The sequence below is a fragment of the Aromatoleum evansii genome, assembly GCF_045689615.1.
Taxonomy (GTDB): Bacteria; Pseudomonadota; Gammaproteobacteria; order Burkholderiales; family Rhodocyclaceae; genus Aromatoleum; species Aromatoleum evansii.
In genome coordinates this window covers 3977527-4431260 of sequence record NZ_CP141259.1, presented here as the reverse complement: position 1 = coordinate 4431260, position 453734 = coordinate 3977527, and the positions used below count along the sequence as shown (strand labels likewise).

Below are 453734 nucleotides of genomic sequence, written 5' to 3'. Positions count from 1 at the left end.
GCGTACCGGCAATTTCGACCGCGCCGCGCTCACCGCCCACATCGAGCGCATCTACGACAACCTGATGGAAATCTTCGCGCGCGCGCGCAAGGAAGAGCGCCCGACCGGGGAAGTCGCCGACGCGATCGCCGAGGAGCGCTTCAAGCGCTGACCGGCTGCTCGCTCGATGCCGGTCCGTCCCTCCGATGGGGGAGGGGCCGGCAACGATGAGCCGGATTAGCCGCGCAGGAGCTTCGACGCGAGGTCTGCGAGGCCGCCGGACAAGGCGTTGTCGTCCGGCAGCCGGCCCTGCGGCGTGAGCTGGTCGATGAGCTGGGGCAGCAGCGCCGCGAGCCCGCCGGCCGCTTCCTGCTGCGGGATGCCGAGCTGATTCGCGATGCCGTCGATCGTGTCGGCGCCGAGCGCGGTCGAGAGCTGATTGCCGTCGATCGCCGCGTTCTTGCCGGTACCGACCCACGACGCCGCCGCCTCGCCGAGCCCGGCCTGCTGGAACTGCTGCAGCAGGCCCGCGAGTCCGCCCGGCTGATTCTGCAGCAGGTTCATCGCGATCTGCAGCAGCGCGCCGCCCGGCGCCTGCCCACCCTGCTGCTGTCCGTCGCCCAGCACGCTTCCCAGCACCTGGCCGGCCAATCCGTCCAACAATCCCATTCCGGTCTCCTTGGCGTTTGCGAGAGAGAGGCCATTGTTTGCCCTTCCGCTCCATTCCGCAAGCATTGCCGGGCGCGCTCCGTGCGCGTGGTTTAACATGCGGGCATCTTCACATTCCCGCCAATATGCGTACGCTCACCCCGCAGCAGGCCCTGCTGCTTTCTCTCTTTGCGGCCATCACAACCATCGGCATGAAGACCGGGGCGTGGTGGCTCACCGGTTCGGTCGGCTACCTCTCGGACGCCCTCGAATCGCTGGTCAATCTCGCCGGCGCGTCCTTCGCGCTGGTGATGGTGTCCCTGGCGCGGGCACCCGCCGATCCGGGGCACCCCTATGGCCACGGCAAGGCCGAGTACTTCTCCGCCGCCTTCGAGGGCGTGATGATCTTCATCGCCGCGCTGGCCATCCTGTTTGCGGCCGGCGAACGCCTGCTCCATCCGCAGCCGCTGGGGGCGCTGGGTATCGGCACCGCGCTGTCGGTCGGGGCCAGCCTGGTGAACTTCGTCGTCGCGCGCATTCTCTTCCAGGTCGGGCGCGCGCACCGCTCGCTCGCGCTGGAGGCCGACGCCCGCCACCTGATGACCGACGTATGGACCACCGCGGGCGTCGTCGTCGGCGTCGCGCTCGCGAGCATGAGCGGCTGGGTGTGGCTGGACCCGGTCATCGCCGCCGCCGTTGCGCTGAACATCCTGCGCGAGGGCTGGGGGCTGATGCAGCGATCGGTGGATGGGCTGATGGATCGGTCGCTCGCCGCCGAGGACATCGAACGCATCGAGGCGGTGCTCGCGACGTTCGCGGCGCGGGGCTGCAGTTTCGCGAACCTGAAGACCCGGGTTGCCGGCGCCATGCACTTCGCGCACGTGGACGTCCGCCTGCCGGGCGACTGGTCGGTCGCCCGCGCCCATGCGCTTGCCGACGAGGTGGAGCGGGCGGTGGAAGCCCAGGCCGGCGCGCGCCTGACGACGCACGTGGAGCCGGCCGACTAGTTCAGGAGGACGCTCAGTGGCCGGCGCGATGGCGGGCGCGTTCCTCGGGCGTCCAGATCTCGCCTGAGCCTTCGCGGTGGTCGCGCCGCGTGAAGGCTGACTTGTAGCCGGTGAACATCGCGAGCACGTAGTTCTGGCGATGCCACCACGACGACCACAGCACGCCGGCGAGGTGGAAGCCCGCCAGCGTGAGCAGGGCCTTGGCCATGAACTTGTGCACCACTTCGAGGTTTTCGTCCCACATGGTCGGCACGATGTCCGCGAGCGGGCCTTCGAGTTGCTGTGCGCCATAGAGCATGGTGCCGATCACGGCGTTGAACAGCAGCATCGCCAGCAGCAGGTACACCATGAGCGCGCCCATGGGATTGTGGCTGAGATATTCACGTGCCTTGGCCATGCGCAGTGCGGACAGCAGGTACTGCACGGTCTCGTTCAGGCTGTAGGTGAAGGCTGAGAAGCGGGCGTACTTCGTGCCGACGAATCCCCAGATGATGCGGATCACGACGAGCGTGAAGATCGTGTAGCCGGCGTAGGCATGCAGGGGGAACTTGTCGGTGATCAGGTAGCCCGTCGTGAAGGACACCACCAGGGTCCAGTGGAAGATCCGGACGAGGATATCCCAGACCTTGATCCGGGTCGGTGCGGTAATCGTGCTGGCCTGCAGGCTGGCTGCGCGGGGGTCGTTCATGGCGTGTATGCGTCGTCGTCGCCGCAAGCGGCGGCAGGGATGGAAAACCGATTCTGAAACATAATTTTACCAGTCGGGCTGGCGGGCCCGGATGATCCGGGTCAATCCGGACGTTAACAAGTTGGCAATGCACTGTTGCGCAAAGTGCACATGGGCGACGGCTTCCCCACCAACGGTGGGGAATATGCCCCGAATTGATTCCGGCGACCGGGGCGAATTTGCGGTCGCTGTAGGCCTGGCGCCGGGCTCGCGCGTTATCTCGAATAAGGCACGAGTATTGCTCGACATGGTTGCGGACACGAACCTGGTCCGCGAAGGAGGCAGCCATGAAGTCCCGCGACGACGTCTTTCTCGCCCGCCAGCCGATTTTCGACCGGCAGCGCAAGCTGGCCGCCTACGAGCTGCTCTTTCGCGAAGACGACTCGGGCGAAGCCCGCGTCACCGACAATGCCCTGGCGACGGCCCTGGTCATCGCGCGTACCTTCGGCCAACTGGGCCTGAACAGCGTGATCGGCGGCAGTGCGGCCTTCGTCAACGTGGACGCGGAAATGCTGATGAGCGCTCGCATCGAAAGCCTGCCGCGTGACCGCGTGGTGCTGGAGTTGCTGGAAACCGTCACGGTCGATTGTGCCGTCGTGGATCGGTGCTCCGAATTGAAGCACCTCGGCTACCGCCTCGCCCTCGACGACGTTTGCGGCGTGAGCCGCGAGATGGAGCCGCTGCTGGACATCGTGGATGTCGTAAAAATTGACATTCTGCAGCTCGAACCCGCAGCGCTCGAGCTCCTGGTGCACCGCCTGCGGCTGCATCCGGCCAAGCTGCTGGCGGAAAAGGTGGACACGCTGGAGCGTGCACGCCATTGCGTGAACCTCGGGTTCGACCTCTTCCAGGGTTATTTCTTCGCCCGTCCGGCCCTGCTGACGGCCTGAAAGCCGCGCGGGATCAGACTTCGCGCGCGATCTCGGCGATGATCGCCGCGCCGTAGGCCTCGAGCTTGCGGTCGCCGATGCCGGACACGTGCGCCAGCTCCTCGATGGAGCCCGGCCGCGCGAGCGCGATTTCGCGCAGCGTGGCGTCGTGAAAGATTACATATGCGGGCACGTTGCGTTCGCGGGCCGTTGCCGCCCGCCAGGCACGCAGCCGGTCGAAGAGCGTGAGCGGCACGCCGTCGAGGATCTCCATGCGGGTGCTGCGCGCGCGTTTGGTGCGCCGTTTCTCGGGCGCGAGCCGCAGGGAGAACTCAGCCTCGCCGCGCAGCAGCGGCCGTGCGAGATCGGTCAGCGTCAGCGCGTTGTGGCGGTCGTGGTCCACGGCCAGCAGGCCGCGCGCGACAAGCTGGCGGAATAGCGTGCGCCAGGTCTTCTCGTCGAGGTCGGCGCCGATGCCGAAGGTGCTGACCTTGTCGTGCTCCCAATCACGCACCTTGTCGGTGAGCTCGCCGCGCAGCACGTCGATGACGTGGCCGGCGCCGAAGCGCTGGCCGGTGCGGAATACGCCCGACAGCGCCTTGCGCGCGGCATCCGTCGCGTCCCAGGTGCGCGGCGGTTCCAGGCAGTTGTCGCAGTTGCCGCAGTGCTCGCCGCTCTCGCCGAAGTGCGCGAGCAGGTGCTGGCGGCGGCAGCCGGTGGTCTCGACCAGTCCGACGAGCGCGTCGAGCCGGGCGCGGGCGCGGCGCTTGAAGTCCTCGCTGCCCTCGGATTCGTCGATCATGCGCCGTTGCTGCACGATGTCCTGCGCGCCCCAGGCCATCCATGCCTGCGAGGGGAGGCCATCGCGGCCGGCGCGGCCGGTTTCCTGATAGTAGCCCTCGATCGAGCGCGGCAGGTCGAGGTGGGCGACGAAGCGCACGTCGGGCTTGTCGATGCCCATGCCGAAGGCGATGGTCGCGCACATCACCAGCCCGTCCTCGCGCAAGAACCGGCTCTGGTTCGCCGCGCGCACGTCCTGGGGCATGCCCGCGTGATAGGCGAGGGCGCGGATGCCCTGTTCCTCCAGCCACGCGGCGGTCTCCTCGACCTTGCGCCGCGACAGGCAATAGACGATGCCGGCGTCGCCCGCGTGGTCGTCGCGGATGAAGGCGAGCAGCTGGTTGCGCGGGTTGTCCTTGTCGACCATGCGGTAGCGGATGTTCGGCCGGTCGAAGCTGGAGATGAATCGGCGTGCGGTGGCGAGCCCCAGGCGCTGGGCGATCTCCTCGCGCGTGTCGGCGTCGGCGGTCGCGGTCAGTGCGATGCGCGGCACGCCCGGATAGCGCTCCGGCAGCACCGACAGTTGCAGGTACTCGGGGCGGAAATCATGGCCCCACTGCGATACGCAGTGCGCCTCGTCGATCGCGAACAGCGCGATGCGGCCGGCCTCGTGCAGGCGATCGAGCGTCGCCAGCATCCGGCCGGTGAGGAGGCGTTCCGGCGCCACGTACAACAGGTCCAGCCGCCCGCCGACGAGGTCGCGTTCCACCGTGACGGATTCGTCGGCTGCCTGGCTGGAGTTCAGGTAGGCTGCCGCCACGCCCGCTTCCTGCAGCGCGCTCACCTGGTCCTGCATCAGTGCGATGAGCGGCGACACCACCACGGCGGTGCCGGCGCGCAACAGGGCCGGCACCTGGTAGCACAGCGATTTGCCGCCCCCGGTGGGCATCAGCACCAGCGCGTCGCCGCCTGCCGTCACATGCTCGACGATGGCCTGCTGTTCGCCGCGGAAGGCGGTGTAGCCGAAGACGTGCTCGAGGATGTGCAGGGGGGAAGAGGGGGCGTGCGCGGTCATTGCCGTCATTCTACCGGTGCCGTCACTGTCGATACAGGGTGGGAGCGCGGGCGGGTGCGAGCCTGGGGTGTGGGAGTGCAATGCATACGGCATTATTGCGCGCCGGAGGCCGATTCGACGCCGTTCGATGACGGTGTTATCGTTCGACTATTACGAAAGTTGCAGGTTGTGCGCGGCCGGGAGATTCCATGCGGAAGACCGACGTTTCAAAGCTATACGAGGCCTACCCTCACCTCGGGCGGATCGATGAATTGTGGGGAACGCGCGATTGTCGCGAGTTCATCAACCGGCTCATGAACGACACGCGCGACGGTCAGCGGCGGGGATTCCCGGGCGACCACGCGCGCACCATCCTGCGTCTGTTGCTGGAGCACGATCGCGAGTTTCCGCAGTTTGAGGAGAGCATCACGTCCGACTGGCGCAACTCCGTGGATGCGTCGCGGCGCGGAATCCAGGGGTGACTTGGCGCAGATGAATCGGCCCGACGACGATCTGCTCGAATTCGCAGCGGAAACGCCGCCCGCAGCGGCCAACACTGCAGCGTGCTGGAAGGTCGCGATCGTCGATGACGACGACGATGTCCACCGCAGCACGGAACTGAGCCTCGCCAACACCGAGATCCTGGGGCGTCCGCTCGCCTTCCTGCACGCCCGTTCGGCCGCCGAGGCACGCGCGCTGTTCGTCGGGGAGCGCGACATCGCGGTGATCCTGCTCGACGTGGTGATGGAAACCCAGGATGCCGGCCTGCTGCTGGTCGACGAGATCCGCCACCGCTTCCGCATGCAGGACGTGCGCATCATCCTGCGCACCGGCCAGCCCGGATACGCCCCGGAGCTCGAGGCGATCCGCGACTACGACATCAACGACTACAGGAACAAGTCGGAGCTCTCCCGCACCCGACTGTATGCGGCGCTTACCGCGGCGATCCGGGCGTATCAGCAGATCCGCATCGTCAACGCGAGCCGGACAGGGCTGGCGCACATCGTGCGCGGCAGCGCGGAGCTGCTGCGCAGCGAGGGGCTGGGCGAATTCGCCGCCGGCGTGATCACGCAGATGGCCGGGCTGCTCGGCCTGCCGCCCGAGGGGTTGGTGTGTGCGCGGCGCGATGCCGGCGCGCCGTGCGAGGTGATCGCGGCGGCCGGACGTTTCGACCATGTGTCGCGCCAGCCGCTCGCGTCCTTGCAGGACGCCGGCATCCGCGCGACCCTCGAGCGTGCGCTCACGCAGCGCACCAATGTCCTCGAGCCGGGGCAAGGCATCGCGCTGTACTTCGGCTCGCGCCCCGGGCGCGACCTGGCCGCGTATGTGGAGACGGGCTACCCTGCGGACGAACTCGATCCGACCCTGCTCGAGGTGTTCTGCGCAAACGTGTCGGTGTGCCTCGACAACATCGAGCTCGTGCAGCGGCTCAATGAATACTCGTACTTCGACCCGCTGGTGCACCTGCCCAACCGCCGGCAGCTGCTCGAACTGCTCGACGCCCACCTGAACGAGCGCGAGGGCCGTCGCGGGGTGCTGGCCGTGGTGGATATCGACCACTTCGGCGAGATCAACGGTGCCTTCGGTTATCACTACGGCGACGCGCTGCTGAAGGGCGTCGCCGCGCGCATCGTCGCCGGCTGCGGCCCGGCTGCGCGGGTCGCGCGGGTCGGCAGCGACAGCTTTGGGGTGTTCTGGAGTGCGCACGACGCCGACGTGAGCTGCCTCGACGGCCTCTTTTCAGAGCCGCTCGAGGTCGAAGGCGACAGCATCATCGTGTCGGTGACGGTTGGCGTCGTCCGCCTCGACGACGTCGGCGGCGACGGCAGCGAAGCGCTGGAGGATGGCTACCTGGCCCTCAAGCGCGCCAAGCAGGCCGAGCGCGGTTCGGTGGCGCGCTACAACCGGGGCGTCAGCGAGGAGATCCGCGGGCGCGTGAATCTGCTGCACAACCTGCGCGGCGCCTTCGGTGCGAACGAGCTCTTCCTCGTGTTCCAGCCGCAGATCGATCTTGCGACCGGGCGCTGCGTCGGGGCCGAGGCCCTGCTGCGCTGGCGCACCGGCGACGGGGCGATGATCCCGCCCGATCGCTTCATTCCGCTGGCCGAACGTTCGGGCCTGATCGTGTCGATCGGCGAGTGGGTGCTGCGGCGCGCCTGCGAGGAGGCCGCACGCATGGCGCGGGCCGGCCACGCTTCGGTGCGCATGGCGGTCAACGTCTCGGTGATCCAGTTCCGCGATCCGCACTTCCTCGGGCGGCTGCGTGCCGCAATCGAGGACAGCGGCGTGTCGCCACGGCAGATCGAGCTGGAGATCACCGAGTCGGTCGCGATGGGGGAGGGCGACCGCATGATCGAGCTGTTCGGGCGCGTCAAGGCGATGGGGCTGGATATCGCCATCGACGATTTCGGCACCGGCTTCTCGTCGCTGAGCCAATTGCAACGCATGAACGTCGATCGCCTGAAGATCGACCGCGCCTTCATCAACGACATCGGCGGCGCCGGCAAGGGGGGCGATATCGCGGGCCTCGTGTGCGGGCTGGGCGACCGGCTGGGCATCGAGCTGATCGCGGAAGGCATCGAGCAGGCCGAGCAGGCCGGGCGTCTGCAGGCCATGGGCTGCCAGCTCGGCCAGGGCTATCACTTCGCGCGGCCCATGCCCGCCGAGGACTGGCGCGCCTGGCTGGCCGCGCACTCGTCGGGGTCGGGCGCGCAAGGCGGATGCTGAGCGCGCCCGACCTGTCGCGCCATGCCCCGTGCGCGATGACGGGCGCGGCTCGCCGCCACTCGTCTGCCGGATCCCGCGTGCGCCCGGCCTGATGCGTCCGGTCCGCCTTTCCCGGCTGCTCTTCCTGCGTTCGCTGCTGGTCGCGACGCTGACCTTTGCGGTCGTCTATGGCTTGATGGAATTCTGGCTGCTGCCGCAGATCGACCGCGACACCGCCCTGCGCCAGCACCAGCTGTCGCATGCGGTGGCGGCCCAGATCGAGGCGCAGGTCACTCGCCCGGAGGCGGCGGTGCGTGCGATTTCGCAGGTGCTCGTGACGGGCGACCCGTGGAGTCCCGAGGCGGTTTCGGCGCTGCTGGATCGACTTGTCGACAGCAATGACGGCCTCGCCGCCGTGTATGCGGTCGATGAGCGCGGCAGGATCTTCGCCGCGGGCTTGTCGCCGGAGCGCCGCCGCTCGCGCGGCGAGTTCGTCGGACGCGACGTCTCGGCGCATCCGCTGCTGGCGTCGATGCGGCGTGCGCCGGGCGTGCATTGGTCGGATGTCGTGCTGTCGCCGTCCGCGGGCGATGCTCTGGCGATCGTCGCCGTGCGCCACGCAGGGGTGACGTTGTTCGGGGAGCTGGCGCCGGGGCCGCTGCTGCATGCGGTCGCGGGCGTCATGGATGACGGCGGCCTGCGTACGCTGCTGCTGGACAGCCGCGGCGCCCTGCTCGGCGACACCGCCGGGCTGAAGGCGGGGACGGTGCCGGCGCTCGCCGACGTGCCGCACGAAGTGCATCACGAGCACGAGGACGGCACCCGCCAGGTGCTGCTGAAGGTGGATGGTATCGACATGATCGGCAGCAGCGTGCCGGTGTCGCCGCTGGGCTGGCAGGTGCTCGTGATCCGGCCGCAGTCGGAGGCGTTCCGCGCTTCGCGCACGGCCGAGGTCATCATGCTCGTCGGGCTGGCGACGGCGTGGATCGTGGGCCTGATCGGGGCCGCGATCCAGGCGGGCTATTTCGGGCGCCTGTTCCGCGACCTGTCGATCTTCGCGCGCGGCGTCGAGCGGGGGCGTTACGACCTGGAGTGGCGTTCCTCGCGCGTGCGCGAGTTCAACCGGCTTGCAGCGGCCTTCCAGCACATGGGGCAGGCGATCCGCGAGCGCGAGGGGGCGATCGTGGCCAGCCAGGCGGCGCTGCAGGACCTCAACCAGACGCTCGAGGCGCGCGTCGCGGAACGCACGGAGGCGTTGCACCGGAGCAACGGGGAGCTCTCCGAGGCGCTCGACAGCCTGCGTCGGGCGCAGGAAGAGCTCGTGCGGTCGGAGAAGATGGCCGCGCTCGGGGCGCTCGTCGCGGGGGTCGCGCACGAACTCGGCACGCCGCTGGGCAACAGCCTGATCGCCGCGAACACGGTACGCGACCACACGCGCAGTCTGCGCCGCGAACTCGAATCGGGGTTGCGCCGCTCCACCCTGGAGCGCTATCTCGAGGATACCGAGGCGGCCAATGCGATCATCGAGCGCAACCTCGAGCGCTCCGCCGCGCTCGTCGCCAGCTTCAAGCAGGTGGCGGTGGATCAGTCGAGCGCGCAGCGCCGCGAATTCACGCTCGGCGAGGTCGTCGACGAGATCGTCATGACCTTGCGGCCCTCGCTGAAGCGGCTGCCCTTCCGCCTCGCCACCGACGTGGACGCCTCGCTGCGGCTCGACAGCTATCCGGGGGCGCTCGGCCAGGTGCTCGCCAATCTCATCAACAACGCGGTGCTGCACGGGCTGGAAGGGCGCAGCGAAGGCGAGGTGCGCATCGTCGGGCGCGCAGGCGAGGGCGACTGGATCGAACTCGAAGTGGCGGACGACGGACGCGGCATCCCGGAAGAGCTGCAGGGGCGCATCTTCGAGCCCTTCTTCACCTCCCGCCTCGGCAAGGGCGGCAGCGGCCTGGGCTTGCACATCGTGCACAACCTGCTGTCGAACGTGCTCGGCGGCGCGATCAGCGTGGACAGCCGCCCGGGCGAGGGCACGACGATGCGGGTGCGCCTGCCGCGTGTCGCACCGGTGACCACCCAGGCGGCCGCGACCGCCGCGCCTCTGGTCGCCTGAACGCCGCGGCGACCCTTACAGGCTGCGGATGCGCCCGAGCAGCGCGGTCGTCGAACGGTCGTGCTCGAACGGGATGGAATGCACGGTGCCGCCCCAGCCCTGCACTTCCGTGGCGCCGACGATCCGCTCCACCGGCCAGTCGCCACCCTTGACGAGGATTTCCGGGCGCGCCTCGAGGATGCGGTGCAGCGGCGTGTCCTCGTCGAACCACGTGACGAGGTCCACGCACGCCAGCGCGGCCATGACGGCAGCGCGGTCCTCGAGCGGATTCACCGGGCGGTCGTCGCCCTTGCCGAGGCGCTTCACCGATGCGTCGGTGTTCAGCGCGACGACCATCGCCGCGCCCAGCGCGCGGGCCTGCGCGAGGTAGGTGACATGCCCGCGGTGCAGGATGTCGAAACAACCGTTGGTGAACACGAGCGGACGCGACAGGGATGCGGCGCGGGCGCGCAGCTCGTCGGGGGCACAGATCTTGGCTTCGAAGGCGGGGCGAGGGTAGGACATCGGTTCCGGATGGCGAATGGGCGGCCGCGTGCGACCGGGGAAGACGGGATTCTAGCGCGCGCACCCCGCATCGGCCGCGCGGTGCGTCATGCCGGATGTCCCGCGCGCCACTCGGCGAGGGCGGCAATGCCGTCCTGCAGGTCCGCGATCACGCGGATTCCGGGCAGCTTGCGCTGCTGTTCGCGCATGGCGTGGCCGCCGGCCCACAGTGCGATATGGGCGGGCAGGCGCGCGCGCAGCGTGTTGAGGCCGTCGACCGCCTGGCGCGCGGGGTAGGCCGAGCTGAAGGACAGCGCGACGACGTCGATGCCGCCCTGCGTCGCCGCGCGTTCGATGTCGGCGAGCGGCGTCTGGGTGCCGAGCGAGGTGCATTGCGCGCCCTCAGGCGCGAACATCGCTTCGGCCATCAGCAGGCCGAGCGAATGCAGTTCGTTCGGGAAGGTCGTGAGCAGGATGGACGGCGAGCCGCCGTGAGCGCCGTGGTTCGCGATGGCGCCGCGTAGCACGTTGTGCACCTGCTCGGTGTACAGGTGCTCGCCGGCCACGCTCAACTCGCCCTTCAGCCAGGCCTGCCCGACCGCATCGGTGAGCGGAACGAGGGTGTCGGTGAGGAAGCGCTGCAGGCCGTTCTTCAGCAGGTTCTGCTGCAGCGCGCGCTGCAGGGCCGCGCCCTCCTGGCGGTGCATGAGGCCGAGCAGCGTGCCCCAGTCCGCGGGCGCGGCGGCCGGTGCCGCCTCGCGGGCAGCCTCCAGCATCTGCGCGAGCTCCTCGGTGGTGGCGGCGACGATGCGCGAGGGGCGCAGGCCCTGGTCGAGGAGGCGGCGGATCAGGCGCAGCTTGTCCACCTGTTCGGCCGGGTACACGCGCTCGCCGTTGGCGTCGCGCAGCGGGCGCGGAAAACCGTAGCGACGCTCCCAGACGCGCAGCGTGTCCTTCGGCAGTCCGGTGTCGCGCTCGACGGCGGCGATGCCGAGTCCTTCCGGTTGGTCGTTAAGTGATCTCATTTGTCGTGGACAAAAGCTTGACGTGATGGACGAATGGTTCTAAGTTAGGGCTGTGTACTTAATTTGTCCAGGACAAAATGAAAACCAAAGCCCTGCAATCATCGTTCGTGCAGCGTTCCCTCCTGCTTGCGGCGACAGTCGTTGCAGGCGCTGCATTGTTTACATATCTGACTGTTCCACGCGCTAGCGCGGCGACCACGGTTGACGGGCCTGCTGCTGTTTCTGTCCAGGACAATTATGCCGTGGATGAGGCGCTTGCACTCAAGCTCTTCGTGCATCGCGGGGATTACACTCCGGCTGCGGCGCAGGGACATTCGTCATGAACATGCGGGACGCTTTCCCGTGGGAGCCGCGGCGGGCGCGGCGCATCGCCGTCGTCGGGGCGGGGATCTCCGGTCTCGCGTGCGCCTGGATGCTGTCGCGCGAGCACCAGGTTACGGTCTTTGAAGCCGGCAAACAGGCCGGGGGGCACACGAACACGGTGGACGTGACGGTGGACGGGGTGACCCATCCGGTCGATACCGGCTTCCTGGTGTTCAACCGCCGCACCTACCCGAATCTGATCGCGCTCTTCGGCCTGCTCGGCGTCGAGGCGGTCGAGACCGAGATGTCCTTTTCGGTGAGCCTTGCCCAGCCGGACCTGGAGTGGTCGGGAACCAGCCTGCGCAGTCTCTTCGCCCAACCGGGCAATGCGGCACGGCCGGGCTTCTGGCGCATGCTGAACGACATCCTGCGCTTCAACCGCGCAGCGACGAGGCTCGCCCGCGGCGGTGGCGGAGGCGATCTCGCGCTGGGCGAATACCTGAGGGCGAACGCTTACAGCCGCGAATTCCGCGACTGGTACCTGCTGCCGATGGCGGCGGCGATCTGGTCCTGCCCGACGCGCACCATGCTCGACTATCCGCTCGATACCTTCGTGCGCTTCTGCGACAACCACGGCCTGCTGCAGATCGCCGACCGCCCGCGCTGGCTCACGGTGCGTGGCGGCGGGCGCGAGTACGTGCGGCGGATGTGCGCGCAGCTCGACGACCTGCGTCTCGACACGCCGGTGCTGGGGGTGTTCCGCGACGCCCGCGCGGTGTGGGTGCATACCCCGCAAGGTATCGATCGCTTCGACGAGGTGGTGTTCGCATGTCACAGCGACCAGGCGCTGGCGATTCTGGGCGCCGACGCGTCGAGCGGCGAGCGCGAGATCCTTTCGGCAGTGCGCTACCAGCCCAATCGCGCGGTGCTGCATACCGATGCCGCCCTGCTGCCGCGCAGGCGTGCCGTGTGGGCGGCGTGGAACTACGCCGCGGCGCCGGGCGGCGAGAGCGCGGAGCGCGCGATGGGGGCGGTTTCGGTGAGCTACCTGATCAACCGCCTGCAGCCGCTGCCCTTCGACACGCCGGTGGTGGTCACGCTAAATCCCCTGCGCGAACCGGATCCGGCGCGGGTGCTGGCGAGCTTCGACTACGCCCATCCGGTGTTCGACACGGCGGCGATCGCGGCGCAGCGCGCGTTGGGCGGCATCCAGGGCGTGCGTCGCACATGGTTTGCGGGCGCATGGACCGGCTACGGGTTTCACGAGGATGGCCTCAAGTCGGCCGTCCCGGTCGTCGAGGCGCTGGGCGGCAGCGTGCCGTGGCGCGGGGGCGCGCGGGTGGCGGAGGCTTGCGGCGCATGAATGCGGCGCACGATCCGCTGATGCCCGCGGCGTGCTTCGGCACGGTATTTCACGAGCGCCACGCGCCGGTGTGCAACCGTTTCGTGTATCCGCTCGCCTTTCTCCGCCTGCCCCTGTCGCGGCTGGGGGAGCTGGCCGTGCCGCTGCTCGGGATCGAGCGCGCGAACGTGTTCTCGTTCTTCAGCCGCGATCACGGTCCGCGTGACGGCACGCCGCTGCTGCCGTGGCTGCGTGCGCTGCTCGAGCGCCACGGGCTCGGCGAGGTCGCCGCCGGCGAGGTCGTGCTGCAGACGATGCCGCGCATGCTGGGCCATCTCTTCAACCCGGTGAGCTTCTGGTTCTGCCACGATCGCGCGGGGGCGCTGCGGGTCGTGCTCGCCGAGGTGAGCAACACCTTTGGCGAACATCACAATTACCTCGTTCATCACTGCGACCTCAGGCCCATCCGCGCCGGCGACGAGCTGCGCGCGATGAAGGTGTTCCACGTCTCCCCCTTCTTTCCCGTGGCGGGCGAGTACCGCTTCCGCTTCCATGCCGCGGGCGCGGCGCCGACCGTGGCGATCGATTACTGGGAGGGGGGCGAGCGACGCCTCAGCACGGCCGTGGGCGGCCGTGCCCGCCCCCTCGATGGCCGGGCGATGTGCGCCTGGCTCCTGCGCTATCCCTTCATGACCCTGGGCGTCGTCGTGCGCATCCACCGGCAGGCGCTGCGCCTGTGGTTGAGACGGGTCCGCTTCTTTCACAAACCGCTGCCCCCGCTGGAGGAAACCACGCGATGAATCCGCTCGAAAACACGCTCGCGAAGCCGACGGTGTGGTCGCCCGCGCGCACGCCGCGCGCGACCCGGCTTGCACTGGAGCTGCTCGAATCGCTTGAGGGCGGGGCGCTCGTGCTCGAACTGCCCGGCGGCGGGACCACGCGACTCGGGCATGGCCCGGTACGCGCGCACTGGCACGTGCAGGATCACGAGACCTTCGCGGCGACGCTGGCGCGCGGCGACATCGGCCTAGGCGAGAGCTATTTCGCGGGACTCTGGGACGCCGACGACCTCACCGCGTTGCTGACGCTGCTGGCGCAAAACCGCGAACGGCTGGGGCGCGCGGTGTATGGCCGCCTGCTGCCGCTGGCGGGCTACCGTCTGTGGCACGCGCTGCGCGCGAACACGCGCAGCGGGGCGCGTCGCAACATCGAGGCGCACTACGATCTCGGCAATGACTTCTACGCGCTCTGGCTCGATGCCACGATGAGCTATTCCGCCGCGGTGTTCGCCGATGCCGCGGAGCCCCTCGAGGAGGCCCAGCGGCGCAAGTACCGCCGCATCCTCGAGCGCCTCGGCGCGCAACCGGGCCAGACGATCCTCGAGATCGGCTGCGGCTGGGGCGGGTTCGCGGAGATTGCGGCCAAGGAGTTCGGCTGCCTCGTGTTCGGCATCACGCTCTCGCCCGCGCAGCTCGCCCATGCGCGCGCCCGCGCCGAGCGCGAAGGATTTGCCGACCGCGCCACCTTCGCGTTGTGCGACTACCGCGATGTGCTGGGGGAATACGATCACGTCGTGTCGATCGAAATGATCGAAGCAGTCGGGGAGCGCTTCTGGCCGACCTATTTCGCCACGCTCGCGCGCCGCCTGCGGCGCGGCGGCCGCTGCGTGGTGCAGGCGATCACGATCGACGAGGCGCTGTTTCCGCGCTACCGGCGGGGAACGGATTTCATCCAGCGCTACGTCTTCCCCGGCGGAATGCTGCCGACGCCAGCCATCATGCGCCGCCAGGCCGAAGCGGTCGGGCTCGCGCCGGTCGGCGATTTCGCCTTCGGCCGCGACTACGCGCGCACGCTCGAGCACTGGCGCGTGCGCTTCGACGCGAGGCATGCCGATGTTGCGGCGCAGGGGTTCGACGCGCGCTTCCTGCGCCTGTGGCGCTTCTATCTCGCGTATTGCGAGGCGGGCTTCCTCGCGGGCGATATCGATGTCCATCACTTCGAATTTGCCCATCCCTGAGCGCGCGGGCGTGCGGGCTCTGCTGCTGGCCGGCGGTCTCGCGCTCGCGTGCATGCTGGGGGGCGCCCACGCAAGCGCGGGCGAGCGCGAGCTCCCCGCCCCCGGGCTCGGCGGCTGGGGCGTGGTGGGGCAGGGGACCATGCGCTGGTTCGGCCTTCCGCTCTACGATGCCAGTCTGTGGACGCGCGGCGCCGAGCCGTGGCGGGCGGAGCAGCCCTTCGCCCTGGAGATCCGCTACGCGCGCTCCATTCGCAGCGAGCGCCTGGTGGAAGCCAGCCTCGACGAGATGGAGCGTCTCGGGCTCGCGGACGCTGCGCGGCGCGAGCGCTGGCGCCCGCTGCTGGAAAGGGCCTTTCCGTCGGTCGAGGCTGGCGACACCATCGTCGGCCTGGCGCAGCCCGACGGCAGGGTGGTGTTCTACCATCGCGGCGCGCCGACCGCCGAATTGCGTGATGCCGCTTTTGCGACCGCGTTCTTCGCGATCTGGCTGGATCCGCGCACGCGCGAGCCCGGCTTGCGTGCGCGCCTGCTGGGGATCGACGATGAAGGTTGAGCGCGAGCCGGCCCTGGCCTACGGCGTCCTCGGCCTGCCGCTGGCCTTCGCGGCACTGCCGATCTACGTGCACGCGCCCAAGCTCTACGCCGATGGTCTGGGGCTCCCGCTTGCGGCGGTCGGCGCCGTCCTGCTGGCGGTGCGCGTCGTCGATGCGATCACCGATCCGCTCATCGGTTGGGCGAGCGACCGCTTCGTTGCGCGGCGTGCGTGGATCTTTGCAGCCCTGCCGCCACTGGCCGCGGGATTCCTTGCGCTGTTCGGCCCGCCGCAGGACGCAGGCCTCGCGTGGCTGGCGGTGTCGCTGCTGCTCGTCACCTTTGGCTATTCCCTCGCCACCATCAACTATGCCGCCTGGGGGGCGGAGCTGGCGCACACGCCGGACGCGCGCACGCGCCTCGTCGCCAGCCGCGAGGGCTTCGCGCTGGCGGGCGTCGTGCTCGCGGCCGCTTTGCCCTCGTTGCTCGGCAAGGACTCCGTCGGCGGCGCCGCGCAGCTCGGCTGGGTATTCCTCGTCGTGCTTGCCCTCGGCGCGGGCCTCACCCTGTATTTTGCGCCGGCGGCGGCGAAGACCGCCGGCGCCGCCGTGACGCTGCGCTCGGCCCTGCGTGACGCGCTTGCCTGCCGGTCCTTCGTGCGACTGCTGGTGGTGTTCGCGGCCAACGGCATCGCCGCCGCGATTCCCGCCGCGACGGTGCTGTTCTTCGTCTCCGACGTGCTGCAGGCCGAGTCCGCCGCCGGCCTGTTCCTGGCCCTGTATTTCCTCGCCGGGGCCGCGAGCATGCCGCTGTGGGTACGGTGCGCCACTGCGCTCGGCAAGCTCCGGGCCTGGCTGATCGGCATGCTGCTGGCGATGGCGGTGTTCGCCTGGGCCGGCACGCTCGGCGCCGGCGACGTGGGCCGCTTCGCGCTGATCTGCGTGCTTTCGGGCGTGGCCCTGGGGGCGGATCTCGCCCTGCCGGCCGCCATGCTCGCGGACCTGCTCGCGCGCGAGCGTTCGGCCGGCCCGCGCGCGGGCGCCTGGTTCGGCTGGTGGAACCTCGTCGCGAAGGCGAACCTCGCGCTGGCGGCGGGCCTCGCCTTGCCGCTGCTGGACCGGCTGGGCTACGCGCCCGGCACCCGGGACGCCGACGCACTGGCGGCGCTCGCGGGCGTGTATGCGCTGCTGCCGGTGGCCCTGAAGGCGCTCGCGGCGACCCTGCTGTGGTGCTGCCGGCGCGATCTTGTTGTGGAGGAGGAGCGGCCATGCGCCGGATGCTGATGACCCTGGCGATGGCCACGGGGATTGCCGGCTGTGCCGGCATCGAAGTGCAGGACTACGCCGCCGAGACGCCGGCGCTCGATCTGCGCAGTTATTTCAATGGCACGCTCGACGCCTACGGCATGTTCCAGGACCGCTCGGGCAAGGTCGTGAAGCGCTTCCATGTGCTGATCGAGGCGAGCTGGCGAGGCGAGGTCGGCACGCTCGACGAGCGCTTCACCTATTCCGACGGCACCACCCAGCGGCGCGTGTGGACGATCACGCGGCACGACGCGCAGCGCTACGCGGGCGTCGCGGCCGATGTGGTCGGCGAGGCGCAGGGCGAGGCGCGCGGCAACGCGCTGCGCTGGCGCTACGTGCTGGCGTTGCCGGTCGGCGAACGGGTATGGCACGTCGATTTCGACGACTGGATGTTCCTGATGGACGAGCGTGTGATGCTGAACCGCTCGGTGATGAGCAAGTTCGGCGTGCGTCTCGGCGAGGTCACGCTGTCGTTCGTGAAACGCGATGCGCATCCTTGAGCCGCTCAATCCGCCGCTGCGGGACTGGCGAGGCGTGCGCGTCTGGCTGGTCGGCGCTTCGACGGGCATCGGCGCGGCGCTCGCGCGCACCCTGGCCGCGCGCGGCGCACGGCTCGCGCTCTCGGCGCGCGATGAGGAGCGGCTCGTGGCGCTTGCCGCGGACTGCCCCGGCAGTCTGGCGCTGCCGATGGACGTCACGCGCGGCGTGGCGGAATTCGCGCGCGTGCGCGACCCCGTTCTCGCCGCCTGGGGCGGCATCGATGTGGTGATCCTCAACGCCGGCACCTACCAGCCGATGCGCGCGTGGGAACTCGAGCCGGATGCGGTGAGGTCGACCCTGGCGGTGAACCTCCTCGGGGTCATCGACGGCGCGACCAGCGTCGTGCCGACCCTCCTTGCCCAGGGACGCGGTGCGATCGCGATCGTCGGCAGCGTCGCGGCCTACCACGGACTGCCCCAGGCGGCGGCCTACGGCCCGTCGAAGGCCGCGCTGGTCAATTTCGCCGAGTCCCTGTATCTCGACCTCGCCCCGCGCGGCGTCGCCGTCCACCTCGTCAGCCCCGGCTTCGTCGCCACACGGCTCACGGCGCAGAACCGCTTCGCGATGCCGGCCCTGATCCAGCCCGAGGACGCGGCGGCCGAAATCGTTGCCGGATTCGCGCGCGGCGACTTCGAGACCCACTTCCCGCGCCGTTTCACGAGCATCATGAAGCTGCTGCGCATCCTGCCCTACGGGCTGTCCTTCCCGCTCGTGCGGCGGGCGACGGGCGCATGACGCCTTGCGCCGAACGGCTCGCCGACTTCTATGCGACGCTCACGCCGCAGTCGCTCGCGCGCCTCGCCGACCTGTACGCGCCCGGCGCACGCTTCGTCGATCCCTTCAATGACGTCACCGGCGTGGAAGCGATCGCGCGCATCTTCCGCCACATGTTCGCCGCGGTCGACGCGCCATGCTTCGAGGTGACGAGCTGTCTCGCGCACGACCGCGAGGCCATGCTGGCCTGGACCTTCCGCTTCGGCGCGGCCTCCGCGCGGCGCGAGATCGTCGGTGTCACGCACCTGCGCTTCGATGCCGAAGGGCGGGTCGTCGAACACATCGACCACTGGGACCCCGCTCGCCAGCTCTACGAGCATATACCCGTCGTCGGGGCCGTCCTGCGCGCTCTGCGTCGCCGCCTATCCGCACATTGAGGGCTGCTGCGGGGCGGGCATTTATCACATCGTGCGCTGCAGCATATTGACAAATCTCAAAAGTTGTATTGCGACCGGCGATCCCGCTATGGCATCATCAATTCGTATTCGCTGAAATACGGCTCGCCGAGCCGCCGCATTCGATGGGGGTAGGGACATGGGTCTTGCCGGTCGTCATGCACTAGCCGTATTCCTGCTGCTCGCGTCGCCGGCCCTCCTGGCCCAAAGCCGCTACAACCTCCAACCCCCTGCCACCGGCATCGCCGCGCAGATCTACGACATGCATACGCTCATGTTGCTGATCTGCCTGTTCATCTTCGTGATCGTCTTCGGCGTGATGTTCTGGGCGGTGGTCCACCACCGCAAGTCGAAGGGCGCGATCGCCGCCCACTTCCACGAGAACACTGCGGTCGAGATCGCCTGGACCGTGATCCCCGTCCTCATCCTGCTCGGCATGGCCTGGCCGGCGACGAAGACCGTGCTGGAGATGAAGGACACGCGCGATCCCGACATCACCATCAAGGCCACCGGCTACCAGTGGAAATGGGGCTACGACTACCTGCAGGGCGAAGGGCAGGGCATCCGCTTCGTCTCTAACCTGTCGACGTCGCGCGAGCAGATCGACGGAAAGACGGCCAAGGGAGAGCACTACCTGGTCGAGGTCGACAACCCCGTCGTCGTGCCGGTCGGCAAGAAGATCCGGGTGCTGACGACCGCGGCGGACGTCATCCACGCCTGGTGGCTGCCCGCCTTCGGCGTCAAACAGGACGCCATCCCCGGCTTCATCCGCGACGCCTGGTTCCGCGCCGACAAGGAAGGCATCTATCGCGGCAACTGCGCCGAGCTGTGCGGCAAGGACCACGGCTTCATGCCCATCGAGGTGCATGTCGTGTCGCAGGAGGCCTATGGCAAGTGGGTCGCCGAGCAGCAGGCAGCGATGGCCGCGGCGGCCAGCGCCGGTGCGCGCGAATGGACGCTTGCCGAACTCGTCGAGCATGGCGCGAAGGTCTACGCCGCGAACTGCGTCGCCTGCCACCAGGCCGACGGCAAGGGCCTGCCGCCCGCCTTCCCGCCGCTGGACGGTTCGAAGGTGGTGCTCGGCGAGGTGGCCGGGCAGATCGCCGTGGTGCTCAATGGCCGGCCGGGTACGCCAATGGCGGCCTTCGGTGCGCTGCTGTCCGAGGCCGACATCGCCGCCGTCATCACCTACACGCGCAACAGCTGGAGCAACAAGACCGATGAAGCCGTCCAGCCCGCGCAGATCGCGGCGGCCAAGGGCAAGTAGAGGTCAGTCAAGGTACACGGAAGCAGGCGAAGCAGTCCGAAGGTCCGACTCGTCAAGGAGGTAGCATGGCGGCAGTCATGTCCGATCACGCGCACGGCGACCATCACGGCCCCACCGGCCTGATGCGCTGGATCACGACGACCAACCACAAGGACATCGGCACGATGTACCTGGTCTTCAGCTTCATCATGTTCCTCTCGGGAGGCGTGATGGCGCTGACGATCCGCGCCGAGCTCTTCCAGCCCGGCCTGCAGGTCGTGCAACCCGAATTCTTCAACCAGCTCACGACCATGCACGGCCTCGTGATGGTGTTCGGCGCCATCATGCCGGCCTTCGTCGGCTTCGCGAACTGGCAGATCCCGCTGATGATCGGCGCCTCCGACATGGCCTTCGCGCGCATGAACAACTGGAGCTTCTGGCTGCTGCCGCCGGCCGCGATCCTGCTGATCGGCTCCTTCTTCGTCCCCGGCGGCGCCACCGCGGCGGGCTGGACGCTCTACGCACCGCTCTCGGTGCAGATGGGCATGGGCATGGATCTGGCGATCTTCGCGATCCACATCATGGGCGTGAGTTCCATCATGGGCGCCATCAACATCGTCGTCACCATCCTCAACATGCGCGCGCCCGGCATGACGATGATGAAGATGCCGCTCTTCTGCTGGACCTGGCTCATCACCGCCTACCTGCTCATCGCCGTGATGCCGGTGCTTGCCGGGGCCGTGACGATGGTCCTCACCGACCGCCACTTCGGCACCAGCTTCTTCAGCGCCGCGGGCGGCGGCGACCCGGTCATGTACCAGCACATCTTCTGGTTCTTCGGCCACCCGGAGGTCTACATCATGATCCTCCCGGCCTTCGGCATCATCAGCCAGATCATCCCCACCTTCGCGAGGAAGCCGCTGTTCGGCTACGCCTCGATGGTGTACGCCACCGCCTCGATCGCGATCCTCTCCTTCAGCGTGTGGGCCCACCACATGTTCACCACCGGCATGCCCGCGGCCGGCCAACTCTTCTTCATGTACGCGACCATGCTCATCGCCGTGCCCACCGGCGTGAAGGTGTTCAATTGGGTCGCGACGATGTGGCGCGGCTCGATGAGCTTCGAGACGCCGATGCTGTGGGCGGTCGGCTTCATCTTCGTGTTCACGATGGGCGGCTTCACCGGCCTCATCTGCGCCATCGCCCCGATCGACATCCAGGTGCAGGACACCTATTACGTCGTCGCCCACTTCCACTACGTCCTCGTCGCCGGCAGCCTCTTCGCGCTCTTCGCCGGCGCCTACTACTGGCTGCCGAAGTGGACCGGTCACATGCCCGATGAGCGCATCGGCAAGCTGCACTTCTGGTGCTCGATCGTCTTCTTCAACATCACCTTCTTCCCGATGCATTTCCTCGGGCTCGCCGGCATGCCGCGCCGCATCCCCGACTACGCGCTGCAGTTTGCCGATTTCAACATGCTGGCCTCGATCGGCGCCTTCGGCTTCGGGCTGTCGCAGCTCATCTTCCTCGTCGCCGTCGTCAAATGCGTGCGTGGCGGCGAAAAGGCTGCGGCGCGTGCCTGGGAGGGCGCCGAAGGGCTGGAATGGACTGTCCCGTCGCCCGCGCCGCACCACACTTTCGAAGAAGCGCCGGTGGTGAGATGAATCGCCAGCGGATGATCCCCCGTCCAGCAATCGACACCGCGAGCGGTGGGTCGGGTATTCGCGGCGCGGGCGAGGACTGTCTGAGCCCGCAGGGCGAGTTCCGCAGCCCGCAGAGCGGATACCCGGCGCGCCGCGGATTACAGCCATAGCCGCGTCAGCCCCGACCATGACTGGCTCCGAAGCGATGCCCCGCCCCGACGACCCCGCCCGCCGCGCCGCGAACCGCCGCACCGCCCTCGTGCTCGCGGCCGTCGCGCTCGCGTTCTTCGTCGCCGCGCTGTTCAAGTTCAAGGGTCTCGCCCCATGAGCGCCCAAGGCCGCGTCGCCGCGGAAAATCGCCGCCTGCTGGTGCGCCTCGCCGTCGCCGCCGTCGTCATGTTCGGCTTCGGCTTCCTCCTCGTCCCCTTCTACGAAAAGATCTGCGAAGTCACCGGCATCAACAACCTGCTCAAGCCCGACGCCGTCGCCAACACCCAGATCGACCTCACGCGCACCGTCACGGTCCAGTTCGACGCCAACATCCACGACCTGCCCTGGCAGTTCCGCCCGCTGCAGACGCAGATCAGCGTCCACCCCGGCGAGCTTGCGACGGTCGCCTACGAAGTCTCCAACTCCCGCAGCGAGCCGGTCACCGGCCAGGCCGTTCCCAGCTACGGGCCGCAGCTCGCGGGCCAGTACTTTCGCAAGCTCGAATGCTTCTGCTTCGCCAAGCAGACCCTCGCCGCCGGCGAGAAGCGAACGATGCCCGTCGCCTTCGTCGTCGACCCCGGCCTGCCCGCCGACGTCAAGGTCATCACCCTCTCCTACACCTTCTTCGAGATCGCCGGACGCCGCATGGCCGGCGACGGCGCGGGAGGCCGTTCGTGATCGCCATGCAGAACGATGATCCGCGCCACGCGCTGCCCAGCGATCCCTCCACCCCGCCACGCGCAGGCTTCCTTGAAACACTACGTGCCGTGCTGTGGTCATTCATCGGCATCCGGCGCCGTCGCGACTACGAACACGACGCCCGCTCACTCGACCCGCGCGCCGTCATCGTCGCCGGCCTGCTCGCGGGGCTCGCCTTCGTGCTCACCATCGTCGCCGTCGTGCGCCTGGTGGTCGGTTCATAAGGTATGGGAGAAGAAGGAGTAGGAACATGACGCAAACCTTCGAAAAGTACTTCGTCCCCGAGCCGTCGAAGTACCCCATCTTCGGCTCCATCGCGCTGCTGCTCTTCGGCAGCGGCGCTGCGATGTGGCTCAACGGCGTAAAAGTCGGGCCGTGGCTCTTCTTCCTCGGTATCGCCGTGCTCGTCTTCATGCTGTTCGGCTGGTTCGGCCAGGTCGTACGCGAATCCGAAGGCGGCAATTACGGCCGCAAGGTCGACCGCTCCTTCCGCTGGTCGATGGGCTGGTTCATCTTCTCCGAGGTGATGTTTTTCGCCGCCTTCTTCGGCGCGCTGTTCTACGCCCGCGTCCTCTCCGTGCCCTGGCTCGCGACCGGCGACACCATGGAACTGCTGTGGCAGGGCTTTGCCGGCGGCTGGCCCACCGCCGGCCCCGACAAGCCCGATCCCTTCACGCCGATGAGCGCCTGGGGCATCCCCGCGATCAACACCCTGATCCTGCTCAGCTCCGGCGCAACCCTCACCTGGGCGCACCACGGCCTGCGCCACGACCGGCGCGGCCAACTCAAGCTCGGCCTGCTCGTCACCATCCTGCTCGGCATCCTCTTCCTCGGTCTGCAGATCTACGAGTACCGCCACGCCTACGCCGAACTCAACCTGCGCCTCGATACCGGCATCTACGGCTCCACCTTCTATCTCCTGACCGGTTTCCACGGCATGCACGTCACCGTCGGCGCGATCATGCTCACCGTGATGCTCGGCCGCGCGATCGCCGGCCACTTCAGGCCGGACGACCACTTCGGCTTCGAGGCTGCCGCCTGGTACTGGCACTTCGTCGACGTCGTGTGGCTGCTCCTCTTCCTCGTCGTCTACCTGCTGTGAGCCGTCCGTCCGCATGAGCCTGCGCCGCAACGCCCGTCTCCATCCCGTGCCGCTCCTCGCGGGCGTCGCGCTCGCGCTGCTGACGCTGCAGCTGGGCAACTGGCAGACGCGCCGCGCCGCGGAGAAGGCCGAACTGCAGGCCGAATACCGTGCCGCAGCCGAGCATCCTGCCCAGCCCCTCGACTCGACCTCGCCTTCCGAGTGGCACCTCGTCGAACTCCGTGGCGAATGGCTCCCCGGGCGCAGCATCCTGATCGACAACCGCGTGCACCAGGGGCGCGCGGGCTACCACGTCTTCACGCCCCTGCAGCTCAAAGGGCAGGGGGGCGTCGTACTGGTCAATCGCGGCTGGATCGGGGCGGGCGGAGATCGCGCGAAGGCGCCCCCGCGGATCTCCAATCCGCCCGGCGAAACCGTCGTCGCCGGCCGCGTGCGTCATCCCGCGGAGAAGCCCTTCATGCTCGCCGCGGATTCGCCCTCGGGCATGGTGTGGCAGACACTCGACCTCGCGCGCTACCGCGCCGACACCCGTCTCGCGGTGGCGGACTTCTATGTGCAGCAGACCAGCCATGCCGACGACGGCCTGATCCGCGACTGGCCCGAACCCGACGCAGGCATCGATCGCCATCGCGGCTATGCCCTGCAGTGGTACGCGCTCGCCGTCCTCGCCACAGGCCTGACCCTGTGGTACCTGTGGAACGCATTCCGGAGGTCTCGCCATGACGAGCGCCAGCCTCTCTGAACTCCCGCCCGCAGCCGCCCGCACGCGCGCGGGGCGCCGTACGCTCTTGCTGCTCGCCTTGGTCTGCGTGCTCCCCGTCCTGGCGTCCTATTTCGCCTACTACGTGTGGCAGCCCGACGGCCGCAGCAACTACGGCGAGCTTCTCGTGCCGGCGCCCCTCGCCGCAGCGCGTCTCGCCGGCGTCGCCGGCCAGCCCGATTTCTCCGCTGCCGAGTTCGAGGGCCGCTGGACCCTGCTGTTCACGGCGCCCGGCGCCTGCGAGCGGCCCTGCGCCGAGGCGCTCTACCTGATGCGCCAGGTACGCCTCGCACAGGGCGAGGCGATGGGGCGCGTCGGCCGCCTGTGGCTCGTGACCGACGCAGCGGTGCCCGAGTCGGGAACGCTCGCCGCGCACGAGGGGTTGCGCGTGGCCCGCAGCGCGCCGGCCTGGCTCGCCCAGCTGCCCGGCGCCGAACGCGGGCGTCACGTCTATCTCGTCGATCCGCGCGGGCAAGTGATGATGCGTTTCCCCGAGAGCGCCGACCCGCGCCGCGTGATCAAGGACCTGCAGCGCCTGCTCAAGTACTCCGCGCTCGGACGGGGGCAAGTCGTCCATCCCGCAGGGTTGGGCGAGGAACGGGCCGCGCAATGACCGCCTACCGCCGCCTCATCCTCCTCGCACTCGCGCTCACGGCCGTCGTCGTCGTCTTCGGCGCCTACGTCCGCCTGTCCGATGCCGGCCTCGGCTGCCCCGACTGGCCGGGCTGCTACGGCCAGCTTAGTCCGCACCACGCCGCCGACGAGATCCTCGAGACCCACGCCGCCGACCCCCACGGCCCGGTCAGCCTTCCCAAGGCGTGGAAGGAAATGATCCACCGCTACCTCGCCGCCAGCCTCGGCCTGCTGATCCTCGCCATCGCCTTCCTCGCCTGGCGCCGCCGCGGCACTCCCGGCGTCGCCCCGCGACTCGCCGCGGCCCTGGTCGGCGTGGTGATCTTCCAGGGGCTGCTCGGCAAATGGACCGTCACGCTGCTCCTCAAGCCCGCCATCGTCACGGCCCACCTCCTCGGCGGACTCACGACGCTCGCGCTGCTCGCCTGGCTTGCCCTGCAGGCCCATGCATCGGCGCGCACCGAAGTTCCCCGCCGCTATCTTGCCCTCGCGCGTACCGCTTTCATCCTCCTCGCGCTGCAGATCGCGCTGGGCGGGTGGACCAGCACGAACTACGCCGCGCTCGCCTGTGCAGACTTCCCCTCCTGCCAGGGCAGCCTGTGGCCGGCGGCCGATTACGCGAACGCCTTCCATGTGCTGCGCGAGCTCGGCATGACCGCCGACGGCGATGCGCTCCCGCTCGCCGCGCTCACTGCGATCCACTGGTCCCATCGACTCGGCGCCGTGCTTGCGGGCGCCGCGCTGCTCGCGCTCGGCGGCGCCCTGCTGCGGCGCGCGGGGACGCGCCGTTTCGGCGCCGTCCTGCTGCTCGCGCTTGCCCTGCAACTCGCCCTTGGCATCGCCAACGTCCTGCTCGGCCTGCCGCTGTCGCTCGCCGTCGCCCACAACGCCGGAGCGGCGGTGCTGGTCATCGTGATGGTCTGGATCAATCATGGCCTGCGCGGGGCCCGTCTTCCCGCAACGGTCGCGCAGAGGAGGGTAGGCCATGCGGGCCGCGAAAACTCTTACGCCTGAAGCGCACGTTGCGTCTGCCCGTCTGCACGCCTTCTACGTGCTGACGAAACCGCGCGTGAATTCCCTGATCGTCTTCTGCGCGATCATCGGCATGTTCCTCGCCGTCCCGGACGGACTGCCTGCGCCCGCCATCGTCCTCGCGGCCACCGTCGGCATCGCCTGCGTCGCCGGCGCCGCTGCCGCGATGAACTGCCTCATCGAAGCCCATATCGACGCGCGCATGAGCCGCACCCGCGGGCGCCCGCTACCGCGCGGCGAACTCGGCCCGCGCGAAACGCTCGCCTTCGCCGGCGCCCTGGGCGGCAGCGGCCTCGTGATCCTGCACCAGCTCGTCAATCCGCTGACGATGTGGCTCACGCTCGCAACCTTCGTCGGCTACGCGGTCGTCTACACCATCTTCCTCAAGCCGCGCACGCCGCAGAATATCGTCATCGGCGGCGCCTCCGGCGCCATGCCCCCGGTGCTCGGCTGGGCCGCCGTCACCGGCGAGGTCAGCGCCGACGCGCTGCTCCTCTTCCTCATCATCTTCGCGTGGACCCCGCCGCACTTCTGGTCCCTCGCGCTCTACCGCAGCGCCGACTACGCGCGCGCCGGACTGCCCATGCTGCCGGTCACCCATGGCTCCGAGTTCACGCGCCTGTCGGTGCTGCTGTATACATGCATCCTCTTCGGTGTCACGCTGCTGCCGTTTGCGACCCGCATGAGCGGCGTCGCCTACCTCGCCGCCGCGATCCTGCTCGGCGGCTGCTTCCTCGGCCGCACATGGCGCCTGTACACGGACTACAGCGACACCCGCGCGCGCCGCACCTTCCGCTTCTCCATCCTCTATCTGTTCTTGCTCTTCGCGGCTTTGCTGGCGGATCATTACCTGCGTTACTGATCCCCACCATGTCCCGGTCCCAGGAAAGATGCTCCGCACCCTGATTGTCGCCGCAACACTCGCCGTCGCAACGCTCGCCGCCTGTTCCAACCCGTCCGCCACCACCGCGTTCCGCGCCACCGACATCACCGGTGCCGACTACGGCAAGGGGTTGGCGCTCTCCGATCACACCGGGGCCCTGCGCACGCTGGCCGATTTTCGCGGCAAGGTCGTCACCCTGTTCTTCGGCTACACGCAATGCCCGGACGTGTGCCCGACGAATCTCGCCACCATGGCCGAGGTCATGCGCCAGCTCGGGCCCGACGCCGAGCGCGTGCAGGTCCTGTTCGTCACGGTCGATCCCGAGCGCGACACCCTGCAACTGCTTGCCCAGTACATCCCGGTGTTCGATCCCCGCTTCCTCGCGCTGCGCGGCGATGCCGCGCAAACCACGGCGGTCGCCAAGGAGTTCAAGGTCTTCTACCAGAAGAGCGGCGACACTTCGGGTAGCAACTACACCGTCGATCACTCCACGGGAACCTATGTCTTCGATCCGGCCGGGCGCGTCCGTCTCTACGTGAAGCACGGTGAAACCGCCGACAACATCGCGGCGGATATCCGCAGCTTGCTTGCAGGGAAATAGGGCCTGCGGGGTAGCGCTGCCGGAGCGCAAGAAAGCTGCCCGAGTGCGGAACGGGCACTCTGTGGGAGCGGGACGACGAGCTCAGTGAGCGGGAGGAGAGGCGGTGTGGGAGCGGCTTCAGCCGCGAATCAGCGCCAATTCGCGGCTGAAGCCGCTCCCACCGGATCGCGGCGCAGCCCTCAGGCCGTGAGCAGCCCGCGCATCTTCTGCATCGCCTTCGCCTCGATCTGGCGGATGCGCTCGGCCGAAACCCCGTACTCCGCCGCAAGTTCGTGCAGGGTCGCGCTGTCGCCTTCCGACAACCAGCGTCGCTGCACGATGGTCCGGCTGCGCTCATCCAGGCTCGCGAGCGCTTCGTGCAGTCCGACGTCGTGCAGGTGCGCGAGTTCGGCCCGCTCCAGCACCTCCGAAGGCTCGGCGTGCGGGTCCGGCAGATAGGCGATCGGCGCAAAACGATCGTCATCGTCGTCGCTATCTCCTTCGAGCGGGATGTCACGCCCGGTCAGGCGCGTCTCCATCTCGACGACTTCCTCCGGCTTCACGCCCAGCTGCGTCGCCACTGCCTGGATTTCATCGCCGCTCAGCGTCGTTGAATCCTGCTTCAGGCTGCGCAGGTTGAAGAACAGCTTGCGCTGCGCCTTCGTCGTTGCGATCTTCACCAGCCGCCAGTTCTTCAGCACGTACTCGTGGATCTCGGCCTTGATCCAGTGGATCGCGAACGACACCAGCCGCACGCCGCGCGCGGGGTCGAAACGCTTCACCGCTTTCATCAGGCCGATATTGCCCTCCTGGATCAGGTCCGCGTGAGGCAGTCCATATCCCAGGTAGCCGCGCGCGATCGCCACGACCAGCCGCAGGTGCGACATCACCAGCCGCCGCGCCGCCTCCACGTCACCCTCGTCGCGCAGGCGCGTCGCCAATTCCACTTCCTCGCCTTCCGAAAGCATCGGAATGCGATTCACCGACTGGATGTACTGATCGATGCTGCCGACGGCAGACGGGACGGGGAAGGACAGGGCTTGGGTCATCTACGGAATTCCTCCATGCGCGTGATCTTAGCACTCAGCGAGTCAGAGTGCTAATGAAGGAAAAGAGTTCCCTTTGCACCGCGACCAACTATGCCGTCCACGTGAAAACTCCACGGCTATCTACCCGCGTCGGATTGTCTCGCGACGGAAAGTGGCGCCAGACAGGGCCTTTCGGCGGGTATTGATGCAAGTCGGGCAAGTACAGGTGGCTGCACGACCCGGCGCCTGTTGCACCCATGCAACAACTTTTATCCATTTGCCGTGTTCGGGGCGAACGATTCTTGCACCGCTGGCGGCGCGTTGAGCACAATCGTGGCAACTTCTCGCTTGAGAGGTAAGTCGGGCCGGGGTTGCGACCGCGGCTTCAGCTTCAATTAGAGGAGAAATACATGCAAAAGAAACTGATCGCCCTGGCCATCGCCGGCCTGGCGTCCGCTCCGGTTTTCGCGCAGACCAACGTCACCGTTTACGGCGTCGTTGATGCGACCGTCGAGTCGGTGAAGGCAAGCGGCGGCGATGTTCTGACCGAAATCGATCGTCGCACCCGCGTCACTTCGAACAGCTCGCTGATCGGCTTCCGTGGCACCGAAGACCTGGGCAACGGCCTGAAGGCCCTGTTCCAGGTCGAGAGCGGTTTCGCTGCTGACGGCACCGGCACCAGCAGCCTGGCCACCCGCGACACCTTCGTCGGTCTGACCGGCGGCTTCGGTACCCTGCAACTCGGCAAGCTGACCACCATCATGCGTGCCGCCGGCGCCAAGGTTGACTTCAACCCGGCCGCTACCGGCATCGGCTTCCAGGGCGCTGCCTACGGCACGATCGGCGGTATCAAGACCGGTATCGACGAGCGCATCAACAACGCCGTCGCCTACACGACCCCGGACTTCTCCGGCTTCAAGGCTCAACTGGCTTACTCGGCGGGCGAGAGCCGTGTGTCGCCGGACGTCAATGGCGGCGAAGGCATCAACTCGCAGTCGTACCAGCTGGCTGGCGCCTACGAGAACGGCCCGCTGTACGTTTCGGCCGGCTACGCTGTTGCGCAGGATCCCCAGGTGGTCGCTTCGGTTCTGGGTGGTTCGGCTTTCGGCATCAGCGACAAGCTGAAGGATGCCCGTATCGCCGCCAAGTACACCTTCCCGAGCAACACCAGCATCTCGGCGCTGTATGACCGCGCGACGTACGAGGCGTCGAGCGCTCTGGGTGACACCGATGTCAAGCGTAACGGCTGGATGGTCGGCGCTGAGCAGAAGTTCGGCGGCAACCAGGCTGTGTACCTGCAGTACGCTCGTTCGCAGGAACTGGACGGCGACGCATGCGACTTCGACGCCTGCGACAACACCGAGTTCTCGCAATGGACCCTCGGCTACACCTACAGCCTGAGCAAGCGCACGATGGTCAAGGCTTACTACACCCGCCTGAACAACGACAGCGCTTCGGCTGCTGACTTCTACCTGAGCGGCGTGAATGGCAGCTCCGGCCTGCTGAAGGCTGACGGTCAGGACGCTTCCGGCTTCGGCGTCGGCCTGCGTCACACCTTCTAATTCCGAGCCTCTCGGAATTGGTCAAAACGGGCGCTTCGGCGCCCGTTTTTTCGTTTGCGCTTCCCGTTTTCATGTGGGTGCGCGCGTTGCTGCGGTGCGGTGGTTTCCTTCGTTTTGGCGTATCCAAGGTCCGCTGCGTTCTTGCTGTTGCAACGATGCGACAGTTGTGTGACCGATCGATGCGCTTTCTCTTCCCTCGCTTGTTCGGCCTCCTATAATCCCCCGGTGCCTCCGCAGTGGCAGCGGACCCCTACCCGGGCTCCGGATCGGCCCTGTTGCGGAAAGCCGACAATCAATCCATTACAAGTGGGGAGTCGAATCAATGTTGAACGTCAAGACGCTGGCCATCGCGCTGGCTGCCATCGGTGTCGCAGGCGCCGCCCAAGCGCAATCCAACGTGACCATCTACGGCCGCGTGAATACCTCGCTGGAGCAGACCAAGGTCCAGGGCGAGAGTAGTGTTACTCAAATGGTCAATAACTCGTCGCGTATCGGCTTCCGCGGCAACGAGGATCTGGGCAATGGCCTGTCGGCGCTGTTCCAGGTCGAGAGCGGTTTCCGTTCTGACTCCGGCGGTGGCAGCCTGGCCAGCCGTGACACCTTTGTCGGCCTGAAGAGCAACCTGGGTACCGTCAAGCTGGGTTACATCACCAGCCCGCTGTATTACGCGACGCACGACTACCTGGGCATGCACAACCACGACACCGGCAACTCGTCGGATCCGTTCCTGTGGTATCAGGCGTTTGACCCGGACAACTTCTTCGTCCGCAACTCGGTCAGCTACGCCAGCCCGACCTTCGGCGGCGGCTTCACGTTCGAAGCGCAGTACTCGGCGCTGAACGAACAAGCGACCGACACTGCAACGCGCAACGACCGCCCGACGCATTACTCGGCTACGCTGAGCTACGACAATGGCCCGCTGCACGTCGGTTTCGGCTACGCGCAGACGAACCGCTTCTACAACTTCGACGACGGCAAGAGCAAGGACAGCATGCTGGTGCTGGCCGGCGTGTATGACTTCAAGGCGGTCGTGGTCGGCGCGCTCGCCGAGCGCAGCAAGTCGGAGAACGGCGGTCTTCAGGATCAGACTGGCCTCACGGGCGAGCAGGATCGCAACTACTACCGCGTCGCGGTGATGGTTCCGGTTGGTGCCAACGAGTTCCACGTGAACTATGGTGTCGCGCAGGACTGGAGCGACACCGACGACACCGGTGCCAAGCAGCTCACGCTGGCTTACAACTACAACCTGTCGAAGCGCACCAAGGTCTACGCCCAGTGGACCAAGATCGACAACGACAAGCAGAAGGTGTCGATCGACGACGGCGGCGCGTATGACGGCGGCGGCGCATACAGCTTCCTCGGCTCGGCCGCGGGGCTGGACAACACCTCCTTCGGTGTCGGCCTGCGCCACAACTTCTGATAGTTGCAGTTCTGCAAATGAAAACGGGCGCTTCGGCGCCCGTTTTTGTTTGCGGCTGGTCCGCCCATGTTGCGGCGGATGGTGCTGCATCTCAGCTTTCGTGTCGGCCCTGCAGCGAGTTCAGGACGGCGCGCTGTTCTGTCGGCGAGAGGAACAGTTGATACAGGTTTCGGCTGTTCGTTCGAGTGCTGCCGCCGTAGCGGAGCGCTTGTGTTTCGGCATGCGATAGCGGCAGGTGCATGAGGACGGCGGGGGCGCCGACGCGCGGGCAGGTGAGGTGCGGGCCTGCGACGCGGTAACCCAGGGTGCGGCGGTAGTAGGAGGTGTGCCGCGGGTGCACTTCGATGTAGCTGTCGGTCATCCCATGCATGAGGCGTGCGATGATGAAACCGAGGTGGAAGATGGCTGCCAGCGTCTCGGGCGTGCTGTGCTCGGGATCCATTGCGAGTCGCGTGACTTCGCACACTTGCCCGCCGCGGCTTCGCGCGGAGTCGATTTCCGTGCGGTAGAGCGTGTCCGCGAGAAGACCCTTGCCGAGGTCCATGCCAACCGTCAGGGTTCCGAACGGCCGATCGCCTCGGCAGGCCACCAGGGTCGTCTGGATCGGTTGTCCCGGGGAATCGTGTCCCTGGTAGGGCGTGAGTCCGCGCCACGAGTACATCCGGTGGATCAAGCGGTCGACGTCGGCGCGGAGCGGGCCGTGCGGCGGGACGATTCTCAGATGGTAGCCATTCCGCCGCAGGGCGAAATCGTGGTGCAGGATTTCTCCGCGGAAGCCGCGGCGGGCGTGCGCTGCTCCGCTCGGGCTGCGCACGCTCTGCTGGCGTGCTTCATGGCTGCTGGCAACACTATTCATCGCGTCCGTGCAGGTCCTGATAAGTCAATACTTGTGGGGAAACTATCCGTTCCAGGGTGTGAAAACTTTAACGGCGAGCCTGTTTAAGTGCTGTAAGCGGTTGTGTAATTGTTCCTGTTGGGACGTGCCCAAAGTCACCTAGCATGTGCAAAGGCTCGCTGTGCTTGTTCGACGCCGACGAACGTGGGAGGTATTCAGTCATGAATTTCGGTGCATCGAAGTTGGGGGCCCGGATCTGCAACCTGTGCGCGCTGTCGCTGTTCCTCGGGGTGCTGGCCGGTTGCGCAACATCCGCCCATCCGCCCGCCCCGGCCGGCGCGGCGGAAGCCGAATACAACTACGTGATCGGGCCGGGCGATTCGGTAAATATCGTGGTGTGGCGGAACCCGGAGCTTTCGATGTCCGTTCCGGTGCGCCCGGACGGGAAAATCACTACGCCGCTGGTCGAGGATCTGCCGGCGCTGGGCAAGGATGCCTCGACCCTGGCGCGCGATATCGAGAAGGCCCTGTCGAAGTTCATCCGCGAGCCGGTGGTCACCGTGATCGTGACGTCCTTCGTGGGGCCGTATAGCGAGCAGATCCGCATCGTCGGCGAGGCAGCAAACCCGCAGACGCTCCCGTATCAGCAGAAGATGACCCTGCTCGACGTGATGATCAAGGTGGGTGGCATCACCGAGTTTGCGGACGGCAACGCGGCGACGATCCTGCGCACGGCCGAGGGAAACAAGCAGTACAGCGTTCGCCTGAAGGATCTCGTGAAGCGGGGGGATGTGTCGGCCAACGTGGAGATGCGTCCGGGAGACGTTCTGATCATCCCGCAAAGCTGGTTCTGATCTGTTGCCGACTTCCCAGGTAACCGCGTGACTCCGGTCGCGGGAACTTACAGGTAGATCCATGGAAGAGCTTCTGACCCGGTTTTACGGCTACTTGCGTGGAATGTGGCGCTTCCGCTGGTGGGGGCTGGCCGTGACGTGGGTGGTGGGCGTCGTCGCGGGATTCGCTGTCTATTCGATCCCCGACCGCTTCGAGTCCTCTGCGCGTATCTATGTCGATACGCAGTCGGTCCTGCGGCCGCTGATGTCCGGCCTTGCCGTGCAGCCGAACGTCGATCAGCAGGTGGCGATCCTGAGCCGTACCTTGATCACGCGTCCGAACGTCGAGAAGCTGATCTCGATGGCCGATCTAGATATCACGACACGTACGCCCGCCGACCGTGAATCGCTGATCACGACCTTGATGAGCGACCTGGAGATCCGGGGTACGGGGCGGGACAACCTTTTTACGCTGGCCTATCGCGATCAGGTGCCCGAACGCGCACACCGGGTCGTGCAGGCACTGGTGTCGCTCTTCGTCGAGTCGGGGCTCGTCGGGAAGCAGCAGGACTCGAGTTCGGCCCGTCGCTTCATCGATGAGCAGATCGCAAACTACGAGGTGAAGCTGACCGAGGCCGAGAATCGGCTCAAAGATTTCCGTCTGCGCAACATGGCCCTGCTCGGGGATGGGGGGCGGGATTACGTTTCGCAGATCGCGGAGTTGATGAATCGCCTGAACGAGGCCCAGCTCGAGCTGAGGGAGGCGGAGAATTCGCGCAGTTCGCTCGAGCGGCAACTCGCGGTCGAGGACCCAATGCTGCGGACCGATCCGCCGGATCCGTCGATGGTATCGGTTCCGGAAGTCGACGCGCGCTTGGCGGTGCTGAGGAAGAATCTGGACGAGATGATGCTGCGTTACACGAACGAGCACCCGGACGTGGTCGGTGTCAGGCGGGTCATCGCGCAGCTCGAGGCCGAAAAGCAGCAGGAAATCGAATCGATGCGCAAGGCCGGGGGCGGGCAGGGAGCGGCACCCGGCGCCAATCCGGTGTTTCAGCAGATGAAGATGGCGCTCTCCGAGGCGGACGCGAAGGTGGCGTCACTTCGTGCCCGTCTCGCCGAGCTGAATTCGCGATTGGCTCAGTTGCGTTCGCAGCAGGAGCTGTTGCCGAAGATCGAGGCGGAGCAGACCCAGCTGAACCGGGACTATAACGTCCATCGGCAGAATTACGAGTCGCTCGTGCAGCGCCGTGAATCGGCCGCGATGTCGGTCGAGATGAGCGCACAGGGAGGGATTACCGAGTTCCGGGTGATCGATCCGCCTACCGTGCCGCGCACGCCGGCAGCGCCGAACCGGCTCCTGCTAATGCCGCTTGCAGGCTTCCTGGCCCTGGCGGCAGGCGTCGCGGTCACTTTCCTGATCGCGCAGTTCCGCCCAGCTTTCGTCGAACCGCGTGGTTTGCGCGAAGTAACCGGCCTTCCCGTTCTGGGGGTGATTTCGCTCTTGCCCGATCCCGCCAGGGAAAAGGTGGAACGGCGCCGGTTGATGATGTTCGGCGGAGGTCTCGCGAGTTTCGCCGTTGCGGTCGGGGCGATGACGGTGCTGCTCAAGTGGCTGCAGACGTGAGCCGCATCCGGGAGGTTGTTTCATGAGTCTGATCGAGAAGGCGGTCGAACGGCTGGATCAACTGAAGCGGGCAGAGCAGGGGCTTGCCGGTGGGGATGCGTCCGCCGCGGCGGGTCCCGTGCAGGAGCCTGATGCGGTTGCGCAGCCCGCCAGTGCCGCGGTAACGCGGGAGGCGGTTGCAGCGAGCCGGCGCGACGCCGGGGGCTCTCATGCAGATGGCGTCGGTCCGGCGCATGCCGTGGTCCTTGACCTCGCGCGGCTGAGCCGGATGGGCATGGTGACACCCGACCTGCCGCAGTCGGCAATCGCGGAAGAGTACCGGGTGGTGAAGCGGCCGTTGATACACAACGCCCAGGGGCGGGGGGCTGCGCCGGTCGAGAGCGGCAACCTGATCATGGTCACGAGCGCCTTGCCGGGCGAGGGCAAGTCGTTCACGGCGATGAACCTCGCGATGAGCATCGCAATGGAGCTCGACAACACTGTCTTGCTCGTGGATGCGGATTTCGCCCGTCCGTCGATCCTCCAGCGCCTGGGGCTTCCCCCGCGCAAGGGACTCATGGATGTGCTCGTGGGAGACGTCCCGGATCTTTCGGACGTGATGCTGCGCACGAACGTGGAGAAGCTGTCGATCCTGCCGGCGGGTATGACGCATCAGCGATCGACGGAATTGATCGCGTCGGATGCGATGACTCGCATGCTGGAGGAGATGGCTACCCGCTACGCGGAGCGCATCATCGTGTTCGACTCTCCCCCCCTGCTATCGACGACCGAGGCGCGGGTGCTCGCGTCGCACATGGGGCAGGTGGTGGTGGTGGTCGAGTCCGGGCGAACGACGCATGGTGCCGTCAAGCAGGCATTGGGCACGATCGAGAATTGCCCGGTGAAGCTCCTGGTCCTGAACAAGGCGACGGAGGGCGCGCGCGGTGGCCTTTACGGCTATGGATACGGATACGGCTACGGCTACAGATACGGGCGGAGTCATGGTTCCGATGCGCACCCGGATGCTGCGGCCTAAGTTGAAGCCTGTCGTCACGGCCTTCTGCGCCGGATTGGCGTTCGCGGCGATTTCCTTGCCCGGCGTGGCGAATGCCCAGAGCGTTGAGGTTCGGCCCTTCGTCAGCGCAACGGTGACGTACTCGGACAATGTCGGCGCCGATGCGCAGGGAGGCGACGGAGATCTGAGCCTGGAGGTGGCGCCAGGGGTATCCGTGTTGCGCAATAGCGGACGCTTCCGCGGAAACCTCAACGCGACGGTGCGCAATGTCGCGTACATGAGCGAAACGGACCGCAACGACTCCTTCCTGACGCTCAACGGGCATGGGCAGTTCGAAGCGGTGGAAAAGACCTTGTTCATCGACATGGACGCGTCGATGAGCCGGAATAACCGTTCGGCCTTCTTTGGCCGTGCCGCTGGCGATCCCCAAGATATTTCAAGCGACAACGCAACGCGAATGTTCGGTATCGGCCCCCGGCTCAACTTCAGGCTGGGGCCGGAGACGAGCGGTACGGCCAGTTACATGACGCGCTGGATGAGCGGGGGGGGCGGGCTGGATAACCGGCGCGACTCCGAGCTGAATGCGCAGGTCTCCAATCCGGTGCAGTTCGGGCGGGTGGGCTGGGGGCTGTCGTACAGTCGCTCGGAGAGCGACTCGGGGCGTGCCGGGACCACCGGGAGTTCCTCGGAAGAGACGATGCGGGGAACGCTGTATGTGACGGTGACGCCACAATTCCGCCTGCGCGGAATCGTGGGCCACGAGCGCAATGATTACGACACGGCCTCCGATGACAGTAGCTCGATCGTGGGGGGCGGCTTCGACTGGAATCCCACCGAGCGCACGACGATCTCGGGAACGACGGAGAAGCGTGTTTTCGGCCGTGGCTACGACTTCATGTTCAATCATCGCCATGCCTTGTCGAACTGGAACCTGTCGTATTCGCGGGATATTTCGTCCTCGCTCGAATTGCTGGGTGCCGATGTGTTTCGGGACCCGGAGTTTCGTCTGCTCTATGACGCCCTCGAGCGTGTGATTCCCGATCCCTTCCTGCGCGAGGCGGTCGTGCGTCGGCTGCTGGGCTATCCGGCGATCGGCCCGCGCGACCTGTTCCTGTCGAATGCGCGTTTCGTGACACGCAACCTGACCGGGAGCGTGTCGCTGATCGGCGTCCGCAACGTGCTGACCTTGTCGTTGCAGCAGTCCGAGCGCAGTCGTCTGGGGGCTGAGGTGACAGGAAACCCGCAGGACGATTTTGCGCGCTTCGACGATGTGAAGACGCGCTCTGCGACTGTTGCGCTGAGTCACCGGCTTGCACCACAGACCTCGCTCAGTGCGAGCTTGACGCGCTCACGCTCGACCGGAAGCGGGACGGATGGATCCGAGACGGAGCGGACGGCGTTCAGTCTGGCGCTGTCGAAGCAGCTCGGCCCGAACACCTCGGGTGGGCTGACTTACCGCTATCAACGCTCGGAAGGCTTGAGCGACTTCATCGAGAACGTGATCACGGCGACGATTTCGGTGAGCTTCTGAGCTGAACTTGCATGTACGAATCCTATTTCAGGCTGCGCGCGAAGCCCTTCCAGCTCAATCCCGATCCCGCCTTCTTCTTTGGCAGTCGCGGGCATCGGCGGGCGATGGCCTACCTGGAATACGGCCTGCACCAGAACGAGGGGTTCATCGTCGTGACCGGCGAGATCGGTGCGGGCAAGACGACGCTCGTGCGCAGCCTGCTCGAACGCCTCGATGCCGACAAGGTGGTCGCCGCGAATCTGGTGAACACGCAGGTCGACGAAAGCGACATCCTGCGCATGATCGCCGCAGCGTTCGGCGTCCCGAGCCGCAGCCTCGACAAGGCCGGCCTGCTGCTGGCGCTCGAGACCTATTTCGTTTCGCTGGCGGCGGCGGGCAAGCGCGCCTTGCTGATTGTCGACGAGGCGCAGAACCTGAGCCCGCATGCGGTGGAGGAGCTCAGGATGCTGTCGAACTTCCAGCTCGAAGACCACGCCCTGCTGCAGAGCTTCCTGGTCGGCCAGCCGGAGTTCCGCGACACCATGCAGGGGCCGCAGATGCAGCAGCTGCGCCAGCGGGTGATCGCGTCGTACCACCTGGGGCCGCTGGACGCGGCCGAGACGCGCGCCTATGTCGAGCACCGGCTTCGCCACGTCGGCTGGCAGAGCGACCCGAGCTTCGACGATGGCGCGTTCGCGCTCGTCTACGCCAATACGGGTGGCATTCCGCGCCGCATCAATTCGCTTTGCGACCGCCTGATGCTGGCGGCCTACATCGCCGAGCGACACACCATTGGCGAAGCCGATGTGCGCGAGGTGGTGAGCGAGTTGCAGGACGAGTTCGCTGCCCGGCGGCCAACCGGTGCAACCTTGGGCGGACTCAGCGGCAGTGCGCTTCCGTCTCTGGCCGCCGGTGCGATCGATCCGCGGAGCCTGCAGGTTCCGGGGGCGCTGGCCGATCGCGTGGCCGGAATGGCAGCGAATTTCGATGTGCAGCGCATCGAGGCGCGCATCGCGGGTCTGGAGCAGTCGATGGCGGCGACGCTGGACGTGCTGAATCAGCTGCTTCAGGCCGTCCGCCGCGACGATGGCGAGGGCGGGGCGCCCGATGGACGCTGACATTTCCCTTCGCCCCGTGATCTGCGTGGTCGGAGCGCGGCCGAATTACATGAAGATGGCGCCGATCATCCGCGCCTTCAGGGCGCATGCGCCCGCGGTGCCGGTGCTGCTCGTACACACGGGGCAGCATTACGACGTGGCGATGAATGATCGCCTGTTTGCGGATCTCGAACTGCCGCGGCCGGACGTGAATCTCGGGGTCGGTTCGGGCAGCCATGCGGTGCAGACGGCGGAGGTGATGAAGCGCTTCGAGCCGGTGATCGATGCCAATGGTGCCCGGGCGGTTCTTGTGGTCGGGGACGTGAATTCGACGCTGGCTTGCGCACTGGTCGCGTCGAAGCGGGGCGTCCCCGTCGTGCATGTGGAATCGGGCCTGCGCAGCTACGACCGGACGATGCCCGAGGAAATCAATCGCGTGCTGACCGACCAGATTTCCGACCTCCTGTACACGACCGAGCGCAGCGCGCACGCCAATCTCGTGCGCGAGGGCATCGCACCGCAGCGGGCCGTGTTCGTCGGCAACGTGATGATCGACAGCCTGCGTGCGAACCTGTCGAAGGCGCCGGCGGCGTCCGATTTGATCGCCGCGTCGGGGTTCGGGGGCGAGCGCTTGCGCGGGGGGTATGGCGTGGTCACCCTGCATCGCCCCTCCAACGTGGACCACCCCGATACGCTTGGGCCGATCGTCGATGCGTTGCGGAATATCAGTGCGCGCCTGCCGCTGGTGTTTGCGCTGCACCCGCGTACGCGTGCGAATCTCGAGCGTTTCGACATGCTGAACCGACTCGATGCGCAGGGCTTTCTGGTGCTGCCGCCGCAGGGCTATCTGGAGATGCTCGGCCTGATGGCGGGCGCGACGATGGTGCTCACCGATTCGGGCGGAATCCAGGAGGAGACCACCGCGCTGGGCGTGCCGTGTCTGACGATCCGGGAGAACACCGAGCGGCCGATCACGGTGGAGCAGGGCACGAACACCGTAGTGGGCATCGATCCTGCTGCATTGCGCGCGGCGGCTGACGCCGTGCTGGATGGTGGAGGCAAGCGCGGGCGCGTGCCGGAATACTGGGATGGCCGTGCCGCCGAGCGCATCGTCGCCCACCTTGCTGCATGGCTGCGCGAGCGCGAGTCGATGGGAGGCGTGTGACATGGACGAGCGAATCGTCAATGCGCTGACCATCGATGTCGAGGATTACTTCCATGTGTCCGCGCTCGCACCCCATTTTCCGCGCACGGAATGGGAACAGGTGCCGTGCAGGGTCGAGCGCAACGTGAATCAGATCCTGCAGTTGCTCGATGACCATGACGCACGGGCAACCTTCTTCGTGCTGGGCTGGGTTGCGGAGCGTTACCCCGAACTGGTCCGGCTGATCGTTTCGCAGGGCCATGAGATCGCCAGTCACGGCTATGAACACGAGCGTGCAAGCGCGCAGTCGTGCGATCGCTTTCTCGCCGACATCGTGCTTGCGAAGGCGGTGCTGGAGGACATTGGCGGCGAACGGGTGGCCGGCTACCGGGCGCCGAGCTTTTCCATCGGCAAGGCAAATCTGTGGGCGCACGACTGCATTGCCGAGGCGGGCTATGCCTACAGTTCCAGCGTCTATCCGGTGCATCACGACCATTACGGCATGCCGGACGCGCCGCGTTTTCCGTACCGCCTGGACTGCGGCCTGCTCGAGGTGCCGGTGACGACGATGCGCTGGATGGGCCGCAACTGGCCGGCCGGCGGCGGCGGCTTCTTCCGGCTGTTGCCGTATGCCGTGTCGCGCTGGCAGATTGCCCGCGTCAATCGCGAGGATGCCCAAGCGGCGATCTTCTACTTCCACCCTTGGGAGATCGATCCCGAGCAGCCGCGCGTGAACCGCGCGTCGATGAAGACGAGATTCCGTCATTACGTGAATCTCGAGCGCACCGAGGGGCGGCTGCGATGCCTCCTGCGTGATTTCGCCTGGGGGCGTGCCGACCGGGTTTTCGCGGATTTCTGAAGCGGCCGGGGAGGGCAATCGCGATGGACCGTCCCCCCTTGCTGGTCAGGCGACTGGACGAGGCCGACCGTCGGCGCTGGGATGCGTTCGTACACGCCTGCCCGGAGGCGACCTTCTTTCACCTGGCGGCCTGGCAGGACATCATGCGTGAGGTGTTCCGTCACCGGACGCATTTCCTGTATGCGGAACGGGCCGGCGAGATCGTCGCGATCCTGCCGTTGGCGGAGGTCAGGAGCCGCCTCTTCGGCCATGCGCTCGCGTCGCTGCCTTTCTGCGCCTACGGTGGCGCGGCGGGCGCAGCCGATGCGGTGGCCGCGCTGGAGACGCACGCCGACGAGCTGGCGCGGCGGCTGGGCGTGCAGCATCTGGAATACCGCAACCTGCATGCGCGGCACGCGGATTGGCCGCGCCAGGACTTGTATGTGACCTTCCGCAAGGAGATCGCGGCCGAGGACGAGGCCAACCTGTCGGCGATCCCCCGCAAGCAGCGCGCGATGGTGCGCAAGGGGATGCGCAACGGTCTGGTCGCGCGCATCGATGAGGATGTGGAGCGCTTCTTCCCGCTGTATGCCGGGAACGTGCTGCGCCATGGCACGCCCGCGCTGCCGAAGGCCTTTTTCGCGCGCTTGCTGCGGGAGTTCGGTCCGAACTGCGAGGTGCTGACGATCACCGACCCGGCGGGCAGGCCGATGTCGGGCGTGCTGAGCTTCTACTTCCGCAACGAGATCCTGCCCTATTACGCCGGCGATGCGCCGGCGGCGCGCGATCTGGCCGCGAACGACTTCAAGTATTGGGAGCTGATGCGGCGGGCTGTCGGCCGCGGGGCGACACTGTTCGATTACGGTCGCAGCAAGGTCGGTACCGGCCCCTACGGATTCAAGAAGAACTGGGGCTTCGAGCCGCAGCCGCTGGCTTACGAGTATCGCCTGTACAAGCGCGACGCGGTGCCGCAGAACAATCCGATGAATCCGAAGTATCGGGCGCTGATCGCGCTATGGCGACGGCTGCCCATCGGGGTGGCGAACGTGCTCGGACCGCACATCGTGCGCAACCTGGGGTGAGCATGGACGATCGCCCTCCGCTGCTGTACCTGGTGCATCGGATCCCTTACCCGCCCAACAAGGGCGACAAGCTGCGGTCCTTCCATATCCTGCGGCAACTCGCGCGAAACCATCGCGTCTATCTGGGGACCTTCGTCGATCGTGCCGAGGATGCGGCCCATGTCGACACGCTGCGCGAGTGGTGTGCGGACGTCTGTGCGATCCCGCTGTCGCCCGCGCGCGCGCGACTGGCCAGCCTGCGGGGGCTGCCGGGCGGCGAGGCGCTGAGCCTGCCCTACTACCGCAGCCGGCGCCTGCGCGACTGGGTCGATCGCACTGTTCGGACTCATGCAATCCGTCGTGCGGTGGCTTTCTCCGGACCGATGGCGCAATACCTCGACCACGCCGGCCTCGAGCGCCGGGTGGTGGATTTCTGCGATGTCGATTCGGCGAAATGGGCCGACTACGCGCGTGCCCGCAGCTGGCCGATGTCGTGGCTGTACCGGCGGGAAGGGGAGAAACTGCTGGCGTTCGAGCGCGGCGTGGCGGCCGCGACGGATGCCAGCATCTTCGTGACCGAAGCCGAGGCGGACCTCTTCCGGCGGGCGGCGCCGGAAACCGCTGGACGGGTCGTGGCGATGCCGAACGGGGTCGATGCCGGCTTCTTCACGCCCGATGCGGGCCATGCCGACCCGTATCCCGTCGGCGGGCCGGTCGTCGTGTTCACCGGGGCCATGGACTATTGGCCGAACGTCGACGCGGTCGTGTGGTTCGTGCAGGAAATCCTGCCCCTGCTGCAGCGTTCGTGCGCAGACTTGCGCTTCTACATCGTCGGCATGAATCCTGCACCGGCCGTTCTGGCGCTGGCCGGTCCCGCGGTGGTGGTGACCGGCAGCGTGCCCGACGTGCGGCCGTGGATCGGACATGCGCAGGTCGTGGCCGCGCCGCTGAGGATCGCGCGCGGCATCCAGAACAAGGTGCTCGAGGCGATGGCGATGGCGCGCCCGGTGGTGGTGTCGGCATCGTCGGCCACCGGTTTGGCGGGCGAGCCTGGACGGGACTTCGAGGTTGCTGCGACCGCCGGGGAGTTCGCCGCACGGATTTCCGGGCTGCTGGGTGACCCCGAGCGGGCGGCGCGGATGGGTGCATGCGCGCGCGCGCGCGTGCTGGCCTCGTACAGTTGGGAGGCGCACCTCGGCCGCCTGGATGCCTTGCTCGATGCGGCGAGCGGCCCGGCTATCGCGCTGCGAGGCCGGGGCGGGGGGGCTTCCGACGACGACCCGCGGCCACTGGTCGTGCATGTCGTGTATCGCTTTGATGTCGGCGGGCTGGAGAACGGGGTCGTCAATCTGATCAACCGGCTGCCGGTCAGCCGCTTCCGCCACGCCATCGTCGCGCTGACCGAGTGCGATCCGGCGTTCTGCAAGCGCATCGTGCACGACGACGTGCGTTTCATTTCCCTGCACAAGCCGCCGGGGCACGGGCTGAAGCTGTATCCCGCCCTGTTCCGCCTGTTCAGCGAACTGCGGCCGGCCGTGGTGCATACGCGCAACCTCGCCGCGCTGGAAGCCGTCGTGCCCGCGTGGGCCGCGGGAGTGCCGGTGCGGGTGCATGGCGAGCACGGCTGGGATGTGTCCGATCCCCATGGAACGCGGCGGCGTTTTCAGTGGATGCGCCGGCTGTATCGGCCGTTCGTGACCCATTACATACCGCTGTCCGACCATCTCCTGAGATATTTGAACGCGTCGGTCGGGGTGAGCGCGGCGCACATGACCCGCATCTGCAACGGGGTCGATACGCAGCGTTTCAGGCCGGGCGCGAGGGGACGGGAGGTGCTGGACGGATCGCCGTTCGAGGGCGACGAACTGTGCGTGATCGGCACGGTCGGCCGGCTCGAACCGATCAAGGACCCGCTGAACCTGCTGCGCGCGTTCGTGCACCTGCTCCGTCGGGCTCCGGAACTTGCCGGGCGCCTGCGCCTGATGTTCGTCGGCGACGGCTCCCTGCGGGCCGAGCTCGAGGCCGAGGTCGCCCGGGCTGGCGTGGGCGCTTGCGTGTGGCTGGTGGGAGAGCGGCGCGACGTACCGGAGGCGCTGCGGGCGATGGATGTGTTCGTGCTGCCGTCGCGTGCGGAAGGGATCTCCAACACCATCCTCGAGGCGATGGCCTGCGGGTTGCCGGTGATCGCGACGCGGGTGGGTGGAAATGCCGAGCTGGTGCTCGACGGCGAGACCGGGATACTGGTTCCGGCGTCGGACAGCGACGCACTCGCCGACGCGCTGGCGCGCTACGTCGGCGACGGCGGGATGTTGCGGCGGCACGGCGAAGCGGGGCGGCAGCGTGCGGTGGAGGAGTTCAGCATCGACGGCATGGTGGCCCGCTATGCGCAGCTGTATGAGTCCTTGTTGAGTGCGGCGGGGCGTGCGGTGCCGGCGACCTGAAGCGGGAGAAACGTGGATGTGCGGAATCGCCGGACTGTTCCACACGCGCGACAAGCGGGACTTTCCGCGCGATCTCGTGCAGCGCATGAACGACGTCCAGTTTCACCGCGGGCCGGATGAGGGGGGCGTGCATTTCGAGCCGGGCGTTGCACTCGCTCACCGGCGCCTGTCGATCATCGATCTTTCCACCGGCCAGCAGCCGCTCTTCAACGAGGACGGTTCCGTCGCCGTCGTGTTCAACGGCGAGATCTACAACTATCAGGAGCTCGTGCCCGAACTGGAGCGCTGCGGCCACCGTTTCCACACGCGCAGCGACACCGAGGTGATCGTGCATGCGTGGGAGGAGTGGGGCGAAGAGTGCGTGCGCCGCTTCCGCGGGATGTTTGCCTTCGGACTGTGGGATCGCACGCGCGAGACGCTGTTCCTCGCGCGTGACCGTCTGGGCGTGAAGCCGCTGCACTACGCGCTGCTGCCGGACGGAACGCTGGCTTTCGGATCCGAACTGAAGGTGCTGATGCAGCATCCGGCGCTGGACCGGCGCATCGACCCGTGCGCGGTCGAGGAGTACTTCGCGCTCGGCTACGTCGCGGAGCCGCGCACGATCTTCGTCGGCGCGCGCAAGCTCGGGCCTGCCGAGACGCTGACGGTCCGCCGCGGCGAGCCGGTGCCGGCGCCGAAAAGTTATTGGGACGTGCGATTCACGCTCGACAACCCGATCGGGCTGGCCGACGCGGCCGCCGAGCTGACCGAACGCCTGCGCGAGTCGGTCCGCCTGCGCCTGATCGCGGAAGTCCCGCTCGGCGCCTTCCTCTCCGGTGGCGTGGATTCGAGCGCCGTGGTGGCGACGATGGCCGGGTTGTCCAATGAGCCGGTCAACACGTGCTCGATCGCCTTCGATGACCCGGCCTTCGACGAGGCCGCCTTCGCGCAGCAGGTCGCTGCCCGCTATCGCACGAACCACTACGTCGAGACGGTGCAATCCGACGATTTCGACCTGATCGACAAGCTGGCCGTCCTGTACGACGAGCCCTATGCCGACAGCTCCGCGATTCCCACGTGGCGCGTGTGCCAGCTCGCGCGCAAGAAGGTCACCGTCGCGCTCTCGGGCGATGGCGGCGACGAGAGCTTCGGCGGCTATCGCCGCTACCGCCTGCACATGATGGAGGAAAAGTTGCGCGCGAGCCTGCCGCTGGGCGTGCGCCGACCGATGTTCGGCGTGCTCGGGCGGCTGTATCCGAAGGCGGACTGGGCGCCGCGCGTGCTGCGCGCGAAGACGACCTTCCAGGCGCTGGCGCGCGATTCGGTGCAGGCCTATTTCCATTCGGTGTCGATCCTGCGCGACGATCTGCGCCGCCAGCTCTACTCCAATGCCTTCAAGGCGCAGCTCGGCGGCTACAACGCGCTCGACGTATTCCGCCGCCACGCGGCGAACGCGGGAACGGACGATCCGCTGGCCCTCGTCCAGTACCTCGACCTGAAGACCTACCTCGTCGGCGACATCAATACCAAGGTCGATCGCGCGAGCATGGCGCATTCGCTCGAGGTGCGCGAGCCGCTGATGGATCACCCGCTGGTCGAATGGCTCGCGACGCTGCCCTCCGGCTTCAAGGTCAAGGGCAACGAGGGCAAGTACCTGTTCAAGAAGGCGATGGAGCCGCTGCTGCCCCACGAGGTGCTGTACCGGCCGAAGATGGGGTTCGCCGTGCCGCTCGCGCGCTGGTTCCGCGGACCGCTGAAGGCGCGGGTGAGGGAAGCGGTGCTGGGCGGCACGCTCGCATCGACGGGGCTCTTCAACGCCGACACCCTGCGCCACCTGGTCGATGCCCATCAGTCGGGCTCACGCGATTACAGCGCGCCGCTATGGACCCTGTTGATGTTCGAATCCTTCGTCCGCCACAGCGGTGCCCTCGCGGGGCAGTCCGAGGCGCCGAGAGTGGCGGTCTGAGTGGCGATCCTGGTGGCGACCTGAGCGATGAGAATCCTGCACGTCTTCGACCATTCGATCCCGCTGCACAGCGGTTACACCTTCCGCTCCGCGGCCATCCTGCGCGAGCAACGTGCGCTGGGCTGGGAAACCTTCCACCTGACTTCGCCGAAGCAGGGCGTGACGGCCGCGCTGGAGGAAGACGTCGACGGCCTGCGCTTCTTCCGCACGCCGCCCGTCTCCGGGGCGACCCCGGTGCTGCGCGAGACGGCCCTTATGCGCGCGTTGCGGGCGCGGATCGTCGAGGTTGCGAAGCAAGTGCTGCCGGAGGTGATTCACGCGCATTCGCCGGTGCTGAACGTGCTGCCGGCCCTGAGCGCCGGCCGTCGGCTGGGCATCCCCGTCGTCTATGAGATCCGGGCGTTCTGGGAGGATGCCGCGGTCGACCACGGGACCGCCCGCGAGCGGGGGCTGCGCTACCGCATGACGCATGCGCTGGAAACCTGGGCGATGAAGCGTGTCGATCACGTGTTCACGATCTGCGAGGGGTTGCGCGCCGACATCGTAGGACGCGGCATCGCGGCCGAGCGCGTCACCGTGATTCCCAATGCCGTCGATATCGAGTCCTTCCAGCTCTCGGGCGAACCCGATGCCGCACTGAAAGCACGCCTCGGGCTGGAGGGCAGGACGGTCGTCGGCTTCGTGGGCTCGTTCTACGCCTACGAAGGGCTGGACCTGCTGCTCGATGCGGTGCCCGCCCTGCTGCAACGCCTACCCGAGCTGTGCGTGCTGCTGGTCGGCGGCGGGCCGCAGGAGGCCGCTCTCAAGGCCCAGGCCGAAAGACTCGGGATCGCCGACCGCGTGATCTTCGCCGGTCGCGTGCCGCATGGTGAGGTGAGTCGCTACTACGACCTCATCGACCTGCTCGCCTACCCGCGTCACTCGATGCGCCTGACCGAACTGGTCACGCCGCTCAAGCCGCTCGAGGCCATGGCGCAGGGGCGGGTCTTCGTCGCCTCCGATGTCGGCGGACACAGGGAACTCGTGCGTGACGGAGTGACCGGCCGGCTGTTCCACGCGGGCAGTGCGCATGCTCTCGCCGACGTGGTCGTGGACATGCTGGGCAAGCGGGGTCTGTGGGGCGACTATCGGGCCGCAGGAAGGCGCTTCGTCGAGTCGGAGCGCAACTGGCGCAACAGCGTCGGGGCGTATCGAGCGCCCTATGCGCGGCTGGCGGGGGCAGCATGAGCGCCCCGGAAGACCAGGTGAGGCAGCAGGCCGGCGGCGTTTCCGTCGCGGAGCCCGCGGCCGGTCTTTCACGCGAGACGGTGATCCGGCTCGCAATGCTGGCGATCGCGCTCCTTGCCCTGCTCGGCACGTACCGCGAGACGCTCGCATCCATGATCGAGATCTGGAACCGGTCGGACACCTTCGCCCACGGCTACCTCGTCGCACCGATCGCATGCTGGCTGATCTGGCGCGAACGCGTGCAACTGCGCGGATTGCCACTGACTCCTTCGCCGGTCGGGCTGGCGGCCGCGGCGCTGGCCGGTTTCGCCTGGCTGCTCGGCGAACTCGCGAGCGTTGCGAGTGTGTCGCAATTCGCCTTCGTCGGCATGGTCGTCGCGCTGGTGTGGGCCGTCATGGGAACGCGGGTCGCGCGCGCGCTGGCCTTCCCGCTGGGTTTCCTGTTCTTCCTCGTGCCTTTTGGCGAGTTCCTGTTCCCGGCGATGATGGACCGCACCACGGATTTCATCATCTGGGGTTTGCGCGCCTCGGGCGTTCCGGTTTACGCGGAAGGCCGCAGCCTGGTGATTCCGTCCGGTCACTGGGAGGTCGTCGAAGGCTGCAGCGGCGTGCGTTACCTGATCGCGTCGGTCGTGGTCGGCAGCCTGTATGCCCATCTCACCTATCGGTCGCTGTCGCGGCGCAGCGTCTTCGTCGCATTCTCGGTGGTGCTGCCGGTGTTCGCGAACTGGCTGCGCGCCTACGGCATCGTGCTGGTCGCGCACCTCACCGACAACCGCGTCGCGGCCGGCGTCGATCATCTGATCTACGGCTGGGTGTTCTTCGGTCTCGTGATGATGATGCTGTTCTGGGTGGGCGCCCGCTGGCGCGAGGATGACGTCCCCCGCGCCCCGGCACGAGACGCGGCCGTATCTCGTGTGCCGACGCGCCCGGGCATGCCCAGGGGCGCCATTGCAGCCGGCGTCGCAGCGATCGTCGCCGTGTTGATTTGGCAAGCTGTGCTGGCGGGGCTCGATGCCCAGGGGCGGCGGGGCTCGGTCACGCTTGCCGGGCTGAATGCCGGTGAGGGGTGGGAGCGGGTCGCGGACACGCGCCTGCCGGACTGGAAGCCGCATTTCTTCGGCATGCGCCGCGAGCTGCGCGAAATCTGGTCGAACGGCGGGCCGCCCGTGGGGTTGTACTTGGCGTATTACCGGGGCCAGGTGCCCGGCGAGGAACTGGTGAACTCCGAGAACCGCGTCCTCAAGCACAAGGACCGCCAGTGGACCATGACGGCCGAAGGGGCGCATGCGACGCAGATCGGCGCCGAGGCCGCGTCGGTTCGGAGCACGGAGATCGCCAATGCCGCGTCGGGACGCCTGCTGGTGTGGCACTGGTACTGGATCGACGGCCGCTGGACCACGAGCGACTACGTGGCCAAGCTCTACCAGACGCTCGCGCAGTTGCGCGGCCGCGGAGACGATTCCGTCGCCGTGATGCTGTACACCCCGGTGGGCGAAGGGGCGCGTGGCGCGGCCGAAGCCGTGCTCGCGGACTTCCTGCGCGTGCGCGGCGGCGAACTGTCCGCGGCCCTGGCGCGGGCAAGGGAGCGCTAGCATGAACTGGGCGGGCAAGCGCATCGCACTGATCGGCCCGCTGCCTCCGCCGGCCGGCGGCATGGCGAACCAGACCCGGCAACTCGCCGAACTGCTGGGCGGAGAGGGGCTGGACGTGGATCTCGTCCAGACCAACGCGCCGTACTGCCCGCAATGGATCGGCCATTTCCGGGGCGTGCGGGCTGGGTTTCGCCTGATGCCCTATCTGCTGCGTCTGTGGGCTGCCGCGGGGCGGGCGGACGTGATGCACGTGATGGCCAATTCGGGCTGGTCCTGGCACCTCTTCGCGGCGCCTGCAGTGTGGATCGCCCATCTGCGCCGGGTTCCCGTGGTGGTGAACTATCGTGGCGGGGAGGCCGACGACTTTCTTGCGCGATCTGCGCGCTGGGTGTGCCCGACGCTGCGCCGGGCGGCGGGCGTTCTGGTCCCGTCCGGCTTTCTCCGCGACGTGTTCTTGCGTCATGGCGTCGAGAGCCGCATCGTGCCGAATGTCGTCGATGTTGCCCGCTTCCATGCCGACGCGCGTCCGCGCTGCGCGGGCGATGCGCCCCATGTCGTGGTTGCCCGCAACCTCGAACCGATCTACGGAATTTCCACCGCGCTGGAGGCCTTCGCGCAGATCCGCGCGGCATGTCCGCGTGCGCGCATGTCGGTCGCCGGTACGGGGCCGCAGGCGGACGAACTGATCGCCCGTGCTGCTGCGTTGGGACTCGACGGCAGCGTCCGCTTCACCGGACGACTCGAGCGCGACGAGATGGCGGCCCTCTACCGCGACGCCGATGTCGTCCTGAACCCCGCCCGCGTCGACAATATGCCGAACTCCGTGCTCGAGGCGCTTGCAAGCGGCGTGCCCGTCGTGAGCACGGACGTGGGGGGCGTGCCGTACATCGTAGAGAATGGCCGCAGCGCCCTGCTGGTGCCGCGCGACGACGCCGCCGCGATGGCCGCCGCCGTCCTGCATCTCGTGCGTTCGCCCGAACTCGGTGCGCGTCTGGTCGAAGGCGGTTTGCACGAAGTGCGCCGCTACACGTGGGCCGAGGTGCGGCATACGCTGTTCTCCGCCTATGAGGCCGCGCTTCGCGGCGCCGTTGCACCGGCGGGTGCGCGGTGAAGGAGGGGGCAATGACCGGGCTCTACACGCGCTGTGTCGCCAACGTCCTCTTCCCGCTGCAGGAGCGACTCAAGCATCACGACACCGTGCGCGTGCGGCGTGCGCTGGAAGCCAGCCAGTGGTGGTCGCGCACCGATCTCGAGGCGCTGCAACTGCAACGTCTGCGCGCGTTGTTGCTGCGTGCCGCGCGGGACGTTCCCTACTACCGCGAACTCTTTCAAAGCATCGGTTTCGATGCTGCCCAAGTCATCGGCCTGGACGCGCTGCGCCGCCTTCCCTTCCTCACCAAGGCCCTGATCCGGAACAACATCGAGGCGCTCAAGTCCGAGCGGGCCGAAGGCCTCGCTCGCTTCAACACAGGGGGATCGAGCGGCGAGCCGCTCGTGTTCTTCATCGGCCGAGAGCGCGTCGGCCACGACGTCGCGGCCAAATGGCGCGCGACCCGGTGGTGGGGGGTGAATATCGGCGATCCGGAGATCGTCGTGTGGGGCTCGCCGATCGAACTGAGCGCGCAGGACCGTCTGCGCCACTGGCGCGACGCCGTGATGCGCACCGAATTGCTGCCGGCATTCGAGATGTCGGAGGCGAGGCTCGACGAATTCCTCGCGCGCATCCGCCGGCGTCGACCGCGGATGCTCTTCGGCTATCCGTCGGCGCTCTCCCTCATCGGTTCGCGCGCCGAGAAGACCGGCGTGCGCATGGACGACCTCGGCATTCGGGTCGCGTTCTGCACTTCCGAACGCCTCTACGAACATCAGCGCAATACCATCGAACGCGTGTTCGGGTGTCCGGTCGCCAACGGTTACGGCGCGCGCGACGCCGGCTTCATTGCGCATCAGTGCCCGTCCGGCGGCATGCACATCACCGCCGAGGACGTCATCGTCGAGATCGTCGATGGCCGCGGGCAGCCGGTGCCCCCTGGCGATAGCGGGGAGATCGTCGTGACGCACCTTGCGACCGGCGAATTCCCCTTCATCCGCTACCGTACCGGCGACGTTGCCGCGCTCGATCCGTCGCCGTGCAGATGCGGCCGCGGTCTGCCGCTGCTCAAGGATATCCAGGGACGTGCGACCGACTTCGTCGTCGCGCAGGACGGCACGGTGATGCATGGTCTCGCCCTCATCTACATCCTGCGCGATCTGCCCGAGGTCGCCGCATTCCGCATCGTGCAGGAGAGCCTCGAGCTCACGAGGGTCGAACTCGTGCCCGGCCCCGGATATGGTCCGCCGATCGCATCGGCCATCGAGCGCGGTCTGATGGCGCGTCTGGGCGCCGGGGTGAGGATTCAGATCGAGCCGCGCGACGAGATCCTGCCCGAGAAGTCGGGCAAGTATCGCTACGTGATGAGTCGGGTGGACGTTCGGGAGGGAGCGCTGTGCGCGACATAGCCGTCACGCTGGCCGTCTTCGGCACGCTGCCCTTCATCCTGAGGCGGCCGTGGATCGGCATCCTCGTGTGGACCTGGCTCGGCTTCATGAATCCTCACCGCATGGCTTGGGGATTCAGCATGTCGATGCCCTTTGCACAGATCGTGGCGATCACCACGTTCGTCGGCATGATGCTCTCCAGCGAGCCCAAGCGCATCCCGTGGGAGCGCGAAACTAAGGTGCTGCTCGCATTTGTCGCCTGGATGACGGTGACGACGATCTTCGCCGTCTATCCCAGTCTCGCTTGGGAGCAGTTCGAAAAGGTCATCAAGATCCAGCTGATGATCATCGTCGCGATGGTCCTCATCAACACGCCCGAACGGCTCAAGGCCCTCGTGTGGACGATCGCGCTGTCGCTCGCGTTCTATGGCGTGAAGGGGGGTATCTTCACGATCATGAAGGGGGGCGTGCATCGTGTGCAGGGGCCTCCGGGTACCTTCATCGAAGGCAACAACGAACTCGGCTTGGCACTGGCGATGACGGTGCCGCTGTTGTATTTCCTCGCCCGCGGCTCGACGCATCGCTGGATACGGCCTGCTGTGTACGCAGCGACCGTACTCACGGCGCTGGCGGCGATCGGCACGCAATCGCGTGGCGCCCTGGTCGGCATGGCCGTCATGGGGACCGTGTTTTGGCTCAAGGCGCGTCACAAGTTCCTGGTGTTGTTGCTTGGCGCGTTTGCGATCCTGATGGTGTGGGCGATCATGCCAGAGGCTTGGTACCAGCGCATGGCCACGATCAACACGTATCAAGAGGACGCCTCTGCAATGGGGCGGATCAACGCTTGGTGGATGGCCTTCAACCTCGCATGCGACCGGCTTTTTGGCGGGGGGTTTGAGACGTTTCGCTACGAGATGTTCCATCTTTACGCGCCCGATCCGACGGACGCTCGAGACGTCCATAGCATCTATTTTGAGGTTTTGGGGGAGCACGGCTTCGTCGGCCTCTTCCTTTTCCTCTTGCTAGCAGTATTCACTTGGCGATCTGCCTCCATAGTGCGGCGAGCGTTCAAGGATCATGGCACGCTAGAGTGGATGAGCGAGCTCATGGCTATGGTGCAGGTCAGCCTTGTCGCCTATCTTGCCGCTGGCGCTTTCCTCGGCATGGCGTACTTCGACTACTACTACAATCTGATCCTGATCGTGGTGGTCGCGCGGGTGATCATGCGTGAGGCGGAAGCGGGCGCGCGGCAACGTGCCGCGGTCGCGCCTGCGCCCGCCAATGCATCAGGGATGAGCGAGAGGTTCAGGCGCCAGCCCGAGCGCCATTCCGTGCCAGCCAGAGCTCCAGCTGGGTCAGTACCCAGATCATGACGCCGAAATAACTCGCGTGCCCCGCAGAATGTTCCTGCCACAGTTTCTGCAGATAGGACGGCCGCACGACGCCACGCCGTGCGAGGCTGTCCAGCGCGGCCTTCGCCTCGGTGCGCAGGGGGCCGTCCGTGGCGAGCCACAGTCCGAAGGGCAGACCGAAGCCGTGCTTCGACTTGGCGATCGTCTCGCGGGGCAGAAAGTCGCGCAGGGCGTGCTTGAAGAACACGCGCAGATGCGGCCCGCTCACCTTCTGGCGGGCGGAGAGCGTGCCCGAAAAGGCGATCAGATCCTCGTCGAGGAAGGGAAATCGGACTTCGACCCCCGCGGCCTCGCACATGCGCGACACTTTGCGCAAATCGTTGTCGGCCAGCGTGATCTTGTGATCGAGGTGCATCATGCGGTCGACCGCTTCGGGCGAGTCCGAGCGGAAATACGCCTCGCGCATCAGCATGAGCGGGCGCTCCGGGTCGATTCCGGCAATGAACTCTGGTTCAAAGATATCCGCGAGCGCATCGCGGTGCAGGAAGTTGTACGTTTCGAGCCGGTCGGGCAGTGGGACCGTCGCCTGGCGGATATAGCTTTGCGCCTTGCGCACCGGCAGCAGCGCCGAACCGAGCGGGAAGCCGAACACCAGCGGCTCGAGCACGCGGCGCAGGGGGGACGGAATGGACTGGTAGTGCTCGAACACGCCCTGCTTGGCGTAGCGTGCATTGCCGCCGAAGAATTCATCGCCGCCGTCGCCGGCGAGCATCGCGCCGATGCCCTGCTCGCGGGCAATGCGTGCGCAGAAGTAGGTCGGCACGGCCGAGGCATTGCCGAAGGGCTCGTCGTAGGCCCCGGCGATGAGCGGCAACGCCTCGGCGACGTGTTCCGGCGTAACGTAGAACTCGGTCGCATCCGCTCCGAAGTGGCGTGCGGTGATGCGCGCGTAATCCAGTTCGTCGAAGCCCTCGGCATCGAAGCCGATCGAAAAGGTGCGTGGCGCCTTGCCGCTGATCTCCCCCAGCAGGCCGGTGACGGTCGAGCTGTCGGTGCCGCCGGAGAGGAAGGCGCCGGCCGGGGCGTCGTCGAGTTGCCGAGCCACGGACTGGTGCAGCAGCTCGCGGAAAGTCCGCTCCTGGCCTTGCTCGTCTGCCCCCCGCGTTGCCCCGAATTTCAGCGACCAGTAGAAGTCGCGCCGTGCACCGCCGGCGGTGACGGCCAGCCGCTGGGCCGGCAACAGCTTCTCGACGCCCTCGAACGCCGTGTCCGGGCTCGGCACCATGTGGCAGTACAGGTACTCGAACAGCGCCTGACGGCTCAGCCCGGCACGAACCGCCGGATGTGCGGCGACCGCGCGGGCACTCGTGGAAAAGACGAGCAGCGGGCCGACGCGGGCGAAACACAGCCGCTCGATGCCGGTGCGGTCCACTGCGAGCAGGGCGGCCCCCGCGCGCAGGTCGATCAGCACGAGCGCGAAGCTGCCCTGCAGGTCCTCGAAAACGCGTTCGCCGACCAATGCATGGCGGCGCAACGCGGCCGCAGCATGTCCGTGCTCCCGCGCGTCCGCGGCGGTCCCCGTGTGGCTCCAGCGCGGTCGGCCGATCAGGATCGCGGCGCGTCCCGCGTCAGCGTCCTGTGCGACAAAGCTCGCAGCCGGCCCGGTTCCAACGCGGCCCGCATTGCTCAATTCGAGACGATGCGCTGGTGGGAGGGCCTCGTCCGCGGCAAACATCGCATCGAGCGCGTCCGGAGCCGTTTCGCTCCCGCCCGAGAGATTCACCCACCCGCACAGGATTCGTCGCATGTTCATGAGCTTGCCGTCGTCCGCTTGATCGGGGCAGCGGCCATGTTAGCGAAAGCCGAGCCGGACGAATGCCGCAGAGGTCACGCTCGCGCGCAGGTTCGACGCGCCGCCTCGTGTTGCGCTCCCGGTTTCGGCGCATGCCTGATGCCGTGCACGGACTGCCGGTCATGGGCTTCGCGCTGACCGTCATCCTCGCCTGGTTCGGCTTTGCCGCCCTTGCGCTGGCGGTCCTGCATGGGCGCGCGCTCGCGGCGATGTGGCGCGAGCCCGTACTCGTCCGCCCCGTCCTGATCGTCGAAAGCGATGACTGGGGGCCAGGGCCGCGGGGCGATGCCGCAGTCCTGCGCGAGATCGCAGAAACGCTGAGCGCGGTGCGCGACCGCGATGGGCGGCCCGCAGTGATGACCCTTGGCGTCGTCGGCGGCATACCCGATGTCGACGCCATGCGTGCCGCGGGTTTCGCCAAGCATGTGCGTTGCTCGCTCCTCGCGCCCGATTTTGCGCCGGTCCTTGCTGCAATGGGCGACGGGTGTCGCGCGGGCGTCTTCGCAGTCCAGCGGCACGGACTGGAACACTACTGGCCCGCGGCCCTTCTGGCGCGTTTGCATGCGGAAAACGGGTCGAATTCGGAAGCGCTGCGGCGCTGGCTCGAAGACGGCGGGCTGCGCAGCGAAGCGCTCCCGCCGCCGCTGCAAAGCCGATGGGTCGATTGCGCCAGCCTGCCGAGTGTTCCCCTCGACCCTGTTGCCGTCGACCACGCGGTGCGCGAGGAGTCCGACCTGTTGCAACAACTCTTCGGCTGTGCGCCCGAGGTTGCAGTGCCGAACACCTTCGTGTGGAACGACAGCACCGAGCGGGCGTGGGCGGCGCACGGCGTGCGCACGGTGGTCACGCCCGGCTGGCGCTACGAAGGGCGCGACGCAGCCGGTCGGCTCCTGCCGCCCGCGCGCCGCATCCGCAATGGGGAAAGCGGGCAGGGCGGCATCATCTACGTGGTGCGCGACGCCTACTTCGAACCGCTGCGCGGTCATCGCGCCGAAGACGTGGCCGCGGCGCTGGCGCGCAAATGTGCCGAGGGCCGTCCCTTGCTGCTCGAAACGCACCGCGAGAACTTCATCGGTCCGCAGCCCGCGCGCGCCGCGGCAGTTGCCGAGCTCCGCCGCACGCTGGGCATGGCACTGTCGATGAGACCGGATCTGTGCTTCACGACCACCGCGGAGCTGGCGACGATCCTGCGCGACCCGGCATCGCCGCTCCGGGCGCAGCGATGGAAAGCGCGGCTCGCCGCGTGGTTCGTGCGCCTTCGCAACGAGCCGGACCTGACGAGGCTCCTCAAGTACAGCGGCTTGGCTGCGCTGTTGGGCGCGGCAGCTTATTTGCTCGGCGACGTGACATACCGACGCTCGGCCCGCGCAGGCCGTTGCTAGACTTTTTCGGGATTCCGCCTGGATGTGAAGACCGATGAAGCAGGGCTACCTCGTCATCACCGAACTCTTCCTGCCGACCAAGGGCGGGACCGCCGTGTGGTTCGACGAGGTCTACCGGCGCCTGGGCGGCAAGGAAATCGCGATCGTCACGGCCGCGGTGCCGGGCGGTGATGCGCACGATACCGGCCATCCGAACTCCGTCCATCGCGTCAGCCTGCGCCGTGTGCCGTGGCTGCGGCCCGAATCCCTCGGCATGTACGTGCGCCTGCTTGCGAAGTCCCTGGCGCTGTCGCTCGAGCAGCGGTTCTGTGCGGTCCATGCCGGGCGCGCGCTGCCCGAAGGGCTCGTCGCCTGGATCGTCGGCCGGCTCTCCAGGCGCGCCGTCACCGTGTATGCGCACGGCGAAGAACTCACCGGTTGGGGGCGCGGGAACAAATTCCGGGTCATGCGCTTCGTGCTGCGCCATGCCGATCATGTCATCGCCAACAGCGATTTCACCTTCGAAGTGCTGGTCGGCATGGGCGTCCCGCGCGACCGCATCGTCATCATCAACCCCGGCGTCGATGTCGTGCGCTTCAGACCGGGACTGCCGTGCCAGGACTTGCGCGACAGCCTGCAACTGGGACCCGGCGCCCGGCTGCTGCTGTCGGTCGGACGGCTGAACCGGCGCAAGGGGTTCGATACGGTGATCCGCTGCCTGCCCGAACTGATCGCCGGCGGGCATGACGTGCATTACGCCATCGTCGGCATCGGCGAGGATCGCTCCTACCTCGAAGCGCTCGCGCACGAGACGGGCGTGGCCGAGCGCGTGCATCTCCTCGGGCACGTCCCGATGGACGACCTGCCGCGCTGGTACAACGCCTGCGACCTCTTCGTGCTCGTCAATCGCGACATCGACGGCGACACGGAAGGATTCGGCCTCGTGTTCCTCGAGGCGGCCGCCTGCGGCAAGGTGTCCGTCGCAGGGACCGCGGGGGGTACCGGCGCGGCGGTGCTCGATGGCGTCACCGGGTTGCGCGTCGATGGCTGCGACGAACGCGCCATTGTTGCGGTGATCGGTCGCTTGTTCTGCGACGCGCAGTTGGCCGAGCACCTGGCTTCGCATGCGCTCGTCCGCGTGCGGCAGGAACTGAATTGGGATGCCGTGGCCGATCGGACCCGTGGGCTCTTGCCGGTGGCAACGGATGTGTAATGGTGCTGTCACATGGAGACCCCCGCGTACCGCATGTGCCGTACTCAACATCTAGAACCGTGCGGGACTGTCCTGCTGTTCCGGGCACGAGTTAGGCGTCATTAACTTTCAGGGTAAACCGGTATGAAGTATCTTTTCCTAAATACGTCCCTGGCGATGTTGCTGTTTGGTCTGATGTGCGGGAAAAGTCAGGCAGTCGAAGCTTTCGCTGCAACACCGCAAGAGGTGTCTTTGTGTTCTGCCCTTGTTTTCGGAGGGAGGGACAGGGGATACATGGAAAGTCTCGAGCCAGAGGCCGGTTGGGGGCATACTCATCATTGGTGTGATTGTGTGCGGTTCCGCTACCGTGCCATCCGAAGTATTGGTGACAAGAGTTCATTTAACTACAACACGGGACAAGCGCTTCAAGGCTGCGACTACGTCATTCGTGCAGTACCGTCGGGATCCCGGATCTTGCCGAAGGTGCATGTCGACAAGGGACTCGTTCTGAAACTGCGGGGTGAGACGCGAGTTGCGGCACAAGAATTTCAGCGTGCGCTCTCCCTTGATCCGAGTGAGGCCAAAGCGTATAGCGAACTATCGTTGCTCCAGGAGGAAAGCGGGCAGCGGACTGCGGCCCGTGATACGGTAGCGCTCGGCCTGCAGCACAACCCAGAATCCAAGCTGCTGCGGAAGCGCTATCTCGAATTGGGGGGGAAGGAGCCCTTCCCCGAGCCGCCTGCCCGCGATGTGCAGGCCCCGGTTCCGCCGACGGCTCCACCTGACAGCTCAGGCGAACCCGCGTTGCCTGAGCCCCTCAATCTCGACCTGCAGGAACCGGTCATTGCCGTGGATGCCCAGTCGGAGTCGGCGGCCGAGGCCGGGTCTCAATCGGCGGAGAATGGGAAGGCCGTGACCGATGCAAACGCTCGCTCCTGCCGTTTCTGCCCGCCCGAAGAAATCCAGCGCCGCTGGATCGAGTCCTTCAAGACAGGTCAGGAGAAAAAGCCGGAATAGAGATCGCGGTGGGGGCTGCCGTCGTCCGCAGATGGCGCCGCGCAACCGGATCGCGCTCGATCCAGCTCTGCAGCTCCTGCCACAGCCGTGCGACCAATTCGGGGTGTTCCGCCGACAAATCGCGCGTGCAGTCGGCATCGGTATCCAGATCGAACAAGGTGAGTCGCATCCCGCTCTCCAGTGGCTGATAGACTAGCTTCCATCGCCCGTCGCGCATCATGCGGTCCTTGGCGATCACCACGAGTTCCTTGAATTCGTCCTTGATCGACAGCGACCCGCTGGCCTCGTTAGGGATGTCCAGAAGCTCCAGCAGTTCCGGGTAGTTCAGGTGGTCGTGGGGCAGGCCGGGTACGCGGGCGATCCAGATGCCGGTCTCGTTGAATCCTTTCAGATGCAACTCGCGGTGCGGATCCTGCATCGTTGCCGTGAGCGACACGCCGTCACAGCGCACCGACGGCGCGGCGAGCAGGTCGAGGAGGGTGGGCAGCACGTCGATCGAGCGGACCACCTGATCGACCCTTACGGGGTGGTTCATCCGCGGATCCGCGACCACCAGCGGCACGCGCGCGCTGAAGTCGCCCACGGCCGAATTGCCCTGCCCCCAGGTGTCGTGCTCGAAGAACTCCATGCCGTGGTCGCTGTACAGCACGACGATGGTGTTCTCCGCAAGCCCCGTTGCGGCCAGATGGTTCATGAGCTTCCCGACTTCGTCGTCGAATTGCGACACGCAACCGTCGTACAGCGCGAGGATCTGGTCGAGGTCGAATTCCTCGCGCGGTTCGCCCTGCCGCCGGATGATCTCGAAGGGGTCGGTCAGGCGCGCCATGGCGAACTTCGATGCCCCCGAATAATCGGGGTCCGCATGGCGCAGGTAGTACGGGTACTCCGAGGCGAACGGAGGGTGGGTCGTTGAATAGAAGACGTTGAGCAGGAACGGTTCGGACGTGCTCGCGAGCCGGGAAATCAGCCGGCGGGTGCGCTGTCCGAGCTGGGTCGTCTGCGGTGCGCCGCTCAGGTAATGGACTTCGGGCAGCAACAGACGGCCGACGCGGTTGTGCAGGAACAGCGACAGGAACAGGCGGATGTCCTTCGGGCCCTGGCGGATGAGGAACTTCAGGTTCCACTGGTCCTCGGGCAGATCCAGCACGTCGAACCCCAGCGAGAACTTGCCCAGGTCTGCGCCGCACCAGTCGGAGACGGCGGCCGTGCGATAGCCCAGCGCGCGCAGGATCGTGGGCAGGGCCTGGACCTCCAGTTGCGTCTCGTCGGTCGCGACGAAGTTGTCGCGGATCCCGTGCGTGTGCGGCCAGGTCCCGGTGAGCAGCGAGATCAGGCTGGGCGCAGTTCTCGCGCAGGGCACGTAGCAGTTCTGGAAGTGCGTGCCGCGTCGCGCCAGTGCGTCGATATGCGGCGTCAGCGGCTGCCCCTTTCGCTGCGTGCCGACGCGGTCGGCGCGCAGTGTGTCGGAGCCGATCAGGATCAGGTTCGGTCGTCCTCCGGGGCGCGGCGCCGCGATGTCACCTTCGGGTTCCCACAGCGCAAACACCATCAGGCCCCAATAACCGACGCCCAGGCTGGTGAGGGCGGCGGCAGAGTCGCCGTGGCCCGACAGGACCAGGGCGATTACGAGCCCCGCGAACAGCGTCGCGATCGCAGCGGTGCCGGCGAGCGCTGCGCGTCGCAGGCCTTGTGCTGACAGGCGGTTCCACAGGCGGTGTAGGCGGTCGGTGCGATATTGCCAGGATGCGACGATGAGCCCCGGGTTATGCACCAGGGTTCGGCAGGTGACGTAGGTGCCGATGAGGGCCATGGACAGCAGGCCTCCGGCCGCGGCGCGCCATGGCTCGTGCGGCACCCCGAGCACATCGGCCCCGGCTGCCGCGACCACGGCGCCCGGCAGCGTGCAGAAGAGACCGATGGTCAGCGACCACACGCCCAGTCGAGTCATCGCGAATGGAAAGTACGCGCGGTAACGGCGCACGATTTCCTCGCGCAGTTGCGGTCCGGTTTGCGAGAAATCGATCACCGACTTCATGATCAGTGCGAGCGTCACCAGCGTGGCGACCACCAATGCCGGCAACAGCACGTCGGCAATCCTCGACCATGCGAGTTGCGCGGCTAGTCCGAAGCCGCCAAGCCCGAGTGTGCCGGCCAAAGCAAGGCTGCTCTGGACCGGCAGCCAAGGCAGGCGAGCACGCCTGCGCCGGTGTCGCGCAGCCTCGCGCATGCCGCTCATCTCGCCGAAGGCCGACGCAAGCCGCACGAGATAGAAGCGCCGCACCTGCGAGCGCAACGCGAGCGCGCAGCCGCCCGCATAGGCGGTGACCTTGCGCCACATGTACAGCGGCACACCGCTCTCCGTGCGCCGGAAGCGCATTACCGACTTCGAGCGCTGGAAGCCCTTGCGCATCAGGTACCACAGCGTGAGGCGCTCGCCATCGACGTAGTGATACTGGACGATCTCCGGCGCGTATTGCAGCACGGCGCCCGTGCGCATCGCGCGGCGAACCCACTCCAGATCCTCCGCGCCCCCCAGGTCATGTCCGGTCGGGCCGAGCTCGGTGAGGAAGGGGCCGGTGGTGCGCAACACCTCGAGCCGCGCAACAAGATTGCCGCCGCCTGGGATGTTGCCGTCCAGATCGACGCGCATCGGAGTGTCGCCCTGGTCGTAGCGGGGCACGGGCAGCGGATAGATGCGGTAGGGGCCGTCGTCGTGCACCCAGTCCGGTTCGGTGCCGTCCCAGTCGGGCAGGATGCGCCCGCAGATCAGGCCCGCCTGCGGCCACGTCCGCGCCGCGTGCGCGATGCCGCACAGATAGCCGGAGTCCACCCGGTGATCGTCGTCCACGAAGGCCACGACCGGATCTTCGAGCATCGGCAGTGCGCGGTTGAGCGCGTGCGACTTTCCCGGGGTCGGCTCGTCGATCCACTCCAGCGGGAGGCGTCCCGGCGTCGCACCGTATGCGTCCAGAAGTGCATGGGTGCCGTCCGTGCAGGCATTGGCGACGACAAAGAGGCGGACCTGAGCATCGTCCGGCCTCTGCGCGGCGTTCAGCGACTCGATGACACGTCCGAGCAATTCGGCACGATTGTAGGTGCAGATCAGGACCGTGATGCGCAGCGGTTCGCCCGGCATGGCTACACCGTCCGGTTGCTCAGCATCGCCAGCAGCAGGCCTGCCATCAGCCGGCCGCGGCTGATGGGCGCGATGCACAGACCGGTCAGCAGGTCGCGCAGCGCCTGCCCGCGCCGCTGCGTGCGCCACGCCCACTTGGCGTAGTCCGACAGCATGCCCGCATAGGCGTGGCGCCAGAACGCGCCGCGTTTCTCGGGTGGCAGCAGGTGGCGGTTCTTGCGCATCACGCGCCGCGCTGCGTCGCGCATCACGTTAAGGTTGCGGCTCATGCTGTCCGGGCGTTTGGTGATGACGACGAGTGGTTCCGCGACGCACGCATACCCGCCGATGGCCGCCAGGCGCATCCACATATCGACGTCCTCGAGGCTGGGCAGGCTCTCGTCGAACGGACCCGCCTGCGTCAGCGCGTCCGCCCGGGCCATCACCGCCGAGCCGCTGCCGGCGATCGAGCCGTTTGCCTCGAAGATGGCGTCGAGCACGGGCTGCCCACTGCAGCCGCAGGGCCAGTCGCCCACGTAACGCCCCTCCGGATCGGCAATCCGCGCCGCCGTCGAGCAAAACGCCAGTTCCGGCTGCGCCTCCATCAGCGCCACCTGGCGCGCCAGCTTGTCGGCTTCCCACCAGTCGTCCGCGTCGAGGAACGCCACGTAGGCCCCCCGCGCCGCGGCGACCCCCGCATTGCGCGCACTGCTCAGGCCGCCATTGGGCTTCGCGAGCAGCCGCAGGCCCGTCGCCAAGCGCGCCAGCACCTCGGCCGTCCCGTCCGTGCTGCCGTCATCGACCACGATCAGCTCGACCTCACGATACGTCTGTGTGAGCACGCTGCGTACGGCCCGCTCGATGCACCAGGCCGCGTTGTAGGCGGGAATGACGACGCTGACCGTCGGCGCTTCAGTCATCCGGGTCGTACCCCATTTCGCGCATCAGCGGAGCAATCATCGGCAGGATCCGCTCGACCGCGCCCGGATTGTGTTCCTTCCACTTCTGCTTCTGCGGTGCCCCCTTCACGATGCTCGTCGGCCGCGACACCAGGTTCGCGCACCGCTGCGCGGTCTGCGCATCGAATGGCACCTCCAGGCGCTCGAACGCCTCGCGAAACATGTCGACGGGGCGTTCGAAGATGTCCTCGTACCGCAGGCCGATCCACTGCTCCGGCGGAATCGCACGCGCCGCGTCGAGCGCGAGGCGGTTCGCAGTGGTCCACTGGAAGGCGCACACCTCCTCGAGGCTTGCGTGGTTGAACTCGCGCCATCCCGGCGGCAGGAAAAAGTGCCACTCGCGGAACTCCCCGCCGTTTATCGCAACCGGCTCGGGCGACGGGCCGAAGAATTGCGCCAGCCCGAAGCCCCCATCGGTGCGCCCCATGCGCCAGCCGTCCATCATCGAGCTGACGTTGTCGCGGCCGTCGCGCTGGATGAACACGAAGCGCGCCTGCGGGAACAGGGCATGCAGGTACGGCACGCGCAGCGTGTTGATGCAAGTCTTGTCGAGCACCGGCCCCGCGCCGAGCCGTGCGTAGAAGTACGCCAGCACGCGGTCGCGGTGCTCTGGCCGTGCATTGTCCGCCGTGGCGGCCTCCGAGTCCCAGCCGTTGTTCAGCGGCCCATGCAGCCCGTTCCAGAGCTGCGGAATCTCGAAATCGAAGTGCAGGAAATCCCCCGATGCCGCGATCGTCTCGAAGGTCACCGTCGTTCCCGAGCGCGAGCAGCCGATCACGAATACCGGATCGGGCATTGCCGGCCGCGTGATTGACCAGATCGCCTCTTTCGCCCGCCACCCCAAGGCTCGCAGGTTCTTGTCGCGAATCTCGGGATCGAGCAGTTTCGGCAGCTTGGCGAGGACCGCTAGCGACATCGTTCCCTCTACTTGTAGTCGGCGCCCGAGAGCGATGTGAGCTCTTTGCCGCCTTCGGGGGGACTGCCGTTACCGTTCAGCGCTTCCGTGTAGATGCGCTCAAGTTCACGCACTGGCTGATCCGTGAACCGGCTTTGCACGACCTCAAAAGCCATGTTCCCGAGTCTGAGTCGTTCCTCGGGGTGATCCAGGAGCCAGCAGGTATGGCGCTTCAGCGTGTCGAAATCCTCTCGGTCGAACAGCAGCCCATTAATGCCATCCTGAATGATCTCCGGCGTGCCGCCCGTGCGCGACGCAATGATCGGCTTCCTGGCGGCTGCCGTTTCGAACAGCACCATCGCGCAGGCTTCCTCGCATTGAGTTGGCATGATCAACACGTCCGCTGTCGCATAGATATTCTCGGGATCGGTCCGGTAGCCCAGGTAGCGGATTCTAGGGTCGCTCGTAATAATTCCATTGAAGTGCGCCGCGAACGCTGGATCCGTTTCCATCATCTCGCCTGCAATCAGAAACTTCACGTCCGGCCGTTCGATCTCCGCAGCAAGGCGAAGAAACAGGTCAATTCCCTTGAGGCGTTTGACGTGGCCCAGAAACCCCACGACGAGATCGCTATCGGCGAGCCCGAGCTCGTCGCGAACCGAATGCCCACGGGTAAATCGCTCCAGATCCGAGAGGTTGTGTATTGCCTTCACGCGGCTGGTCCCGAACTGCGAGTGGGTGGCCACATACTCTGATACTGCGATGATGTGCCGTGCATGCTTTATGAACGGTGTCGGGTCGGGATCGACCATGTGAAAGTGCATGATCAAAGGAATTCGCAGTAATCGGGCGGCTACCACTTCGGGTGGTTTCCAGCCCATCGACCCAATATTCATGTGGATCAGGTGAACTTTGTGGCGTCGCAGAAATAACATGCTGCGCATGACGTCCAGCGCAAACCTGAATGGGTTGCCGTTCCAGTCGTGCTTCGGACAAATGGCTGTTGCAATCCCTTTCTGGCTCAGGGTGCCGACCAATGCTCCCCGCTCAGTGACGACCACCAGCGGATCGAATTTGTCGCGATTGACACGCACGACGAAATTCAGCAGGGCGCGGCTCGCGCCGCCCCAGTCCTCGTATGTCCCGAGGTAGTAGCAAACTCGTGCTGCCATCGCTGCCATCCGTGATTACCAATTCAAATGCAGAGCATTACTTGGCTACATCTGACGTTTCCCGTTAGAAGACTTCTTGGAGAACGCCTGTAGATGATCTTTGATGAACCGAGTCGATAAAGGAAAGATACTTCTTCGTTATCGTGGAAACAGAGAAACTACTACTGGCCGCATTGTAGGCGGCTCTGCCAACGCTTTCGCGGAGTTCAGCATCCAGCGCCAATGTGCTCAACAGTTCGACCCACTCATCGTCGTCGCGTGCGAGAAACCCCGTCTTGCCATTTTCGATCACCAGCTCATCGGCGGCAGTCGGATTGCAGATCAGGGGAAGTCCAACGCCCATGTACATGATGACCTTCGTCGACGGTTTCTCTGCTTGGTATGTTTGATGGTTGTCGCGCGCTGCAACTGCGATGTCTGCAGTGATTAACGCTGAGAATGCATTTTCGTGTGTCCAGGGGAGGTATTGCACCTTGCCATCGTCCGAGGCTGGCAAGTTGGTATGATAGACGAGTTTTAGTGTCGCCCCCGACTGGCGCGAGGCGCGTTCAACTGCAGACTCTAGGCCGACGATGCCTCCCCTGTTAAATTGGTACCCCTGCCAGATGATCGTGATTTGGTCGCCGGTTGCCGAATAATCTGCTTTCTGGATTCGGCTGATTACCGGATGCTCGATCAGGCAGGTCGAAACGTTGTTTCTCTCAAACCGAGAAAGTTGCAAGGGGCTGGAAATGATGACGCCCTTGAGGAGTTCATGGAACTCCACGTCGTCGTAGAAATTTCTCTTGCAGCCATGAGGATTGTCAACGATGTCGAAAATTACCGTCTGCTTCCCTTGAGACTTGCGCAGTTCCGCGATGACCGCGTCGCCGTAGACCTTTACGACGATGACGATGTCAAAGCGTCTTAGGTCGTCACCTTCGAAGTAAATGTCGGCTATGTACTTGGAGCTGGTACGGTTTATTTCAGATACGATAGGGTCAATTCTCCATGCGCGGACATTCAAGTCGTTCTCGCCGGTTTTTATTGGGCCGAAGCCGATTTTGATCCGGGAGGAAAAGGCGCTTCGGGTTCGAAGCGATACCAGTTTGTGCGGGCTGACAAGTAGCATTTTGTCTTTGAGCCGATGTAGTCCGGTGCGCATCGGTTGACCCTCCTGTCCTCAATGCGGGGGAGTGCCCACTCCCTGTGTCTGGTTGCCTTTTGCGCCCAATGCAAGTCTTGTGCGGATTCTGGATCGCGTCGGACAACTCTAAGCGGGCGATCTCGATTGAGTCGAGGGCGTGGGTCACGCCCGAGAACGGGTGGGTCAAGGAGCTGCGTAAGGGGCGCGAGTCCATGTCTGCTTTCGCCCCGACGACGCACGGGTGAATTCATTCAGGATTGCGTTTGTTTGCGTCGCCTGTAGCCAACGAGGCAACCAAGCGCATTCGTTGCATTCATTGCTTGCCGTAACGAGCCCGGCCTTTGCATGAGCTGCATTCCGATGGCTCTTGAGAATTGACGCACGAGCTGGGAAAGGAGGAACGGTGGTACGTCGAATAGGGTGCGCGCGTAGGTCGGCAACTGATAGCGGCCGCACCGTACGCCCGCGCGATAATGCAACTTGAGGAAGTAGCTCCGCCTCAATTTCCAGTCATCTACCGCGTGGAGCACCTTCATGTCCGGCCGGTAGCGGATTCGTGCGCCTCGATCAAGAAGGGTCCGAAACATGATTCCATCTTCCCCTCCACCAACGTCTGCACCAACCCGGTTATATCGCGGATCAAATCTCAGGAGAGGATCGGACCGAAAGAGTTCCGTGGCGTAGGCGATGTTGGCAGTCCAGATCGGCGTGTTTGTGTCGTTAATCCAGATCGCCTCTGAGCCGTGGTCAACTTCGGCCAGAAAACCAAGAAGGTCGTCTTCCAGCCATGGGGGGCGGGGGTGTTCGCTAAAGTCGACCTGGACTTTCCCTCCCACACACTCAGCGCCTTCGTCGCAGATCGCGCCGACGACTGCGGCGAGAAGACCGGGTTTTGGCAACTCGTCGTCGTCGATGAACACCAGGATGTCGCTCCCCAAGGTTTCCTCGATCGCACGATTGCGCGCAGGGACGATGCCCGGCTGCGTCTCCGTCACGACTCTCAGTGGAGCGCCGGGTTCGGCGGCGAGGCGGTCCAGCACCGCAGGCGTGTCGTCGGTACTGTTGTTGTTCACGGCCAGGATCTCGAATGGAATCGGGCTGGCTTGTGCGCGCATCGCCCGCACCAGGCGGTCCAGGCGCCGTGCGCGGTTGTACGTGCAGAAGGCGAAGGTCAGCTTCATTGCGAGCAGCTTCCGTTTGTGTGGCCGGTTCGCGCGTCCCGTGACAAGGCATTCAGCAGTGCTCTGTGCACGCCGATGGGCAGCAGGGCCGGCAGAAGGTAGATCCAGTCGCGCCGAGTTCCGAAACCCGCCCGCATCGCGCGCCTGAAGATCGCGCGCGCCGCCGTCAGATCGCGTTTCCAGTACGCGGCATAACCTGTCCGCAGCAGGTTGCCGAAGAGCAACTCGCGGCTTCGATCGCGTCCCAGAGTGGCGAGAAAAGCCGGGTGCGCCTCCAGATAGCGTTCTTGCGCCCGCAGCAATTGCAGCGCGGCGCGGGCACGATCCGACGACGCCTGCACGCCGTCGTGAAAGTGATAGAACGCCAGCACTTCGGGCACTCTGACGATGGGGCGCGCGGTGGCGAGTTTCAACCATAGCGCATAGTCCTCCGCGTTCGTCAGGCTATGGTCGAACCCGCCGGCCGCGAGCACCGCGTCGCGGCGCGTCAGCGCCGCGTGCACGGGCCAGCGGCAGCCGGCGAAGAGTTGCTCCTGCTTGTCCGGTCGCTCGTAGTCCGGCGGTACGAACGGCTGGCCGCGGCCGCCGGGTAGCCCCAGGTTCTGCCATCCGCAATATGCGAGCACGGCGTGCGGGTTGGCCTCCAGCGCAGTCGCCATTCTTGCGAGAAAATCTGCTGCCCAGGTGTCGTCTGCGTCGAGGAAGGCGACGAGATCGCCACGAGCAAGGGCGAGCCCCGCATTTCTCGCCGCGCTCACGCCCTGATTTGACTGCGCGTGAACACGGATGCGTGGATCCGACACGCCGCGCAGCCACGCCAGCGTGCCGTCGCGCGAGCCGTCGTCGACGGCGATCAGTTCCCAGTCGGGTAAAGACTGCGCGAGAAGGCTCCCGACACTCGCCGGCAGGTGCCGCTCCGCGTTGAAACATGGCATCACCACGGAAACGGTGGGAACGGGGCGTTCGGCCGGCATGCTCAGGCTCGCAGCCGACGCAGCGCACAGCGCACCACGTCCGGCCAGGCCACCTCGTGACCGCCGAAGTAGAGCTTGCGTGCGAGGCTGGAGGTTGTGTCGTGGTTGAACACCGTCAGCCTGCGCACCGAATACGGATTGCCGTCCCTCAGTGCCCAACCAGTGCGCGTCGTGCACGCCACGGCATAGCCCGCACTGCGCACGGCGTCGGCGCAGCGCGCGTCCCATGCGCCGTAGGGATAGGCGAAGCTCGATACGGCGGCGCCCAGCACATCCTCCAGGGCGCTGCGCGAGTCGCGCAGTTCGCGCGCAATCGCGTCGTCGTCCAACGTCGGCAGGCGCGCGTGGTTCACCGTGTGAGAGCCGACCTCCATGCCTGCCGCCTGCATCTCGCGTAACTCCGGCGCAGTCAGCAGGCACCCCGCCGGTCGGCCGTCGTCCGGCCAGCTCGGCGTGCACCCGAGCGAACCCGTTACGACGAACCACGTCGCACGCATCCCACGCGCGTGCAGCGCCTCGCACGCCGCCAGGTTGTTCGCATAGCCGTCGTCAAAGGTGATCACGGCGGTCCGCCCCGCCGGCGGCTGGGCGTATGCAGCCAACTCCGCCACCGTGGGCGTCGCGTAGCCCTCGTCCTTCAGGAAATCGAGCTGCGCGGCAAACCGACGCGCCGACACGGCCCACGGCCAAGCCGGGGTTCCGCCGGTGGTCTCCACGGAGTGGTACATCAGCACCACGGGGCCGTGCGAGCCGCCGCGGCGATGAAGTGCGGACGAGATCGGATCAATTTTCATCGCAAGTGTCGAACACCTGGAGAACTGTACTTTCTCACGAAGCGCAGCCGGCGAACGTGCTACTTTACCTACTGCCCGGCAGATTCCGCCTGCTTCGGCGCGGCCTCGTGAACGCGCCGGGTGCCCCGTGACATTCGACTGGGTGATCCTTGAAGCTAGCGGTCTTATTCTGGTTCTACAAGGAACCCGAGCTCTGCGAGAACCGTCTCGTCGTCCTGCGGCGCCGGAATCCCCATGCCAAGGTGTATGGGCTGTACGGCGGCGACCCGGCGAAGGCCCCGCTGTTCCGCGAGCGGCTCGGCCAGTATCTCGACGACTTTTACGTCTTCGACCAGCCACGCGATGCCCACTGGAAGTGGTATCACGGCGACCAGATGATCGTGCACTGGTACCGCAAGCGCGGCGTCGATCTCGCCTGGGATAGCCTCTTCATCGCGCAGTGGGACATGCTGGTATTCGGTCGCCTCGAAGGCCTGTTTGCCGGCGTGCAGGAAGGGGAAATGCTGTTCTCGGGCCTGCGACCGGTACGGGAGGTGGATCCCTGGTGGTGGTACATCCGCGAGGGCTCGCCGGAACGCGCGGAGTATTTCCGCTTCGTCGATTTCGTCCGGCAGACCCACGGATTCTCTGCGGAACCCCTGTGCGGCGAATTCATAGTCGTGTGCCTGCCGCGGTCATTCCTCGAGCGTTACGCGGGCATCCACAACCCCGACTTGGGTTTTCTCGAGTACAAAATCCCCATCTACGCACAGATCTTTGGCGTACCGTTCTGCACGGCACATCCCTACAACCCCTGGTGGGGTGACGATCCCTCCACGCGGGATGCGCCGCTGCTGGCGCGCGCCCTGAATTCAGAAACCCGCGACGTGCCGCTGCGCAGCATCCTCACCCACCTCGCCTTGCCGTGGGGGAGTCGGATCTTTCACCCGGTGTTTCGCGAATATCCGCTCGATTTCCGTCGACGGATGGGGCGTCTTGGCGAGGAACTGCGTGACGAGGTGCTCAAGCCGGGCTGGTGGCGCTTCAACAGGCGCTACTTGGGCAAGCCGTAGCGCAGATCAGAACAGCCGGCGCAGGCCCTTGACGACACGGTGTGGAAGCCGGCCTTCCAGCCACGCCAGATCTGACTCCGCTTTGCTCAACCGACTCGCCTGTTCGGCGAGCATGTCCTCGTAATGCATTACCATGTCCCACACACGGTCGGCGCGGCTGGAATCCGGTCTGATCGCTGCCGCAGCGCGCAATGTGTCGAGAAATAGCGAAGCGCCCGAATCCAGTGTGCGTGTGGCCCGTACCTCGGCGTGTGCCGCATCGGCAATGCGTCGGCGAAGATCCGCGTCCATAATCAAGTGATCGAGTGCGGTGAACCATGACTCGGGGTCATTGGACACGACGAGCCCGGATACGCCGTCCCGAACACTGCGTGTGTAGGGAGTGACCGCCGAAAACACACCGGGGATCCGCAGGGCCGAATACTCAAGCCATTTCAGGTCACTCTTGCAGCGGTTCAGTGGGTTGTTCAGGAGCGGAGCTATTCCGATGTCGATGCGCTCGCGAGCGATAACCTGTGGAAACTGGTCATACGTGCACCACCCGTCGATGTATGTGCTGCCGGGCAGCGCCTGCAGAGCGGGGGTCACGCAGCCGAAAAAACGGAATGCAACGGCATCTCCATGTTTCTGGGCAAGCCGCGCGAGTGCATCCTCCACGATGGCCAGATCCGGCTTGTGCGTGCCCGTGCCGAAGAAGCCGATTACCACTGGGCCGGTGTCTGCGCGCCTTGTCGTCGGGTTCCTGGAGAACCAGTGAATCGGATCCAGAAAATTCGGCACGACGCGGACATTCGGGTTGTATTGCCGATATGCCTCGGCGAGCGGTTCGGTCGATACCTGAATCACATCACAACGCTGCACGAATTCCGTCAAGATAATGCGGTTTTCTCTCGAATAGTATGCGTATGGGTGATTAGCAGGCAAGTCATCTAGTAAATCATCAGTCTCGTAGATTATCGGTCTTTTTGATCGCAAAATTGCGTCAAGAGAGTGCCGATTTTTGACTGATGGAAAGGTCCTTTGTACGACGATAACGTCATTTCTCTCAAGTTGCGCAGGGTCTGCTGTGGCGTTCCGTGCGTTGAGACTTGTATGCCACTTTATCGCTGTTAGGGCGAGTAGTCTGCCGAACGGTTGCCTGACCCTAAGCAATGCGCATGCATGATCTATCGGTTCATTCGAATATACGACGCAGCAAATAAGGGGGTGTGTTGGCATTTCGGATTGCGTTTGAATGTTAATTGCTGTTCAGTCAAGTAGGTTGATGGTGTTCTATCCTTAGGCGATAAGGCGCTTCTCTTTGTCGTTACTGTGCTATGTTGCTTTTGTGCTTGTGAGGTTGCGCGACTTGTTATGGATTAACGACATAATCCATCTTGCGATGCGGACTGGTGTTTTGTTTTCGAGCCAGGTCAGATTTGATTGAAGTTCATTTATTCTTCTTTCAAGCTTTGCTAGTTCACGCTCTTTGTCTGTGGCTAGGGCTATTAGCGACGAGTTCTCCATGTGTGCGTTCAGGATAGAAAGTTCTTCTCTAGAGGATTGGCTTGGAGTTGCCTTTACAATGAAGTGATAAGTGAAACATTCCTCATTATTGGTTCGGATGTATTCGATAATGCGGCTGGCGTTATTGATTGTGTTTCTTAGGTCGAACTCCGTTTCGTTCTCGCGTGCATAGCTGCGCTCCAGTAGGGCAATCGTAAATTCTGCTTCGGTAAATGAGGTAATTATTGTTTTTCTCGTGAAGAAGCGAATGTGAGAGTTGTCGAGAATTCCATTGTTTTTGTAATCGAATTTGCCGTGTAGCATTTCGAGAAGAATTGCGATGTGAACAATATTTGGGATTGATGCTATAAGATATCCGTTTGTGTCAATAAGTGGCTTTACTCTTGAGAGAAGTGATGTAGGGTTGTACAAATGCTCGAGTACGTCGGCGCACAGTACTACGTCGAATTTCTCCTGCGGAAACAGGGGGCGGAAATCCAGTTCGTCCAAATTGCCCACAATTACCCTGGAGCAGTAGCGTCTCGCCTGCTCGGCGGCCGACGGGTTGATCTCGATGCCGGTCACATCACAATTTAGATCGTGCCTCAAGACTTTTGATTGCGTTCCGACCGAACAGCCAAGTTCAAGCACCCGCTTGTTCTTGCCAACTAGCCGAAGTGTCCTAGAGGCCGTATTTTCTCCTTCCAGGGATAATGGATAGGAATATTCTTTGAGTAGCGCATGGAATTGGTCGTCTTGTGGCGTTGTCGTGCCCATGAGTCTGTTCTCTGTTTATGGAGTATGGGGATTGCAGCAAGTTATGAGACATTCGTGCTATGCCGAAATCGTGTTGGCGGTGTCGTCTTGCGCCGTGCTCTTTTCGAAATTCCACTCACCATTCATCTCCACAAAACCTTCACCCTGTTCAGATACGATGGCGCGGTTTATTGTGGTGGTGGCTACCTGTATCGGAAACGCATTCTCTGTGTAGAAAATTGGTTGAAACGATTCTGCCAAGGCTACGCCAAGCCTGAGCGAATAGACGCCCGGAAGGAAGGGAAATTTCTTGATCCGGTAGCTCAATGTGTACGTCCCTGGCGCCAGGGTTTCGATCGAAATCCTTCCGATGCTCTGACTCGTCGCTAGGTAGAGGAAGTCCGTAGTGTGGATTCCGATTCCAAATACTGGGGCCAACAGCGTCGTGACGGTTCTGTAGACGATGCGGAATTCCACTTCCTGATCATGCTCGACTGTGCTTATTTTTCTCCCCGTTCGGTCACGGAGTTCGATGGTAAGGAGTTCCACGTCCCCGCTCGATTGTGTCCTGCTGGTCGTGCATAGGAGCCTATGATCGTGGATCTGTTTGTCGCTGACCTCGTAGAAGCGATTGCAGACGTGCCGCGGTTGGCCATCCAAGTTAATCCTTCCGTGTTCCATTAGTACCACGCGCGTGCACAGGCGTTCGACCTGCCTGATGTTATGGCTTACCAACAGGACAGTCTTCCCTTGGCGCTTGATGAGTTCTTCCATTCTGTCGAAGCACTTCCGCTGAAAGGATAGATCGCCGACGGCAAGCACCTCGTCAACGATCAGGAGCTGACACTCGACGCTAGTCGCAACTGAGAATGCGAGCTTCACCTGCATGCCTGAGCTGTAGCGCTTCACAGGGGTGTCGATGAACTCCGCCATCTCGGCGAAATCAACGATCTCGTCGAACTTGCGATCAATCTCGCGCTTCGACATGCCGAGGATCGCGCCGTTGAGGTAGACGTTTTCGCGTCCGGTGAAATCGGCCACGAAGCCGGCGCCGACTTCTATGAGTGGTGCGATGCGGCCGCGGACTTTTACCGATCCGTGTGTCGGGGTGCTGATGCGCGCCAGCATCTTCAATAGCGTCGATTTGCCAGCGCCGTTGTGGCCGATGATGCCGACGACCTCGCCTTGTTCAATGCTGAAGCTGACGTCGTCGAGTGCCTTGAACAGCGGGCGTTCGGGCACCGGCCGGCCGACAAGGCGGGCGCCGGCGTTCATGACCGTCTGCTTGAGGCTTTGCAGTGCGCCGAGCCGATATTCCTTGGTGAGATGTTCGACTTCGATGACTGGCATGTGCGGAACTCAGATGACGTCGGCGAAATAGCTTTCCGCGCGCTTGAAGTACAGGTAGCTGAACGGCAGCAGCACGGCGACGAGCATGACGCCGGGCACCATCGCGCCGAGGTCGGGGGGCTGGCCGCGGAGCACGACGCTCTGGAAGGCGTCGATGATGCCGGCGAGGGGGTTCAGGGTGTACAGGGTGTAAAGCAGTCCGGACCAGTCTCCGGCGGCCTGTTGGACGAGCAGCTTGTCCTTGACCAACTGCAGCGGATAGATGACGGGCGAGGCGTACATCAGGAGTGACAGCAGGACGGGGAGGGCCTGGCCGACGTCGCGGTAATAGACGTTGATCGCGGCACCGGCAAATGCAACGGCGAGCGAGGCGAGTACGGTGTAGCCGATGATGACCGGCACCCAGAGGAAGTGAACGCTGGGTGACATGCCATACCAGGCCATCAGGCACGCGAGGATGAGGAAGTTGATGCCGAGTTCGACCAGTTTCGTTACCACGGAGGTCAGCGGGAAGATCTCGCGCGGAAAGTAGATCTTCTTGATCAGGGCGGTGTTGCCGACCACGCTGTTGACGCCATCGGAAGCGGATTCCTGGAAAAAGGTCCAGGGCATCAGCGCGGCGAAGGTCAGGATCGGGTAGGGAATGTCGCCGCTGTCGATGCCGACGAAGCTCTTCACCAGCGTGAAGATCAGCATCAGCGTCACAGGCTTCAGCACGGCCCAGGCGATGCCGAGGTAGGCCTGCTTGTAGCGCACGGCGATGTTCTTCCACGCGAGCACGGCGATCAGCTCGCGGTAGGCGCAGAGTTCCTTCAGGCCATTCATCGGTTGGATCAACTCCCGGCGGGGCCTCGCGTTCAGTTGATGCGCAAATCGTGTGGTGACACTGCCTGCTTTCGACGCGATGAACACGCCGCGGCGGGCGTCCGCACTTCGACTGCGGAGACCCGACAAAATGCATTCTCCCAGCCCGTGATCGATTGGGCAGTGACATTTCACACTGTCGGGACGTCCTTCTGCGCGGGTGAAAGCCGCGTGGAAGCGGGTCAGTGCGTGGCGAAGAGGCGGTCGACCAAGGTCTCCAACCACGTTTGGGGCGCGGCCGCAGGCGACGCGCTGTCATCGAGCAGGTCGTATGTCTTGGCCGATGGTGCATCGCCGATCTCGATGCGCGCGCCGAGTTGCCCGGGTGTGAACCACCAGCGTGTCGTGCGCCGCGGTCCCGCGATCTCGCAGCCCACCTCGCCGCCCCGTTGCAGCAGACGCACGCGATGGGCGGGGCGCGTCTCCGCGGTGGTCGGCAGCAGGACGACGAGGAAGCGGTCTTCAAGGGCGTCGTGCGCGGGCATGAGTTCGACCCTCCAGCCTCCCGCCTCCGGCGCCGGAGGCGGACGACGCATCGCTTCGACGAGTTTGCCTTCTTCGTCGTAGTTGCGGCCATCGACGAAGAATTCGAATCCGCGCCCGCCCGTGGTCAGCAGGCGGCGTTCCTGCGGGAGCAGCACGTGGGCCTCGAGTCGGCCACCCGTCCGGGCCGCTCCGCGCGGCGGCGTACTGACGACGAAGCCCTCGTTGCCGACCTCCGGCGCCGAGTTGGCGTGCAGGAGCCAGCGTTTGCGGAAGGCTGGGTCGGTGGCGCGGACGTCGTCGTAGATCACGACGACGTCGTCGATCCGGTCGTAGCCGAACACCCTCCACGCGCGTTCGACGCGACGGCTGCGGTGTAAAGCTTCGCCACGGGCGGAGTGGGTGTTCGTGTAGGCCGGGGTGAGGTCGGCGACCGCGACGGTGAGCGCATCCTCGTCCAGGAATCGGGCGATGCGCCCGGTGTGATAGAGCTCGCGCGCCTGTTCCCATTCGTCGCGGTCGATCGGTGCCGGGGCGACGTGCCAGCCGGAGCCGACGCGCCGCTGGCCGCCGTCGTTCGCGATGGGCCGCAGGCCCTCCGGGGTCGGGAGGGGGGCATCGTCGGCTGGATCGGTGACCGTGAGGGCGTTGTGAGCCACGGTCTGGTAGGCGTAGTTCATGTGGTGGTCCGAGCCGTAGCGCGGTCCGTAGATGCCGCTGTCGATGGCGAGCGGGCCGCCCTTGTCGATGGTGAAGGCGCCCTGGTCGAGATGGCTGTGCGACCAGAAGTTGTCGCCGGCCTTGAACGTGACGTAGGTGGCGTCGGGGGTCCAGTCGCTGCGGGCGACGATCAGGCCGATGCCGTCGAAGCGCCGTGACAGGGGGAGCGCCGCGACGGCGCCAGAGTCAGTGAGCGTGGCGTCGGACAGCGGGCCCCAGGGCCAGCCGGTGGGCGTCGGGGCGACCGGCGCTGCGGCAAGACCATAGGCCGCGGCGTGGCGGTAGTGCAGGGCGAGCGGCGCGGCGTCGGGCGGGTGCCGCTGCAGGTTGCTTGCGTCGCCCGAGCGGATCTGGGTGCCGTCGGGGCGCGTGCGGTAGACGAGGAAGTCGAGGAAGCTGCGCAGGCCGGTCTCGGACGTGAAGAGATCCTCGCCGGTCGCGGCGAGCCACATCGCGGGGAGCGTGTAGACCGCCTGGCCGATGCCGACCGCGACGTATTCGCCGCCTTCGTGCCAGCCGCCGTGCGTGCCGAACACCTGGCGCCACACCGGCAGCACGCGCCGCGTCCACAGGTCGTGAGTGAAGGCCATGAGGGCGTCGCCGCGCGGGTGTTCGCGGTACAGGGCAATGGAGCACGCCATCAACGCCTGCAGCGGGCTGTTGTAGAGGATGGCGTTGTACGGGGAGAGGCGTTCGTGGCGGATGAAGTCGATGACGTACTGGCAGCCCTCGCCGAGCTTGTCCTGCAGGGCGATGCGCTCGGCGTAGCTCCACTGTGCGTGCAGCCAGTCGTAGGCGAGCGCGAGCGTCTTGACCTGGTCGTCGCCGCGGTCGGTGAAGCGCACGTCCATCAGCCGGCGGTGCAGCAGGCCGAGATCCTGGCTGCCGGGGGCGGCCAGGGCTGCGAAGGCGACGGCATCGACCGGCCCCTTGCCTCCCCCTGCGGCATTGCGCCGCGCTGCAAGGTAGCCCGGATTGCGCGCCGCAAGTTGCGCCAGATTGGCCGCCGAGGGGTGCGGAAGCCGCGGATGGGCGTCGCGGAAGCCCGGCAGCGATAACGCCGGCAGGGCTTCGGGGGGCGGGAAGGTGGTGTGCGCGCCGTTGTCGGCGGGCGACCAGGACGCAGGCGGTCGGGTCGCGGCGACCACGGCGCCGAGCGCCGCGACCGGGAGCGCGACACCGAGGGCGAAACGCCACAGCGGGGTCGGTCCGCGGGGGAGCGATGGCGCGGCGGTGGCGCTGGCGTCCTGCACGCGGCGCAACACCCGGCTCGCCAGGGCATGGACGAGCCACACGCTCGCGCCTGCGATCAGGAGATTGGTCGGGTCTGGGTGCTTGGCGGCGGTGAAGAGCTTGAGGACTTCGATGCCGAGGCACAGGGCGACTGCGAGCAGGATCGCCGCGCGGGCCGCTCGCCGTCGACCGGGATAGGCGAGGGCGGCAGCGAGGCCGATCGGAGCGTAGCTTCCGGCAATCGCGAGCACGCTGCGCACCGCCGCGGTTTCGGAGGTGTAATAGTGGTAGTAGAAAGGCAGGAAGCGCAGTGCGGCGAGTTTTTCATTTGCTGCCCACAACGGCTGGAGTCGCAGGGGCAGCACTTCGTTGAGGGCGAGCGCCAGCAGCAGGTAAAGCGGCGCGCCCAGAAACACCACGCGGCGGGCAGCATCCGGTTCGATACGTAGTCGCCCCGCGATGGCGCTCCGCGCGAGGGATGCACCCCACGCCGCGCCGAGCCCGCGCGTGAGCACCGAGATCCCCTGTGTCGTGCCCGAGGCGAGCAGGATCTGCATGAGTTCGATCGCCAGGCCGAGGCACACCCCCGCGCCGAAGCCCCCGATTGCGCCAGTCCGCACCCGGCGTGAGGAGCCTGCCCCGATCACCAGCAGCGCACCGAACGGCATCGCCAGCATGGCCTCGGCGAGAAGCTTGGTGCCGCAACCGAGACCCGCGCCGCATCCGGCGGCAGGGCCGAGCGCAAGGGCCCCGTTGGTGGCCAGCTTGGTGACGAGTTCTGCCTTGGAAACGAGGAAGTCGTAGGGGAAGAGGCTGAAGGCAACATAGCCGATTGCGTACAGCGCGAGCAGGGCGCGCAGGCTGTGCGTCCCGCCGTCGACGAAGCGGTCCCACATCGCGCCGAGGCGACGTCCCGATGCGAACCACAGGCCGCAACCCAGGCCGGTGCCGAGGAATTCCGCCACCAGATCGTTGAGCGAGACGGTGCGCGGCGGGAAATGGAGTTGCAGGAACTCGATGCCCACCGCGAGCGCGAGGCTGGCGCTCAAGGCCGCAGCCAGGGGCAGGATTCGTGGTGCCCGCCTGTCGTCCTGGATTGCTCCCGTTGCGAGGTAGGCGAGGACCAGATACAGCAGGATGTTCGCCACCCAGTCCGCGCGGGACGCCACCCCCAGCGAGAGATACGGGGTCGCGAGAAAGGCCTGCCAGGCATCGGGCCGGGGCTGGAAATCGAGCGGCACCAGGCTGCCGTAGAGCACGAACAGCGCCCACGCGAGCGTCGCGGCCGCATAGCGATTTCGCGCAACGGGGGCGGAAGCTGGCAAGGCGTGCTCCGGCGGAGGGCGGACGGGGCGGGCGCCACTGCCGCCGCGAAAGGACTGCTTCGTATTATCGACCGCTCGCCACGTGCGGACAATCGGCGTGACCGATTGCACTCGTGCCAGGCGTCACGCCAGCGAAGCGATCAGGGCACGTCTACACTGATTTGGTTTCCACCTTGTCGCGCTCGCCTGACGGTAACGTTCGCCCCTGGAGGATCGTCATGAAATTCCTGTTTGTACCCGTCATCCTGTCGCTTGCGGTGATGCCCGCCATGGCAGAGGCCGCGTGCACGTCGACCTCCCAGATAACGGATGCCGCTGCGCTAAGTACGCTGTTGGCGGGCAAGACGCTGTGCGCCACGCGCGGCACGGATCGATGGCAGGAGTTTCATCAGGCGGGCGGCGCCCTGATCGACTACAAGAAGGGGCAGACCGACCCGGTTGACCCGACCAAGCAGGTTGGTACCTGGACCGTGACCGGCAACGGTTCCGGCACGCAGGTGCGCTACAGCTACGGTCAGGGCGCGAACTACACGTACAAGGTGCATACCATCGTCCAGGACGCCAGCTACAGCCTTTGCAGCTCGACCGAGGATCTCGTGGTTTCGATGCGCGTCGGTCTGGGACCCTGCTAGACCAGCACCTCGACCACCGCCGGGTGCCCCAGGAAAGCCTGCGGGCTCGCGCTCGCGCCATACGCGCCGGACTGGAAGATCACCACGAGGTCGCCGACCTGTGCGTCGGGCAGTGGCATGCGCTCGGCCAGCAGGTCGAGCGGCGTGCACAGCGGCCCGACCGCCGTCGTCACCGTGGTTGCCGTTGCGTCGGCGCGATTGCCGATCGCCGTCGGATAGTTCTTGCGGATGACCTGGCCGAAGTTGCCCGAGGCCGAGAGGTGATGGTGCAGGCCGCCGTCGCACACGAGGAAGACCTGTCCGCGCGAGACCTTGCGATCGACGACGCGGCTGACGTAGATGCCCGCTTCGCCGACGAGGTAGCGTCCCAGCTCGATGACGAGGTTCGCGTCGGGCATGCGGCTTTGCGCGGCGTGCGCGATTTCTGCGAGATTCGCGCCGATCGGGCCTAGATCGAGCCGCGTTTCGCCGGGGAAGTAGGGGATGCCGAAGCCGCCGCCGAGGTTCAGCACCCGCACCGGTGAAGGTGCCGCGTCGGCGAGGCGCAGCGCGAGTTCGAAGCTCTTCTGCTGCGCCTCGACGATCGCTTCCGCGCGCAGGTTCTGGGAGCCCGCGAAGAGGTGGAAGCCCTCGAAGGAGAGCCCGAGACAGCCGACCTCGGCGAGCAGCTCCGGCACCGCCTCGGCGTCGACACCGAAGGGCTTGGGGCCGCCGCCCATCTTCATGCCGGAGCTCTTCAGCTCGAAGTCGGGATTCACGCGCAGCGCGACGCGCGCCGGCCAGCCGAGGCGGGCGGAGATGTCCGCGAGCCGACGCAGCTCGCCTGCCGATTCGACGTTCAGCAGCACACCGGCCGCGACTGCCTGTTCGAGCTCGGTGTCGCGCTTGCCGGGGCCGGCGAAGCTGATGTCGGCCGGCGGGCAGCCTGCGTCGAGCGCGATGCGCAGCTCGCCGGCCGAGGCCACGTCGAGTCCGTCGACGAGTTCGGCCATGACCCCGACCAGCGCAGGCATCGGATTGGCTTTCACGGCATAGTGCAGGTCGATCGCATCGGGCAGCGCCTCGCGCAGTTCGCCCACGCGCGCGTCCAGCAGTTGCCGGTCGTAGGCGTAGAAGGGCGTCTGTCCGACCCGCGCGGCAAGGCGCGTGAGCGGCACGCCGCCGACGATCAGCTCGCCGTCGCGGATTGGGAACTGCGTCATCGGGGCGTGGACGGGAGCGGGTTTGGCCGTGTTCACTGCGCGGATTCCTGTTGCAGGTATTCGGAGGCAAGCAGCTTGCGGTCGATCTTGCCGTTCGGGTTGCGCGGCAGCGGGCCGCTGCGGACCTCGATGCGCGCCGGCACCATGTAGGCGGGCATGCGGCTGCGGCAGTCGGCGAGCAGCGCGGCCGGGTCGAGCGTGCTCCCCGGCGCGGGTGTGGCGACCACGCAGATCGCCTGACCGAGCGCCGGATGCGGCAGGCCGAAGGCGACACATTCGCCGACGCGGCCCGTGCCGTAAATGATCTCCTCGACCTCCGTGGGACTCACCCGGTAGCCCGACGTCTTCATCATCTCGTCGCGGCGGCCGATGAAGTACAGGAAGCCTTCCTCGTCGCGGCGCACCGTGTCGCCCGAGAACACCGCGATCTCCGGTATCTGCAGCCCCGTCTCGCGTCCGCCGATGCCCGCGGGCAGGGGCTTGTAGCGTTCGGCGGTCTTTTCTGGATCGTTCCAGTAGCCCATGCCGACGAGGGCGCCGCGCTGCACCAGTTCGCCCGGTTCGTTGGGCGCGCATTCGCTGCCGTCCTCGCGCAGCACCAGCACTTCGGCGTTCGGGATCGCCTTGCCGATCGAGTCCGGGCGACGGTCGATCTCCTCGGGCGGGAGATAGGTCGCGCGGAAGGCTTCGGTTAGCCCGTACATCAGGAAGGGGCGGGTGCGCGGCAGTTTCGCCCGCAGCGCCTTCAGCGTCTCGAAGGGCATGCGCCCGCCGGTGTTGGCGATGTAGCGCAGGTGTTCCCCGACCGTCTCGGGCCAGTCGAGCCCGGCGAGCTGGATCCACAGCGGCGGCACCGCGGTGAGGCCGGTGACGCGCTCGCGCACGACCGCGTTGAGCACGTCGCGCGGCAGCAGGTAATCGATCAGCACCGCGCGCGCGCCGGCGTGGAAGGCCGTCGTGAGCTGCGAGAAGCCGGCGTCGAAGGACAGTGGCAGCGCCGCGAGCAGGGTGTCGCCTGCGTGGTTCTCGAGGTACTGCGCGACGCTGCGGGCGCCGGTGACGACGTTGCGGTGGGAGAGCACGACGCCCTTGGGGCGGCCGGTGCTGCCCGAGGTGTACAGGATCGCCGCCATGTCGGTGTCGATCACGCGGTGGCCGCTGCGCGGGGGGGCGGCGGCAAGATCGCTCCAGCGATGCACGGTCGCGCCTTCCACGGTCGGCAGCTCCGCCGGATTGCCGACCAGCACGATCTGCCGCAGGTCATGGCATTGCGCGAGCACCGCCTGCAGCAGCGGCAGGCGTTCGGCGCTCGTCACCAGCACGCGCACGTTGCAGTCGCGCAGGATATGCCCGACCTGTTCGCCCTTCAGCAGCGGATTGACCGGCACGAACACCCCGCCGGCGGCACTCGTCCCGAAGGCGGCGGCGACGAACTCGAAGCGTTTTTCGAGGTAGATCGCGACCCGTTCGGCACGCGCGAGGCCCAGTCCGAGCAGTCCCGCCGCGAATGCACCGCATTGCGTTTCGAGTTCCGCGTAGGATAGGGTTTGTGCACCGCGGGTCAGCGCCGCTTGCGCGGGATTGCGTGCGACGGCGGCGCGAATCAGGTCGTGGAGCAGGGCGGTCGGCATCATTGCGGTGGTCTGGGCTCGGCGTTGCGCATTCTTTCTCGCATGCAGGCGGCGCGGGCGAGTACGGACCGGAAGTATAATGCGCCGCTCTGCGCCCGCAGCCTGCGGACGCTTGTGATCGTAAAGTGTGTTGGTTGGTGCTGTGAGGTTTTTGCCTTGAACATCCAGGAACAGGTTTTGGCCCTGCTCGACGAAGTGTTGAGCCTCGATGGCCGTGGTTTGCAATTCGATGCCGACACGGCGCTGCTCGGCAGCGTGCCCGAACTCGACTCCATGGCCGTGCTCGCGGTCATCCACGCGATCGAGGAACGCTTCGGCATCGAGGTGCCCGACGACGAGATCGACGGCAGCTCCTTTGCGACCGTCGGCACCGTCGTCGATTTCGTCGTCCGCCTCAGAGCGCGCTGAGACGTCGTCTCAAAACGGGAAGAACACCGGCACCAGCAGCAGGACCGCAGCGGAATAGGTCAGGCTGACTGGCAGGCCGATGCGGAAGAAGTCCAGCGTGCTGTATCGGCCCGGTGACATCACCATCAGGTGGGTCTGGTAGCCGAAGGGGATCAGGAAGCCTGCGCTCGCCCCGTACGCGATCGCCATCACGAAGGGCATCGGGTCGACGTCGAACGCGCGGGCGGTCGATAGCGCGATCGGAAACGCCAGCGCGGCGGCGGCGTTGTTCGTGATCACTTCGGTCAGCACGACCGTAATCAGGTATACGCCGACGAAGGCCCCGACCACGCCGTGCCCGTCGAACAGGCTGCGCATGGCGTCGGCCACCAGTTCGGCCGCGCCCGAGGATTCCAGCGCCTTCGCGATCGCGAGCGCCGAGCCTATCGTCACCAGCAGATCGAAGGGAAAGCGCCGGCGCATCTCGCCCACCGACAGGATGCGCGTCGCGAGCAGGATCGCGAGCAGCACCAGTAGGCAGTTCAGCAGCGGCCAAATACCGACCGCGGACACCGCGATCGCGAGCGCGAAGCCGCTCAGCGCGAGCGTGCTCTGGTGCGACGTCAGCTTCGGCCGCAGCACGCCAGTGTCGAGCAGGTGGAAGTTGCGGTCGATGTTGCGGTGCTGGGCGAAGTCGGGGCCGACGGCGAGCAGCAGCGCGTCGCCTACGCGCAGCGGGATCCGCCCGAGCTGGCCGGTCAGGCGCTTGTCGCCGCGCCGGATGCCGACGACCCCGGCGTCGAACTGCGAGCGGAAGTCCACTTCCCGCAGCGTGCGATTGGGCAGGATCGACTCGTTCGAGATCACCACCTCGACGAGGTTGGAGCCCAGCAGCGCGTCGGCGCGCGTGCCGAACACCTGCAGGCCGGGAATCTGCTGCAGCGCCTGCACCTTTTCGACCTGCCCGGTGAAGACGAGGACGTCGCCCTCCTCGAGAATCTCGTCCGGCCCCACCGGCGAGATCAGACGCCCCTCGCGCTCGAGTTCGAGCAGGAACAGACCATCGAGATTGCGCAAGCGGTTCTGCTCTATGCTGCGGCCGGCCAGAGGCGAATCGCGGGTGATCTGGGCTTCGAGAAAGTAGCTCTGGCGGCTTTCCCGCTCGGCCGGCTCGTGCGCCGGCAGCAGGCCCGAGCACAGCACCATCACTGCGATGCACGCGAGCGCCAGCGGAATGCCGACGAGGCTGAACTGGAACATCTTCAGCGGCGGGAGCCCCGCGTCGATCACGAAGGAATTGACGACGAGGTTCGTCGAGGTGCCGACAAGGGTCGTAACGCCGCCCAGGATCGCTGCGTACGAAAGCGGGATCAGCAGCTTCGATGGCGCCACGCGGCGTTGCTTGGAGACGACGCCCAGCAGGGCGCCGACGACCGCGGTGTTGTTGAGGGCAGCCGAAAACAGCGTCGTCACGGCCGACAGGCGCAGGATTGCCCGCGCCGGCCCACCTCTCAGTACGAGATCCGAAAAGCGGTCCAGGAGTGGCGAGCGCTCCAGCGCCAGCGACACCAGCAAGAGCACGATCAAGGTGATCAGCGCTGAATTCGTGTAGCCGGCGAGCCACTCGCGCTCGCTGACGAGTCCAGCGAGGTAGTACGCCGCAGCCCATACGGTGAACAGGATCGCCGGTGCGACGCGGCCGCGGATCAGCAGCGCGAGCAATGCGGCAATGGATAGGAGGACTGCGTAGGCCGTCATCGGGCTTGGGGCGCTGCGTCTTCTTCAAAGCCCCACGCGGCGAAATGGGGGTTCTCGAAACCCGGCTTGGCATAGGCGAGCGGACGCCCGTCCAGGTCGGTGACGCACCCGCCGGCGGCAGCGAGCACCGCATGGCCGGCGGCGATGTCCCATTCCATCGTGCGCCCGAGCCGGGGGTAGAGGTCGGCTTCGCCGGTCGCGATCAGGCACAGCTTGAGCGAGGAACCGGCGCTTGCGAGCTTGGCGACCTTGCGTCCCGCGAGAAAGGCGTCGAGCGCCGCTGCGTCGCCGTGCGAGCGGCTGGCGACCACGGTGAGCCCCGCGGCCGGCGGCACCCGGCAGCGGATCGTCCGGCGGCCGTTGGCATCCTCGATGAAGGCGCCGATGCCAACGGCCCCTGCGTAGAGCTTGCCGAGAGCGGGCGCCAGAACCACGCCGAGCAACGGCAGGCCATCCTCGACGAGGGCGATATTGACCGTGAATTCGCCATTGCGCTTGATGAACTCCTTCGTGCCGTCCAGCGGATCGACGAGCCAGAAACGTCTGCCAATCTCCGGAACCCGCCCCGCGGCGACCGCTTCCTCGGCCACGACGGGGATCTCGGGCGCGAGCGCTGCGAGCCCGTCGAGGATAACCTGCTCGGCGCGTTCGTCCGCCTCGGTGACCGGCGATGCGTCGTCCTTGCCGCGCACCGAAAAGTCCGTCGCATAGACCGACATCACGATATCCCCTGCGTCGCGCACGATCGGCAGCAGTCGTTCGAGGAGATCGGAAAGGGGAAGAGCATTTGACACAGGTGGGGCTCCAGCCGGTTGGTATACTTGACGACGCGGCATTGTAGGCCCGATCACGCGGGCCGGCTGTGCAATTCATCGTCATCACGAGGACCTCGATGTCTCTTACCCACCTGCAGCGTCTCGAAGCCGAAAGCATCCACATCATGCGCGAGGTGGTCGCCGAAGCGGAAAACCCGGTGATGCTGTATTCGATCGGCAAGGACAGCGCGGTGATGCTGCACCTCGCGATGAAGGCCTTCCATCCGGCGCGCCCGCCGTTCCCGCTGCTGCACGTCGACACGCGCTGGAAGTTCCGCGACATGTACGCCTTCCGCGACGAGATGGTGGGCAAGCTCGGGCTGGATCTCATCGTGCATATCAACCCCGACGGGGTCGCGAAGGACATCAACCCCTTCACCCACGGCTCGGCGATCCACACCGACATCATGAAGACCGAGGGCCTCAAGCAGGCGCTCGACAAGTACGGATTCGATGCGGCCTTCGGCGGCGCACGCCGCGACGAGGAGAAATCCCGCGCCAAGGAGCGCATCTTCTCCTTCCGCACCGCGCAGCACCGCTGGGACCCGAAGAGCCAGCGCCCCGAGCTGTGGAAGCTCTACAACGCCCGCAAGCACAAGGGCGAGTCGATGCGGGTGTTTCCGCTGTCGAACTGGACCGAACTCGACATCTGGCAATACATCTACCTCGAGAAGGTGCCCATCGTGCCGCTCTACTTCGCCGCCGTGCGCCCGGTCGTTGAGCGTGACGGCGCGCTGATCATGGTCGACGACGAACGCATGCCGCTGCATCCCGGCGAAGTGCCGATGATGAAGAAGGTGCGCTTCCGCACGCTCGGTTGCTACCCGCTGACCGGTGCCGTCGAGTCCGAGGCCGACACGCTGCCCGCGATCATCCAGGAAATGCTGCTGACCAAGACCTCCGAACGCCAGGGCCGTGTCATCGACCACGACTCGGCCGCCTCGATGGAAAAGAAGAAACAAGAGGGGTACTTCTGACATGGCCCACATCTCGGATCTGATCGCCACCGACATCGAGCTGTACCTGCAGGCGCACGAGAAGAAGAGCCTGCTGCGCTTCATCACCTGTGGCAGCGTTGACGACGGCAAGAGCACGCTGATCGGCCGCCTGCTGTACGAATCGAAGATGCTCTTCGAAGACCAGCTCGCCGCGATGGAAGCCGACTCGAAGAAGTACGGCACCCAGGGCGAGAACCTCGACTTCGCGCTGCTCGTCGACGGCCTCGCCGCCGAGCGCGAGCAGGGCATCACGATCGACGTCGCCTATCGCTTCTTCTCCACCGACAAGCGCAAGTTCATCGTCGCCGACACGCCGGGCCACGAGCAGTACACCCGCAACATGGTGACCGGCGCCTCGACCGCCGACGCCGCGGTGCTGATGGTCGATGCCCGCCGCGGCGTGCTCACGCAGACTCGGCGCCACAGCTACCTCGTGTCGCTGCTGGGCATCCGCCACATCGTCGTCGCGATCAACAAGATGGACCTCGTCGACTACGCCGAGCCCGTGTTCCGGCGCATCTGCGACGACTACCGCAGCTTCGCCGCACAGATCGGCCTCGATGACGTGACCTTCATCCCGATGTCCGCCTACAAAGGCGACAACATCATCGAGCCCAGCGCCAGCATGCCCTGGTATCACGGCACGACGCTGATGGGCTACCTCGAAACCGTCGAGGTCGACGACGAGCGCTTGCAGAAGCAAGCCTTCCGCCTGCCCGTGCAGTGGGTCAATCGCCCGAACCTCGATTTCCGCGGCTTCGCCGGCACCGTCGCCGGCGGCATCGTGAAGCCCGGTGACCGCATCCGCGTCCAGCCCTCGGGCAAGGAAAGCACGGTCGCGCGCATCGTCACGCGCGACGGCGACCTGGAGCAGGCCGTCGCCGGCCAGTCGATCACGCTGACCCTCGCCGACGAGATCGACATCTCGCGTGGCGACGTCATCTCGACCGCCGACTCGCCCGCCGGCTCGGCCGACCAGTTCGAGACGACGCTCGTATGGATGCACGACGAGCCGCTGCTGCCTGGGCGCCCCTATCTGCTCAAGATCGGGGCGAAGACCGTCACCGCGACCGTCACCCACATCAAGTACCAGGTCAACGTGAACACCCTGGAACACGTGGCCGCGCGCACGCTGGACCTCAACGCGATCGGCGTGTGCAACCTCAGCCTCGACCGCCCGATCGCCTTCGATCCCTATGCCGACAACCGCGACACCGGCGGCTTCATCCTCATCGACCGCCTGAGCAACAACACCGTCGGCGCGGGGCTGATCCACTTCGCGCTGCGCCGCAGCCAGAACATCCACATGCAGCACGTCGACGTCGACAAGGCTGCGCGCGCCGCGCTCAAGCACCAGAAGCCGTGCGTGCTGTGGTTCACCGGCCTGTCGGGCGCCGGCAAGTCGACCATCGCCAACCTCGTCGAGAAGAAGCTGCACGCGCACGGCTATCACACCTACCTGCTCGACGGCGACAACGTGCGCCACGGGCTCAACAAGGACCTCGGCTTCACCGAGGCCGACCGCGTCGAAAACATCCGCCGCGTGGCCGAGGTCGCCAAACTGATGGTCGATGCCGGCCTCATCGTCATCACCGCCTTCATCTCGCCCTTCCGCGCCGAGCGCCAGATGGCGCGCAGCCTGGTGGCCGAAGACGAGTTCATCGAAGTGTTCATCGACACGCCCCTCGAAGTCGCCGAGGGACGCGATGCCAAGGGCCTGTACAAAAAGGCGCGGCGCGGCGAGCTCAAGAACTTCACCGGTATCGACTCGCCCTACGAGGCGCCGGAGGCGCCCGACGTGCGCATCAACACCGTGACGATGAGCGCCGACGAGGCGGCCACCTATCTCGTGCTGGAGTTGCAGCGCCGAGGCGGGCTGGGCGACTGATCCCCAGCGCGAAAACGCCCCGGCTCGCGCGAAGCGGTCGAGGCGTTTCCATTAACTTCCGTTCGGGCGGAGCCCTTCGACTTCGCTCAGCCCCGTAGGGCGGGAGGAGCCGAAGGCGTATCCCGCCACGCGGCCCGTGGACCGCTTCCGACCGCCGGATTGGCGGGATGCGCTATGCTCCTCCCGCCCTACGCAAGCACCGCGCGGCCCGAGGGTGCGGCTTACTTGCTCTTGATCATCGTGCCGACGCCGTGGTCGGTCAGGATCTCCAGCAGCAGGCAGTGTTCGACGCGACCGTCGATGATGTGCACCGACTTCACGCCGTTGCGCGCCGCATCCAGCGCCGAGCCGATCTTCGGCAGCATGCCGCCCGACAGTGTGCCGTCCTCGACGAGGCCGTCGATCTGGCGCGGCGTGAGGCCGGTAAGGAGATTGCCGTCCTTGTCCAGCACGCCCGGCGTGTTCGTCAACAGCACCAGCTTCTCGGCCTTGAGGATCTCGGCGAGCTTGCCGGCCACCACGTCGGCGTTGATGTTGTAGGTCTCGCCCTCCTCGCCGACGCCGATCGGCGCGATCACCGGAATGAAGTCTCCCTGGTCGAGGAAGGAGATCAGGCTGGGGTCGATCTGCGTGATCTCGCCGACCTGGCCGATATCGACCAAGTCTCCCGGCGGTGCGTCCTTCTTCTGCATCATCAGCTTCTTCGCGCGGATGAAGTTCGCGTCCTTGCCGGTCAGGCCCACGGCCTTGCCGCCCGCCTGGTTGATGAGATTCACGATCTCCTTGTTCACCTGGCCGCCCAGCACCATCTCGACGACTTCCATCGTCTCGGCGTCGGTCACGCGCATCCCCTGCACGAACTCGCCCTTCTTGCCGACGCGTGCGAGCAGGTTCTCGATCTGCGGGCCGCCGCCATGCACCACGACCGGATTCAGTCCCACCAGCTTCAGCAGCACGACGTCGCGCGCGAAGCAGTCCTTCAGCTTGGGATCGGTCATCGCATTGCCGCCGTACTTGATAACGATCGTCTTGTCGAAGAAACGCTTGATGTAGGGCAGGGCCTCCGCGAGGATCTCGGCCTTCAGGGCGGGCGTCACCTTATCGGTGTCGGGGGAGTCGGACATGGCAGCTTCCTGGATGATTGTGCGCCGCCATTTTAAAGAGTCATGCTGCAAAGCAGAAGCCGCAATCCCCCCATGGCGAAGGATTGCGGCTTGCCGGACGCGCAGCAGTCGGGACGTCAGTCGATCGTCAGCCGCTTCACCTGCTCATGTGCCTTCTTGGGCAGGCTCAGTTCGAGCACGCCATCCTTGAACTTGGCGCTCGATTTGGCTTCGTCGATTTCCTGGCCGAGCTGGAAGCTGCGCGACACCTTGCCAAAATACCGCTCGGTGCGCAGCACACGCTCGCCTTCCTTGACTTCCTTCTCCTGCTTGCGCTCGGCACTGATCGACACCACCGGGCCGTCGATGTGCACGTGGATATCCTCCTTACTGATGCCCGGCAGTTCTGCGTGGACCTGGTAGGCGTCGTTGTCCTCCTTCACATCCACGCGCATCTGGGGAGCTTCGCTGACGCCGCCGCCGATATCGACCGGACGGACGAAGAAACCGCGCAGCAGGTCATCGAAGGGATCGCGACGAATCAGGTTGCTCATGGCTTTCTCCTCTCTGACAACATGGTCTTCTCATCCCAAATATAGATACGGGATGCGGCATTTCAAGAGAGAAAAGGGCCCCTGGCTGCAATCGCGGATTCATCTGAGCGGCCCCCCGATGAAATAAATCCGCATTCATCCGAGCCGTCGAGCGTCACATCGACATGTCGGCGCGGCGGGGCATTCTTTGCCTGCGGAATGCCGGCGGGCGAGCCCGCGCGTCGGAGTGTGGCGTTGCCGCCCGCGATCATGGTTCCGCACGAAGGTGCGGGTTGTTATTGTCCGGCGTGCCTGAAGGCGATGTTCCTAGCGTCTGCTGCCTGCCGGGAAATGATCGGGCAGTTGCAGGATCGCATCGCGATTGGTCCACGAGAAGACCTTCGCCGCAGCCGCGTCGCGCGGCAGCCAAAGTGTCGCGTCGTGCTCGTCGGGCGCGAGCGCGACCGGCTGGCCCTCGGGCACGCACAGGCTGAAGACGTGCTCGAGATTGTGGGACACGTCCGGCGCATAGCGGTGGCGCCACTCCTCGCGGATCGCGAAGCGGTTGCAGTGCCGCCAATCGACGAGGTCCTGCAGCCGGGCCGCGATCCCCGTTTCCTCGCCAATCTCCCGCAGCGCCGCCTCCGCAGGCGATTCGCCCGGCTCCAGGCTTCCGGTGACCGACTGCCAGAAGCCCGGCGGCGACACGCGCTGCAGCAACAACACGTCGAGCGCCGGCGTATGTACCACGACGAGCACCGACTCGGGCAGCTTGTAGGCCATCGCTCGCGTCAGAATCCGCGCAGACGGCCGATTCCGTCGGCTGTCAGCCCGACGAAGATCCAGAAGGGAACGTCTTGTGCGGCCCAGTCGCTGGCCGCCTCCCCGAGAATCTCGAGCGCCTCGAGAAAGTCCCGTTCTGCCGCGACGCGAAATCCATCCGCGTGCTCCAGGATCAGCACATGGCCGTGGGCCGGCCACCAGCTCATGTCCGTCACACAGTCCGCGAGGGCGTCCCAGTTGTGGCCGAACCATTCGGGAAAACGCAGTGCCGCAGCGACCCGGCGCAGGAACTCGGCCTTGTCCCGGCAACCGGACAGGTCTGCACGCGCCACTCCCAAGCCCACCGCAGCGGCTGCGGCGGCTATGGCGCCCCCGCCGTCCGCCGGCAAGTGATACACCCCGGCGCCGGAGGCCTGGTGCAGTCTGTCGGCGAGTCGATCAAGGTCGTCCATTCCTTCCTCCCGCTTCAGCGCCGCGGATCGAAGCGGCGGAAACTGCGATAGTGATCGGCGGTGTAGTAATACACCTCGGGAGGATTCCCCCCCGTGACGATGCGGCGCGCGCCACGGTCGTTCTCGCCCGGCGTCGGCACGGTGTATTCGCGGTAGTAGCCGCGCGGCTTTTCGGGCAGCAGGCGCTCCCGGTTCTGGAACACTGTGCCGTCCTTGCGATATGGAAAAGGTCCGCCACGGTCGATCAGCGCGAGCGTCGCCTGCGCCTCGCGCGGGAGCGCGTCGGTCGTCGCGTTGTCCGGCCCGCGGCCGCATCCCGGCAAGGCTGCGAGCGCCGTTGCAGCGAACAGCGCGAATCTCAGTATCAGTGCCCGCAAGTGAATCTCCTGATGGCTGGTCGGATCGGGGGGCGGCGGAATCCGGCCCTCCCGGGATCAACCGCCCTGGCGCGGATTGTATTTCCTGACCAGCTGCTGCATGAAGCCGCTCAACGCATCGAGACGCGGGTTGCCGGGGTCGAGCCGCCGCGTGCGCGCGATCAGGCCGCGCGCCTGGGCCGCCAGGCGCTCGTTCCAGCCCCGGTTCTCGATGTGTCGCAACAGGGCGAGTGCGGCATTGAAGAGCACGTGCGGATTTCCCGGCATCTTCTGCACCGCGGCCATCATCTCCCGCACTGCGCCGTCGAAGTCCCCGGCCTTGACCATGTCTGCGCCGGCGGAAATCAGCCCGCGCACCTCGACATGGACGCGCTCCTCTAGCTCGTTCGACAGCTCGCCATGCCCCCGCTCCTGCAGGATCGCGCGGGTCTTCTCCACCGTGCGCTCGTCCGCTGCGTTGCGCAGGATGTCGATCACCAGCTGGCTGCCTTCGGCCTCCATGTGGTTGTCCAGGCAGGCCTTGACGAGCTCCTGCTTCATGTCGGTTGACAGGGACGACAGCGCCGCCCCTGCCTGCAGCGCATTCTGGAGCGCGGCCTGCGCGAGATCCCCTGCGCCGGTGCTGGTGTGATACAGGGCCTTCGAGAGCGAGGCGCATACCGGCGTCGCCGCCATCCCGCCCATGCTCGACTCCAGATCGCGGATTGTCGCCTGCGCTTCCTCGGTGCGGCCTTGGCTGAGTTGTGCCCGGACCAGATGGACGTGGTCTTCCGGGTCGCGGAAATCCGAGTATTTACCCTTGCGCACAACCTCGGCGAGCGTCCGCTCGGCAGCAGCGCCGTCACCGGCGGCGAGCTGCACACTGCCCAGGTGGCGCAGGCGTCCCAGGCGGTGCGGCGACAGGGCTACGGCGCTGGTCAGCACGTCGCGTGCCTCCTCGATGCGCCCCGTTTCCTCGCGCGTGCGCGCGAGCCAGTCGTAGGCGTCGACGTACCGGCTGCTTTCGGCCACCAGTGCGCTCAGGATCTCTTCCGCGCCGGCGTAGTCCTTCCTCGCGAACAACATCTTGGCGAGGCCGAGCCTTGCCCACGGCACCGCCTTGGCGGCGAGAATCTCGCGGTAGATGCCCTCCGCCTGTTCCACATGCCCGAGTGCGGCGTGCAGTTCCGCCTCCAGCCGCAGGAAGTCGATGCGGTAGCGCGGGTGAGTTTCCGCCCGGGTCGTGCAGACTTCGATCGCCCGCTGCGTTTCGCCGGCTTCGATGAGCCGGTAGGCAGGCAGGAAAATCTCGCGCTTTTCCAGCGCCCGCAACAGCCGCATGTGCAGCATGTCGGGGGTGAGCGGCTTCAGGATGTAGTCGTTCGGCGCGAGCTCCGCCGCACTGACCACGCGTTCGTAATTGCGCTCGCCCGTGATCATGATGAACAGCGTATCGAGCGGAATGATCTCCTTGTTGCGCAGATCCTCGAGCAGGTGTTGACCGTCCTGGCCATCGCCAAGGCTGTATTCGCTCAGGATCACGTCGAAGCGTCGGTCGCGCAGGCGGCTGATGGCCGCCCCGGCAGAGGGGGCGAACTTGACGTTGGCAATCCCGAAGCTGTTGAGCATCGACCGCAACTGGCTGCGCATGCCCTGGTTGCTTTCAACGATGAGGAGATTCAGGCGTTCGAGGTCTGCCATGGTTCGATTGGGGTCTGAACAGGTGACGCCACGTCGGGGGCGTTTCCCAAGCTTACGGCAATGTCGGGGAAATTCTGTAGCTTTTCCGCGTATGCCGTTGCTGATGGCACCCACGGCCCAAAGAAAAAGGGCAGATGGTCGCCCATCTGCCCTCCGATGATGCTGCGCGCGTGAGCGGTCAGGCCTTGGCGACCTCGACCTGCGTCTCGACCTTCTGGCGCAGACGGATGTGAAGTTCGCGCAGCTGCTTCTCGTCGACCGCGCTCGGTGCGTCGGTGAGCAGGCACTGAGCACGCTGGGTTTTCGGGAAGGCGATCACGTCGCGGATCGACTCGGCTCCGGTCATCAGGGTCACGATGCGATCGAGGCCGAACGCAAGACCACCATGCGGTGGCGCGCCGTACTTGAGCGCGTCGAGCAGGAAGCCGAACTTGACCTGCTGCTCCTCCGGACCAATGTTGAGCGCCTCGAACACGCGCGACTGCACCTCTGCGCGATGGATACGCACCGAGCCCCCGCCGATCTCCCAGCCGTTGAGCGCCAGATCGTAGGCCTTCGCGAGGCATTCGCCCGGGTTCGACTCGAGCAGTTCGACATGGTCGTCCTTCGGGCTCGTGAACGGGTGGTGGCAGGCGACCCAGCGCTTGTCGTCGTCGTCGTATTCGAACATCGGGAAATCGACCACCCACAGCGGACGCCAGGCGTCGCCGGTGACATAGCCCTTCTCGTGGCCGAGCTTGATCCGCAGGGCGCCGAGGGCGTCGTTGACGACCTTGGTCTTGTCGGCGCCGAAGAAGATCAGGTCGCCGGATTGCGCACCGGTGCGCTCGAGGATCGTGCGCAGCGCGGTCTCGTGCAGGTTCTTGACGATCGGCGACTGCAGGCCCGCCTCGTTCGGCTGGCTGGCGTCATTGACCTTGATGTAGGCGAGACCCTTGGCGCCGTAGATACCGACGAACTTGGTGTATTCGTCGATCTCGCCGCGGGTGAGGGAGGCGCCACCCGGTACGCGCAGCGCAGCGACACGGCCGCCGCTGGTCGCCGGACCGCTGAACACCTTGAACGCCACATCCTGCACGGCATCGGTGACTTCCGTGAGTTCCAGCGTCACGCGCATGTCCGGCTTGTCCGAGCCGAAGCGGCGCATCGCCTCGGCATAGGTCATGCGCGGGAACGGATTCGGCAGTTCGACCGCGAGCGCTTCCTTGAACACGAAACGGATCATGTCTTCCATGATCGCGGTGATCTCGGTCTCGTTCAGGAACGAGGTCTCGATATCGACCTGGGTGAATTCGGGCTGGCGGTCGGCGCGCAGGTCCTCGTCGCGGAAGCACTTGGTGATCTGGTAGTAACGGTCGAAGCCGGCGACCATCAGCAGCTGTTTGAAGAGTTGCGGCGACTGAGGCAGCGCGAAGAACTGGCCCGGATGCACACGCGAGGGAACGAGGTAGTCGCGTGCGCCCTCGGGCGTGCTCTTGGTGAGCATCGGCGTCTCGATGTCGATGAAGCCCTGCCCGTCCAGGAAGCGGCGGAAGGCCATCGCCACCTTGTAGCGCAGCATCATGTTCTTCTGCATCTGCGGACGGCGCAGGTCGATGACGCGATTCACCAGCCGCACGTTTTCGGACAGGTTGTCGTCATCGAGCTGGAAGGGTGGCGTCGCAGAGGCGTTGAGCACCTCGATCGTGTGGCACAGCACCTCGATCTCGCCCGAGACGAGGTTGGCGTTCTCGGTGCCCGCGGGACGGCGGCGCACCTTGCCAGTGAGGTTGATCACGTATTCGTTGCGGATCGACTCCGCCGTACGGAAGGTGTCGGCGCGGTCCGGGTCGCACACGACCTGCACGAGCCCCTCGCGGTCGCGCAGGTCAATGAAGATGACCCCGCCGTGGTCACGGCGGCGGTGGACCCAGCCGCACAGGGTCACGGTCTGGTCGAGATCGGCGGCGGTTACCTGTCCGCAGTACTTGGTTCGCATGGGTTCAGTTCCGAAACGAAGGCGCGGCCGCTACGGGCCGCGAGGTTACTCATTCAGGAGCGCCGGGCGCGCTGGAGCGATGTGCGGGGAAGGTGCCACCACGCCCATCGAGATGATGTACTTCAGGGCTTCATCGACACTCATGTCGAGTTCGATCACGTCTTCCTTGGCCATCATGAGGAAGAAGCCCGAGGTGGGGTTGGGCGTGGTCGGCACGTACACGCTGACATGCTCGCCCTTGAGGTGATTGGCAGCGTCGCCGCCGGGCTTGCCGGTGAGGAAGGCGATCGTCCATGACCCCTGGCGCGGGTACTGGACCAGCAGCGCCTTGCGGAATGCCTGCCCGGAGCTGGAAAACAGCGTATCGGAAACCTGCTTTACGCCGTAGTAGAGCGACTTCACCACCGGGATGCGGGCGAGGAGGGCTTCCCAGTAGCGGACGACCTTCTGGCCGATGACGTTGGCCGCAATGAGACCGGTGCTGAGCAGGATGACAAGGCCGACGACGAGGCCGGCGCCGGGAATGTCGAAGCCGAGCAGGCTCCTCGGCTGAAGGCCGTTAGGCAGCCACTCGATGATCTGGTCGAGCGTGCCGACGATCCACGCCAGGACCATGAAGGTGATCGACAGCGGGATCCAGATCAGCAGTCCGGTGATGAAATACTTTTTCACGTGCCGCGGACGCCCTCAGCCCGGGTGGCAGGCGCACGCGCCGCCACAGCCGGCGGGCGCAGCGGCGGGTTCTGCTTTCGCCGGCGCGGACGAGCCGCTGCCCTTGAAATCCGTCGCATACCAGCCGGTGCCCTTCAGCTGGAAGCCCGCTGCGGAGAGCTGCTTCTGATAGCTGTTCGCGTTGCAGGACGGGCAGACGGTGAGCGGTTCGTCGCTCATCTTCTGGAGATGTTCCTTCTGGAACCCGCAGCTGTCGCAACGATATTCATAAATGGGCATGGCAACCTCCGGAAATCAAGCTTCGAAGTCTAGCGCAACGCAGCATTGGCGAGAAGGGAGGCGCCGGCCGCGCGCATGGCAACCATTCCGATATGGGGGCTGGGGCGCAGTATTCAAGCCCGCGTTAGAGGTTGCCGAGGTAGGCGCTCGTCAGGCTCTGCCCCCAGAACATCGCCAGCACGCCGGCCGCAGCAAGATAGGGGCCGAAGGGGATGGGGACGTTGCGGCCGTGTCGCGCAAAGACGATCAGGCTGATGCCGACCGCCGCGCCGACCAGCGACGAGAACAGGATCGTGAGCGGCAGCATCTGCCATCCCAGCCAGGCCCCGATGGCGGCGAGCAGCTTGAAATCGCCATAACCCATGCCTTCCTTGCCGGTTGCCAGCCTGAACAGCCAATACACGGACCACAGCGCCAGGTAGCCGGCCATCGCACCGATCACGCTGGTGGAAATGTCCGCGTAGGTCCCGCCGAGGTTGAGCGCGAGTCCCAGCCACAGCAGGGGCAGCGTCAGGCTGTCGGGCAGAAGCTGGGTGTCGAGGTCGATGAAGGCCAGGGCGATCATCGTCCACACGAAGACGAGGGCGCCGAGGCTGGCGAGGCCGAAGCCGAAGTGCCAGGCCGCGTAACCCGACAGGACGGCCGTCAGCATCTCGACCACGGGGTAGCGGCGGCTGATGGGGGCGCTGCAATGGCGGCAGCGCCCGCGCAGCATCAGGTAGCTGACAACCGGGATGTTCTCCAGCGCGGTGATCAGGTGCCCGCAATGCGGGCAGCGCGAGCGCGGGGTGGCGAGGTTGAAGGTTTCCTGTTGGGGAGGCGGTTCATTGCGCAGTTCCGCCGCCTGCGCGTGCCATTCGCGCTCCATCATCTGTGGCAGGCGATGGATCACGACGTTCAGGAAGCTGCCGACGAAAAGGCCGAGGAGCGTGGCAAGGAAAGTGAAGACGATCGGGTCGCGAAGGAAGTCTGGCATGGTCGTGCTTGTGTGGCGCCGCCCGGCGCGTCGGGGCCGGGCGGCAGGGAGGGGTCAGACGACCTGGCCGAGCTTGAAGATCGGCAGGTACATCGCGACGACGAGGCCGCCGATGACCGTGCCGAGGAAGACCATGATGAGCGGTTCGAGCAGGGTCGACAGGCCCGCGACAGCGTCGTCAACTTCCTGCTCGAAGAAGTCTGCGACCTTGCCGAGCATGGAGTCGAGTTGGCCCGACTCCTCGCCGATCGACACCATCTGCACGACCATGCTGGGGAAGACGCTGGAGTTCTGCATCGCCACGGTCAGGCTGGTGCCGGTGCTCACTTCGTTCTGGATCTGCTTCGTCGCCGTCTGGTACACGTAGTTGCCCGAGGCGCCGCCGACCGAATCAAGGGCTTCGACGAGCGGCACACCCGCTGCGAACATCGTTGAAAGTGTGCGCGTCCAGCGCGCGATCGTTGCCTTCAGCACGATATCGCCGACGACGGGCAGCTTGAGAATTATCCGGTCGAGTGCGATCTGCATCGCCGTCGAGCGTTTGTACGTGTAGCTGATTCCCGTGATCACGCCGGCAATGATGCCGAATATGATGTACCAGTATTCGACGAAGGCGTCGGAGATTCCGATCACCATCATCGTCGGGGCCGGGAGTTCCGCGCCGAAGCTCGCGAACACCTTCTTGAACTCGGGCACCACGAACAGCATGATCACCGTCACGACGATCGCAGCGACGACGATGACCGCCATCGGATAGAACATCGCGGACTTGATCTTGCCCTTGATCGCGAGAATCTTTTCCTTGTAGGTCGCGATGCGGTCGAGGAGGCCGTCGAGGATACCAGCCTGCTCGCCGGCGCCGACCAGGTTGCAGAACAGCTTGTCGAAATACACGGGATGCTTGCTGAAGGCCTGGGAGAGGCTGGAGCCGGTCTCGACGTCGTTGCGCACCTCATTGAGCAGGCGTGCCAGGCTGGGGTTGCCGGAGCCCTTGATGCCGATGTCGAAGGCCTGCAGCAGCGGCACGCCGGACTTCATCATCGTCGCCAGCTGACGCGTGAACAGCGCGATGTCCTTGTCGGTGATCTTGTGCCCGCGGGACATCTTGGCCTTCTTGACCTTGAGGACCTGCACGCCCTGACGGCGCAGCGTGGCCTGCACGACCGACTCGCCGCTGGCGCGCATTTCGCCGCGCACCTGCTTGCCGTTCTTGTCCTTGCCTTCCCACGTGTAGAGGGTTTCCTTGGGGCCGGCAGCGGCGCCTCTGGCTCGGGTGGTGGTGGTCGCCATGAGCGTTCGATGTTCCCTATTCGTTGGTGGTGGCGAGCACTTCCTCGAGCGAGGTCGCACCCTGTTTCACTTTCAGCAGGCCGGACTGGCGCAGGTCGCGGACGCCTTCGCGCTGAGCCTGTGCCGCAATGTCCATCGAATTGCCGTTGGTCATGATGATATGGGCAATTTCCTCGGAGATGGGCATGACCTGATAGATACCCAGGCGCCCCTTGTAGCCGCTGCCCTTGCAGCGCTCGCAGCCGACAGGGCCGTATGGGCGCCAGCTGCCGTCGAGGTCCTCGCCGCTGAAGCCCGCCTGGAGCAGGGCTTCCACCGGGATGTCGACCGGTTGCTTGCACGTGCACAGGCGTCGCGCCAGGCGTTGTGCGGTGATCAGGATGACGGAGGAGGCGATGTTGAACGGGGCAACGCCCATGTTGCGCAGGCGCTCGAGTGTGGTCGGGGCGTCGTTGGTGTGCAGCGTCGACAGCACGAGGTGGCCGGTCTGCGCCGCCTTGATGGAGATTTCGGCGGTCTCGAGGTCGCGGATTTCGCCGACCATGATCACGTCCGGATCCTGGCGCAGGAAGGCGCGCAGCGATGCGGCGAAGGTCAGGCCGGCCTTGTCGTTCACGTTGACCTGGTTGATGCCGGCCAGGTTGATTTCCGCCGGGTCCTCGGCCGTCGAGATGTTGACGCCGGGCTTGTTGAGGATGTTGAGGCAGGTGTAGAGCGAGACGGTCTTGCCCGATCCGGTCGGTCCCGTCACGAGGATCATGCCGTATGGGCGTTCGATCGCATCGAGCAGCACCTTTTTCTGCTCCGGCTCGTAACCGAGCGCGTCGACCCCCAGCATCGCGGAGGATGCATCGAGAATACGCATGACGATCTTTTCGCCATGCAGTGTCGGCAGCGAGGACACCCGGAAGTCGATCGACTTGTTCTTCGACAGGACGAGCTTCATGCGCCCGTCCTGCGGGATGCGCTTTTCCGAAATGTCCAGGCGCGAGATGACCTTGATGCGTGCCGCGATCTTCTCCTTCAGGATCAGCGGCGGCTGGGCGATTTCCCGCAGGATGCCGTCGGTGCGGACGCGGATGCGGTAGTACTTTTCGTACGGCTCGAAGTGGATGTCGGACGCGCCTTCATTGATGGCGTCGATCAGGACCTTCTGAATGAACTTGACGACCGGGGCGTCATCGACTTCCGCCGAGGCATCCTCGCTGGCCTGTTCCGTGGCCTCCTGGTCCTGCAGGAGGTCCATGTCGAACTCTTCGCCCGTCAGGTCCTTGAGCGTGTCCTCGGTCGATTCCGACAGGGTTTCGGCAAGGCGTGCCAGGCGATCGGCCTCGACGACGATGAGGTCGACCTGCATCCCGGTCTGGAAGCGGATCTCGTCGAGCGCGCGCATGTTGGACGGATCGGCCGTCGCAACGGTGAGGCGGTTCTGGCGCTTCCCCAGGGCGACGACCTGGTGCTTGGCCATCAGCTTGCGGTCGATCGCGTCGCGGGGGATGCTGGCGCGATCGACTGACGAAATGTCGAGCAGCGGGTAGCCGAAGGTTTCGGCGGCGAACCAGGCAACGGCCTTGGTGGTCAGGAGCTTGCGCTGTGCAAGTTCGAGGATGAAGCCGTTCGGGACGTTTGCCGCGCTCTTGGTGCACGCCGCCGCGTCGGCTTCGGAGAGCCGGCCGTGCTGGATCAGTGCTCGCGCGAGTCCGCTCAGGGCGGTCTGGGGGTTTGCTGCCATGTCCCGGTCTTAGCTAACTGACATTCGATCTTGCCCGCCGCGTAATGAATTGTAAAGGTCGCGGTCGAAACGTCCTGCGGCATCAGAGGCCGCCCGCTCTCGTTCAGGTGGCGCGTCCGAGCAGCACCTCGATCACGAAACGGCTGCCGACATATGCCAGCACCAGCGCAATGAAGCCCGCCAGCGTCCAGCGCAGCGCGACGCGGCCGCGCCAGCCCCAGGCGCGCCGTCCGACCAGCAGGGCCCCGAAAAGCAGCCATGAAACGATTGCAAAGACGGTCTTGTGGTCGAGGCGGAAAGGCTGCCCGAACAGCGCTTCCGAGAACACGACCCCGGAACCCAGGGTAAGGGTCAGGAGGATGAACGCGATGCCGATGAGTCGGAACAGCAGCGTCTCCATCGTGAGCAGCGGGGGCAGGCTTGCGAAGGTCTTGGTGAGCCGCCCGCTGTGCAGCTGCCGCTCGGCGATGGCCATCAGCATCGCGTGCAGCGCCGCCAGCGTGAAAACGCTGTAGGCCAGCATGGCCATGATGAAGTGGGCGCGGAACCCGGGGCTGCCGGCATTGACGAGGAGGTGCTGTCCGCGAAAAACGAGGGGCAACAGGCTGCCCGCAACGCCGGCGGCGACGACGAAGCCGTGCAGTCCGTCGAGGCGGGCGTAGAAGGTTTCGATCCAGTAGAAGCAAACCGCCAGCCAGATGACGAGCGAAACGGCGAAGCCAAAGCCGAAGCGCATGCCCTCGCCGGGGAACAGTTCTCCCTGTAGTGCCAAGCCGTGGGCGACGATCGCGCCGAACATCGTGAGCCGTTCCGCGACCGACATGTTGCGCCGCGGCTGGTTCGGCGCGGCTCGGGCCGTGACTCGCCAGAAGTGGGCACCCAGGACCGCGTAGAGCGTCGCGGCGAACAGATGAAGTAGAATGGTTTGCATAGTTCCCCGCAGTTTACTCCAAGGCCTAGGGCCCCAGCCAATATGCTCGACAATCTCACTCAGCGCCTGTCCAAGGTCGTCAAGACCCTGCGCGGCCAGGCTCGCCTCACCGAAGACAATATCCAGGATGCAATGCGCGAGGTGCGCCTTGCGCTCCTTGAGGCGGACGTGGCCCTGCCCGTGGTCAAGGACTTCATCGCGCGGGTGAAGGAGAAGGCGGTCGGCCAGGAAGTCGTCGGCTCACTGACGCCCGGCCAGGCGCTGGTGGGTGTCGTGCACGACGAACTCAAGGCGCTGATGGGTGGAACCCACTCCGGCCTGAATCTGGCTACGCAGCCTCCGGCCGTGATCCTGATGGCCGGCCTGCAGGGCGCCGGCAAGACGACCACCACCGGCAAGCTCGGCAAGCTGCTGCACGAGCGGATGAAGAAGAAGGTGCTCGCGGTCTCGGCGGACGTCTACCGGCCCGCCGCGATCGAGCAGCTGAAAGCGGTGTCGGCGCAGGCGGGGATCGATTTCTACCCGACGACGCCTGACCAGAAACCCGTCGATATCGCCCTCGCGGTCGTCGATCATGCGCGGCGCCATTATTACGACGTGGTGCTGTTCGATACGGCCGGCCGACTCGCCATCGACGCCGCGATGATGGACGAGATCAAGGCAATCCATGCCGCGATCAACCCGGTGGAGACGCTGTTCGTGGTCGATGCGATGCTCGGCCAGGACGCGGTGAATACGGCACGGGCGTTCAACGAGGCGTTGCCGCTGACCGGTGTCGTGCTCACCAAGCTCGACGGCGATGCGCGCGGCGGGGCGGCGCTGTCGGTCCGCCATGTGACCGGCAAGCCGCTGAAGTTCGCCGGCGTCGGCGAGAAACTCACCGGCCTCGAGGAATTCCATCCCGAGCGCATGGCCAGCCGCATCCTCGGCATGGGCGACATCCTCGGCCTTGTCGAGGAGGCGCGGCGCGGGGTCGATGAGGAGAAGGCGCGCGCTTTCGCCGAGAAGCTCAAGACCGGCAAGGGCTTCGACCTCAACGACTTCAAGGAGCAGATCGCGCAGATGCGCAAGATGGGCGGGCTTGCCTCGATGATGGACAAGCTGCCCGCGCAGTTCTCGCAGATGGCCGGAAAGTTGCAGGGCGGCGTCGAGGAGAAGGCCATCGGGCGCATCGAGGGCATCATCAATTCGATGACGCCGCTGGAGCGTGCCAAGCCGGAACTCCTGAAGGCGAGCCGCAAGCGGCGCATTGCGGCGGGGGCGGGCGTGACGGTGCAGGAAGTCAATCGCCTGCTCAATCAGTTCGAGCAGACGCAGAAGGTGATGAAGCAGTTCTCCAAGGGCGGCATGCAGAAGATGATGCGCGGCATGAAGGGCATGCTGCCCGGGATGATGCGCTGAGAGGGGCTGGCGATGCGCGAGATCCTGCTTGCGTTCGGACGGGCGCTGCGCAGCCTTGGGCGCAAGGGGGTGTTCGTCCACCTCGTGTGGCCCAGCCTGTTGGCCGTCGTCGCCTGGATGACGGTTGCGGTCCTGACATGGTCCACGCTGGTCGAGACGGTCGTGGCCTGGATTCAGGGCTGGGCGTTCGTCGGCGAATGGATCGCCGCGTCCGAGATCGGCGCCACCGCCACGCTGATCGTCGTCGAGATCGCGCTGGCGCTGGCCTTCCTGCCGCTGATCTACGTCACGGCGGCCCTGCTGGTCGCCGTGATCGCACTGCCGATGATGCTCGAGCAGGTGGCGCGCAAGGATTATGGCGAACTGGAGTTGCGTCGCGGCGGCTCGAACTTGGGCAGCGCGTGGAATGCGACCGTCGCGGGGCTGCTGTTTCTGCTCGGCATGGTTGTCTCACTGCCGCTGTGGCTGATCCCCGGGGCGGGTCTTGTCGCGTCCGTGGTGCTGACCGCATGGCTGAACCAGCGAGCCTTCGGTTATGACGCGCTGATGCTGCATGCCGATCGCGAGGAACTCAGGCGGCTGCCTCGGGTGCAGCGGACGTCGATGCTGCTGCTTGGCGGCGCATGCGCGCTGCTTGCCTATGTACCGTTCGTCAATCTCGTGGCGCCCGCGTTCTGCGGTCTGGCCTTTGTTCATTTAATGCTCGAAGCGTTGCGGCGCGAGCGCATCGAGCGGGGCGTGACCGTCCTCGACGCGCTGTCGGCTCCGCAGGTGAGGGAGTAGCGGATGGCGTTCGGCGCGATCATCATCGGTGACGAGATCCTGTCCGGGCGGCGCAGCGACAAGCATCTGGCGAAACTCGTCGAGATGCTCGGTGCGCGTGGACTCAGGCTCGCCTGGGCGCGTTATGTCGGCGACGACGCGCAGCGGCTCGTCGCGACGCTGCGCGAGAGCTTCGCGACCGGCGATGTGGTGTTCAGCTTCGGAGGCATCGGTGCCACCCCGGACGACCGCACGCGCCAGAGCGCGGCGGCCGCGCTCGGTGTCGAACTTGCGCTGCACCCCGAGGCGGAGGCGATCCTGCGCGAGAAATTCGGCGCCGAGATTACGGCGCATCGCCTGCAGCTCGGCACCTATCCGCAGGGCAGCGCGATCATCCCGAATCCGTACAACCAGGTGCCGGGCTTTTCGATCCGCGGGCATTACTTTGTGCCCGGCTTCCCGGTGATGGCGTGGCCGATGATCGAATGGGTGCTCGATACGCAGTTCCGCCACCTCCACCATGCCGATGATTTCACCGAAGCGGCGATCACGGTGCTGGATGCCATGGAGGGAAAGCTGGTCGATCTGATGGAGGCCGTGACCGCAGCGTTTCCCGAGCTGGAGTTGTTCAGCCTGCCCAGCGTGCCGACGGCGCCGGGCGAACCGCGGACCATCGAGCTTGGCGTGAAAGGCCCCGCGGCGAGCGTCTCGGCTGCAATGGCGCGCATCTGCGCAGAGGTCGGAGCGCGCGGATACGCATGGCAGGCGAAGGCGTGAGCCGAGCCGCGGGTCTGGCGCGCCAGTCGCGGCCGGCGACCGAGGAGTCCCGCAGCATCCGTCTCGGCGAACGGGATCTCGACTATGTGCTGCGCCGCTCTCCGCGACGCAGCTTCGCGCTGCAGGTCGATCAACGCGGGGTTCGTGTCGCCGTGCCGTGGCCCGCGACGCAGCCCGAAATCGACCGCTTCATCCGTAGCCACCATGACTGGCTGGAGGGGAAGCTCGCCGCGCGGGTGCCGCCCGCGGCGATGGCAGTCGAGGATGGTGCCCTGTTCCCGTTGCTGGGCGAGACCTGCCGCCTGCGCCTCGCGGGCGGTGTACGTTCCGCGCGCTGGCGCCTGGGGGCGGACGGTGTCGAAGAGCTGGTAGTGCCCGACGGCGCGGGCGCCCGCAAGGCACTCGTCCGTGCGCTGCGCGCTCGTGCCCTGCCGTGGTATGGCGAACGTGTCGCGGAGTTCTGCTTCCGGCTCGGCCAGGCCGTGCCGCCGGTACGCCTGTCGTCGGCACGCACGCGCTGGGGCAGTTGCAGCAGCCGCAGCGGTATCCGTCTGCACTGGCGCCTGATCCACCTGCCGCCGGCACTCATCGACTACGTTGTCGCCCATGAGGTGGCACATCTTGCCGAAATGAACCACTCGCCGCGTTTCTGGGCTGTCGTGGGCGCGCTTTATCCGGACTGGAAGGCGGCGCGCGTGCGACTGCGCGACGCCGGGCGGGCACTGCCCGTCATCGATGGCGCCGACGCGGCGCTTCTTGCTGAAGACTGAAGAGGACCGTTGAAATGAGACTACTTCATACCATGCTGCGCGTTGGCGATCTCGATCGTTCGATCAAGTTCTACACCGAGGTCCTCGGGATGCGGCTGCTGCGCCGCCACGACTACCCGGAGGGGAAGTTCACGCTGGCTTTCATCGGTTATCAGGACGAGTCCGCGGGGGCCGTCATCGAGCTCACGCACAACTGGGGCGTGGGGTCCTACGAGATGGGCAATGCCTTCGGCCACATCGCGCTGGCGGTTCCCGATGCCTACCGTGCGTGCGACGAGATCCGCGCGCGTGGCGGCAATGTGGTGCGCGAGGCGGGGCCGATGAAGCACGGCACGACCGTGATCGCATTCGTCGAGGATCCGGACGGCTACAAGATCGAACTCATCCAGCACGCCTGAAAGTATTCGCTGATGCTGTCAGGGTAATTTCAACGTCATGTAAAATGGTGGTTTGGCCTGAACCGGAACCGCCCATGGATTTTGCTCCACTGCTTCGCCCGCTGGCCGGTAATCGCTGCGGCGAGGACCTCACCTTCTCTGCGCTGTTCGACGAGATCCAGGAGGCGCGCCGCTGCGACGATCCCTCGGTGAGTCAGGGTGAGTGGGTGAGACCGCTCAAGGAGGCCGACTGGCCGCGCGTTGCCCGTCTTTGCGAGGATGCGCTGGCATCCAGGGCGAAGGATGTCCGTCTCGCCGTCTGGTTGACCGAGGCGGTGGCGCGAACCCGCGGATTCGCCGGTCTCGCCGATGGCTACCGCCTGGTGGCCGGCTTGTGCGAAGCGTATTGGGATGACATCCATCCGCTTCCCGACGACGGTGACCAGGAGATGCGCGCCGGCAATCTCGACTGGCTGGTGGCCCAGTCCCGCCGCATCGTGCGCGATACGCCCATTACCGATTCCCCGCGGGGATCCTTGTCGATGGGTGATCTCGAATCCGCGCGTAATCTGGCCGCCTGCCTGGAGCGGAACCCGCAGGAAGCCGAGTTCCTCATGCGTGCCGCGCCGGTGACGCTCGATCAATTCGAGGCCGCGCGCCGCGACACGTCCCGTGATTTTTTCAGCCGCGTTGCCGCCGAGGCGGAAGCGGCGCGGGGGGCGCTGGACGAGCTGGAGCGGGTCGTGGATGCCAAGCTCGGACTGGATGGCCCGGGTTTCGACGATGCACGCCAGGCGCTCATCGAGGTGCTGGAGACCGCGCGGCGGTTCGGTGGCGAGGCGCCGGCCCCGACTCCGCACTTGCTCGGGGCTGCGCCCGCGGGCGGCGGGCGCAGCCCCGCCGGTGAGAGGGCACCGGGTGCTGGGGGTCAGGGGGTGATCGCTACGCGGGCCGATGCGATAGAGCGGCTCCGCGAGGTGGCGGACTTCTTCCGACGCACCGAGCCTCACAGTCCGGTGGCCTATCTCGCCGACAAGGCGGCACGCTGGGGCGAGATGTCGCTGCACGAGTGGCTGCGCACGGTGGTCCGCGACGACGGGGCTCTCTCGCACGTGGAGGAGCTGCTCGGGCTCGTGTCCCCGGATGTGCCCGGGCGCTGAACGGCCGGGCCCGGGTCACTCGGCAAGCCGGAATTCGATCCGGCGATTGCGCGCGCGACCCTCCGGCGTGTCGTTGGGTGTCACGGGACGGTCGGGGCCGGCGCCCCGCGCGCTCAATCCAGCTGCCGGAATGCCCTTGCCCGTAAGGTAGTTCTTCACCGTGTCGGCGCGGGCGAGACTCAAGGCGATGTTGGCTGCCCGGTTCCCGGTGGAGTCCGTATGTCCGATGATATCGACGCGGGGGCGCTCGAGTCTGGCAATGACTGCAGCCATTTCGTCGAGGATGGCAACGCCGGTCGGCGTCAGGATCGCGGATCCGCTCTCGAACTCGACCACGCGATCAGCAAGCGTCTGATCGAGCATTGCCTGCGCGCCGGCTGGCACGCGCAGCCCGTTATTGACCGTGTAGGTCGGATTGAGCACTGTCGCAATCTCGCTGGCGAGCTGCTGCCGCCGGGCTTCGTTGGCAACGTTGCCGCTGATCGTGACCTGGGTGCCGTTGACCTCCAGCTGGCCCTGGCGGACGTCGCGGATGCCGTTCCCGAGGGTCTTGACGACGTGGCCGCTCCAGCCCGGTGGTGCGACGACGCCCCCCGAGTCCAGACGGTCGACAACCTTCTCCGCGCCATAGAGTTCGCGCAGGCGGGAAATGATGGCCACGCGGGCGCTCTCGTCAGGTACCGTGCCGGTGACGTGCACCAGACCGTCCGACGCGGGGTTTTGCGGTGGCGGTGCGCTCATGCCGGCCGCGGCATAGAGCAGCCCCGCCGCGAGTGCGAAACTGAGCTTCAAGATCATTCTCCGAAAAATACTTCCCTGAAGGTGGCGAGCCCCATTGCGAGCGACGTCCCGGGCTGGGCGAGATAGCTCGACAGCTTGGCGATTCCGTAGTCGCCGGTCAGGTCCGGGTGCGTGTCTATCCACTCGGGATCTTCCAGGCTCACGACGGCGTCGGGTGCGCTTGCCGGCGAGATCAGGCTGACGAGGGGCAGTGGCGAGGCGCCGTTGAAGCCGACGGTCAGCGTGTTGCGTCCCGCAACCGGTGCCTGCAGCAGCTGGAGTTCGCAGGAGGTGTTGCGGAGAAAGCCGCTGATGACGTTTACCCAGACCTGCGCCAGCCCGTCCCGCAGTCCGACGTCGTCCGGAAGGGGCAGCCGCAGGCCGCGGTCGATCGCGGGCGGGTTGCTCCCGAGCAACGGGCGCAGCAGCACGCCGAGGGCGAGGATGATGCGGCGGGCCTGTCCATTACCGCCGTCGTGCCCGAGCAGCCGGTCAAGGTCAGCCATCGTCGTTGCGGCGGGCATTGCGCCGGTGCCCGACGGTTGTGCGATGTGCGCGAGCTCCTCGCTGCAGTCGATGCGCGCAAGCGCGTGCAGCATCGACGCGGGTTCCTCGGCCGTTCGAGCCAGGCCGACCAGGTGCCCGAACTTTGCCCACAGCGAGGACAGGGCCAGTGGCCCGGGCGGGGCATGTCCGGCCTCCGACTCGATCGTCGACGCGACGAGAAAGGGGAAGCGGCGGGACGATGCGTCGTGGCTCGGCTGCAGGTGGCCGACGACGGAGAGGCGGCTGCGCGGACCGACGAAGGCGAAGTGCACCGGGCTCATGCTGTCGTAGGGAACGCGCCAGCGCGGATCTGCCGACAGCAGGTTCATGCTCTCCGAGATCCAGCGATCGAGCATCGCGATCAGTTGCGCCGATCCGCCTCCCTTCACGAAGTCGCCACGCGTGGGCAGCTTGCCGAAATAGCCTGTGGCGTGGATGGCAGCCGCCTTCATTGCACACCCCCGTGCGGCTGAGTCGTGGTTGCGAGCGTGGCCGCGCCGCCGGGGCCGATGGCGGCCTGTGTCTTCGCGTCGTCTCCGGCTACGCTGGCGGGGAGCGGGGCGTTGCGGCCGCCCCTGGGGCTGGCCTCTTTGCCTGTCTGCACGTCCGGGCTGCTCACGATCTTGAGCGTGACTGGCACCGACACCTCGCCAGTGTGCCAGGCGAGGTTGAACGAGCCGTCTGCGTTGCGTGTGCGCGTGGCGGAGTTGATCAGCTTTTCGAGTCCGAAGCGCCCACTGAAGTTTGCGACCTCGATTTCCTGTCCGTCGAAGGTCGTCGCGACGACTCGCGCGCCCGGTGTTCCCGCCGGATTGGGCCACACGAAGGTGGCCCACTGGGCGGCGCCGTTGCGGTAGCGCAGTCTTTGCCCATCGATCTCGATGGTGTATTCGGTCGTGCCCGGCGAGGGCTGCGGCAGCATCCGGAAGCTCGTCTGCGCAACCGGCGCGGCCGGGGTGGCGCTGCCGCCCTCCAGGGGGGCGACCCAGCCCGGGAAAGCCGCGAGGAACTCGGGGCGCAGGCGGATACCGAGATCGCCCCACGTCCGCGCCTCGATATAGTCGCCGCGCCGCACCATCAGCGGCCCGATGCTCGCAGCCGCGTACTTCGAGATCGCGCCCTCGGGGCCGAAGATCTGCGCGATCTCGGCCGGCGTCGCTTCTATGCCCGACGCGGCGTCGAACGGATACTTTCCGGCAAGCTGCCGGCCGAAGGGCTCATGCACGTTCGCGATCCAGCTCTTGTCGAGCTCCCGCTCGGCCGGGCCGATCAGGGCTGCGAAGGTCTGCAGCAAGGGGCGCACCAGCAGCGGGCGGAGCACTTCACGCTGATTGTCAGGCATGCCCGTCAGCATCTGCTCGTCCACGAACCGCAGCGTGTCGGCAAGTTCCGAGTTGCCGCCTTCGATCGTTTCGCTCATCAGCTTCACGGCGCCGGGACCCGGGTCGCCCTGGTTGGCGAGGAGGTTGAGGCGCGTCCGCAACCCGGAAAGCCGGCGCAGGTACAGGTCCAGTATCGATTCCCCGTTGTCGCGGCGTGCAATCAGACGACCGACGCCGGCGAATTCCTGGCCGATGGCGCCCATCGGGCTGGCCGGAGCCGTTGTGGAAGAGGGGGCCTCGAGCGTGACCGGTGCGGGCGACATGCGCAGGATCGACTGCTTGAACCATTCGATGAAGCCTTTTTGCGCACGTGCGGCTACCGCATGGCTGACCCCGGGGTTGTCCCAGGCGGTCTGCTCATGCACGGTCCGCAGCAGTTTCCCCAGGGGAGATGCGGTCACGTCGCCGAGGCGATTCATGGCTGCCACGGCGGCGGGGAAGCCGTCGAATCCGCTGACGCCGATGCCTGTGACGAATTTCTGCCATTCCTGGACGTATTCCTTCTTGTATTTCGCCACGAGCATCTTCTGGATCTGCTCGGGGCTGCCGGCGAGGGAGAGGTCGTCTTTCCCGCTGGTGTCGAGGACCCAGTCCGTGCTCCGCAACTCTCCCGTCGCAGCATCCTTGATCGCGTCCTCGACATAACTGCGCCACGCGTCGGCGGTGAATGCGCCGGATATCACGTGGCTGCCGCTGACCAGCCCGGTGTCGTCCGGGCCGACGAGGTTCGCGACCGTCACGGGCGGGAAGCGGGTGGCCGCCCGCGCCTTGATGTCGCCGTAGACGCGCTCGATTGCGGGCATGCCGCGCACCACATGGCGTAGCGTCGCACGGGTCTCGTCGATCACCGAGAGCTTGCCTGCGATGGTCGGCCAGCCGGGGTCGTTCGCATGTCGCAGGTGGAAACTGATGATCCGCTCCGCGCTGCGCATCATCTGCTCGCGCGGCATGGAGCCGCGATTGGCATCCAGCCACGTCCGCCAGTAGCGGCTAAGCTGATCGGAGAGATGGCCGACCTCGGTATGCGTCCGGTCGCCCAGCATCAGATAGGTCTTCAGGGCGTTGTAGGCGTCTTCGACGTTGGTCGGCGACGTTTCCTTGTACGGCTGCGCCTCCGCGGGCGCCTCGCCCGCAACCGCCCCCTGGCCGGGGTTGTCGCTCGGCCGCAGCCGGCCGGCATTGCGATTGACGGCTGCAAGGAAACCTTCGATGCTCTCGCCGACCGGGCGGAGCATGATTTCCCTGACGCCCCGGTAGTACTCCTCAAGCAGTCTGGATTTCACTTCCTTGCCCTGGAACAGCCCGAGACCGAGCGAACGCGACGGTTCCGTGTCGAAGCGTTCGAGCTGTGCGATGCGCTCCTGGAGCAGTTCGAGCGCTTCGAGCCGCGACTGCAGGTCGACGCGGTCTTCCTGAATGCGCACGGCGCGTTCGAGGTCGGCGCGGACGTTGTCGACGAGGCTGCGGTTGTTGGCGTAGGACCAGCTCCATCCCGCCAGCGAAAGGCCCAGCAGCGCCGCCGCTGCCAGCGAGGTGGCGTGATGCAGGCGTTTCTTGCGCCGGCTCGCGTAGTGCCGTACCAGGTTGCGGTCGGCGAAGATCACCTTCGAGAAGAGATCCTTCAGGAAAAAGCCGTTGTTCGAGGCGATCCGTGCAGCAGCCGGGCCATCGCCGGCAAGTCCGAAGCGCTTTTCCACCCGCTCGCTGGAGCTGCTGGGCGTCTCCCCGCTCTGGATCGCCGAGGTGATGTAGAAGCCGCGGAAGATCGGCTTGAACTGGAAAGGGTTCTCCTCGAACAGAGTGGCGATGAAGGACCGCAGGGCCGGCTTGATTGCGGCGAACTCGAGTGGGAACGTGAGCAATCCGGGCGGCATCCGTTCGCCGCGGGCAATCGACATCTGAGCCACGCTCATTTCGCGCAGCCCTTCGTACAATTCGTCGAAGTGGCGCTCGAACAGCCCGATGGCGTCGTTGCTTCCTGCGGTTTCGTAGGGCAGGGTCGCTCCCCACACGCGGTCGCGCTCGTTCCAGTCCACGTCCTGGAAGAACTCGTTGAACCCCGCGATGAGGTCGGCCTTCGAGAACATCACGTAGATCGGCGCGAACACTTCGAGCCGTTCGGTGAGTTCCTGAACCCGCTGTCGCAGATTCTTGGCCAGCGTGATCGCGAAGCCTGGCGGATTGCGGAGCAGCTCGCCGACGCTCACCGTGACGATGATGCCGTTGATCGGCGCGAGCGGACGATTCTTCTTCAGCAGATCCAGAAAACCCAGCCATTCCTCGCGGTCCTCTTCGTGGACGGAGTAGCGGCCGGCGGTGTCGAGGAGGATTCCCTCGGTCGTGAAGAACCAGTCGCAGTTGCGCGTCCCGCCGAGCCCCTGCACGACGCTGCCGGCGGCATCGCCGAGAGGGAAGGTGAGCCCGGAGTTGACGACGGCCGTGCTCTTGCCCGCCGCGGGGTTGCCAATCGTGATGTACCACGGCAGCTCGTACAGCGCGGCGCGTCCGGAGACCAGCCCCAGCTTCGATGTCTTGATCGTGCGGATGGCTTCCTTCATGCGCCGGCGCAGGGTTTCGATTTCCCCCTTCGTCCGGCCTTCGCCATCGCCCGTGCGCGGGTCGAGCATCCGTTCGAGTGCGGACTCGGCGAGGCCGGCCCGGCGTCGCCGCCAGGCCCACACGGCGATCCAGAGCGCGAGGACGGCGCACGAGGCGATCGCCGCCCAGGCCAAGGCGAGCTCAAGCGTTTCGGCGCCCAGCATCAGGAAGCTGGCGAGGGCCAGTACGCCGATGAAGGACAGGGTGCGCGAGTCGGTGAGAAAGGTGCGGAGATAAGACATCGGTCAGGTGGCGTCAGGAGCAGGGTCAGGCGTTGGCGCGGGGGACGTGGGCGCCGGCGGGCGGGCGTCGACGATGATTGCCGCGCGGGCGTGGGGGGATTGGCAGGTCAGGCACAGGGCGACGCCTTCGGATGCGCTGGCGGCCTCGGCCGCACAGAGCAGCGTCACGAGTCCGCCGATCGGCGCGGTAAAGCCGGTCGCATTCCCGAGACTGAGCATGTCCGACAGCGGTTCGAGCGTCGGGAAGCGTTCCGAGAGCGTGCGCAGGAGATCCTTCGTGATCGGAGCCCGGTGGTCGGCGTCGGCAAGTACATTCGAGACGCGCGCCGCGTCGACTTGCTTGTCCGTCAGGATCGCGTCGATGAGGCTGCCCAAGAGGGAGGCGCCCGTCTTTGCCAGGGAAGCATCAGCGGGGCTGACTCTGCCTGATGCAGCGTGCGACAGGCGGGGAGACGACAGATGCCGGACGAGGGTCGCTCCCGAGCGGTTCGCGAGCACGAGCACCGCTGCCGCTTCGCCCGGGATACGGCCGTCCTGCATGCTCGCCGTGAACAGTTGCGATGCGGTCTCCCAGGCCGCAACCGTCCGCTCGTCGATATGCGACACGGCGCCCAGTACCAGTGCAAAGGCCGGGGACGACAAGCGGTCGAGCTCGTCAGCCAGGGCGTCGATGAGCTCGAAGGCATCGGCGTCATCCCGCGGGTGGTGGAATCGAACGTCCGTCGCCGCAATGTCGCGCGGAGCGAGGTGCTCGCGCCGTAGCCAGCTCGCGAGGCGGGCGCCGTGTGCGTCCTCCCTCTCCCGGTCCGAAAGCCACAGGACGATCCGGATTGCAGGGGCGGGAGCGATGAACTCCGCAAGGTCGTCGAGCGCACGGGGGAGTGCGCTGTGCAGCAGTGCCAGCGCACGCGCGTCCTGTTCTCCGTCTGTCAGACAAATGTCGACGGAATGGTCGTGCGGCGTCCCGCCGGGATCCTCGGGTGAAAGGTCGGCGACGCGCGCGGCGAACACGGGAAAGCCATGCGCATCACGGAGGTCGTCGTCGAGCGCCGGGGCGCATCCTTGCCGGGCTGCATCGAGTACTTGCGCCGCCTCGGTACCATGAGCGCACTGCAGGGCGAAGGCGATCAGGTATGTTTCCGGGCGGTGCGTTGGGGCGGATGCAGCGGCTGGCCGGGTCTCGCTGTTTCCGCTCGCATGGGCAACCGTGGCGGCGGGGGGCTGGCGCAGGTGCTCGATGACGGTGCGCAGGAGCCAGAAGCCGGCCAAGAGCGTTGCCGGCAGGAGGAGCAGATGCGTGGCGAGTTCAACCGTTCCGGGTTCGTATCCGACGGCCCGCCACCAGCCGAGGACGAGCGCCCAGACCAGTGCGGTCGCGAGAACTCCGAGGACGACGGGCCTCAGTACGAAGGCGAACATGGGATCGCGATCCGGCGTCAGTCGACCGTGAGCGCCTGCGAGGCGATCAGGATTGCGCCGCAGGCAGTCCTGTCGCCATGGCGCGCGGCCGGACGCCCGTCGATGAGGGTGGTCGGGTCGCCGGTCGCGATGACGGTCACGCGGCCGTGCCCTTTGCGCGGGCAGGTGACCTGGTCGCCGACTCTTGCGATGCCTTTGCCATTGCAGTCGCTACTGAGCGAAGCGCCGATCACGGTGCCGCCGTGATCGGTCCGGTCGCCGATGACGATGAATGGACGTGCCATGGGAAATGGATCCTCCTGGTTGCTGGTGGGTGTTGCGGACCGGCCTGTGCTTCGGTTCAGGAACGTCCGGCCGGAAGCGCTTCGCGGCGGCGCAGTTCGACGTGCCCGAGATCCATCATCTTCCAGCGTCCGCCCCAGGTCAGGCCCGCTGCCTCGGCGAGCACGCCATAGAATTCGTAGCCGCGCATGGCCCAGGGGTCGCGTTCGGAGATGACGAGTCTGCCGTCTCGCAGGAATGCGACATCGGCGGCGAGGCCGTGCTGGTGATAGCTCAGGTTCGGGGCGGCCTGGGTTACGGAGGGGCCGCGCAACAGCAACTCAGCCTGACGCTCCGGGCTGCGATAGCCTTCGAGCAGTACTGCCTGGTAGCCGTGTTGCTCCTCGAGCAGTTTGAATACGGTGAGCAGGCGTTGCCGGAACTCGCCATCGAGCAGATTCCAGTCCCGACTCGCATTCCCGAGCGACGGCCTGAGCATCTCGACTTCGGTCGTGGCAAAGACGGCGGGCGGAAGCGGAGGTGGCGGTGCGAGGTGCTCTCCGGCCAGCAATGCGGCGATCTTGCGGTCGGGCGGCGTGTCGTCCGGAGCGAACTCGAAGATTGCCCGTTGCGACAGTGCGAGCACGGCCAAGGGCGGTACGAGGGCGAGCACGAGGGCGGAAAACGCAACCGGGCGGTTTTCGATCAACGGAATCGAAATCCCGGTGCCCCCGTAGCGCACGAAACCGAGACCGGTCGCCACAAACCTGATGGCGGCCCGGAACCTGCCTTGCAAGGCTGCGGCAATTCCATGAATGCGTGCCGATCCGCCGGCAAGAAAGGTGCGTCGACGCGGCGGATGGCGGATGAGTGCCAGTCCGATGCAGACGAGCGCGAAGTATGCGACCGGGGCGGCGAACAAAAGTGGTGAATTCACGGTGCCGGGGCTGGGCAGGGAAATGCCTGTGTCGGTAAAATCGGCTATTGTATATGAATATGGCAAATGGATCGGTGCACGTGATGTCTGATGCTTCCAACGGAACAGCCACCGCGATGGCGGCTCGGCCCCTGCCCAGCCTCTTTGCGTCGAGTCTGCGCGCGCAAGGACCTGGTGATGTTCGAATTCTCGACGAGCTGTCCGCGGGCAGAGGATTGGGTGCGCGAGGGGGAGGGGTCGGCGTGGTTATGGCCGCCGGTGCCGCGCTGGCGGTCGCGGGTGTGCTGATTTTCGTGATGTGGGAGCCCTGGCGTGTGCCCGTCGGCGAAAGCGCGGGTGGACGGGAGTCGTTGGATGTGGTCGCGGTGAGTGCTCCGGTGGAGACGGAAACCCGTCCGGAGCGCCTGCCCATGATGCAGGCGCCCGTGATGCCGCCCGTGCCAGAGTTCCGTGCGCCGGCGGCGATCATCGTCGAGGTGCCCGCGCAACGCGTTGAGCCGCCGAGAATCGTCGATAGCCGGTCTGGCGGCGCGAAGCGCGTTGCGCAACGGGAGGTGGCGCGCGCCTCCGCTGCAAGCGCGAAGTCGAAGCCGGGCGGGGAGCGCGCGGCGGAAGCGAGGCGTGGCGCTCCGCTAGTGCGGATGCAGCCGGCTGTGCCGAAGCATGCTGAAGAGCGGGTCGATGCTGACGTCCAGGTGATCGAAGCAATCGTCACCCGCGCGCGCTGACATCGATATAACCGTCCTCATCGAATCTTCGGTCCCGCGCGCGCAGGGCAGGATCGCTGCCCCGGGGGTGAAGATTGGTGCGGCAGAAAATGAAAACGCCAAGACAAGTCATTGTCTTGGCGTTGAATTGGTGGAGCCGGGGGGAATTGAACCCCCGTCCGCAAGCCCTCCACAGACAGCTCTACATACTTAGCCAACCTATTTGGATTTAACTCCTGTCTTAGCCGGTCGGCAGGCCGGACAGAAGCGAGTCACCTTACCTTTAGCTGTTGCGCCAAGTGGCCCGGCGCAACTCGCGAGTCTCTGTAAATGACACTGCAGCGGCTCAGCTTACGCTGAGACCACCCGGCCCAGAGACCTGCCGGTGCAGCGCCCGCCGGGATTAAGCGGCGAGAGCGAAACGCTCGTCGTTGGCGTTTGTTTGTTTCCAGATGGATTTACGAGGTGACTGGTCCTCGGTATGCACTGCGCTGCTTTGCGACCCACGTCGAAGCCAGGTCGGCCCCTTGTGTATCACGCTACGAATCTGGTGGCGGTACACCCGATTTCAAGTGCCAGTCTAGCACTTTTTGCACCGGCGACCGGAAACTTTCGCTTCCCGGTCGCGCGAGTCCGTTCTTGCGTTTGCGTCAGGCCTCGCGTCGTGCCTGAAGCATGTAATTCACGCTCGTATCGTGACCCAGGGAATAGGTCTGGGTAAGGGGGTTGTAGCTCATTCCGAGGAGCTCGGCGCTCTCCAGTCCGGCATTCCTGCAGAAGCGTGCAAGTTCCGACGGCTTGATGAACTTTGCGTACTCGTGCGTTCCCCGCGGCAGCAGGTTCAGGATGTACTCCGCGCCGACCACGGCAAACAGATAGGCTTTGAAATTGCGGTTGAGCGTGGAGAAAAAGACTTGCCCGCCCGGTTTGACGAGCTTGGCGCAGGCCGCGACGGTGCTGGCGGGGTCGGGGACGTGTTCGAGCATCTCCATGCACGTCACGACGTCGAATTCGCCGGGATGCCGCGCAGCGAACTCCTCGGCGCTGCAGTGCTGGTAATCCACCTTGTGCCCCGATTCGAACAGGTGCAGGCGGGCGACGCCCAGCGCTTTTTCAGACAGGTCGATCCCGGTGACCTGGGCTCTCAGTGCCGCCATGCTTTCTGACAGGATCCCCCCGCCGCAGCCTACGTCGAGGACGCGTTTGCCCGCGACGTTCGCGTGGCCGTCGATCCAGCGCAGCCGCAGGGGATTGATTTCATGCAGGGGTTTGAATTCGGACGTGGGGTCCCACCAGCGGTGGGCGAGGTCGCTGAATTTCTGCAGTTCGGCCGGATCGGCGTTGGTATTCATGGCTCGGGTCTCGACTTTGTTCGGGCGAAGACGCTATTGGAGCAAGGGAGAGGCGGAAATGAAAAGGCCCTGCCGAAGCAGGGCCTTTGACCGAATCAGGCGGGATTACTTCGTGCCGACCAGTTCGATTTCGACGCGACGGTCCGGCTGCAGGCACTCGATCAGCTTCTTGCGGCCCAGCTTGTCCGAGCAGTTCTTGCCGGTAACCGGCTGGCGCTCGCCCTTGCCTTCGGTGTAGACGCGGTTGGCTTCGATGCCCTTGCTGACCAGGTAGGTCTTCACGGCGTTGGCACGGCGCTCGGACAGCTTCTGGTTGTAGGAATCGGAGCCCAGACGGTCGGTGTGACCGACGGCGAGGATCACTTCGAGCTTGATGCCCTTAGCCTTGGCGGCGAGGTCGTCGAGCTTGGTCTTGCCTTCGGGCTTCAGCACGGCCTTGTCGAAGTCGAACAGCGCGTCGGCTGACAGCTTGACCTTGTCGGCGGTGGGCTTCGGCGTGGCGGCGGCGGGAGCCGGTGCAGCCGCGGGGGCGGCGGCCGGAGCCGGTGCGCACTTGTCCTTCGGCACGATGTCGCTGTCGCACTCGCAACCGACCGGCAGTTGGCCCGCCATCGCGGTGCCGGCAGCAGCCGGGCTCCAGTAGCCGGTGCGCCAGCACAGGCCGGTGCCGCTGCGGGCGACGACGTTGCGGCCGTCGATCAGGTAGGGGATTTCACCCTTGCCATCCACCACGACGTCTTTCACCTGGGCAAAGACAGTGGATGCGGAGAGGCCGATCGAGGCGATGGCGGCCAGGGCGAACATCTGCTTTTTGGTCTGTTTGATCATAATTTCCTCGTCGATTGGCAAGAGGATGAATAGGGTAACAATTAAGCCTGCCAAGGCTGATGCGTTGATTCTCGCGACAGCAACTCGCAGCACATATCCAGTTCAGTTACTAAGTCTAGTTTGCCACAGCGCGGCAAAGCCAAGCAATTCCGTGTCGTTTAATTGCAACACTGCATTCCCTTTATCCACGCGGATCTCGCCCGCAACCCATACGTGCGAGACATGTTCGCGGCCCGCCACGTGCACGAGGTGGGACGCCGGGTTGAAGCACGGGCGGGTCTCGAAGGTGTCGAGGGCGATCGCGCAGAGATCGGCTGCCTTCCCCGCTTCGATGGAGCCGATGCGGTCGCCGAGGCCAAGGGCTCGGGCACCGTTCAGGGTGGCCATGCGCAGCGCGGCATGCGCGGGCAGGGTGGTGGCGTCGAGCGTCGATACCTTGGCGAGAAGGCTGGCGTGGCGGATTTCCTGGAACAGGTCCAGGCGGTTGTTGCTCGCGGCGCCGTCGGTGCCGAGGCCGGTGAGGATGTCCGCCGCCTGCAGCCTGGCGAGCGGTGCGATGCCGCTCGCGAGTTTCATGTTCGAGGTGGGGCAGTGGGCAATGCTGCAGTGGTGGCGCTGCAGCAACTCGATGTCGGAGTCGTCGAGATGCACTGCATGCACGCCGATGAAATTTTCGCCCAGCAGGTCGAGTCCGGCCAGCCTCGCCAGCGGGCGCTTGCCGAATTGGGCGATGGAGTCCGCGACTTCCTGTGCGGTTTCGTGGATATGGGTGTGAATCGGGATGTCGAGCTCTGCGGCAAGGGCTGCGATGCGCACGAACGTGGCGTCCGAGACGGTGTAGGGCGCATGCGGCGCGAGGGCGAAGCCGATCAGCGGGTGGTTCTTCCACGCGTCCCTCGCAGCGAGGCCCTTGCGCAGATAGTCGTCGGCGTCGCTGGCGTAGGGCGTCGGGAATTCGAGCGTGGTGAGGCCGATCACGGCGCGCATGCCTAGCAGGTCGAAGGCCTCGGCGGCTGCGGCGGGGTGGAAGTACATTTCATTGCAGGTGGTGATGCCGCCGCGCAGCATCTCGGCGATCGCCAGCAAGGTGCCTTCGCGCACGAAGGCGTTCGAGACGTGCTTCCCTTCGGTGGGCCAGATCGCTTCCTGCAGCCAGCGCATCAGCGGAAGGTCGTCCGCGATGCCGCGCATCAGCGCCATGGGGCTGTGTGCGTGGAGGTTTACCAGGCCGGGAATGAGAACGTGATCGGACAGGCTGATGCTGCGGTCCGCGCGGTAGCGGGTGCGGGCGAGCTCCTGCGGGAGAAGATCCATGATCTTTCCGCCGCGGATCACTACCGCGTGGTGTTCCAGCGTCAGGTTTGCGGGTTCGACGGGAATGACCCAGCGTGCATTGATCACGAGGTCGGCGGGTTGGCTCACCGTGTAGTCTCCATGTGGTGGTCGGGCGGTGTGTTGCCCGCCTGCCAGCCGGTCCGGGGGCGGGAATCGCGGATGGCGCGGTTTTCGCGACGCGCGGGCGGTCGCCGGGCGGCTGTGCTTCCGATTTAAGCACATGGGTCGGGGGCGAACAATTGCGCACCTGAACGGCGCGGGCGGGAGCCGCGGTCGGCGTGTTAAGATTTAACGTTTTTACCTCGCCGTTTTTGCCGTCGCCGCCAAATGACTTCGTTTGCCAAGGAAACTCTGCCCATCAGTCTCGAAGACGAGATGCGGCACTCCTATCTGGACTACGCGATGAGCGTGATCGTCGGGCGTGCATTGCCCGACGCCCGCGATGGTCTGAAGCCGGTGCATCGACGCGTGCTGTACGCGATGCACGAGCTGTCGAACGACTGGAACAGGCCGTACAAGAAGTCGGCCCGTATCGTCGGCGACGTGATCGGCAAGTACCATCCGCACGGCGACTCGGCGGTCTATGACACGATCGTCCGCATGGCACAGGATTTCTCGCTGCGCTACATGCTGGTCGACGGTCAGGGCAACTTCGGCTCGGTCGATGGCGACAATGCCGCGGCGATGCGTTACACGGAAATCCGGATGGCGCGCATCGGCCACGAGCTGTTGGCCGACATCGACAAGGAGACCGTGGACTTCGGGCCGAACTACGACGGCTCGGAGAAGGAGCCTCTGATCCTGCCGGCGAGGATCCCGAATCTGCTGATCAACGGTTCGTCGGGTATCGCCGTCGGCATGGCGACGAACATCCCGCCGCACAACCTCGGCGAAGTGATCGATGCCTGCCTGTTGTTGCTGAACGAGCCGGCGACCGACATCGAGGATCTGATCCGCGTCGTGCAGGCGCCGGACTTCCCCACCGCGGGCCTGATCTACGGCCTGTCCGGGGTGCATGACGGATACCGCACGGGGCGCGGGCGCGTGGTGATGCGCGCACGCACGCACTTCGAGGATCTGGAAAAGGGCAACCGGCAGGCGATCATCGTCGACGAGCTGCCGTATCAGGTTAACAAGCGCACGCTGCTGGAGCGGATCGCCGAACTCGTCAACGAGAAGAAGATCGAGGGGATCAGCGAGATCCGCGACGAGTCGGACAAGTCCGGCATGCGCGTCGTGATCGAGCTCAAGCGCAACGAGGTGCCCGAAGTCGTGCTGAACAACCTGTTCAAGCAGACGCAGTTGCAGGACACCTTCGGCATGAACATGGTGGCGCTGGTCGATGGCAAGCCGCGCACGCTGAACCTGAAGCAAATGCTGGAATGTTTCCTCGCGCACCGGCGCGAGGTCATCACCCGGCGCACGGTGTTCGAGCTGCGCAAGGCGCGCGAGCGCGGGCACATTCTGGAAGGCCTGGCGGTCGCGCTGTCGAACGTCGACGAGATCATTGCGCTGATCAAGGCGGCGCCGACGCCGGCGGACGCGAAGCGTGAGCTGATGGCGCGGCAGTGGCGTTCCGTGCTGGTCGAGGAGATGCTGACGCGCGCGCTGGCCGACAGTTACCGGCCGGAAGGACTGGCTGCCGAATTCGGGTTGTCGGCACAGGGCTACCGCCTCTCCGAGGCCCAGGCTCAGGCGATCCTGGAACTGCGCCTGCAGCGACTGACCGGTCTGGAGCAGGACAAGATCGTCGCGGAGTACCGCGAGGTCATGGATCTCATCACCGATCTGCTCGACATCCTCGCGAATCCCGCGCGCATCACCGCGATCATCGTCGAGGAGCTGGGCGCAATCCGCAACCAGTTCGGCGACCCGCGCCGCTCGGAGGTCGTGCTCAACACCGGCGAGATCAACATCGAGGACCTGATCGCTCCCGAGGACATGGTGGTCACGCTGTCGCACGGCGGCTATTTCAAGCGGCAGCCGCTGGCGGATTATCGCGCGCAGCGCCGCGGCGGGCGCGGCAAGCAGGCGACGGGGATGAAGGACGACGATTTCATCGACCACCTCTTCGTCGCCAACACGCACGACTACATCCTGTGCTTCTCCAGTCGCGGGCGCGTGTATTGGCTGAAGGTATATGAAGTGCCGGAAGGCACGCGCAATTCGCGCGGGCGCCCGATCGTGAATCTCTTTCCGCTGCTCGAAGGGGAGAAGATCAACGCGGTCCTGCCGGTGCAAACCTTCGACGACAATCACTTCGTGTTCATGGCGACCGCCGAGGGTACGGTGAAGAAGACGGCGTTGACCGCCTTCGCCAATCCGCGCAAGGCGGGCATCATCGCCGCGAGTCTGGATGATGGCGATCGCCTGATCGGTGTTGCGATTACCGACGGCGAGAGTGACGTGATGCTGTTCTCCGATGCCGGCAAGGCAGTGCGTTTCCCCGAGTCCGACGTGCGGCCGATGGGGCGCGAGGCGCGCGGGGTGCGCGGCATGACGCTGGAGGAAGGGCAGCAGGTGATCGCGATGCTCGTCGCCAAGCGCGAGGATCTGTGCGTGCTGACGGCGACCGAGAATGGCTACGGCAAGCGCACGCCGGTGGCCGAGTACACTCGCCACGGTCGCGGTACGAAGGGCATGATCGCGATCCAGACGTCCGAGCGCAACGGCCGTCTGGTCGGGGCCTGCCTGGTCGAGGAGACGGACGAGGTGATGCTGATCTCGACCGGCGGGGTGCTGATCCGCACCAAGGTGCAGGATATCCGCGAGCTCGGGCGGGCGACGCAGGGCGTCACGCTGATCAACCTCGATGCCAGCGATACGCTGGCGGGCATCGAGAAGGTGGCCGAGTCGGAGGCAGACGAGACGACGCTCGGCGAGCAGGCGGACTCCGCCGATGCTCAGGATGAGGCAGGCGACGACGTTCCCGCCGAATGAGACGCGCACTAGGAGTGACTGGATCATGACCCGGGTGTTCAATTTCAGTGCCGGTCCCGCGGCCTTGCCGGAGCCGGTGTTGCGCCAGGCCGCCGAGGAGATGCTCGACTGGCACGGCGCCGGCTGCGGCGTGATGGAAATGAGCCATCGCGGCAAGGAGTTTACGTCCATCATCGAGCAGGCCGAAGCCGACCTGCGCGAGCTGATGGCGATTCCACGTAACTACCGCGTGCTGTTTCTGCAAGGCGGGGCCACGCAGCAGTTTGCGCAGATTCCGATGAATCTGCTGGGCGGCGGTTCGGCGGACTATCTCGTGACGGGGACCTGGTCGCAGAAGGCGCACAAGGAGGCGCAACGCCTCGCGGGGGCGCTGGGTGGCAAGGTGCGTCTCGTCGGTAGCACGGAATCGTGTGGTTTCACTCGGGCATTGCGGGCCGACGAGCTCGCGCTCGATCCGGACGCCGCCTACGTCCATCTGTGCACCAATGAAACGATCCACGGTGTGGAGGTCGGCGATGACGACCTGCCTCGGTCTGCGGCTCCGCTCGTGGGCGACATGTCCTCGCACATCCTGTCGCGGCCGACCGACGTCAGCCGTTACGGCCTGATCTATGCCGGCGCGCAGAAGAATATCGGTCCCTCGGGGCTGGTCATCGTGATCGTGCGCGAGGACTTGCTGGGGCGCGCAAGCCCGCTGACGCCGACCGTGATGGACTACAAGGTCATGGCGGACAACGGTTCGATGCTGAATACGCCGCCGACGTACAGCATCTACGTCGCCGGGTTGGTGTTCCAGTGGCTGAAGGTCCAGGGGGGACTGGCTGCGATGGAGCGGCGCAACGTCGAGAAGGCGGCGCTTCTGTACGATTTCATTGACGGCAGCGGCTTCTACCGCAACATGGTCGAGGTTCGGAGCCGCTCGCGCATGAACATTCCGTTCCTGCTTCCGGACGACGCGCTGAACGATGCGTTCCTTGCGGGTGCGAAGGCCGCGGGGCTGACGCAGTTGAAGGGTCACAAGTCCGTCGGCGGCATGCGTGCCTCGATCTACAACGCGATGCCGGTCGAGGGCGTGCGTGCGCTGGTGGAATACATGCGCGGATTTGCCGCGCAACATGGTTGAAACGGCTTGAGCTGCCCCGGGCGGGGTGAAGAGGCGAGCATGAGCGACGAACTGCAGAATCTCAGGAACAATATCGACCGGCTCGACGAGGAGATCCTCGCGCGCCTTGCCGAGCGCGCGCGCAGTGCGCAGCGCATCGGCGTGATCAAGCAGGGGAACCTGTATCGCCCCGAGCGCGAGGCGCAGGTGCTGCGGCGCCTTGCCGCCGCGAACCCCGGCCCCTTGCCCGACCAGGCGGTGCAGCGGATCTTCCGCGAGATCATGTCGGCCTGCCTCGCGCTGGAGCATCCGACCAAGGTGGCCTACCTGGGGCCGGCCGGCACGTTCTCGGAGAGTGCCGCGCGCAAGCATTTTGGCGGCGCCGCGGCGCTGATGCCGACAGCGGCGATCGACGACGTGTTCCGGGCGGTGGAGGCGGGGAATGCCGACTATGGCGTCGTTCCCGTAGAGAACTCGACCGAGGGCGCGGTGGGTGGGGCGCTGGACCTGTTGCTCGCCAATCCGCTGAAGATCTGCGGCGAGGTGAACCTGCGCATCCATCAGCACCTGTTGTCGAAGGCCGAGGGGATCGGGGCGGCAAAGCGCCTGTATTCCCACGCCCAGTCGCTCGCGCAGTGCCATGAATGGCTCAACCGTAACCTTGCGCACCTGTCGCGCGTGCCGGTGGCGAGCAACGCCGAGGCCGCGCGCATGGCCTCCGAGGACCCGGAGTCGTGCGCCATTGCCGGCGAGGCGGCGGCAGAGCTGTACGGGCTCAACGTGCTGGCGGCGAACATCGAGGATGATCCGAACAATACGACGCGTTTCGTGGTGATCGGCGATCATGATGCGGGCCCGTCCGGCGAGGACAAGACTTCGCTCGTGTGCTCGTCGCTGAATCGTCCCGGGGCGATGCATGCGCTGCTCGAGCCTCTGGCGCGGCACGGCGTCGATATGACCAAGCTGCAGTCGCGCCCCGCGCGTGGCGGGCTGTGGGAGTACGTGTTCTACGTCGATATCGATGGCCATCGCGAGGATGCGAACGTCTCTGCGGCGTTGCAGGAACTCAACGAGCGCGCCGCGTTCGTCAAGATCCTTGGCTCCTATCCGGTGGCCGCGATCTGACGCGTCGCCTCGGGCGCGAGGCAGGCTGTCGTGCCGGACGTCCGGCGAGGCGTGCGTCTGCCTCGTCGGCAAGTGATGGATGAGGGACGCGGATCCCCGGAGTTTCGTACATGGGTGTTATCGACAAGCTGGTGGTGTGCGGCGTCGGCCTGATCGGCGGGTCCTTCGCGCTGGCGTTACGGCGGGCAGGAATGGTGCGGCGTATCGTCGGCATCGGGCGTAGCACGGAGTCCCTCGCGCGCGCGGTCGAGCTGGGGGTGATCGACGAGGCGTGTGGCGACTGGGCGTCCGCGCTCGACGGCGCGGACTTCGTGTTGCTCGCCCCGCCGGTCGGCCAGATGGACGCCGTCATGGCGGCGATGGCGCCGCATCTGGCGCCGGGCACGGTCGTCACCGACGCCGGCAGCACCAAACGTGACGTAATCGAGGCGACCTATCGTCATCTTGGCGGGCATCTCGCGCATACGGTGCCGGGGCATCCCATCGCCGGCGCCGAGAAGAGCGGCGTCGAAGCGGCTTTCGCGAGCCTGTACGACGGCCGGCGGGTCGTCGTCACGCCCTTGCCGGAAAACGAGCCGTCCGCCATCCTGCGCGTCCGCGAGGCCTGGGAGGCCTGTGGGGCCGTGATCCACGAGATGCCGCCGCAGGAGCATGACCGGGTGTTCGCCGCGGTCAGCCACCTGCCGCACCTGCTCGCATTCGGTCTCGTGCACGATCTTGCGGGGCGGGCCAACGCCGAGCAGCTGTTCAGCTTTGCGGCCGGCGGATTCCGCGACTTCACCCGTATCGCGGCGAGCCACCCGGAGATGTGGCGCGACATCTGCATTGCGAATCGCCAGGCGCTGCTCGCCGAGCTGGACCAGTACCTCGCCGAGCTCGCCTACATGCGCGCCTTGCTCCTGTCGGGAGATGCGGCTCGTCTCGAACAGCTATTCAGCGAAGCGCGCCATGCGCGCAACGTGTGGGGCGAGCAGTTCGCCAATTCCGCCAACCCTGCTGCAAGGTCGGAGTGACCATGGAATTTCTTGATTTGCCGCCGCTGCTCGGCGCGAGCGGGTGTGTCCGCCTGCCCGGATCCAAGAGCATCTCGAACCGTACGCTGCTGTTGGCGGCGCTGGCCGAGGGCGAAACCGACATTCGCGACCTGCTCGCGTCGGATGACGTCGAGCGCATGCTCGAGGCGCTGCAGGCGCTCGGCGTCGAATGGTCGCGCGACGGCGAGAGCGACAACTATCGCGTACGCGGCGTCGGCGGCCCCCTCCCGGTGAAGGCCGCCGATCTCTTTCTCGGCAATGCGGGGACTGCGTTCCGGCCCTTGACGGCGGCACTGGCGCTGTCCGGTGGCGAGTACCGGCTGTCCGGTGTGGCGCGCATGCACGAGCGCCCGATCGGCGATCTGGTCGATGGCTTGCGCGAGATCGGTGCCGATATCACCTATGTCGGCAATGAAGGCTTTCCGCCGCTCCACATTCGTCCGGCCGCGATCCGTCCCGGTGGCGTGGTGCGTGTGCGCGGCGACGTTTCGAGCCAGTTCCTGACGGCCCTGTTGATGGCGCTGCCGCTCACGGGTGTCGAGACGACGGTCGAGGTCGTCGGAGAGCTCATATCGAAGCCCTACATCGGCATCACCCTCGATCTCATGGCGCGTTTCGGCGTCGTCGTCGCGCGCGAGGGCTGGCAGCGTTTCACCGTGCCGGGCAACGCCCGCTATCGTAGTCCCGGCGTCGTCTTCGTCGAAGGCGATGCTTCGTCGGCCTCGTATTTTCTCGCGGCGGGCGCGATCGGCGGCGGGCCGCTGCGCGTTGAAGGGGTCGGGCGCAGCAGTATCCAGGGGGATGTGCGTTTCGCGGAGGCGCTCGAGCAACTCGGTGCCCGCATCGAGATGGGCGACAACTGGATCGAGGCGCGCGCGCCCGAAGGGGGGCGGCTCAAGGCCTTCGATCTCGATCTCAACCACATCCCGGATGCAGCAATGACCCTGGCGGTCGCCGCCCTCTTTGCCGACGGCCCGTGCCGCCTGCGCAACATCGCGAGCTGGCGGGTCAAGGAGACCGACCGCATCGCGGCGATGGCGATCGAGCTGCGCAAGGTCGGCGCCACGGTCGAGGAGGGGGCCGATTACCTGTGCGTGACGGCGCCTGCGCGGCTCGTCCCGGCGGCGATTGACACCTATGACGACCACCGCATGGCGATGTGCTTCTCGCTCGCGGCGCTGGGGGACTGCCGCGTTCGGATCAACGATCCGAAGTGTGTGAACAAGACCTTTCCGACCTACTTCGAGCGCTTCGCCGAAGTCACCCGCCCGGTGCCGGTCATCGCGATCGACGGGCCGTCGGCGTCCGGCAAGGGCACGGTCGCGGCGCGGGTGGCCGAAGCGCTGGGCTACCACTGCCTCGACAGCGGATCGTTGTATCGGCTCGTCGCCCTCGCGGCGATGCGGGCGGGAGTGTCCTTCGACGACGAGCCCGACGTCGCGGCGCTGGCCGGTTCGCTGCCGGCACGTTTCGCCGAGGGGCGCGTGTTCCTTGGCGACGAAGACGTTACCGAAGCCATCCGGACCGAGGAAGCCTCGGTCGGCGCTTCGAAAGTGGCGGTGTTGGCGGAGGTGCGTGCGGCCCTGCTCGACCGTCAGCGCGAATACCGTCATGCGCCCGGCCTCGTCGCCGAGGGGCGGGATATCGGTTCGGTGATCTTCCCCGATGCCGGTACCAAGTTCTTCCTGACGGCCACTGCCCAGGCGCGCGCGGAGCGGCGCTATAAGCAGTTGATCGAAAAGGGAATGGCTGCTAACATGGAAAGTCTTCTGAAGGATCTTCAGGATCGGGATGCGCGCGACGCCGCCCGGCCCGTGGCGCCCCTGCAGAAGCTGCCGGATGCGGTGCTTCTCGATACCACCGAAATGGACGTCGAGCAGGCCGTCGGCTTTGTGCTTGACCGGGTCCGCTCCTGACGGGGTGTTTCCGCTGAAGGTGGGTCGCCGGCTCCGGGTTCCGGGGCGATCCGTTCTTATCAATCTACCGCTGGTGGCCGCTTTCGGGCGGCTTTTGGATTTCAACTCCTTATGACCTCTGTTTCCTCCGTTTCCGATTCCATGGAAAATTTCGCCGCGCTGCTCGCCGAGAGTGAGGCCCGTCAGGACATGCGTCCTGGTGAAGTGATCACCGCCGAGGTGGTCAGCATCGACCACAACTTCGTGGTCGTGAACGCCGGCCTCAAGTCCGAGAGCTACGTTCCCATCGAGGAATTCCGCGACGACCGCGGTGAGCTCGAAGTCCAGGTTGGTGACTTCGTGCACGTCGCCATCGACGCCCTGGAAGACGGTTACGGCGAAACCCGCCTGTCGCGCGAGAAGGCCAAGCGCATCGCCGCCTGGAACGATCTCGAGAAGGCGCTCAACGAAGGCACGCTGGTCAAGGGCCTGATCTCGGGTCGCGTGAAGGGCGGTCTGACCGTCATGACCAACAGCATCCGCGCCTTCCTGCCGGGCTCGCTGGTCGACATGCGTCCGGTCAAGGACACCACGCCGTACGAAGGCAAGGAATTCGAATTCAAGGTCATCAAGCTCGACCGCAAGCGCAACAACGTCGTCGTGTCCCGCCGTGCGGTGCTCGAGGAGACGATGGGCGAGGAGCGTGAAAAGCTGCTGGCCAACCTCAAGGAAGGCACCGTCGTCAAGGGTATCGTCAAGAACATCACCGACTACGGTGCGTTCGTCGACCTGGGCGGCATCGACGGCCTGCTGCACATCACCGACCTGGCCTGGCGTCGTGTGCGTCATCCGTCGGAAGTGCTCAATGTCGGCGACGAGATCGACGCCAAGGTGCTCAAGTTCGACCAGGAAAAGAACCGCGTCTCCCTGGGCCTCAAGCAGCTGGGCGAAGATCCGTGGGTCGGCATCGCTCGCCGCTACCCGCAGGGCACCCGCCTGTTCGGCAAGGTCACGAACATCACCGACTACGGCGCGTTCGTCGAGGTCGAGCAGGGTATCGAGGGCCTGGTGCACGTGTCCGAAATGGACTGGACCAACAAGAACATCCACCCGACCAAGGTTGTCCAGCTGGGCGACGAAGTCGAAGTGATGATCCTCGAGATCGACGAAGACCGTCGCCGCATCTCGCTGGGCATGAAGCAGTGCATGTCGAACCCGTGGGACGATTTCGCGATCAACCACAAGAAGGGCGACAAGGTGCGCGGCCAGATCAAGTCGATCACCGACTTCGGCGTGTTCATCGGCCTGGACGGCGGCATCGACGGCCTGGTGCACCTGTCGGATCTGTCGTGGAGCGATACGGGCGAAGACGCTGTGCGCCGCTTCAAGAAGGGTGACGAGGTCGAGGCTGTGGTGCTGGCGATCGATGTCGAGCGCGAGCGCATCTCGCTGGGCGTCAAGCAGCTCGAAGGCGACCCCTTCACCAACTTCATCGCCACCCACGAGAAGAACAGCCTCGTGCGCGGTACCGTGAAGTCGGTTGATGCCCGTGGCGCCGTGATCGCGCTGAACGAGGATGTCGAAGGTTATCTGCGTGCTTCGGAAGCTGCCGCCCATCGTGTCGACGATCTGACCACGGTGCTCAAGGACGGCCAGGAACTCGAGCTGATGATCATCAACGTGGATCGCAAGACCCGTTCGATCAATCTCTCGATCCGCGCCAAGGACCAGGCCGAACAGAGCGACGCGATGCAGAAGCTGGCTTCGGATACCGCCTCCAGCGGTACGACCAACCTGGGTGCGCTGCTGAAGGCCAAGCTGAACGAGCAGAAGCAGTAAATCTGATCGGTCATGACCAAATCGGAGCTGATTGCGAGGCTCGCGGCGCGTTTTCCGCAGCTCGTCGCAAAGGATGCCGATTACGCGGTCAAGATGGTGATCGATGCGATGTCCGATGCGCTCGCGCGCGGGGATCGCATCGAGATCCGCGGGTTTGGCAGCTTTGCGTTGAATTACCGCCCGCCGCGTGTCGGGCGTAACCCGAAATCGGGTGACAAGGTGCATGTGCCGGAGAAGTACGTGCCCCATTTCAAGGCAGGCAAGGAACTGCGCGAACGCGTGGATATCGCGGGTTGAGCGTGGAGTTCCGAAATTTGCCTCGTGATCGACAGGGAAGGCGGCGTGAGCCGCCTTCTTTTTTGTCATCTGCTCGGGGATAATTCGAACCCATGCGTATCCTCATGTGGTTCTTCCGCCTTCTGTTGTTCTTCCTGCTGTTCGGATTCGCAGTGAAGAACGACCATCTCGTCGGCCTCAAGTTCTTCTTCGGAAGTGCCTGGCAGTTGCCGCTCGTTTTCGTAATCCTGGTGACCTTCATCGCGGGTGCCCTGCTGGGGGTGACTGCCACCTTCGGTTCGCTGCTGCGCCAGCGCCGCGAGATCGGCCGCCTGCGCCGCCAGCTCGCGCGCGCCGAGCGGGACCGTCAGGCCGCCCCGGGTGTCGCCGCTCCGCCCGCGTCCGAGATGCAGGCACCGGAAACCTTCTGAACCGATGGACATTGAACTTTGGTGGTTTCTTGCCCTGCCGCTGTTTTTCGCGCTGGGCTGGCTGGCCGCGCGCATCGACATCCGCCAGGTCGTGCATGAGTCGCGCGCGCTGCCGCGTTCCTATCTTTCTGGCCTGAACTTCCTGCTCAACGAGCAGCAGGACAAGGCGATCGATGCGTTCATCGAGGCAGTGAAGATCGATCCGCAGACGATCGAGCTGCACTTTGCGCTCGGCAGCCTGTTCCGGCGGCGCGGCGAGACCGACCGTGCCATCCGCATGCACCAGAATCTGGTGGATCGTGAGGACCTGTCCGAGGAGCAGCGGCTGCAGGCCTTGGCCGAACTCGGGCAGGACTACCTCAAGGCAGGCCTGCTCGATCGTGCGGAAGCCGTGTTCGCGCAACTGCGCAATTCCCGCCTCAACGATCTCGCCATGCGTTATCTGCTGGAGATCTACCAGCAGGAGAAGGACTGGGCGAAGGCGGTGGAAGCGGCCAAGGCCCTGCCCGATCACGAGAGTGTGATGTGGCGCAAGGAGGTGGCGAACTTCTACTGCGAACTTGCGACGTCGGCCCTCGCGAGTTCGAAGTACGAGGAAACGCAGAAGTATCTGGACGAGGCCTTCTCGATCAACCGGCGCTGCGTCAGGGCGAGCCTGGTTCAGGGCGACCTGCTGGCTGCGCAGGGGCGTTACGAGGAGGCGATCGACGTGTGGAAGCGCGTCGAGAGCCAGGATCCCATCTATCTGGCGCTGGTCGCCGAGCGCGTGATGGACGCGCATGCGAAGCTGGGGCGGGTCGAGCAGGGGCAGACGCTGTTGCGCTCATGGCTCGAGCGGCATGCCTCGCTGGATCTTCTCGACGAGGTCTTCCACTGGGAGCTCGAGAAGGAGGGGTCGCGCGCCGCGTACGATCTGGTGCGCGAGGAGTTGCGGCGCAATCCGACGCTGCTGGGTCTCGACAAGCTCCTGGAGGCGGCGCTGCTGCATGCGCCTTCCGAGCAGCGCGGCGACATCGAGCTGGTGAAGCAGCTCATCCACGGCCATACGCGCAGGGTGGCGCGCTACCGTTGCGCCGAGTGCGGCTTCAAGGCGCGCCAGTTCCAGTGGCGTTGCCCCGCCTGCGGCGGTTGGGAAACCTACCCGCCGCGGCGCACTGAAGAGTACGATCTGGCGCCGTGAGCGCCGCGCGCTGATCGAGGTTTCCGGCGGTTCGCGGAATGCGGGCCGCATTCCATTTCCCGTGGGGTAATTGATGAAGATCACCGTGGTCGGTACCGGTTATGTGGGCCTCGTCAGCGGCGCCTGCCTCGCCGACGTGGGTAACGACGTGCTGTGCCTGGATGTCGATCCGGCAAAGATTCGCATCCTGGAGGAGGGCGGGATCCCGATCCACGAGCCGGGCCTGCTGGAGATCGTGCGACGAAACGTCGCAGCGGGACGCCTTTCGTTCACCACTGATGTGGAAATGGCGGCCAGGTTCGGTGCGATACAGTTCATCGCCGTCGGCACGCCGCCGGACGAGGACGGATCGGCGGATCTTCAGTACGTGCTGGCGGCGGCGCGCAACATCGGCCGTCACATGGACGGTTATCGGGTGGTGGTCGACAAGTCGACGGTGCCGGTGGGCACGGGCGACAAGGTGCGTGCTGCGATCGCCGCCGAACTCGGGGCGAGGGGCGCCGGCCTTCCGTTCAGCGTGGTGTCGAACCCGGAGTTCCTGAAGGAAGGGGCCGCGGTCGAGGATTTCATGCGCCCGGACCGCATCATCGTGGGGGCCGAGGATGAGCGAGCGATCCAGGTGATGCGGGAACTCTACGGACCGTTCCAGCGCAACCACGAGAAGCTGCTGGTCATGGACGTGCGCAGCGCAGAACTGACCAAGTACGCGGCGAACGCGATGCTGGCGACCCGCATCAGTTTCATGAACGAGCTGGCGAACCTGGCCGAGGTGCTGGGGGCCGATATCGAGCTGGTGCGTCAGGGCATTGGCTCGGATCCGCGCATCGGCTGGCACTTCCTGTACGCTGGCTGCGGCTATGGCGGTTCGTGTTTCCCCAAGGACGTCAAGGCGCTGGTGAGCACCGGGCGCGAGCATGGACGGGACCTGCTGATCCTGAACTCGGTCGAGCAGGCGAACGACGCGCAGAAGCTGAGAGTGGTGGACAAGATCGTGGCACGCTTCGGATCCGATCTTTCGGGAATGCATTTCGGCTTGTGGGGGCTCGCGTTCAAGCCCAATACGGACGACATGCGCGATGCGCCGAGCCGGGTGGTGATTGGTGAGCTGTTCCGCCGCGGTGCAACGGTGTCGGCCTACGATCCGGTGGCGATGGGCGAGGCGCGGCGCATCTTTGGCGACGAGCCGCGGCTGCGTTACGTCGACCGTCCGATGGCGGCCCTCGAGGGGGCGGACGCGCTGGTGATCGTGACGGAGTGGAAGGAGTTCCGCAGTCCCGACTTCGGCCGGATCCGCGAGCTGCTGCGTCATCCGGTCGTGTTTGACGGCCGCAACATGTACGAGCCCGCGACGATGAAGCGCGCCGGCCTCGAGTATCACGGGATCGGTAGACGCTGACAGGCGCGCCGCGCACCGATGGCGCTATAAGCTTATGCCGGGGGGCGGGTTATCGATTCGGGGGGCGGCGGCTTAAGATCGGGGCGGACCAACCATTCCGGAACAAGGCAAGATGGATTTCAAGACGCTCGACGATTATGTGGGTCAGACTCCGCTGGTGCGCCTGCAGCGCATCGGGGCGGGGCGCAACAACGTGATCCTGGCCAAGCTCGAAGGCAACAACCCGGCCGGCTCGGTGAAGGACCGCCCGGCATTGTCGATGATCGTGCATGCCGAGCGGCGCGGCGACATCCGCCCCGGCGATACGCTGATCGAGGCGACGAGCGGCAACACCGGCATCGCGCTGGCCATGGCAGCCGCAATCCGCGGCTATCGCATGATCCTGGTCATGCCCGAGAACCAGAGCGTGGAGCGTCGCCAGACGATGCGCGCCTTCGGCGCCGAGTTGGTGCTGACGCCGCGCGAGGGGGGCATGGAGATGGCGCGCGACGTCGCCGAGCGCATGCGCGACGAGGGCAAGGGCATCATCCTCGACCAGTTTGCCAATCCGGACAATCCCTTGGCGCACTACGAGGCGACCGGACCGGAGATCTGGGAACAGACGGGCGGACGTATCACCCACTTCGTCAGCAGCATGGGAACGACGGGCACGATCATGGGTTGCTCGCGCTTCCTGAAGGAAAGGAAGCCTTCGATCAGCATCATCGGCTGCCAGCCCGAGGAGGGCTCGCAGATCCCCGGCATCCGCAAGTGGCCCGAGGCGTATCTGCCGCGCATCTACGAGAAGCCGCGCGTGGATGCGCTGGAGTACGTGAGCCAGGCCGATGCCGAGGAAATGACGCGGCGGCTTGCGCGCGAAGAGGGTATCTTCGCAGGCATTTCGTCGGGTGGGGCGATGCACGTGGCGGTGCGGCTTGCCGCCAGGCTGGAGAATGCCGTGATCGTCTCGATCGTGTGCGATCGCGGCGACCGTTATCTGTCGACGGGCGTATTCCCCGGCTGACGATCTTTCTGGAGACTCGCGGATGCCGGTGCTCGTATTCGATATCGAAACCATTCCGGATGTGGCCGGCATCCGTGTGCTCAACGGCCTGCCCGAGGACTTGAGCGACTACGAGGTCGCCGAGTTCGCGTTCCAGCAACGTCGCGCGGCGGGCGGGAGCGATTTCCTGCAGCATCACCTGCAGCGTGTGGTGACGATCTCCTGCGCGTTGCGCGATGGGAACCAGTTCCGCGTGTTTTCGCTGTCGGAGCCAGACAGCGGCGAGGGGGAGATCATCCAGCGCTTCTTCGACGGCATCGAGCGCTACACGCCTCAGATCGTGTCGTGGAACGGCGGCGGGTTCGACCTGCCGGTACTGCACTACCGCGGGCTGCGACATGGGGTGTCCGCTCCGCGCTACTGGGATCAGGGTGAGGGGGATTATCACGACTCGCGCGATTTCAAGTGGAACAACTACATCGGTCGGTATCACAGCCGGCATCTCGACCTGATGGATCTGCTGGCGATGTACCAGCCGCGCGCGAACGCGCCGCTGGATGAGCTCGCCAAGCTGATGGGCTTCCCGGGCAAGCTCGGGATGGACGGTTCGGCAGTGTGGCCGGCCTGGCAGGAGGGACGGATTGCCGAGATTCGCGACTACTGCGAGACCGATGTGGTGAATACCTATCTCGTGTATCTCGGTTTCCAGCGCATGCGCGGCCAGCTCGACACGGCGGCGTATGAGGCGGAGCTGGATGTCGTACGCCAGTCGCTCGCGCGCATCGATGCGCCGCACTGGAAGGAATTTCTCGCCGCCTGGCCGGCGGCTCACACATAGGGAGGTATCCGGATGTCCCTGATCGCCACCATCGTCATCGGTTTCATCGTCGGCTTGCTTGCCCGCCTGCTGCATCCGGGGAGGGACGGCCTCGGCATCATCATGACGACGCTGCTCGGGATTGGCGGCGCGATGCTTGCGGGCTACGGCGGCCAGTTTCTCGGGCTCTATCGCCCGGGCCAGCCTGCCGGCTTCGTCGGCTCGGTCATCGGCGCGATCGTGATCCTGTTCGTCGTTTCGCGCCTGAAGAAGTAAGGGCCTGCGTAGAGCGAAACGGCCAGCGCGAGGCTGGCCGTCGGTGTTGTTGGCCGAGGCGGCTGGGCCGCCCCGGGGCGCTCAGTAGACGTCGTGCTGCGTGTTGTACACGTTGAAGTGGCCGGTCGGCGTGATCAGCTTGGGATCCTTGATCACGGTCTTCAGCTCCAGGGTCTTGTCATCGACGACGACGATCGCCGACTCCTTATCCTTCGCCGACCATACCGAGAACCACACCTCGTCGCCCGCCTTGTTGTACTCGGGCTGCACCACGCGTTTGGCTCCATCGTCCTTCAAGCCGGCCCAATCGCCGATCGGCAGGACCTTGTAGCCGGCCTGCAGGTTCTTCAGGTCATACACGGCGACCGACTGGCTGACCTTGGCCTCGGGATGCAGCGGGTTGTCGACGTACAGGTGCTTGGACTTCGGGTGCGTCTTGATGAACAGGGAACCGCCGCCCTGGCTCTTCAGGTTTTCGACCAGCTTCCAGGCGTACTGCTTGTGGTTCTTCGGGTCGGTGCCGACCAGCGCGATCGACTCGTCGCCGAGGTGGCCGGTCGCCCAAACCGGGCCGTACTTCGGATGGACGAAGTTGGCGCCGCGTCCCGGGTGCGGGATCTTGCCCACTTCGACCATGCCGGCGAGCTTGCCTTCCTTGGCGTCGATCGCGGCGATCTTGTTCGACTGGTTCGCCGCCACCATGAAGTAGCGCTTCGACGAGTCCCAGCCGCCATCGTGCAGGAAACGTGCGGAGCCGATCTCGGTCATCTTCAGGTTGGTGATGTCGGAGTAGTCCACCATCAGGGTCTTGCCCGTTTCCTTCACGTTCACGACGAACTCGGGCTTGAAGTGCGATGCGACGATGGAGGCCACGCGCGGTTCCGGATGGTATTCCTGCGTGTCGACGGTGAGGCCGCGTGTCGATACGATCTTCAGCGGCTCGAGCGTGTCGCCGTTCATGATGACGAACTGGGGCGGCCAGTAGGCGCCGGCGATGGCGAGCTTGTCTTCGTAACCCTTGAATTTCGACGTGTCGACCGAGCGTGCTTCGAGGCCGATACGGATTTCGGCGACGTTGTCGGGTTTCTCCATCCACAGGTCGATCATGTTGACGCGTGCATCGCGGCCGATCACGAAGAGATAGCGACCCGAGGCGGAAATGCGGGAGATGTGTACCGCGTAGCCGGTCTTGACGATGTTGATGATCTTCTTCGTGTCGCCGTCGATCAACGCCACTTCGCCGCTGTCGCGCAAAGTGGTCGAGAAGATGTTGGCGATGTTGTAGTTGTTCATCTTTTTCGTCGGCCGTTGCGCCGGCGGGACGATGACTTTCCACGTCTGCTTCATTTCCGCCATGCCGAATTCGGGCGGCGTGGGAGCGGTCTGCTGGATGTAGCGGGCCATGAGGTCGACTTCGTCGTCGGTGAGTTCACCCGAGGTGCCCCAGTTGGGCATGCCGGCAGGCGAGCCGTACTTGATGAAGACCTTGAGGTATTCCGTGCCACGCGGCAGCGTGATGTCGGGAGTGAGCGGCTTACCGGTCGCCCCCTTGCGCAGCACGCCGTGACAGCCCGCACAGCGCTGGAAGTAGATGTTGCGGGCCTTGTCGAACTCGGCCTTGCTCATTTTCGGCGCGTCGGGGTTGGTGTCCTTGTACAGATCGATGTCGGCGATCGGCGAGCCGCCAGCGTGGTATTTGGCCTCGGTATCTTCCACGTGCTTGTCCGTGCCCTGCGCGAAGGCCTGGGAGATGGCCAGCGGCAGGCTGGCGACCAGGAATACTCCGGTGATCCAGTTACTCTTCATGCTCATGACCTATCTCCTTTCAAGAAAACACTTGGACGCGGGATTTTTCCAAGTACGTTGCTGACGGGTATTCATGCCGTCAGCGCAAGTTCTTCCGTTTGCCGTTCCGTGCCGAGCAGTGCGTGAAGCGAGACGATCGATCCGATCATTATCAACGCCGGCGACTTGAGTCCTGCCTGCTTGACGGATTCTGCGAGCCGGTCGAGCCGGTCGGCGAGGACGACCTGCCGGGCCGTCGTGCCGGCATGCACGACCGCTGCAGGGGTGTCGCCGGGAAGCTTGTGGGCGATAAGTTGCCGGCAGATGATGTCGAGCGCGCCCAAGCCCATGTAGATCACGACTGTCTGGTTGGGGCGCGCAAGGGCCGGCCAGTCGAGGTTCACGGTGCCGTCCTTGAGGTGTCCGGTGGTGAAGATCACGGACCGAGCATGATCGCGATGGGTGAGCGGCATGCCGGTACAGGCGGAGATGCCGCAGGCGGCCGTGATGCCCGGCACGACTTCGCACGTGATGCCATGTTCGAGCAGTTCCTCCATCTCTTCGCCGCCGCGGCCGAACATGAAGGGGTCCCCGCCCTTGAGGCGCACGACGTCGAGGCCCGTGCTGGCGAGCTCGACCAGCAGGTCGTTGATCTGGTCCTGCGGGAGAGAATGATTGCCTGCTTCCTTGCCGACATAGATCAGGCGGGCGTTGCGGTTGACCAGCTCGAGGACGCCGTCGCCGACGAGGTGGTCATACACGACCACCTTTGCGCTGCCGATCAGGCGGGCCGCCTTGAGTGTGAGCAATTCAGGGTCGCCGGGGCCGGCTCCCACCAGATACACCTTGCCGGTCGGGCGCGATGCGTCGCCCGCGCTGCACTGCCTCGGGTCAGGGACGCGATTGTGCATGCTCATGGATGGCTCTCCAGGACGCCGCGCGGCCGTACCAGCGCGGCTGGTTCTTGTGTGGCAATTCAGCTGTCAAGCGCCGACACTGTATCCCTACTCGCCGCCGGGGAAATTAACCGATATCAAGGAGCGCAAGATGATGCGTCTCGATACTTGTCTCGCCGTTTGCGGTTCGGCTTCGCGCATTCGCCGCGAGACGCACGGGGCGGGCGATCAACCTTGAGGAGGTGGCGGCGTGGCGCATGGGAGGTATCGGAACGTTTTCCTGGCTTCTATTGCCGTCGCTGCAGCATCGCCGGCCAGCGCGCAGGATGCGTTGCCGCAGGTGCAGCCCGAGCGCGTCCGCGAGCTCGTGCATCTGGTGCGCCAGGACTGTGGTTCGTGCCATGGGCTGACGCTGCAGGGCGGGCTGGGGCCTGCGCTGACTCCCCCGGCCCTCCGCGACAAGCCCCGTGAGAGCCTCATAGCGACGATCCTCGGGGGGCGGCCCGGTACGCCGATGCCCCCGTTCCGCGGCATCGTCGTGGAAGAGGAGGCGGCGTGGATCGTGGATCGGCTTTCCGAAGGATTCCCGGCGGATCAAGGGGCCGCGCGCTGAGGGCGTCTGCGAGTCGCCGGCAGCCCGTCATGAGATGAGGATCGTATGCTGCACCTGATCGTTAAATACATGTGGTGGACCGTCCCGCTGTTGCTGCTGTCGGCGTGCGCGACTCCGCAGCCGGTCCTGCGCGGCACCGGGGACCTGGGTGTGGTGATCGAGCGCGCGACGGGGCAGGTGCAGGTGATCGAGACGTCCGGGCGCAAGTCGCTGGCGCAGGTGTCCGGGCTGGGCGACCTGTCGCACGCGTCGGTGGTGTTCTCGCGCGATGGCCGTTACGCGTACGTGTTCGGGCGGGATGGCGGGCTGACGAAGGTCGACCTGCTGACCGCCGCCATCGCAAAACGCGTCGTGCAGGCGGGCAACTCGATTGGCGGAGCGGTCTCCCAGGACGGGCGCCTGGTAGTGGCGCAGAACTACGAGCCGGGCGGCATCAAGGCCTTCGACGCGGATACGCTGGAGCTCGTGGCCGACGTGCCGGCCGACTATGGCACCGAAGGCAAGCGCTCGAAGGTCGTGGGGCTGGCGGATCTGCCGGGCAATCGCTTCGTCTATTCGCTGTTCGACGGGAACGAGATCCGCGTCACCGACCTGTCGGATCCCAGGAATCCGAAGACGCAGCGCTATCCTGCAGGAAAGCAGCCGTACGACGCCCTCGTGACGCCTGACGGCCGTTACTACATCGCGGGGCTCTTCGGCGAGGATGGGTTGTCGATGCTGGATCTGTGGCAGCCGGCGCAGGGGGTGCGCACCATCCTGCCCGGCTACGGGCGAGGCGAGCAGGCCCTTCCAGTCTACAAGATGCCCCACCTGCGGGGCTGGGCGGTGGCGGCGGGGCGCGCCTATCTGCCGGCGATCGGCCGCCACGAGGTGCTCGTCGTCGAGCTCGGAAGCTGGAAGGAGGTCGCGCGCATTCCGGTGAAGAGCCAGCCGGTGTTCGTGATGGCGCGGCCGGACGGACGCGAGGTGTGGGTGAATTTCGCGTTCCCGGACAACGGCTGGATGCAGGTCATCGATACGTTCAACAACAGCCTCGTCGATACCCTGCAGCCGGGACGGGCGATCCTGCACCTGGAGTTCACGCCCAAGGGCGAGGCGGTGTGGATCTCGGCGCGGGACGACAACAAGGTCGCGATCTACGATACGGGCACGCGACGCAAGCTCGCGGAGTTGCCGGCCGCGAGTCCCAGCGGGATCTTCTTCACCAGCCGCGCGTTCCGCACAGGGTTCTGAGTATGAGTTGTCATGGGGTGCGAACGGGCGATCTCGCCACCGCAGGCGTTCCCGATACGACGATCGGCGCGTCGAGCTTCCGTCTCCTGAACGACTACCAGCGCGAATTCCCGCTCGTGTCGCGACCATTCGCGAGGATCGGGGCGGAATGCGGTCTGGGGGAGGAGCAGACGCTGGACGCGCTGCGTGCCTGGCAGGCCTCGGGTGTCGTCAGCCGTGTAGGGGCGGTGTTCGCGCCGCGCCGCATCGGGGCGAGCGCCCTTGCGGCCCTCGCGGCGCCGGTGGGGCGCCTCGACGAGATCGCCGCGCGGGTGAGCGCCATCGCCGAGGTGAACCACAATTACCAGCGCGAGCACGCCTACAACCTCTGGTTCGTCATCACCGCCGCGTCGTCGGCGCGGCTCGAGGAGATCGTCGCCCGCATCGACAGCGAGACCGGCTGTCCCGTGATCGTGCTGCCGCTGGAAGAGGAGTTCCACATCGACCTCGGCTTCGACCTGAGGGGAAGCAACGGGCGTGCGGTCGACAGGGTGGCAGGCTCGCCCCCGGTCCCTGTCCCCGAGGCCGCCTGTGCCTTGCCGGGCCTGGAGCAGTCCCTGATGCGGGCACTTCAGGAAGGATTGCCGCTGGAGCCCCGTCCTTTCGATGCGCTGGGCCGCAAGGCGGGGATCAGCGAGGCAATGACGCTCGAGCTCATAGAGCGCTGGCTCCACGAGGGCATGGTCAAGCGGTTCGGCATCGTGGTGCGCCATCACGAGCTCGGTTTCCGCGCCAATGCGATGTGCGTGTGGGACGTCCCGGACGAGGCGGTGAGCGGGATCGGCCGGCTCTTGGCCGCGGAGTCCGTAGTCACCCTCTGCTATCGGCGCCGCCGGGCGCTGCCGGCGTGGCGCTACAACCTCTTCTGCATGATTCACGGTCGCTCGCAGGAGGCCGTGCGTGCGGCGCGTGACGATATCGCGGCTCGCCTCGGGCTCGACCGATGGGCGCACGAGGTGCTTTTCAGCTGTCGCCGTTTCAAGCAGACGGGCGCCTGCTACCTCCCGGATACGGGCAAATGAGCGGCCGTCGCGCGCCCGCCGAGGCACCCGCCGTGCTCGACGACATCGATCGCGCGCTGATCAACGCCTTGCAGGGGGACTTCCCCCTGTCCCGGCAACCCTTTGCCGAAGTCGGACTGCGCCTGGGGCTCCCGCAAGAGACCGTCCTCGCCCGCGTGCAGCGCCTGCTCGACGCGCGCGTGCTGACGCGCTTCGGTCCGATGTTCCAGATCGAACGTATCGGCGGCGCCTTCTGCCTCGCGGCGATGAGCGTCTCGGAAGCGGCCTTCGAGCACGTGGCCGCACAGGTCAACGGGTTCCCCGAAGTTGCCCACAACTACCGGCGCGAGCACGCGCTCAACATGTGGTTCGTGCTTGCCACCGAGCGTCCGGACGGCATTGCCGAGTGTGCGCGCCGCATCGAGGCAGCGACGGGACTGCCGGTGTTCCTCTTCCCGAAGGAGCGCGAGTACTTCGTCGAAATGAAGCTGGAGGCATGAGGCCCGTGATCGCCGACGACCTTGAACGCCGCATCATCGTCGCAACCCAGGGCGGCCTGCCGCTGGTTCCCGATCCCTGGGGCGCGGTCGCCGCTGAACTCGGTGTGTCGCCCGAGGACCTGCTTGCGCGGATCGGTTCGATGCTGGAACGAGGGGTGATCCGCAGAATCGGGGCCGTGCCGAACCACTACGCGATCGGCTACACGGCCAATGGCATGAGCGTGTGGGACATCCGCGACGAAGCGATCGACGTGGTGGGCGAATGGCTGGGCAGCCTTCCGGCGGTCACTCACTGCTATCGCCGCCCCCGCCGCCTGCCCGATTGGCCGTACAACCTGTTCGCGATGGTGCATGGTCGCAGCCACGAGGCGGTGCGCGATCAGCTCGACGAGATCGCGGCCCACCTCGAGTCGCTCTTCCCCTCCGCATGTCGCGCCCGCGACGTGCTCTTCTCCTCGGCGATCCTGAAGAAGACCGGCCTGCGCATCCGCGACGCAGGCTGATCGACTCTTCCTCCGCGCGGCTTCATGCCGTCATGATTGCTCCGGCCTTTGGTCGGAGCAGCATCGCTGCGCATGTCAAATACATATATCCACTTACCGTCTGGGGAAATTTAAGACACATCAAAGAACCCCAAAGTCATCAGGTCAATACTCCGCGCCAGTTGTTTGACATTCAGTGTCGCTTAAGGAGAGAAAGGTGCAAAACCACAATTGGATCGGAAAGACCCTGGCTCTGGCGTTGCTGCCGATGGCGGTCGGCGCGGCGTGGGCGCAATCGGCTCCGGAAATGACCGCCGACGAAAAGGCGAAGGCCAAGCAGATCTACTTCGAGCGCTGCGCCGGCTGCCACGGCGTGCTGCGCAAGGGTGCGACCGGCAAGAACCTCGAACCGCACTGGACCAAGACCGCGGCCGACGGCACGAAGACCGAAGGCGGCACGCTCAGGCTCGGCACCGACCGCCTCGAGAAGATCATCTCCTACGGTACTGAAGGCGGGATGGTCAATTACGACGACATCCTGACCAAGGAAGAAATCAACATGATGGCGCGTTACATCCAGCAGACGCCGGATGTGCCGCCCGAGTTCTCGCTGCAGGACATGAAGAACAGCTGGAAGCTCCTCGTTCCGGTTGCCGAGCGTCCCAAGAAGCAGATGAACAACATCAACCTGAAGAACGTCTTCGCGGTGACGCTGCGCGACGCCGGCAAGCTCGCGCTGATCGATGGCGACACCCACAAGATCTGGAAGGTGCTCGACACCGGCTACGCGGTGCACATCTCGAGGCTGTCGGCATCGGGCCGCTACGTCTATACGGTCGGTCGCGACGGTCTCACCACCATCATCGACATGTGGTACGAGGAACCGAAGACGGTCGCGACGGTGCGACTCGGTTCGGATGCGCGCTCGGTCGATACGTCGAAGTTCAAGGGCTACGAGGACAAGTACCTGATCGGCGGCACCTACTGGCCGCCCCAGTACTCGATCATGGACGGCGAAACGCTGGAGCCGATCAAGATCGTCTCCACCCGCGGCCAGACGGTCGACGGCGAGTACCACCCCGAACCGCGCGTTGCCTCCATCGTCGCGTCGATGGTCAAGCCCGAGTGGGTCGTGAACGTTAAGGAGACGGGGCAGATCATGCTCGTCGACTACACCGACATCAAGAACCTGAAGACCACGACGATCGAATCCGCCAAGTTCCTGCATGACGGCGGCTGGGACATGTCCAAGCGCTACTTCATGGTCGCAGCCAACGCGTCGAACAAGGTCGCCGCGGTTGACACCAAGACCGGCAAGCTCGCGGGCCTGATCGACACGGCCAAGATCCCGCACCCCGGTCGCGGCGCGAACTTCATGCACCCGCAATTCGGGCCGGTGTGGACCACGGGCCACCTGGGCGCGGACGTGATCTCGGTGATCTCGACGGCTTCGGACAATCCCAAGCACGCCAAGTACAAGGACAAGAACTGGAAGGTCGTGCAGGAGCTGAAGATGCCGGGCGCGGGCAACCTGTTCGTCAAGACGCATCCGAAGTCCACGCACCTGTGGGCGGATGCGCCGATGAACCCCGAGCGCGAAATCGCCGAGTCGGTCTATGTGTATGACCTGAAGGATCTCGGCAAGACGCCGACGCGACTGGACGTCGCCAAGGATTCGGGCCTGCCGGAAAGCAAGGCGATCCGCCGCGCGACGCACCCGGAGTTCAACGAAGCGGGCAACGAAGTCTGGATCTCCCTGTGGGGCGGCAAGACCGACCAGTCGGCGATTGTGATCTACGACGACAAGACCCTCAAGCTGAAGAAGGTCATCACCGACCCGGCAATCGTGACGCCGACCGGCAAGTTCAACGTCTTCAACACGATGCACGACGTTTATTGATCGGTTCGCCGGTCGCCTGATTGGCCCCCCCGCGCTTCGTGCGCGGGGGCCGGGAAGGGAGAAGGAAGTGTCATGACAGAAAGAGACGACAAGCAGCCGGAAGGACGGAGAGGCTTCTGGGCTTCGTTGTGCCGCCCGAGCTCGAAGTATTCATTCGGGGGGCTCCTGATCGTGGGGTTCGCGATCGGCGTGCTCTTCTGGGGCGGTTTCAACACCGTCCTCGAGGCGACCAACACGGAGGCGTTCTGCATTTCGTGCCATGAGATGCATGACAACGTCTACCAGGAATACAAGAAGACCATCCACTACACGAACCGCACCGGCGTGCGTGCGACCTGCCCCGACTGCCACGTGCCGAAGGACTGGACGCACAAGATGATCCGCAAGGTGCAGGCCTCGAAGGAAGTCTGGGGCAAGCTGACCGGCACCATCGATACGCCCGAGAAGTTTGCGGCCAAGCGCCTCGAGCTGGCGCGCAACGAGTGGAAGCGCATGAAGGCCGCGGACTCGCGCGAGTGCCGCAACTGCCACAGCCTCGAGAGCATGAATGCGGACTCGCAGAAGCAGCGGGCGCGCAAGCAGCACGAGATGGCGCGCGAGGACAACATGACCTGCATCGACTGCCACAAGGGCATCGCGCACACGAAACCCGAAGGGATGACTGAGGAAGACGACCTGTAAGCCACGCATGCAGGCCTCCGACTGAATCAACTGAGGAATCGACGATGAAGAAAACGATAATTGCCGGCGTTGTCGGCGCAATCCTGACTGGCGCCACAGGTGCGGCAATGGCGGCGGCTCCCGACTGGGGCAAGGTTCCCGCGAAGGACATCACCGTGTTCTATCCGGGCGTATCCCCGATCGAGTGGATCACCAAGGGAACGGAGCACGGTGGTGCGCGCGGCATGAAGAAGGGTGAAACGTGCGCCGACTGCCACCATTCGGAAACGGCCGACATGGGCAAGAAGATGGCCAGCGGTCAGAAGATCGAACCGACGCCGATCGCCGGCAAGGCGCCTTCGATTCCCGTCAAGGTGCAGGCCGCTCGTGACGCCGACAACCTCTACGTGCGCTTCTCCTGGAAGCAGCCGCCCGCATCCGGCGGCGCCAAGATGGACGCGAAGAATCCGGTCAAGGTCGCCTTCATGCTCGAAGCCGGCGGCAAGGTCGAACTGGCCGATCTCGGCGGCTGCTGGTCCACCTGCCACATCGACTCGCGCACCATGCCGAGTGCCGCGGACACGAAGCTGAAATATGTGAAGGGCGGATCGCTGGCCGAAGGCAAGTTCTACGACCTGTACCAGTGGCGCAGCGGAGAGAAGAAAGGCTTCAACGGCTACGTCGCGGACAAGCGCGTGATGGAAGGCGGCCAGGCGCTCGTGAGCGCGGACGGGAAGCTCGAGGGCGACACCTGGACGGTCGTCTTCGCGCGCAAGCTGGCAGGCGGGGAAGGCGACGTCGCGCTCGAATCGGGCAAGACGTACAACTTCGGCTTCGCCATCCACGACGACAGCGCAGCCGGTCGCTTCCACCACGTTTCCCTCGGCTACAAGCTCGGCATCGACGCGAACGCCGATATCACCGTCGCGAAGTAAGGCGCGCTCACATGCGCCGGCCCGGAAGCCGCCTTTCCCCGTTCGCCGGGGAAGGCGGCTTCCGCCTTCTCCAACCGGACTTTTGCGAGGGATGATCGTGCATCCAATCAACCGGGCCTTGCAGGCAGGCGTGTTTCTCGTGATCGGGTTCGCCGACATCGCGTGCGCCGCCGAGCACGAAGTGAATATCGCGGATTACAAGTTCAGCCCGGCGGTCGTGGAAATCCGGGCAGGCGACACGGTTACCTGGATCAATCGCGAGAAGCGGACCAGCCATTCCGTGGCGTTCGATGCCAGCGGCGAGGAATCCGAGCGCTTCTTTCCCGGCGAGAAATGGTCCCGCGCCTTTCCGCAGGCCGGGCGTTACGAGTACCACTGCGGACCTCATCCCGAGATGAAGGGCGCTGTCGTCGTCACCGAGTGAAGACAGGACGGGGCGCCGCCCGTCCGCGGACCTTGACCGGCGTCATTTCCCGCAAGGCTGCGCTTCGCTGTAATGGCAGCACTGAGGAGAGTCCCATGTTCCGCATCTCGCACTTCATCCGTGAACTCGACCACCCGACGCCCGTCGCCCCGCGGCGCAATCCGCCCGGCCCGGTGGTCATCTGGAACCTGATCCGACGCTGCAACCTCACCTGCAAGCACTGCTATTCAATATCGGCCGACAAGGATTTTCCCGGCGAACTCTCCACCGACGACGTCTTGCGCGTCATGGACGACCTCAAGGCCTTCCGCGTCCCGGTGCTGATCCTGTCCGGCGGCGAGCCGCTGCTGCGTCCCGACATCTTCGAGATCGGGCGTCGCGCGAAGGCGCTGGGCTTCTACGTCGGCCTGTCGAGCAACGGCACGCTGATCAACGGCAGCAACATCGGCGCGATCGCCGACACCGGTTTCGACTACGTCGGCGTGAGCCTGGACGGCATCGGCGCGACACACGACAAGTTCCGCCGCCTCGAAGGCGCCTTCGAGGCCTCGATGGCCGGCATCCGCCTATGCCTCTCGCGCGGCATCAAGGTCGGCGTGCGCTACACGATGACCGAGGACAACGCCCACGACCTGCCGGCGCTGCTGCGTCTGGTCGAGGACGAGGGCATCGACAAGTTCTACTTCTCCCACCTCAACTACGCCGGCCGCGGCAACAAGCACCGTGCCGACGACGCCCGTCACCAGACCACGCGCGATGCGATGGACCTGCTCTTCGAAACCTGCCTCGACCTCCATCGGCGTGGCATCGAGAAGGACTTCGTCACCGGCAACAACGATGCCGATGGCGTCTATCTGCTGCACTGGGTCGCCCGGCGCTTCCCGGAACACGTCGAGCACATCCGCGGCAAACTCGTGCAATGGGGCGGCAACGCCAGCGGCGTGAATGTCGCCAACATCGACAACCTGGGTGTCGTCCATCCCGACACGATGTGGTGGCACGTTCCGCTCGGCAGTGTCCATGAGCGCAAGTTCTCCGATATCTGGAGCGACCTCTCGAACCCCCTCATGGCCGGACTCAAGCAGCACCCGCGCGTCCTTTCCGGGCGCTGCGGCGCCTGCCGCCACCTCGAGATCTGCAACGGCAGCTCACGGGTGCGCGCGCAGCAGATCACCGGGAATGCGTGGGCCGAGGATCCCGGCTGCTACCTGAGCGACCAGGAGATCGGCCTGGAGGCCGGGGAGAGCCGCGGCGAGCGCATCGTCACCACCCCCTTTGTTCCCCGCCGGCGCACCTCCTGATTTGAGGCCTCCATGAAATCCACGCAAACCCTGCCGCTTCCCGTGCGGCGAGCCCTGATCCTGTCCGGTTTCCTCTTCGGTGCGGCCCTTGCGCTGCACGTCGCCGACTCCCGCGCCGCCGAAAGCCCCCAAGCCACCTACCAGCAACACTGCGCTGCCTGTCATGGTCCCGACCGCCTCGGCGCGACAGGCCCCGCACTCCTGCCCGAGAACCTCGCTCGCCTGCGCAAGGAGGAGGCCGCCACGGTCGTCCGCGACGGTCGGACGGCCACCCAGATGCCGCCGTTCGGCGCGCTGATCCCGCAGGATCAGATCGCTGCGCTCGTCTCGTGGATCTACACGCCGGTCGTTCCCGCACCCGCCTGGGGCGAGGCTGACATTCGCGCCTCTCGTATCGCCCACGTCGATCCCGCGACGCTGTCCGCGAAGCCGGTGTTCGACGCCGACCCGATGAACCTCTTCCTCGTCGTCGAGACCGGGGACCACCACGTGTCGGTCCTCGATGGTGACAAGCTCGAGCGCATTCACCGCTTCCAGAGCCGACACGCGCTCCACGGCGGACCCAAGTTCACCGCCGACGGCCGCTACGTGTTCTTTGCCTCGCGGGACGGCTGGATCACCAAGTACGACCTGTGGAACCTCAAGGTCGTCACCGAGATCCGCGCCGGCATCAATACGCGCAACGTCGCGGTGTCGCCCGACGGCAAGCACGTTGCGGTCGCCAACTACCTCCCGCATACGCTGGTGCTGCTCGACGGGGACCTCAACCTGCTGAAATCGATCCCCGTTACCGACCGCGACGGCAAGACGAGTTCGCGCGTGTCCGCGGTCTATGAAGCCACCCCGCGCAACAGCTTCGTCGCGGCGCTCAAGGACGTTCCCGAGATCTGGGAGATCAGCTACAACCGCCACGCCGAGGAGATCCCGACCGGCTACGTGCACGACTTCAAGTACCGCGAAGGCGCCTTCGTCCCCGGCTACCTCAATCCCCGCCGCACCACGCTCGCCGACCCCCTCGACGACTTCTTCTTCACGCAGGACTACTCCACCGTCCTCGGGGCCTCGCGGGATGGCGTCGGACAGGTCGTGCATCTCGACGTCCGGCGCAAGATTGCCGACCTCGCCCTTGACGGCATGCCGCATCTCGGTTCCGGCATCTCCTGGGATTGGCAGGGGCGGCGCGTCATGGCCAGCACCAACCTGAAGGCCGCCGAAGTCACCGTCATTGATCTCAAGGACTGGAGCGTCGTGAAGCGCATCCCGACCCGCGGTCCCGGCTTCTTCCTGCGCAGCCACGAGAACAGCCGCTACGCCTTCGTCGATTCCATGATGAGCCGCGAGGCGAAGAACACCCTGCAGGTCATCGACAAGCAGACGCTGGAGATCGTCAAGGAACTGAAGGCCGCCCCGGGCCAGACGCTCGCGCACATCGAATTCACGCGCGACGGCCGTTACGCACTCGCCAGCCTGTGGGAGATGGACGGCGCGCTGATCGTGTATGACGCGAAGACGCTCGAGGAAGTGAAGCGCCTGCCGATGAAGAAGCCGGTCGGCAAGTACAACGTCTGGAACAAGATCACGCGCGAGGAGGGCACCAGCCACTGATCGGCCGCCGATTTGCGCGGTGCGGGTGGTATCGAAAGATTTTTTGCGAAAGGTGTTGCGCAAGCAGGAATCGATGCCTATAATGCGCAGCTCTTAGCAGGCGCGTAGCTCAGCTGGTTAGAGCACCACCTTGACATGGTGGGGGTCGTTGGTTCGAGTCCAATCGCGCCTACCAACGTATGGAGCAGGAAGATGATCTTCCGAACTACTACTGAAGCCGGAAACTGAAAAGTCGGGCTCCGCTGTAGTGCTCCAGGAAAAAAGTGCGGCCCGTCCGCACTTTTTTTTCGTCCACGTTTTTCATCGTCTGCTTATTGCCACCCCTTCGAGGCCTAGAGATCATGCCGAACATCACGCTCCCTGACGGTTCCGTACGCAGCTTCGACCATCCGGTGACCGTGCTCGACGTCGCGGCATCGATCGGTGCCGGTCTCGCCAAGGCGTCCCTTGCCGGCAAGGTCGACGGCAAGCTGGTCGACCTCTCGCATCGCATCGAAGGGGATGCCTCCTTGGCGATCGTCACCGACAAGAGCGAAGAAGGCGTCGACATCATCCGCCACTCGACGGCCCACCTGCTCGCGCATGCGGTGAAGGAGCTTTTCCCGGACGCACAGGTCACGATCGGCCCCGTGATCGAGAACGGCTTCTACTACGACTTCTCGTACAAGCGCCCCTTCACGCCGGAAGACCTCGAGAGCATCGAAAAGCGCATGGCCGAGCTCGCCAAGCGCGAGATCCCGGTAGCGCGCGAAGTATGGTCGCGCGACAAGGCGGTCGAGTTCTTCAAGTCGCAGGGCGAGAACTACAAGGCCGAGATCATCGCCTCGATCCCGCAGGGCGAGGATGTCTCGCTCTATCGCCAGGGCGATTTCATCGATCTGTGCCGCGGTCCGCACGTGCCCTCGACGGGCAAGCTCAAGGTCTTCAAGCTGACCAAGCTTGCGGGCGCCTACTGGCGTGGCGATTCGAAGAACGAGATGCTTCAGCGCGTGTATGGCACCGCGTGGGCGAAGAAGGAAGATCTCGAGAGCTATCTCCACATGCTCGAGGAAGCCGAGAAGCGCGACCATCGCAAGCTCGGACGCCTGCTCGATCTCTTCCATCTGCAGGAAGAGGCGCCCGGCATGGTGTTCTGGCATGCCAACGGCTGGACGCTGTGGCAGCAGGTCGAGCAATACATGCGCCGCACCATCCTCGAAAACGGCTACCAGGAAGTGAAGACGCCCCAGATCGTCGATCGCTCGCTGTGGGAGAAGTCCGGTCACTGGGGTATGTATTCCGACCTCATGTTCACGACGCAGTCCGAAAAGCACGACTACGCCGTGAAGCCGATGAACTGCCCGTGCCACATCCAGATCTTCAATCAGGGTTTGAAGAGCTATCGCGACCTGCCGTTGCGCATGGCAGAGTTCGGCTCCTGCCATCGCAACGAACCGTCGGGCTCCTTGCACGGCATCATGCGCGTGCGCAACTTCGTGCAGGACGATGCCCACATCTTCTGCGCCGAGGACCAGGTGCAGGCGGAATCCGCGGCCTTCATCAGCCTGCTGCAGAAGGTTTATGCCGATTTCGGCTTCACCGAGATCCTGATCAAGCTGTCCACGCGTCCGGAAAAGCGCGTCGGAACCGACGAGCAGTGGGATGCGGCCGAGGCAGCGCTCGCGGCGGCGCTCGATGCGCAAGGGCTCGCCTATGAGCTGCAGCCGGGCGAGGGCGCCTTCTACGGGCCGAAGATCGAGTTCTCGCTCAAGGACTGCCTCAATCGCGTGTGGCAGTGCGGCACGCTGCAGCTCGACTTCAATCTGCCCGTGCGTCTCGGTGCCGAATATGTCGCCGAGGACAACACGAAGAAATTCCCGGTGATGCTGCACCGCGCGATCCTCGGCTCGCTCGAGCGCTTCATCGGCATTCTCATCGAGCACTTCGCCGGCGCGCTGCCGCTGTGGCTCTCGCCGGTGCAGGCCGTGGTGCTGAACATCTCCGAAGGTCAGTCGGAATATGCGACGGAAGTCACAAAACGCTTGAAGCAGGCGGGTTTCCGGGTCGAGGCGGATTTGCGTAACGAAAAGATTACCTATAAAATCCGCGAACATAGCGTGCACAAGCTGCCTTACCAGATCGTCGTCGGCGAGAAGGAAAAGGCGGCAGGCCTCGTTGCCGTGCGTGCCCGAGGGGGCCAAGACCTTGGCCAGATGACCCTCGATACCCTGATCGAGCGTTGGCAGCGCGAAATTCAAGCGCGGTCGGCCTCGATTTGATTTTTGGCATTCGTGGAGAACTGAACCATCGCTCAAGAAAAAAAGCAGCGCGTCAATGAGGAGATCAGCGCGCCCGAAGTTCGTCTGCTCGGTGAAGACGGCGAACCGATCGGTATTGTTTCCCTGAGAACGGCTCTCGAGGCGGCAGAAGAAGCCGGCCTCGATCTTGTCGAAATTGCGCCGATGGCGCAGCCCCCGGTCTGTCGTGTGATGGACTTCGGCAAGTTCAAGTATCAGGAACAGAAGAAGGCCCACGAAGCCAAGCTCAAGCAGAAGCAGGTGCAGATCAAGGAAGTGAAGCTGCGCCCGGCGACTGACGAGAACGACTACCAGATCAAGTTGCGCAACCTCAAGCGCTTCCTTGAAGAAGGTGACAAGTGCAAGGTGACGCTGCGTTTCCGCGGTCGGGAAATGGCGCACCAGGAATTCGGTCTGCGTCAGCTCGAGCGGATCAAGGCCGATCTGGAAGAGCACGGCCAGGTCGAGCAGATGCCCAAGATGGAAGGGCGTCAGATGGTGATGGTCATCGCGCCGATCAAGAAGAATCGCTGATCGCGACGAAGAATCTGCCTTCCTCCCTCGGGCGGGAGGCAAACCCCGGCGATTGTTGGTCGCCGGAAAACAAGTGGTGTCGGGTTGAAAATGCGCCGCAGGGCGACGCTACCTGACGTCATTCATAAACTTTGGAGTTAGCAATGCCGAAGATGAAGACCAAGAGCGGAGCCGCCAAGCGGTTCAAGGTCCGCGCTAGTGGTGGGATCAAGCGGTCCCAGGCGTTCAAGCGCCACATCCTTACCAAGAAGACCACCAAGAGCAAGCGCCAGCTGCGCGGCATGACGGAAGTTCACGCCGCCGACGAGAAGCTGATCCGCGCCATGCTGCCTTACGCTTGATAGGAGACCGCCATGCCCCGAGTTAAACGTGGTGTAACCGCCCGCGCGCGTCACAAGAAGGTTCTCGATCAGGCCAAGGGTTACCGCGGCCGCCGCAAGAACGTATACCGCATCGCCAAACAGGCGGTGATGAAGGCCGGTCAGTACGCTTACCGTGACCGTCGTCAGCGCAAGCGCCAGTTCCGTGCCCTGTGGATCGCCCGTATCAACGCCGCTGCGCGTGAAGTGGGCCTGACCTACAGCACCTTCATGAACGGCCTGAAGAAGGCTGCGATCGAAGTGGACCGCAAGGTGCTGGCCGACCTGGCTGTGTTCGACAAGCCCGCTTTTGCGGCGCTCGCAGATCAGGCCCGGGCCAAACTCGCTGCGTAATCGAACGCAGCACGAAAAAAGGAGGCCTGGCCTCCTTTTTTTTTCCTGAATTTTCCACGGCAAGCAAATGGATAAGCTCGATCAACTCGTTCAACAGGCTGCGGCCGAGTTCGCCGCGGTAGCGGACGGCGCCCAGCTAGAACAGGCCAAGGCGCGCTTTCTCGGCAAGACGGGCGTGCTCACCGAACAGCTCAAGGGGCTCGGCAAACTCGCGCCCGAAGAGCGCCGCGCAGCCGGTGCCGAGATCAACCGCGCCAAGGACGCGATCGAGGCGGCGCTCGAAGCCCGCCGCAATGCCCTGCGCGAAGCCGTCCTGCTCGCCCAGCTCGCCGCCGAAGCGCTCGACGTGACGCTGCCCGGGCGCGGCACCTCGGTCGGCGGTCTGCACCCCGTGAGTCGCACACTGGAGCGCATCGAAGGGCTGTTCCGCTCGATCGGCTTCGTCGTCGCCGACGGCCCCGAGATCGAGACCGACTGGCACAACTTCACCGCGCTCAACACGCCGGAAAACCACCCGGCGCGTTCGATGCACGACACCTTCTACCTCGAAGGCAATGACGAGGTGCTGTTGCGCACGCATACCAGTCCCGTGCAGGTGCGCGCGATGCTCGATCACGCCGCGCGCCATGCCGGGGCCGAACACATGCCCGAGCTGCGCATCATCGCGCCGGGCCGCGTGTACCGCGTCGATTCCGACGCCACGCATTCGCCGATGTTCCATCAGGTAGAAGGCCTGTGGGTCGGCGAGAACGTCAGCTTCGCCGACCTCAAGGGCGTGATCGCCGACTTCCTGCGCAAGTTCTTCGAAACGGAAGACCTGCAGGTGCGCTTCCGTCCCTCGTTCTTCCCTTTCACCGAGCCCAGTGCCGAGATCGACGTCGCCTTCATGAGCGGCGCGCTCAAGGGGCGCTGGCTCGAGATCGCCGGCTGCGGCATGGTGCATCCGAACGTGCTGCGTTTCGGCGGCATCGATCCCGAACGCTACACGGGCTTTGCCTTCGGCATGGGGCCGGATCGCCTCACGATGCTGCGCTATGGCGTCAACGATCTGCGCCTGTTCTTCGAAGGCGACCTGCGCTTCTTGAGCCAATTCAGGTAATCGAATCATGCAATTCTCGGAACAGTGGCTGCGGAGCCTCGTCAATCCTCCGCTCGACAGCGAGGCGCTCGGACATCTCCTGACGATGGCCGGCCTCGAGGTGGAAGAATCCTCGTCGGTTGCGCCGCCCTTTACGGGCGTCGTCGTCGCCCGCATCGTCGAGGCGGACAAGCATCCCAATGCCGACAAGCTGAAGTTGTGCAAGGTCGACGCCGGGCAGGGGGAGCTGCTGCAGATCGTCTGCGGTGCGCCCAATGCGGCCGTCGGCATGAAGGTCCCGTGCGCCGTCGTCGGCGCGAAGCTGCCTGGATTCGAGATCAAGGCCGCCAAGCTTCGCGGCGTGGAGTCCTTCGGCATGCTGTGCTCGGCGCGCGAGCTGGGCTTGTCGGAAGATCACGCCGGGCTGATGGATCTTCCGGCGGATGCGCCGATCGGCACGAGCCTGCGCGACTACCTGGCGCTCGACGACACGCTGTTCACGATCAAACTCACGCCCAACCGTTCGGATTGCCTGAGTCTGCTCGGGGTCGGACGCGAGGTTGCGGCGCTGACCGGCCAGGCCTTGTCGGCACCGCTGGTCGTGACGATTCCGGCGACGATCGACGACCGTCGCGCCATCGTCCTCGATGCGCCGGCCGCGTGCCCGCGCTACTGCGGGCGCATCGTGCGCGGCGTCGATGCGAAGGCGCCGACGCCGGACTGGATGAAGCAGCGGCTGCAGCGTTCCGGCATCCGTTCGATCAGCGCCCTCGTCGACATCACGAACTACGTGATGCTCGAGCTCGGTCAGCCCCTGCATGCCTTTGACAATGCGCGCCTGTCCGGTGCCATTCACGTGCGTTATCCGCGCGAGGGCGAACAGGTGCTGCTGCTCAACGAGCAGACCGTCACCCCGGCGGCCGACACCCTGCTGATCGCCGACGAGGCGCGTGCACTGGCGCTCGCCGGAATCATGGGGGGGGAGGACAGCGGGATCACGCTCGACACCACCGACATGTTCCTTGAGAGCGCGTTCTTCGCGCCCGATGCGATCGCGGGACGCGCGCGCAGCTACGGTTTCGTGTCCGACGCGTCGCACCGCTTCGAGCGTGGCGTGGACTTCGAGCTCGCGGCCAGCGCGATCGAGCGCGCGACGCAGCTGATCCTCGAGATCTGCGGCGGCGCCGCGGGGCCGGTGGTCGAGGCGGTGTCGAAAGAACACCTGCCGGCGCGCAAGCCGGTCCGTCTGCGCCCGGCACGCGCCCGCCGCCTGCTCGGCATCCGCCCCGACGACGCCGAGATCGAAAAACTCCTCAATGGAGTGCACCTCGGTGTCCACCGGGAGGGAGAGGACCTGCTAGTCGTGCCTCCGTCCTTCCGCTTCGACATCGAGATCGAAGAGGACCTGATCGAGGAGATCGCGCGTCTCTATGGTTACGACAATATCCCGGCGGTGCCGCCGCAGGGAGGGCTGGCGATGCTGGACCGTTCCGAGTCCGGCCGCAGCGCCTGGGATGTCCGGCATCTGCTGGCCGGACGCGACTACCAGGAGGTCGTCAACTACGCATTCGTCGAAGAGGCATGGGAGCGCGACTTTTGTGCCAACGAGACGCCGATCCGGCTCGCCAACCCGATCGCCAGCCAGATGAGCGTGATGCGCAGCAGCCTCATTCCGGGGCTTGCCGGCAACCTCGTCGCGAACCGCAAGCGCCAGCTGAACCGCGTGCGCGTGTTCGAGATCGGGCGCTGCTTCGAACGCAAGGCGGACGGCGAGCCCGTCGCGGGCTTCCATCAGCCGGTGCGTGTCGCCGGTCTTGCGGCCGGGCCGGCGCTGCCCGAGCAGTGGGGCGCGCCGACGCGTAATGTCGATTTCTACGACGTCAAGGGCGACGTCGAGGCGCTGTTCGCCCCGCGCGCACTGAAATTCGAGCCTGTTTCGGAGCCCGCGCTCCATCCCGGTCGCGCTGCGGCGGTGCTGCTCGACGGGCGTCGCATCGGCGTCGTCGGCGAACTGCATCCGGTGTGGGTGCAGCGTTATGACCTGGGCACTGCGCCGGTGGTGTTCGAGCTCGACATGGATGGCGTGCTGCTCGCCGATCTGCCCGCTTATGCGGAGATCTCGCGGCAGCCCGCGGTGACCCGCGACCTCGCGCTGGTGGTCGAGCAGGCGCTGCCGGTGGCGCGCGTCATCGACGTGCTGAAAGAGTCCGCACCGGCCATCGTGAGGGCGGTCGAACTCTTTGATGTGTACCATGGCAAGGGCATCGATCCGGGGAAAAAGAGCCTTGCGTTCAGGGTGTTGATGCAAGATACTCAGCGGACGCTTGAGGATGCGGAGGTGGATGCCGCAGTCACGGCGATTGTGCGTCACGCTGAAACTGTGCTCGGTGCCCGCTTGCGTGGATAGTCCCAGAATGAACGTAACCCTGACCAAAGCAGAGCTGGCCGACATGCTGTTCGAGCGTGTCGGCCTCAACAAGCGTGAAGCCAAGGATATGGTGGAAGGCTTCTTTGAGGAGATTCGCCTGGCCCTCGAAAAGGGCGAGTCGGTGAAGCTCTCCGGGTTCGGCAACTTTCAGTTGCGCGACAAGCCGCAGCGGCCCGGACGCAATCCGAAGACGGGCGAGGAGATTCCGATCACCGCCCGCCGTGTTGTCACCTTCCATGCCAGTCAGAAGCTGAAGGCAGCCGTGGAGCAGCTGAGCGATGCAGGCAAGCAGCCATAACGAGGCCTCCGGGCCTCTGCCGCCGATTCCGGCCAAGCGCTACTTCACGATCGGTGAGGTGAGCGAGCTGTGCGCGGTGAAGCCTCATGTGCTGCGTTACTGGGAGCAGGAGTTCACCCAGCTCAAGCCGGTGAAGCGCCGCGGCAATCGCCGCTACTACCAGCATCACGAAGTGCTGCTGGTGCGTCGCATCCGAGAGCTCCTGTACGACGAGGGTTTCACGATCTCGGGTGCGCGCAACAAGCTCGGCGAGTCGGCAATCCATCAGCAGGAAGAGGCGGAGGAATCCGATCGGCTGCGTGAAGCGCTTGCCGGCGTGCGGGCGGAGATCGTCGCGACGCTCGCCGTGCTGAAAGCGTGATTCGGTACTGGCAAATTCCATTTGTGCTGCTATAATGGCGGCTTGTGTCGGGGCGTAGCGCAGCCTGGTAGCGCACTTGCATGGGGTGCAAGGGGTCGCGAGTTCGAATCCCGCCGCCCCGACCAATAAATTCAAACAAGAACCGGCCGCTGGCCGGTTTTTGCTTTTCTGCACTCCGTCGGGGTGGCCGGGCGAGGGTGTGTCGGTGTGCTAAGATGCTTCGCCGCTTCTGCGATACATCCGGCCTCGCGTCGTGGCTTGTATCCCTCCGAACGGAAAAAACATGCGCATTCTGGTCAGCAACGACGACGGTTATTTTGCTCCTGGCATCGCCGCCCTGGCGGCAGCCCTGGCCGAGGTTGGGGACGTGACCGTCGTGGCGCCCGAGCGCGACCGCAGCGGCGCGAGCAACTCGCTGACCCTCGATCGCCCCCTGTCGCTGCGCCGTGCCGCCAACGGGTTCCATTTCGTCAATGGAACGCCCACGGACTGCGTGCATCTTGCCGTGACCGGAATGCTCGATCACCTGCCGGACATGGTCGTGTCGGGGGTCAATCACGGCGCCAACATGGGTGACGATACGCTGTATTCGGGTACCGTCGCGGCAGCCACCGAGGGCTACCTGCTCGGCGTGCCGTCGATCGCGATTTCCCTGGTGAGCAAGCAGGCGAGCGATTTTTCCGCAGCGGCGCGGGTGGCGCGGGACCTCGCCGCGCGTTTCCAGCGCGAGCCGTTCCGGCAGCCCGTGCTGCTCAATGTGAACGTCCCGGATCGACCGTACGAGGAACTGCGCGGACACAGGATCACGCGGCTGGGCAAGCGCCACAAGGCCGAGCCGGTCATCCGCAGCGTCACGCCGCGCAACGAGACGGTGTATTGGGTCGGGCCCGCGGGCCAGGCTGCCGACGCCGGTGAAGGAACCGACTTCCACGCTGTGGCGGAAGGCTATGTCTCGATCACGCCGCTGCAGATCGACCTGACGCATTACAACCTGATGTCGGGGGTCTCGGAGTGGCTGGCGCGATGAGCCTGCGCCGCCCGGATGCGGGCCAGGCCGCGACACGTGCGCGGGGCCGCATGGTGGAGCGTTTGCGCGCCCAGGGCATCCGGGATGAAAAGGTGCTCGCGGCGATGATGCAGGTGCCGCGGCACGCCTTCGTGGAAGAGGGGCTGGCGTACAGCGCGTATGACGACACGGCCTTGCCCATCGGCTATCAGCAGACCATTTCGCAGCCCTTCGTGGTGGCGAAGATGATCGAGACGCTGCGCGCCGGCCGCGAACTCGGGCGGACGCTGGAGGTCGGAGCCGGTTGCGGCTACCAGGCCGCGGTGTTGTCCTTCGTTGCCACCGAGGTCTATGCGGTGGAGCGCATCCGGCCCTTGCTCGATGTCGCGCGCGAGAATCTCCGGCCCCTGCGACTGCCCAACGTGCGCCTGAAATGTGCCGATGGCACGATGGGTTTGCCCGAGGCGGCGCCATATGACACGATTATTGTTGCGGCTGCCGCGCCGAGCGTGCCGGCGTCACTCAAGGAGCAGCTTGCCCCGGGCGGGCGGCTCATGCTGCCGGTGGGAGGCGCGGAGCAAAGGCTCGTGATGATCGAGCGGCAGGGGAATGTTTTCAGGGAGAGTCGCCTCGAAGCTGTGCGGTTCGTCCCATTATTGACTGGTACGGAATGAATGATTCAGTGAAGTTTGGTCCTGTGCACCGCTGGTTGACGCTATGCGGTCTGGTCGCCGTCCTCGTGGGATGTGCGGCCCCCCGGCCTGCCCCCGTCAGGGACGGTACGCCACCGCCTGCGGCCGAGGCTGCCGTCGGTGCGGTGCCGAAGGCCGAAGCTCCGACGCACGTGGTGCGTCCCGGGGATACCTTGTTGGGGATTGCGCGGCAGTATGGCGTCACGGTGAAGGATCTGGTCGCCTGGAACGGCCTTGCGGACCCTAACCAGATTCATGTCGGTCAGGCCTTGCGGGTCGGCGCTGCGCAGGCCGCGAGCCCTGCCGCTGCGGCCGGTGCGACCTCCGGCGCGGTGGCGCAGCCGATCGCCATCACGCAACCGGTCGACGTCCAGGCGGTAAAGGCTCCGGGCGAAGCCGCGCCGCCGGCGGCGGGCGGCCTCAAGCAGGAACCGCGCGGGGGCAAGCAGCCATATAGCGACGAGGCTTGGGCCTCGCTGAATCCGCGCGCGAGCGCCCCTGCGACGCCTCCCCCTGCTGCGCCGGAGCCGGACAAGGCGCCGGGCAACACTGCGTGGCTGTGGCCGGCCTCCGGCCAGGTGATCGAGACGTTCGATGAGAGCACGAACAAGGGCGTCGACATTGCCGGCAAGGCCGGGGATCCGGTGGTGGCCTCGGCGGGCGGTAAGGTGGTGTACTCGGGAAGCGGCTTGCGCGGCTATGGAAAACTGGTCATCATCAAGCACGATGCGAATTACCTTACAGCCTATGCGCATAACCAGCAGCTGCTGGTGAAGGAAGGCGATTCGGTGTCGAAAGGCCAGAAGATTGCAGAACTCGGAAGCACCGACGCGGATCGTCCCAAGGTGCATTTCGAGATCCGCAAGCAGGGCCGCCCCGTGGATCCGCTGAAGTATTTGCCTGCACGCTGACGAGGAGGCTATGTACGATCCGGCAAGTCATGACGATGTAGAGAGTCAGGAACCGGATCTGCCCCTCGAGGTGGAGGTTTTTGTCGAGCGTGCCGCGCCGGCGTTCGAGAACGAGTTCCTCAGCGACGTCACCCAGATCTACCTCAACGAGATCGGCGCGAATCCGCTGCTGACCGCGGAAGAGGAGGCAGCGTTGGCGCGGCGGGTGAGGGTGGGCGATTTCCAGGCCCGCCAGACGATGATAGAGCGCAACCTGCGCCTGGTCGTCAATATCGCCAAGCATTACCTCAATCGCGGCATTCCGCTGCTCGACCTGGTCGAGGAGGGCAACCTCGGCCTGATGCACGCGCTGGAGAAGTTCGATCCCGAGCGCGGGTTCCGTTTCTCGACCTACGCGACGTGGTGGATACGCCAGAATATCGAGCGCGCGATCATGAACCAGTCGCGCACGATCCGCCTGCCGGTCCACGTGGTGAAGGAACTCAACCAGGTCCTGCGCGCCCAGCGCAGCCTGGAGGCGGCCGGCAACGGCGAGTTCACGCTGGAGCAGGTCGCGACGATGCTGGATAAGTCGGTCGACGAAGTGCGGGCGATCCTGTCACTTAGCGAGCACACGGCCTCGCTGGATGCTCCGCTGGATATCGATCCGACGCTTTCGATCGGCGAGTCGCTGGCCGATGATCAGGCCGCGTCGCCCGACCTGTCGATTCAGGATGCCGAGGTCGAGGCGCTGATCCGCGAATGGATCGGCATGCTCAACGAGAAGCAGCGCCTGGTCATCCGTCACCGCTACGGGCTGGACGAGTGCGAGGTGATGACGCTGGAGGAACTCGCCGCACGTCTGTCATTGACGCGCGAACGGGTGCGCCAGATCCAGCTCGAGGCGCTGAGCCAGTTGCGGCGCACGGTCAAGCGGCGCGGCATCTCGCGCGACGAGCTGCTCTGACTTGCCCTGGCACCTGCTCCCGTAGCCGGTGCGTTTCTCCTACCGCTCCGTGGTCGTGCTTGCGTACTGGTCGCGCAGGGCGCGTGCGAGTTCGTACACGGCCATCGCGTAGAAGCTGCTTTTGTTGTAGCGGGTGATCACGTAGAAGTTGCGGTAGCCGAGCCAGTATTCGGTGGGGGCGCCCGGAGTGGCGAGGTCGACGAGCGTTGCCGGTGCTGCCGGAGGGTTGGCGCTGGCGGCGACGATTCCGGCGGCGGCGAGCGCCTCGGGCGCGAGTGAGGGTTCGATGCCGGCATCGACGAGCGCCTGCGCGTTCGCTTCGGCAGGAACGAGGGCGGGGATGGCGACGGTTTCGCCGCGCACCCAGCCGTGGCGCGCGAGGTAGTTCGCGACGCTGCCTATCGCGTCGATGGGCTCGTTGTCGAAATCGATCTGGCCGTTGCCGTCGAAGTCCACGGCATAGTTGCGGATGCTGCTGGGCAGGAATTGGGGGTAGCCGAGCGCGCCGGCGTAGGAGCCGTAGTAAGAGAGCGGGTCGCGGACCTGTTCGCGGGCGAGCAGGAACAATTGCTCCAGCTCCCCGCGGAAGAGCGCCGCGCGCGGCGGGTAGTCGAAGGCCAGGGTGGCGAGGGCCGAGACCGTCTCGAAGTTGCCGGTGTTCCGCCCGTAATAGGTTTCCACGCCGATGATGGCGACGATGATTTCGGGCGGCACGCCGAACTGATCGGCGGCCTTCTGCAGCGCGCCGGCGTGCGCCTGCCAGAAGGCGATGCCGCCTTCGATGCGCTTGCCGTCGAGGAAGCGTGCGCGGTAACGCTGCCACGAGCGCGTGCCGGGTGTTGTCGGCGGGCGGATGAGGTCGATGACGCGGGACTCGTGGCGGGCCTGTCCGAGCGCTGCGAGTACCGCACTGCGCTCGAAGCCGTGTTTTTCCTGCATCGAATCCGCGAAGCGCAGGGCTTCGGGGTGTTCGGCATAGGTGCCGCTGGCGAGTCCCGGCAGCGAGATCAGCCCGAGGCTCAGTGTTGCGGCGGCAAGGGTTCGTTTCATTTCAGCTTCAGTCTCCGGATGGATCGGGCGAGCAGCCGCACGCTGCGCGGGTCGGCCGGTTGTGCGCCGTAGCGCAGGCTGGCGTAGCGTTCGCTGATCGCGCGCAGGGGGGCGGCGCGCCCGGGAAAGGTCATTGCCAGCCGTTTGCCGTAATCGAGCGGCCCTTCCCACGGGTGCCTGCCCGCGCCGTGGCGGGCGAGCTTGCGGGAAAAGCGTGCCCAGGCGGCGTCGAGCGGGTCGCGACGCCTGCGCTGCGCAAAGGCCCAGGCCATGAGCAGCAGCATCAAGGTCGTCGCCGAGACGCCGAGGAGCATGGCCAGCATGCGCCAGTCGGGCTGGCGGAATCCGATCCGTTCGAGCAGGTCGCGTTGCCGCTCCGAATTGTATCCAAGAACCCATTGGTTCCATGTATTCGACAGGGCTTCCCAACGGTGCCGCATGTCGCGCAGCCAGTCGAGGCCGGGGCGCCGGAGCAGCGGCAGTGCGTCCCATTCCTGCAGGGCGGCGCTCAGGCCGGACTCGATGCGGGCCGGAGCCGACAGCGCGGTGGGGTCGACGCGAACCCAGCCGCGTCCGGCGAGCCACACTTCCGCCCAGGCATGCGCGTCCGACTGTCGCACGACAAGGCTGCCGTCCACGGGGTTGATCTCTCCGCCCTGATAGCCGGTGACGACGCGGGCCGGCAAGCCGGCTGCGCGCATCAGGAACACGAAGGCCGAAGCGAAATGTTCGCAGAAGCCCTGCCTGGTGTCGAAGAGGAACTCGTCGACCGCGTGGGTGCCGAGAAGGGGAGGGTTGAGGGTATATGTGAGGCCCATGCCGCGCATGCGTTCGAGGGTGCCGGCGAGGATCGCGGCCGGGTCGGCGCTCTTTGCCGCAATCTCGAGTGCAAGCGCCCTGCCTTGCGGGTTGACGTCGGCGGGCAGCCTTCGTGCTTCGGCGAGCACGAAGGCGCTCTCGTCCTTGCCTACGGTTGTCGCCGGATACGACCGTAGTTCGACGCGCGTGCGCGTGCGTAGCGGTTGTTCGGCGAGCAGGCGGTAGTCGCCGGCGTAGCGTGCCTTGGGGACGTTTGCGGCCGGAAAGTCGAGCGCGAGGAGCCAGGGCTGGTTGTGCGGTTCGAGCGTGAGGCGGTATTCGTAGGCGCGGCCCGAAGGTGCGTAGCCGGGCGCCGCGGCAATCGTGCTGAATCCCGGCCGCCAGGTTCGCCCGTCGTAGCGGGAGAGCACCGGACCGCGCCAATAGCGCTGGGGCGGTGGGGGGGGAGGGCCGTTGAACTCGGCGCGGAAGGCGATGGCGTCCGACAGGCCGAGCTGGCTGATCGAGCCCGGGGTCATGGTGTCGGAGAGGCCGGTCATGCCGCTGTAGGCGTCCGAGGGCAGGCCCCACAGCGGTCCCTGCACGCGCGGGAACAGCACGAACAGGACAAGCATGAAGGGCAGCCCCTGGGCGAGGAGTAGCGTGCTGGTCCGCAGTTGCGCGGCGGGCCGCGCGGCGGCGTCCTCGAGGCTGAGGAGGGTGGTGGTGGTGAGCAGCGCGCCGGCAAGCGCGAGCGCGGCAATGCCCGGCGTCTGGTTGTAGAAGAACAGGCCGAGTTGCAGGAAGTAGGCGAGCAGGACGGCTGCACGCAGATCGCGCGTGGTGTGCGATTCGAGGAGTTTCAGGCACAGCAGCACGGCAAGCAGTGCAACGCCGGGATCCTTGCCGAAGAAATGGCCGAATTCGAGCCGCACGCCGATCCCCGCCGCAATCGCAACCAGCAGGATCAGCAACTGTCGGGGGGGCTTTCCGCGCCGCCACAGCAGTGCGGCGCGGATGGCAATGAGGCTGGTGCAGAGGGCGATCAGCCAGTAGGGGAGTTCGACCGCGTGGGGCGCAAGGGTCGCCGTTACGGCGGCGAGCAGCCAGCCGAGTTGGGCGGAAGTGGGCGCTCGCATTTCAGGCATTGGCCGCGCCGTCCGTTCCGAAGAGGGCGAGATGGCGCAGGCAGTTCGCAATGTGTTCGGATCCTTGTCCGGGGGCGATGCTGGCCGCGGGCAGCGTCAGGGAGAAGGCGAGCCCCCTCTGCTCCGCGGCCACGATCCATGCCGTCATGCGCGAGAGGCGCGCTTCGGCGCCAAGGTCCGCGGGGAGATCGTTCCAGTCGAGATGGATCTTCCCCCCATCCATGCCGGTGAATTGCTTGGTGAGCATGGGGCCGCCGCGGGCGAGCGTCTTCCATGCCACTTGCCGCGGGGAGTCTGCGGGCTGGTGGCGGCGAAGGCCGGCAAAGTCGTCGTCGCCGGCCGACCCGGCCCGCCGCCCCGGTGTGCTCGACGGGCCTTCCGGCAGCGGCGGCGGGTTCGGCTCAGGAGTCGGGTAGACGAGGCAGCGCTGATCGGGTACCAGCACGCTCCAGGCCCGGATCAGGCCGAGGGGGTAGGTCGTTTCGATGCGGACGCGGCCGAGCGTCATCCAGCCGCGCGCCGTCGTCGCTACCGGTATGTTCACGTCGGCACGGTCTTCCGCGTCGATCTCGAACGGCACCTCCGCCCCGCGCGCTCCGAGGCGCAGCGATGGCCGTCGCGCATGCCGGCGATTGCCTACGATGATGTGGAAACCGGCGCGTTCGCCGGCAAAGACCGGTTCGGCGCGTCCCGGTGCGAAGGACAGGTGCAGCAGGTTGCGAAATGCATGCACGATGCTTGCGACCGCCACCCCGCCGAGAAGGAATACCAAGGCGTAGCCGAGGCTCAGGTTGTAGTTTATCGATGCGATCAGCATGACGAGGAGTGCAGCCGCGAAGGCCAGGCCTGCAGGTGTCGGCAGCACGTAGATGCGCCGCTGGCCGAGCACGATCGGGGCGGGTTCCGGCGGTCCGATGCGAAACAGCAGGCGATCGAGCGCGACGCGCACGCGGAGGAGATGGCGACGCCAATCGCCAAGGCGATGACGCGAAGCGTCGGGGCGCGCGGGCATCAGACGACGGCTACGTCGCGCACGAGCTGGGCGAGCACCTCGGGTGTCACGCTGCGCCCGTCGCCTGCGGTGTGCAGGCGATGGGCGGCGACGTGCGGGAAGACGGTCTGGACGTCCTCGGGGAGGACGTGGTCGCGCCCCGCGATGAGCGCCCACGCCCGCGCCGCGGCGATCAGGCCCAGGCCGGCGCGCGGGCTCAGGCCGGTGACGAGCTCGGGGCTGTGGCGGGTGCGGGTCAGCAGTGCCTGGACGTAATCGATGAGCCGTTCGGATACGGCGACGGCGTGCGCTGCCTGCTGCATCGCGAGGAGATCTTCGGGCTGGACCACGGCCTGCTGGCGTTCAAGCAGTTCGCGCCGGTCCTCGCCCATCAGCAGCGCCCGTTCCGCGCTGCGATCGGGGTAGCCCAGGCGGATCCTCAGCAGGAAGCGGTCGAGCTGGCTCTCGGGCAGCGGGAAGGTGCCGATCTGATGGGACGGGTTCTGCGTTGCGATGACGAAGAAGGGATCGGGGAGCGGATGCGTCTCGCTGTCTGCGGTGACCTGGCGTTCCTCCATGGCTTCGAGGAGGGCGCTCTGGGTCTTGGGTGTGGCGCGGTTGATCTCGTCGGCGAGGATGAGCTGGCTGAAGATCGGGCCGGGATGGAAACGGAAGCTGCCCGCTTCGCGATCGAAGATCGAAACCCCGACGATGTCGGCGGGGAGCAGGTCGCTCGTGAACTGGATGCGCTGGAAGTGCAGCCCGATGAGGCGTGCGATGACGTGTGCGAGCGTCGTCTTGCCCACCCCGGGGAGATCCTCGATCAGCAGGTGTCCGCGCGCGATGAGGCAGGCCAGCGCAAGCCGCAACTCGCGATCCTTGCCGAGGATGATGCAGTTGGCGGCTTCTAGAACGGGAATTGCGTAACGATGGGGCATGGCGCGGGCGCACTGTGAAATTCACCGGGAAGCGGTGATAATAGAGCAAAGACCGACAGGACGCGCCCTTCAAGGACGCGCCGATTTCAGGGCAGGGATGCGGGATGCTTCGCCCGCACGCGAGAGAGGGGGGGTATGACGACGACTGCGTTCATCACGCACCGCGATTGCTGGCTGCACGACATGGGAACCTTCCATCCGGAATGTCCGGATCGGCTGGCGGCCATCAATGATCGGCTGATTGCGGCCGGTCTCGATATGTACCTTTCGTTCTACGATGCCCCGCTGGCGACCGAGGAGCAGATCGTCCGGGTGCATCCGACGAACTATCTCGCGGAGCTCAATGCCAGCGTGCCCGACCACGGCATCCGCCACCTCGACCCCGATACCGCGATGAGTCCGGGAACGATGAAGGCTGCACTGCGTTCGGCCGGCGCCGGTGTGCTGGCGACGGATCTGGTGCTGAAGGGCGAAATCGAAAATGCGTTCTGCGCCGTGCGTCCGCCGGGCCATCACGCGGAGCGCGGCAAGGCGATGGGGTTCTGTTTCCTGAACAACGTGGCCATCGCGGCGCGTCATGCGCTCGAGGCGCACGGGTTGGAGCGCGTGGCGATCGTCGATTTCGACGTGCATCACGGCAACGGCACGGAAGACGCCTTCAGCGACGACCCGCGGGTGCTCATGGTGAGCATCTTCCAGCATCCTTTCTATCCGTACAGCGGTGCGGACTGCACGGCCCCGAACATGGTCAACGTGCCCGTGCCTGCAGGCACGCGCGGCGACGCCTTCCGCACCATCGTCACCGAGCGCTGGGTGCCGGCGCTGAGGGAGCACAAGCCGCAGATGGTCTTCATCTCGGCGGGCTTCGATGCGCATTACGAGGACGACATGGGTTCGGTCGGGCTGGTCGAATCGGACTACGTGTGGGTGACCCAGCAGATCAAGGCAGTGGCCGAGGAATGCGGGCACAAGAACATCGTGTCCATCCTCGAGGGCGGTTATTCGCTGTCATCGCTGGCGCGCTCGGTCGTCGCGCACGTCAAGGCGCTTGCCGACCTTTGAGCACCAGCTTGCGGGGCGCCCGTAGCGGATCCTGCGGGCGCGCGCGGGATCCTCGGGACCGTCCCGAGAGCAAGCCACTGGCCGTCCGGCTTCGATCAGGTAGAATCGGTTCTTTTAATTTTCGGCCGCTTCCATGATTACCGGATCGATTGTCGCCATCGTCACCCCGATGAACGAAGATGGCAGCCTGGACATTCCGCGCCTGCGCGCCCTGATCGACTTCCACGTTGCCGAGGGAACCGACGGTATCGTCATCGTCGGAACGACCGGCGAGTCGCCCACGGTGAACGTCGAAGAACACTGCGAGCTGATCCGCGTCGCGGTCGAGCATGCCGCAGGACGCATCCCGGTCATCGCCGGGACCGGCGCGAACTCGACCGCCGAAGCCGTCGAGCTCGCCCGCTTCGCGCAGAAGGCCGGCGCCGTGGCGCACCTGTCGGTGGTGCCGTACTACAACAAGCCGACTCAGGAAGGCCTGTACCGCCACTACCGTTCGATCGCCGAGGCGGTCGAGCTGCCCCTGATCCTGTACAACGTGCCGGGGCGCACCGTGGCGGACCTGTCCAACGACACCGCGCTGCGCCTGGCCCAGATTCCCAATATCGTCGGCATCAAGGATGCGACAGGCAGCATCGACCGTGCTTGCGACCTGATCGAGCGCGCGCCCAAGGACTTCGCCTTGTACACCGGTGACGACATGACCGGCATGGCTTTCATGCTGCTGGGCGGGCATGGGGCGATCTCGGTGACGGCCAACGTCGCCCCGCGCGCGATGCATGAGATGTGCGCCGCAGCGATCGCCGGCGACGCGATCAAGGCGCGCGAGATCAATGCGCGGCTGGTCGGCCTGCATCGCGACCTGTTCTGCGAGGCCAATCCGATCCCGGTGAAGTGGGCGGTCGAGCAGATGGACCTGATCGGCTCGGGCATCCGCCTGCCGCTCACGCCGCTGTCCGAGAGCTTGCACGAGCGGGTGCGTGCGGCGATGCGTCGTGCCGGCGTGAACGTCTGATTTTTCCTGGAATTACCGAAACTCATGAATCGTACCTTGCGTACTGCGGCTTCGCTGCTCGGCGCGGCCATCGCCCTGTCCGGTTGTTCCGGCTCCCTCGTCGAATCCAAGAAGATCGATTACAAGAGCGCACGGCAGCTGCCGTCGCTGGAAATCCCGCCTGACCTCACGGCGCCCACCCGCGACGATCGCTATGTGGTGCCGGACGTTTCGCCCAAGGGCGTGGCGACCTATTCGGCTTATGCGACCGATCGCGCGCAGCCCCAGCCGGCCGCGAGCGAGCAGCAGGTGCTGCCCAAGGTCGAGAGCATGCGCGTCGAGCGTGCAGGCACCCAGCGCTGGCTGGTGGTCCAGGGCTCGGCGGACGCCATGTGGCCCAAGGTCAAGGACTTCTGGCTTGAAACGGGCTTCATCCTCAACATCGAGCGTCCTGAAGTGGGCGTGATGGAGACGGACTGGGCCGAGGATCGCGCGAAGATCCCGCAGGACTTCATCCGCTCGGCGCTGGGCAAGGTGCTCGACGGCGTGTTCTCGACGCCGGTGCGCGACAAGTTCCGCACGCGGCTGGAGGCGGGCAAGGACCCCGGCACGGTCGAGATCTACATCAGCCATCGCGGCATGATGGAGATCTATCCCAACGAGGCCAAGGACACGACCGTGTGGCAGCCGCGCCCGGCCGATCCCGAGCTCGAAGCGGAGATGCTGCGTCGCCTGATGGTCCGGCTCGGCGCGGCGGAAGAGCGCGCGGCGGCAATCGTCGCAGCGGCGCCGTCGACGGAACGCGCGGCTCTCAAAGGGGCGAACGGCGGCAGCGTGACGCTGGCGATGGACGAGTCCTTCGACCGCGCTTGGCGTCGCGTGGGCCTGGCGCTGGATCGCATCGGCTTCACGGTCGAGGATCGTGACCGCTCGAAGGGGCTTTACTTCGTCCGTTACGTGGATCCGGATGCGGACGTGCAGACGAAGAAGTCCGAGGGCCTCCTGTCCAAGCTCGCTTTCTGGCGCAGCAACGAGCAGGTGGTGCAGAAGGGGGGCGAATATCGCCTGCGAGTCCGCGGCGAGGGCGAAAAGTCGGTGGTCAGCGTGATGACCCGCGAGGGGGGGGAGGATTCGTCCGACACCGCCCGCAAGATCCTCGGCCTGTTGCAGGAGCAGTTGCGCTGAGGGGGCGGGTGCGGCTTGCGGCGCCGACAGGCCCGCAGGCCGTGCCGCGATGCATGCGGCCAGGGTGCCGCAAAACTCGGTCGAGGCGGCAGCAAATGCCGCCAGACAACAAAAAAGCCGGCTCGAGAGCCGGCTTTTTTGCGTCGCTGCGAGAGCGAGATTACTTCTGTGCTTCGGCGGGAGCAGCGGCCGGAGCGGCAGCCGGAGCAGCTTCCTGAGCCGGGGCAGCGGGAGCAGCAGCCGGGGCGGCTTCCTGAGCCGGGGCAGCGGCCGGGGCGGCAGCCGGAGCAGCTTCCTGGGCGGGAGCAGCGGCCGGGGCAGCAGCGGGGGCTTCAGCCTTCGGAGCTTCGGCCGGCTTGCCGCAGGCGGCGACGGCGAGAGCGAGCAGGGAAGCAACGAGGAGCGACTGTTTCATGTTCGATGTCCTTTCTTATGGGGCTAGGTGGGTGATCAGTTCCGGTCGGGCGAGCCAAAAAAGATTCGCCGCCCGATGAACCTCAAGAAATTCTAGCATGTGATTCAAGTGTGCCAATAGCCTGTTGATGCAATGCAATAACGAAAAACGACAGGTCAAAGGGCAAGCGGCGTGCCGACTGCACTCGCCTCCCCATTCATCCAGAATGTTTCAAATTGCGTAGCGAGGAGCGCCAGCCCGCCAGCCCCGTCGGTGCCGATCTTTCCGCGTGGCAGATCCTGATGGAAACGGGTGACGACGTGGCGCTCGTCTGCGATCAGGAAGGGCTGGCTCCAGCTGCGCGCGCCCGGATCTACCGTGCGCACGCAGGTGCAGTGCGAATGGTGGGCGAGCAGGCGGGTCAGGCGCGGGCATTCCCGTTCGATCCAGCCAGTGGTGTGCAGGAGGATGCGCACGGCATCGCGGCGCGTGCTCTGCGCGCACAGGCGCTCGAGCAGCGCGATGCCTTGCGGGCTCTCCAGTCCGGTCTCGCGCAGGTCGGGGTCGAAGATGAGCAGCGTCTGCCGGGCGTTGCCGATGGCGGCGAAGAGGGCCGCGCGATAGTCGCCGTAGCTGTCGAAGGTCTGTTCGGGCTGTTCGCGTGGGGTATCCATGATCCGGGCCTGCGCGTTGCGCCGGGCGGGGGGCGGAGGCGGATGCGAGCGCCCGTTTGCCGTCCGGTCGGGGCAATTATAGGAGGTCGTGGCGGCAAGTACTTGGCGAGCAGGTAAAATCACGCTCTTTTGGGCGGACGCTTGATGCCTGTTGCTGTCATCGAATCTCTGGACCACGAAGGACGGGGCTTCACCCGCGTGGATGGCAAGGCGGTGTTCGTCGATGGCGCGTTGCCGGGCGAGAAGGTCGAGTACCGGGTGGTGCGCGAGCGGCCGAGCTACGATCTGGCCGAGTTGGAGCGCGTGCTCAAGCCCAGCGGGCAGCGGGTGGTGCCGCCTTGCCCGCATTACGGCACTTGCGGCGGCTGTTCAATGCAGCATTTCGATTCGGTGGCGCAGGCGGCGACCAAGCAGCGGGTGCTGGAAGACGCGCTGTGGCACATTGCCAAGGTCACGCCGGAAGTGGTCTACCCGGCAATCCACGGGCCGGCATGGGGCTATCGTTACCGTGCGCGCATCGGTGTGCGGATGGTGCCGTCGAAGGGCGGGGTGCTGATCGGTTTTCATGAGCGCCGCAGCAGTTACATCGCCGACATGCAGAGCTGCGCGGTGCTGCCCGCGCATGTGTCGGGATTGCTGCCGGCCTTGCACGAACTGGTCGCGGGACTTTCGATCCCGGACCGCTTGCCGCAGATCGAGATTGCGGTGAGCGAGGACATCACGGTGCTGGTGTTCCGCAACCTGCTGCCGTTCACGCCGCAGGACGTGGCGCGCCTGGCGGCATTTGCCGACGCGCATGGCGTTCAAGTGTGGCAGCAGCCGGGTACCAGCCCGGCAACGGCCAAACCGCTGCACCCGAAGAAGGGGCCGGGGCTCGCCTATACGCTGCCCGAGTTCGATGTGACGCTGGATTTCCTCCCGACCGACTTCACTCAGGTGAACGTCGATATAAATCGGCTGCTGATCCGGCGCTCGATGCAGTTGCTCGATCCGCGGCCGGGCGAGCGCATCGCCGACCTGTTCTGCGGGCTGGGGAACTTCAGCCTGCCGATCGCGCGCCGCGGGGCGCACGTGATCGGGGTTGAGGGCAGCGATGCGCTGGTCGCGCGGGCGCTGAAGAATGCGCGGCGCAATGGTTTGGCCGAGCGTACCGAGTTCTATGCGGCGAACCTGTTCGAGGCGACCGAGGACAGCCTCGCCGCACTCGGCCGGCTGGACAAGTTGCTGATCGATCCGCCCCGCGAGGGGGCGATCGCGGTGGTGAAGGCGCTGAGCGCTCAGCAGCTGCCGCCACGCATCGTGTATGTGTCTTGCAACCCGGCGACGCTCGCGCGCGATGCGGCGGTGCTGGTGCGCGAAAAGGGTTACGTGCTGCGCGGCGCGGGGATCGCGAACATGTTCCCGCAGACCTCGCATGTCGAGTCGATCGCGCTGTTCGAGCGGGGATGACATGAGAAGGCGGGGTGATATACTCCGCCGCTTCCGGAGGTGTGGCAGAGTGGTCGATTGCACCGGTCTTGAAAACCGGCAACGGGCAACCGTTCGTGAGTTCGAATCTCACCGCCTCCGCCAGATCCTGCCCATGTTCCCCGCATCGTCCGGCGACGGGATCTTCCGCCCCGCATTTTCCGCATGTCGCGTGTCATTCTCCTGAACAAGCCGTATGGCGTGATCTGTCAGTTCACGGCGGAGCCGGGGCGGCCGACGCTCAAGGATTTCGTGCCCGTGCCCGGCGTGTATGCGGCCGGGCGGCTGGATACCGACAGCGAGGGCTTGCTGCTGCTGACCGATGACGGCGCATTGCAGCACCGCATCGCGGATCCGCGCCACAAACTGCCCAAGACCTACGTCGTGCAGGTGGAGGGGGAGGCGGATGACGAGGCGCTGGCGCGGCTGCGCGCGGGGCTGGATCTCGGGGATTTCGTGACACAGCCGTGCGCGGCGCGGCGCATCGCGGAGCCGGACTGGCTGTGGCCGCGCGATCCGCCGGTGCGTTTTCGCAAGAGCGTGCCGACGTCGTGGCTGGAGATCGTGCTGCGCGAGGGGAAGAATCGGCAGGTGCGGCGGATGACCGCGAAGGCGGGTTTCCCGACGCTGCGCCTGATCCGGGTGGCGATCGGCGGATGGTCGCTTGCAGGGCTGGCGCCGGGGGCGTGGCGCGCCGAGGAGGTGGAGGGCGGGCGCGTCGGCAGCCAAGGACGGGCCCGGCGTTCTCATTAACCCGCGCAGCAATATTCCGTTCGGGCTGAGCCTGTCGAAGCCCCGCCACGGCCCTTCGACAGGCTCAGGGTGAACGGCTGTACTTGCTTGCCGGCTTGATAACGGCGCTGCGGCGCGCGCGGTAGAATCGCGCTTTCCCATTTTCTTCCCGGGTTTGCCTGCGATGAGTTTCTCGTCATTCTTCGGCCGCTGTGCGGCGATCATGGCCGCGTTCTGTGCCTGCCTGTCCGCTGCGCGTGCGGAACTGCCGCTGGTCGAACTGGGCGCGGGGATGCACCGCATCGAGGCGGAATTGGCGCATACGGACCAGGCGCGCCAGATCGGCCTGATGAACCGCAAGGCGATGCCGCAGCAGCGCGGCATGGTGTTCGTGTTCACGCAGGAGGCGCGCCATTGCATGTGGATGAAGAACACGTTGATCCCGCTGTCGGTGGCATTCATGGATCGTGAGGGGCGCATCCTGAACATCGCAGACATGAAGCCGCAGACCGAGGACAGCCATTGTGCCGCGGCGCCCGCGCGCTTCGCGCTGGAGATGAATGCTGGGTGGTTCGCGTCGCGCGGCATCGGCGCGGGCACGGTGGTCCGCGGAGTCGAGCGCCTGCCTGCCGGACGCTGAGCGGACGGCGGCCGGTCGGCCACCGCAGTTTCCAAGACGCGATTTAGGGCTGTTTTCCCGCGCTTATCCGGCGGCGGGGCTTGCCGCCGGGCGGCGATAATTGCCGCACGTCGCCGAACGTCCGTGCTGAACGGAGCGCATCCGGCGTGCAGGCAAGGAGTCGGCCGTGGCCGAAGACAGCGATCTCGAGAAAACCGAACAGCCATCGCCACGACGGTTGGAGCAGGCCCGCGAGGAGGGGCAGGTTCCGCAGTCGCGCGAGCTGTCGACCTTCCTCGTGCTGATCACGGGCATCGGGGCGCTGTGGATGATGGGGGAGTGGATCTCGCGGCGCATCCTCGGGATGCTGCGCGCCGGTTTCGTCATCGAGCGGGAGCGCGCCTTCGACGCGAAGCTGATGCTGGAGAGCTTCGGCGATCTGTTCACCGATGCGCTGCTGACGATGATGCCGCTGTTCGGGATCCTGATGGTCGCGGCTATCGCGGCGCCGGTGCTGATGGGAGGCTTCGTGTTCGCTCCCAAGATGCTGGGGCTGAAGCTCGAACGCATGAATCCGATCCAGGGCATCGGCCGCATGTTCTCGATGCACGGGCTGGCGGAGCTGGTGAAGTCGCTGCTGAAGGCGGCGGTGGTGGGCCTGATGGGCGTCTTCGCGGTGTGGCGCGAGCATGAGCACATCTTCGGCCTGACGGGCGAGGCGGTGGAAGCGGCGGTGCCGGACTTTCTCCAGATGGTGTTGTTCGGCACGCTGCTGATCATCATGGGGCTGGCGATCCTGGCGCTGATCGACGTGCCTTTCCAGCTGTGGCAGTACAACAAGAAGCTGCGCATGACGAAGGAAGAGGTCAAGCGCGAGAGCAAGGAGCAGGATGGCGACCCGCAGGTGAAGGGGCGCATCCGCGCGATGCAGCGCGAGATGGCGCGTCGCCGCATGATGGCGCAGGTGCCGAAGGCGGACGTGGTGGTGACCAACCCGACGCACTTCTCGGTGGCGCTGAAATACGACGCGAACAAGATGCGTGCGCCCATCGTCGTCGCGAAGGGGCGCGGCGAGGTCGCGCTGAAGATCCGCGAACTGGCGAAGGAACACAAGGTGCCGATGCTGGAGGCGCCGCCGCTGGCGCGCGCGCTGTACAAGCACTGCGAACTGGAGCAGGCGGTGCCTGGGGCACTGTACACGGCGGTGGCGGAGGTGATGGCCTACGTGTATCAGCTCAACCACTGGATGGCTCATGGCGGACTTCCGCCGGCGGCGCCCGGCAGGCTGCCGGTGCCCGCCGACATGGACCCCGGCGCGCCCGACTGAGCGGGCGTGCGGAACGGACGATGCGATAGAGGCTGGCAATGAACGATGTGCTCAACCTGCGTGCGCTACTGACGCCGACGAACCTGCGGCTGCTCGGCGCCCCGATCTTCATCATCATGGTGTTGTCCATGATGGTGCTGCCGCTGCCGCCGTTCGCGTTGGACGTGTTCTTCACCTTCAACATTGCGGTGTCGGTGATGGTGATGCTGGTGGCGATGTATACGCGCCGGCCGCTGGAGTTTTCGGTGTTCCCGACGGTGCTGCTGGTGACGACCTTGCTGCGCCTGGCGCTCAACGTCGCGTCCACGCGCATCGTGCTGCTCGAAGGTCACAACGGCCCCGACGCGGCGGGCAAGGTGATCGAGGCCTTTGGCCACTTCCTCGTTGGCGGCAACACGGCAATCGGCCTCGTGGTGTTCGTGATCCTGGTGGTCATCAACTTCGTCGTCGTGACCAAGGGTGCCGGTCGGATTGCGGAGGTGAGTGCGCGCTTCACCCTCGATGCGATGCCTGGCAAGCAGATGGCGATCGACGCCGACCTCAATGCAGGGTTGGTCGATGAGGCAGAGGCGAAGCGTCGGCGCAAGGAGGTTGCGCAGGAGTCGGAGTTCTTCGGCGCGATGGATGGTGCGTCGAAGTTCGTGCGCGGGGATGCGGTCGCCGGCATTGTGATCCTGCTGATCAACATCGTCGGCGGGCTGCTCGTCGGCGTCGTGCAGCACGACATGCCGGCCGGTGTCGCGGTCGAAACCTACACGCTGTTGACGATCGGCGACGGCCTGGTCGCGCAGATCCCGGCCCTGATCATCTCGGTCGCGGCGGGTATGGTGGTGTCGCGCGTCGGCGACGACGCGGACGTGGGTGGCCTGGTGATCAACCAGGTGTTTTCGAATCCGCAGGTGCTGATGCTCACGGCCGCGATCATCGGGGTGCTGGGCCTGATCCCGGGGATGCCGAATCTGGTGTTCATCCTGATGGCCGGATCGCTCGGCTGGCTCGCGTGGCGGCGACTGGGCATCGTGCGCAGGGCCGCAGCGGAGGCGGCGCGGGTTGCACCGCCGGCCGCGGCAGCGGCGCCGGCCGCCGAGAGCCAGGAGGCGAGCTGGAACGACGTCGCGCCGGTGGACGTGCTGGGGCTGGAGGTCGGCTACCGGCTGATTCCGATGGTCGACAAGGGGCAGGACGGCGAGCTGCTGAAACGTATCCGCGGGCTGCGCAAGAAATTCGCCCAGGATGTCGGCTTCCTGTCGGCGCCGGTGCACATCCGCGACAACCTCGAGCTCAAGCCGAATGCTTACCGCATCGCGCTGAAGGGCGTCGAGATCGGTTCCGGCGAGGCCTACCCGGGGCAGTATCTGGCGATCAATCCGGGGCGCGTGACCGGACCGCTCGCCGGGCGCGAGACGCGCGATCCGGCTTTCAACCTGCCGGCCTACTGGATCGACGCGAGCCAGCGCGAACAGGCACATGCGCTCGGCTACACCGTGGTCGATGCAAGCACGGTGGTGGCGACGCACCTCAATCACCTGATCCTGAATCATGCCGCGGAGCTCCTCGGGCGACAGGAGACGCAGGCGCTGCTCGACCACATCGGCAAGACGACGCCCAAGCTCGTCGAGGATCTCGTGCCGGCACTGCTGCCGGTGGCGACGGTACAGCGCGTGCTGCAGAACCTGCTCGAAGAGGGTGTCAATATCCGCGACATGCGCACGATCATCGAGACGCTCGCGGAGAATGCGCCGCGCACGCAGGATCCGCTCGAACTGACTTCGCGCGTGCGTCAGGCGCTCGGCCGTTCGATCCTGCAGAGCTTGTTCCCGGGCAATGCCGAAATCCAGGTGATGGCCCTCGATCCGGCGCTCGAACGCATCCTCATGCAGGCGATGTCGACGGGCGGCGGCGACGGCGGGGTCATCGAGCCGAGTCTTGCCGACGGCATGCTGCGCCACGCGGCCGAGGTGTCGCAGCGGCAGGAGGACATGGGGCTGCCGCCGGTGCTGCTGGTGCCGCCGCAACTGCGCTGGCTGCTGTCGCGCTTCCTGCGCCGCGCGGTGCCTTCGCTCAAGGTCATCGCAAATTCGGAAGTGCCCGAGACGCGCACGATCCGCGTCACGGCGATGGTGGGCGGGGCTGCGCGCTGAATTTGCGGCGGGCGGGATTAGCGGGGGGAAATCGGGTCTATTCCGGGCTATCGATCCACCTTCCCGCCGCCATAATCGGTTCCATGCTGCGCACAGAGCGCGGTAGTCGGGAGAACCAGCATGAACGTCAAGCGCTACTTTGCCCCCTCCGCCCGTGAGGCCCTGCGTGCCCTGAAGGCCGAACTCGGTGCCGATGCCATCGTGCTGTCGAACCGCGCGGTGGAAGGCGGCGTGGAGATCCTGGCCCTGCCGGCGGACGACGTGGGAGCGCTGCCGGGGACGCCCCGTGCGGCCGCGCCTGCTGCGCGGCCGGCGGCGCAAGCCTCCGCGCCGGCAGGCGAGGATGACGACTTCCAGGTGAGCCTGTCCGGGCGCACGCCCGCGGCCCCGGCTGCGGCGTCGAAGCCGGCGAAGATCATCCGTCCGTTCAACCCGCCGCGCATGGAGACTGCCGACTACGTGATGCGCACGCGGGCGGCGGCATTGAGCGAGCAGTATTCGATCGACGGCTGGGAGGCTCCCGAGGCCGCGGCCCGTCCGCTTGCCGCCGACAAGGCGCCTGCCCCGAGGAAGCCGGCCCCGGCCGCGCCGCAGGTCCGCGCCGCCGAGCCCGCACGCGCGATGGAGGATGAGCGCATCCGTTCGCTGCAGGAGGCGAACGTCCAGCTGATGAAGGAAATGGCCGGCATCCGCAGCATGATCGAGCGCCAGCTCGCCGGCTTCGCTTGGGGCGAGACCCGGCGCCGGGCACCCGCACGGGCGGACATCGTCGGCGAGCTCCTCGAAGCCGGTTTTTCGGGCGTGCTGGCGCGCCGGCTGGCCGAATCCGTGAATGAAGAGGCGTCGCCGGAGGATGCCCGTACCGCGGTGAAGAACGCCCTTGCGCGCGATCTGCGTGCGGTCGCTTCCGATGCGGACATCATCGACCGTGGTGGTGTGTATGCGCTGGTGGGGCCGACGGGCGTGGGCAAGACGACGACGACGGCGAAACTCGCGGCACGCTGCGTGGTGCGCCACGGCGCCGACCGGCTGGCACTGATCACGACCGACGGCTACCGCATCGGGGCGCAGGAGCAGCTGCGCATCTACGGGCGCATCCTCGGCGTGCCGGTGTTTTCGGTACGCGACGCCGCCGACCTGCGCCAGACCCTCGCCGAGCTGCGCAACAAGCACATGGTGCTGATCGACACGATGGGCATGAGCCAGCGCGACAAGATGGTCGCCGAGCAGGCCGCGATGCTGACCGGTGCCGGCGACGTGCGCCGCCTGCTGCTGCTCAATTCGACCTGCCGTGGCGACACGCTCGCGGACGTCGTGCGTGCCTACAGCGGGCCGGACCTGGCTGGTTGCGTGCTGACCAAGGTGGATGAGGCGGCATCGCTCGCTCCGGCCCTGGATGTGGCCGTGCGTAACGAACTCAACGTCTTCTATGTCGCCAACGGCCAGCGCGTGCCGGAGGATCTGCACCTGCCGAATCGTGCCTACCTGCTGCATCGCGCGCTGCGCGAGCAGTCCGACGAGTCGCCGTGGAAGCTGCAGGGCGACGAGGCGGCCCTGATGCTGGCGGCTGGCGGAGTCTGACATGATCGACCCGCGTGAAGACCAGGCTGCCGGGCTGCGGCGTCTGTTCCGGCGCGCTCCTCCGACGGTCGTCGCGCTGTACGCGACCGGGCGCCGGCGTGCGCATGTGGCGCTGCAGGCGGCGCATCGCATCGCGGGGCACGGCCGGCGCGTGCTGTTGCTCGACGAGGCGCAGGGCGAGGATTCGCTGGCCGGGGTGCTCGGCCTGCCTGCGGGAGGCGACCTGCTGGGCGTGCTCGGTGGTCGCAGTTCTGTTCGGGAACTCGTCCAGCCGGTACCGGGTCTGCTCGGGCGCGTGCCGGTGGCGGCCTGCGCGCTCGCTCTGCCGCTCCTCGATGGCGAGCGGCGCGACTGCGTGCTCGATGCGCTGCGGACGCTGCAGCGCCCGGCGAATTTCATCCTGATCCACTCGGCGTGCGAGAGCGCTGCCGACCCGTCGCCCTTCGCGCTGGCGGCACCGCGCCGTCTGGTCGTCGCCGAGGCGAGCCGCAGCGGCGCGACCGACGCCTACCAGGTGATCAAGCGCCTCGCCGCGGCCGGCGCGGGTTCGCTGCACGTGGCGGTGTGCGGGGCGCGCGGGCGAGCCGACGCCACGGCCTTCTTCCACAGCCTGAGCGAGCTCGTGCGCCGCCACGTCGGCGTGCCGCTCGCCTGGCTGGGCGAGGTCGAGCGCGACGAGTTGGCGGCGGGCTTGGGGCAGGGCGCGGCGGAGGCGTCTGCGCGCGATGCCGAGGCCGCCTTCCTGCGGCGCCTCGCGACGTTTGGCAACGTACAGGCCGGCGCGGCGGCGGAGCGGGGGAGGCCGACATGGGATTGAGTGCGTACCCGTTTGGCAAAAGCGGGTCGGCTGCGGGACAATGGAAGTCCGCCGGTTTGCCCCCATGTCCGGAACCCCGTCCAGGACGGAAGAAGATACAGGCGAAGTGGATGTACGACGCAGCGGGTAATCTCGACAAGAACCATCTGGTGGAGGCCTATGCCCCGCTGGTCAAGCGCATCGCCTACCACCTGATGGCGAAGCTGCCGGCCAGCGTGCAGATGGACGACCTGATCCAGAACGGCATGATGGGCCTGCTGGACGCGATCGGCCGCTACGAGGACGGACTGGGCGCACAGTTCGAGACCTATGCGGTGCAGCGCATCCGCGGCGCGATGCTCGATGGCCTGCGCGAGAACGACTGGCTGCCGCGCAGCATGCGGCGCGACATGCGCCGCATCGAGTCGGCGGTGCACGAACTGGAACAACGCCACGGACGCCAGCCGTCCGAGGCGGAACTCGCCGAACTGCTGGGCATGCCGCTCGCCGATTACCAGCGCATGCTGCAGGACGCCCGTGGCTACCAGCTGGTGCATTTCGAGGACTTCACCGACGGCGAGGGCGAGGACTACTTCGAGCGCCATCTGGGCGAGCACGAATCGAATCCGGCCGACATCCTCGAGGAGGCCGACATGCGCAGCGCGCTCGTGCGGGCGATCGAGGATCTGCCCGAGCGCGAGAAGCTGATGATGGCCTTGTACTACGACGAGGAGCTCAACCTGCGCGAGATCGGCGAGGTGCTGGGCGTGTCCGAGTCGCGCGTGTGCCAGCTGCACAGCCAAGCCGTGGCGCGACTGCGTGCGCGCATCCTGGGCAGCGCCGGGCCGGCCGGGACTGCGACCAAGGCGCGCCGCGGACGGCCGCCCAAGAATCCTCCGTCCGGCAGCTGAGCAGGCCGGCCGAGGGACTGCGGACATGGACAAGATCAGCGTCGTAGGGCTCACCTTGGGCATCGCCGCCCTGATCATGGGGCAGGTGATCGAGGGGGGGCATATCGCATCGCTCCTGCAGCCCACCGCCTTCCTCATCGTGATCGGCGGCACACTGGGCGCCGTGATGCTGCAAAGCCCGCTGAAGGTCTTCCGTGAGGGCATGCGCATGACCCGCTGGGTCTTCGTGCCGCCGCCGGCTAGCCATGCGGCGCTGATCCGGCAGGCGACGAGTTGGAGCCAGATCGCGCGCAAGGAAGGGCTGCTGGCGCTGGAGGCGCAGATCCCGCGCATCAGCGATTCGTTCACCCGCAAGGGACTGCAGCTCCTCGTCGATGGCGTGGAGCCGCAGCGCCTGCGCGAGGTGCTGGAGGTCGAGATTGACGCATGGGCGGCACAGATGCGCCAGGGCGCGCGCATCTGGGAAGCCGCAGGCGGCTACGCGCCGACGCTGGGCATCCTCGGCGCGGTGCTGGGCCTGATCCACGTGATGGAGAACCTGACCGATCCGTCGAAGCTGGGCGCCGGCATTGCGGTGGCCTTCGTCGCCACCGTGTATGGCGTGGGTTTCGCCAACCTCGTCTTCCTGCCGATGTCGAAGAAGCTCATGGCCTACGTTGCCGACGGGGTGTCGCAGCGCGAGATGCTCGTGGACGGGCTGGTCGGCATCGCCAACGGCGACAATCCGCGCATCATCGAGAGTCGCATGCAGGGCTACATCGCCTGAGCGTGCCGCGATGCGACGCCACCGCAGACACCGCCAGCTGGACGACGCGAACCACGAGAATCACGATCGCTGGCTCGTGTCCTACGCGGACTTCATCACCCTGCTGTTCGCGTTCTTCGTCGTGATGTACTCGCTGTCGTCGGTGAACGAGGGCAAGTACCGCGTGCTGTCCGATTCGCTGATCAACGCCTTCCGCAACATCACCGTGAATGTACCGGGCGATCCGGTCATCGCCCCGCCGCCGGCCGTCGCGCCGCCCAAACCCGCGCCGCTGTCGCCGAATCCCGACGAGGAGGTCGAGAGGCGGCGTCGTGCCGAGTACAAGCGCATGACGACGATGGCCGAGGACATCCGGCGCGTGCTGGAGCCGCTCACCCAGGGGGGGCAGGTGCGCGTGGCCGAGGGGGCGCGCGGGATCTCGGTGGAAATCAACGCCCGGGTGCTGTTTGCGCCGGGCGATGCGGTGCTCGCGGCGCCTGCGGTGACGGCCCTGCGGGCGGTGGCCGAGGTGCTGGCGCGGGCCGAGTTTCCGGTGACGGTGGAAGGGCACACCGACAACCTGCCGATACGCACCGGGCGCTTCCCGTCGAACTGGGAGCTGTCCGCGGTGCGTGCATCCACGGTCGTGCGACTCTTCATCGAGTCGGGCGTGCGTGGCGACCGTCTCACTGCGGCGGGTTACGCGGACCAGCGTCCGCTCACCGACAACACCAACGAGGAGGGTCGTGCGCGCAACCGGCGCGTGACGATCCTGATCGAGTCGATGGTCGGCGAGCCGCCGCCGCGCGGGCCGGGGCAGATCCGCGAGGGCGATCCGATCCGTGCGATCCTGCCGGGCGAGGCGGCCGAAAGCGAGGAAACGCCCCCCGCCCGTTGAGGGCGCGCGGCACGCCCGTGTTTCAGGCGCCGGCGTGCGGGATGAAGCGTTCCAGCACGTGCCCAGTCATCCCCTTCGCGAGCTCCTCCTCTCCGTAGAAGATCGTGCCGATGCCTTCGTTGCGCAGCAGCCGCGAGTCGTCCTCGCTGTGGGTGCGCAGGACGATCTCGATCGCCGGATTGAGCGCGCGCGCAGTGGCGACCATGGGGCGGACGTTGACGGGGTCGGGCGTGGCGATCACCAGCATCGCCGCGTTGGCGATGTGGGCCTGGATCAGCACCGCCGGTTCGGACGCGTCGCCCGCGACCGCCGCCACGCCTTCGCTGCGCAGCTGTTCGACCTGTTCGCGGTTCTGTTCGGCGACGACGAAGGGGATGCCGCGCGCGGAGAGGGCTTGCGCGATGCGCCGGCCGACGCGCCCGTAGCCGACCAGCACGACCTGGCCTTCGAGGTACTGGCGCGCAGTGGTGGTCGGCAGTTCGGCGTACGGGTCTTCGCGGCGCTCGAGCCGCCGTGCGAACTCGGAGTGCTTCAGCGTCCACTCGCGGATCGGTTTTACCGTCGCGAACACCAGCGGATTCAGCGCGATCGAGATCAGCGCGCCGGCGAGCACGAGGCTCATGCCGGTCTGCGGCAGCAGGCCCAGCGACAGCCCCAGCCCGGCGAGGATGAAGGAGAACTCGCCGATCTGCGCGAGGCTGGCCGCGACCGTGAGTGCGGTGTTGAGCGGATAGCGGAACGCGAGCACCAGCGCCATCGCCGCGAGCGATTTGCCGACGATGATGATGAGCACGACGGCGAGCACCTGCAGCGGGTGATCGACGACCACGGCGGGATCGAACAGCATGCCGACGGCGACGAAGAACAGCACCGAGAAGGCGTCGCGCAGCGGCAGCGACTCCTCGGCGGCGCGGTGGCTGAACTCCGATTCGCGCATCATCATGCCGGCGAAGAAGGCGCCCAGCGCGAAGGACACGCTGAAGAGCTGCGCGGCGCCGTAGGCGATGCCGATCGCGGCGGCGATCACCGACAGCGTGAACAGCTCGCGCGAGCCGGTGCGCGCGACCTGCCACAGCAGCCAAGGGAGCACGCGGCGGCCGGCGATCAGCATCAACGCGATGAAGGCGGTGACTTCGAGCAGGGTCTTGCCGATGGTCTTCCACAGCGGGTCGGCGGCGCCGACGGCGGAGTCCGCGGGGGCGCCGAGCGTGCCGGCGAGCGGTGGCAGCAGCACGAGGATGACGACGGTGGCGAGATCCTCGACGACCAGCCAGCCGACCGCGATGCGGCCGTTCATGGTGTCGAGCACGCCGCGCGCCTCGAGCGCCTTGAGCAGCACCACGGTGCTCGCGCACGACAGCGACAGGCCGAACACGAGCGCGGCGCCGAGGCCCCAGCCCCACCACCACGCCACCCCCATGCCCAGCACGGTGGCGAGGCCCATCTGCACGACCGCGCCGGGCAGGGCGATGCGCCGCACCGCGAGGAGGTCGTCGAGCGAGAAGTGCAGGCCGACGCCGAACATCAGCAGCATCACGCCGATCTCGGAGAGCTGCGAGGCGGTGTGGATGTCGGCAACGAAGCCGGGGGTTGCGGGGCCGATCGCGATGCCGGCGACGAGGTAGCCGACGAGCGCCGGCACTTTCAGGCGTTCGGCGACGAAACCGAGCACCAGCGCGAAACCGAAGGCTGCGGCGATGGTCGTGATGAGGGAGATGTCGTGGTCCATTCGGAGTCTTGTTCGTTGGGGGAGGGCAGCCATGACGACGCCCGCCGGTCTCGGGGGAGACCGGCGGGCGTCGGGATGCCGCTTCCTGAAAGACTGCGCCGCGGCGAATGGGTTCCGGCCGCCGGGGCGCGGCCGGCAAATCAGGCCGTCGTCAGGGCCGCGGGCGCGACCTTGGGGGTGAGCGCCATGCCCTTGCGTGCGCGACGGTGGACAAGCGACGCGAGTTGGGACGGTTTCAGGTCGATCGTCACGGCCTTGCCGCCGCGGCCGGTGCCCTCGACGCGCAGCGTCGCCTCGTCGGCCGGGACGGCCACCGCGACGAGTGCTTCCTTGTCGTCGAGCGCCATCACGATGACGCCGCGCCCGCCGGCCTGCACCTTCATCTCGCTGCGCATGAAGACGAGGATGCGGCCGTTCTCGGACACCGCGGCGATGCGCTCGCCGACGACGCGGGTGGGGGCGAGGACCTTCTCGCCCTTCTCCAGCGTCATGAAGGCCTTGCCCGCGCGCTGGCGGCTGGTGGCGTCACCGAGCGTGCAGATGAAGCCGTAGCCGCCGGAGTTCGCGAACATCCAGCTCGATTCGGGTTCTGCCGTGAGCACCTGCGCGAGCTTGCCGCCGTCCTGGAAGTCGACCAGCGTCGTCATGGGCGCGCCGTCGCCGCGCCCGCCGGGCAGTTCGGCCACGCGCGCGGTGTAGGCACGGCCGTTGGTGTCGAAGACGACGAGCGGCCAGGTGGTGCGCGTCTCGATCACCGCGAAGGCGAAGTCGCCCGCCTTGTAGCTGATCGCCGCGGCGTCGATGCCGTGGCCCTGGCGCGAACGAACCCAGCCGTTCTTCGACACGATGACGGTGACGGGTTCGTCCGGCACGCTGATCTCGGCTGGCGCGACGGCGGCGACGGCCTCGATGACGGTGCGCCGATCGTCGCCGTACTTCTTCGCGTCCTCGCCGATCTCCTTGAGGATCAGCCTGGTCATTGCGGCGTGGCTGTCGAGGATGTGTTGCAGGCCGTCGCGCTCGTCCTTGAGTTCGGCGAGCTCCTTCTCGATCCTGAAGCCTTCGAGGCGCGCGAGCTGGCGCAGGCGGATCTCGAGGATGTCCTCGGCCTGCACGTCGCTGAGGCCGAAGGCGGCGATCAGTGCGGGCTTGGGCTCGTCGGACTCGCGGATCACGCGGATCACTTCATCGATGTGCAGGAAGGCGATCATGCGGCCTTCGAGGATGTGGATGCGGCGGTTGACCTCGTCCAGGCGATGCCGCGTGCGGCGCTCGACGGTGACGTAGCGGAAGTCGATCCACTCGCGCAGGATCTGCACGAGGTTCTTCTGCTGCGGCCGTCCGTCGCGGCCGATCATCGTCATGTTGATCGACGCGGAGGTCTCGAGGCTGGTGTGCGCGAGCAACACCGCCATGAACTCGTCGCGGCTCTGGCGGCTGGAGCGCGGCTCGAGCACGATGCGCACGGGCGCCTTGTCGCTGGATTCGTCGCGCACCGTCTCGAGCACGCCGAGCACGAGCTGCTTGAGGTTCTTCTGTTCCTGGCTGACTTCCTTCTTGCCGGCGCGCGGCTGCGGGTTGGTCAGCGTCTCGATCTCGGCCAGCACGCCGGCGGCAGATACGCCGTGCGGCAGCTCGTCGACGATCACGCGCCACTGGCCGCGCGCGAGCTCCTCGATGTGCCAGCGCGCACGCACGCGCAGGCTGCCGCGGCCCGACTGGTAGGCGTCGCGGATGGCGTCGGGCGAGGAGATCAGCTGCCCGCCACCGGGGAAGTCGGGGCCGGGCAGCAGCGGCAGGATGTCGTCTAGGCCGGCGTCCGGGTGGCGGATGAGATGCACGGTCGCATCGGCGACCTCGCGCAGGTTGTGCGGCGGGATCTCGGTCGCCATGCCGACGGCGATGCCGGAAGCGCCGTTGAGCAGCACGAAGGGCAGGCGCGCGGGCAGGAGCTGCGGCTCCTCGAAGGCGCCGTCGTAGTTGGGCACGAAGTCGACGGTGCCGCGGTCGATTTCCGACAGCAGCAGTTCGGCGATCGGCGTCAGGCGGCATTCGGTGTAGCGCATCGCCGCCGCGGAGTCGCCGTCGCGCGAGCCGAAGTTGCCCTGGCCGTCGACGAGCGGGTAGCGTAGCGAGAAGTCCTGCGCCACGCGCACCATCGCGTCATAGACGCTGGAGTCGCCGTGGGGATGGTATTTACCGATGACGTCGCCGACGACGCGCGCCGACTTCACGTGCTTGGACGTTGCCGACAGGCGCATCTCGTTCATCGCGTAGAGGATGCGGCGCTGCACCGGCTTCATGCCGTCCTCGACCTGCGGCAGCGCGCGCGACTTCACGACGCTCATCGCGTAGGCGAGGTAGGCGCGCTCGGCGTACTGGTCGAGGGCGAGGGTGCCGTCGTCGGGGGGCGGGGCGTCGTTGCCGCCGCCTGCCGGTGGGGCGGGCGGGGCCGGCGGGGGGCTGCTGAAGAGGTCCAGGGATTCGGAGTCTGTGGTCATCGAGCGTTCAAATAGGTAGCGGCGGGTTCCATCAGGTTCGGTTCCACCCAGTTTTCCAGGTGGAGGCCGTCGACCCGCGCGAATTCACGAGAGTTGTTGGTGACCAGGATGCAGCCGAGCGTCAGCGCGTGGGCGGCAATCTGGGTGTCGAGAGCGCCGATCGGGGCGCCGCGGCGTTCGAGTTCGGTGCGCAGTTCCGCGTAGTGCCAGATCGCGTGGTCGTCGAAGGGAGCGATCTCGAGTGGCAGCAGGAAGGTTTCCAGCGCGCTGCGGTTGCGGGCCGAGCCGCTTTTCGCGACGCCATAGGCGAGTTCGGCGGCGGTGATCGCCGACACGCCGATGTCGCCGATCGCATGTGCTTCGAAGCGGGCACGCACGTGGGCCGGGCGGTGGTTGATGAGGTAGATGCAGCTGTTGGTGTCGAGCATGTACCTCACGGCAGCAACGCCTCCCGGGCGGGCTGCTCGGGCTGGTTGCGTTCGATCGCGAAGCCCGGCTCGAACGCATCGAGCGCCGCGAAAAGCGTGCCCCAGCCGCGGCGCGGAAGCAGGACGACCGCGTCGCCGACGCGCTTGATGAACACCTCGTCGCCTTCGAAGCGGAATTCCTTGGGTAGCCGCACGGCCTGGCTGCGGCCATTGATGAACAATTTGGCGGTTTCCATGTGGGCCTCGATAGTGACGTATCTATCGTTAGTATATATCAGCGCCCGTGGCGCCGGCCGATGCGAGGCAAATTGCACCGGCGAACCGATCGGCCTAAAGTCCTTGTCGCCGCCAGTCGGCGAAAGCGCGCATTCTGGCAGCGTTCCGGGCCGAAATTCAAGAATGTCGAGCCTTGTCGGCCCTTCCTCATCACACCGATCTCGTCCATGAACCTGCGTTTCGTCGAAGCCTTCCTGTGGGTGGCGCGCCTGAAGAGCATCACGCGCGCCGCGGACAAGCTGTGCCTGACGCAGTCGGCGGTGTCGAGCCGCATCGCGAGCCTGGAGGAGGAGCTGGGCGTGGCGCTGATCGACCGGCGCGAGCGGCACTTCCGCCTGACCAACTCCGGCAACCGCTTCCTCATCTACGCCGAACGGCTGCTCGCGATCCAGCGCGAGCTGAAGGACGAGATCGGCATAGCCGAGCCGCAGGCGATGACGATGCGCATCGGCTGCATCGAGTCGGTGCTGCATACCTGGCTCATCCCGCTCGTCGAGCACCTGCGCCGCACGCAGCCGCACATCGAATTCGAACTGGCGGTGGAAATGACGCCCGTGATCACCGAGCAGTTGCGCCGCGGCGGCCTGGATCTCGCGTTCGCCGCCTTGCCGGCGGCGGGCGAGGGCATTCGCGTCACCGAACTGCCGTCGCTGGAGATGGTGTTCGTCGGACGTCGCAGGGAAGCGGAACGCGCCGGAAAATGGACCTTGCCGGAGATCCTCGAACACGACGTGCTGACCTTCCAGCGCGGCTCGCAGCCGCATGTCGCGCTGATCGAAGTGATCCGTCGCGCGGGCCTGGAGAGCGGGCGCATCCACACGATCTCGTCGATCTCGGCGCTGGCGCGGATGGTCGAGGGCGGTTTCGGCTTCGCGACCTTGCCGCGTGCCACGGTGCCCGGATTCGCCCGTGGGGCCGATCTCGCCGTGCTCGATTGCGAACCGCGTCTCGCGCCGCTGCCGATCCATGCGTCGTATTGGGCCTACCCTGGCGCGCCGCAGATGGAGGCTGCCGTACAGGAGGCGATCGCCTTCGTGCGCGGCTTCCCGATCGACGGCACGACTTGATCGCGCTTGTCGCGCAGGCGGATCAGGTGCGGCCGGCATCGAAAAAATCGATGAGCTCACAAAGAAATTTTGCGTTTGTCTAGCTTTCTGTCCTTGCCGATACTTTGATCACGACGCGATCACAGCGTCGGGCAAAGGATGAGGAGGCAGTCGGTGGAAAGGAATCTTGACAGGGCAGTTGCGTCCGCTGAGGAACTGATGACCGGGGTCGCCGCACGCCGCGCGATCCGGGCGGGGCAGTGGACGTCCCACACCAGCGGCATCGCACCGGGGCACGTGCAGGGCAACGTCGTGATCCTGCATTCCCGCGACGCCGACGAATTCCTGCGCTTCTGCCAGCGCAATCCCAAGCCCTGCCCGCTGCTGGCGGTGTCCGAGCCGGGCGAGCCGCTGCTGCCGACGCTGGGTGAGGACGTCGACATCCGCTTCGACGTGCCGCGCTATCGCGTGTGGCGCAAGGGCGAGCTGGTCGCCGAGCCGACCGCGATCGACGAGCTGTGGGAATCGGACTTCGTCACCTTCGTCATCGGCTGCTCGTTCTCTTTCGAGCAGGGGCTGCTCGAAGCGGGCATCCCGCTGCGCCATATCGCCCAGGGACGCAACGTCGCGATGTACCGCACCAACATCCCCACCAACCCGGCCGGCAAGTTCCACGGCCCGATGGTCGTGTCGATGCGCCCGATGACCGCGGCCAACGCGATTCGCGCGATCCAGGTCACGTCGCGCCTGCCCAACGTGCATGGCGCACCGGTGCATTTCGGGGACCCGGCCGAGATCGGCATCGCCGACCTCGCCAAGCCCGATTTCGGCGATGCGGTCGAGATCCTGCCCGGCGAAGTCCCCGTTTTCTGGGCCTGCGGCGTGACGCCGCAATCGGCGGTGATGGAAGCCCGCCCCGAGCTGTGCATCACGCACGCGCCGGGCTTCATGCTCGTCACCGACCTCCTGAATCACCAACTCGCCTTTTCCTGAACAGAGCCTTTCTTCGCTGCACTCCGGCACAGACCGGGGACGGCGTGTGTCGAACCACTAAAGGAGATCCACCGTGTGGATTAACGAGACCACCAAGAACGAACGCAAGACGCTGACCGCGGCCTTCGCCGGCTATGGCGTCGATGCGTTCGACTACATGATCTACACCTTCCTGATCCCGACGCTGATGGCGGCGTGGGCGATGAGCAAGGTCGAGGCGGGCTATATCGCCACCGGTGCGCTGATCACCTCCGCCATCGGCGGCTGGGCCGCCGGCATCCTCGCCGACAAGTACGGCCGCGTGCGCGTGCTGCAATGGACCGTCATCTGGTTCACGCTGTTCACCTTCCTGTCCGGCTTCACGAATTCCTTCGAGCAGCTTTTCTTCACCCGCGCGATGCAGGGCTTCGGCTTCGGCGGCGAATGGTCCGTCGGCGCGGTGCTGATCGCCGAGATGATCCAGCCGAAGAACCGCGGCAAGGCGGTCGGTCTGGTGCAGAGCAGCTGGGCCGTGGGCTGGGGCCTGTCGGCGATCGCGTTCTGGGCGGTGTATGCGCTGATGCCCGCGGAGTATGCGTGGCGTGTGCTGTTCTGGATCGGCATCCTGCCGGCCGGGCTGATCTTCTACATCCGCCGCAACATCCACGATCCCGAAGTCTTCCACGTTGCCCGCGCCAAGGTGAAGGCCGAGGGCGGCGGCAACTTCCTCGAGATCTTCTCGCCGCGCCTGCTGCCGACGACGATCTTCGCCAGCCTGCTGTCGACCGGCATGATGGGCGCCTACTACGCGGTCACGACCTGGCTGCCGACCTTCCTCAAGATGGAGCGCGGGCTGTCGGTGCTGGGCACGAGCGGCTACCTGCTGGTGCTGATCCTCGGCTCCTTCGTCGGCTACCTGACGAGCGCCTGGCTGTCGGACCACCTCGGGCGGCGCCGCTGCTTCATGCTCTTCGCCACCTGCGCCGGCGCCCTGGTCTACAGCTACACGCTGCTGCCGATCAACGACACGATGATGCTCTTCCTCGGCTTCCCGCTCGGCTTCTTCCTGTCCGGCATCTTCTCGGGCATGGGCGCCTTCCTCGCGGAACTCTTCCCGAACGAGCTGCGCGGTTCGGGCCAGGGCTTCTGCTACAACTTCGGGCGCGCCGTCGGCGCGACATTCCCGGCACTGGTCGGCTATCTGAGCACCAGCATGCCGCTCGGCGAAGTGATCGGCATCCTCGCCGTAGGCGGCTACCTGCTGGTGATCGTCGCCTGCCTGCCGCTGCCCGAGACGCGCGGCCGGGATCTGGTCCTGCAGAACTGAGCGGGTCGGCGCTCTGCAAGGCTTCCCGCGCCGTGTCGTACGGCAGGGTGCGGGAACTGCCGAACGCAATTCACTGGGCGCGAGCCCTCCCCAGCGGAATAATCCCGCCATGACTACTGAGCTTGCACATCCGCCCGCGCGTCTGTTGAGCGTCGGCGACGCTGCCTGGACGGTCGAGTTCGGCAACGCCATCGACCCCGCGATCCACGGCCGCGTGCTCGGCTTCTCCAGCCTGCTCGACACCCTGTCGAACGACGGCCGCCTCGACGGCGTCGTCGAATGGGTGCCGACCTTCCGGTCGGTGACGGTCCACTTCGACCCGCTGCGCACCGACGCGATGGCGTTGCACGACCTGCTCGCCGACCTCGCCGGCAAGAGTGGCAGCCTGTCGGCGGCCGGCTGCCGCTGGCGCATCCCGGTCTGCTTCGATGCCGATTGCGCGCCGGATCTCGACGAGGTTGCCGCCGCCAAGGGCATGCCGCGCGAGGAGGTCGTGCGCCTGATGACGGAGACCGTCTTCACCGTCTACATGCTGGGTTTCCTGCCCGGTTTTCCCTACCTCGGCGGCCTGCCCGAGGCGCTCGACATGCCGCGGCTCGCGACGCCGCGCAAGGTCGTGCCGTCGCGCTCGATCGCGATTGCCGGCCGCATGTGCGCCGCCTATCCGTGGGAAAGCCCGGGCGGATGGCACCTGCTGGGCCGTACGCCGCTGCGCCTCTTCGACGCGGCCAACGCGCGCCGTCCGGCCTTGCTGGCGCCCGGTGACCAGGTGGTGTGGCAGGCGATCGACCGCCAGACCTTCGATGCGCTCGAGCTGGAATGTGCCGCCGGCCGCTTCGACCTGTCGAGCCTGCTGACCGAAGGAGAGACGGCATGAGTGCGGTCCTTGAAATCATCGACGCCGGCCTTGCCGTCAGCGTGCAGGACCGCGGCCGCACCGGCTACCGCAACATCGGCGTGCCGGTGTCCGGGGCGCTCGATCCGGTGCTGATGGCGGCGGCGAACGCCCTCGTCGGCAATCCGTCGGACGTTGCCGTGCTCGAAGTGGGCCTCTCCGGACCGTCGCTGAAGGCGCTGTCCGGCACGGTGCGCGTCGGACTCTCCGGCGAGATGGGCGCGCAGCTCGTCAATACGCGCGGCCAGGTGCTGAAGGTGGCGCCGTGGCAGACGGCGACGCTGTTTCCCGGCGACGTCATCCGCATCGGTGGCGTATCGCACGGCGTGGGCTACGTTGCGCTCTCGGGCGGCGTGCAGGTGTCCGGGCAGCTCGGCAGCCGTTCGACCTACCTGCGCGCCGCGATCGGCGGGGTGCAGGGCAGGGCGCCGAAGGTCGGCGACCGCCTGCAGTGCGACGCGGTGCGCGGTGACCCCTGGCTCGAGTTCCGCGCGAGGGCACCGTGGCATCACGACACCGGGCCGATCCGCGTGCTCCTCGGCCCGCAGGAAGATCACTTCACGCGCGAGGCGGTGGAGAATTTCCTGTCGCAGCCCTACGCCGTGACGCGCGAGATGGACCGCATGGGCCTGCGCCTCGATGGTGAAAAGCTCGCGCACAACGAGAAGGGCGCCGAGATCGTGTCGGACGGCGTCGCGCCGGGTACGATTCAGGTCCCGGCCAACGGCCAGCCCATCGTGCTGATGGCCGATTGCCAGACCTCGGGCGGCTATCCCAAGATCGCGACGGTGATCCGCGCCGACCTGCCGCGCCTCGCCCATGTGCGGCCGGGCGACGAGTTGCGCTTCGTCGCCGTGAGCCACGCCGAGGCCGCCGCGGCGCTGCGCGAACAGGTGCAGCGGCTTGCCGGCTGGGTCGGCATGATCCAGAGTTTCCGCCCGCCCGGCGTCATCGACGAGGCGGCGCTGTATGGCGCGAACCTCATCTGCGGCGCCGTGCGCGGTGACGAATGGAACCTGCACGGCGTCAATCTGCAACATGGAGCACAACATGTCTGAGCGCATCAACCTCAACGCCGACCTCGGCGAAAGTTTCGGCGCCTGGAGCATGGGCGAGGACGCGGCGATGCTGGAGGTCGTCAAGTCGGCCAACGTCGCCTGCGGCTTCCACGCGGGCGATCCGCTCGTGATGCGCCAGACCGTCGCGACCGCGAAACGCTGCGGCGTGAGTCTGGGCGCCCATCCGGGTTTCCCCGACCTGCAGGGCTTCGGCCGCCGGCGCATGGACGTGCCCGCCGCGGAACTCGAAGCGATGCTGATCTACCAGATCGGCGCGCTCGCCGGCATGGCGCGCGCCGAAGGCATGGCGGTGACCCACGTGAAGCCGCACGGTGCCCTGAACAACATGGCCTGTGCGGATGCGAAGCTCGCGGCGACGGTGGCGCGTGCGGTGCGGGCGTTCGATCCGAACCTGATCCTGCTCGCGCCGGCGCTTTCGCAGCTCGTCATTGCGGGGCGCGAGGCGGGGCTGCGGGTCGTCGAGGAGATCTTCGCCGACCGGGCGTATCTGGACGATGGCAATCTCGTCCCGCGCTCGCAGCCGGGCGCGATGGTGCATGGTGCGGACGCCTGCCTGCGCCACGTGCTCGCCATGCTCGAAGCCGGCGCGCTGATCTCGATCAACGGCAAGCGCCTGCCGGTCAAGGCGCAGAGCATCTGCGTGCATGGCGACGACGCCGAGGCCGTCGCGACCGCGCGGGCGCTGCGCGATGGCTTGCAGCGCGCGGGTTACCAGCTGGTGTCGATTCCCGAGCTCGCCTGATCACGCGGCGCAGGGTTCTTCACACCCGTTCGGGCTGAGCCTGTCGAAGCCCTGCCAATGCCCTTCGACAGGCTCAGGGCGAACGGATGTATCCGATCGACGCCTTAACCGCCGAGCGCGAGCAGACGCGTGACCGCGTCGGCGAAGTCGTTGGCGACGAGGCTGGGCCGGATCGCCGGATCCGCCTCGTCGCCCGCGCGGAACTTGCCGGTGCGCACCAGGATCGCCGGGATGCCCGCAGCGAGCGCCGCACCGATGTCGTCGTGCAGGTCGTCGCCGATCACGACGGCGTCGGCAGGGGCGACGCCGAGTTCGGTGAGCGCGCTGTGGAAGAAGGCCGCCGCCGGCTTGCCGACGACCTCGGCCTGCACGCCGCTGCTGAATTCGAGCGCGGCGACGAAAGCGCCCATGTCGAGCGACAGGCCGTCCTCTTCCATAAAGTAGCGGTTCTTCGCCATCGCGATGAAGCTGCCGCCCGCCATCAGCAGGCGGAACGCGGCGTTGAGCCGCGTGTAGTCGAGCTGCGGGCCCATGTCGCCCATCACGACGGCATCCGGATGTTCGGCGCTTGGCCCCATCTCCGCCGCAAGATCGGGATGGACCAGATACATGGGCTTCAGGCCGCGCGCGCGCACCAGCTGCTGCGCCGCGTGCGGCGCGGTCTGGAGCTCGTCCTCGTCGATCGCGAAGCCCATGCGCTGCAGTTTCGCGACGAGGCTGCGTCGCGGCGTGCGTGTCGTATTGGTCAGGAAGCGCAGCGGCAGCCCCGCGTCGCGCAGGCGGGCCAGCGCGTCGATCGCACCGCCGATCGCGCACTCACCCACGTGCAGCACACCCGCCAGGTCGATCAGCGCGGCCTTCGGTCGGTGGACAAGCGATGGGACGGTACTGGGGCGCATCGGCGACTCCTCGCGGCTCGAGGGTTCGAACATTTCCAGGCTTCGTGGTTCAAAGGGGCCGGCTGCGGCGCGATGCCGAAATCGCGCTGTCGACGGACGACGCCCGAACTGCGATCCGCTCAGCCGCGACTCAGATGTCCGCTTCGACCGTATCGCCCTTCGCTTCCATCCAAGCGCGCCGGCCCGAGGCTTCGCCCTTGCCCATCAGCAGCGTGAACATCTTCAGCGTGTCGTCGAGCGCATCGGCGCGCACCTGCACCGGCAGCACGCGGCGCGTCGCCGGGTCCATCGTCGTCTCGCGCAGCTGGTCGGGGTTCATCTCGCCCAGGCCCTTGAAGCGGCCGACCTCGATCTGCTCGGGCCTGAAGCCTTCCTTCTCGACGCGGTCGCGGATTGCCGCGAGCTCGCCGTCGTCGAGCGCATACAGGCGCCGCGCCGGGCGCTTCTTCCCTTGGGCCGGTACGTCCACGCGGTACAGCGGCGGCTGCGCGACATAGATGTGGCCGCGCGCGATCAGCTCCGGGAAGTGGCGGAAGAACAGCGTCAGCAGCAAGGTCTGGATGTGCGCGCCGTCCACGTCCGCGTCGGACATGATCACGACCTTGCCGTAGCGCAGCCCCGAAATGTCCGGATTGCTGCCCGCCGCGTGCGCATCGACGCCCAGCGCGACCGCAATATCATGGATCTCGGCGTTCGCGAGCAGACGGTCCGGGTCGATCTCCCACGCGTTCTGCACCTTGCCGCGCAGGGGCAGGATCGCCTGCGTCTCCTTGTTGCGCGCCATCTTCGCCGAACCGCCCGCGGAGTCGCCCTCGACGAGGAAGAGCTCGTTCTCGGCGATGTCTTCCGATTCGCAGTCGGAGAGCTTGCCCGGTAGCACCGCGACGCCCGAGGTCTTCTTCTTCTCGACTTTCTGCGCGCTCTTCTGCCGCGCGAGCGCCTGCTTGATCGACAGCTCCGCGATCGCCTTGCCGGCCTCGACGTGGTTGTTCAGCCAGATCTCGAAGGGATCGCGGATCATCGACGACACGAGCTTCACCGCCTCGCGCGAGTTGAGCTTTTCCTTCACCTGGCCTTGGAACTGCGGGTCCAGCAAGCGTGCCGAGAGCACGAAGCTCATGCGGCCCGCGACGTCTTCCTGCTGCAGCTTCACGCCGCGCGGCAAGAGCGCATGGTGCTCGATGAAGCTCTTCACCGCATCGAACACGCCCGCGCGCAGGCCGCTCTCGTGCGTGCCGCCTGCCACCGTCGGGATCAGGTTCACGAAGGACTCGGACGGCACCGACTGCTCGAACCAGCCGATCACCCAGGCCGCGCCTTCGCCCGGCGCGAAAGTCGCATCGTCCTTGTCGGCGTACTTCTCGGCCATGTAGAGCGGTGCGACCGCTTCGAGGTCGCCCGCCTGCTCGCGCAGGTACCCGGCCAGCCCGTCCGGGTAGGACCAGGTCTTGGTCAGCGCCGGCCCGTTCGCCTGCTCGATGTCGAGCCGCACCGACACGCCCGACAGCAGCACCGCCTTCGAGCGCAGCAGGCGCTCGATCTCGGCCTGCGGCACGCGCGGGTTCTCGAAATACTTGCCGTCCGGCCACACGCGCACGCGCGTGCCGCTCTGGCGGCCGCAGTCGCCGACGATCGCGATCGCGCCGATGTTCTCGCCGCCCTCGCTGAAGTCGATGCGATGGACCTTGCCCTCGCGTTTCACCTCCACCTCGACGCGCGTCGAAAGCGCATTCGTCACCGCGACGCCGACGCCGTGCAGGCCGCCCGAGAAGGCGTAGGCGCCGTTGCCTTCGCGTTTGTCGAACTTGCCGCCGGCGTGCAGGCGCGTGTAGGCGAGCACGACCACCGGCACGCCTTCCTCGGGGTGCAGGCCCACCGGAATGCCGCGGCCGTCATCGGCCACGCTCACCGAGCCGTCGAGGTGCAAGGTCACGTGGATCTTCTTCGCGAAGCCGCCGAGCGCCTCGTCCGCGGAGTTGTCGATGACTTCCTGGATGATGTGCGCCGGCGAGTCGGTGCGGGTGTACATCCCGGGCCGTTCGCGCACCGGTTCGAGTCCCTTGAGGACGCGGAAGGACGATTCGTCGTATTGCTTGCCTGTCATGGTGTCTGAGCTGTGTTGCGGTCCGGCCAAGTGCCGGGAGGCGTGCAAGGATACCCGCTGCGCGACCTTCTGGCACGGCGGTGTTGGCGGGGGCGCGAAAGGACGCGGCGTCTCGCAGCGCTTTCGCACCTAGAATGAGGCTTTGTCGTCGCCGAGGGCGCGGGGCCATGCAGCATTGCTTTACCTACGGTTCGCTGATGTGCGAGGACATCATGGCGGCGGTCTGCGGCGCGCGCAGCCGCTTCGTCGCCGCCTCGCTGGACGGCTATCGACGGCAACCGGTGTGCGGGCAGGCATATCCGGGGATGGTGCCGGCGGCGGAGGCGTGCGTAGCGGGGGTGTTGTATCTGGACCTGCCGGCGTCCGCGTGGCTGCGGCTCGACCGTTTCGAGGGCGAGGAATACGAGCGCCGGCAGGTCGTCGTGCAGCTGCCGGACGGGCGGACGGAGATCGCGTGGACCTACGTCTTCCGCCCGGAATATGCGGTGCGGCTCGTCGACGGGGAGTGGGATTTCGAGCGCTTCCTGCACACCGGCAAGGCGCGCTTCACGGCGCAGTATTTCGGTTTCGACGCCCTGGAGGGCGACGGCCCGGCGTGACGCGAGGGGAAGGCCGCGCCCGGTGCCGTGCGCTATCGCTCCATCTGCTGCTCGTTCCTGCCGCGCCGGCCGCGTTCCTCTTCCTGCTGCGGCTGTTTGCGTCGCTGCGGCTGCGCGTCGCCTCCCCGGCCCTGCGGCGCGCGCTCTTCCATGCGCGGGCCGCCCATCTGGCGGTCACGCATGTCCCTTTCCTGCATCCGCTGTTCGCGCGCGGGTTCCATCCGGCGCGGCTCCATCTGTCTGGGTTCCCGTTGCCGCGGCTCCATCTGCCGGGGCTCCGTCTGCATTCGTTCGGTGCGCCGCTGGACGGGAGCGTCGGGAGCCGAACGCGGGCGATCCTGCTCGATCGTGCGCGGAGGGCGTTCGCGGCGCGTGGCTTCGCGTTCCTCCCGATCCGGCCCTCGCATCCTCGGGGGCGCCGGCGGCGGCAGGAACTCGCGGGCTGTGGCGTCGCGTGGCCGGTAGCGGTAATGCTCACCGCTCAGGTTCCGCTGTTCGTGGATGTCGCGCGGATAGCGGTCGCCCGAGTAACGTCGCTGATAGATCGGCAGCGGTGCCGGCGGCGGTGCTGCGCGGCGGTCCCAGCGGTCCCAGCCGCGACGGTGTTCCGCCCAGTCGTCGCCCCAGTGCTCGCGCCAGCGCGGCGGGGCCTCGCGGCGCCAGGTGCGGAAATAGATCGGCGGGTCGCGGTAGTAGCGCACCGGAATCCGCAGGATGAACACCGGCACGGCCAGCGGCGCGACGAGCGTCCACGGGCCGTTGTACCAGGAACTCACGTACCAGTCGTCGTCGTAGAACACCCAGTACAGCCCGTCGTAGAAGAAGAAGTTCCCGGCCACCCGCGGCGCGTAATACACCGGATAGCCGGGTACCCGCACAAGCTGCGGATATACCGGCAGGTTGATGCCGATGAACACCTGTACGGAGGCCGTTGCCGGCGTGATCCCGGCCAGCAGCAGCCACAACACCACCAATAGCGTGCGCATGCTCATGTCTCCTTCGCGTAGGTTCCGCGAGTGGCGTTTCGTCGCGCGTATACCTTTATAGATCGCGGAGGTGCCTCGGCGTTCGTGACCGCCTACTGCCCGCGCATGAAGAAGCGGTCGAGATCGCCCATCGTGAGCTGGGTCCAGGTCGGGCGGCCGTGGTTGCACTGGTCGGCGCGCTCGGTCGCCTCCATGTCGCGCAGCAGCGCGTTCATCTCGGGAATCGTCAGGCTGCGGTGCGCGCGCACGGCGCCGTGGCAGGCCATCGTCGCCAGCAACTCGTTGCGCCGCGCGGTGACCACCTCGGAGGCCGGATACTCGCGCAATTCCTCGAGAAGCTTCCTCATCAGTTCCGCTACCGACGCACTGGCGAGCAGCGCCGGCACCGCGCGCACCGCCAGTTCCTGCGGGCCGGCAGGGGCCACCTCGAAGCCCATGCCGGCGAGCACCTCGGCGCATTCCTCGGCGGCGGCCATGTCCTTCGCGCTCACCGAAAACACCGCCGGGATCAGCAGGCGCTGCACCGAAGGCGTGCCGTCGAGCACCGTCTTGAGCTTCTCGTAAAGGATGCGCTCGTGCGCCGCGTGCATGTCGACGAGCACGAGGCCCTTCGCGTTCTGCGCGAGGATGTAGATGCCGTGCAGCTGCGCGAGCGCGTAGCCGAGCGGCGCGGAGTCGTCGCCATGCAGCGGCAGCGGATTCGAGAGCGCAGGCGATGCCGCATTCGCCGGGCGGCTGGAGGCGGGCGTGAAGGCGGTCGGCCGGAAGGTGTCGGCCACAGGCGTCGGGGCCGTGCCGCCGGTGGCTTGGCGTGCGCCGCCGACGAAATCGAAATAGCTGCGGCTCGCGGACTCCATCGCCAGGCGCCCCTGCACGGGCGGCGTGCTTCCGTAGCCGCCGAACGCCTGCGGGCGGCGGGGTTCGGTATCTGCCGCGACATTTCCGTGGACGATCCCGCGGTTCGGCGCAGTCTCGTCGACGGCCGCCGACGCATCGGCCTGGTCAAGGGCGGACGCCGCACGGCCGGCCAATGCCGCGCCCGACTCGGCGAGCGTGCGCGACAGCGCGTGGAACACGAACTGGTGGATCGCGCGCGATTCGCGGAAGCGCACCTCGATCTTGGCCGGGTGGACGTTCACGTCCACGCCCGCCGGGTCGAGTTCGAGGAACAGCACGTAGGCCGGATGCCGCTGGCCGTGCAGGATGTCCGTGTAAGCTTGGCGCACCGCGTGCGTGAGCAGCTTGTCGCGCACGAAGCGGCCATTGACGAAGAAATACTGCGCGTCGCGGCTCGCGCGTGAATACGCGGGCAAGGAGGCGAAGCCAGACAGGCGCAACGGCCCCGCATCGGCGTCGAGCGCGCGCGCCTGCGCGAGGAAATCGTCGCCCATCAGCGCCGCGACGCGGCGGGCGTGGTCGGCTACCGGCAGGCGATGCACGACGCGGCCGTTGTGTGCGAGCTGCAGCGCGATGTCGGGCCGCGCGAGCGCGACGCGGCGAAACATCTCGTCGCAGTGCGCGTATTCGGTGCCTTCCGACTTCAGGAACTTGCGCCGCGCCGGGGTGTTGTAATAGAGGTCCGCGACATCGACGACCGTCCCTGCGCCGAGCGCGGCCGGCGCGATGCTGCGTTCGCTGCCGTCGATGCGCCACGCGTGCGCGCTGCCCTCGGCGCGGCTCGTGAGCGTCGTGCGCGCCACCGCCGCGATCGCCGCCAGCGCCTCGCCGCGGAAGCCCATCGTGCCGACGCGCTCGAGGTCGTCGAGATTCGCGATCTTGCTCGTCGCGTGGCGCTCCAACGCCAGCGCGAGTTCGTCCTTCGCGATGCCGCAGCCGTCGTCGGCGACGCGGATGCGCCGCACGCCGCCCTGTTCGAGCTGCACGTCGATCGCGCGCGAGCCCGCATCAACCGCGTTCTCCAGCACCTCCTTGAGCACCGAGGCCGGCCGTTCGACGACCTCGCCGGCGGCGATCTGGTTGATCAGGAGGTCGGACAGCAGGTGGATCGAGGGCATGGGGGCGGGGGAAAGCGCGATGCAACGCGCAATTATACGGAGTCCGTCCGGGCTCCGGTCGCCGCGTGGCAGCGGCCGGGTTTCGGGGCCGCGGCCCCCTTCCGGTATCATTGGCGGAAATCCACCCGCCGCATGCAGCCCTCCGCCCGCCCGCGGAACCAGGCCGGCCGGTCCCTGTCCCATTCCCCCGACGCGCAAGCGCGCATCCGAAACGAACGCCAAGAAACCTGCATGAAGTCCATCGTCATCCTCATTTCCGGCCGCGGCAGCAACATGGAAGCCATCGTTAACGCGGGCATTCCGGGCGCGCGCATCGCCGCGGTGATCAGCAACCGCCCGGACGCGAAAGGGCTCGCATTTGCCGCCGCGCGCGGCATCCCCACCGCCGTCGTCGACCACAAGGCCTTCCCGTCGCGGGAAGCCTTTGACGCCGCGCTGGCCGAGACGATCGATACGCACGGCGCGGAGCTCGTCGTGCTCGCCGGCTTCATGCGCGTGCTCACCGACGCCTTCGTGCGCCGCTACGAGGGGCGCCTCATGAACATCCACCCCTCGCTGCTGCCGTCCTTCCCCGGCCTGCACACGCACCAGCGTGCGATCGAGGCGGGTGTGCGGGCGCACGGGGCAACGGTGCATTTCGTGACCCCCGCGCTCGACTGCGGGCCGGTCGTGATCCAGGCGGTCGTGCCCGTTTTGCCGGGCGACGACGAGGACAGCCTGTCGGCCCGCGTGCTCCGGCAGGAGCACCGCATCTACCCGCAGGCGGTGCGCTGGTTCGTCGAGGACCGGCTGACGGTCACCGCGCAGGGCCAGGTGCGCGTGCGTGACGAAGCGGTCGATGAGGCCGGGTGGACGATCCCGTCGCTGGATCGCGTTCCCGGGGCCGGAGCGTGCGACAGCCGACCGTCCTGATCCTCGCCGCGGGCGTTTCGGTGCTCGCGCACGCGCTCGTGCTGAGCCTGCCCGGCTGGCCCGTGCACATCGGCGAAGAGTCGCCGGTGCTGCATGCGACGCTGGTGATTCCCGAGCCGCAGCCCGTGGTGGCGCTCGCGCCGGTCGCGCTGCCTCCGCCGCCGCCCGTCGTGCCGGAAAAACCGAAGCCGCGGCCCAAACCGAAGCCTCGCCCCGCGCCCGCGGTCCCGCTGACGGCACCATCGGTCGGAGAAAGCGGCGAGATTGCCATCGCGGCGCCGGCCGCGGCCGAGGCGCCGCCTGCGGCGGAGCTGCCGCCGGCCGTCGATGCCGCGCCCGTTGCCGACGTTGCGCCGGAACTCGTCGCGGCTGCCGACCTCAAGGGTTTCAGCATCGCCGGATGGCCCGAGCGCGGCAGCATCCGCTTCCGCGTGCATCTGGGCGAAGGCGGTTTCGCCGTCGGCGAGGCGCAGCACGAGTGGTCGCACGACGGCAAGCGCTACCGCATGTCCGTCGCCGTCCGCACGACGGGGGTCGTCGGCATGTTCCGGTCCTTCCACTATGCTCAAAGCAGCGAGGGCAGCGTCGGGCGGGAAGGCCTCAAGCCCGAGCGCTTCAGCGTCGAGCAGACGCGCAAGACGCCAGCCAGCGCCCGGTTCGACTGGGATGCAGGGAAGGTGACGATGACGCGCGGCGCCAAGGAACGTGTCGCCGAGCTGCGTCCGGGCGACCAGGACCTCCTGAGCCTGTGGCACCAGATCGGCATCGTCGGCGCGGTCAGCGGATCGACCGAGCTGAACGTTATCACCGGACGCGAGGCCACGCCCTCGACAGTCGAAGTGATGGGGCCCGAGAAGCTGCCGCTGCCGATCGGGCTGCTGGAGACCCTGCGCGTGCGGGCCGAGGCGCGCAACGGCAGCCTGACCATCGACATCTGGCTCGCGCGCAACTACGGCATGCTGCCGGTGCGCATCCGCGTCATCGACGACAAGGGCGAGGTGCTCGACCAGCAGGCCGTCGAGCTGCGCCTGTCGCCTCCGGGATCGGCTGGCGAGGAGCCCCCGGTGGCGGGGGGCGGTGGCGGCACGGAGGCGGAAGAAGAAATGATCGAATTGCGGGCGGAGGACAATGCCTTCGCCCATCCAACCATCGGAAACTGAAGAACAACTATGGCAAGACATGAAGAGGCTGCCTCGCGCGGCCTGCTGATCCACGCCGCCCAGGTCCTCGGGGCGGTGCTCACCTTCGAACATCCGGCCGATGTCGTCCTCTCGCGTCACTTCCGCGAGAATCGCGAGATCGGCCATCGCGACCGCGGCTTCATCGCCGAGGCCGTCTACGGCATCGTGCGTCGCCTGCGCTGGCTGCGCCGCCTCGTCGGCGAGGACGCGCGCCCGCGCACCCTCTTGCTGGCGTGGCTCGCGCGTGGCGAGGGCTGGCCGATGCGCAACTTCGAAGGCCTCGCGTCGGCAACCGAGCGCGACTGGATCTCGGGGATCAAGGCGAAGGAACTCGACGACGGCTCGCTCGCCGAGCGCGCAGACATGCCCGACTGGCTCGCCGAACGCCTGCTCGCGACGCACGACGAGGCTGCGCTGCTCGAACTCGCGCACAGCCTGAACCGACCCGCGTCGCTCGACCTGCGCGTGAATGTGTTGAAGAGCGATCGCGACAAGGTGCTCGCCGCCTTCAAGGAGAACGGCATCCAGGCCGGCCCCTGCCCATACTCGCCGCAGGGCATCCGGCTGGCCGGCAAACCGGCGCTGCAGAAGCACCCGTTGTTCCTCGACGGCTCCTTCGAAGTGCAGGACGAAGGCAGCCAGCTGCTCGGCTTCCTCGTGCAGCCCAAGCGCGGCGAACTGGTCGTCGACTTCTGCGCCGGCGCCGGCGGCAAGACGCTGCAGCTCGGTGCGCTGATGCGCTCGACCGGCCGCCTGTACGCCTTCGACGTGTCGGAAAAGCGCCTCGCCAAGCTCAAGCCGCGCTTTGCCCGCGCCGGCCTGTCGAACGTGCACCCGGTGCTGATCGCGCACGAGCGCGACGCCAAGGTGAAACGTCTCGCCGGCAAGGCCGACCGCGTGCTGGTCGACGCCCCGTGCAGCGGTCTTGGCACCCTGCGCCGCAACCCCGATCTCAAGTGGCGCCAGACGCCCGAGTCGGTCGCCGAGATGCTCGCCAAGCAGGGCGCGATCCTCGAGTCGGCCGCGCGACTCGTGAAGCCGGGCGGACGGCTCGTGTATGCGACCTGCAGCCTGCTCGCCGAGGAGAACGACGGCATCGTCGACGCCTTCCTCGCAGCGCATCCGGCGTTCCGCCAGGTCAGTGCGGCGGACGTGCTCGCCAAGCAGGGCATCGCGCTCGACACCGGCGAGCGCCTGCGCCTGACGCCGCGCGCACATGACACCGACGGCTTCTTCGCCGCCGTGCTGGAGCGTGTGGATGCAGTGGAGTGATGCACGGGGGCGGCTGCTCGCAGGCGTCGCCCTCGCGTTATTCGCCGTGGCGGCACAAGTCGCCACGGCCAGCCAGCGTCTGCCCGCGCGCGGTTCGGTCGAGGTCGCGTTCTCCCCGGCCGATCGACCCGAGGCGCTGCTCATCGACGTCATCGACGACGCGCGCAAGACGCTGCATGTGCAGGCCTACGCCTTCACCAGCAAGCCGATCGCCCACGCGCTGATCGGTGCGCACCGTCGTGGCGTACGCGTCGAAGTCCTCGCGGACGCTAAGATGAACAAGCGCGGCAAGGGCAACGTGCTGCCCGATCTGCTCGCCGCCGGCATCCCGGTCTCGCTCGAGACGCGCTTCGCCGCGGCGCATAACAAGGTCATGATCGCCGACGCCGAAGGCCCCGCCTGCGCGCTCGTCACCGGCTCGTTCAACTTCACCAAGTCCGCCGTCAAGCGCAACGCCGAGAACCTCCTGGTGCTGCGCGACAACTGCACGCTGACACAGATCTACCTCGACAACTGGCGCCGCCACCGCGCGGACGCCACCCGCGTTACGCGACTGCCCTGGAAACCCGGAACGTGACAGAAGAGATTCGTTTCGCCGCCATGCTCACGGATACCTGGAGCGACCTGCAGAGTCCCTCCGTCCTGTGGCAGCTCGGCTCCCTGGCCGGCTGCCTCGCGCTTGCCTGGCTGATCGAGCGCGCCATGCTCGAGCGCGTCGCGCGTCGCGGCGACCCCGCTACCGCCGCCCAGCGTTTCGGCCGCAGCGGCCTGCGCCGCGTGCTGTTCCCGCTCTCCGCGCTGATCTTCGTGTTCGCCGCGCGCGCCGTGCTCGCCAAATACCAGAGCGTGCACCTGCTCAATCTCGCGGTGCCGCTGCTCACCTCTTTTGCCGCGATCCGCTTCGTCGTCTTCACCGTGCGGCAGGGCATCGGCCGCTCGAGCTGGCTGGGCAACTTCGAGCGCGTCTTCGCGTCCCTCGCGTGGGCCGTGGTCGCGTTGCATATCCTCGGCTGGCTGCCGGAAGTGATCGATGCAATCGAGAGCGTGTCCTTCAAGGTCGGCAGCCAGAAGCTCTCGCTGTGGACGCTGCTGCAGGGCGCCGGCATGGTGATGTTCACGCTGCTGATCGCGTTGTGGGCGGCGGGGGCGCTGGAGCGCCGGCTGAGTGCCGCCGCGGGAATCGACGACAGCATGCGCCTCGTCTTGATGCGGGTCGCCAAGGCGCTCCTGATCGTCATCGCCGTGCTGGTCGCGCTGCCGATGGTCGGTATCGACCTGACGACGCTGTCCGTCTTCGGCGGCGCGTTGGGCGTGGGTCTCGGCTTCGGTCTGCAGAAGATCGCCGCGAACTACGTTTCAGGCTTCATCATCCTGCTCGATCGTTCGCTGCGCATCGGCAACCTCATCTCGGTCGGCACCGAGCGCGGCGTCGTCACGCAGATCAACACCCGCTACACCGTGCTGCGCGCGGCGAGCGGCATCGAATCGCTGGTGCCGAACGAGACCCTGATCGGGTCGGTCGTGCAGAACGAAACTTACAGCGACACGCGCATTGTTGTGCCGATCAACATCCAGGTGAGTTATGCGGCCGATCTGGAGCGCGCTATGCGGATCCTCGTCGAGGCGGCCAGGACGCAGGAACGCGTGATCGCGGACCCCGAGCCGAAGGCCTTCGTCGTGGCTTTCGGCGAGAACGGCATCGACCTGCGCCTCGCGGTGTGGATCGCCGATCCGCAGGAAGGCACGCTGGGCGTGATCTCGCACATCAACATGGAAGTGTGGAAGCGCTTCCGCGCCGAGGGCATCGAGATTCCCTACCCGCAGCGCGAAGTGCGCGTCGTGCACGGCGAAGCCGAGCTGGCGCAGGCGGTCGCTGCCGCTGCGGCCGATTGACCCGCCGGCGTCAGAGGCCGGCGTCGCCCCGCACGGCGTCGGCCCAGCAGTTCGGCGTTTCGTACAGGCGCACGCGCTCGAGACGCAGGTGGTTGCCGTAGCTGTCGTGGTAGCGCGGATCGAGGATGCGGAACGCTTCGCGCGCCAGGTTCTCTGCGGTCGGCACGCAGTCGAGCACCACCGTCTTGTGGCCCGGCATCGAGCCAAGGAACTGCATGACCTGCGTATCGCCGCGGAACACCAGGAAGGCGTGGTCCCACACGTCCACGACATGCGCCTTGGCGATCGTCTTCACTTCGCCGAAATCCATCACCATGCCATTCACGGGCTGGCCGGCTGCCTCGATGATCCCGCCGGACAGCGTGATCTCGATCGCGTAACGGTGTCCGTGCAGGTGGCGGCACTGGCTGGCATGGTCCGGAATCCGGTGGCCTGCGTCGAATTCCAGGCGGCGGGTGATGCGCATGATTGACCTCGGGAGTGCAGGGCGCGGATTATAGCACCCGTCCCGATCGGCCCCTTTCGGGCCTCCATCTTCCCCCTTTTCGACCGCGATTCGCGGCACCTTCGGCAATGGCCTCCAGCGACCGGCAACTCACGATCCGCAACCACGACCGCGACCTCGCGGGCCTCACCTATGTCTATCCGGTGCTGTCGCGCCGTGCCGGCGGGGTGTCGGTCGGCATCAACCTCAATCCCAACAATGCGTGCAACTGGCATTGTGTCTACTGCCAGGTGCCCGATCTCGTGCGCGGCAGCGCGCCTCCCATCGACCTCGGCCAACTCGAGGCCGAACTGTCGGGTTTCCTCGATGCGCTCGTCAACGGCGATTACCTCGAGCGTCATGTCCCGGAGGGGCTGCGCCAGGTCCGCGACATCGCGTTCTCAGGCAACGGCGAGCCGACCAGCGCCGCCGAGTTCGCCGACGCGGTCGGGATCGCCGTACGGCTGCGGGCGCAATTCGCATTCGGCAGCGAAGTGCCGCTGCGCCTCATCACCAACGGCAGCCTGATGGGACAGGCGACGGTGCGCGAAGGCGTGCGGCGCCTGGGCGAAGCGGGCGGGGAAGTGTGGTTCAAGCTCGATTCGGGAACGCGCGCCGGCATGCGCCGCATCAACGGCGTCGGCCCCGATCCCGAAGCGGTCGCGCGCCGCCTGCTGGCGAGCGCCGAGCGCTGCACGACCTGGGTGCAGACCTGCATGTTCCGTTGGGATGGACAGGCGCCGTCGGAGGCGGACATCGCCGCGTATCTGGCGGTGCTGGAAAAGGCCGGCGTCGAGCGATTGGCCGGGGTGCTGCTTTACGGCATCGCGCGCCCCTCGATGCAGCCCGAGGCGCCGCGCCTGTCTCCGCTCACCGAGGCCGAACTCGAGGCGATCGCCGAGCGCATAAGAAAAACGGGGCTGACGGTTCGCGTCAGCCCCTGATGACCATCTGCTACTCCGCCCGGGTTAGCGCGACGTGCGCTCCTTGCGCTTCGCGCGGGCTTCCTTCTTCAGCGTCTTGAACAGGTCCGGGTTCGAAGCCTTCAGGAACTCGGCCACTTCGACGTCTTCCTTCTTGACCTTGTTGATATCGATCTGCTCGATGTGAACGAGGCGCAGCAGGGCCTGCACGGGACGCGGAATGTTGCGGCCGCTCTCGTAGCGCGATCCCCCACTTTGGGTAACGCCGATCTTCGACCAGAACTGCGACTGGTTCAGACCGAGTTTGCGGCGAATCTCGCGAACATCAATGGTTTCAGTGCTTTTCATCTCTTGGGCCTCTGTTGTGAAGTCGGTTGTGCTATGAGGTTTAGCTGCGCCCGGAGGCGATCATACGACTTAAGTCATATGGTACCCAAAGTATAGATTACTATTCCGGACAAATACAACGGGAAAATCAAAAGTCCTAGGGTTAACCGCAATCCATAAGTGCCCAAGTTGGGTTTGAGGGAGGGGGTCACGTCGCTCAGCAAAGTCCACTCGCTTTCGCTAGAATTGCGTGTTTTATCCACGGCTATTTGGATACGACGATGGCACTGATAGTTCAGAAGTACGGCGGCACCTCCGTTGGCAATCCGGAACGCATCAAGAACGTCGCCCGCAAGGTCGCGAAGTTCCAGGCGGCCGGCCATCAGGTGGTGGTGGTGGTGTCCGCGATGAGCGGCGAAACCAACCGCCTGATCGCGCTCGCGAAGGACGTGGCGAGCAATCCCGATCCGCGCGAACTGGACGTGGTCGTATCGACCGGCGAACAGGTCACCATCGGCCTGCTGTGCATGGCGCTGCAGGACATCGGCGTCAAGGCGAAGAGCTACACCGGCGGCCAGGTGCGCATCCTCACCGACAGCGCGCATACGAAGGCGCGCATCCTCAACATCGACGAGGCGCCGATCAAGAAGGACCTCGACGAAGGCAATATCGTCGTCGTCGCCGGCTTCCAGGGGGTGGACGAGCACGGCGCCATCACCACCCTCGGCCGCGGCGGCTCCGATACCACCGGCGTTGCGCTGGCTGCCGCGCTGAAGGCCGACGAGTGCCAGATCTATACCGATGTCGACGGTGTGTACACCACCGACCCGCGCGTCGTGCCCGAAGCGCGCAAGCTCGACAAGATCACCTTCGAGGAGATGCTCGAGCTCGCCAGCCTCGGCTCCAAGGTGCTGCAGATTCGCTCGGTGGAATTCGCGGGCAAGTACAAGGTCAAGTTGCGCGTCCTCTCCAGCTTCCAGGAGGAAGGCGAGGGCACGCTCATCACTGTTGAGGAAGAGCAGAACATGGAACAACCCGTCATCTCCGGTATCGCCTTCAACCGCGACGAAGCCAAGCTCACGGTGCTCGGCGTGCCCGACAAGCCGGGTATCGCGTACCAGATCCTCGGTCCGGTCGCCGATGCCAACATCGAAGTCGACATGATCATCCAGAACGTGAGCAAGGACGGCACGACCGACTTCTCGTTCACCGTCGCCCGCGGCGAACTCGACAAGGCCGTGAAGGTTCTCGAGGCCGTCAAGGAGCATATCGGAGCCCGCTCCATCGTCACCGACCGGACCATGGCCAAGGTTTCCATCGTTGGCGTCGGCATGCGTTCGCACGCCGGTGTCGCCTCGCAGATGTTCCGCACGCTCGCGGAAGAGGGCATCAACATCCAGATGATCTCGACGTCCGAAATCAAGATCTCGGTCGCGATCGAGGAGAAGTACCTCGAGCTGGCCGTGCGCGTGCTGCACAAGGCCTTCGGCCTCGACGTCGCTGCATAATTAAGTTTGACCGGCAGGCCCGGAGTCGCTATGATGTCGGGCTCAAAGGTTGGAGAGTTGGCCGAGAGGTCGAAGGCACTCCCCTGCTAAGGGAGCATACGGGCTAAAACTCGTATCGAGGGTTCGAATCCCTCACTCTCCGCCAGCCATACAGAAAAAGCCGCCGATTCCTGGCGGCTTTTTTCTTTTGTGTGCGGGGCGGGGATGCCAGCCGAAACACACCGGACTCGGGGCGTGTTGAATAATCCCGGATCATTGCGTCGTCGGGAAGGGCTGCGCGGCCAAGGGGGCGTGCTATCGGAAAGGGACTGGGTGGAAATGAGCGTGAAAAATGTGCTGTTCCTGGTGGCGTGCGCCGCGATGCTCGGCGGATGTGCGGTGTTTGCCGTTGCCGATGCGGCTGTCACGGTGGTGGCGACAACGGTCAAGGTGGGCGCCAAGGTCGTGGGCGCCGGTGTCGATGCCGTGATTCCGGATGACGATGATGAGGACGCGAAGAAGGAGTAGTCGCGTCCGGTGCGAGGTGGGCGGGTGTCGGCGGTTTCGCAGTATCCATCCTTGAGGATGAAAAAACGGGCCCCGCGGGGCCCGTTCCATTTGCTGCTGGCTGAATCGCGCAATCAGCCCTGCTTGGCGGCGCTCTTGTAGTTGAGCTTTTCCTTGATACGAGCGGACTTGCCCGAGCGCTCGCGCAGGTAGTAGAGCTTGGCACGACGCACGTCACCGCGGCGCTTGACTTCGATGCTGTCGACCAGCGGGGAGTAGGTCTGGAACGTACGCTCCACGCCTTCGCCCGACGAAATCTTGCGCACGATGAAGTTGGAGTTCAGGCCACGGTTGCGCTTGGCGATCACCACGCCTTCGTAGGCCTGCAGACGCTCGCGCGAGCCTTCCTTGACCTTCACCTGCACCACCACGGTGTCGCCGGGGGCGAACTCGGGGATGGTCTTGTTCAGGCGGGCGATTTCTTCCTGTTCGAGCTGCTGAATCAGGTTCATTGTGCGACTCCTGTCGATTCAATGGCACTTGGCCTTGCGGCAGAGCAGGCCATGCCTGATGCGCGCGGTTTGTATGCGGGCTTCAGGCTTCGCCTTCGGCCCCTGCTTGCTCCTGCCTGAGTTCCTCAAGCAGTGACAATTCTTCCTTGCTCAGTCTGCGCCCTTCCAGCAGGTCCGGGCGTCGGCGCGAGGTCGTGCCCAGCGCCTGCTTCAGCCGCCAGCGACGGATCGCTGCGTGGTTGCCGGAGAGCAGCACCGCCGGCACCGGCTCGCCTTCGTAGATCTCGGGCCGCGTGTAGTGCGGGCAATCCAGCAGCCCGTTCACGAACGAGTCCTCGATCGCCGATACGGCGTCGTTCAGCGCGCCCGGCAACTGGCGCACGATCGCGTCGAGCAGCACCATTGCCGGTAACTCGCCGCCCGACAGCACGAAGTCGCCGAGCGAAATTTCCTCGTCGACGCAGCGGTCTATGAGCCGCTGATCGACGCCTTCATAACGTCCGCACAGCAGGGTCAGTGCGGGCAGTTCCTTCAGTTCCAGCACCTTCGCGTGGTCCAGCGGCCGGCCTTGCGGCGACAGGTAGATCACGCGTCCAGCGGCGCCGTGCAGCGCCTGTTGCGCCGCTTTCGCGCGACCGATCGCCTTTTCCAGCGGCTCGGCCATCATCACCATTCCGGGGCCGCCGCCGTAGGGGCGGTCGTCCACGGTGCGGTGCGGATCGTCCACGAAATCCCGCGGGCTGTGGAAGGCGATGTCATAGAGACCGCGATCTAGTGCGCGCCGCGTGATGCCGCTGGCGGTCAGCGCCGCGAACATCTCGGGAAACAGGGTGATCACGTCGAAGCGCCTTGCGGCGGCTGGTGTGCTCACCCCGTCTTCACCAATCCTTTTGCCAGTCGACCCGGATCGTCCGGCTCGACAGGTCTACCTTCAGCACGTAGGCGGCGACGAAGGGGATCAGTCGTTCCTCCTCGCCGTCGCGGACCTGCAGTACATCGTGGGCACCCGTGGACATCAGGGCTTCGACCGTGCCGAGCGATTCGTTCGACTGGTTGATGACCGCAAGGCCCACCAGGTCGCCCCAGTAGTATTCGTCTTCGTCGGTGCCGGGCATCGCCTCGCGTGGCGCGGCGATGTAGCGTCCTTGCAGCGCCTCCGCGCCATTGCGATCCGTCACGCCTTCGAACGAGGCGATGAGGCCTGCGCCATGCTCGCGGAAGCCGGCGAGTTTCAGCGGCTGCCATGCCTCATCGGGAGCTTCGGCCTTGTCGGCCAGCCACCATTGGGGCATTTCGCGCCAGGCGAGCGGGTCGTCCCCGAAGGGATGCACCTTGACCCAGCCCTTGACGCCAAAAGGGGCGACAATGCGCCCCAGTACCATCATGACTGCAAAGAATCCGGCAGGATCAGGCGGCGGCTTTCGCGGCCTGCTTGGCCAGGCGCTCGACCGTCGGCGACAGCTGGGCGCCGTTCTGCTTCCAGTAGGCCAGACGCTCGGCGTTGATCACGAGACCCTTTTCGGACTCGGCTGCCATCGGGTTGTAGAAGCCAACGCGCTCGATGAAGCGGCCATCGCGACGGTTGCGCGAGTCGGCGGCGACGATGTTGTAGAACGGGCGCTTCTTGGCGCCACCACGGGCAAGGCGAATGACGACCATTGGGGTGTCCTGATGAGTGGATGCGAAAAGCAGGCGATTGTAAGGCAAGCGAGCGAGGGAGACAAGTGCGGATAAGGATTTGTCTGGGGAAAGGGGAGGGCCGATCCCCGCGCAAGGTCCGCGGGCTGCGGGGCTCCGCTCAAAAGCGTGATTCTTGAATAGAATGGGAGGACGTCTCAAAGCGGAAATTTTCCCCGATGCCTGCATCCGATCCGGTTCCCGAACAGTTGGCTCCCGTGCTGGAGTGGCTGGCGAGCGAGCCGGCCGACGATCCGCGCGCGGAGCTGAACGCCTTGCGGGGGCATCTTGGGGGGCTGCCGGAAGCCGCTGTCGGGCAGTGCATCGAGGAGTTCGAGGCGAGGGTCCTGGACGTGTGCGGCCGCCTGAAGTCGCGTCTTCTCAATGCCGCATTGCCCCTTTCGCATGAACTGCACGCGGTCGCGGGGGAGCTCGTCGAGGCTCTGCTCGAGGTCGCCGGAAAGCTCGGGGAGATGGCTGCCGCGACACGCGAGCGGTGGCGTCCTGCGCGCCGTGGTGATGCGTTGGCGATGACGGGGCGTGCCTTGAGCCTGGTGCATGAGGCCTTCGTCGTCGCCGCGATGGGCGGCGGAGTTACGCCGCCCGGTCTGTGGCTCGCCGCGTATGGCATCGTCGCAGCGGGAGGCGGCTTCGGCGCGCTGGTGTCGGCGAGGCCAGAGACGGCCGCCGCCGATGCCCTGCGTGTATTGAAGCGCCTGCTCGCGCTGGCGGTGCTGCAACCCGAGAGCCTGACGGCGCGCGAGCTGGTGTGGGCGAACGATTATCTCGAAGGGATTGCGGACGAGGGGGCGTTGTCGACGGAATCCTTGCAGCCTGCGGCGGCGTCCTTCTGGATCGATCCGGGCGAGGATCTGCCGCCGATTGCGACGATCCGCAGTGCGGCGCCGGCGGCCGAGGGGCTGGTGTATTTCTCCGCTTTCGCGGTGTCGCGCGCGCTTTCGGGGCAGCTCGACTGGCTCAAGGAGCGCATGGCGGAGGCCGAGACCGTGGGCCTGGAACTCGACGGCGAGTTGCTCGAACCGGATGCATCCGGGTTGCCGGTGGGGCTGACGCCGGTTGAGATGGTTTCGCTGCTGCAGCGCATGCGGGATCGTTGGGCGCTGCCGCCGAATCGTGGCCAGTCGCGCCGCGCATACCGGTATTCGGTGCAGGTGTGTGTGGGCCTGCGCGCGGTCTGGGAGGCTGCACGCTCGGATGGGGCGACGGAACGCATCTCCGAGTGGATGGTGTACAACGAGAGCCCCGGCGGCTATGCGCTGATGTCCGTCGAGGGCGTGACGGGCAGCCTGAGCGCCGGGATGGCCGTCGCGCTGCGGCGGGATGCGGGACACCCCTGGGCGGTGTGCATCGTGCGCTGGATCCGCAGCGACAGCCCCGGGCAGGTGGAACTGGGCCTGCAGGTGGTGGCGCAGACTTGCACGCCGGTGACGATCGGCTTCCGCGGCGCCGAGGTGAGTTCCACGACGCACGCCCTCATCCTGCCGCCGCTGCCCGCGCTGCGCCGCAATCAGGCGATCCTCGCACCGGCGGGAACGTATGCGTCGCGGCGCTTCGTGCTGGTGCACGAGGGCGAACATCTCTATGTGGCACAGGCCCGTGTGCTCAGCCTCGACATGCAGACGGCGAACGTCGAGCTGTTCCAGTACGAGGTCGATCCTTACCCGATCTAGTGGTCTGCTTCGCAAATGCCGTGACACGAAAGCGCGTCTTGCGACCCGTGGCGGCGTTGCTCATCCTCGCAATAGCTACTGCTATTGCTCCGGTTCGCGCCTTGCCACAGCTCGCAATCCATCGCTTTCGTCCAGTCCCTTGATTTACGAAGCAGACCACTAGGTGCTCTGCTGCGTGGCCAGCGCCGCGATCGAGATGTCGGCGGCGCGGAGCGCGTTCTCGATGCGTTCGGCCGTGTCGCGCGACAGGTCGTTGCGGCCGGCCTTGCGCCAGCCCGTCGGCGACAGCGCTAGGCGGCAGATGACATCGGCGAACCCGATGCTGGCGGCGTCGCGGGTGAGCAGCCAGTTGCCGTCCTCGGTGCGCGCGACCCAGCCGGCTTCGCACAGGTCGCCGAGCAGGCTTTCCCCTTCGTCGCCGTTGAGACGGGCTGCCTGGATCAGCGGCTCGAAGGCGACGGTGCGGCCTTCGGCCTGCGCGCGCGCGAGCATCGTCAATACTGTGGTTGCGGCCCACGCGCGGTCGCCGGCGAAGGGCGCGAGGACGCGCGTGCGTTCGAAAAATCCGGGCAGCGATGCGCTCAGGATCGCTCCGAGCAGGATCACGACCCAGGACAGGTAGAGCCACAGGAGGAAGATCGGTACGGTCGCGAAGGTGCCGTAGATCAGGGTGTAGGTCGGGATGCGCGTGAGGAAGAGGGCGAACAGCTGCTGCATCAGCAGGAAGGCGAGCGCCGCGGTGGTGCCGCCGGCAAGCGCATGGCTCGGGCGTACCTTGTGGTTGGGCACGGCGAAATACAGGAAGGTGAACACGACGCACAGCAGCGCCGCCGACACCAGCGTCGAGAAGGCTTCGACGACCCACGATCCCTTCCCGGCCAGCGCGACGGAGCTGGCGACGAGGTGGCCGGTGGCGAGCGCGCTGGCGCCGAGCGCGACCGGGCCCAGCGTGAGCGTGGACCAATGCACGGTCAGGCGCGTGAGCAGCGGACGCGGGCGGCGTACGCCCCAGATCTGGTTGAACACGCGGTCTATCGTCATCAGCAGCATCAGCGCGGTGACGACCAGCGCGGCGGTGCCGATCAGCGTGAGCTTGGCGGCTTTCTGCGAGAACTGGAAGGCGTAGGTGGCGATGATCTTGCCGGCACGGTCCGGCAGGAGGTTTTCCAGCAGGAATATCTTGAGCGAGGCGCCGAGCTCGGAAAAGGCCGGGAAGTTGCTGAAGAGCGCGATTACGACGGTGACCAGGGGCACGAGGGCGAGCAGCGTCGTAAAGGCGAGGCTGCCGGCAACCTGGGGGCAGCGGGTGGCGACGAAGCGCTGCGCGAGGAGGCGCAGGAAATCGCGTGCGGGATGCAGGGGCATGACGGACATGCGGTGAATGGATGGGATGATGCCGGGCCGGTGCCGGAGGGGCGGCTATAATGCCGCAATTCGATCCAGACCGTTCAGATGAAAGAGATTCTCGTACTGTATTACAGCCATCGCGGCTCGGTGAGGGCGCTTGCCGAACAGGTCGCGCTGGGAATCCATCTGGTGCCGGGCGCGGCGGCGCGGGTGCGTACCGTGCCGAAGGTGTCGACGGTGTGCGAGGCGGTCGAGGACGAGATTCCTGCGTCGGGGCCACCCTACGTCGAGGTGCGCGACCTCGAGGAATGCATCGGGCTGGCGATCGGCAGTCCGACGCGCTTCGGCAACATGGCGGCGCCGATGAAGTACTTTCTCGACGGGCTCGCGGGGCCGTGGGTGAATGGCACGCTCGTCGGCAAGCCGGCGTCGGTGTTCACGTCGACGGCGAGCCAGCACGGGGGGCAGGAGACGACGCTGCTGTCGATGATGCTGCCGCTGTTGCACCACGGCATGCTCGTCATGGGCCTGCCCTACACGGAGGCGGCCCTCAATCGCACGCGCACCGGCGGCACGCCGTATGGGGCGAGCCACGTTGCGGGGGCGGACGGCAATCCCGGGTTGAGCGCCGATGAGATCGGGCTCGCGATCGCGCAGGGGCGTCGGCTCGCCGAAACTGCACTGACGCTGGCGGCGGGGCGGGCATGAACGCGCGCACCCTGAACCTCGCGGCGACGGTGCTGCTCGTCGCTCTGATCGCGCTGTGCGTGCTGTGGGAGGCGTGGCTTGCGCCGCTGCGGCCGGGCGGCTCGTGGATGATCCTGAAGGCGCTGCCGCTGATGGCGGCCTTCCCGGGCGTGCTGAAGGGGCGGCGCTACACGTGCCAGTGGCTGTCGATGCTGGTGCTGCTGTACTTGGTCGAAGGCGTGGTGCGGGCGACGGACGCGGGGCTCGCCGGGATGCTCGCGGTCGCCGAAGCGGTGCTGGCGGCGCTGCTCTTTGCCTGCGCGGTATGGTACGCGCGGGTGTCCGCACCCTCGCGGCAGGGGGGCGCGTCGGCCTGAGCCGGCGGGATGCGGCTGCGGTGCATGGGCGCGGGGCGCTTGCCCGTGCCCACGCATCGGGTCAGAGCTGCGGGTTCAGTTTCTCGAACTTGCCGTGCAGCTTGTTGAGCGCGTTGAGGTAGGCCTTCGCCGAGGCAACGATGATGTCGGTATCGGCGCCCTGGCCGTTCACGACCTTGCCGTCCTGCGACAGGCGCACGGTCACTTCGCCCTGTGCGTCGGTGCCGGTGGTGATCGCGTTCACCGAGTACAGCAGCAGTTCGGTGCCGCTCTTGGCGACTGCTTCGATGGCCTTGAAGGCGGCATCCACGGGGCCGGACCCTTGGGCGCTGGTGCGCGTCTCCTTGCCGCCGACGGCGATCGTGAGTTCGGCTTGGGGCGTCTCGCCGGTCTCCGAGTGGAAGCGTGAGGCGAGCAGGCGGAAGTGCTCGTGTTCGGGCGTGACGCCTTCGTCGCTCATCAGTGCGTGGAGGTCCTCGTCGAAGATCTCGTGCTTCTTGTCGGCGAGTTCCTTGAAGCGCGCAAAGGCGTGGTTGAGCTGGTCCTCGGACGACACGACGATGCCGATCTCCTGCAGGCGGCTGCGGAAGGCGTTGCGGCCCGAGTGCTTGCCGAGGACGAGCTTGTTGGCGCCCCAGCCGACATCCTCGGCGCGCATGATCTCGTAGGTCTCGCGGTGCTTGAGCACGCCGTCCTGGTGGATGCCGGATTCGTGCGAGAAGGCGTTGGCGCCGACGATGGCCTTGTTGGGCTGCACCGGGAAGCCGGTGACGCCGGACACGAGTTTCGACGCGGGCACTATCTGCGTGGTATCGATGCGCGTGTCGCAGGCGAAGACGTCCTGGCGGGTGCGCACGGCCATGACGATCTCCTCGAGCGCGGCGTTGCCGGCCCGTTCGCCCAGCCCGTTGATCGTGCACTCGACCTGGCGTGCGCCTGCCAGGACCGCGGCGAGCGAGTTGGCGACCGCGAGGCCGAGGTCGTTGTGGCAATGCACGGACCAGATCACCTTGTCGGAGTTGGGTACGCGCTCGATCAGGGTGCGGATGGTGTTCGCATACTGGCTGGGCACGTTGTAGCCCACCGTGTCGGGCACGTTGATCGTCTTCGCACCGGCGTCGATGACCGCGGTGAAGATGCGCACGAGGAAGTCGATCTCCGAGCGGCCTGCGTCCTCGGCCGAGAACTCGATGTCGTCGGTGTATTCCTTCGCCCAGCCGATCGCCTTCACCGCCTGTTCGACGACCTGGTCCGGCGTCATGCGCAGCTTCTTCTCCATGTGGATCGGGCTGGTCGCGATGAAGGTGTGGATGCGCCCGCGTGCGGCCGGGCGGATCGCCTCGCCCGAACGCCGGATGTCGTTCTCGTTGGCGCGGGCCAGCGCGCACACGGTCGATTCCTTGATCGTCTCGGCGATCGCGCGGACCGACTCGAAGTCGCCGTTCGACGCCGCGGGGAAGCCCGCCTCGATCACGTCGACGCGCATGCGCTCGAGCTGGCGGGCGATGCGCAGCTTCTCTTCCTGCGTCATCGAGGCGCCGGGGCTCTGTTCGCCGTCGCGCAAGGTGGTATCGAAAATGATCAACTGGTCTTTCATCGTCGGCTCCTGCTGGGATGTTGGAATACCGGATATGACAAGCGGCCTGCGTCGGGACGCGGGCGGAAGTTTGACAACACGAGGGGATGGGGTCTGATTTAGCGCGCGGGGCGCAGCAGCGGGCCGGGCAGCAGCAGGTCCGCCGGGAGAAGGCGTCGCGACAGGAGGAGGTGGCCGCTGACGGAGTTCATGCGTACGACTATAAACCGCGGATTTGGCCGAAGGCAAGGACGGAGCGGCGCCGCGCCGGATATGGGGGCGATTGCCGCCGACTACGGCGCGTAGCCGCGACGCACGCAGGCCGCACGGGCCGGAAAGCCCGAGCGGCCTGCGCAGGGTGGGGCGCGATGTTCGCCTAATCGTCGTCGTGGTGTCGGTCCTGCGCGTCGGCGGTCGCGCTCGGCTGCGGCAGCCATGCGTCGGCCGCGCCGCTCTGGTAGGCCCACCAGAAGCCCAGTACGGCGACGAGGAGGGCCGTGCCGACGACGCGGTGCGCGTGGCGGATGCCTTGCGCCGGCGCGCCGGGCTTGTTTCCGGTGAACATCGCGCGGACGAGATTCTCGCGGTGCAGCAGGCTGCTGACGACGACGCCCGCTATATGTACCAGGACGATGGCGAGCATGGTGCTGGCCGCGCCTTCGTGCAGTTCCTCGAGCCACTCGCCGCCGATGTCCTGGTAGGTCGCAAAGCCGCTCAGGGCGATCAGCGCCCCCAGGCCCAGCATCGCGAAGATCGCGACCGCGCCGGCGGGGTTGTGGCCGAGGTAGTGCCGAGGCTTCATCGCGAGGAGCGATTTCAGGTAGGAAACGAGTTCGCGCGGCGGGAAGACGAAGCTCGCGAAACGCGCGTAGCGGGTGCCGACCAGTCCCCACAGGACTCGGAACACGGCGAGCCCGGCGAAGGTGTAGCCGAGCATGACATGCAGGTCGCGCAGGCGCTCCGAGTCGGACGTCAGCCAGGCGCCGGCGAAGCACAGCGCGAAGCTCCAGTGGAAGATGCGTGTCGGGAGGTCCCACACGCGCACGGTGGTGGCCGCTTCGGCGGCGCGGGACGCCCCGCCGGCGGCGCTGGGGGTGGTGATGCTGGTGTTCATGAGCGTGCTCCGTTCCTGGGGATGCGGATGTCGCGTTCGCTGTAGTCGCCCTCGGCCGCGTTGCGGTGGCAGGCGGCACAGTTGGCGGCGCTCTTGACGGCCTCGCTGCGGAAGATGCCCGGCGTGATGCCGTCGTGGCCGTCGCGGTGCTCCTTGCGGAACCAGGGGGTATCGCTGATGCGCAGCTGCGGGCGCCCGTCGCTGCCCGAGGTGTCGCGCCGCGCGGCGTTGGCGACGAGGAATTTCGTGATCACGGCCGAGGTCTCGGCATCGAGGCTGGCGTCGGAGCCGAAGTGCTTGTCGAGCCCGGCCATCATCGCGCGCCACGAGCCGGCGCCCAGCAGCGCGGGCGGGAAGGCGATGTGGCAGCTGCCGCATTCGCTGCGATATTCGGGGTGATTGATGTTCATGCGCTTGTTCTCGTCGTCGTCGGCGAGCGCGAGGCCGGCTGCGCCGGCGGCGACGACAAGGGCGAGGGCGCGCAGGGCGCGGGTGGGGAAGGTGGCGGTCATGTCATGGTGCTCCGTGTGGGTCAGCGGGGGGAATTCATCAGCCAGGCGACGACGTCGGCCTTCTCCGCGGGCGTGCAGACGCGACCGAGCACGTCCTTGCAGTTGCGCCCGAACCACTTCTCGACCGAGCGGGTGCTCGCGAGGCGCTCGGGATTGGCTGCCGGCGCCATCGGCTCGATCGCCTTGCCGGTGTTGGCGTGCTTGCCGCGTGCCGCGGGATTCTTCGTGTGGCAGGTGGAGCAGCTCCACTCGCCGCCGTGCGTGGTGGTGAAGAACTTTTCGCCGCGTTCGGCCGAAGCGCTGAAGCCGGGGGCGGATTGCCGCGCTTCGTTCTGGTAGCGGGCGAGGAAGTCGGCGGGGGTCTCCGCGGCGCGGGCGACTCCGCCTGCGAGCACTGCGGTGCCGGCGAGGAGGATCCACAGGGTGTGGCGTTTCATGTTTGCTCCTTCTGCTGATGGTGGAACAATGTCCTTGGAATCGGATCGCCGGAGTGTCCGCTCCGGTTTCGGAACGTACTTTGCGCGGCGCAGCCTGAACGCAAGGTGAAGGCGGCGTTCAGCCGCCGTTCAGTCCGGGGGCCGTACAAGGGATGCCGGAGGGCGGCGCGCACGGTGCACGCCGCAGGAAAGGGAGGAGTCGATGCGCACGCTGGTGACATCGGGTGTCGTGGGGATGGTGGTCGCGGCCTTGTCGATCTTGCCGGCTGCGGCCGGCGGGGACGACCACGATCACGACCGCGCGCGTGCGGCGCTGGAACGCGGGGAAGTGCTACCGCTGCGCACGATCCTCGACAAGGTGGAGCGAGAACATCCAGGCAAGGTCGTCGATGTCGAGCTCGAACGCGAGCACGGGCGCTGGATCTACGAGATTCGCCTGCTGCGCGGCGGCGGCGCGCTCGTGCGGCTGGACGTCGATGCGCGCGACGGCACCGTGCTCGGCATTCGTGCGCGCGGCGACAAGGGAGGGAAGCGCTGATGCACATCCTGGTCGTGGAAGACGAGCCGACGCTCGCGGCGCAGCTGTCGCTGGCCTTGCGCGAGGCGGGCTACGCGGTCGATTGCGCCGGGAACGGGCGCGATGCGCATTTCGTCGGCGAGGTCGAATCGCTCGATGCGGTGGTGCTGGACCTCGGCCTGCCGCAGATGGACGGGCTGACGGTGCTGAAGAAGTGGCGTGCGGCGGGGCGGACGATGCCGGTGCTGATCCTGACTGCGCGCGACAACTGGCACGAGAAGGTGGCCGGCATCGATGCCGGCGCCGACGATTACCTGACCAAGCCCTTCCACATGGAAGAGCTGCTCGCCCGCGTGCGCGCGCTGATCCGGCGCAGCGCGGGGCACGCGAGCCCGGAGCTGCGTTGCGGGCCGGTGCTGCTCGACACGCGCGGCGGGCGGGTCACCGTCGACGGGCAGGCCGTGACGCTGACCAGTCACGAGCTGCGGGTGCTGAGCTATCTCATGCACCGCAAGGGTGAGGTGGTCTCGCGCGCCGAGCTGACCGAGCATATCTACGCACAGGACTTCGAGCGCGATTCGAACACCATCGAGGTCTTCGTCGGGCGTCTGCGCAAGAAGCTGCCGGCGGGCCTGATCGAGACCGTGCGCGGCCTGGGATACCGCCTCGCATGTCCGGAATGAGCGTGCGCGGCTCGCTGCGTGCGCGGCTGCTGGCCGGCAGCGTGGTATGGATCCTGGGGGCGTTGACGATCACCGGGTGCGTGCTCGGCGATCTCTTCCGCCGCCACGTCGAGGATCGCTTTCAGGCCGAACTGCGCATCCACCTCGACCAGCTCACCGCGAGCATCGAACTCGCCCCCGAGGCGGGGCCGCGGCTGCGCACCGAGCTGAGCGACCCGCGCCTGCGCAAGCCGCTTTCGGGTTTCTACTGGCAGGTGGACCGCGAGGGCGCGGAGACGGCGCGCGGCGTGCTCCGCTCGCGCTCGTTGTGGGATGCGACGCTCGCCGTGCCGTCGGACGGTCCGCGCGACGGCGAGGTGCATGTGCACCGCATCGAAGGGCCCGATCGCGAACGCCTGGTGATGATGGAGCGCATCGTGCGGCCGGAGGAGGCTGCGGGGCAGCCCCTGCGACTGATCGTCGCCGCCGACGAACGCGGTATGACGAACCCGGTGCGCGAATTCGTCGGGCTTCTCGTCACCGCGCTGGGTGTGCTCGCGGCCGGGGTGATCGCCGCGGTGCTGCTGCAGGTGTCGGTGGGGCTCGCTCCCCTGAAGCGCCTGCGCGAGCAACTCGCCGAGGTGCGCGACGGTCGCAGCCGGCGCCTGGAAGGGATCTTTCCGAACGAGGTCCGGCCGCTCGTCGACGAACTCAACGCGGTGCTGCAGCACGATGCCGAGGTCGTCGAGCGCGCCCGCACGCAGGCCGGCAATCTGGCGCACGCGATCAAGACGCCGCTCGCTGTGCTCGGCAATGCGGCGCTGCGCGAGGAAGGGCCCCTCGCGCGCCTCGTGGCCGAGCAGGTCGCGACGGCTCAGCGCCAGGTCGATTACCACCTCGCGCGTGCGCGAGCTGCGGCGGCGACCCAGGTCCCCGGCTTGCGCAGCGCGCTGCGGCCGGCCGTTGAGGGGCTGGTGCGCGTGATGCAGCGTGTGCATGCGGAACGGAATCTGCACATTGCAATCGAACCGATTTCCGGCGATGCGGCCTTCCGTGGCGAGGAGCAGGACCTGCAGGAGATGCTTGGCAACCTCATCGACAATGCGTGCAAGTGGGCACGCGCGTCGGTCGGCGTGAGTGCGACGGTGCGCGTCGGCGAACTCGTCGTCACCGTCGACGACGACGGTCCCGGCCTGCCGCCGGAGGCGCGCGAGGCCGTATTCACACGTGGCATGCGCGCCGACGAGGCGGTGCCCGGATCGGGATTGGGGCTCGGCATCGTGCGCGACCTGGCCCAGCTCTACGGCGGGCGCATCGAGCTGGACCAGGCGCCGGCCGGGGGGCTGCGCGCCACGCTATTCCTGCCCGCCGCTTGAGATCGTCCGGTCAGCCCCCAACTGAAACCCTATTGTTGCAGCGAGAAGAGAAACGATGACTCCCGAACAGAACCGCTCCCTGATCACCGTCTGCCTCATGGCGGCCTTCGCCGACGGCCACAACGACCCGCGCGAGCGCGAGCATGTGCGGCGCACCGCCGAGTCGCTGTCGGCCGGTACCGGCCTTGACGTCATGTCGCTGTACCAGGACGTCCTGCTCAAGCGCGTGACACTCGAGCAGGCCGCTGCCGGACTGGATACGCCCGAGATGCGCCAGCTCGCCTTCGAGATGGCGGTCGGCGTGTGCGATGCCGACGGCGTGCACAATGCCGGCGAGACGGCCTTCCTCGAGCGCCTCGGCGCCCTTCTGCAGCTCGGGCGCAGCGACGCGGACGCGATCGTGAACCAGGCCGACGCGCTCGCCGGAGCGCCGGTCGACAAGCCCTTGCCGGAGCTGGCTTCAGCCCCGATGCCGGCCGGGCCCGATCAGGCCGAGCTGGACAAGATGATCCTCAATGCCGCGATCCTCAACGGTGCGCTCGAACTGCTGCCCGAGTCGCTCGCGTCGATGGCGATCATTCCGCTGCAGACCCGTCTCGTGTATCGCGTCGGCAAGGCCCACGGCTTCGAGCTCGACCGCGGCCACATCACCGACTTCCTCGCGACCGTCGGCGTCGGCCTGACCTCGCAATATGTCGAGCAGTTCGGCCGCAAGCTCGTCGGCGGCCTGCTGGGCAAGGTGCTAGGCAAGGTCGGCCGCACGATAGGCAGCGAGGCGACCGGGTCGGCGTTCTCCTTCGCGACGACGTATGCGCTGGGGCACGTCGCGAAGCGCTACTACGCGGACGGCCGGCGTCTGGACGGGACCGCCCTGAAGTCCGCCTTCGGCCAGCTCTTCGACAACGCCAAGGGATTGCAGCAGCGCTACGCACCCGAAATCGCCGAGCGTGCCCGCACGCTGGACCTGAAGAAGCTCACCTCCGAGCTCACGCGCTGAACGGCAGCCGGGCCGCCGCCGCGGCCCGGCTCCACATCAGGCGGAGCGCAGCTCCACCCGGAATTCGCAACCGCAGCCCTCGCGCGGGGCCAGGGTGATCCGCCACCCCTGCCGGTCGCAGATGCGCTGCACCAGCGACAACCCGATGCCGATGCCGTCCCCGCGGGTGCTGCCGCCGCGCGCGAACGGACGGAACACCAGCGCCCGCTCCGCCTCGGGAATGCCGGCGCCGGAATCCAGCACCGAAAAGCCGCCATCTCGCAGCACCACGCGCACGAAGCCCTCGTCGGTATAGTGGATCGCGTTGCGCACGAGATTCGTCATCACCGCGCGCAGCAGGGGGGCCGGATAGATGCCGTCGTCGACGCTTTCGCTGACGAGGTCCAGCGCGAGGCCGCGCTGCGCCGCCTCCGGTTGCCAGCGATGCAGCTGCTCGGTCGCCACCGCGGCGAGCGAGGTGCCCGCGAGCTTCGTGCCGCGCTCTTGCGGCGCACGCGCGAGGCCGAGGAAGGTCTCCACCAGTTCCTGCATCTCGGCGCAGGCGCGGCCGACGCGTTCGACCTGCGCGCGCTGTTGCGGCGTGAGGCCCTGCGCCTCGAGCAGTTCGCACGAGCTGGCGATCACCATCAGCGGCGTGCGCAGCTCGTGGCTCACGTCGCTGGTGAAGAGCTGCTCGCGTTCGAGCGCCTCGCGCAGGCTCCCGAGCGTCTCGTCGAAGGCGGAGGCCAGCTTTCCGACTTCGTCCTCGGCATACTCGGCGGCGAGTGGCGGTGCGAGCGGAAGCAGTTGGTCGCGGTGCTGTACCTGTCCCGACAGGCGCACCACCGGCGAGATCACGGTGCGCGCGAGCGCCCGCCCGAGCAGGGCTGCGGCGAGGATGGAGATCACGACGCCCGCCGCGACCGCGACGAACAGCATCGTCTCGCGCCGCTCGAAGTCCTCCTGGTCGAGTACGAGGACATAGCGTTTGCCGTCCCGGTCGCGCACCTGCACGTGATAGGCCTCGTCGTCGTTCTCGATTTCATGCAGACCTTCGCGCAGCGGCGCGAGCCACGCAGGCAGCGAGGCACTCGCTCCGACCGGTGCGACATAGAGGTCCAGACCGGGTCCCAGCGCCGGAAACCGTCCCTCGTCCGATTCCTCGATGATGAAGTCGAGCTGGCGGTTCATCGCATCGCTCACCAAACGGGTTTCCACCGTGTTGATGGCGTTGACGACGATCAGCGCGAAGAGGCCGGCCACGACGGCGGCCATCAGCACGAAGGCTGCGACGATGCGCGAAGCGAGGCTCTGGGGTGCCGCCATGTCAGCCCTTTCGCTGTGTTGCGGTGCGCAGGGTTTCGCCCGTGCGTACCATCAGGCTGCGGCAAGCCGGTAGCCGACGCCGTGCACGGTATGCAGCAGCGGGTTGCCGAAGGGCTTGTCGATCTGCTGTCGCAGCGTGTGGATGTGGCTGCGCAGGCTGTCGCTGTCCGGGGGCGAATCGCCCCACAGCGCGCTCTCCAGCGCCTCGCGCCGGACCACGCCGGGGCTCTTCTGCATCAGCAGTTCGAGGAGCTTGAGGCCGATCGGGCCGACGTGCAGGGCCTGCCCCGCGCGCATGACCGCGAGCGTGTCGAGGTCGTACTCCAGGTCCGCGACGCTGAGCACGCGCCGGCCGCCGCCGCGGCTGCGCTTGAGGACGGCGGCAATGCGCGCCGCGAGCTCGGACAGGGCGAAGGGTTTGGTCAAATAATCGTCCGCGCCGGTGCGAAAGCCCTGCAGCCGGTCATCGAGCGTGTCGCGTGCGGTCAGCATGATCACGGGAACGTGGCTGCGCTCGCTGTCGCGCAGGCGCTGGCACAGCGTGAAGCCGTCCATGCCCGGTAGCATCACGTCGAGCACGATCAGGTCGTAGTGCTGGGTCGCGGCCAGATGCAGGCCGGTCAGCCCGTCCTGTGCGCAATCGACCTCGTAGCCCTTGAGCGCGAGGTAATCCGCGAGATTCGCAAGAATGTCGCGGTTGTCTTCCACCAGCAGTAGCCGCATGCGGATTCCAGTCTCCAGTCCGGGGCAGGGGGTGAGGCCCCCGTCATTATCCGCGGTGTCGACTGAATCGCGCCAGATTGGCCATGATCTCCATCATTGCCGAACGGATCGAGGTGATCGCCTCGTCCGCGCTGGCGAGCGGGCGATCGTCGCCGTCGGTCGCCTCGTTGCGCACGGCGCCGATCGCGTTGACCGGGAAGGTCACCTTGTAGTCGTTGCCAATGTAGGCGAGGCGGTTCCAGTCCGCCGCCACCGCGTAATCGCGGTGAAAATCCGGGGCGAGTAGGTCATGGCCCAGCGAGTAATCCTCGGCGGGATTCTGCACGCCGAGCAGCGGCATCAGGGTCGCGGGAAGGTCGAGGTGGCTGGTGATGCCGGCGACGACGCGCGGCGCCCGGCCGGGAACGCGGATGACCCCCGGCGTGCTCGTCTGGAAGCGGTTGAACTCGGCACTGTGCCCCCAACGGCTGACTTCCATGAATTCCTCGCCGTGGTCGCCGAGCACGATCACGATGGTGCGTTCGAGCAGGCCGCGCTTGCCGAGGTGATCGATCATGCGTCCGATCTGGCCGTCGACGTGATGCGCAGCGTTGATGTAGCGGTTCTTGATCTGCCCGATCTGCGCGCCGAAGTCCGCCGTCAGGTAGTTGAAGTCCTGCAGCACCGGGGTCGCGATCTCGGCCTCGGGCGGATAGTCGTAGTTCGCGTGCGTCGACTCGAAGAACATGTAGGTCATGAACGGCCGGGTCGGATCGCGCTTGTCGATGAAGTCGATCAGCGCATCAATGTTGCGCACGTCGCGCTGCCAGGCCGGTGCGCCGCCTTCCAGCGGATGCAGGTCTTCCGCCCGCATGTTGGCGAACACCGTCTTGTCGAAGGCCGGGTAGGTGAAGCGTTGGCTGGTGTTCAGGCTGAACTGGTAGTTCTGCTGCTGAAGCACGTCCATCAGCACCGGCGCCCGGCGTGCGGCCAGCATCGGGAACCAGTAGTTGCCGTACAGGCCGTAGAACATCGAGAACACGCCCATCTGCGTCATGTTGCCGCCGCTGAAGTGCTTCTCCAGGCGCACGGCGTCGTTCGAGAATGCCCACAGGCGTGGCATGATCTTGGGGTCGAGCATGTCGAAGCGGAGCGACTCCGCGACCAGCCACACGATGTTCAGGGGTTTCTCCGGCGCGACCACGCGCAGCGGCTGCTGCGGATAGCTCAGGCTCTCGTCGCGCACCTGCATGCTGCGCGCGCCGGCCTGATCCACCTTGACGCCCAGGTTCTGCGCGAAGTTGCGGAAGGTCAGCGGCTGGTACAGGGGAAAGTGCTCGCTGGCGAACAGGATAGGCTGGTAGTTCGACATCTCGCTGTAGCCGTAGGCGATGCGCTCGCCGGTGGTCAGCACGAAGAACAGCGCGATCGCCCACGCCCCGCGCAGCCTCCACCCGCCCGCGCTCGCGTTGCGCCGCATCACCCACACCCAGGCTGCCGCCTGCAGCGCGCACAGCGCGAGGACGATCGCGCCGGCGGTGATCTCGGTGCTGCGGCCGGCGCCGAGCGAGGCGATGCCGCCCGGCGTGAACACCAGGTTCACGACGAAGCCGTTGATGTGGAAGCCGTACATTTCATGGATCACGCGGTCGGCGAAGAGCAGCACCTGCGTGAGCCCGGTCAGCGCGATCATCGTTGCGCCCAGGATCGAGGGTCCGCGTCGAAAGGACTTCCGGGTGCCCAGCAGCCGGCGCAGTCCATGCCCGATGGCGACACCTGGCAGCAGGTACATGAAGGCGTAGGACAGCGTCGCCGCGAGCGTCCAACCGGCCACCGCGGGAGTCGCATAGTCACTCGCCCCCTGCTGCGAGAACAGCTGCGCCAGCGCCACCAGCCAGGTGATCAGGAAGTAGGCGTTGAGCTTGCGGCTTGTGGGCAGGGCGAAGGGCTGGGCGGACATGCAGGACTCCGGATGCGGGCAGGCGTGGATGCTCGCAGTCCGGCCGTCAAGCGGCGCTCAAGACCTGGTGAAGAATTCGTGAAAGCCCGGGAATCGGGCGCCCGGCAGGAGGCGGTGGCCGGGAGAGGGCGGACGCGCGCGCGTCCGCCATGCGTCGCCTATTTCGACGCGGAGTCCTCTTCGTCCGCGGCGTCGCCCGCAGCCTGCGGCGCAGGTGCGGCAGCACCCGTTCCTCCGCGCCGCTGCTTCATCCAGCGCATCGCATACACGACGTAGCCGGAGCCGGCGTAGACGAGGAAGAGTCCGAAGAGCACGCCCGGCGGGTAGCTCGACACCAGGGCGAACGCCATCACCAGCGCGATCACGACGATGAAGGGCACGCTCTTGCGCAGGTTGATGTCCTTGCCGCTCCAGAACAGCACGTTGCTGACCATCGACACGCCGGCGAAGATCGTGAGCATCCCCGCAAGCCAGCGCACGTCCTGGCCGGCAAGACCCAGGTCGGTGACGACCCACACCAGGCCGGCCACCAGCGCGGCCGCAGCCGGGCTCGGCAGGCCCTGGAAGAAGCGCTTGTCGACGACGTCGATGTTGGTGTTGAAACGGGCCAGGCGCAGCGCCGCGCCCGCGCAGTAGATGAAGGCGGCGATCCAGCCGAACTTCCCGGTGTCCTTGAGCGCCCACTCATACACCACCAGTGCGGGGGCCGCGCCGAAGGACACCATGTCGGACAGCGAATCGTACTCGGCGCCGAAGGCGCTCTGCGTGCGCGTCAGGCGCGCGACGCGGCCATCCAGGCCGTCGAGCACCATCGCCACGAAGATCGCCACGGCCGCTACCTCGAAGCGTTGATTCATCGCCTGCACGATCGCGTAGAAGCCGGCGAACAGGGCGGCGGTGGTGAACAGGTTGGGCAGGATGTAGATGCCGCGGCGGCGTTTTTCGTTCGAGATCAGTGGCATGGAATATGACGTTCCTGCGCAGGGCCGGTGCGCGTGGTGGCCGGTTGCCGATTCTAACGCAGCGACGGGCGGCCGGGATGACCGCCCCGTCGGCGCTGCGCGATCAGGGAAGCTCGGCGAGGATGGTGCTGGAGGCCGAGACCTTGTCGCCGATCGTCACGCGCGCGCGCGTGCCCGGCGGCAGGTAGAGGTCGACGCGCGAACCGAAGCGGATGAAGCCGTAGCGCTGGCCGCGCGCCACCTTGGCGCCCGGTTCGACGTAGCACAGGATACGGCGGGCGACGAGGCCGGCGACCTGCACGCAGGTCACGTCCTGACCGTCGCGCGTCACCAGGTGCAGCGCGTTGCGTTCGTTCTCGACCGAGGCCTTGTCCAGCGCGGCGTTCACGAAGCGTCCGGCGTTGTACCAGCGCTGCTTGACTTCACCATCGACCGGGATGCGGTTCGAATGGACGTTGAAGACGTTCATGAACACGCTGATCTTCACGCAGTCGCGGTCGAGGTATGGGTCGCGCACCGGCTCGATCGCCACGATGCGGCCGTCGGCCGGCGACAGGACATCCTTGGCTCCTTGCGGGATCGGGCGCGGCGGGTCGCGGAAGAACTGCACGACGAACGCGAACACGATCCAGAAGGGCAGGGCCCAGCCGAAGCCTGCCGAGGTGTTGATCACCAGCGCGACGACCAGCGCGATCGCGATGAACGGCCAGCCTTCGCGAGCGAGGATGGGATGAGGATAGTTGCTGTTGGACATGGCGAATCCGATATGAAAAAGGCCGGGCCCGCGCGCACGGCGCAGCCCGGCCTGTTATGCCGATGCGGCTCAGTTCTTCGACTGGTCGACCAGCTTGTTCTTCTTGATCCAGGGCATCATGTCGCGCAGCTGGCCACCGACCTGCTCGATCGGGTGGGCTGCGTTCAGACGGCGACGCGCGGTCATCGACGGGTAGTTGGTCTTGCCTTCCTGGATGAACATCTTGGCGTACTCGCCGGTCTGGATGCGCTTCAGCGCGGCGCGCATGGCTTCGCGCGACTGTGCGTTGATGACTTCCGGGCCGGTCACGTACTCGCCGTACTCGGCGTTGTTCGAGATCGAGTAGTTCATGTTGGCGATGCCGCCCTCGTACATCAGGTCGACGATCAGCTTGAGCTCGTGCAGGCACTCGAAATAGGCCATCTCCGGCGCGTAACCGGCTTCGGTCAGCGTCTCGAAGCCCATCTTCACCAGCTCGACGGCGCCGCCGCACAGCACGGCCTGCTCGCCGAACAGGTCGGTTTCGGTCTCTTCACGGAAGTTGGTCTCGATCACGCCGCCCTTGGTGCCGCCGTTGGCCGCCGCGTACGACAGCGCGATGTCCTTGGCCTTGCCCGAACGGTCCTGATGGACGGCGATCAGCGAGGGCACGCCACCGCCCTTCAGGTACTCGGAGCGCACGGTGTGGCCGGGACCCTTGGGGGCGACCATGATCACGTCGAGGTCCTCGCGCGGCACCACCTGGTTGTAGTGCACATTGAAGCCGTGCGCGAAGGCGAGGGTCGCACCCTTCTTGATGTTCGGCTCGATGTCGTTGTAATACACGCCCGGGATGTTCTCGTCCGGCAGCAGGATCATGACGACGTCGGCGCCCTTGACGGCCTTGGCGACTTCCTCGACCTTCAGGCCGGCCGCTTCGGCCTTCTTCCACGAGGCGCCGTCCTTGCGCAGGCCGACGGTGACCTTGCAGCCCGAATCCTTCAGGTTCTGGGCGTGGGCGTGGCCCTGCGAGCCGTAGCCGATGATGCTGATCTTCTTGCCCTTGATGAGGGAGAGATCGGCGTCCTTGTCGTAATAGACTTTCATGCTTTTCCTTTTTGCTTTCGGTGGGGATGTCTTCCGGCGCCCGCCATGATAGCGGCGGGCATGCCGGTCGCAAACGCTTGGGTGCTTGTCCGGAAGGGGCGCGGGGCCGGGGTCAGACCTTCAGGATGCGGTCGCCGCGGCCGACGCCGCAGACGCCGGAGCGCACCGTTTCAAGGATCAGCGCCGGGTCGATGGCGCTGATGAAGGCATCGAGCTTCGACTGGTTGCCGGTCAGTTCGATGACGTAGGACGTGTCGGTGACGTCGATGATGCGCGCGCGGAAGATCTCCGCCATGCGCTTCATCTCCTCGCGGTCCTTGCCGGTTGCGCGGACCTTGGTGAGCATCAGCTCGCGCTCGATGTGCGCGGCCTCAGAGATATCGACGACCTTGACCACCTCGACGAGCTTGTTCAGCTGCTTGGTGATCTGCTCGATGATGTCGTCCGATCCGGTGGTGACGATAGTCATGCGCGACATCGAGGCATCCTCGGTCGGCGCGACGGTCAGGGATTCGATGTTGTAGCCGCGGGCGGAAAACAGGCCCGACACGCGCGACAGGGCGCCCGATTCGTTCTCGATCAGCAGGGAGATGACGTGTCTCATTTATTGTCTCTGGTCGATGCTTACAGGTCTTCGGCGGACAGGATCATCTCGGTGAGCCCCTTGCCGCCCTGAACCATGGGGTACACGTTTTCGGTCTGGTCGATCTGGAAGTCGAGGAACACCAGATCGTTCTTGCGTGCGAAGGCCTCGCGCAGCGCGCCCTCCACGTCCGACGGGCGCTCGACGCGCAGGCCGACGTGGCCGTAGGCTTCGGCGAGCTTGGCGAAGTCGGGCAGCGAATCCATGTAGGACTCGGAGTAGCGCTCGCCGTGGAAGAGCTGCTGCCACTGGCGCACCATGCCGAGGTAGCGGTTGTTCAGGTTGCAGATCTTGATCGGCAGGCGGAACTGCTTGCAGGTCGACAGCTCCTGGATGTTCATCTGGATCGAGGCTTCACCCGTCACGCATGCGATCTGCTTGTCCGGATTGGCGAGCTGGGCGCCCATCGCGTACGGCAGGCCCACACCCATCGTGCCGAGGCCGCCCGAGTTGAGCCAGCGGCGCGGCTTGTCGAAGCGGTAGTACTGGGATGCCCACATCTGGTGCTGGCCCACGTCGGAGGTCACGATGGCCTCGCCGCCGGTGACTTCCCACAGCTTCTGGATCACGAACTGCGGCTTGATGATCTCGTCCGAGTTCTTGTACTTCATGCACTCGCGGCTGCGCCATTCGTCGACCTGCTTCCACCACGAGCCGAGCGTCTCGGGGTTCGGGCGGGCGGCGTTGGCCTCGAGCTGGCGGATCATCTCCTCGAGCACTTCCTTGAGGTCGCCGACGATGGGCACGTCGACCTTCACGCGCTTCGAGATCGACGAAGGGTCGATGTCGACGTGGATGATCTTGCGCGGCTCTTCGGCGAAGTGGTCCGGGTTGCCGATCACGCGGTCATCGAAGCGGGCGCCGACGGCGAGCAGCACGTCGCTGTAGTGCATCGCCATGTTGGCTTCGTAGGTGCCGTGCATGCCGGGCATGCCGAGGTACTGGCGATCGCTCGCGGGGTAGCCGCCCAGGCCCATCAGCGTGTTGGTGATGGGGAAGCCCAGCATGCGCGTGAGCTTGGTGAGCTGCTCGGCCGCGTTCGCGAGCACCACGCCGCCGCCGGTGTAGATCATCGGGCGCTTGGCTTCGAGCAGCAGCTGCACGGCCTTGCGGATCTGGCCCTGGTGCCCCTTGATGACGGGGTTGTACGAGCGCATCGAGACCTCTTTCGGGTACTCGAACTCGCACTTGTGCATCGACACGTCCTTGGGAATGTCGACCAGCACCGGACCGGGGCGGCCCGTCTTCGCGAGGTAGAAGGCCTTCTTCATCGTCGCGGCGATGTCGCGCACGTCCTTGACGAGGAAGTTGTGCTTGACGCAGGGACGGGTGATGCCGACCGTGTCGACCTCCTGGAAGGCGTCCTGGCCGATCGCGGCGGTCGGGACCTGGCCGCTGATGATGACCATCGGGATCGAGTCGCAGTAGGCGGTGGCGATGCCGGTAACCGCGTTGGTCGCGCCCGGGCCCGAGGTCACCAGCGCGACACCGACGTTCTCGGTGCTGCGGGCGTAGCCGTCGGCGGCATGCACCGCGGCCTGCTCGTGGCGCACGAGGACGTGGCGCACCTTGTCCTGGTTGAACAGCGCGTCATAGATGTAGAGTACCGCGCCGCCCGGATAGCCGAAGACGTAATCGACCTTTTCTTCCTGCAGACACCTGATTACAATTTCCGCTCCAGTCAGCACCATCGCAAACTCGCTATTCTTACGTTCCGAAACGCTGAACGTTACCGGTCAGGCGCAGTTTGGTCAAGGCTGCTGCGGCATCGCACAATGGCCTGAATAACCGGTTTTCATAAGGATCCAGAACTGGCTAACCGGGCAGAACTCTCCGCCTTTCTCCAGGGTGTCGAAAAGCGCGCTTTCAAGCAGGCGGTGTATGCGCTGCGCAATGACGACGCGGCCCTGGATGCGGTGCAGGATGCGATGCTCAAGCTCTCGGTCAGCTATGGCGAGCGGCCTGCGAGCGAATATCCGATGCTGTTCCAGCGCATCCTGCAGAACGTCATCTATGACGCACTGCGGCGGCAGAAGGTGCGCAACACGTGGACGACGCTGCTGTCGTCCTTCGTCGGTGACGACGAGCAGGATAGCGACAACGATCCGCTCGACACCCTCGCAGGTGCGCCCGACGAGGCGAGGGCCGACACCCCGCACGGGCAATACGAGCGCACCCGCATGCTGGCAGCGATCGAGCGCGAGATCGAGCGCCTGCCGCCCCGTCAACGCGAAGCCTTCATCATGCGTTATTGGGAAGAAATGGACATTTCCGAGACTGCCGCCGCGATGGGCTGCTCGGAGGGGAGCGTGAAAACCCATTGTTCGCGCGCCACGCAGACGCTGGCGGCGGCCCTGAAAGCGAAGGGAATCGAGTTATGAACGAGGAGGCTTTTGCCCGCAAGGTCGCGGCTCAGCTTTCGGTCGCGGCGCGCGGCGTTGACGGCGACGTCGCGGACCGTCTGCGGCTCGCGCGCGAGCGTGCGCTTGCGGCGCACAGACCGGCGCTGCCAAGTGTCGGCGCACGGATCGCCAGTGCGCTGCGGCGGCTGTTCCCGCCCATGATGAGGCCGGCAGCGGTCGCCGCCGCGATCCTCGTCGCCGTGCTGGCGGGCGATTACTGGACGACCTGGCTGCGTGTGAACGAAATGGAGGAGGTCGATACGGCGCTGCTGATCGACGACCTGCCGATCGACGCCTATCTCGACTCGAATTTCAAGGCATGGCTGCAGGACGACTCGCAATCCTGATCCTTGCGGCCGCCCTGAGCGGTCCGGTCCTCGCGGTCGCGCCGATCGGCGCGCCCTCGTGGTCGGGGCTGACCGCTGCGCAGCGTTCGGTGCTCGCGCCGCTGTCGGACGACTGGAACGCAATGAGCGAAGTCCAGCGCCAGCGCTGGCTGGGGGTGGCCGACCGATATTCGCGTCTGACGCCCGAAGAGCAGGCGCGTATCAGTGCGCGCATGCGTGACTGGGCAAATCTGCGGCCCGACCAGCGCGAGCGCGCCCGCGATCAGTACCGCGCACTGCGCAGCATGCCGCGCGAGCGGCGCGAATCGCTGCAGGAGCAGTGGCAGCGCTACCGCAGCATCTCGCCCGAAGAGCGCCAGCTCAAGTCCGGCCCGCGCATCGTGCGCCCCCTTCAACGACCGCCCGTGCGCGGCAACAAGTAATGAAGAAAACAGTCTCCAGTCGCAACGCTCCGGATCCGTCACGCAAGCTTCAATCCCGTTCCGCACCCCAGGTGCAGGCGGTGGAACTGGCCGGCCTGCGCCGCCGGCTCGCCAGCCTGCTGTACGAGGCCCTGCTGCTGCTGGGCGTGCTCGCGCTGGTCTTCATGGTTCCGTATCTGTTGCTCGGCGTCTTCTTCGGCATCGCGCCGGCCGGGTGGGTTGCATGGCTGCACATCTACCTCGCCCTGGGGGCGTACTTCATCTGGTACTGGCGGCGCCGTGGCCAGACGCTCGCGATGCAGACCTGGAAGCTGCGCCTCGTCACCGCCGACGGTCACGCTCCCAGCGTGGCGACGGGCTGGCTGCGCTACACGCTGGCGTGGCCGTCGCTGCTGTGTTTCGGCCTGGGGCTCGCGTGGGCGCTGGTCGATCGCGATCGCCAGTTCCTGCACGACCGGCTTGCCGGCACGCGCATCGTCCTGCTGCCCTGAGGCGGGCGTCGCTCGGCGCGGGGGGCGTATACTCGCGGCTTGTCCCCATAGCGGCCGGACAACCGGAGAAAGAATGAAAAGCGAACACGCCCCGACCATCCAACGATCCGACTACACGCCCCTGGCGTGGAACATCGAAGACATCGAGCTGCATTTCGCGCTCGACCCCGTGGCAACCCTGGTGACGAGCCGGATGCGCTGCGTCCGTCGCGCGTCGCGGGCCGAGCCCCTGCGCCTGCTGGGCGAGGAGCTCGAGCTGGTGAGCGTGAGCATCGACGGTCGCCCGGCTGAAGACGGCCAGCTCAAGCGGGGCGAGGGCTGGCTGGAGATCGCGCTCGATGCCGACCGCGTGGAGATCGGCATCGTCACGCGCATCAATCCGCAGGCGAACACCGCGCTGTCGGGCCTGTATGTGTCGCGCGGCGGCTTCTTCACGCAGTGCGAGGCCGAGGGCTTCCGGCGCATCACTTATTTCCCGGACCGCCCCGATGCGATGACATGCTTCACGGTGACGCTGGACGCGGACGCGGCCGAATATCCGGTGCTGCTGTCGAACGGCAATCTGGTCGCGCAGGGGGCGCTCGAAGGTGGCCGCCACTTTGCGAAGTGGGTCGATCCCTTCCCCAAGCCGTCATATCTCTTCGCGCTGGTCGCGGCGAAGCTGGTCGCGCTGGAGCGCCGTGTCGAAACGGCGTCGGGGCGCGAGGTGCTGCTGCAGGTATGGGTGGAGGAGGGCAATCTCGACCGCACCCCGCACGCGCTGGACTCCCTGGTGCATTCGCTGCGCTGGGACGAGGAGGTGTTCGGCCTGGAGCTCGACCTGGACCGCTTCATGATCGTCGCCGTCAGCGACTTCAACATGGGCGCGATGGAGAACAAGGGTCTCAACATCTTCAACGCGAAGTACGTGCTGGCGAAGCCCGACACGGCGACCGACGTCGATTATGAAAACATCGAGAGCGTCGTCGCACACGAGTACTTCCACAACTGGACCGGCAACCGCGTGACCTGCCGCGACTGGTTCCAGCTCACGCTCAAGGAAGGCCTGACGGTGTTCCGCGACCAGCAGTTCTCCGCGGACATGCTGGCCCGGGCGGCGGGCGAGGCGGGCGCAGCGTCGGCACGGGCGGTCAAGCGCATCGACGACGTGCGCGTCCTGCGCGCGGCGCAGTTCCCCGAGGACGCGGGGCCGATGGCGCATCCCATCCGGCCGGAGAGCTACCAGGAGATCAACAACTTCTACACCGCGACGGTGTACGAGAAGGGTGCCGAAGTCATCCGCATGCTGCATACCCTGCTGGGCGCGGAGGGTTTCCGCAACGGCATGGACCTGTACTTCAGCTATCACGACGGCCTGGCGGTGACCTGCGACGACTTCGTCGACTGCATGGCGGAGGCGAACGGTTACGAGCTCGACCAGTTCATGCTCTGGTACAGCCAGGCCGGCACGCCGCGGGTGAAGGCGTCCGGCACGTGGGACGCGACGGACGGCAGCTACACGCTGACGCTGTCGCAGCACACGCCGCCGACGCCGGGGCAGCCCGACAAGTCGCCGCTGGTGATCCCGGTTGCGGTGGGCCTCATCGGACCGGACGGCAAGGATCTGCCCCTGAGCCTGGACGGGGAAAACCACGGCGGCGCGACGACGCGCGTGCTGGTGCTCTCGGAGGCGGAGCAGACTTTCCGCTTCACCGGCCTGGCCGCCGAGCCGGTGCCTTCGGTGCTGCGCGGGTTCTCTGCGCCGGTGGTCCTCGAACTGGACGAGAGCGACGAGCGGCTGGCATTCCGCATGGCGCACGACGCCGATGCCTTCAACCGCTGGGACGCCGCGCAGCGTTACGCGGAGCGCGTGATCCTCGCGCTCGCGGCGGATGTCGCCGCAGGGCGTGCGCCGGCGCTGCCGGACGCATTCGCCGCGGCATTCCGCGCCCTCCTGAACGACGGGGCGCTCGACCCGGCCTTCCGCGCGCAGGCCGCGGCGCTGCCGTCGGAAACCTATCTCCTCGAACGGATGGAGCCCGCCGATCCGGCCGCGCTGCGCGTCGCGCTGATGCACGTGATGCGCGACCTGGGCACGGGGCTCGCGGCAGACTGGCTGGCGATCGAGGCGGCAATGGAGGTGCCGGGCGAGTATCGCTATCACCCGGGCGACGCGGGCCGGCGTGCGCTGGGCAATCTCGCGCTGAAGTATCTCGCGGCCGGCGGTGTCGCCGAGGGGCTGGCGCGCGCCGAGGCGCGGTTCGCGCGCTTCGGCAACATGACCGAGGGTTTCGGTGCGCTCGCCGCCCTGGTCCAGAGTGCGAGCCCCGCGCGTGAGGCGGCGCTGTCGCGCTTCCACGAGCGTTACCGCGACGATGCCCTGGTGCTGGACAAGTGGTTCGCGCTGCAGGCCTCGGCCTGGCGCTGGGACCCAAGTGCGGCGCCGGTGCTCGGGCGCGTGCGCGCGCTGATGGACGATCCGGCCTTCAGTCTCGCCAATCCGAACAAGGTGTATGCGCTGCTGGGGAGTTTCTTCCGTGCGAACGCGGCCGAGTTCCACGCGCCGGACGGCAGCGGGCACGCGTTCTGGGCCGATCAGGTGATCGCGCTGGATGGCCGCAATCCGCAGGTGGCGGCGCGCATGGCGCGGGCGCTGGAGAACTGGCGGCGCTTCACGCCGGCTCTGCGGCAGAGCATCCGTGCGCAGATCGAGCGGGTCGCCGCGACGCCGGGGCTTTCGCCCGACGTCGCGGAGATCGTCGGCAAGGCGCTCGCGGACTGAGTCCCGGGCGCGCGCCTGAAGGACGAGCGGGCCGCGATGTACGCGGCCCGCGTGGTGTTCAGGTGGTGAGTTCGCCGGCGATGTAGTTCGACAGGTGGCTGATCGTCTTTTCCTGCTGGTCGATGATGGACTTGACCACGTCGCCGATCGTGACGATGCCGACGATGCGGCCGTGCTCGACCACCGGCAGGTGACGGAAGCGGTTTTCCGTCATGATGTTCATCACCGCGTCGATCGCCAGGGCGGGGGTGATCGTGCACACGTTGGGGGTCATCACATCGCCTACGATGGCTTCGCGCGAATTGAGGCCCTTGAGGACGAGCTTTCGCGCGTAGTCGCGTTCGGTGAAGATGCCCACGAGGCGTTCGTTCTCGACGACCAGCACCGAGCCGATGTCGTGTTTCGCCATCATTGCAAGGGCGTCGAGGACGCTGACGCCGGGCGTCACCGAGTGCGTCGTCGAGCCCTTCTGTTCGAGAATCTGTCGCACTGTCACTGTCGTCGCAAGCATCGTGTCCCTCCGTTCGTGTTAGGCATTCACGCGGTTCTCCCGGACATCGGGAGCATGCTGGCATAGCTTGAAACGAACCGCGCGCGGATGCAAGTGCGCAATGACCGGCGGGGCCCTAGCGGCCCCGGGCGCGTCAGATTTCGAGGTTGTCGATGAGGCGGGTGCGCCCGAGCTTGGCGGCGGCGAGCACCACCAGGGGATCGTCGGCGTGCATGGGCGGCTGCAGGTCGGCGCGGCGGCGTACGGCGATGTAGTCGGGCTTCCAGCCGTGGGCGGCGAGTTCGGCAACGGCTTCGGTCTCGAGCTTGAGGAAGTCGTGATCGCCGCGGCGCACGGCCTCGCAGATGCGCGCGAGCTGGCGATAGAGGCGCGGGGCCTCGGCGCGTTCTTCGGGCGTGAGGTAGCCGTTGCGCGAGGACAGCGCGAGCCCGTCGGCCGCGCGCACGGTCTCGCCGGGCAGCACTTCGACGGGAATCGCGAGCTGGCGCACCATGTTGCTCAGCACCATGAGCTGCTGGTAATCCTTCTTGCCGAATAGTGCGACGTCCGGCTGCACGATGTTGAGCAGCTTGAGCACGACGGTGGCGACGCCGCGGAAGTGGCCGGGGCGGAATTCGCCCTCTAGGATGCTGATCTGCGCCGGCGCGGGGTCGACGTGGTAATGCTGCGGCTCGGGGTACATCACGCTCTCGTCCGGTGCGAACACGTGCGCGACGCCTGCTGCCTCGAGCCGCTCGCAGTCCGCCGCGAGCGTGCGCGGATAGCTGTTGAAATCCTCGCTCGGCCCGAACTGCAGGCGATTGACGAAGATGCTGGCGATGACGCTGTCGGCCTTCTCGGCCGCCTGGCGCACGAGATCGATGTGGCCGTCGTGGAGGTTGCCCATGGTCGGGACGAAGGCAACCTTGCCGGCGGCCCTGCGCGCGGCGCGCAGGCTGTCGATGGAGCGGTGGATCTGCATGGCGTATTCCCTTCGGGAGGGCGGTCAGTAGCAGTGTTCGGCGGCGGGGAAGCTGCCGTCCTTGACCGCGCGGACGTAATTGGCCACGGCTTCCTCGATGCTGGCGGCGCCGGGCATGAAATTCTTGACGAAGCGCGCCTTGCGGCCCGGATAGACCCCGATCATGTCGTGCAGCACGAGCACCTGGCCGTCGCAGGCGGGGCCCGCACCGATGCCTATCGTGGCCATCGAGGTGAGGCTGGCGGTGACTTCGCCGGCAAGGGTGGCGGGGACCATCTCCATGACCATGAGGGCGGCTCCGGCCTGTTCGAGCGCGTGTGCGTCGGACTTGAGCTGCGCGGCGCCCGCTTCGCTGCGGCCCTGCACGCGGTAGCCGCCGAGCTGATTCACGGACTGAGGCGTGAGGCCGATGTGCGCGCACACGGGCACGCCGCGTTCGACGAGGAAGCGCACGGTCTCGGCCATGAAGGCGCCGCCTTCGAGCTTGACCATGTGGGCGCCGGCCGCCATCAGGCGCGCGGCGTTGCGCAGCGCCTGTTCGGGGCTTTCCTGGTAGCTGCCGAAGGACATGTCGGCAACGATGAACAGGCGGGTGTTGGCGCGGGCAACGCACTCGGTGTGGTAGACCATCTGGTCGACCGTCACCGGCAGGGTCGACTTCTGCCCCTGCACCACGTTGCCGAGGGAGTCCCCGACCAGCGCGACGTCCACGCCGGCGCGTTCGAGCAGTGCGGCGAAGCTCGCGTCGTAGCAGGTGAGCATGGCGATCTTGCGCCCTTCGCTGCGCATCTTGGCAAGCTCGGACAGGGTGACGGGTTTTTCGTCCTGGAGGTAGCTCATCGGGGTTCCTCGGAAGAGGCGCGGGTCATTCTTGAGTTGCGCGCGTGTGCAGGCCGTTTCGGTCCGCTGGCCGTCCGCTCAGGCGGCGTAGCCGAAGAATTCTCGATAGCTGCGCATGTTGCGCAGGCGATCGAGCAGGAGTTCGAAGTCGTCATCGTGGTCGACCGGGTTGAGGACTTCGGCATCGACGATGAACAGCGGCGCTGCGTCATACTGGTAAAAGAAGCGTGCGTAACGTTCGGCGACGCGTTCGAGGTACTGCTCGGTGATGCGCCGCTCGGTGTCGAGGCCGCGCCGGCGCACGCGTTCGACCAGCGTTTCGGGCTTGGCCTGCAGGTAGATGATGAGGTCGGGCTTCGGCGGGGCTGCGGGCTTCATCGCATCGAACACGCGCTGGTAGAGCGCGAGCTCGTCGGGGGCGAGGTTCAGCGCCGCGAACAGCGGATCCTTGTCGAGCACGAAGTCGGACACGACGCGCTGCTGCTTCTCCATCGCCTCGGCGACGATGCCGAGCTGGTCGAAGCGCTGGAACAGGAAGTGCAGCTGGGTCGACATCGCCCAGCGCTCGGCGTCCTGGTAGAAGCGGCCGAGGAAGGGGTTGAGTTCGGGCTGCTCGAACAGCGCCCGCGCGTCGAGGCGTTCCGCCAGCCGCCGTGCGAGCGAGGTCTTGCCCGCGCCGATGGGGCCTTCGACCACGATGTAGCGTGCCTTGTCGAACATGCAGCAGAGTCGCCTTTAGTTTCTGAAGATGAAATATACCGCGCCAAGCATACACAGGGCGGCCCAAAGGTAGTCAAGCTTGATCGGCTGCTTCATGTACAGCACGACGAAGGGGACGAAGACCAGCAGGGTGATGACTTCCTGCATGATCTTGAGCTGGGCGAGGTTCAGCTCGCTTGCGCCGATGCGGTTCGCAGGCACCTGCAGCAGGTATTCGAAGAGGGCGATGCCCCAGCTGACGATGGCTGCGACGAACCAGGCCTTCGACTGCATGTTCTTGAGGTGCCCGTACCACGCGAAGGTCATGAAGACGTTCGATGCGGTGAGCAGCATCGCGGTCTGCACCCAGGCGGGCAGGGTCTGCATCCAGGCAGTCATGGGCGACTCGGTGTTGCAGGCGGATCAGGAAACGCGCTCGATGCGCTGGTCGCCCACGGCGTCGAGCAGGTCGGCGGCGCGGCCATGGCCGGGAATCGCAGTGTCCGGCGCGATTTCGGCCAGCGGGACGAGGACGAAGGCCCGCTGGTGCATGCGCGGATGCGGGATCTCGAGACCCGGTTGGGAGATCGTCGCGTCGCCGTAGAGGAGCAGGTCGAGATCGAGCGTGCGCGGGGCGAGCTCGGTTTCGCGCCTGCGGCCGTGCAGCGCTTCGAGCGTCAGCAGGGTGTTGAGGAGCTTCTGCGCGGGCAGCGTGGTTTCCACTTCGGCGACGGCGTTCAGGTAGTCCGGGTGACCGGTGACGCCGATCGGTGCGGTGCGGTAGAGGCCGGAACGCGCGACGAGGCGGGTGCCGGGCAGGGCGTCCAGGGCGGCGAAGGCGCTGTCGAGTGCCGCGGCGGTATCGCCCAGGTTGGCGCCGAGGGCGATGAACGCGCGCACCGGGTTGCCGTGCGGCAGCGGGCGGTGGGGGCTCATGACGCGTCGCTGCTCGCGGTGGCCTCGGCTGCGGCCGGTTTGCGCCGGCGTCGGCGCCGTTTGCGCTCGGCGGTTTCGCCGGCGGACGGCGCCGCGGCGAGAAGGGCCTCGCGCGCGTCGTGGCCGGCGTGGGCGAAGCGATCCCACCATTCCGGCAGCGCGGCGTCGATCTCGCCGGACTGGGCGCGCAGGCGCAGGAAGTCCCACGCGGCACGGTAGCGCGGTTGTTCGATGAGGCGATAGGGGGTCTTGCCGGTGCACTTGTCGAAGCGCGGCTGCAGGGCCCAGATTTCCTTGATGTCGCCCACGATGCGCTTGGTGATCGCGAGCTTGCCGGCCTGCTTGTCGAGCACTTCGTCCATCGCCGCGAAGAGCGCGGGCTGGGTGTGCTCGCCGTCCTTCCTGCGCGCTTCCCAGTTGGCCAGCACCTCGTGCCACAGCAGGGTCGCGAACAGGAAGCCCGGTGAGACGGGCTTGTCGGCGCGTACCCGCTCGTCGGTGTTCTCCAGCGACAGCCACACGAAGCGCTCGCCCAGTGGCTGTTCGAGGATCACGTCGAGCAGCGGCAGCAGGCCGTGGTGCAGGCCCTCCTCGCGCAACTGCTGCAGGCACTTGACGGCGTAGCCGGAGAACAGCAGCTTGAGCATCTCGTCGAAGAGGCGTGCTGCGGGCACGTTCTCGAGGAGTTCCGCCATCTCGCGGATGGGGTTGCGCGCGGCGGGGTCGAGCGTGAGCCCGAGCTTGGCGCCGAGTCGCACGCCGCGCAGCATGCGCACGGGGTCTTCGCGGTAGCGCGCGCGCGGGTCGCCGATGATGCGCAGGGTCTTCTGCTTGAGGTCCGCGACGCCGTGGTGGTAGTCGAGGATCTGTTCGGTGGTCGGGTCGTAGTACAGCGCGTTGACGGTGAAGTCGCGGCGCGTGGCGTCCTCGGCCTGCGAGCCGTACACGTTGTCGCGCAGGACGCGTCCGTGTTCGTCGGTTTCGGCGTCCTCGGCAGTCTGGCTGGCGCGGAAGGTCGAGACTTCGATCGTTTCCGGGCCGCTCATGACGTGCACGATCTTGAAGCGGCGGCCGATGATGCGCGAGCGGCGGAACAGCGCGCGCACTTCCTCGGGCGTTGCGCTGGTGGCGACGTCGTAGTCCTTGGGCGGATGGCCGACCAGCAGGTCGCGCACGGCGCCGCCTACGACAAAGGCCTTGTGGCCGGCTTCCTGCAGCACGGTGCACACCTTGCGGGCGGCAGGCGAGATCTGTTCGCGACGGATGCCGTGCTGGGTGACGGGGACCAGCGCAGGTTCGGTGTTGATGGGCGAGGCGGCGCGGCGGAAGACCTTGCGCAGCAGCTTGCGGATCATTGGAGGGAAAGGGGTGCAGTCAACATAAGCTCGGAATCATAACCGATGCGGCGCTGCGGTAGGGGCGGCATTGTGGGGTGGATCGTGCTGTGGGAGCGGCTTCAGCCGCAAATGGGCGCCGATTCGCGGCTGAAGCCGCTCCCACGGGGCGACGGGGCTCAGCGCAGCGACATGATGGGCCAGCCGGCCTGCGTCGCGTGGGCGCGCAGGGTGTCGTCGGGGTCGACGGCGACGGGATCGGTGACGCGCGACATCAGCGGCAGGTCGTTGTGCGAGTCGCTGTAGAACCACGAGCGCGCGAAGCTGCCGGCATACAGGCCGAGCGATTCGAGCCAGGCGTCGACGCGCTCGATCTTGCCGGCCTTGAACGCGGGCATGCCGCGCGGCTTGCCGGTGAAGGCGCCGTTCTCCTGCGCGGGGATGGTGGCGACGAGGTGCGGGATGCCGAATTCGCGCACGATGGGGCCGGTGACGAAGCTGTTGGTGGCGGTGACGACGGCGACGAGGGCTCCGCTTTCGGTATGTTGGCGCACCAGCGCGCGGGCCTTGTCGGTGATCATCGGTGCGACCGAGCCGGCCATGAACTCGCGGTGCCAGGCGTCGAGTTGCTCGCGCGAGTGGCGTGCGAGCGGGGCGAGCTGGAAGTCGAGGAACTCGAAGATGTCGAGCGTGCCGGCCTTGTACTGCTCGTAGAACTCGATGTTCTTCGCTTCCTGCACTTCGCGGTCGAGGACGCCCTTGGCGATGAGGAACTGGGCCCAGGCGAAGTCGGAGTCGCCGGCGAGGAGGGTGTTGTCGAGGTCGAAAAGGACGAGATCCACGTGTATTTCCTTGGGGTTGGGGCCTTCGGCCGGCTCAGATGTCGAGGCCGGCCTGCATCATTTCGCGCAGCAGCGGCAGCGTGACGGCGCGCTTGCGTTCCAGCGAGGCGTTGTCGAGGGCGTCGAGCACCGTGAGCAGGCTGGGGAGGTCGCGGCGGCCATGACGCATGAGGAAGTCGATGACCTCGTCGGCCAGCCGCAGGCCGCGGCGGGCGGCGAGTGTCGCGAGGATGGCTGCGCGCGATTCGTCGTCGAGCGGGCGGACTTCATACACGAGACATTGCCCCACGCGCGTGCGCAGGTCTTCGCGCAGCACCAGCGCGAGGGGGCGGGCGTCGCCGGCGAGTAGCAGTTTCTGGCCGAGCGGGCGCGAGCGATTGAAGGCGTTGAAGAGCGCGATCTGCGCCTCCGCGGCGAGCGCATTGATGTCGTCGATGGCCAGCAGCAGGTCGGGTGTTTGCGGCAGTTCGTCGCCGATCCGGGCGGCTTCGAGATAGGCCGCGGGGCGGCCCGCCTTGCAGACGGCGTCGACGGCGGCGCGCAGCAGGTGGGTGCGCCCGCAGCCGGCCGGACCCCACACGTAGACGTGGCCGGGCAGTTGCGCGGCGTCGTGCAGGGCGGCGACGAGTTCCTGGTTGTTGCCGACCACGAAATTGTCGAGGGCCGGCGGTGCGTCGGGGCGGATGTCGAGAACGAGCTGTTTCATGACTGCGGCGGGGGCGAGTCGGCGTCGCCGAGGTAGAGGCGGCTGGTGAGCCAGGCCGTGCGCACTTCGCGCAGGCCGACGAGGATGGCTGCGCTGGCGGGCAGGGCGACGAGGACGCCGACGAAGCCGAAGAGCTGGCCGAAGGCCATCAGCGCGAAGATCACCGCGAGCGGGTGCAGGCCGATGCGTTCGCCGACGAGGTAGGGGGTGAGCACGAAGCTTTCGATGAGCTGGCCGAGGCCGAACACGATGGCGACACCGATCAGCGGCGACCAGCCTTCGGCCTGCAGCAGGGCGGTGAGGATGGCGAGCAGCAGGCCGCCGCCGAAGCCGACGTAGGGAATGAAGACGAGCAGGCCGGTGATGACGCCGACCGGCAGCGCGAACTTGAGGCCGGCGATCCACAGGCCGACGCTGTAATACACGGCCAGCAGCAGCATCACGGAGAGCTGGCCGCGCAGGAATTCGGAGAGCACGCGGTCGATGTCGTTGATGATGCGCATCGTGCGTTCGAGCATCGGGCGCGGGATGACGGTCTGCAGGCCGTCGAGGATGCGGGGCCATTCCTGCAACAGGTAGAACATCACGACCGGCACGAGGAAGACGCTGGCGGCGGCGCCCAGCAGCGCGAGCCCGCCCTGGCGGAGCTGGCCGAGGATCACGGGGATGAGGTCCTGCGCGCTGTCCCAGTGCTCGGCGATCCAGGTGCGCACGAAGGCGGCGTCGAGCTGGAAGTCGATATCGAAGCGCGCCTGCAGGACGGGGGCGACGCGCGCGTTGAGGAGCTCGATGAGGTCGGGCAGGCGGCGGATGAGCGCGATCGCTTCGCGCCAGATCATCGGGGCGAGGATCAGGAACAGCAGCACGAGCAGCAGTCCGGCGCCGAGGATCACGATCAGCACCGCGGCGGGGCGCGGGATGCGCCGGGCGGCCATCCAGTTGACTGCCGGATCGCAGATATAGGCGAAGACGGCGGCGATCGCGAAGGGCGCGAGGATGGGCGACAGGGCGTAGAACAGGGCGACCAGCGCCAGCGCGACGCCGGCCCAGGCGGCGGTTTGCAGACGGTCGGCGCGGGAAGGGTTCATTTCGAGTAAAATCGCGGACTTGGCGCGGGCTATGGTGGCCCGCGAAACCCGTAAATGTAGCCACTTGGCGTGGCGGCCTCAAGTTCGGCCGCCCCCGGAAGCGGCCCGAACGCGCATCCAGCAAGCCTGAGGAACGATCTTGAGCTCCCCGAAACCCTCCCTTTCCTACCGTGATGCCGGCGTAGATATCGATGCCGGCGACGCCCTCGTCGACCGCATCAAGCCGCTGGCGAAACGCACCATGCGCCCCGAGGTGCTGGGTGGCATCGGCGGCTTCGGCGCGCTGTTCGAGCTGTCGAAGAAGTACCGCGAGCCGGTGCTGGTGTCCGGCACCGACGGCGTCGGTACGAAGCTGAAGCTCGCGTTCCAGCTCAACAAGCACGACACCGTGGGCCAGGATCTGGTCGCGATGAGCGTGAACGACATCCTCGTGCAGGGCGCCGAGCCGCTCTTCTTCCTCGACTACTTCGCCTGCGGCAAGCTCGATGTCGAAACCGCCGCCGCGGTCGTCGGCGGCATCGCGCGCGGCTGCGAGCTGTCGGGTTGCGCGCTGATCGGCGGCGAGACCGCCGAGATGCCGGGCATGTATCCGGACGGCGAGTACGACCTCGCGGGCTTCGCGGTGGGCGCGGTGGAGAAGTCGGAGATCATCGACGGCTCGACGATCGGGCCGGGCGACGTGGTGCTGGGGCTGGCGTCCAGCGGTGCGCATTCGAACGGCTATTCGCTGATCCGCAAGATCATCGAGCGCGCGCAGCCGGACCTCGACGCGGACTTCCACGGTCGCCCCTTCCGCGACGTGGTGCTGGAGCCGACGCGCCTGTACGTGAAGCCGATGCTGGGCCTGATGCGCGCGATCCCGGGTGTCGTGAAGGGCATGGCGCACATCACTGGCGGCGGCCTGACGGAGAACGTGCCGCGCATCCTCGCCGACAACCTGACCGCGACGATCGATGCGTCGTCGTGGACGCTGCCGCCGCTGTTCCAGTGGCTGAAGCGCGAAGGCAACGTGGACGCGCAGGAGATGTACCGCGTGTTCAACTGCGGCGTCGGCATGGTCGTGATCGTGGCGCCGGAGCAGGCCGACGCGGCGGTTGCGAACCTGGAGGCGGCGGGCGAGACGGTGTATCGCCTCGGTCGCATCGAGGCGCGCGCGGAAGGCGTGGCGCAGACGACGGTGGCCTGATTTCGGGGGCGCGCGGCACGCGCGCCTGCCGACCGCGCAACTTTGTTGCCGGAACCGTTGTCAGCAGCAGGCAGGGAGCGCACAGGAAAGGGTGCGCTCGTTTTTTTTCCGGATCTTTCCTGGTAACCCGGCAACGAAATACCGTTCGGGCTGAGCTTGTCGAGGCCCTGCCAGTGCCCTTCGACGAGCTCAGGGCGAACGGGGATAGCCGACCGCCGCCTTGATTGTTTGAGTGCTCGCCGAAAATGCCCGTCCGTCGTCATCTGATCGCCGCCCTCAGCCTTGCCGGAATCGCCGCTCTCGCGGGCTATGCGTATTACGCGCAACGCAGCGTCGGCACAGTGCCGTCGGCGCCCGGGGCGAAAGCGGCGGCGGGTGCCAAGGGGGGCGCCACGCAGGGACCTGCGGAGGTCGAGACGACGACGGTCGTGGCCGAGGCGATGGCGGACGACGTGGGCGCGGTCGGCACGCTGCGTTCGAACGAGTCGGTCGTGTTGCGCCCGGAAGTCGCCGGGCGCATCGAGACGATCCGCTTCCGCGAGGGCAGCCCGGTCCGCCGCGGTGACGTGCTGGTCGACTTCGATGCCGCCGTGCAGCGGGCCGAAGTGCAGCAGGCCAAGGCGAACCTTGCGCTCGCGCAGGCGAATTTCGGCCGCACCGAAGATCTCTTCAACCGCAAGTTCCTCAGCCAGAGCGCGCGCGACGAGGCAGCGTCGCGGCTGGAGGTGGCGCGCGCGAACATGGCGCTGGCCGAGGCGCGGCTGGACAAGATGCGCATCCGCGCGCCCTTCGCCGGCATCGTCGGCATCCGCAACGTGAGCGTCGGCGACTACGTCAAGGAAGGCGAGAACCTCGTCAATCTGGAGGACATCGCGACGCTGAAGGTGGATTTCCGCCTGCCCGAGATCTACCTCGCGCAGATCCGCCCGGGGCAGAAGCTGGAGCTGGCATCCGATGCGGTCGAGGGCGGGCGCTTTGCCGCCGTGGTCAGCGCGATCGATCCGCTCGTCGACGAGCAGGGGCGGGCGGTGGTGATGCGTGCGTCGCTGCAGAACGAGGGGCTACGCCTGCGCCCCGGGATGTTCGCGCGCGTGCGGCTGATCCTGCAGGAGCGCGCGAACGTCGCGGTCGTGCCCGAGGAGGCGCTGGTGCCGGCGCCCGGTGACGTGCAGTTCGTGTATCGCGTGGTGGACGGCAAGGCGCAGCGCGTCGAGGTGAAGACCGGCGTGCGGCGCGGCACGCGGGTGGAGATCGTCAAGGGCGTGCAGGCGGGCGATGTGATCGTCACCGCAGGACAGCAGAAGCTGCGCGACGGGGCGGCCGTCAAGCTCGTCGGGGCGGGCGAGGCGCCGGTCGCGCCGGCAGCCGGAACGGCCAAGCCGGCAAGCTGAGGAGGCGGCCATGGTCCTGTCGGAGATCTGCATCAGGCGCCCGGTGTTCGCGACGGTGCTGTCGCTGCTGGTGCTGCTGATCGGGCTGATGTCTTATTCGCGCCTGACGGTGCGCGAGTATCCGAACATCGACGAGCCGGTCGTGACGGTGGATACGACCTATACCGGCGCGAGCGCCGAGATCGTCGAGTCGCAGGTGACGAAGCCGCTGGAGGATTCGCTCGCGGGCATCGAGGGCGTCGATGTGCTGCAGTCGATCAGCCGCCAGGAGCGCAGCCAGATCACGGTGCGTTTCCGCATCGAGCGCAATGCCGACAGCGCCGCCGCGGACGTGCGCGACCGCGTGTCGCGCGTGCGCCGGCGCCTTCCCGACGACGTCGACGAGCCGGTGATCTCGAAGGTGGAGGCGGACGCGAACCCGATCATCTGGATCGCGTTCTCGTCGGACCGCCATTCGCCGCTGGAACTCTCGGACTTCGCCAGCCGCGTCGTCAAGCCGCGCCTGCAGACGCTGTCGGGGGCGGCGGATGCACGCATGTTCGGCGAGCGCCGCTATTCGATGCGCATCTGGCTGGACCGCGACCGGCTGGCGGCCTTCCGGCTGACGCCGCAGGACGTGGAGGACGCGATCCGGCGCCAGAACGTGGAGCTGCCGGCCGGCCGCATCGAGAGCCGCGAGCGCGAGTTCGCGGTGGTGGCGCAGACCGATCTCGATACGCCGCAGGAGTTCGAGGCCATCGTCGTGCGCGAGCCGCAGGCGCCCGGCGGCTACGCGGTGCGCATCCGCGACGTGGGCCGCGTGGAGGTTGCGGCACAGAACGAGCGCACGCTGGTGCGCTTCATGGGCAAGCCGGCGGTGTCGATCGGCCTGATCAAGCAGTCGGTGGCGAATCCGCTGGATCTCAAGCGCGGCCTCGTGGAGATGCTGCCGGTGCTGGAGGCGGAACTGCCCGAAGGCATGCGCATGAACATCGCCAACGACACGACGGTGTTCATCGAGCGCTCGATTGAGTCGGTGTTCAGCACGATCTGGGAGGCGGTGCTGCTGGTCGCGGTGATCTGCTTCTTCTTCCTGCGCAACTGGCGCGCGATGCTGATACCGCTGGTGACGATCCCGGTGTCGCTGGTCGGCGCGTTCGCGCTGATGCTGCTGTTCGGCTTCTCGATCAACACGCTGACGCTGCTCGCGCTGGTGCTGGCGATCGGCCTCGTCGTCGATGACGCGATCGTGGTGCTGGAGAACATCTATCGCCATGTCGAGGAAGGCATGGAGCCGCTCGCGGCGGCCTTCCGCGGGGCGAAGGAGATCGGCTTTGCGGTGGTGGCGATGACGATCACGCTCGCGGCGGTGTATGCGCCGGTGGCCTTCATGACGGGACGCACCGGCAAGCTGTTCACGGAGTTCGCGCTGACGCTCGCGGGGGCGGTGATCGTGTCGGGATTCGTCGCGCTGACGCTGTCGCCGATGATGTGCTCCAAGCTGCTGCGTCACGAGAGGAAGCACGGGCGCGTGTATAACGCGATCGAGGGTTTCCTCGGCGGGCTTACGGTGGGCTACCGGCGCGCGCTGGGGGTTGCGCTGAATGTGCGCTGGCTCGTGATGCTGGCCTTCGCCGTGGTCGCCGGAACATCGCTGGTGTTGCTGAAGACGCTCAAGACCGAGCTCGCGCCCGTCGAGGACCGCGGGCGCGTCGTGGGCATCTTCTCCGGGCCGGAAGGGGCGACGATCGATTTCATGGCGCGCTATGCGGCGCAGCTGGAGGGGATTTACGCGAAGGTGCCGGAGGTGGATCGCTACCTCGTGATCTCGGGCAATCCGACGGTGTCGCAGGGGATCTCCTTTGCCGGCTTCAGCGACTGGGCGGAGCGCGGGCGCAATTCGACCGCCATCGCCGGCGACATGCGGCCGAAGATGGCGGCGATCCCCGGCCTGCAGGCTTTCCCGGTGCTGCCGGCGTCCTTCGGGCAGAGCCCGCGCACGCGCCCGATCAGCTTCGTCATCACGACCTCGGAGTCCTACGACGAGCTCGCGCGCTACACGGACCTGATCCTCGACGAGATGCGCAGGCAGCCGGGCTTCGTGTCGCCGGACACGGATCTCAAGCTCACCAAGCCCGAACTCGCGGTGGACGTCGATCGCGACAAGGCGGCCGATCTCGGCATTCCGGTGGATGTGATCGGGCGCACGCTGGAGACGATGCTGGGCGGGCGCCAGGTGACGCGGTACAAGCAGGACGCCGAGCAGTACGACGTGATCGTGCAGGTGGAGGCGCCGAGCCGGGCCGTCGCGCGCGACATCCGCGAGATCTACGTGCGCGCGAAGAATGGCGAGATGGTGCCGCTGGCGAACCTCGTGAAGGTGCACGACCGCGTGAGTCCGCGCGAGCTGAACCACTTCGGGCAGCGCCGTTCGGTGACGATCTCGGCTAACCTCGCGCCGGGCTTCGCGATGGGCGAGGCGCTGGAGTGGCTCGAGGGGGCGGCGGGGCGCATCCTGCCGGCCGGCTATGCGATCGACTACGACGGCCAGTCGCGGGAGTTCAAGACCAGTTCGGCGAGCCTGGCGCTGACCTTCGTGCTCGCGCTGGCCTTCATCTACCTCGTGCTGGCGGCGCAGTTCGAGAGCTTCCGCGATCCCTTCATCATCATGCTGACGGTGCCGCTGTCGATGACCGGGGCGCTCGCGGCGCTGTATTTCGCCGGGGGCACTCTCAACGTGTATAGCCAGATCGGGCTGGTGACGCTGGTCGGCCTGATCACGAAGCACGGCATCCTGATCGTGGAGTTCGCGAACCAGTTGCGCGACCAGGGCGCGGCGCTGCGCGAGGCGGTGATCGATGCGTCGGTGCTGCGCCTGCGCCCCATCCTGATGACGACCGGGGCGATGGTGCTGGGCTCGATCCCCCTCGCGCTGGCGACCGGGGCGGGGGCCGAGAGCCGCCAGCAGATCGGCTGGGTGATCGTCGGCGGGCTGCTGCTGGGGACCTTCTTCACCCTCTTCGTGGTGCCGACCGTCTATACGCTGCTCGCGCGGCGTGAACGCAACCGGCGCGCGGTCGAGGACGGCGCGCCCGCGTCCGCGTGAGCGTCCGCGGCGTGTCCGACGCGCATCTCCACACACTGTCCCGACCGCGCGCGGTCCTCGCCGCCTGGCTGATGGCGGGGCTCGTACTGCTGGCGTTTGCCCACGGCGCACGCACCGGGCTGCCGGCCTGGCCGGCGGGTGTCGCCGCGTGGGGCGCGGGCGTCGCGCTGTGGCCGCGCCTCGATGCGGGGCAGCGCCGGTTCGCGCTGATCCTGTGCGGGCTGGGGATGCTCGCGCTGGGCGTGGCGGTTTGGCGCGGGGGGCGGCCGGCGTGGAGCGGTCTGCTGACGCAGAACACTGCGCTGCTCGGGATGCTGGCGGCCGTGAGCTTCCTGCAGCTCGTCGGTGTCGGCAAGGATGGGGAACGGCCGCTGCCGCGCGGCCGTCGCGCGCTATGGCAGACGCTTGCGGGCGTGCATGTGCTCGGGGCGGTCATCAACATGTCGGTCGTGTTCATCATCGCCGAGCGCATCGCCCGGGACGGTCGCCTGAGCGCGGCGCAGGCGGCGCTGCTCGCACGCGGATTCCTCCTCGCGGCGTTGTGGTCGCCGTTCTTCGGCGCGATGGCGGTGGCGCTGACCTATGCGCCGGGGGCGCGGCTGGAGGAGCTCGTGCTGGCCGGCGTGCCGCTGGCCGCGGTGTTGTTGTGGCTGATTGCGCGCACGCTGCCGGTCTCGGCGGACGGGGGCGAGGGGGGATTCGTCGGTTTTCCGATGCGGGCGTCCTCGCTGTGGCTGCCGCTGGCGCTGACGGCGATGGTGTCGGCGGGGCTGGTGTGGCTGCCCGGCTGGTCGTCGCTCGCGGTGATCAGCGGTTCGGCGTTGATGATCAGCGTCGTGTCGATGCTGGTGGCGCGCGGGCCGGTCGATGGTGTCGAGCGGCTTGCGGCCCATGCCTTGCGTCGTCTGCCGGCGATGTCGGGGGAGCTGATGCTGTTCCTGTCCGCGGGCGTGTTCGCCACCGGCCTGCAGGCGCTGATGCAGGGCGATGCGGGCTGGACGCCGTTCGATCGCTTCGGTCCGGTGGAGGCAGCGCTGGTGCTGGGCGCGATGGTCGCGCTTGCGGCGATCGGCGTGCATACGGTGATCACGATCGTGATCGCGGCGACCTGGCTCGCACCGCTGTCTCCCGATCCGATGCTGCTGGCGCAGATCTTCCTGATGGCCTGGAGCATCGGCCTCGCGCTCAATCCGATGGCGGGCGTGCATCTGTCGCTGCAGGGGAGATTCGGGCTGTCGGCCGTGGGGCTGGCGCGGGGCAACCTGCGCTATTGCCTTGCGAGCTACGTGCTCGCGTCGCTGTGGCTCATCGTCGTGGGGGCGTGGCGGGGGCTGCTATGAGGCGGCGAGCAGGCGCTGCGCCGTCGCGGCGACGGCGTCGGCGAGATCCGTGCGCAGGCAATCGAGTTCGATCAGTTCCGGCCAGGTGTCGCGGAACTGGCGCTGCCAGGTGAGCTGGCGCTTCGCGAGCTGGCGCGTCGCGGCGATGCCCTTGAAGCGCATCGTGTCGTGGTCGTCCATGCCGTCGAGGAATTCCCACGCCTGGCGGTAGCCGACGCAGCGCATCGAGGGCATCGACAGGTCGAGTCGGTAGCGTTCGCGCAGGCGGCGCACTTCGTCGAGGAGGCCGGCCGCGAGCATCGCATCGAAGCGCTGTTCGATGCGCGCGTGCAGCACCGCGCGGTCGGACGGCGCGAGCGCGATCGGCAGCAGGCGGAAGGGCGGTGGCGCCATCTCGCGCCGCGCGTAGCTGTCGGCAAGCGGCCGGCCGGTGAGGCGGACGATCTCGAGGGCGCGCTGGATGCGTTGCGAGTCGGTCGGTTCGAGCCGCGCAGCGGCGTCCGGGTCGAGGCGGGCGAGTTCGGCGTGCAGCGCCGGCCAGCCGTGCCGCTGCGCTTGTGCGTCGATCTGGGCGCGCAGGGTGGCATCCGCCGCGGGCAGGTCGGATAGGCCGTCGCGCAGCGCCTTGAAGTACAGCATCGTGCCGCCTGCGAGCAGCGGGATGCGGCCGCGCGCGGTGATCTCGTCCATCAGGCGCAGGGCGTCGGCGCGGAACTGCGCGGCCGAATAGCTTTCCTCGGGCGTGACGATGTCGATCAGGTGGTGCGGGCAGGCGGCAAGTTCCTCCGCCGTCGGCTTAGCCGTGCCGATGTCCATGTCGCGATAGACGAGGGCGGAGTCGACACTGACGATCTCGACCGGCAGGGTGCGCGCGAGCGCGAGCGCGGAGGCGGTCTTGCCGCTGGCGGTGGGGCCGAGGAGGAGCAGGGCGGGGGGATGCATCGCGCAGAGAAGCCGGCGGCCTTGGACGGAGGGTGTCAGGAGCCGGGATTGTAGCGACGAATGCCGTTGGAGCCGAGCCGGAGCGCCGGTGCGAATGAGGAAGGGGCCCCGGCCCAGCCTTGGCCGGAACCGGGGCCCCTTTGGCGACGCGCGTCAGAACGAGGCGCGATAGACGACGCCGGCTTGCAGTTCACGCTCGCCGGTAACGTGGTTGGCGTTGTGGCGGTTGGCGAAGAGCACGGACAGGCTCGACGAGCGCGACAGCGGCGCCGCGTAATCGAGGCCCAGCTTGAGCTCGCGACTCGTGGCGGCGAGCCCGACGCGCCGCGTCTCGAATACGGTCTCGCCCGCCTCGGTGATGGCGACCGGCATCGCGACCGTCGCCGTGCCGCGGGTGATGCGCAGCGGGCTCGACAGTGTGAGCGCAAAGCGGTCGTCGCGCGTCAGCGCATGGTGGCCGACGAGGCCGAGCGCGAAGGCATCCGAGCGCACGTTCTCCGCCGCATTCAGCAGGCCCTTGCCGCGTGTGTCGGCGGTGCGGCCGATCGAATACTGCGCGGCGGCGACGGTGTTGCGGCCGATGCGATGGCTGGCGTGTGCCGTGATCGTGCGCGTGCCGGCCTGTTCGAGGGCCAGCGCGTCGCCCGCGACGCCGCCGAGCCAGGAGTCCTGTTCGGCGACGTCGGCGTACTGGATGCCGATCGTGCCGTCGCGCCCGAGGGCGTAGTTCAGCTCGGTGATCGCCGCGCGCCCGCCGCGCACTTCGGACCATTCGTGCTGGCGGCCCATCGCCGCGTTGAGTCCGGCGTCAAGCACGCCGGCCTTGAAGCTCAGCGCATCGCGCGTGAAGCCGAAGGCCAGCTGGCCCGACGAGCGCGCGAGGCAGAGGTAGGGATTGGCCAGCGCATGATCAGTGCCGGCGAGTCCGAAATAGGCGCCGGCGAGGCTGCCCGTCGCGAAGGCGAGCTCCTGCCCGCCGGCAAGGCGGAACACCGCGCTGCCGGCGACGAGGCTGCGCCGTGCATCCTCGGCTGCGCGCAGGCCCCGAGGACGCCGCTCCTCGACCGCCGCCACGAAGCGCGAGCCATCGGCATGCACCTGCTCGGCGAACTGCAGCGAACGGCCTGCCAGGTCCAGCGCGTCGGCGATGCGCTCCGCTGCGGGGGCGCGGATGCCGGTGCCGAAGTCGGTCGCGAAGTCGCGGTTGAAGTCGTCGACGGCGACGCCGCGGAAGCCGCCGTCCAGGGCTGCGGCACGCAGGCCGCTCCACGATGCGACGGATGTGCGCAGCGTGGCGGTCGAGCGCTTGGCTTTCTTCGACGAGGTCGCCAGCGGCACGGCGAGCGTGCCCACCGGCTGCATGGCGCGTTCGACATTGAGGAGACCGCGGCCGTAGACGGCGTCGGTGCCCGGGTCCCCGAGGTCGGTCGCGGTCTGGAACAGGATGGACGCCACTTGCCCTGCCGTGAGTTGCGGCCAGGCGCCTTCGAGCAGGGCGGCCGCGCCCGACACGATGGGCGTCGCCATCGAGGTGCCGCTCATGAAGGCGTACTGGTTGCCGGGGTAGGCCGACAGCACGCCGACCCCGGGGGCGACGATGAACCAGTTGGCGGTGTCGCCGGCGCGGTTGGAGAAGCTCGCGAGCTGGTTGTTCGCATCGACGGCGCCGACGGCGACGATCTGGCCGTTGGCCCAGCTCTCCTTCGCGTAGCGGGCGGGCCAGATCGGGGAGGCGCCGCCGTTGTTGCCCGCGGCGGCCACGATCAGCTTGTCGGACGCGATCGCCGAGCGCAGCGCGTTCTCGAAGGTCGCGCCGAGAGGGCCGGTGCCGCCGAGGCTCAGGTTGACGACCGACACGCCGCGGGTGCCCGCGGCAGTCTTGAGGCCGTTCGCGAGGGTAGTGCTGCTCGCCGTGCCGTCACTGGCGAAGACCTTGATTGCGAGGAGCTTCGCATCGGGGGCGATGCCGTAGCTGTAGCCGGTACCCGTCGAGCCGGCGATGATCCCGGCGACATGGGTGCCATGTCCGTCGCCGTCCGTCGGCGCGACCCACTTGCGGGTCGTCGCGTCGAACATGCGGCTGTTCGCCAGCTGCGTGTTGAGTTCGAGGTGCTTGCCGTCAAGCCCGGTGTCGAGCACCGCGACTATCGCGTTGCGTCCGGTATGGCCGGCGGCATGGGCGAAGTCGGATTTCACTTGCACGTGAATCCGGTTGTAGGCGATTTCGCCGGACGTCAGCGCGGCGGCCTGGCGTTCGACCTCCTGGGCCAGGACGGTCAGGGGGAAGGCGGTCGCCAGCGCGATCGCGAGAAGGGTGGGGCGGTGTTGCATGATGCGCGTCTCCTGGTACAGCGTGAAACGCCAAGAGCGCTCGATCCGGTGATCGTTATGGCAACCCCGCTAGCATGTCCGTGAAGGATTTAGCCCGGAGGATTTGCGGCCCCGCCTTTCGACGGGTGTGCCCTTGACGCGCGAAACTGTCGCACCGGAAAAGGCTGCGACTCCTGCATTAACGGCAGGTCGTTGGGGAACTGTAGGGTGTTGTTCGGAAAGGAATATTGACCGTCGTCAAGGGGGCGCCAGGGCCGATTTTCCGCCCTTCGGAGATGTACGCCAGGCGCGCATCTCCGACGATGTTTCAGCGCGTTCGCATGAGCACGACGAGCAGCGTCGCGCCCGCCAGCGCGGCGCCGGCGACGAAGGCCCAGGCGGCGCCGAACTGTTCCCACAGCAGGCCTGCCAGCGCGCTCGCGAGCAGCAGGCCGATGCCGCTGACGAGGTTGAAGACGCCGTAGGCGGTGCCGCGCAGCGCGGCGGGGGCGGTGTCCGCGATCATCGTGGCGAGCAGGCCCTGGCTCATGCCCATGTGCAGGCCCCATAGCGCGATGCCGGCGACCAGCCAGGGCCACTCGGCGCCTTGCGCCAGCGCGAGGTCCGCCGCGACCAGCACGACGAGGCCGAGCGCGAGCAGGCGCGCGTGGTTCATGCCGTCGGCGAGCCGGCCGAAGGGGTAGGCGGTGAGCGAATAGACGACGTTCATGCCGATCAGCACCAGCGGCGTGTACGCGACCGGCAGGCCGGCGTCGAGCGCGCGCAGCACGAGGAAGGCCTCGGAGAAGCGCGCCAGCGCAAACAGCGCGCCGATGCCGACGACCCACCAGTAGGCGCGAGGCAGCTGACGCAGGTTCTCGCGGCGGATCGGGTTGAGCACCGGTGTGCCGGGCGGGCGTTCGGGTTCGCGCACGCCGAAGAAGAGTAGCGCGACCGAGAGGAAGCCGGGGATGATCGCGACCCAGAACACCGCGCGGAAGTCGTTCGCCCACAGCAGCATCAGCCCCATCGCGAGCAGCGGGCCGAGGAATGCGCCGACGGTGTCGAGCGACTGGCGCAGGCCGAAGGCCGCCCCGCGCACTTCGGGCGGGGCGATGTCGGCCACCAGCGCATCGCGCGGCGCACCGCGGATGCCCTTGCCGACGCGGTCGATCAGGCGTGCGGCGAGCACCATGCCGGCACTCGTCGCCAGCGCGAACAGCGGCTTGGAGATCGCGCCGAGCCCGTAGCCCAGCACCGCGAGCGGCTTGCGCCTGCCCCAGTAGTCCGAGAGGGCGCCGGAGAAGACCTTGACGATCAGCGCGGTCGCTTCCGCCGCGCCTTCGATGAGGCCGACCGCGAGTGCGCCGGCGCCCAGCGAAGTGACGAGGAAGACCGGCAGCAGGCTGTGGATCAGCTCGGAGGAGACGTCCATCAACAGGCTGACGAAGCCGAGCATCCAGATCGCGGCCGGCAGTTTCGGTCGTGTGGAGGGGGCCGCGGGCGGGGCGTCTTGCATGGTCCGGTACCGGGTCGGGGCGTTGCCGGCATTCTGTCATGCAGCGCGAGGCAGTGAAATGACAGGCGCGAAATGTCGCAGATCAAGGAGACGCTCGGCAGCCTCGTCCAGAATCGGCGGCGGTTTGGTCCGCTTATCGGTTTCATCCCTTTGCCTGCGCTGCACCTGGATACCGTTCGGGCTGAGCCTGTCGAAGCCCTGACAGCCCTTCGACAAGCTCAGGGCGAACGGTCGTGTCTTTGATCGCTACCCCATTAGCCCTTCTCATGAAGCTCGTCTCCCACCCGTTCTGGCTCGTCGGATTCCGCCCCTTCTTCAGCCTCGCCTGCTTCGCCGGCCTGAGCCTGCCGCTACTGTGGGCGCTGATGTTCAGCGGCGCGCTGCCCGCACCGGTGGGGCGTTTCACCCCCGTGCAGTGGCACGCGCACGAGATGTTCTTCGGCTTCGGCTGGGCGGTGATGGGCGGCTTCCTGCTCACCGCGTCGAAGAACTGGGTGCAGATTCGCGGCTACCACGGTGCGGCGCTGATGTGGCTGGTCGCCGCATGGCTGTTCGAGCGCGCCGGCATGGCCTGGGGCGGGCAGTGGCCGGCCGCGCTGTTCTGGCTGTCGAACACCGTGTACCTCGGCTCCATCGTCGCGATGCTGCTGTGGACGCTGATCCGCTACCGCAGCCAGGACAGCTTCCGCGACAACTACTTCTTCCTCGTCGCGCTGCCGCTTTTCATCGCCGCGAAGCTGTTGATGCTGGGCGGCGACAGTTTTCAGTCCGGCGTGACGATGGCGGTCGGGCTCTTTCGCGTCGCCTTCCTCGTGATGCTCGAACGCACGCTGACGCAGTTCATGAAGGGCGTGTTCCAGGCGGAGATCCTGCGCCATCCGCTGCTGGACAACCCGATCAAGCTGACCGCGCTTTCCCTGGTCTTCGTCGCCTGGATGCCCAAGCCCATGGCAGGGGCCCTGCTGGTCGTGCTCGCCTTTCTCCTTGTCGCGCGTCTGGCCTTCTGGAAACCGCAGCTCGCGATGCGCCGGCTGGAGCTGGCGGTGATGTACCTCGGCTATGCGGCGATCGCCGTGCAGCTGCTGCTCGAATTCGTCGCCTTGCACGGGTCGCCGGGCTGGGTCGGCAGCCTGTCGGTGCACGTGTTCACGTTCGGCGTGATGGGGCTGATCATCCCCGCGATGCTGGTACGCATCTCGAAGGGGCATACGGGGCGCAAGGTCGTGTTCGACGCAGGCGACAAGCTCGTGCTGTGGATCATGATCGGCGCCTTCGTCGCGCGCGTCGTGCTGCCGCAGATCGTGCCGGGCATGTACACGGGATGGATCCACCTGGCGGCGACGGCATGGTTCGCGTGCTTCGCGATCCTCGGCTGGCGCTACATTCCCTTCCTGCTCGCGCCGCGCGTGGACGGCAAGGAGCACTGAGGCCGGATCAGTCCGCCCGCAGGTCCGCGTCGGTTGCGGGAAAGCGCCGCAGCACGGCCGGCGTGCGCGGCGCGACGAGGCGGGCGCGCAGCTGGCCGCAGCCGCCGTCGACGTCCTGGCCTGCCGACTGGCGTAGCTTGGTGAGCACGCCGCGTGCGTGCAGCCGGCGTGCGATCGCCTCCGCTTGTTCGCGTTCGGGGCGCGCAAAGCCGAAGCCTTCCACGTTGTTCCACGGGATCATGTTCATGATCGCGTACTTGCCCGCGAGCAGGCGCACGATGCCGTCGATCTCCGCGTCGGTGTCGTTGATGCCGGCGAGCAGCGTCCACTGGTACTGGATCGGATAGCCGGTCGCGCGGGCGTATTCCTCGCCGCGCTCGACCAGATCCTCCGGGCTGATGCGCGGGGCGCGCGGCAGCAGGTGTTCGCGCAGGTCGGCACGCGTCGTGTGCAGCGACAGCGCCAGTGCCGGCTTCACGCGCCCCTGCGGCAGGCGCTCGAACACGCGGTGGTCGCCCACCGTCGAGAACACCAGGTTCTTGTGACCGATGCCGCCCTCGGTGCCGAGGAAGTCGATCGCTTCCAGCACGTTGTCGATGTTGTGTGCCGGCTCGCCCATGCCCATGAACACGACCTTCTTCACGAAGCGGCGCGCGCGCGCGAGCACGACCTGGGCGACGATCTCGGCGCTGCCAAGCTGGCGGATGAGGCCGTCGCGGCCGGTCATGCAGAAGGTGCAGCCGACCGCGCAGCCGACCTGCGAGGACACGCACACGCCGTCGCGCGGCAGCAGCACGCTTTCCACCGACTGCCCGTCGGCGAGTTGCACCAGCAGGCGCGCCGAGCCGTCCTCGCCGGGATGCTCCGAGAGCACGCGCGCGAGCCCGTGCAGCTCCTCGCCCAGTGCCGGCAGGGCGGCGAGGATGCGCGGCGAGAGGAAGCCGTCCGCGCGCTTGCGGCCGCTGTCGAGCGGGCGCGCCTGGGCCCAGGCACGCAGGATCGCCTGTTCGTGGCAGGGCTTGGCGCCGAGGTCGCGCAGTCGCTGGCGGAGGTGTTCGATACGCATGGAGGGGGGGCGATGCGGGCCGGTGGCGCACATGAGCCGGGTCGGGCTGCCGCTTCCGGCTGGGTCGTTGCGGTGCACAAGAATCAAAAATTTTACACCCGTTCCCCCGGGTTTGCCGGGAAAACGCGCGGCGGAGTGATCTGGGTCACATTCAAATAAGAGAATAATTAAATGCGAATTTAATGCTGATAGAATGGCTCCAGATTTCGTATGCCCTTGGGTTTCCCGGGCTGCGACCTGGAAGCGGGCCGACGGGCAGGCGAAGACAGTTTCCGCAAACCGGAGTGTCACATCATGAAACCCCGTCAATTACTGTTCTCGATCCTTGCGACGAGTCTCCTCGGCGTCAGCTTCGGCGCCGCCGCGTACGACGCCGACTGGAAGCGCGGCCGCATCTACTACCGCAGCGTCTGCACCGCCTGTCATGCCGCCCAGGCGGGCGGCTCCATCGCTCCCAGCACGATGACGATGGCGCAGTGGGAGGGCTATCTGAAAGCGGACAAGCACGCCGCCGGCAAGGACTCGCTGAAGAAGTACGTCGGCAAGGACTACCGCGCCAGCATCCGCTCGCAGAACAAGGCGGCCGACAAGTTCGCCGACGTGCCCGATGCCGAGCTGTTCGAGGACATCAAGGCCTTCGTCATCAAGGGCGCCAAGGACGGCGACGCGCCGGCCAGCTGCAGCTGATCACCCGCCTCCACGCATTCCGGACCTTCGCCCGCGCTTGGCGCGGGACGAGTCCCTCATCGTTCAGGGAGCCATCATGAAACTCCGTCACACCCTGGCCTTCGCGGCCCTGCTGGCGGCGCTGGGCGCCGTTCCGCTGCAATCCTTGTCCGGCGCTGCGATCGCCGCCGACGCGCCCGCCGCTGCGGAGGCGAAGGCGGGCTGGTACAGCCGCATCGTCGATGCCGACTTCGTCGCCCGCTATGCGGTCCTGCCCAAGCCCGACGGCGTGCAGATCATCGACTCGCGCCCGACCGCGCGCAAGTACGATCCGGGCCACATCCCGACCGCGCTCAGCCTCCCCGACAGCCAGTTCGACAAGCTCGCCGACAAGCTGCCGCAGGACAAAGCCACGCTGCTGATCTTCTACTGCGACGGTCTCGAGTGCATGTTGAGCCACAACTCCGCCTTCCGCGCCGAGAAGCTCGGCTACACCGATATCCGCGTGTATGCGGCCGGTTTCCCTGACTGGGTGAAGAACGGCCACATGGCGGCGATCTCGGTGCCCCATCTCAAGAAGCTGATGGACGAGGGCGCCCCGATGGCGCTGGTCGATTCGCGGCCGAAGGAGCGCAAGTACGACAAGGGCCACATCCCAGGCGCGATCAGCCTGCCCGACTCGCAGTTCGACAAGCTCGTCGACCGCCTGCCCGCCGACAAGGCGAGCCCGCTGTACTTCTATTGCGAGGGCCTCACCTGCAGGCTGAGTTCGGATTCCGCCGCGAAGGCGGTGAAGCTCGGCTACACGCAGGTGAAGGTGGTGCCCGAGGGTTATCCGGAGTGGGAGCGCCTGTACGGCGCAGGCCCGACCGCCGAGGGCGCTGCGGCCGCCAAGCCCGTCATCCAGGCCGGCAAGGAGAGCGGAACGATCGCTGTCGCATCCTTCGAGAAGATCTACAAGGAGGCCCCCGACACGATCCACCTGATCGACGTGCGCGAGCCCAACGAGTTCGCCGCGGGCACCTTCAAGGGCGCGGTCAACGTCCCGGTCAATACGCTCGAGAAGCGCATCGACGAGCTGCCGGCCGACAAGCCCATCGTGTTCTTCTGCGGCGCGGGCGGGCGCAGCGGCGAGGCGCACGACATGGTGCAGCTCTACAAGCCCGCCCTGAAGACCTTCTTCCTCAACGCCGACATCAAGTGGGCGCGCGACGGCAGCTACACGATGGTCGAGAAGAACTAGCAAGCGGGGAATCGCCATGAAGACGAATCGAACGAATCGGCGTGCGCGCCCCTGGGCGGCCGCGTTGCTCGCCGCCGCGCTAGCCGGCGCCGCATTCCAGGGCGGGCCGGCGCTTGCGGCGACGAAGGCGAGCACCGCCGATCACACCAAGTTCAAGGAGCTGCAGCAGGGCTTCGCGTCCGGCCCCGATGTCACGAAGGCCTGCCTCATCTGCCACACGGAGGCGGCGAAGCAGGTGCACAACACCAAGCACTGGAGCTGGGAATTCCTCAATCCCGCGACCGACCAGAAGCTCGGCAAGAAGAACGTCATCAACAACTTCTGCATCTCGATCCCGTCGAACTACCCCTTCTGCACCAGCTGCCACGTCGGCTACGGCTGGAAGGACGCCAGCTTCGACTTCACCGCCGAGCAGAACGTCGACTGCCTGGTGTGCCATGACACCACCGGCAGCTATCGCAAGCTGCCGGGACTCGCCGGCCATCCGCCCTATCAGGACACCGAGATCCCGCCGGGATCGGGCAAGTTCGCGAAGGCGGTGGACCTGACCAAGGTCGCGCAGAAGGTCGGTCGCAGCAGCCGCGACACCTGCGGCACGTGCCACTTCTTCGGCGGCGGCGGCGACGGCGTCAAGCATGGCGACATGGACTCCTCGCTCGCGGCGCCGGACAAGGAGCTCGACGTGCACATGGACGCCACCGGGCTCGACTTCAGCTGTGGCACCTGCCACCGCACCTCGAGCCATGACGTGCCGGGCAGCCGCTACACGCCGGTCGCGCGCGACACCGAAGGCGCGCACATCCCCGGTCGCGCGGACGACTCGCTGCCGGCGACCTGTCCCGCGTGTCACGGCCAGGCGCCGCACAAGGGCGGCGGGCATGCGGCGAAGCTCAACGACCACACCGACGTCGTCGCCTGCCAGACCTGCCACATCCCGGAGATCGCACGCGGCGGGGTCGCGACCAAGATGAGCTGGGACTGGTCGACCGCAGGGCAGATGGGGCCGGACGGCAAGCCGATGCTGAAGAAGGATGAGGCGGGGCGGGTGATCTACGACTCCAAGAAGGGCGACTTTGTGCTCGGCGAGAACGTCGTGCCCGAGTACCGCTGGTTCAACGGCGAGGTCACCTACACGCTGCTGGGCGACAAGGTGGACAAGGACAGCGGTGTGACGCGCATCAACCGCCTCGGCGGCAGCGCGGACGACGGCAAGTCCCTGATCTGGCCGATGAAGGTGTTCGTCGGCGTGCAACCCTACGACCCGGTGAACCGCACCCTCGTCACCCCGCACACCGCGGGCAACGACGACACCGCGTACTGGAAGAACTTCGGCTGGGAAAAGGCCATCAAGACCGGCATGCAGGTCTCCGGTGCGCCGTTCTCGGGCGAGGTGGACTTCATCCGTACCGAGATGTCATGGCCGATCACACACATGGTCGCGCCCAAGGAGAACGCGGTGCGCTGCGCTGAATGCCACATGAGGGGCGGACGCCTGGAGAAGGTCGGAGGCGTGTATATCCCGGGTCGCGACGCCCATCCCCTCGTCGACCTGTTCGGCTGGCTGATGGCGGGCGGCGCGCTGCTGGGTGCGCTTGCGCACGGTGGGCTGCGCATCCTGCGTCGCAAGGGCTGAACGAAGAGCCAAGGAGAGATCACCATGGAACGCATCTACATCTTCAAGCGCTTCGAACGCTTCTGGCACTGGTCGCAGGCGCTGCTGATCATCCTGATGATGGTCACCGGCTTCGAGATCCACGGCACCTACACCCTGCTGGGCTACGGCGACGCCAGCGAGCTGCATACCAGTGCGGCCTGGGCGCTGATCGCGCTATGGGTGTTCGCGATCTTCTGGCACTTCACCACCGGAGAATGGCGCCAGTACATCCCGACGACGGAGAACCTCGTGGCGATGCTGCGCTACTACCTGAGCGGCATCTTCACGCATGCGCCGCACCCGTTCCGGCTGACGCAGCTGAGGAAGCACAACCCGCTGCAGCGCCTCGCCTACCTAAACGTGAAGCTGATGATCAATCCGCTGATCTGGCTGAGCGGGCTCGCCTATCTCTATTACAACGAGATCAACGCCGCCGGCCTCGGGCTCGACCTGGGCGTGGTTGCCGTGCTGCACACGATAGGCGCCTTCCTCATGCTCGGCTTCTTCATCGTGCATGTGTACGTGATCACCACAGGGCATACCTGGAGCAGCCATCTCAAGGCGATGATCACCGGCTGGGAGGAGATCGAGGATCCGCAGGCCGGCGCGAAGTCCTGAAGCGCGCTACACGTCGCTGTCCCCGGTGCCCTGCTTGCGGCCGCGCCGCAGCAGGGAGCCGAGCGATCGGCCGACCCGCTCCGGAAAGTGGCTGGAGACCCACGCGAAGACGCCGTATTTCAGCAGTTTTCCGGCCAGCATGGCGACGAACACGCCGGCGTAGTCCGGACGCAGTGCGCCGAAGAACATCAGCGCGGGGGTCTGCGGCAGCGGCGAGGCGGCGATCAGGAACAGTGCGGCCGTGCCGTAGCGCGTTCCCCAGTCGACCACCTGCGCCCACGACGGATCGGTCGCGAGCTCAGGAAAGCGCTCGTAGAGTTGCGTCCAGCCCAGATGGTGAAAAACCACCATCAGCACGGTCGCGCCGATCGCGCTGCCGAGCGCAGCAACACCCGTGATTGCGCGCCAGCGCCCCGCGGCCATCAATGTCGCGGGCACGACCACCGCGGTCACCGGCCAGGCCGCGGTCAGCGTGCCGACGAAGGACAGCGCGCTGCAGGCGAGCAGCAGGCGGTGCCCGGCCTCGGCGAAGCGCAGGATGCGATAGATCAGGGCTTCGATGCGGGCGACGAGCATGCGGGGAATTCGGCTGAAAGCGGGGTGAAAGAGCTGCGCGATTCGCCCCGTCAGCGTGTGCCCGCAGCGTCGGCCGGAATGCTGCAGGACTCGGCCGGGCAGTCGTCAGGGGGGGCGACGCCTGCCCGGCCGTCCATGCGGTGCCCCTCAGGCTGACAACCTGTCGTCCCCCGGGGCACTGACGCAGGGCGACAGTCGGCAATCGTGGCGGCGTCAGCCCAGTTCGATCGGCACGAAGATGCGCGCGTCGCCGCGCTGGATCAGCAGTGCGACGTGCTTGCCGGCGTCGGTGAGCTGCTTGCGCAGATCGTCCACGCGGTTCACGTGCTTGCCGTTCACCGCGAGGATCACGTCGCCTTCCTCGATGCCGGCGCGGGCTGCCGGACCGTATGAGTCTAGCACCAGAAGTCCGCCGCGCGTTTCGACCTCCTTCTGTTCGTCGGCCGTCAGCGGGCGCACCGATACGCCGAGGCGGCCGCCGTCATCCGGGGGCGTTTCGGCGGCGGCCACCTTCTCGGGTTGCTGCTCGCCGACGGTGACGGTGATCTCCTGCGCCTTGCGTTTGCGCCAGATCTCCAGCTTCGCCGGCTTGCCTGGGGTGACCACGGCGACGCGCGGCGGCAGCTCCGCGGACGAAGCGATCGCCTCGCCGTTGAATTTCAGCACGACGTCGCCCGGTTCGATCCCGGCCTCGGCCGCGGGGCTGCCGGGCTCGACATGGCTCACCAGCGCACCGCGCGCCACCGCCAGGCCGAACGAGTCGGCCAGGCCTTGGTTCAGGTCCTGGATCGCGATGCCCAGGCGCCCGCGCGTCACCTTGCCCTGCGCGAGCAGCTGATCCTTCACATGCGCCGCGACACTGATCGGAATCGCGAACGAGAGCCCCTGATAGCCGCCCGACTGGCTGTAGATCTGCGAATTGATGCCAACCACCTCGCCCTTCAGGTTGAGTAGCGGCCCGCCCGAGTTGCCGGGGTTGATCGCGACGTCCGTCTGGATGAAGGGCACGTAGCCCTCGTCGGGCAACGAGCGCGACTTTGCCGAGACGATGCCCGCCGTGACGCTGTTCTCGAAGCCGAAGGGCGAGCCGATCGCGAGCACCCAGTCGCCGACGCGGATGTCCGTGGGGTCGCCGAGCGGCACGGTCGGCAGGTCCTGCGCGTCGATGCGCAGCACCGCGATGTCGGTCGGCTTGTCGATGCCGATGACCTTGGCCGTGAACTCGCGCTTGTCGGTGAGCTTCACCGTGACATGGTCGGCGTTGGCGACGACGTGCGCGTTGGTGAGCACGATGCCGTCCGCGCTGACGATGAAGCCCGAGCCCTGGCCGTGCGTGATCTGCTCGCCGGGCTTGCCCTGCCCGCGCGGGGCGAAGCGGCGGAAGAACTCGGAAAACGGGTCGTCCGGGTCGAGCTGGCCGAAGGGCGTGCGACCGCGCGCGGCGGTCTTCACGGTGCCTTCGACGCTGATGTTCACGACCGCGGGGCCGTAGGAATCGACGATGCTGCCGAAGTCCGGCAGTGACGCGGCCGCGTACGGCTGCCCCCCCTTGCGCACGACCGTGGGGGTGGTCGCGGCGGGGGCCTGGTCCACGGAGCGGCCGATTTCATAGCCGCCCCACAGCGTCGCGGCAATCGCCGCGGCAATGACGGGTAACTTGAGCGCCTGTAGTGACATGATCTGTTTCCTCCCATCCCGCATGCACGGAGCGGGACGATGTTGGCACTCTACGGGCCTCTGACTTAAATCAAACTTAAGGGAATGCTGAATTTGCCCCGTTTCACGCGGGCGGGAATCCTACCGCGATGCGCAGGCCGCCCAGCGGGGAGGCGTTCAGGACGACGCGCGCATCGTGGCGCCGGGCGATGCTGTCGACGATCGCAAGGCCGAGTCCGCTGCCCGACTCCTGCTGGCCGGCGGGGCGATAGAAACGGTCGAGCACGCGGTCGCGCTCCTCGGGCGGGATGCCCGGTCCGCTGTCGTCGACGCGCAGCCAGTAGCGGCCATCGCTCTTGTTGACCGACACATCCACGCGGCCGCCGCGAGGCGTGTAGCGGATTGCGTTGTCGATCAGGTTGCCGGCCAGGGTGCGCAGCGCAGCCGGATCGCCCTGCGTCGCGAGCGCGTCGTCGAGCAGTTCGGCGCCGAGATCGATGCCGAGTTCGTGCGCGAGGGTGGTGTAGTCGGCGAGCGACTTGCGTGCGATGTCGGCGAGCACGACGCGCACCTGCGGTTTCGCCGCCCCCTCGCCGGGTTCCTGTCGGGCCAGCGTCAGCAACTGCTGCACGAGGTGCGCGGCGCGCGTCAGGCCGGTGCGCAGCTCTCCGAGCGCAGCGGTGCGTGTGGTTTCGTCGCGCGCCCGTTCGCACAGCTGCAGCTGGATCTGCAGCGCCGCGAGCGGCGTGCGCAGCTCGTGCGCGGCATCGGCGACGAAGGCGCGCTGGACGCTGATCGCCTGCCGCAATTGCTCGAGCAGTTCGTTGAGCGCCCGCACCAGCGGCTGCGCCTCGTCGGGAATGCCCTTCAGCGGCAGGGCGTCGAGCGAATCGGCGCGGCGCGTCGCCACCTCCTGCGCGAGCCGCTCGAGCGGGCGCAGGCCGCGGCCGACCAGATACCAGATCAGCGCGCCCAGGAGCGGCATCAGCGCCACCAGCGGGATCAGCGTGCGCAGCGCCGCGTGGGCGGCGAGGCGGCTGCGCACGGCCATCGGCTGGGCGATCTGGATCACGTGGTCGAGCAGCGGAATGGAATACACGCGCCAGTCGCCCTCGGAGGTCGTGACCGTCGTGTAGCCGAGCTGCGCGCGGGCCGGCAGCGCGGTGTGCGGGTGCGAGAGGTACAGGCGCACGCCGGTGTCGTCCCAGATCTGGATCACGAGGTCCAGCGACTCGTCGGGCGCTGCGAGGGGGGTGACATTCGGCTCCGCCAGGCGCCTGTCGCGCAGCGAGAGCGCGAACTGGCGCAGGTTGTAGTCCATCAGCGCGTCGATCTCGTTGTGCGCCATGCGGTAGGTCGCGATGCCGCCGATCGCGAACACCAGCACCAAGGCGCCGAGCAGCGAGAACAGCAGCGTGCGGCGCAGCGAGTTCATGGCCGCTCCGGCACGTAATAGCCGACGCCGCGCAGGTTGCGGATCCAGTCGGCGCCGAGCTTGCGACGCAGCGAATGGATATGCACCTCGACGGCGTTGCTGTCGACCTCTTCATCCCAGCCGTAGATGCGCTCCTCGATCTGGCTGCGCGACAGCGGCCGGCCGGGGTGTTCCAGCAGCGCCGACAGCAGCGCGAACTCGCGCGCCGAGAGCCGCACCGGCTCGCCCGCCAGCGTCACCGCGCGGCTCGCGGGATCGACCTGCAGCGCACCCAGCGTCACGAGCGGGTTGGCCTGCCCGCGCTGGCGGCGCAGCAGCGCCCGCACGCGCGCGGAGAGTTCGTCGAGGTCGAAGGGCTTGACGAGGTAGTCATCCGCGCCGGCGTCCAGCCCGCGGATGCGGTCGGCGACGGCATCGCGTGCCGTGAGCACGAGCACGGGCATCGCGTGGCCGGCCGTGCGCAGGCGCTGCAGTAGCTCGATGCCGTCGCGGCGCGGCAGGCCGATGTCGAGCAGCAGCAGGTCGTAGGGGTTGTCGCGCGCCGCGAGTTCGCCGGCCACGCCGTCGCGCACCCAGTCGACCGCATAGCCGTCCTCGCGCAGCGCCTGCTGCACGCCGGCACCGATCATCGCGTCATCTTCGATCAGGAGCAGTCTCATGGTGGCGTAGGGTGGGGCGGCGGACGCCTTTGAAACATTCTATGCGATTGCACTGCCGCACATCGAGGCACTACGCTACGCTTGCCGTTGCGCCCGCCTGCCCGGCGTCATGGGCCGCCCACCTTTTCGACCGGATGTCCGCCATGTTCCGTCTTCTTCGCTGCTTGCCGATCATGCTCGCCTTGTCCTGGGGCCAGGGTACTGCGGCGCTCGAGGACGCGGCGGCGGTCGCGGACAAGGACGTGCGCGTCGAGCGCAACGTGGGCGGTTTCACCGTCGACATGCTCGCCCACGCGCCGGTCAACCAGGCACTGGCGTGGGAGGTACTGACCGATTTCGAGCACATGGCGGCTTTCGTGCCAAACCTCAAGACGAGCCGTGTGTCCGAGCGCGGCGATGCCTTCGTGCGCGTGCACCAGACCGGAACCGCCCGCTACGGCATGTTCTGGACGAATTTCGAATCGGTGCGCGAGATCCGCTTCTCCCCGCCGAACGAAATCCGCGCGCAGGGCGTCGGGGGCAACATGAAGCGGATGGAAAGCGTGATGCGGCTGGAGGCCGAGCCGGGCGGCACGCTGCTGCGCTATCACGCCGAAGTTCAGCCCGACGTCTGGCTGCCGCCGCTGCTCGGCCCATCCTTCGTGCGCCACGAGACCGCCGAACAGTTCTCGGCGATCATCCGCGAAATGGTCCGGCGGCAGTGAGGACCTCCGCCGGATTGTGATGTTTTCTTAATCCTGCGGGAGATGGCGCTTAATGCTCGCAGGCACAGACTCTCCTCACGACGCAACCGTCGTCACCAACCGTACAGGAGAGTCACCATGAACCCGAAATACATCAAGGCCCTGATCGCTGCGAGCGCCGCAGCCTTTGCGCTGTCCGCTTCCGCTTCCGCTGCCGCTCCGGCCGATGCTGCAGCCCCCGCCGACCAGGGCGCTGCCGCCGCCCCGGCGAAGAAGGCCCCCACGCACAAGAAGGCGACGCACAAGAAGGTTGCTGCGAAGAAATCCGCAGCCAAGGCGACGGCGCCTGCCGCCAACTGATCGTCGCGGTGCCGACCGGAACGGATCCGTGGGGTGTCCGTCCGGTCGCGCCCGGTCGTCTGATCTTGGCTCGGTCCTCCAGCGCGACGCGACCATGGTGGCTTGTGGCCACCTGGTCGAGGCTTGCCCTGCTGGGGGCGCTCGCGTTTCACGCGAATGCCGCCGTGGCCGGATGGGAGCCGGCCGCGGGTGAGCCGGCTTCCGACTCTTCGGATCTGGCGGCAAGCGGCGCCGGACCGCAGCGGGCGGTGCGCGTGTTCCGCGTATATGGCTGGCATGCGCTCGAACCGCATGCGGCCGTAATCTGGCTGGGGGTCGACGAACCCTATGTGATCCGGCTTGCACGCAGATGCAGGGTCGCTGCCGACGAGACCCCTTCGGTGCTCGTCCTGCGCGACAAACATCTCGTTCCCGGTCGCGACCGCATGGTATTTCCTGCCGGTGAGTGCGCGATCGATAGCCTGTCGCGTGCCGACCGGAATAAACTGCGCGCGAGCGCGATCACCCCGGACGGTGGTGTGGTCGTCCGCCTGATCCACGACGCCGGACCGCGCAGGACCCAATGAAGATACTTCTCGTCGAAGACGATCCGCAGCAGGCCGCCTACATCCGCAGGGGGCTGCAGGAAGCGGGGCACATCGTCGACGTCGCCGCCGACGGGCGCGACGGCTTGTTTCTCGCCACTACCGAAAGCTACGACGTCCTGGTCCTCGATCGCATGCTGCCGCGCGTGGACGGCCTCACGGTGCTGCGCACGCTGCGCGCGTCGAACGTTGCGACGCCCGTCGTCATCCTCAGCGCGCTGGGCGAAGTTGATGACCGGGTCGCGGGCCTGCGCGCCGGCGGCGACGACTACCTGGTGAAGCCGTTCTCGCTGATCGAACTCGTCGCCCGGCTGGAAGCCCTGGCGCGCAGGGGCGCGGTGTCCGGGGCCGGCGGGCCGAACACGCGGCTCGCCGTTGCCGACCTGGAGATGGATCTCCTGCGCCGCAGCGTCACGCGTGGCGGACGCAAGATCGAACTCAAGCCGAAGGAGTTCCAGTTGCTCGAGTTCATGCTGCGCCATTCGGAGCAGGTGGTCACGCGCGCGATGCTGCTCGAGGCCGTCTGGAACTACCATTTCGATCCCCAGACCAACGTCATCGACGTGCATATCTCGAACCTGCGCGCGAAAATCGATCTGGCTGGCCTGCCGCCGCTGATCCATACGGTGCGCGGCGCCGGCTACCGCCTGACCGCCGATGTCGCGTGAGACGGCGCCGGGCGGGCTGCGCGCCTGGTTCGGCAGCCCGTTCCACCGCTTCGCCCTCGCCCTGCCGGCCGCGATCGCGCTGATCGTGGGGGTACTCTTTTATCCGCTCTTCCGCGAGGCCGAGGGACATATCCGCGATGAGGTTCGCGCCGCGATCACGCTGGAGATCAACGGCCTCGACGAGCACTTCCACGAGCGCGGAATGGCCGGCCTGCGCGACGCGCTGCAGCGCCGCGTCGATGCGGCGGCGGACCGCGACGCCGTGTACCTGCTGACCGACCGTGACGGGCGGGCCGTGGTCGGCAACCTGGCGGCCTGGCCCGACGGCGTGCCGGTGGCCGACGAGGCCTGGTTCCACGTCCGCGAGCCCGACGGCAGCACGCTGGAAGGGCAGGTGTTCGTGCTGTTCGGCGGCGACCGCCTGCTGGTCGGGCGCCATTCGCCGCTGGAATCGTTCCAGCAGCACATGACGACCCGGCTGTGGGGGTCCGCGGCGCTGATCATCGTCGTTGCGGCCGCGATCGGATGGTTCTTCATGCAACATCTGCACCGCCGGCTCGAGACGCTGGCGCGCGAGGCGGCGCGCATCCAGGAAGGCCACCTGGCGCAGCGCCTCAGCCTGAGTGCACGCAATGACGAGCTGGACGCGCTGGCGCGGCGCTTCAATCGTGCCTTCGACGAGATCGAGCGCCTCGTCGATGCGTCGCGGCACGTCTCCAGCGCGATCGCGCACGACATGCGTCGTCCGCTGATCGCCCTGCGGCGGGCGATCGACGAGGCGCGCGAGGCTGCTGCTGCGGACCGGATCCTGCGCGAGCGGCTGGAGGGGCTGGGAGTGCAGACGGATGCACTGCTGCGCACCTTTGCTGCGCTGTTGAGCCTGGCGCGCATCGAGGCCGGCGCGCTCGGGCCGACATGGCAGCCGGTGGACCTCCGCGCCGTGGCCGCCGATGCGATCGAACTGTACGAACCGGTGGCCGCTGCCGAGGGCAGGGAACTCGTCGGTACGCTGGCGCCGGCAACGGTGCGCGGAGATCCGGACCTGTTGTTTCAGGTGCTGCAGAACCTGATCGAGAACGCGCTGAAGCACGGGGCGGGGACGATCGCGCTCGATCTCGCGGCGGGCGAAGGCCGTGTCGTGCTGAGCGTGCGCGATCATGGCGCGGGCGTTCCCGACGCCGCGCTGCCGCGGCTGTTCGAGCGCTTCTTCCGCCTCGACGAGAGCCGCAGCGCGGCGGACGGGGCCGGTGTGGGACTGGCGCTGGTGCGGGGCATCGTCGAAGCCCACGGTGGAAGCGTGTCGGCGCTCGATGCCGGCCCGGGCCTCGCCATCGAGGTCGTGCTGCCTGTCGACGGCGCAATGCCTGCGTCGCTTGACTGATGCCGCCGGACGTTCTATTTTTCCTACGTCCCAAGGGGGAGTAGCTCTCCGCCGCGGCGTCGTCAATCCGGCAGTCCCCGTGCAGGGGTTGCCCGGCGCCCGGGCAGTCGTTTCCTGACGGCTGCGAGCAAGACCTTTGCCGCGATGGCGGAGGTCCCCTTGTCGTATCCACGGCCCTTCGTCCTCGCAGGACAAAGGGCCGTTCTGTTTTTGCGCCTGCGGTGCGGGCAGGACGGGCTGGCGGATCCGGCAAGGAGGGAATTTATGGAAACAATCGGTACATGGTGGATGTGGGCGGGCTTCTTCGGCATCGTCCTGGCGATGCTCGCGGTGGACCTGTTCGTCGTCGGCGGGGGGCGCCAGCATCGCGTGAGCTTTCGCGAGGCGGCAACCTGGTCGGCCGTGTGGGTGACGGTGTCGCTGGTCTTCGCGGCCGGGTTGTGGGGCTACCTCGACGGTTCGCTCGGGCGGGAGGTCGCCAACCAGAAGACGCTGGAATTCCTTACCGGCTACCTGATCGAGAAATCGCTCGCAGTCGATAACGTGTTCGTGTGGCTGATGCTGTTCGGCTTCTTCGCGGTGCCGCTGGAATTGCAGAAGCGCGTGCTGGCGTACGGTGTGATCGGGGCGATTGTGCTGCGGACGGCGATGATCTTCGCCGGCGTGTGGCTGATCGCGAAGTTCCACTGGATCCTGTATGTGTTCGGCGCTTTCCTGCTAGTCACCGGCTTGAAGATGTGGTGGTTCGCCGAGGCCAAGCCCGACCTCGCGAACAACCCGCTGATCCGCTGGCTGCGCGGGCACATGCGTATCACCGACCACCTCGAGGGCGAGCGCTTCTTCGTGACCCGCGGCGAGGGCGGGCGCCTCGTGCGCTACGCGACGCCGTTGTTCCTCGCGCTGGTGCTGGTGGAGATCTCCGACGTGATCTTCGCAGTGGACTCGATCCCGGCGATCTTCGCGATCACGACCGACCCCTTCATCGTGCTGACCTCCAACGTCTTCGCGATCCTGGGCCTGCGGGCGATGTACTTCCTGCTCGCCGGCATGGCGGACCGCTTCTCGCTGCTGAAGTACGGCCTGGCGCTGGTGCTGGTGTTCATCGGCACGAAGATGCTGCTGATCGACCTGATCAAGATCCCGGCGGGGGTGTCGCTTGGCGTTGTGGCGGTCATCATCGCGACGTCGATCGTGCTGTCGCTGCGTCGGGAGCGCAATGAGGGGGAGGTTGAAGGGGCGGCGGCCACCGAGGGGCGCGGGGCCTGAGTGCGGCTGCGCCTTGAACGGAAACGGGGCAAGCGCCCCGCCGGATGCGGCGGGAGGCTTGCCCCGGGGTGTGAGCCTGTTGCGGCTTAGATGATGGTCACGTCGTCGGCGGTGAGGGTTGCGCCGACGTTGAGCTGCGCGACTTGCACCGCCCCGCCGGCGCCATTGGCGTCGGCATCGTAGTACAGCGCTCCCGTGGTGCTATCGAACAGCAGGAAATCATCCGCTTCGACCGCAACAGTGCCGCTGACCAAGCTGCCGGCCGCGAGCGCACCATCCGTAGTGAAGGCGGTGAACACGCTGTTATCGAACACGAGCATGTCGTTGCCGTTGCCGAAGTCCGTGATGGTGTCGACGCCCGTCAGATCATCGAACAGGAACACGTCGTCGCCCGCACCGCCGGTCAGGACGTTGGAGCCCGCGTTGCCGTCCAGGACGTTGGCGCCTGCGTTGCCGGTTGCGCTGAACGCCCCGGTGCCCGTGAGCTCGATGTTCTCGACATTGGCGAGCTTCGCGAGACTGAAGTCGGACGATGCGATCACCGTGTCGCTGCCGCCGCCAGCCTGCTCGACGATCTTGTCCTTGGCGTTGTCGACGACGTAGGTGTCGTTGCCCGCGCCGCCGGCCATGTTGTCCGCATCGGCGCCGCCGTCGATGAAGTCGTCGCCGTCGCCGGCCTTGATCTTGTCCTTGCCGGCGCCGCCGGAGATGTCGTCGTTGCCCGCGCCGGACATGATGACGTCGTTGCCCGAGCCGCCGTCGATGATGTCATCGCCGTCGCCCGCGGTGACCTTGTCGTTGCCGTCATCGGCGGAGATCACGTTGAGGCCGTTGCCGGCAATGATGTTGTCGTTGCCGCTGCCGCCGTGGATCTCGTCGTTGCCGTCGCCGCCGGTGAGCTTGTCGTTGCCGTCACCGCCGTCGAGGAAGTCGTCATCGGCGCCGCCGTCGAGGTGATCATTGCCCTTGCCGCCGATCAGGTCGTCGAAGCCGTTGCCACCGAACAGCTTGTCATTGCCGTCGTCGCCGTCGAGGATGTCGTCGCCGTCACCGCCGGTGAGCTGGTCGTTGCCCTTGCCGCCGAGGAGGTCGTCGTCGCCGGCCAGGCCGAAGAGCTTGTCGTTGCCGTCGTTGCCGTCGAGCACGTTGTCAATGTCGCTGCCGGTGATGTTGTCACTGCCGCGCGAGCCGACGATGTTCTCGATGCCCATGAGGGTGTCGTTGCCCTGGCCGCGGGACGTGCCGCTCGTCAGGTTCACCGTCACCTTCTTGGAGGAGTCGTCATAGTTCACGGTGTCGTCGCTGCCGGTGCCGTTGTAGGTGTCATCGTCCTTGCGACCGCCGTGGTCATCGAAATCCGTGCCGGGGAATTGCGTGTGCACGATGTCCTCGACGAAGTCCTCGAAGAGCTCCTCATTCAGGAGCAGCGCATTGAAATTCGTGGTCGTCAAGGACAAGTCGCTGATCAGCATCAGCGACGCGTTGCCGGCGTCACGGAAGTCCAGGCTGGTGATGGTGCCGCTGCTGAGGTCGCTGCCCGGGAAGTTGCCCGTGATGACGAGGGTGCTTGCATGCGGAAGGTCGTCGCCCTCATAGGTCAGGCCGAGCGTGATCGACGTTGCCGAGGCCGAAATGACGGTCGTGGAACTGATGTCGCCGGCCAGGTCGTCAGCGTGGTCAGTGGATACGGTAGGGGCGAGGGTGATCGTTGCCATGTGCAGTCTCCCAACAAGGTTCTACAGGGTTGTTCGAAAGGTGATGCGGATTCGGCTTTGCGGTCGCTCACCGGTTGCGGCCGACTGTTTCATCCTGCGGGTGCATGGATTGCCGACTCATCTGGCTGATACATGCGCGTGGTAAAAATTCCCGCAGATCCGTAGATCGTAGTGTAATCCCCATCCCGAGAGAGGTTGGGAGAGATTGAAAGCAAATGTTTCAGCTGCCCGCGACCTCGTGGTTTCATTCTGGTTGTCGGCGCTGCAGGTGCGAATAGCATGTTGCGGGCAGTCCGCAGCCTTCGCTATGTAGCGCGAAGGGACTCCTGTTACAACTTCGCCGCCGACGAATGGCGCCCGGCGCGCGACGTAAGGAGGGGCGCCGTGGCGTGATCCCTTACCGGGCCGTCGGCAGCCGCGATGACCAGTGCGGCGCTTGCGCGTGTAAGCTGATTGCATGGTGCTGGGGCATGGAGCGCGGAAGTATGGCAGGTCTGCTTTCCACGACTGTGACAGTTTGTTCCGGGGTCGGGCCGGAGATGGCGCAATGAGCGGCGCGGCGGCGCTCAAGGCGCGCGAGCTGGCGAAGATGAAGCGTGTGGCGCTCGCGCTGCTCGCCACGGTGACGCTGCTGTTCGTGCTGGCGCGCCTGCAGCATGGCGTGGGCATCTGGGGCTGGGTCGCGGCCTTCGCCGAGGCGGCGATGATCGGCGCGCTCGCGGACTGGTTCGCCGTCGTCGCGCTGTTCCGCCATCCGCTCGGCCTGCCAATCCCGCACACGGCGATCATCCCGGCGAACAAGGACCGCATCGCCGGCAACCTCGCGGCCTTCATCCGCGACAAGTTTCTTGCCACGGATACCATCGTGCGCAGGATGCGGGCTTTCGATCCGGCCGGCCGCATGGGGGCGTGGCTGCAGCAGCCGGACAACGCGGCGATGATTGCCGGCAAGCTGGGGTCGGCGCTGGCCGGCTGGCTCGATTTCATCGACGATGCGCGCGTGCGCCGCTTCCTCGCCGCGGCGATCCGCGGGCGGTTGAAGGAGGTCGACCTGTCGGAGGTGACGGGCAGGATCCTCGACGCGATGACGGCCGACGGTCGCCATCAGGAGGTGCTGGATGCTGCGCTCGCACGTCTGGCGCGATGGCTGGACGACCCGGACGTGCAGGCGTCGTTCGCGGCGATGATCGTCGAGGTGGCGGGCAAGGAGTATCCGAAGGTGTTGCGGACGGTGGGGCTCGTGACCGACACCGAGGAATTCTCGCGCCGCATCGCGGCGAGCCTGGTGCGCGGCATCAACGGCTGGTTGCACGACATCGGCGACGACCCGCAGCATCCGCGCCGGCAGGCGTTCGACGAGTCGGTGGCGGAATTCATCGAGCGCCTGAAGACGGACGCAGAACTGGCCGCGCGCATCGAGGCCGCCAAGCGCGACCTGCTCGCGCACCCGGCGATGGCCGAGTACCTGAACGGCTTGTGGGACGACATGAAGAGGTGGCTGCGCAGCGACCTGCAGCGTGAGGACTCGCAGCTCGCGGGCCGGCTGCGCAGCGCGGCGATGGCTTTCGGGGCGACGCTTGCGGCCAACCCGGCGCTGCACGATTCGCTGGACGATCACCTGCAGTCGGCGGTCGTCGCGCTCGCGGACGACTTCCGCGATGGGCTGGCGGATCACATCGAGTCGACGATCCGCGGCTGGAAGGACGAGGACCTGGTGCGCGAGCTGGAGCTGAGCGTGGGGCGCGACCTGCAGTTCATCCGCCTGAACGGGACGCTGGTGGGCGGAGCGATCGGGCTTTTGCTGCATGCGCTGACCTTGCTGGCGACGCGGCCGGGGTAGCGGGCGCTCCGCGAGGGGCGGGTTTCACGATGTCTTGACATGTGTTCGACGGGCGTTTGACGGCCTCCGCGCGATGCTGGCGCGATTGTGAAACCGTCCGATCCACGCACCTGGAAATCGCCCATGCCCTTCACCCAGACCCAGCTCGTGCTGAGACGCTACTACGCACTGCTCTATGTCGCGGTGTTCGCGATGATCGCGCTCTTCTGGCCGCATGCCGAGGTCGGGTCGTCCGGCGCGCGCGTGTTCCTCGTGGCGGCGACGGCGGGCTACGCGGCCTTGTACGTCGCCCCGCTGTGGATCCTCAGCTCGGCGCTGGGCCGGTTGCTGCGCAGCTTTCCGGGATGGCGGGTGCGGGTGCCCTACGGGGTGGCCTTTGTCGGCGGCAGTGCCGTGCTGCTGGCGATCTTCGCCGACTACCGCCTGTACGAGCTGTACCAGTTCCATTTCAATGCCTTCGTGTGGAATCTGCTGACGACCCCCGGCGGCATCGAGGCGCTGGGCGCAACCGAGGCGACGACGCGTTCGCTCGCGCTGCAGGTATCGGTGTTCCCGATCCTGTGCGGCGCAGCGCTGGCGCTGCTGTACCGCCGCGTGACGCACGGCTGGGCGCCGTCGCCGCGCACGCTCGTTGCGGCCGTGCTGGTGCTGTTTTCGGTGCTCTCGGTGGAGGAGGTCGTGTATGCCTACAGCGAGCACGTCGGCAAGGAGGACTACCTGCAGGCGGCCGAGGCCATCCCCTTCCACCTGCACACCGGCGCGCGCAAGGTGTTCAAGCGCATGGGCATCGAGCAGGCGGCCGTGAAGGAGCTGCGCCTGGCGGGCGGTACGGTGGACTACCCCGGCCATGACCTCCCTGCGAAGGAGATCGCGAAGCGGCCCAACCTGATGATGCTGGTGGGCGAGTCCTTCCGCTGGGATCTGCTGAGCCCGGAGATCACTCCCAACCTGTGGAAGCTCTCGCAGGAGGGAACACGCTACGAGCAGCACTACAGCGGCGGCAACCGCACGCGCATGGGCCTGTTCTCGATGTTCTACGGCTTGTATGCGCCTTACTGGTACAGCTTCGAGCAGCAGCGCGTCGCCCCTGCGCTGATGAACTTCCTGCGCGACCGGGGCTATCAGCTGGCGATCCATACCAGCCAGAGTTTCGACTATCCGGAGCTGCGCCATACCGTGTTCTCGGGCGTGCCGGAGGCGAACCTGCAGGAGCTGAAGCAGGGCGAGCCGTGGCGGCGCGACGTGCAGAACATCGACGACCTGATCGGCAAGTTCGACCGCCGCACTGCCGACAAGCCTTTCTACGGCTTCATGTTCTTCGAGTCGACCCACGCACCCTACACCTTTCCGGAGGAAACCGCGCTGCGTCAGGACTACCTGCGCCAGCTCGACTACATGAAGCTCGACCTGCGCGACAATATCGACGCGATCCACGCGCGCTACATCAACGCCGCGCATCACGTCGATGCGCAGATCGGACGCCTGCTGGACCATCTGCGCGCGCAGGGGGAACTCGACAATACGGTGATCCTGTTCTCGGGCGATCACGGCGAGGAGTTCATGGAGAAGGGCCACTGGGGCCACGGCCACGGCAACACCTTTCCCGAGGAGCAGATCCGCGTGCCGCTGGTGATCCGGCTGCCCGGCCAGCAGCCGCAGGTCGTCACGCACCGCACCTCGCACCTGCAGATCTCGCCGACGCTGCTGGAGTACCTCGGCGTGACCGCCCCGCCGCGCAGCTACAGTTCCGCGGATACGCTGGACCACACGGCGGACAATCTCGTGCTGGGCGAGTACGACTACATGGGGATCTTCGACGGCGAGCACAAGATCTCCTTCCCCTACACGCGCAGCTCGTTCTTCCGCTACAGCGTGTTCGATGCGCAGGATCATCCGGTCGCGCGCGAGGAGGGCAAGCAGGTGCTGGCGGAGAAGCAGTCGCTGCTCGACGCGGTGGTGCGCGAAAGCAGGCGTTTCGTGCGGTAGTACCGGCAACCGCGCCGCGACCTCGGCGGGACGGGCCGGCCGGCCATGCATAATGTGGGCGACGAGCCCACGATGGTCCGGCCAGATGATCAATGTCCCCAACACCATCACCTTGCTGCGTGTCGCACTGATCCTTCCGCTTGCCGTGCTGCTGCGGCGGGGCGAGTTCGGGATCGCGCTGGCGCTCTTCGTCGTGTCGGCGCTGTCCGACCTCGCCGACGGCCTCATCGCGCGTCGCTGGAATCTGCGCACGCGTTTCGGCGCGATCGCCGATCCGGTCGCCGACAAGCTGACGATGCTTACGGTGACGCTGCTGCTCGCGTTCGACGGGCGGCTGCCGTGGTGGCTTGCCGCGGCGGTCGTGACGCGGGATGTCGTGATCGTGGGCGGCGCGCTCGCCTACCACTACCTGATCGGGACGGTGGAGATGGCCCCGAGCGCGGTGTCGAAGCTCAATACCGCGCTCGAGTTCCTGCTGCTCGCGAGCGTCCTTGCGATCGGCGCGGGATTCGTGGCTGGCGGGACGTGGCTCACCGCGCTCACGCTGACGACCTTCGTTACCATCGTGTGGTCCGGTTCCCACTATGTGTTGGTGTGGGGCCGACGGGCGTCACGGGCGCGACGCAGCCGATCCGCGCAATCCTGACCCGCCGGGCCGCGGAAGGCGTCAGGCCTCGGCCTCGTCCTCGTCCGGTTCGTTTCCTTCGATGCTGGCGAGCGCCGTTGCCGCGCGCTGTAGTGCCGGCAGGAACTGCAGGGCCTTTTCGCGCGTGAGCCGCATGATCGGTGCCTGGATCGCGAGGCCCATGTTGGACTGCTTGCGTTGCGTCGGGACGAGCACGCCGATGCACAGCAGGCCCGGCAGGAATTCCTCGTTGTCGAGCGCGTAACCGTTGCGCTTGACCTCCTCGATCTCGCGTTCGAGGGCGTCCACGTCGGTGATCGTGTTCGGCGTGAACTTTTCCAGCGGCGCGTAGGCGAGCAGGCGCCGGCGTTGGGCGGGCGTCATCTGGGCGAGGAAGAGCTTGCCGGTGGCGGAGCAGTGGGCCGGCACGCGCGAACCCGGATGCAGGTAGAAGCGCAGCGGGGCGGTTGACTCGAGGCGGTCGAGGTACATCACTTCGCTTCCCGAGAAGGCCGTGATGTTGCAGCTCTCGCCGACCTCTTCGACCAGTTGGCGCAGTACGACGTGGCGCGCGCCGTGGGTGGTGCTGTTGAGCAGCAGGTTCTCCGCGAGACGGCGCAGGCGCACGCCGGTGCTGTAGTGGCGGCCGTCGCCTTCGCGATGCAGCAGGCCTTCGGACTCGAGCTGCTGCAGCATGCGGTGGAGGGTGGGTTTCGGTAGTCCCGTTTCTTCGACGAGGCCTTGCAGGGAGACCGTCTGGTCCTTGGCCGCAATGACTTCCAGCAGGCTGAATAGCCGCATGGTCGGGGTGTCGCCGTCGATGCGGGCGGGTTCCGATGCGGAGGCGCGGGTGATCTTCATGGCGATCTCGCTGAGGTAAGTTTCGATAAATAATACACCACGTACCGGTTTATAAGAATACCTGTTGACTGTGCCCTGTTTTGCATCTAGAGTTTGATCAAGTTTCGAATAACGGAACGAAACGTATCGAAAGTTGTTTCGCTTGTTGTTGCTGATGCGTATTACCGCCCCCGCGCCTGACCGGCATATGGGCGGCGACGTCGGCGGCGCGCGTGACCCGCGTCGCTCCGCCGGCGGTGCTCCATCCGTGGTATTTCCCTCCACGGCCCCGCTTCCCCGGACGGGGCCGTTACCTGGCCGGAACCGAGTCGTCTCCCAACCCCTGCGGTTCCGGCATTTTTTTGGTGAATGGAATGAAAGCGATCAACCGCATCATCGAGACCGCACGCGCGAAACCCCGACGGATCGTGCTCAGCGAGGGCGACGACCCGCGCGTGCTGCAGGCCGCGGTGCGCGCGACGCGCGAAGGCACGGCGAAGATCGTCCTCGTCGGCAGCTGCGCCGCGATCGAGGCCTGCGCCTACCGTGAAGGGCTGGATCTGGCGGGCATCGAGCTGGTCGACCCGGCGCGTTCGCATCTCACCGAGGGTTTCGTGCGCGTGCTGCTGCGCCTGCGCGCGCACAAGGGCATGACGCTCGAGCAGGCCCAGCGCGACGTGCTCGACCCGCTGTGCTTCGCGAACTTGATGGTGCGCCTGGGGCATGCGGACGGGTCGGTGTCGGGCGCGGTGCGCACGACTGCCGACGTGGTGCGTACCGCGATCCAGATCATCGGCCCGGACAAGTCGTTCAAGCTCGTGTCGAGTTTCTTCCTGATGATGTTGTGCGAGCCCTTCCACAGTCTGAAGGGCGGGTTGATCTTTTCGGACTGCGGGCTGGTCGTGGACCCCGATGCGGAGGAATTGTCGGAGATCGCGATGGCGGCGGCCGACAGCGCGCGCAGCCTGCTGATGGAAGAACCGCGCGTCGCGATGCTGTCCTTCTCGACGAGCGGCAGCGCGAAGCATGCGGCTGTGGACAAGGTGGTGGCGGCCGCGCAGCGCGTGCGCGAGATGCGCCCGGGGCTCGCGATCGACGGCGACGTGCAGCTCGATGCGGCCATCGTGGCCGAGATCGCCAACCGCAAGCTGCCGGATTCGCAGGTGAAGGGGCGGGCGAACGTGCTGGTGTTCCCGAACCTCGAGGCGGGCAACATCGGTTACAAGCTGGCGGAGCGGGTCGGCGGCGCGGTTGCGATCGGGCCGCTGCTGCAGGGGCTGGACAAGCCGGCGAACGACCTGTCGCGCGGCTGCAGTGCCGACGACATCTTCTACGTGATCGCGGTGACGGTCGTGCAGGCACAGGCGGCGGACGCCGCGCGGCAGCGCGAGACTGCGGCCGCGGTGTGAGATGGACGGCGGGACGCAGCTCGCGCTGCTGCTGATCGTTGCGGTCGCCACCTATTTCCAGACGGTCACGGGCTTCGGCCTCGGCATGATCGTCATGGGGGCGACCAGCGGCATGCAGCTCGCTTCGGTCGCGACTGTCGCGGCGGTCGTGAGCCTGGTGTCGCTCGCCAACAGCGTCGTCGCGCTGCCCGGTCGCATGCACGGCATCGACTGGCGCGCGGCACGGGCGGCCATCCTGGGCATCCTGCCCGCGATCGTCGCCGGCGTGGTGCTGCTCGATTTTCTGAGTGCCACGGCGGCCGGCATCCTGCAGCTTCTGCTCGGCATCGTCATCATCCAGGGCAGCGTCGGCTTCGCCTTGCGCCCGGTGCAGCTCGACGAGCGCTCGTCGGATTTCAGCTTCGCCGCCAGCGGCTTCTTTTCGGGGCTCAGCGGCGGGCTCTTCGGCGTCGCGGGGCCGCCGCTGATCTTCCAGTTCTATCGCCAGCCGATGGATGCGGTAGCGGTGCGCAACATTCTCCTGCTGCTCTTCTCGGTCACCTCCGCGACCCGCTCGGTCTACCTCGGCGTGCAGGGCCGGCTCGATGCGGAGATCTGGACGGTGTTCGCGCTCGCCTTGCCGGTGGTGGCCCTCGTGACGATCGTCGGGCGTCGGTACCCGCCGCCGCTCGCCGCGCGCACGATGCGCCGCCTCGTGTTCATGCTGCTGATGGCGATCGGTGCCTATCTGGTGATGTCGGCACTGCCGACAATCGTGGCGGGTTGGTAGCGTCGCTGTGGCGTACTCGCCCGTTGATGCTCATATGGCAATTGGCAATAACGATATGGGGTTCTAATAACCAGAGTTCGAGTATCCTCCACTTCGATATTTCGTCGTTCAGAGTTGGAGGCCCACGATGTCCGAACTCCTTGGCGTTGCCGCTGGCGTGTTGACCTTCGTGTCCGCCGCTTGCGTCCTCGGGCGCATGCGCAAGCAGGAAGGGCTCGCCTGGCTGGAGAGCCGGCCCCAGGATGTGGCGCGCCTGTATCTGAGGTCGGCATCCGACGTCGATGCCTACTGGCTGCACGTGGAATTCCGCAATGGCCGCAAGCGCATGGTCGCGGCGCCGTGGGAGATCGAAGACGCGTTGCGCCGCCTGGCGCCGCTCGGGCTCAGGCTGTCGGCGCAGGACCGCGAGGCGCTTGCGCGCCTGCATCACCGGTGAACGCCGCGCTCCGCAGGCGACGGGGCTATTCCGCCGGTGCGTCAGGTTCGACTGCGCCGGCCGCGGCCCGGCCGCGCTGCTTGGCCGCGATGAAATCGCCGCGGGGAATGTAGAGCAGGTCGCCGAGCTTGCGCATGAGGTGGTTCTCGTGATGGCTCAGCGTGCCATCCGCGTAGGCCACCTGCCACAGGTATTCGACCATGCGCAGCTTCTGCTCAGCGCTGAAGCCCTTGTTGAGGCGTGACGTGAAGCTGTAGAGGTCCGGCGCATCGCGCGAGGTCGCGTCTGCGAGGTCCATCAGGCGCGCGAGCTCGTCGTCGCCAAGGGTGAACTTGTTGCGCAGGGCCTGCACGACGGCCGTGCGCTCGGCCGGCGAGTAGTCCTCATCCGACCGCATCACCTCGACGAGGAGCACCGCTGCTGCGAGCTGAAGTGCGTGATCGGGGCCCTTGGCGGCGGCCGCACTGGATGGACCAGCGGTAAGGGAGTTGAATAGATCCCGCAGGTTGGCAAACATCGTCGTCGAGCGCTCCCATTCGAACACGAACGAGGGCTCAGTGTAGCGCGAGGCGCGAACGGGTTTCGCACGAGTGGCCAGGAACCCTCCAATCGCATAGGAGTTTACGGACGAGAGTGGCGATGCCTCGGCCCGAACCGCTGCTTACGGTGTCGAGATGTTCAGCACCCCCTTGTATAAGTTCGCCTTCTCCCACGGGTCGTCGATTTTCTCGAAATGTCCGGTACCGGAGGCTCCCTTGTAGAGACCGCTACCACTGAGCACCGTGTAGCGGCCGAGCATCGGCTTGCCCGGCTCGACAACGCCTTCGAAGCGCAGCGTCAGACTGGAACCGTCGGTGAAGGTGTAGGTGCTGTAGCCGTAGAAGGGCCCGGCGCCGTTCCGGAAATCGAACGAGAACGTAAACTCCTTGTTGGCGATGCGTCCGTCCGCGAACACGGCGGTACCGGCGTAGCGGCCGGTGCTGACCATCTGCCCCTCGACCTCGGCGATCTTTTCAGTCTTCACGTCGATGGTGCGGGTGACCAGCTGGAACCTGAGCTCCTGTTCCGCGGCCAGGCCGAGCGCGGGCGCGGCCACGAGCGCGGCGCCCAGGAGAAACCCGCGCAGCCGTCTGCGCAAGGGGGAACCCCCCGCGCTGCAATCGATGGCATTGTTCATGTCGATCTCCCCGGTCAGTTGTCAGGACGCTAGCGCGTGGTGGTCGCTCCGTCGCCTGGCGCGCTCGCGAGCAAGGGGTGGCCGGCATCGTAGGTCCGTGTCTTCACGTAGGGATTGAGCCACCCGCCGCGATCGAGCAGCGCCCGGGAGTAGCCGGCGAGGGTCGCCGTCATGACCGTGTCGGCCGATTGTGTGCCGTCCTCGTGACGCATCGCTGCTGCGAGGGGATTGCTCCACGTCCCTCGTTCAGCAAAGCCGTCCATGGTTTGTCTTGCCTGCGTGACAAGAGGGTCGGCAGCCGGCTCGGCCGACACGGCTGCGGTTGAAAGCGACAGCAGCGTGCCCGCTCCGAGTGCCCCGATGATTCCGATCAGTCGTTTCATGTTCGCCTCCATTCCTCTGGCGCGCCGGCTCGAACATGCCGCCGGGCCGCCATGATTTTTTCTATGCCGCCGCCCGCGAATCGGCCTGACGATCGTCTGACGAATCGCTGATTTTTTTATTCACACGAAAAATCAACGTGTTATGAATCCGTCGCGGCAGGTTTTCGGTTGGCGGAACAGCACCGAAAGCCGGCGAATGGGCCGGATGTCGTTACGGTTGCCCCGGATGCCGGCATGGTCTATCCGTAAATTGACCGGCTTGCATCCGGCCCAGGGGGCTCAATGGATTCCTTCTTCCTGCACGACTGCCGCATCCGTCCGTCCGAGCGCATCATCGAGCGCAATGGCGAAGCCCAGCGCATCGAGCCGCGGGCGATGGACCTGCTCCTGTTGCTCGTCGCGCGGGTGGGCGAAGTCGTGACCCGCCAGGAAATCGAGGATCGCCTGTGGGAAGGCCGCGTGGTCGGCTACGACGCGCTCACCCAGACGGTGGCGAAGCTTCGACGCGCGCTGGGCGACGATGCCCACGAGCCGAGCTTTCTGCTCACCATCCCCAAGGGCGGTTACAAACTCGCGGTGGCTCCCGAGACGCGAGACGCAGGCGAACAGCGGCTCGCAGTGGCGGAGGCGCCGTCCCTCGCCGCACCGATGGTGCCCGCCAACGCGGCGCCGCGCGGCCCAAACCGCCTGTGGCGCCTCATGGGCGGAGCGCTCCTCGTGCTCGTCGCCATCGCCGGCATCGGGTGGATGAGCCAGGAGGCCCCGCCCGCGGCCCGGCCGGCTACGGCCCTGGAGCGACGGCCGGCCCTTGCGGTACTGCCATTCCTCGATCGCAGCAATGACGACGACTACGCCTACGTCGCCGACGGCCTGACCGAGGATCTCATTACAACCCTGACCCATATTTCAGAGCTCAACGTGCTCGCTCTGACCTCGACCACCGGATACAAGAGCCAGCCGTTCGACGCTGCAGCGGTTCGGCGTGCGCTCGGCGCGCGCTACGTCGTCACCGGGGCCGTGCAGGCGGATCAGGCCTCGCTGCGCGTTCATGTGCAACTGATCGACGCGGAAAGCGAAAGCAATCTATGGGCGGAGAAGTACGATCGACCCCGTGCCGAATGGTTTGCCTTGCGCGACGAATTGGCCGATGCGATCTCGTCGCGAGTGCTCCCGAACGTGCAGGAGGCCGAGAAGCGCCGCGCGCGCCGCAAGCCGACGGAGAACCTGGATGCCTACGATCTCTTCCAGCGGGCGCGGAGCGAGAAGCACAAGCTCACGGTCGACAGCGAGCGGGAGGCGGTGACCTTGCTGCGCCGGGCGATCGAGCTGGACCCGAATTTTGCCGAAGCCCACGCCTTGTTGGGTTGGGTGGGCGCCCTCGAAAGGCTCTTCGGCGGAACCGGCGCGTCCTATGAGGAGTCGCTCGCGCAGGTGCAGCGCAGCCTGGAGCTTCACCCGCAGCTTTCGATCGGATATCAGGCGCTCACGCAGGTGCTGACCTTCATGAAACGCTTTGAAGAGGCGACCCAGGCCGGACTGCGGGCGATCGAGATCAACCCCAACGACGCCGAGAACCACATCTTCTACTCGCGCGCGGCATCGACCGCGGGGTATTACGAGCCGGCGGTGGCGGCCGCCGAGCGGGCGGTCGCGCTCAACCCGATGTATCCGAAGTGGTACCCCTACATCTTCGCCCGGGCGCTGTACGCGGACGGACAGATCGCGCGGGCGGTGGAAATCTGCGCCGACGGGATGGCCCGCCAGCCATTCGTGGCAACGACGGTGACCTGCATCGCGGTGTTCGAACGCGCCAGCCGTCACGACGAGGCCGCGGCCCATGCACGGACGCTCAACGCGGCGCCGATACCGATCACGGTGGCGCACGCCCAGGATTCATGGGGATTCCGCGAGGCGGCACTCAACGAACGCTTTGCGGACGACCTGACGGCGGCAGGCCTGAGGCGGTGATCAGCCGATCGACCTCAGTGGGGCGGCACACTTTCCCGGTCGGCGCCCCGAAGCCGACGGTGCTCCCCGCTTACGTCTGAGTGGGCACCAGCCGCCACGCGTCCGCTTCGATCGGCAGCCAGGCCTCGATGGCGGCGGTGGCGACGACGTGGAGCATGTCCTGCTCGGGGTGACGCACGTCGAGGCCACCGAATACCACCTTGACCTCGGGGCGGCCGCGCGGGAGTTCGGCGCAGACGACTTCGGCGTCGACGAGGTCCGGGCGTTGCACACCGATCGTGACCTGCACGCGCATGTCCTGGGTGTCGTAGCCCAGGGTGCGGAACAGCGGCATCACGGAGTGGTGCAGGGCGTCCTGCACGGCGCGGCAGGCGGCCTTGGTGTAGTCGCCGCCGAGGAGGTCGTTGCCGGTGCCCATTTCGAGGATCAGGCGCCTTTCAGGCATGGGCGGGCTCCAGGTCGAAGGAGACGATGACGGCGGCGTTGGCGATCACGGTGACGCCAGTGCCGTCGTGCTTGGGGATGTCGAGCCCGCCGGGCACGAGCCTGATCGTGGGCTTGCCGTAGGGGAAGACTTCGAGCAACGGCGCGAGGTCCACCGCTTCGGGTTTCTGGATGCCGATCTCGACGTCAATCAGCATCTCGTCCTTGGGGAAGCCGAAGGCCGAGGCGACGTTGAGGGAGTTGTGCCACAGCGCGTCGCGGATCGCGCGTGCGGCGGCCTGGGTGTAGTCCTGGCTGCGGATCGAGGTCCCCATGCCGAACTGCACCACCATGCGGGTCTTTGCCATGCTTTGCCGGTCTCCTGGTCGGTGGATGGGCGCGCTCAGCGGTGGGCGTGGCCGCCGATGAGCTGCACGATTTCGGGGAAGAGCGTGTTGTCCAGCCCCCGCGTCAGGTCGGCCGCGAGGCTGCGGCGGTAGAAGGGGCTGAGGTCCAGGCCCACGCCGAGGCCGAGGATCTCGACCGCCCCTTCGCGGCTGCGCCGGGCGACGACGTCCTTGAGGTGATTGTCGAGGTAGAAGGGGTCGTTGGCCAGCCCCGTGGCGCTGTCCGAGGGGCAGCCGTCGGAGATCACGATGAGGATGCGGCGGGCCTCGGGGCGGGCGAGCAGGCGGTTGCACGCCCAGTCGACCGCTTCGCCATCGATGCCTTCGCGGAAGAGGTCGCCCTTGAAGAGGGCGGCGATGTCGGTGCGCGCGCGGCGCCAGTTGCGCTCGGCGTCCTTGAACACCATGTGGCAGACCTCATTGAGCCGCCCGGGGTGCGAGGGGCGGCCGCGGCTCATCCAGTCGCGGTACGCGCGCCCGCCGTTCCACGCGCCGGTGGTGAAGCCCAGCAATTCGGTGGCGACGCCGATCATGTCGAGGGCGCGCAGCAGCGTGTCGATCATCACCGCGACCGGCTCGATGTGCGCCTTCATCGAGCCGGAGCAGTCGAGCAGCAGGCCGACGATGCAGTCGGACTGCGGCAGGTGGCGCTCCTGGCGGAAGACGCGGCGCTCGGCGGGCGAGCTGATGACTTGCGCGAGGCGGCGGCCGTCGATGTGGCCTTCCTCTTCGCCGAAGCGCCAGCCGTCGCGCGCGGGGCGGGTGAGGACCGCGGCGAGCTGGCGTGCGAGGCGCGGCAGGTTGAGCCCTTGTTCGGCGACGCAGCGATCCAGCCGTTCGCGGTACTCGCGCAGCAGCGCGCGGCGCACGAGCGTGCCGGCGGCGACCTCGGTGTCGAAGCGGGTGGTGTACACGCGGTAGGCGAGGGCGGCGTCGGCGAGCACCTTGCTCGTGCCGGTGGTCGCGGCGGCGATGCCGTTGTCGCCGTCGCCGGCGTCGTCGAAATCAAGCAGCAGGGCGAAGTCGCGCGTGGCGGGTTCGTCCTGATCGGCCTTCTCCCCGTCTTCGGCCGCGGCCTGCTCGGCGCGCACGCGCTCGCCGACGATGCGCGCGATCTCCAGTGCGTGCGGCGCGAAGGCGGCCTGATCGTGGCGCTGGCGGCGGATGCCCGCGAGCGACATGCCCATCGCGGAGACGAGGCCCATGCGGGTGCTTTCGATGTAGTCCTCGGTGTCTTCGAGGACGGGGCGCGTGGTGAGGCGCGACCAGCACATCTGCGCCACGGTGTACAACAGGATGCCGACGCTGCCCTCGGTGAGGCCGGAGCGGTAGAAGGCGCGCGACCAGCTCACGAAGCGCTCCTGCAGGTTGTGCGCCATGCCGGGCATGGCGGCGGGCGCGAGGGTTTCGACGCGCAGTTGTTCGAGCAGCTCGAAGACGAGACGCTCGACCGGGTCGGCGGGGGCGAGGCGGGCGTGCAGGGCGGCGTCCGAATGCAGCAGGCGCAGGGCGATGCCGTCGGCGGCGGCGCGGCAGTCGGCGAAGGCGTCGGTGCCGGCGTCGATGCGCAGGTGCGGCGCATGCACGGGCACGCTGCGTTCGCCTGCATACAGGCGGCGCCCGCGGTAGTGCAGGGCGGGGCGGCCGGTGAGCGCGCGCAGCGTCGCCGCGCACAGCTCCTCGACGCGCTGCTGGCGCCGCGCCTGTTGCTGAGCGTTGGGCGCCGGGGCCTTGCTCACGCTGCGGCCTCGCGCATCCAGGATTCGTCGAGTTCCGTGCCGAAGCAGCGCTGGTAGTACTCGGCGACGATGGGGCGTTCGGCCTCGTCGCACTTGTTGAGGAAGGACAGCCGGAAGGCGAGCGCCGGGTTGCGGAAGATCTCGCAGTTCTCCGCCCAGGTGATCACTGTGCGCGGCGACATCAGCGTCGACAGGTCGCCCGCGGCGAAGCCCTTGCGGGTGAGCTCGGCGACCGCGACCATCGCGCGCACGAGTTCCCGGCCTTTCTCGTAGTTCTTCGCCGGCACGCGCGCGAGCACGATCGCCACTTCCTCGTCGGCGGGCAGGTAGTTGAGCGTCGCGACGATGTTCCAGCGGTCGATCTGCGCGTGGTTGAGCACCTGGGTGCCGTGGTACATGCCCGAGAGGTTGCCGAGGCCCACGGTGTTCGAGGTTGCGAACAGGCGGAACCAGGGATGCGGGCGGATCACGCGGTTCTGGTCGAGCAGCGTGAACTTGCCGTCGCGCTCGAGGATGCGCTGGATCACGAACATCACGTCGGGGCGACCGGCGTCGTACTCGTCGAAGATCAGCGCGACCGGCCGCTGCAGCGCCCACGGCACGATGCCTTCCTGGAATTCGGTGACCTGGCGCCCGTCGCGCACGACGATCGCGTCCTTGCCGACGAGGTCGAGGCGGCTGATGTGGCCGTCGAGGTTCACGCGCACGCACGGCCAGTTCAGGCGCGCGGCGACCTGTTCGATGTGCGTCGATTTGCCGGTGCCGTGCAGCCCCTGGACCATCACGCGGCGGTCGCGCGTGAAGCCGGCGAGGATGGCCAGCGTGACGTCCGGGTTGAAGCGGTAGGCCTCGTCGATCTCGGGGACGTGGTCATCGTGGGTGCCGAAGGCGGGCACCTGCAGGTCGGAATCGATTCCGAACAGCGAGCGGACCGAAACCAGCTGGTCCGGTGTGTCGAGGGCGAGTTCCGTCACGGCAGTCTCCTGGGGGCGTCTTGTGCGATTCATGATAGTCGCGTTCCGGTAAAAGGTACAAGAAGTTCCGGAAAGAGAAATTTAGCTTGACGCCTGCGAGGCTTGATCCTACATTCACATCAAAACAGCGAATCCGTGCATAAGGCTGAACGATTGGCCCGCGACCGGACGCGCAAGAAGACGACAAGCATCGGTTGCGGCCTTGCGGGCCGCGCCAACGGAGGAGACGGACGTGAAACCGGAAGCTGGAAATTCGGCTGGGCTGCAGCACGGCCTCAAGCAGCGGCACATGACGATGATCGCGCTGGGCGGCGTGATCGGCGCAGGCCTCTTCGTGGGCAGCGGCGTGGTGATCAAGTCGGCCGGCCCGGCCGCGGTGCTGTCCTTCCTGCTCACGGGCGGGCTCGTGGTGCTGGTGATGCGCATGCTCGGCGAGATGGCTGTGGCGATGCCGGGTGTCGGCGCCTTCTACGAATTCGCCCGCACCGCGTGGTCGGACCGGCCCGCGGTCGGCAATCTCGCCGGCTTCCTGACCGGCTGGATGTACTGGTACTTCTGGGTCATCGTCGTCGCGCTCGAAGCGGTCGCCGGGGCGGATCTGGTGCGTTACTGGCTGCCGGACGTGCCGGCCTGGATCATCAGCCTGGTCTTGCTGGTGACGCTGACGATGACCAACCTGATCTCGGTGAAATCCTTCGGCGAGTTCGAGTTCTGGTTCGCATCGATCAAGGTCGCGGCGATCATCGTGTTCCTGTTCCTCGGCGGCCTGTACGTGCTGGGGATGTGGCCGGACGCCACGGCCAGCGTCGCCAACCTGACCGAGCACGGCGGCTTCATGCCGAACGGCATCGTGCCGGTGCTGACGGGGGCGGTTGCCGCCACCGGCTTCTACTTCGGTGCCGAGATCGTCACGGTCGCCGCGGCCGAGACAGCGGAGCCCGAGCGCGCCGTCGCGAAGGCGACGAGTTCGGTGATCACCCGCGTGCTGGTGTTCTACGTAGGCTCGGTACTGCTCGTCGTATGCCTCGTGCCGTGGAACTCCAGCGCGATCTCGACGCCCTACGTCAGCGCGCTCGACGCGATCGGTATTCCCGCCGCGGCGCAGATCATGAACGCGATCGTCCTGACCGCGGTGCTGTCGGCGCTGAACTCCGGCCTCTACGCCTCCTCGCGCATGCTCTTCGCGCTGACGCGCCGCGGCGATGCGCCGATGGTGCTGGCGAAGGTGAGCCGCAACGGCGTACCGGTGCCGGCGATCCTGATCGGCACGCTGTTCGGTTACGGGGCGGTGGTGATGTCGTACGTGTCGCCCGACACGGTGTTCGCCTTCCTCGTGAATTCGTACGGCACCGTCGCGATCTTCGTCTATGTGTCGATCGCGGTTTCCCAGCTGCGCCTGCGTGCCCGTCTCGAAAAGGAAGATCCCGCGCGCCTGCGCGTGAAGATGTGGTGCTATCCCTATCTCACCTGGGTCGCGATCGTCGGCATGCTCGCGATCGTCGTCGCGATGGCCTTCATCCCCGAGCAGCGCACGCCGCTGCTGCTGGGCGTGGCGAGCCTGGGCATCCTGCTTGCCCTGTACGGCATGAAAAGCCTGTGGTTGGCGAAACCGGACATCGCCCCCGTCGTGATCGACACGCAGGCTTTCGAGCGATCCTGATCCCTCCGTGCGCGGGGTAGGGGCCGTCACCGGCCCCGCGCCGCCGCGCTTCGGCAGAAAACGGCATCCGTCGCCGATTGGCGCGGATGCCGTTTTCACGTCCACGCCCTGCCGATCCTGCTGCACTTGGATGTAATTTCAAAATAAGAGACAAATGGTTCAGAAAAACGAAATTTATGTTGACGTCTCAAAAATGTCGACGTACATTGAACTCAAGTATCGAATATCGGAACGCTATGTACCGAAAACGATATCTTGACTTCGCGATCACTCGACAAGGAGACAGCAGCAATGAGCGAACAAGACCGCCGCACCGTCGTCAGCGGCCCGCACAAGATGACCCCGTCGGAAGCCTTCGTGGAAACCATGGTGGCCAACGGCGTGACCGACATGTTCGGGATCATGGGCTCGGCCTTCATGGACGCGATGGACATCTTCGCGCCGGCCGGCATCCGCCTGATCCCGGTGGTGCATGAGCAGGGTGCGGGCCACATGGCCGACGGCTACTCGCGCGTGTCGGGTCGCCACGGTGTCGTGATCGGCCAGAACGGTCCCGGCATCTCCAACTGCGTGACCTCCATCGCGGCGGCGTACTGGGCGCACAGCCCGGTCGTGATCGTGACCCCCGAGACCGGCACCATGACCATGGGCCTGGGCGGCTTCCAGGAATGCAAGCAGCTGCCGATGTTCCAGGAATTCACCAAGTACCAGGGCCACGTCACCAACCCCGCGCGCATGGCCGAGTTCACCGGCCGCTGCTTCGACCGCGCGATGAGCGAGATGGGCCCGACCCAGCTCAACATCCCGCGCGACTACTTCTACGGCGAGATCACCTGCGAGATCCCCAAGCCCAGCCGTCTCGATCGCGGCCCCGGCGGCGAGCAGAGCCTGAACGAAGCGGCCGAGCTGCTCGCCACTGCCAAGTTCCCGGTGATCATCTCGGGCGGCGGCGTGGTGATGGCCGATGCGGTCGAGGAGTGCAAGGCGCTCGCCGAGCGCCTGGGTGCGCCGGTCGTGAATAGTTACCTGCACAACGATTCCTTCCCGGCGAGCCACCCGCTGTGGTGCGGCCCGCTCGGCTACCAGGGCTCCAAGGCGGCGATGAAGCTGATCAGCCAGGCCGACGTGGTCGTCGCGCTCGGTTCGCGCCTCGGCCCCTTCGGCACGCTGCCGCAGCACGGCATGGACTACTGGCCGAAGAATGCCAAGATCATCCAAATCGACGCCGACAACAAGATGCTGGGCCTGGTGAAGAAGATCTCGGTGGGCATCTGCGGCGACGCCAAGGCCGCCGCGAAGGCGCTGGTGTGGCGCTTGACCGGCCGCACGCTCGAATGCGATGCGACCCGCGAGCAGCGCTTCGCCAAGGTGCAGGAAGAGAAGGCCGCGTGGGAGCGCGAACTCGACGAGTGGACGCACGAGCGCGACCCCTTCAGCCTCGACATGATCGAGGAGAACGCCAAGGAGAAGACCTTCAACGGCGGCGACTACCTGCATCCGCGTCAGGTGCTGCGCGAACTCGAGAAGGCGATGCCGCCGGACGTGATGGTGTCCACCGACATCGGCAACATCAACTCGGTCGCCAACAGCTACCTGCGCTTCGAGAAGCCGCGCAGCTTCTTCGCCGCGATGAGCTTCGGCAACTGCGGTTACGCCTTCCCGACCATCATCGGCGCGAAGGTCGCCGCGCCGCATCGCCCGGCAGTGTCCTACGCCGGTGACGGCGCCTGGGGCATGAGCCTGATGGAGACGATGACCTGCGTGCGCCATAACATCCCGGTGACCGCGGTGGTGTTCCATAACCGCCAGTGGGGCGCGGAGAAGAAGAACCAGGTGGACTTCTACAACCGCCGCTTCGTCGCCGGCGAACTCGACAACCAGAGTTTCGCGGAAATTGCGCGGGCGATGGGCGCCGAGGGCATCACCGTGGATCGGCTGGAGGACGTGGGCCCGGCGCTGAAGAAGGCCATCGACCTGCAGATGAACCACGGCAAGACCTGCATCATCGAGATCATGTGCACGCGCGAACTGGGCGACCCGTTCCGCCGCGACGCGCTCTCGAAGCCGGTGCGTCACCTCGACAAGTACAAGGACTACGTCTGATCCGTAGCGCCTGAAGAAGGCGGGGCGGCCCACAAGGCCGTTCCGCCACCGCCCGACATCCCCACCGGACCCCGATCCAATGACCACTCAAACGACAATTGCGCCGCCCGCGATGTTCAGCGAGGTGCGTGTGCTGATGCCGGGCTTCATGCTGTGCGCCGTGATTGCCGTCGCGGCGACCTTCGTGTCCGAGCATTACGGCGGACCGCAGTTTCTCTACGCGCTGCTGCTGGGCATCGCGTTCCACTTCCTTTCCGACAGCGAGAAGTGCATCCCCGGCATCGAGGTTTCCGCGAAGAAGCTCGTGCGCTTCGGCGTCGCGCTGCTCGGTGCGCGCATCGTCGCCAGCGACGTGAGCGACCTGGGGCTGATCGGCGTCGGTGCCCTCGTCGGCGCGGTGGTGCTGACCATCGGCTTCGGCCTGTTGCTCGCCCGCATCCTCGGCCTGCCGCCGCTGCTGGGCCTGCTCTCGGGCGGCGGCACGGGCATCTGCGGCATCTCCGCGACGCTCGCGATCTCCTCGACGCTGCCCGCGACACGCGAGACCGAGCGCTACACGTTGCTCACCGCGATCGGCGTGGCGATCTTCTCGACCGTCGCGATGGTGCTCTATCCGCTGGTCGTGAAGGCCGCCGGGTTGTCGGTGAGCGAGGCGGGGCTCTTCCTCGGTGGCTCGATCCACGACGTCGCGCAGGTGGTCGGCGCCGGGCTGATCATCTCGCCCGAGGTCGGCGACGCAGCGACGCTCGCGAAGATGTTCCGTGTCGCGATGCTGATGCCGGTGGTCGTCGTGCTCGCGTTGGTGTTCCACGCCGAGCGCAAGAAGGAAAACGGCGGCAGCGCGAAGAAGACGCCGATCCTGCCGCTTTTCCTCGTCGCCTTCGCAGCGCTGGCGGCGCTCAACAGCCTGGGCCTGCTCTCGCACGAGCTGGTCGAGGCGAGCTCCACGCTCTCGCGCTGGTGCCTGGTGATCTCGATCGCCGCGCTGGGCGTGAAGACCTCGCTGGAGAAACTCGCCGAACTGGGGTGGAAGCCGATCGTGCTGCTGTCGGGCGAGGCCTTGTTCGTGGCTGCTTACATGCTGGCGGTGGTCTTCGCCGCCCGCCTGATCGCGACGTAATGACGGAGGCCGGACCATGGTCAGCGTGAAGATAGAACTGAACGGAGCGGCGCACATGCTGCGCGCCGGCCGCAGCCTGCACGACCTCATCGCCAGCCTGGACCTGCTGGGCAAGCGTGTCGCGGTCGCCGTCAATCGCGAGGTGATCCCGTCGCCGCGCTGGGCGGGCCGGGTGCTGCAACCGGATGATCGCGTCGAGGTCGTCGTCGCGATCGGCGGCGGCTAGTAAACAAGTAGAGGAGGAACGAACGGAATGAAGCTGAACGACACCCCGGACGAGATCCGGCCGGCCGTGACCGACGTGGGCCTCACGATCGCCGGCAAGACCTACGCGTCGCGCCTGCTGGTGGGCACCGGCAAGTATCGCGACTTCGACGAAACGCGGGCCGCGGTCGACGCGAGCGGCACCGACATCGTCACCGTGACGATCCGCCGCGTGAACATCGGCCAGCACGCCCACGAGCCGAATCTGCTCGACGCCGTGCCGCCCGACCGCTTCACGATCCTGCCCAACACGGGCGGCTGTTTTAACGCCAAGGACGCGGTCTACACGCTGCAGCTCGCACGCGAACTGCTCGATGGCCATCCGTTGTGCAAACTCGAGGTGCTCGGCGACGAGAAGACGCTGTTCCCGAACATGCCCGAGACGCTGAAGGCGGCCGAGGCGTTGGTGAAGGACGGCTTCGAGGTGATGGTGTATTGCAGCGACGACCCCATCCAGGCGCGCATCCTCGAAGACATCGGCTGCGTCGCGGTGATGCCTCTGGCGAGCCTGATCGGCTCGGGCATGGGCATCCTCAACCCGTGGAACCTGTCGCTGATCATCGAGCAGGCTCGGGTGCCGGTGATCGTCGATGCCGGCGTGGGCACCGCCTCCGACGCGGCAATCGCGATGGAGCTCGGTTGCGACGGGGTGCTGATGAACACCGCAATCGCCCATGCGCGCGAGCCGGTGCGCATGGCGCGGGCGATGCGCCTGGCGGTGCAGGCCGGACGCGAGGCCTTTCTCGCGGGGCGCATGCCGCGCCGCTTCGCGGCTTCGCCGTCGTCGCCGATGGCGGGGCGGATCGCGTGAGTATTGCGCGCTGCGGAGTGAAATTTCAGAAAGTTTGTAGTTGTGTACCGATAATCGAAATTTCTCTTGACAGCGTAGCGGCGTAGTCCTAATGTAAATCAAGTTTCAAAAAACGGTACAAGACGTTTCATATTAGGCAAAAATAGTTTTCCGGAGATTTACTTTCATGACCAGCCTGACCGCCACCCCGACCCGCAGCGAAGTCACTGCCGAGACGCTGAAGGCCTTCGCCGATGCCTGGAACAGGCACGACATCGAGGCACTGATGAGCTTCATGGCCGAGGACTGCGTATTCCACGCGGTGGCCGGCCCGGATCTGTTCGGCAAGAGCTTCGTCGGTCGTGACGCGGTACGCGCCGGCTTCCAACTCGCCTGGCAGACCTTCCCCGACGCCGCCTGGCTCGACGGTGAGCACTTCGTGTGCGGCGACCGTGGCGTATCGGAGTCCACCTTCAGCGGCACCAAGGTCGACGGCACGCGCATCGAGGCGCGCATGGTCGACGTATTCACCTTCCGCGACGGCAAGATCGCGGTCAAGAACGCCTACCGCAAGGATCGCCCGCCGGTCGCCAAGGCGGGCAACTGAGCATCCCCGGACACATCAGGAGTCGGGACATGGAAGCCATTGCAGAAAAGCGCACCGTAAGCAGCGAGCGCGCCACCGCGCCGGTGCAGCCCTACGATCCGGCCTACGATCCGCTGGTATCGGCGACGCCGGGGCAGGGCCGCGATTACGCGCCGACCTACTGGATCGGCACCGCCGGCGAACCGCCCGCGGATGACGGTCCGGTACGCCAGGACATGGACGTCGATGTGGTGATCATCGGCGCCGGTTTCACCGGCCTCACGGCCGCCATCGCGCTCGCCGAGAAGCACGGCATCAAGGCGACAGTGCTGGAGGCCAATCGCACGGCCTGGGGCTGCAGCACGCGCAACGGCGGCCAGGCGCAGTGCGCCTCCGGGCGGCTGAAGCGCTCGCAGTGGATCGAGCGCTACGGCCTCGACACCGCCCTGCGCATGCACGAGGAAGTGTGCGACGGGATGGAGTACTTCAAGGAGATGATCAAGGACATCGACTGCGACCCGCAGCCGGGCGGCCATCTCTACATCGCGCACAAGCCGCGCGTGATGCCGGTGCTGGAGAAGGAAGCGAAAGTCCTGCGCGAGGTCTTCAAGTACGACGCGCGCATCCTCGACGCCGGCACCGTGAAGCGCGAGTACGTGGATGACAAGGAAGCCGCGGGCGCGATGCACGAGCCCGAGGGCATCGGCATCCACGCCGGCAAGCTCGCCTTCGGCTACCTCAAGAAGGCGCGCGCTCTGGGCGTGAAGGTGCACCCGGCGAGCCCGGTGACGGGTTGGGAAACGAAGAACGGCGTGCATCACCTGAAGACGCCCGGCGGCATCGTGCGCGCCCGCGCGGTCGGCATCGCCACCGGCGGCTACACTTCGAACCACCTGCACCGCGAGCTGAAGAACCGCATCCTGCCGATCCTGTCGAACTCCATCGTCACGCGCCCGCTCACGCAGGCCGAGATCGACGCGTGCAACTTCCGCACGACCCAGGTCATCACCGACACGCGCATCCTGCGCCACTACTATCGCCTGCTGCCCGACGGCCGCGTGCAGATCGGCAGCCGCAGCGCGATCACCGGCAACGACGCGCCGCAGGATAAGTACAAGCAGTTCCTGATCCGCGACCTGCACCGCAAGTTCCCGGCGCTCGAGGGCATCCAGATCGACTACTCGTGGTGGGGCTGGGTGGACGTGGCGCACGACATGATGCCGCGCATCTATCAGCCGAATCCGAAGGAAACGGTCTATTACGCACTCGGCTACGGCGGCAATGGCGTCATGTACTCCGCGCAGGCCGGCCGTCGCCTCGCCGAGAACATCGCCGGCATCCGCACGCCCGAGCTGCCGATCTTCCGCTCCAGGCTGCCCTTCCCGAACGTGCGCGAGATGGTCGAGGCGGAAATGTTCGCCCCCTTCCGCCGCTTCGGCCAGTGGTGGCTGTACCGCTGGTACCACTTCAAGGACGAAGTCCTGTAACGGGCCGCTGCAGGAAGCAGCACCTTGATACCCCCAGGCAGCAAGATCTGCCAAACCATAAAGAGATCGAGGAGACAGAAATGAAATTCAGCAAGAACGTACTGATGCCGCTCGTCACCGCCGCCAGCCTGCTGGTGGCCGCGCCTGCTGCGCTCGCCGAGACCTTCAAGATGGCCGTCGGCGATGCCGCGGGCGGCACGCAGTGGGAACTCGGGACGACTTTCGCCAAGCTGTTCCAGCAGAAGACCGGCGGCAAGCACAAGGTGGACCTGTTCCCCAACGGGCAACTCGGCAGCGAGGAAGACACGATCAACAACGCCGCGATGGGAACGCTGGATTTCTCGATCCTCGCGGTGAACAACATCACACCGTTTTCGCCAACGGTCGGTCTGCTGACGATGCCCTACCTGATCCAGAGCGCCGATGAAGCGAAAAAACTGACCCAGGGTGAAATCGGCAAGGAGCTGACCGACAACACCGTGCGCGATGCCGGCGTACGCATCGTCGGCTGGGCCTATTCGGGCTTCCGCGTGCTCACCAACTCCAAGCGACCGGTCAAGACGCTGGAAGACCTCAAGGGCCTGGTGATCCGCGTGCCGAAGAACGAGATCATGATTTCGTCTTATCAGGCGTGGGGCATCAACCCGACCCCGATGTCGTGGTCGGAAACCTTCACCGGCCTGCAGCAGCGCGTCGTCGACGGCCAGGACAATCCCTACATCACCGTCTCGGCGATGAAGTTCTACGAGGTGCAGAAGTACATCACCAACATCCGTTACATCTTCTCGCTGGAGCCGCTGGTGGTGAGCGAGCAGGTCTTCAAGTCGCAGAAGCCCGAGGTGCAGAAGGCGATCCTCGAAGCAGGCCAGGAAGCCACCGAGCACAGCTTCAAGTACCTGCTCGAAACCGAGGACAAGATCAAGAAGGACCTCGCCGCGCGCGGCATGCAGATCACCGATCCGGCCAACGGCGAGAAGGAGTGGATCGCCAAGGCGACCACCGCGGTGTGGCCGAAGTTCTACAAGAGCATCGGCGGCAAGGAAAAGCTCGACCGCGCACAGAAGGTGCTCGGCCGCTGAACCTCGGCCGGAGGCGGTGTCCGGCGGCAAGGCATGCGGCGCGCGAGCCACGGCTCGTGCCGCATGCCGCCCCCGGAGCCGCCACGAACGCAGATCTCGCGCACAACAAGCCGCCACGATTCCGGACGACTCCAGCCGGTGGCAGGGGCCGTCCCCGTGTGATCGGGCGCACCGGATTTCCTGGAGTTTGTCATGGCCGCAGGGCGCATCTTCCTCAAATTCATCAGCAACATCGAAGAGTATCTGTGCGAGGCGCTGCTCGCGTTCTTCGTCGTGCTGCTCTTCGTCCAGATCCTGTTGCGTCAGTTCTTCGAGTACTCGCTGCCCTGGGGTGAAGAACTCGCAACGTATCTCTTCGTCTGGTTCGCCTACCTCGGCGCCTGCGTGGCGGCCAAGATGTCGGCGCACAACCGCGTGGCCTTCCACTTCAAGTTCTTCCCGCCCATCGTCAAGAAGGTCAGCGAGGCGTTCGCCGACCTGCTGTGGGTCGGTTTCAACCTCTATTTCGCCTTCCTCAGCTACGACTTCGTCTTCAACCGCATGAACCTGTTCTGGAAGTCGCAGACCATCGGGCTGCCGATGAAGTACTTCTACATGATCCTGCCGATCGCCTTCGTGCTGATGTCGATCCGCATCCTGTGGAACAACTACCTGTCGCTGTTCAAGGGCGTGGAGATCCTCGATCCGGAAGCCGAGGAGCTCGAGAACCTGAAGCGTGCCGCCGCCGCGGCGAATGCCTGAGACGGATCCTCCGCGGAGAAAAGACAATGGAAGCATATGTAGTAGAGATCCTGTTCGGCGGCTTCTTCGCCTTGCTGCTGCTCGGCGCGCCAATCACGGTGTCGCTGGCCGGCGCGGCGATGGTCGCCTTCCTGGTGCTGGGGAAGAATCCCATTGCCTTCGTGCAGATCGCCTTCACGTCGGTGGGCAGTTTCCCGCTGATGGCCCTGCCGGCCTTCGTGCTCGCCGGCGCGCTGATGGAGGCCGCCGGCATCTCGAAGCGCCTCGTGGACATCGCCGAAACCCTGGCCGGTCCGATCACCGGCGGCCTCGGCGCGGCCACGGTGCTCGCGTGCCTGTTCTTCGGCGCGATCTCCGGCTCGGGGCCGGCCACGACCGCCGCCGTCGGCATGCTGATGATCCCGGCGATGGTCAACCGCAAGTACGAGCGCAGCTACGCCTCGGCGGTCACTGCCGCCTCGGGTGGTCTCGGCATCATCATCCCGCCGTCGATCCCGATGGTGATCTTCGGCATCTCGGCGCTGGGCATGGCGCCGCCGTCCGATGCCGTCGAGAAATACGGCGAGTTCGCGTCGCTGTCGATCCCCAAGCTGTTCGTCGCCGGCGTCATCCCGGGCTTCATCATGGCCGCCGCACTGCTGATCACGAACTACATGATTTCCAACAAGCGCGGCTATCGCGGGCTGACGGAGAAATGGTCGTACGGCGAGATCGGCCAGGCGCTGCGCCGGGGCACGTGGTCCGTGCTGGCGCCGGTGATCATCCTCGGCGGCATCTACACCGGCCTGTTCACGCCGACCGAGTCGGCCATCGTCGCGATCTTCTACACGCTGTTCGTCGGTCTCGTGCTGCACCGCGAGCTCAAGTTCGCCGCGATCCTGAACTCGCTCAAGACCACGACGTGGATCACCGGCCGGGTGCTGCTGATCCTGTTCGCGGCGGTGGTGTTCGGGCGCCTGCTGGTTGAACAACGCATCCCGGCGACGATCGCGGAATCCCTGCTGAACCTGACCGACAACGTCTACCTGATCTGGTCACTGATCATCGTGTTCCTGCTTTTCGTCGGCATGTTCATGGAAACGCTCGCCGCGATCATGATCCTGGTGCCGGTGCTGTTGCCGGTGATGTACATGATGGGCGCGGACCCCACCCACGTCGGCATCGTCGTGATCTGCACGCTGTCGGTCGGCTTCCAGACGCCGCCGCTGGGCGAGAACCTCTTCGTCGCATCCGGCATCGGCGGTTCCACGGTCGAGCAGATCGTCGCGCGCATCCACCCCTTCGTGCTTGCCTCGACGGCCGCGATCTTCCTGATCGCCTTCGTGCCGCAACTCTCGCTGTGGTTGCCGCAGATGCTCGGCTACTGAGCGACTCCCGCCCCGCAAAGCAAGCGTGCATCGTGCACGCCTGCTTTGCGGGGAGAAAACAACAACCGAAACAGCATTCTCAAGAGGTTCGACGATGTCTGCTCCAGTTCGCGCACTCGTTCTCACGCTGGGCCTCGCCCTGGTTACGGGCTTACTGACGTCACCCGCCCATGCGGCCGACGCCGAATCGATCCGCCTGTTCGACAGCGAACTCGGCAAGCGCGCCACCGCGCTGCTGGAGCGCGCGGTCAAGCACATCGAGCAAACGGGGGAAAAAGGTGCGGCCGACTTCAGTCGCCAGGCGGCTTTCGTCGATCGCGACCTCTACGCCTACGCGGTGCGCATGGACGGCCGCTTCCTTGCGAGCGGAGGATCGTCGGCCGCGCTGATCGGCGACAACGTGCTCGACTACACCGACATCGAAGGCAAGGCGTTCTTCCGCGAGATGATCGAACTGGCGAAAGCCAAAGGGGGCGGACAGGTCGAGTACCGCTGGTTCAACCCCGCCGACAGCCGCGGCGAGCCGAAGGTGACGATGTTCCGCAAGGTCGGCGAGATCGTCGTCGCCGTCGGTTTCTATCCGCCCCGTGCCACCCCGGTCCAGGCCCGGGCCCTGCTCAAGGACGCGGTCAAGGCGATGAAGGCGGATGCGAAGGGTGCGTTGGTCCAGTTCCAGCGGCTCGACGGACCGTTCGTCCATGACGACCTCTACGTCTTCGTCATCGATACGGCGGACGGTCGGTTTCTTGCGCACGGTGCGACGCCGACCCTTGTCGGCAGCAACGGTTTCGAGGTGCGCGACCCGAACGGCAAGCCGATCGTCACCGAGATGGTCAGGCTCGCGGCGAAGAAGGGTGAGGGCGAACTCGACTATAGCTGGCAGAACCCGATGACCGGCAAGGTCGAAAAGAAGCACTCCTACTTCCGCGCCGTGGATGGAAAACTGGTCGGCGTCGGCTACTTCCAGCGCTGAGGATGACCTGATGCAGCTCGCGCCGGATTGGTGACGCGGCTGACGGCCGCCCCTCGTCGGCTGACTGCTAACCCGTGATTCCGCGCGCGTGCTGGCGCAAGGCATGCCGGGCAACCGTCCGCACCGCGGACGTCAGCGCGTGCAGCGCCTGCGAGCCCAGTCGCCAGCGGTGCCAGTGGAGCGGCACGTCCAGATGCCGGCCGGGTGCGATCTCGACCAGATCGCCCGCCGCGATGGCCGGCAGTGCGAAATGCTCGGGGACCATGCCCCAACCCAGCCCGCGTTGCGCCAGCGCGATGAAGCCATGCACCGACGGCACCATGTGGGTCGGCGGCTGCAGGGCGTCGGTCGTGAAGAGTGCGATGAACTGTTGCTGCAGCGCGTCCTTCAGGTTGAAGCGCAGCATCGGCGCGCTGCCGAGGGCGGCGGCATCCATACCGGCCGGGAAATGGCAGGCGACGTAGGCCGGCGAGCTCACCGCGAGGTAGCGCATCACGCCGAGGGGCTCGACGGTGCAGCCCTGGATCGCCGCCGGGCTCGCGCTTACGGCCGCCATCACCGTGCCCTCGCGCAGCAGCGCGGCGGAATGGTCCTGGTCCTCGACGCGCAGGTCGACGCTGATCGCCGGCTCGGCCGGCATCGCGTCGAAGACCGCTAAAAACCAGCTTTCGAGCGAGTCGGCATTGACCGCGATGGGCATCCGCAGGGGCGCCTGCAGCGTGGTGTCCGCGCCGCCCAGCGTGCCGAGCATTTCCGCCTCGAGCAGCGCCAGTTCTTCCGTGTAGCGCACCAGCGTCTTGCCGGCATCGGTCGCCTGGCAGGGGGTGGCGCGGCGGATCAGCACCTGGCCGAGGCGCTCTTCCAGCAGCTTGATGCGCTGGCTCACGGCCGACGGCGTGACGTGCAGCTTGCGCGCCGCCGCCTCGAACGAGCCTTCGCGGACCACCATCGCGAAGGCCGCGAGCTGGGCGTTGTCGATCTTCATGATTCAGAAAAATTAACGGTAACTAAAAAAGTTTAGTTTTTCTGATCGAAAGTTGCTCGCTAAAGTGGCCTCGACAACCTTCACCGAGCCTGTTCATGGACACCCGATTCCTGGCCGGATTCCTCGCCAGCATGGCCCTGATCGTCGCGATCGGCGCACAGAACTCCTTCGTGCTGCGGCAGGGCATCCGGCGCGAGCACCTGCTGCCCGTCGCGCTGATCTGCGCGCTGTCCGATGCGCTGCTGATCGGTGCCGGGATTGCCGGCCTGGGCGCCCTGATCCAGTCGAGCCCGGACCTGCTGGCCATTGCGCGCTACGGTGGTGCGGCCTTCCTCGTCATGTACGGCGGGTTCGCCGCCCGGCGCGCCTGGCAGGGCGAGCGCATGCATGTCGAGGCGGGCGCGCCGGTGCCGCTCGCAACGGCCGTGGCCACCTGCCTCGGCTTCACCTTCCTGAACCCCCACGTGTACCTCGACACGGTGGTCCTGCTCGGCGGCCTTGCGAACCAGCACGGCGAGCACGGGCGCTGGGTTTTCGGCGCCGGCTCGGCCGCGGCCAGCCTGCTGTGGTTCTTCACGCTGGCCTACGGGGCGCGCGTGCTGGCGCCGCTCTTCGCGCGCGCGATCGCGTGGCGCGTGCTCGATGCGCTGATGGCGCTCGTGATGTTCGCGCTGGCGGCGAGCCTGCTGCAGGGGGAGGGCGTCGCGGCCATGATCCCGATGGGCGGGTAAGGCAGGGACGTTCCGCCCCCGCGGCGCTCATTTTTCGGCGAAGCAGTAGAACAACCCGTCGCCGCCCGTGCTTTGCAGCGCTTTCTGGCTGCAGCCGCCGCGCGACGGGTGTGCCGAGTTCCACGATGTCGCCCATGCGTCTCCGGTCGGTCCGGCGCGGTCGTGGTGGCCGGTCATTGCCATGCCCTCGTCGCCGCCTTTCGTCCAGTTGCCGCAGGTCATGTCGTTGAACGGCGGGCTGGGCGGGAAGGCCGTGCCGTCGGGCCGCGAGCCGGTGAGGATGTCGTGGCGGTTGGGCTTCTCGGTGCGGCCATTCACCATCTGCCCCTTCTCGTCCACCAGGGTGGCCTTGGTCAGGTTGGAATGCGGCGAATGCAATTCATCGACATTGCGCGCGATCAGCGCACCCTTGGCATTGAACCAGGGGCCGGTGCCGATGCGGTCGCGCGCATGTACGACATTGGTGTCGTTGAGCGCCGCGGCCTGGGTGCTGAGATAGGCGCGCCAGGTGCGTTTGCCGGCGCCAGCCGCTGCGGCGAGCGTCTGGCAATGCCGGTCGGCCCCTTCCAGTCCGCCCAGGTTCGCACCATTGCCGGGGCCCGCGCTCGTGACGAAGAACGTCATTTCGGTCGCCGTCACGGGCAGCGATGCGCCCCACAAGAGCAGGGTACCCGCCAGAATCCGCACCGTCTTTTTCGTGTTATGCATGAATTCCTCCTTCCTGGGGTTGGTGGAAACATTTAGATGGAATTGTTCGCGATCGGTTCGCGGGACAAACGCATGCAGTGCATATCGTCGTGCGGAGCCGTCACCAGCGCCGCAGCGGAAGTGCGCTACCCTTGCGTACTTACGTCCAAACTCGAAGAACCCGACCCATGACAGTCCACGGCAGGTGGAGCAGGCTCGCGGCGCTGGTCCGCGAAGAACTGCGCCAGCTCATGACGATCAAGCCGAGCGACCGGCCCTGGCAGATGCCGTTCGCCGCGGCACTGGCCACCGGCCTGCCGCTGATGGTGGGTGCCTGGTTCGACCGCATGGACTACGGCCTGATCTCCTCGCTGGGCGGCCTGGTGTTCCTCTACATGCCGGAAACGCCCCTGCATCACCGCATGGTCGCGCTGATGGCGAGTGCCTTCGCCATGACGGCCAGCTACGCGCTAGGGGTGATGAGCCACCTCGTGCCGCCGGTCATGATGCTGGTGCTGACCTTCACCGCGATCCTCGTGACGATGGTGTGCCGCTTCTACCGCGTCGGCCCGCCCGGCAGCCTGTTCTTCATCATGGCGGCCTCGATCGGCGCCTATTCGCCCGGCGACATCCTCGAAGTGCCGCTCAAGGTCGGGCTGTTCGCGATGGGCTGCCTGCTCGCGAGCCTGATCGCGTTCTTCTACAGCGTGTACATCCTGCGCCGGCGCGACCCCAAGCCCGTCGAGCCGCTGCCCCCACCGAGCTTCGATTTCGTCGTGTTCGATTCGGTCGTGATCGGCCTGAGCGTCGGCGTGTCCCTCGCGCTCGCCCAACTGCTGCAGCTCGAGCGCGCCTACTGGGTGCCGGTGAGCTGCCTCGCGGTGATGCAGGGCATGAACCTGCGCGCCGTGTGGGACAAGCAGGTGCATCGCCTCCTCGGCACCGCCATCGGCATGCTCGTGTCGTGGGCGCTGCTGAGCCTGCCGCTGGACAAGTGGTCGATCTCGGTGGTGATGATCGGGCTCGCCTTCATCGTCGAGACTGCGGTGGTGCGGCACTACGGCTTCGCCGCGATCTTCATCACGCCGCTGACCATCCTGCTGGCCGAGGCGGCGACCCTGGGACACGGCTCCGCCACCGAACTGATCCAGGCACGCTTCTTCGATACGTTGCTCGGTTGCCTGGTCGGCTTTGCGGGCGGCATCTGCCTGCACAGTCCGCGCTTCCGGAGTGTGCTGGGCGGGCAGATGCGGCGGGTGATTCCGGCGCGGCTGTTCGGCTAGGCTGCGCGAATGCGGGGCATCAGCCGGCGGGCGCGGGCTGCGGTGCGGCGACTCCCGTGTAGCAGATGAGGTTGTGGCAGACGGCCGGCGCGTCGCCGAGGTTGCGGTAGCCGTGCGGCCGGTCTGCGGCGAAGCGCACCGCGTCGCCTTCCTTCAGGGGGTGCCAGCGGCCTTCGATGAGCACCTCCAGCGTGCCGCGGATGACGATCACGTGCTCCACGACGCCGGCAAGGTGGGGCTCGGAATGCCGCTCGTAGCCGGGCGCAAGCGTCAGTTCGAGCAGCTCGAAACCCAGGTGCGCGTCGTAGGGGAAGAGCGGGGCGACCCACATCGGGTCGCTCGCCGGCCGGTCGCGCAACGCGGCGGCGGAGCGGAAGGCGGCTTCTTCGTGACGCACCGGCGCGTCGATGAAGGCCGACAGCGGGGTGTGGAAGCCGGAGGCGATGCGCCACAAGGTGGCCACGGTCGGGCTCGATTCGGCGCGTTCGATCTGGCCGAGCATGGCCTTGCTGACGCCGGTCTCGCCCGCGGCACGGTCGAGGCTCCAGCCGCGCTCGGCGCGCAAGCGCCGCAAGGTCGCGGCCAGATGCTCGGCCAGCGCGGGCGTGGCGCTGGGCGCCGGGGCGGAAGAGGGGGGGCCGTTCTTGGACATGTCGTTCGTGCTGGGCGTCTCAGGCTTGTGCGTTAAAACGCACGCTGCTAGGCTTGAGGGTGTGCGTTATAACGCACGATCTTCCGATTAGAGCAGATAGAGCCAAGCATGGGCAACCCACACACGGCGCCGGGCATCACCCGTCATTTTCCGCACCTCGCGGCCGGTTTGATCGCCGTGCTGGTCGGCTACACCAGCTCGGCGGCGATCGTCTTCCAGGCCGCCCACGCTGCCGGGGCCACGCCTTCGCAGCTGGCTTCGTGGCTGTGGGCGCTCGGGCTGGGGATGAGCCTCACGTCCATCGCGTTGTCCCTGCGCTACCGCGCGCCCATCCTCACGGCGTGGTCGACGCCGGGTGCGGCGCTCCTTGCCACGGGGCTCGTCGGCGTGCCGATGAGCGAAGCGATCGGCGCCTTCCTGTTTGCGTCTACCTTGATGGCGGTGCTCGGCTTCAGCGGCGCGTTCGAGCGCATCATGCGCCACGTGCCACCGTCGATTGCCGCCGCAATGCTGGCCGGCGTGCTGCTGCGCTTCGGTCTTGGCGCCTTCGCGCAGCTCGGTCAGGATCTCGCGTTGGTGGGGACGATGATCCTCGTGTTCTTCGCCGCCCGTCGCTGGTCCCCGCGTTATGCCGTGCCGCTCGCCTTCCTTGCCGGTCTGGTCGTCGCCGCGGCCAATGGCGGCATTGCCGCCGCCGAAATCCGCTGGCAACTGTCCGGCCCTGAATTCGTGATGCCCAGCTTCTCGCCCGCGACGCTCCTCGGCATCGGCCTGCCGCTGTTCATCGTCACGCTCGCCTCGCAGAACGTGCCCGGCCTGGCCGTGCTGCGCGCCAACGGCTACGCGACGCCCGGTTCGCCGCTGCTCGGCTGGACCGGCATCACCGGCGTCGTGCTCGCGCCCTTCGGCGGATTCTCCTTCAACCTCGCCGCGATCACGGCCGCCATCTGCATGAGCCCGGACGCCGATCCGAATCCGGCCCGGCGCTACCTCGCGTCGATCTGGGCGGGCGGCTTCTATCTCCTCACCGGCATCGGCGGGGCCACGGTGGCGAGCCTGCTGTCCGCCTTCCCGCAGACCTTGGTCGCCGCCATCGCCGGGCTTGCGCTGATGGGCACGATCGCCGCCAGCCTGAGCGCGGCGCTCGCCGACGAGAGCGGACGCGATGCGGCCGTGGTCACCTTCCTCGTCACCGCGTCGGGCCTCACACTGTTCGGCATCGGCAGCGCATTCTGGGGGCTGGTCTTCGGCTATGCCGTGAGCCACGCCCTGCGGCGGCCGCAAAGGCTCGCGGCCTGAGCCGCGCCGGGGCGTCAGTCCGGAATTTCAGGCTCGACGAGTCGCGCCAGATGCTCGAGCGATTCCTGCCAGCCGAGGTAGCAGAATTCCACCGGAATCGCCTCGGGAATGCCTTCCTGCACGATGTTCACCTCCGCCCCGCAGGCCACCGCGCGCAGCGACACGGTCGTCACCATCTCGCCCGGCAGCTTGGTGTCGTCGAACTTGTCCGTGTAGCGAATGCGCTCGTTCGGCACGAGTTCCAGGTAGTTACCGCCGAAGGAATGGCTGTTGCCCGTGCTGAAATTCCTGAACGCCATCCTGAATGTGCCGCCCACCGTGGCATCCAGGTGGGCGACGGTGGAGGTGAAGCCGTTGGGCGGCAGCCAGCGGGCGAGGGCTTCCGCATCGAGGAAGGCCCGGTAGATCTTCTCGGGTTTTGCGCGCAGCACGCGGTGCAGGCGGACGGTACCGGTAGGCATGGTCTCTCCTTTCGTCGGGGGGCGGATCCGCGGCTGTTGTCGCCGCTCCGTCCACCATAGTCGAACGGCAGGGCGGCGGTTTGACAGTCGCAGCGAAATCCAGGGCGTTCCGGCTTGCCCCTGTCCGTCTTTTCCGGTGAATCTAGTGTGGATTGGCCAAGGCGCCGGGGGCGGTTCCATGCACTGTCCTTAGCGGATCTTGATTTAACGAAACGATCGGTCTAAATTATAGCCATGGACCTTGCACACCAGCCCCCTCGCCGCCGCGGCAGGCCCCCCAGGCAGCGCGAAGACCTCACCGAGACGCGCGAGCTGCTGTTGCGCGCCGGGCTGGAAGTGCTCACCGAAAAGGGCTTCACGTCCACCGGCATCGACGAGATTCTCGGCCGCGTTGGTGTCCCGAAGGGGTCCTTCTATCACTATTTCGACAGCAAGGAAGCGTTCGGCCTCGACCTGATCGAACGCTACGGGGAGTTCTTTGCCCGCAAGCTGGACCGTCACCTGCGCAACGCGGCGCTCTCGCCCTTGTGTCGTCTGCGGGCCTTCGTCGTCGATGCGACGGACGGCATGGCCCGCCACGAATTCCGTCGCGGCTGCCTGATCGGCAACCTCGGCCAGGAAATGGGGGCGCTTCCCGAGAGCTTTCGGGCCCGGCTCAAGGAGACCTTCGAGGATTGGCAGGCCCGCTTCGCCGCCTGCCTGGTCGAGGCGCAACAAGCCGGTGAGTTGGCCCAGAACGCCGACACCGCCCGGCTGGCGGCCTTCTTCTGGATTGGCTGGGAGGGCGCCGTCCTGCGGGCCAAGCTCGAGCGAAGCGCGCAAGCGCTCGAGACCTTTGCCGGACTGTTCTTTGCCGGCTTGCCCCGGCGCTGATTTTTTCGTGTTTTTGTAGACGATCGGTCTAAAGGGAGAGGAGTCGTATGTTCGAGGGAATCCTGATCGAGAAGGACGAGTCCGGTTACCGCGCGAGCGTGCAGGAACTCGATGAAGCGCAGTTGCCCGAGGGCAACGTGACGGTCCGCGTCAGCCACTCGACGCTCAATTACAAGGACGGCCTGGCCATTACCGGCAAGGGGCCGGTGGTGCGGAAGTTCCCCATGGTCCCCGGCATCGACCTGGTGGGCGTGGTCGAGGAAAGCACCCATCCGGCGTACCAGACCGGCGATCCGGTCGTGCTCAACGGTTGGGGCGTCGGCGAGGTGCACTGGGGCGGCCTCGCGCAGAAGGCGCGCCTGAACGGCGACTGGCTGGTGCCCTTGCCGTCGGCGTTTACGCCGCAGCAGGCAATGGCAATCGGCACCGCGGGCTACACCGCCATGCTGTGCGTACTCGCGCTCGAGCGGCATGGCGTCAGGCCCGAGGACGGCGAGATCCTGGTCACCGGTGCCGCGGGTGGCGTCGGCAGCGTCGCCATCGCGGTCCTGGCGAAGCTCGGTTACACGGTCGTCGCCGCCACCGGCCGCCCGCAGGATGCCGACTACCTGAAGTCGCTCGGCGCAAGCGAAGTCGTCGAGCGCGCCCTGTTCTCGTCGCCCGGCAAGCCCCTGGGCAAGGAGCGCTGGGCCGGCGCCGTCGATGTCGTTGGCAGCCACGTGCTGGCCAATGTCTGCGCCACGACCAAGTACCGCGGCGTGGTCGCCGCTTGCGGCCTGGCGGCAGGCATGGATTTCCCCGCGACCGTCGCGCCCTTCATCCTGCGCGGCGTCACGCTGGCGGGCGTCGATAGCGTGATGTGCCCGCGTCCCGAGCGCCTCGTGGCCTGGCAACGTCTGGGAATCGATCTGGACGTCGCCAAGCTCGGCCAGATCAGCCGCGAAGTCGGCCTGGCCGAAGCCATTCCGCTCGCCGACAGCCTTCTGAAGGGCGAAGTGCGCGGCCGCATCGTAGTGGACGTGAATCGCTAAACCAACTTCAGCAGCAGAAACCGCTTCATCATCCGAAGGAGAACAGCATGACCCAAGCGCAGCAGGCCGCAGTAAGCCGGTTTCCCGTTCCCGAACTGAAGGACATGCCCGAAGACATCCGCGCGCGCATCCTCGCCGTCCAGGAGAAATCCGGTTTCATCCCCAACGTGTTCCTGACGCTCGCCCACCGCCCCGACGAGTTCCGGGCCTTCTTCGCCTATCACGATGCGCTGATGGAAAAGCCCGGCAACCTGAGCAAGGCCGAGCGCGAAATGATCGTCGTCGCGACGAGCGGTGTGAACCAATGCCAGTATTGCGTGATCGCCCACGGCGCCATCCTGCGCATTCGCGCCAAGAACCCGCTCATTGCCGACCAGGTCGCCACCAACTACCGCAAGGCCGACATCACCGAGCGCCAGAAGGTGATGCTGGATTTCGCCATGAAGGTTTCGCAGAGTGCCCACCTCGTCGGAGAGGCCGATTTCGAAGCGCTGAAGGCACACGGCTTCAACGATGACGACATCTGGGACATCGCGGGCATCTCGGCCTTCTTCGGCATGTCCAACCGCATCGCCAACGTGACGAGCATGCGGCCCAACGCCGAGTTCTACGCGCTCGGTCGCCAGACCATCGAGCGCGCTTGAACTCGCCTCCCTGTCGCGCCGCGAGCTGCCGCGCAGAGCCATGAAGCGCTGCGCGGCAGCGGGGACTATCCCCGCGGTTCGCTGTACGGCAATGCGGCGCGACAGCTTTCTTCTTGGGGCGCCGGGCTCATTGGCCCGTACCCGCCCGACGGACGCTCGACCGTCCGGCGAACCGTGTCGCTGGCGCCTCGCTCAGCACGCTGTCGTGCTCGGTGTGCGGCGTGCCGGTCTCGGTGCGTAGCGGGATGACCCCGGCCCATGCCGGCCAGTTCAGGTCCCCTTCGTCGTCCGCCACTCCCCAGTCGCGCACTTTGGCGGATGCTTCCGCGAGGGGGATCCGCAACAGGCTGGTCGCGTTGAGTTCCTTGTCGTTGATCGGGCGCAATGTTGCCCAACGGTCGGGATAGAGACCGTCGATGAACGCGCGCAGGCTGCGCCGTTTGTCCTCCGGGTTGGTGACGAGCTCGAACCGGCCGTAGATCACCACCGAACGGTAGTTCATCGAGTGGTGCATGGCCGAGCGTGCCAGCACCAATCCGTCGGCGAGCGCGATGGTGACGCAGGCCTCGCCCTGCACGAGCGCCTTGAGCATGCGCGACGCCTTGGCGCCGTGGATGTACAAGTGTTCGCCTTCGCGCCAATGCAGGGTGGGGATCGCGTGCACCGCGCCATCGATCTGGAAGGCGACGGTGCAGATCATCGCCGCGTCGACAATGGCTGCCACGGCGTCGGCCTCGTAGTGCGCGCGCTCCGGCAGGCGGCGGACGCGGGTGCGCGGGGAAGGGGCGGAAGGCTTGGACATGACGGCGGGGCTCCGGAAAAAGAAGGATGGCGCAAGCCTACGGGGGTGGTGGTACCTTTCGTAGTGCCACGCGATCAACCAACCATGGAGCCACGATGGAGCTCGACTGGCTGCTCGCCCCGCCGCTGTCGGAGACTTTGCCGCGTCAGCGCGTGCTCTACCTGCGCCTGCGCGACGCCATCCTGTCCGGCCGTCTTGCGCCCGGCACGCGCCTGCCTGCGAGCCGCGGGCTGGCCGCATCGCTGAAGATCGCTCGCAACACCGTGCTGTTCGCCTACGAGCAGCTCGTTGCCGAAGGCTGCCTGGAGGCGGATCGCCAAGGCACTCGCGTGGCAGCCCTCCCCGCGCGGCCGGCGGGGCGTTCGGCTACTGCCGATGTGCCCACCGCGCCGCTACGACTCTCCGCCCGCGCTGCGGCCGCACTCCAACCCGCACCGGGGCGCGAGGCCGAAGCGCTGCCATTTGCTCCCGGCGTGCCGGACTTCGGCGCCTTTCCCTTCCGTAGCTGGCGTGCCTGCCTGGAGCGCGCCTGGCGCGACGCCGGTTGGCGCCAGCTCGGCTATGCGGCGCACGGCGGCGATCCCGCGCTGCGCCAGGCGCTCGCCGACCACCTCACGACCGGGCGCGGCTTGCCCGTGGATCCGGCCCAAATCGTCATCACCAGCGGAACGCAGGTCGCGCTGGACCTGTGCGCCCGTCTGCTGTGCGACGATGGCGACACCGTCTGGGCCGAAAACCCGGGCTACCTCGCCGCCCGCGTCGCCTTCGGCCTGGCCGGGCTGCGGGTGCATGACGTGCCGGTCGACGCCGAAGGGCTTGCTCCCTCGGAGGAGGACTGGCGCGCTTACCCGCCGCGGCTCGTCATGGTCACCCCTTCGCACCAGTACCCGACCGGCCGCGTCATGACCTTGCCGCGGCGCCTCGCCCTCATCGAGGGGGCGCGCCGAACGGGCGCCTGGATCATCGAGGACGACTACGACAGCGAGTTCCGCCGTGCCGGCCCCGCGCCGCCCGCGCTGTTCGGCCTGCGGCCGGATGCCCCCGTCGTCTATGTTGGCACGTTCAGCAAGACGCTCTATCCCGGCCTGCGCCTTGGCTATCTCGTGCTGCCCGAACCCATCGCCGCCGACTTCGCCCGTGCCGCCGCGCTGGCGATGCGCGCCGGACAGGGCGTCGAACAGCGTGCGCTCGCCGACTTCATGCAGCGCGGCCATTACACCGCTCATCTGCGGCGCATGCGCGTCCGCTATGCCGCGCGGCAGGCGGCACTGCGTGCGGCGCTACGTGATGCGTTCGGTCCCGGGGTGGAACTGTCGGGTGGCGAAGCCGGCTTGCATCTGGTGATGTGGTTGCCGCCCGAAGTGTGCGACTTCGAGGTGGTAGAACGTGCGGCCAAGTTGGGGCTGGGGGTGCGGGCGCTAGGGCGCTACGCCAGGGCACCGATGAGGTGCAACGGCTTGGTGCTCGGGTACGGGAATCTGGACGAAGGGATGATCGCAGAGGGCGTAAGGCGTTTGAAGATGGCCGTAAGCCCATGAGGTGCGCCAGCGGAGCCGTTAGCCGATAAACCCGGTCACCCCATCGATCCTGTGTGCCTCGACAACCGAACTTGGCGGGCGCAGAAAATGGCGCGACCTTGGCCGCGCCATTTTCATCGAGGTCGATCCGGGAGCCTATCTTCGGCCCCGACCTGTTTCATTTTCGTTTACGTGGATCGACGTCACCACGACGTCTCGTGCTCCGCGGTTGCCGAGATCTTGTGGATGGACAGGTCGGCGCCGGCGAATTCCTCCTCGGGGTCGAGGCGCAGGCCGAGGGTGGCGCGGATGAGGCCGTAGACGATGGCGCCGCCGGCAAGCGCGATGGCGATGCCGCCGAGGGTGCCGACGAGCTGGGCGCCAAAGCTGACGCCGCCGATGCCGCCCAGTGCCTTGCTGCCGAAGATGCCGGCGGCGATGCCGCCCCAGGCACCGCACAGGCCGTGCAGGGGCCACACGCCGAGGACGTCGTCGATCTTCCAGCGGTTCTGCGCGATGGTGAAGAGTTGCACGAAAAGGACGCCGGCGATGGAGCCGACGACGAGCGCACCAAGCGGGTGCATCAGGTCGGAGCCGGCGCAGACGGCGACGAGGCCGGCGAGGGGACCGTTGTGTACGAAGCCGGGGTCGTTCTTGCCGGCTGCGAGGGCGGCGAGGGTGCCGCCGATCATGGCCATCAGCGAGTTGAGCGCGACGAGACCGTTGATGGCGTCGAGGCGCTGGGCGCTCATGACGTTGAAGCCGAACCAGCCGACCGCGAGGATCCATGCGCCCAGCGCGAGGAAGGGGATGCTCGACGGCGGGTGCGCCGAGATCTGGCCGTTCTTGTGGTAGCGGCCGCGGCGGGCGCCGAGCAGCAGCACGGCGGGGAGCGCGATCCAGCCGCCCACGGCGTGCACCACGACACTGCCGGCGAAGTCGTGGAATTTCGCCCCGAAGGTCCCCTCTAGCCAGTCCTGCAGGCCGAAGTTGCCGTTCCACACGATGCCTTCGAAGAAGGGGTAGATGAAGCCGACGATGAGGAAGGTCGCGATCAGCTGCGGCACGAAGCGCGCGCGTTCGGCGATGCCGCCGGAGATGATGGCGGGAATCGCAGCGGCGAAGGTCAGCAGGAAGAAGAACTTGACCAGCTCGTAGCCGGAGTTGGCGGCAAGCTGCTCGGCGCTCACGAAGAAGCCGTTGCCGTAGGCGAGGGTGTAGCCGATGACGAAGTAGGCCAGCGTCGACATCGAAAAGTCGCTGAGGATCTTCACGAGGGCGTTCACCTGGTTCTTCTTGCGCACGGTGCCGACCTCGAGGAAGGCGAAGCCGGCGTGCATCGCGAGCACCATGATGGCGCCCAGAAGGACGAAGAGTACGTCCGCGGATGTCTTGAACTGCTCCATTGATGTGCTCCGGGTAGCGTGGTTGGTGCGGTCAAGCAAATCATGTGCCGAAAAACAATGTGTCGTTTATTCAATGTCTTGCGTCTGTAGTGCGGACGATTGGTGCGGCGTTGTCCCGTCGGTGGTGCATCGCGCCAGGTTGGCGCACGAGAATGGTGCGCGATGGCGGTGCGCAGCTTCGGTGTGGTGCGCAGTCGTGCAACAAGTTGGGGCGTTGCGGTTTCTATTTGGTTCACAATATTGTCGTGAATTGCAGACAAGAATGTAGAATTGCGCTTTGCGCGGCGCACGGCGCCTGGAATCGCCAATGAATCGAGATCGGAAACTGCTGGCGGCGGCGGGGGTGCTGGTCGTCCTCTCCATCATCTGGGGCTACAACTACGTGGTGATGAAGAAGGTGATGCGCTATGTCGATCCCTTCGATTTCTCCGCGATGCGCACCTTCTTCGGCGCGCTCGCGCTGTTCGCGGTGCTTGCGCTGCGCCGCCGCCCGCTGCGGCCGGTGGCGCTGGGGGGCACCTTGTGGCTGGGGCTGTTGCAGACCGCGGCCTTCACGGCATTGATCCAGTGGGCGCTGGTGAGCGGCGGGGCGGGCAAGACGGCAGTGCTGGTGTATACGATGCCGTTCTGGCTGCTGCTGATGGCGCGCGTCTTCCTCGGGGAGCGGGTGCGCGGCTCGCAGTGGATGGCCGTCGGTCTGGCGCTGGCGGGGCTGGTGCTGATCCTCGAGCCGTGGATGCTGCGCGGGGACTCGCGGGGCCCGCTGCTGGCGGTGCTCGCCGGTCTGGTGTGGGCCGCGAGCGCGGTGTGGGCGAAGCGGCTGCGCGCCAATGTGGAGTTCGACCTGCTATCACTGACGGCGTGGCAGATGCTGCTGGGGTCGCTGGTGTTGTGCGTGATCGCGTGGCTGTTGCCGTCCGCGCCGCCGCAGGTGACGCCCTATTTCATCGGGGCGCTGGTCTACAACGCGCTGTTGGCGACGGGGCTGGCATGGCTGATGTGGCTCTTCATCCTCGACCGCCTGCCCGCGGGGATGGCCGGGCTGTCATCGCTGGCCGTGCCGGCGGTGGGGGTGTTGAGCGGCTGGGTGGAACTGGGCGAGCGGCCGAACCCGACCGAGTCCGTGGGCATGGTGTGCATCGTCCTGGCGTTGCTGACGATCAGCGCGATCGCGATCCGCGGGCGCAGTTCGGTGGCGCGCTCCGCTGGGGACGAAGGCTAGGCGGCCGCTGCGCTCAGCCGCCCCGGCCGCGCTCGGCTGCGTCGAGGAAGTCCTGCAGGATGGGGCTGCCGTCGAGCAGGTCGCCTCCGCCGCCGTGGAATTCCGGATGCCACTGGCAGCCGAACAGGTAGCCGTTGCCCAGCCAGCGGATCGCTTCGACGACGTTGTCGCCGCGCGAGTAGGCCTCGATGCGCAGGTCGGAGCCGAGGTCGCGCACCGCCTGGTGGTGGATGCTGTTGACGCGTCCGCCGGGCGTACCGCCATACAGCGTCGCGAGATGGCCGCCGGGGACGAAGTCGATCTCGTGGTGGTGCTTGTCGTAGAGGTCGGCGTCGCGGTGCGCGCCGGCGCCGGGAACGTACTCGGAGATGTCCTGCCACAGCGTGCCGCCGCACGCCACGTTGATGAGCTGCGCGCCGCGGCACACGCCCAGCACCGGCTTGCCCTGGATGACGAATTCCCACAGCAGCTCGATCTCGTAGAGATCGCGGATGCGGTCGCCGGTCCATTCGGGGCGCAGCGGATCCTGGCGGTAGGTGGTGGGGCTGACGTCGGCGCCGCCCTGTAGCACGAGCCCGTCGAGCACCTTGACGTAGTCGTGCACGGAAATCTGCGCCCGCCGCAGGCCGAGGTGCTGGCCGATGGTGGGCACCATGAGGACGAGCGCGCCGTGAGACATGATCCAGTGGGCCATCGACTGTTCCAGGTATTGCAGGGTCTTGCCCGGAAAGCCGAGTTCCGCCGGCGGCGTGTGCAGCAGGCGGGCCGAGAGGCCGATGCGCAGCGGCGCCCTGCTCACATCGCTTCTCCTCCCATCCAGCGCGCGCACTGATCCATCACCAGTTCGGGCAGCGATTCGCCCTTGGTGTGCCGCTCGCGCAGCCAGGCGGCGTCATTGCGGCCTTCGCGCACCTGGCGCAGCAGTTCCCCGAGGGCGTCGTCGCAGCCGAGCTCGATGGCGTGCTGTTCGATGCGCGCGAAGCTCGCCTCGATCTCCTCGGCGACCGTGTGATGTTCGTGCGTTTCGGGATGCACGTAGGTGCCGGCGAAGCCGAAGCGGCAAGCCTGGAAGCGGTTGAAGGTATAGACGAGGTAGTCGTCCTCGGCCAACCGGATGGGGCGCTCGATCATCAGGTAGCGGGCGATGGCCTGGATGTAGGCGGCGATCGCGGCGGCGCGGCCGATGGTGAGCGGCGTGTCCATGACGCGGACTTCGATCGTGCCGTATTCCGGCTTGGGACGGATGTCCCAATAGAAGTCCTTCATGCTCTGGACGACGCCGGTGTCGCTCATCTTGTTGAAGTAGGTCTCGAAGTCCTGCCAGGTCTCGACGAAGGGCGCGCGCCCGGACAGCGGGAAGGCGAACACGGAATTGAGCCGCGCGGACTGGAAGCCCGTGTCCTTGCCCTGCACGTAGGGCGAGGAGGCCGACAGCGCGATCAGGTGCGGAATGTAGCGCGACATGCCGTGCAGCAGGTAGAGCGCGGCATCGGGGCCGGGGCAGCCGATGTGCACGTGCTGGCCGAACACGGTGAATTGCTTGGCGAGATAGCCGTACAGGTCCGAGAGGTAGTGGAAGCGCGGCTTGTCGAAGATGCGGCGCTCGCCCCAGTCCTGGAAGGCATGGGTGCCGCCGCCGCAGATGCCGATGTTGAGTTTGCGCGCGGCCTCGGTGAGGGCCGCGCGCAAGGCCTCCAGCTCTTCGGCGACGCGGGCGTAATCGTTGCAGATGCCGGTCGACACCTCGATCATCGAGCAGGTCATCTCGGGCTTGACGTCGCCCGGCACGTCCTTGCGCGCCATCAGGCGCAGCAGGTCCTCGGCCGAGGCGACGAGGTCGTAGTCGTGCGTGCTGACGAGCTGCAGTTCGAGTTCCACGCCCATCGACAGGGCGCGCGAGGAGGCAAAGGTTTCGAGGCTCATGACAGGTCTCCGCGGCGGGTTTCGCGGACGCGGATCAGCGCCCGCCGGGTGGCGATCGGCCCGAGCAGGCCCAGCACGACGGTCATTGCCATCACGATGGGCAGCAGGCGGGCGCCGAAATCGGGGTACAGCAGGCGCACGTCCTCGGCCTGCAGCAGTGCGAGCACCGACAGCGGCATCAGGCCCACACCGAGGGCGAGGCTCTTGCGCAGGTCGAGGCCGCTGGGCGGGCCGAAGGCAACGGCGCCGCCGAACTTGCCCGCGGCGCGCGCGAGGATCGCGAGGAGGCCGATGCCGGCGCCGGCAAGGAGTTCGCCCGCGTTGACCGCCGCGCCCGCGAGCATGAAGGTGACGATGACGAGTACGCCGCCGATGCTGCCGAACTGCTGCGGCCACAGGTGGGGGCGCGGGTCGCGCCACTTGATGAGGGCGCCGGCGAACAGCGGGGCGAGCGCGGTGGGCAGGCGCAGCGCGGAGAGGAGCGCGATGGCGGCGAGCAGCAGCGCGATCATCGCGGCAAGGCCCTGCTCGGAGGCCGGATCGACGAGCTTGCGCAGGCCGAGATAGGCCACGGCGATCACTGCCCCCGCCAGCGCGGAGCCGAGCAGCAGGTACAGGGGATGGAGCAGCGCGAGCTGCCAGCCGGAATGCACGCCGTGCAGGGCGCCGACGAGGAGCTTGAGCAGGATCACCGACACCGCGACGTTGAGCGCGCACAAGGCGAGCAGGCGGTCGGTGGTCTGGCCCGAGGCGCGCAATTCGTTGGTGACGTGCATGAGGATCACCGGCGAGGTGCCGACCGCGATGGCGGCGACGGCGAGCGCGATGCCGGCGCCCGTGCCCACGGCCCACAGCGCGCCGAAGGTGAGGGCGAAGGCGAGCGCCATCTCGCCCACGCTGGTCGCCACGATCCAGCGGTTGGTGGCGAGCCAGCGCAGGTCCAGGCGGATGCCGAGCTCGAACAGCACGAGCGCGATCGTGAAGTCGACGATGAGGCGGTGCCCGGTCAGATCGTTGGTGTCGAACCAGCCCAGCAGGAGCGGGCCGAGCACGAGACCGGCGAGGGCATAGCCGCTCACGCGCGGCACGCCGAAGCGTCCGCCGGCCTCGCCGACGAGGGCGGTCGCCACGAGGGCGATCGCAACGGGAAAGAGGGCGCCAAGCGCCAGTGGCCATTCCGGCCAGATCAGCAGGTCCATCGAGGGGAGTCCTCCGAAGCCGGTATCGTTATCTACTTCCCTCCGACAGTGGCGGGGGAGCTATTTATCCGGAAGGTTGGAGAGGCATAGAGATCTTCAATGGTATTTTAGAAATATAAATTTGAGCAAATCCAATTCCCCGCGCGCCGGCGGCCGGGTCCGGTGTCCGGCCGCCGCGGCGAGCCTTAGCGCAGGTTGGACGAGGTGAACAGCACGACCTGGTCCGACACGAAATTCACCTGCACGTAGCGAGCATCGTTGCCCCAGGTGCAGCTCTTCACCGCGAGCAGGTCGCTGCACTTGTCGGGGGCGCCAAGCAGTTGTTTGACTTCGCCATAGCTCATTCCCATCTTGAGCTTGTCGTAGTTCTCCACGGTGAGCTTGCTGCAGGCGCCCAGTGCGAGGGCGAGGGTGGCGAGGCCGAGGAATGCGGAGCGTTTCATCTGGTTGTTTTTCCGGTTGCAGGGTGGGCCATGTAACCGAAGCTTAATCCATCGGTCACGGTTTTTTCGTTTCAGGCCGTTAGCGTTCGGGTTCATGAGAGACGTCGATTTCGTGACCGAAGAACGTTGTCTGCGGCCCAGCCTGCGCATCGCACTGGTGACCGAGACCTGGGCGCCGGAGATCAACGGCGTGGCGATGACGCTGGGGCGCATGGTCGATGGCCTGATCGCGCGCGGGCACCGGGTGCAGCTCGTGCGACCGCGCCAGGCCCTGTCCGAGCAGGCTGCGGACGGGCCGGGCTTCGAGGAGGTGCTCGCGCCCGGCATGAGGATACCGAAGTACGACGGGCTGCGCTTCGGCCTGCCGGCGCGCACGCGGCTCTTCCGCCTGTGGTCGCGGCAGCGGCCCGACATCGTGCATGTGGCGACCGAAGGGCCGCTGGGGTGGTCGGCGGTGTCGGCGTCGGTGCGCCTGGGTATTCCGGTGAGTTCGGACTTTCATACCAACTTCGACAGCTACAGCGCGCATTACGGCGTCGCCTGGTTGGAGCGTCCGGTCGCCGCGTGGCTCAAGCGCATGCACAACCGCACCGCGCTGACCCTCGTGCCGACGCGCGCGATGGCGCAGGCGCTGCGCGAGCGCGGCTACCGCTCGGTGGAGGTGGTGGCGCGGGGCGTGGATACGGCGCTCTTCACGCCGGAGCGGCGTAGCGAGGCGTTGCGCGGGCAATGGGGGGTGGGCGCGGAGGGCCTCGCGGTGGTGTGGGTCGGGCGCGTTGCGCCGGAGAAGAACCTGCCGCTGGTGCTCGAGGCTTTCGCGGCGATCCGCCGCCGGCACCCGGCCGCGCGCCTCGTGATCGTGGGCGACGGGCCGCTGCGCAAGTCGCTGCAGGCCGCCAATCCCGACGTGGTGTTTGCCGGCGCGCGCCGCGGCGAGGACCTGGCCGCGCACTATGCCTCGGGGGATCTGTTCCTGTTTCCCAGCCTGTCGGAAACCTGGGGCAACGTGACGCCGGAGGCGATGGCGAGCGGACTGTGCGTGGTGGCCTACGAGTGCGCGGCGGCGGCGGAGGTGATTGCGAACGGCTGTGACGGCCTGCTGGTCCGCCCGGGGGCGGCGGCGGCCTTCGTCGCCGAATCGCTCGTCGCCGCGGGCGACGCCGGGCTGCGCGCGCGCATGGGGCTGGCGGCGCGCCGGCGCAGCGAATCGCTCGACTGGGAACGCATCCACGACCGCTTTGCGGCGCTGCTACAGGGCGTGGTGGACGACGCGCAGGATGCGCTTCCCGACCTCCTTCCCGTCAAGGCGACGGTGCGCTGACGATGCCCCAGGTACGCTCCGTTTTCATCTCCGACGTCCATCTCGGCACGCGTGCGTGCCAGGCCGAGCGGCTGCTCGACTTCCTGCGCGAACATCCCTCGGACTACCTCTACCTGGTCGGCGACATCGTCGACTTCTGGGCCATGAACCGCGGCATTCAGTGGAGTGCGACGCAGAACACCGTGGTGCAGAAGGTGCTGCGCCGCGCGCGCCAGGGCTGCAAGGTGTTCTTCATCCCCGGCAACCACGACGAGGCCCTGCGCGAGTACGTGGGAATCGCGTTCGGCGACATCCGCGTGGAGTCGGAATGGGTGCATGAGGCGGCGGACGGGCGCCGCTACTGGCTCGTGCATGGCGACGAGTACGACCAGGTCACGCGCCACCATCGCTGGGTCGCGCTGCTGGGCGACGTGGCGTACAACGCGCTGGTGCGCATCAACCTGTGGCTGTCGCGCCTGCGCCGCCTGCTGCGCCGGCCGGGTTATTGGTCGCTGGCGGGCTTTGCGAAGCAGAAGGTGAAGCGCGCGGTGAACTTCATCTTCGACTTCGAGGCCTCGATCGCTCATGCGACGCGCCGCAAGGGGCTTGACGGCGTGATCTGCGGCCACATCCACTGGGCGGCGGACAGTGAGATCGAGGGCGTGCGCTACCTGAACTGCGGCGACTGGGTGGATAGCTGCACCGCGATCGTCGAGCATCTCGACGGGCGCATGGAGGTGGTGCGCTGGGGCGTGCCGCTCGCCTACGGCGCGGCGCAGCCGGTGTTCGAGCGGGCCGAACTGCCGGGGCTGGTCACGGCCCGCATGGCCGATCCGGCGGCATCGGGCGAGGTGCGTCGGCGGGCGCCCTGACCCGATCAACTGCATGAACGGATCGTAGGGCGGAAAAGCGCAGCGCCTTCTGCCGTGCTGCGATCACGCTCGCACGTCTCGCATTCGGCGGATAACGCCTTCGGCTCATCCGCGCCACAAAGCTGCTCAGTCGTCCTTCAGCCACTCCGGCAGCGTGCGGTTGCCGGCATTCTCCTGCACGTACTGACGGATCAGGCGGCGCACGACCTGCGAGGGCGTCAGATCCTTGCTGGCGCAGATCTCCTCGAAGAGCCGTTTCTTCTCCGGGTCGATCAGCAGGGTCAGGCGGGCAGTTCGGTTCTCTTTCATCACGCATTGGCGATTGCGGCAATTAACATCAAATTAACATTGAAAGCGGTATTGGTATTAATGTAGTGTGCAGCAGATACGAACGCAATGACGCATCTCGAGGAGTCCTGCCGGTGGGTGAAAGGGAAGCGGTTCGCGATTGCTGCGTAGCGCCGTCCGAACGTGTGCGGCACCCGGCGGGTGCGTGCTCCGTCGGCCGGGATCACCGCTGACACCGGGGGAGGGCGCGTGCTGGTTCTCGACTGGATCCTGATCGTCGTAGCGGGCTGGCTCGCGCTGGGGTTCGCCGGGATCGCGGCCTTGCGCAACACCGCGTTCGTCGCCCGCGTGCTGTTCCCGGCCGGGGCCGTGCTGGCGGCCGCGCTCGCGGGACTCGCCGCCGCTGCGCTGGCCGACACCCCGGAGACCGCGGTGCTCGCGCTGGGCCTGCCCGACCTGCCTTTCCACCTGCGCCTCGACGGGCTGTCGGCCTTCTTCCTGTTCGTGATCGGCGCGACCTCCGTCGGCATCTCGGTCTTCGCCGCGGGCTATTTCCGCCACGGCGAGGGCACGCCGCCCGGACTGATGTGCCTCGAGTACCACCTCTTCCTCGCCAGCATGGCGATGGTCGTGCTGGCCGACGACGCCTACGCCTTCATGGTGATGTGGGAAACGATGGCGCTGTCGTCGTTCTTCCTCGTCACCGCGAACCACCGCGTGCCGGCGATCCGCGAGGCGGGTTTCCTGTACCTGCTCATCGCCCACATCGGCGCGATCGGAATCCTGCTGTGCTTCGGCGTGCTGCAGGCCAACACCGGCGACTACACCTTCGCCAACATGCGCGCACAGTCGCTGTCGCCGCTGTGGGCATCGGCCGCCTTCCTGCTCGCGACGCTCGGCTTCGGCGCCAAGGCGGGCATCCTGCCGCTGCACGTGTGGCTGCCGGAGGCCCATCCGGCGGCGCCGTCGCCGGTGTCCGCGCTGATGAGCGCCGTGATGCTGAAGACCGCGATCTACGGCCTGCTGCGCGTGAGCTTTGACCTCCTCGGTGCGCAGCAGTGGTGGTGGGGCGTGCTGCTGCTGGCGGTCGGCCTCGCGACCGCGCTGTACGGCGTCGTGTTCAGCGCGGTGCAGACAGACATGAAGCGCCTGCTCGCGTATTCGTCGATCGAAAACATCGGCCTGCTCTTCGTCGGCATCGGCCTCGGCGTGCTGTTCAACGCCTACGGCATGAAGGCGCTGTCGGCGCTGGCGCTCACGGCGGCGCTGTACCACGTCCTCGCCCACGCCTTCTTCAAGAGCCTGCTGTTCCTCGCCACCGGCTCGGTGCTGCACTCGACCGGCGAGCGCAGCCTCGGCAAGCTCGGCGGCCTGATGCGGCGCATGCCCTGGGTGGCGTGGCTGTCGCTCGTTGGCGTGCTGGCGAGTTCGGGCCTGCCGCCGTTCTCGGGATTCGTGTCGGAATGGCTGCTGCTGCAGAGTTTCCTGTTCACGACGGGACTGCCGGATTCCTTCCTCAACATGCTGGTGCCGGTGCTCGCGGCGGGCATCGCGCTGGTTGCCGCGCTCGCCGGCTACACGATGGTGAAGTTCTTCGGCGTGATCTTCCTCGGCCAGCCGCGCGAGCCGAAGCTCGCCGACGCGCATCCGGCGTCGCCGCTCGAGCGCGCAGGCCTCGTCTGGCTGGCTGCGGGCTGCGTGCTGCTGGGCCTGTTCCCGGTGGCGGCGATCGGCCTCATCGACCCGGTCACGCAACTGCTGGTGGGCGGCGGTATCGCCGAGACGGTGCGTGCGAACGGCTGGCTGCTGCTGTCGCCGAGTTCACCCGAGCGTGCGAGCTACAGCCCGCTGGTATTCCTGCTGGTCGTCAGTGTCGCGGTGCTGCTCGCGGTCGTGCTCGTGCGCAAGTTCTATCACGGGCGCCTGCGCCGCGCGCCGGCATGGGACTGTGGCTATCCGGCGCAAACAGCGCGCATGCAGGATTCGGCCGAGGGCTTCGGCCAGCCGATCCGCCAGATCTTCGAACCCTTCTTCCGCTTGCGGCGCGAGCTGCCGTCGCCGTTCGACGCGAAACCGCACTACCGCGTCACGATCGAGGACCATTTCTGGCACTGGCTCTACCTGCCGGTCGCGCGGCTCACGGCCGGCATCGCGCGTGGCGTGGGGCGGCTGCAGCAGGGGCGCATCGCGATCTACCTGCTGTACAGCTTCGTGACCCTGATGGTCCTGCTGCTGGTGGTGAAATCATGAGCATCGTCGGCCTGTTCGCGCAATTGCTCGCGGTCATCCTCGCGCTGGCGCTGGCGCCCCTGCTGACGGGGTGGGTGAACCAGTGGCGTGCATGGCTGCAGAACCGGCGCGCGCCGGGTTTGCTGCAGCCCTACCGCGTGCTGCACAAGTTGTTCAACAAGGAGTCGGTCGTCGCGGAGCACGCCTCGCCGATCTTCCGCGTCGCGCCCTACATCATGTTCGGCTGCATGGCGCTCGCGTGCGGCATCGCGCCGACGCTGTCGACCGACCTGCCGCTGGCGCCCGCGGCCGACGCGATCGCGCTGGTCGGCCTGTTCGCGCTGGCGCGGGTGTTCATCTCGCTCGCGGCGATGGACATCGGCACCTCCTTCGGCACGCTGGGTGCGCGGCGCGAGATGCTGATCGGCTTCCTCGCCGAGCCGGCGCTGCTGATGGTGCTGTTCTCGGCCTCGCTGATCACGCAGTCGACCTCGCTCGCGATGATCGTCGAAACGCTCGCGCACCAGCCCTTCGCGATCTATCCGAGCCTGGCGGTGGCGGGCGTCGCCTTCACGATGGTGTCGCTGGCGGAGAACGCGCGCGTGCCGGTCGACAACCCCGCCACCCACCTGGAACTGACGATGATCCACGAGGCGCTGATCCTGGAATATTCGGGGCGCCATCTGGCGCTGGTCGAATGGGCGGCGTCGCTGAAGCTGTTCGCGTATTCGTGCATCGGCCTCGCGCTGTTCGTGCCGTGGGGCGTGGCCGAGGCGGGGACGCCGATCGCGATCCTGTTCGCGATCCCGATGCTGGTCGTGAAGCTCGCGGTCGGCGGTGTGCTGCTTGCGCTGATCGAGACGATCAACGCGAAGATGCGCCTGTTCCGCGTGCCGGAGTTCCTCGCGACGGCCTTCCTTCTCGCGGTGATCGCGCTGCTGGTGCATGTGCTGCTCGGAGCCTAGGCACTCATGAACACGCTTCTCGCCCAATCGATCAACCTCTTCGCCGTCGTGCTGCTGGTGCTCGCGTTCGCGATGATCGCGCAGCGCCGCATCCTCACGCTGATCCACCTGTTCACCCTGCAGGGCGCGGCGCTCGCGGCGGCGACGCTGATCGTCGGCTATCTCACCGGCCAGCACCACCTGTACTTCTCCGGCGTGCTGACCTTCGTGCTGAAGGTGGTCCTGATACCCATCCTGCTGCACCGGGTGATCCGGCGCCTGAACGTGCGCTGGGACGTCGAGACGCTGTTCAACATCCCGACGACGATGCTGATCGGCATCGTGCTGGTGATCTTCGCCTTCAACCTCGCCGCGCCGATCGCCGGGCTGTCGGCGTCGGTCGCGCGCGGCACGCTCGGCATCGCGCTCGCCTGCGTGCTGTTGTCCTTCCTGATGATGATCGTGCGCGCCAAGGCGGTGCCGCAGGTGATCGGCTTCCTGTCGATGGAAAACGGCCTGTTCTTCGCGGCCACCGCGGCGACCAGCGGCATGCCGATGATCGTCGAGCTGGGCATCGCGTTCGACGTGCTGGTGGGCATCCTGATCCTCGGCGTGTTCATGTTCCAGATCCGCGAGCAGTTCGACAGCCTCGACATCCGCCATCTCGAAAAGCTGAAGGAAGACTGATGGATCCCCTCGCCCTCGTCCTCGCGATTCCGCTGCTGGGCGGCGTGCTGCTCGGCTTGTGGGGCCACCGCGAGCGGGCCGGGGACCTGAACGCGGGCGTGAGCCTGCTCACGCTGGCCGCGTCCGTGTGGCTCACGGTGATCGTCGTGCGCGACGGGCCGCTCACGGTGTGGGGCGAGTGGTTCTTTGTCGATCCGCTGAACGTCTTCCTCGTCACCCTGACTGCCTTCGTCGGCTTCACGACTTCGCTGTTCTCGCGGCCCTACATGCGCATCGAGCGCGACCACGGCAAGATGACGCCCGGGCGCATGCGGCTGTTCCACAGCATGTACCAGCTCTTCAACGGCATGATGCTGGTGGCGCTGACGACCAACAACCTCGGCATCCTGTGGGTGGCGATGGAGGCGGCGACGCTGACGACGGTGCTGCTGGTGTCGGTGTATCGCACCCCGGCGAGCCTCGAGGCGGCGTGGAAGTACTTCATCCTGTGCGGCGTGGGCATCGCGCAGGCGCTGTTCGGCACGATCCTGCTCTACCTCGCGGCCGAGCGCGCGATCGGGGGCGGCGAGAGCGCGCTGTTGTGGACGCACCTGGCGCAGTCCAAGCACCTGCTCGATCCCGGCATCCTGTCGCTGGCCTTCGTGTTCCTGCTGCTCGGCTATGGGACGAAGGTGGGCCTGGTGCCGGTGCACAACTGGCTGCCCGACGCCCATGCGGAAGGCCCGACGCCGATCTCGGCGGTGCTGTCGGGCCTGCTGCTGAACGTCGCGCTGTACGCGCTGCTGCGCTGCAAGGTGCTCGCCGACGGGGCGCTCGCGAACGGTCTGCCGGGGCGGATGATGATCGGCTTCGGCCTCGTCACGGTCGTCGTCGCGGCCTTCTTCCTGTCGCGCCAGCGCGACGTCAAGCGCATGTTCGCGTACTCGTCGATCGAGCACATGGGGCTGATGACCTTCGCCTTCGGCTTGGGCGGCCCGATCGCGAACTTCGCGGGATTGCTGCACATGACGGTGCATGCGCTGGTGAAGTCCGCGATCTTCTTCGCCGTCGGGCACGCCGCGCAGAAGGCCGGGTCGCAGGCGATGGAGGACATCCGCGGCCTGCTGAAGGTGAGTCCGACGGTCGGCTGGGGCTTGATGCTCGGCTCGCTGGCGATCCTCGGCATGCCGCCCTTCGGCGTGTTCGCGAGCGAGTTCCTGATCCTGACGACGGCGATGCGCGAGGCGCCGTGGGCCACGCCCTTCCTGCTCGTGGCGTTGGGCGTCGCGTTCGCGGCGATCTTCGGGCGCGTGCAGCCGATGGTGTTCGGCGAGACCTCGCTGCGCCCGCTCGCCCATCCGCCGGCGCTGCTGCCGGTGTTCGTCCATCTCGGGCTCGCGCTGATGCTGGGGCTCTACATCCCGCCCTACCTCGACGGCTGGTACCGGCAGGCGGCCCAGATGATCGGAGGCTGACCATGGACTTTTTCGGACTCGATTGCCGCTTCGAACGGCTCGACGCGCCGCTGCCGATCTTCGGCGCGCGGGTGCATGCCGCGCAGTGGAGCGCGCTCGCGCTGGCCGTGGCGGAGGCCAGGGGGCGGCTCGTGAGCCTGTGGGGCAGCGATGAGCGTGCCGCGGGCGACGGCTTCGCGGTGTCGGCGGCATACGCGACCGCGGACGGACTGCTGTGGGCGAAGCTCGGGCTGGAGGCGGAAAGGCCTGATTACCCGGACATCTCGCGCTTCTTCCCCGCCGCGATCCGCATGCAGCGCGCCGCGCGCGACCTGGTCGGCGTCGAGGCCGACGAGGCGAGCGACGTCCGCCCGTGGCTGCGTCACGGCGCGTGGCCGGCGGACTATTTCCCGCTGCGCCTCGAGCACACCGGCCAGGAGCGTTTCGAGGCGCAGGCCGATGCCTACCCCTTCGTCCTCGTCGAAGGCGATGGCGTGCATGAGATCCCGGTCGGGCCGGTGCATGCCGGCACGATCGAACCGGGGCATTTCCGCTTCTCGGTCGTGGGCGAGAAGGTGCTGCGGCTCGAGGAGCGGCTCGGCTACAAGCACAAGGGCATCGAGCGCCGCTTCATGGGCATGGATACCGACGAGGGCGCGCGTCTCGCCGGGCGGGTGTCGGGCGACAGCACCGTTGCGTATGCCTGGGCCTACGCGATGGCGGCCGAATCGCTGGTCGGCGTGAAGGTGCCCGAGCGCGCGGCCTGGCTGCGCGCGCTGATGCTCGAGCGCGAGCGCGTCGCGAACCATCTCGGCGACCTCGGCGCGCTCGGCAACGACGCGGCGTTCGGCTTCGCCCTCGCACAGTTCTCGCGCCTGCGCGAGGACTGGCTGCGCCTGAACCGCGAGTGCTTCGGCCATCGCCTGATGATGGACTGCGTGCGTCCCGGCGGGGTCGCGCGCGATCTCGACGCGGACGGCTGCTCGCAGCTGCGCCGCCAGGTGACGGCGATCGCGCGCGAAGTCGCCGAGCTGAAGGACATCTACGAGGAGCACGCCGGTCTGCAGGACCGTCTCGTCACGACCGGCCGCGTCACGCCGGAGCTCGCACAACGCCTTGGCCTGACGGGGCTCGCCGGACGGGCGAGCGGGCAGACGGCCGACCTGCGCGCGGACTTCCCGTGGCCGCCCTACGACGGCCTCGCGGTCGCGGCCCGCACGCATCGCAATGGCGACGTCGCGGCCCGTGTCGCGATGCGCTTCGAGGAATGCTTCGAGTCGCTGCGGATGATCGATGCGCTCGCCGCCGGGCTGCCGGGCGGGGTGGTCCATGAGCCGGTGCTGGCGATGCGGGACGGCGTCGGGGCCGGTTGGGTCGAAGGCTGGCGCGGCGAGGTGTTCGTCGCGCTGGAGACCAACGCGCAGGGGCGCATCGCGCGCTGCCACTGTCACGATCCTTCATGGCAGAACTGGCCGGTGCTTGAGCACGCGATCATCGGCAACATCGTTCCGGACTTCCCGCTGATCAACAAGTCCTTCAATCTCAGCTATTCGGGGCAGGATCTGTAATGTGGCACATCCTGAAGTACATCGCCCGCCGCGGTCGTGTCACCGAGCCGGCGCCCGAACCGCTGGCGGGCACGCACCGCCGCGCGCACCCGATCCATGACGAGATTCTCGCGATCCTCGGCCGCGCGCTGGCGATCCGGCACGTCGATGCCGGGTCGTGCAACGGCTGCGAGCTCGAGATCAATGCGCTGAACAACCCCTACTACAACATCGAGGGCCTCGGCATCCGCTTCGTCGCCAGCCCGCGCCATGCCGACATGCTGCTCGTCACCGGGCCGGTGTCGCGCCACATGGAGGTCGCGCTGCGGCGCACCTACGACGCGACGCCGGCGCCCAAGCTCGTCGTCGCGGTGGGCGACTGCGGCTGCAACGGCGGGATCTTCGGCGAGAGCTATGCGAGTTGCGGCGGCGTGGCCAACGTGATCCCGGTGGACGTGACGGTGCCGGGCTGCCCGCCGCCGCCGGCGGACATCCTGGCGGGAATTCTCGCCGCGGTGCAGGCGCGGCCGCCGAGTGAGGCGGGCGAGGCGGTGCCTGCGGATTTCGCGCCCGGATTCAACTGACGCCTCTCCGGGGCGCTATTAACCCGGCAACCAAATACCGTTCGGGCTGAGCTTGTCGAAGCCCTGCCAATGCCCTTCGACAAGCTCAGGGCGAACGGGGGCGCTATTCGATTGCCCTGTTAACAGCCGGGCAATCAGCCGCCCGCAATCTTCATCGCGAGCCGCGCGACGGCGGCGCCGACCGCTTCAACCGACGTCCGCACGCGCGCATCCTGCAGCTGACCTTCCGTGTCGAAGGCGCTATCCGCCTTGGGCACGCCGACCTGATCCGGCACGACGAGGAAGCCGAGGTTGGAGAGGTATTGCCTCGTGTGCTGCAGCGAGCGGATGCCGCCGAGCACGCCGGGCGAGGCGGCGACGATGCCCGCGGGTTTGCCGCGCACATGCACCGTGCCGGGCTTGCCCGAGCCGTCGGGCAGGGGGCGCGAGAGCCAGTCGAAGGTGTTCTTCACCAGCGGCGGGAAGAAGCCGTTGTATTCGGGTGTCGCCAGCAGCAGGCCGTGATGTTCGGCGAACAGGGCCTGCAGGCGTGCCGCGGCGGGCGGGATGCCCTCGGCGGCTTCGAGGTCACCGTCATAGAGCGGCATCTCGTGGTCGCGCGGCTCGTACAGCGTGACTTCGGCGCCGGCCGCCCGCGCACCGCGCACGAGCACGGCGAGCAGCTTGCGGTTCCAGGAATCCCGGCGTGCGCTGCCGGGCATGGCGAGGAGTCGGACGGTAGGCATCGGGGCGTCTCCTGGGTGGTGGCCTTGTGTTGATGGAATATCCACTTACGATCGGCGGACGCCCCCGCAGTTCATTTCCTGCGTGCCTGCCACCACGTGTCGAGGCTCCACGCGCCTGCGCCATGTACCGCCAGCATCAGCATCCCGCCCGCGATCGCGAGGTTCTTCATGAACATGATGGACTGGATCTGGTTCGCGAAATCGGTATGGAAGAACAATGCGCTGAGGATGCAGAAGGCGGCCAAGCCGGCCGCCGCGAGCCGGGTGAGGGCGCCGAAGAGGATGCCCAGGCCGCCGCCGAGTTCGGCAAAGATCACGAGCGGCAGCAGGGCGCCGCTGACGCCCATTGACGCCATGTACTGCTGCGTGCCGGCGTAGCCGGCGCCGAGCTTGCCCCAGCCGGCGACGATGAAGATCAGCGCGAGAAGAATGCGCGCGACGAGCGCGGTTGCGTCTTTCATCGACTTCTCCTTGTAGTAAGGGCGTGGTGCCCTTCTAAGGATGTAGTCGAAATGCGACGCATTTGCAGGCCATTCCGGCGCGGAACGGCCTGCGGAGGGGGATTATTTCGGGATCTTCACTACGTGCAGCAGGTTGGTGCTGCCGCTGCGGCCGAAGGGCAACCCGGCGATGATCACCACGTCGTCGCCGGGCTGGGCGAAGCCGTGCGTGACGACCGCGGCGCTGGCGTGCTCGACCATCTCGGCGACGTCATGCACGTCCTCGAAGGGCACCGGATGCACGCCCCACACCAGCGCGAGGCGGCGGGCGGTGGCGAGCTGCGGCGTGAGGCCCAGGATCGGCGTGCTCGGGCGTTCGCGGCTGGCGCGCAGGCAGCTGAAGCCGCTGCTGGAGTAGGCGACGGTGGCCGCCGGGTTCAGCAACGCGGTGACGCGGCGCAGCGCGCAGCAGATGGCCTCCGGCGTGTTTGCCTGCGCCGGCATGTGGCTGGCCTCCAGCCCCGCGCGCCAGTCGGGGTCCTGCTCGACCTCGGTGATGATGCGATCCATGATCGTGACCGCCTCCACCGGGTACTGGCCGGACGCCGATTCTGCCGACAGCATCACCGCGTCGGCGCCATCGTAGATCGCGGTGGCGACGTCGGAGGCCTCGGCACGGGTGGGCACCGGCGCGCTGATCATCGATTCGAGCATCTGCGTGGCCACCACCACCGGCTTGCCGGCGGCGCGGGCGGCGCGGACGATGCGCTTCTGCAGGATGGGCACCTGCTGCGGCGGCAGTTCGACACCGAGGTCGCCGCGCGCGACCATGACACCGTCGGCCAGCGCGACGATCTCGTCCAGGCGCTCGATCGCGGCGGGCTTTTCCAGCTTGGCCATGATCCACGCGCGGTCGCCGACGATCTCGCGCGCCTCGCGGACGTCCTCGGGGCGCTGCACGAACGAGAGCGCGACCCAGTCGACGCCCAGCGACAGGCCGTAGTCGAGGTCGGCGAGGTCCTTGGGCGTCAGCGGCGAGATCGGCAGGACGACGCCGGGCACATTCACGCCCTTGCGGTCGGACAGCGGGCCGCCGACCAGCACGGTGGTGTCGGCGAAGTCCGGGCCGAAGGCCTCGACGCGCAGGCGCAGTTTGCCGTCGTCGAGCAGCAGCTCGGTGCCCGTTTCGAGGGCGGCGAAGATCTCGGGGTGGGGCAGATTGGCGCGCGTGGCGTTGCCCTCGCTCGCGTCGAGGTCGAGGCGGAAGCGGCTGCCGGCGGCGAGCATGACCTTGCCTTGCGCGAGCTTGCCGATGCGCAGCTTCGGGCCTTGCAGGTCCATCAGGATGCCGATCGGACGACCGACCTCGCGCTCGATGGCGCGGATCTGGCGCAGCCGCTCGGCGTGGTCGGCATGGCTGCCGTGGCTGAAGTTCAGGCGGAACACGTCGGCGCCGGCCTCGACGAGCGCGCGGATGCGCTCGGGGGTGGAACTCGAAGGGCCGAGCGTCGCGAGGATGCGCGACTGGCGGTGGCGTCTCATGGGTGTCTCCTCGTTGTTCTGTGGTGGTGCTCGCAGGGATACGTAGGGCGGGAGGAGCGAAGCGCATCCCGCCACGCGGCGGTCGAGACACTTCCGGCCGTTGGGATTGGCGGGATGCGCTTCGCTTTCCCGCCCTACATTCCTTGTCCGATCAGACGATGGCCGCGATGCCTGCGCGGGCGATCTGCGCGTCGTCGGAGGCCTTGACGCCCGACACGCCGACCGCGCCGATCACAACGCCATCGACGACAATGGGCTCGCCGCCTTCCAGCGGCACGACCGGCATCGCCAGCGCCGCGAAGCGGCCGCCGTTGATCATATCCTCCAGCGCCTTGCTGGGCTTGCCCGCCATCACGCTGGTGCGCGCTTTTTCAGGCGCGATCAGCGAACTCGAGAGCGGTGCGCCGTCCAGGCGCTGTAGCCACAGCGCGTGGCCGCCGGCGTCGCACACGGCGATCGTCACGGCCCAGCCGTTCCTGAGCGCTTCGGCTTCGGCGGCTGCGGCGATGCGCTTGACGTCGTCGAGGGTGAGTGCCTTGATGGTTTTCATGAGTGTTCTCCTGTGTTTGGCAGTGTGTCGATTGATCGTAGGGCGGGAGGAGCGCAGCGCATCCCGCCAGCGTGGGTGCAGCCTCGATCGCCGATCGGCGGGATACGCCTTCGGCTCCTCCCGCCCTACGGGTCGGTGGTTTACAGCACGACGATCGCCCGGAAGTCGTTCACATTGGTCAGCGTCGGCCCGGTCACGAGCGAGTCGCCGAGCGCCTCGAAGAAGCCGTGGCCGTCGTTGTTCGCGAGGCTGTCGCGCGGGCGGATGCCCTGTGCCCAGGCACGCTTCAGGGTGTCGGGGGTGACGAAGGCGCCGGCGATCTCTTCGAGTCCGTCCACGCCGTCGGTGTCGCCCGCGACCGCGTGCACGCCCGGCTCGCCATCCAGCGCGACCGCGAGCGAGAGCAGGAACTCGACGTTGCGTCCGCCACGCCCGTTGCCGCGCACCGTGACGGTCGTCTCGCCGCCCGACAGCAGCACGCAGGGCGCGGCCACTGGCTGGCGGTGACGGCGCGCCTGCAGCGCGATGCCGGCCATGACCTTGCCGACGTCGCGCGCTTCGCCTTCGATGCTGTCGCCCAGCAGAACCGGCGTGAAGCCGGCGCAGGCGGCGACCTTCGCGGCGGCTTCGAGCGCCATCTGCGGCGTGGCGATGAGCGTGGTCGTGACGCGAGCGAGGCGTGCGTCGCCCGGCTTGATCGATTCACCCGCGCCGCTTTCGAGCAGCGCGCGCGCCGCGGCCGGGAGATCGATGCCGTAGCGGGCGACGATCTCCAGCGCGTCGGCGCAGGTGGTCGGGTCGCCGACGGTGGGGCCGGAGGCGATGTCGATCGGGTTGTCGCCGGGCACGTCGGAGATCAGCAGGTTCACGACGCGCGCCGGATGACAGGCCGCGGCGAGCCGTCCGCCCTTGATCGCTGAGAGGTGGCGGCGCACGCAGTTCATCTCGGAGATCGTCGCGCCGGATTTCAGCAGCGCGCGGTTGATCGCCTGCTTGTCCTCGAGCGTGACGCCTGCGGCCGGCAGCGGCATCAGCGCCGAGCCGCCACCCGAGATCAGGCAGATCACGAGGTCGTCCGCGGTGAGGCCCTGCACCGTCTCCAGCATGCCGCGCGCGGCGGCGAGGCCGTTGGCGTCGGGCACGGGGTGGGCCGCCTCGACGATGGTGATGCGCTCGCACGGCACGGCGTAGCCGTAGCGGGTGACGACGAGGCCGGAAATCGGCCCCGGCCAGTTGCGTTCCAGCGCCTGCGCCATCGCCGCCGAGGCCTTGCCGGCGCCGATGACGATGGTGCGGCCCTTGGGCGGCGCGGGCAGGTGGCGCGGGATGCAGCGTTCGGGCTGGGCGGCCTGCACCGCCGCGGTGAACATCTCCCGCAGCAGGGCGCGGATGTCGGTTTCAGTGCTCATGGCAGGATCCGTATCGGGGAAGAAGGGCTGGATGGGCGGCGGAGCTATCAACTTGGCAATCAAAATGTTTGAAGTCTGTTCGGGCACCTTGTTCCTCCCCCTTCAAGGGGGGCGGAACAGGGGTTTCGGCGAGCACAGCTCGCCGCCTGTGGAGCGGCGAGGCGCAGCCGAGACTACCGGTTAGGAGGGGGATGGGTTTCTGCCACGCCTACGTAACCCATCCCCACCCCAACCCGGGAGTCTCCGCTTCGCTCCGCCGCTTCGGCGGCGCAGAGTGATGCTCCGCGAAACCCCGCCTCCGCCCCCTTGAAGGGGAGGGAGCGAACGTGCATCACACAACCTAAAGTCACGTTAATAGTCTGAGCTGACCGGATGTTCGCCCGCGCGGGGTGCGGGGACCATCCGGTATTACGCGTATGCGCATACCGGGACCGTGCCGGCCGCGCATGGACCACTCACTGCCCAATCTCGAAGTTGGCCATCTTCTCCAGCGCCTGCACCATCGCCGAATGATCGCGGCCGGCCCCGCCGTGCGCGGCGCAGGCGTTGAAGAGCTCCTGCGCCGTCGCGGTGTTGGGCAGCGACATGCCGATCTGGCGCGCAACCGTCAGCGCGAGGTTCAGGTCCTTCTGGTGCAGCTCGATGCGGAAGCCCGGGTCGAAGGTGCGCTTGATCATGCGCTCGCCGTGCACCTCGAGGATGCGCGAGGAGGCGAAGCCGCCCATCAGCGCCTCGCGCACGCGGGCCGGGTCGGCGCCGTTCTTCGCCGCGAACAGCAGCGCCTCGGCGACCGCCTCGATGTTGAGCGCGACGATGATCTGGTTGGCGACCTTGCAGGTCTGGCCGTCGCCGTTCTTGCCCACCAGCGTGATGTTCTTGCCCATCAGCTGGAACAGCGGCAGCGCCTTCTCGAAGGTGGAGTGCTTGCCGCCGACCATGATCGACAGCGTCGCCGCCTTCGCGCCGACCTGGCCGCCCGAGACCGGCGCGTCGAGGTACTCGCAGCCGAGGTCGTTGATGCGCTGCGCGAACTGCTTGGTCGCGACCGGGCTGATCGAGCTCATGTCGATCACGATCTTGCCCGGCGAAAGGCCTTCCGCGACGCCGTTGGCGGCGAACAGCACCGCCTCGACGTCGGGGGTGTCGGGCACCATGACGATGATGAAGTCCGACTGCTGCGCGACTTCGCGCGCGGTCTCGCACACGGTGGCGCCGGCGTCGACGATCGGGCGCGGCACCTTGCCGTGGGTGTTCACGAACAGCGTGTGGCCGCCGTCGATGAGGTGCTGCGCCATCGGGGCGCCCATGATGCCGAGTCCGATGAATCCGATGTTTGCCATGATTGTTTCTCCTTTCCTTTTATATGTGATGTGGTCTCTGTCGTGGTCGGGGGCTTTCGTAGGGCGGGAGGAGCGTTAGCGCATCCCGCCACGCGGCGTACGTTGCGGCACGGCCGGCGGGATGCGCTGCGCTCCTCCCGCCCTACAAGGGCTCTAGCGCGTCAGCGCCTCGATCCAGCCTAATCCTTCGCGCGTCGTCGCGGCCGGCTTGTATTCGCAGCCGATCCAGCCCTCGTAGCCGCTGCGGTCGATGAAGTCGAACAGGTAGCGCCAGTTGATCTCGCCCGTGCCCGGCTCGTTGCGGCCGGGGTTGTCGGCGAGCTGGATGTGGGCGATCTGCGGCAGGAAGCGCTTGATCGTGTTCGCCAGTTCGCCTTCCATCCGTTGCGCGTGGTAGATGTCGTACTGGATGAAGAGGTTGTCCGAGCCCACTGCTTCGAGGATCTCGGCGGCCTGCGCGGTGCGGTTGAGGTAGAAGCCGGGGATGTCGTAGGTGTTGATCGGCTCGACCAGCAGGCGGATGCCCGCTCCCTTCAGCTCGCCCGCGGCGAAGCGCAGGTTCTCGATGAAGGTCTCGCGCACGCGGCCCGCGTCGACCCCGGCCGGCGTCTTGCCGGCGAGGCAGTTCACCTGCCTGCAGCCGAGCGCCTGGGCGTACTCGATGGCACGGCCGACGCCGTCCTGGAATTCGCCGACGCGCGTCGGATCGCAGGCGATGCCGCGCTCGCCGGCGTCCCAGTTGCCGGCGGGCAGGTTGTGCAGCACCTGCGTCAGGCCGTAGCGATCGAGCTTCTCGGCGAGTTCATCCTTGCGGAAGGCGTAGGGGAAGAGGTACTCGACACCCTTGAAGCCGGCGTCGGCAGCCGCCTCGAAGCGGTCGAGGAAGCCGACCTCGTTGAAGAGCATCGTCAGGTTGGCAGCGAATTTAGGCATGTTCAGGTTCTCTCGAAGTGGTTCGATTCATGGGTGATCTCGGCGCCGGGTGGCGGGATGCGCTTCGCTCCTCCCGCCCTACGGTTCTCGCGGTCTCGTAGGGCGGGAGCCATCCCGCCGCAGCGGCGTTTCCGTTCCGGCCTCAATCGAGCAGCGCCACTGCGGTCGGCGCGTCCTCGCGCCTTTCGGCCAGCGCCTCGAATTCGTTGATCGCGTTGATCTCGGTGCCCATCGCGATGTTGGTCACGCGTTCGAGGATGATCTCGACCACCACCGGCACGCGGAACTCCTCCATCCACGCCTTGGCCTGGGCGAAGGCGGGGCCGATGTCCTCGGGTTTCCTCACGCGGATCGCCTTGCAGCCCAGCCCTTCGACCACGCCGACGTGATCCACGCCATAGCCTTCGGTCTCGGGCGCGTTGATGTTCTCGAACGCGAGCTGCACGCAGTAATCCATGTCGAAGCCGCGCTGCGACTGGCGGATCAGTCCGAGGTAGGCGTTATTCACGACCACGTGGATGTAGGGCAGCTTGAACTGCGCGCCCACCGCCAGCTCCTCGATCATGAATTGGAAGTCGTAGTCGCCCGAGATCGCGACGACCTTGCGCTTCGGGTCCGCGGCGCACACGCCGAGGGCCGCCGGCACGGTCCAGCCGAGGGGGCCGGCCTGGCCGCAGTTGATCCAGTGGCGCTCCTTGTACACGTGCAGGAACTGCGCCGCGGCGATCTGCGACAGGCCGATCGTCGTCACGTAGCAGGTGTCGCGGCCGAAGGACTTGTTCATCTCCTCGTACACGCGCTGCGGCTTCATCGGCACCTCGTCGAAGTGCGTCTTGCGCAGCATCGTGCGCTTGCGGCCCTGGCATTCCTCGACCCACTGGCGGCGGTCGGGCAGGCGGCCTTCCGCCTTCATCTCGCGGGCGACCTCGATCAGGCGGTCGAGCGCCGCGCCGGCGTCCGAGACGATGCCGTAGTCCGGCCCGAACACGCGGCCGATCTGGGTCGGCTCGATGTCGATATGCACGAACTTGCGGCCCTCCGTGTACACCTCGACCGAGCCGGTGTGGCGGTTTGCCCAGCGGTTGCCGATGCCCATCACGAAGTCGGACGCGAGCATCGTCGCGTTGCCGTAGCGGTGCGAGGTCTGCAGGCCCACCATGCCGGCCATCAGCGCGTGGTCGTCGGGGATCGAGCCCCAGCCCATCAGCGTCGGGATCACCGGCACACCCATGATCTCGGCGAATTCCTGCAGCTTCGCGGCGGCGTTGGCGTTGATCACGCCGCCACCCGAGACGATCAGCGGACGCTCGGCGGCGTTCATCATCGCGATCGCCTTTTCGGCCTGCGCGCGGGTCGCGGCGGGCTTGTACGCCGGCAGCGGCTCGTAGGTGTCGATGTCGAACTCGATCTCGGCCATCTGCACGTCGAAGGGCAGGTCGATCAGCACCGGGCCGGGGCGGCCCGAGCGCATGATGTGGAAGGCCTGCTGGAACACGCGCGGCACCTGCGCCGGCTCGCGCACCGTCACCGCCCACTTCGTCACCGGCTTGGCGATGGACTCGATATCGACCGCCTGGAAGTCCTCCTTGTACAGGCGGGCGCGCGGCGCCTGGCCGGTGATGCAGAGGATGGGTATCGAATCGGCCGATGCCGAGTACAGACCCGTGATCATGTCGGTGCCCGCCGGGCCCGAGGTGCCGATGCACACGCCGATGTTGCCGGCCTTGGTGCGGGTGTAGCCCTCGGCCATGTGGGAAGCGCCCTCGACGTGGCGGGCGAGGTAGTGCCTGAAGCTGCCGTCCTTGCGCAGCGCCGAGTACAGCGGGTTGATCGCCGCGCCGGGGATGCCGAACAGCGTCGTGATGCCTTCCTTGCGCAACACTGCCGCGGCGGCGTCGACTGCTCTCATGCGGGCCATGGTGTCTCCTCCTGTTTCCGTTTCGGCTCGAGGCCGTTGATTGACGTTGGATGCAGGATAGGGAGGAACGCAGCCGGAATGAATTGGAGTGGGGGTCCTTTCTGTCGATACTTCAAGTATCGAATGCGGCTCCGCCGGGGCGCGCGGAAATGAAAAGCCCCCGGCGGGCTGCCGGGGGCACGGGGCGGCGTCGTGCCGTCGCGATCAGTGGCTGACTTCGTGGCCGATGATGCCGCCGACGGCTGCACCGCCGACCGCGCCGGCCGTCGAGCCGGTCACCGCGTGGCCGACGCCCGCACCGACCGCGGCGCCGAGGATGGTGCCGCCGGTGGTCGAGCAGGCCGACAGGCTGAAGGCGGCGGCCACGATGACGAGTATCGATTTCAGGCTATGGCTGTTCATGATCTCCTCCTTGCGGAAGGCCGGCCCGCCCGCCGGTTCGGCCGGCGGGCCGGTTTGCCGCGCTTACTTCGGCGGTTCGCTGCCGGTCGCGGGTGCGGCCGGCGGTGCGGATGTCGCGTCGCCCGTCGGCGGCGACGACGTGGCCGGCGGTGTCGACTCGCTCGGCGTTGCCGGCGGAGTCGTCATCGGCGGCGCGCTGGTCGCCGGCGCGGAAGACGGCGGCGGCACCGCTGACCCGCTTTCCTCCTTGCCGCAGGCCGCCAGCAGCAGCGGCGCCATCAGCGCCGCGACCAGCAGCGGGCGGGCAAGCTTGCGGGAAGTTTTCGTGGTGCTCATGGCGTTCTCCTGTGTGTCGGGTTTCATTTCAGACGGATGTCGTTCTTCACCGAGGTCACGCCCTTCACGTTGCGGGCGAGCTGCACGGCGCGGTCGATCTCCTGCGGGTTGTTCGCGAAGCCCGAGAGCTGCACGGCGCCCTTGAAGGTCACGACCTTGATGTCCAGGGCGTTGACCGCCTTGTCCTCGACGAAGGCCGCCTTGACCTTGGTCGTGATCACGCTGTCGTCGATGTATTCGCCGGTGCTTTCGCGCGTCGGCGTGCCGCCGCAGGCCGTCAATGCAGTCAGTACTGCGACGAGCAGGGTCGTTCTGGCGATTGTGCGGTTCATGATGCGTCCTCCTCTTCATCGTTGGTCAGGCACTGCCGCCCTTGCCGGGCTGGGGTGCCGCGCCGCGGTTCTTCTCCTGCAGCGTGCGGATGAGCCCGTCGGGCCCGCCCTTGGAGAGCTCGCTCGCGAAAGTGCCGCGGTAGTTCGTCACCAGGCTCACGTTGTCGATGCTCACGTCGAACACCTTCCACTGGCCGGCGTTCTTCGTCAGGCGGTAATCCACCGCGATCGGCTGGCCGCCCGGCTGGTTGATCTGCGTGCGTACCATCGCCGCACCGTCCTCGCGGCCCGGGGTCGCCGGCTTGTAGCTCACCGTCTGGTTCTTGTACGAGGTCAGCGCGTTGGCGTAGGTGCGCACCAGCAACGTGCGGAACTCGCGGGTCAGCGCCTCGCGCTGCTCGGGCGCCGCCTGGCGCCACCCCTGGCCGACTGCCAGGCTGGTCATGCGCGGGAAGTCGAAGTGGGGGCCGATCTTTTCCTCGATCAGCGTCATCGCCTTGCGCTGGTCGCCGGCCTGCAGCGCCTTGTCCTCGCGCAGCACGGTCAGCACGTCCTCGGTCACGCCCTTCACGAGCGCGTCGGGGCTGGATTCCTGCGCGTGGAGCGCCACGGGCGCCAGCATCAGCGGCAGGCAGACGAGACAGGTTCGCAGTGTTCGGATCATGGAAGGTCTCCTTGCAGTGAATGGCGGTGGTTCGGGGGAACCGCCCGGCGGGTCGGCGGCGGACGCAGGCTCGTGCGAGTCGCGCCCCCTCCGTGCCGTGCCCGGCGAGATTCAGCCGACGCCGGCCGCGCTTACTGTTTCGAGCGTTTCGCCTTGTCGGCCGCGCTCCACTCGACCAGCGAGATCTTTCCGTTGCGGTCGGTGTCCATCGAATCAAAGTCCGCCTTGGTCTCGGCCGAGCGCTTGCTCTCGTCCTTCGAGATCTGCCCGTCCTTGTCCTTGTCGAGTTCCTTGAACATCGGCGGCAGCTCGGTGCGGCCAGCCTCGGGCGCCACACCCTGGGAGGGGGGCTTCGCCGGGTCGGCCGGCGTTGCCGGTTGGGCCGGTGTCGCGCGCTGGGCCGGTACCCCGGTGTCGGTTGGCATCGCGGGCGTGGCCGGCGTTGCGCGCTGGGCAGGTGTCGCGGGTTGGGCCGGTTCTGCGGCGGTCGCCGCGAGGGGCAGGGCGGTCGCGGCCGTTACGGCGAGCACGGTAAGAATGTTTTTCATCGCTGTTCTCCTGCTGTTGTGGGGCTATCGTTCGTTCGCGGCCCCGCCGGGCAGTGCTGCTTCGCGCCATGTGCGGGGCTCGCTGCGAGCAAGACCCATGTTAGGGATCGAGCCGGGGAGGGTCTGTCGGACGAGGCGGAATCGCGTGTAGGACGATTCCTGCAAGACGCAGGGCGCACGCGCGCCGTCGTGGAGATTCGCCATGAAACTGATCAAGCCCTTAGGGGCGTCCTTTCCTGCGTCCCTGCGCGCATACGCGCGCGCCGAACGCATTGCGCGCTTCGGCCGCCACGGCCTGCTGGCCCTGGGCTGCGCGCTGGTGCTGTCGCTGTTCGGCTCGAGTTTCTGGCAGGCGGGCACCAGCCTGCGGGCGCTCGGGGATCTGCAGCTGCACGCCGAGCGCACCGGCCGCGTCGACAGCCTGATGATCCAGCTCGTCGAAGCGGAGAACGGTGTGCGCGGCTACCTGCTCACGCGCAACCGTGCCTACCTCGAGCCTTACCTGAACAGCCTCGCGACCGTCACCTACACGCTGGACGACATCCACCTCGACCTCGGCAAGGGGCCGGAGAGCGAGCAGCTCCTCGCCCAGCTCACCGGGCTCATCACCCTGCGCATGCGCATCCTCTCCGACGAAGTCGAGCGCGGTCAGCTCGTCGACCGCTCGGCCTCGGCGGAAGGGCGGCGCTACATGGACGACATCCGCAAGACGCTGGGCGAGATCAAGCGTCGCACGCGCGCGCAGGGGCAACAGTCCTTCGAGGCGTCGATCTCCCACGTCGACCGCACGCGCTGGGTCGTCGCGACGCTGGCGGGCGGCGCGCTCGCGCTGCTGCTGATCCTGTTCCTCGTGCTGCGTGCGCAGGTGCGCCTGCGCGAACAGATCGCGCGGCTGCTGGCGCAGGAGAACGTCCGCCTCGAGCGGCAGGTTCGCGCCCGCACGGCCGAACTCTCGGACCTCGCGAGCTACCTCACGAACACGCGCGAGGCGGAAAAGGCGCGCCTCGCACGCGAGCTGCACGACGAGCTGGGCGCGCTGCTCACCGCCGTGCGCATGGATGTGGCGTGGATCGCCCGCAAGCTCGAACCGGCCGCCCTCGCGCCGCACCGCGAACGCTTCGACCGCCTGCTGCGCACCCTCGACAGCGGCATCGCGCTCAAGCGCCGCATCATCGACGACCTGCGTCCGCCGCTGCTGCAGGAGCTGGGCCTCGTCGCCGCGCTGCGCACGCTGGGCGAGGAATTTGCGAAGAATGCCGGCGTCGAAGTCGCACTCGACCTGCCCGACGCCGATCTGCCCCTGCCGCCCGAAATCTCGCTCGCGCTCTTCCGCATCGCACAGGAAGCGCTGACCAACGTACGTCGCCATGCGCATGCGCAGCGTGTCGAGCTGTCACTGCAGATTACGCCCGGGTACATGCAGCTCGTGGTCGCGGACGATGGCGCCGGCTTCGATGCCGATGCAGCGCGCGGGCGCCACGGCCTGGCCGGGATGCGCCATCGCGTGCAGATGTTCGCCGGCGAACTTGTAATCGACAGCGGTCACGGACAGGGCACGCGCATCCGCGCGAGCCTGCCGCACGAGCACGAGGTGCAGGGGGAGCCGGCCGCCGACGCGGCTCAGTGAGTCTCCATGGACGCGCGCCGAACGGCCTCGACGTAGTCGAGCAGGGCATCCATCTCCAGCGCCTTGTCGAAGAAGCGATCCACCCCCAGCGCACGGCAGCGCTCGCGCAGGTGCGCATGGGCGTGGTTGGTGAACACCGCCGTCGCCGGCCGGCCGTAGCATTCCGGCTTCGCCCGCAGCGCCCGCAGCACCCCGAGCCCGCTGCCTTCACGCAGGTTGAGGTCGACGATCGCCAGGTCGGGCCGCCGCTCCTGCAGCGCCTGCAACGCCTCCGCCTCGTCGCCCGCGACCGCCACCACCGCGACGCCCTCCAACTCCTCCAGCATCGCGCCGAGCAGGCTGCCGAGGAGCGGCGAATCCTCGATCAGCAGCACCTTCAGCGGCGGGTAGGTCGTGTGCGCCATCATGCGTCGCCCTCACTCGACCAGCAGCCCCTGCCGGATCGCATAGGCCGCCAGTTCCGCATTGCTCGCCACCTCCAGCTTCTCCAGCACGCGCGAGCGGTAGGTGCTCACGGTCTTCACGCTCAGCACCAGCGAATCCGCGATCTCCGTCACCGACTCGCCCCGCGCCAGTCGCAGGAACACCTGCAGCTCGCGGTCCGACAGCGACTCGTGCGGCGGCGCCGTGCCGCCCCCCGCCAGCTCCTCCGCGAGCAGCTCCGCGGTGCGCGCCGACACGTAGCGCCGCCCGTCCGCCACGGTGCGGATCGCGCGGATCAACTCCTCGCGCTCGCAGTCCTTGCACAGGTAGCCGTCCGCGCCGCTGCGCAGCAAGGCCATCGCATAGCGGTCCTCGGGAAAGCCCGACAGCACCAGCACCCGCACCCCCTCGAAGCGCTGGCGGATCGCGCGCAGCACATCGACCCCGCTCTGGCCGGGCAGGGCGAGGTCCAGCAGCACGACGTCGGCGCCCGTCTCGCGCAGCGCGTCCAGCGCGTCCTCGCCCGAGGCGGCCTCGAAGGCGATCTCCAGGTCCAGCTCGTCCGCAAGCATCTCGCGGAAGCCCGCGCGCACGATCTGGTGGTCATCGACGATGGCGATTCTGAGCATGCAGTCTCCCGAAGTGGCACCTGCGGGTTTAGTCCGCCGATGTCCGCTTGCGTTCGCGTCCTCTCTTTCGCGCCCGCACGTCATGTAGGGCAGGAGGAGCGCAGCGTATCCCGCCAGTCCAACGTACGGGGGAGGTTCCAGCGCTGTCTGGCGGGATACGCCTTCGGCTCCTCCCGCCCTACGTTCCGTGCCTGCGACAGGTGTGTCGGAACGCGGAGTCCCTCGTAGGGCGGGAGCAGCGTAGCGTATCCCGCCACGCGGCGTTCGGGCGGTCTCTGGCGCTTCGATTGGCGGCGCCCTTGCCAAACTCGGCCTTCGGCTTTCCCTCCCTACGTCCCGCAGCGATTAACCCGGATAGCAGTATCTACGCACCGCCCACCGGCAGCGCCTGCCGGTCGATCACCCGCCGCAGCACGAAGCTCGAATGCACCCCCGTCACGCCCGGAATGCGCGTGATGCGGTTGAGCAGCAGCTCCTGGTAGGCGTCCATGTCGCGCACCACCACCTTCAGCTGGTAATCCGCCGCCTGGCCGGTGATCAGCAGGCATTCCAGCACCTCCGGAATGTCCAGCACCGCCGCCTCGAAGTCCGTGAAACGCTCCTGCGTATGCCGGTCCATCGAAATCTGGATCAGCGCCATCAGCGTCAGGCCCAGCGCCTTCGCATTCACCTGCGCGCGATAGCCGGAGATGAGGCCGGACTCCTCCAGCGCCCGCACGCGCCGCAGGCAGGGCGAGGGCGACAGGCCGATGCGGTCGGCCAGGTCCTGGTTGCTGATGCGTCCATCCTGCTGCAGCACGCGCAGGATCTCACGGTCGTAGCGGTCGAGTTCCATTGGATTGCCGGTTTTGTGTTTGTGTTCGGTGTCCATGTCGTAAAATCTAGCACGCGAGCAATAATCTGCCAAAAATCGCCGTAGTGCACTGCAAAAACGCAAGCCTCTGCCAAGCGCAATTGCGTACCATGCTCCTCATCGACAACGACAACAGCGCCCGGACCCCATCATGTTGACCGACCCGTCCCGCAAGTACCGTCCCTTCCCGCCGGTAAACCTCCCGGACCGCCAGTGGCCCGGCCGCGTCATCGACAAGCATCCGATCTGGATGAGCACGGACCTGCGCGACGGCAACCAGTCCATCTTCGAACCGATGGACGCGGCGAAGAAGTTGCAGCTCTTCCACACGCTGTGCGACATCGGCTTCAAGGAAATCGAAGTCGCCTTCCCGTCCGCGTCGCAGATCGAGTTCGACTTCGTGCGCGAGCTCATCGAAGGCGGCCACATCCCCGACGACGTCACGATCGAGGTCCTCACCCAGGCGCGCGAGGAACTCATCCGCCGCACCATGGAATCAATCCGCGGCGCCAAGCGCGTGATCGTGCATGTCTATAACGCCACCTCCGAAACCTTCCGCGAGACGGTCTTCGGCATGAGCAAGCCGCAGATCATCGAGCTCGCCGTGTCGACCGTGAAGCTCATCAAGGAACTCGCGGCCCAGCAGCCCGAGACCGACATCCGGCTCCAGTACAGCCCCGAGACCTTCACCGCCACCGAGCTCGACTTCGCGCTCGAAGTCTGCAACGCCGTCACCGAAGCCTGGGGCGCGACGCCCGACAACAAGGTCATCCTCAACCTCCCCGCGACGGTCGAGGTCGCCACGCCCAACGTCCATGCCGACCAGATCGAGTGGATGCACCGCAACGTCGCCCGCCGCGACAGCGTCCTCATCAGCGTCCATCCGCACAACGACCGCGGCACGGCGGTGGCCGCCGCCGAACTCGGCCTCATGGCCGGCGCCGACCGCGTCGAAGGCTGCCTCTTCGGCAACGGCGAGCGCACCGGCAACGTCGACATCGTCACCCTCGCGCTCAACCTCTACACCCAAGGCGTCAATCCGGGCCTCGACTTCTCGGACATCAACGCCGTCGCCCGAACCGTGGAGCACTGTACCCAGCTCCCCATCTCCCCGCGCCACCCCTACGTCGGGGACCTCGTCTTCACGGCCTTCTCCGGCTCCCACCAGGACGCCATCAAGAAGGGCTTCGCGGCTCACAAGGCCGATCAACCGTGGAACGTGCCCTACCTCCCGATCGACCCGGCGGACGTCGGCCGCAGCTACGACTCGGTGATCCGGGTCAACAGCCAGTCCGGGAAGGGCGGGATCGCCTACCTGCTCGAAACCGAATACGGCATCGTCCTGCCGCGGCGCCTGCAGGTCGAATTCGCCGCCGTCGTGCAGAAGCACGCCGACACGCACAAGGGCGAAGTGACCGCCGCCGACATCTGGCGCCTGTTCTCCGAGACCTATCTCGCCAACGACCAGTCGGTGCGCTACGTCGAGCACCACCTCTTCGAGCACGACGCCGCGCAAGGCATCCGCCTCACGCTCGAAGTGAACGGCCAGCCGCAGATCCTCGTCGCCGAAGGCAACGGCCCCATCGACGCCGCGGTGCGCGCCTTGCACGGCATCGGCATCGACCTGCAGGTACGCAGCTACGAGGAGCGCTCCTTCGGCAGCAGCGCCCAATGCGGCGACGCCCGCGCCTACGCGCTGATCGAAGTCGCCCGCCCCGGCGCTGCCGGAGACTGCTTCGGCGTGGGCATCGACGAGAACATCGTCACCGCGTCGATCAAGGCGATGGTCAGCGCGCTGAACCGCGCCGGCGGCGCCGCGCTCGCGACCGACAGGCCGCACGCCGCCTGACGGGGCGGCAGGGCGCAGACGCGCGTGCGTCTGCGCCTCGCTGATCATGGGGCGAACACGATAGGGTGTCGCCCCGTCCGCTTTGGCGCGCGCCGATCCCTTGGCATGCACGCCGCTTGAACCCGACGTCGAGTTCGTCGACGACTCCCCCGCGCCTCCTGCGCCGTCCCCGCCGCAACTGCCGTCGAAACCTTCGCACACGTCCCGCGCGGCGCAGCGCTGATCGAGCATCGGCGCGCACCCAGTCGCGCCCAGCGACAGACGCACGTCGTCGCCTGCCCGGAGCTCGTATTGCCGGCGGTCTTGCTTGAGAAATCAATGGCTTGTGCAACAATTCATGCGGCACGCCGTACGCATTTGACAGGGGCATACCGCTCGGCTAAGTTGAGTGAATCCGAAATGCCCGAAGGCGGCCCGCACGGCGCTGGCAGGCATTTCCAGCCACAATAGGCCGATTGCATCTAGCTTAATATTGACGGATTCGGTCTACTACAATTGTTATGCATAAGAGGTACTTGCAGTGAGCTTCCCGCTTGAAATTACAGCGCAGATCAACAGCCACAACGGCAATTTCACGCGTAAGTTCACTTTGAATCGCGGCCTTACGGTTCTTCTTGGTCCAAACGGTTCTGGTAAGACGCACCTCCTCAGAGGGCTAAAGAACAGTCTTAGCCAGCATATGAATGGCAAGCATGTTCGCTTCCTGTCGGCCGGTCGTATGGGACTCTTAGAACAGTTTAGGTCTGATTATGACGGCCATCGGGGCGGAAACCCAGATTACGATCAAGCGACATATGGCAGCAAAGGGGATGCTTCTCGCAGACATCGAATGGAAACTCTAACTGGGGATTTCCAAACGCTCGCAGAACGGGCAGATATTCTGATAAAGATTCAGGAGAGGCTCAGGAAGCTATTTAAGAGAGATGTCCTCATCGATTGGGACGGAGGCAATCTAAAGATATCTTTTTCTCGATTAGATATTGATGCAAAACCGTATTCATCAGGTCGCGAGGCATCAGGCCTAATGCACTTGGTCGGGATACTTGCAGCACTTTATGACGACGAGGTAGGTGCGCTTCTTGTTGATGAGCCCGAGGTGTCCTTACACCCTCAACTGCAAGCCTTTCTGCTGAAGGAGCTTCTGAGTGTTGCTGGGCATCCTTCAGCTGGAGGCAATAAGAAGATAATCATCATTGCAACGCACTCAACGGAGATGCTTAAAATCCAAGGTCCGGAAGACCTGTTATCGCTAGTCTTCTGTTATGACCTCATGACAGACCCCGTTCAAATTCCGGCCGACGCAGGTGAGCTAAAGAATAAGAAAGTACAGAGCCTAATTGCCAGGCTTGGGCAAGAGCATAAGCTCTCGCTGTTTTCGAAGCGACCTTTGCTAGTCGAGGGGCCGTCGGATGTGATTATCTGCAGTGCCCTTGCTGGGCAACTAGATATGCATCTCGAAGCTGCCGGATCACAGCTTCTCCCCGTTATTGGCAAGGGCCAAATGCCAGTTGTTGCGAAGTTGCTGCGCCTTCTTGGAAAGAGCCCTGTTGCGTTGGCCGACGCAGACGGAATTGCTGACGGAGTTGATTTAATCAATTCCTACCTTATCGACAATCCAGTTGCAGATACGAATGCCAGTTCACTCGGATTTGCATCAGCACAGCAGATGGCGGGCTCAGTACTTGGGGATTTCTGCAAATTGGTCGATGGTCGATGGACCGAAATTTCTTCCAAGGCAGAAGCGCACCCATATTGGGTAAACAAAAAACACGATGAAGAGTTGCTGGCAAGGCGTCGATCTGCTTTGTGTGCACTATTCACGGCCGACTCGGATGAACTTTGCAAGCTTGCTCCTGACAATGCTTGGTTGAGTATCAAGACACGAGTCACCGCATTGCTCGACTTGCTAGAGCAGTCTGGTCTATTCATTCTGCGCAGAGGCTCAATAGAGTCCTATTACCTAAGCGCAGATCAGTTCGCTTCCATTGAAAAACCTAGCGTAGCCGTTTCCGAAATCGATCACCTCAATCAGCTTACACGCGCGGACATAGAGGGCGCGTACTCCGATGTGGTGCGCTGTCTTCGTTACGCCTCAAACGCTGAGGTAATTTGCGAGGCTGACGCATTGAGAGACTTGCTCCTTTCGGTGGTGGCCCCCGCACACGCAAGATTTAGGGGCGGCGATCCCTCGCAAAATTTCGACTTGTTGGCTCGCTCACTATTGGGCGAGAGATCAAAGATATTTGGTTTGGCCGTCGAAGGAGAGAAACTCATTGTCTCTATTAAAAGCAAGATACTTAACGTTAAAGGTTTTCCCGTTGCTCTTGGGAAGGACGATGACGTATTGAAATCGATCAATGTGGCTCTTGCAGCCAGTGCATAACCCGGCAGTCGAGCGGACCTGCGCGAAAAGCCGCGCAGGCCGCTCACTTCCACGTTGGATGGCAGGGGAATATTCATGAACCTGTTGAGCAAGCTGTTCCGTACGAAGTCCCCCCAGGTTCATAAGCCGTCGGGGGAATCCAAAGCATCCGGCGAGCTCATTGCCGAGCTAACTGGCGGCGCAAACTTGGTAGAAGGTCGCCGGACGTGGGAGCTGGCTGAGCAAAGGAAAGATGATCTTCACTACATGAAGGAGTGTTGTGAGGCAGAACTGAAAACCATGGAGAAGGCCGGCCTGGTTGCAGCGCCCTACTATTTCGAGCGTGTCGCGATCCTTTCGAGAAAAGAAAAGAACTACGAACAAGAGGTCGCTTACTGCGAGAGGTATATCGCAGCTGTTGAATCCTACTACCGCACCGATGGGACGGAGGGCATCGCAGATGTTCGGAAGGGGCCTAGGTTCCAGGCGATAGTGAAGCGGCTCAAGAAAGCCAAGGAGCTGTTAGGTCGTGCGGAATAGCCCCCCAACCAACGGCTTAGCCTGAGCGTTGGGCCTAGCATGCACATGATTCGACGCTTAGCAATTTGGTTCTGGAGGGCTTGGCCGGTTTTCGTTATGGCAGTACTCGGCTATGCACATTGGATTGCTCTTGCCCGCTTTCCAGCCGAGACGGTGTTGGTCAATAAACTCACCGGAACGGCTATGCAAATCGTGGGGGGGCTGATCGTCCTCTATTCGGTGGATAGCAATCTGGGGCTATTCCGGAATCAAAGCCTTGTGGCCACTGTCATAGCGTGGTTTCGTGAATGCCCGATCTTCGTGCGCGCCACCACCATTTCCGCAAGTGTCACGGCTTCCGGTAGCGCGTCGGCCAGCATCTCCGCCACCGTAATCCGCGCTGGAAAAACGATTGAAGAACGGTTTGCCGCACTTGAGGCCCGTTTCGAAGAATTACGCTCTGAAGTAGCTACGCAACATCGAGAGATCCATTCTCGCATCGAAGAGGTGAAATCAGAGCTTTCGAGTTCAATCGATCTAAATCAGTCAGCGCTCCACAAGTTGTCCGAGCAGGTAGAGAAAGCAACCGTTGGAGGTTTTAAGGAGCAGGCTTTCGGCGTAATGCTCGTAATTTACGGTGCGGTCACCAGTGTTTTTGCCTAGGAACAACCCGGCAATCCAGCGGACCTGTGCGAAAAGCCGCGCAGGTCCGGTCACTTCTACGTTGAGCCTCATGAATCACCTTTCAGCTCCGGCCGAGCATTGCATGCCGTACCACCAGTGCCGACTCCTGCATTCTCTGCGGCCTGCGGAGCATTCGAATGTTTGAGCTAAAAACTATTGCCCTGTTCCTTGTTACGGCAGTCGCCGAGATTGTCGGCTGCTACCTGCCATATCTTTGGCTCAAGGAAGGCAAGAGCGCTTGGCTTCTCGTTCCCGCTTCTTTGAGTCTGGCGCTTTTTGCGTGGCTCCTTTCGCTCCATCCCGCAGCGGCTGGGCGTGTTTACGCTGCCTACGGCGGCGTTTACGTTTTCGTCGCCATCATGTGGCTATGGCTCGTCGATGGCATCAAACCCACCGCTTGGGATATTGCCGGTTCTCTGGTTGCGGTGGTTGGCATGGCGATCATTATGTTTGCTCCACGGCATGCATAGCGTCCACAGGCTTCGCGTCTGTGGCCCAATTCGGCAAGCGAGCGGCCTGCGGGAAAAGCCGCGCAAGCCGCCCGCTTCCACGCCAAGCGGCCGGAACACAAAGGAGATCATGCGATGCGAAAACTGATCATGTGGAATCTCATCACCCTCGATGGCTGCTTCGAGGGGGCGAAGAGCTGGGACCTGCCGTGGCACGAACGGGTCTGGGGCGAAGAACTCGAACGATTCTCCCTTGAACAGTTGGCGTCGGCCGATGCGCTTCTGTTCGGCCGTATAACCTATGAGGGCATGGCCGCATATTGGCAGACGGCACAGGGAGATATTGCGGATTACATGAACCGCCTTCCGAAGGTGGTTTGTTCGCGCACCCTGCAGACTGCGGCCTGGAACAACACGACACTGGTGAAGGACAAGGTCGCAGAGGAAGTGGCCAGGCTGAAGCAACAGGGAAACGGAAACATATTCGTCTTCGGGAGCGCCGATCTCTCGAAGACGCTGATGAACGCGGGGCTTTTCGACGAATATCGTATTGGTATCGCTCCAGTCATTCATGGCAAGGGCAGACCCCTGTTTGCTGACGGATTGAAGCAGCAAGAGCTTCAGTTGCTCGAATCACGCCCGCTTTCGGTCGGCTGCGTGATCCTTCGCTATCAAGGTGTGGCGTGACACGCTGATCCCGAGACGGTTCGTCTGACAACGCCATCAACACAGGCAGGCAATAGCGTTGCGTCGCGCTGCGCTGGTCCGCCGGTTGTGGCGGACGTACCGCGGGGGCGACTGAATTCTGGAGCAAGACACAGGAATGAAGACTCAATACTTCGCAGCCACAAGTCTTGATGGCTTCATCGCCACCGAGGATGACTCTCTGGATTGGCTCTTTCCACTCGGCGACCTGAACGACTCGGGTTATCCCGAGTTTATTGCCGGGGTCGGCGCGCTGGCCATGGGATCGGCCACCTACGAGTGGATGCTTCGCAATTCGGAGAGGGTTGCCGCCGAAACGGGTTCGCCGTGGCCCTATGTACAGCCTGCCTGGGTATTCACCAGTCGCACGCTCCCGATCATCAAAGGTGCAGACATCCGGTTCGTGAAAGGGGATGTGCGCCCCATTCACGAGGATATGCGCGTTGCAGCCGGTACCAGGAACATCTGGATTGTCGGCGGCGGTGACCTCGCGGGGCAGTTCCATGATGCGGGTCTTTTGGACGAGCTGATCATCCAGATCGGTTCGGTCACCCTTGGCAGGGGCAAGCAACTGTTTCCTCGCAGGGTGTTGAGCCCGACCCTGCGCCTGGTATCGGTTCGTCAGATCGGTGCAGGGATGGCGGTACTCCGTTACGAAGTATGCAAGAGCGGTGGTGCCGACGCCGCCTGACGATTCACTACAGCGGACTGCCCTGATCGGGCGGCGGGCGTCGCGGGTGAACCATGCGTAACGAATTTGGGCTATGGTGAAGTGTTGCCGATGGCATTCCGCGGTCGGCGGATCATCGTAAAGGAGTCGTCATGGGACTTTTCAGCAGCATCCTCGCGAAGTTGGGGTTCGGCGATGACGCAGCACCCCCCGCAGGGTCGGCCGCCCCGGCTTCCGCAACCGCGGGAGCACAGTCCGCGCCCGCAACCCCGGCTGCCGCCCCCGTGGCGATCTCGCAGGTCGATGTCGTGGCGAAGCTTGAGGCACTTTCCGCCGCGAGTGCGCAGAAGCTCAATTGGAAGGTGTCGATTGTCGACCTGATGAAGCTGCTTGGCCTGGACAGCAGTCTTGCGGCGCGCAAGGAGCTGGCAGCCGAGCTTGGCTGTCCCGGTGACAAGATGGGGGATTCCGCGCAGATGAACATCTGGCTACACAAGACGGTCCTGCAGCGCCTGGCGGACAACGGCGGGAATATCCCCAGCGAGCTCCTGTAGCCGGGAGGTCCGGTTTCGGACGTTTGATCTCTTTTGCATGATCACCGCGCAATCCTGCGCATTCTTTGTTCAACAGAAGGAGCATCCAAATGGCGGGTTGGTTCGAGCTGAGCAAGAGTAGCGATGGACAGTTTCGCTTCGTTCTCAAGGCAGGTAACGGCGAGACGATTCTCACGAGCGAGTTGTACAAGGCCAAGGGGTCGGCGGAGAACGGGGTCGCATCGGTGCAGGCGAATTGCGGGAGCGATGAACGCTATGAGCGCAAGACCTCGTCTGCCGGGAAGGAGTTCTTCAATCTGAAGGCTGCAAATAGTCAGGTGATCGGGACGAGCCAGATGTATGCGTCCGCAGCCGCCCGCGATGCCGGCATCGCAAGCGTGAAGGAGAACGGGGCGACGAAGACGGTCAAGGACAACACCTGATCCGTTTGCCGCGCGGGGCGTCCAGGGGCACGCTTTCCTGGTCGCCTCGGCACGGCGGGAAGTCAGTCGTTCAACGGCAGGACGGCGCATAATCTCCCGGACTGGATCAATGAACGGGTAGCCGGGCTGCCCGAACTTCCGACGCTAGGATGAGCCCTCACGCCAACGTCACATGCCCCGCTTGCATGAGCCAGGACTGCCGCAAGTCCGGTTGGCGATCGGACGCCGAGAGGCACATGAATCCGGGGCTGCGGCCGTATCGTTGCCGCGCCTGCCATCATCGTTTCTGGGCGCCCCCCGCGTCGTCGGGCCGGCGCTTCGCTTTTTCCGCCGGCGCGCTGCCGCTGGTGCTCATCGCCATCGCGGTGTTCTGGGCCTTCGACGAGCCGCGAGTGGATGAACTCGCGACGAATGAGCCCGTGCCGGCGCGAGCCGCGATCGATCCGCATACGCTGAGGGAGGCGCAGGAAGGCGATGCGGACGCCCAGGTCCGGATTGCGAAGATCCTGCTGTTCGGTGGCGTGCAGGAGGGCGACCAGGCCGCCGAGGCGGTGCGTTGGTTGCAGGCGGCGGCGGAGAAGGGCAAGCCCGCGGCGATGGTGATGCTCGGAAAGCTCTACCGCAGCGGCTTCGGTGTGTTGCAGGACTACGGCCAGGCCGTGAGGTGGATCCGGACGGCAGCCGAAACGGGGGATCCCGACGGGATGCTCGAACTGGGGCGTTTGTACCGTGACGGCGTGGGTATGCCGCGGGATCCGGTGCTCGCCTACGTGTGGTTCAATCGCGCCGCGGCTGCGCTGCAGGTCGATGCGGTACGACATCGCGCGGACGTGGCGCGCGGCCTGACAGCGGACCAGCTGAAGGAAGCGCAGGCCCAGTCGCTGGCGCTTGACGCCAGCCAGGCCGACGCAAAGCTGGCGAAGGACGGCAGGCAATGACTGCGCCTTGGTCTTGCCGGAGTCATCGCGGGAAGCGCTACGCTTATCCCGCCTTGCGATCCGCGGTGTACTGAGCCGCGGCGAATGCGCCTAGGCGCCGGATCGCGTCCTCGAGGCGCGGCGACCAGGGGTAGCCGCAGTTCAGGCGCAGGCAGTTGCGGAAGTGGCCGGCGGCGGAGAAGAGTTCGCCGGGCACGATGGCGATGCCGGCCTGTGCCGCGTCCTCGAACAGCGCCATGCCGTCGCCGCCGGCCGGCAACTCGACCCACAGCACGAAGCCGCCCTGCGGCTGCGAGATGCGCGTGCCGGCGGGGAAGTGGCGCAGCACGGCTTCCGACATCTGCATGACCTGCTTGTGGAAGGCGCGGCGCAGGAAGCGCAGGTGGCGGTCGGAGGCCGTCGATTCGAGGTAGCGCGCGGCGACGGCCTGCGTCACGGGGTTCGTCGCGCCGGAGGTCAGCGTCTTCTGCAGCGTCACCGCGGCGTGATAGCGCCCGGCCGCGACGTAGCCCAGGCGCAGCGAGGGGATCAGGGTCTTCGACAGCGAGGAGCACAGCATGACGTTGCCGGTGGTGTCGAAGGATTTCAGCGGCCAGGGGCGCTGCGTGCCGAAATAGAGTTCGCCGAAGATGTCGTCCTCGATCACCGGGATGCCGCGTTCGGCGGTCAGCGCGGCCAGCCGCCGCTTTTCCTCGTCCGGCATCAGGCTGCACAACGGGTTGTTGAAGTTGGTGACGAGCAGGCAGGCGGCGATGCGGCGTTCGCGGCTGGCGATCTCCAGCGCGTCGACCGACAGGCCGAGTCGCGGATGGGTCGGGATTTCCAGCGCCTTCAGGCCGAGTTGCTCCAGCAGCTGCAGCATCAGGTAGTAGGACGGCGATTCGACGGCGACCGTGTCGCCGGGCTTGGTCACCGCGCGCAGGCACAGCAGCAGGGCTTCGGTGCAGGAGTTGGTGACGACGATCTCGTCGGCCGCGAGCGGCTGGCCCCAGGTGAGCGAATGCCGCACGAGCTGGCGCACGAGCTCGGGGTGGTTGAGCATGGAGTGGCTCGCGGCGTCGAGGAGGTGCCCGGCGTGGCGACCGATTTGCCCGTACAGCCGCTGCAGCGGCGCGATGGGGAGCAGTTCGGGGGCGGGCAGGGCGGCACCGAGGGGCACCATGTCGGGGCGACTGTTGAGCGTGACGACGCGCATCAGGCGGCTGCTGATGTCCACTGCCACCGGGCGGGTGCGGCGCGGACGCGCTTGCGGTTCGAGCTGGGTGGTGTGGCAGGCGGCGGGCGGGCGCACGAAGAAGCCGGATTGCGGCCGCGCCTCGATCTGGCCGCGTTCTTCGAGCTGGCGCAATGCCTGCACCACGGTCGAGATCGACAGCTTCTTCTCGCGCGCCATCGTGCGTACCGAGGGCAGGCGGTCGCCCGGGCGCAGGATGCGCTCGGCGATCATGCCGCTCAGCTCGTCGGCGAGCTGTTCATAGCGCAGCGCGCGCTGCTCCATGGGCCGTTCCTTTTCCGAAATGCGTGCGCGGTCATTGTCCGGCCGGCCGCCCGCGCCCGAAAGGTACAGTTGGGGTCGAAATCGACCGGTACACTTTGAAGAATCGCGAACTGTATCGATGTCAATTTCTGTTCCGTGTGTCTGTACTGGCGCGGTCGCGATTCCTAGACTGGCATTGCACCTTCAATGGATATCTCGGGAGAGCGATCATGCGCCTGTTGTCGAGCAGTGGAACGATCCAACTGGACGAATGGAGCCCGCTCGCGCTGCGCGACGCCAGCGGGCTGCGCGTGGAGTGCGCCCGCGGACGGATCTGGGTGACGGTGGAAGGGCAGGCGGGCGACTTTTTCCTCGACGCCGGCGACGGCATGCGCATCGCCACCAAGGGACTGGTGCTGATCGAAGGCGTACCGCGTGGCAGCGTGCGCCTGGTCGCCGACGCGCCGTGGCCGATCCGCTGGGCGAGCCGCCTGCTGAGCCGTGTGTATCGTCCGCGTGCGCAGCGTGCCGTTGGCGCTGCAGGAGCGGCGGTCTGATCTGCGGGTGACGTGCGGGGCCCGTACAATCGCGTAACGGCTCGCCGAGCTTGAGCGGCGCCGGACCCCGAACCGTTCGCACGACTGACCGGACCCCGCATGGACCGCTACACCGAAATCCGCAGCTTCGTCCTCGTCGCCGAGAAAGGCAGCTTCGCCGCCGCCGCGCTGGTCGAGGGCGTGACGCCCGTCGTCATGGGGCGCCGCCTCGACGGCCTGGAGAAGCGCCTGGGCGTGCGCCTGATGCACCGCTCGACGCGCGGCCTCACGCTCACCGACCTGGGCGAGCAGTTCCTCGAACAGTGCCGCCACCTGATCCACGAATTCGACGAGGCCGAGACCAGCGTCAGCGCCGGCCGCGATACGGTGCGCGGCCACCTCGTCGTCTCCGCCCCCGCGGCCTTCGGCCGCCGCCATGTCGCCGCGCACGCGCCGGCCTTCAAGGCGCGCTACCCGGAGCTGAAACTGTCGTTCAACCTCACCGACAGCGTCGTCGACCTGGTGCGCGAGGGCTACGACATGGGCATCCGCATCGGCGAGGTCACCGATCCGAACTATGTCGCCGTCCGCCTCTTCCCCAACCGCCGCGTCGTCTGCGGTACGCCGGGCTACTTTGCGCGCCACGGCGAGCCGCGCGTGCTGGAGGATCTCACCCGCCACAACTGCCTCGCCTTCAACCTGCAGGGCGGGCAGCAGCGCGGCTGGAGCTTCGTGCGCGACGGCAAGCTCGTCGCGGTGCGCGTCGATGGCGACCTCGACTGCAACGACGGCGAGCTGCTCTACAGCTGGGTGAAGCAGGGGCTGGGGATCGGCTGGCGCTCGACCTGGGAGATCCAGGCCGAGCTCAAGCGCGGCGAGCTGGTGACCGTGCTCGACGAATTCGCCGCGCCGACCTACGACATCCAGGCCGTGTATCCGCAGCAGCGCTACCTGCCGGCCAAGGTGCGGCACTTCATCGAATACCTGAAGGGCATCTACAACACGCCCGGCTATTGGGAGCGTGGCTAGTCACGGCGTCTCGGTGCGGTGTAATGTCCCGTCCGTGCGGGCGCCGCTGGTACGCCGAACTGGCGGGCGGGAGTGCGGTCGACTCCTTCGGGCACCATCGCGGATCATGTGATCCCGCGCACGTGCCTAGCGCGACCGGCACGAGTGCAGGTTCTGTATTGCCATTACGACAAAGAGGGCGTTGGTGCGCGTTTTGCCGCGGACACGACGAGCTCGGACACGGCGCCCTCCGCGGCGCCCTTTCCCCGCAGGACGAGGTAGCAGGATGTCACGTGCCATCAAGATCTTCCAGGGCCGGTTCGGCCGTGTCGCGCTGCTCGAGATGGACAAGCCGCTGGTGCCGCATGCCCATCACCATTGCCATGCGCTGATCAAGATCAGCGGGCCCGACACCTTCTTTTCGGTGCGGGGCGAATTGCAGCCGCTGACGGCGGAAACGGTGGTGCTGGTCAACGCCTGGGAGCCGCATGCCTATGCCTGTCACCGGCCGGAAGTCGGCAATACGGTGCTGCTCGGCCTGTACATCGAACCGAGTTGGCTGGCCGAAATCCAGCGACAGCTGACGGTCAGTGCGCACCCGCATTTCTTTCCGCATCCGTGCGTGGCCGTTTCGCCCCAAGCGCGCAAGCTCGCCGATGAGCTCGCCGGCGAGATGCTCGTGTCCGAAAGCATTCCTGTGGCGCGCCTCGAGTCGCAGCTGTTCGAACTGATGATCAGCGTTATCGACCGGAATTCCGAGTGGCGCAATTTCGGCGAGTTGCTGCGCGCGACGCGCGGACAGGCGATCGACCCGCGGATACGGCGGGCGATAGCCCTGATGCGCGACAACATCGGGATCACGCTCGACATGGACCAGCTCGCGGCACAGTGCGGTCTGTCGCGCGCGCACTTCTTCGCGCTGTTCCGCCGCAGCACCAACCTCACTCCGAACGTGTACGCGAACGTGCTGCGCATGGAGGCGGCCATCCGTAACCTGACGTCCAGCAGCGCCTCGCTCGCCGACATCTCGCTCGATATCGGTTTCTCGGCGCAGGCGCATTTCACGCGCTTCTTCCGTGAGCACCTGGGCACCACGCCGAGCGAATACCGCCGGGTCGTGGACGTCATCGATCCGGTCGTCGAAAACCACGTGTGACGGCAGGCGCGGCGCCGGGCGTTCACTGCTCCGGCAATCAAAATCAGACTCCACGGTAAATCCTGAGACTGCGCGGTAAGGGTCGCCGCGCGCTCCTCCCCTATTGTTCGGCCACGTCCCGGCACTGCCCGGGAAAACGGCAAAGCGCCCGCCGAGGCGCGGGACACGGAGGAGAGACATGGACAGGCAGACCTGCTGTTTGCGGCGCGTGCGTGTGCGCCGGAGTTGTGCGAGCCGCTGCGCGGGGTGCGCGCGATGAAGCGCGAAGATCCGGTCGTGGCGATGGCGCAGGACGCGCCGTTCGTCGGGCGTCCGCTCGAACGCGTCGAGGATGCGGCGCTGCTGACGGGGCGCGGGCGCTACGGTGACGATCTCGGCATCAAGCCGGGGACCTTGCATGCCGCGGTGCTGCGCTCGCCGCATGGGCACGCGATCCTGAAAGGCATCGACACGACGGCCGCCGAGGCGGCGCGCGGCGTGCGCGCGGTGCTCATCGGCGAGGACGTGCGCCGCTGGTCGCAGTCCTTCGTCGTCGGTGTCAAGGAGCCGATGGAACACTGGTCGCTCGCGGTCGATCGCGTGCGCTACGTCGGCGAACCGGTCGCGGTGGTCGTCGCTGAAGATCGCTACCTCGCCGAGGATGCGGTCGACCTGATCCGTGTTGACTACGAGCCCCTGCCGGCTGTCGTCGAGATCGAGACGGCGATCGCCGCCGATGCGCCGGTGTTGCATCCCGCGGTGGGCACGAACATCGTCAGCGACCGCAGCTTCCGCTACGGCGACCCGGAGGCCGCCTTCGCGGATGCGCCGCATCGCGTGTCGCTGACCGTGCATTACCCGCGCAACTCCTGCACGCCGATGGAGGGCGGGGTGGTCATCGCCGAGCACCTACCGGGCGACGAGGGCTACGAGGTCACGTCGAACTTCATGGGGCCGTTCTCGTTGCACGCGGTGATCGCGCTCGCGCTGAAGGTGCCGGGGGCGCGCCTGCGCCACAAGGTGCCGCGCGATTCGGGCGGCAGCTTCGGCGTGAAGCAGAGCGTGTTCCCGTACGTCGTGCTGATGTGCCTCGCCTCGCGCAAGGCCGGCGCGCCGGTGAAGTGGGTCGAGGACCGCCTCGAGCATCTCGCGGGGGCGACGTCGGCGACCGGGCGGCTGGCGACGATCGAGGCAGCGGTCGAGTCCGACGGACGCATCACGGCGCTTTCCTTCGACCAGTTCGATGATGTCGGCGGCTACCTCCGCGCGCCCGAGCCCGCGACCTTCTACCGCATGCACGGCTGCCTGACCGGCGCCTATGCGGTGCGCAACCTGCGGGTGCGCAACCGCGTGGTGCTGACGAACAAGACGCCCGCGGGCCTCGTGCGCGGCTTCGGCGGTCCGCAGGTGTATTTCGCGCTGGAGCGGCTGGTGCAGCGCATCTCGGTGGTGCTCGGGCTCGATCCGCTGGATGTCTATCGCCGGAATTTCGTGCCGCCGCAGGCGTTTCCGTACCGGGCGGCGGCCGGTGCGCTGCTCGATTCCGGCGACTATCCGGCGGCGCTCGCGCTGGCGGTGCGGGAAGGCGGCTTCGCCGAGCTGCAGCAGCGACGCGACGCGGCGCGGGCCGAGGGGCGGCTCTACGGCATCGGCTTCGCGGCGATCGTCGAGCCCTCGATCTCGAACATGGGCTACATCACGACGGTGCTCACCGCGGTGCAGCGTGCGAAGGCGGGGCCGAAGAACGGCGCGATCGCGAGCGCGACGGTGAGCATCGACCTGCTCGGCAGCGTCAGCGTCGTCGTCGCCTCCGCCCCGGCGGGGCAGGGTCACATGACGGTGTGCGCGCAGGTCGTCGCCGACGCCTTCGGCCTGCGCCCCGAACAGATCGTCACCAACGTCGATTTCGATACGCAGAAGGATGCGTGGTCGGTCGCGGCCGGCAACTACTCCAGCCGCTTCGCCGGCGCGGTCGCGGGGACCGTCCATCTGGCGGCGGTGAAGCTGCGTGACAAGCTCGCGCGGATTGCGGCGCACCAGTTCGGCCTCGCCGCAGACGAGATCGCGTTTGCGGGAGGCAAGGTCTTCCCGCGCAGTGCGCCCGAGCGTGCGATTCCCTTCGCACGTGCAGCGAGCAGCGCACACTGGGCGCCCGCGCTGCTGCCGGAAGGCGAGACGCTGGGCCTGCGCGAGACCGTGTTCTGGAGCCCGGAGCCGCTCGCCGCGCCCGACGCCGAGGACCATGTCAACACCTCCGCGGCCTACGGCTTCGCCTTCGACATCTGCGCCGTGGAAGTCGATCGGGCCACGGGACGGGTGCGCATCGACCGTTACGTCACCGCGCACGACGCCGGCAAGATCCTCAATCCGGCGCTCGCCGACGGCCAGATCCGCGGTGCGTTTGCGCAGGGGCTGGGTGCGGCGCTGATGGAGGAGTTCCGCTACGCCGACGATGGCGGCTTCCTGTCGGGCACCTTCGCGGATTACCTGGTGCCGACGACCTGCGAGGTGCCCGACCCGGTGATCCTGCACATGGAGACGCCGTCGCCCTTCACGCCGCTGGGTGCGAAGGGGCTCGGCGAAGGCAACAACATGAGCACGCCGGCCTGCGTCGCCAACGCGGTCGCCGATGCGCTTTCGACGCTGGGCGACATTTCCGACCTGCGCTTGCCGCTGACGCCGGCGAAGGTCATGGCGCTGATCGGTTTCGACGATCCGGCGCCCTCGAAGCCGCGCGAGCGGGCGCCCGAGCCCGCGGCGGCCGCGGGCGGCGGACGCGCGCTGACCGCGACCGGAACGACGGAGATCGGCGCGTCGCCCGAGGCGGTGTTCCGCGTGCTGCTCGACCCGGCGGCGCTGACGAAGGTGATCCCGGGCTGTCATGCGCTGCAGCCGATCGGCGAGAACCGCTACCGCGCCGATGTGACGGTCGGTGTCGGTCTCGTGAAGGCGCGCTACGAGGCGGAGATCTCGCTTTCCGAACTGGATCCGCCACGCTCGCTGCGCCTGACGGGCGCGGGCCTGTCTGCGCTGGGCAGCGCGCGCGGCAGTGGTCGCGTCACGCTCGAAGCGATCCCGAACGGCACGCGCCTTTCCTACGACTACCGCGCGGAGGTGAGCGGCAAGGTCGCCGCGGTCGGCAGCCGCATGCTGGAAGGCGCGGCGCGCGTCGTGCTGGGCCAGCTCTTCGAACAACTCGGACGGCAGGCGGGCGGGGCGGCCCCGAAGCCCGTTTCGTGGTGGGACCGCCTGTTGAGACTCCTGGGGGTGAACAAATGAAACCCGCTTCCTTCGAATACATCCGCATCGACTCCGCCGCGGAAGCCTGCGCACAGCTCGCCGAGCATGGCGAAGATGCACGCATCCTCGCAGGCGGGCAGTCGCTGGTGACGGTGCTCAACATGCGCCTCGCGCAACCGCAGCGGCTGCTCGACATCTCGCGCGCCAAGGCGCTCGACTACGTGCGCATCGATGGCGGCAAGCTGGTGATCGGCGCGTCGGCCACGCAGGCGAGCGTCGAGTGGCGTCCGGGGCTGGCCAAAGAGGTGCCGCTGCTCGCGCTCGCGTTCCCGAACATCTCGCATTTCCAGATCCGCAACCGCGGCACCGTGTGCGGTTCGGTCGCGCACGCCGATCCGAGCGCCGAGCTGCCGTTGTGCCTCGCGCTGCTCGATGGCGAGGTCGTGCTGCGCTCGCGTCGTGGTGCGCGGGTGCTGAAGGCCGGAGCGTTCTTCCAAGGGATGCTGATGACCGCGCGTCAGCCGGACGAGCTCGTCGAGGAAGTGCGCTATCCGCTCGCGAGCCCCGGCACCGCTTACGCCTTCGAGGAGTTCTCCTCGCGGCACGGCGACTTCGCGATCGTCGCGTGCGCCGCGGCGGTGAATGGCGACGGCATCCGCTTCGCAGTCGGCGGCGTCGCCGACCGGCCGCGTGTGCTGGCGCTGCCGCGACTGGCGGACAACGCGCTCGACGACGCCCTCAACGACTTCGCGTGGGAGCTGGAAGCGCGCGACGACCCGCATGCGAGCGCTGCCTACCGCCGCCACCTCGTACGCCAGATCGGCCGCCGCGTAATCGAGCAGGCCGGCCGCGCCATTCCCTCTGGAGGAGGACATTGACATGAAACGACTCGAACAGGAACAGCAACACCTCGTCACCGTGACCCTGAACGGCGTGAGCCGCAGCGGCCGAGCCGAGACCCGGACGCTCCTGTCGGACTTCCTGCGCCACGAACTCGGTGCGACCGGCACGCATGTCGGCTGTGAGCACGGCGTGTGCGGCGCCTGCACGGTGCGCATCGACGGCGTCGCGGTGCGCGCGTGCCTGACGCTCGCGGTGCAGGTCGACGGCCGCCGCGTCGACACCGTCGAGGGACTGGCGGACCGCGACGGGATGCTGAACGACCTGCAACAGGCTTTTCGCCGCAACCACGCGCTGCAATGCGGTTTCTGTACCGCGGGAATCCTGAATTCGTGCACGGATTTCCTCGAACGGGTGCCGATGCCGACCGAACAACAGGTCCGGGACATGTTGTCCGGCCATCTCTGCCGGTGCACCGGCTACACGCCGATCGTCGCGGCCGTTCTCGAAGTCGCCGCGGCACGGCAGATCCAACCAGAGGAGACAATCGATGCTTGATCTAGGGCGTACCTTCCTGCAGAGCGTGGAGCGCAGCCCCGACGCGGTTGCCGTCGTGGATGGGCCGCTGCGGCTCACCTACGCGCAGTGGCACGGACGCGTCCAGGCGGTGGCCGGGGGGCTTCGCGCGCTCGGTGTGGGCCACGGCGACCACCTGCTGGTGGTCCTGCAGAACCGTTGGGAAATGACGACGCTGCACTGGGCCTGCCAGTTCCTGGGGGTGATCGTCACGCCGCTGAACTGGCGTGCCAAGCCGGACGAAATCGACTACTGCCTCGCCGATTCGGGCGCAAAGGCGCTCGTGTTCGAGCCCGCCGCGGCCGAGGCAGTGGCGGCGTCGAGCGGCGCGGGCGGGCTGCTGCGCATCGGCGTGCAGCACGCCGAAGGGGCATCGGTCGCGTTCGAGTCGCTGCTCGAAGGTCCCGCGCTTGGCGTCGGGCCGCAGGCCGGTGCCGACGATGTTTCGCTGATGCTGTACACCTCGGGCACGACCGGCAAGCCGAAGGGCGTTCCGCGCCGTCACCGCCAGGAGCGTGCCGCGGCGCTCGCCCATGTCGCGCAGAACCTCTATCGCCGCGGCGAATGCACGCTCGGCGTGATGCCGATGTACCACACGATGGGTGTGCGTTCGCTGCTGTCGATGGCGCTGATCGACGGACGTTTCGTGTGCATGCCGAAGTTCGACGCCGGCACCGCGCTCGCGCTGATCGAGGCGGAACGGGTCAGCAACCTCTACCTCGTGCCGACGCTGTACCACGACATGCTCGCGCATCCCGATTTCGCACGCCGCAACATCTCCACCGTCAGGAAGCTCGGCTTCGCCGGCGCGCCGATGCACGACGCCTTGCTGATGCGGCTTGACGAGGCCTTCCGCCCGGAATTGTTCGTCAATCACTACGGCAGCTCGGAGGTGTACACCTTCGCGATCAACCAGGACGCCCGGGCCAAGCCCGGCTGTGCCGGCCGCGCGGCTTTGAACGCCCGCATCCGCGTCGTCGCGCTCGGGGCCGACAGCCCCGACGCGCTCGCGGCGCCGTTCGAGGAAGGGCAGATCATCACCGACCTCGCCGGCGACGAAGCCTTCGAGGGCTACTGGAAGCGCCCCGACGCGGACGCCAAGTCGCTCAAGCACGGCTGGTACTTCACCGGCGACACAGGCTATTTCGACGCCGACGGCGATCTCTTCGTAAGCGGTCGCGTCGATGACATGATCATCAGCGGCGGCGAGAACATCTCGCCCGTGGATATCGAATCCGTGCTCTCGCTGCATCCGGGCGTCGACGAGGTCGCCGTCGCGGGCCTGCAGGACGAGCGCTGGGGCCAGCGTGTCGTGGCCTTCATCAAGCGCAAGCAGGAGATCGGCGCCGAGGCGCTCGACCAGTACTGCCGCGCGACCGATCTCGCGAATTTCAAGCGTCCGCGCGACTACGTCTTCGTGCGCGAGATCCCCAAGTCACCCGTCGGCAAGATCCTGCGACGCAAGCTCGTCGCCGGCGACTACGAAATCGACGCCACGGCCACGCTCGACTGAGCCGCCAAGCGGCCATCCGGCACTACCACATCAACCGAGGAGCACACCATGACGACCCTGAACCACCCCGCCCAGGAACTGCTGTCCCGGCTCGACGGCTTCCGCGTCGAGATCGACGCCGACCGCAAGCGTGCCGACATCATTCTCGACCGTCCGCCGTTCAACATCATCGCGATGGCCCAGCGCGACCAGCTGCGCGCCGTGTTCGAGGCGCTCGACGAGGATCCGCGCGTGCGCGTGATCGTGCTGCGCAGTATCGGCGAGCATTTTTCGAGCGGCGGCGATATCAAGGGCTTTCTCGAGGCGACGCCGGAGCACGTGTCGAAGCTCGCGTGGAACATCGCGGCGCCTGCCCGTTGCTCCAAGCCCGTCATCGCCGCGAACCGCGGCTACTGCTTCGGCGTCGGCTTCGAGATCTCGCTCGCGTGCGACTTCCGCATCGCCAGCGAGACGACGCTGTACGCGCTGCCCGAGCAGAAGCTCGGCCAGATCCCCGGGTCGGGCGGCTCCGCGCGCCTGCAGAAGATGGTCGGGGTGGGCCGCACCAAGGACATCGTGATGCGCTCGCGCCGCATCCCCGGCAAGCAGGCCTGCGACTGGGGCGTGGCCGTGGCGTGCGTGGCGGACGCCGAACTCGAAGCCGCGACTGATGCGCTCGTCGCCGAACTCGTCGAGTTCTCGCCGCTCGCGCAGCGCACCGCGAAGAAGCTTCTCAATGACACCGAGGACGCACCGCTGGCGATCGCGATCGAGCTCGAAGGGCATTGCTACAGCCGCCTGCGCAGCTCCGAAGACTTCCGCGAGGGCGTCGAAGCCTTCCACGCCAAGCGCAAGCCGAACTTCACGGGGCGCTGACGATGGCGGCGACACCGATCTGGCACGAGCCCTGGACTACCGCGGATCTCGCCGGACTCACGCGCGGCACGCTGGTAGAGCATCTCGGCATCGAGTTCGTCGAGATTGCGCCGGATGCGCTGCGGGCGCGCATGCCGGTGCGTGCGCAGACCGCGCAGCGGCTCGGCTTCCTGCACGGCGGCGCCTCGGTGGCGCTTGCGGAGACAGTCGGCAGCCTGGCGAGCCAGATGTGCATCGACCGCGAGCGCTTTGCCAGTGTCGGCCTCGACATCAACGCCAACCATCTGCGCGCGGTGCCCCAGGGGCAGGACGTGATCGCCACCGCCCGGCCGTTGCACCTCGGGCGCCAGACCCATGTCTGGGAAATCCGCATTGAAACAGGGGAGGGCAAGCTCGCGTGCATCGCGCGGCTGACGACCAGCGTCATTCCGCGCACGACATAGGCAAGGACCAAGCCAAGCATGTGCGCCCGATAGAGGCGCACGCAATGACAACATCTACATTCAAAGGCAGACAAATGGCGGAGACAATCACCTGCAAGGCAGTCGAGGGGCTGCCGTCCGAGAGCGCGGCTGCGGCCGTTCCGGCGCGCAAGGCACTGATGGCCGGATTCGCATCGACCTTCGGCTGGGCGCTGGACTTGTTCGACCTGTTCATCCTGTTGTACGTCGCGCCGATCATCGGCAGGCTGTTCTTCCCCTCCGACCAGCCGACGCTGTCACTGGCGGCGGTGTACGCCTCGTTCGCGGTGGCGTTGCTGGTGCGGCCGCTGGGTTCGGCGATCTTCGGTACCTACGCCGACCGGCATGGACGCAAGGGGGCCCTGACGATCGCAATGGTCGGTGTCGGCCTGAGTACCGCCGCGTTCGGTCTGTTGCCGACCATCCAGCAGGCCGGTGTGATCGCGCCGCTCCTGTTCCTTTCGCTGCGCGTCGTGCAGGGGATCTTCGTCGGCGGCATCGTGGCGTCAACGCACACGATCGGCACCGAATCGATCGCGCCGCAGCACCGCGGCCTGATGTCCGGGCTCGTTGGCAGCGGCGGTGCCGGCATGGGCGCCTTGCTCGCGTCCAGCGTGTATTTCGTGTTGTCGCAGGTCTTTCCCGGCGACGAGTTCGACCAGATCGGCTGGCGCGTCATGTTCTTCTCCGGCCTGGTGAGCACGGTGTTCGGCCTGGCGATGTACCGCTTCCTCGATGAGACGCCCGCGTTCAAGCAGATGAAGGCGGCACGCGAGCGCCAGGGCAAGCACGTTGACCAAGTATCGCCGTTGCGCAGGCTGTTTACCGGTGAATATCGCAACGTGCTGCTGGTGAATCTGCTCATCACGTTCGGCGGCGGGGCGACCTACTACATCACCGCAGGCTATTTGCCGACGCTGCTGAAGATGGTCGCCGGCGTGACGCACGCGGATTCCTCCCGCATCCTGATGATCGGCTCGGTCGGCACCATCGCCGGTGCGCTGATATTCGGCGCACTGAGTGACCGGATCGGACGCAAGAGGACTTTCTACATCCTCGGGTGCATGAGCCTGGTGATGCTGCCCTATCTGTTCACGGCGATCGCGCAGCCGGCCGAACTTGGCGCGATCACTGCGATGGCGTGCGGCATCTCGCTCCTGGGGGGGGCGATCATCGCGCCGGTGCTGATCTTCCTCAACGAGCGCTTCCCGACCACCCTGCGCGCTTCGGGCACGGGGCTGTCGTGGAACATCGGCTTTGCGCTGGGCGGCCTGATGCCGACTCTGGTATCGCTCGTGAGCGCGACGCCGCAGGACATCCCGCGGGTGCTGGCGATCACGTCGGCCGTGCTGGCGGTCGTGTATCTGATCGGCGCCAAGGTCGTGCCGGAAACGCAGAACAAGTTCGACTGAGAGGAGTGCGGCGATGAAGGAGATGCACGAAATCGTCGCCGCCTGGCACGCCCGCGTGCGGGTGCCGGGCGGCAGCGAGGCGGTACTGGCGACCGTGGTCAAGGTGGAAGGGTCGTCCTATCGTCGCGCCGGAGCCCGCATGCTCATCTTCGCCGATGGCCGTAGCGTCGGCACGATCAGCGGCGGCTGCCTCGAAAGCCACGTCATCAAGCGCGCGTGGTGGCTCACCGGGGCCACGGGGGCAACCGTGTGCCGCTACGACACGACCGCGGACGAGGACGCGCAATGGGCCTTCGGGCTCGGCTGCAACGGCGTCGTCCACGTGCTGCTCGAAAGGTTGTCTGGCGGCCGCAACGATGCGCAGCTGGAGGCGCTGCGCGTCGTGCGCGACGAGATGCGGCCGGCTGCCACGGCGGTCGTGATCGACGCGCGGGATTGTGCGGTCGGCATTGGCGAGCGCATGGTGATGTTTCCCGACGGCCGCTGCGAAGGACAGTTCGGCGATGCTGCGCTGGGCAAACCCATCGCGCGCGATCTCGCGCTCGTCCTGCACGAGCGCAGCTCGCAGCATCTTCGCTATCCCGTGGATGGCGGCGAGGTGGAGGTCTTCCTCGAATGCGTTTCGCCGCCGCCGAGGCTCGTCGTCTTCGGGGCCGGGCACGATGCCGTGCCGGTCGTGCACTTCGCGAAGCAGCTCGGTTGGCATGTGACGGTGGCCGACGGACGCGCGCATTACGCCCGGCGCGAGCGCTTTCCGGATGCCGACGAGGTGCGCGTCACGAACCCCGACAACCCGCTCGACGGCTGCGGTGTGACGGCCGATGTGGCGGTCGTGGTCATGACGCATAGCGTGGATCAGGATCGCGAACTGCTGCGCCGCCTGCTGCGCAAGCCGCCCCGTTACGTCGGACAACTGGGGCCGCGGTCACGCACTGCGCGTCTGCTCGGGGAAATCGGCTCAGCGGGGGCGGACGAGGGGGCGTTGTTCGTCGATGCCCTGCATTACCCGATCGGTCTCGACATCGGTGCCGACAACCCCGAGGAGATCGCGCTGGCGATCGTTGGCGAGATTCGCGCGGTATTTGCCGGACGCCTGGGGACGAAACTGCGTCACCGGAGCGGCGAATCCATCCACGTCGATGGAGGCGAGCGTCGCCGAAAGCGGGAAACGATTGACGTTACGCTCATTGCCGCCTGACGGAGGAACAGCGTTGCCGACCCGCACAAGGCACCCCGCCCATATGCGGCACTTGTGCGTGCCGAAGCCTTCCGCGCCTACTGCTGCGCGCGGAAGCGGTAGCCCTGGAAGTCGAGCACGACGCCGTCCTTGCCGGCGCTGGTGAGCGTCAGGCCGGGCGCGACTTCCTCGCCTTCCTGCACCAGCCGGTCGTTGATCACGACCATGCGCTTGTCCGAATCCGGTGCCGCCGCGAAGCCGGAGATGTCGAGGCGCGGCAGGCTGCCGCGTACCGCGGGCGGCAGTTCGTGGATGTTCAGGATGCGGCCGTCCGATGCCTTGCGGGTCGGTGCCGATGCCGCAGGCGTCGCTGTGGCGATGCGGGTGGCGGACAGAGCAGGGGGTGTGCTCCTGGCGACCGGCGCAGGGCGTTCTGATGCCGGCGGATCGCGGCGTGTCGTCGGGACCGGGGGCGCGGTTTTCGCCGCTTGGGGTGCGGCGGCAGGCCGAGGTTCGGGTGCGAGCGCTGCGAGCGCTGCGAGCGCCGGCGGTGCGGCGGGAGCGGTAACCGCCGGCGGAGCAGGGGGCGGAGCGGGCTGGAGGGCCACCGCTTGCGGCGCCGCCGGTGCAGCGAGGGCGACGCTTCGGGCGGCTTCCGCTTGGACGTTCCGCGTCGCCTGCGGCGGGGTTGTGGCCGGCTGCGGTTCCGCCGCCTGCCACGGGCGCCACCAGCCCAGAACCGCCGCCGCGAGGGCGAGCGCGAAACTGGCCGCAAGGTAGGGCGGGCGGCGCGTGGTCAGGTGAGCTGTCGCGCTCGGCGTCGTCTCGGGTAGCGTGTTCAGGTCCGGCACCTTGCCGCGATGGCGCGCGTGCTCGGATTTCTGCAGGGCTTCGAGGATGTAGGACATGCTTATTGGGCCTGCTTCGTCAGGACGGGCGTGCCGGGGTCGGACAGGGCGGCGAGGCGCACGACGGTGAGCGGGCCGACCACGCCGTCTTCGGGCAAGCCGGTGCTGCGCTGGAAGGCGCGCATGCGCTCCTCGATGCGCGCGGTGTAGGCGCTTGGGGATGCCTCGGGTTCCGTGAGCCCCTCCCAGCGCGCGAGCTGGCGCACTACCCACACGACATCGTTGCCGCGCATGCCGGTGCCGACCGTGCGGTGCCATCCGGGCGGTGTCCGCCACAGCAGCGTGTAGTTGCCGTGCCATTGCCGCTGCAGGGTGTCGAGCGATACGTCGTGCGTGTCGCCGGCGAAGGCGATGCGGGCGCGCTCGCCGTCGATCCCGAGCAGCGTGGCGAGGAAGTTCGGTCCGTCCGCCTGGCGCAGTTCGACGATGGCCGGCGCGTTCATCGCCCGAAGCTCGTCGAGACCGCCTTCGCGCCGCAGGCAGCCGAGATCGCGGCGTGCGGCGAGGCGGCAGGCGTCGTCGATGCCCAACAGCCGCGCGTCCAGCCCCCACAGGGCGAACAGGCTGCGTACGGCCATCACCTCGTGCAGCCAGTGCTCTTCCGGTTTCGGCCAGGCGATCGGGTTCTCCTGCGTTGTTGCGGCCGCTTCGGCTGCGACGGCGACAGGTTCAGCGTCGGCCTCCGCACTGCCCGGGTCCGAGGCCTTGGCGACCGGCGTGGCGGCGGGCGGCGCAGGCTCGGGTACTGCAGGGGCCGCCGCGACGGGTGCCGTCGTTCCCGTCGCCGGAACCGCAAGGCCGTAATGCCAGGCGGCGGCCGCGCCGCCTGCGAGCGCGATGCCGAGCGCGGAAGCGAGCGCGATGCGCCGTGCCGCGGATGCCCGTGGCACCGAGCCCAGCACTTCACCCGCCGCCTTGTCGAGCGTGCTGCGTGCGACGCTCGTCTTGCCTTCGACGTAGGCGCCGAGCAGCGCCCGGTCGCAGATCACGTTGATGAGGCGTGGCGTGCCGCCGCTCAGGCGGTAGAGGCGGTCGATCACCGCGTCGGGAAAGAGCCGCTGCTGCCCGCCGGCGACCGCGAGGCGGTGATTCACGTAGGCGCCCACCTCCTGCCGCGACAGCGGTTCCAGGTGGTAGCGCGCGACGATGCGCTGCGCGAGCTGGCGCAGTTCCGGTTGCGCGAGGCGCTCGCGCAGCTCGGGCTGGCCCAGCAGGATGATCTGCAGCAGCTTGCGCTCGTTCGTCTCGAGGTTGGTCAGCAGGCGCAGCTGCTCCAGTACTTCGTTCGACAGGTTCTGCGCCTCGTCGACGATCAGCACCGTCTTGCGCCCGCGCGCATTCGCGTCCAGCAGGTGGCGGTTGATGCGGTCCACCAGCACCTTCACCGAGTGCTCGGCGCCGGCGACCGGCACATGCAGCTCGTCGCACAGCGTCGCCAGCAGTTCCAGCGTGTCGAGCTTGGGATTGAGGATGAAGGCGATGTCGCAGCCGTCCGGCACCTGCTCCAGCAGGCAGCGGCAGATCGTCGTCTTGCCCGTGCCGACTTCGCCCGTGAGCAGCACGAAGCCGCCGTCGACGCGCAGCCCGTACAGCAGGTGCGCGAGCGCCTCGCGATGACGTTCACTCATGAAGAGGTAGCGCGGATCGGGCGCGATCGAGAAGGGCGCCGCGGAAAACCCGAAATACTCGTTGTACATGCGTGCGTCTCGTCTCCGCCGGAGCGGCCTGGCGTCGTTGCAGGGAATCCGGAGTGCGCGCTGCGGCGCGACGCTAGTGTCACATTAGCGGGGCATCGGGCGCAAACGGCCCGGGCGTGTCGTCATGCAGTGGTGTGCGGTGTTTAACGCGGCGGAGACGCCTATCATTCCCGATGCGGCGCTGCGCGATGTGCGCGTGCCGCAATCCCGGCGCCCCTCGCTTCCACCGGAGTCCCGCATGACCGAAGTCACCGGAATCGACCACATCTACCTCGCCGTGTCCGACCTGGGCGCGTCCGAGCGCTTCTACGACCGCGTGCTGATCGAGGCGCTGGGGTTTCGCAAGAATCGCTTCACGCTGGCGGGCGATCCGCACGTCCAGTACTACAACCGGCATTTCGGATTCGTGCTGCGGCCCGCGCGCGTGGCGGCGAAGCACGAGCCGTATGCGCCGGTACTGCATCACTTCTGCCTGCGCGTGGATTCGGAGGCGGATGTGCGCGCGGTGGCGGAGAAATTGCGCGCGCTCGGCGTTGATGCATCGGAGGCGAGGCTTTACCCGGACTACGCGCCGGACTATGTGGCGACCTTCTTCGAGGATCCCGACGGCGTGCGCCTGGAGGTGACGAATTACCGCCAGGAGCGGCGCGAACGTCACGACCGCTGGGAGAGCCCGCAGAGTTAGGCGCAGCATCGGCGCTGCCCGGGATGCATGCCGGACATGCAGAATGCGGGCGGCTTGGTGCAGAATTGCCCGTCGCGGGCACGGACGGTCCGTTCCGTTGCGCGCGCCCCTCGTTCAACTTACCGCGAGTCTTATGGCCATCACCCGCATTCACCTTGCCGCAGCGACCGCTGCGACCTTTGCCGCGATCATTCTCGTCGGGACCGTGATCCGTTTTACCCTCGGGGGGGATGCCCTCGTGCTGAGCTTCCGCTTCGCGCAGCCCCTGACCTGGGTCATGGGGCTAACCGGAGTCATCGTTGCATGGGGGCTGCTGAAGCACTATCGCTGGGCGTGGTGGCTCGGCATGGCGGCGGCGGCCTACGAGCTGTACCGCGTCGGGAGCGTGCTGGTCGAGAATGTCAGCTTCACGCGTCCGCCCGCCTTTTGGCCGCTGCTCATCGCCGTGCTGATGCTGACCTTCCTCGTGCTGGCCTTCCCGTCCCACGTGCGCGCATCCTGCAGCCGCTGAGCTGCCGTCGTGCGGCCTCGCGGCAACCCGATTGGCATCGCGGCAGGAAAATGTGCTGAGCCGGCAAAGCCGATGGTATGAGCTATATTCTGGAGGTTAGTACAAACGTATTCCGGGGGAGGGCGCGGGCATGCTGCATCTCCGTTTCTTCCTGTCCTCACCGGGGGATGTCGCCGACGAGCGCACCTTCGCGCAGCAGGTGATCGAGCAGGAGCTGCCGAAGGACCCCTTGCTGCGCGGCCAGATCACCTGCGAGGCGATGCGCTGGGACGACCCGGCCGCGCCCGTGTCGATGCCCGCGACGCTCAGCCCGCAGGACGCGGTCAATCGCGGGCTGGCGAAGCCGTCGGAATGCGACGCCGTCATCGTCATCCTGTGGTCGCGGCTCGGCACGCGGCTGCCCGATACCTGCACCCGGCCCGACGGCAGCCCGTATCTGTCCGGCACCGAATGGGAGTACGAGGATGCGCTGGCGGCCCGGCCGCCGCCCTGCATCCTCGTCTATCACCGCAAGGGCAAGCCCGATTTCGGTGATCCGGACGATCCGGATTTCGACGAGCGGGTGCAGCAGTTCCGCCGGGTAAAGGCGTTCTTCGAGCGATTTCGCAACCCGGATGGTTCGCTGAAGGGGAGCTACGCGGAATACGAGACGCCGCAGGAATTCCGCGACCGCCTGCGGCTCGATCTGCGCGCTTTCGTGGAACAGCAACTCGCCGCGCGGAAGATGGATGTGCGCGCAACCCGGATCAAGGCGCCGCCTCCGTACGGCCGCATCGTCAAGGCCCTGAATTCGGGCATGGTCGTGCCGATCATCGGCACCGGCATCAGCCACTCCGGGCGCCCGGTCGATGCGCGCTGGAATCCGCAGGAGCCCAAGTTCCTGCCCAGCGGCGCGGAGCTGTCGCTGTTTCTCGCGGACGACACGGAGTTCCCGTCGGAGAAGGAGCGCGATCAGCTCGCCGAGGTCGCGTCGTACTACGAGGCCTTCCACACGCGCGACGCGCTGCACGAGCGCCTGCGCCAGATCCTCGCGCCGCAGGCGCTTGGCGGGGTCGCCATTCCTTCCTTGTATGGCTTCCTGGCGGGGGTGTCCCGCCCGCTGCTGATCATCACGAGCAACTACGACACGTTGATCGAGCAGGCCTTCCGCGCCGCACAGCGGCCGTATGACCTGGTCGTGTATTCCGAGCTGAAGGATCTCGGCAACGCCGTCCTGTGGTGGCCGCACGGGGCGACCCAGCCGCAGACGCCGGCGCCCAACGAGCTGTATATCGACCTCGATACGACCACCGTGATCTTCAAGATGCACGGCTCGATCCTGCCCGAGACGTCCGAATGGGACAGCTTCGTGATCACCGAATCGGACTACGTCGAGCTGCTGTCGCGCATCGCCAGCAAGTCGGCGATCCCGGCGCTGTTCGCCACGCATTGCCGCGACCGCAACCTGCTGTTTCTCGGTTACAGCCTGCGCGACTGGAGCTTCCGCACGATCCTGCAGAGCCTCAATCGTTTCTTCGCCAAGCGGGCGGCCGCGTCGGGTGACGACGAGATCCAGTCCTGGGCCATCGACGACCAGTTCTCGGAACTCGAGCTCAAGTTCTGGCAGAAGCGCGGGGTCTACCCCTATGAGGTGACGATAGACGAGTTCGTCAGCACCCTGCGCACGAGGATGACGCCGTGAGCGCGGACAGCGACGAACGGGTGCGCTGTCCCTACGTGGGCTTGCAGCCCTTCGAGGAGCGCGACCACGAGTTCTTCTTCGGCCGCGAGCGCGACCAGCACGTCATCATTTCCAATCTGCTCTCCTCGCCGCTGACGATTCTTTACGGCGCGAGCGGCGTCGGCAAGAGTTCGGTGCTGATGGCGGGGGTGATTCCGCAGTTGCGTCGCGAGCGGCCGAAGACGCCCGTCGTGGTCTTCCGCAACTGGGTGGACCGCGACTTCCAGTCTGCGCTCAAGCGGGCCTGCATCGACGCCGTGTGGGCACAGCATGCGGACCAGCCGAAACCGGCGGAGTCGCTGCCCTTCGACGAAGTGCTGCGCGCCTGCGGCGAGGCGGCCCACGGGCCGGTCCTGGTGCTGTTCGACCAGTTCGAGGAGTACTTCCTCTACCACCCCAAGTCCACCGACCCGAACTCCTTCGAGGCGCAGTTCGCACGCGCGGTGAATCGCGACGACGTCGATGTCGGATTTCTCATCGCATTGCGCGACGACAGCCTCTCCAAGCTCGACCGCTTCCAGGAGCGCATCCACAACCTGATGAGCAACCGCCTGCGGCTGAATCATCTCGATACGGCCGGGGCCGCCGTCGCGATCCGCAAGCCGCTCGAGGTGTGGAACGCCAGGCTGGCGCCGGGGCAGCCGCACGTCGACATCGAGGAGGGGTTGATCGACGAGCTGCTGCGTCAGGTGCGCATCGGCGAAGTGTCGGCGGGCCGTCACGGCGGCAGCGGCGGCAGGCAGGCGGAGGATGGCTACATCGAGGCGCCCTTCCTGCAGCTCGTGATGGTGCGGCTGTGGGAGGAGGAGCGCGAGGCGCAGTCCTGCCTGCTGCGTCGGGCGACGCTGGACCGCCTGAAGGGCGCGAACGAGATCGTCCGCACGCACCTCGACAACGCGATGGCCCGACTGGACGAGACCAGCCAGGCGGTGTGCGCCAGTTTCTTCGATCGCCTCGTCACCCCGACCGGGAGCAAGGTGGCCTGCAGCGCGGCTGACCTCACCAGTTGGGCGGGCGAGCTGGCGCCCAGCGTGCCCGACGTGCTGGCGGCGCTCACCGATGCGCGCAACCGCATCCTGCGCACCGTGGCCGTGCCCGACCGTCCGGACGCGACGCGCTACGAGGTGTTCCACGACGTGCTCGCCCCGGCGATTCTCGACTGGCGCCGCCGCTACGTCGCGGACCAGGGGCGCGCCGTAGAGGTCAGGAAGGCGCGTGAAGAGGCCGCGAAGCGCGCGCTGCGCCAGTGGCTGTTCGCATTGGGCGCGATGGCCGGCGCCGCAATCACCGGCTGGATCTATGCGTCGTGGGAGGAGCGGCGCTCCGAGGCGAACCAGAAGGCGGCGGAATCGATCTCCATCGCGCCCTTCGACGCCGGGCGTGCGCTCGACCTCGCACTCGAGGCGGTCGAGGCGACGGCACCCTTCGGTATGCCGCCGACCTTCGCCGCCCGGCTCGGCCTGGCGCCGACGGCCGCCGCGGAGGACGCCCTGCGCCAGGCGATGCAGGCCTCCCGCCTGGTGTGGACCCTGCCGGTGAGCAAGCGGTCGGTGTCGGACCTCGCTTTCAGCCCCGACGGCCGGCGGCTCGCCACGGCGGACCAGGAGAAGATGGTCAAGCTGTGGAACATCACCGAGGGTCGCCCGCAAGCGCCCGTGGCTTCATTTCCCCACGACAAGTGGGTGCGCAATGTCGCCTTCCTGCCCGCGGGCGACCGGCTCGTGACGTCGGCAGATGAAAAGGCCTATCTGTGGGCGCTCGATGCGCCGCAGACGCCGCTCCGCACATTCGAGCACGGCAGCCCGATCTACAGCGCCTTCGCCGTCAGCCAGGACGGCCGGCGCCTGGCGACGGGCGGCGATGGCGAGCGCAAGGGGCGCGTGATCAAGGTGTGGGATCTCGATGGCGAAGCAGGCGAAACCGTGCCGCTCACCACGCTGGATGCGGGCGGCGCGTGGGTCATGGGGTTGGCCTTCAGCCCGGACGGCTGCTGCCTCGCGACCGCCTGCGTGGAGCGGGGCGACGGGGCCCGGACCGCCGCCGGGATGTGGAGCCTGAAGACGGGCGCCGAGATCCTGCGGTTACCGCTCACCGAGGCGAGCGATGCGGTGGCGTTCACGCAGGGCGGCAAGGCCCTGGTCACCGCGAGCCGCGACGCCTGGGTGCGCGTGTGGGAGCCCGCCGGCGAGACGCTCGACCAACTGCTTGGCCGGGTGGGCGGCTCGAACCCGCCGCCGGGCGCCGAGCTGTCACAGCATCCGGACTGGAGTGTGCGCATTCTCGCCGGTCACGGCGACCGGGTGCGGGATGTCGCCGTGAGCCCGGACGGCCGCTACATCGCAAGTTCGGCCGGGGACTCCACGGCGAGGATCTGGGACGGCGAAACCGGCGAAAACCTGTTGACGCTGGGCGGCCACACCTCCTTCGTCGAGGCGGTCAAGTTCAGTCCGGACGGTCGCAATGTGGCCACCGCGAGTCGCGACGGGACGGTGAAGTTCTGGAACATCGAGGGGCACTTCAAGACCGTGACCAGCCTCGCATTCAACGCCGACGGACGCCTGCTCGTGACCGGCAGCAGCGATCGCACGGCCAGGATATGGGACCTGTCCGGCGGCTCGCCGACCCTGGTCCATGCGTTGCGCGGCCACACCGGCCAGGTGTTCCGTGTCGCCTTCGCGCCCGGGGGAATGCAGGTCGCCACGGCGGGGCTGGACAACACGGTCAGGCTCTGGGACGTGGCGACCGGCGCCCAGACGGCGATGCTGCAGAAGCACAAGGACCAACTGCGAGGGTTGGCGTTCAGCCCCGACGGCAAGCGGCTCGCGAGCTCGGGCGCCGACGGCTACGCGTGGCTGTATGAGCTGGATGGCGCCGGTTTCCCCGCCGTGGGCGTGTCGCACGCCGGCAAGAGCGTCGTCCAGGCGTCGTCGGTCGCCTTCCACCCGAAGGAAGAACGGTTTGCGACCAGCGGCTACGACGGCAAGCTCAGGCTGTGGGATTTTTCGGCGCAGAACGTGGGCACGATCGAGCTGTCGGAAACGGCGCGTGCATCCGGGACGCGGATCGCCGAGCTCGCCTTCAGCCCCGACGGCACCCATGTCGCCGCGGTCGTGCAGCGCCGGGTGTACCTGTGGCCGGTCAGCGCCTTCGCCGTGCCGGGCGCGGAACCAGCCGCCACCTTCACCATCGACGGCGTTCGTTATTGCTCTGCGATCGCGTACAGCCACGACGGCCGGCAGCTTGCCGTCGCGTGCAACGATGCCGGCGTGCGGATCTTCGACATGGATGGGCTCGAACTCGCGAAGACCATCACCGTGCACAAGAACGACGTGCGCGACCTCGCCTTCAGCCCGGACGGGACCCGTCTGGCGACGGCCAGCAGCGACAAGACCTTCCACGTGTCCCTGCTGCGCTTCGACGAGCTCTACGCTGCGGCGACGCGACTCCGGCGAGAGACCGGGGATGGCGAGGAATAGCGGCCCGAATTCGGCATCCCGATCGCGCCGTGGAGCGCTGCCCGACGCGCGACGCACGGGGGTGCCCAATTCCCATGATCCGAGCATGGTAGAACCCGCCATGAAGGCCGTGTATGCTTTTTGGATCGCTCGGCGGTTCGAATCCCGTATCCGTGAGGTCCCGGTGCAGACGCAGGAATCCGGCCGCGCTCGAGTTGGCGGATGACCATTGTTTCGCAGAGGGGCAAGATGTTCCTACTCGACAAGCTGTTCGGCAGATTCAAGGGGGCTGCGCCGGCCGCGGCGGCAGCCGGGGAATCATCCGGGGAAGTGCCGGTCCAGGTGCCGGCCAGTCCGCCGACGGGGGCCGCGGCGCCGGGCACCCAGATCCGGCACGATCCGGGCCTGGTCCCCGCGCTGATGCGGGATCACGTGGCCCTGCTGGAGATTCATTCGGCCATCGCTGCCGCCCTCGACGGTGGGCGGCTCGATGTCGTGCGGAGCCGGCTGGACGAGTTCCGAGCCGCGCTGATGGATCACCTGCTCAAGGAAAACGTCCGGCTCTATGTCTATCTGGAGCATTTCCTGCGGGGGGACGCAGTCAGTCACCGCATGATGCGCGAGTTCCGACACGAGATGGACGTCATTGGCCGCGCCGTGGTCGACTTCCTGGGGAAGTACAAGGAGCTGGGGCAGCACCCGGAACTCGCGGGGCCTTTCCGGCAGGATCTCGCCGCGATCGGCAAAGCCTTGGTAAGCCGCATCCGGCGGGAGGAGGAGATCCTCTATCCGATGTACCTTCCTGCGGCGTGAGGCCCCTCTCGTCAGCCTGGATCGATTCGTACTCGAGGAGTGGCTATGAAGCTGATCGGCATGCTCGATTCACCCTACGTCCGCCGCGTCGCGGTTTCCCTGCAACTGCTGGGGCTGCGCTTCGAACATCAGTCCTTGTCGGTGTTCCGCACCTTCGACCAGTTCCGCCAGATCAATCCTGTCGTCAAGGCGCCGACCTTCATCTGCGATGATGGCGAGGTGCTGATGGATTCCACGCTGATTCTGGAGTACGCGGAAGCCCTTGCGCGACCCGCACGCAGCCTGATGCCCGCGTCCCTCCCGGAACTGCAGCACGCGCTGCGCGTGATCGGACTCGCGCTGGCGGCGTGCGAGAAGAGCGTGCAGATCATCTACGAGCGGGGCCAGCGTCCGCCCGAGAAACAGCACGGACCGTGGGTCGAGCGCGTGTCGGGACAGTTGCTCGCTGCCTTCGCTGCATTGGAGCAGGAGTTGAAGCGGCGGCCGCTCGCGGCCACGAGCGAAACGATCGACCAGGCGGGCGTGACGACGGCGATCGCGTGGCACTTCGCGCAGCAGATGGTGTCGGACGTCGTGCCGCTCGCGGATTTTCCGACCCTCGCGGCGTACTCGGCTCAGGCTGAAACCTTGCCCGAGTTCCGCGCCGCGCCTCACGGGGCTGGAATCTACCAGGCGCGCGACGCGGTGTGAATCGGATCGCATCGGTTCAATCTCGGTCACGGGAGATCAGGCGATGATCTACAAGGGGAGCTGCCACTGCGGCCGGATCGCCTTCGAAGTCGAAGGCGAACTCACGCAGGTCATGGATTGCAACTGCTCGATCTGCACGCGCAAGGGGGTGCTGATGTGGTTCGTTCCGCGCGACAAGCTGCGCCTGCTGACGCCGGAGGAGAACATGAGCACCTACACGTTCAACACGCACACGATCAAGCATCGCTTCTGCCCGACCTGCGGCATCCACCCCTTCGGCGAAGGCACGGATCCGCAGGGGCACGCGATGGCGGCGATCAACGTGCGCTGCCTCGAAGGCGTGAAGCTTGCCTCGCTGCCGGTGAAGCATTTCGACGGGCGCTCGCGATAATCGGCTTGCCCGTCGGCGTTCTTCAGCGGATCGTGCCGTTGAGCAGGAGGTAGCCGGGCAGCCAGCCGGTGAAGATGCCCTGGACGATGGCGGTCCACGCGGTGACGCGGGTGAGGGGCTTCTGCAGCGCGAGGAGCAGGAAGAACAGCAGCCACAGCACGCTCCAGGCGGCCCACGAGGCGCCGAGCCACAGGTCCCAGCCGGTGTGCGCGCCGGCAAGCGTGTCGATGGCGACGGGGACGGCGGTGATGGCGACAAACAGGCTGAACCAGCCCAGCCCACGGCCGTCGGCGCCATTGTGGCGGTTGATGGCGACCCACAGGTAGGTGAAGGAGAACAGCAGCGAGAAGGCAGCGGCCTTGATCGAGGCGGCGTCGGCGCCTTCGCCGAAGGCGAGCTTGAGCGCGACGAGCAGGGTGATGCCGCCGGCGAAGAAGTTGATCACGGGGATTTCGCGGTCGCCGATGCGGCCGAGCATCCACAGGCCGTTGAGGATGAGTACTGCGCCGACGTAGAAGAGGGCAAGGCCGAGAAGCATGGTGGAGAGTAAGGTTGGGGGTTGTGAACGGTGCCGCTAATCCGCCGGGGCCGCACGGGGTATTCGCTCTGCGGCTGCGGAACTCGCGGTACAGCGCGCTTCCGCGCTGTCCGCTCAGACAGTCCTCGCCGCGCCGCGAACACCCCGTACGTCCCCGGCTGCGTCGGGAAGTGCTCGACGGCACTGATTGCGGGCCTTAGCGATCCAGATCGATCAGCACAGTTTCGGCGAGTGTCACTTCGTCGCAGTTGTGGCCGTTGCCTGCGCGGTCGATGACAACGAAGTCCGAGACGCCGTCCAGCGCGAGGAGCGGATGATGCCACACGCCGCGCGCATAGTTGACGCCCTGGTCGCCGCGCGCGATGAAGGCGCGCAGGTCCCGTGCCGTCGGCGGGGCGCCCGCGGGGGCGACGACGACGAGGTAGGGTCGGCCCGACATCGGCACGAAGGCCTGGCTGCCGAGCGGGTGGCGTTCCATCATCTCCACCGCGAAGGGCAGGGCGCGAGGCTCGCCACGGAAGATCGACACGATGGCGTGCCCGTCCGGGCCGGGGTCGATCTTCGCGAGGTCGTGGTAGCGCATCGTGTTGCCGCCGTTGATCGGGAACTGCCGCACCGCGTCGCCGGCCTCGATGACGTCGCCGAAGGGCGCGAAGGCCTCGGGCGTCAGCGGCTCGGCGACGATGTGCCGTGACGCCGGCACCTCCGCCCGCAAGGGCAGTGCGTTCATCGCGCCACCTTGCCCCACAGCCGCAGGCGCGAGACGCCGCCGTCCGGGATGATGTTGAGGCGGACGTGGGTGACGGGGCCAATTTTGGCGATCTGCTCGGTGAAGGCGTGGATCGCGTCCATCGACAACTTCTGTTCGGGCAGCAGCACGGGCCAGAACATGCTCTGGGTGATCAACGACTGGTCGGTGCCGCCCTCGACGAAGGCGGCCTGGATGGAGCAGCGGTCGGGGTAGTTGCCCTTGAAGTGGGCGGTGTCGACCTCGATCTTCTCGATGGTGCCGGCGGCGCCGAGCTGCAGGATGCACCAGTCGTTGCCGGGCTCGCGGCGGCGGCGGGTTTCCCAGCCGTCGCCCATGTTGATGCCGCGCCCGGGCAGGATCAGGTTGGAAGCAGTGCCGAAGTGGGCGTCGTTCCACGCGACCGGGCGACCGCCGTTCTCCAGCGCGACCAGGTCGACGAGCGCATCGCCCGTTCCTTCGAACACGCCCACCGGCTGGCCATACACGCGCAGGCGGGCGATGCCGCCGTCGGGGTAGATGTTCACACGCAGGTGGGTGAAGGCGGCGTCGGAGTTCGCGCGCAGCAGGTGATGGCTGTTGCCGGAGAGCGAGGTCGAGGGCAGGATCTCGACCCACTTCGCGTCCTTCAAGGCGGCGGTGTCGTCGGTGTCGCACACGGTGGCCTCGATCGACACGGCCGGGGCGTAGTTGCCGGTGAAGTGGCTGGTGTCGACGTCGAAACCGCGGATCGTGCCCTTGCGGCCCAGTTTGACGAAGCACCAGTCGTGGCCGGTGCTGCGCTTGCGGCGGGTCTCCCAGCCGTCCATCCATTTGCCGTTGTCGTCGTACTTGCCGGGGATGAACTGAGCGGGTTCGGGGTTGAGCATGCGGGAGACTTCGGCGAAGAAGTCGTCGGAGGCATACAGCGCCTTGGCGCCGATGCGCGGGTTGGCGAGGTCGACCGAACGCAGGGCCCAGTCGGGCAGGACGGCGGGTTCGGCGATGCGGATGCTGCCGGTGTTGTGACTCATGGTGTGTTCCTTGTCGGGGTTGGGGTATGCGGTGCTCCCGCCGTGCGGGCCGGGAGCACTCTTCGGTTTGCGGATTTCTCAGGCGCCACGGGCGCCGGCGGCGAGCGGTTCGACCGGCAGGGCTTCAGCGGCGAGCGGGCCGGGAACGGTTGCGTGCGGCGCGGGCGTGCCGGCCAGCGCGTTCACGTCGATGATGATCTCGCCGTCGAGCACCTTGTTCGCGCGCTGGCGGTCGATGTCCTTCTCCCACACGCCGACGACGACGGTCGCGACGCAGTTGCCGATCATGTTGGTGAGCGCGCGGGCCATGCCCATGAACCAGTCGACGGACAGCACCAGCACGAGGCCGATGGCCGGGATCGCGGGAATCGCGGAAAGCGTCGCGGCGAGGATCACGATCGCCGAACCGGGCACGCCGTGCGCGCCCTTCGAGGTCACGAGCGAGATCGCGAGGATGGTGAGCAGATCGACCGTCGACAGCGGGGTGTTGGTGGCCTGGGCGATGAAGACTGCGGCGAGCGTGAGGTAGATCGAGAAGCCGTCGAGGTTGAAGGAGTAGCCGGTGGGGATCACGAGACCGACGGTCGAGTCCTTGATGCCCATGAGCTCGAGCTTCCGCATCACCTGCGGCAGCACGGAGTCGGACGAGGCGGTGCCGAGCACGACCAGCAGTTCCTCGCGCAGGTAGCGCAGCAGCTTGAAGATGTTGAAGCCGGCGAGGCGCAGGATGAAACCGAGCACGCCGACGACGAAGATCGCGCAGGTGACGTAGAACAGGGCGACCAGCATGCCGAGCTGCTTGAGCGAGCCGATGCCGTACTTGCCGACCGTGAAGGCGATGGCGCCGAGCACGCCGAGCGGGGCGAGCTTGACGATGAAGCCGATCACCTTGAAGAACACGTGCGCGAGGCTGTCGATTGCGGCGGTCACCGGCTTGCCGCGTTCGCCCAGGGCGGCGACGGCGCAGCCGAACAGGATCGCGATCAGCAGCACTTGCAGGATGTCGCCCTTGGCGAAGGCGTCGATGAAGGTCGCGGGGATGATCTTCATCAGGAAGTCGACGGTGCTGGTCGCCTGATGCACGCGCTCGGTGAGGCCGCTCATCGCCGAGGCGTCGAGCGATTTCGGGTCGACGTTCATGCCGACGCCGGGCTGCAGCACATAGGCGAGCAGGATGCCCAAGGCGAGCGCGAAGGTCGTGACGATCTCGAAATACACGACCGCCTTGACGCCGACGCGGCCGACCTTCTTCAGGTCGCCGGTGCTGCAGATGCCGTGCACGACGACGCAGAAGACGAGGGGGGCGATGATCATCTTGATCAGTTTGATGAATCCGTCGCCCAGGGGCTTGAGCTGGACCGAGAACTCGGGCCATACGAAGCCGACGACGACGCCAAGGATCAGGGCGATGACCACCTGGCCGAACAGGGTTTTGTGAAAACGTTTGTGCATGGTTCACCTCGCAAACCGGGATGCGGTGGCTGCGTCGCTGCAGCCGCTCTTGCGCCGTGTCGTCCCGGGCCTTTGGTGTGGGTGTCCCGGAGCTTCGGCCATCCGGCTAGCGGTCACGGGATCGATGTGCCCACCGCGGATGCGTTCTCAAATGTGTACTGACATGTTAGATAGCGTGTCACTTATCCGTCAATAAAAATTTCTTTATGGAACGCTCTCGCATGCCAGCCGACATATCCGCTGTTGCGGCACCTGTGTACCATTTGGGGAATCATCGAGAGGGCAGACGTATGAACATGCCGGACGGGGAAGGTTTGCTGCTTGCCGAAAAGGCCTTCAATGCGCTGAAGGCGATGCTCACCGGCGGCCAGCTGCGCGCCGGTCAGTTCGTGTCGATGCCGGATCTCGCGCGCATGGTCGACCTGCCGCTCGCGCCGGTGCGCGAGGCGGTCAAGCGCGCGGAGTCGGCGGGGCTGCTCAACGTGCTGCCCAAGCGCGGTGTCGCGGTGATGGAAGCGACGCCCGATCTGATCCGCGAATACTTCGATCTGCGCCTGATCTTCGACCAGGAGGGCGCGCGGCGACTGGTGCGGCGGGGGGATGGCAAGCGCCTGAGCGAACTGCGCGAGGTGCACCTGCGCCTGCTCGACGCGGCGCGCAATGGCATCACGGCGTCGCTCCAGCGCGAGGCGATGGCCGTGGACTGGGCGCTGCACGGCATGCTTTCCGAGTCACTCGGCAACGCGACCGTGCGCGCGATCTACGCGCAGAACCGCGACCGCATCTCCGTTATGCAGCATTCGCGGCCGCTGCTGCCGGACCGCATCGTGCCGGCGATGGAGGAGCATCTGGTGATCATCGAAGCGGTCATCGGTGGCGACGAACAGGCGGCGGCGGAAGCGGTGCGTCAGCATTTCAACCAGACCCTGCGCTGGTGGGGGATCTTCGTCTGAACCCGTAGGGCGAATGGACGTTGCTGATCGCCTGCCGACCGGGCGCCGACGCTGGGCGCAGGCGCGCTATGCGTCCTGCGCGGCCGACACGCGCCGGCGCCAGGTGGCGGGCGGCAGGCCGACCAGGCGCTTGAACGCGCGCGAGAATGTGGCCTCCGACTCGTAGCCGACCTCCTGCGCGATCGCCGCCACCGTGCGGTTCGACTCGCGCAGCAGGCGCGAGCCGAGCTGGATGCGCCAGTTCGCCAGGTAGTGCATCGGCGGCTCGGCGAGGAGCTGCATGAAGCGCTCGTGCAGGGCCGAGCGCGAGAGCCCCACCTCGCGCCCGAGTTCGTCGATCGTCCACGGGCGGTCGGGGCGCTCGTGCAGCAGCGCGAGCGCGCGTCCGACGTAGCGGTCGCGCAGGCCGGCGAGCCAGCCGGTCGCGTCGTCCGGCAGGCCTTCGAGGTAGCGCCGCGCGGTGTCGACGAACATCATCTCCGCGAGGCGCTCCAGCACGACGTCGGAGCCGGGGCGGCGCTCGGTCGATTCGCGCGCGGCCTGGTCGATCACGCGCGCGACCCAGTCGCCGGCACGCGCCGCGGGCAGGTGCAGCAGGCGCGGCAATGCGGCAACCAGCGGGTTGAAGGGGCGCAGGTCGCAGCCGAGGAAGCCGCACACGAGGATCGTGTCCGCGTCGCCGACCGGCGCCGGCGCGCCCGGTTCGCGCACGCCGCGGTGATAGGCGACGGGCATCGGCCGCGGATCGTTGCGCGTCGCGAACACCCAGTCCGGCTCGATGCGTGCCGGCGCGACGCCCGGCGCGCTCGACATCACGTGCGCGTCGCCCTGCGGGAACATCACGATGTCGCCCGTTTCCAGGCGCGCGGGTGGCAGCCCGCTGACCGCGGCCCAGCCGGCACCGCGTGCGACCATGTGGAACTCGATCACGTGTTCGGCGCCGGGTAGCACCGCAGGCGCGATCTCGCGCGCAGGCGGCGCTTCCGCGGCCCAGTCCTCCCAGCAGCTGACGTAGTAGAACACCGCGCCGCGCAGGCGCACGCAGCGAAGGAGGGCGGAGAGCGTGTCTTGACTCATGGCGATGGACCGCTGGGCGGGGGCAGGGCATGTGCAAAGCCGGACGCGCGAGCAAGTTTGCACGACTCTCAGTGAAGCATCGAAATGCGCGCGGCGAAAGAATGGGCTCGTCGGGATGCGCGTCAAGCCGTCCCGACACGGGGCCGCAGAGCCCCAGATTCCAGCCCACCGACAGGAGACTCACCATGAACGCACCGCTTGCTTCCTGCGTCGCCGCACCGTCCGCGACCCCCGCAGCGCAACCCGATTTCGCCGCGATCAAGACCCGGCAGCAGGCCACCTGGGCGAGCGGCGACTACGCCGTGATCGGCGTGATGCTGCAGGTCGTCGGCGAGTCGCTCGCCGAAGCGGCCGACCTGCGCGCCGGCGAGCGCGTGCTCGACGTCGCGGCCGGCAATGGCAATGCCACGCTGGCTGCGGCACGCCGCTTCGCCGACGTGACCTCGACCGACTACGTGCCCGAACTCCTGGAAAAGGGCGCCGCGCGCGCCCGAGCGGAAGGCCTGCCGGTGCGCTTCCAGGTCGCGGACGTCGAAGCGCTGCCTTTCGCCGACGGCGAGTTCGACGTCGTGCTGTCCACCTTCGGCGCGATGTTCGCGCCGGACCATCAGCGCACCGCGACCGAACTGGCGCGCGTCGTGCGCCACGGCGGGCGCATCGGTCTCGCCGCATGGACCCCCGAGGGTTTCATCGGCGAACTCTTCCGCGTCGTCGGCGCCCACGTGCCGCCCCCGGCCGGGCTGCGTCCGCCCACCCGCTGGGGCGACGAAAGCGCGCTCGTGGAGTTCTTCGGCCACCAGGCGGCGGACATCCGCTGCACGCGGCGCATCTTCAATTTTCGCTACCGTTCGCCGCAGCATTGGATCGACGTCTTCCGCCGCTACTACGGGCCCACGCACAAGGCCTTTGCGGCGCTCGACGAGGCCGGGCAGGCGCGCTTCCAGGCCGATCTCACGCGCCTGCTGGAGTCGCGCAACGTCGGCGGACCGGACTCGCTGGTCGTGCCGGGCGAATATCTGGAGGTGGTGATCACGCGGCACTGACGAGAACGCCGCGTGTGCGTCGCGAGATGAAGTGGCGGGCGCCGGTCCTCGTGGGGCCGGCGCCCGCTGCGCGATCGGGAGCTCGCGCGGGGGGAGGGGGATCAGCGCCCCAGTTCGATGACGCCGGCCTCGTCGAGCCGGACTTCGTCGCAGTTCGGTCCTTCGCCTGCCCGGTCGATCACGAGGAAGTCCGACACGCCGTCGAGCGCGAGCAGCGGGTGGTGCCATACGCCGCGCGCGTAATTGACCCCCTGGTCGCCGCGCGCGAGGAACACCCGCAGGTCCTGGATGCCTGGCGTGTCGCCCGTCGGGGCGACGACGACGAGATAGGGCGCATCCGACAAGGGCACGAAGGCCTGGCTGCCGAGCGGGTGGCGTTCCATCATCTCCACCGTGAAGGGCAGGCGCCGGGGCTGGCCGCGGAAGATCGACACGATCGCGCGGCCGTCGGGCCCCGGGTCGATGTGCGCGAGGTCGTGGTAGCGCTCGGTGTTGCCGCCGTTGATGGTGAAGTGGCGTTGCGCGTCCGCGGTGGCGATCACGTCGCCGAAGGGCGCAAAGGCTTCTGCGGTCAGCGGCTCGACGGTGAGGCGGATCAGGGTTTCGCTCATTTTTTCACTCTCCCCCACAGACGCAGGCGCGAGACGCCGCCGTCCGGGATGATGTTGAGGCGGACATGGGTGACGGGGCCCATCTTCGCGATCTGTTCGGAGAAGCTGTGGATCGCGTCCATCGACAGCTTCTGTTCGGGCAGCAGCACGGGCCAGAACATGCTCTGGGTGATCAGGGACTGGTCGGTGCCGCCCTCGACGAAGGCGGCCTGGATGGAGCAGCGGTCGGGGTAGTTGCCTTTGAAGTGGGCGGTGTCGACCTCGATCTTCTCGATGGTGCCGGCGGCGCCGAGCTGCAGGATGCACCAGTCGTTGCCGGGTTCGCGGCGGCGGCGGGTTTCCCAGCCGTCGCCCATGTTGATGCCGCGCCCGGGCAGGATCAGGTTGGCGGCGGTACCGAAGTGGGCGTCGTTCCACGCCACCGGGCGGCCGCCGTTTTCCAGCGCAACGAGGTCGACGAGCTCGTCACCGCGCCCCTCGAACACGCCCACCGGCTGGCCATACACGCGCAGGCGCGCGATGCCGCCGTCGGGATAGATGTTTACACGCAGGTGGGTGAAGGCGGCGTCGGAGTTCGCGCGCAGCAGGTGATGGCTGTTGCCGGAGAGCGAGGTCGAGGGGAGGATCTCGACCCACTTCGCGTCCTTCAAGGCGGCGGTGTCGTCCGAGTCGCACACGGTGGCCTCGATCGACACGGCCGGGGCGTAGTTGCCGGTGAAGTGGCTGGTATCGACGTCGAAGCCGCGGATGGTGCCCTTGCGCCCGAGTTTCACGAAACACCAGTCGTGGCCGGTGCTGCGCTTCCTGCGCGTTTCCCAGCCGTCCATCCACTTGCCGTTGTCGTCGTACTTGCCGGGGATGAACTGGGCGGGTTCGGGGTTGAGCATGCGCGAGACTTCGGCGAAGAAGTCGTCGGAGGCATACAGCGCCTTGGCGCCGATGCGCGGGTTGGCGAGATCGACCGAACGCAGGGCCCAGTCGGGCAGGACGGCGGGTTCGGCGATGCGGATGCTGCCGGTGTTGTGACTCATCGGATGTCTCTCTGCTTGGTTTGAGGTTGGCGGAGCTGCGGGCGCGCCGGTGGCCGGGCGCCCGCAGCGTGCTGCGTCAGGATGCGGATTCGGTGGCGAGGCGCGGTGCGATCTCCAGTTCGCCTTCGGACACGCTCTGGCCCTTCATCGCGAGGTGGTAGAACAGGGCGCCCAGCGCGCAGCCGATGAACCAGTTGAAGTCGGCCAGCACCTTCGTGCCCGACAGCGTGATCGCGACACCGACCAGCACGGCCGGGGCCAGCGCCCACATCGCGCGCTTGTTCACCCCGTTGTCGTACCAGTAGGCGCCGCCCGGCTTGTCGCTGTAGAGGTCATCGACGACGATCTTCTTGTTGCGCACGAGGTAGAAGTCCACCAGCAGGATGCCGAACAGCGGGCCGATGAAGGCAGCGAGCATGTCGAGCGTGTAGTGGATCACTTCCGGCGAGTTGAACAGGTTCCACGGCGTGATGAAGATCGAGCCGACCGCGGCGATGAAGCCGCCGGTGCGGAAGCTGATGTGCTTGGGCGCGACGTTGGAGAAGTCGAAGGCCGGCGACACGAAGTTGGCGACGATGTTGATGCCGATCGTGGCGGTGACGAAGGTGAAGGCGCCCAGCACGGCGGCCATCGTGTTGTCGATCTTGCTCACGGTCTCGATCGGGTCGGTGATCATGTGGCCGAACACCGGGATCGTGCCCGAGGTGATGACGACGGTGACGACCGAGAAGGCCAGGAAGTTCACCGGCAGGCCCCAGAAGTTGCCGCGCTTCACTTCGTCGAAGGTCTTGCCGTAGCGGGAGAAGTCGCCGAAGTTGAGCATCGGGCCGGAGAAGTAGGACACCACCAGCGCGATCGCGGTGATCATCGGGCCGAGTGCGGACCAGCCTTCGTACTTCACTTCGCCGAGGTTCAGACTGATGTTCTCGGGGCCGGCCTTCCAGATGATCCAGCCGGCGAGGATGAACATCACGACATAGACGGCGGGGCCGGCCCAGTCGATGAAGCGCTTGATCGCTTCCATGCCGTGCCAGAACACGATCGCCTGCAGCACCCACATGATGGAGAAGCCCAGCCAGCCGAGATACGAGAGGCCCGCGAAGCTGTCATGCGCGAGGCTCTCCAGCCCCGGGAAGAAGCGCAGCAGCACGATCGTGAGCGCGGACGAGGCGAGGAAGGTCTGGATGCCGTACCACGCCACCGCGATCAGGCCGCGGATGATGGCCGGTACGTTCGCGCCCCATACGCCGAAGGCCAGGCGGCACGCGACGGGGTAGGGGATGCCGGCCTGCTGGCTGGGACGGGCGACCCAGTTGCAGAAGAGGTTGACGAGACAAATACCGATGATCAGGGACACGAGCACCTGCCAGCTCGTGAGTCCGAGTGCGAACAAACTGCCGGCGAAAACGTATCCACCGACGCTGTGCACGTCGGACATCCAGAACGCGAAGATGTTGTACCAGTTCCAGTTCTTGTCTTTCAGCGGACCGAGGTCCTCGTTATACAGGCGGTCGCTGTAACCCGCCGGCAGGTGCTCTGACATGCTTGTCTCCTCATGGCCGCGGTGTGTTCCGCGGCGGCTACCTTTGTGGATTGTGCGGTCCTACAGCCGTTGAGCCCGGAACGTATAATTTCTCTTATGCGCCCATTAACTGTATCCGTGTTGATATAAAAGTGTATCCAATCGGAGAAGTCAAGAAGTTTCTATTACTTCGCCGGAGGATGCGGGTGGATGTGGGCTTCTGAAAGATGTAACAACAGGCCGGGCGCGCGAGCGAGCTTGTTTGTACTGATTGACGAGTTGTGGATACAAAAAAATATTGAATTGTGTCCAAAGTGATTCTAGGATGTGTTTAACGACGGGCAGGACGCGTCCTGCCCGTGCATGGAGACAATGATGGGAAAACGAGCATCTGCCGAACTGGGAAGTGCGCGCGCCGACGAGGGGCTCGGCGGCAACGGCCGTGACGAGGCGATCTACCGCAATCTGTTCGTCGCAATCGTCGAGAACCACCTCGCGCCCGGCACCAAGCTGCCCGAGGACACGCTGGCGGAAACCTACGGCGTCAGCCGCACCAGCATCCGCAAGGTGCTGCAGCGGCTCGCGCACGAGCGCCTCGTCGATGTGCGCCTGAACCGTGGCGCCTCGGTCGCCCAGCCTTCGGTGGGCGAGGCGCGTGACATCTTTTCCGCACGGCGCATTATCGAATGCGGCGCGATCCCGCAAGTCGTCGCCAAGGCGACGCCGACCGCGCTCGAAACGCTGCGCGACCTGGTGCGCCGCGAGCATGCCGCGCAGGACCGCGGCGACTGGCGCGAGTCGATCTACCTGTCGGGCGCCTTCCACGTCGAACTGATGCGCCTGTCGGGCAACGAGACCCTGACCGACTTCCTGACCCAGCTCGTGTCGCGCTCCTCGCTCGTCATCGCCACCTACGGCTCGCCGCAGACCGCGAGCTGCCGCCATTCCGAGCACGACGACGTGATCGAGATCATCGCCGGCGGCGATGTGGACGGCGCGACGCGCTGGATGGACCGCCACCTGCGCGACGTCGAGCGCACCGTGGTGTTGGTCGAGGAAGAACCCGCCCCGTCGGACCTGAAGAAGATTCTCGAGGAGGTCGCCCAGCGCCGCCCCAAGCTGCGCTGAGGACGTTCTCCCTTATTACAAGGAAGGAGACAGCAATGCTGATACGCGTCATCAACCCCAACACCACCCGCAGCATGACCGAGAAGATCGGCATCTCGGCCCAGCGCGTGGCCGCGCCGGGCACGCGCATCGTCGCGACCAACCCGGACAGCGGCCCGGTGTCGATCGAGAGCCACTTCGACGAGGCGATCAGCGCCGTTGGCGTCGCCGACGAGGTGCGCAAGGGCGAGCGGGAGGGGACGGACGCTTACGTGATCGCGTGTTTCGGCGATCCGGGCCTGCTCGCCGCGCGCGAGCTTACCCGCGCCCCGGTGCTCGGCATCGCGGAAGCCGCCTTCCATCTGGCGACGATGATCAGCACGCGCTTTTCCATCGTCACGACCCTGTCGCGCACCGGCATCATCGCCGAGCACCTGCTGCAGTCCTACGGCTTCGCGCACCACTGCCGGCGCGTGCGCGCGGCCGAGATCCCGGTGCTGGACCTCGAGGACGACGGGGCCTGCGCGCTGAACCGCATCGTCGATGAATGCCGCCGCGCCAAGGACGAAGACAACATCGGCGCGATCGTTCTCGGCTGCGGCGGCATGGCCGACCTCGCCGACGAGATCCGCGATGCGGTCGGGCTGCCCATCGTCGAAGGCGTCACCGCCGCGGTGAAGCTCGCCGAGACGCTCGCGAGCTTGAAGCTCGGCACCAGCAAGTTCGGCGACCTCGCCTTCCCGCCGCCGAAGCGCTTCACCGGGAGGTTCGAACACCTGAGTTCCTGACGCACCCCCAGCCCCGCAGCCGAGACGCCCGCAAAGAGGCGCCCGGACCACATCGAAGGAGACAGAAATGGCTGTTGCACAACAGAAGATGGTTGCGCCCGGACTGGGCGCGGGCGTCGGGGCCGTGGCTCCCGACGCGTCGCAGCACAAGGCGGCCGGCGAGGAATCGCTCGCACCGCAGCAGACGCGCATCATGGACCGCTGGTCCTACCTCCTGGCCTGGCTCGGCGGCTGCGTGTCGATCGGCACCTTCGCGATGGGCTCGAGCCTCGTCGGCCAGCTCAACATGCTGCAGGCGGCGACCGCGATCGCGATCGGCTGCTTCGTGATCGGCATTGCACTCGCGATCAACGGCGCGGCCGGCCACAAGTATGGCATCCCCTTCATGGTCCAGGCGAGGAGCGCCTTCGGCTTCGGCGGTACGCGCTTCCCGGGCTTCGTGCGCGCGGTGCCGGCCGTCGTGTGGTTCGGCTTCCAGAGCTGGATCGGGGCCGGCGCGCTCAACGCGGTGTCCGCCACGATGTTCGGCTACGACAACCTCGTCGTGTGGTTCATCGCCTTCCAGGCGGTGCAGATCGGCCTGTCGGTCTACGGCTTCCACGGCATCAAGTGGCTGGAGAACATCGGCAGCGGCTTCATCCTGTTCGCGTTGATCTACATGTTCTACGCGGTGATCACCAAGTTCGGCGGCGCGATCGACGCGAAGATCACCGGCATCGAAGGCACCTGGGGCCTGCCGTTCTGGGGCGCGACGATGCTCTTCCTCGGCATCTACAGCACCATGATGCTCAACGTCAGCGACTACTCGCGCGAACTGCACAAGGACGTGAAGCCGCGCACGCTGACCACGATCTACTCCATGAGCATCCTGCCGGCGACGCTCTTCATGGGCCTGATCGGCCTGATGGTGTCCGGGGCGACCGGCACCGCCGATCCGATCAAGGTGTTCTCCAGCGCCGTCGACAACAAGCCGCTGCTGGTGATCACGCTGCTCTTCATCGCCTTCGCGCAGGTCACGACCAACGTGCTCAACAACGTCGTGCCGCCCGCCTATGTGCTGATGGACGTGTTCAAGCTGTCCTTCCGCAAGTCCGCCGTGCTGGTGGGGCTGCTCGCCTTCGCGACCTTCCCCTGGGTGCTGGTGAAGGACGAATCGGCGGGCGGACTGCAGGTCTTCGTGCAGACCTACTCCGCCTTCCTCGGCCCGATCTTCGCGGTGCTGGTGGTCGACTACTACATCCTGCGCCGCCGCATGCTGAACCTGCAGCATTTCTACGACGCCGAAGGCCCCTACCGCGGCGTGAACTGGGCCGGCATCGTCGCGACGGCGGTGGGTGCGGCCACGGCGCTGAGCTTCCCGGCGGTGTCGTGGTACGCGAGCCTGCTGCCGGCAGGGCTGACGTACTGGCTGCTGATGAACCACTGGGACGCGTGCAAGCGCTTCCGCGACAACTGAACAAGGTGAACGCAATGAAGATCGATCCGGACTACCCCCGCGACCTCGTCGGCTACGGCCGCAACCCGCCCCACGCGAACTGGCCCGGCCGTGCGCGCGTCGCGGTGCAGTTCGTGCTGAACTACGAGGAAGGCGGCGAGAACTGCGTGCTGCACGGCGACCCCGGCAGCGAGCAGTTCCTGTCCGAACTCTTCAACCCGCCCGCGATCCCCGATCGCCACCTGTCGATGGAAGGCATCTACGAGTACGGCTCGCGCGTCGGGGTGTGGCGCTTCCTGCGCGAGTTCGAGCGCCGCGGACTGCCGTTGACGATCTTTGGCGTGTCGATGGCGCTGCAGCGCCACCCCGAAGTGACCGCCGCCTTCCGCGAACTGGGCCACGAGATCGCCTGCCACGGCTGGCGCTGGATCCACTACCAGAACGTCGACGAGGCCACCGAGCGCGAGCACATGCGCATCGGCATGGAGATCATCGAGCGCATGACCGGCGAGCGCGCGCTGGGCTGGTATACGGGCCGCGACTCCCCCAACACGCACCGCCTCGTCGCCGACTACGGCGGCTTCCTGTACGACTCCGACTACTACGGCGACGACCTGCCGTTCTGGATGGAGGTGAAGAAGACCGACGGCGACACCGTGCCGCAACTGATCGTCCCCTACACGCTCGACACCAACGACATGCGTTTCGCGCTGCCGCAGGGCTTCTCGCACGGCGACGAGTTCTTCGAATACCTGCGCGACGCCTTCGACGTCATGTATGCCGAAGGCGACGAGCGCCCCGCGATGATGTCGGTCGGCATGCACTGCCGCCTGCTCGGCCGTCCGGCTCGCTTCCGCGCGCTGCAGCGCTTCCTCGACCACATCGAGAAGCACGACCGCGTGTGGGTATGCCGCCGCGTCGATGTCGCGCGCCACTGGCGTGAGCATCACCCCTACAGCCCGGCGCGCTGAAGAAAGGCCACGACGCCCGCGATCTCGCGTTCCATGTCGACGAAGGACTCGTGATCGCCGGGCAGGCTCAGGAGCTCGACGGTGCCCGGGCGGGCGGCGGCGAGGATCCGGCGGGCGTCGGCCGGGGGGACGACCGTATCCTGCTCGCCATGCACCAGCAGCACGGGGCAGTCCAGCCGGGTGATGCTGCGCAGCGGGGCAATGTCGTCGAACCGGTGCGCGATGGTGCGCTCCACATGGCCGAGGATGTAGCGCGCGACGATTCCCGGCACGTGCCTGCCGGCGAGCCAGCGGTTCATCATCTCCTGCGGGTGTGCGAAGGCCGCGACGCTGACCACCGCCGCAACGTCGTCACGGCGTGAGGCGGCAAGGAGGACGGCGCCGGCGCCGACGGAGTGGCCCAGCAACGCGATGCGCTGCGGGTCGATCTCCGCACGGCCTGCGAGCCAGTCGCAGGCGTGGCTCGCGTCTTCCGCGAAGCGCGGTAGCGAGGCGAAGCTGTCGGCGTCCGAGAGTCCGTGGCAGCGTGCATCGATGAGCAGCGTCGCGAAGCCGGCACGATGCAACGGGCCGGCCAGCGGCAGCATCATCTGCGCGTTGCCGCCCCAGCCGTGCACGATCACGACGGCGGGTGCGCGGCCCGCCGCCTCGGCGGGGATCAGCCAGGCGTGAAGCAGCCTGCCGTTCGTGGTCGGGATGCGTACCGTCTCGAAGGCGAGGCCTCGGGCCGCCGGGGTCTCCGTCTCGCGGAGGCGTGGCGCGGCGAGGCTCGCCCGTATCGCGTAATGCACCACGGCACGCAGGGTGACGAGTACGGCTGTGGTACCGGCGAGAAGGAGGAGGGCGGTCACGAGCGTAATGGCTGGCTCCCCGAGGTCTCGGAAATCGGTTCACGGTCTCATGGTTGGGGTGTGCAGCACAATTCGGGCGCAAGCGGGATGACGCCGGGGCGCTCATCGGATGCCGTCGTCGAACCCGGGTGGTGTTCGGAAAACCGAATGCACCAAAGGGGTGAGGTTCGGATTTCCGAACGGGTATGCACAACGCGGCGATCGGCTCGTTGCGCATTTCAAGGGCTGCGAGCCTTGCGCGCCGCAGCAAAAAAGCTGGCACGCCGTCTGCAATGGATATGGCCATCGGGATTATTTATCCCGCCATACCAAAGGAGACATGATGCAGCTGCGCAAGCCCCTGAATGCCACCCTGGCCGCCCTGATCACCGCCGGCGCCGTCGCCCTCGTGCCCGCCGTCGCGCAGGCCAACACGCTGCAGAAGATCAAGGAGACCGGCACGATCACGCTCGGCCACCGCGAATCCTCGATTCCGTTCTCCTACTACGACCAGAACCAGCAGGTGGTCGGCTATTCGCAGGAGATGATGCTGAAGGTCGTCGACGCCATCAAAGCCGAGCTGAAGATGCCCAACCTGCAGGTGCGCATGATGCCGGTCACCTCGCAGAACCGGATCCCGCTGGTGCAGAACGGCACCGTCACGATCGAGTGCGGCTCCACGACGAACAACTCCGAGCGCGCCAAGCAGGTCGCCTTCTCGAACACCCTCTTCATCGTCGGCACGCGCCTGATGACGAAGAAGGAGTCGGGCGTGACGGACTTCGAGCAGCTCGCCGGCAAGAACGTCGTGACGACCGCCGGCACGACCTCGGAGCGCCTGCTGCGCAGGATGAACGAGGAAAAGAAGCTCGGCATGAACATCATCAGCGCCAAGGACCACGGCGAATCCTTCCTGACGCTGGAAACCGGCCGCGCAGTCGCCTTCATGATGGACGACGCGCTGCTCTACGGCGAACTGGCGAAGGCCAAGCGCCCCGGCGACTGGGCGATCACCGGCACGCCTCAGTCGTATGAAGCCTACGGCTGCATGATGGCCAAGGACGATCCGGCCTTCAAGAAGGTGGTCGATGCCGCGATCGCGAAGACGATGACCTCCGGCGAGGCCGAGGCAATCTACAACAAGTGGTTCCTTGCGGCGATCCCGCCGAAGAACATCAACCTCGGCTTTCCGATCTCCGACGCGATGAAGAAGCTCTTCAAGGAGCCGAACGACCGCCCGTTCGAGTGATCGCCCGCCAGGCCCGGCCGGCGAACGGGCCGGCTGCCGCCTGAAGCGGAAGCCGGAACTCCCGTTCCCGGCTTCCGCCCCTGAAGCCTCTCCGCCGCTGGCGTCTTGCGCGCCGGAGGCCGGCTGCGCCCGCCGCATCCGCCGGGGCCTTCCCCTCCGACGTTTCTGGAGTCTTGCATGGAATACCAATGGAATTGGGGCGTGTTTCTGCTCCCGAGCGCGGTCAATGACGGCACCTACCTGGACTGGATGATCGCCGGCCTGCAGACGACGCTGTCGCTGTCGCTGTCGGCGTGGATGATCGCGCTGCTGCTGGGCGCGGTGGTCGGCGTGCTGCGCACCGTGCCGCATCGCGGGCTGGCCTTCGGCGCGACAGCCTACGTCGAGATGTTCCGCAACATCCCGCTGCTGGTGCAGCTCTTCTTCTGGTACTTCGTGCTGCCCGAAATGCTGCCGACTGCGGCCGGCGACGCCTTCAAGGCGCTGAACCCGATCGCGCAGCAGTTCGTCGCGGCGATGGTGTGCCTGGGCTTCTTCACCAGTGCGCGCGTCGCCGAGCAGGTGCGCTCGGGCATCAACGCCCTGCCGCGCGGGCAGAAGAACGCCGGCCTCGCGCTGGGTCTCACGCTGCCGCAGACCTACCGCCACGTGATGCTGCCGATGGCCTTCCGCCTGGTCGTGCCGCCGCTGACGTCCGAGTTCCTCAACGTGTTCAAGAACTCCGCGGTGTGCTCGACGATCGGGCTGCTCGAACTCGCCGCGCAGGGCCGCCAGCTGGTCGATTACACCGCGCAGCCCTACGAGTCCTTCGTCGCGGTGACGGTCGCCTACCTGATGATCAACGTCGTCGTGATGCTCCTGATGCGCAAGGTGGAAGTCCTCGTGCGCGTCCCCGGTTACCTCGGAGGCAAGTGAAATGTTCGGTTCCTACGAATTCGACTGGTCGTCGATCCCCGGCTCGCTGAACTTCCTCGGCCAGGGCCTGCTGGTGTCGCTGGAGATCACCGCGCTGGCGATCGTCGCCGGCATCGTGTGGGGCACGCTGCTGGCGATGGCGCGCCTGTCGTCGATCAAGCCGCTCGCGTGGGCCGCGGCCGGCTACGTGAACCTTTTCCGCGCCATCCCGCTGGTGATGGTGCTGCTGTGGTTCTTCCTCATCGTGCCGAAGTTCCTCGAGAGCTTCCTTGGCCTGCCGCCGGGCTCCGACGTGCGCCTCGCCTCCGCGATGATCGGCTTCGCGCTGTTCGAGTCCGCCTATTACGCCGAGATCATCCGCGCCGGCATCCAGTCCGTGCCCAAGGGCCAGCTCGCCGCCGCCCACGCGCTGGGCATGAGCTACCCGCAGGCCATGCTGCACGTCGTGCTGCCGCAGGCCTTCCGCAACATGGTGCCGCTGCTCCTGACGCAGGCGATCATCCTGTTCCAGGACACCTCGCTCGTCTATGTGTCGGCGCTCGCCGATTTCTTCGGCGCGGCCTACAAGGTGGGCGACCGCGACGGCCGGCTCGTGGAGCTGGTGCTCTTCGCCGGTGCCGTCTATTTCGTCCTGTGCTTCGCGGCCTCGCAGGGCGTGCGCCACTTCCAGCGCCGCCTGCAGCGCGCCTGAGCGCCGTCGCGTCCTCTACCGAACAGCTACGCATTCAAGGATATCGTCATGATCACGATCGACAAGGTCAGCAAGCATTACGGCAACTTCCAGGTCCTCACCGATTGCAGCACCCACGTCAATAAGGGCGAGGTGGTCGTCGTGTGCGGCCCCTCCGGTTCCGGCAAATCCACCCTCATCAAGTGCGTGAATGGCCTCGAGCCCTTCCAGGACGGCCAGATCCACGTGAACGGCACCTCGGTCGGCTCGCCCAAGACCAACCTCTCCAAGCTGCGTTCGCATGTCGGCATGGTGTTCCAGCACTTCGAGCTGTTCCCGCACATGACGATCCGCGACAACCTGACGCTCGCGCAGGTCAAGGTGCTCAAGCGCGACAAGGACGAGGCGGCGGAAAAGGGCCTGTACTTCCTCGACCGCGTCGGCCTCAAGGCGCACGCACACAAGTTCCCCGGCCAGCTCTCGGGCGGCCAGCAGCAGCGCGTCGCGATCGCCCGTGCGCTCGCGATGGACCCGATCTGCATGCTGTTCGACGAGCCCACCTCGGCGCTCGACCCCGAGATGATCAACGAGGTCCTCGACGTCATGACTGAGCTGGCGCAGGAAGGCATGACGATGATGTGCGTCACGCATGAGATGGGCTTCGCGAAGCGCGTCGCGCACCGCGTGATCTTCATGGACCACGGCAGGATCGTCGAGGACGACAGCAAGGAAGCCTTCTTCGCGAACCCGCGTTCTGAGCGTGCGCAGCAGTTCCTCGCGAAGATCCTCCAGCACTGAGGTTTGGCGGCACGAGGCGGGGATTCGCCAGCCGCACTGAACTTGTGTAATGGTGCACGCCGTACGGCACTTAACGTCGCTCCCTCCCCTTCAAGGGGGTGGAGCAGGGGTTTCGCGGAGCGCAGCTCCGTGCCTGCGGAACGGCGGAGCGAAGCGGAGACTCCCGGGTTGGGGTGGGGATGGGTGGACTCCGCAGCGTCTGCAAGAAACCCATCCCCATCCTGTCCTTCCCCTTGAAGGGGAAGGAACCTGCTAATCGCGCCTTGCGAACTCCAACCACGATGAGGTTGTCGTGCCGGGCAATGGCATGTCTCATTGAGAGCCCGCCTCTACACTAGAATCCCCGCACCGCCCTTCAACCGTTATCGATGCCCCCGCGCCCACGTCTCCACGTCGCCGCCCGTCTCGCGCTGGTCGCCCTGTGCATGCTGCTGGCGGGCGTCGCCGTCCATCACTTCAGCGCCCGCGCCGGCCTCGCCGCGCTGCGTGCCGACACGCGCCACGACCTCGATCTGTTGGCGACAGCGGTCGACGGGTCCGTCACGCGCTACGAACATCTGCCCAGCGCGGTCGCGCTGAGCAGCGAGGTCCTCCACCTGCTGCGCGCAGCAGAGCTGGAGCGCGAAACGCTTCAGCCCGCCGCCAACCACTACCTCGAACGGCTGAACAGCTTCTTCGGCGGCCTGGCGATCTTCGTCCTCGATACCGAGGGCACGGTGGTCGCATCCAGCGACTGGATCTACTCCGACAACCTGCTCGGGCAGAACCAAAAGCTGCGCTCCTACTTCCAGGCCGCCGTGCGCGGCGCGCCGGACCGCTACTACGCCATCGACGAGACGCGCAACGAGGCCGGCTACTTCTTCGCTCACCCGATCCGCGACGAAGGCCAGGACTGGCGCGTCGTCGGCGTCGCGGTCGTCAAGATCGGCCTCGCCGATCTCGAGCGCCGCTGGATGCCGCGCAACGAGCCGGTGCTGCTGGCCGACGCCAACGGTGTCGTGATCGTCGCGTCGGTGCCGGACTGGAGATACACCGCGCTGCGGCCGCTGAGCGGCGAGGTCGCCGCCGAGATCGGTGCCACCCGCCGCTTCGCCGAGCACGTGATCCGGCCCTTTCCGGCCGCACTCGGCATGCCAAGCGCAGGCGAGTCGCTCCTCGTCTCGTTTCCAGAAGCGCCGACGCTCGCCGGCGAGCGCCGCCTGACGGCGCGCGATTTCCTCGTGGAGACGCGCCTGCTGCCGGGGACCGGCTGGCAGCTCATGACCTTCGCCGACTTGCGCGGGCGCCGCGCCGATGCCCTCACCGACGCCGCGCTCGGCGCCGCCGCGACGGGCTGCGTGCTGCTGCTTGGCCTCTTCCTGCAGCAGCGCCGGCGTACGCTGAAGAGCCGCGCCGAAGCGCAGGCCCTGCTGCAGAAGGCCAACGCCGAACTGGAGCAGAAGGTGAGCCTGCGCACCGCCGACCTCACCGCCGCGAACGAGCGCCTGCGCGCCGAGGTCGCCGAGCGCGAGCGCGCCGAACAGACGCTGCGCGCCGCGCAGGACGAACTCGTGCAGGCCGCCAAGCTCGCCGTGCTGGGCCAGCTCGCGACCGGCATCACGCACGAGCTCACCCAGCCGCTCGGCGCGCTGCGCACGCTGGGCGGCAACGCGATCGAGTTCATGCGCCGCGGCGACCAGGCGACCGCGCGGGGCAACCTCGAAATCATGGCGACGCTTGTTGACCGCATGGGCGAGATCATCGATCCGCTCAAGACCTACGCGCGCAAGTCACCCGCCCGTCCCGCGTCCGTCGATGTCGCGCATGCGCTGCGCAGCGCGCTGTTCCTGCTCGACCAGAAGCTGCGCCGCGCCGGCGTCGCCGTCGACAACCGCTGCGAGCCGGGCAGGGCGCTCGCGTGGTGCGACCAGAACCGCCTGGAGCAGGTGCTAGTGAACCTCATCGGCAACGCGGTCGACGCGATGAGCGACAGCCCCCTGCGCACGCTGCGCATCGAAGCCGACGCTGCGCCTTCCGGGAGGCTCCTCGTGCGCGTCATCGACAGCGGGCCCGGGCTGTCGGATGATGCACTCGCTCACATCTTCGAACCCTTCTTCACGACCAAGCCGGCCGGCGTGGGCCTCGGGCTGGGCCTCGCGATCTCGCAGGACATCGTCCGCGACTTCGGCGGCGACCTCTCGGCCGCGAACCACCCCGAAGGCGGCGCCGTCTTCACGCTCGACCTGCCGACGGCCGGAGAACACCAGGCATGACTCCCCCTCTCGCGTCCCAATCGAACCCGGTCGCCGATCTGAAGGTCCTCGTCGTCGAGGATGACCCCAACGTGCGACTCGGCTGCGTGCAGGCGATGCAGCTCGCCGGCATCCCGGTCGACGGCGTCGCCTCGGCCGAAGCAGGCCGCCGCATCGTTGGGCCGGACTTCCCCGGCGTCGTCGTCACCGACATGCGCCTGCCCGGCATCGATGGCCTGCAGTTCCTGCGCGAAGTCGTCGCACAGGACACCGCGCTGCCCGTCATCATGATCACCGGCCATGGCGACGTGACGCTCGCCGTCGAGGCGATGCGCAGCGGCGCCTACGACTTCATCCCCAAGCCCTTCTCTCCCGAGCACCTGGTCGAGGTCGTGCGCCGTGCGCTGGAAAAGCGTGCGCTGACGATGGAAGTCGAAAGCCTGCGCCGCCGTCTCGACCACCGCGACGCCATCGAGGCCCGCCTGATCGGTCGCTCGCCGCAGATGGAGACGGTGCGCCGCCTGCTGCTGGAACTCGCCGACACCAGCGTCGACGTGCTCATCGTCGGCGAGACCGGCACCGGCAAGGAAATGGTGGCGCGCTGCCTGCACGACCTCAGCAGCCGCAGCGCCGCGAACTACGTCGCGCTCAACTGCGGCGGCTTGCCGGACAACCTCATCGACAGCGAACTCTTCGGCCACGAGGCGGGCGCCTTCACCGGCGCGCAGAAGCGGCGCATCGGCAAGATCGAGCACGCCAACGGCGGCACGCTCTTCCTCGACGAAGTCGAGTCGATGCCGATGGCGGTGCAGATCAAGCTCCTGCGCGTGCTGCAGGAACGCATGGTCGAGCGCCTCGGCTCCAACGCGCTGATCCCGGTCGCCTGCCGTGTCGTCGCCGCGACCAAGGAAGACCTGCGCGAACTCGCCGACCGCCAGAAATTCCGCCCCGACCTGTACTACCGCCTCAACGTCGCCCGCGTCGAGTTGCCGCCGCTGCGCGAGCGCCGCGAGGACATCCCGCTGCTGCTTGAACACTTCATGCTGCACGCCGCGCAGGTGCATCAGCGCGCGATCCCGCAGATCGCCCGCGAGCAGCTGCAGCAGCTGATGGCCCACGACTGGCCGGGCAACGTGCGCGAGCTGCGCAACGCCGCCGAATGCCTCGTCCTCGGCCTGCGCCGCGACTTTGGCGCCGCGCCCACCCCCGACGCCCGCGGCGCCTCGCTCGCCGAAGCGGTCGAGAACTTCGAGCGCTCGCTGATCGCCGCCGAACTGCGTCGCCAGAACGGCAGCCTGTCGCGCACCAGCGAAACCCTGCAGGTTGCGAAGACCACGCTGCACGACAAGATCCGGAAATACGGCCTCGCCGGGTAGCCGGTCCGGGCCTGTGGGAGCTTCAGCCGCGAATGGGCGGTGCCACCTGCGGCAACGCCATTTCGCGGCTGAAGCTCCCACGTGGAGCTCCCTCTAAGACTGCGACGAGCCATGCGGCCATCGGCACCTGGATCGTTCAGCGGCTAGAATCGGCGGGTTCCCTTACCCTGAGGACAGCCCCATGACCATCCTGCGCGACAAGCTCTACATCGGCGGCCGCTGGGTCGCCCCGGCCGGCTCCGGCCTCATCGACGTCATCGATCCGAGCGACGCCTCGGTCTACGCTCGCATCCCCGAAGGTACTCCCGCCGATGCGGAAGCCGCCATCGCAGCAGCACATGCGGCCTTCGATGCATGGTCCCGCCTGCCGGCCGTCGAGCGCGCCGACTACGTCGAGCGTGTCGCGACCGGACTCGAGGCCCGCCGTGACGAGCTCGCCGCCGCGATCGCGCATGAAGTCGGCATGCCGCTGAAGATGGCTGGGCGCTTCCAGGTCGCCGGGCCGGTCGGCAGCTGGAAGCACTACGCGAAGCTCGCGCGCGAGTTCCAGTGGGAAGAGCGCGTCGGCAACTCGCTCGTCGTGCGCGAGCCGATCGGCGTCGTCGGCGCGATCACGCCGTGGAATTTCCCGCTCAACCAGATCTCGCTGAAGGTCGCGCCCGCGCTCGCCGCCGGCTGCACGGTCGTGCTGAAGCCCTCCGAGGTCGCGCCGATCAACGCCTTCATCCTCGCCGATATCATCGCCGAAGCGGGCCTGCCGGCGGGCGTGTTCAACCTCGTGACCGGCTACGGCCCGGTCGTCGGCGAAGTGCTCGCGTCCGATCCGCGCGTCGACATGGTGTCCTTCACCGGCTCGACGCGTGCCGGCCGCCGCGTCGCCGAACGCGCCGCGGCAACCGTCAAGAAGGTCGCGCTCGAACTCGGCGGCAAGTCCGCCGCCGTGATCCTCGATGACGCCGACCTTGCCGCCGCCGTGAAGGGCACGGTCTCGAACTGCCTGCTGAACTCGGGCCAGACCTGCTCAGCACACACCCGCATGCTCGTGCCGCGCGCGAAGCTGCAACAGGCCGCCGAACTCGCCGCCGCCGCGGCTTCTGCGTTCAAGGTTGGTCCGGCCTTCGCCGAGGACAGCAAGCTCGGCCCCCTCGTCTCCGACGTGCAGCGCGAGCGCGTGGTCGGCTACATCCGCCGCGGCGTCGAAGAAGGCGCGAAGCTCGTCGCCGGCGGCCCGGACGCAGCACCCGCCGGGAACGGCTTCTTCGTCGCCCCAACGGTGCTCGTCGTCGAGGACCGCAAGGCCACCGTCGCGCAGGAGGAGATCTTCGGACCCGTGCTAGTGATCCTGCCCCATGACGGCGACGAGGATGCGATCGCGCTTGCGAACGACTCCATCTACGGTCTGGGCGGAGGCGTGTGGGCGGGCAGCGAAGAACATGCACTCGCCGTCGCGCGGCGCATTCGCAGCGGCCAGATCGACATCAACGGCGCGCCCTGGAATCCCCGTGCGCCCTTCGGCGGCTTCCGCCAGTCCGGCCTCGGGCGCGAGAACGGCGTCTACGGGCTTGAGGAGTTCCTCGAATACAAGTCCATCCAGCTGCCGCAGAAGGCCTGACGCGCGCCGCTCTCAGTAGCCGCCGCGTCCGGGAGTCGGGGCGCGGCGGGCGCGGAAGTCGGGCGTCAGCCCTATCGTGGCGGCGACATCCGCCGCGCCCGTCGCCGGCACCGCAAGCTGCCGGGCGGTTGCCTGCTCGCTGCCTTCCAACCGGGGATGCCAGACGCGCAAGCTGTAGTCCCCTCCCGGTAGTCCGCCGAGCGTCGCCTTGCCGTCGGCGCCCGTCTTCGCGAAATGGGGACTTTCGGACACGTAGATGTAGCCGACCATCCAGTCGTGGATGTTGCATCCGAGGATCACGACACCGGGCTTGTCGAAGAGCACGGGCGATGCGGATGTGCCGCTGTAGAGCGGCAGTTCGAACGCCTTCGCGGGCGAGAACGAATAGACGTGATGCCGGATGTTGTCGTTGTTCGGGAAGGTGACCCGCGTGCCGACCTGAATGGGCAGCACGTACGGGACGAATTCCTTGTTGCGCTGGTCTTCTTCCGCAGTGCCGGGCAGGATGGCTGCTCCCGCCGCTCCGCCGGCCGGCACCGCGACCACGACCGCGTCGGCAACGGGCTTGCCATCGCGGTCGTGCACCGCGGCACGGATATCCCCGGCCACCGCGGACGCCGCCGGCAGCGCCAGCGCGCACGCCATCAGGACGCCGCAGGCCGCGTGCGTCGCAAGGTGGCCGCGGACTCGGGCAGGAATGCCGGATCGTGTCTTCATCGCCATCAGAACCCGTAAAGGTAGGTCGCGCGGAACAGGTTTCCGCTGTATTCGATGCCGCCGTCGGCGCGACTGTCGCGGTATTCGTAGCCCAGGCTGACCGAGCCCTGGCGGCCCACCTCGCGGCTCAGGCCGATGCTGAACACCTGCGTGCGTGCCGGCATCGTATATGCATAGGTATTGTCGCCGAACACCGGGTCGGGCGCGATCGCGCTCGACGCCAGGAAAATCGGCAGGTTGCGCTGCGTCGTCGACACGATGTCGCCACGATGCCAGGCGTAGCCGACCGACACGAGATAGCGTGGCGCGTACGCAAAGTCGGCGCCGATCCCCGCGCTGCGGCTGCTCAAATCGAAGACGTTGGCGCGGATGAAGGGCACCACGCGCGCGGGCACGTCGTCCGATTCGCGCCGCTCCGTGCGCACGAACGCCCGCAGCGCGAGGCGATCCGACACGCGCTTGCTCGCCTCGGCTTCGGCCGCATACAGCCATCCGTCCCGCAGGCGGTTGTCGTACTCCAGCCGCGCCGCCGAGCCGGTCAGCGCGAACTGCGGCACATAGGGGCCCAGTCCGAACCGGTGGCGGTAGCCCAACGCGAGGCCGGCATTGATGTTGTCGAGGCCGTCGTAGTGACGATACTTCGTGCCCGCCAGTGTGCCCTTCAACGACAGGCTGTCGTGGTCGGTGAGCTGGAAGCGCGGACCGCCCGAGGTCGAAAGCGAGAGCGACAGGTCGCCCTTGATGTCCCGCCCGAGCTGCGCACGCGTGAGGTTGTCGTCATACACCAGCTCGACGCCGACCTCGTCGAGCGCTGCCGCCGACGCCTGGACTGCGCACAGGACCACTGCGAGGCAGGCAAGCCTCCCATCGATCTTCATGTCATGTCTCCTTCGTCGTCATGCTGCGCTGCACCCCAGCGCCAGCGAGCCAGGGTTCGAGCGACTCGGCCGGCAGCGGCTTGCAGATATGATAGCCCTGCAGGTAATCGCAACCCATTTTGTACAGCAAGCCGCGCACCTCCTCCGTCTCTACGCCCTCGGCAACGACGCTCAGCCCCATGTTGTGGGCGAGGTCGATCACCGAGCGCACGATCGTCATGTCGTCCGGATCGCTCGCCATGTCCATGACGAAGCTCTTGTCGATCTTCAGCTCGGCCACCGGCAGTCGTTTCAATTGCGAGAGGGAGGAATAGCCCGTGCCGAAGTCGTCGATCGACATTCTGAATCCCATTTCGTGCAAGCGCGTCACGGTCTCGAGCGCGCGTACCGGGTCATCGACGATCGCGCTTTCGGTGATTTCCAGCAGGAACCATTGAGGTGCCGCCCCATGGCGCGCCAGCAGCTCGCCGAAACGCTGCGGCAGCTCGCGGCCGAGCAGGTCGCGCGCCGAAAGGTTGATCGAAACATCGATCGCCAGCCCCGCCGATCGCCAGCGCGCGCATTGCTCGAAGGCGCGATCGGTGACCCACTGGGTGATCTCGCGGATACTGCCGGTCTGTTCCGCGAAGGGGATGAACTGGTCGGGCGGCACGAAACCGCGCACCGGGTGCTGCCAGCGCACCAGCGCCTCCACGCCGGTGATTGCTTCGCCGGCGAGATCGAGGCGCGGCTGGTAATACAGCACGAACTGGTTTTCCTCGACAGCCTGGCGCAACTCCCCGGTGAGCGATAGCCGGCCCTGGTTAATCGCTTCCGCGTCGAAGCCGACGTCGTAGACCGCGCAGCCCATGCGCTTGCGCTTCGCCACATACATCGCCGCATCGGCCCGGCTCATCAGCACCACGGGGTCGTCGCCATGTTCGGGGAAGGTCGCGATACCGATGCTGCCGCCCACATCGAGCTGCCGGCCCTCCACCACGACCGGGGCCTCGAAGGCCTGAAGGATCCGCCGCGCCGTTGCCTCCGCCATCGCCTCGCTGGCGGTCGGCAGCAACACGGCGAACTCGTCGCCGCCCAGGCGGGCGGGCGTATCCGAAGCACGCACGAGAACCGTGCGCAGGCGCTCGGCGACTTCACACAGCAGACGATCGCCGACGTGATGGCCCAGCGTGTCGTTCACCTCCTTGAACCGGTTCAGGTCGATGAGCAGCACGCTCACCGGTTGCCCGAGCCGGCGGGCGAGGCCGATCGCCTGCTGCAGACGCTCATTGAACAGCGCGCGGTTGGGCAGGCCGGTCAGCGCATCCTGCAGGGCCATCGACTTGATCTGCTGCTCGCGTGCAGCAATCGCAAGGCGCATGCGGTTGAAGCTCGCGGCCAGCTCGCCCAGCTCGTCGGAGCGGGTCGCCGGCGGCCCCTGGTCGTATTCGCCGCGTTCCATCCGGCGAGCGAATTCGGCCAGCGCCGACACCGGCCGCGAAATGCTGCGCGCAATCAGCAGGCTGCCCGCCACCGTCGCGCACAAGCTGAAGGCTGCGAGCGCAATCAGGACCACGCGCAGCCCGTCGAAGCGCGCGATCGCGTCGCGCAATGAGCGCTGCAGGACGGCAACGACGGCGGCGTCCGCCTCGCGGCCGAGGACCGAACCCGACAGCAGGAATTCGGCGCCGAGGAGGTCGGGAGCAATCGGCGGAGCGGCGGTTCCGGCCGGGCGCCCCAAGGCTTCGAGGAGAGCGCTGGACGCCTGCGACGGAAGGGTCGTCGCGGCAACACTCCACCCGCGCTCGCGCGCCCAGGTCGCGAAAGAGACGTCCAGCCCCGTGAGCAGGCCGAGATCCTGAGCGAGCTTGTTGTCGACGCTGAATGCCACCATCACCCACGCGACCGGAACAGGCGCCAGCACCGGCACGACGACGAGCTGGAAGGGCACGTCCCCGATCAGCGCGATCGTGGATGCAGCCCCCCTGCGTTCGGCATCCGCGACCAGGTGCGGAAACGGAAACAGCTGCCGTTCTGCGACACTCCCCTGTGCCGTGGTTTCCCCAATCACTCGACGGTCGAGTCCGATCAGCATCATTTTCGCAGCGCCAATGCGCGCGCCGTGATTGTTCAGTGCCGACACGATGGTCGCATGGTCGCTGCTCATCAGCGCCTGACGCAGACCGAAGTCCGAGGCCAGCACGCTCGCGGCCGTCGTCAACTGCTGGGTGCGATCCTCCATCACCCGCACGAAGATCCGCCGTCCGATATCGACTTCCTTGCGCACCGATTCCCGCGCGTTCTCCGACACTGCCCAATTCAGCGCAAGCAGGGTCACGAGCTGGATCGCCACCAGTAGCAACGCGACGAAGACAATGACCTGATGCGCGACAAAGCGCGTCATGCTCACGCGGCCGGCGAACAGCCCGCGAACAGCCTTCCGCGCAGCGCATAGGAGGTGGGCGAGGCGCTGGGCGATGCACGACGGAGAGGAGCAGGGCAGGTGTGCAGCCATGAGAGTCAGCCGCCCCTTCCGCTCAGGAGCGGCGGCGCGGCGCGCTCGGCGACGGCGTTCGATGACATGTGCTGGCGCTCGTCCTGGGGGGGCGCGGCCTGTGAAAGCCGAAGGAATGGGTGCGGGCGTCTCCGGCAGTTCAGCTACCGCGAACGCACCGCATCCGCTTCTCCCGTGTGCCTGGGAGTGCTGATCGGTTACCGATTCTTACGGCAAGGATACGAGAGATCTTTGACTTCTATCAATGCGGGCTGTTACGTACTTGTGCGGGCCGTTCGCGAGTCCCGCGGCGGGAAATTGTTCGACGGGCGTGTTCCGGCTACACCCAGCCCAGCGCGCCGACAGTCGCACCGACGACGATCATCCAGATCGGCGCAAGCCGCGTCTTGAGCGTTACCGCCATCGTCGCCACGATCAGCGCCAGCGCCCCGAGCCGGTGTTCCGGGGCCGTGATGAAGGGCAGGCTCAGCAGCCACCCGGTGGCGAACACCAGCCCGACCGACACCGGGGCCAGCCCCGCAGTGAAGGCGCGCACGGCCGGAGCATCGCGGCGCTGTGCCCCCCAGCGGCTGACGCCCAGCGACAGCAGGGTGGACGGCAGCAGGATGCCGATCAGGGCAGCGGCGGCGCCGAGCACGCCCGCCACCTGGAAGCCCAGCACCGGCACGAACAGCACGTTCGGTCCCGGCGCCGCCTGCGCCAGCGCGATCGCAGTCGTGAATTCGGCGTCGTCTAGCCAGCCGCGGTCGGCCACGAGGAAGCGATGCATCTCGGGCGCCGTCGACATCGCGCCGCCGATCGACAGCAGCGACAGCATCAGGAAGCGCAGGAAGAGGTCCAGGAGGTCGCCCGGCGGAAGGTTCGTCATTGGCGGGCCCCTTCCTCGCGCGCGATGCACCAGCGTGCGACGCACCACCCGGTCGCGCCCAGTCCGAGCACCACCCACGCGAGCGGCGCGCGGAACACCGTTACCGCAACCAGCGTCGTCACCCCGAGCAGCGCACACAGCCAGGGGCCAAGCGCATTGCGGCGCAATGTGCCGAGCATCTTCAGCGCCATCGCGAGAATCAACCCGGCCGCGACGGCCCCCATCCCGCGCAGGGCGCCTGCCACGGCCGGGAAGCTCGCGAGCTCGTTGTAGCTCGCGGCCAGCGCGATCACCAGCACCAGCGGCGCGAACAGCATCCCGCTGATCGCGGCGAACGCGCCGCGCCAGCCGAAGAAGCGGTCGCCGAGCATGAGCGACAGATTGACGACGTTGGGGCCGGGCAGCAGTTGCGCCACCGAATAGGCATCGACGAACTCCTCCCGCGTCATCCAGCGCCGGCGGTCGACGAGCTCGCGCTGCGCGACGGCGAGCACGCCGCCGAAGCCCTGCAGTGCAAGCACGGTGAAGGCGACGAACAGATGGAGCGGCGAGCGCGGGCGGGGGTGGTCTGGCGCGGCGGATGTCACGGTGTTTGTTCTTGCTGTGGGCGCGGGCCGGAGATCGGCCGCGGTCGAACGCGAGAGCTTAGCGCAAAGGGGCAAATCCGGAGCGCTCTCCGGTAGCGACCTGCCCTCCATATATGTTTGCGCCGTCACGGCCGGGATATTTTTTCCGATTCCGTAGTCAACTTCATTGCCGGTGCCGTGGGGCCAAGGTTGCATGTCGTGCACGTCGCAGTCGCGAGAGCAGCCGGGAACATGCAGACGCGGCATGGTCCGCCTGCCGAAGCGGTTCTCCCCACGCGGCTCCGGCGACCGTCTCCCTCGGTTCCGCCGAACCAGGCGGCGGCGTCAAGCACAACAAATTTCCCGCGATGACCTGCGCACCACCCGCTTCCGCGTCCAGTCTGCGCATCCCGGCGTCGAACCCGCTAGTCCGCGCAGGACTAGCCCTGGTCCTCTCGTGGGCTGCGGCGCTCGCCGCACAGGCGCCTGGCGTGCAGGCGAGCGTTGACGCCGACGGCGTGCAGCGCGTGGCCATCGTCGGCGGCAGCTATTTCTTCAAGCCCGCGCGGGTGACCGCCAAGGCCGGGCAGCCACTGGATCTGACGGTCAGAATGGAAGAGGGGATCGTCCCCCATCGCTTCGTCCTCGAAGATCCTGTCGGCAAGCCGGTCGCCGACATCGAGCTTGCTGCGGCACCCAAGACCTTGCGGCTCGTGCTTGCGCCGGGCGATTATCCTTTCACCTGCCCGAACCGTCTGCTCATGTTCAAGAGCCACCGCGAGCGTGGCATGTCGGGAATGCTCGAGATCCGCGAGTAAATCACGCATCGAAGCGGAAACCCGTCTTTGGTCGCGTCCTCTAAGTATGGTGGGAAGAACAGATCCGAAAGACGAGCCTGGAGCCCCCTGTCATGCGTACCGTCCTACCGTTGGTGCTCGCCGCCTTGCTCGCGTCCTGCGCCACGCCCGCCGAGCGTGCCGCACAGGTCGAGCGCGAAGTCGAACAGATGATCACCGTCTACGGCCCGGCTTGCGAAAAACTCGGCTACAAGGACGACACCGACCAGTGGCGTGACTGCATCCTGCGGCTCAACGCGCAGGAGCGCTACGACCGCTACAGCCGGATGCCGACCTCGACCAGCTGCGTCGGGCATCGCGGCTTCTTCCACTGCACCACCTTCTGAAGCGCTCATGCGCGAGCCCTGCGTGCCCGATTGCATGGAGATGATCGCCGCCATCCGCTCCTCGCAGGGCGAGGGGCGCCTGCACCGAGGGGGCGACACGTGCGTTGGCTGATGCTCGCTCTTGCCCTGGGCGCCACCGGCCCCGCCGCGGCGGACCTGTTGCACGACGCCCAGGCACGCTTCCGCACACTCGAAAGCTACCGCGTCACGCTGCGCTCCCGGGCTGCCGACGGCCAGCCGCAAGTGATCGTCTACGCCTACCGCAAACCCGGCTGGATACGCATGGACTTCGTCGAACCTCATCGCGGCGCGGTCATCATCTACGACCCCGCCACCCGCCGCGTACACCTGTGGCCATTCGGCAAGGACCACTTCCCGCGCCTCAACCTCGCCCCCGACAATCCGCTCATCCGCAGCGCCGGAGGCCACAGCGTCGATCACTCCGACGTCGGTGCGCTGCTCGCGAAGCTCATCGAATTGCGCGCCCAAGGCACCATGACCGACCCCGCCGATGCCGCCATCGCAGAGCGCCCCGCGCGTTATGTTGAAATCACCGGCGCCTCCGCCGCCAAGGTCGACGGCGTGCATCGTTACCGCCTATGGTTCGAGCAGGACTCCCTGTTCCCGCTCAAGGTCCAAAGCTACGATACGGCGCTCGAGCTCATCGAAACCGTCGACATGAGCGACGCCGAACTCGACCCCGTCTTCCCCGAGCATTTCTTCACCCCATGAATGGGAGGAAGCATGCGATCCGCGGCCACCAACCAATACCACCTCACCACCCTCTGGCGGCTGGGGGCTCCCGTCGAGACTGTCTGGGACGTCATCACACACCCCGAACACTGGCCGGATTGGTGGGCCGGCGCCGAATCGGTCGTTTCCCTCGAAGACGGTGACGCCGACGGTGTCGGCGCCCGCCAGCAATACATCTGGAAGGGGCGCCTGCCATATCGCCTGCGCTTCATCAGTTGCGTCACCCGCGTCGAGCGCCATCGCCTGCTCGAAGCGAAAGTCGCTGGCGAAGTCGAAGGCATTGGCCGCTGGCACTTCGTCTTTCAGGACGGGGCCACGACCCTGCGTTACGAATGGCTCGTTCGGACCAATCCGCTCTGGATGAACGTCCTTGCCCCGCTCGCGCGGCCGGTGTTCCGCTGGAACCACAACGCCCTCATGCGCGCGGGCGGCATCGGCCTCGCCCGCCACCTCGGCGCACCACTTCATCGGCACGAGAGCCGGTCCGCATGATCCTCCACCATCCGCTCGCCGCCGCCGTCTGCGCCGGCTTCATCGCCGGCACTGTCGCCACCTTCGCCCAGATGCTGCTGTGGTGGATAGAAGGAACCCCCGTCATCGCCACCCTGCTGCGCGACGCTCGCCTGACCGCCGCCGTCGTCATGGGCCCGGGCGTGCTCCATCACGCCCCCGGTTGGCGCTGGGACGTCCTTATATGGGCCACTGCCATCCACTTCACCCTGTCGGTCATCTACGCACTGATAGCGTGGCCCGTCGCCCGCGCCATGACCCTCTCCGCCGCGATCGGCCTCGGCGCCCTCTATGGTGCAGCGATCTACGTGATCAACCTCCATGGCTTCACCCACGTCTTTCCCTGGTTCGACGTCTCACGCGGCTGGGTGACCACTCTTGCCCACCTCGTATTCGGCGCCTCGCTGTTCGCAGGCTGCGCCGTCCTCGCCCACCGGCTGCGTCACCCGCGCCGACTTGGACGGCCGGGCCGTTAGCACGCGAATCCGGCAGCACGGAAATTCGCCAAGTAATCTTTTTCAGATCCCCCGCAAAAAGCGCTTGACGGTTCAATTGAGGTCTATATAATTCGCGCCTCTTCAGCGCTGCAGCGGTTTGTGCGGTGGCGGTGGGGGCAGGAAAGAGAGGTTGGTGCGGTGGCGGTGTAAAAAATAAATCGCTGCGGTGCTTGACGAAGTGAAGTAAGTTTGTCAGAATCTCTTTCTCGCTGCTTCGGCGGCGGTTCTTTAAAAAATTGGACAACCGATAAGTGTGAGTGCTTGGTTGGCGCGACCGAGACTGCTTCGGCAGTTTTAATGTTGCAAAGATTGAGTGCTCAACTGTAAGTCAGTAATGATTTCTTTGAGTGCTTTGTTGGATTGAACTTAAGAGTTTGATCCTGGCTCAGATTGAACGCTGGCGGCATGCTTTACACATGCAAGTCGAACGGCAGCGGGGGCTTCGGCCTGCCGGCGAGTGGCGAACGGGTGAGTAATGCATCGGAACGTACCCAGTCATGGGGGATAACTACGCGAAAGCGTAGCTAATACCGCATACGCCCTGAGGGGGAAAGCGGGGGATCGCAAGACCTCGCGTGATTGGAGCGGCCGATGTCGGATTAGCTAGTTGGTGGGGTAAAGGCCTACCAAGGCGACGATCCGTAGCGGGTCTGAGAGGATGATCCGCCACACTGGGACTGAGACACGGCCCAGACTCCTACGGGAGGCAGCAGTGGGGAATTTTGGACAATGGGGGCAACCCTGATCCAGCCATGCCGCGTGAGTGAAGAAGGCCTTCGGGTTGTAAAGCTCTTTCAGACGGAAAGAAAACGCTTCCCCTAATACGGGAGGTGGATGACGGTACTGTCAGAAGAAGCACCGGCTAACTACGTGCCAGCAGCCGCGGTAATACGTAGGGTGCGAGCGTTAATCGGAATTACTGGGCGTAAAGCGTGCGCAGGCGGTTGTGTAAGACAGGTGTGAAATCCCCGGGCTTAACCTGGGAACTGCGCTTGTGACTGCACGGCTAGAGTACGGCAGAGGGGGGTGGAATTCCACGTGTAGCAGTGAAATGCGTAGATATGTGGAGGAACACCGATGGCGAAGGCAGCCCCCTGGGCCGATACTGACGCTCATGCACGAAAGCGTGGGGAGCAAACAGGATTAGATACCCTGGTAGTCCACGCCCTAAACGATGTCGACTAGTCGTTCGGAGAGGTAACTCACTGAGTGACGCAGCTAACGCGTGAAGTCGACCGCCTGGGGAGTACGGCCGCAAGGTTAAAACTCAAAGGAATTGACGGGGACCCGCACAAGCGGTGGATGATGTGGATTAATTCGATGCAACGCGAAAAACCTTACCTACCCTTGACATGCCTGGAATCCTTGAGAGATCAGGGAGTGCCTTCGGGAGCCAGGACACAGGTGCTGCATGGCTGTCGTCAGCTCGTGTCGTGAGATGTTGGGTTAAGTCCCGCAACGAGCGCAACCCTTGTCGCTAATTGCCATCATTTGGTTGGGCACTTTAGCGAGACTGCCGGTGACAAACCGGAGGAAGGTGGGGATGACGTCAAGTCCTCATGGCCCTTATGGGTAGGGCTTCACACGTCATACAATGGTCGGTACAGAGGGCTGCCAAAGCGCGAGCTGGAGCCAATCCCTTAAAGCCGATCGTAGTCCGGATCGTAGTCTGCAACTCGACTACGTGAAGTCGGAATCGCTAGTAATCGCAGATCAGCATGCTGCGGTGAATACGTTCCCGGGTCTTGTACACACCGCCCGTCACACCATGGGAGTGGGTTTCACCAGAAGTAGGTAGCTTAACCTTCGGGAGGGCGCTTACCACGGTGAGATTCATGACTGGGGTGAAGTCGTAACAAGGTAGCCGTATCGGAAGGTGCGGCTGGATCACCTCCTTTCAAGAGACAGGTCCGCTGTCCGAGTACTCACAACTTATCGGTTGTTCAGGCAAGAGCCTCGAGATGGACGAGAGGGTCTGTAGCTCAGCTGGTTAGAGCACCGTCTTGATAAGGCGGGGGTCGTTGGTTCGAACCCAACCAGACCCACCACCGCATCATGAGGGGGATTAGCTCAGCTGGGAGAGCACCTGCTTTGCAAGCAGGGGGTCGTCGGTTCGATCCCGTCATCCTCCACCACACGTTCCGGTGGGCTCGAGAGTAGGGCTAAGCCGTGCGCACGGATGGTGTGCAGGGCTTAGGCCTAGTGCCAGTGTTCTTTAACAAAGTGGAAGAAGTAAAGTGTGCGATCTTCGTTGCGCTGTGTCAGCGGCGCGTGAAGACGAAGATCGAACATGGGTTGTGTGATTGCATTGCAATCGTCTGCGCTTTGAACCAGCAGCAGGCGGTTGCGCACAAGCGTGAGTTCGCCTATGACTGGGTCCCTGGCGACAGGGTCCAGGGTTATAGGATCAAGCGACTAAGTGCATGTGGTGGATGCCTTGGCGATCACAGGCGATGAAGGACGTGCAAGCCTGCGAAAAGCGGGGGGGAGCTGGCAATGGAGCTTTGATCCCCCGATGTCCGAATGGGGAAACCCACTCCTTATGGAGTATCCCTGGCTGAATACATAGGCCAGAGGAGGCGAACGCGGCGAACTGAAACATCTAAGTAGCCGCAGGAACAGAAATCAACCGAGATTCCCCAAGTAGTGGCGAGCGAACGGGGAGTAGCCTGCACGACTAAACCATTTACTTAGCAGAACGGTCTGGAAAGTCCGACGATACAGGGTGATAGTCCCGTATGCGAAAAGTAGGTGGCGGGTCTGAGCGTGCGACAAGTAGGGCGGGACACGAGAAATCCTGTCTGAAGATGGGGGGACCATCCTCCAAGGCTAAATACTCGTGATCGACCGATAGTGAACCAGTACCGTGAGGGAAAGGCGAAAAGAACCCCGGGAGGGGAGTGAAATAGATCCTGAAACCGCATGCATACAAACAGTGGGAGCCTCCTTGTGGGGTGACTGCGTACCTTTTGTATAATGGGTCAGCGACTTACGTTCAGTAGCGAGCTTAACCGAATAGGGGAGGCGTAGGGAAACCGAGTCTGATAAGGGCGACATAGTTGCTGGGCGTAGACCCGAAACCGGATGATCTATCCATGGCCAGGATGAAGGTGCCGTAACAGGTACTGGAGGTCCGAACCCACTAATGTTGAAAAATTAGGGGATGAGCTGTGGATAGGGGTGAAAGGCTAAACAAATCCGGAAATAGCTGGTTCTCCCCGAAAACTATTTAGGTAGTGCGTCGTACGGACACTTGCGGGGGTAGAGCACTGTAATCGTTGGGGGGGTCACTGCGATCTACCCCGCGATAGCAAACTCCGAATACCGCAAAGTGATATACGGCAGACAGTCCTGGGGTGCTAACGTCCTGGGACAAGAGGGAAACAACCCAGACCGCCAGCTAAGGTCCCAAATACATGGCTAAGTGGGAAACGAAGTGGGAAGGCATAGACAGCTAGGAGGTTGGCTTAGAAGCAGCCACCCTTTAAAGAAAGCGTAATAGCTCACTAGTCGAGTCGTCCTGCGCGGAAGATGTAACGGGGCTCAAGCCATGAACCGAAGCTGCGGATCTCGAAAGAGATGGTAGGGGAGCGTTCCGTAAGCCTGCGAAGGTGTCTCGAGAGGGATGCTGGAGGTATCGGAAGTGCGAATGCTGACATGAGTAGCGATAAAGGGTGTGAAAAGCACCCTCGCCGAAAGCCCAAGGTTTCCTGCGCAACGTTCATCGACGCAGGGTGAGTCGGCCCCTAAGGCGAGGCAGAAATGCGTAGTCGATGGGAAACGGGTCAATATTCCCGTACCGGTTTTAGATGCGATGGGGGGACGGAGAAGGTTAGGTCAGCCGGGTGTTGGACGTCCCGGTTTAAGCGTGTAGGCGTGCCCCGTAGGCAAATCCGCGGGGCTGAGCCAAGGCGTGATGACGAGGGCTCTTTGAGCCCGAAGTGATTGATACCATGCTTCCAGGAAAAGCCTCTAAGCTTCAGTCTAAAATCGACCGTACCGCAAACCGACACAGGTGGGCAGGAAGAAAATTCTAAGGCGCTTGAGAGAACTCAGGAGAAGGAACTCGGCAAATTGATACCGTAACTTCGGGAGAAGGTATGCCCCACTAGCTTGTAGGAGTACATCCGAAGGGCGAAGGGGCCGCAGAGAATCGGTGGCTGCGACTGTTTATTAAAAACACAGCACTCTGCAAACACGAAAGTGGACGTATAGGGTGTGACGCCTGCCCGGTGCCGGAAGGTTAAGTGATGGGGTGCAAGCTCTTGATCGAAGCCCCGGTAAACGGCGGCCGTAACTATAACGGTCCTAAGGTAGCGAAATTCCTTGTCGGGTAAGTTCCGACCTGCACGAATGGCGTAACGATGGCCACACTGTCTCCTCCTGAGACTCAGCGAAGTTGAAATGTTTGTGAAGATGCAATCTACCCGCGGCTAGACGGAAAGACCCCATGAACCTTTACTGTAGCTTTGCATTGGACTTTGACGGGACTTGTGTAGGATAGGTGGGAGGCTTTGAAGCGGTGACGCCAGTTGCCGTGGAGCCAACCTTGAAATACCACCCTGGTGTCGTTGAGGTTCTAACCTGGGCCCGTGAATCCGGGTCGGGGACCGTGCATGGCAGGCAGTTTGACTGGGGCGGTCTCCTCCTAAAAGGTAACGGAGGAGTACGAAGGTCGCCTAGGTACGGTCGGACATCGTACTGATAGTGCAATGGCAAAAGGCGGCTTGACTGCGAGACCGACAAGTCGAGCAGGTGCGAAAGCAGGTCATAGTGATCCGGTGGTTCTGTATGGAAGGGCCATCGCTCAACGGATAAAAGGTACTCTGGGGATAACAGGCTGATTCCGCCCAAGAGTTCACATCGACGGCGGAGTTTGGCACCTCGATGTCGGCTCATCACATCCTGGGGCTGTAGCCGGTCCCAAGGGTATGGCTGTTCGCCATTTAAAGTGGTACGTGAGCTGGGTTTAAAACGTCGTGAGACAGTTTGGTCCCTATCTGCCGTGGGCGCTGGAAGTTTGAGAGGACCTGCTCCTAGTACGAGAGGACCGGAGTGGACGTACCCCTGGTGTACCGGTTGTGACGCCAGTCGCATCGCCGGGTAGCTAAGTACGGAAGAGATAACCGCTGAAAGCATCTAAGCGGGAAACTCGCCTCAAGATGAGACTTCCCCGGGGCCTCGAGCCCCCTGAAGGGTCGTTGAAGACCACAACGTTGATAGGTCGGGTGTGGAAGCGCAGTAATGCGTTAAGCTAACCGATACTAATTGCCCGTGAGGCTTGATCCTATAACCCTGGATCACAGCGAACGACACGCTAAACAATCACACCCCCACACACTTCACTTCTCCCCCTTTGTCACCCCTTACAGTCTGACGACCATAGCGTCCCGGAACCACTCCTTCCCATCCCGAACAGGACAGTGAAACAGGACCGCGCCGATGATAGTGCTCTTCGTGAGTGCGAAAGTAGGTCATCGTCAGACTACCCATACCAAAAACCCGCTGACCTCACGTCAGCGGGTTTTTTGCGTTAACGACGTGGCGGACGCTAGTGTGTTTGTTCGTTCTGCTACGATTTTGGCGGTGCCACGACCGGCAGCGGGCACTCGCATCAGTTTTCAGTCATCAGGTGTCAGTCAATGGCTCTCACGGATCAGGCGCAAGCTTTGCTGGACATGGTGTATCGGGTCGGAGCTCCCCGGTTTCATGAATTAACGGTAGAGCAGGCGCGACATTCGTTTGAAAAGCTGCAATTCGTGTTCGGTGGCGAGCCCGAGGCGGTCGCGTCGACGCTGGATCTACCAATGTCGCGACCTGACGGCAGTGTCCTTATCGCCCGTCTTTATCGACCGCTTGAGGCCGGCCCGACCGACGTGTTACCGCTCCTGATCTATTACCATGGCGGTGGGTGGTGCGTCGGTAGCGTGCAAAGCCATGATTCATTGTGCAGGCGTATAGCGAATAGGGCGGGATGTGCCGTCCTGTCCGTGGATTACAGGCTTGCGCCGGAGCATCCTTTTCCGGCTGCGATGGAGGACACCCTGTTTGCTGTCGAATGGGCGCAGGCCAACGCAGATGCACTTGCCCTGGATCCGGGGCGGTTCGGATTGGGCGGGGACAGTGCGGGGGGAAATCTTTCCTTGGTAGCGGCGCTGATGCTCCGCGATATGCGCCCAGGGGCGCTGCGCTGCCTGTGCCTGATCTATCCTTGTACCGAAATTGAAAGCAGCCGCCCTTCGAGGGAGTCCTACGCGTCGGGGTATTTCCTGGATCGGGAAAGCCTGAGCTGGTTTTTCGAGCGTTATCTCCCGGACGGAGGGGCGCATGATTGGCGAGTGTCGCCCATGCAGGCCGCTTCTCTTGCGGGGCTCCCGCCTACGATCGTCGTGACGGCTGAGTGCGATCCGCTCCGAGATGATGGCATTGCAATGGTCGAGCGTGCGAGGTCGGAGGGGGTTGCGGCTCATCATATTGATGTTCCGGGCATGGTGCACGGCTTTGTTACCCTGGGGAAATGGTTTCCGGAGGCGAATGAGGTGGTTGACCGGATCTCGCTGCAGCTTCGCAGCTACTTTCGGAAGATAGCCGTCTCCGACTAGCGTCGTGGTCCTTGCTGCCGCAGGGCCCCCGGTCCGCGCTGTGGGGAGTTCGGAGCGATGTGACCTGTTTAACAACGGCGAAAAGCATAAAGCACTAGAGTCTTCCTTACGTACCACGGGTTGGGTGGCGGTCTGTCGCGCCGTGTGATCGCGCATGCGTGACGGGCTTCCGTGCGGCGGGGGAGCTGCGATGTTCAAGGTGTTCAAGCAATATGTGCCGTCGCACGCGTTGCAGCAGATCGCGTTTGACGCGTCGATCTTGTTCCTCCTCGTTCTGGTTGTGACCGCGCTTCCGGCGCGCGGCACGCCAGTCGAGTGGCGGGTGGTCGTTCCATCGGCCATGCTCTTCGCCGTGCTGATGATCCTGCTCAATGGGGCATTGGGGCTTTACCGTGCGAGAGCGTTGGATGCGGCCGGCCCGAGTACTGTCTCCCGCATTCTGGTGTCGGTCGTGGTCAGTGTCATCGTGGCATTTGCCGTGTTCGCCATTTTGCCTTGGGGGTATTTCCAGTCGGAGGCGGCGCAGGTTTCCATCGTTCTGCTGTTGGGCGGGCTGCTTGTCATGAGGGGTTTGGCGAACCGACGGGGTGCCGCATCGGCGTTTGATCCGCGGGTCCTGATTATTGGTACCGGCGCTGAAGCCGAGGCAGTTGCGAGTTCTCTGGAGGCTCGAGGGGTTGGAGGGGATCTCGTCGGTTTCTACCGGTCGGTGGGTGAGGAAATGCCTGTCGTGGATCCCGGACGGATTCTTGCGGAAGACGGCAACCTACTTGAAACGGTCAGACGGCTCCATGTCAGCGAAGTGATCGTGGCGGTTCGTGAGCGCAGAGGAGGGGTTCTTCCAATACGGGAGCTGCTCGACTGCAAGCTCAGGGGCGTCAAGGTTCTCGACCTGTCCTCATTCTTCGAGCGCACCCATGGACAGGTGCCCATCGGTTCGCTGAAGGCGAGCTGGCTCATCTACGGTGAAGGCTTTCATCAGGGGGTGGCGCGAAGGACCATCAAGCGGTGTTTTGATCTGTTTGCATGCGCGATCCTGTTGATTCTTGCACTACCCGTCATGCTGGTTACGGCGTGTCTCATCCTGCTGGAGGACGGCGGCCCGGTGTTGTACCGGCAGGAGCGGGTGGGGCGGCGTGGGCGAATATTCAGAGTGATCAAGTTCCGAAGCATGAGGCACGACGCCGAAGGCGATGGGACGCCGCGGTGGGCGCAGTCGGACGATGACAGGGTCACGCGTGTCGGTCATGTCATCCGGCGTTTTCGCATCGACGAACTGCCGCAACTGTTGAACGTGCTGTCGGGCGAGATGAGCCTGGTTGGTCCCCGGCCGGAGCGTCCGTACTTCGTCGACCAGCTGACCCGCGAGATTCCGTTCTACTCGGTGCGTCACAGCGTCAAGCCTGGGATCACGGGGTGGGCTCAGGTTCGTTACCAGTATGGTGCATCGGTCGATGACGCGATGCAGAAGTTGCAGTACGACCTGTACTACGTGAAGAACCACAATTTGGCTCTGGATATTCTGGTGCTGTTCGAGACGGTCCGGGTTGTCCTGACATGCGAGGGGGCGCACTGATTCGTCGGTGGAAGATCGGCGTCAGGTCCGAAGCGTTACGACGGTGAGCTCAGGGGACTGATTTGTCAGAGTCGGCTGGTGTGGCGTACGGGATCGCTTGCGGTGCCTACACGCTGTTCTGGATTTACCTGCTTCTCGGCTGGCGCAAGCAGCCGCGCGGGGGAGCTCTTCTGCTGGCTGTCGGTGCGAGTGCGTTGTGGGCGCTTGCCAACGGTTTTGTCGTGTGGAGTCCCTCTGCGACGGTGCTTGCATTGGCCTGGACCAGTGACATTGCGCGTCAAGTCAGCTGGCTGGCGTTTGTCATCATGTTGTTGCGGACGACCAACCCACGTGAGCTGCGTTGGCCGGTTGCCGCTGCGTTGGTGGTGGCGGTCGCTCAGTTGCTCGGTGTAGTCGGCTTGGGGCTGGGCCTGCTGTCGCAGGCCACCTTGCACTTGGGCAGTTTTCTCGCGGGCGCGGTGTTGGGCCTGGTGCTGGTCGAGCAACTTTTTCGGTCGGTGCCGCCGGATTCGCGTTGGGCATTGAAGCCGCTGTGTCTGGCGCTTTCGGCCGGGTACATCTTCGAGTTGTACCTTTTCGCGGATGGCTTCCTGTTCGGCCAACTCGATGCGGACGTATGGGCAGTGCGGGGCATCGCTCACGCGATGACGCTACCGCTGATCGCAGTGTCCGCTGGTCGCAATCCTGACTGGGCGCTGCGCATAACGGTCTCGCGGGACGCAGTGTTTCATTCGACGGCCTTGGCGTTGTCGGGGGTCTATCTTCTCGTCATCGCCGCAGCCGGATATTACGTGCGTTATTTCGGCGGCGATTGGGGCCGTGCCCTCCAATTGACCCTGTTCTTTGCCGGCCTGCTCTTGTTGAGCGTGTTCCTTGTGTCCGGGGCGCAACGGGCAAGGTTGCGTGTTTTCCTCAACAAGCACCTGTTTCCATACCGTTATGACTATCGGAGCGAGTGGTTGCGATTTACCCAGGCGCTATCCTCCGCCGACGGCGCGTTGGACCTGGGTGAATCGGTGATCAAGGGGCTGTGCGACCTGGTGGAGAGCCCGGGAGGAGTGCTTTGGCTTCGGGAGTCGGGCGGAAATCGCTATCACGTCCAATCGCGACTCAATCATCCGGCAATTGCGGTGACGGAGGAGGAAGACAGTTCATTCTGTCGCTTTCTCGCGGCGCGCGAGTGGGTGATCAATCTTGAGGAATACCGCTCGGGCTCGAACAACTACGCGACTCTGGACCTCCCCGCTTGGTTGTCGGCGATCTCGAGTGCATGGCTGGTTCTGCCGCTGAAATCCGGGGGCGTACTCGTAGGTTTCGTCCTGCTTAGTGCGCCGAGGACGCCGGTCGACGTGAACTGGGAGGTTCTGGATCTGCTGAAGACGGCGCAGGCGCAGGCAGCAAGTTATCTGTCACGCATGCAGGCGGTCGAGGCTTTGATCGAATCGAGAAAGTTCGATTCGTTCAATCGCATGTCCGCATTCGTTGTTCACGATCTGAAGAATCTTGTCGCGCAGCTCTCGTTGATGCTGAAGAACGCGGAACGACATAAGCATAACCCGGCATTCCAGGATGACATGCTGGAAACGGTGGCGAATGTCGAGTCGAGGATGCGTGCTCTGATGGCGCAGTTGCAGGAAAAGCGCTCGATCGATCCGCCGAGGCGCGTGGAGATCGGCGCACTGGTCGAACGTCTGAGGCTGGCGAAACGTCACCAGCGTCCGTCGATCGAGTTCGAGGCTGGTGGCGCTGGGATGGTCGAGGTGATTGCCCACCCCGAGCGACTTGAACGTGTCATTGGCCATGTGTTGCAGAATGCGCTTGAGGCGACGCGAGACGATGGTAGGGTGGCAGTAAGCATCAACCCTACGGGTGACGGTGCCGCGGTAGTGAGCGTTGAAGACAACGGCTGTGGAATGACGAGGGAATTCATCCGCGAGCAGCTGTTCCGCCCCTTCCAGACCAGCAAGACGGGAGGTATGGGGATCGGTGCATTCGAGGCTCAGCAATACATTCGTGAAATCGGGGGCAGCATTGCGGTCGATAGCGAGCCCGGGATGGGAACTCGTGTCTCGATCACGCTGCCGATGGTCGCCCGCGAAGCGCGGGATGACATGAAGAGCGCGGTGATGACTCAGGGATCATGAACGACAAGAGACGAACGCTTCTGGTTGTGGAGGATGATCCCGCGCTGCAGAAGCAGATGCGGTGGGCGTTCGATTCGTTCGAAACCGTTGTCGCCGATGACAGGGAGAGCGCGCTCGCCCAGTTGCGGCGGTATGAGCCCGCGGTGGTAACAATGGACCTGGGCTTGCCGCCAAGTCCGGATGACGTCGGTGAAGGTTTCCGGCTTCTTGGGGAGATGCTCATGCTGGCGCCGGAGACGAAGGTGATCGTCCTGACCGGGCAGCATGATCGTGAGAACGCGGTGCGGGCCGTGGCAATGGGCGCTTATGATTTCTTCGGAAAACCCTTTGAACCGGAACTGCTCGCGCTGACGATTGATCGCGCGTTTCGGCTGCATGATTTGCAGGCAGAGAATCATCGTCTTCAGGCGCAACAGTCCAGCCCGCTTTCCGGCGTCATCACCCGGGATCCCGGTATGTTGAAGGTATGCCGGACCGTGGAGAGGGTGGCGTCGGCAAATGTCACCGTGGCGTTGCTTGGCGCAAGCGGGACAGGAAAGGAGATTCTGGCGCGCGCCTTGCACGCGCTGTCATCGCGTTCCAAGGAACGCTTCCTTGCGATCAACTGTGCGGCGATTCCGGAGAATCTGCTGGAAAGCGAGTTGTTTGGTTATGAGAAGGGGGCGTTCACCGGGGCGGGCAAGCTGACCCCGGGAAAGATCGAAACCGCGCACAAGGGGACTTTCTTTCTCGACGAAATTGGTGATTTACCGATGGCCCTGCAGGCGAAACTGCTCCGTTTCCTGCAGGAAAGAGTGGTCGAGCGCATCGGTGGGCGTGAGGAGATTCCGGTCGATGTGCGTGTGATATGTGCAACGCACAGGGACTTGAAGGCGCAAATTCAGGCGGGTCTCTTTCGCGAGGATCTTTACTATCGGCTCGCCGAAATCGTTATCGACATCCCGCCCTTGCGGGAGCGCGATGGTGATGCCGTGCTGCTGGCACATGCGTTCGTGCAGCGCTTTGCGAAGGAAAACGGCCGCGGGGCCATGCATCTCGGCGAGGACGCGCTTGCGGCAATCGAGTTGCATCCCTGGCCGGGAAATGTGCGTGAATTGGAGAATTGCCTCAAACGCGCGGTAATCATGGCGGAGTCGAACCGGATCACGGCAGAGGATCTCGGACTCGATGTGGCCGAAAACGACCTGCTGGAACTCAATCTGCGTCATGTCAGGGATGAGGCTGAGCGACGGGCGGTGATTCGCGCCTTGGCGCGAACGAACGGCAATATCGCGCGCGCCGCCGATCTTTTAGGGATCAGCAGGCCCTCCTTGTACGACTTGATGAACCGTTTTGGATTCAAGAAGGAGAGTTGACGTGTCCCGTCCGATCGTGTTCCGGAGGTCCAAACGGCGAATTGCGCTGGCCCTCGTCATTTCGGGTTTGATTGCCGGTTGCGGTGCGAGCCCCGATTCCATGGTGGGTTCTGCGCGCGATTATCTTGCCAAGAGCGATCTCCAGGCCGCGAGCATTCAGCTCAAGAATGCCTTGCAGGAAAACCCGAAACTCGCCGAAGCACGTTACCTGCTCGGCGACGTGAATCTCAGGCAGGGGAATCCTGTTGCCGCTGAGAAGGAGTTTCGGCGTGCGATCGAGTTGGGTGTTTCGGTCGAACAGGTAAGTCCTCTGCTGGCGCGCGCGATGGTGCAGATGGGGCAGTTCGACCAGGTCATCAAGGAATTCGCGGCTACCGAGCTCCAGGATCCGGTGGCGAACGCCCGACTGTGGGCGAGCATCGGGGATGCCTATCTCGAGCGCAAGGATCCTTCCAAGGCGCGCGAGGCGTTCGAGTTGGCGTTGAAGTCGAATGCGGATGACGTTCCTGCACGGATCGGCTTCGGTCGCATGAAATATCTGACCGGAGATGTCGACGGGGCGTTTGCCGAGGCCGAGGCTGTGTTGGCGCGGGGTGCTGCAGGGGAGGAGGCGGGCGATGCCCACGCTCTGCGCGCAAACGTGTTGCTTTCCCGCAAGCAGGTCGACGAGGGGCTTGCTGCGCTGCGTGAGGCGGTGAAGGGGCGTCCGTCGTCCGTTGCTTATCATTTTGCCCTGATCTCGCTCTTGCTCGAACGCGGTGACATGAGTGAAGCGGCCGAGCGGCTTGCTGCCATGGAGAAGGTCGCGCCCAAGCACCCGCTCACTCACTATCTGTTTGCGCTCCATGACTTTCGCAGCAGCAAGACGGCTTCGGCCCGCGAGCACATTGCCGAAACCGTCCGGCTGGCACCGGAATACCTGCCCGGGCGCATGCTGGCAGGTTTGATCCACGCCAGCCTGAACGAGCATGTCCTTGCCCGCGAGCATCTGGCGATGGTGGTTGGGCGTACGCCCCAGAACAGAACTGCCCGGGTCGGGCTTGCTCGCCTGGAATTCGGCGCAGGCGACCCCCAGAAGGCGATGGATACGCTCAAGCCGCTGCTTTCCGAAAAGAATCCGGACGCGGGGAGCCTGCAATTGGCAGCGCGCATTCAGCTGGCGCAGGGCAAACTGGACGCGGCCGCGGACACGTATGAGCGGCTCGTTGCAGTGCGGCCGTCCGACGAGCTGGCACGCACCCAGCTGGGTGTGGCGCGCCTGCTCGACGGAGATTCGGCGGCCGGTCTGAGCGATCTTGAAACGGCCTCGACGCTCGAGGGGAGTTCCGGAGCGGCGGACTTTGCGCTGGTGATGGTGCATTTGCGGCAGGGCGAAATCGACAAGGCTGCGGCGGCGCAGCGGCGGCTCGAGGAAAAACGTCCGGATGATCCCCGTACATACATGTTGCAGGGCGGAATCGCTCTCGCACGAAGGGATCTGGCTGGTGCAAGGCTCTCGTTCGAGAAGGCGCTGTCGCTCAAGAGCGATTACCTGCCCGCAGCAGTCAACCTTGCGCGGATAGACCTCGCGGAAAGGAAGCCCGCGGAGGCGCTGGAGCGTGTCGAGGGGATCGTTGCCAAGCATCCGGATAACGTAGCGGCTTCCCTTCTGCTGGCAAATCTGCAGAAGGCGACCGGTGCAGCGCCGGACAAGGTGCGTGCCACGCTCGAGCGCGCGAGCCGTGCAATGCCCGGGGAAGCGACCCCGAAGCTGGCCCTCGCTGCGGAGGCTCTGGGGCAGCGGGATGCGAAGAAGGCGATTTCGATCGTGCAGGAAGTCATCGCCGCCCACCCCGATGATCCACGAGCACACGAAATGATGGGGCGCGCCCAGCTGCTCGCCGGTGACCACCAGCAGGCAATCGCTGCGTTCAGCAAGCAGGCGGGACTGCAGCCGAAGTTGCCGGCTCCGCTGATCCATCTTGCGGATGCACAACAGCTGGCGAAGGATTCCGCTGCCGCGGAGCAAACTTTGCGACGGGCGCTTGGCCTGAAACAGGATCTGCTTGAGGCGCAGCAGCGACTTGCCGCGTTGCTAGCCGCGACGAAACGATTGCCTGATGCGATCGGGATTGCCCGCATGGTCCAGAAACAGAAGCCTAAATCGCCGGCAGGATGGAATCTGGAAGGCGATCTTTACCTACTTGCGAAGGACTATGCATCGGCCGTTACGGCCTTTCGCAAGTCGTTGGACGTGAGGCGGGCAACCGAGACAGTGATCAAATTGCACAGTGCGCAGATCCTGGCCGGTCGGGCTGCTGATGCGGAAAAGACTATTGCGGAATGGTTACGCCATAAGCCCAAGGACCTGAGAGTGCACACTTACCTCGCCGAGCGAGCCCTTGGGGAACGTAAGCTGGAAGAGGCCGACCGCCTGTACCGAAAGATTGACGAGATTAGGCCCGACACGCCACAGGTCCTGAATAATCTGGCATGGATCGCGGGCCTGCGTGGCGATCCTAAAGCCGTAGTCCTGGCTGAGCGGGCGGTCACGTTGGCTCCGGAGAATCCCGCCATTCTGGACACGCTTGGCGTGCTGCAGATCAAGAGCGGTCAGACCGAAAAGGGGATCGAGAATATCCGCAAGGCTGTCTCCCTCGCTCCCGCCGCGCCAGCCCTGCGTCTAAGCTTGGCGAAGGCTTACGTGACGCTTGGTCGGAGGGAGGATGCGACGAAGGAGGTCGATGCGTTGTTAGAGGCGCTGCCCCAGAATAGTCCGCTTCGGGCCGAGGTGACCGCGATGCGAGAGAAGTTGTGATCGCGCCGAGTCCTCGGCTCATGCCAATTTCTTGATTCGAAAGAGGGTAATCATGACTACGGTAGCTGTTATCGGCCTGGGCTATGTCGGCCTGCCGCTTGCCGTTGAGTTCGGCAGGAAGTTCAAGACCCTGGGATTTGATCTTTCCGCCCGCAAGGTCGCTGCGTACCGTGATCACTACGATCCGACCGGAGAGGTTTCAGGGGAAGCCTTGCGGGCTGCGACGATGCTCTCGTGCCATACGGATGCGGGCGTGATTGCCGAAGCGGATTTCGTAGTGGTTGCGGTACCAACGCCGGTGGGCGAGGCGCACCAGCCGGATTTTTCTCCATTGGTCGGTGCATCGCGGATCGTCGGGCAGAACCTGAAGCGGGGGGCGATCGTGGTCTTCGAGTCGACGGTGTATCCCGGCGCAACCGAGGAAGTCTGCATCCCGATCATGGAGCGTGAATCGGGCCTGAAGTGGAAGGAGGATTTTTTCGTCGGTTACTCGCCGGAGCGGATCAATCCGGGGGACAAGGAGCGGACGGTCACCAGGATCGTCAAGGTGGTCTCGGGCGATACTCCCGCGACGCTGGCGAAGGTTGCCGAGGTCTATGGGGCGATCATTTCCGCCGGGGTCTATGCTGCAAGTTCGATCAAGGTCGCAGAGGCAGCAAAAGTGATCGAGAACACGCAGCGGGATCTCAACATCGCGTTGATGAACGAATTGGCGGTGATCTTTCACAAGATCGGCATCGACACGCTCGAGGTGCTCGAAGCGGCAGGGACGAAGTGGAACTTCCTGCCGTTCCGTCCGGGCCTCGTCGGTGGGCATTGCATCGGCGTCGACCCCTACTACCTGACGTACAAGGCGGAAATGCTCGGTTACCACTCGGATGTGGTCCTGGCTGGACGGCGCATCAATGACGGAATGGGCAAGTACGTTGCCGAGCAGACCGTCAAGCAGATGATCCAGGCGGGGCATGCGGTGCGTGGCTGCGATGTCGTCGTCATGGGGCTCACGTTCAAGGAAAACTGTCCTGACCTTCGCAACAGCAAGGTCATCGATGTGATCCGGGAGTTGCGCAGTTTTGGCTGCCGGGTGCACGTCCACGATGCCGTTGCGGCACCGTCGGACGCCGAGCATGAATACGGTGAAGCCCTGCTGCCCTGGGACGATCTGCCGCGCGCGACGGCTGTCGTTGCTGCCGTTTCGCACAAGGCGTACCTGGAAATGCCGCTCGTCAATATCACCGACAAGTTGTTGCCCAACGGTATTTTCGTCGATGTGAAATCCGCGTATGACCACGATGCATTGACTGCGTCCGGGGTCACCGTCTGGCGCCTTTAGCGAGCGGGATCGCCACACGCCAGCGGTGTGCGATGCCGGAGTCCATGATGGGACGAGGACTGCATGTGAGCCGAAGCCTTCATCTGTTGGTGGCCGCACTGCTTGCCAGCGAGTCGCTGGTGTCGATTGCCGCAAAGGATGAGCCCGGCGCGCCCGAGGGGGCTGTGCTCGAGGCAGTCTTCGTCGATCATGCGCGTTACCTGGCGGAACTGGCGGTGGCCCACGAGCATGGTGAGGGGGTGGAACGCGAGCCGGCAAGGGCTGCTGCGTTGTACTGCGAATCTGCGCGTCTGGGCAACACGGAGGCCATGTATTCGCTGGGCTGGATGTACGCCAATGGGCGGGGTCTCGCGCGCAATGACGCCTACGCCGGAACATTGTTCGCAATGGCGGCATTCTTCGGGCACCCGCAGGCCGATCGGATGCGCCGCTACACCGGCGACTACGTTGGGGCCGTGCCTGACTGCCTGCAACCTCCTCCCGACGCGTCGCCCGATCCGGGATGGAGCGCGGAAGCGCACATCGCCGCACTGTCGACGCAGCGCAAGCAACTCGCGCGACTCGTGGTCGATCTTTCTGCCGAATACGCGATCAGCCCGAGACTCGCGCTCGCGATTGCGCTGACCGAGTCCAACCTCGACGCGGACGCTGTCTCGCCGAAGAATGCGATGGGGGTGATGCAGCTGATCCCGGACACCGCGGCGCGCTTCAACGTGCGCAAACCCTTCGACCCCGAGGAGAATATTCGGGGTGGCCTTGCGTATCTGCGCTGGCTGCTGGCTTATTTTCGCGGGGATATTGCGCTTGCTGCAGCGGGATACAACGCCGGCGAGCGTGCCGTCGAGCGTTATCGAGGGGTGCCGCCTTACGCTGAAACGCAGGCCTACGTTGCGCGCATCCTTGCATTCATGCAGCGGCGCAAGCATGCATACGACAGCCGTGTCACGGAGCCGAGTCCCGTCGCTCCCGCCCTGCAGCTCGTCAGCGAACGCGGGGGAGGCTCGTGACACGAGTTTTCGGTCCGGCGTGGCCCAGTGCGTGCGCGTGGCTTTCTGCGCTCTCCGCTACAATCCTTTTTCCGCGCCTGGCGGCGGCGGATCTTGTCGATGTCCTGCCGCGGGTGAAACCCTCGGTAGTCGCTGTCGGAACGTTTCAGCGGACCCGTTCGCCGCAATTTCGATTCCTTGGTACGGGGTTTGCGGTTGGAAGCGGCCGTATGGTCGCGACCAACGCACATGTCGTGTCGGTGCCCCTCGCGGACGATCAGCTCGAGTCCCTGGTAATTGTCGTACCCGGTGCTCCCCAAGGCTCTATTCGTAAGGCTGCGAAGGTGGCGGCCGACCCGAATGCCGACCTTGCCCTACTGCGGCTCGATGGCGAGCCCTTGCCCGTCTTGCCGCTCGCCGACGGGAGCTTCGTCGCCGAGGGTCGATCGATCGCATTCACGGGATTTCCGATCGGCAGCGCACTGGGGTTCACGCCGGTCACGCACCGGGGTATCGTCGCGGCGGTGACGCCGATCGGCATCCCGCAGGCGAATTCCGGCCAGCTCAATCCTGCGTTGATTCGTCGACTCGCCGGGGACTCGTTTCGCGTCTATCAGCTGGATGCAACGGCATACCCGGGCAATAGCGGCAGCCCGGTCTTCGATCCGGATAGCGGTGAGGTGCTGGGGATCGTCAATATGGTCTTCGTGAAGGGTACGAAGGAGAACGCCTTGAGCGCCCCGTCCGGAATCACTTATGCAATTCCGGTTTCCCATCTTCGCGCCTTGCTGCTGGATGTTCGGTGATGGTCCCCCCGGCGGGAATCGAACCCACATCTAGCGCTTAGGAGGCGCTCGTTCTATCCATTGAACTACAGGGAGAGGCGCGCAATTCTATCTGGTTGCGCGTCGCGCACCAAGCGCGGCGCGTGAGCGACGTGATTCCTCAGGGATCAATTGCGCTATGCGACTGCGGTTCGGCATCGCGCCCGCTCGTCACGTGGGTGCGGTCGTTGCGCGGCGGAAGGAGGAAATCGCGGGGGTGGGCGAGGAAGTGTCGTAGTGTCATCCACACGAGGGTACGCCCTTGGGCGAAGGTGATCCGCCGCGCCCGCATTGCTACGTACAGGGTGAGTGAGAAGCTCACGCCCAGGTTGGTGAGGCCGATCAGGGCGATGCCACTTGCGGCGAGCGCGGCGGCTTGCCAACCCGGGGCGAAATCGAGGCCTGCGCCGGCAAATCCGACGTACGCGGACGAGAAGGCGATGTGGCGGATGTCGAGAGGCAGGCCGAACAGTACGCCAAGTGCCGTCACGCCGCCGAGCAGGAAACCGAAGAAGAAGTTGCCCGCGAGTGCGCCGAGGTTGTTTTCTACGTAGCGGGCTACGCGTTCCATGCGCGCTGCCCCGAGGAGGCGGTGCAGCCAGCGCAGTTGGAGGAGACGCTCGGGAATGCGGGCATAGGCGCAGAGATTGTCGTAATAGCCGGCGATGAGGCCGGAGAGGAAGAGGCAGACGCCGGCGATTGCAGCGAAGAACACGGCGCCCCCCGCCGGGTCGATCTCATTCAGCAATCCGAGCGCCTTTTCCGGCGATACGAAGTGGTCGCCGCCGGTGGCATGAACAATGAGTGCGATCGCCGTCGCGGCGGGGACCGCCACGCCGACGTTGCCCACAATCGCTGCGAGCTGGCTGCGCACGGTCCGCGCGATCAGTTCGACCAGATTGTGGAGGTCCCGGCTCTTTCCTTGCGTCTCGCCGATCGATGCTGCGATCGCGTTGGCCGTCATGGCTGGCTGTTTGGTCGCTACCGTGCCGCCGATGATGTGGATGATCACGAAGCCGATGCCGTAGTTGAGGCAGAAGCTCAGCGCGGATGTGAGCGGTGCGTGCCCCTGTTTCGCGAGCACGAGCTTGAAGGCGGCCATGCATGCGATGATCAGTCCGCCGAGCGCAGCGGATCCCAGTATCCCGAAGTACTCCCGGCGTGTGGTCGTGATGTAGCGCTCACCGGTCTTGCCTGCACTCTCGGTCATGCGCAGCGACAGCAGCTCCACGTTCTTGCCCAGATAGTCGGAGAGGCGGTGTTTGCGGCACTCCGAGCGGACGAGCTCCTTGAACAGGTCGACAATCTCCGGGGCAACATCGGCAAACATTCGGCGTTGCCGCAGCCCTGACAGGAGCCGCAGAAGGCGGCCGATGCGCCGGAGGTGCTGGTGCAGGCGTTCTAGCTTGAAGGTCAGGGTGAGGCTCGTGCCGAGTTTGGCTGCGCGCCGGCGTATGCGCTGCAGTGCTTCCTCGCACTGGTCGAGCATGACCTGGACGTGGCGCTCGTCCTCCACGAGCGTGGTCGATGTTTCCCACCATTGCGCGTAATTGCGGATGTAAGCCACAAGTTCCGCGTTCTGTGCGAGAAAGGCCGATTCGTGCTCTTCCAGTTCCGGGTCGATGCGGATGAACTCGGGATCGAGGCCGATGGCGCTGGCGTGGTAGGAAAGCACGCGGAGGGCCTCGAGGATTTCGGTGATCGCGTCGGGCAGTGCGCGGCTGTCGGTTTCCGAAGCGGGCGTCTCGTCTTCGAGGACAGTGCGGATCAGCTCGCACCACAGTTCGTCGGCGATGGCATTGACCCACTCTTCGTCGTCACTGCGCCAGAACAGGACGGCCAGCACGTCCTTCATGTACGCGGTGTCGAGGTAGTCGGGAAGCAGCCGTCCGCTGATGCGTCGCGCTGTTTCGGAGAAAAAACCGGTTGATGGCAGCAGGCCGGACGAGGCGTAGAGCGAGACCTGCTTGCGTTCGCGAAACAACCTGCGGAACGCGATGTTCAGCAGCCGGCGCAGGTCCGGACGCACCTTGAGCGTATCGATGAGCTGACGCAGCCGGGATTCCGCAGTCGCGGCGTCGCTGGCCCTCGGCGGGCGCAGTTCGCCCACGAGGGCCTTCCATTGTGCGAGTTCGTCGCAATCGGGATCACCCAGGCGTTCCAGTACTCGATCCATCCGGTCTCCATTGATGTGGTCGCACCCGCCTGATGTTGCAGTGCGCAAAAATCGGGCGAACCCGGCATCTTAACAGACCGCTAAAATGCGGATCCTTTACCGCGAGTAACATCCCATGCCGCTTCTTTCCGTCGACAACGCCTGCCTTGCCTATGGTCACGTCGATCTGCTCGATCATGCAGAGTTCCAGCTCGATGCCGGGGAGCGGGTTGCACTGATCGGACGCAACGGTTCGGGCAAGTCCAGTCTGCTGAAGGCGCTGGCCGGCCAGGCGACGCTCGACGATGGCGCGGTGTGGCGGCAGTCCGGCCTCAAGATCGCCTATGTGCCGCAGGAGGCGGATTTCCCGCTCGATCGGGACGTGTTCGCGACGATCGCGGACGGCTTGGGCGAGGCGGCGCGACTGCTGGTCGATTACCACGACGCCATGCACGCCGTTGCCGAGTCTGCGAGCGCAGAGGCCTTGGCGCGCCTCGATGCGCTCCAGCACGCGGTGGATGCGGCCGATGCGTGGCGGCTCAACCAACGTGTCGACGAGGTCATCGTTCGCCTGGCGCTTCCCGGCGACGCGCTTGTGTCGGGGCTTTCCGGCGGGGGCGTCAAGCGCGTGGCCCTGGCCCGCGCACTGGTGTCCGAGCCGGATCTGTTGCTCCTCGATGAACCCACCAACCATCTGGACCTCGATGGAATTCTCTGGCTCGAATCCCTGATCCGTGAGTTTCGCGGTGCAGTCGTGGTGATCACGCACGACCGGGTGTTCCTCGACAACGTTGCAACCCGCATCATTGAACTCGATCGCGGCAAGCTGAGCAGTTACCCGGGGCGCTTCGGCGACTACCAGCGGCGCAAGGCCGAGGAGCTGGACGCCGAGGCGAAGGCCAACGCGCGCTTCGACAAGTTTCTCGCACAGGAGGAGGTGTGGATACGCAAGGGCGTCGAGGCGCGCCGCACCCGCAACGAAGGGCGGGTGCGACGTCTGGAGGCCTTGCGGCGCGATCGCGTGGCCCGCCGCGACCGGTTGGGGAACGTCAAGCTCGCGGTGGACAAGGGGGAGCAGAGCGGCCAGATGGTGGCGGAGCTGACCGATGTCACCAAGCGGTTCGGTGATCGCGTGGTGGTGCGCAATTTTTCGACGCGCATCATGCGTGGCGATCGGGTCGGCCTGATCGGACCGAACGGCGCGGGGAAGACCACGCTGCTGAAGCTGATCCTCGGTGAGGTTGCGCCCGACTCCGGCACCGTGCGTCGCGGCACGCGCCAGACGGTCGCCTATTTCGACCAGTTGCGCGCCCAACTCGACCCGGAGCTGCCGCTGACCGAGGTGATCAGCCCGGGGTCGGACTTCGTGGAGATCGGAGGCGAGCGCAAGCATGTGATCGGTTACCTGGGCGACTTCCTCTTCGCGCCCCAGCGGGCACGCTCGCCGGTGAAGTCCTTGTCGGGCGGCGAACGCAACCGGCTGCTTCTCGCGCGGCTGTTTGCGCGGCCTGCGAACGTGCTGGTGCTGGATGAGCCGACCAACGACCTCGATATCGAGACGCTCGATCTGCTCGAGGAGCTGCTTGCCGATTACGACGGAACGCTTTTTCTCGTGAGCCACGACCGGGCCTTCCTGGACAACGTCGTGACCCAGGTGATCGCTGCCGAGGGCGACGGGCGTTGGGGCGAGTACGCCGGCGGTTATGCGGACTGGCAGCGGGTTAAGCAGGCCGAGGCGGAGCGCGAGAGCGAGGAGGTGAAGGCAGCCGCCCAGAAAGCGGTTGCACCGGCCGCGCCCAAGCCGACGGCGCCAAAGAGCGGCAAGCTGTCGTTCAACGAAAAACGCGAGCTGGAGGCCTTGCCGGACCGCATCGCTGCGCTCGAAGCGGAGCAGACGGCATTGCATGCAAGGATGGCCGACCCGGCGCTGTACCAGCAGGCGCCGCAGGAGGTCACGCGTATCAAGGGGCGCCTCGATGAGCTCGACACGGAGATCGAGAATGCACTGGCACGCTGGGAGGCGCTGGAGAGTCGCGCCGGCTGAGTCGCGGACTAGCGGGCGAAGATGCCGACGTTGTTGAACCAGGACGCCGCAGCCGCGGCGGAAGCAAAAAAGACGGCGATGTGATACACCGACCACCAGCGATAGCGCTTGGCTAGCCGGTCCGGAGCGAGGTCGGAAATGAGGAATAGCGCCTTCGATGCGGGCTTGCGCACGACGTGCGCTTCCGGGGCGGAGAGGATTTCGTCGCGCAGTTTCGTCACTTCGCGGCGTGCCTGGCTTCGTGCCAGTTCCCATTCGCGGAGATCGATTTCGCCGTCGCCGTCGAGATCGAAACGTTCGAGCAGGCGTTTCCGGTCCGATTTCCAGTGATCCAGCAGCTCGCGCGTCTGACGGCCGACGTCGAAGTCGGGGGCGACACTGCCGATCGTGGCGAAATCGCCGAGCACGTAGATGCGATCCTGGTTGATCAGCGACCATTGCGTGTGCCGCATGTCGCCCTGCGTATAGGTTTCCTTCCGGTTCACCATCATGTCGGCGCCTTCGGGATCGACGGCGCACAGGCCGCTGCCGTCGTCGAGCAGGAAGGACGCGTCGCTCTCATCGGTGGACACGTGACGCCACTTGCCGTCGCTCTGCCTGCGCTGGGTTTCCACGCGGTACCACAGCACGGGGAGTCCATTCACCGGCGACAGCAGCGGCGTTCCGTCCAGGGGGCGTCCGCGGCCGGTCAGCTCGACGTAGCCCTGGGCCGCGGATGCGATGCGCGAGGTCGGGGTGTCGGAGATTGCGCGCGCCGTTTTGAGCGAGCGCAGCCAGCCGGCCAGTCCGCTGGCTGCGAGAACGCCTATTCCCAGTCCCCACCCCTTCCCGGGTGCGATCTTGAGCATGATCGCCACGGTGAGGAACTGCAGCGTCGGTAGCGTGACGTTCGCGATGTCGCGGCGCAGGCGGGTCAGCATGCGGCGGCTGGTCGTCCGCTCAGGCGCTGAACAGGGCCTTGAGGTCGACGTCCGCTTTTTCCGCGCTCGCGAATTCGAGCAGCGGCCTGGGTTCGAACTGGAACATGCGCGCGACGAAGACGTCGGGGAATTGCTCGATGCGGACGTTGAGCAGATTGACCGATTCGTTGTACCACTCGCGGCGGTCGGCGATGCTGTTTTCCAGTGCCGTGATGCGCGTCTGCAACTGCATGAAATGCTCGTTGGCGCGCAGCTCCGGATATGCTTCGGCGACGGCGAAGATCTGCCCCAGCCCCGTTCTCAGCATGCCCTCAGCCTTGCCGAGTGCTGCGACATCCTGGTTTTCCCGTGCGCTGGCGACCCTTGCACGGGCCTCCGTGACCCGCTGCAGCGTTTCCTGCTCGAACTGCTTGTACTGTCTGCAGACTTCGACAAGTTTGGGTAGTTCGTCGTGCCGCTGCTTGAGCAACACGTCGATGTTTGCCCATGCCTTGGCGATGTTGTGCTTGAGCCGGACGAGGCCGTTGTAGACGACGATCGCATACAGCAGGGCGATGACCAGCGCGCCCAGCGAGACGGCAGCCGATATGCTCATAGTTATATCTCCCCTTGTTGCCGCAGCATGATATACGCAAATTGCGGCAAGCCGGCGGTGGGAACGGTGTGGAGGGGGAGCCGGCGGCTCACGTCGCGGGCGGGAAGAAGCGGTGGAGCTCCTCGGCGGGCGCGCCAAGGCGTGCGAGCAACTGTTCCGGGCCCATATGGACGAGCTTGCCGATTTCCGCGACGTCGTCGGGCAGGGCGTCGTTGTCCCAGCCTGTCTGCAGGTGCCGCGCAAGGTCGGCCGCAAGCTGCACGTTGCGCACGCGCGGATTGTCTGCCTGGTCCGCGTCCATGAGGGTGATGAGCAGCTCGGGCAGGTTCCACGCACGCACCAGGGCTTCCTGAATCTCCTGCGCCGTGGCGCCGAATACGCTTCGTTGCGCCTCGCTTCGCCGCAGCCAGCGGTTTGCTCGCTGCATTTCGAACACCCGCAGGGTCATCGCGGGTGCGAAGGTCCAGCACATGATCTCGACGGCGTCCGTCAGCAGCGCCGCCACCGTGATCTCGTCGACGTCGAGGTCGTGACGAAGAATGGCCCAGTCGCGGGCGAAATGCGCGGCACGGCGCGCGCGGCCTATGGTCTTCAGCACGCCGACCAGTGCCTGTGGACGCGCGGCCAGGCGTTCTTCCACCGTGGGCATGCCCGAGAAGGTGTCGAAGAAGGGCGTAAGCCCCATCATCATGATCGCCCGCTCGACGGTGGTGATGTCGTGATTCTGCCGGGCGCCGCGTCGCGCCTGCAGCGTCGTCAGCAGCTTCATCGTCATCAGCGGGTCTGCAAGCACGGCGGCGGCGACATGCCTGGCGCCGGTTGCGTCGCTCGCCGCGAGGCTCTCGAATTCCCTTGCAGTCCGGCGTAGCACGGGCACATCCTGTGCCGATACGAATTCGACATAGGCGCCGACCGATGCGAGCGGGGTATCGATGAAGTCCATGAGCGTCGGAACCAGGCTGATGTCGGAATTATCGGCAGCGGATCGGGCGAAATGAAGGGCGGATGCCATTTGCCGGGGGCGCGTGCGGCGATTTGGCTATAATCGGCGCAAAAAGCGCGGCACGGTGTCGCGTCCCGGCGAGAGAGGAGTAGAGCGCAAGTGAATACACCCTTCAAGGCTTTTCTGATCGATCAGGACGAGAACAAGAAGATCGTCAGCCGGATGACGACGCTCGACGCGACGAATCTGGACGCCGGCGAGGTCCTGATCCGCGTCCATTACTCCAGCATCAACTACAAGGACGCGCTCGCCGCGACCGGTGCGGGCAAGATCATCCGCCGCTTTCCGTGCGTGGGCGGTATCGACATGAGCGGTGAGGTCGTCGACAGCGCCGATGCGCGCTTCAAGCCCGGCGACAAGGTCATCGCCACCAGTTTCGACATCGGCGTGGCGCATCACGGCGGTTACGCCGAATACGCCCGCGTGCCGGCAGGCTGGGTCGTACCCCTGCCCGAGGGGCTGGATCTGTTCGAGTCGATGGCGCTGGGTACGGCCGGATTCACGGCGGCGCTCGGCGTCGTGCGCATGGAGGACAATGGTCTCGCCCCCGCAAATGGCCCCGTCATCGTGACGGGGGCCACCGGCGGCGTCGGTGGCCTGGCGATCGACATGCTGGCGCGGCTGGGCTATCACGTTGTCGCGCTCACCGGGAAGGAAGCCGAGAGCGACTACCTCAAGATGCTCGGTGCCGCGGAGATCAAGCTGCGCAGCTCGATCGACCTCGACAAGGTGCGTCCACTGGAGGCCGCCCAGTGGGCCGGCGCTGTCGACAACGTGGGCGGCCAGATCCTGCACTGGGTGCTTGCGACGATGAAGCAGGCCGGCACCGTCGCAAGCATCGGCAATGCGGCGAGCTTCAACCTGAACACGACGGTATTCCCCTTCATCCTGCGCGGCGTGAGCCTGCTCGGCATCGACTCCGGCTACATGGGCTTCCCGACCCGTAAACGCGTGTGGGACCGCCTCGCCACCGATCTCAAACCTCACCATCTTGCGGCCGTGACGCGCACCATCACGCTGAATGAACTGCCGGACGCTTTCGATGCCTACATCAAGGGCGCGATCAAGGGGCGTACGGTCGTGCAGATCGGCGCCTGAAGCGGCAAGGGGAGAGTCCGGCCATGAGCGAACAGGAAAATCAGCCGCTGCCCAAGGTGCTGATCGTCGACGACTCGCGCATGGTGCGGGCCTCCATCGTCAAGCTCATCCGCGGGCGCTTCGAGTTCCGCGAGGAGGGCGATGGCGAAGCCGGCTGGCAGGCATTGCTCGTCGATCCGTCGATCCAGCTCGTCCTCAGCGACATCGGGATGCCCCAGCTCGACGGCTACGGGCTGCTCCAGCGTATCCGGTCTTCGAAGCTGTCACGCATTCAGGAGCTTCCGGTGATCGTCATTTCCGGCGAGGAAGACGATGCCGTGCGCGAGCGTGCCCGCCAGCTTGGCGCCAACGATTTCATCACCAAGGGTATCGGTGCGACCGAGTTGCTCGCGCGCCTCGACTCGCTGACGCGGCTCGCGCAGACAAGGCGCGAGCTGGAGGAAAGTCGGGCAGCCCTGGCCAAGCAGAGCCCGGTTGACCCGGTGTCGGGACTCGTCACCGAGTCCTACATGACGTGGCGTGGCGAGCAGGAGCTCGCGCTGGCGCGCCGGCATCAGGCCGATCTGAGCGCGATGCTCGTCGAGATCGATCGCTACGACCAGGTGATCACGACCTACGGCGCCCACGTCGCGCAGCTCGTCGGACGCAAGCTGTCGGGCATTCTCGCGACTCGGGTGCGCAAGGAGGACACCGTCACCCAGATCGCGCCCTCGCAGTTCGTCGTGCTGTCGCCCAGCACCGATCTGGCGGGTATCTGCGCCTTCGCCCTGCGCATGCAGCAGGCGGTGGAAAAGCTGGTGATGACCTATCGCGAGGATCGCATCCGGATCAGCGTGACGATTGGCGTGGCAAGCGCGTCGGTCGACGAGGCGCAAAGCGTCAGCGAGCTGATCGGCGTGGCGGTGAAGCGGGCCCAGGCGGGACGGCAGGCCGGCGGCAACCGTGTGGTGGGGGATCAGGGCGAGGTCACCCAGGAAGTCGTCGATCGACTGCTCAAGCAGGTCGTGAGCATCGACCAGCTGCTCGGCCAGATCCGCGCGGGAGAGGGGACTGTGCTCGATGCGCAACTGCCGGCCGCGGTCGCGGCGCTGATGCCGCTCCTGCAGCTCATCGAGGCGCGTCTCGGCTGCGGGATTCCGCTGGACCGCCTTAGTAACTACAATTCCGGCTCCGGGGGCGGAGCGTCAGGCACGCAGAAGGCTTGAGCCGCGGCCCCGGGAACAATAACAACAAAGCTGTGAAAGGTGGCGCCGCCGTCCTTCGGAGGAAGGGGGGCGGCGGCGTCGGACGCATATCAAAAGCAAGAAGTGCAGGGATCATAGTAGGGAGAGGAAGCTTATGACCGCGTACAACGAGTTTCACCGCCGTTCCATCGAGAAGCGCGACGAGTTCTGGGCCGAACAGGCCGGGCTCATCGACTGGAACAAGCCCGCAGAGCAGATCTGCGACTTTTCCAAACCGCCGTTCGTGAAGTGGTTCAAGGGGGGTGAAACCAACCTTTGCTTCAACGCCGTAGACCGCCACGCCGCGAAGCGTCCGAACGACCGCGCGCTGGTCTACGTTTCGACCGAAACGGACGAAGAGAAGGTCTATTCGTTCGCCGAACTGCAGCGCGAAGTCGAGCGCATGGCGGCGATCTACCAGGACCTCGGCGTCAAGAAGGGCGATCGTGTCCTGATCTACATGCCGATGATCGCCGAGGCCGCATTCGCCATGCTCGCCTGCGCGCGCATCGGCGCCATCCACTCGGTGGTGTTCGGCGGCTTCGCCGCAGGGTCGCTGGCAACGCGCATCGACGATGCGAAGCCGGTGCTGATGGTGAGCTCCGATGCCGGCATGCGCAATGGCAAGCCGGTGCCGTACAAGCACCTTGTCGACGAGGCCTGCAAGCTGGCCGAGTTCCCGCCGCAGAAGGTCCTGATCGTTGATCGCGGCCTCGACAAGGGCTTCCCGAAGGTCGCCGGCCGCGATGTCGATTACGGTGAGCTGCGCGCCAAGCACATGGACGCCAAGGTGCCGGTAACCTGGCTGGAATCGTCCGAGCCGAGCTACATCCTCTACACGTCAGGCACGACCGGCAAGCCGAAGGGCGTGCAGCGCGATACCGGCGGCTATGCTGTGGCGCTTGCCGCGTCGATGAAGCACATCTTCACCGGCGATGCGGGCGAGACGATGTTCTCGACCTCCGACATCGGCTGGGTCGTCGGTCACAGCTACATCATCTACGGCCCGCTGCTCGCCGGCATGGCCACGATCATGTACGAAGGCACTCCGCTGCGCCCCGATGCGGGCATCTGGTGGCAGATCGTCGAGAAGTACAAGGTCACGGTGATGTTCTCCGCGCCGACCGCCGTGCGCGTGCTGAAGAAGCAGGATCCGGCCTTCCTCAAGAAATACGACCTGTCCTCGCTGAAGCACCTGTTCCTGGCCGGCGAGCCGCTCGACGAGACCAGCCACAAGTGGATCATGGACGAGCTGGGTATCCCGGTCATCGACAACTACTGGCAGACCGAGACCGGCTGGCCGATGCTCGCGATCTGCCGCGGCGTCGAGCAGAGCCCGATCAAGCTCGGCTCGCCCGCCTTCCCTGTGTACGGCTACGACCTGCGCATCTTCCGTGAGGATGGCAGCGAGTGCGGTGCCAACGAGAAGGGCATCGTGGGCATCGTCCCGCCGCTGCCGCCGGGTTGCCTGTCCACCGTGTGGGGGCAGGACGACCGTTTCGTCTCGACCTACTTCAGCACCTTCAGCCATCCGGTGATCTACTCCTCGTCCGATTGGGGCATCAAGGACGAGAACGGCTACCACACCATCCTCGGTCGCATGGACGACGTGATCAACGTCGCGGGCCATCGACTCGGCACCCGCGAAATTGAGGAAGCGATCCAGGCGCACACCGCGATCGCCGAAGTCGCGGTCGTCGGCGTGGCCGACCAGCTCAAGGGCCAGATGCCGATGGCCTTCGCGGTGGTGAAGGACGCCTCGCGCGTGGATAGCGCCGATAAGCGTGCGGAACTCGAGAAGGAAGTCATGAAGACCGTCGACAACCTTCTCGGCGCGATTGCGCGTCCGGCGCGCGTCCACTTCATCACGGGCCTGCCGAAGACGCGTTCCGGCAAGATGCTGCGCCGTTCGATCCAGGCGCTAGCCGAAGGCCGCGATGCGGGGGACCTGACCACGATCGACGATCCGAGCACGCTGGATCAGATCAAGGCCGCGCTGGCGGGTTGAGTCGTTCTTTCGGGATCCAAACGAGCCGCGCCGAGAGGCGCGGCTTTTTTTCTGCCCATGGCTGGGGCCATCCGTCGTGGCGGGCACCTCAAATGCACGAGGAGAGCAGGTTAGACGGTGCGTCCCGTGTGTGACACCTGCTCGTAGGCTGCCTCAATCTCTTCACGAATCGTCCGCCACATCGGTTTCAGCAGGAAACGCATGCCCTTGATGATGCCTTGAACGTCCATCATCGACGGGATACGGGTGCCCCGATGTTCGACAGGTCCGCCTATCTGGCGCACATCCACCCCCAGCTTCGCAAAATGCGAAGCCAGGCGTGGTTCGGTCAGGATGAATAGTGTTTCGATCCCGGCACGTTCGGCAAGGGCGATGGCCCCCAGATAAAGACCGATCGGAATGTACGGGAAGCGGGGATGGACGGTCGTGCCGAAGTCCTCGTCATGGATAGGGGCGTCGGCCAGCGACTCGCCACGCCGGCGTCTGTAGGTTGAGCGCACGGCCAGTCGGGAAACTTCGGCAATCCGGTCGCGGGGCAGATGGGACGGATCGACGATCGAACGGTCAAGGGTCGCAGCGCAGGTCCGCTCGAAGGGGAGGGGGTAGTCCGGTTCCTCGGTCCTAGTCAGGACCACCCGAGTGCATCCGACCGGTCTGGTCGGCTCCGAACTCGTGCGCAACAGGCAATGCATGCTGTGCGCGTCGTATTCGTCCATTTCACGCCGATCCGGGCGCACAGGTTCGAAACCGAGTTCCTCGCAATATACCTCATGCCGAATGCGGTATACGGAGTCGCGCAGCGCGTCGTCGGTCGCCGGATGGATCTCGAAGTACTTCCTGAATCCGTGGCCGAGATTGAATCGGTCAAACAGGAGCAACGCGGTCTCCTTGTCGGGGAGGGGGACGTGACCGGATGGCCGGGCGAGGCCAGGATACGGGTACTGAACGTCTCCTGCAGCGCCCGGGAGCAGTGACTTTAATTAAGTAATCATAGTCCAGTTTCGGTGCACACGGGGTGTGCAAAAATCCGCGAGAGACTTTGAAGATGCGCCTTTTCGCGGTTTCTCTCACCGTGCGAATTCACTATGATGAACGACGAGCAGGGAGAGGGGCATGGTAGAAAAATTATTCGATTACGATGCTGCGTTCGCGCGAAACATCGGCTGGGTGACCACAGGCGAGCAGTCTGTATTGCGCGGGAAGCGCATCGCGATCGCCGGGATGGGCGGCGTTGGGGGCGTTCATCTGCTGACTCTGGCCCGGCTCGGTATTGGGGCGTTCAACGTAGCGGATTTCGACACCTTTGATCTCGTCAACTTCAACCGCCAAGCCGGCGCGATGATGTCCTCGGTCGGGCGGCCGAAGGTGGATGTGCTCGCCGAGATGGCGCTCGACATCAACCCGGATCTCGATCTGCGGCGGTTTCCGGGGGGGCTTTCGGATGCGAACCTGGACGAGTTCCTGAAGGATGTCGATCTCTACGTCGACGGGCTCGATTTTTTCTCATTCGGCATCCGCAGGGCGACGTTCGCCGCCTGCCACCGCCTCGGCATCCCGGCCGTGACCGCAGCACCGCTCGGCATGGGTACGGCCGTGCTGGCCTTCCTCCCCGGGCAGATGAGCTTCGAGGAGTATTTCTGTCTCGAAGGCTGCGACGAGGAGGAAATGTCGATCCGCTTCCTGCTGGGCCTCTCGCCCGGCATGCTCCAGCGCTCCTACCTCGCCGATCCTTCACGAGTGAATCTCGGCGAGCGGCGCGGCCCCTCGACGATCATCGCATGCCAGCTCTGCGCCGGTGCCACCGCTGCAGAATCCCTGAAGATTCTCCTCGGGCGGGGCAAGGTGCTCGCTGCACCGTGGGGCTACCAGTTCGACGCCTACCGGAACCGCATGGTTCGGACTTGGCGCCCCGGCGGCAATCGCAACCCCTTGCAGCGTCTCGGACTGTGGATTGCCCGCAAACAACTGCGCCGGATGCGCGAGCAGGGGGCGGGTCGTGGCTGAGCGTGAGGTCCTGCTGAAGATACTCGACCTAGCCCGCTGGGCGCCGAGTGGCGACAACACGCAACCTTGGCGCTTCGAGATCGTTTCGGGCGACCACATCGCGATTCACGGCTTCGATACGCGCGACTGGTGCCTGTACGACTTCGACGGCCACCCCAGTCACATGGCGCACGGTGCGCTACTTGAGACACTGCGGATTGCCGCGACCGGCTTCGGTCTGGATGCACGATGGACGATCCGCGCAGGATGTCCCGACACGGCGCCCATCTACGACGTCAAACTGCAGGCCGAACCCGGGCTTGCCCCTGACCCGCTGTTCCCGCATATCGAGACACGGGTCGTCCAGCGTCGTCCCATGCGCACCACGCCGCTTACCGACGTGCAGCGCGAGCGCCTGACCGCCGCCCCCGGTCCTGGCTTCCAGGTGCAGTTTTTCGAATCGTTCGCAGAGCGCTTGGAAGTGGCCAAACTCCTGTGGGGCAACGCGCATGTTCGCCTGACTTGCCCGGAAGCGTACGCTGTGCACAAGGAGATCATCGAGTGGGGTGCGCGCTTCAGCAAGGATCGTATTCCCGAAGAGGCGGTGGGTGTGGATCCGCTCACTGCACGGCTGATGCGGTGGGTGATGCAAAGCAGGGGGCGGGTGGAGTTTTTCAATAGTTACCTGTTTGGCACTATCGCGCCGCGCATCCAACTGGATTTTCTGCCGGCGATGGCGTGTGCGGCTCATCTGTTGCTTCGTCCGGATAGTCCTCCAGCGAAGCTCGTTGATCATCTCGCGGCGGGCCGCGCAATGCAGCGACTGTGGCTGACCGTTGCGGATCTTGGGTTGTACCTTCAACCGCAAATGACGCCGGTAATCTTTCGCTGGTATGCGCGGGCGGGCCAGCCGTTGTCCGGTCTTCCTTCGCTTAACAGTGCTGTTGCATCGCTGGCGCACCGTTTTGAGTCAATTGTCGGGGCCGGCGAGCAGGCACAATTCGCTTTCTTCTGCCGAGTTGGCGCCGGGTCTGCGCCGCGGTCCCGGTCGCTTCGGCTGGACCTGCCGGACTTGTTGCGGACCTGAGCTCACAGGACAGGATCTGCCAACCTTGTCCGCGCACTGGTGTACCCGCGGAGGAGAATCTTCGAATGAACGAGACGGCCACAGGCGGTCAAGAATGGGACGCGGTGATCGTGGGTACAGGCCCGGGTGGGGCTACGCTAGGACATGCGCTGGCTACCGCAGGCTGGCGTGTGCTTTTTTGCGAAATGGGACGGTCTTCGCTGGTAAACGCTCCTGCGTTGCGCGGAGAATATCCCGAGATGTCTCACTCCTCGGTCGGGCTCTCCCTCGCGGATGGACTGCGTTTCGGAGGGCGCTATCCACGACCGATCCGCGACTTGTCTGCGGATAAGGAAAAGCAGTTTGTGCCATTCATCGGCGCGGGTACGGGGGGCTCCAGCGCACTGTATGGTATGGTTCTTGAGCGGTTCTTTCCTGCGGATTTCGAGCCGCGAGTCCACCACCCGGAGCTCGCCGAATCTTCGCTACCCGTAACGTGGCCGATCGGGTATGCCGATCTTCAGCCGTATTATGAGGCGGCCGAGCGCCTGTACGGAGTAAGGGGCGGCGGTGATCCGTTGCGGGGGGAGCTGCAGCCCGAGCGGATCGCAGTGTCCCCTCCGATGTCGTGCGCTGCGCGTGAACTTGCAGATGGCCTCGCGCGTCAGGGAATGCATCCTTATCCGCTGCCGCTGGGCTGCGAGTTTGTGCCCGGCTGCAAGGGATGCCAGGGATTCCTGTGCGCTGCGAACTGCAAGAATGACAGCGCCCGCGCCTGCTTGGAGCCCGCCATTGCGCACCATGGCGCGCAGTTGCTGGACGAATGCGAAGTGGTGGAGGTTGAGGCCGATCGTGAGCGTGTAACCGGCCTCGTTTGCCGTCGCGCTGGCCGCCAATTTCGGGTTTCCGGGCGCATTGTCGTAATCGCCGCCGGCGCATTGTCGACACCGGCATTACTGTTGCAGTCGCGGTCGGACTCATGGCCGAACGGAGTGGGAAACGGCTCGGGGCTAGTCGGAAAGAATTTGATGCGCCATTTTATAGATCTCTACGCGGTTTTTTCCAGAACAAAACCTGAATGTTCGGGAAACACCAAAGAGTTCGGTTTTAATGATCTGTACGTGACGGACGGAATCAAGCTTGGCGCTGTTCAATCGTTCGGGAAGCTGCCTCCCGGTGCGATGATCGCAGACGATCTTCAGCGTGATCTGCGTCATGGCGTCCACGCTGTTGCTGCGGCCGCATTCGGGCTTGTCAAACCGATGGTTCGACCGCTGCTCGATCAACTCTTTTCCCGCGCAACGATCTTGGCGACGATTATTGAGGATCTGCCGTACGCGGCGAACTGCGTTCTCCCTCCATCCGAGGGCAGAGAACTGGGACTCGCGACCATGTCGATCCGCTACACGGTACGTCAGGCGGAGGCGCAGCGCATTGCGGCAATGAGGTCGCGAATGAAGGCGTTGCTGCGGCCCTGGCGCTACATACTTATCAAGCAGGCCGAAAACAACGAGAGAATTGCGCACGCATGTGGTACCTGCCGATTTGGTGATGACCCTGCGCAAAGCGTTCTGGATGTGAACAATCGCTGTCATGATCTGGAGAATCTATATATTGTGGATGCATCTTTCTTTCCCTCAAGCGGGGGAACCAATCCCGCATTGACCATCGCGGCGAATGCCTTGCGTGTGGCGGACCATCTGCTGGGTAAACGCACCGTGAGGACTGCAGCGTGAAGATCGACGAGATGCGAGGTGCGTGGGCCCTCGTCACAGGAGCCTCGTCCGGAATTGGCCGTGAGTACTGCGTTCAGCTTGCATGCCGGGGCATAAACCTGGTCTTGGTTGCCCGGCGCGCTTCGAGACTGGAGGAACTCGCGCAGGAGCTGATGCTTGTGTATAAGATCGGTACGCTCGTCATCGCACAGGATCTCGGCGTGCCAGAAGGTGCCGGTCTTGTTCGGGAGCGTGTAAGGGACGCCGGAATATCGATCCGGCTGTTGGTGAATAATGCCGCCTTTGGGCAATGGGGGCGATTCGAGGAGGCTTCGCCCGAGAGGTATCAGGTGATGCTGCAGACGAATGTCGCCAGCCTCGTCGGACTCACTCAGGGTTTCCTTTCCGACCTGGAGCGGGGCGCGCCAAGTGCTGTAGTCAACCTGGCCTCTGCAGCTGCCTATCAGCCGGTGCCCTACATGGCAGTGTATGCGGCGTCAAAGGCCTTCGTGATGAGCTTTAGTCTGGCTTTATATGCGGAATGGCTTGCCCGCGGCGTTCTGGTTCAGACGCTTGTGCCCGGAGCGACAGAAAGCGAATTCGATCAAGTAGCGGGTGCCTATGCCAGTGCGATTACATCCCGTGGAACGCCAAGGGCGGTAGTGCGCGACTCGCTACTTGCCCTCGAACGGGGATCTCCCGTTGCGTTGAATGCACGGGGAATCTTCAAGCAGCGATTCTTCGCGGGTCTGTTTCCGCCGAAATTCGTCGTTGCGGAAGTCGCAAAGATGTTTAGACCACCGACCGAAAGGTCCTGACACCGGGTTTTCCGAAAAATCTCCAGTCCGGAGACTCCCATGCGCAAGATTTCGCTTGCCCAGACGCTGTGCTTTTTAGCTCTGTTATCGATCGCCTGCGCCCTCGGTATTGCCTCGGCGGCACTTCTTTTCGGCCACCTGCCGTTCGGGGATTTTCGTGGCGTCGTGATGGTGGTAGCAGGTGCGGCCCTGATCTATGCGTGGGCGATAGCGATCAATCGCGCTTTCCTGTGGATCTTCCCTCTCCGTGGAGGCTACATCTCTCCCGGTTCCAGTGAGGAATTCCGCTATCACGTGTATTTGCTTTTTTATCTCGTTTTGTTCCAGTCTCTTACGCGCAGCCTGGCAATTCCCGTTCCGCTCATGCGCGTGGTCTATCTCGCTTTGGGCGCGAAGCTCGGGAAGAACAGTTACAGTGCCGGGGTCATCCTCGATCCGCCGCTCACGGTAGTGGGCGACAACTGCATCATTGGTCACGATGCAGTCCTGTTCTGTCATGCGGTGGAAGGGGCGGATCTGGCGCTCGCGCCGATCACGATCGGGAACAACGTAACCATTGGTGCAAAGGCGGTCGTCCAGCCAGGCGTGATCATCGAGGACGACGCAATCGTTGCCGTGAACGCTGTTGTCAAGAAAGGAACGCATATACGGCGCGGCGAACGCTGGGGCGGAATTCCTGCCCGTCCCATTCACTGATGCCGCAAAAGAGGAGGGGGAACTCGCGTTCCCCCTAATTGGTTGCCTGCCGGGCGAGGCAACTTTGGATGACGGCTTAGGCGGCTGAGCGTGCGCGCCGACGCATGAAGCCAAGAGCGCCAAGGGCGACGCCGATCAGTGCCAAGCTGCCCGGTTCCGGCACGGCCTGACGTTCGAAGGAGCTGTTCGCGTCGGCCTGGAACTGGAAGTTCAGATCATCGTCGTTTTGAAGGCAACCGTTGCAGTCGCCGATGTTGGCCAGCGTTCCGCCATCGGCGAGACCGTCGATCGAGAACTCGGCGGACGGGTCGATCTGCTGGAACGGCGTGATCAGCGACGAATTGATTGCGGTCGTGATGATCATGTTCAACAGGTTCATATCGGTGAAATAGTTGCTGTCCACAAAGGTGACCAGCCACGACAGGTTGGTCGCTCCGGTTCCGACAATCGTTTGTGTGTTGTTATAGTCGTCATCGTCGAAATTATCGAAGAGTGCGGTGTCCGGTGCGTCGGGAACGCCGTCGCCGTTCGTGTCGACAAGCGGCGCGCTGAAATTCGAGCCTGAAATCGAAAGTAATGTTCCGGCGAGGATGATATTGTCATCAGCCGTTCCGACGATGCCGTCTAGTCCGGCGCCGCTCGCGAAACCCGTGCCGTCAACATTGGTGCCGGAATCGGTCATCGCATACACATAGAAGAAGCTGCCGCTTTGATCGGGCGCCATCGTGAAGGACAGCGATCCATCGGTCTCATCCACCTGCACTATCTCAGTCAAACCCGCGACGACCGTAAAGTAGAACCCGTCATCGCCGTTGCTGAACAGGGAGTCTCCGTTGTCATCGTTGACATCGGCAAGGTTTGCCTGATATAGAAGCGTGATTTCCTGGTCGTCGGCAAGGCCGCCGGAAGGGTTGCCGACGATCGCTAACGCATTGCCCGGTCCCCAGTCGAGAGACATTGCGCCCGTGAGATTGGTGACTGCTCCCCCGCCGCCACTCGGGTCAAAGCTGAAGGATTCAGCCTGCGCTTGCGCAAGGCCCGCCGCCGCACTGAGCACAGCTGCCGCCAGTAATTTTTTCACCCGCATGATCGTTCTCCCGGTGTGCTGCCAAGGTGGTTCAACGGTATCGAAGCCGGTGCTGCCACGATGTCCCTGAGCGACTTAAAGCAGAAGCCATGCCATCGATTGAAAAAAAAATAAAAAACAACGAATTACGTGGCCGTGGATGTTTTCGAGATGGGCTGCGCAAGCTGGGGTGTAAAAATTCCCGACGTCGCCGGTTGGTGGCTCGAACGCGTTGCCGGGCACTCCGAGATGAGCCGAGGCGGAGTTCATCGTCTCGGGACACGCTTGTTGGAGCAAATTTCAGGCGATTTTGATCTCGTTTTGGGAAAAGGCCGGGTTGGGAGAAAACTGTTGTCGGGCGTGACTGGTTGCACGGATAGACGAATGTTGTAAGTGGATAGATGTGACTTATCTCCGCGACAGATGGGAGTATATCGTTCGGATTTTTTTACATTTTGCGATGGCAAAGTCCCTTGCGCGAGCACTGCGTAGGTGAAAGTTGCTGTTATTTAACAGATTTTTGATGAGTGGCGTGTTTCGTGCTTGTGTGATGGTGTCCCCTGGGGCTCAGAAGCCTTTGACGTTTGCGACCAAGGGGGTGTCCAAATGTACCCGCGTTCGGGAGACCATCATGAAGCCCAGAAAATCATTTACTCGGACCGCGCTAGCGCTGGCTGTTTCGTCGCTGGCGGTGCCGGTCCTTGCTGCAGAGACAATACAGTTCGACCCGGATGGTCCTGGCGTGCGGACTCCGATATCGGTTCTGGCGTTCGACTGGACGCAGAACAGTGCCCTTGCCGTTGGGGGGAATCCATCCGGTGGGTTGATGGCGGGAGATGTTGTGCATCTGCTGGCGCACGCAAAGCTGGCGAAGCTGATCAATTCAAACGGTGTGGGAATCTCTCTCCCGTCCGGTGTGGAGATTACCTTCGTAGCAGGATTTGCCGAGAGCGTAACGGCGCCCGCACAACCAGGAGCAGGGCCGGCCGGGTTCCAGTTTGACAGTGGTTCGCAGTTGCCCAACTTCTTCGAGATGTGGGTGAGCACACCTGATCATAATGCCTTGGCCGGCACGGGCTATAACAACGGCAAGCGCATTCTTTCAGGCGTCGTGACCAGTTCGATCGGGAACTATTCAGGTGGTCTGCCGATACAGGCCCTTGATCTCTTCGGTACGAACAATTACCCGGGTATCTCCACAATCACTGGCGTGGGCAGCACTCAGTTGTCCGGAGTTATCACCAGTGCCGACGAAGACTACTTCCCTGGCCTGACGCCAACGCAACTAGCCAACCTGAAGGTCTTCTTCAATACGTCGACGGTGACGCCTTACCGGCAGATCAATCCGTCGGCGAAGTTCGTTGGTGACGGTGCAGAACTTGATCTCAATCTGGTCCCGCCGGCATTTGTCGGTCCGGTACCAAACGTCCTGGCGAATATAGGCACGACAAACGGCGGACCGCACGGCGTTCGCGATGGCGATCCGTCGAACGACCTCAACTTCGAGTTGCAGGCAGACTCGAACCAGTCGTTCGAGCCGGGCGTTGAAATTCCGGGGTCTTGCCGTGTAACTTATGGTGGCAACGACAAAAATGGCAACATCGACTTGAAAAAGTTCGGTGAAATCTGCTCGCGAGACAAGGGTAACGTCGTAAGCTGCTACACGTTCGGGGGCCAGGTCGGTGCGCCGACGACCAATCCGAACCAAGGTGGGCCGTTTGGGGAGCATACGCATCACCAAGTCCAAGGAGATGCGGGCGATTTTGTGTTCCGGGCAGGTACTCATAGCGCGCCGGAGAATACCCGGATCGATGCGGTGGCATGCAAGGATCCAGGGGCTATCCAACCTGCGGCGGCAAATGCCAGTTTCAAGCAGATCGATTTTGAAGGAACGGGTTCGTTCAGAACGCTTAGCGCCCAAGCGAAGGAGTACCTCGAGGCTAAAGGTGGCACTGATATCGAAACTGACAACGTAAGCGATGCGCGCTACTACTTCCGGGTTGACATGGTGGATACGGGTGAGCCGGGAAGTGGCGCAAAGGAACCGGATAAGCAGGATTGTCAGGACTTCCTCGATGCGGACCAGAACTTCCCGCTTGCTACGCCGGATCCGAGGTATCTTGAGGCTGACGGTGGATTTGCGGAGAGTGGTGCGTCGTGCGCGGACGTGTATCAGTTCTTCATCTGCCCGACTGAGGCGTCCTGCGAGGAGGACGAGGCGATGTACGCCGTTCGTGGTTATCTGACCGGTGGCAACATTCAGCTTCACAAGGTGGTCAAGTAAGCAGGCTCTATCGCAGGAGGTTCGAAACTTCGTGTTTGATGTTGGAAGTGCGCCCGAAAGGGCGCACTTTTTTCCGCGATGTAAGCGGCTGGGCGTAAGCGGCTGGGCAACCCATCTTCCGTTTGATCCGCGCCGATAAGAGCATCGTGTCCATTTCGTTTTTGGTGGACACATGAACACTTTGATCCAGCCGGCCGCTGCGGCCCGGCGCACACGGCGGCGCCACAGCGCGGAATTCAAGGCACAGATTGCCGCGGCGTGCCGACAGCCTGGCGTGTCGATCGCTGCAGTGGCACTGGCCAACGGACTGAACGCCAATCTCGTTCGTCGCTGGGTGGTCGAGCACGAGGGTGCCGGTGGTACGGTGGTCACGCGCTCGGCGCCCATGTCGCCGCAAGAGGTGTCGCCCGCCTTCGTGCCTCTCGAGTTTGCCGCTGCACCGCTTCCGACGGGCGATATCCGGATCGAACTGCGCGGGGGCGCGGTGAGCGCCACGATCAGCTGGCCCTTGTCGGCGGCCGACGCCTGTGCTGCTTGGCTGCGGGCGGTACTGCGGTGATCCGGGTCGAGGTCGTGTGGCTCGCGGTCGAACCCATCGACATGCGTGCCGGGATGGACAGCTTGCTTGCGCGCGTCGTCGCGGTCTTTGGTGCGGCCTTGCCGCTCCAGGCGTATTGCTTCACCAACGGGCGCGCCAACCGCCTCAAAGTGCTGGTGCACGACGGTTTCGGCATCTGGCTCGCCTGCCGGCGCCTCAACCAGGGGCATTTCGTGTGGGCGGGTCGGCATGGGGAAGTGCGGGCAACACTCACCCGCGAGCAATTCGATGCGCTGGTACTGGGCCTGCCGTGGCAGCGACTCGGTGGCGCGGCAGCCATCACCGTCATCTGAAACGCATTTCAGTACGGCTCGCAATCGGAGCATTCGCCCATTGGCGCGCCCCGCCGCGTCGGGCATCCTGTGGTCATGATCGAGTCGCCCGAACTGTCCGCCCTGAACGAGACCGAGCTGCGTGCGCTGGCCGCGCGGCTGCTCGATGAGGTGCGTTACGAGCAGGCGGCGATCGACAAGCTCACGCATGAGATGGCGGTGCTGAAGCGGCTGAAGTTCGCCGCCCGCAGCGAGGTGTTTCGCGGCGAACAGCACAGCCTGCTCGAGGAGGCCATCGAGGCCGATCTGGAGGCGATCGCTCAGAAGCTCGAGCAGCTCTCGCCCGCGACTCCACCCGCAGACACCAAGGCTCAGCCCAAGCGGGCGCCCTTGCCAGCGCAATTGCCGCGGCACGAGATCCGTCACGAGCCGGCATCCACGGTGTGCAGCTGTGGTTGCGAACTCAAGCGCATCGGCGAGGAGGTCGCCGAGAAGCTCGACTACACGCCTGGCGTCTTCAGCGTCGAACGTCACATCCGCGGCAAATGGGTGTGCAAACGCTGCGAGACGCTGACCCAGGCGCCGGTACCGGCGCACGTGATCGACAAGGGCATTCCCACCACGGGGCTCCTCGCGCAGGTGCTCGTCGCGAAGTATGCCGACCATCTGCCCTTGTACCGACAGGAACGTATCTTCGAGCGGGCGGGGTTGGCCCTGCCGCGCTCGACCTTGGCGCAGTGGGTGGGCGCCTGCGGGGTGCAGTTGCAACCGCTGGTCGATGCGCTCAAGGCCGAGTTGCTCGACCATGCCGTACTGCATGCGGACGAGACGCCGGTCGCGATGCTCAAGCCCGGCGCGGGCAAGACCCATCGGGCCTACCTGTGGAGCTACTGCAGCGGCGCATTCGCGTCGATGCAGGCCGTCGTGTTCGACTTCGCCGACAGCCGCACCGGCCGTCACGCGCAGGCGTTCCTCGGCACGTGGTCGGGCACCCTGGTATGCGACGACTAAAGCGGCTATAAGGCGCTGTTCACGCAAGGCGTGCAGGAAGCCGGATGCCTTGCTCATGCCAGGCGGAAGTTCCTTGAGCTGTGGGCCAACCACCAGAGCCAGATTGCCGGTGAGGCGCTGCAGCTCTTCGGCGCGCTCTATGACGTCGAGCGCGAGGCGCGCGAGCTCAGCCCCGACGAGCGGCTACGGCTGCGGCAGGACAAGGCCCGACCGGCTGCCGACCTGCTGCACGCGTGGCTCGTCGCGCATCGACAGAAGGTGCCGGATGGTTCGGCCACGGCAAAGGCGATCGACTACAGCCTCAACCGCTGGGCTGCGCTCACGCGCTATCTCGACGATCCGATGCTGCCCGCGGACAACAATTGGGTCGAGAACCAGATTCGTCCGATTGCCCTCGGTCGATCCAACTGGCTATTTGCCGGCAGTCTGCGCGCGGGGCAACGGGCTGCCGCCGTCATGAGCCTCATCCATTCGGCGCGGCTCAACGGGCACGACCCTTACGCGTACCTCAAGGACGTGCTCACCCGGTTGCCGACGACGCCGACCAGCCGCATTGGCGAATTGTTGCCGCATCGCTGGCAACCTTCCGACACGGACTGCTGAACTCTTCCTGCCCTGTTCGCCTTCGCAGGTGGGTTGCCCAGCCGCTTACTCCGCGATCGCGCGTGAGAGGCATCCATCCGATCAATCGCTGACCGGTGGACTGATTACTTAATCGGGCGGCGTATTTTCGTTCACGGCGATGCGGAATGTTGGAGTCGTCCGCGGACGCGTCAAATGCTTGGCTGAACCCGCTCCCCAATCAGCCGTTCCAGGTGCGGCGCAAAGTTGCGCTGTTGTGCGTTGTTTGTCGCTGCATTGCGAAGATGTTGTGCGCGGGCGGCGAAGAGCGGGGCTTCGAGGAGTCGCGATATGGCCTGCTGTAGCGCGCTAGTGCTTGCACGGTCCGAGCGTAACAGAAGTCCTGCGCCAAAGCGCTCGATAGCCTGCATGTTCAGAAACTGGTCCATGTTTCGCGCGATTCCCAGCACGGGAACGCCCGCACTCAGTGCCTGATTTGTGGTCGGACTTCCGCCGTTGCAGATCACGAGATCCGCGTGTTCGCACACCGTCTGGCCGGGGAGGTAGTCGAAAACCTGCGTTCGCGGGGATGCGAAACCAGCCGGTAGCGGCTTTCCTGCGGATGCGACCAGCACCCGCGCGCCGGTCGCATCGAGAACCGGAAGCAGTTGCCGCAACACGCGCGGATCGCCCGAACTGCCCATGGTCACGTAGATCAGCGGTGCTTCCGTGCCGTCATCGAATTCCAGTGCGAGGGCTGAAGCGTCGGGAGACCATGCAATCGGTCCGATGAATGCAGCATGGCGGCTGTTGCGCACCGCTGGAAAAAGCTCCGGGAAGTTTGCGAAGAGGCGGAGGTCGGCGTCCGTGTAGCAGCGTCGCAAGTCGTAGCCCAGCGACGGCAATCCGTGGAGGGCCCGCAAGCTTTCGAGCGCTTGTGCGTGCAGTCTCATGGCGAAGGGGGAGATCCAGCGAAAGATCGGACCTGTCACGCTCAGTGGCGCGAAACGGGTCCACGCGAATACCGGCAGGGGTGTCGGTAGTGAGCGCTCGGGACTCCAATAGGCATCGCAGATCGTCGCGTACGGTATGGACCTCAAGCGCGCGCTTACTGATAGCGACAGACGGAAATCACCGACGATGATGTCAGGCTGTTCGGCGTCGATCAGCGCCAGATCGTCCGCGACGTAATGTCGCAGGGTCGGAAGATCATAGAGCGGCAGTCCGTGATCAAGGCGGCGCGCAAAAACAGATGCTGCCTGGCAGGCGAGCGGGCGTATCTGGAACGCCGCATCCTTGGTCAGCCAGTCGAAGGATTCGGGGCGTGCGAAGACGACCTCGAATCGCTCGGGGTCGAGGGCTCGGGCGACGACAAACGGACGTGCGACATGAGCGAGCGTGGCACCCTCGGCGAAGAACAGGACCTTTCTTCTCGTCATTTCTTCTGGATATCCAGGCTGCTTCGTGTTTAGCGAGGGCTTCCGGGTTGCGTTGCTTCCACGGCGGTTCTTGATGTCCGATCCGGATCCTTGGCTGTGCAATCAGGGGCGCGGGGTGAGCGGAGCGTTGCCGCGCAGGCGTTCGTAATGTGTCAGGACGGCAGGTACGTATTGGGCCGTTTCCGCGTATGGCGGAATCGCCTTGCCATGGCGCTCCACTGCCCCTTCGCCTGCATTGTAGGCAGCGAGCGCGAGGGGTAGCGAGTCGAAACGGTCCAGCAATTCGCGCAGATAGCGGGCGCCGCCGGCAAGGTTCTGGCGTGCATCGAATGGATCGCTGACGCCGAAGCGGGTTGCCGTGTCGGGCATCAACTGCATCAGGCCGAGTGCCCCCTTGGGCGAGCGGGCCCGTTCGTCGAAGCGGCTTTCGACGAAGGCGACAGCTTCCACCAGGGCGGGATCGATGCGGTTCTGGCGCGCCGCGTCGCGTATCAGGGGCGACAGCTGTCCGGGGCTGCGGCGGAGACTCGTTGCGGCCGCGCGTGCAGCGGTACCGCCTGCGACCGGGCGCGGTGGGCGTGCTTCCAGGATCAGGCGATGGCGGGGGTCGCTGGGCGCATCGCTGAAATTGAACACCCCGCGGTCGTCGGCATAACCGTAGAGGCGGTCCGCCCAACACGATCCGGCGCTGCAGAGCATGATCAGGGCGGTCGCGACCCATCGCGCGCGGCCATTTGACCGGACTGCCGAGCGACGCGCGATGTCGCGTGCCCGCGGCAATCGAGCGGGGTTGTCAGGTGATGGCGTTGGTCTTTTCATGGGACTCCATCCGGATTTTCGGTGCCGCCTGCAATCCTTTCGGAACGCTATGAGGATCGATGCCACGAATGCAATTCAGTATGTAGGAAGTTCATGATGCTTTCTATGCTAATGTTGCTGCGGATTGGTCCCCCCGTGCTTCCAATGTGTCCGAAAGGCGCATGGTTGTGTGATCTACGGTCCTTGCAGGGCGTGCAGGATTTCGAGAAGGGTGTGCAGTTAACGATTCTTTGGTGATCCATGCGTTATCGAGTCAGGGCTCTCGGGGCGAACGCGGCAGTCGTCGAAACCGAACTCGAGGCGGGTTGCGAGGCGGACGTGCGCGCGCTGGCGGAGGCCCGGGGGCTCTCCGTCCTGTCGCTGAAGGCGCTCGAGCGTGGGAGTGGCCGGGGCCGCTTCCCCTTGCTCCTCTTCAATCAGCAACTGCTGGCGTTGCTGCGCGCCGGCATCCCGCTTGCCGAGGCAATCTCCGCGCTCGTCGAGAAGGAGCGCTGGCCGGCGATCCGGTCGGTGCTGCAGGGGCTGCGCGATGCGTTGCGCGAAGGACGCAGCCTGTCGAGTGCGCTCGAGTCTGCGCCGCAGGCCTTTCCCCCCCTGTACGTGGCGTTGATCCGCGCCGCCGAGCGCACCAGCGACCTCGAGCGAGCCATCGCCCGCTACATCGCCTACCAGGAGGACGGCGACCGTCTGCGCGACAAGTTGATCAGCGCGGCGATCTATCCCTTGCTGCTGGTTGGCGTGGGTGGTCTGGTGGTGTTGTTCCTGCTCGGCTACGTCGTGCCACGCTTTTCGCATATCTATCAGAACGTCGGGACCAACTTGCCGTGGATGTCCCGGCTGCTGCTCGAATGGGGGCAGTTCGTGGAAGGGCATGCCTTATTGGTGGGGGCGATCGTTCTCGCTTCCCTGGGCGGTGCGGCCCTGGTGGTACGCAGTCCTGCATTGTGGGCGTCGGTCGGGCGCTATATGTGGCGGATGCCCTTCGTTGGTGAGCGCATGCGGGTGTTCCAGCTTGCGCGTTTCTACCGGACCGTGGGGATGTTGCTCTCGGGCGGTATTCCAGTCGTGACTGCATTGGGGATGGTGTCGGGGCTGCTGTCGGCGCCGCTGCAGATGGGTCTGGCTGCAGCGATAGCCGCGATTCGCGAGGGGCGCAGTTTCTCGGCGATGCTGGCGGCGCGCGGTCTTACGACTCCCGTCGCCCTGCGCATGCTGGAGGTCGGGGAACGTGCGGGGAACCTGGGCGAGATGCTGACTCGCGCGGCCGAATTTCACGAAGAGGATACGGCGCGGCAGGTAGAGTGGTTGACGCGCCTGTTCGGTCCGCTGCTTATGCTGCTGATCGGATGCGCGATCGGCTTGATCGTTGTGCTCATGTACATTCCGATATTCCTGCTTGCAGAGAGCATTCGATGAGCGAATCGTTGACGGTGACGTCGCCTGTCGCCCCCTTTTCCGTCGCCGAGATGGCGATCGCAGCCGCTGGCGGGGAGCGTGTCATCGACGCACTGGCGAAGCTGGAAGCGGATCCGGCTGTTCGTGTCGATCGGCTTGGCCGAACGCTCGGTCTTGCGTCGATGGGGCACGGACGTCTGATGGCGCTGGAGCCCGACTTCGCCGCGATTCCGTTCGAGATGGCACTGAGGCGCGAGTGCGTGGCGCTGCGCGACGAAGACGGCGGACTGCTGGTGGCGATCGCCGATCCCTTCGACACCGATCTGCTCGACGGGCTGGGGGGGCGTCTCGGCGAAGCCTATGCGCTGGTCCTCGTGGATCACGACGATCTGGCGGCCTGCCTCGCGCGCCACGAGGACGAGGTACGACGGGCCGCCGGCCTGATCGCGTCGAGCGAGGAGGGCACCGCGGGCGACGGCGTCGAGGATCTGTCGCTCAAGCGCATCAGCGCGGACGTGAGTCCCGTCGTCAAGCTGGTCAATTCGACCCTTTATGATGGCTTGAAGCAGCTCGCGAGCGACATCCACCTCGAGTCGATCCCCGGAGGCCTGGTCATCAAGTACCGCCTCGACGGGGTGCTGGTGCGCGTCGGCAGCGCGCAGGGCAACGAGCTCGCCGAGCAGGTCATTTCCCGCATCAAGGTGATGGCGGAACTCGACATCGCCGAGCGCCGGGTACCCCAGGATGGGCGCTTCAAGGTCCGCTCGGGCGGGCGCGAGATCGACTTCCGCGTATCGATCATGCCCAGCATCCACGGCGAGGATGCGGTGCTGCGTATCCTCGACAAGGAGCACCTCAGCCGCGAGATGAGCGGGCTGACGCTCGAGACGCTTGGATTTGACGATGATGTGCGGGGAGCACTGCGCCATCTCGCGAGCGAGCCCTACGGCATGCTGCTGGTCACCGGGCCGACCGGTTCGGGCAAGACGACAACGCTCTACGCGACGCTTGCCGAGACTAACCAGGGACTCGACAAGATCGTCACCATCGAGGATCCGGTCGAGTACCAGCTCAACGGCGTGCTGCAGATCCCGGTGAATGAGAAGAAGGGGCTGACTTTCGCGCGTGGTTTGAGGTCAATCCTGCGCCACGACCCGGACAAGATTATGGTCGGCGAGATCCGCGATGGAGAAACGGCGGAAATCGCAGTGCAGGCGGCATTGACCGGCCACCTCGTATTCACCACGGTGCACGCGAACAACGTCTTCGACGTGATGGGGCGCTTCATGCACATGGGGATCGATCCGTTCAACCTTGTCGCCGCGCTCAATGGCATCGTCGCCCAGCGCTTGCTGCGCATCAATTGTCCGCACTGCACGGAGGACGTGCCGCCCGACGCGCAACTGATCGCACGTTCGCGCATCGGCGATGCGAGCGCCTTCCGCTTCCGCGCAGGCCATGGCTGCGGCCAGTGCCGCGGGACGGGTTATCGCGGCCGGCGCGCGGTGGCTGAAGTGCTGCTGCTCGACGACGAGATCCGCGAGCTGATCGTCGCCCGTGCGCCGATCCGGACTGTGAAGGAAGCGGCGCGACGCGGCGGATTCCGCGGCCTGCGCGACGCGGCGCTGGCGGTGGCCGCGGCCGGGGAAACCACGCTGCAGGAGGTGAATCGTGTCACGCTTCTCGGCTGAAGCCCGCCGCCTGCTGATCGAGCAGGACGCGATCCGCGTCGGCCATGGTTCGACACAAAGACGGCGGGCCTACGAGTGGGCTCCCGATGCCGCCCTGGCGGCGCTGGCAGCGGAGCCGGACGGCGGGGTGATGCGCGGTTCGCGCTGGGATGTACTGTTCGCCGATGCCGTGGTGCGCTATCTGATCGTCCGGTGGCCGCCCGGCCTGCGTGGCGCGGCCGAGCGCGAAGCGTTTCTGGCCCTGCGGTTCAGGGAGGTGCATGGAATCGGTGCGCCCGAATGGCGCATCGTCGTGGAGCGTGGCGCAACCGATTTTCCCGTCGTCGCATGTGCCGTGCCTGCCGCACACATCGAGGCAGTGTCCGCTTGGGGCAGGGAGCACCGGTTGCGTTTCGGCAGCGTCACGGGCGAGTTCCTTGCCGCCTATAACCGGGTGCGCCCCGAACTGGAAAGTCCGTTCGGCGCGTTGGCGGTGCAGCGTGAAGGGCGGGTCACGCTGGGGTTCTGGCGCGATGCGCAGTGGCAGTCCTTGCGCAGCCAACCGCTCGGCCCGGCCGGGGATATGTCGCTGGGCCTGTACCTGGAGTCCCAGGCGCTGCGGTCGGGCCTTCCGGGTGAGGCCGGCGTTCTGTATTGCATCGGGGAGGGGCCGCGGGTCCCGGTCGGATGGCGCAAGCATGCGCTGCGCGCCGAAGGGTGGGAAGGATGAAACAGGTTCCGTTGCCGGTCGATCTCGATTTTCTGCAAACGCGCCGGCGGGTGAGTATTGCGGGTTGGGGGATGCTCGCGGCGGGAGTACTTGCCTGTGCGCTCCAGATCATCGACTACCGTCGCGCCAGTGCCGAGGTCGATGCGCGCACGGCGGCCGTGTTGAGTGCGCGCGAAGCGGCGCGGCGCTCCCAGCCTGTGGCGATGGCCGAGGGGAACCCGGTGAGCGCCGAGGAGGCGAAAGCCGTGCTTGGCGTCGCCGAGCGGCTGAATGCTGATTGGGGCGGGATGCTCGGCGGCGTGGCAGGCGCGCAGGGCGAGGGGGTTACGTGGCTGAGCCTGCAGGCGGATCAGGCGCGGGGCAGGCTCGCGGTCGCCGGACAGGCCCGCTCGCTTGCGGAAATGTTCGAGTTCGTCGCCCGGCTCGGTGCCGTGCAGGGGATACGGGACGCCCAGTTGGCGAATTACGAGTGGGTGCAGGTCGATAGCGGGGACGCGGTGCGATTCACCGTGAATGCGAAATGGAGCGGACGTCCGTGATGCCCGGCACTGGTGTATTGATGCAGTACTGGTGCCCTCGTCTCGTGGTGATGGTCGCGCCCGCATCGGGGGGCGGCGAGGCTGCTGCGACAACCACTCCGGATGTGGGTGAGTCGCGCCGCAGCGGAGCGTCGGTCGGTCTCGCCAAGGAGTACATCGGACGGCTCGTGATGAATGCCGGTGTTCCCGGTGTGGTTGGGGTGTTGCTGCTGGTCGCTGCCGCGCTGGGGGGGTACGCCGCTAATACCGACATCGATCGTCGCGCCGCGGCGCTTGCCGAAGAGCAGAGCCGTACGGAGCGCAACGCAAGTGCCCCGGCCCCGGGGAGCGACGACCGTGCCCGCGTCGCGGCCTTTGTTGGCCGTTTCCCGCCCGCCGCCGCGCTGCCGGACAGCCTGCGCCGCCTGAACGAACACGGTGCCGCACACGGCATCAGCGTCCGGCGCACCGACTACGGCAGCTCCGTGGTGGCCGGCACGCCGCTGACGCTCGTCAGCCTCACGATACCCGTTGAGGCCGACGCGGCGGCGCTCTATGTCTGGCTTGGCGCACTGCTGCGGGAAATGCCCGAAATCGCGCTGGAATCGTTGAGTTTCAAGCGCGACAAGAGCGATGCCGAGACGGTCGAGGCGGATATCCGCCTGCAACTTTATCTGCGGGGGCGCTCATGAGGATGCGCCACGTGCTCCTGGCAGTTGCGCTGCTGGCGACGCTCGCAGCGAGCTGGTGGGCTGTCAATGAAGAGTCGGGGGGGGACGTGGTCCAGCCCGTCGAGCGCGCACCCCGGTCCAGGCTTGCGTCGGGGCAGGGAAAGTCGGGCGATGCGCCGGCATCGACGGCTGGAAATCTCGCCCGACTCGATGTCGTGCGGGCGCCGTGGCCCGAGCTGGGCGATCCTCTGGCGCGCATCGTCAGCTTTGCCCCGCCTCCGCCGCCGTCCGCGCCGGCGGGACCCGTGGAGCCGCAGGCACCGCCTTTGCCGTTCCGCTATGTCGGTGCGATTGACGACGCACAGGGCAAGGCGGTGTTCCTGCTCGAGGGGGCGCAGGTCCGCGTGGCGCGCCAGGGCGAGGAAATCGCAGGCCGTTACCGTGTCGAGCGCATCACCCCGTCCGCGGTCGAATTCACTTATCTGCCGCTCAAGAAAATTCAGACTCTCAATCGCCAGAATCCATGAAAACGAAGACTTCGACCTTATCGCGATGCGGGGATTGCCAAGTCCTTCGTTCGATGCCCGCGAGCGCTTCGGCGCGCCGCAGCTCTTCGGCGTGGAACGAATCCCCGCTCGCGCGAGTGCTGCGGAACGTTCTCCTGCCGACCTTTTCCGCCCTACTTCTAGCCGCGTGTGCCGGCAACCCTGCGCTCGAACAGAGTCGACGCGACTTTGCTGCTGGCGATCGCGTGGAGGCGTTGCTGCGGCTGGAACAGGCCGTGAAGAAGGATCCGGAGAACCTCGAATTGCGCAGCTATTACGTGCGCCAGCGCGATCAGGTCGTGACGGAGAAGCTGGGTGTGGCCGAGAAAGCGCACGGGGCGCGGAAGCTGGACGAAGCGGCGCTGCTGTATCGCGATGTGCAGAAGGTCGACCCGGAGAACGCACGGGCCCGGCTCGGCCTTGAGGACGTTGAGCGGGCGCGTCGCCGTGCGGAGCGACTGGGGCAGGCCAGAGCAGCCCTTGCTGCCGGGGACGCAGCGACCGCCGGCCGCATCGCACGCGGGGTGTATGCCGAGGCGCCCGGCGACCGAGCGGCGCGCGAGCTGGTGCTGGAGCTGGACGAACGCGCAGAGCGTGCGAGCAAGCCGCGCGCAGAATCCCTGCAAGGGGCGATGGCCCGGCCGGTGACGCTCGAATTCCGTGACTCGCCGCTGCGCGTCGTGTTCGAGGCGCTGTCGCGCGCGAGCGGGCTGAATTTCGTTTTCGACAAGGACGTGCGCGCGGACAGCCGCGTGACGCTGTTCGTGCGCGAGAACTCCGTCGACGAGGTGCTTCGCCTGCTCTCCGCGACGCAGGGCATCGAGCGCAAGTTATTGAACGCGAATACCGTCCTCATCTACCCGGTGACCACCGCCAAGCAGCGCGAGCACGTCGAGCTGGTGACGCGCAGCTTCTACCTCGCGAATGCCGAGGCGAAGGCCGCACAGACACTGATCAAGCAGTTGGTGAAGAGCCGGGACGTGTTCATCGACGAGAAGCTCAACCTGCTCGTGATGAAGGACACGCCCGAAGCGGTGCGCATGGCTGAACGGCTCGTC

Annotated in this window: 417 protein-coding genes, 7 tRNA genes, 3 rRNA genes, 1 other RNA gene, 2 pseudogenes and 1 riboswitch (2 of these 431 only partly in view); of the genes and pseudogenes, 267 read left to right on the top strand and 163 right to left on the bottom strand. The window is 66.2% G+C overall.

Going from position 1 to position 453734, the window contains the following annotated elements; genetic code table 11:
- Positions 1 to 151, top strand: partial view of a Glu/Leu/Phe/Val dehydrogenase dimerization domain-containing protein gene (locus U5817_RS20765; protein WP_407278668.1) — the end only. It extends 902 nt beyond the left edge of the window; only the last 151 of its 1053 coding nucleotides appear in the window; its start codon lies beyond the left edge, outside the window; its stop codon occupies positions 149 to 151.
- 65 nt (positions 152 to 216) lie between these two features.
- Here the strand turns inward: U5817_RS20765 and U5817_RS20760 are convergent, their stop codons facing one another.
- On the bottom strand, positions 217 to 648 hold the full coding sequence (locus U5817_RS20760; RefSeq protein WP_407278667.1) for a YidB family protein: 432 nt from the start codon (positions 646 to 648) through the stop codon (positions 217 to 219).
- Between the two features lie 125 nt (positions 649 to 773).
- Between U5817_RS20760 and U5817_RS20755 the strand changes: the two genes are divergently transcribed.
- Complete coding sequence (locus U5817_RS20755) at positions 774 to 1634, top strand: cation diffusion facilitator family transporter (protein ID WP_169126666.1); 861 nt, start codon at positions 774 to 776, stop codon at positions 1632 to 1634.
- Positions 1635 to 1647: 13 nt separating this feature from the next.
- On the opposite strand, the gene U5817_RS20750 is transcribed toward U5817_RS20755, so the two are convergent.
- On the bottom strand, positions 1648 to 2322 hold the full coding sequence (locus U5817_RS20750; RefSeq protein ID WP_169126664.1) for a cytochrome b/b6 domain-containing protein: 675 nt from the start codon (positions 2320 to 2322) through the stop codon (positions 1648 to 1650).
- Between the two features lie 326 nt (positions 2323 to 2648).
- On the opposite strand from U5817_RS20750, the gene U5817_RS20745 reads away from it, so the two are divergent.
- The gene (locus U5817_RS20745) at positions 2649 to 3251 is read left to right on the top strand and encodes an EAL and HDOD domain-containing protein (RefSeq protein ID WP_169126662.1); all 603 of its coding nucleotides are present in this window, start codon (positions 2649 to 2651) and stop codon (positions 3249 to 3251) included.
- 13 nt (positions 3252 to 3264) lie between these two features.
- Here the strand turns inward: U5817_RS20745 and recQ are convergent, their stop codons facing one another.
- A complete protein-coding gene (gene recQ / locus U5817_RS20740; RefSeq protein WP_407278666.1) occupies positions 3265 to 5094 on the bottom strand; it encodes a DNA helicase RecQ in 1830 nt (609 codons plus the stop codon).
- A gap of 179 nt (positions 5095 to 5273) precedes the next feature.
- Between recQ and U5817_RS20735 the strand changes: the two genes are divergently transcribed.
- From U5817_RS20735 to U5817_RS20725, 3 genes are all read left to right on the top strand, one after another.
- Positions 5274 to 5546, top strand: coding sequence for a hypothetical protein (locus U5817_RS20735; RefSeq protein WP_169126658.1), 273 nt, complete (start codon positions 5274 to 5276; stop codon positions 5544 to 5546).
- A gap of 10 nt (positions 5547 to 5556) precedes the next feature.
- The gene (locus tag U5817_RS20730) at positions 5557 to 7791 is read left to right on the top strand and encodes a bifunctional diguanylate cyclase/phosphodiesterase (RefSeq protein ID WP_169126656.1); all 2235 of its coding nucleotides are present in this window, start codon (positions 5557 to 5559) and stop codon (positions 7789 to 7791) included.
- Between the two features lie 91 nt (positions 7792 to 7882).
- Entirely contained in the window at positions 7883 to 9877 is a 1995-nt protein-coding gene (locus U5817_RS20725) for an ATP-binding protein (protein WP_407278665.1), read from the top strand.
- Between the two features lie 15 nt (positions 9878 to 9892).
- On the opposite strand, the gene rfaE2 is transcribed toward U5817_RS20725, so the two are convergent.
- Positions 9893 to 10381 (bottom strand): D-glycero-beta-D-manno-heptose 1-phosphate adenylyltransferase, encoded by a 489-nt coding sequence (gene rfaE2, locus U5817_RS20720; protein WP_407278664.1) that lies wholly within the window; start codon positions 10379 to 10381, stop codon positions 9893 to 9895.
- A gap of 86 nt (positions 10382 to 10467) precedes the next feature.
- Positions 10468 to 11385, bottom strand: coding sequence for a MerR family transcriptional regulator (locus tag U5817_RS20715; RefSeq protein ID WP_407278663.1), 918 nt, complete (start codon positions 11383 to 11385; stop codon positions 10468 to 10470).
- Between the two features lie 77 nt (positions 11386 to 11462).
- Here U5817_RS20715 and U5817_RS20710 point away from each other — a divergent pair, with 77 nt between their 5' ends.
- The 20 genes from U5817_RS20710 (at position 11463) to U5817_RS20615 (ending at position 27400) form a co-directional block, all read left to right on the top strand.
- On the top strand, positions 11463 to 11708 hold the full coding sequence (locus tag U5817_RS20710; RefSeq protein WP_169126648.1) for a hypothetical protein: 246 nt from the start codon (positions 11463 to 11465) through the stop codon (positions 11706 to 11708).
- Positions 11705 to 13051: an NAD(P)/FAD-dependent oxidoreductase gene (locus U5817_RS20705; RefSeq protein WP_407278662.1), complete on the top strand. Its 1347-nt coding sequence runs from the start codon at positions 11705 to 11707 to the stop codon at positions 13049 to 13051. Before U5817_RS20710 ends, U5817_RS20705 begins: the two co-directional genes overlap by 4 nt.
- Positions 13048 to 13830: a DUF1365 domain-containing protein gene (locus U5817_RS20700; RefSeq protein WP_407278661.1), complete on the top strand. Its 783-nt coding sequence runs from the start codon at positions 13048 to 13050 to the stop codon at positions 13828 to 13830. Before U5817_RS20705 ends, U5817_RS20700 begins: the two co-directional genes overlap by 4 nt.
- Positions 13827 to 15047 carry a class I SAM-dependent methyltransferase gene (locus U5817_RS20695; RefSeq protein ID WP_407278660.1) on the top strand — a complete coding sequence of 407 codons (1221 nt, stop codon included), beginning with the start codon at positions 13827 to 13829 and terminating at the stop codon, positions 15045 to 15047. Before U5817_RS20700 ends, U5817_RS20695 begins: the two co-directional genes overlap by 4 nt.
- Positions 15016 to 15600: a chalcone isomerase family protein gene (locus U5817_RS20690; RefSeq protein WP_407278659.1), complete on the top strand. Its 585-nt coding sequence runs from the start codon at positions 15016 to 15018 to the stop codon at positions 15598 to 15600. The genes U5817_RS20695 and U5817_RS20690 overlap by 32 nt, the downstream gene beginning before the upstream one ends.
- Positions 15590 to 16861: an MFS transporter gene (locus tag U5817_RS20685; RefSeq protein ID WP_407278658.1), complete on the top strand. Its 1272-nt coding sequence runs from the start codon at positions 15590 to 15592 to the stop codon at positions 16859 to 16861. The genes U5817_RS20690 and U5817_RS20685 overlap by 11 nt, the downstream gene beginning before the upstream one ends.
- Positions 16861 to 17382: a DUF3833 domain-containing protein gene (locus tag U5817_RS20680; RefSeq protein WP_407281113.1), complete on the top strand. Its 522-nt coding sequence runs from the start codon at positions 16861 to 16863 to the stop codon at positions 17380 to 17382. Before U5817_RS20685 ends, U5817_RS20680 begins: the two co-directional genes overlap by 1 nt.
- Positions 17369 to 18157 (top strand): SDR family NAD(P)-dependent oxidoreductase, encoded by a 789-nt coding sequence (locus U5817_RS20675; RefSeq protein WP_407278657.1) that lies wholly within the window; start codon positions 17369 to 17371, stop codon positions 18155 to 18157. The genes U5817_RS20680 and U5817_RS20675 overlap by 14 nt, the downstream gene beginning before the upstream one ends.
- On the top strand, positions 18154 to 18573 hold the full coding sequence (locus U5817_RS20670) for a nuclear transport factor 2 family protein (protein ID WP_407278656.1): 420 nt from the start codon (positions 18154 to 18156) through the stop codon (positions 18571 to 18573). Before U5817_RS20675 ends, U5817_RS20670 begins: the two co-directional genes overlap by 4 nt.
- Before the next feature lie 157 nt (positions 18574 to 18730).
- Positions 18731 to 19858, top strand: coding sequence for a cytochrome c oxidase subunit II (coxB, locus tag U5817_RS20665; protein ID WP_407278655.1), 1128 nt, complete (start codon positions 18731 to 18733; stop codon positions 19856 to 19858).
- 65 nt (positions 19859 to 19923) lie between these two features.
- The gene (gene ctaD / locus U5817_RS20660) at positions 19924 to 21501 is read left to right on the top strand and encodes a cytochrome c oxidase subunit I (RefSeq protein WP_169126630.1); all 1578 of its coding nucleotides are present in this window, start codon (positions 19924 to 19926) and stop codon (positions 21499 to 21501) included.
- Between the two features lie 166 nt (positions 21502 to 21667).
- Positions 21668 to 21808 (top strand): cytochrome oxidase small assembly protein, encoded by a 141-nt coding sequence (locus tag U5817_RS20655; protein ID WP_407278654.1) that lies wholly within the window; start codon positions 21668 to 21670, stop codon positions 21806 to 21808.
- Positions 21805 to 22368, top strand: coding sequence for a cytochrome c oxidase assembly protein (locus U5817_RS20650; protein WP_407278652.1), 564 nt, complete (start codon positions 21805 to 21807; stop codon positions 22366 to 22368). The genes U5817_RS20655 and U5817_RS20650 overlap by 4 nt, the downstream gene beginning before the upstream one ends.
- A gap of 5 nt (positions 22369 to 22373) precedes the next feature.
- Entirely contained in the window at positions 22374 to 22613 is a 240-nt protein-coding gene (locus U5817_RS20645; RefSeq protein WP_169132687.1) for a DUF2970 domain-containing protein, read from the top strand.
- Between the two features lie 26 nt (positions 22614 to 22639).
- Positions 22640 to 23491, top strand: coding sequence for a cytochrome c oxidase subunit 3 (locus U5817_RS20640; protein WP_169132674.1), 852 nt, complete (start codon positions 22640 to 22642; stop codon positions 23489 to 23491).
- A 13-nt stretch (positions 23492 to 23504) separates the two neighbouring features.
- Positions 23505 to 24233 carry an SURF1 family protein gene (locus tag U5817_RS20635; RefSeq protein WP_407278650.1) on the top strand — a complete coding sequence of 243 codons (729 nt, stop codon included), beginning with the start codon at positions 23505 to 23507 and terminating at the stop codon, positions 24231 to 24233.
- Positions 24211 to 24864 (top strand): SCO family protein, encoded by a 654-nt coding sequence (locus tag U5817_RS20630; protein WP_407278648.1) that lies wholly within the window; start codon positions 24211 to 24213, stop codon positions 24862 to 24864. The genes U5817_RS20635 and U5817_RS20630 overlap by 23 nt, the downstream gene beginning before the upstream one ends.
- On the top strand, positions 24861 to 25898 hold the full coding sequence (locus U5817_RS20625) for a COX15/CtaA family protein (protein WP_407278646.1): 1038 nt from the start codon (positions 24861 to 24863) through the stop codon (positions 25896 to 25898). Before U5817_RS20630 ends, U5817_RS20625 begins: the two co-directional genes overlap by 4 nt.
- Entirely contained in the window at positions 25870 to 26778 is a 909-nt protein-coding gene (cyoE, locus tag U5817_RS20620; RefSeq protein WP_169132678.1) for a heme o synthase, read from the top strand. The genes U5817_RS20625 and cyoE overlap by 29 nt, the downstream gene beginning before the upstream one ends.
- 28 nt (positions 26779 to 26806) lie before the next feature.
- The gene (locus U5817_RS20615; RefSeq protein ID WP_407278644.1) at positions 26807 to 27400 is read left to right on the top strand and encodes an SCO family protein; all 594 of its coding nucleotides are present in this window, start codon (positions 26807 to 26809) and stop codon (positions 27398 to 27400) included.
- A 179-nt stretch (positions 27401 to 27579) separates the two neighbouring features.
- On the opposite strand, the gene rpoH is transcribed toward U5817_RS20615, so the two are convergent.
- Complete coding sequence (gene rpoH / locus U5817_RS20610; RefSeq protein ID WP_407278642.1) at positions 27580 to 28428, bottom strand: RNA polymerase sigma factor RpoH; 849 nt, start codon at positions 28426 to 28428, stop codon at positions 27580 to 27582.
- 389 nt (positions 28429 to 28817) lie between these two features.
- Between rpoH and U5817_RS20605 the strand changes: the two genes are divergently transcribed.
- Both U5817_RS20605 and U5817_RS20600 read left to right on the top strand, forming a co-directional pair.
- Positions 28818 to 29969, top strand: coding sequence for a porin (locus U5817_RS20605; RefSeq protein ID WP_407278640.1), 1152 nt, complete (start codon positions 28818 to 28820; stop codon positions 29967 to 29969).
- 322 nt (positions 29970 to 30291) lie between these two features.
- Entirely contained in the window at positions 30292 to 31389 is a 1098-nt protein-coding gene (locus tag U5817_RS20600; protein ID WP_407278638.1) for a porin, read from the top strand.
- A 91-nt stretch (positions 31390 to 31480) separates the two neighbouring features.
- Here U5817_RS20600 and U5817_RS20595 read toward each other — a convergent pair whose 3' ends face one another.
- Positions 31481 to 32245: an N-acyl amino acid synthase FeeM domain-containing protein gene (locus U5817_RS20595; protein WP_407278636.1), complete on the bottom strand. Its 765-nt coding sequence runs from the start codon at positions 32243 to 32245 to the stop codon at positions 31481 to 31483.
- 200 nt (positions 32246 to 32445) lie between these two features.
- On the opposite strand from U5817_RS20595, the gene U5817_RS20590 reads away from it, so the two are divergent.
- The 15 genes from U5817_RS20590 (at position 32446) to U5817_RS20520 (ending at position 52387) form a co-directional block, all read left to right on the top strand.
- Positions 32446 to 33078, top strand: coding sequence for an XrtA/PEP-CTERM system exopolysaccharide export protein (locus U5817_RS20590; RefSeq protein ID WP_169132688.1), 633 nt, complete (start codon positions 32446 to 32448; stop codon positions 33076 to 33078).
- Between the two features lie 61 nt (positions 33079 to 33139).
- Positions 33140 to 34684, top strand: a complete 1545-nt coding sequence (locus tag U5817_RS20585; RefSeq protein WP_407278634.1) for an XrtA system polysaccharide chain length determinant — start codon at positions 33140 to 33142, stop codon at positions 34682 to 34684.
- Between the two features lie 22 nt (positions 34685 to 34706).
- Positions 34707 to 35699: an XrtA-associated tyrosine autokinase gene (locus U5817_RS20580; protein ID WP_407278633.1), complete on the top strand. Its 993-nt coding sequence runs from the start codon at positions 34707 to 34709 to the stop codon at positions 35697 to 35699.
- Entirely contained in the window at positions 35665 to 37209 is a 1545-nt protein-coding gene (locus U5817_RS20575) for a TIGR03016 family PEP-CTERM system-associated outer membrane protein (RefSeq protein WP_407278632.1), read from the top strand. Before U5817_RS20580 ends, U5817_RS20575 begins: the two co-directional genes overlap by 35 nt.
- 11 nt (positions 37210 to 37220) lie before the next feature.
- Positions 37221 to 38306, top strand: a complete 1086-nt coding sequence (locus tag U5817_RS20570) for an XrtA/PEP-CTERM system-associated ATPase (RefSeq protein ID WP_169125989.1) — start codon at positions 37221 to 37223, stop codon at positions 38304 to 38306.
- Positions 38296 to 39450 carry a non-hydrolyzing UDP-N-acetylglucosamine 2-epimerase gene (gene wecB / locus U5817_RS20565; protein WP_169125988.1) on the top strand — a complete coding sequence of 385 codons (1155 nt, stop codon included), beginning with the start codon at positions 38296 to 38298 and terminating at the stop codon, positions 39448 to 39450. Before U5817_RS20570 ends, wecB begins: the two co-directional genes overlap by 11 nt.
- A gap of 1 nt (position 39451) precedes the next feature.
- Positions 39452 to 40288, top strand: coding sequence for an XrtA system polysaccharide deacetylase (locus U5817_RS20560; RefSeq protein ID WP_169125987.1), 837 nt, complete (start codon positions 39452 to 39454; stop codon positions 40286 to 40288).
- A 23-nt stretch (positions 40289 to 40311) separates the two neighbouring features.
- Positions 40312 to 41349: a FemAB family XrtA/PEP-CTERM system-associated protein gene (locus U5817_RS20555; RefSeq protein ID WP_169125986.1), complete on the top strand. Its 1038-nt coding sequence runs from the start codon at positions 40312 to 40314 to the stop codon at positions 41347 to 41349.
- Between the two features lie 2 nt (positions 41350 to 41351).
- Entirely contained in the window at positions 41352 to 43769 is a 2418-nt protein-coding gene (locus U5817_RS20550; protein WP_169125985.1) for a TIGR03087 family PEP-CTERM/XrtA system glycosyltransferase, read from the top strand.
- Positions 43770 to 43785: 16 nt separating this feature from the next.
- Entirely contained in the window at positions 43786 to 45714 is a 1929-nt protein-coding gene (locus tag U5817_RS20545) for an XrtA/PEP-CTERM system amidotransferase (protein ID WP_407278630.1), read from the top strand.
- Between the two features lie 27 nt (positions 45715 to 45741).
- Positions 45742 to 46941, top strand: coding sequence for a TIGR04063 family PEP-CTERM/XrtA system glycosyltransferase (locus U5817_RS20540; RefSeq protein ID WP_407278628.1), 1200 nt, complete (start codon positions 45742 to 45744; stop codon positions 46939 to 46941).
- The gene (xrtA, locus tag U5817_RS20535) at positions 46938 to 48536 is read left to right on the top strand and encodes an exosortase A (protein ID WP_407278626.1); all 1599 of its coding nucleotides are present in this window, start codon (positions 46938 to 46940) and stop codon (positions 48534 to 48536) included. The genes U5817_RS20540 and xrtA overlap by 4 nt, the downstream gene beginning before the upstream one ends.
- Position 48537: 1 nt before the next feature.
- On the top strand, positions 48538 to 49647 hold the full coding sequence (locus tag U5817_RS20530; protein ID WP_407278625.1) for a glycosyltransferase family 4 protein: 1110 nt from the start codon (positions 48538 to 48540) through the stop codon (positions 49645 to 49647).
- A gap of 11 nt (positions 49648 to 49658) precedes the next feature.
- Complete coding sequence (locus tag U5817_RS20525; RefSeq protein WP_407278624.1) at positions 49659 to 51035, top strand: phenylacetate--CoA ligase family protein; 1377 nt, start codon at positions 49659 to 49661, stop codon at positions 51033 to 51035.
- On the top strand, positions 51023 to 52387 hold the full coding sequence (locus tag U5817_RS20520; RefSeq protein WP_407278622.1) for a putative O-glycosylation ligase, exosortase A system-associated: 1365 nt from the start codon (positions 51023 to 51025) through the stop codon (positions 52385 to 52387). The genes U5817_RS20525 and U5817_RS20520 overlap by 13 nt, the downstream gene beginning before the upstream one ends.
- Here the strand turns inward: U5817_RS20520 and U5817_RS20515 are convergent.
- Entirely contained in the window at positions 52320 to 54179 is a 1860-nt protein-coding gene (locus U5817_RS20515) for an asparagine synthetase B family protein (RefSeq protein ID WP_407278621.1), read from the bottom strand. The two genes, U5817_RS20520 and U5817_RS20515, sit on opposite strands and share 68 nt — an antisense overlap.
- Positions 54180 to 54310: 131 nt before the next feature.
- Between U5817_RS20515 and U5817_RS20510 the strand changes: the two genes are divergently transcribed.
- The 3 genes from U5817_RS20510 to U5817_RS20500 all read left to right on the top strand — a co-directional run bounded on the left by U5817_RS20510 (position 54311) and on the right by U5817_RS20500 (position 57788).
- On the top strand, positions 54311 to 55600 hold the full coding sequence (locus tag U5817_RS20510) for a hypothetical protein (protein WP_407278619.1): 1290 nt from the start codon (positions 54311 to 54313) through the stop codon (positions 55598 to 55600).
- Positions 55601 to 55634: 34 nt separating this feature from the next.
- Positions 55635 to 56792, top strand: coding sequence for a glycosyltransferase family 4 protein (locus U5817_RS20505; RefSeq protein WP_407278618.1), 1158 nt, complete (start codon positions 55635 to 55637; stop codon positions 56790 to 56792).
- Between the two features lie 123 nt (positions 56793 to 56915).
- Positions 56916 to 57788: a tetratricopeptide repeat protein gene (locus tag U5817_RS20500; protein WP_407278616.1), complete on the top strand. Its 873-nt coding sequence runs from the start codon at positions 56916 to 56918 to the stop codon at positions 57786 to 57788.
- Here U5817_RS20500 and U5817_RS20495 read toward each other — a convergent pair.
- From U5817_RS20495 to U5817_RS20460, 8 genes and pseudogenes are all read right to left on the bottom strand, one after another.
- Positions 57757 to 60924 carry a sulfatase-like hydrolase/transferase gene (locus U5817_RS20495; protein WP_407278615.1) on the bottom strand — a complete coding sequence of 1056 codons (3168 nt, stop codon included), beginning with the start codon at positions 60922 to 60924 and terminating at the stop codon, positions 57757 to 57759. The genes U5817_RS20500 and U5817_RS20495 overlap by 32 nt on opposite strands.
- A 2-nt stretch (positions 60925 to 60926) precedes the next feature.
- The gene (locus U5817_RS20490; RefSeq protein ID WP_407278614.1) at positions 60927 to 61823 is read right to left on the bottom strand and encodes a glycosyltransferase family 2 protein; all 897 of its coding nucleotides are present in this window, start codon (positions 61821 to 61823) and stop codon (positions 60927 to 60929) included.
- Positions 61816 to 62778: a sulfotransferase family protein gene (locus U5817_RS20485; protein ID WP_407278613.1), complete on the bottom strand. Its 963-nt coding sequence runs from the start codon at positions 62776 to 62778 to the stop codon at positions 61816 to 61818. The genes U5817_RS20490 and U5817_RS20485 overlap by 8 nt, the downstream gene beginning before the upstream one ends.
- An 8-nt stretch (positions 62779 to 62786) precedes the next feature.
- Positions 62787 to 63929, bottom strand: coding sequence for a glycosyltransferase family 4 protein (locus U5817_RS20480; RefSeq protein WP_407278612.1), 1143 nt, complete (start codon positions 63927 to 63929; stop codon positions 62787 to 62789).
- Positions 63930 to 63993: 64 nt separating this feature from the next.
- The gene (locus U5817_RS20475) at positions 63994 to 65073 is read right to left on the bottom strand and encodes a glycosyltransferase (protein ID WP_407278611.1); all 1080 of its coding nucleotides are present in this window, start codon (positions 65071 to 65073) and stop codon (positions 63994 to 63996) included.
- A 233-nt stretch (positions 65074 to 65306) separates the two neighbouring features.
- Positions 65307 to 66236: a glycosyltransferase family 2 protein gene (locus U5817_RS20470; RefSeq protein WP_407278610.1), complete on the bottom strand. Its 930-nt coding sequence runs from the start codon at positions 66234 to 66236 to the stop codon at positions 65307 to 65309.
- 671 nt (positions 66237 to 66907) lie between these two features.
- Positions 66908 to 67171: pseudogene (locus tag U5817_RS20465) on the bottom strand (glycosyltransferase family 2 protein); the annotation flags it as partial.
- A gap of 41 nt (positions 67172 to 67212) precedes the next feature.
- On the bottom strand, positions 67213 to 68004 hold the full coding sequence (locus U5817_RS20460; protein ID WP_407278609.1) for a polysaccharide deacetylase family protein: 792 nt from the start codon (positions 68002 to 68004) through the stop codon (positions 67213 to 67215).
- Positions 68005 to 68153: 149 nt separating this feature from the next.
- Here U5817_RS20460 and U5817_RS20455 point away from each other — a divergent pair, with 149 nt between their 5' ends.
- On the top strand, positions 68154 to 69056 hold the full coding sequence (locus U5817_RS20455) for a hypothetical protein (RefSeq protein ID WP_407278608.1): 903 nt from the start codon (positions 68154 to 68156) through the stop codon (positions 69054 to 69056).
- Positions 69057 to 69062: 6 nt separating this feature from the next.
- Here U5817_RS20455 and U5817_RS20450 read toward each other — a convergent pair whose 3' ends face one another.
- The 5 genes from U5817_RS20450 to U5817_RS20430 all read right to left on the bottom strand — a co-directional run bounded on the left by U5817_RS20450 (position 69063) and on the right by U5817_RS20430 (position 77272).
- The gene (locus tag U5817_RS20450; RefSeq protein ID WP_407278607.1) at positions 69063 to 69929 is read right to left on the bottom strand and encodes a glycosyltransferase; all 867 of its coding nucleotides are present in this window, start codon (positions 69927 to 69929) and stop codon (positions 69063 to 69065) included.
- A gap of 441 nt (positions 69930 to 70370) precedes the next feature.
- Positions 70371 to 71318 carry a class I SAM-dependent methyltransferase gene (locus tag U5817_RS20445; protein WP_407278606.1) on the bottom strand — a complete coding sequence of 316 codons (948 nt, stop codon included), beginning with the start codon at positions 71316 to 71318 and terminating at the stop codon, positions 70371 to 70373.
- Positions 71319 to 71375: 57 nt separating this feature from the next.
- Entirely contained in the window at positions 71376 to 72647 is a 1272-nt protein-coding gene (locus tag U5817_RS20440) for an ABC transporter ATP-binding protein (RefSeq protein WP_407278605.1), read from the bottom strand.
- 9 nt (positions 72648 to 72656) lie between these two features.
- The gene (locus tag U5817_RS20435) at positions 72657 to 73472 is read right to left on the bottom strand and encodes an ABC transporter permease (RefSeq protein WP_407278604.1); all 816 of its coding nucleotides are present in this window, start codon (positions 73470 to 73472) and stop codon (positions 72657 to 72659) included.
- 221 nt (positions 73473 to 73693) lie between these two features.
- Positions 73694 to 77272: a VanZ family protein gene (locus tag U5817_RS20430; RefSeq protein WP_407278603.1), complete on the bottom strand. Its 3579-nt coding sequence runs from the start codon at positions 77270 to 77272 to the stop codon at positions 73694 to 73696.
- A 218-nt stretch (positions 77273 to 77490) separates the two neighbouring features.
- Here U5817_RS20430 and U5817_RS20425 point away from each other — a divergent pair, with 218 nt between their 5' ends.
- On the top strand, positions 77491 to 77904 hold the full coding sequence (locus U5817_RS20425; protein ID WP_169125958.1) for a hypothetical protein: 414 nt from the start codon (positions 77491 to 77493) through the stop codon (positions 77902 to 77904).
- Here U5817_RS20425 and U5817_RS20420 read toward each other — a convergent pair.
- Positions 77901 to 79106 (bottom strand): pyridoxal-dependent decarboxylase, exosortase A system-associated, encoded by a 1206-nt coding sequence (locus tag U5817_RS20420; RefSeq protein WP_407281112.1) that lies wholly within the window; start codon positions 79104 to 79106, stop codon positions 77901 to 77903. The two genes, U5817_RS20425 and U5817_RS20420, sit on opposite strands and share 4 nt — an antisense overlap.
- A 32-nt stretch (positions 79107 to 79138) precedes the next feature.
- Complete coding sequence (locus U5817_RS20415; RefSeq protein WP_407278602.1) at positions 79139 to 80740, bottom strand: acyl-CoA ligase (AMP-forming), exosortase A system-associated; 1602 nt, start codon at positions 80738 to 80740, stop codon at positions 79139 to 79141.
- A 153-nt stretch (positions 80741 to 80893) separates the two neighbouring features.
- Here U5817_RS20415 and U5817_RS20410 point away from each other — a divergent pair, with 153 nt between their 5' ends.
- The gene (locus tag U5817_RS20410) at positions 80894 to 81145 is read left to right on the top strand and encodes an acyl carrier protein (protein ID WP_407278601.1); all 252 of its coding nucleotides are present in this window, start codon (positions 80894 to 80896) and stop codon (positions 81143 to 81145) included.
- 9 nt (positions 81146 to 81154) lie between these two features.
- Here the strand turns inward: U5817_RS20410 and U5817_RS20405 are convergent, their stop codons facing one another.
- Together U5817_RS20405 and cysQ are read right to left on the bottom strand one after the other, a co-directional pair.
- A complete protein-coding gene (locus U5817_RS20405) occupies positions 81155 to 82882 on the bottom strand; it encodes an SLC13 family permease (protein WP_407278600.1) in 1728 nt (575 codons plus the stop codon).
- Entirely contained in the window at positions 82879 to 83718 is an 840-nt protein-coding gene (gene cysQ, locus U5817_RS20400; protein WP_407278599.1) for a 3'(2'),5'-bisphosphate nucleotidase CysQ, read from the bottom strand. Before cysQ ends, U5817_RS20405 begins: the two co-directional genes overlap by 4 nt.
- A 56-nt stretch (positions 83719 to 83774) precedes the next feature.
- Here cysQ and cysD point away from each other — a divergent pair, with 56 nt between their 5' ends.
- Together cysD and cysN are read left to right on the top strand one after the other, a co-directional pair.
- Positions 83775 to 84674: a sulfate adenylyltransferase subunit CysD gene (gene cysD / locus U5817_RS20395; RefSeq protein ID WP_169125954.1), complete on the top strand. Its 900-nt coding sequence runs from the start codon at positions 83775 to 83777 to the stop codon at positions 84672 to 84674.
- A 1-nt stretch (position 84675) separates the two neighbouring features.
- On the top strand, positions 84676 to 86583 hold the full coding sequence (cysN, locus tag U5817_RS20390; protein ID WP_407278598.1) for a sulfate adenylyltransferase subunit CysN: 1908 nt from the start codon (positions 84676 to 84678) through the stop codon (positions 86581 to 86583).
- A gap of 221 nt (positions 86584 to 86804) precedes the next feature.
- On the opposite strand, the gene argB is transcribed toward cysN, so the two are convergent.
- From argB to U5817_RS20325, 13 genes are all read right to left on the bottom strand, one after another.
- The gene (gene argB / locus U5817_RS20385; RefSeq protein ID WP_169125953.1) at positions 86805 to 87707 is read right to left on the bottom strand and encodes an acetylglutamate kinase; all 903 of its coding nucleotides are present in this window, start codon (positions 87705 to 87707) and stop codon (positions 86805 to 86807) included.
- A 116-nt stretch (positions 87708 to 87823) separates the two neighbouring features.
- On the bottom strand, positions 87824 to 88240 hold the full coding sequence (locus U5817_RS20380) for an Hsp20/alpha crystallin family protein (protein ID WP_407278597.1): 417 nt from the start codon (positions 88238 to 88240) through the stop codon (positions 87824 to 87826).
- Positions 88241 to 88546: 306 nt separating this feature from the next.
- On the bottom strand, positions 88547 to 89002 hold the full coding sequence (nudB, locus tag U5817_RS20375; RefSeq protein WP_407278596.1) for a dihydroneopterin triphosphate diphosphatase: 456 nt from the start codon (positions 89000 to 89002) through the stop codon (positions 88547 to 88549).
- A gap of 8 nt (positions 89003 to 89010) precedes the next feature.
- The gene (locus U5817_RS20370) at positions 89011 to 89454 is read right to left on the bottom strand and encodes a barstar family protein (protein WP_407278595.1); all 444 of its coding nucleotides are present in this window, start codon (positions 89452 to 89454) and stop codon (positions 89011 to 89013) included.
- Positions 89455 to 89468: 14 nt separating this feature from the next.
- Positions 89469 to 89831 (bottom strand): ribonuclease domain-containing protein, encoded by a 363-nt coding sequence (locus U5817_RS20365; protein WP_407278594.1) that lies wholly within the window; start codon positions 89829 to 89831, stop codon positions 89469 to 89471.
- Positions 89832 to 89888: 57 nt separating this feature from the next.
- Entirely contained in the window at positions 89889 to 91511 is a 1623-nt protein-coding gene (locus U5817_RS20360; RefSeq protein WP_407278593.1) for a tetratricopeptide repeat protein, read from the bottom strand.
- Between the two features lie 178 nt (positions 91512 to 91689).
- A complete protein-coding gene (aspS, locus tag U5817_RS20355) occupies positions 91690 to 93489 on the bottom strand; it encodes an aspartate--tRNA ligase (RefSeq protein ID WP_407278592.1) in 1800 nt (599 codons plus the stop codon).
- Between the two features lie 45 nt (positions 93490 to 93534).
- The gene (locus U5817_RS20350) at positions 93535 to 94161 is read right to left on the bottom strand and encodes a DUF502 domain-containing protein (protein ID WP_169125946.1); all 627 of its coding nucleotides are present in this window, start codon (positions 94159 to 94161) and stop codon (positions 93535 to 93537) included.
- 15 nt (positions 94162 to 94176) lie between these two features.
- Positions 94177 to 94440, bottom strand: a complete 264-nt coding sequence (locus U5817_RS20345) for an FmdB family zinc ribbon protein (protein WP_169125945.1) — start codon at positions 94438 to 94440, stop codon at positions 94177 to 94179.
- 124 nt (positions 94441 to 94564) lie between these two features.
- The gene (locus U5817_RS20340) at positions 94565 to 95416 is read right to left on the bottom strand and encodes a prepilin peptidase (protein ID WP_407278590.1); all 852 of its coding nucleotides are present in this window, start codon (positions 95414 to 95416) and stop codon (positions 94565 to 94567) included.
- Between the two features lie 54 nt (positions 95417 to 95470).
- Positions 95471 to 96706: a type II secretion system F family protein gene (locus U5817_RS20335; protein WP_407278589.1), complete on the bottom strand. Its 1236-nt coding sequence runs from the start codon at positions 96704 to 96706 to the stop codon at positions 95471 to 95473.
- Positions 96707 to 96722: 16 nt separating this feature from the next.
- Positions 96723 to 98438: a type IV-A pilus assembly ATPase PilB gene (gene pilB / locus U5817_RS20330; RefSeq protein WP_407278588.1), complete on the bottom strand. Its 1716-nt coding sequence runs from the start codon at positions 98436 to 98438 to the stop codon at positions 96723 to 96725.
- Between the two features lie 103 nt (positions 98439 to 98541).
- Positions 98542 to 99369: an inner membrane protein YpjD gene (locus U5817_RS20325; protein WP_407278587.1), complete on the bottom strand. Its 828-nt coding sequence runs from the start codon at positions 99367 to 99369 to the stop codon at positions 98542 to 98544.
- Between the two features lie 42 nt (positions 99370 to 99411).
- Between U5817_RS20325 and ffh the strand changes: the two genes are divergently transcribed.
- The 6 genes from ffh (at position 99412) to tssA (ending at position 104616) form a co-directional block, all read left to right on the top strand.
- Positions 99412 to 100770, top strand: a complete 1359-nt coding sequence (gene ffh, locus U5817_RS20320) for a signal recognition particle protein (RefSeq protein WP_169125940.1) — start codon at positions 99412 to 99414, stop codon at positions 100768 to 100770.
- A gap of 12 nt (positions 100771 to 100782) precedes the next feature.
- Complete coding sequence (locus U5817_RS20315) at positions 100783 to 101553, top strand: EI24 domain-containing protein (protein ID WP_407278586.1); 771 nt, start codon at positions 100783 to 100785, stop codon at positions 101551 to 101553.
- 3 nt (positions 101554 to 101556) lie between these two features.
- Positions 101557 to 102309 (top strand): competence/damage-inducible protein A, encoded by a 753-nt coding sequence (locus U5817_RS20310; protein ID WP_407278585.1) that lies wholly within the window; start codon positions 101557 to 101559, stop codon positions 102307 to 102309.
- Positions 102306 to 103079 (top strand): M48 family metallopeptidase, encoded by a 774-nt coding sequence (locus tag U5817_RS20305; protein WP_407278584.1) that lies wholly within the window; start codon positions 102306 to 102308, stop codon positions 103077 to 103079. The genes U5817_RS20310 and U5817_RS20305 overlap by 4 nt, the downstream gene beginning before the upstream one ends.
- Before the next feature lie 14 nt (positions 103080 to 103093).
- Positions 103094 to 103477 (top strand): lactoylglutathione lyase, encoded by a 384-nt coding sequence (gene gloA, locus U5817_RS20300; protein WP_407278583.1) that lies wholly within the window; start codon positions 103094 to 103096, stop codon positions 103475 to 103477.
- Between the two features lie 74 nt (positions 103478 to 103551).
- Entirely contained in the window at positions 103552 to 104616 is a 1065-nt protein-coding gene (tssA, locus tag U5817_RS20295; protein WP_407278582.1) for a type VI secretion system protein TssA, read from the top strand.
- Between the two features lie 15 nt (positions 104617 to 104631).
- Here the strand turns inward: tssA and U5817_RS20290 are convergent, their stop codons facing one another.
- The 6 genes from U5817_RS20290 to U5817_RS20265 are packed head-to-tail and all read right to left on the bottom strand — an operon-like array spanning position 104632 to position 112766.
- Positions 104632 to 105414: an OmpA family protein gene (locus tag U5817_RS20290; RefSeq protein WP_407278581.1), complete on the bottom strand. Its 783-nt coding sequence runs from the start codon at positions 105412 to 105414 to the stop codon at positions 104632 to 104634.
- Positions 105411 to 106394: a type VI secretion system-associated protein TagF gene (tagF, locus tag U5817_RS20285; RefSeq protein ID WP_407278580.1), complete on the bottom strand. Its 984-nt coding sequence runs from the start codon at positions 106392 to 106394 to the stop codon at positions 105411 to 105413. The genes U5817_RS20290 and tagF overlap by 4 nt, the downstream gene beginning before the upstream one ends.
- The gene (tssM, locus tag U5817_RS20280) at positions 106391 to 110164 is read right to left on the bottom strand and encodes a type VI secretion system membrane subunit TssM (protein ID WP_407278579.1); all 3774 of its coding nucleotides are present in this window, start codon (positions 110162 to 110164) and stop codon (positions 106391 to 106393) included. Before tssM ends, tagF begins: the two co-directional genes overlap by 4 nt.
- A gap of 3 nt (positions 110165 to 110167) precedes the next feature.
- Positions 110168 to 111583 carry a hypothetical protein gene (locus tag U5817_RS20275; protein WP_407278578.1) on the bottom strand — a complete coding sequence of 472 codons (1416 nt, stop codon included), beginning with the start codon at positions 111581 to 111583 and terminating at the stop codon, positions 110168 to 110170.
- Between the two features lie 17 nt (positions 111584 to 111600).
- Entirely contained in the window at positions 111601 to 111867 is a 267-nt protein-coding gene (locus tag U5817_RS20270) for a PAAR domain-containing protein (protein WP_169125930.1), read from the bottom strand.
- 56 nt (positions 111868 to 111923) lie between these two features.
- Positions 111924 to 112766, bottom strand: a complete 843-nt coding sequence (locus U5817_RS20265; protein ID WP_407278577.1) for a M15 family metallopeptidase — start codon at positions 112764 to 112766, stop codon at positions 111924 to 111926.
- A 263-nt stretch (positions 112767 to 113029) separates the two neighbouring features.
- On the opposite strand from U5817_RS20265, the gene U5817_RS20260 reads away from it, so the two are divergent.
- Positions 113030 to 113509 carry a hypothetical protein gene (locus U5817_RS20260; protein WP_407278576.1) on the top strand — a complete coding sequence of 160 codons (480 nt, stop codon included), beginning with the start codon at positions 113030 to 113032 and terminating at the stop codon, positions 113507 to 113509.
- 128 nt (positions 113510 to 113637) lie between these two features.
- On the opposite strand, the gene ssrA is transcribed toward U5817_RS20260, so the two are convergent.
- The 4 genes from ssrA to U5817_RS20240 all read right to left on the bottom strand — a co-directional run bounded on the left by ssrA (position 113638) and on the right by U5817_RS20240 (position 117090).
- Positions 113638 to 114015, bottom strand: a transfer-messenger RNA (tmRNA) gene (ssrA, locus tag U5817_RS20255).
- A gap of 123 nt (positions 114016 to 114138) precedes the next feature.
- The gene (gene ubiG / locus U5817_RS20250) at positions 114139 to 114840 is read right to left on the bottom strand and encodes a bifunctional 2-polyprenyl-6-hydroxyphenol methylase/3-demethylubiquinol 3-O-methyltransferase UbiG (RefSeq protein WP_407278575.1); all 702 of its coding nucleotides are present in this window, start codon (positions 114838 to 114840) and stop codon (positions 114139 to 114141) included.
- A 105-nt stretch (positions 114841 to 114945) separates the two neighbouring features.
- Positions 114946 to 115668, bottom strand: a complete 723-nt coding sequence (locus U5817_RS20245; RefSeq protein ID WP_407278574.1) for an OmpA family protein — start codon at positions 115666 to 115668, stop codon at positions 114946 to 114948.
- A 102-nt stretch (positions 115669 to 115770) separates the two neighbouring features.
- Positions 115771 to 117090, bottom strand: coding sequence for a TRZ/ATZ family hydrolase (locus U5817_RS20240; protein WP_407278573.1), 1320 nt, complete (start codon positions 117088 to 117090; stop codon positions 115771 to 115773).
- 240 nt (positions 117091 to 117330) lie between these two features.
- On the opposite strand from U5817_RS20240, the gene gyrA reads away from it, so the two are divergent.
- The 13 genes from gyrA (at position 117331) to U5817_RS20175 (ending at position 132296) form a co-directional block, all read left to right on the top strand.
- The gene (gyrA, locus tag U5817_RS20235; protein WP_407278572.1) at positions 117331 to 119943 is read left to right on the top strand and encodes a DNA gyrase subunit A; all 2613 of its coding nucleotides are present in this window, start codon (positions 117331 to 117333) and stop codon (positions 119941 to 119943) included.
- 25 nt (positions 119944 to 119968) lie between these two features.
- Positions 119969 to 121066 (top strand): 3-phosphoserine/phosphohydroxythreonine transaminase, encoded by a 1098-nt coding sequence (gene serC, locus U5817_RS20230; RefSeq protein WP_169125924.1) that lies wholly within the window; start codon positions 119969 to 119971, stop codon positions 121064 to 121066.
- A gap of 39 nt (positions 121067 to 121105) precedes the next feature.
- The gene (gene pheA, locus U5817_RS20225; protein ID WP_169125923.1) at positions 121106 to 122170 is read left to right on the top strand and encodes a prephenate dehydratase; all 1065 of its coding nucleotides are present in this window, start codon (positions 121106 to 121108) and stop codon (positions 122168 to 122170) included.
- Between the two features lie 110 nt (positions 122171 to 122280).
- Positions 122281 to 123183 (top strand): prephenate dehydrogenase, encoded by a 903-nt coding sequence (locus tag U5817_RS20220; RefSeq protein WP_407278571.1) that lies wholly within the window; start codon positions 122281 to 122283, stop codon positions 123181 to 123183.
- A gap of 2 nt (positions 123184 to 123185) precedes the next feature.
- Positions 123186 to 125120: a bifunctional 3-phosphoshikimate 1-carboxyvinyltransferase/cytidylate kinase gene (locus U5817_RS20215; RefSeq protein WP_407278570.1), complete on the top strand. Its 1935-nt coding sequence runs from the start codon at positions 123186 to 123188 to the stop codon at positions 125118 to 125120.
- 141 nt (positions 125121 to 125261) lie between these two features.
- Positions 125262 to 126938, top strand: coding sequence for a 30S ribosomal protein S1 (gene rpsA / locus U5817_RS20210; protein WP_169125920.1), 1677 nt, complete (start codon positions 125262 to 125264; stop codon positions 126936 to 126938).
- Between the two features lie 12 nt (positions 126939 to 126950).
- Positions 126951 to 127235 (top strand): integration host factor subunit beta, encoded by a 285-nt coding sequence (locus U5817_RS20205; RefSeq protein ID WP_015437141.1) that lies wholly within the window; start codon positions 126951 to 126953, stop codon positions 127233 to 127235.
- A 92-nt stretch (positions 127236 to 127327) separates the two neighbouring features.
- The gene (locus tag U5817_RS20200) at positions 127328 to 127645 is read left to right on the top strand and encodes a lipopolysaccharide assembly LapA domain-containing protein (protein ID WP_169125919.1); all 318 of its coding nucleotides are present in this window, start codon (positions 127328 to 127330) and stop codon (positions 127643 to 127645) included.
- A 4-nt stretch (positions 127646 to 127649) separates the two neighbouring features.
- A complete protein-coding gene (gene lapB / locus U5817_RS20195) occupies positions 127650 to 128825 on the top strand; it encodes a lipopolysaccharide assembly protein LapB (protein ID WP_169125918.1) in 1176 nt (391 codons plus the stop codon).
- Between the two features lie 73 nt (positions 128826 to 128898).
- Positions 128899 to 130221 carry a UDP-glucose dehydrogenase family protein gene (locus tag U5817_RS20190; RefSeq protein WP_407278569.1) on the top strand — a complete coding sequence of 441 codons (1323 nt, stop codon included), beginning with the start codon at positions 128899 to 128901 and terminating at the stop codon, positions 130219 to 130221.
- 112 nt (positions 130222 to 130333) lie between these two features.
- A complete protein-coding gene (gene cysM, locus U5817_RS20185) occupies positions 130334 to 131224 on the top strand; it encodes a cysteine synthase CysM (RefSeq protein ID WP_169125916.1) in 891 nt (296 codons plus the stop codon).
- Between the two features lie 22 nt (positions 131225 to 131246).
- Entirely contained in the window at positions 131247 to 132041 is a 795-nt protein-coding gene (locus tag U5817_RS20180) for a 3'-5' exonuclease (RefSeq protein ID WP_407278568.1), read from the top strand.
- Positions 132042 to 132053: 12 nt separating this feature from the next.
- On the top strand, positions 132054 to 132296 hold the full coding sequence (locus tag U5817_RS20175) for a GlsB/YeaQ/YmgE family stress response membrane protein (RefSeq protein WP_169207845.1): 243 nt from the start codon (positions 132054 to 132056) through the stop codon (positions 132294 to 132296).
- An 81-nt stretch (positions 132297 to 132377) separates the two neighbouring features.
- Here the strand turns inward: U5817_RS20175 and U5817_RS20170 are convergent, their stop codons facing one another.
- Positions 132378 to 134102, bottom strand: coding sequence for a cytochrome D1 domain-containing protein (locus tag U5817_RS20170; protein ID WP_407281110.1), 1725 nt, complete (start codon positions 134100 to 134102; stop codon positions 132378 to 132380).
- Positions 134103 to 134173: 71 nt separating this feature from the next.
- Complete coding sequence (cobA, locus tag U5817_RS20165; RefSeq protein WP_407281108.1) at positions 134174 to 134992, bottom strand: uroporphyrinogen-III C-methyltransferase; 819 nt, start codon at positions 134990 to 134992, stop codon at positions 134174 to 134176.
- A 274-nt stretch (positions 134993 to 135266) separates the two neighbouring features.
- On the opposite strand from cobA, the gene U5817_RS20160 reads away from it, so the two are divergent.
- The 25 genes from U5817_RS20160 (at position 135267) to rpoS (ending at position 156913) form a co-directional block, all read left to right on the top strand.
- Positions 135267 to 135590 (top strand): c-type cytochrome, encoded by a 324-nt coding sequence (locus U5817_RS20160; protein ID WP_407281107.1) that lies wholly within the window; start codon positions 135267 to 135269, stop codon positions 135588 to 135590.
- Between the two features lie 45 nt (positions 135591 to 135635).
- Positions 135636 to 136823 carry a cytochrome D1 domain-containing protein gene (locus U5817_RS20155; RefSeq protein WP_407278567.1) on the top strand — a complete coding sequence of 396 codons (1188 nt, stop codon included), beginning with the start codon at positions 135636 to 135638 and terminating at the stop codon, positions 136821 to 136823.
- 2 nt (positions 136824 to 136825) lie between these two features.
- On the top strand, positions 136826 to 137884 hold the full coding sequence (locus U5817_RS20150; protein ID WP_407278566.1) for an Lrp/AsnC family transcriptional regulator: 1059 nt from the start codon (positions 136826 to 136828) through the stop codon (positions 137882 to 137884).
- Positions 137881 to 138363 carry an Lrp/AsnC family transcriptional regulator gene (locus U5817_RS20145; RefSeq protein ID WP_407278565.1) on the top strand — a complete coding sequence of 161 codons (483 nt, stop codon included), beginning with the start codon at positions 137881 to 137883 and terminating at the stop codon, positions 138361 to 138363. Before U5817_RS20150 ends, U5817_RS20145 begins: the two co-directional genes overlap by 4 nt.
- The gene (locus U5817_RS20140; RefSeq protein ID WP_169125908.1) at positions 138360 to 138866 is read left to right on the top strand and encodes an Lrp/AsnC family transcriptional regulator; all 507 of its coding nucleotides are present in this window, start codon (positions 138360 to 138362) and stop codon (positions 138864 to 138866) included. The genes U5817_RS20145 and U5817_RS20140 overlap by 4 nt, the downstream gene beginning before the upstream one ends.
- 196 nt (positions 138867 to 139062) lie before the next feature.
- Positions 139063 to 140745: a nitrite reductase gene (locus U5817_RS20135; RefSeq protein WP_169125907.1), complete on the top strand. Its 1683-nt coding sequence runs from the start codon at positions 139063 to 139065 to the stop codon at positions 140743 to 140745.
- A gap of 72 nt (positions 140746 to 140817) precedes the next feature.
- Complete coding sequence (locus U5817_RS20130; protein WP_169125906.1) at positions 140818 to 141426, top strand: NapC/NirT family cytochrome c; 609 nt, start codon at positions 140818 to 140820, stop codon at positions 141424 to 141426.
- A 44-nt stretch (positions 141427 to 141470) separates the two neighbouring features.
- Positions 141471 to 142340 (top strand): ethylbenzene dehydrogenase-related protein, encoded by an 870-nt coding sequence (locus U5817_RS20125; protein ID WP_169125905.1) that lies wholly within the window; start codon positions 141471 to 141473, stop codon positions 142338 to 142340.
- A gap of 91 nt (positions 142341 to 142431) precedes the next feature.
- A complete protein-coding gene (locus U5817_RS20120) occupies positions 142432 to 142764 on the top strand; it encodes a plastocyanin/azurin family copper-binding protein (protein WP_169125904.1) in 333 nt (110 codons plus the stop codon).
- 95 nt (positions 142765 to 142859) lie between these two features.
- A complete protein-coding gene (gene nirJ / locus U5817_RS20115) occupies positions 142860 to 144065 on the top strand; it encodes a heme d1 biosynthesis radical SAM protein NirJ (RefSeq protein WP_407278564.1) in 1206 nt (401 codons plus the stop codon).
- Positions 144066 to 144077: 12 nt separating this feature from the next.
- The gene (locus U5817_RS20110; protein ID WP_407278563.1) at positions 144078 to 145670 is read left to right on the top strand and encodes a cytochrome D1 domain-containing protein; all 1593 of its coding nucleotides are present in this window, start codon (positions 144078 to 144080) and stop codon (positions 145668 to 145670) included.
- A 98-nt stretch (positions 145671 to 145768) separates the two neighbouring features.
- Positions 145769 to 145845, top strand: a tRNA-Val gene (locus tag U5817_RS20105).
- Positions 145846 to 146011: 166 nt separating this feature from the next.
- A complete protein-coding gene (gene thrS, locus U5817_RS20100) occupies positions 146012 to 147928 on the top strand; it encodes a threonine--tRNA ligase (protein WP_407278562.1) in 1917 nt (638 codons plus the stop codon).
- 27 nt (positions 147929 to 147955) lie between these two features.
- Positions 147956 to 148480 carry a translation initiation factor IF-3 gene (gene infC, locus U5817_RS20095; RefSeq protein ID WP_169125992.1) on the top strand — a complete coding sequence of 175 codons (525 nt, stop codon included), beginning with the start codon at positions 147956 to 147958 and terminating at the stop codon, positions 148478 to 148480.
- Positions 148481 to 148623: 143 nt separating this feature from the next.
- Positions 148624 to 148821, top strand: coding sequence for a 50S ribosomal protein L35 (gene rpmI / locus U5817_RS20090; RefSeq protein WP_015437124.1), 198 nt, complete (start codon positions 148624 to 148626; stop codon positions 148819 to 148821).
- Positions 148822 to 148833: 12 nt separating this feature from the next.
- Positions 148834 to 149193, top strand: coding sequence for a 50S ribosomal protein L20 (rplT, locus tag U5817_RS20085; RefSeq protein WP_018988925.1), 360 nt, complete (start codon positions 148834 to 148836; stop codon positions 149191 to 149193).
- Positions 149194 to 149260: 67 nt separating this feature from the next.
- A complete protein-coding gene (gene pheS / locus U5817_RS20080; RefSeq protein ID WP_407278561.1) occupies positions 149261 to 150292 on the top strand; it encodes a phenylalanine--tRNA ligase subunit alpha in 1032 nt (343 codons plus the stop codon).
- 7 nt (positions 150293 to 150299) lie between these two features.
- Complete coding sequence (gene pheT, locus U5817_RS20075) at positions 150300 to 152678, top strand: phenylalanine--tRNA ligase subunit beta (RefSeq protein ID WP_407278560.1); 2379 nt, start codon at positions 150300 to 150302, stop codon at positions 152676 to 152678.
- A 7-nt stretch (positions 152679 to 152685) separates the two neighbouring features.
- Entirely contained in the window at positions 152686 to 152997 is a 312-nt protein-coding gene (locus tag U5817_RS20070) for an integration host factor subunit alpha (RefSeq protein ID WP_076602264.1), read from the top strand.
- A complete protein-coding gene (locus tag U5817_RS20065) occupies positions 152978 to 153358 on the top strand; it encodes a MerR family transcriptional regulator (protein ID WP_169125898.1) in 381 nt (126 codons plus the stop codon). The genes U5817_RS20070 and U5817_RS20065 overlap by 20 nt, the downstream gene beginning before the upstream one ends.
- 48 nt (positions 153359 to 153406) lie before the next feature.
- Positions 153407 to 153483 (top strand) — tRNA-Pro (locus tag U5817_RS20060).
- A 158-nt stretch (positions 153484 to 153641) separates the two neighbouring features.
- On the top strand, positions 153642 to 154385 hold the full coding sequence (surE, locus tag U5817_RS20055) for a 5'/3'-nucleotidase SurE (RefSeq protein WP_169125897.1): 744 nt from the start codon (positions 153642 to 153644) through the stop codon (positions 154383 to 154385).
- On the top strand, positions 154382 to 155038 hold the full coding sequence (locus U5817_RS20050; RefSeq protein WP_169125896.1) for a protein-L-isoaspartate(D-aspartate) O-methyltransferase: 657 nt from the start codon (positions 154382 to 154384) through the stop codon (positions 155036 to 155038). Before surE ends, U5817_RS20050 begins: the two co-directional genes overlap by 4 nt.
- Positions 155035 to 155967, top strand: coding sequence for a peptidoglycan DD-metalloendopeptidase family protein (locus tag U5817_RS20045; RefSeq protein ID WP_407278558.1), 933 nt, complete (start codon positions 155035 to 155037; stop codon positions 155965 to 155967). The genes U5817_RS20050 and U5817_RS20045 overlap by 4 nt, the downstream gene beginning before the upstream one ends.
- 10 nt (positions 155968 to 155977) lie before the next feature.
- Positions 155978 to 156913 (top strand): RNA polymerase sigma factor RpoS, encoded by a 936-nt coding sequence (rpoS, locus tag U5817_RS20040; protein ID WP_169125894.1) that lies wholly within the window; start codon positions 155978 to 155980, stop codon positions 156911 to 156913.
- A gap of 39 nt (positions 156914 to 156952) precedes the next feature.
- Here the strand turns inward: rpoS and mltB are convergent, their stop codons facing one another.
- From mltB to U5817_RS20020, 4 genes are read right to left on the bottom strand one after another with little or no spacing between them, the layout of a single operon-like run.
- A complete protein-coding gene (gene mltB / locus U5817_RS20035; protein ID WP_407278557.1) occupies positions 156953 to 157963 on the bottom strand; it encodes a lytic murein transglycosylase B in 1011 nt (336 codons plus the stop codon).
- A complete protein-coding gene (locus U5817_RS20030; protein WP_407278556.1) occupies positions 157960 to 159909 on the bottom strand; it encodes a DUF3488 and DUF4129 domain-containing transglutaminase family protein in 1950 nt (649 codons plus the stop codon). The genes mltB and U5817_RS20030 overlap by 4 nt, the downstream gene beginning before the upstream one ends.
- Complete coding sequence (locus U5817_RS20025) at positions 159902 to 160921, bottom strand: DUF58 domain-containing protein (protein WP_169125891.1); 1020 nt, start codon at positions 160919 to 160921, stop codon at positions 159902 to 159904. Before U5817_RS20025 ends, U5817_RS20030 begins: the two co-directional genes overlap by 8 nt.
- Complete coding sequence (locus tag U5817_RS20020) at positions 160921 to 161838, bottom strand: AAA family ATPase (protein ID WP_407278555.1); 918 nt, start codon at positions 161836 to 161838, stop codon at positions 160921 to 160923. The genes U5817_RS20025 and U5817_RS20020 overlap by 1 nt, the downstream gene beginning before the upstream one ends.
- Before the next feature lie 135 nt (positions 161839 to 161973).
- Between U5817_RS20020 and U5817_RS20015 the strand changes: the two genes are divergently transcribed.
- The 3 genes from U5817_RS20015 to bamC all read left to right on the top strand — a co-directional run bounded on the left by U5817_RS20015 (position 161974) and on the right by bamC (position 165076).
- Positions 161974 to 162900 (top strand): histone deacetylase family protein, encoded by a 927-nt coding sequence (locus U5817_RS20015; protein ID WP_169125889.1) that lies wholly within the window; start codon positions 161974 to 161976, stop codon positions 162898 to 162900.
- A 133-nt stretch (positions 162901 to 163033) separates the two neighbouring features.
- Positions 163034 to 163912, top strand: coding sequence for a 4-hydroxy-tetrahydrodipicolinate synthase (gene dapA, locus U5817_RS20010; RefSeq protein WP_407278553.1), 879 nt, complete (start codon positions 163034 to 163036; stop codon positions 163910 to 163912).
- A gap of 24 nt (positions 163913 to 163936) precedes the next feature.
- On the top strand, positions 163937 to 165076 hold the full coding sequence (gene bamC, locus U5817_RS20005; RefSeq protein WP_169125887.1) for an outer membrane protein assembly factor BamC: 1140 nt from the start codon (positions 163937 to 163939) through the stop codon (positions 165074 to 165076).
- 160 nt (positions 165077 to 165236) lie between these two features.
- Here the strand turns inward: bamC and U5817_RS20000 are convergent, their stop codons facing one another.
- Positions 165237 to 165491, bottom strand: coding sequence for a hypothetical protein (locus U5817_RS20000; protein ID WP_169125886.1), 255 nt, complete (start codon positions 165489 to 165491; stop codon positions 165237 to 165239).
- Positions 165492 to 165646: 155 nt separating this feature from the next.
- On the bottom strand, positions 165647 to 166144 hold the full coding sequence (locus tag U5817_RS19995) for a hypothetical protein (RefSeq protein WP_407278552.1): 498 nt from the start codon (positions 166142 to 166144) through the stop codon (positions 165647 to 165649).
- A 144-nt stretch (positions 166145 to 166288) separates the two neighbouring features.
- On the opposite strand from U5817_RS19995, the gene rlmD reads away from it, so the two are divergent.
- The 11 genes from rlmD to motD all read left to right on the top strand — a co-directional run bounded on the left by rlmD (position 166289) and on the right by motD (position 177361).
- A complete protein-coding gene (rlmD, locus tag U5817_RS19990; RefSeq protein WP_407278551.1) occupies positions 166289 to 167593 on the top strand; it encodes a 23S rRNA (uracil(1939)-C(5))-methyltransferase RlmD in 1305 nt (434 codons plus the stop codon).
- 35 nt (positions 167594 to 167628) lie between these two features.
- Positions 167629 to 167716: transfer RNA gene (locus tag U5817_RS19985), tRNA-Ser, on the top strand.
- A 60-nt stretch (positions 167717 to 167776) separates the two neighbouring features.
- Entirely contained in the window at positions 167777 to 168364 is a 588-nt protein-coding gene (locus U5817_RS19980; RefSeq protein ID WP_169125883.1) for an rRNA large subunit pseudouridine synthase E, read from the top strand.
- Positions 168365 to 168566: 202 nt separating this feature from the next.
- Positions 168567 to 168983: a DUF192 domain-containing protein gene (locus tag U5817_RS19975; RefSeq protein ID WP_407281106.1), complete on the top strand. Its 417-nt coding sequence runs from the start codon at positions 168567 to 168569 to the stop codon at positions 168981 to 168983.
- 166 nt (positions 168984 to 169149) lie between these two features.
- Positions 169150 to 170289, top strand: a complete 1140-nt coding sequence (flhB, locus tag U5817_RS19970; protein WP_407278550.1) for a flagellar biosynthesis protein FlhB — start codon at positions 169150 to 169152, stop codon at positions 170287 to 170289.
- Positions 170290 to 170327: 38 nt separating this feature from the next.
- Entirely contained in the window at positions 170328 to 172430 is a 2103-nt protein-coding gene (gene flhA / locus U5817_RS19965; protein ID WP_407278549.1) for a flagellar biosynthesis protein FlhA, read from the top strand.
- Between the two features lie 120 nt (positions 172431 to 172550).
- Positions 172551 to 174011 (top strand): flagellar biosynthesis protein FlhF, encoded by a 1461-nt coding sequence (gene flhF / locus U5817_RS19960; RefSeq protein ID WP_407278548.1) that lies wholly within the window; start codon positions 172551 to 172553, stop codon positions 174009 to 174011.
- 1 nt (position 174012) lies between these two features.
- Positions 174013 to 174828: a MinD/ParA family protein gene (locus U5817_RS19955; protein WP_407278547.1), complete on the top strand. Its 816-nt coding sequence runs from the start codon at positions 174013 to 174015 to the stop codon at positions 174826 to 174828.
- Between the two features lie 110 nt (positions 174829 to 174938).
- The gene (locus tag U5817_RS19950; protein ID WP_407278546.1) at positions 174939 to 175718 is read left to right on the top strand and encodes an RNA polymerase sigma factor FliA; all 780 of its coding nucleotides are present in this window, start codon (positions 174939 to 174941) and stop codon (positions 175716 to 175718) included.
- A gap of 25 nt (positions 175719 to 175743) precedes the next feature.
- Positions 175744 to 176484, top strand: coding sequence for a flagellar motor protein (locus U5817_RS19945; RefSeq protein ID WP_169132871.1), 741 nt, complete (start codon positions 175744 to 175746; stop codon positions 176482 to 176484).
- A gap of 10 nt (positions 176485 to 176494) precedes the next feature.
- The gene (motD, locus tag U5817_RS19940; RefSeq protein WP_407278545.1) at positions 176495 to 177361 is read left to right on the top strand and encodes a flagellar motor protein MotD; all 867 of its coding nucleotides are present in this window, start codon (positions 176495 to 176497) and stop codon (positions 177359 to 177361) included.
- Between the two features lie 22 nt (positions 177362 to 177383).
- Here the strand turns inward: motD and ybaL are convergent, their stop codons facing one another.
- From ybaL to U5817_RS19920, 4 genes are all read right to left on the bottom strand, one after another.
- Complete coding sequence (gene ybaL, locus U5817_RS19935) at positions 177384 to 179090, bottom strand: YbaL family putative K(+) efflux transporter (RefSeq protein ID WP_407278544.1); 1707 nt, start codon at positions 179088 to 179090, stop codon at positions 177384 to 177386.
- Between the two features lie 140 nt (positions 179091 to 179230).
- Entirely contained in the window at positions 179231 to 181591 is a 2361-nt protein-coding gene (gene parC, locus U5817_RS19930) for a DNA topoisomerase IV subunit A (protein WP_407278543.1), read from the bottom strand.
- The gene (locus U5817_RS19925; protein WP_407278542.1) at positions 181588 to 182028 is read right to left on the bottom strand and encodes a type II toxin-antitoxin system VapC family toxin; all 441 of its coding nucleotides are present in this window, start codon (positions 182026 to 182028) and stop codon (positions 181588 to 181590) included. Before U5817_RS19925 ends, parC begins: the two co-directional genes overlap by 4 nt.
- Positions 182025 to 182255, bottom strand: a complete 231-nt coding sequence (locus U5817_RS19920; RefSeq protein ID WP_018988896.1) for an AbrB/MazE/SpoVT family DNA-binding domain-containing protein — start codon at positions 182253 to 182255, stop codon at positions 182025 to 182027. Before U5817_RS19920 ends, U5817_RS19925 begins: the two co-directional genes overlap by 4 nt.
- Positions 182256 to 182462: 207 nt before the next feature.
- Between U5817_RS19920 and U5817_RS19915 the strand changes: the two genes are divergently transcribed.
- The 6 genes from U5817_RS19915 (at position 182463) to U5817_RS19890 (ending at position 188356) form a co-directional block, all read left to right on the top strand.
- Entirely contained in the window at positions 182463 to 183362 is a 900-nt protein-coding gene (locus tag U5817_RS19915) for a LysR family transcriptional regulator (protein WP_407278541.1), read from the top strand.
- Between the two features lie 153 nt (positions 183363 to 183515).
- On the top strand, positions 183516 to 184334 hold the full coding sequence (locus tag U5817_RS19910; RefSeq protein ID WP_407278540.1) for a putative hydro-lyase: 819 nt from the start codon (positions 183516 to 183518) through the stop codon (positions 184332 to 184334).
- Positions 184335 to 184407: 73 nt separating this feature from the next.
- Complete coding sequence (locus tag U5817_RS19905) at positions 184408 to 185640, top strand: MFS transporter (RefSeq protein ID WP_169126135.1); 1233 nt, start codon at positions 184408 to 184410, stop codon at positions 185638 to 185640.
- Between the two features lie 109 nt (positions 185641 to 185749).
- Positions 185750 to 186517, top strand: coding sequence for a 5-oxoprolinase subunit PxpB (pxpB, locus tag U5817_RS19900; protein WP_407278539.1), 768 nt, complete (start codon positions 185750 to 185752; stop codon positions 186515 to 186517).
- On the top strand, positions 186514 to 187593 hold the full coding sequence (locus U5817_RS19895; protein WP_407278538.1) for a biotin-dependent carboxyltransferase family protein: 1080 nt from the start codon (positions 186514 to 186516) through the stop codon (positions 187591 to 187593). Before pxpB ends, U5817_RS19895 begins: the two co-directional genes overlap by 4 nt.
- A complete protein-coding gene (locus tag U5817_RS19890; protein ID WP_169126138.1) occupies positions 187586 to 188356 on the top strand; it encodes a LamB/YcsF family protein in 771 nt (256 codons plus the stop codon). The genes U5817_RS19895 and U5817_RS19890 overlap by 8 nt, the downstream gene beginning before the upstream one ends.
- Before the next feature lie 104 nt (positions 188357 to 188460).
- Here the strand turns inward: U5817_RS19890 and U5817_RS19885 are convergent, their stop codons facing one another.
- Together U5817_RS19885 and U5817_RS19880 are read right to left on the bottom strand one after the other, a co-directional pair.
- Positions 188461 to 189288: a TIGR01458 family HAD-type hydrolase gene (locus U5817_RS19885; RefSeq protein ID WP_407278536.1), complete on the bottom strand. Its 828-nt coding sequence runs from the start codon at positions 189286 to 189288 to the stop codon at positions 188461 to 188463.
- A gap of 97 nt (positions 189289 to 189385) precedes the next feature.
- On the bottom strand, positions 189386 to 191359 hold the full coding sequence (locus U5817_RS19880) for a DNA topoisomerase IV subunit B (protein WP_169126140.1): 1974 nt from the start codon (positions 191357 to 191359) through the stop codon (positions 189386 to 189388).
- 167 nt (positions 191360 to 191526) lie between these two features.
- Between U5817_RS19880 and U5817_RS19875 the strand changes: the two genes are divergently transcribed.
- Positions 191527 to 191958: a gamma-glutamylcyclotransferase family protein gene (locus U5817_RS19875; RefSeq protein ID WP_407278535.1), complete on the top strand. Its 432-nt coding sequence runs from the start codon at positions 191527 to 191529 to the stop codon at positions 191956 to 191958.
- Between the two features lie 32 nt (positions 191959 to 191990).
- Here U5817_RS19875 and U5817_RS19870 read toward each other — a convergent pair whose 3' ends face one another.
- A complete protein-coding gene (locus U5817_RS19870) occupies positions 191991 to 192944 on the bottom strand; it encodes a hypothetical protein (RefSeq protein WP_407278534.1) in 954 nt (317 codons plus the stop codon).
- A 92-nt stretch (positions 192945 to 193036) separates the two neighbouring features.
- Positions 193037 to 194959: a DNA mismatch repair endonuclease MutL gene (gene mutL, locus U5817_RS19865; RefSeq protein ID WP_407278532.1), complete on the bottom strand. Its 1923-nt coding sequence runs from the start codon at positions 194957 to 194959 to the stop codon at positions 193037 to 193039.
- A gap of 231 nt (positions 194960 to 195190) precedes the next feature.
- Between mutL and purN the strand changes: the two genes are divergently transcribed.
- Genes purN through U5817_RS19840 form a run of 5 tightly spaced genes read left to right on the top strand, consistent with a single transcriptional unit; the run spans position 195191 to position 200217 of the window.
- Entirely contained in the window at positions 195191 to 195871 is a 681-nt protein-coding gene (purN, locus tag U5817_RS19860; RefSeq protein ID WP_169126144.1) for a phosphoribosylglycinamide formyltransferase, read from the top strand.
- Positions 195850 to 197031: a DUF3108 domain-containing protein gene (locus U5817_RS19855; protein WP_407278531.1), complete on the top strand. Its 1182-nt coding sequence runs from the start codon at positions 195850 to 195852 to the stop codon at positions 197029 to 197031. Before purN ends, U5817_RS19855 begins: the two co-directional genes overlap by 22 nt.
- A 9-nt stretch (positions 197032 to 197040) precedes the next feature.
- Positions 197041 to 198324, top strand: a complete 1284-nt coding sequence (locus U5817_RS19850) for an RsmB/NOP family class I SAM-dependent RNA methyltransferase (protein WP_407278530.1) — start codon at positions 197041 to 197043, stop codon at positions 198322 to 198324.
- Complete coding sequence (locus U5817_RS19845; protein ID WP_169126147.1) at positions 198311 to 198901, top strand: phospholipase D family protein; 591 nt, start codon at positions 198311 to 198313, stop codon at positions 198899 to 198901. Before U5817_RS19850 ends, U5817_RS19845 begins: the two co-directional genes overlap by 14 nt.
- On the top strand, positions 198898 to 200217 hold the full coding sequence (locus tag U5817_RS19840; protein ID WP_339380147.1) for a mechanosensitive ion channel domain-containing protein: 1320 nt from the start codon (positions 198898 to 198900) through the stop codon (positions 200215 to 200217). The genes U5817_RS19845 and U5817_RS19840 overlap by 4 nt, the downstream gene beginning before the upstream one ends.
- A 10-nt stretch (positions 200218 to 200227) precedes the next feature.
- On the opposite strand, the gene queD is transcribed toward U5817_RS19840, so the two are convergent.
- Positions 200228 to 200683, bottom strand: coding sequence for a 6-carboxytetrahydropterin synthase QueD (gene queD, locus U5817_RS19835; RefSeq protein WP_169126148.1), 456 nt, complete (start codon positions 200681 to 200683; stop codon positions 200228 to 200230).
- Between the two features lie 107 nt (positions 200684 to 200790).
- On the opposite strand from queD, the gene U5817_RS19830 reads away from it, so the two are divergent.
- Entirely contained in the window at positions 200791 to 201645 is an 855-nt protein-coding gene (locus U5817_RS19830; RefSeq protein WP_407278529.1) for a radical SAM protein, read from the top strand.
- 24 nt (positions 201646 to 201669) lie between these two features.
- Here the strand turns inward: U5817_RS19830 and U5817_RS19825 are convergent, their stop codons facing one another.
- A complete protein-coding gene (locus tag U5817_RS19825) occupies positions 201670 to 201972 on the bottom strand; it encodes a DNA-binding transcriptional regulator (protein ID WP_169126150.1) in 303 nt (100 codons plus the stop codon).
- Between the two features lie 260 nt (positions 201973 to 202232).
- On the opposite strand from U5817_RS19825, the gene U5817_RS19820 reads away from it, so the two are divergent.
- The 3 genes from U5817_RS19820 to U5817_RS19810 all read left to right on the top strand — a co-directional run bounded on the left by U5817_RS19820 (position 202233) and on the right by U5817_RS19810 (position 203966).
- Complete coding sequence (locus tag U5817_RS19820) at positions 202233 to 203459, top strand: aspartate kinase (RefSeq protein ID WP_169126151.1); 1227 nt, start codon at positions 202233 to 202235, stop codon at positions 203457 to 203459.
- Between the two features lie 51 nt (positions 203460 to 203510).
- Positions 203511 to 203604: transfer RNA gene (locus tag U5817_RS19815), tRNA-Ser, on the top strand.
- A gap of 173 nt (positions 203605 to 203777) precedes the next feature.
- Positions 203778 to 203966: an NF038104 family lipoprotein gene (locus tag U5817_RS19810; RefSeq protein ID WP_169126152.1), complete on the top strand. Its 189-nt coding sequence runs from the start codon at positions 203778 to 203780 to the stop codon at positions 203964 to 203966.
- A 113-nt stretch (positions 203967 to 204079) separates the two neighbouring features.
- On the opposite strand, the gene rplS is transcribed toward U5817_RS19810, so the two are convergent.
- The 4 genes from rplS to rpsP all read right to left on the bottom strand — a co-directional run bounded on the left by rplS (position 204080) and on the right by rpsP (position 206116).
- Positions 204080 to 204457 carry a 50S ribosomal protein L19 gene (gene rplS / locus U5817_RS19805; RefSeq protein ID WP_169126153.1) on the bottom strand — a complete coding sequence of 126 codons (378 nt, stop codon included), beginning with the start codon at positions 204455 to 204457 and terminating at the stop codon, positions 204080 to 204082.
- Positions 204458 to 204539: 82 nt separating this feature from the next.
- Positions 204540 to 205328 (bottom strand): tRNA (guanosine(37)-N1)-methyltransferase TrmD, encoded by a 789-nt coding sequence (gene trmD, locus U5817_RS19800; protein ID WP_407278528.1) that lies wholly within the window; start codon positions 205326 to 205328, stop codon positions 204540 to 204542.
- A 7-nt stretch (positions 205329 to 205335) separates the two neighbouring features.
- On the bottom strand, positions 205336 to 205842 hold the full coding sequence (gene rimM, locus U5817_RS19795; protein ID WP_407278527.1) for a ribosome maturation factor RimM: 507 nt from the start codon (positions 205840 to 205842) through the stop codon (positions 205336 to 205338).
- A 22-nt stretch (positions 205843 to 205864) separates the two neighbouring features.
- Positions 205865 to 206116, bottom strand: coding sequence for a 30S ribosomal protein S16 (gene rpsP, locus U5817_RS19790; protein WP_018988869.1), 252 nt, complete (start codon positions 206114 to 206116; stop codon positions 205865 to 205867).
- Between the two features lie 197 nt (positions 206117 to 206313).
- On the opposite strand from rpsP, the gene U5817_RS19785 reads away from it, so the two are divergent.
- Positions 206314 to 207825: a hypothetical protein gene (locus tag U5817_RS19785; protein WP_407278526.1), complete on the top strand. Its 1512-nt coding sequence runs from the start codon at positions 206314 to 206316 to the stop codon at positions 207823 to 207825.
- 159 nt (positions 207826 to 207984) lie between these two features.
- On the opposite strand, the gene U5817_RS19780 is transcribed toward U5817_RS19785, so the two are convergent.
- Complete coding sequence (locus U5817_RS19780) at positions 207985 to 209190, bottom strand: YihY family inner membrane protein (protein ID WP_407278525.1); 1206 nt, start codon at positions 209188 to 209190, stop codon at positions 207985 to 207987.
- A gap of 87 nt (positions 209191 to 209277) precedes the next feature.
- Between U5817_RS19780 and wrbA the strand changes: the two genes are divergently transcribed.
- Together wrbA and U5817_RS19770 are read left to right on the top strand one after the other, a co-directional pair.
- Positions 209278 to 209880, top strand: a complete 603-nt coding sequence (gene wrbA / locus U5817_RS19775) for an NAD(P)H:quinone oxidoreductase (RefSeq protein ID WP_407278524.1) — start codon at positions 209278 to 209280, stop codon at positions 209878 to 209880.
- A complete protein-coding gene (locus U5817_RS19770) occupies positions 209877 to 210236 on the top strand; it encodes a DUF2069 domain-containing protein (RefSeq protein WP_169126159.1) in 360 nt (119 codons plus the stop codon). Before wrbA ends, U5817_RS19770 begins: the two co-directional genes overlap by 4 nt.
- Before the next feature lie 61 nt (positions 210237 to 210297).
- Here the strand turns inward: U5817_RS19770 and U5817_RS19765 are convergent, their stop codons facing one another.
- The 4 genes from U5817_RS19765 to U5817_RS19750 all read right to left on the bottom strand — a co-directional run bounded on the left by U5817_RS19765 (position 210298) and on the right by U5817_RS19750 (position 213875).
- Positions 210298 to 211833 carry a 2-isopropylmalate synthase gene (locus U5817_RS19765; protein WP_169126160.1) on the bottom strand — a complete coding sequence of 512 codons (1536 nt, stop codon included), beginning with the start codon at positions 211831 to 211833 and terminating at the stop codon, positions 210298 to 210300.
- Positions 211834 to 212188: 355 nt separating this feature from the next.
- Positions 212189 to 212926 (bottom strand): cytochrome b/b6 domain-containing protein, encoded by a 738-nt coding sequence (locus tag U5817_RS19760; RefSeq protein WP_407278523.1) that lies wholly within the window; start codon positions 212924 to 212926, stop codon positions 212189 to 212191.
- Positions 212923 to 213438 (bottom strand): diheme cytochrome c, encoded by a 516-nt coding sequence (locus tag U5817_RS19755; RefSeq protein ID WP_407278522.1) that lies wholly within the window; start codon positions 213436 to 213438, stop codon positions 212923 to 212925. Before U5817_RS19755 ends, U5817_RS19760 begins: the two co-directional genes overlap by 4 nt.
- 20 nt (positions 213439 to 213458) lie before the next feature.
- Entirely contained in the window at positions 213459 to 213875 is a 417-nt protein-coding gene (locus U5817_RS19750) for a DUF1924 domain-containing protein (RefSeq protein ID WP_169126163.1), read from the bottom strand.
- 202 nt (positions 213876 to 214077) lie between these two features.
- Here U5817_RS19750 and U5817_RS19745 point away from each other — a divergent pair, with 202 nt between their 5' ends.
- From U5817_RS19745 to U5817_RS19730, 4 genes are read left to right on the top strand one after another with little or no spacing between them, the layout of a single operon-like run.
- Positions 214078 to 214413, top strand: a complete 336-nt coding sequence (locus U5817_RS19745; protein WP_169126164.1) for a PepSY domain-containing protein — start codon at positions 214078 to 214080, stop codon at positions 214411 to 214413.
- Positions 214413 to 215075, top strand: a complete 663-nt coding sequence (locus tag U5817_RS19740; RefSeq protein ID WP_407278521.1) for a response regulator — start codon at positions 214413 to 214415, stop codon at positions 215073 to 215075. Before U5817_RS19745 ends, U5817_RS19740 begins: the two co-directional genes overlap by 1 nt.
- Complete coding sequence (locus U5817_RS19735) at positions 215063 to 216430, top strand: ATP-binding protein (protein WP_407278520.1); 1368 nt, start codon at positions 215063 to 215065, stop codon at positions 216428 to 216430. The genes U5817_RS19740 and U5817_RS19735 overlap by 13 nt, the downstream gene beginning before the upstream one ends.
- A 55-nt stretch (positions 216431 to 216485) precedes the next feature.
- Positions 216486 to 217427: a YcjF family protein gene (locus tag U5817_RS19730; protein ID WP_407278519.1), complete on the top strand. Its 942-nt coding sequence runs from the start codon at positions 216486 to 216488 to the stop codon at positions 217425 to 217427.
- A gap of 36 nt (positions 217428 to 217463) precedes the next feature.
- On the opposite strand, the gene U5817_RS19725 is transcribed toward U5817_RS19730, so the two are convergent.
- From U5817_RS19725 to U5817_RS19690, 8 genes are all read right to left on the bottom strand, one after another.
- Positions 217464 to 218732, bottom strand: a complete 1269-nt coding sequence (locus U5817_RS19725) for a sensor histidine kinase (protein WP_407278518.1) — start codon at positions 218730 to 218732, stop codon at positions 217464 to 217466.
- Positions 218733 to 218783: 51 nt separating this feature from the next.
- Positions 218784 to 219455: a response regulator transcription factor gene (locus U5817_RS19720; protein ID WP_169126168.1), complete on the bottom strand. Its 672-nt coding sequence runs from the start codon at positions 219453 to 219455 to the stop codon at positions 218784 to 218786.
- Positions 219456 to 219501: 46 nt separating this feature from the next.
- Complete coding sequence (locus U5817_RS19715) at positions 219502 to 221394, bottom strand: sulfatase-like hydrolase/transferase (RefSeq protein WP_407278517.1); 1893 nt, start codon at positions 221392 to 221394, stop codon at positions 219502 to 219504.
- A 158-nt stretch (positions 221395 to 221552) separates the two neighbouring features.
- Positions 221553 to 222356: a CDP-diacylglycerol--serine O-phosphatidyltransferase gene (gene pssA / locus U5817_RS19710; RefSeq protein WP_169126170.1), complete on the bottom strand. Its 804-nt coding sequence runs from the start codon at positions 222354 to 222356 to the stop codon at positions 221553 to 221555.
- Positions 222357 to 222459: 103 nt separating this feature from the next.
- Positions 222460 to 223110: a phosphatidylserine decarboxylase gene (locus U5817_RS19705; RefSeq protein WP_169126171.1), complete on the bottom strand. Its 651-nt coding sequence runs from the start codon at positions 223108 to 223110 to the stop codon at positions 222460 to 222462.
- Positions 223111 to 223179: 69 nt separating this feature from the next.
- Positions 223180 to 224196 (bottom strand): ketol-acid reductoisomerase, encoded by a 1017-nt coding sequence (gene ilvC, locus U5817_RS19700; RefSeq protein ID WP_169126172.1) that lies wholly within the window; start codon positions 224194 to 224196, stop codon positions 223180 to 223182.
- Positions 224197 to 224308: 112 nt separating this feature from the next.
- A complete protein-coding gene (ilvN, locus tag U5817_RS19695) occupies positions 224309 to 224800 on the bottom strand; it encodes an acetolactate synthase small subunit (protein ID WP_050417078.1) in 492 nt (163 codons plus the stop codon).
- A 20-nt stretch (positions 224801 to 224820) separates the two neighbouring features.
- Positions 224821 to 226530 carry an acetolactate synthase 3 catalytic subunit gene (locus tag U5817_RS19690; protein WP_169126173.1) on the bottom strand — a complete coding sequence of 570 codons (1710 nt, stop codon included), beginning with the start codon at positions 226528 to 226530 and terminating at the stop codon, positions 224821 to 224823.
- 93 nt (positions 226531 to 226623) lie between these two features.
- On the opposite strand from U5817_RS19690, the gene U5817_RS19685 reads away from it, so the two are divergent.
- From U5817_RS19685 to pepN, 5 genes are all read left to right on the top strand, one after another.
- Entirely contained in the window at positions 226624 to 227220 is a 597-nt protein-coding gene (locus U5817_RS19685; protein ID WP_407281105.1) for an RNA polymerase sigma factor, read from the top strand.
- Positions 227217 to 227588: a DUF3619 family protein gene (locus U5817_RS19680; RefSeq protein ID WP_169126174.1), complete on the top strand. Its 372-nt coding sequence runs from the start codon at positions 227217 to 227219 to the stop codon at positions 227586 to 227588. Before U5817_RS19685 ends, U5817_RS19680 begins: the two co-directional genes overlap by 4 nt.
- Positions 227561 to 228010, top strand: coding sequence for a DUF3106 domain-containing protein (locus U5817_RS19675; RefSeq protein WP_169126175.1), 450 nt, complete (start codon positions 227561 to 227563; stop codon positions 228008 to 228010). The genes U5817_RS19680 and U5817_RS19675 overlap by 28 nt, the downstream gene beginning before the upstream one ends.
- Positions 228010 to 228501, top strand: coding sequence for an RDD family protein (locus U5817_RS19670; RefSeq protein ID WP_169126176.1), 492 nt, complete (start codon positions 228010 to 228012; stop codon positions 228499 to 228501). Before U5817_RS19675 ends, U5817_RS19670 begins: the two co-directional genes overlap by 1 nt.
- Positions 228502 to 228574: 73 nt before the next feature.
- On the top strand, positions 228575 to 231262 hold the full coding sequence (gene pepN / locus U5817_RS19665; RefSeq protein ID WP_407278516.1) for an aminopeptidase N: 2688 nt from the start codon (positions 228575 to 228577) through the stop codon (positions 231260 to 231262).
- Positions 231263 to 231320: 58 nt separating this feature from the next.
- On the opposite strand, the gene U5817_RS19660 is transcribed toward pepN, so the two are convergent.
- From U5817_RS19660 to U5817_RS19615, 10 genes are all read right to left on the bottom strand, one after another.
- Positions 231321 to 231773 (bottom strand): CBS domain-containing protein, encoded by a 453-nt coding sequence (locus tag U5817_RS19660; RefSeq protein WP_407278515.1) that lies wholly within the window; start codon positions 231771 to 231773, stop codon positions 231321 to 231323.
- Between the two features lie 133 nt (positions 231774 to 231906).
- Positions 231907 to 232734, bottom strand: a complete 828-nt coding sequence (panC, locus tag U5817_RS19655) for a pantoate--beta-alanine ligase (protein WP_169126179.1) — start codon at positions 232732 to 232734, stop codon at positions 231907 to 231909.
- A 24-nt stretch (positions 232735 to 232758) separates the two neighbouring features.
- A complete protein-coding gene (panB, locus tag U5817_RS19650) occupies positions 232759 to 233574 on the bottom strand; it encodes a 3-methyl-2-oxobutanoate hydroxymethyltransferase (protein ID WP_169126180.1) in 816 nt (271 codons plus the stop codon).
- Between the two features lie 78 nt (positions 233575 to 233652).
- Entirely contained in the window at positions 233653 to 234294 is a 642-nt protein-coding gene (locus U5817_RS19645) for a deoxynucleoside kinase (RefSeq protein WP_169126181.1), read from the bottom strand.
- A 15-nt stretch (positions 234295 to 234309) separates the two neighbouring features.
- Entirely contained in the window at positions 234310 to 234672 is a 363-nt protein-coding gene (locus U5817_RS19640) for a DMT family protein (protein ID WP_169126182.1), read from the bottom strand.
- 24 nt (positions 234673 to 234696) lie between these two features.
- Entirely contained in the window at positions 234697 to 235209 is a 513-nt protein-coding gene (folK, locus tag U5817_RS19635) for a 2-amino-4-hydroxy-6-hydroxymethyldihydropteridine diphosphokinase (RefSeq protein WP_169126183.1), read from the bottom strand.
- Positions 235206 to 236564: a polynucleotide adenylyltransferase PcnB gene (pcnB, locus tag U5817_RS19630; protein WP_169126184.1), complete on the bottom strand. Its 1359-nt coding sequence runs from the start codon at positions 236562 to 236564 to the stop codon at positions 235206 to 235208. Before pcnB ends, folK begins: the two co-directional genes overlap by 4 nt.
- 158 nt (positions 236565 to 236722) lie before the next feature.
- Positions 236723 to 237385, bottom strand: coding sequence for an HAD family hydrolase (locus U5817_RS19625; protein ID WP_169126185.1), 663 nt, complete (start codon positions 237383 to 237385; stop codon positions 236723 to 236725).
- Between the two features lie 34 nt (positions 237386 to 237419).
- Complete coding sequence (gene hda / locus U5817_RS19620) at positions 237420 to 238091, bottom strand: DnaA regulatory inactivator Hda (protein ID WP_407278514.1); 672 nt, start codon at positions 238089 to 238091, stop codon at positions 237420 to 237422.
- Positions 238088 to 239179, bottom strand: a complete 1092-nt coding sequence (locus U5817_RS19615; protein WP_407278513.1) for an AI-2E family transporter — start codon at positions 239177 to 239179, stop codon at positions 238088 to 238090. The genes hda and U5817_RS19615 overlap by 4 nt, the downstream gene beginning before the upstream one ends.
- A gap of 139 nt (positions 239180 to 239318) precedes the next feature.
- Between U5817_RS19615 and purM the strand changes: the two genes are divergently transcribed.
- The 4 genes from purM (at position 239319) to U5817_RS19595 (ending at position 246181) form a co-directional block, all read left to right on the top strand.
- On the top strand, positions 239319 to 240365 hold the full coding sequence (purM, locus tag U5817_RS19610) for a phosphoribosylformylglycinamidine cyclo-ligase (RefSeq protein ID WP_169126188.1): 1047 nt from the start codon (positions 239319 to 239321) through the stop codon (positions 240363 to 240365).
- A gap of 245 nt (positions 240366 to 240610) precedes the next feature.
- Positions 240611 to 241756, top strand: coding sequence for an efflux RND transporter periplasmic adaptor subunit (locus tag U5817_RS19605; RefSeq protein ID WP_407278512.1), 1146 nt, complete (start codon positions 240611 to 240613; stop codon positions 241754 to 241756).
- A gap of 10 nt (positions 241757 to 241766) precedes the next feature.
- Complete coding sequence (locus U5817_RS19600; RefSeq protein WP_407278511.1) at positions 241767 to 244841, top strand: efflux RND transporter permease subunit; 3075 nt, start codon at positions 241767 to 241769, stop codon at positions 244839 to 244841.
- Positions 244838 to 246181, top strand: coding sequence for a hypothetical protein (locus U5817_RS19595; RefSeq protein WP_407278510.1), 1344 nt, complete (start codon positions 244838 to 244840; stop codon positions 246179 to 246181). The genes U5817_RS19600 and U5817_RS19595 overlap by 4 nt, the downstream gene beginning before the upstream one ends.
- Here U5817_RS19595 and miaA read toward each other — a convergent pair.
- From miaA to U5817_RS19580, 3 genes are all read right to left on the bottom strand, one after another.
- Positions 246176 to 247123: a tRNA (adenosine(37)-N6)-dimethylallyltransferase MiaA gene (gene miaA, locus U5817_RS19590; protein WP_407278509.1), complete on the bottom strand. Its 948-nt coding sequence runs from the start codon at positions 247121 to 247123 to the stop codon at positions 246176 to 246178. The genes U5817_RS19595 and miaA overlap by 6 nt on opposite strands.
- A 153-nt stretch (positions 247124 to 247276) precedes the next feature.
- The gene (locus U5817_RS19585) at positions 247277 to 249454 is read right to left on the bottom strand and encodes a S8 family peptidase (RefSeq protein WP_407278508.1); all 2178 of its coding nucleotides are present in this window, start codon (positions 249452 to 249454) and stop codon (positions 247277 to 247279) included.
- A 56-nt stretch (positions 249455 to 249510) separates the two neighbouring features.
- Positions 249511 to 249596: riboswitch (cyclic di-GMP riboswitch) on the bottom strand.
- A 165-nt stretch (positions 249597 to 249761) separates the two neighbouring features.
- The gene (locus U5817_RS19580) at positions 249762 to 250952 is read right to left on the bottom strand and encodes an MFS transporter (protein WP_407278507.1); all 1191 of its coding nucleotides are present in this window, start codon (positions 250950 to 250952) and stop codon (positions 249762 to 249764) included.
- Positions 250953 to 251218: 266 nt separating this feature from the next.
- Between U5817_RS19580 and U5817_RS19575 the strand changes: the two genes are divergently transcribed.
- Complete coding sequence (locus tag U5817_RS19575) at positions 251219 to 252379, top strand: NnrS family protein (protein ID WP_407278506.1); 1161 nt, start codon at positions 251219 to 251221, stop codon at positions 252377 to 252379.
- A gap of 7 nt (positions 252380 to 252386) precedes the next feature.
- Here U5817_RS19575 and U5817_RS19570 read toward each other — a convergent pair whose 3' ends face one another.
- Positions 252387 to 253445 (bottom strand): RNA methyltransferase, encoded by a 1059-nt coding sequence (locus U5817_RS19570; protein ID WP_169126193.1) that lies wholly within the window; start codon positions 253443 to 253445, stop codon positions 252387 to 252389.
- 294 nt (positions 253446 to 253739) lie between these two features.
- Here U5817_RS19570 and U5817_RS19565 point away from each other — a divergent pair, with 294 nt between their 5' ends.
- From U5817_RS19565 to U5817_RS19550, 4 genes are all read left to right on the top strand, one after another.
- Entirely contained in the window at positions 253740 to 254132 is a 393-nt protein-coding gene (locus U5817_RS19565) for a hypothetical protein (protein WP_169126194.1), read from the top strand.
- Positions 254133 to 254208: 76 nt separating this feature from the next.
- Complete coding sequence (locus tag U5817_RS19560) at positions 254209 to 255354, top strand: rhodanese-like domain-containing protein (protein ID WP_169126195.1); 1146 nt, start codon at positions 254209 to 254211, stop codon at positions 255352 to 255354.
- 16 nt (positions 255355 to 255370) lie between these two features.
- Positions 255371 to 256987 (top strand): tetrathionate reductase family octaheme c-type cytochrome, encoded by a 1617-nt coding sequence (locus tag U5817_RS19555; RefSeq protein ID WP_169126196.1) that lies wholly within the window; start codon positions 255371 to 255373, stop codon positions 256985 to 256987.
- 24 nt (positions 256988 to 257011) lie between these two features.
- Positions 257012 to 257626 (top strand): cytochrome b/b6 domain-containing protein, encoded by a 615-nt coding sequence (locus tag U5817_RS19550; protein ID WP_169126197.1) that lies wholly within the window; start codon positions 257012 to 257014, stop codon positions 257624 to 257626.
- A 6-nt stretch (positions 257627 to 257632) separates the two neighbouring features.
- Here the strand turns inward: U5817_RS19550 and U5817_RS19545 are convergent, their stop codons facing one another.
- The 4 genes from U5817_RS19545 to U5817_RS19530 all read right to left on the bottom strand — a co-directional run bounded on the left by U5817_RS19545 (position 257633) and on the right by U5817_RS19530 (position 261952).
- Complete coding sequence (locus U5817_RS19545; protein ID WP_407278505.1) at positions 257633 to 258202, bottom strand: hypothetical protein; 570 nt, start codon at positions 258200 to 258202, stop codon at positions 257633 to 257635.
- Positions 258203 to 258415: 213 nt separating this feature from the next.
- Positions 258416 to 259879, bottom strand: a complete 1464-nt coding sequence (locus U5817_RS19540; protein ID WP_407278504.1) for a DegQ family serine endoprotease — start codon at positions 259877 to 259879, stop codon at positions 258416 to 258418.
- Between the two features lie 103 nt (positions 259880 to 259982).
- The gene (locus tag U5817_RS19535) at positions 259983 to 261293 is read right to left on the bottom strand and encodes an ATP-binding protein (RefSeq protein WP_169126200.1); all 1311 of its coding nucleotides are present in this window, start codon (positions 261291 to 261293) and stop codon (positions 259983 to 259985) included.
- The gene (locus tag U5817_RS19530; protein ID WP_169126201.1) at positions 261290 to 261952 is read right to left on the bottom strand and encodes a response regulator; all 663 of its coding nucleotides are present in this window, start codon (positions 261950 to 261952) and stop codon (positions 261290 to 261292) included. The genes U5817_RS19535 and U5817_RS19530 overlap by 4 nt, the downstream gene beginning before the upstream one ends.
- A 143-nt stretch (positions 261953 to 262095) precedes the next feature.
- On the opposite strand from U5817_RS19530, the gene U5817_RS19525 reads away from it, so the two are divergent.
- From U5817_RS19525 to U5817_RS19500, 6 genes are all read left to right on the top strand, one after another.
- Positions 262096 to 262656: an SRPBCC family protein gene (locus U5817_RS19525; protein ID WP_407278502.1), complete on the top strand. Its 561-nt coding sequence runs from the start codon at positions 262096 to 262098 to the stop codon at positions 262654 to 262656.
- Positions 262657 to 262773: 117 nt separating this feature from the next.
- Positions 262774 to 262995 carry a hypothetical protein gene (locus U5817_RS19520; RefSeq protein WP_407278501.1) on the top strand — a complete coding sequence of 74 codons (222 nt, stop codon included), beginning with the start codon at positions 262774 to 262776 and terminating at the stop codon, positions 262993 to 262995.
- A 104-nt stretch (positions 262996 to 263099) separates the two neighbouring features.
- Positions 263100 to 263561 carry a DUF6491 family protein gene (locus U5817_RS19515; protein WP_407278500.1) on the top strand — a complete coding sequence of 154 codons (462 nt, stop codon included), beginning with the start codon at positions 263100 to 263102 and terminating at the stop codon, positions 263559 to 263561.
- Positions 263558 to 264247, top strand: coding sequence for a response regulator transcription factor (locus U5817_RS19510; protein ID WP_407278499.1), 690 nt, complete (start codon positions 263558 to 263560; stop codon positions 264245 to 264247). Before U5817_RS19515 ends, U5817_RS19510 begins: the two co-directional genes overlap by 4 nt.
- Positions 264237 to 265628, top strand: coding sequence for an ATP-binding protein (locus U5817_RS19505; RefSeq protein ID WP_407278498.1), 1392 nt, complete (start codon positions 264237 to 264239; stop codon positions 265626 to 265628). The genes U5817_RS19510 and U5817_RS19505 overlap by 11 nt, the downstream gene beginning before the upstream one ends.
- Positions 265629 to 265892: 264 nt before the next feature.
- Positions 265893 to 266894: a TerC family protein gene (locus U5817_RS19500; protein ID WP_407278497.1), complete on the top strand. Its 1002-nt coding sequence runs from the start codon at positions 265893 to 265895 to the stop codon at positions 266892 to 266894.
- 86 nt (positions 266895 to 266980) lie between these two features.
- Here U5817_RS19500 and U5817_RS19495 read toward each other — a convergent pair whose 3' ends face one another.
- On the bottom strand, positions 266981 to 268609 hold the full coding sequence (locus U5817_RS19495) for a calcium-binding protein (RefSeq protein ID WP_407278496.1): 1629 nt from the start codon (positions 268607 to 268609) through the stop codon (positions 266981 to 266983).
- 547 nt (positions 268610 to 269156) lie between these two features.
- Here U5817_RS19495 and U5817_RS19490 point away from each other — a divergent pair.
- The 3 genes from U5817_RS19490 to U5817_RS19480 all read left to right on the top strand — a co-directional run bounded on the left by U5817_RS19490 (position 269157) and on the right by U5817_RS19480 (position 273081).
- Positions 269157 to 270449: a DUF445 domain-containing protein gene (locus U5817_RS19490; RefSeq protein WP_407278495.1), complete on the top strand. Its 1293-nt coding sequence runs from the start codon at positions 269157 to 269159 to the stop codon at positions 270447 to 270449.
- A gap of 123 nt (positions 270450 to 270572) precedes the next feature.
- The gene (locus tag U5817_RS19485) at positions 270573 to 272435 is read left to right on the top strand and encodes a sulfatase-like hydrolase/transferase (RefSeq protein ID WP_407278494.1); all 1863 of its coding nucleotides are present in this window, start codon (positions 270573 to 270575) and stop codon (positions 272433 to 272435) included.
- 85 nt (positions 272436 to 272520) lie between these two features.
- Complete coding sequence (locus U5817_RS19480) at positions 272521 to 273081, top strand: CDP-alcohol phosphatidyltransferase family protein (protein WP_407278493.1); 561 nt, start codon at positions 272521 to 272523, stop codon at positions 273079 to 273081.
- A gap of 21 nt (positions 273082 to 273102) precedes the next feature.
- Here U5817_RS19480 and U5817_RS19475 read toward each other — a convergent pair whose 3' ends face one another.
- Complete coding sequence (locus tag U5817_RS19475) at positions 273103 to 273921, bottom strand: IclR family transcriptional regulator (RefSeq protein WP_407278492.1); 819 nt, start codon at positions 273919 to 273921, stop codon at positions 273103 to 273105.
- Positions 273922 to 274274: 353 nt separating this feature from the next.
- On the opposite strand from U5817_RS19475, the gene pta reads away from it, so the two are divergent.
- The 3 genes from pta (at position 274275) to U5817_RS19460 (ending at position 276514) form a co-directional block, all read left to right on the top strand.
- Positions 274275 to 275309 (top strand): phosphate acetyltransferase, encoded by a 1035-nt coding sequence (gene pta, locus U5817_RS19470; RefSeq protein WP_407278491.1) that lies wholly within the window; start codon positions 274275 to 274277, stop codon positions 275307 to 275309.
- Position 275310: 1 nt separating this feature from the next.
- Positions 275311 to 276078: a TSUP family transporter gene (locus U5817_RS19465; RefSeq protein ID WP_169126211.1), complete on the top strand. Its 768-nt coding sequence runs from the start codon at positions 275311 to 275313 to the stop codon at positions 276076 to 276078.
- 127 nt (positions 276079 to 276205) lie between these two features.
- Positions 276206 to 276514 (top strand): hypothetical protein, encoded by a 309-nt coding sequence (locus U5817_RS19460; RefSeq protein WP_169126212.1) that lies wholly within the window; start codon positions 276206 to 276208, stop codon positions 276512 to 276514.
- A 25-nt stretch (positions 276515 to 276539) separates the two neighbouring features.
- Here the strand turns inward: U5817_RS19460 and U5817_RS19455 are convergent, their stop codons facing one another.
- The 3 genes from U5817_RS19455 to U5817_RS19445 form a co-directional block, all read right to left on the bottom strand.
- A complete protein-coding gene (locus U5817_RS19455) occupies positions 276540 to 277058 on the bottom strand; it encodes a TerB family tellurite resistance protein (protein ID WP_407278490.1) in 519 nt (172 codons plus the stop codon).
- 117 nt (positions 277059 to 277175) lie between these two features.
- Entirely contained in the window at positions 277176 to 277691 is a 516-nt protein-coding gene (locus U5817_RS19450; RefSeq protein ID WP_211166971.1) for a hypothetical protein, read from the bottom strand.
- 29 nt (positions 277692 to 277720) lie between these two features.
- The gene (locus tag U5817_RS19445) at positions 277721 to 278074 is read right to left on the bottom strand and encodes a hypothetical protein (protein WP_169126213.1); all 354 of its coding nucleotides are present in this window, start codon (positions 278072 to 278074) and stop codon (positions 277721 to 277723) included.
- A 282-nt stretch (positions 278075 to 278356) separates the two neighbouring features.
- Here U5817_RS19445 and U5817_RS19440 point away from each other — a divergent pair, with 282 nt between their 5' ends.
- Entirely contained in the window at positions 278357 to 280042 is a 1686-nt protein-coding gene (locus U5817_RS19440) for a winged helix-turn-helix domain-containing protein (RefSeq protein ID WP_169126214.1), read from the top strand.
- 70 nt (positions 280043 to 280112) lie between these two features.
- Here the strand turns inward: U5817_RS19440 and U5817_RS19435 are convergent, their stop codons facing one another.
- Genes U5817_RS19435 through U5817_RS19420 form a run of 4 tightly spaced genes read right to left on the bottom strand, consistent with a single transcriptional unit; the run spans position 280113 to position 283585 of the window.
- Positions 280113 to 280487, bottom strand: a complete 375-nt coding sequence (locus tag U5817_RS19435) for a Lin0512 family protein (protein ID WP_407278489.1) — start codon at positions 280485 to 280487, stop codon at positions 280113 to 280115.
- Positions 280480 to 280833, bottom strand: coding sequence for a Lin0512 family protein (locus tag U5817_RS19430; protein WP_169126216.1), 354 nt, complete (start codon positions 280831 to 280833; stop codon positions 280480 to 280482). The genes U5817_RS19435 and U5817_RS19430 overlap by 8 nt, the downstream gene beginning before the upstream one ends.
- Positions 280834 to 280868: 35 nt before the next feature.
- Positions 280869 to 282611 (bottom strand): cobaltochelatase CobT-related protein, encoded by a 1743-nt coding sequence (locus U5817_RS19425; RefSeq protein ID WP_407278488.1) that lies wholly within the window; start codon positions 282609 to 282611, stop codon positions 280869 to 280871.
- On the bottom strand, positions 282608 to 283585 hold the full coding sequence (locus U5817_RS19420) for an AAA family ATPase (protein ID WP_407278487.1): 978 nt from the start codon (positions 283583 to 283585) through the stop codon (positions 282608 to 282610). Before U5817_RS19420 ends, U5817_RS19425 begins: the two co-directional genes overlap by 4 nt.
- 232 nt (positions 283586 to 283817) lie before the next feature.
- Between U5817_RS19420 and U5817_RS19415 the strand changes: the two genes are divergently transcribed.
- From U5817_RS19415 to U5817_RS19365, 11 genes are all read left to right on the top strand, one after another.
- Positions 283818 to 285245 (top strand): amino acid permease, encoded by a 1428-nt coding sequence (locus U5817_RS19415; protein WP_339380149.1) that lies wholly within the window; start codon positions 283818 to 283820, stop codon positions 285243 to 285245.
- Between the two features lie 291 nt (positions 285246 to 285536).
- Entirely contained in the window at positions 285537 to 287348 is a 1812-nt protein-coding gene (xsc, locus tag U5817_RS19410; RefSeq protein ID WP_169126219.1) for a sulfoacetaldehyde acetyltransferase, read from the top strand.
- A gap of 112 nt (positions 287349 to 287460) precedes the next feature.
- A complete protein-coding gene (locus tag U5817_RS19405) occupies positions 287461 to 288468 on the top strand; it encodes a putative sulfate exporter family transporter (RefSeq protein ID WP_211166981.1) in 1008 nt (335 codons plus the stop codon).
- Between the two features lie 16 nt (positions 288469 to 288484).
- Positions 288485 to 288694 carry a sulfur carrier protein ThiS gene (gene thiS, locus U5817_RS19400; RefSeq protein ID WP_211166973.1) on the top strand — a complete coding sequence of 70 codons (210 nt, stop codon included), beginning with the start codon at positions 288485 to 288487 and terminating at the stop codon, positions 288692 to 288694.
- Between the two features lie 27 nt (positions 288695 to 288721).
- Complete coding sequence (locus U5817_RS19395) at positions 288722 to 289543, top strand: thiazole synthase (protein WP_169126221.1); 822 nt, start codon at positions 288722 to 288724, stop codon at positions 289541 to 289543.
- Between the two features lie 166 nt (positions 289544 to 289709).
- Positions 289710 to 290129: a nuclear transport factor 2 family protein gene (locus U5817_RS19390; RefSeq protein WP_169126222.1), complete on the top strand. Its 420-nt coding sequence runs from the start codon at positions 289710 to 289712 to the stop codon at positions 290127 to 290129.
- A gap of 29 nt (positions 290130 to 290158) precedes the next feature.
- Positions 290159 to 291595 (top strand): FAD-binding oxidoreductase, encoded by a 1437-nt coding sequence (locus tag U5817_RS19385; RefSeq protein ID WP_169126223.1) that lies wholly within the window; start codon positions 290159 to 290161, stop codon positions 291593 to 291595.
- 80 nt (positions 291596 to 291675) lie between these two features.
- Positions 291676 to 292674: a TRAP transporter substrate-binding protein gene (locus U5817_RS19380; protein WP_407278486.1), complete on the top strand. Its 999-nt coding sequence runs from the start codon at positions 291676 to 291678 to the stop codon at positions 292672 to 292674.
- Between the two features lie 192 nt (positions 292675 to 292866).
- Positions 292867 to 293415, top strand: a complete 549-nt coding sequence (locus U5817_RS19375; protein ID WP_407278485.1) for a TRAP transporter small permease — start codon at positions 292867 to 292869, stop codon at positions 293413 to 293415.
- A gap of 26 nt (positions 293416 to 293441) precedes the next feature.
- Positions 293442 to 294782, top strand: a complete 1341-nt coding sequence (locus U5817_RS19370) for a TRAP transporter large permease (protein WP_407278484.1) — start codon at positions 293442 to 293444, stop codon at positions 294780 to 294782.
- A gap of 94 nt (positions 294783 to 294876) precedes the next feature.
- Positions 294877 to 295755, top strand: a complete 879-nt coding sequence (locus U5817_RS19365; RefSeq protein ID WP_407278483.1) for a cache domain-containing protein — start codon at positions 294877 to 294879, stop codon at positions 295753 to 295755.
- A 67-nt stretch (positions 295756 to 295822) separates the two neighbouring features.
- Here U5817_RS19365 and U5817_RS19360 read toward each other — a convergent pair whose 3' ends face one another.
- A complete protein-coding gene (locus U5817_RS19360; RefSeq protein ID WP_407278482.1) occupies positions 295823 to 296740 on the bottom strand; it encodes a LysR family transcriptional regulator ArgP in 918 nt (305 codons plus the stop codon).
- 95 nt (positions 296741 to 296835) lie between these two features.
- On the opposite strand from U5817_RS19360, the gene U5817_RS19355 reads away from it, so the two are divergent.
- The gene (locus tag U5817_RS19355) at positions 296836 to 297471 is read left to right on the top strand and encodes a LysE/ArgO family amino acid transporter (protein ID WP_169126229.1); all 636 of its coding nucleotides are present in this window, start codon (positions 296836 to 296838) and stop codon (positions 297469 to 297471) included.
- Positions 297472 to 297498: 27 nt separating this feature from the next.
- On the opposite strand, the gene U5817_RS19350 is transcribed toward U5817_RS19355, so the two are convergent.
- Entirely contained in the window at positions 297499 to 298179 is a 681-nt protein-coding gene (locus U5817_RS19350; RefSeq protein ID WP_169126230.1) for a hypothetical protein, read from the bottom strand.
- A gap of 167 nt (positions 298180 to 298346) precedes the next feature.
- On the opposite strand from U5817_RS19350, the gene U5817_RS19345 reads away from it, so the two are divergent.
- On the top strand, positions 298347 to 299441 hold the full coding sequence (locus U5817_RS19345) for an FUSC family protein (RefSeq protein WP_169126231.1): 1095 nt from the start codon (positions 298347 to 298349) through the stop codon (positions 299439 to 299441).
- 19 nt (positions 299442 to 299460) lie between these two features.
- Here U5817_RS19345 and U5817_RS19340 read toward each other — a convergent pair whose 3' ends face one another.
- Positions 299461 to 300093, bottom strand: a complete 633-nt coding sequence (locus U5817_RS19340) for a helix-turn-helix domain-containing protein (RefSeq protein ID WP_169126232.1) — start codon at positions 300091 to 300093, stop codon at positions 299461 to 299463.
- A gap of 108 nt (positions 300094 to 300201) precedes the next feature.
- On the opposite strand from U5817_RS19340, the gene U5817_RS19335 reads away from it, so the two are divergent.
- Entirely contained in the window at positions 300202 to 301392 is a 1191-nt protein-coding gene (locus U5817_RS19335) for a benzoate/H(+) symporter BenE family transporter (RefSeq protein WP_169126233.1), read from the top strand.
- 14 nt (positions 301393 to 301406) lie between these two features.
- Here U5817_RS19335 and U5817_RS19330 read toward each other — a convergent pair whose 3' ends face one another.
- Positions 301407 to 301853, bottom strand: coding sequence for an SRPBCC family protein (locus tag U5817_RS19330; RefSeq protein ID WP_211166974.1), 447 nt, complete (start codon positions 301851 to 301853; stop codon positions 301407 to 301409).
- 234 nt (positions 301854 to 302087) lie between these two features.
- Here U5817_RS19330 and U5817_RS19325 point away from each other — a divergent pair, with 234 nt between their 5' ends.
- Genes U5817_RS19325 through U5817_RS19315 form a run of 3 tightly spaced genes read left to right on the top strand, consistent with a single transcriptional unit; the run spans position 302088 to position 304401 of the window.
- Positions 302088 to 302726 (top strand): TetR/AcrR family transcriptional regulator, encoded by a 639-nt coding sequence (locus U5817_RS19325; RefSeq protein ID WP_169126234.1) that lies wholly within the window; start codon positions 302088 to 302090, stop codon positions 302724 to 302726.
- Positions 302727 to 302773: 47 nt separating this feature from the next.
- Complete coding sequence (locus U5817_RS19320) at positions 302774 to 303757, top strand: MDR family oxidoreductase (RefSeq protein ID WP_169126235.1); 984 nt, start codon at positions 302774 to 302776, stop codon at positions 303755 to 303757.
- A 47-nt stretch (positions 303758 to 303804) separates the two neighbouring features.
- Positions 303805 to 304401: a peroxidase-related enzyme gene (locus U5817_RS19315; RefSeq protein ID WP_169126236.1), complete on the top strand. Its 597-nt coding sequence runs from the start codon at positions 303805 to 303807 to the stop codon at positions 304399 to 304401.
- A 127-nt stretch (positions 304402 to 304528) separates the two neighbouring features.
- Here U5817_RS19315 and U5817_RS19310 read toward each other — a convergent pair whose 3' ends face one another.
- Complete coding sequence (locus U5817_RS19310; RefSeq protein WP_169126237.1) at positions 304529 to 305203, bottom strand: pyridoxamine 5'-phosphate oxidase family protein; 675 nt, start codon at positions 305201 to 305203, stop codon at positions 304529 to 304531.
- Between the two features lie 95 nt (positions 305204 to 305298).
- Between U5817_RS19310 and U5817_RS19305 the strand changes: the two genes are divergently transcribed.
- Positions 305299 to 306741, top strand: a complete 1443-nt coding sequence (locus U5817_RS19305; RefSeq protein WP_407278481.1) for a PLP-dependent aminotransferase family protein — start codon at positions 305299 to 305301, stop codon at positions 306739 to 306741.
- A gap of 182 nt (positions 306742 to 306923) precedes the next feature.
- Here U5817_RS19305 and U5817_RS19300 read toward each other — a convergent pair whose 3' ends face one another.
- Positions 306924 to 308126, bottom strand: coding sequence for an ammonium transporter (locus tag U5817_RS19300; RefSeq protein ID WP_407278480.1), 1203 nt, complete (start codon positions 308124 to 308126; stop codon positions 306924 to 306926).
- Positions 308127 to 308433: 307 nt separating this feature from the next.
- Between U5817_RS19300 and U5817_RS19295 the strand changes: the two genes are divergently transcribed.
- Complete coding sequence (locus tag U5817_RS19295) at positions 308434 to 309348, top strand: DMT family transporter (protein WP_407278479.1); 915 nt, start codon at positions 308434 to 308436, stop codon at positions 309346 to 309348.
- A gap of 13 nt (positions 309349 to 309361) precedes the next feature.
- Here the strand turns inward: U5817_RS19295 and U5817_RS19290 are convergent, their stop codons facing one another.
- From U5817_RS19290 to U5817_RS19275, 4 genes are all read right to left on the bottom strand, one after another.
- Positions 309362 to 310147 (bottom strand): type 1 glutamine amidotransferase, encoded by a 786-nt coding sequence (locus U5817_RS19290; protein WP_169126241.1) that lies wholly within the window; start codon positions 310145 to 310147, stop codon positions 309362 to 309364.
- Complete coding sequence (locus U5817_RS19285) at positions 310144 to 311271, bottom strand: YbdK family carboxylate-amine ligase (protein WP_407278478.1); 1128 nt, start codon at positions 311269 to 311271, stop codon at positions 310144 to 310146. Before U5817_RS19285 ends, U5817_RS19290 begins: the two co-directional genes overlap by 4 nt.
- Positions 311268 to 312470: a cation:proton antiporter gene (locus tag U5817_RS19280; RefSeq protein ID WP_407278477.1), complete on the bottom strand. Its 1203-nt coding sequence runs from the start codon at positions 312468 to 312470 to the stop codon at positions 311268 to 311270. Before U5817_RS19280 ends, U5817_RS19285 begins: the two co-directional genes overlap by 4 nt.
- Before the next feature lie 185 nt (positions 312471 to 312655).
- Positions 312656 to 312913, bottom strand: coding sequence for a DUF3862 domain-containing protein (locus U5817_RS19275; protein ID WP_169126244.1), 258 nt, complete (start codon positions 312911 to 312913; stop codon positions 312656 to 312658).
- A 94-nt stretch (positions 312914 to 313007) separates the two neighbouring features.
- Between U5817_RS19275 and U5817_RS19270 the strand changes: the two genes are divergently transcribed.
- Both U5817_RS19270 and U5817_RS19265 read left to right on the top strand, forming a co-directional pair.
- Entirely contained in the window at positions 313008 to 314234 is a 1227-nt protein-coding gene (locus tag U5817_RS19270; RefSeq protein ID WP_407278475.1) for a glycosyltransferase family 4 protein, read from the top strand.
- A 2-nt stretch (positions 314235 to 314236) separates the two neighbouring features.
- Entirely contained in the window at positions 314237 to 315085 is an 849-nt protein-coding gene (locus U5817_RS19265; protein ID WP_169132714.1) for a UDP-2,3-diacylglucosamine diphosphatase, read from the top strand.
- Between the two features lie 126 nt (positions 315086 to 315211).
- Here the strand turns inward: U5817_RS19265 and U5817_RS19260 are convergent, their stop codons facing one another.
- Positions 315212 to 315394 carry a CopG family transcriptional regulator gene (locus U5817_RS19260; RefSeq protein WP_169132713.1) on the bottom strand — a complete coding sequence of 61 codons (183 nt, stop codon included), beginning with the start codon at positions 315392 to 315394 and terminating at the stop codon, positions 315212 to 315214.
- Between the two features lie 228 nt (positions 315395 to 315622).
- On the opposite strand from U5817_RS19260, the gene hyfB reads away from it, so the two are divergent.
- From hyfB to U5817_RS19230, 6 genes are read left to right on the top strand one after another with little or no spacing between them, the layout of a single operon-like run.
- Positions 315623 to 317623 carry a hydrogenase 4 subunit B gene (gene hyfB, locus U5817_RS19255; RefSeq protein ID WP_407278474.1) on the top strand — a complete coding sequence of 667 codons (2001 nt, stop codon included), beginning with the start codon at positions 315623 to 315625 and terminating at the stop codon, positions 317621 to 317623.
- Positions 317620 to 318567: a respiratory chain complex I subunit 1 family protein gene (locus U5817_RS19250; RefSeq protein ID WP_407278473.1), complete on the top strand. Its 948-nt coding sequence runs from the start codon at positions 317620 to 317622 to the stop codon at positions 318565 to 318567. The genes hyfB and U5817_RS19250 overlap by 4 nt, the downstream gene beginning before the upstream one ends.
- 6 nt (positions 318568 to 318573) lie before the next feature.
- Entirely contained in the window at positions 318574 to 319233 is a 660-nt protein-coding gene (locus U5817_RS19245) for a formate hydrogenlyase (protein ID WP_407278472.1), read from the top strand.
- A complete protein-coding gene (locus U5817_RS19240) occupies positions 319233 to 320687 on the top strand; it encodes a hydrogenase 4 subunit F (RefSeq protein ID WP_407278471.1) in 1455 nt (484 codons plus the stop codon). The genes U5817_RS19245 and U5817_RS19240 overlap by 1 nt, the downstream gene beginning before the upstream one ends.
- Positions 320688 to 320689: 2 nt before the next feature.
- Positions 320690 to 322234: an NADH-quinone oxidoreductase subunit C gene (locus U5817_RS19235; RefSeq protein WP_407278470.1), complete on the top strand. Its 1545-nt coding sequence runs from the start codon at positions 320690 to 320692 to the stop codon at positions 322232 to 322234.
- On the top strand, positions 322234 to 322797 hold the full coding sequence (locus U5817_RS19230; protein ID WP_407278469.1) for an NADH-quinone oxidoreductase subunit B family protein: 564 nt from the start codon (positions 322234 to 322236) through the stop codon (positions 322795 to 322797). The genes U5817_RS19235 and U5817_RS19230 overlap by 1 nt, the downstream gene beginning before the upstream one ends.
- 134 nt (positions 322798 to 322931) lie before the next feature.
- On the opposite strand, the gene U5817_RS19225 is transcribed toward U5817_RS19230, so the two are convergent.
- The 13 genes from U5817_RS19225 to U5817_RS19165 form a co-directional block, all read right to left on the bottom strand.
- Positions 322932 to 323522, bottom strand: a complete 591-nt coding sequence (locus U5817_RS19225) for an NADPH-dependent FMN reductase (RefSeq protein WP_407278468.1) — start codon at positions 323520 to 323522, stop codon at positions 322932 to 322934.
- Between the two features lie 71 nt (positions 323523 to 323593).
- Positions 323594 to 323983: a DoxX family protein gene (locus U5817_RS19220; RefSeq protein ID WP_169132705.1), complete on the bottom strand. Its 390-nt coding sequence runs from the start codon at positions 323981 to 323983 to the stop codon at positions 323594 to 323596.
- A 102-nt stretch (positions 323984 to 324085) separates the two neighbouring features.
- Positions 324086 to 325504, bottom strand: coding sequence for a pyruvate kinase (pyk, locus tag U5817_RS19215; RefSeq protein ID WP_169132704.1), 1419 nt, complete (start codon positions 325502 to 325504; stop codon positions 324086 to 324088).
- 151 nt (positions 325505 to 325655) lie between these two features.
- A complete protein-coding gene (locus U5817_RS19210) occupies positions 325656 to 326054 on the bottom strand; it encodes a GlcG/HbpS family heme-binding protein (RefSeq protein ID WP_407278467.1) in 399 nt (132 codons plus the stop codon).
- Positions 326055 to 326194: 140 nt separating this feature from the next.
- The gene (locus U5817_RS19205) at positions 326195 to 327463 is read right to left on the bottom strand and encodes a glycerate kinase (RefSeq protein WP_169132702.1); all 1269 of its coding nucleotides are present in this window, start codon (positions 327461 to 327463) and stop codon (positions 326195 to 326197) included.
- Positions 327464 to 327918: 455 nt separating this feature from the next.
- A complete protein-coding gene (gene glxR, locus U5817_RS19200; RefSeq protein WP_407278466.1) occupies positions 327919 to 328803 on the bottom strand; it encodes a 2-hydroxy-3-oxopropionate reductase in 885 nt (294 codons plus the stop codon).
- Positions 328804 to 328956: 153 nt separating this feature from the next.
- Positions 328957 to 329736: a hydroxypyruvate isomerase gene (gene hyi, locus U5817_RS19195; protein ID WP_407278465.1), complete on the bottom strand. Its 780-nt coding sequence runs from the start codon at positions 329734 to 329736 to the stop codon at positions 328957 to 328959.
- Between the two features lie 142 nt (positions 329737 to 329878).
- Positions 329879 to 331654, bottom strand: a complete 1776-nt coding sequence (gcl, locus tag U5817_RS19190) for a glyoxylate carboligase (protein WP_169132499.1) — start codon at positions 331652 to 331654, stop codon at positions 329879 to 329881.
- Positions 331655 to 331858: 204 nt separating this feature from the next.
- Complete coding sequence (locus U5817_RS19185) at positions 331859 to 332056, bottom strand: glycine zipper 2TM domain-containing protein (protein WP_169132498.1); 198 nt, start codon at positions 332054 to 332056, stop codon at positions 331859 to 331861.
- Positions 332057 to 332119: 63 nt separating this feature from the next.
- The gene (locus U5817_RS19180) at positions 332120 to 332392 is read right to left on the bottom strand and encodes a hypothetical protein (RefSeq protein WP_407278464.1); all 273 of its coding nucleotides are present in this window, start codon (positions 332390 to 332392) and stop codon (positions 332120 to 332122) included.
- A 23-nt stretch (positions 332393 to 332415) separates the two neighbouring features.
- Complete coding sequence (locus U5817_RS19175) at positions 332416 to 332724, bottom strand: BON domain-containing protein (protein ID WP_169132496.1); 309 nt, start codon at positions 332722 to 332724, stop codon at positions 332416 to 332418.
- Positions 332725 to 332749: 25 nt separating this feature from the next.
- Positions 332750 to 333388, bottom strand: a complete 639-nt coding sequence (locus U5817_RS19170; protein ID WP_169132495.1) for a phospholipid-binding protein MlaC — start codon at positions 333386 to 333388, stop codon at positions 332750 to 332752.
- A 131-nt stretch (positions 333389 to 333519) separates the two neighbouring features.
- Entirely contained in the window at positions 333520 to 333936 is a 417-nt protein-coding gene (locus U5817_RS19165; protein ID WP_407278463.1) for a hypothetical protein, read from the bottom strand.
- A 202-nt stretch (positions 333937 to 334138) separates the two neighbouring features.
- Here U5817_RS19165 and U5817_RS19160 point away from each other — a divergent pair, with 202 nt between their 5' ends.
- Entirely contained in the window at positions 334139 to 335563 is a 1425-nt protein-coding gene (locus tag U5817_RS19160; RefSeq protein WP_407278462.1) for a CHASE3 domain-containing protein, read from the top strand.
- Here U5817_RS19160 and U5817_RS19155 read toward each other — a convergent pair.
- From U5817_RS19155 to U5817_RS19145, 3 genes are all read right to left on the bottom strand, one after another.
- A complete protein-coding gene (locus U5817_RS19155; protein WP_407278461.1) occupies positions 335557 to 335970 on the bottom strand; it encodes a response regulator in 414 nt (137 codons plus the stop codon). The genes U5817_RS19160 and U5817_RS19155 overlap by 7 nt on opposite strands.
- Positions 335971 to 335979: 9 nt before the next feature.
- Complete coding sequence (locus U5817_RS19150; protein ID WP_407278460.1) at positions 335980 to 336615, bottom strand: response regulator; 636 nt, start codon at positions 336613 to 336615, stop codon at positions 335980 to 335982.
- Between the two features lie 364 nt (positions 336616 to 336979).
- Positions 336980 to 337450 carry an Lrp/AsnC family transcriptional regulator gene (locus tag U5817_RS19145; protein WP_407281104.1) on the bottom strand — a complete coding sequence of 157 codons (471 nt, stop codon included), beginning with the start codon at positions 337448 to 337450 and terminating at the stop codon, positions 336980 to 336982.
- A 169-nt stretch (positions 337451 to 337619) separates the two neighbouring features.
- Here U5817_RS19145 and leuA point away from each other — a divergent pair, with 169 nt between their 5' ends.
- The 10 genes from leuA (at position 337620) to U5817_RS19095 (ending at position 346620) form a co-directional block, all read left to right on the top strand.
- Positions 337620 to 339317 (top strand): 2-isopropylmalate synthase, encoded by a 1698-nt coding sequence (gene leuA / locus U5817_RS19140; protein WP_407278459.1) that lies wholly within the window; start codon positions 337620 to 337622, stop codon positions 339315 to 339317.
- A 520-nt stretch (positions 339318 to 339837) separates the two neighbouring features.
- The gene (locus U5817_RS19135; RefSeq protein ID WP_407278458.1) at positions 339838 to 341700 is read left to right on the top strand and encodes an ATP-dependent nuclease; all 1863 of its coding nucleotides are present in this window, start codon (positions 339838 to 339840) and stop codon (positions 341698 to 341700) included.
- Between the two features lie 75 nt (positions 341701 to 341775).
- Positions 341776 to 342219 (top strand): hypothetical protein, encoded by a 444-nt coding sequence (locus U5817_RS19130; RefSeq protein ID WP_407278457.1) that lies wholly within the window; start codon positions 341776 to 341778, stop codon positions 342217 to 342219.
- A gap of 96 nt (positions 342220 to 342315) precedes the next feature.
- Positions 342316 to 342861, top strand: coding sequence for a hypothetical protein (locus tag U5817_RS19125; RefSeq protein ID WP_407278456.1), 546 nt, complete (start codon positions 342316 to 342318; stop codon positions 342859 to 342861).
- A 158-nt stretch (positions 342862 to 343019) separates the two neighbouring features.
- Positions 343020 to 343352, top strand: a complete 333-nt coding sequence (locus U5817_RS19120) for a YnfA family protein (protein ID WP_169132487.1) — start codon at positions 343020 to 343022, stop codon at positions 343350 to 343352.
- A 114-nt stretch (positions 343353 to 343466) separates the two neighbouring features.
- Positions 343467 to 344018: a dihydrofolate reductase family protein gene (locus U5817_RS19115; protein WP_407278455.1), complete on the top strand. Its 552-nt coding sequence runs from the start codon at positions 343467 to 343469 to the stop codon at positions 344016 to 344018.
- Positions 344019 to 344154: 136 nt separating this feature from the next.
- Entirely contained in the window at positions 344155 to 344727 is a 573-nt protein-coding gene (locus tag U5817_RS19110) for a dihydrofolate reductase family protein (RefSeq protein WP_407278454.1), read from the top strand.
- Between the two features lie 131 nt (positions 344728 to 344858).
- The gene (locus tag U5817_RS19105; protein WP_407278453.1) at positions 344859 to 345260 is read left to right on the top strand and encodes a DUF3597 domain-containing protein; all 402 of its coding nucleotides are present in this window, start codon (positions 344859 to 344861) and stop codon (positions 345258 to 345260) included.
- Between the two features lie 89 nt (positions 345261 to 345349).
- Positions 345350 to 345682: a YegP family protein gene (locus tag U5817_RS19100; protein WP_169132483.1), complete on the top strand. Its 333-nt coding sequence runs from the start codon at positions 345350 to 345352 to the stop codon at positions 345680 to 345682.
- Between the two features lie 236 nt (positions 345683 to 345918).
- Positions 345919 to 346620 carry a tetratricopeptide repeat protein gene (locus U5817_RS19095; protein ID WP_407278452.1) on the top strand — a complete coding sequence of 234 codons (702 nt, stop codon included), beginning with the start codon at positions 345919 to 345921 and terminating at the stop codon, positions 346618 to 346620.
- 43 nt (positions 346621 to 346663) lie between these two features.
- Here U5817_RS19095 and U5817_RS19090 read toward each other — a convergent pair whose 3' ends face one another.
- Positions 346664 to 348118, bottom strand: coding sequence for a PLP-dependent aminotransferase family protein (locus U5817_RS19090; RefSeq protein WP_407278451.1), 1455 nt, complete (start codon positions 348116 to 348118; stop codon positions 346664 to 346666).
- 209 nt (positions 348119 to 348327) lie between these two features.
- On the opposite strand from U5817_RS19090, the gene U5817_RS19085 reads away from it, so the two are divergent.
- The 11 genes from U5817_RS19085 (at position 348328) to U5817_RS19035 (ending at position 360871) form a co-directional block, all read left to right on the top strand.
- Entirely contained in the window at positions 348328 to 348654 is a 327-nt protein-coding gene (locus U5817_RS19085; protein ID WP_407278450.1) for a DUF2917 domain-containing protein, read from the top strand.
- 99 nt (positions 348655 to 348753) lie between these two features.
- A complete protein-coding gene (locus U5817_RS19080) occupies positions 348754 to 349662 on the top strand; it encodes a LysR family transcriptional regulator (protein WP_169130562.1) in 909 nt (302 codons plus the stop codon).
- Between the two features lie 265 nt (positions 349663 to 349927).
- Positions 349928 to 350797, top strand: a complete 870-nt coding sequence (locus U5817_RS19075; RefSeq protein WP_169130564.1) for an AraC family transcriptional regulator — start codon at positions 349928 to 349930, stop codon at positions 350795 to 350797.
- 255 nt (positions 350798 to 351052) lie between these two features.
- Positions 351053 to 354055, top strand: coding sequence for a xanthine dehydrogenase family protein molybdopterin-binding subunit (locus U5817_RS19070; protein WP_407278449.1), 3003 nt, complete (start codon positions 351053 to 351055; stop codon positions 354053 to 354055).
- On the top strand, positions 354052 to 354894 hold the full coding sequence (locus tag U5817_RS19065; RefSeq protein ID WP_407278448.1) for an FAD binding domain-containing protein: 843 nt from the start codon (positions 354052 to 354054) through the stop codon (positions 354892 to 354894). Before U5817_RS19070 ends, U5817_RS19065 begins: the two co-directional genes overlap by 4 nt.
- Before the next feature lies 1 nt (position 354895).
- Complete coding sequence (locus U5817_RS19060) at positions 354896 to 355414, top strand: (2Fe-2S)-binding protein (protein ID WP_407278447.1); 519 nt, start codon at positions 354896 to 354898, stop codon at positions 355412 to 355414.
- On the top strand, positions 355407 to 356945 hold the full coding sequence (locus tag U5817_RS19055; protein ID WP_407278446.1) for an AMP-binding protein: 1539 nt from the start codon (positions 355407 to 355409) through the stop codon (positions 356943 to 356945). Before U5817_RS19060 ends, U5817_RS19055 begins: the two co-directional genes overlap by 8 nt.
- Positions 356946 to 356993: 48 nt before the next feature.
- On the top strand, positions 356994 to 357800 hold the full coding sequence (locus U5817_RS19050; RefSeq protein WP_169130574.1) for an enoyl-CoA hydratase/isomerase family protein: 807 nt from the start codon (positions 356994 to 356996) through the stop codon (positions 357798 to 357800).
- A 2-nt stretch (positions 357801 to 357802) separates the two neighbouring features.
- On the top strand, positions 357803 to 358243 hold the full coding sequence (locus U5817_RS19045) for a PaaI family thioesterase (protein ID WP_169130576.1): 441 nt from the start codon (positions 357803 to 357805) through the stop codon (positions 358241 to 358243).
- A gap of 74 nt (positions 358244 to 358317) precedes the next feature.
- A complete protein-coding gene (locus U5817_RS19040; protein ID WP_169130578.1) occupies positions 358318 to 359673 on the top strand; it encodes an MFS transporter in 1356 nt (451 codons plus the stop codon).
- 13 nt (positions 359674 to 359686) lie between these two features.
- Positions 359687 to 360871: an XdhC family protein gene (locus U5817_RS19035; protein ID WP_169130580.1), complete on the top strand. Its 1185-nt coding sequence runs from the start codon at positions 359687 to 359689 to the stop codon at positions 360869 to 360871.
- A gap of 77 nt (positions 360872 to 360948) precedes the next feature.
- On the opposite strand, the gene U5817_RS19030 is transcribed toward U5817_RS19035, so the two are convergent.
- Both U5817_RS19030 and U5817_RS19025 read right to left on the bottom strand, forming a co-directional pair.
- Positions 360949 to 361758, bottom strand: coding sequence for a general secretion pathway protein GspB (locus U5817_RS19030; RefSeq protein WP_407278445.1), 810 nt, complete (start codon positions 361756 to 361758; stop codon positions 360949 to 360951).
- Positions 361759 to 361760: 2 nt separating this feature from the next.
- Positions 361761 to 363455, bottom strand: coding sequence for an ExeA family protein (locus tag U5817_RS19025; RefSeq protein WP_169130584.1), 1695 nt, complete (start codon positions 363453 to 363455; stop codon positions 361761 to 361763).
- Positions 363456 to 363693: 238 nt separating this feature from the next.
- On the opposite strand from U5817_RS19025, the gene U5817_RS19020 reads away from it, so the two are divergent.
- The 7 genes from U5817_RS19020 (at position 363694) to U5817_RS18990 (ending at position 371720) form a co-directional block, all read left to right on the top strand.
- On the top strand, positions 363694 to 364140 hold the full coding sequence (locus tag U5817_RS19020) for a VOC family protein (protein WP_407278444.1): 447 nt from the start codon (positions 363694 to 363696) through the stop codon (positions 364138 to 364140).
- 133 nt (positions 364141 to 364273) lie between these two features.
- On the top strand, positions 364274 to 364651 hold the full coding sequence (locus U5817_RS19015) for a hypothetical protein (RefSeq protein WP_407278443.1): 378 nt from the start codon (positions 364274 to 364276) through the stop codon (positions 364649 to 364651).
- A gap of 130 nt (positions 364652 to 364781) precedes the next feature.
- On the top strand, positions 364782 to 366332 hold the full coding sequence (locus U5817_RS19010) for an SIR2 family protein (RefSeq protein ID WP_246262355.1): 1551 nt from the start codon (positions 364782 to 364784) through the stop codon (positions 366330 to 366332).
- On the top strand, positions 366329 to 369847 hold the full coding sequence (locus tag U5817_RS19005) for a WD40 repeat domain-containing protein (RefSeq protein WP_407278442.1): 3519 nt from the start codon (positions 366329 to 366331) through the stop codon (positions 369845 to 369847). Before U5817_RS19010 ends, U5817_RS19005 begins: the two co-directional genes overlap by 4 nt.
- A gap of 201 nt (positions 369848 to 370048) precedes the next feature.
- On the top strand, positions 370049 to 370639 hold the full coding sequence (locus U5817_RS19000; RefSeq protein WP_339380069.1) for a hemerythrin domain-containing protein: 591 nt from the start codon (positions 370049 to 370051) through the stop codon (positions 370637 to 370639).
- Positions 370640 to 370684: 45 nt separating this feature from the next.
- A complete protein-coding gene (locus U5817_RS18995; RefSeq protein WP_407278441.1) occupies positions 370685 to 371329 on the top strand; it encodes a glutathione S-transferase in 645 nt (214 codons plus the stop codon).
- A 43-nt stretch (positions 371330 to 371372) separates the two neighbouring features.
- On the top strand, positions 371373 to 371720 hold the full coding sequence (locus U5817_RS18990; protein WP_407278440.1) for a GFA family protein: 348 nt from the start codon (positions 371373 to 371375) through the stop codon (positions 371718 to 371720).
- A 22-nt stretch (positions 371721 to 371742) separates the two neighbouring features.
- On the opposite strand, the gene U5817_RS18985 is transcribed toward U5817_RS18990, so the two are convergent.
- The 4 genes from U5817_RS18985 to U5817_RS18970 all read right to left on the bottom strand — a co-directional run bounded on the left by U5817_RS18985 (position 371743) and on the right by U5817_RS18970 (position 375471).
- Positions 371743 to 372258 (bottom strand): AmiS/UreI family transporter, encoded by a 516-nt coding sequence (locus tag U5817_RS18985; protein ID WP_407278439.1) that lies wholly within the window; start codon positions 372256 to 372258, stop codon positions 371743 to 371745.
- A gap of 196 nt (positions 372259 to 372454) precedes the next feature.
- Positions 372455 to 372988: an ureidoglycolate lyase gene (locus U5817_RS18980; protein ID WP_407278438.1), complete on the bottom strand. Its 534-nt coding sequence runs from the start codon at positions 372986 to 372988 to the stop codon at positions 372455 to 372457.
- Entirely contained in the window at positions 372985 to 374019 is a 1035-nt protein-coding gene (gene alc / locus U5817_RS18975; protein ID WP_407278437.1) for an allantoicase, read from the bottom strand. The genes U5817_RS18980 and alc (U5817_RS18975) overlap by 4 nt, the downstream gene beginning before the upstream one ends.
- A gap of 78 nt (positions 374020 to 374097) precedes the next feature.
- Positions 374098 to 375471 carry a C4-dicarboxylate transporter DctA gene (locus U5817_RS18970; RefSeq protein WP_407278436.1) on the bottom strand — a complete coding sequence of 458 codons (1374 nt, stop codon included), beginning with the start codon at positions 375469 to 375471 and terminating at the stop codon, positions 374098 to 374100.
- Positions 375472 to 375761: 290 nt separating this feature from the next.
- On the opposite strand from U5817_RS18970, the gene U5817_RS18965 reads away from it, so the two are divergent.
- Entirely contained in the window at positions 375762 to 376424 is a 663-nt protein-coding gene (locus tag U5817_RS18965) for a GntR family transcriptional regulator (RefSeq protein ID WP_407278435.1), read from the top strand.
- Positions 376425 to 376490: 66 nt separating this feature from the next.
- Here U5817_RS18965 and U5817_RS18960 read toward each other — a convergent pair whose 3' ends face one another.
- Positions 376491 to 377501 carry an AraC family transcriptional regulator gene (locus tag U5817_RS18960; RefSeq protein ID WP_407278434.1) on the bottom strand — a complete coding sequence of 337 codons (1011 nt, stop codon included), beginning with the start codon at positions 377499 to 377501 and terminating at the stop codon, positions 376491 to 376493.
- A gap of 185 nt (positions 377502 to 377686) precedes the next feature.
- Between U5817_RS18960 and U5817_RS18955 the strand changes: the two genes are divergently transcribed.
- Positions 377687 to 378544, top strand: a complete 858-nt coding sequence (locus U5817_RS18955; protein WP_407278433.1) for a class I SAM-dependent methyltransferase — start codon at positions 377687 to 377689, stop codon at positions 378542 to 378544.
- 101 nt (positions 378545 to 378645) lie between these two features.
- On the opposite strand, the gene U5817_RS18950 is transcribed toward U5817_RS18955, so the two are convergent.
- From U5817_RS18950 to U5817_RS18940, 3 genes are all read right to left on the bottom strand, one after another.
- Positions 378646 to 379155 (bottom strand): ureidoglycolate lyase, encoded by a 510-nt coding sequence (locus U5817_RS18950; protein ID WP_407278432.1) that lies wholly within the window; start codon positions 379153 to 379155, stop codon positions 378646 to 378648.
- Positions 379152 to 380186, bottom strand: a complete 1035-nt coding sequence (gene alc / locus U5817_RS18945) for an allantoicase (protein ID WP_407278431.1) — start codon at positions 380184 to 380186, stop codon at positions 379152 to 379154. The genes U5817_RS18950 and alc (U5817_RS18945) overlap by 4 nt, the downstream gene beginning before the upstream one ends.
- 76 nt (positions 380187 to 380262) lie before the next feature.
- Positions 380263 to 381729, bottom strand: coding sequence for an NCS1 family nucleobase:cation symporter-1 (locus tag U5817_RS18940; protein ID WP_407278430.1), 1467 nt, complete (start codon positions 381727 to 381729; stop codon positions 380263 to 380265).
- A 354-nt stretch (positions 381730 to 382083) separates the two neighbouring features.
- Between U5817_RS18940 and U5817_RS18935 the strand changes: the two genes are divergently transcribed.
- The 4 genes from U5817_RS18935 (at position 382084) to puuE (ending at position 386009) form a co-directional block, all read left to right on the top strand.
- Positions 382084 to 382836: a GntR family transcriptional regulator gene (locus tag U5817_RS18935; protein WP_169130618.1), complete on the top strand. Its 753-nt coding sequence runs from the start codon at positions 382084 to 382086 to the stop codon at positions 382834 to 382836.
- Positions 382837 to 382871: 35 nt separating this feature from the next.
- Entirely contained in the window at positions 382872 to 383603 is a 732-nt protein-coding gene (locus tag U5817_RS18930; RefSeq protein WP_169130620.1) for an aspartate/glutamate racemase family protein, read from the top strand.
- A 67-nt stretch (positions 383604 to 383670) separates the two neighbouring features.
- Positions 383671 to 385059, top strand: coding sequence for an NCS1 family transporter (locus U5817_RS18925; RefSeq protein ID WP_407278429.1), 1389 nt, complete (start codon positions 383671 to 383673; stop codon positions 385057 to 385059).
- Between the two features lie 14 nt (positions 385060 to 385073).
- The gene (puuE, locus tag U5817_RS18920) at positions 385074 to 386009 is read left to right on the top strand and encodes an allantoinase PuuE (protein WP_407278428.1); all 936 of its coding nucleotides are present in this window, start codon (positions 385074 to 385076) and stop codon (positions 386007 to 386009) included.
- Here puuE and U5817_RS18915 read toward each other — a convergent pair.
- Entirely contained in the window at positions 385991 to 386860 is an 870-nt protein-coding gene (locus tag U5817_RS18915) for an alpha/beta hydrolase (RefSeq protein ID WP_407278427.1), read from the bottom strand. The genes puuE and U5817_RS18915 overlap by 19 nt on opposite strands.
- A gap of 319 nt (positions 386861 to 387179) precedes the next feature.
- On the opposite strand from U5817_RS18915, the gene U5817_RS18910 reads away from it, so the two are divergent.
- The 7 genes from U5817_RS18910 to U5817_RS18880 all read left to right on the top strand — a co-directional run bounded on the left by U5817_RS18910 (position 387180) and on the right by U5817_RS18880 (position 395690).
- Positions 387180 to 388088, top strand: coding sequence for a glutamate/aspartate ABC transporter substrate-binding protein (locus U5817_RS18910; RefSeq protein WP_407278426.1), 909 nt, complete (start codon positions 387180 to 387182; stop codon positions 388086 to 388088).
- Between the two features lie 177 nt (positions 388089 to 388265).
- Positions 388266 to 389003, top strand: coding sequence for an amino acid ABC transporter permease (locus U5817_RS18905; RefSeq protein WP_169130624.1), 738 nt, complete (start codon positions 388266 to 388268; stop codon positions 389001 to 389003).
- A 1-nt stretch (position 389004) separates the two neighbouring features.
- Positions 389005 to 389694 (top strand): glutamate/aspartate ABC transporter permease GltK, encoded by a 690-nt coding sequence (gene gltK, locus U5817_RS18900; RefSeq protein ID WP_169130626.1) that lies wholly within the window; start codon positions 389005 to 389007, stop codon positions 389692 to 389694.
- Between the two features lie 48 nt (positions 389695 to 389742).
- Positions 389743 to 390471, top strand: a complete 729-nt coding sequence (locus U5817_RS18895) for an amino acid ABC transporter ATP-binding protein (protein WP_169130628.1) — start codon at positions 389743 to 389745, stop codon at positions 390469 to 390471.
- A gap of 368 nt (positions 390472 to 390839) precedes the next feature.
- Complete coding sequence (locus U5817_RS18890; RefSeq protein ID WP_407278425.1) at positions 390840 to 392723, top strand: ATP-binding protein; 1884 nt, start codon at positions 390840 to 390842, stop codon at positions 392721 to 392723.
- Positions 392720 to 394078, top strand: a complete 1359-nt coding sequence (locus U5817_RS18885) for a sigma-54-dependent transcriptional regulator (RefSeq protein ID WP_407278424.1) — start codon at positions 392720 to 392722, stop codon at positions 394076 to 394078. The genes U5817_RS18890 and U5817_RS18885 overlap by 4 nt, the downstream gene beginning before the upstream one ends.
- Positions 394079 to 394259: 181 nt before the next feature.
- A complete protein-coding gene (locus U5817_RS18880; protein ID WP_407278423.1) occupies positions 394260 to 395690 on the top strand; it encodes an aldehyde dehydrogenase family protein in 1431 nt (476 codons plus the stop codon).
- A 12-nt stretch (positions 395691 to 395702) separates the two neighbouring features.
- On the opposite strand, the gene U5817_RS18875 is transcribed toward U5817_RS18880, so the two are convergent.
- From U5817_RS18875 to U5817_RS18855, 5 genes are all read right to left on the bottom strand, one after another.
- Positions 395703 to 396407: a hypothetical protein gene (locus tag U5817_RS18875; protein WP_407278422.1), complete on the bottom strand. Its 705-nt coding sequence runs from the start codon at positions 396405 to 396407 to the stop codon at positions 395703 to 395705.
- 5 nt (positions 396408 to 396412) lie between these two features.
- Positions 396413 to 397285 carry a hypothetical protein gene (locus U5817_RS18870; protein ID WP_407278421.1) on the bottom strand — a complete coding sequence of 291 codons (873 nt, stop codon included), beginning with the start codon at positions 397283 to 397285 and terminating at the stop codon, positions 396413 to 396415.
- A 1-nt stretch (position 397286) separates the two neighbouring features.
- Positions 397287 to 399779: a putative bifunctional diguanylate cyclase/phosphodiesterase gene (locus U5817_RS18865; protein ID WP_407278420.1), complete on the bottom strand. Its 2493-nt coding sequence runs from the start codon at positions 399777 to 399779 to the stop codon at positions 397287 to 397289.
- Between the two features lie 319 nt (positions 399780 to 400098).
- Positions 400099 to 400647, bottom strand: a complete 549-nt coding sequence (locus tag U5817_RS18860; RefSeq protein ID WP_407278419.1) for a chromate transporter — start codon at positions 400645 to 400647, stop codon at positions 400099 to 400101.
- Positions 400644 to 401234 carry a chromate transporter gene (locus U5817_RS18855; RefSeq protein ID WP_169130640.1) on the bottom strand — a complete coding sequence of 197 codons (591 nt, stop codon included), beginning with the start codon at positions 401232 to 401234 and terminating at the stop codon, positions 400644 to 400646. Before U5817_RS18855 ends, U5817_RS18860 begins: the two co-directional genes overlap by 4 nt.
- 347 nt (positions 401235 to 401581) lie before the next feature.
- Between U5817_RS18855 and U5817_RS18850 the strand changes: the two genes are divergently transcribed.
- The 18 genes from U5817_RS18850 (at position 401582) to U5817_RS18765 (ending at position 421755) form a co-directional block, all read left to right on the top strand.
- Positions 401582 to 402031 (top strand): quinol oxidase, encoded by a 450-nt coding sequence (locus tag U5817_RS18850; protein ID WP_407278418.1) that lies wholly within the window; start codon positions 401582 to 401584, stop codon positions 402029 to 402031.
- A gap of 92 nt (positions 402032 to 402123) precedes the next feature.
- Positions 402124 to 402396, top strand: coding sequence for a hypothetical protein (locus U5817_RS18845; protein ID WP_407278417.1), 273 nt, complete (start codon positions 402124 to 402126; stop codon positions 402394 to 402396).
- Between the two features lie 111 nt (positions 402397 to 402507).
- On the top strand, positions 402508 to 403128 hold the full coding sequence (locus U5817_RS18840; protein WP_407278416.1) for a LolA family protein: 621 nt from the start codon (positions 402508 to 402510) through the stop codon (positions 403126 to 403128).
- 12 nt (positions 403129 to 403140) lie between these two features.
- A complete protein-coding gene (locus U5817_RS18835) occupies positions 403141 to 403641 on the top strand; it encodes an SRPBCC family protein (RefSeq protein WP_169130647.1) in 501 nt (166 codons plus the stop codon).
- Positions 403638 to 404135 carry a hypothetical protein gene (locus tag U5817_RS18830; protein ID WP_407278415.1) on the top strand — a complete coding sequence of 166 codons (498 nt, stop codon included), beginning with the start codon at positions 403638 to 403640 and terminating at the stop codon, positions 404133 to 404135. The genes U5817_RS18835 and U5817_RS18830 overlap by 4 nt, the downstream gene beginning before the upstream one ends.
- Positions 404136 to 404518: 383 nt before the next feature.
- Positions 404519 to 406054, top strand: a 16S ribosomal RNA gene (locus U5817_RS18825).
- Between the two features lie 73 nt (positions 406055 to 406127).
- Positions 406128 to 406204, top strand: a tRNA-Ile gene (locus U5817_RS18820).
- An 11-nt stretch (positions 406205 to 406215) separates the two neighbouring features.
- A tRNA-Ala gene (locus U5817_RS18815) sits at positions 406216 to 406291 on the top strand.
- A gap of 270 nt (positions 406292 to 406561) precedes the next feature.
- A 23S ribosomal RNA gene (locus tag U5817_RS18810) occupies positions 406562 to 409445 on the top strand.
- Positions 409446 to 409528: 83 nt separating this feature from the next.
- A 5S ribosomal RNA gene (gene rrf, locus U5817_RS18805) occupies positions 409529 to 409642 on the top strand.
- Together the 16S, 23S and 5S rRNA genes with 2 tRNA genes alongside form the textbook arrangement of a ribosomal RNA operon.
- Before the next feature lie 156 nt (positions 409643 to 409798).
- A complete protein-coding gene (locus U5817_RS18800) occupies positions 409799 to 410758 on the top strand; it encodes an alpha/beta hydrolase (RefSeq protein WP_407278414.1) in 960 nt (319 codons plus the stop codon).
- A 190-nt stretch (positions 410759 to 410948) separates the two neighbouring features.
- Complete coding sequence (locus tag U5817_RS18795) at positions 410949 to 412334, top strand: TIGR03013 family XrtA/PEP-CTERM system glycosyltransferase (protein WP_407278413.1); 1386 nt, start codon at positions 410949 to 410951, stop codon at positions 412332 to 412334.
- Positions 412335 to 412414: 80 nt separating this feature from the next.
- The gene (gene prsK / locus U5817_RS18790) at positions 412415 to 414478 is read left to right on the top strand and encodes an XrtA/PEP-CTERM system histidine kinase PrsK (protein WP_407278412.1); all 2064 of its coding nucleotides are present in this window, start codon (positions 412415 to 412417) and stop codon (positions 414476 to 414478) included.
- A complete protein-coding gene (gene prsR, locus U5817_RS18785; RefSeq protein ID WP_407278411.1) occupies positions 414475 to 415833 on the top strand; it encodes a PEP-CTERM-box response regulator transcription factor in 1359 nt (452 codons plus the stop codon). The genes prsK and prsR overlap by 4 nt, the downstream gene beginning before the upstream one ends.
- 1 nt (position 415834) lies before the next feature.
- A complete protein-coding gene (prsT, locus tag U5817_RS18780) occupies positions 415835 to 418630 on the top strand; it encodes an XrtA/PEP-CTERM system TPR-repeat protein PrsT (protein ID WP_407278410.1) in 2796 nt (931 codons plus the stop codon).
- A 52-nt stretch (positions 418631 to 418682) separates the two neighbouring features.
- Positions 418683 to 419963 carry a nucleotide sugar dehydrogenase gene (locus U5817_RS18775; RefSeq protein WP_407278409.1) on the top strand — a complete coding sequence of 427 codons (1281 nt, stop codon included), beginning with the start codon at positions 418683 to 418685 and terminating at the stop codon, positions 419961 to 419963.
- Between the two features lie 65 nt (positions 419964 to 420028).
- Entirely contained in the window at positions 420029 to 420970 is a 942-nt protein-coding gene (locus tag U5817_RS18770) for a lytic transglycosylase domain-containing protein (RefSeq protein WP_407278408.1), read from the top strand.
- A gap of 62 nt (positions 420971 to 421032) precedes the next feature.
- On the top strand, positions 421033 to 421755 hold the full coding sequence (locus U5817_RS18765) for a serine protease (protein ID WP_407281102.1): 723 nt from the start codon (positions 421033 to 421035) through the stop codon (positions 421753 to 421755).
- On the opposite strand, the gene U5817_RS18760 is transcribed toward U5817_RS18765, so the two are convergent.
- Positions 421756 to 421830: transfer RNA gene (locus U5817_RS18760), tRNA-Arg, on the bottom strand.
- Between the two features lie 64 nt (positions 421831 to 421894).
- On the bottom strand, positions 421895 to 423949 hold the full coding sequence (locus U5817_RS18755; protein ID WP_407278407.1) for a site-specific recombinase: 2055 nt from the start codon (positions 423947 to 423949) through the stop codon (positions 421895 to 421897).
- Between the two features lie 115 nt (positions 423950 to 424064).
- Between U5817_RS18755 and U5817_RS18750 the strand changes: the two genes are divergently transcribed.
- Positions 424065 to 425972 (top strand): ATP-binding cassette domain-containing protein, encoded by a 1908-nt coding sequence (locus U5817_RS18750; RefSeq protein ID WP_407278406.1) that lies wholly within the window; start codon positions 424065 to 424067, stop codon positions 425970 to 425972.
- An 8-nt stretch (positions 425973 to 425980) separates the two neighbouring features.
- Here U5817_RS18750 and U5817_RS18745 read toward each other — a convergent pair whose 3' ends face one another.
- The 3 genes from U5817_RS18745 to U5817_RS18735 form a co-directional block, all read right to left on the bottom strand.
- Positions 425981 to 426892 carry a hypothetical protein gene (locus tag U5817_RS18745; RefSeq protein WP_169132160.1) on the bottom strand — a complete coding sequence of 304 codons (912 nt, stop codon included), beginning with the start codon at positions 426890 to 426892 and terminating at the stop codon, positions 425981 to 425983.
- A gap of 19 nt (positions 426893 to 426911) precedes the next feature.
- Positions 426912 to 427487 (bottom strand): LemA family protein, encoded by a 576-nt coding sequence (locus tag U5817_RS18740; protein ID WP_407278405.1) that lies wholly within the window; start codon positions 427485 to 427487, stop codon positions 426912 to 426914.
- Positions 427488 to 427575: 88 nt separating this feature from the next.
- Entirely contained in the window at positions 427576 to 428430 is an 855-nt protein-coding gene (locus U5817_RS18735; protein WP_169132162.1) for an HDOD domain-containing protein, read from the bottom strand.
- A gap of 222 nt (positions 428431 to 428652) precedes the next feature.
- On the opposite strand from U5817_RS18735, the gene U5817_RS18730 reads away from it, so the two are divergent.
- The 3 genes from U5817_RS18730 to U5817_RS18720 all read left to right on the top strand — a co-directional run bounded on the left by U5817_RS18730 (position 428653) and on the right by U5817_RS18720 (position 432819).
- The gene (locus tag U5817_RS18730; RefSeq protein ID WP_407281100.1) at positions 428653 to 429588 is read left to right on the top strand and encodes an oxidoreductase; all 936 of its coding nucleotides are present in this window, start codon (positions 428653 to 428655) and stop codon (positions 429586 to 429588) included.
- 23 nt (positions 429589 to 429611) lie between these two features.
- On the top strand, positions 429612 to 430793 hold the full coding sequence (locus U5817_RS18725; RefSeq protein ID WP_169132164.1) for a response regulator: 1182 nt from the start codon (positions 429612 to 429614) through the stop codon (positions 430791 to 430793).
- A gap of 133 nt (positions 430794 to 430926) precedes the next feature.
- A complete protein-coding gene (locus tag U5817_RS18720; protein WP_407278404.1) occupies positions 430927 to 432819 on the top strand; it encodes a propionate--CoA ligase in 1893 nt (630 codons plus the stop codon).
- A gap of 110 nt (positions 432820 to 432929) precedes the next feature.
- Here U5817_RS18720 and U5817_RS18715 read toward each other — a convergent pair whose 3' ends face one another.
- Positions 432930 to 433697: a PEP-CTERM/exosortase system-associated acyltransferase gene (locus U5817_RS18715; protein ID WP_169132166.1), complete on the bottom strand. Its 768-nt coding sequence runs from the start codon at positions 433695 to 433697 to the stop codon at positions 432930 to 432932.
- 235 nt (positions 433698 to 433932) lie between these two features.
- On the opposite strand from U5817_RS18715, the gene U5817_RS18710 reads away from it, so the two are divergent.
- The 5 genes from U5817_RS18710 to U5817_RS18690 all read left to right on the top strand — a co-directional run bounded on the left by U5817_RS18710 (position 433933) and on the right by U5817_RS18690 (position 439097).
- A complete protein-coding gene (locus U5817_RS18710) occupies positions 433933 to 434823 on the top strand; it encodes a ThiF family adenylyltransferase (protein ID WP_407278403.1) in 891 nt (296 codons plus the stop codon).
- Complete coding sequence (locus U5817_RS18705) at positions 434816 to 435889, top strand: nitroreductase family protein (RefSeq protein ID WP_407278402.1); 1074 nt, start codon at positions 434816 to 434818, stop codon at positions 435887 to 435889. The genes U5817_RS18710 and U5817_RS18705 overlap by 8 nt, the downstream gene beginning before the upstream one ends.
- Before the next feature lie 65 nt (positions 435890 to 435954).
- The gene (locus tag U5817_RS18700) at positions 435955 to 437604 is read left to right on the top strand and encodes a GMC oxidoreductase (protein WP_407278401.1); all 1650 of its coding nucleotides are present in this window, start codon (positions 435955 to 435957) and stop codon (positions 437602 to 437604) included.
- Complete coding sequence (locus tag U5817_RS18695; protein WP_407278400.1) at positions 437601 to 438401, top strand: SDR family NAD(P)-dependent oxidoreductase; 801 nt, start codon at positions 437601 to 437603, stop codon at positions 438399 to 438401. The genes U5817_RS18700 and U5817_RS18695 overlap by 4 nt, the downstream gene beginning before the upstream one ends.
- A gap of 39 nt (positions 438402 to 438440) precedes the next feature.
- Positions 438441 to 439097 (top strand): acyltransferase, encoded by a 657-nt coding sequence (locus U5817_RS18690; protein WP_407278399.1) that lies wholly within the window; start codon positions 438441 to 438443, stop codon positions 439095 to 439097.
- Positions 439098 to 439173: 76 nt separating this feature from the next.
- Here the strand turns inward: U5817_RS18690 and U5817_RS18685 are convergent, their stop codons facing one another.
- Positions 439174 to 440184, bottom strand: coding sequence for a PEP-CTERM sorting domain-containing protein (locus tag U5817_RS18685; protein ID WP_407278398.1), 1011 nt, complete (start codon positions 440182 to 440184; stop codon positions 439174 to 439176).
- A 610-nt stretch (positions 440185 to 440794) separates the two neighbouring features.
- Here U5817_RS18685 and U5817_RS18680 point away from each other — a divergent pair.
- The 4 genes and pseudogenes from U5817_RS18680 to tnpC all read left to right on the top strand — a co-directional run bounded on the left by U5817_RS18680 (position 440795) and on the right by tnpC (position 444931).
- The gene (locus tag U5817_RS18680; protein ID WP_407278397.1) at positions 440795 to 442447 is read left to right on the top strand and encodes a hypothetical protein; all 1653 of its coding nucleotides are present in this window, start codon (positions 440795 to 440797) and stop codon (positions 442445 to 442447) included.
- A gap of 172 nt (positions 442448 to 442619) precedes the next feature.
- Positions 442620 to 443006: an IS66-like element accessory protein TnpA gene (gene tnpA, locus U5817_RS18675; protein WP_407278396.1), complete on the top strand. Its 387-nt coding sequence runs from the start codon at positions 442620 to 442622 to the stop codon at positions 443004 to 443006.
- Positions 443003 to 443338 (top strand): IS66 family insertion sequence element accessory protein TnpB, encoded by a 336-nt coding sequence (gene tnpB / locus U5817_RS18670; RefSeq protein WP_407278395.1) that lies wholly within the window; start codon positions 443003 to 443005, stop codon positions 443336 to 443338. The genes tnpA and tnpB overlap by 4 nt, the downstream gene beginning before the upstream one ends.
- 75 nt (positions 443339 to 443413) lie before the next feature.
- Positions 443414 to 444931, top strand: a pseudogene (gene tnpC / locus U5817_RS18665) (IS66 family transposase).
- 170 nt (positions 444932 to 445101) lie between these two features.
- Here the strand turns inward: tnpC and U5817_RS18660 are convergent.
- Together U5817_RS18660 and U5817_RS18655 are read right to left on the bottom strand one after the other, a co-directional pair.
- Positions 445102 to 446328: a glycosyltransferase gene (locus tag U5817_RS18660; RefSeq protein WP_407278394.1), complete on the bottom strand. Its 1227-nt coding sequence runs from the start codon at positions 446326 to 446328 to the stop codon at positions 445102 to 445104.
- A 102-nt stretch (positions 446329 to 446430) separates the two neighbouring features.
- On the bottom strand, positions 446431 to 447027 hold the full coding sequence (locus U5817_RS18655; protein ID WP_407278393.1) for a lytic transglycosylase domain-containing protein: 597 nt from the start codon (positions 447025 to 447027) through the stop codon (positions 446431 to 446433).
- Positions 447028 to 447387: 360 nt separating this feature from the next.
- Here U5817_RS18655 and U5817_RS18650 point away from each other — a divergent pair, with 360 nt between their 5' ends.
- The 7 genes from U5817_RS18650 to U5817_RS18620 all read left to right on the top strand — a co-directional run.
- Complete coding sequence (locus tag U5817_RS18650; RefSeq protein ID WP_407278392.1) at positions 447388 to 448563, top strand: type II secretion system F family protein; 1176 nt, start codon at positions 447388 to 447390, stop codon at positions 448561 to 448563.
- Positions 448560 to 450233: a GspE/PulE family protein gene (locus U5817_RS18645; RefSeq protein ID WP_407278391.1), complete on the top strand. Its 1674-nt coding sequence runs from the start codon at positions 448560 to 448562 to the stop codon at positions 450231 to 450233. The genes U5817_RS18650 and U5817_RS18645 overlap by 4 nt, the downstream gene beginning before the upstream one ends.
- Positions 450214 to 450942 carry a hypothetical protein gene (locus tag U5817_RS18640; protein ID WP_407278390.1) on the top strand — a complete coding sequence of 243 codons (729 nt, stop codon included), beginning with the start codon at positions 450214 to 450216 and terminating at the stop codon, positions 450940 to 450942. The genes U5817_RS18645 and U5817_RS18640 overlap by 20 nt, the downstream gene beginning before the upstream one ends.
- Positions 450939 to 451481, top strand: coding sequence for a hypothetical protein (locus U5817_RS18635; RefSeq protein WP_407278389.1), 543 nt, complete (start codon positions 450939 to 450941; stop codon positions 451479 to 451481). Before U5817_RS18640 ends, U5817_RS18635 begins: the two co-directional genes overlap by 4 nt.
- Entirely contained in the window at positions 451478 to 452152 is a 675-nt protein-coding gene (locus U5817_RS18630; protein WP_407278388.1) for a hypothetical protein, read from the top strand. The genes U5817_RS18635 and U5817_RS18630 overlap by 4 nt, the downstream gene beginning before the upstream one ends.
- An 11-nt stretch (positions 452153 to 452163) precedes the next feature.
- Positions 452164 to 452658 (top strand): hypothetical protein, encoded by a 495-nt coding sequence (locus U5817_RS18625; protein WP_407278387.1) that lies wholly within the window; start codon positions 452164 to 452166, stop codon positions 452656 to 452658.
- 224 nt (positions 452659 to 452882) lie between these two features.
- Positions 452883 to 453734, top strand: partial view of a secretin N-terminal domain-containing protein gene (locus tag U5817_RS18620; protein ID WP_407278386.1) — the beginning only. It continues 1329 nt past the right edge of the window; 852 of the gene's 2181 nt are visible here — the first part of the coding sequence; its start codon is at positions 452883 to 452885; its stop codon lies beyond the right edge, outside the window.

Bases quoted from the DNA above. Each gene is read 5' to 3' on its own strand.
- U5817_RS20760 (WP_407278667.1), bottom strand. From the start codon at position 648: ATGGGATTGTTGGACGGATTGGCCGGCCAGGTGCTGGGAAGCGTGCTG.
- U5817_RS20755 (WP_169126666.1), top strand. From the start codon at position 774: ATGCGTACGCTCACCCCGCAGCAGGCCCTGCTGCTTTCTCTCTTTGCG.
- U5817_RS20750 (WP_169126664.1), bottom strand. From the start codon at position 2,322: ATGAACGACCCCCGCGCAGCCAGCCTGCAGGCCAGCACGATTACCGCA.
- U5817_RS20745 (WP_169126662.1), top strand. From the start codon at position 2,649: ATGAAGTCCCGCGACGACGTCTTTCTCGCCCGCCAGCCGATTTTCGAC.
- recQ (WP_407278666.1), bottom strand. From the start codon at position 5,094: ATGACGGCAATGACCGCGCACGCCCCCTCTTCCCCCCTGCACATCCTC.
- U5817_RS20735 (WP_169126658.1), top strand. From the start codon at position 5,274: ATGCGGAAGACCGACGTTTCAAAGCTATACGAGGCCTACCCTCACCTC.
- U5817_RS20730 (WP_169126656.1), top strand. From the start codon at position 5,557: ATGAATCGGCCCGACGACGATCTGCTCGAATTCGCAGCGGAAACGCCG.
- U5817_RS20725 (WP_407278665.1), top strand. From the start codon at position 7,883: ATGCGTCCGGTCCGCCTTTCCCGGCTGCTCTTCCTGCGTTCGCTGCTG.
- rfaE2 (WP_407278664.1), bottom strand. From the start codon at position 10,381: ATGTCCTACCCTCGCCCCGCCTTCGAAGCCAAGATCTGTGCCCCCGAC.
- U5817_RS20715 (WP_407278663.1), bottom strand. From the start codon at position 11,385: ATGAGATCACTTAACGACCAACCGGAAGGACTCGGCATCGCCGCCGTC.
- U5817_RS20710 (WP_169126648.1), top strand. From the start codon at position 11,463: ATGAAAACCAAAGCCCTGCAATCATCGTTCGTGCAGCGTTCCCTCCTG.
- U5817_RS20705 (WP_407278662.1), top strand. From the start codon at position 11,705: ATGAACATGCGGGACGCTTTCCCGTGGGAGCCGCGGCGGGCGCGGCGC.
- U5817_RS20700 (WP_407278661.1), top strand. From the start codon at position 13,048: ATGAATGCGGCGCACGATCCGCTGATGCCCGCGGCGTGCTTCGGCACG.
- U5817_RS20695 (WP_407278660.1), top strand. From the start codon at position 13,827: ATGAATCCGCTCGAAAACACGCTCGCGAAGCCGACGGTGTGGTCGCCC.
- U5817_RS20690 (WP_407278659.1), top strand. From the start codon at position 15,016: ATGTCCATCACTTCGAATTTGCCCATCCCTGAGCGCGCGGGCGTGCGG.
- U5817_RS20685 (WP_407278658.1), top strand. From the start codon at position 15,590: ATGAAGGTTGAGCGCGAGCCGGCCCTGGCCTACGGCGTCCTCGGCCTG.
- U5817_RS20680 (WP_407281113.1), top strand. From the start codon at position 16,861: ATGACCCTGGCGATGGCCACGGGGATTGCCGGCTGTGCCGGCATCGAA.
- U5817_RS20675 (WP_407278657.1), top strand. From the start codon at position 17,369: ATGCGCATCCTTGAGCCGCTCAATCCGCCGCTGCGGGACTGGCGAGGC.
- U5817_RS20670 (WP_407278656.1), top strand. From the start codon at position 18,154: ATGACGCCTTGCGCCGAACGGCTCGCCGACTTCTATGCGACGCTCACG.
- coxB (WP_407278655.1), top strand. From the start codon at position 18,731: ATGGGTCTTGCCGGTCGTCATGCACTAGCCGTATTCCTGCTGCTCGCG.
- ctaD (WP_169126630.1), top strand. From the start codon at position 19,924: ATGGCGGCAGTCATGTCCGATCACGCGCACGGCGACCATCACGGCCCC.
- U5817_RS20655 (WP_407278654.1), top strand. From the start codon at position 21,668: ATGACTGGCTCCGAAGCGATGCCCCGCCCCGACGACCCCGCCCGCCGC.
- U5817_RS20650 (WP_407278652.1), top strand. From the start codon at position 21,805: ATGAGCGCCCAAGGCCGCGTCGCCGCGGAAAATCGCCGCCTGCTGGTG.
- U5817_RS20645 (WP_169132687.1), top strand. From the start codon at position 22,374: ATGCAGAACGATGATCCGCGCCACGCGCTGCCCAGCGATCCCTCCACC.
- U5817_RS20640 (WP_169132674.1), top strand. From the start codon at position 22,640: ATGACGCAAACCTTCGAAAAGTACTTCGTCCCCGAGCCGTCGAAGTAC.
- U5817_RS20635 (WP_407278650.1), top strand. From the start codon at position 23,505: ATGAGCCTGCGCCGCAACGCCCGTCTCCATCCCGTGCCGCTCCTCGCG.
- U5817_RS20630 (WP_407278648.1), top strand. From the start codon at position 24,211: ATGACGAGCGCCAGCCTCTCTGAACTCCCGCCCGCAGCCGCCCGCACG.
- U5817_RS20625 (WP_407278646.1), top strand. From the start codon at position 24,861: ATGACCGCCTACCGCCGCCTCATCCTCCTCGCACTCGCGCTCACGGCC.
- cyoE (WP_169132678.1), top strand. From the start codon at position 25,870: ATGCGGGCCGCGAAAACTCTTACGCCTGAAGCGCACGTTGCGTCTGCC.
- U5817_RS20615 (WP_407278644.1), top strand. From the start codon at position 26,807: ATGCTCCGCACCCTGATTGTCGCCGCAACACTCGCCGTCGCAACGCTC.
- rpoH (WP_407278642.1), bottom strand. From the start codon at position 28,428: ATGACCCAAGCCCTGTCCTTCCCCGTCCCGTCTGCCGTCGGCAGCATC.
- U5817_RS20605 (WP_407278640.1), top strand. From the start codon at position 28,818: ATGCAAAAGAAACTGATCGCCCTGGCCATCGCCGGCCTGGCGTCCGCT.
- U5817_RS20600 (WP_407278638.1), top strand. From the start codon at position 30,292: ATGTTGAACGTCAAGACGCTGGCCATCGCGCTGGCTGCCATCGGTGTC.
- U5817_RS20595 (WP_407278636.1), bottom strand. From the start codon at position 32,245: ATGAATAGTGTTGCCAGCAGCCATGAAGCACGCCAGCAGAGCGTGCGC.
- U5817_RS20590 (WP_169132688.1), top strand. From the start codon at position 32,446: ATGAATTTCGGTGCATCGAAGTTGGGGGCCCGGATCTGCAACCTGTGC.
- U5817_RS20585 (WP_407278634.1), top strand. From the start codon at position 33,140: ATGGAAGAGCTTCTGACCCGGTTTTACGGCTACTTGCGTGGAATGTGG.
- U5817_RS20580 (WP_407278633.1), top strand. From the start codon at position 34,707: ATGAGTCTGATCGAGAAGGCGGTCGAACGGCTGGATCAACTGAAGCGG.
- U5817_RS20575 (WP_407278632.1), top strand. From the start codon at position 35,665: ATGGTTCCGATGCGCACCCGGATGCTGCGGCCTAAGTTGAAGCCTGTC.
- U5817_RS20570 (WP_169125989.1), top strand. From the start codon at position 37,221: ATGTACGAATCCTATTTCAGGCTGCGCGCGAAGCCCTTCCAGCTCAAT.
- wecB (WP_169125988.1), top strand. From the start codon at position 38,296: ATGGACGCTGACATTTCCCTTCGCCCCGTGATCTGCGTGGTCGGAGCG.
- U5817_RS20560 (WP_169125987.1), top strand. From the start codon at position 39,452: ATGGACGAGCGAATCGTCAATGCGCTGACCATCGATGTCGAGGATTAC.
- U5817_RS20555 (WP_169125986.1), top strand. From the start codon at position 40,312: ATGGACCGTCCCCCCTTGCTGGTCAGGCGACTGGACGAGGCCGACCGT.
- U5817_RS20550 (WP_169125985.1), top strand. From the start codon at position 41,352: ATGGACGATCGCCCTCCGCTGCTGTACCTGGTGCATCGGATCCCTTAC.
- U5817_RS20545 (WP_407278630.1), top strand. From the start codon at position 43,786: ATGTGCGGAATCGCCGGACTGTTCCACACGCGCGACAAGCGGGACTTT.
- U5817_RS20540 (WP_407278628.1), top strand. From the start codon at position 45,742: ATGAGAATCCTGCACGTCTTCGACCATTCGATCCCGCTGCACAGCGGT.
- xrtA (WP_407278626.1), top strand. From the start codon at position 46,938: ATGAGCGCCCCGGAAGACCAGGTGAGGCAGCAGGCCGGCGGCGTTTCC.
- U5817_RS20530 (WP_407278625.1), top strand. From the start codon at position 48,538: ATGAACTGGGCGGGCAAGCGCATCGCACTGATCGGCCCGCTGCCTCCG.
- U5817_RS20525 (WP_407278624.1), top strand. From the start codon at position 49,659: ATGACCGGGCTCTACACGCGCTGTGTCGCCAACGTCCTCTTCCCGCTG.
- U5817_RS20515 (WP_407278621.1), bottom strand. From the start codon at position 54,179: ATGAACATGCGACGAATCCTGTGCGGGTGGGTGAATCTCTCGGGCGGG.
- U5817_RS20510 (WP_407278619.1), top strand. From the start codon at position 54,311: ATGCCTGATGCCGTGCACGGACTGCCGGTCATGGGCTTCGCGCTGACC.
- U5817_RS20505 (WP_407278618.1), top strand. From the start codon at position 55,635: ATGAAGCAGGGCTACCTCGTCATCACCGAACTCTTCCTGCCGACCAAG.
- U5817_RS20500 (WP_407278616.1), top strand. From the start codon at position 56,916: ATGAAGTATCTTTTCCTAAATACGTCCCTGGCGATGTTGCTGTTTGGT.
- U5817_RS20495 (WP_407278615.1), bottom strand. From the start codon at position 60,924: ATGCCGGGCGAACCGCTGCGCATCACGGTCCTGATCTGCACCTACAAT.
- U5817_RS20490 (WP_407278614.1), bottom strand. From the start codon at position 61,823: ATGACTGAAGCGCCGACGGTCAGCGTCGTCATTCCCGCCTACAACGCG.
- U5817_RS20485 (WP_407278613.1), bottom strand. From the start codon at position 62,778: ATGTCGCTAGCGGTCCTCGCCAAGCTGCCGAAACTGCTCGATCCCGAG.
- U5817_RS20480 (WP_407278612.1), bottom strand. From the start codon at position 63,929: ATGGCAGCACGAGTTTGCTACTACCTCGGGACATACGAGGACTGGGGC.
- U5817_RS20475 (WP_407278611.1), bottom strand. From the start codon at position 65,073: ATGCGCACCGGACTACATCGGCTCAAAGACAAAATGCTACTTGTCAGC.
- U5817_RS20470 (WP_407278610.1), bottom strand. From the start codon at position 66,236: ATGAAGCTGACCTTCGCCTTCTGCACGTACAACCGCGCACGGCGCCTG.
- U5817_RS20460 (WP_407278609.1), bottom strand. From the start codon at position 68,004: ATGAAAATTGATCCGATCTCGTCCGCACTTCATCGCCGCGGCGGCTCG.
- U5817_RS20445 (WP_407278606.1), bottom strand. From the start codon at position 71,318: ATGGGCACGACAACGCCACAAGACGACCAATTCCATGCGCTACTCAAA.
- U5817_RS20440 (WP_407278605.1), bottom strand. From the start codon at position 72,647: ATGCCAGTCATCGAAGTCGAACATCTCACCAAGGAATATCGGCTCGGC.
- U5817_RS20435 (WP_407278604.1), bottom strand. From the start codon at position 73,472: ATGAATGGCCTGAAGGAACTCTGCGCCTACCGCGAGCTGATCGCCGTG.
- U5817_RS20425 (WP_169125958.1), top strand. From the start codon at position 77,491: ATGAAATTCCTGTTTGTACCCGTCATCCTGTCGCTTGCGGTGATGCCC.
- U5817_RS20420 (WP_407281112.1), bottom strand. From the start codon at position 79,106: ATGACGCAGTTCCCAATCCGCGACGGCGAGCTGATCGTCGGCGGCGTG.
- U5817_RS20415 (WP_407278602.1), bottom strand. From the start codon at position 80,740: ATGATGCCGACCGCCCTGCTCCACGACCTGATTCGCGCCGCCGTCGCA.
- U5817_RS20405 (WP_407278600.1), bottom strand. From the start codon at position 82,882: ATGACGGCCTACGCAGTCCTCCTATCCATTGCCGCATTGCTCGCGCTG.
- cysQ (WP_407278599.1), bottom strand. From the start codon at position 83,718: ATGCCGCGTCGTCAAGTATACCAACCGGCTGGAGCCCCACCTGTGTCA.
- cysD (WP_169125954.1), top strand. From the start codon at position 83,775: ATGTCTCTTACCCACCTGCAGCGTCTCGAAGCCGAAAGCATCCACATC.
- cysN (WP_407278598.1), top strand. From the start codon at position 84,676: ATGGCCCACATCTCGGATCTGATCGCCACCGACATCGAGCTGTACCTG.
- argB (WP_169125953.1), bottom strand. From the start codon at position 87,707: ATGTCCGACTCCCCCGACACCGATAAGGTGACGCCCGCCCTGAAGGCC.
- U5817_RS20380 (WP_407278597.1), bottom strand. From the start codon at position 88,240: ATGAGCAACCTGATTCGTCGCGATCCCTTCGATGACCTGCTGCGCGGT.
- nudB (WP_407278596.1), bottom strand. From the start codon at position 89,002: ATGGCCTACAAGCTGCCCGAGTCGGTGCTCGTCGTGGTACATACGCCG.
- U5817_RS20370 (WP_407278595.1), bottom strand. From the start codon at position 89,454: ATGGACGACCTTGATCGACTCGCCGACAGACTGCACCAGGCCTCCGGC.
- U5817_RS20360 (WP_407278593.1), bottom strand. From the start codon at position 91,511: ATGGCAGACCTCGAACGCCTGAATCTCCTCATCGTTGAAAGCAACCAG.
- aspS (WP_407278592.1), bottom strand. From the start codon at position 93,489: ATGCGAACCAAGTACTGCGGACAGGTAACCGCCGCCGATCTCGACCAG.
- U5817_RS20345 (WP_169125945.1), bottom strand. From the start codon at position 94,440: ATGCCCATTTATGAATATCGTTGCGACAGCTGCGGGTTCCAGAAGGAA.
- U5817_RS20340 (WP_407278590.1), bottom strand. From the start codon at position 95,416: ATGCCAGACTTCCTTCGCGACCCGATCGTCTTCACTTTCCTTGCCACG.
- U5817_RS20335 (WP_407278589.1), bottom strand. From the start codon at position 96,706: ATGGCGACCACCACCACCCGAGCCAGAGGCGCCGCTGCCGGCCCCAAG.
- pilB (WP_407278588.1), bottom strand. From the start codon at position 98,438: ATGGCAGCAAACCCCCAGACCGCCCTGAGCGGACTCGCGCGAGCACTG.
- U5817_RS20325 (WP_407278587.1), bottom strand. From the start codon at position 99,369: ATGCAAACCATTCTACTTCATCTGTTCGCCGCGACGCTCTACGCGGTC.
- ffh (WP_169125940.1), top strand. From the start codon at position 99,412: ATGCTCGACAATCTCACTCAGCGCCTGTCCAAGGTCGTCAAGACCCTG.
- U5817_RS20315 (WP_407278586.1), top strand. From the start codon at position 100,783: ATGCGCGAGATCCTGCTTGCGTTCGGACGGGCGCTGCGCAGCCTTGGG.
- U5817_RS20310 (WP_407278585.1), top strand. From the start codon at position 101,557: ATGGCGTTCGGCGCGATCATCATCGGTGACGAGATCCTGTCCGGGCGG.
- gloA (WP_407278583.1), top strand. From the start codon at position 103,094: ATGAGACTACTTCATACCATGCTGCGCGTTGGCGATCTCGATCGTTCG.
- tssA (WP_407278582.1), top strand. From the start codon at position 103,552: ATGGATTTTGCTCCACTGCTTCGCCCGCTGGCCGGTAATCGCTGCGGC.
- U5817_RS20290 (WP_407278581.1), bottom strand. From the start codon at position 105,414: ATGATCTTGAAGCTCAGTTTCGCACTCGCGGCGGGGCTGCTCTATGCC.
- tagF (WP_407278580.1), bottom strand. From the start codon at position 106,394: ATGAAGGCGGCTGCCATCCACGCCACAGGCTATTTCGGCAAGCTGCCC.
- tssM (WP_407278579.1), bottom strand. From the start codon at position 110,164: ATGTCTTATCTCCGCACCTTTCTCACCGACTCGCGCACCCTGTCCTTC.
- U5817_RS20275 (WP_407278578.1), bottom strand. From the start codon at position 111,583: ATGTTCGCCTTCGTACTGAGGCCCGTCGTCCTCGGAGTTCTCGCGACC.
- U5817_RS20270 (WP_169125930.1), bottom strand. From the start codon at position 111,867: ATGGCACGTCCATTCATCGTCATCGGCGACCGGACCGATCACGGCGGC.
- U5817_RS20260 (WP_407278576.1), top strand. From the start codon at position 113,030: ATGGCCGCCGGTGCCGCGCTGGCGGTCGCGGGTGTGCTGATTTTCGTG.
- ubiG (WP_407278575.1), bottom strand. From the start codon at position 114,840: ATGAATACCAACGCCGATCCGGCCGAACTGCAGAAATTCAGCGACCTC.
- U5817_RS20245 (WP_407278574.1), bottom strand. From the start codon at position 115,668: ATGATCAAACAGACCAAAAAGCAGATGTTCGCCCTGGCCGCCATCGCC.
- gyrA (WP_407278572.1), top strand. From the start codon at position 117,331: ATGACTTCGTTTGCCAAGGAAACTCTGCCCATCAGTCTCGAAGACGAG.
- serC (WP_169125924.1), top strand. From the start codon at position 119,969: ATGACCCGGGTGTTCAATTTCAGTGCCGGTCCCGCGGCCTTGCCGGAG.
- pheA (WP_169125923.1), top strand. From the start codon at position 121,106: ATGAGCGACGAACTGCAGAATCTCAGGAACAATATCGACCGGCTCGAC.
- U5817_RS20220 (WP_407278571.1), top strand. From the start codon at position 122,281: ATGGGTGTTATCGACAAGCTGGTGGTGTGCGGCGTCGGCCTGATCGGC.
- U5817_RS20215 (WP_407278570.1), top strand. From the start codon at position 123,186: ATGGAATTTCTTGATTTGCCGCCGCTGCTCGGCGCGAGCGGGTGTGTC.
- rpsA (WP_169125920.1), top strand. From the start codon at position 125,262: ATGGAAAATTTCGCCGCGCTGCTCGCCGAGAGTGAGGCCCGTCAGGAC.
- U5817_RS20205 (WP_015437141.1), top strand. From the start codon at position 126,951: ATGACCAAATCGGAGCTGATTGCGAGGCTCGCGGCGCGTTTTCCGCAG.
- U5817_RS20200 (WP_169125919.1), top strand. From the start codon at position 127,328: ATGCGTATCCTCATGTGGTTCTTCCGCCTTCTGTTGTTCTTCCTGCTG.
- lapB (WP_169125918.1), top strand. From the start codon at position 127,650: ATGGACATTGAACTTTGGTGGTTTCTTGCCCTGCCGCTGTTTTTCGCG.
- U5817_RS20190 (WP_407278569.1), top strand. From the start codon at position 128,899: ATGAAGATCACCGTGGTCGGTACCGGTTATGTGGGCCTCGTCAGCGGC.
- cysM (WP_169125916.1), top strand. From the start codon at position 130,334: ATGGATTTCAAGACGCTCGACGATTATGTGGGTCAGACTCCGCTGGTG.
- U5817_RS20180 (WP_407278568.1), top strand. From the start codon at position 131,247: ATGCCGGTGCTCGTATTCGATATCGAAACCATTCCGGATGTGGCCGGC.
- U5817_RS20175 (WP_169207845.1), top strand. From the start codon at position 132,054: ATGTCCCTGATCGCCACCATCGTCATCGGTTTCATCGTCGGCTTGCTT.
- U5817_RS20170 (WP_407281110.1), bottom strand. From the start codon at position 134,102: ATGAAGAGTAACTGGATCACCGGAGTATTCCTGGTCGCCAGCCTGCCG.
- cobA (WP_407281108.1), bottom strand. From the start codon at position 134,992: ATGCACAATCGCGTCCCTGACCCGAGGCAGTGCAGCGCGGGCGACGCA.
- U5817_RS20155 (WP_407278567.1), top strand. From the start codon at position 135,636: ATGCTGCACCTGATCGTTAAATACATGTGGTGGACCGTCCCGCTGTTG.
- U5817_RS20150 (WP_407278566.1), top strand. From the start codon at position 136,826: ATGAGTTGTCATGGGGTGCGAACGGGCGATCTCGCCACCGCAGGCGTT.
- U5817_RS20145 (WP_407278565.1), top strand. From the start codon at position 137,881: ATGAGCGGCCGTCGCGCGCCCGCCGAGGCACCCGCCGTGCTCGACGAC.
- U5817_RS20140 (WP_169125908.1), top strand. From the start codon at position 138,360: ATGAGGCCCGTGATCGCCGACGACCTTGAACGCCGCATCATCGTCGCA.
- U5817_RS20130 (WP_169125906.1), top strand. From the start codon at position 140,818: ATGACAGAAAGAGACGACAAGCAGCCGGAAGGACGGAGAGGCTTCTGG.
- U5817_RS20125 (WP_169125905.1), top strand. From the start codon at position 141,471: ATGAAGAAAACGATAATTGCCGGCGTTGTCGGCGCAATCCTGACTGGC.
- U5817_RS20120 (WP_169125904.1), top strand. From the start codon at position 142,432: ATGATCGTGCATCCAATCAACCGGGCCTTGCAGGCAGGCGTGTTTCTC.
- nirJ (WP_407278564.1), top strand. From the start codon at position 142,860: ATGTTCCGCATCTCGCACTTCATCCGTGAACTCGACCACCCGACGCCC.
- U5817_RS20110 (WP_407278563.1), top strand. From the start codon at position 144,078: ATGAAATCCACGCAAACCCTGCCGCTTCCCGTGCGGCGAGCCCTGATC.
- thrS (WP_407278562.1), top strand. From the start codon at position 146,012: ATGCCGAACATCACGCTCCCTGACGGTTCCGTACGCAGCTTCGACCAT.
- rpmI (WP_015437124.1), top strand. From the start codon at position 148,624: ATGCCGAAGATGAAGACCAAGAGCGGAGCCGCCAAGCGGTTCAAGGTC.
- rplT (WP_018988925.1), top strand. From the start codon at position 148,834: ATGCCCCGAGTTAAACGTGGTGTAACCGCCCGCGCGCGTCACAAGAAG.
- pheS (WP_407278561.1), top strand. From the start codon at position 149,261: ATGGATAAGCTCGATCAACTCGTTCAACAGGCTGCGGCCGAGTTCGCC.
- pheT (WP_407278560.1), top strand. From the start codon at position 150,300: ATGCAATTCTCGGAACAGTGGCTGCGGAGCCTCGTCAATCCTCCGCTC.
- U5817_RS20070 (WP_076602264.1), top strand. From the start codon at position 152,686: ATGAACGTAACCCTGACCAAAGCAGAGCTGGCCGACATGCTGTTCGAG.
- U5817_RS20065 (WP_169125898.1), top strand. From the start codon at position 152,978: ATGCAGGCAAGCAGCCATAACGAGGCCTCCGGGCCTCTGCCGCCGATT.
- surE (WP_169125897.1), top strand. From the start codon at position 153,642: ATGCGCATTCTGGTCAGCAACGACGACGGTTATTTTGCTCCTGGCATC.
- U5817_RS20050 (WP_169125896.1), top strand. From the start codon at position 154,382: ATGAGCCTGCGCCGCCCGGATGCGGGCCAGGCCGCGACACGTGCGCGG.
- U5817_RS20045 (WP_407278558.1), top strand. From the start codon at position 155,035: ATGAATGATTCAGTGAAGTTTGGTCCTGTGCACCGCTGGTTGACGCTA.
- rpoS (WP_169125894.1), top strand. From the start codon at position 155,978: ATGTACGATCCGGCAAGTCATGACGATGTAGAGAGTCAGGAACCGGAT.
- mltB (WP_407278557.1), bottom strand. From the start codon at position 157,963: ATGAAACGAACCCTTGCCGCCGCAACACTGAGCCTCGGGCTGATCTCG.
- U5817_RS20030 (WP_407278556.1), bottom strand. From the start codon at position 159,909: ATGCCTGAAATGCGAGCGCCCACTTCCGCCCAACTCGGCTGGCTGCTC.
- U5817_RS20025 (WP_169125891.1), bottom strand. From the start codon at position 160,921: ATGCCCGCGCGCCCCGACGCTTCGCGTCATCGCCTTGGCGATTGGCGT.
- U5817_RS20020 (WP_407278555.1), bottom strand. From the start codon at position 161,838: ATGCCCCATCGTTACGCAATTCCCGTTCTAGAAGCCGCCAACTGCATC.
- U5817_RS20015 (WP_169125889.1), top strand. From the start codon at position 161,974: ATGACGACGACTGCGTTCATCACGCACCGCGATTGCTGGCTGCACGAC.
- dapA (WP_407278553.1), top strand. From the start codon at position 163,034: ATGATTACCGGATCGATTGTCGCCATCGTCACCCCGATGAACGAAGAT.
- bamC (WP_169125887.1), top strand. From the start codon at position 163,937: ATGAATCGTACCTTGCGTACTGCGGCTTCGCTGCTCGGCGCGGCCATC.
- U5817_RS20000 (WP_169125886.1), bottom strand. From the start codon at position 165,491: ATGAAACAGTCGCTCCTCGTTGCTTCCCTGCTCGCTCTCGCCGTCGCC.
- U5817_RS19995 (WP_407278552.1), bottom strand. From the start codon at position 166,144: ATGGATACCCCACGCGAACAGCCCGAACAGACCTTCGACAGCTACGGC.
- rlmD (WP_407278551.1), top strand. From the start codon at position 166,289: ATGCCTGTTGCTGTCATCGAATCTCTGGACCACGAAGGACGGGGCTTC.
- U5817_RS19980 (WP_169125883.1), top strand. From the start codon at position 167,777: ATGTCGCGTGTCATTCTCCTGAACAAGCCGTATGGCGTGATCTGTCAG.
- U5817_RS19975 (WP_407281106.1), top strand. From the start codon at position 168,567: ATGGCCGCGTTCTGTGCCTGCCTGTCCGCTGCGCGTGCGGAACTGCCG.
- flhA (WP_407278549.1), top strand. From the start codon at position 170,328: ATGAACGATGTGCTCAACCTGCGTGCGCTACTGACGCCGACGAACCTG.
- flhF (WP_407278548.1), top strand. From the start codon at position 172,551: ATGAACGTCAAGCGCTACTTTGCCCCCTCCGCCCGTGAGGCCCTGCGT.
- U5817_RS19955 (WP_407278547.1), top strand. From the start codon at position 174,013: ATGATCGACCCGCGTGAAGACCAGGCTGCCGGGCTGCGGCGTCTGTTC.
- U5817_RS19950 (WP_407278546.1), top strand. From the start codon at position 174,939: ATGTACGACGCAGCGGGTAATCTCGACAAGAACCATCTGGTGGAGGCC.
- U5817_RS19945 (WP_169132871.1), top strand. From the start codon at position 175,744: ATGGACAAGATCAGCGTCGTAGGGCTCACCTTGGGCATCGCCGCCCTG.
- motD (WP_407278545.1), top strand. From the start codon at position 176,495: ATGCGACGCCACCGCAGACACCGCCAGCTGGACGACGCGAACCACGAG.
- ybaL (WP_407278544.1), bottom strand. From the start codon at position 179,090: ATGGACCACGACATCTCCCTCATCACGACCATCGCCGCAGCCTTCGGT.
- parC (WP_407278543.1), bottom strand. From the start codon at position 181,591: ATGACCACAGACTCCGAATCCCTGGACCTCTTCAGCAGCCCCCCGCCG.
- U5817_RS19920 (WP_018988896.1), bottom strand. From the start codon at position 182,255: ATGGAAACCGCCAAATTGTTCATCAATGGCCGCAGCCAGGCCGTGCGG.
- U5817_RS19915 (WP_407278541.1), top strand. From the start codon at position 182,463: ATGAACCTGCGTTTCGTCGAAGCCTTCCTGTGGGTGGCGCGCCTGAAG.
- pxpB (WP_407278539.1), top strand. From the start codon at position 185,750: ATGACTACTGAGCTTGCACATCCGCCCGCGCGTCTGTTGAGCGTCGGC.
- U5817_RS19895 (WP_407278538.1), top strand. From the start codon at position 186,514: ATGAGTGCGGTCCTTGAAATCATCGACGCCGGCCTTGCCGTCAGCGTG.
- U5817_RS19890 (WP_169126138.1), top strand. From the start codon at position 187,586: ATGTCTGAGCGCATCAACCTCAACGCCGACCTCGGCGAAAGTTTCGGC.
- U5817_RS19885 (WP_407278536.1), bottom strand. From the start codon at position 189,288: ATGTTCGAACCCTCGAGCCGCGAGGAGTCGCCGATGCGCCCCAGTACC.
- U5817_RS19880 (WP_169126140.1), bottom strand. From the start codon at position 191,359: ATGACAGGCAAGCAATACGACGAATCGTCCTTCCGCGTCCTCAAGGGA.
- U5817_RS19875 (WP_407278535.1), top strand. From the start codon at position 191,527: ATGCAGCATTGCTTTACCTACGGTTCGCTGATGTGCGAGGACATCATG.
- U5817_RS19870 (WP_407278534.1), bottom strand. From the start codon at position 192,944: ATGCGCACGCTATTGGTGGTGTTGTGGCTGCTGCTGGCCGGGATCACG.
- mutL (WP_407278532.1), bottom strand. From the start codon at position 194,959: ATGCCCTCGATCCACCTGCTGTCCGACCTCCTGATCAACCAGATCGCC.
- purN (WP_169126144.1), top strand. From the start codon at position 195,191: ATGAAGTCCATCGTCATCCTCATTTCCGGCCGCGGCAGCAACATGGAA.
- U5817_RS19850 (WP_407278530.1), top strand. From the start codon at position 197,041: ATGGCAAGACATGAAGAGGCTGCCTCGCGCGGCCTGCTGATCCACGCC.
- U5817_RS19845 (WP_169126147.1), top strand. From the start codon at position 198,311: ATGCAGTGGAGTGATGCACGGGGGCGGCTGCTCGCAGGCGTCGCCCTC.
- queD (WP_169126148.1), bottom strand. From the start codon at position 200,683: ATGCGCATCACCCGCCGCCTGGAATTCGACGCAGGCCACCGGATTCCG.
- U5817_RS19830 (WP_407278529.1), top strand. From the start codon at position 200,791: ATGGCCTCCAGCGACCGGCAACTCACGATCCGCAACCACGACCGCGAC.
- U5817_RS19825 (WP_169126150.1), bottom strand. From the start codon at position 201,972: ATGAAAAGCACTGAAACCATTGATGTTCGCGAGATTCGCCGCAAACTC.
- U5817_RS19820 (WP_169126151.1), top strand. From the start codon at position 202,233: ATGGCACTGATAGTTCAGAAGTACGGCGGCACCTCCGTTGGCAATCCG.
- U5817_RS19810 (WP_169126152.1), top strand. From the start codon at position 203,778: ATGAGCGTGAAAAATGTGCTGTTCCTGGTGGCGTGCGCCGCGATGCTC.
- rplS (WP_169126153.1), bottom strand. From the start codon at position 204,457: ATGAACCTGATTCAGCAGCTCGAACAGGAAGAAATCGCCCGCCTGAAC.
- rimM (WP_407278527.1), bottom strand. From the start codon at position 205,842: ATGATGGTACTGGGGCGCATTGTCGCCCCTTTTGGCGTCAAGGGCTGG.
- rpsP (WP_018988869.1), bottom strand. From the start codon at position 206,116: ATGGTCGTCATTCGCCTTGCCCGTGGTGGCGCCAAGAAGCGCCCGTTC.
- U5817_RS19785 (WP_407278526.1), top strand. From the start codon at position 206,314: ATGCCTGCATCCGATCCGGTTCCCGAACAGTTGGCTCCCGTGCTGGAG.
- U5817_RS19780 (WP_407278525.1), bottom strand. From the start codon at position 209,190: ATGCCCCTGCATCCCGCACGCGATTTCCTGCGCCTCCTCGCGCAGCGC.
- wrbA (WP_407278524.1), top strand. From the start codon at position 209,278: ATGAAAGAGATTCTCGTACTGTATTACAGCCATCGCGGCTCGGTGAGG.
- U5817_RS19770 (WP_169126159.1), top strand. From the start codon at position 209,877: ATGAACGCGCGCACCCTGAACCTCGCGGCGACGGTGCTGCTCGTCGCT.
- U5817_RS19765 (WP_169126160.1), bottom strand. From the start codon at position 211,833: ATGAAAGACCAGTTGATCATTTTCGATACCACCTTGCGCGACGGCGAA.
- U5817_RS19760 (WP_407278523.1), bottom strand. From the start codon at position 212,926: ATGAACACCAGCATCACCACCCCCAGCGCCGCCGGCGGGGCGTCCCGC.
- U5817_RS19755 (WP_407278522.1), bottom strand. From the start codon at position 213,438: ATGACCGCCACCTTCCCCACCCGCGCCCTGCGCGCCCTCGCCCTTGTC.
- U5817_RS19750 (WP_169126163.1), bottom strand. From the start codon at position 213,875: ATGAAACGCCACACCCTGTGGATCCTCCTCGCCGGCACCGCAGTGCTC.
- U5817_RS19745 (WP_169126164.1), top strand. From the start codon at position 214,078: ATGCGCACGCTGGTGACATCGGGTGTCGTGGGGATGGTGGTCGCGGCC.
- U5817_RS19740 (WP_407278521.1), top strand. From the start codon at position 214,413: ATGCACATCCTGGTCGTGGAAGACGAGCCGACGCTCGCGGCGCAGCTG.
- U5817_RS19735 (WP_407278520.1), top strand. From the start codon at position 215,063: ATGTCCGGAATGAGCGTGCGCGGCTCGCTGCGTGCGCGGCTGCTGGCC.
- U5817_RS19730 (WP_407278519.1), top strand. From the start codon at position 216,486: ATGACTCCCGAACAGAACCGCTCCCTGATCACCGTCTGCCTCATGGCG.
- U5817_RS19725 (WP_407278518.1), bottom strand. From the start codon at position 218,732: ATGGCGGCACCCCAGAGCCTCGCTTCGCGCATCGTCGCAGCCTTCGTG.
- U5817_RS19720 (WP_169126168.1), bottom strand. From the start codon at position 219,455: ATGCGGCTACTGCTGGTGGAAGACAACCGCGACATTCTTGCGAATCTC.
- U5817_RS19715 (WP_407278517.1), bottom strand. From the start codon at position 221,394: ATGTCCGCCCAGCCCTTCGCCCTGCCCACAAGCCGCAAGCTCAACGCC.
- pssA (WP_169126170.1), bottom strand. From the start codon at position 222,356: ATGCCACTGATCTCGAACGAAAAACGCCGCCGCGGCATCTACATCCTG.
- U5817_RS19705 (WP_169126171.1), bottom strand. From the start codon at position 223,110: ATGTCCAACAGCAACTATCCTCATCCCATCCTCGCTCGCGAAGGCTGG.
- ilvC (WP_169126172.1), bottom strand. From the start codon at position 224,196: ATGAAAGTCTATTACGACAAGGACGCCGATCTCTCCCTCATCAAGGGC.
- ilvN (WP_050417078.1), bottom strand. From the start codon at position 224,800: ATGAGACACGTCATCTCCCTGCTGATCGAGAACGAATCGGGCGCCCTG.
- U5817_RS19690 (WP_169126173.1), bottom strand. From the start codon at position 226,530: ATGGTGCTGACTGGAGCGGAAATTGTAATCAGGTGTCTGCAGGAAGAA.
- U5817_RS19680 (WP_169126174.1), top strand. From the start codon at position 227,217: ATGAACGAGGAGGCTTTTGCCCGCAAGGTCGCGGCTCAGCTTTCGGTC.
- U5817_RS19675 (WP_169126175.1), top strand. From the start codon at position 227,561: ATGGCTGCAGGACGACTCGCAATCCTGATCCTTGCGGCCGCCCTGAGC.
- U5817_RS19670 (WP_169126176.1), top strand. From the start codon at position 228,010: ATGAAGAAAACAGTCTCCAGTCGCAACGCTCCGGATCCGTCACGCAAG.
- pepN (WP_407278516.1), top strand. From the start codon at position 228,575: ATGAAAAGCGAACACGCCCCGACCATCCAACGATCCGACTACACGCCC.
- U5817_RS19660 (WP_407278515.1), bottom strand. From the start codon at position 231,773: ATGCTTGCGACGACAGTGACAGTGCGACAGATTCTCGAACAGAAGGGC.
- panC (WP_169126179.1), bottom strand. From the start codon at position 232,734: ATGCAGATCCACCGCTCCATCGACAGCCTGCGCGCCGCGCGCAGGGCC.
- panB (WP_169126180.1), bottom strand. From the start codon at position 233,574: ATGAGCTACCTCCAGGACGAAAAACCCGTCACCCTGTCCGAGCTTGCC.
- U5817_RS19645 (WP_169126181.1), bottom strand. From the start codon at position 234,294: ATGTTCGACAAGGCACGCTACATCGTGGTCGAAGGCCCCATCGGCGCG.
- U5817_RS19640 (WP_169126182.1), bottom strand. From the start codon at position 234,672: ATGACTGCCTGGATGCAGACCCTGCCCGCCTGGGTGCAGACCGCGATG.
- folK (WP_169126183.1), bottom strand. From the start codon at position 235,209: ATGAGCCCCCACCGCCCGCTGCCGCACGGCAACCCGGTGCGCGCGTTC.
- pcnB (WP_169126184.1), bottom strand. From the start codon at position 236,564: ATGATCCGCAAGCTGCTGCGCAAGGTCTTCCGCCGCGCCGCCTCGCCC.
- hda (WP_407278514.1), bottom strand. From the start codon at position 238,091: ATGAAACAGCTCGTTCTCGACATCCGCCCCGACGCACCGCCGGCCCTC.
- U5817_RS19615 (WP_407278513.1), bottom strand. From the start codon at position 239,179: ATGAACCCTTCCCGCGCCGACCGTCTGCAAACCGCCGCCTGGGCCGGC.
- U5817_RS19605 (WP_407278512.1), top strand. From the start codon at position 240,611: ATGCCCGTCCGTCGTCATCTGATCGCCGCCCTCAGCCTTGCCGGAATC.
- U5817_RS19600 (WP_407278511.1), top strand. From the start codon at position 241,767: ATGGTCCTGTCGGAGATCTGCATCAGGCGCCCGGTGTTCGCGACGGTG.
- miaA (WP_407278509.1), bottom strand. From the start codon at position 247,123: ATGCATCCCCCCGCCCTGCTCCTCCTCGGCCCCACCGCCAGCGGCAAG.
- U5817_RS19585 (WP_407278508.1), bottom strand. From the start codon at position 249,454: ATGCAACACCGCCCCACCCTTCTCGCGATCGCGCTGGCGACCGCCTTC.
- U5817_RS19580 (WP_407278507.1), bottom strand. From the start codon at position 250,952: ATGCAAGACGCCCCGCCCGCGGCCCCCTCCACACGACCGAAACTGCCG.
- U5817_RS19575 (WP_407278506.1), top strand. From the start codon at position 251,219: ATGAAGCTCGTCTCCCACCCGTTCTGGCTCGTCGGATTCCGCCCCTTC.
- U5817_RS19570 (WP_169126193.1), bottom strand. From the start codon at position 253,445: ATGCGTATCGAACACCTCCGCCAGCGACTGCGCGACCTCGGCGCCAAG.
- U5817_RS19565 (WP_169126194.1), top strand. From the start codon at position 253,740: ATGAAACCCCGTCAATTACTGTTCTCGATCCTTGCGACGAGTCTCCTC.
- U5817_RS19560 (WP_169126195.1), top strand. From the start codon at position 254,209: ATGAAACTCCGTCACACCCTGGCCTTCGCGGCCCTGCTGGCGGCGCTG.
- U5817_RS19555 (WP_169126196.1), top strand. From the start codon at position 255,371: ATGAAGACGAATCGAACGAATCGGCGTGCGCGCCCCTGGGCGGCCGCG.
- U5817_RS19550 (WP_169126197.1), top strand. From the start codon at position 257,012: ATGGAACGCATCTACATCTTCAAGCGCTTCGAACGCTTCTGGCACTGG.
- U5817_RS19545 (WP_407278505.1), bottom strand. From the start codon at position 258,202: ATGCTCGTCGCCCGCATCGAAGCCCTGATCTATCGCATCCTGCGCTTC.
- U5817_RS19540 (WP_407278504.1), bottom strand. From the start codon at position 259,879: ATGTCACTACAGGCGCTCAAGTTACCCGTCATTGCCGCGGCGATTGCC.
- U5817_RS19535 (WP_169126200.1), bottom strand. From the start codon at position 261,293: ATGAACTCGCTGCGCCGCACGCTGCTGTTCTCGCTGCTCGGCGCCTTG.
- U5817_RS19530 (WP_169126201.1), bottom strand. From the start codon at position 261,952: ATGAGACTGCTCCTGATCGAAGATGACGCGATGATCGGTGCCGGCGTG.
- U5817_RS19525 (WP_407278502.1), top strand. From the start codon at position 262,096: ATGTTCCGTCTTCTTCGCTGCTTGCCGATCATGCTCGCCTTGTCCTGG.
- U5817_RS19520 (WP_407278501.1), top strand. From the start codon at position 262,774: ATGAACCCGAAATACATCAAGGCCCTGATCGCTGCGAGCGCCGCAGCC.
- U5817_RS19510 (WP_407278499.1), top strand. From the start codon at position 263,558: ATGAAGATACTTCTCGTCGAAGACGATCCGCAGCAGGCCGCCTACATC.
- U5817_RS19505 (WP_407278498.1), top strand. From the start codon at position 264,237: ATGTCGCGTGAGACGGCGCCGGGCGGGCTGCGCGCCTGGTTCGGCAGC.
- U5817_RS19500 (WP_407278497.1), top strand. From the start codon at position 265,893: ATGGAAACAATCGGTACATGGTGGATGTGGGCGGGCTTCTTCGGCATC.
- U5817_RS19495 (WP_407278496.1), bottom strand. From the start codon at position 268,609: ATGGCAACGATCACCCTCGCCCCTACCGTATCCACTGACCACGCTGAC.
- U5817_RS19490 (WP_407278495.1), top strand. From the start codon at position 269,157: ATGAGCGGCGCGGCGGCGCTCAAGGCGCGCGAGCTGGCGAAGATGAAG.
- U5817_RS19485 (WP_407278494.1), top strand. From the start codon at position 270,573: ATGCCCTTCACCCAGACCCAGCTCGTGCTGAGACGCTACTACGCACTG.
- U5817_RS19480 (WP_407278493.1), top strand. From the start codon at position 272,521: ATGATCAATGTCCCCAACACCATCACCTTGCTGCGTGTCGCACTGATC.
- U5817_RS19475 (WP_407278492.1), bottom strand. From the start codon at position 273,921: ATGAAGATCACCCGCGCCTCCGCATCGGAACCCGCCCGCATCGACGGC.
- pta (WP_407278491.1), top strand. From the start codon at position 274,275: ATGAAAGCGATCAACCGCATCATCGAGACCGCACGCGCGAAACCCCGA.
- U5817_RS19465 (WP_169126211.1), top strand. From the start codon at position 275,311: ATGGACGGCGGGACGCAGCTCGCGCTGCTGCTGATCGTTGCGGTCGCC.
- U5817_RS19460 (WP_169126212.1), top strand. From the start codon at position 276,206: ATGTCCGAACTCCTTGGCGTTGCCGCTGGCGTGTTGACCTTCGTGTCC.
- U5817_RS19450 (WP_211166971.1), bottom strand. From the start codon at position 277,691: ATGAACAATGCCATCGATTGCAGCGCGGGGGGTTCCCCCTTGCGCAGA.
- U5817_RS19445 (WP_169126213.1), bottom strand. From the start codon at position 278,074: ATGAAACGACTGATCGGAATCATCGGGGCACTCGGAGCGGGCACGCTG.
- U5817_RS19440 (WP_169126214.1), top strand. From the start codon at position 278,357: ATGGATTCCTTCTTCCTGCACGACTGCCGCATCCGTCCGTCCGAGCGC.
- U5817_RS19435 (WP_407278489.1), bottom strand. From the start codon at position 280,487: ATGCCTGAAAGGCGCCTGATCCTCGAAATGGGCACCGGCAACGACCTC.
- U5817_RS19430 (WP_169126216.1), bottom strand. From the start codon at position 280,833: ATGGCAAAGACCCGCATGGTGGTGCAGTTCGGCATGGGGACCTCGATC.
- xsc (WP_169126219.1), top strand. From the start codon at position 285,537: ATGAGCGAACAAGACCGCCGCACCGTCGTCAGCGGCCCGCACAAGATG.
- U5817_RS19405 (WP_211166981.1), top strand. From the start codon at position 287,461: ATGTTCAGCGAGGTGCGTGTGCTGATGCCGGGCTTCATGCTGTGCGCC.
- thiS (WP_211166973.1), top strand. From the start codon at position 288,485: ATGGTCAGCGTGAAGATAGAACTGAACGGAGCGGCGCACATGCTGCGC.
- U5817_RS19395 (WP_169126221.1), top strand. From the start codon at position 288,722: ATGAAGCTGAACGACACCCCGGACGAGATCCGGCCGGCCGTGACCGAC.
- U5817_RS19390 (WP_169126222.1), top strand. From the start codon at position 289,710: ATGACCAGCCTGACCGCCACCCCGACCCGCAGCGAAGTCACTGCCGAG.
- U5817_RS19385 (WP_169126223.1), top strand. From the start codon at position 290,159: ATGGAAGCCATTGCAGAAAAGCGCACCGTAAGCAGCGAGCGCGCCACC.
- U5817_RS19380 (WP_407278486.1), top strand. From the start codon at position 291,676: ATGAAATTCAGCAAGAACGTACTGATGCCGCTCGTCACCGCCGCCAGC.
- U5817_RS19375 (WP_407278485.1), top strand. From the start codon at position 292,867: ATGGCCGCAGGGCGCATCTTCCTCAAATTCATCAGCAACATCGAAGAG.
- U5817_RS19370 (WP_407278484.1), top strand. From the start codon at position 293,442: ATGGAAGCATATGTAGTAGAGATCCTGTTCGGCGGCTTCTTCGCCTTG.
- U5817_RS19365 (WP_407278483.1), top strand. From the start codon at position 294,877: ATGTCTGCTCCAGTTCGCGCACTCGTTCTCACGCTGGGCCTCGCCCTG.
- U5817_RS19360 (WP_407278482.1), bottom strand. From the start codon at position 296,740: ATGAAGATCGACAACGCCCAGCTCGCGGCCTTCGCGATGGTGGTCCGC.
- U5817_RS19355 (WP_169126229.1), top strand. From the start codon at position 296,836: ATGGACACCCGATTCCTGGCCGGATTCCTCGCCAGCATGGCCCTGATC.
- U5817_RS19350 (WP_169126230.1), bottom strand. From the start codon at position 298,179: ATGCATAACACGAAAAAGACGGTGCGGATTCTGGCGGGTACCCTGCTC.
- U5817_RS19345 (WP_169126231.1), top strand. From the start codon at position 298,347: ATGACAGTCCACGGCAGGTGGAGCAGGCTCGCGGCGCTGGTCCGCGAA.
- U5817_RS19340 (WP_169126232.1), bottom strand. From the start codon at position 300,093: ATGTCCAAGAACGGCCCCCCCTCTTCCGCCCCGGCGCCCAGCGCCACG.
- U5817_RS19335 (WP_169126233.1), top strand. From the start codon at position 300,202: ATGGGCAACCCACACACGGCGCCGGGCATCACCCGTCATTTTCCGCAC.
- U5817_RS19330 (WP_211166974.1), bottom strand. From the start codon at position 301,853: ATGCCTACCGGTACCGTCCGCCTGCACCGCGTGCTGCGCGCAAAACCC.
- U5817_RS19325 (WP_169126234.1), top strand. From the start codon at position 302,088: ATGGACCTTGCACACCAGCCCCCTCGCCGCCGCGGCAGGCCCCCCAGG.
- U5817_RS19320 (WP_169126235.1), top strand. From the start codon at position 302,774: ATGTTCGAGGGAATCCTGATCGAGAAGGACGAGTCCGGTTACCGCGCG.
- U5817_RS19315 (WP_169126236.1), top strand. From the start codon at position 303,805: ATGACCCAAGCGCAGCAGGCCGCAGTAAGCCGGTTTCCCGTTCCCGAA.
- U5817_RS19310 (WP_169126237.1), bottom strand. From the start codon at position 305,203: ATGTCCAAGCCTTCCGCCCCTTCCCCGCGCACCCGCGTCCGCCGCCTG.
- U5817_RS19305 (WP_407278481.1), top strand. From the start codon at position 305,299: ATGGAGCTCGACTGGCTGCTCGCCCCGCCGCTGTCGGAGACTTTGCCG.
- U5817_RS19300 (WP_407278480.1), bottom strand. From the start codon at position 308,126: ATGGAGCAGTTCAAGACATCCGCGGACGTACTCTTCGTCCTTCTGGGC.
- U5817_RS19295 (WP_407278479.1), top strand. From the start codon at position 308,434: ATGAATCGAGATCGGAAACTGCTGGCGGCGGCGGGGGTGCTGGTCGTC.
- U5817_RS19285 (WP_407278478.1), bottom strand. From the start codon at position 311,271: ATGAGCCTCGAAACCTTTGCCTCCTCGCGCGCCCTGTCGATGGGCGTG.
- U5817_RS19280 (WP_407278477.1), bottom strand. From the start codon at position 312,470: ATGGACCTGCTGATCTGGCCGGAATGGCCACTGGCGCTTGGCGCCCTC.
- U5817_RS19275 (WP_169126244.1), bottom strand. From the start codon at position 312,913: ATGAAACGCTCCGCATTCCTCGGCCTCGCCACCCTCGCCCTCGCACTG.
- U5817_RS19270 (WP_407278475.1), top strand. From the start codon at position 313,008: ATGAGAGACGTCGATTTCGTGACCGAAGAACGTTGTCTGCGGCCCAGC.
- U5817_RS19265 (WP_169132714.1), top strand. From the start codon at position 314,237: ATGCCCCAGGTACGCTCCGTTTTCATCTCCGACGTCCATCTCGGCACG.
- U5817_RS19260 (WP_169132713.1), bottom strand. From the start codon at position 315,394: ATGAAAGAGAACCGAACTGCCCGCCTGACCCTGCTGATCGACCCGGAG.
- U5817_RS19250 (WP_407278473.1), top strand. From the start codon at position 317,620: ATGAGCATCGTCGGCCTGTTCGCGCAATTGCTCGCGGTCATCCTCGCG.
- U5817_RS19245 (WP_407278472.1), top strand. From the start codon at position 318,574: ATGAACACGCTTCTCGCCCAATCGATCAACCTCTTCGCCGTCGTGCTG.
- U5817_RS19240 (WP_407278471.1), top strand. From the start codon at position 319,233: ATGGATCCCCTCGCCCTCGTCCTCGCGATTCCGCTGCTGGGCGGCGTG.
- U5817_RS19235 (WP_407278470.1), top strand. From the start codon at position 320,690: ATGGACTTTTTCGGACTCGATTGCCGCTTCGAACGGCTCGACGCGCCG.
- U5817_RS19230 (WP_407278469.1), top strand. From the start codon at position 322,234: ATGTGGCACATCCTGAAGTACATCGCCCGCCGCGGTCGTGTCACCGAG.
- U5817_RS19225 (WP_407278468.1), bottom strand. From the start codon at position 323,522: ATGCCTACCGTCCGACTCCTCGCCATGCCCGGCAGCGCACGCCGGGAT.
- U5817_RS19220 (WP_169132705.1), bottom strand. From the start codon at position 323,983: ATGAAAGACGCAACCGCGCTCGTCGCGCGCATTCTTCTCGCGCTGATC.
- pyk (WP_169132704.1), bottom strand. From the start codon at position 325,504: ATGAGACGCCACCGCCAGTCGCGCATCCTCGCGACGCTCGGCCCTTCG.
- U5817_RS19210 (WP_407278467.1), bottom strand. From the start codon at position 326,054: ATGAAAACCATCAAGGCACTCACCCTCGACGACGTCAAGCGCATCGCC.
- U5817_RS19205 (WP_169132702.1), bottom strand. From the start codon at position 327,463: ATGAGCACTGAAACCGACATCCGCGCCCTGCTGCGGGAGATGTTCACC.
- glxR (WP_407278466.1), bottom strand. From the start codon at position 328,803: ATGGCAAACATCGGATTCATCGGACTCGGCATCATGGGCGCCCCGATG.
- hyi (WP_407278465.1), bottom strand. From the start codon at position 329,736: ATGCCTAAATTCGCTGCCAACCTGACGATGCTCTTCAACGAGGTCGGC.
- gcl (WP_169132499.1), bottom strand. From the start codon at position 331,654: ATGGCCCGCATGAGAGCAGTCGACGCCGCCGCGGCAGTGTTGCGCAAG.
- U5817_RS19185 (WP_169132498.1), bottom strand. From the start codon at position 332,056: ATGAACAGCCATAGCCTGAAATCGATACTCGTCATCGTGGCCGCCGCC.
- U5817_RS19180 (WP_407278464.1), bottom strand. From the start codon at position 332,392: ATGAGCACCACGAAAACTTCCCGCAAGCTTGCCCGCCCGCTGCTGGTC.
- U5817_RS19175 (WP_169132496.1), bottom strand. From the start codon at position 332,724: ATGAACCGCACAATCGCCAGAACGACCCTGCTCGTCGCAGTACTGACT.
- U5817_RS19170 (WP_169132495.1), bottom strand. From the start codon at position 333,388: ATGATCCGAACACTGCGAACCTGTCTCGTCTGCCTGCCGCTGATGCTG.
- U5817_RS19165 (WP_407278463.1), bottom strand. From the start codon at position 333,936: ATGAAAAACATTCTTACCGTGCTCGCCGTAACGGCCGCGACCGCCCTG.
- U5817_RS19160 (WP_407278462.1), top strand. From the start codon at position 334,139: ATGAAACTGATCAAGCCCTTAGGGGCGTCCTTTCCTGCGTCCCTGCGC.
- U5817_RS19155 (WP_407278461.1), bottom strand. From the start codon at position 335,970: ATGATGGCGCACACGACCTACCCGCCGCTGAAGGTGCTGCTGATCGAG.
- U5817_RS19150 (WP_407278460.1), bottom strand. From the start codon at position 336,615: ATGCTCAGAATCGCCATCGTCGATGACCACCAGATCGTGCGCGCGGGC.
- U5817_RS19145 (WP_407281104.1), bottom strand. From the start codon at position 337,450: ATGGAACTCGACCGCTACGACCGTGAGATCCTGCGCGTGCTGCAGCAG.
- leuA (WP_407278459.1), top strand. From the start codon at position 337,620: ATGTTGACCGACCCGTCCCGCAAGTACCGTCCCTTCCCGCCGGTAAAC.
- U5817_RS19130 (WP_407278457.1), top strand. From the start codon at position 341,776: ATGAACCTGTTGAGCAAGCTGTTCCGTACGAAGTCCCCCCAGGTTCAT.
- U5817_RS19125 (WP_407278456.1), top strand. From the start codon at position 342,316: ATGGCAGTACTCGGCTATGCACATTGGATTGCTCTTGCCCGCTTTCCA.
- U5817_RS19120 (WP_169132487.1), top strand. From the start codon at position 343,020: ATGTTTGAGCTAAAAACTATTGCCCTGTTCCTTGTTACGGCAGTCGCC.
- U5817_RS19115 (WP_407278455.1), top strand. From the start codon at position 343,467: ATGCGAAAACTGATCATGTGGAATCTCATCACCCTCGATGGCTGCTTC.
- U5817_RS19110 (WP_407278454.1), top strand. From the start codon at position 344,155: ATGAAGACTCAATACTTCGCAGCCACAAGTCTTGATGGCTTCATCGCC.
- U5817_RS19105 (WP_407278453.1), top strand. From the start codon at position 344,859: ATGGGACTTTTCAGCAGCATCCTCGCGAAGTTGGGGTTCGGCGATGAC.
- U5817_RS19100 (WP_169132483.1), top strand. From the start codon at position 345,350: ATGGCGGGTTGGTTCGAGCTGAGCAAGAGTAGCGATGGACAGTTTCGC.
- U5817_RS19095 (WP_407278452.1), top strand. From the start codon at position 345,919: ATGAATCCGGGGCTGCGGCCGTATCGTTGCCGCGCCTGCCATCATCGT.
- U5817_RS19090 (WP_407278451.1), bottom strand. From the start codon at position 348,118: ATGGAGCAGCGCGCGCTGCGCTATGAACAGCTCGCCGACGAGCTGAGC.
- U5817_RS19085 (WP_407278450.1), top strand. From the start codon at position 348,328: ATGCGCCTGTTGTCGAGCAGTGGAACGATCCAACTGGACGAATGGAGC.
- U5817_RS19080 (WP_169130562.1), top strand. From the start codon at position 348,754: ATGGACCGCTACACCGAAATCCGCAGCTTCGTCCTCGTCGCCGAGAAA.
- U5817_RS19075 (WP_169130564.1), top strand. From the start codon at position 349,928: ATGTCACGTGCCATCAAGATCTTCCAGGGCCGGTTCGGCCGTGTCGCG.
- U5817_RS19070 (WP_407278449.1), top strand. From the start codon at position 351,053: ATGAAGCGCGAAGATCCGGTCGTGGCGATGGCGCAGGACGCGCCGTTC.
- U5817_RS19065 (WP_407278448.1), top strand. From the start codon at position 354,052: ATGAAACCCGCTTCCTTCGAATACATCCGCATCGACTCCGCCGCGGAA.
- U5817_RS19060 (WP_407278447.1), top strand. From the start codon at position 354,896: ATGAAACGACTCGAACAGGAACAGCAACACCTCGTCACCGTGACCCTG.
- U5817_RS19055 (WP_407278446.1), top strand. From the start codon at position 355,407: ATGCTTGATCTAGGGCGTACCTTCCTGCAGAGCGTGGAGCGCAGCCCC.
- U5817_RS19050 (WP_169130574.1), top strand. From the start codon at position 356,994: ATGACGACCCTGAACCACCCCGCCCAGGAACTGCTGTCCCGGCTCGAC.
- U5817_RS19045 (WP_169130576.1), top strand. From the start codon at position 357,803: ATGGCGGCGACACCGATCTGGCACGAGCCCTGGACTACCGCGGATCTC.
- U5817_RS19040 (WP_169130578.1), top strand. From the start codon at position 358,318: ATGGCGGAGACAATCACCTGCAAGGCAGTCGAGGGGCTGCCGTCCGAG.
- U5817_RS19035 (WP_169130580.1), top strand. From the start codon at position 359,687: ATGAAGGAGATGCACGAAATCGTCGCCGCCTGGCACGCCCGCGTGCGG.
- U5817_RS19030 (WP_407278445.1), bottom strand. From the start codon at position 361,758: ATGTCCTACATCCTCGAAGCCCTGCAGAAATCCGAGCACGCGCGCCAT.
- U5817_RS19025 (WP_169130584.1), bottom strand. From the start codon at position 363,455: ATGTACAACGAGTATTTCGGGTTTTCCGCGGCGCCCTTCTCGATCGCG.
- U5817_RS19020 (WP_407278444.1), top strand. From the start codon at position 363,694: ATGACCGAAGTCACCGGAATCGACCACATCTACCTCGCCGTGTCCGAC.
- U5817_RS19015 (WP_407278443.1), top strand. From the start codon at position 364,274: ATGGCCATCACCCGCATTCACCTTGCCGCAGCGACCGCTGCGACCTTT.
- U5817_RS19010 (WP_246262355.1), top strand. From the start codon at position 364,782: ATGCTGCATCTCCGTTTCTTCCTGTCCTCACCGGGGGATGTCGCCGAC.
- U5817_RS19000 (WP_339380069.1), top strand. From the start codon at position 370,049: ATGACCATTGTTTCGCAGAGGGGCAAGATGTTCCTACTCGACAAGCTG.
- U5817_RS18995 (WP_407278441.1), top strand. From the start codon at position 370,685: ATGAAGCTGATCGGCATGCTCGATTCACCCTACGTCCGCCGCGTCGCG.
- U5817_RS18990 (WP_407278440.1), top strand. From the start codon at position 371,373: ATGATCTACAAGGGGAGCTGCCACTGCGGCCGGATCGCCTTCGAAGTC.
- U5817_RS18985 (WP_407278439.1), bottom strand. From the start codon at position 372,258: ATGCTTCTCGGCCTTGCCCTCTTCTACGTCGGCGCAGTACTCATCCTC.
- U5817_RS18980 (WP_407278438.1), bottom strand. From the start codon at position 372,988: ATGAACGCACTGCCCTTGCGGGCGGAGGTGCCGGCGTCACGGCACATC.
- alc (WP_407278437.1), bottom strand. From the start codon at position 374,019: ATGAGTCACAACACCGGCAGCATCCGCATCGCCGAACCCGCCGTCCTG.
- U5817_RS18970 (WP_407278436.1), bottom strand. From the start codon at position 375,471: ATGCACAAACGTTTTCACAAAACCCTGTTCGGCCAGGTGGTCATCGCC.
- U5817_RS18965 (WP_407278435.1), top strand. From the start codon at position 375,762: ATGAACATGCCGGACGGGGAAGGTTTGCTGCTTGCCGAAAAGGCCTTC.
- U5817_RS18960 (WP_407278434.1), bottom strand. From the start codon at position 377,501: ATGAGTCAAGACACGCTCTCCGCCCTCCTTCGCTGCGTGCGCCTGCGC.
- U5817_RS18955 (WP_407278433.1), top strand. From the start codon at position 377,687: ATGAACGCACCGCTTGCTTCCTGCGTCGCCGCACCGTCCGCGACCCCC.
- U5817_RS18950 (WP_407278432.1), bottom strand. From the start codon at position 379,155: ATGAGCGAAACCCTGATCCGCCTCACCGTCGAGCCGCTGACCGCAGAA.
- alc (WP_407278431.1), bottom strand. From the start codon at position 380,186: ATGAGTCACAACACCGGCAGCATCCGCATCGCCGAACCCGCCGTCCTG.
- U5817_RS18940 (WP_407278430.1), bottom strand. From the start codon at position 381,729: ATGTCAGAGCACCTGCCGGCGGGTTACAGCGACCGCCTGTATAACGAG.
- U5817_RS18935 (WP_169130618.1), top strand. From the start codon at position 382,084: ATGGGAAAACGAGCATCTGCCGAACTGGGAAGTGCGCGCGCCGACGAG.
- U5817_RS18930 (WP_169130620.1), top strand. From the start codon at position 382,872: ATGCTGATACGCGTCATCAACCCCAACACCACCCGCAGCATGACCGAG.
- U5817_RS18925 (WP_407278429.1), top strand. From the start codon at position 383,671: ATGGCTGTTGCACAACAGAAGATGGTTGCGCCCGGACTGGGCGCGGGC.
- puuE (WP_407278428.1), top strand. From the start codon at position 385,074: ATGAAGATCGATCCGGACTACCCCCGCGACCTCGTCGGCTACGGCCGC.
- U5817_RS18910 (WP_407278426.1), top strand. From the start codon at position 387,180: ATGATGCAGCTGCGCAAGCCCCTGAATGCCACCCTGGCCGCCCTGATC.
- U5817_RS18905 (WP_169130624.1), top strand. From the start codon at position 388,266: ATGGAATACCAATGGAATTGGGGCGTGTTTCTGCTCCCGAGCGCGGTC.
- gltK (WP_169130626.1), top strand. From the start codon at position 389,005: ATGTTCGGTTCCTACGAATTCGACTGGTCGTCGATCCCCGGCTCGCTG.
- U5817_RS18895 (WP_169130628.1), top strand. From the start codon at position 389,743: ATGATCACGATCGACAAGGTCAGCAAGCATTACGGCAACTTCCAGGTC.
- U5817_RS18890 (WP_407278425.1), top strand. From the start codon at position 390,840: ATGCCCCCGCGCCCACGTCTCCACGTCGCCGCCCGTCTCGCGCTGGTC.
- U5817_RS18885 (WP_407278424.1), top strand. From the start codon at position 392,720: ATGACTCCCCCTCTCGCGTCCCAATCGAACCCGGTCGCCGATCTGAAG.
- U5817_RS18880 (WP_407278423.1), top strand. From the start codon at position 394,260: ATGACCATCCTGCGCGACAAGCTCTACATCGGCGGCCGCTGGGTCGCC.
- U5817_RS18875 (WP_407278422.1), bottom strand. From the start codon at position 396,407: ATGAAGACACGATCCGGCATTCCTGCCCGAGTCCGCGGCCACCTTGCG.
- U5817_RS18870 (WP_407278421.1), bottom strand. From the start codon at position 397,285: ATGAAGATCGATGGGAGGCTTGCCTGCCTCGCAGTGGTCCTGTGCGCA.
- U5817_RS18865 (WP_407278420.1), bottom strand. From the start codon at position 399,779: ATGGCTGCACACCTGCCCTGCTCCTCTCCGTCGTGCATCGCCCAGCGC.
- U5817_RS18860 (WP_407278419.1), bottom strand. From the start codon at position 400,647: ATGACGAACCTTCCGCCGGGCGACCTCCTGGACCTCTTCCTGCGCTTC.
- U5817_RS18850 (WP_407278418.1), top strand. From the start codon at position 401,582: ATGACCTGCGCACCACCCGCTTCCGCGTCCAGTCTGCGCATCCCGGCG.
- U5817_RS18845 (WP_407278417.1), top strand. From the start codon at position 402,124: ATGCGTACCGTCCTACCGTTGGTGCTCGCCGCCTTGCTCGCGTCCTGC.
- U5817_RS18840 (WP_407278416.1), top strand. From the start codon at position 402,508: ATGCTCGCTCTTGCCCTGGGCGCCACCGGCCCCGCCGCGGCGGACCTG.
- U5817_RS18835 (WP_169130647.1), top strand. From the start codon at position 403,141: ATGCGATCCGCGGCCACCAACCAATACCACCTCACCACCCTCTGGCGG.
- U5817_RS18830 (WP_407278415.1), top strand. From the start codon at position 403,638: ATGATCCTCCACCATCCGCTCGCCGCCGCCGTCTGCGCCGGCTTCATC.
- U5817_RS18800 (WP_407278414.1), top strand. From the start codon at position 409,799: ATGGCTCTCACGGATCAGGCGCAAGCTTTGCTGGACATGGTGTATCGG.
- U5817_RS18795 (WP_407278413.1), top strand. From the start codon at position 410,949: ATGTTCAAGGTGTTCAAGCAATATGTGCCGTCGCACGCGTTGCAGCAG.
- prsR (WP_407278411.1), top strand. From the start codon at position 414,475: ATGAACGACAAGAGACGAACGCTTCTGGTTGTGGAGGATGATCCCGCG.
- U5817_RS18775 (WP_407278409.1), top strand. From the start codon at position 418,683: ATGACTACGGTAGCTGTTATCGGCCTGGGCTATGTCGGCCTGCCGCTT.
- U5817_RS18755 (WP_407278407.1), bottom strand. From the start codon at position 423,949: ATGGATCGAGTACTGGAACGCCTGGGTGATCCCGATTGCGACGAACTC.
- U5817_RS18750 (WP_407278406.1), top strand. From the start codon at position 424,065: ATGCCGCTTCTTTCCGTCGACAACGCCTGCCTTGCCTATGGTCACGTC.
- U5817_RS18745 (WP_169132160.1), bottom strand. From the start codon at position 426,892: ATGCTGACCCGCCTGCGCCGCGACATCGCGAACGTCACGCTACCGACG.
- U5817_RS18740 (WP_407278405.1), bottom strand. From the start codon at position 427,487: ATGAGCATATCGGCTGCCGTCTCGCTGGGCGCGCTGGTCATCGCCCTG.
- U5817_RS18735 (WP_169132162.1), bottom strand. From the start codon at position 428,430: ATGGACTTCATCGATACCCCGCTCGCATCGGTCGGCGCCTATGTCGAA.
- U5817_RS18730 (WP_407281100.1), top strand. From the start codon at position 428,653: ATGACGACGCTCGACGCGACGAATCTGGACGCCGGCGAGGTCCTGATC.
- U5817_RS18725 (WP_169132164.1), top strand. From the start codon at position 429,612: ATGAGCGAACAGGAAAATCAGCCGCTGCCCAAGGTGCTGATCGTCGAC.
- U5817_RS18720 (WP_407278404.1), top strand. From the start codon at position 430,927: ATGACCGCGTACAACGAGTTTCACCGCCGTTCCATCGAGAAGCGCGAC.
- U5817_RS18710 (WP_407278403.1), top strand. From the start codon at position 433,933: ATGGTAGAAAAATTATTCGATTACGATGCTGCGTTCGCGCGAAACATC.
- U5817_RS18700 (WP_407278401.1), top strand. From the start codon at position 435,955: ATGAACGAGACGGCCACAGGCGGTCAAGAATGGGACGCGGTGATCGTG.
- U5817_RS18690 (WP_407278399.1), top strand. From the start codon at position 438,441: ATGCGCAAGATTTCGCTTGCCCAGACGCTGTGCTTTTTAGCTCTGTTA.
- U5817_RS18685 (WP_407278398.1), bottom strand. From the start codon at position 440,184: ATGCGGGTGAAAAAATTACTGGCGGCAGCTGTGCTCAGTGCGGCGGCG.
- U5817_RS18680 (WP_407278397.1), top strand. From the start codon at position 440,795: ATGAAGCCCAGAAAATCATTTACTCGGACCGCGCTAGCGCTGGCTGTT.
- tnpA (WP_407278396.1), top strand. From the start codon at position 442,620: ATGAACACTTTGATCCAGCCGGCCGCTGCGGCCCGGCGCACACGGCGG.
- U5817_RS18660 (WP_407278394.1), bottom strand. From the start codon at position 446,328: ATGACGAGAAGAAAGGTCCTGTTCTTCGCCGAGGGTGCCACGCTCGCT.
- U5817_RS18655 (WP_407278393.1), bottom strand. From the start codon at position 447,027: ATGCTCTGCAGCGCCGGATCGTGTTGGGCGGACCGCCTCTACGGTTAT.
- U5817_RS18650 (WP_407278392.1), top strand. From the start codon at position 447,388: ATGCGTTATCGAGTCAGGGCTCTCGGGGCGAACGCGGCAGTCGTCGAA.
- U5817_RS18645 (WP_407278391.1), top strand. From the start codon at position 448,560: ATGAGCGAATCGTTGACGGTGACGTCGCCTGTCGCCCCCTTTTCCGTC.
- U5817_RS18635 (WP_407278389.1), top strand. From the start codon at position 450,939: ATGAAACAGGTTCCGTTGCCGGTCGATCTCGATTTTCTGCAAACGCGC.